Raw genomic sequence first — 381,057 nt, forward strand, 5'->3', positions numbered from 1 at the left:
GACCATAAATACAAAACCGCAGCTTGAAATTTTTGCAGACGATGTTAAATGTTCACATGGATGTACCATTGGACAATTAGACGAAAGCGCTATGTTTTATATGCGATCGCGTGGTATTCCGGAAAAAGAAGCCAAAGCACTATTAATGTATGCTTTTAGTAATAACGTATTAAGTTCAGTTAAAATTCCCGAAATAAAACAACGTATCAACAAGATTATAGCAAACAAATTAGGTGTTAATTTAGGATTTGACCTTTAGTTCCTACTAATCCCGTCCCGATAGCTATCGGGGAGGAATCTCATTAACGAGAGCTAAGAATATTAATTTTTAAAAACCAATTACTCTCTGCGAGGAGCTCCAACAAATCCCTTAATCTGGGCTAAACAAAAAACCATGTTCAACGTACAAGACATAAGAAAAGACTTCCCCATTCTTTCACGTAAAGTAAATGGTAAATCCTTGGTGTATTTCGATAATGCAGCTACGTCACAAACACCACAACAAGTAATTGATGCTATTATAGATTATTACGCGAACTATAATGCTAACATCCATCGAGGCGTACATACCTTAAGCCAAGAAGCAACTGACTTGTACGAGCAAGCACGCCAAAAAATACAAGCACACTTTAATGCCAAATTTTCGCATGAAATTATACTAACATCGGGCACCACAGATAGTATTAATTTAGTGGCAAATGGCTTTTCTTCTCTCTTAAAAAAAGGCGATGAAATTATTGTTTCTGCTTTAGAGCACCATAGTAATATAGTGCCATGGCAAATGCTTTGCGAACGTACAGGAGCGAGCCTTAAAGTCATTCCAATGAATGAAGAAGGTGAGTTAGTAATCACCGATTTTGATAATTTACTATCTAAAAATACAAAGCTTGTTTTTGTAAATCATATATCAAATGCTCTAGGAACTATTAATCCTATTAAATATATCATAGACAAAGCACATCAAGTAGGCGCAGCCGTTTTAATTGATGGCGCACAGGCCTGTCCACATATAAAGCCAGATGTTCAGGCATTAGATGTCGATTTCTATGTAGCTTCAGCCCATAAGATGTGTGGTCCAACAGGTGTTGGGATGCTTTACGGGAAAGAAGATTGGCTCAATAAACTACCTCCCTATCAAGGCGGTGGTGAAATGATTGCAGAAGTAACATTTGAAAAAACAACTTATGCCGATTTGCCTCATAAATTTGAAGCCGGCACACCAAATATTGCCGGAGGCATTGTATTTGGAGCAGCTATCGATTATATGAATCGTATTGGATTTGATGCCATAGCAGCTTACGAAAACGACCTATTAAATTATGCTACAGAAAAATTACTAGCTATAGACGGTCTAAAAATATACGGAACCTCTAAAAACAAAACATCGGTCATTTCTTTTAATTTAGAAGACATACACCCTTACGATGTTGGTACTATTTTAGATAAATTAGGAATCGCTGTTCGTACAGGACACCATTGTGCGCAACCAATCATGGATTTTTATTGTATTCCGGGAACTGTTCGTGCGTCTTTTTCATTTTACAATACCAAAGAAGAAATAGACACTTTAGTTGAAGGGGTTAAAAAAGCAAAAATGATGCTGTCTTAAATTCTGGTTTCTTTTTTGTAATACTGTAACCTAATACAGGCTCTCAAATGTCAGGTCGAACGCAGTCGAGACCTCTTTTTTAATAATCTGGTAATCAAATAACCTCTTAACTATATTGGAGGAAATATTTTTTAATTTTACTTTGACTAAAACACATTTTTTATAAAACCACACCTTATGAAATTCCTTTTTATATTCCTATCTCTTGTGTTTACAGATAATCGCTGTTCTGAATCTAAAATTAATCAAGAAGCCATTTCTTTTGAATATTCAACACAATCAAGACGCAATTATAAAAATGTTAAAATCAATAAAAAAAGTATTGCAGTTACAGACAAAAGAGACATGCCTCCTCTTACTAAAACATGCAGTGAAGAACATTGGAATAATCTCTTAAAAGCAATTAAACCTGTAGATGTAGAAAACATACCAAATCTAAAAGCGCCTTCACAAAAGCGTCTTTTTGATGGAGCTGCAATAGCAAGATTAAAAATTATTTACAACGGTACAACTTATGAAACGGAACCTTTCGATCATGGAAATCCGCCAAAAGACATAGAAGCACTTGTTAAAGAAATACTATCTGTTTCAGAAAACATTGAATAGCAAATTTTCTTGTTGTATTTTTGTACTTTAGATTAAAGCGCTCAGGTCGAGCGCAGTCGAGATCTATTTTTAAAGAACCTCTCGACTGCGCTCGAGGAGACAAATTAAAATTGTAACTGTGACTATTGAAGACATACAAAATGAAATTATAGATGAATTCTCAATGTTTGACGATTGGGAAGAACGCTACCAATATATGATTGATTTAGGTAAAGATTTACCTTTAATTAACGACCAATACAAAACAGACAGCAACATTATTAAAGGTTGCCAAAGTAAAGTTTGGGTACATGCTGAAATGAAAGACGATAAAGTAGAATTTACAGCAGATAGTGATGCTATTATTACTAAAGGCATCATTGCTATTTTAATACGTACTTTTTCAAATCAGCATCCAAAAGACATTATAGATGCAGATACTGATTTTATAGATAAAATTGGTTTAAAGGAACATTTGTCTCCCACAAGAGCCAATGGTTTAGTAAGTATGGTGAAGCAACTAAAAATGTATGCTATAGCCTATCAAACACAATTAAATTAGTTTATTCGTTTATAAGTTTAGCAGTTTATTTCTCAAACAACTATTAAACTATAAACCCTTAAACTTCTAAACTTTAAAGTTATGAGCGAAACAACAATAGATACAAACGCCTTAGGCGAAAAAATAGTAAACGTTTTAAAAACTATTTACGATCCGGAAATTCCTGTTGATATATATGAATTAGGATTAATTTATGACGTATTTGTTAATGAAGATTACGATGTAAAAATCCTAATGACCTTAACAACACCAAACTGTCCGGTAGCAGAAACATTACCGTTAGAGGTTGAAGAAAAAGTAAAATCTTTAAACGACGTAAAAAGTGCCGAAGTGGAAATTACATTCGATCCACCTTGGACTCAGGAATTAATGAGCGAAGAAGCTAAACTGGAATTGGGAATGCTTTGATTTAGTGACAGTGTTCAGTGTTCAGTGTTCAGTGTTCAGTATGACAGATAAACATCAATCAACTTAACAACCCACATTTTTGAAAGACGAAATCATAAATCGCGTAGCGAATAGCAAATTAGTTACCATCGACCTTGAAGATTATTATCCTGAAGGATCTCGTGTCCTTTTCGATATTAAAGACTGGTTATTTGAAGGTTTTGTATTGCGCGAAAAAGATTTTAGAGCCCAAGTTTCAGAGTTCGATTGGTCTCAATACCAAAATAATTATGTTGCGTTAACCTGTAGTAGTGATGCTATTATTCCAGGATGGGCATACATGCTCGTCAGTATTCATTTAGAACCTTTTGTAAAAAAGGTTGTCATCGGTAATTTAGAAATGCTAGAAACTTCTATTTACCAAGATATTCTAAACCAACTTGATATTACCAAATTTAAAGACAAACCTATTATTATAAAAGGTTGTTCTAAAAAACCTGTACCACAAAATGCCTATATCATTCTTTCCAATAAGTTAAAACCCCATGCAAAGTCTATTATGTACGGAGAAGCCTGTTCTTCTGTTCCTCTTTACAAAAACAAATAACTTTACATACAGTGACCTCTTTCTAAAAAAGGGTCTAACTAACGATCAACTCAAATAATTTAAAAACTAAACATGAAAAAACTAACACTATTACTTGTCCTAATTATTGGAATTACTTCAACAAATGCACAACAAACTTTAGAAGAATTAAAAGCATTACAAGGCCCTAAAAAAGATTCTATTGCAGCAATTCAAGGGCGTGTTGATGCCATACAAGCACAAATTGATGCTTTGCCTGGTTGGAAAAAAGGAGCTTTTGGTACTATTGGTGGTAGCATATCCAGTTTTAAAAATTGGTATGCGCAAGGAACACCAAATAACAATTCAGGAAATATTGGTTTTACCGTAAATGCCTTTGCTAATTTAAATAAAGAAAAGTTCTTTTGGAGGAATGGTCTTAATGTAAACCTATCTTGGGTAAAGTTGGACGACAAAGATGATCCTACAGATAACGATTCGTTTCAAGAAGCAACCGATGTATTTAACATTACCTCCCTCTACGGTCACAAGCTAAGTAGTAAATTTGCAATTTCTGGATTGGCAGAATACAGAACGACACTATTAAGTAATTTTAATGATCCCGGATATCTGGATTTAGGTGTAGGTGCTACCTGGACACCAGCAAAAGATTTAGTTGTAGTAATTCACCCTTTAAACTATAACTTTGTTTTTAGCAAAGAAGATACTGTTTTCGAATCTTCATTAGGAGCAAAAATTCTTGTTGACTATACAAAACAAATAAAAGCTGTTAGCTTTAAAACGAACCTATCGATGTTTCAAAGTTATGAAAGCTCAGATTTATCAAACTGGACATGGACTAATTCTTTTGGATATACTTTATGGAAAATGATCGGTGTTGGTTTCGATTTTGGCTTAAGAAACAACAAACAAGAAGCACTTAATTACGCTTTGGATCCTGAAACACCAACTACAGCAACTTCTTTCGAAGATGTTGATAATGAACTACAAAGCTACTGGATGTTTGGTTTAAACTACAAATTCTAAAATAATTTAACTCCATACAAAACGAGGTCTGAAAAGTAAGCGCAACCTAACAAGGTGAATTACTATAACTTTTCAGACCTTTTCTTGTGCTTCAAAATTCTACAAAGCCTCTTTTTTGTACATAAACACTACCTTATTTATCGTTTATTCAGAAAAAAACGACATATAAAACTTACCATAATCTCACACATTTTCTTCAGTTTCCATTTAATCAATAATACACTTTATCTTGTTTTTTTGCATTTTGTCGGTATTATTTTATATATTGCATCATAATGAGAGAAAATTCAATAGTTAATAATATGAAAAATCATGTTTAAATCAAGCTATCGATATATAGATTTAGATGTACTAAAAGAAAGCACTTTTGATGATACTTCGATTATTAAAGAAATCATGGAAGTGTTTCTTGAACTTATAGACGAGTATGTAGAGGCTCTAACACTTCATTTTCCAGATAAAAAATGGGATTTACTTTTTAATGCCACACACAAAATAAAGCCAAACATAAGCATGTTTGGTATTTCAAAATTAGAAACAATTATACCTCAATTAGAATCTAACTTTAAAAACGAACAAAATTTAGATACTATCGGGGTTATGGTTAATAATTGTTTAGTTGTTTTTAAAGAAGTAAAAAGAGAAGTATTAACCGAACTTAAATCAATGGGTAATGAGTAAAAATAAAATTGTTTTGGCAGAGGATAATTCGACACTTTCATTGTTATTGAAATTTAGATTAGAAAAAGAAGGATACGATTTATTTATAGCAAAAGACGGTAGGGAAGCTATAGATTTAATTGAAAAAGAAACACCCGATTTAATTTTAACAGACATTATGATGCCTTTTGTTAGTGGATTAGAGGTAATAAGCCATTTAAGACTAAAATTAGATTTAGACACACCTATTATTGTATTCTCTTCGGCAGGTCAAGAAGAAATGGTTATTAAAGCATTTAATTTAGGTGCTAACGATTTTATGGGTAAACCATTTAGCCCTAATGAATTAATAATTAGAGTAAAAAGGCTTCTAAACTAAGAATAACGTTTACCATGGCAACTTATCAATACTTTATTGATTATTTTAATGAAGCCCCTTCCTTAATAAAATTAGCTTGGGTAACCATCTGTATTTTATTTACAGCCATAGTAATTCTTACTATATACTTAAAATTAATACGAACAGCACTTAGAAAAAAAAACACAGAAAGTGCTAAGTTCAAAGCAGAATACGAAGCAACACTAATTGAATATTTGTATTCTGGTTCCGAAAACGGAGATATAAACGACCTTCAAATAGCTACCATAGAAAAACTAAAAACTTCAGTTCACATAAAATCGAAACGCAAAATAATTATTTCTATTTTATATAATTTAATGAACGAAGTATCTGGCGAAATGTCCGATTCAATTAAAACGCTCTATTTTAAAACAGGACTTTACAATTATGCTTTATCCCGTTTAGAAAATAAAAACTGGTATATCATAGCAAAAGGTATTGGCGAACTAACCCGTTTTAAGATTGAAGAAGCACACGACCTTGTTGTACCATTTATTAAACACCCAAGACATGAAGTAAGAAAAGAAACCCAGCTATACATGGTTAATATGTTTCGATTTAACGGGCTTACTTTTTTAAACGATCTAAAAGAACCATTATCTGAATGGGCACAAGTACAATTATTAGAAACACTTCAAAAATTTGACGATCAGCAAATTTGTGATATTAAGCCCTGGCTAAAATCTACAAATAATTCAGTTGTCTTATTTGCTTTGAAGCTAGCCAAAATTTATAATCAATTTGAAACTAAAGATACTTTAATGGAGTTACTATCCCATCCAATTAAAGAGATTCGAGTTAAAGTAATAAGAGTATTAACAAATTTATATGGTATAGAAGCAAAAGAAATGCTGAAAGCCAATTTTAACGAACTGAGTTTAGAAGAACAAATCAGTTTCTTTGGTTTACTCGAAAAATTGGTCGTTCCGTCTGATGAACCTTTTATAGAAAAACACCTTTTCCATAAAAACTTTGAAATACAATTATTAGCTCTTAAAATATTAAAATCTATTAATCTAGATAAGTTCATGGGGCTTAGTAAATCTCCCAAAAACAAAAGCAATAAAAAGATATTAAAATTTGTAACTAACATATAATTATGGATACTAGTACGGTTAAAATAATTTTACAAATACTACATTACTTATTTTTTGGTTATGCGTTTGCTGCTATTACTTCTTATATCATACTATCTATAATATCTGGTAAAGAAACCATAGAATATCTTAAAAAAAATAGTTTTGTTAATTATAAAGACATTCTGTCGTCTACCATGTCTCCTTCCATAACCATAATAGCACCTGCTTATAATGAGAGTTTAAATGTTGTAGAAAATGTAAGGTCGTTATTATCTAATCATTACGTTAATTACAATGTTATAATTATTAACGATGGCAGTACAGATAACAGTTTAGAAAAACTTATTGAAGCTTACGATTTAGAGAAAGTAGATTTTATAATTAACGAAAAAATTAAAACACAGCCTTTACGCGCCGGGGTCTTTAAATCTAAAAACCCTGCTTTTGAAAAGTTAATGATTGTAGATAAAGAAAATGGTGGAAAAGCAGACACCTTAAACATGGGATTAAACATAAGTAAAAGTAAATATGTTGCCTGTATTGATGTCGATTGTTTACTGCTCGAAGATGCTCTTCAAAAAATGATTAAACCTTTTTTAGAGGAAACCGATGCCAAAGTAATTGCTACGGGAGGTGTTATTCGTATTGCAAACTCCTGTATTATTAGAGGCGGTAAATTAATCGATGTTAATCTGCCTAAAAAGCTTTTAGTACAGTCTCAAATATTAGAATATTTAAGAGCTTTTTTATTAGGAAGAATGGCATGGAGCCGACTAAATGGTTTATTAGTAATATCTGGTGCTTTTGGCATATTTGATAAAGAAACGGCTATTGCCGTGGGAGGTTACGACACTAAAACTGTGGGGGAAGACATGGAGATTATTGTACGTATGCGCCGGTATATGGAAGAAAAAAACGAAAAATATAAAGTCTCGTATATTCCAGACCCATTATGCTGGACTGAGGCTCCAGACAATTACAAAATATTTATTTCCCAACGTAATAGATGGACACGCGGTACAATTGAAACCCTTAAAAAACATCGAAAAATTGGGTTTAATAGAAATTATGGCTCCTTTGGTATGCTAAGCTATCCTTATTGGTTAATATTTGAACGCCTAGCACCAATCATAGAGGTTATTGGCATTGTTTATTTTGCCATTTTAATTATTCTAAAAGAAGTAAGGTGGGAATACGCCTTGTCGTTTCTTCTTCTGGCATACATCTTTTCTGTATTATTTTCAATAATAGCACTCTATTCCGAAGAGTTAACATTTCATCAATATAAAAAGAAAGGCACCGGTTATAAATTAGTATTACTAACGGCACTGGAACCTTTTGTTTTACACCCATTTATTCTATATGCTGCAATAAAAGGGAATTACGATTACTATTTTAATAAGAAAAAGAAGTGGGGAGTTATGCAACGAAAAGGTTTAGCCTCAACATAGTCAAAAAAACTAGATACTATGAAACTTAATATCAAAATAGAAGCAATTAATAAATATGTGTATTTAACCATATCACTCATTGGTGCGTTATGGCTAGTTAGTTTATTTGAGCTTCTTGCTTCAAAAACATCAGAAACTCATTTTCTTTTGGCTTCAATATACAAACTCGTTAATGATTTTTGGGGTGGTTTAATTATAGGAATACTGATACTTCCCGTTTTTTTATTGCTAACTATATTAATAAAAAAATATGCCGTAGTCGTAATTAAAGCATTGTTTATTTTATTCGTAATTATTCAATATGCTCTTGTAAAATATAGTCTATCAACCAATTTAAATTTAGGAGTCGATCTATTAGGGTATTCATTCGATGATGCTTTTGATACCGTTTCAGTATCCGAATCAATCTCCATCACTTATTTTTTACCATTTATAATATTTCCGTTACTCTTCTTATTACTATATAAATATACTAATAAGACTATAAGCGGAAGAAGGTTAATAGGGTTTGGTATTTTATCTATCGTATTACTAGGTTGTTTAAAATTAATTATCCCCGAAGCATCCCATAAACCATATCAAAATAAAATATCTTTTTTAACGACCGATGTTATAAAATTTCAGCACGAAAAAAACAAGTTAAATATTGCCAGTTTTGTAAACAGACATGATTACCCGCTATTAAAATCATCAAATAATTCAAAAGATGTACTATCCCCATTCTTAACATATAAAGAAGAAAAACCCAATATTGTTTTTATTGTTGTAGAGGGGCTGGGAAGTGAGTTTGTAAAAGGAAATCAATATAGTGGTTTTACGCCCTATATAGATTCGCTTATATCAAAATCATTATACTGGGAAAATTTTGTAAGTACTACAGGAAGGTCTTTTGGAATTTTACCTTCTTTATTTGGCTCTTTGCCATACGGCGAAACAGGTTTTTTAGATGTAAAGAAAACACCCTCGCATATCTCACTTATAAGTGTTTTAAAAGCAAATGGATATAAAACCTCCTATTATTCTGGCGGCCCATCCAGTTTTGATAGAAAAATTAATTTTTTAGAATATAATGGTATAGAAACACTCATTGACGAAAACAAATATGGTCCGGCCTTTGAAAAAACAAAAGGTAACGATGGTGGGTTTACCTGGGGATATCCAGATGACGAAATTTTTAGAAAGGCATTGACTTCTTTCGAAATAGAAAAACAACCTCGTTTAGACATTGTTATGACTCTTTCTACGCATGAGCCTTTTGAGTTTCCTAAAAAAGAAGCTTATCTGGCGCAGGTTGACAAACTGTTAAGCTCTTCTCGGGAACTAGAGCCTATAAAAAATAAAGTAACCGACCACAAAGACATTTTTGGATGCCTCCTTTACACCGACAATGCCTTAAAAGAATTCATGCACGGGTATAAGCAACGTCCCGATTATTCAAACACCATCTTTGTAATAACTGGGGACCATAGGATCATTCCAATTACTCAAAAAGACAAACTTTGCAGGTTCCATGTTCCTTTTTTAATATATAGTCCCATGTTAAAAAAAGCCGACACATTTAAATCTGTATCATCACATTGGGATGTTACACCAAGCTTATTAAATAGCCTAATGAAAAACTTTAAATTCAAACCATTGGACAAGACTGCTTGGGTTGGGACCGGATTAGATACTGCCAGACATTTTAGAAACATTCATAAAATACCATTAATGCGCTATAAAGGAAGTATCAATGATCTTATATATAAAGATTATTTCTATTCCGATGGAGAACTATTCAAAATAAACGAAAACTTTGGAACTTATAAAGTCAATGAAGAAGCCATAATAAAAACTATGGCTGACTCTTTATTGGCCTTTAAAAAAATGAATGCTTATGTTACCCTGCAAAATAAAATTTTTCCAGATTCGCTCAATATTTATATAACGCCAAAAACAACATTTACTTCAGAGCAACTAGCTGTAATCAACACCCATTCCGAGGGAAAAACATATGATGAAATTTTATTTATAGCCAGAGATTTATCATTTAAAAAGCAATATAAAACAGCCCGTTTGTTATGTGATTATATATTAAATGAATACCCTAATTACACCGATGCCCGGATATTAAAAGGAAGGTCTTTGGCCTGGGAACAAGACTATGAGAAATCTGAGCAGGTCCTATTAAATGCCATTAAAAGATCGCCTTATTACGACGATGCCTATTTAGCTATTTTAGACATGTATTGGTGGTCGGGACAGGACGATAAATCTGAAAAAATATTCAGCCAAGCCAAAAAAAACAAGGTAATAAATCCCGAAATATCCTTTAAAATGGCTAAAGCTTATAGCAGAACAGACCATACAGAATATGCCATTAAATTAATAGATAGCATTATTAAGGTGCATCCTAATAACTCAAATTATTTAGCCTTTAAAAAAAACTTAAAACCTAAAACTCAGTAATAAGTAAAAATTAAACCTATTTGTCTCCTCGAGCGCAGACGAAGTACTCGACCTGACATAAAAACAATTATACATTGAGTTTGAATAAAATAACCATCACGCTCAAATTTAAAACAGAGATTAATTCAAATTATGAATAAGCATGTTTTTATAATATTAATTTTTATAAGTTTTTGCTCCTTTGGGCAGCAAAAAGCTTTTAAAGGCGATCCGGATAGAGCTTTTAAAGTGGCTAGAGATTTGGCATTCAATAAACAAAGAAAACAAGCGCAAGACACGTTACTATTTATTTTAACAAAATATCCTGATTATCATGACATTCGTTCGTTTTTAGCAAGTACCTATTCCTGGGATGGTGAATACAAAAAGGCTAAAGAGGCCTTTGATTATGTATTAAAAAAAGCACCAGACAGGTTAGATACCTGGCAAGCAGCAATTAAAAATGAACTGTATAGCGAAGCACCTTTTAGCGCGTTAAAAATGGCTAATAAAGCATTGCTCTATTTTCCCAACAATCCGGACATTTTATACTTAAAAGCAAGTGCTGAAGATGGCAGTGGTAATCCTGAAGAGGCTCTTTTAACCATAAATAACATATTACAGGAAAGTCCAAATCATGAAAAAAGCAAAGCTTATAAAATAAGTTTAACAGATAAGCTAAGTCTTAATATGATCGGGCTAAATGCTGCAGTCGATGTTTATTCTGAAACATTCGACCCCATGCAATATTATTTATTAAAATATGTAAGGCAAACAAAGTTTGGTGGCATCCATTTTAAAATTAATTTTAATAGAAGGTTTCAATCTAACGGATTGCAATATGAAGTTGATATGTACCCCAGAATTGTAAAAGGTTTATATGCCTATGTAAACTTTGGGTTGTCAAACTCGTTTTTGTTTCCTAACATAAGATATGGTGCAGAATTGTATAAATCGTTACCAAAAAGTTTTGAAGCCTCTCTTGGTTTTAGGTCTTTAAAATATAGTACGACAACTAATATTTACACAGGCTCTGTGGGATGGTATACAGGAAATAGCTATTGGTCATTTCGAGCTTATGTAACACCTGGAGATCCCGGTGCGAGTAAATCGGGAACCCTTAATTATAGAAAATACAGGCGTGACGCAAATAATTACTTAAGCATTAATGTTGGCATGGGGTTTTCGCCAGATATCTATAGGTTCGATTTTGGAGGTAACGAAGAAACCATTATAAACCTTAATTCTCAAAAATTAAATTTTGGTTACTATTTTTCTTCTAAAAACAATAAAAATCTTTGGGGAGCCCTTGCTGGAGTATCCCATCAGGAAATCAGTTTTAATCCGGGATCTTATTTCTGGATCTACTCATTTTCATTATCTTGGAACATGAAATTTAAATAATTAAATTGAAAGTATGAATCAGAAACTTAAAACATCAATTGCATATACAAAAAACCTTTTTGTTACTGGTGCTATTGCAAAAACCAGCAGATTTGCTGAAGTTGGTGTTTGTAAAAACATTCCAAAAGATGACCATAAAACTATTGTCGAATTTGGAGTAGGTCATGGTAATATTACTCAAGAAATACTAAATACTATATCTGCAACATCTAAGTTATATGCTTTCGAGGTTAACAAAAATTTTTGTGAGCACGTTAAAAAAACCATACAGGATCCTAGATTAATTTTGATTAATGATGGAGCCGAAAACTTGGGCATCCATGTAAAAGATTCTATAGATGCCGTCGTATCGTCTATTCCTTTTTCTTTTTTTGGTAAAGAAAAAGGGCTTAAAATTATTCAAAATGCTTACGACCTTATGAGTGATAACTGTTATTTTAGCCAGGTTTTATATACCAAGTTTAACTTTAAAAAATTTCAACAAATCTTTGAAGATTGTGAGATAACTTCCAATAAAAAACTTATTACAGAATATGTTTATCACTGCAGAAAGGTTAGAAACTAAAATGTAGTGAATTGATTTAATATTTTAACAATAAAAATTAAACACTCCTTTCTTGTAACTATGATATCCTCAAATCTTTTTAAACAAGGGGAGAATTGCCCGTAGGGCATAAGGTATTGTAGAAATATGATCCATCTTAATTAATACGCCGTAGGCGTTATACATCTTCCAAAAAATCAAAAAGAAACCGCTCTTCATATTCAACTTCAAATTTCTCAAGAAACTGAATATATTCTTCTTTAAAAGATATGTTTTTATGGTGCTTCTCCTGATTTAGAACATATTGATATACATCATTTAATTGCGACCGTCCGTATGTAAAAGCCCCATACCCCTCCTGCCAAGCAAATTTCGTTGGACATAATTTTTCTTTATTAATAAATAGTGATGAACTTCTCTTAATTGCATAAACAGTCTCTGAAATAGATTTGTTTGGATTTAACCCGACTAGTATGTGTACATGATTTGATACACCATTAACAATAATTGATTTGTGTTTCATCTCTGTAAGAATACCACTTATATATTCAAACACCCTATTGCGAATGTTTTTATGTAATAACGCATCTCGTTTTTTTACGGCAAAAACAATTTGCACATACATTTGGGTAAATGTCCCTGGTTTCATAAATTGGACTTAATTGTATATCTCCTACGGAGAATTTATGCGTGTTGATATATAATTTCTACAATACCAAAACCGCATACGCGGTATAAATAACAAATATAAATGAAATAAAATTAGTCAAATATTAACCTTTCATTTGTAAGTTTACATAAAGAACTCGTTCAAATTTAAAAGTTTAGAAACAAATATTTATTCCAAATTCTCATAATTATAATCCGGATACAGGAAATGGTTATAGGGAAAACGCGTGATATGAATTTTACGAACCTCATCGTAAACACGTTTTTTAAAGTCTTCTAAATTCTGTTTGTTTAGCGCAGATATAAACAGGGCATTATTACCTACTTTGTTCATCCAGGTGCTTTTCCATTCCTCCAGACTATAATGCGCTTCGGTTTTTACGGCAACCAGATCATTGACATCAAAAGGTTCTGGCTTATAAGCATCAATTTTGTTAAACACCATAATCGTTGGCTTATCACTACTCTTAATCTCACCCAGAATTTTATCTACAGATGCTATATGTTCTTCAAAATTAGGATGCGAAATATCTACTACATGTAATAATAAATCGGCTTCGCGAACCTCGTCCAGAGTACTCTTAAAACTCTCAACCAATTGGGTTGGTAATTTTCTAATAAAACCAACAGTATCGCTTAATAAAAAGGGCAGGTTTTGTATTACCACTTTTCTAACCGTAGTATCTAGTGTTGCAAACAGTTTGTTTTCGGCAAAAACCGTACTCTTGCTAATCACATTCATTAACGTAGACTTACCAACATTGGTATATCCCACTAGTGCCACACGCACCATTTTACCTCGGTTACCACGCTGTACCGCCATTTGTTTGTCAATGGTTTTAATACGTGCTTTAAGTAGTGCTATTTTATCTCTTACAATACGTCTGTCTGTTTCAATTTCGGTTTCACCCGGACCACGCATACCGATCCCCCCTTTTTGGCGTTCAAGGTGTGTCCACATACCTCTTAACCGTGGTAATAAATATTCGCATTGCGCCAATTCTACTTGGGTTCTAGCATAACTTGTTTGTGCACGTTGCGCAAAAATATCAAGAATTAAATTCGTTCGGTCTAATACTTTTATGTTAAGTATTTTACTAATATTACGTTCTTGAGCTGCAGATAATTCATCATCAAAAATAGCCGTTCCAACATCATGCGCTTCAATATACTGGCGCACGTCTTCCATTTTACCAGATCCTATAAATGTTTTAGGATTGGGCATCTCCATTTTCTGGGTAAAACGTTTTATAACATGCCCACCGGCTGTAAATGTTAAAAACTCCAACTCATCTAAATACTCTTTAGATTTTTCTTCGTTCTGATCTTTAGTTATAACGCCAATTAATACAGCTTTTTCTAAAGTAATGTCTTTCTTTTCTAACATAAAATTATTTCAAAAAGAATTCCTTGATAATGTATCTAAGGGATCCTTTAAAATTGTCATTCCCGTATGTCAAACTAAGTGCAGTCGAAGTGCAATCAAAGTAAAAAACAGGAATCTGAATAAAAATATTACCAAGTTTTTCATGGTAATAAACACCAAATATTTTTATTATGCAAAGTTACGTAATTGGAAGCATTTTAAATTTTTATATTTTTGAATTTATGACAGACTTTAACGATACTATTCCCGTACGCCACGATTTACAAACTGTAGCATTTTATAATCTCGAAAATTTATTCGATATTATTGATGATGCGTACACGAACGATAATGATTTTTTACCTGCTTCGGCTAAAAAATGGACACCCAAACGTTATAAAAACAAACTTAGAAAATTAGGATTTGCTATTTCTAATATTGGAAGGCACGAAACTGGAAAACATCCAGCTATAGTTGGATTGGCCGAAGTTGAAAACGCTTCAGTTATTAAAGATTTAATAAACTCTAAACACTTAGAGGACTGTGATTACGATTACATTCACTACGATTCTTTAGACGAGCGTGGTATCGATGTTGCTTTATTGTACGACACCAATGCTTTTAAAGTGCTTACTTCGGAAACATTTACCATTCAACTATTTGACGATGACGGTTCTCCAGATTATACACGAGATATTTTATTGGTTACCGGGTTACTGGATGGTGAAAAAGTTCATGTTATAGTAAACCATTGGTCATCCAGAAGGGAGGGACAAAAAGAAACAGAGCACAAGCGCATGGCTTCATCCAATAAAGTCGGAGAGATTATTTCGATGCTGCGCCATGATGATCCCGATGCCAAAATTATAGTGATTGGCGATTTTAACGACGACCCTTCCAGTAATAGTATTAAGCAACTTGTAGAAGGTTTTAATCTCTACAATCCTATGGAAACCTTACGATCTTATAACAGAGGTACGACTAACCATAAAAGGCAATGGAATTTATTCGATCAGATTCTGTTTTCGACAAACTTTTTTGAAAGTAGTAGAACCGAATTTGAGTTTAGTACCGCCAATATTTTCGATGAAGATTTTTTAAAACTCTTCGACGGTAAATTTAAAGGCACCCCTTTTAGAACCTATGTTGGCAAAAAATACAAAGGTGGTTACAGCGATCATTTCCCTGTGTATGCTATTTTTAAGAGATAATTCCACCCTGAACTAGTTTCAGGGTCTCTACAAAAAGTTGTGCCTTCTTATTGATACAGTAGAGGGTATCATTTCTGCGACCTGTGCTTAACGTGTTTCAGTAAAGCAAGAATCCATTCAATTTAAAAGATTCCTGCCTTCGCAGGAATTGTGATTAAACCGCTTGATACAACACAATACTCAAGCCCAAAACAGCCACAGGCATAATCCAAAGCAACCAAAGACTGTAATGTTCCGTTTTCTTTTTATTCATTTTCGCATTAATCATCATTCGTTTTTTGCCAGTGTACTGCATCCAGTTTTTAAAATAAATAAACACAGAAGCTAAACCAAATAAAGTCCATGCTTTACCAGACGACATGGTAACCATATGCATTTGCTTAAAAAACCCTGCAAAGAAAATTCCTAAAAGTAATAACAACGAAACTTGAAAAAGTGTTACATAGGCAATTGCTATACTATTCGCCTTTTGCTTGTACTTTGTTTTGTATTGCGAGAAGATATTATAGAATAAGGTATCGAATAGGTTCATTAATAGGTTTTGTATTTAAAAATCAAAACTACGTTAAATAATTTATCATTTTATAATATTTAATCTTAGACTCTTTATAATGGACAGTAAAATTTGATTTTTTTGACTTTAATAATCAAATAATAAGAGGCAAGAGATATGGAGACAATGGAAATCTTGCTATATATTTAGATTCCTATAATGTTAAATATGGTATAACATTTATAAATGTAAGTTTTATTCCCAGTCTTGGCAAACAAAAGCTCTGGCAAACACACTTTCTTGAACAACAGAAAAGTATCTCTGTCGTGATATTATTGTTATTTATAGCTCAAACGTCGCTTTCCATCTTAATACTTTGGTTTAATGATTATGTAATAATATATTTATAGAATTAAATCTAACCTTCTTTGGAGTTTTATTAATCTTTAACACAAGTGAATAATACACATACATATGAATGATCAATTATCAACACCAAAAAACAACACATTAATTCCAATAATAATTATAGCTGGGCTATTCTTTATTTTCGGATTTGTTACATGGATTAATAGTGCCTTAATTCCTTTTATGAAAACCATTAACGAATTAACAGATGCACAATCTTATTTAGTCGCTTCTGCTTCTTACATTTCTTTTGTTGTTATGGCTTTACCATCATCTTATATAATCAATAAGATTGGTTATAAGAAGGGAATGTCCTTAGGCTTAATTATTATGGGCTTAGGTGCCTTGGTTTTTATTCCGGCTGCCGGAGCAAGAACTTATTGGATGTTTTTAACAGGAATTTTTATTCAAGGAGCTGGTATGACGCTTTTACAAACAGCATCAAACCCATATATTACCATTTTAGGACCTATAGAAAGTGCCGCCAAGCGAATCTCCATCATGGGCATAGCAAACAAAGTTGCTGGAGGCTTAGGATCATTAATTTTTGGTGCTATTTTACTGTCTGGAATTGATGAAATAAAAGATAAATTAAACACTGTTACAGATACTGAAAAAACAGAATTATTAAATATTATGGCAGACAGTGTTGTGACACCATATATTGTAATGGCTATAGTATTATTTATCTTAGGTGTATTAATTAGAAAAGCGCCTTTACCACATGTAGAAGCAGAACCTATAGAAGCATCTAAGGAAGGTGAAACGGCAAAAACAAGTATTTTTCAATTCCCTCATTTATGGTTGGGTGTTTTAGCATTGTTTGTTTATGTTGGCGTGGAAGTTATTGCTGGAGATACCATCATATCTTATGGAATTTCTTTAAACCTTCCAGTTAGTCAGGCAAAATTCTTTACCTTATTTACCTTATTAGCTATGGTTGGAACGTATGCTTTAGGAGTCGTATTGATTCCTAAATACATGAGTCAGTCATTTGCATTAAAAGCCAGTGCTTCTTTAGGGATAATATTATCATTTTGTATTCTATTTTCAACAGGATTTACTTCTGTACTTTTTGTAGCTGCTTTAGGTATTGCAAATGCTTTGGTTTGGCCTGCTATATGGCCACTTACCTTAAAAGGATTAGGAAAGTTTACCAAAACGGCATCTGCATTACTCATTATGGCTATTTCCGGTGGTGCCATTATACCTCCAATATACGGTGCTATGGTAGATTCCAAAAAAGAAGCATTACTTGCTAATGGCGTAGAAGAAGTTTCTGCTATAGCAGAATCTGCAACCAGTGGGTATTGGATTTTACTCCCTTGCTATATCATTATTTTATATTATGCTTTTTGGGGACATAAAGTAGGGCTTAAAAAAACATAGAAACCGTTTTATTTCAGCCCATAAAAAAGCCATGTTAAAAAATATAACATGGCTTTTTTGTTTATTATAATAAGTTTACTTTTTTAATTGTTTCGATTAATAACCGCAACATTTTCATATGCTATCGTAACATCATTTTCAACAACAACAGTTTCTCCTTCAGCATCTTTAAATTCAGTAGTATTATTAACAGTAAGGTCTTTTTGCGCTTGGTAAGCAACCATTTCTGTAGCAGCTTTCTCTTCAACATAAGCAGTAATATCTTCTTCTGAAGTTAAAGCAATACTTGGCGCTATAACCAATGCTACAACCGACATTAATTTTAATAAAATATTTAAAGAAGGTCCTGAAGTATCTTTAAAAGGATCTCCAACAGTATCTCCTACTACAGCAGCTTTATGAGCATCTGTTCCTTTTTTACCTTGCTCTTCAATAGTCTTTTTAGCATTGTCCCATGCACCACCTGCATTCGATTGAAAGATTGCCATTAGTACACCACAAGTCGTAACACCTGCAAGTAATCCACCTAACATTTCTGCACCACCAATAAACCCGATAGCTACAGGAACTGCAATAGCCAATAATCCTGGGAACACCATTTCTTTAATAGATGCTTTAGTAGAAATTGCCACACATTTATCATATTCTGCAACTCCATCTGCTTCATCAAATATTTTTCTATCTGCTTCAGAAGCTTTAGTCATATCAGAATCATATTTACGCATCACTTCTAAAGCTGCTTTTAATTGAGGAATATCTCTAAATTGACGACGTACTTCTTCAATCATAGCCATAGCAGCACGACCAACGGCATTCATGGATAATGCTGAAAATACAAACGGCAACATACCTCCTACTAACAGACCTGCCATAATTTGAGGTTGCGACACATCAATAGCGGTTACATTAGCTGTTTTCATAAAAGCTGCAAATAACGCTAATGCAGTTAACGCTGCAGAAGCAATTGCAAAACCTTTACCAATAGCAGCTGTTGTATTACCTACAGCATCTAACTTATCGGTACGTTCACGAACTTCACTAGGTAACTCTGCCATTTCAGCAATACCACCAGCATTATCAGAGATAGGTCCGTAAGCATCAACGGCTAATTGTATTCCTGTATTGGCAAGCATTCCTACCGCAGCAATAGCGATACCATATAAGCCAGCAAAATGGTGTGATACTAAAATAGCCGCTGCAATTAATATAATAGGAATTGCAGTCGACATCATTCCAATACCTAAACCAGCAATAATGTTTGTTGCTGCACCAGTTTCAGATTGTCTAACAATAGAAGTTACAGGACCCTTACCTGTTCCTGTATAATATTCGGTTACCTTACCAACTGCTAAACCAGCTACTAAACCAGCTATAGTTGCCCAAAATACACCCATGGCTCCGAAAGGTAAACCTTCAACTGTTTCTGGTATTAAAGCATTAATAATAAAATAAGATGCTATAACCATTAAACCTGCTGAACCAAATTCACCAATATTTAAAGCTGTTTGTGGATTTCCGCCATCTTTTACTTTTACAAAAAACGTTCCTAGAATAGACATAACAATACCAACCGCAGCTAATACTAATGGTAAATATACAGCACCTAGTCCATTAAAGTCTGGTGTTAAAATAAAAGCGCCTAATACCATCGTACCAATAATAGAACCAACATACGATTCGAATAAATCGGCTCCCATACCTGCCACATCTCCTACATTATCTCCCACATTATCTGCAATTGTTGCTGGGTTTAAAGGGTGATCTTCTGGAATACCGGCTTCCACTTTACCAACTAAATCGGCTCCAACGTCGGCTGCTTTGGTATAAATACCACCACCAACACGAGCAAATAACGCGATAGATGAAGCTCCAAGAGAAAATCCTGATAATACATTAAGTACTTCGTTAATCCCCCAGCCCATTTCACTATATATCATAAAAAGGCCACTTAAGCCAAAAACACCAAGACCAACAACTCCAAGTCCCATAACAGCACCTCCGGCAAAAGCAACTTCTAAAGCTTTTCCTAAAGAGGTTCTTGCTGCACTTGTAGTTCTTACATTTGCTTTGGTAGCAACTTTCATTCCTATAAATCCTGCTAAAGCAGAACAAATAGCTCCAACTATAAAAGATACGGCAACCATACCATTAGACCCTGCTTCTGCACTTCCTTTAAAATAAAGTAGAATAGCAACAGCAATTACAAATATTGATAAAATTTTGTATTCTGCTTTTAGAAAAGACATGGCTCCATCGGCAATGTTTTTAGCTATTCGAATCATTTTATCGTCCCCTTGATCTTGTTTGGACACCCATGCACTTTTTATAAAGACATAAGCCAAAGCTACAATTCCAAACACTGGTAAAAATTTCACTATTAATTCCATATTAATTAGTTCTTTTAATTGGTTATTACTTTTAAACGAAGCTAAAAATAGGAAAATATAAGTGATAAAAAAAACCACCTTTAATTAAAGATAACACATTTAAACTCCTGTTTAAATATATTATCTTTAATACAATGATATATGTTAGTTTTTTCTTGTTTATTTAGTTAAAATTATGTTCTAATTTGAAATAAAACATTTGCCTATTAATTAATAATTTTCTTTAAGAAAATAAAAAGACAACCTCCTTAAGGTATATTTAAAATTCTTCTTGCTCCTAAATTGGAGAACAAAAAAAACCATCCTAATATTAGAATGGTCTTTATAAATTTTATAAAAATTTTCTATTAAATCGTAAACGTTCGTTTTTTCTTATGTTCACTATTTTCATATCGCTGTACACATTCATGAAAAATTTTAACAGCTTCTTCTGCATTTCCCCATCCACCAGTATCAACTTTTTTCTTTTCTAAGTCTTTATATACTTGGAAAAAATGTTCTATTTCTTTTAATCTATGCGGGTTTATGTCTGTTATATCTTTTTTGTTACTCCAAATAGGATCTGAAACAGGTACACAAATAATTTTTTCGTCAGGTCCTTTTTCATCGGTCATATGGAATACTCCAATGGGTCTTACTTCCATAACCACCATAGGATATGTTGGTTCTGTACCCATAACCAATACATCTAACGGGTCTTGATCTAATGCTAAAGTTTCTGGAATAAAGCCATAGTCCCCCGGATACATCATTGATGAAAACAACATACGATCGAAACGAATTTTATGTAACGTAAAATCGTATTCATATTTATTTCTACTTCCTTTTGGTATTTCAATTAACACATCAAATGTTAAATCTTTTTTCTTGCTCATATTTTTATAACTATTTCAGGGACGCAAATGTACTGAACACTTATACTTTAAGCAATAAAAAATGAGGTTGTTTTACATTAATATTCCCTATCTTGTACACGACTAATTCAAATAATACTATTACCAACAATGAGACTACCTATTTTTTTATTCGTAATCCTATTTCCTTTATCAATTATTAAAGCCCAAACGCAACCCTGGCAGGGTAAATTTGAACCTATTGATAATATGATTAAACCGCCTAACTCATACCGAACTGCAAGCGGAGCTCCGGGAAGGGATTACTGGCAACAACGTGCCGATTATAAAATAAAGGTTGAATTAAATGAATTGAACAATACTATTTCGGGTGAGGCAACCATTACTTATTATAATAATTCACCAGATGATTTAAGTTATTTATGGATGCAGCTTGAACAAAATGTTAACAAAAAAGAAAATGAAGATTTTGGAAGTATAAATAATAATATAAAAAACGGCATCACTACAAGAAAAATGCAGTTTCTTACTAGAGCTATAGATTTTCCTGCCGGTTATTCTATTAAATATGTAAAAGATTCTCATGGAAATAACATAAAAACCATGATTAATAACACCATGATGAAGGTTAAATTGAATACACTTCTTAAATCGGGTGAGTCTACAAGTTTTTCGATAGCATGGTCTTACCCAGTTACCGATAGGAGCATGTATTTACTATCTCGTGAAGGGTATGAATATTTTCCATCAGACGATAATACTGTTTACCTTATTGCTCATTGGTTTCCAAGAATGGCTGTTTATAATGATACAGAAGGCTGGCAAAATCAGCAGTTTCAAAAGCTGGGAGAATTTGCTCTTGAGTTTGGTGATTATGATGTTGAAATCACCGTACCGGCAGACCATGTTGTGGCATCTACTGGTTTACTGCAAAATAGCGAGTCTGTGTTAACAAAAATACAGCGTAACAGATTGAACGAAGCTCGAAAATCTTTTGACAAACCAGTCATGATTATCACACAACAAGAAGCTGAAGCCAATGAAAAACAAAAATCAAAAAAACAAAAAACCTGGAAATTTAAAGCTGAAAACGTTCGTGATTTTGCATTTGCTTCCTCTCGTAAGTTTATGTGGGATGCACAAGCCGTAAAATTACCAACCAATACCGTTATGGCCATGTCTTTTTATCCGAAAGAAGGCTTACCTGTATGGCAAGAGGAATCTACTAAAGCGATCATGCATGCTTTAGAAGTATATTCTGAAGCTACTTTCGAATATCCTTATCCTGTTGCTATTTCTGTAAACACCTCTAATATTGGCATGGAGTTTCCAATGATTAGTTTTAATGGTGGACGACCAAAAAATGGTCATATAAGCCAAGCTGCTAAACAAGGGATGATAGGAACTATTATTCATGAAGTGGGTCACAACTGGTTTCCTATGATTGTAAGTTCAGATGAGCGTAAATGGATGTGGATGGACGAAGGTTTAAATACTTTTTTACATCAAAGAACCCTTGCAGAACGTTACCCGGATTTTAATAGTGTAACACCTAAAAGGATTGTACCGTTTATGAGTGGCGATAAAAATATTTTACGTCCTATTATGACGACTTCAGACAACGAGCTTATGTCTCAATTTGGGGCTAATTTTTACTTAAAACCAACCGTTGGATTACAAATGCTTCGTAATTCTATTATTGGAAAAGAATTATTTGATGAAGCTTTTAAAGAGTATGCTAACCGTTGGAAATACAAACACCCTAATCCTGCCGATTTATTTAGAACACTTGAAGATGCGACAGCTACCGATTTGGATTGGTTTTTTAGAGGTTGGTTTTTCACTACGGATCATGTCGATATGGAATTAAGCGATGTAAAATGGTTTAAAGTGTATGAGGAAAATTCTAATATTGAAGATCAAAACGGTATGTCTAAAGTAAAAATTGAAACATTAGATAAAAACTTTCAAACACAAGCCAAAAATTTTTCCAGTGGTCCAGAAACGATTACTATGAATACAACACCGGATGCTGCTTATGGTCAGTTTTTATCAAGAATAGACGAACCCCAATTACGCAAACAGCTTTCTGGTAAAAACATTTACGAAATTACTATTAAAAATATTGGCGGGCTTGTTATGCCTGTTACTATTGAATGGGTATTTACTGATGACTCTAAAGATATTGATGTGATTCCTGCCGAAGTTTGGCGCAGAAACGAATACGAAATTCAAAAAACGTTTATAAAAGACAAAGAAGTTAAAAAAGTGAACTTAGATCCTAATTTTGAATATGCTGATACTGATATGAAAAACAACTCGTTTCCTAAGGTTGAAACACCTTCTGAGTTTGATACTTTTAAGGATAATAAAAAAGGTAGTTAGTACACGACTACTTATATAATAAAAAATAAGCTTCCAAAAGGAAGCTTATTTAATTTTAATCTACATCAAACCTGACACCCAAAGAGATATTGTTCTGCTCTACAATCTGGTTTTTAAAAATAGGAGATAAATCGTACTTAACATATAGAGCTACATCATCAAAAGCAATATAACCACTTAATCCATACACTAAATCACTGGTATTGAATCCTCGTTTTTGTTTTTCTTTTCTGCTTTCGCCATTTAACTCATACTTTAGTTTTTGACGTGTTCCAATATTAAACCCAGCATAGCCTCCTAAACCTATTTTGAATTGATTCCGTGTAGAGTATCTAAAATAAGTATCTTTATCTATCTTTTTTGACGGTCCAAACTCTAAATGTACTGGAAACACCAAATTGGTAATGGATAATTTAGATTTTTTAAGGTTTTCTGGGAATTCCTGTAATACGGTTTGATTTCCCTGCTGAATAAAATACCTATTATCATCAGGTTTTAATCCGTTTATTTGAAAAGAATATCCGTATTTAAAACGTAAAAAGTTAGTGTTTTTAAAAACACGTGTTTTCCAAGCCCAACCTAATTCCAAAAATCGAGAGCCTCCAAATTTATATGGAGAATCGTCAATCTTCTCTCCTTCTATAATAGCATTATTTAAGCCAAAGGCTAATACAAAATCGCTAGACGTTCGCCTATCATATTTCTTGGGCTTCTTTTTGCCATTAATTTTAATGCCCGCAAAACTTCCCTCATCTGCGTCTATACTAAAGCCTATTTTAGATAGTTCTTCGTCATGGTTTATTTTATAACCCTCCTCGTTTCGTTCTAATAGAGCTATTTTATTATTTATAATTATAATACGGTTTTCAATATTTAAGGCACGCTTTTTTGCTACTTCTTTTTTTAATGTGTTAGCTTCTTCGTTTGTGAGTTCTCCTCTTTCTAAACGCATATTAATAACCTCTACTTCTGCTTTTAAAAAATCTCGCTCTTCGGTTTTAATTCGTTCTTTAATTTCCAATAAAGTTTTAATCTGTTCTTTATTGTTTACATTCTGAATGGTGTCTTGCGCATTGATTAATTGCGTACATACACTTAGTGTAGCAAGTATTAAATACTTAACAATAGTTTGCATAACTGTTCGTTTTTTTATGCTGAATTTATTTTCAGCTTTTGATGATTATTGATGATTTGATTTGATGATGTTTATTTTTGTTTATTCATGAGGTTCCTGTCTTCACTTCGACTGCGCTCAGTGTGACACGCAGAAATATTTTAATCGTTACGTTGTGCTACTGCTGTTTTTACGGTACCGTAACTTGCTTTTATAGCTTCAAAAACTTTACTTCTAAAAGATTGATCTAAATCTGCCTCAACGTCTTGAAGCAATAAATTTGCATCAACCACTGTGGTGGTGGTATTATATAATTTATTTAATCTAATTTCTTTTTGAGCTTCTAGCAACAAGGCATCAATAGCTTCGTCTGTTACTGTATTGTTATCTTTTAATTTTTGTATTTGATTTGCAACCGCCTGAATTTTTTCTTCTTCAAAAGTTAAAGGCTTTAATGCTACTTCAACAGAATTGACAGATATTTTCTTTAATACTTCTAAATCATTTTCCTGTACTATAACTGTTTGTTTTTTATCAAGTTCCGTTTTAACCTCAACTGGGGTTTTTATTGATTTTTTAACGACTCGCTTTTGATTCGTTTGAATACTCCCTGAAGTATTTTCAGTAGCGACATCCGTTTCAACCTCTATGGTAGTATCCTTATTTTGTTCTACAGTTTCTGGAACTACTACTATTTTAGGAACTTCGTTCACCACAGTAGTTTCATTACTAAAAAACTGGGATGTCACTAACAAGATTCCAACAATACTTGCCGCTATACCTAACCATAAGACTGGTTTTTTATTTTTACTTTTTCCTTGACCTTCTAAACGTTCCGAAAGTTTGTTCCAAGCATCATTAGATGGCTGCATCGTTCTTTTTTCAAGCTTTTCCTTTATGTCTTCTTCAAATTTAACTGGTGCCATAGCTTGTTGTTTTATTTAATTTTTTAATTCTTTCCTGAAGCAATTTTCGTGCTTTAAATAATTGCGATTTTGAAGTCCCTTCTGTTATGTTTAACATCTCTGCTATTTCGTAATGTTTGTACCCTTCGATAGCATACATAACAAATACCATTTTATAACCTTCGGGAAGGGCATCAATAAGCTGCTGTATTTCTGCAACTTCCATATCGGTATTTATATTATCTGCATAATCATTACTATATTCAAAATTTTCAACAGAAAATGTTATCTGTTTTTTTTGTCTTAAAAATGAAATTGATTCTCTTATCATAATCCGCCGAATCCAACCTTCAAAACTACCTTCGCTTTTAAAACTTTTTAAATTAGAAAACATTTTAAAAAAACCGTTCAACATGGCTTCTTCTGCTTGTTGCAAGTCTTTTATATAGTACCTGCAAACACTCAGCATTTTTGGAGCATGTAATTCAAACAATACATGTTGCGCCTCACGATTATTCTTAATCGCTTTTTTTATAAGTGACGACTCGTTTTTATGCAATTGTATTACTTTCAAGAATGATTTCATTTAGCCTTCTATTTTTAAAGACGCAAATTTTATACTAATGGTTGCCCATAGTTAAAATATAAATGTAATTTAAAAAGAAATAAGAGGTAACGTAATAAAAAATTTCTTGAAACGAACTATCTTCTAGGCAAGCCAAAAGGTATTCAGATCGTTTCATACCCACAATCTTTTAGCAAATTATTAAGCTAAAAACAAATATTTCGCCTTTAGCATATAGAAAATCTTTTAATTGAAAACAAGCTACTTCTTCCTATCAATCACATAATTCACCATAAGTTCTAGTGAATTTTTATAGTCGGATTCTGGATATGTTTGAAGTATTTCTAAGGCTTCTTCCTGAAATACTTTCATCTTCTCTATGGCATAATCTAGGCCACCGTTATTTTTCACAAAAGCAATAACTTCCTTAACTCGTTTGGTATCTTTATTATGGTTTTTTATGGAGTTGATAAGCCAGTTTTTATCTTTTTTTGAAGCTTGGTTAAGCACATAAATTAAAGGCAATGTCATTTTTTGTTCTTTAATATCAATTCCTGTAGGTTTCCCTATTTGAGTATCGCCATAATCGAACAAATCATCTTTTATTTGAAATGCCATACCTATAAGTTCTCCAAACTTTCTCATGAACTCTACATGTTGCGACTCCGGTTTTACAGACGCTGCACCCAAACTGCAACAAGCTGCTATTAAGGTTGCTGTTTTCTGGCGGATAATTTCATAGTAAACAGCTTCGGTAATATCAAGTTTTCTGGCTTTTTCTATTTGAAGTAATTCGCCTTCACTCATTTCGCGAACTGCAATAGAAATAATTTTAAGCAAATCGAAATCATTATTATCTATACTTAAAAGTAAACCTTTAGACAGTAAATAATCACCAATTAAAACGGCTATTTTATTTTTCCAAAGTGCATTTACAGAGAAAAATCCGCGTCGGCGGTTACTATCATCAACCACATCGTCGTGCACTAAAGTCGCTGTATGGATAAGCTCAATGACCGAAGCTCCTCTATAAGTTCGTTCACTAACCTCACCATTGGACACCATTTTAGAAACTAAAAACACAAACATAGGGCGCATTTGCTTCCCTTTTCGGTTTACGATATAATGGGTAATCCTGTTAAGCAATGCCACTTTACTAGACATAGAGAGTTGAAACTTTTGTTCGAAAAGATCCATCTCATAAGCTATTGGCTGCTTTATTTGTTCTACTATTTTCATTTAGGGTCTAAAGATACTATTTCAAATGAATTTTATTGAAAATTCGTTTTTGTTTAGCAAGTCAATTCTCATCTCATAGGAAATGACAAAACACATTTTAACTTTTATTCGCCAATTGTCCGCAAGCAGCATCAATATCTTTTCCTCTGCTACGACGTACATTTACAACGATTCTATTTTTCTCTAAGGTATTGATATAGTTTTCTAAAGCTTCATTCGTAGCCTGTTGAAACTCACCATCATCAATTGGGTTATATTCTATGATATTTACTTTACAGGGTACATACTTACAGAATTTCACAAAGGCATCAATATCTTTTTGTGTATCATTTACCCCTCTCCAAACTACATATTCATAACTAATCTTACGTTTAGTTTTTGCATACCAATGTTCTAACGCATCTTTTAAATCGGCTAAAGGAAAGGTTTCATTAAAGGGCATAATGGATGTACGAACAGAATCAATAGCCGAATGTAACGACACCGCTAAATTAAATTTCACTTCGTCATCTGCCATTTTTCTTATCATTTTTGGGATACCAGATGTGGATACTGTAATCCGTTTAGCAGACATTCCTAGCCCTTCTGAAGATGTGATTTTGTCGATAGCCTTAATAACATTATTATAATTCATAAGCGGCTCTCCCATCCCCATAAATACAATGTTGCTTAGTGGACGATTATGGTATAAACGGCTTTCTTTATCAATAGCGACTACTTGATCGTAAATTTCGTCTGGATTTAAGTTACGCATACGTTTTAAACGCGCCGTTGCACAAAACTTGCAGTCTAAACTACAGCCTACCTGGCTAGATACACAGGCTGTCGTTCGAGTGGCTGTTGGTATTAAAACCGACTCTACTATAAGACCATCATGTAATCGAACTGCATTTTTCACCGTGCCATCTTTGCTACGTTGCATGGTATCGACCTCAACATGATTAATAACAAAGTGATCTTCTAACATTTGACGTGTTTCTTTTGAAACATTAGTCATGTCCTTAAATGTATGCGCCGATTTTTGCCAAAGCCATTCATAGACCTGATTACCACGAAAGGCTTTATCTCCTTGTTTTACAAAGAACGCTCTTAAATCCTCTTTGGTTAATGCACGAATGTCTTTTTTACCTGCTGCCATAAGTGTTGCAAAAATAGTGAAAGGTTTTACGAATTTCGATATTTGATTATAAATTAGTTAGCATCAATATTGAGGCTAGTATATCATTTAAAAAAATCAACAAAAAAGCCTTGTTAAAACAAGGCTCTGGAATAATGTCTCTTTTCTTTAATTAGACCCTGAAACAAGTTCAGGGTTAAAAGTTCAGGGTTATTACAAAATTAGCATAGCATCTCCGTAACTGTAAAATTTGTATTTTTCTTTTACAGCTTCTTCGTATGCTTTTTTAATGAAATCGTGCCCAGCAAATGCCGAAACCATCATTAATAAGGTCGATTTTGGAGTATGAAAGTTAGTAATCATACAATTAGCAATACTAAAATCGTATGGAGGGAAAATAAATTTATTAGTCCATCCATCAATTTCATTTAATCTTCCGTTTGAAGACACAGAGCTTTCTATAGCGCGCATAGCGGTAGTTCCTACTGCACAAATACGTTTTTTATTATTTATGCCTTCGTTTACAACATCTACTGCTATTTTGTCAATTCTTAACTCTTCGCTATCCATTTTGTGCTTTGACAAATCTTCTACCTCAACTGGGTTAAAAGTTCCTAATCCTACATGTAAAGTCACTTCGGCAAAATCTACACCTTTAATTTCTAATCTTTTTAATAAATGTTTAGAAAAGTGTAAACCAGCAGTTGGAGCTGCTACAGCACCTTCATTTTTTGCATATATCGTTTGGTAACGCTCTTCATCGTCTGGCTCTACATCTCTTTTTATATACTTTGGAAGTGGTGTTTCTCCTAGTTCATTTAGTTTTCTTCGAAACTCTTTATAAGACCCGTCATATAAAAAACGTAATGTACGTCCTCTTGATGTTGTATTATCTATAACCTCTGCTATTAATGTATCATCATCACCGAAATACAATTTATTACCAATTCTTATTTTACGCGCAGGATCTACGAGAACATCCCAAAGGCGTTGTTCTTCGTTTAATTCTCTCAATAAAAACACTTCTATCCTTGCTCCTGTTTTTTCCTTATTACCATATAATCTCGCCGGAAAAACTTTAGTGTTGTTAAGAATTAAAACATCATCTTCATCAAAGTAATCAATAATATCCTTGAATAATTTGTGCTCAATGGTCTGTTCTTTTCTATTTAAGACCATTAAACGGGATTCATCTCTGTTTTCTGATGGGTATTCCGCTAATAATTCATCTGGTAAATTGAAGCCAAAGTGTGATAATTTCATTTGTTAGTTTTTAATGTTTTTAACATGTTAAACAATACTTTCAATAAATTAATAATTTATTTAAATCATTGAAAATATTATTTGGTAAGATGCTTAGTTGTTTTTTGAAAGCTGCAAATATACAATCTGGAAATAGGGGTTGTCAAGTAAATGAGTGATTATTATTTCGTTATTTTAAATCCGATAGACTCTAAATCGTTCCAAAAGGTTGGATATGATTTTGAAACTACCATGGCATCTTCAATAATTATTGGTGTTTTAAGTGCTAAAGGAGCAAATGCCATACCCATTCTATGATCGTGATAGGTCTCAATGGATACCATCTCTTTAATAGTATTAGAAGCTGATAAATGCAACGATTTATCTGTAATTTCTATATTACCTCCCAATTTTTCGATTTCATTTTTTAAAGCAACCAATCTATCGGTTTCTTTTATTTTAAGTGTATGAAGCCCTGTTAAGTCACAAGGTATTCCTAAAGCAAAACATGTTACTGTAATGGTTTGAGCAATATCGGGAGCATTTTTTAAGTTTAAAGTTAACGGCTCTACATTTGAGAATTCTTTCTTTAAAGTGACACTATTGTTGTTAAAAACACTACTTACTCCAAAATGCTTGTAAATGTCTGCTAAAACAGAATCACCTTGCAAAGAATTTTCTTTATATGAAGATAGTGTAATTTCTGTTCCGATCTCACTAATAGCAGCAATACTATAATAATAGGATGCTGATGACCAATCTGATTCTACTGTTAATGTTTTAGGCTGTTGGTTCTTAACACCTGGTTTTACTGTAATGATATTTCCATTAAATGACGATTCTATTCCAATTTCCTCTAGTAGACTTAATGTCATTTTTATGTATGGAACCGATGTTATTTCACCTTCTAGGGTTAACTCTATCCCATTTTCAAGTTTAGAAGCGATAAGCAATAATGCAGAAATATATTGACTACTCACATTTGCTTTTAATGCTACTTTGTGTTTAGTTAGTCTTTTTCCTTTTATTTTTATTGGAGGAAATCCTTCGTTTTCGACATAACTAATATCTGCTCCAAGCTCTCTAAGTGCTTCTACCAACACTTTAATAGGGCGTTCTTTCATTCGCTTAGACCCTGTAAGTGTTACTTCTCTTCCTTCTTGAACGGAAAAATATGCTGTTAAAAAACGCATCGCAGTTCCTGCGTGGTTGATATCAACCAGACCAGAATCTGTAGTTAAAGCATGGGTCATTAAGTTACTGTCATCAGAATTTGAGACGTTGTTAAGACTAAGCTCTGGATAGAGTGCTTTTAAAAGCAATAATCTATTAGATTCACTTTTAGATCCTGTTATTTGAATTGAAGATTGCTTGGCAATTATAGATTTTTGAAGTGTAATATGCATGCTTATAAATTCTCTTTTATACAAGCTGCAAATTTACTTTAATTTTTCGTTATTATGGTGCCTATCGTGATCGCGTTTTGCTTTCTTATCCATTCTTTTGTCAAATGCTTTTTGCAAATCGACACCTGTTTGGTTTGCTAAACATAATACGACAAACAAAACATCTGCTAATTCCTCTCCTAGGTCTTTATTTTTATCACTTTCTTTTTCGCTTTGTTCTCCATAACGCCTAGCAATAATACGAGCTACTTCACCTACTTCCTCGGTAAGTTGAGCCATATTGGTGAGCTCGTTAAAATAGCGAACTCCATGTTCGTTTATCCAATCATCAACTATTTTTTGAGCGTTTTTTATGTCCATCTATATTTTTGTTAAAACTATTTGTTCGTTTTCTTTTTCAATAAGTTGTTTAAAATACTCTTTTAATGTATCGTAATACGAGGACGAAATAATAGGTAAATTAATTTCGGTTACTACAACTAATTGAATTGATTCATCGTTTCCAATTATATTATATTTAAAAGATCCTAAATTATCCGGCAATGCTAATGCTACTTTTTCTGGAATAGATTCTAATTTATACCCATCTGGTAATTTTATCATAATTCTATATGTACTCGAAGAAGGGTATCCAAAATCTACTGGGAATTCTCTATTTTTCAACTTAAAAGGATTCTCTACTGTTTTTAAAAAAAACATTGGGGAAAAGTAAATTTTATCTCCAATGATATCTGCCTGACTTTCTTTTATAAATTTATAAGATTCTATGATCGGTTTCGATAAATTTAAATCGTTTGTAACTTTAAATTCTGAAACCTCCAAGCCATTGTATTTATTTTCTAATTTCTCAATAAAATCATCTTCATCTACATTGTTATAACGCTCTCTATAAGACAAGGCTTTATGTTTCGTTTTAGTTATTCTACACCCCCCATCGATAGTCCCACCTTCATTTAAATTAAGCATCATAACGATATCGTTTTTTGATTTTTCTTTTGGATATAAATCTACCAATGTAGAGCCTCCTTTTTCTGAAATTACTCGTCCTTGCCAATTCAATGTTCTATAAGGCAACACATTAGGTACGCTATATTTATTGGTAGCATCTAGCAGGATATACTCATCTGAAAGTTTTACACAACCGATAACATAATTATACCCTTCTCGCGTAGGAAATAATGGAACACCATTTTCCCTTGTACTTACCAAAACAGGGTAGGCACTTAACCCTGCATATTTTAGCATAGATGTTAGCATTAAATTTATTTCTGCAACATTCCCTGTATGTTCTTTATAAGCTTTTTTAACACCATCACTGGTATATTTACCATAATAACCATTCCATTTTACTCTAGATTTTACAAAATCAAAAATTAAAGCCATACGTTTCATAGGATCTGAAATGGAACCAATTATAGCATCTATTTCTTCTTTATAATACCCTGTTTTATTTAATTCATCTCCAAAACGAGAATCTTCATAAATGGTCTTAACAACATCTTCCCATGTCGTGGAATAATACTTAATAGCAGATTGTGGAAACTTTGTATAAGATAACTCATACTTTACTGAAGACCTATAGTTGTTTATATTATTTACATATGGTTCTTCTTTCAAAGCTGGTACATCTGTAAGGTTATAGGTTGATATACTTTTATTAAATTCTACTTTTGATGTACTAAATGTTGTATTTGCAGAATTACTAAAATTTCCAGTAGTTCTTGTTTTATTTGTAAAAGTAATATTGTCTCTTCTTTGTTCCGTTTTAGGAGTTACCATTAAAAACCCTTTAGTATTAACTTTAAAATTAAAATACTCTGGTGTTTCAAATTTAGCTTCTAATTTTTTTATGGGAATGCCGTACTGAAAATCAAATTCATCAACATTATAATAAAAGGGGGATATAATCCGATACTTATACTCAATCACACAGCCTTCTTTAATATTAGGCATTGTAAATTTTATTTCGTTAAAATATTTAGATTTTTCTGTTTTAAAAATGCCCTGTTTAGTTAGCTTAGTTTCTTCTATTTTGCCTTCAGATAAATTATAAGTGTACGCTTTTATACTGCTTACGTCTTCCTTCTCATTTCCATTTTTATATAAACTTACTTGGTTAGTAGCATAGCTAAAACCTTCTTGATTATATATTTTTATGCGCTCGTGTATTTCGGATATCAACTGAAAACCTTCTTGTTCACTGTATTCAAAAAATGTTCTTCTATACTTATATAAGTATGTTGCATTTGCAGATGAGTCTAACGGGTTAAAGGCTTCTTCCAACTCTTTTTTAGAGATTTTTCCAAATTTATAATCTTGTGCAAATGTTGTTATAGTAAAACATAAGCTAAATAGAACCACTATGATTTTCATTTTATTACTTTTTAATTAATGCTACTTTTGCGTTATCTTGTTTATTCACTTCTTTATAAAAATCTCTAAATGCGTCATAATCTTCTTTAGGAAATTCTCCATCTTTTACTATAAATTCTCTTTTATATATAAGAGTATTTTCATCTTTAACAATCACTTCCGTTTTATAGCGACCAAATTTGTTCTCAATACTCTTACTCCCAGGTTTAGATTCCACTTTATAATCTTGTGGTAGTTTAATTTCAACCTCATCAATATCTGTAAATCCTCTTTTTATTTTTAGAGGGTGTTTTCTATTTCTATAACGATCTGGTATATCTGTGTTTCTATTTAAAGCATTTAAAGTAAACAACATTCTATTACCTAGTTTTTTAGAATAGTTAGAAGCCTGAAAATGAACCCCTTCAATAAACTCAATCGCCTCTTTATCATTGGTGATATGCATATTATCAATTGTAATCGTATTGATATATTTCCAGCGTTTTTTATAATGTTTATCTAAATCTCTTTCTGTTTCTGTTTCTAACCAATATTTATCGTCATATTGTATCCCTTTAGAATTTATATTTACATCAACATTAATGGCTCCTTCGTTAGATATAGTGTAGCTTCCTTTTATTCGTTGAGTGCTCTCTTCTGTATTGTATTTTTTTGTGTGTTGTATTTTGCCTCCTTCTGGTGTGATGACTAATACATCTCTATCATCTGTAAAATCACCAATAAAACCAAAAGGTAACTTTTGACTTGTACACTCTAACCAGATATCCTCCTTATCTTCTTGTGGAATATTTAAAATGACATGATTACCTTGCATGGCCGCAAAATCTTTTTCTAAGCTTCTTTGCGAACTGCCTGCATAAACAACTGTATAATTAGATTTGACTCCAGCTGCTTTTAAAAGCGACATCGTGTAGTTTGTTAAAGCTTTACAATCTCCGTAACCTAATTTATCAACTTCGGATGCATTGAAAGGTTTCCAACCTCCAATTCCTACTTGTACACTTATATAACGTGTTTTATCTTGTACATACTGGTATATTTTCTTAGCTTTTGCTACATCATCAGGTTCATCCTTCACCAAGTTTTGAATCATACTAATGGTACTTGCAGGTAAATCATACGTATCTTTTATCAAATCGTGGTACATCCATTTTCCGAAATCACTCCAATTTTCTACCTGTGTATGTACTCCTTCTAATGTAAATTGTTTTGAAGTAACCAACACTTTAGGAGCCATATTAACAGACCCAGGGCTATATGCTTCGGGTTTAACGGCTTCAATATTTTTTACTTCATATGCAATTTTTCCTGCAGTTTCTTCCTTTAATAAATCTAAAGTTTCAAAATTCTTCTCTTTTGTTCTAATAGTAATATCTTCAGGAAAATCAATGTTATAGGTGCTTTTTTCTACACTTACAAAATAACCATTAACAGGCGCAAAAGGTTGAATAAATGCTGTATTATTATTAACAACTTCACTAGTAAATTCAATTGTGTATGGGTATTCAATAGGAGTATATTCTAAATATTTAACTCTAGAATCCGAATATAAGGTTCCTCCATCAACAGCACTAACATCTTTGAAATCATTCTTTTTAATTTTCTTAATTTCATTCCCGAAATTATCAAAAACTAAAACTTCCAAACGCCTAATTTTTACATTATTATCATAATATACATAAGCATCTACATCATCATTACCTTTTTTATTTAAAACCGTAATAACCTTTTTTTCAGTAACATACATTTCATTTGACGATTTTAGTGAAATGTAAACATCATGAGATCGAATCACTGCATTAGCCTTTTCTTTAAGATTTGCCGGAATGGTATAACTGGTGTATAAATTTTCCTGTGAAGAAACAGATAACGTTATAAGTAAAATAAAAATACTCATTATTTTTTTTACAATCATATATTATAAAGCTTAAAGCGTTAAAGGTAAATGTATCTGATTAATTTTTATATGAGAAAACTCAGGTTTTTTCATCTATAATCCCTTTTATGCGATAAATCAAAAATCTCACAGACAATATAAGAAAAGATGGGATAAATATATATTTAAATTCGCTAAATAATACTTTCAGTCCCCATTCTGAAAAAAAATTTTTTATCCCAATTGGTGATACTTGAATTTCTCGAAACGGGAAGAAAAAACGATTATTATTAAACGGAATAAAAAACCCGACACCTTTCCCTCCAGATGTCATGGCGTCTAAAACACCATGCGATAACGTTGACAAAAAAATAACACTAAACCAAATAAGCTTATTTTTTCTACCCAAGGTGAACATTAAAATACAAGCCCATATAATTGAAAATAATATGGAATGTGAAAAACCACGGTGTCCTAAAGGGTGTGAATAAGGAATCCCTAATTTAAAACCTATAACATCGAAATCCGGGAGTATTGTAGATAATATTGCAAATACTATGAGCCATTTAGCTTGCTGCTTATCTATAACTTTAGCGAGAGTAAGACCAACAATACTATGTCCGAATATAGATGCCATTATTCTCTATTTTTCGAATCTATAATGATAGTAACTGGTCCATCGTTGATTAATTTCACCTTCATATCTGCACCAAATCGTCCTGTTTGTACTTGTTTACCCAAATCAACCTCTAATTGTTTCACGAAATCTTCATAAAGAGGCACTGCTATATCTGGTTTTGCTGCTTTAATATAACTTGGTCTATTTCCTTTTTTTGTGGAAGCATGTAAAGTAAATTGACTTACCACGATAACATCTCCATTGGCATCGAGTAGTGCATTATTCATAACATTATTTTCATCACCAAAAACACGAAGATTCACTATTTTGTTGGTTAACCATTTAATATCTTCTTGGGTATCTTCGTTAACAATACCTAAAAGGATTAAAAACCCTTTTGAAATGGAGGCTACTTTCTCTCCATCTATCGTTACGCTGGCTTCCGATACTCTTTGTATGACTATTTTCATTTTTCTCCCCTAAATCCCCAAAGGGGGCTTTTTTATTATTAATTAAAACTCATTACTACTACAACAAACTGCTTACTCTTTTTCCCAATGATCTGTTCTATAATGCTCTTCTTCGCCTTCAATAATTTGCAAATAACTTCTGTAACGCGAAAATGCAATGTCATCACTATCCAATGCTTTTTTAACAGCACACTTAGGTTCTTGAACGTGTAAACAATTATTAAACTTGCAATTTTGTTTTAATTTAAATATTTCTGGAAAATAATCGCCAACTTCTTCCTTATCCATATCAACCACTCCAAAACCTTTTATACCGGGTGTGTCAATAATTTTTGCATCGAAGCTTAAATCAAACATTTCTGCAAAGGTTGTGGTATGTTGCCCTTGCATATGTTGTGTTGAAATTTCTTTTGTCTTAATATTTAAAGTAGGTTCAATAGCATTTACAAGTGTAGATTTACCAACTCCAGAATGCCCTGAAAACATGCTAACCTTATTACGCATTAAAGTTTTTACCTTATCTACATTTTTACCTGTTTTAGCAGAAATACCTAAACATTCGTATCCTATTTTCCTATAAACATGTGCCAGGTATTTAACTTCTAAAAGGGTTTCTTTATCGTAAGTATCTATTTTATTAAACAACAATACTGTTTTAATAGAATATGCTTTGGCTGTGACTAAAAACCGGTCGATAAAACTGGTTAATGTTGGTGGATTATTAATGGTAATCATTAAAAAAACCTGATCTAAGTTCGCTGCAATAATATGTGTTTGCTTGGATAAATTAACCGACTTTCTAACTATATAGTTGGTTCTATCATGAATCTTATGTATAACACCCGACTCCTTATTGTTATGAGTTTCAAGTTCAAAATCTACCGTATCACCTACTGCTATGGGATTTGTACTTTTAATACCTTTAATACGGAATTTCCCTTTTATTCGGCATTCATAAATATGGCCTAAATCGGTTTTAACCGTGTACCAACTTCCTGTAGATTTATAAACGCGTCCTGTCATTAAGACAAAGATGAAAATAATTAGGCTGTAATACAACAAAAAAGGCTACCCAAATGGGCAACCTTTAAATTATTAAAAGGTGTATTTATTAAATATTCAACTTTTCTAAGTGTATATCTAAAGTCTTTTCTTTTTTATTGTATTCCATTAGCATTACATGCCCAAGCTTAGCTGGTAAAACCCTAAGTTCAATTTTCTTACTATCTTTTTCTAAATAAATTTTGTCTTCAGATAGTTTTCCTTCGTTGTACATAATAGTTTTAAATGCCAATTTATTTTTTTCTCCTTTTAACCTTTCATAATCTATAAAATTTGCATAAAACCTGTCCCTATCTGTATCTATTTGGGTAAACTCATAATCAAAAGCACCAAAAGCTTTCAAAGCATGGGCATTAAGTTGTGGGCTGCCAAAATCTATTAAGCTTGGCGCACGGGACTTTCCTTTTTTAAAGACTTCAATATTATTGAGATCAAAATTATTATTAAACTCAAAAACCATAGCATCAGTAATTGTTAATTGAGTAGCAGATCCACTACCGCCTAGAGCAAGAGAAGCAATGCCGGCCCCACTTGCTGTTTTTCTATACTTCTCGCCTATGCAATAATAAGTTCCTTTTTGGGTTCTTACGATATCATGAAAATAAACATAACCTCTGTTTGAGTCTTTACCATCTAAACCAGTTGGCATCATTTTGTCTATTTTGTCTTCCCAACTAACTTTGTTATCAGAAATAACCTTTCCGTCTAAATTATTTATTTGGGCAAAAATACCTAAGCTTTTCGCCTTTATTATATTATCTCCTTTTTTATAATATTCTCCCAAAAGAACGACTTCATTCTCATTGGATAAAAACGCATTTGTTATAAGCCTTGGATTATTCTCTCTATCAAACTCTTTTTCAAATAACAACTTACCTGTTTCTATATCGATAACCAATACCTTAAATTTTATGGTTTGACTAAATAGCGATTTTCTTGAAGCTTCTAAAGCAACAATAACTTTTTCATTTACTTCTATAGGGTTAATAGCCAAAATTTCCTCACTGTCTTCTGGAGAATTATAATCCCATGTAGTTCCTCCATCTGTGGCTATATATTTTAAACCATATCCTAATTTTTCATTGTTTTTTACATAGTTGAACAAAAAACCCTTATTATCTACTGGAAGTAACATATTAAAGTTTCCGGTTTTAACCATCAAATTCAACCATTTCATTTCTTTTTTGTTAACATCTATCAAAACATCCTTTCCCCTCTCACCTTTCTTGTCAAAAGAAACAAGCTTATATTGTCGCTCTTTAACATTAATCATGGTAAACATTAACGCTTGATTGTTAAACTTGCTATCTGCTAAAATGGTGTTTTTTTCATCTATATAAGATTTTGTTGCAATATCATTTAAGTTATTGTCTAACATCTTAATAGCATATTCTCTTTTACCTTTTTTTAGCTTATCAACTTCATAGTAAAAATAATAGCCATCTACATCATTATTTTTATCCATTAAAGCTCCTATATTTTTCATTTTTAGGGAAGTAATTTCTTTAAGCGTTTTTTCTTGCGCGTTTAAAGAAAAGCTTATAATACTTAAGCATATTAAAGTTAAAAATTTTCTCATTTTTCTAAAAGTTAATTATTGATTGATTTAAAAAATTCTATTATTTCACTAAGATTGTGAGTGTCTATCTTTTTATTTTTAATTAATTCGCAAAAAGCCAACCCTATTTTTTTCACCTCGTTAAGTTCTAAATTGTTCAAAAAAAGTCGAATTGTATTTAACTGTTTCTCATCTGAAAAACCATTCTTTTGGGGGACATACTTTCCTAATTCATGTGCTTTTTTTGCTTGATAAGTCAGGTACAGTAATTCCACCATTTTAGAATAATAATATTCTGAACTTATTTTTTTATGATTGTATTTTTCTATCAATTGATACAAGGCTAAATCTAAAAACTTCAAATCAAAGGCGAACTGAATACTTTGCATATTAGACACATGCTTTAAGTCTTGATATTTATAATCAATCGTTTTTAATTTATTTTCTTCCCTTATTACGTTGTAATCTTTTATCAATTTATTCACCCTAAACTCAATTTCCGGGTGTGTTTTCAAAGTATCTGAAACTAAGCTAAAATCATTTATTTTTTCGCTTGTATCAAAAAGCGATGTTGTTTCTTTTAGCCAATACGATTTAAATGGATAGCTCTTAAAATCAAAAACACTATCTATCTTAATATCGTGATGAAAAACCATTTCATCTACTCTTTTTAGCTTTTCTAAAGCATAAAGAGCTGCTGGTTTTGAATATCTTGTTTTAGAAAACATAACAAAGCCTAAAGAATCTGCCTCTGCTTCTACTTCCTTGGAATAGTCTAAAATATCTATGCTTAATTCATCAATAACAGAAAGTGCAGCTCTAGTTTGTCCGTATCTCTTTCTTTTAATTTCTCTTACTTTTTTTTTGGTCTCTTTTGAATTTATTAGTGCTACTCTTTTAGTAATACCTTTTAAAGAGTGTTCTAGCAACTTGTGCGCTATTTCATGGCATATTATAAATGCCAATTCATCATTGGATTCTAACTGGGTAAATAAACCTAAATTGATTTCAAACATGCCATCTCCATAGCAAGCTGCATTTGGTACTATAGAATTCTTTATAAAAAAACTAAAGTCTGTTGGGTTAATGTTAGGATTGGATTCGTAAATATGCTCAAGTACGAGATTTAAATCTTTTTTTATTTTAGAATTAAAAATATAAGTGCTGTCTTCTATTGATTCTAAAACTTTTCCATCTCTGTTTTTATAAGCTTTTTTTATTTTAGAAGAAAGGGAACCGTTAATTTTCTCAATATGGTTATTATTAATTCGCTTTAAATAAACTTTTAGAGAATCTAAGTTATTCGGAATATACTGATTTGAAGATTCTTGCGCAGTGATAAAATTGATAATACACAAAAATATTAGAATTGGGGAGTGTCTAAAATTCATTGAACCAAAAATATAAAAAAGGTGTCTAAAAAATGATGAACTTTGTCACTTTTTTAGACACCCTCAAATAATTCTACGTTCTTTTAACCATTAATAATCTTTTCCTGATGGTTAATTGATTCTTGGTGAATGGCTTTAAACATTCTTAATATAAACTCTTCACTTAAGCCATGTTGTTCTCCTTCTAAAACCATTTTTCCTAAAATCTCGTTCCATCGTTTAGATTGTAAAACGGCAACATTCTTTTGTTTTTTAAGTGCTCCAATACCATCGGCTGCAACCATACGCTTGCCTAATAAATCAATAATTTGATTATCAACAATATCAATTTGTGCTCTTAAATTATCTAATGCACTGTTGTACTCTGCTTCTGCATTAGTCTCTTTTCTTATTTTAAGATCTTTCATAATTTGCACTAAACTAGCTGGAGTTACTTGTTGCGCAGCATCACTCCATGCATTTTCAGGATCGTAATGTGTTTCAATCATCAACCCATCAAAATTTAAATCTAAAGCCGTTTGAGACACATCCAAAATCATATCACGATTCCCTGTAATATGCGACGGATCGTTAATTAAAGGGATGTCTGGGAATTTATTTTGAAACTCAATAGCCAATTGCCATTCTGGAATGTTTCTATATTTTGTTTTTTGATATGTTGAAAATCCTCTGTGAATCGCCCCAATGTTTTTAACACCTGATTTATATATTCTTTCAATACCTCCTAGCCATAAGGATAAATCCGGGTTTACCGGGTTTTTTATTAATACAGGCTTATCTGTACCTTGTAAAGCATCTGCAATTTCTTGCATTATAAACGGACTTACTGTAGAACGTGCTCCAATCCATAATAAATCTACATCATGCTCTAAAGCTAGTTTTACATGAGCTGCATTAGCTACTTCTGTACAGATTTTCATGCCTGTTTCTGCTTTTACTTTTTGCAGCCACTTTAAACCCAATGCACCAACACCTTCAAACATTCCCGGTCTTGTTCTTGGTTTCCAAATACCAGCTCTAAAATAGTTAACATCTGTATCTTTTAACTCATGGGCTATTTTTAATACCTGCTCTTCTGTTTCAGCACTACAAGGCCCTGCAATAACCAAGGGATGATCTAAATTTAGTGCATCCAACCAGTTTCTCATTTCTTTTTTATTTTCCATTTTTAATTAATATTTAGCCGTTTAAGCTATTCCGTTTAATATTTGTTTTATATGATTCGTGTTTTTCATTTCATTATAGACTGCTTCAAAATCATCTTTCTCCATAAGCTCTTTAAACTGGCTTAGATTTTCGATATATTCTGCTAAAGTTTCAATGACATTTTCTTTATTTTGTTTAAAAATAGGAGTCCACATTTCTGGAGAACTCTTTGCTAAACGGACTGTAGAAGCAAATCCACTCCCAGCCATATCAAAAATATCGCGTTCATTTTTTTCTTTTTCTATCACCGTTTTACCTAACATAAATGAACTTATATGTGACAAATGAGACATATATGCTATATGTTTATCATGGGCTTCCGGATTCATATAACGCATACGCATCCCGACATCTGCAAAAAGTTTTAATGCCTTTTCCTGAAGTTTAAATGCTGTTTTTTCAACTTCGCAAACAATATTTGTTTTACCTTTAAACAAACCACTCATTGCGGCACTAGGACCTGAATGCTCTGTTCCTGCAATAGGATGCATCGCCAAGAAATTTCTACGTTTAGGATGATTCTCAACAACTTTACAGATATCTAATTTGGTTGATCCTGCATCTACAACTAATCCCGAATCGGATATTTTATCTAAAATAGTTGGCAGTAATTTTACTGTAGCATCTACTGGAATAGATATAATAACTAAATCGGCTTTATCAATATCTTCAAAGGTTGCTTTTTTATCAATTAAATTAAGAGACAACGCTTCATCAAGTGTTGTTTGCTTTCTACTAATACCATGAATAACCATTTCTGGATCGTTCTTTTTAATATCTATAGCAAGACTACCTCCTATTAATCCAACTCCTATGATGTAAATATTTTTCATTCCTTTCTATCTCTTTGAGACATCTTCCCATACTTCTGCTGCGCTCAGCATAAGCTGGAAAGAATTATTAATTATTATATTTCACTACTTATATTACTGTTTACTGCTACTGTAAACAGAATATCTATTTAACTCTTTTTATAGCTTCTTCTAAAACCTCATTTGTTGCACATAAAGAAAATCGAATATAACCTTCTCCTTTACTACCAAAAATGGTTCCTGGCGTAATAAAAATATGTTTGTCTTTAAGCACCGAATCTATATACGCTTCTGCTTTTATTCCATCAGGTAATTTTGCCCAAACAAAAAGCCCTGTGGCATTTTTATCGTAAGTACAATTTAAAGCGTCTGCTAATTGCCAAACTAAATCGCGACGTTGTTTATAAACACTGTTTAAAGTAACATACCACATGTTTGAACATTTTAAAGCTTCTATAGCTCCTTTTTGAATGCCATAAAACATACCGGAATCCATATTACTCTTTACCTTTAAAATATTGCTTATATGCTTGTTATCTCCAACCACCATACCTACACGCCATCCTGCCATATTAAAGGTTTTACTTAACGAATTAAGTTCTAAACAAACATCTTTTGCTCCTTTAACGCTTAGGATACTTTTTGGTGCTTCATTTAATATAAAACTGTATGGATTGTCGTTAACTATTAATATATCATGACGCTTTGCAAACGCTACCAATTCTTCAAATAAATACTTATTTGGTTTAGCTCCTGTTGGCATATGCGGATAATTCACCCACATTAATTTCACTTTACTTAAGTCTAATTCTTCTAAAGCTTTAAAATCTGGCAGCCAATTATTTGCTGCATCTAATTCGTAAAAAACAGGTTTAGCTCCTACTAATTTTGTAACAGATTGATACGTTGGATAGCCTGGATTTGGGATCAACACAGCATCACCTTCATTTAAATAGGCCATCGAAATATGCATAATACCTTCTTTACTTCCCATAAGAGGCAAAATCTCTGTTGTAGGACTTAAAGACACCGAAAAATGTTCTTTATAGAATCCCGCTATAGCGTCTCTTAATTCCGGTAAGCCTTGATAACTTTGGTACTTATGTGCATTAGGTGCTAACAACCCTTCTTTTATAGCCTCTACAACTCTTTGTGGTGGCTGTAAATCTGGACTGCCGATACCTAAATTAATGATAGGTTTACCACTTGTTATAAGAAAATTTACTTCTCTTAACTTTTTTGAAAAGTAGTATTCTTCTACAGTTTGTAACCTATTAGCTGCTTGAATCATAACTTAGCATTTTTATATTCACCCAACACTTTAAATCCTTCTCCCATAATATCAATTATAGATTTCGATTTTTTAAAATCTATGTATTTTTCAAAAGTAACATCAACAAAAAAAGCATATTTCCATGGTGTATCTACTATTGGTAAAGATTGAATTTTAGTTAAATTCAATTTGCAATCGCTCAGCACATTAAGAATGGCTGCCAAGCTCCCTCGTTTATGGTCACTTTCAAATTTAATAGAGGCTTTGTTGATTTCATTTTCTGGCACTTCAGAATTTGTTCGTTTTACAATGACAAAACGTGTTTCGTTATGTGCTATCGTTTGAATACTCTTTGCCAAAACATTTAACTCAAATATATCTGCTGCCATAATACTTGCAATAGCACCAACTCCTTTAAGCTTTTTTTCATGTATGCGTTTAGCAACCTCGGCTGTATCTTTATCTTCCACTAATTTTATATGTGGGTATTGCTTAAAGAACTCTTTACATTGCAGCAATGCCATAGGGTGAGAATACACCTCTTCAATATCTTCTATATTCTGATTTGGCAATGCCATTAAATTATGCTGAATATCTAAATAATGTTCACCAACTATATGCAGACCATAGGTGTCAATTAAAGCATAATTAGGAATAATGGAGCCTACTATAGAATTCTCCAAGGCCATAATGGCAGCATCACATTCCTTAGTACTTAAAGAATCTACAACCCTATCGAATGTTAAACATTCTATAGCGTCAACAGGTGTATCAAAAAATTGTTGTGACACAATATGATGAAAAGATCCCTTTACTCCTTGTATGGCTACTCTTTTAATCAAAATTCAGTTTTATTTTATTAAAATTCCAATCCTCATTAAGATTGTTCAATTAAAAGTTAAACAAAAAAAAGTCCCGATTTTCATCGAGACTCATATTTTAAATTTATAGTTATAAATTATACATACAACGTCTCGTTCCTTTTGCTAAAAAAGAAATAAAACCAGTTGTTAAAATATGTATAAAATACCGTTGTTATCATAATTATGAGGCTAAAGTAATTAATATTTTAAGAAATCAAAATTGTGGTATTGTTTTTTTTTGATTTTTTTAAAAATTTTAAAGATTACATAACAAAACTTCTATTGCATTATATAATTATTATTTTTGAACAAATAATTTTAATTATGTCTATTGAGGTAGTAGGAGTTTCAAAACACTATGGCGAACAAAAAGCTCTAAACAATGTATCGTTTAAAGTTAACAAACCGGAAATTGTTGGGTTTTTAGGTCCTAATGGTGCCGGAAAATCTACCATGATGAAAATCTTAACTACCTATATTAACCCCAGTGAAGGTGCTGCTAAGGTAAATGGTCATGACATAAAAGAAAGCATACAACTCGTTCAACAAAGTGTTGGATACTTACCGGAACATAATCCATTGTATTTAGATATGTTTGTTAAAGAATATTTAAACTTTAATGCACATATTTATAAGATTTCTAAACAACGTATTAATGATGTTATTGAACTTACTGGTTTAACTCCAGAGGCCCATAAAAAAATCGGGCAACTCTCTAAGGGGTATCGCCAACGTGTAGGTTTAGCGAATGCTTTATTGCATGATCCTGATGTGTTGATACTAGATGAACCAACTACAGGTTTAGACCCCAATCAATTGGTTGACATTAGACGCCTGATAAAAAAAGTTGGGGAAGCTAAAACGGTATTTCTATCTACACATATTATGCAAGAGGTTGAAGCCATGTGCGATCGTGTCATTATAATTAATAAAGGTGAAATTGTTGCTGATAAAAAACTAAGCGAACTCCGTGATGAAAAAGAACAAATTGTTATTGTAGAATTTGATTATCGTGTTGAAGACGCTTTTTTACTAAAACTTCCTAAAGTTAAAAACGTAAGCAACACCCATGACTTTGTTTATGAAATTACTTTTAAAACCTCAGAAGATATGCGATCTCATGTATTCGATTTTGCTCATGATAATCAATTGAAAATTTTACAACTTAATCAAAAGAATGCTAGTTTGGAATCTCTTTTCAGGGATTTAACATCAAAATAACGCGAGTTTAAAGTTGCTATTTAAAAGTACAAAGTCAATAAAATTAATGCTTGTCCCCTCGAGTGCAGTCGAGAGGTTTATATAAACTCATAAAATATCATTAGGTCTCGACTGCGCTCGACCTGACGTATCGTTAATTAATTGAAAATCCGTACAAAATTCATGTCTATTATATCGGCTCCCGTCAAGATAACCACCTCTTTTTATTCATAAGTTTTAAATAAAAAGTATGACAAAAATCATCCTTATCGTAATATGAAGGTGCTAATTTTGCGATAAAATATTTACAACATAAGAATAGCTAATTCAATTAAAACAAACAACAAGCTATCTTGTAATACTATAATACTATGAGCAAAGGAATTTATGTAGCTACTATTGAGCCTAACAGCGGCAAATCTGTTGTTGTTCTTGGTTTAATGCGTATGCTTTTAGGAAAGACTGCCAAGGTTGGATACTTTAGACCAATTATTGAAGATCTTGAAACAGGAGATATGGATAATCATATCAATACAGTGATGTCTCATTTTGAACTGGATATTAATTACAAGAAAACATTTGCATATACTAGAAGTCAGGTGCTTGACTTATATAATCAAGGGAAATCTGGTGAAGTCATCGATGAAATTATTAAAAAATATAAAAACCTTGAAGACCGTTTTGATTTTGTTTTAGTTGAAGGTACCGATTTTTCTCATGAAAACTCAAGTTTAGAGCTGGACATTAATATTTTAATATCTAAAAACCTCGGCCTTCCCGTTATTATAGTATCTCAAGGAGACAAAAAAGTACTTAAAGAGATTGTAGATAGTGTTCAATTGGCGCACGACACCTTTAAGCAAGAAGTCGATGTCCTTTCGATAATAACCAATAAAGCAAACCCCGACGATCTTTCTACGCTTAAAACGCAATTAAAAACACGTATAAATAGTGGAACAGATATTACAGTGATACCAAAAATCCCTAATCTTAGCAGCCCTACGGTAAAAGAAATATCGAAAGCTTTAGGAGGTGTGGTTCTTTTTGGACAGGACATGTTAAATAACCTAACCGAAAATTTTAGTGTGGGAGCTATGCATTTACGTAATTATTTAATGCACCTCAAAGAAAACGCATTGGTTATTACTCCTGGTGATAGAGCCGATATTATTTTAGGCGCTTTACAAGCTAATATTTCTAATAATTACCCTAAAATTGCTGGGATTATTTTAACAGGAGGGCTTATTCCCGAAGAACCTATTTTAAAACTTATTCAAGGACTTCCCAGTATTGTTCCTCTTGTTAGTGTAAAAGGAGGTACTTACCATGTAACTAATTCTATTGGTAATATTAAATCCAGAATATATGCTGAAAACACTGAAAAAATAGCCACATCTATAGCTACTTTCGAAAAACATGTTGACACAGATAAACTCGCAGACAATCTTATTACTTTTAATTCTGAGGTATTCACACCTAGAATGTTCCAGTACAACTTACTACAACGCGCTTTAAATAATAAAAAGCACATTGTTTTACCTGAAGGTTATGATGAGCGTGTTTTACGTGCTGCTGCCAGATTAATTAGTGCCCATGTTGTAGAACTCACTCTTTTAGGTGAGGAAGATAAAATTAAAGAGCTTATTGCAAAACTAGATATCCCTCTAAATATTGATGAGATAAATATTATATCACCCACAAAATCGCCTCACTTTGAAGACTATGCTAATACTTTTTATGAACTTAGAAAACATAAAAATGTAACTTTACAAATGGCGAAAGACACCATGTCTGATGTATCATATTTTGGCACCATGATGATTTACAAAGGACATGCAGATGGTATGGTTTCAGGAGCTGTACATACTACCCAACATACCTTACGACCTGCATTACAATTTATTAAAACAAAGCCAGGAGTTAATCTGGTATCGTCTATCTTTTTTATGTGCTTAGAAGACAGAATTTCTGTATTTGGAGATTGTGCCATCAACCCAAACCCCAATGCACAAGAATTAGCAGAAATAGCTGTTTCATCGGCTCAAACTGCTAAAGAATTTGGTATAGATCCTAAGGTTGCCATGCTTTCTTATTCATCTGGCGCTTCCGGCAAAGGAGCAGACGTAGAAAAAGTTAGGGAAGCTACCGATATTGTGAAAGCCCAAAATTCTGATTTAAAAATAGAAGGTCCTATCCAATATGATGCTGCAGTAGATATGCGTATTGGAAAAACCAAATTACCGGACTCTGAAGTAGCTGGACACGCCAGTGTTTTAATTTTTCCAGATTTAAATACTGGTAACAATACTTATAAAGCCGTTCAGCGTGAAACAGGAGCCTTAGCTATAGGGCCTGTTTTACAAGGATTAAACAAACCGGTAAACGATCTTAGTAGAGGGTGCACTGTTGATGATATTTATAGCACTGTTATAATAACTGCTATTCAAGCCCAAAATCAATAATATATGCAAGTATTAGTTTTAAATTCAGGGAGTTCTTCAATAAAATTTCAACTATTTTCAATGCCCGAAGAACGTATTTTATGTTCGGGGCTAATTGAGCGTATTGGTTATAATGATGCTACTTTTAAATTCAAAACTCAAAATGATACCATTGAATTTGAAAGTCCTATTTTAAATCATAAAGACGGATTAAAATTATTATCAAAACAACTTTTAGACAAAAATACGGGGATTATAAAATCTCCAGAGGACATCTCGATAGTTGGTCACAGAGTGGTTCATGGTGGTATTTATTTTAATAAAACGACAGAAATAACCAATACGGTAAAAGAAAAAATAGAGGAACTATCGTCGCTTGCACCATTACACAACCCCGCCAATCTTGAAGGAATTAAGGTTGCCGAAGATATATTTTCTAATGCCAAGCAAGTCGCTGTTTTCGATACGGCTTTCCATCAATCTATTCCAGAGCATGCTTATAAATATGCAATTCCTAATAACTTTTTAAACGATCATCATATTCGTTTATATGGTTTTCATGGCACGAGCCATAAATATGTTTCAGAAAAAGCGATTGCTTATTTAGGCAAAAAAGAATCTAAAATCATTACCATTCATTTAGGAAATGGCTGTAGCATGACCGCTATTAAAAATGGGGAAAGCATCGATCACTCCTTAGGTTTTTCTCCAGTAAGTGGCTTAATAATGGGAACCCGTTCTGGAGATATCGACCCCGCTATCATCTTTCATTTAGCTAACAAACTAGACTACAGTTTAGATGAGATTAATACCCTGCTACAAAAAAAGAGTGGTATGCTCGGTTTAACTGGTTTTAGTGACTTAAGAGATATTCAGGAAGCAGCAGCTCAGGGCAATAAAGCCTGTCAGTTAGCATTGGAAATGAATGTGTACCGCATCAAAAAATATATTGGTAGTTATGCTGCTATTTTAAACGGATTGGATGCTATTGTATTTACTGCTGGTATTGGGGAGAACTCACAATTAATGCGAGAACTTGTTTCTAAAGATTTGGAATTTTTGGGTATTCATTTGGATATTGAAAAAAACAAAACCAGATCTAATGGGGTACATGCTATTAACACAGATGATTCTAAAGTGAAAATTTTAGTGATTCCAACCAACGAGGAATTGGAAATTGCAAAACAAGCCATTCAATTATTCAAAAATTAAACGCCCTTTATATAATTCGTCAACTTCAACTATTGGCGGACGGTTTACAGAAATGACATTGCCTGTCCCGGAGATAGTCCCTCTAATGGTTTGTTGCGGATTTATAATCATGTCGTTTGATGCTCTGTTCCATAATTCCACATTTTGAGCGATAAGATCCCGACCTTCGAAACGCGAGGTTCCTGCTGCAAAAGTAAGGTCTAAATTTTCTGTTTGACCCGAAATAAAGCAATTAGATAAATTATTAAAGACCAATCGAAATGTCGTATTATCGATCTGCAACCTAAAATTAGCACTTATAAAAGTATCTTCTGCTCCATAATCTTCAGATAGAATCGTTAAACTCGGATAGGTTAAAACACCATCAGAACTTATATCATACTGGGTAGAACTTCTAATTTCTGTAATATTTGGGGAGGTTATATATACTTTTGTGATACCGTAATCGCGCACATGGTTACACGTATTATTATCTGTTAACGTTAATTTATTGTCAACAACTGTAGCAGACACATCATTTAACAGGTTTTCGCCGGTTTCAATAATAACTTCTTGTGCAGGGCCTTCTTTAATTATTAATTCAATATCGCGATTCACGAAAATTTCATTAAAAGAAGCAACTACAACTTCTTGCTGAATGATATTTCCAGTTTTTTGAAAACAATCATTGGCATTCTCGCTGTCGCAAGAGACAATCATTAGTACCAATATGTATATTATCCGTTTCATTTTTTTGTCATTCCTGCGAAGGCAGGAATTCATTTTATATTTTAAGTTTCAATTCTTGAGATTCCTGCCTTACTGAAACAAGTTCAGCACATGTCGCAGGAATGATAAACTTATAACCTAACACCAATCCCAAGTTCTACTGCTTCCGCTTTAGCACCATGCGATTTTAACGTTAATGCTCCAAACCACTTATCTCCAAAATAACGTTTTACTCCAATACGTAAATATGTCCGACCTTCAAAATCGAATGGGTAATACACATAGTATCCAAACTGTGTTACGACTGATGTTCTATTTATAAATAATTCATGTCCTCCAAAAACCCCTACACGCTTATAATCCTCTGTGCCATCTGTACCTTCTTCCGAAAATGCCACACTTTTATGATGAATTAATTCTTTTAAAAATCTAGAGAAAAACACATCTGTTCCAAGTTGCAATGCACTTTTTCTATTAATGCGCTTATCTGCATAAGCAGAAACGATATAAAATGGAAATTGTCCACTGCCAACGATATCACTTTCATTAACACCTGCTCTAAATGCTAAATTATATTTTATGGGTTCTGTAAACTTCCGATCATTTTCTGTTAATGTGCTTTGGTACTCTGGTTCATCTTCATCTAGATTATACGTTAGCCCTAAATTGAAAATAGTAGAGTTCGTACTGGCATTTGGTGCTTTCACATTTCCATTGGAATAATGAATTAACGAAAACCCAACCTGCAAACCAAACCTATCAAAAATACGTTCCTTTTTATAGTTAAGCATTATAAGTGTACTACTCATAATATGTGTTCCAAAGGCTATATTTCTAAAGTTTTCTTCTTTATCGTATGCTCTATTAGTATAAGCTAAACCCTGCCCTATACGAAGCATTAAATTTCTATTAAAAAAATAAAAATTGTAATGCCCATACAATGAAGATACTGTTCCTAATACGTCTGGGTTCTTTAGGTTCTGATACACATAAGTAGCCCCATAATCGGGATAATTATAACGTTGTTCCCAATCTTTAAAACCAAAAGTCTTTTTATTCCAGCTTAAAATAACACCTTCGGGGTGTCCTTTAATTAAATGCAGAATATCGTTATTGTGTAATGCAATGTTCCCTCTAAAATAGTTAACATCTATATAGGATGTATGCTCTTTTTCTTGTGAGAAAGAAACCTTAAAAACTGTACAAAAAATACAGACTAAAAATAATCTCATTAAATAGATTTACTTAAAGGGCAAAAATAACAGAATTATTAAAACAACTGCGATGCGATAGCTTTTATATTATCACTTTTACCCATAGAGTAATAATGAAGTACAGGAACACCTGCTTTTTTAAGCTCTTCAGATTGTTTTATAGCCCACTCTACACCCACTTGTCTTACCTGCTTATTGTCTTTGCATTTTTCGACTTCGTTAACTAATGTTTCTGGCAAATCTATTTTAAAGACTTGTGGCAGTATCTGTAAATGACGTTTTACTGCTAAAGGTTTTATCCCCGGAATAATAGGCACGTTAATTCCTGCTTCTTTAGCCTTATCTAAAAACTCAAAGTATTTTTCATTATCAAAAAACATTTGGGTTACCACATAATCTGCTCCGGCATCTACTTTTTCTTTAAGACGTCTTAAATCTGCCTGTAAAGAAGGCGCTTCCATATGTTTTTCGGGATAACCTGCTACGCCAATGCAAAAGTCTGGTTTATGATCTGATTCAATAACTTCATGCAAGTACTTTCCATAATTCAAATTCTGAATTTGAGCTACTAAATCTGTTGCGTAATGATTTCCTCCTTTGGAAGGTTCAAAATATTTTTGATGACTCATGGCATCGCCTCGTAATGCCATCACATTTTCAATACCTAAATACTGGCAATCTACCAATAGGTATTCTGTTTCTTCTTTTGTAAAACCTCCGCATAAAACATGTGGCACGGTATCTACATTATATTTATGTTTTATAGCTGCACATATACCAACTGTTCCCGGACGCATACGTGTTATCTTTCTATCTAATAACCCATCTCCTTTATCAATATAGACATACTGCTCTCTGGAAGTCGTTACATCAATAAACGGTGGATTAAACTCCATTAAAGGGTCTATGTTATTATATAGTTCCTGAATGTTTCTACCCTTTTGTGGTGGAATAATTTCAAAGGAAAACAATGTTTTTCCTTTAGCTTTTTTTATGTGGTCAGTTACTTTCATAAGCCTCCCCAACCCCTCCGAAAGAGGGGATTTTAATGGGTATATTTTAATTTTTAAATTCTTTTATAAATTCTTAATTTCTTTCTTTACCTCAATTCCATTTATATTTTCTTTTTGCTCAAGACCTGCCAGGTTTTAAAAACCTGGCAGGTCTAAAAAAAATTACTCATTCGCAAGATTAGGGTGCAACCATTTTCTTGCTTTATCTTTTTCAATGCCTTTTCTTGTGGCATAATCGGTGACTTGGTCATCTGTAATTTTACCTAAACCAAAATACTTCGCTTCCGGGTTACCAAAATAGTATCCGGATACCGCAGCTGCTGGCCACATGGCTAAACTTTCTGTTAAGGAAACGCCTATTAGTTTATCAACATCTAATAACTCCCAAATGGTTTCTTTTTCCAAATGATCTGGGCATGCAGGATAACCGGGTGCTGGACGAATTCCTTTATAGGTTTCTTTTATCAATTCTTCATTTGATAAATCTTCATTTGATGCATAACCCCAATGTTTTGTACGCACTTGCTTATGCAAATATTCTGCAAACGCTTCGGCAAACCTATCTGCTATGGCTTGCGCCATTATAGAGTTATAATCGTCTTCTTTTTCTTTGTAATAGGTTGCTAGTTCTTGTGCTCCAAAAATACCAACACAGAAGGCTCCCATATAATCGGTTTTTCCCGTGTCTTCTGGGGCTATAAAATCGGACAACGCTATATTTGGAACACCATCTCTTTTCTTTAATTGCTGACGCAAGGTTCTAAACACTGCAATCTCACGATCTTTTTTCTTAATAGAAATATCGTCATCATTAATCGTATTAGCTTCAAACAAGCCAAAAACAGCTTTTGGTTTTAGCAACTGTTTTGCGACAATTTGCCTAATCATTTCTTGAGCATCTTCATACAATTGGGTTGCTTGTTCTCCCACTACTTCATCTTTTAATATTTCTGGAAATTTACCATGTAAATCCCATGAAATAAAGAAAGGTTTCCAATCTATATATGGCAACAACTCTTTTAAACTTAATTGTTTTAGTACTTGAATTCCTAGTTCATTAGGTTTAATAATGTCTGATGCTTCCCAATCTATACTGTATTTTTTGCTACGTGCTTCTTCTATAGAGATATATGATTTCTCTTTTCCTCTTTTTAGAAATTTCTCGCGAAACTCGTCGTAATCCTTTTTTAATTTGGCAACATACGCATTGGATGTTTTCTTATTTAATAAATCTCCAACTACAGTCACTGCTCTGGATGCATCATTTACATGCACTACAGCATTCTTATACTGAGGGTCTATTTTCACTGCGGTATGTGCTTTCGATGTAGTTGCCCCTCCAATAAGTAAAGGCACTGTGAAATTTTGACGTTCCATTTCTTTGGCTAAATACACCATTTCGTCTAAAGATGGCGTAATTAAACCAGACAAACCAATGGCATCTACGTTATGTTCTTTGGCTTCTGAAATAATCTTTTCGGGTGGCACCATAACTCCTAAATCAACAATTTCGTAGTTATTACACCCTAGAACAACACTCACAATATTTTTACCAATATCGTGTACATCGCCTTTTACTGTAGCCATTAACACCTTACCTAAAGCCTCTTGTTTTTCACCTTTTTCAGCTTCAATAAAAGGGTTTAAATAACCAACCGCCTTTTTCATGACCCTTGCTGATTTTACTACTTGGGGTAAAAACATTTTTCCAGCACCAAATAAATCACCAACCACATTCATCCCAATCATTAAATGCCCCTCAATAACCTCAATTGGTTTTTTGGCTTCTTGTCTTGCTTGTTCTACATCTTCAATAATGTATGCATCAATTCCTTTTACAAGCGCATGTGTTATACGCTCTTGAAGTGAATTTTCTCTCCATGATAAGTCAACGGTTTTTTCTTTTTTAGAACCTTTAACGGTTTCGGCAAAATCCAATAATCGTTCGGTAGCATCGTCTCTTCTATCTAAAATAACATCTTCTACATGTTCTAACAAGTCTTTAGGAATGTCATCATACACCTCTAAAAGTGCTGGGTTTACAATCCCCATATTCATCCCTGCCTGTATGGCATAGTATAAAAACACCGAGTGCATCGCTTCACGAACCCTATCATTTCCTCTAAATGAAAACGACACATTACTCACACCGCCACTAACACTTACATTTGGCAAATTTTCTCGTACCCAACGTGTGGCTTCAATAAAATCGATCGCGTTTTTGCGGTGTTCTTCCATACCTGTTGCTACAGGGAATATATTTAGATCGAAAATAATATCTTCCGACGGAAATCCTACTTTGTCAACTAAAACACGGTATGATCGTTCTGCTATTTCAATACGCCTTTCGTAGTTATCTGCTTGTCCAACCTCATCAAAAGCCATTACAATAACAGCAGCTCCATATCGCTTAATCTGCTTTGCTTCCCAAATAAACTTTTCTTCGCCTTCTTTTAAGGAAATGGAGTTTACAACACATTTTCCTTGTACTACTTGAAGTCCAGCTTCAATGATTTCCCATTTCGAACTGTCTATCATGATGGGTACACGACAAATATCTGGTTCGGCAGCTATTAAATTTAAGAAGCGAACCATAGATTCTTTACCATCAATAAGACCATCGTCCATATTAATGTCTATTATTTGTGCACCTCCATCTACTTGATGTCTTGCTATATCTAAGGCTTCGTCAAACTTTTCTTCTTTAATTAATCGTAAAAATTTACGAGAACCAGCAACATTGGTACGCTCACCAACATTAATAAAATTGCTGTTTTCGTTTAGGATTAGTGGTTCTAATCCTGAAAGTCTCATATATTTTGTTTGGTTAGCTTTCATTATTTATAATGTTCTACAATTGGAAATGGCTCATAAAAATGGTGTAATAATGCTTTCCATTTTTGATATTCACCCGATTTTCTGAACCCTATTTCATGATCTTCAATAGTTTCCCAATTCACTAATAATATATATTTATCTTCTTGCTCAATGCACTTTTTTAATTCGTGTGACATGTATCCTTTCATAGATGAAATAATACTTTTTGCTTCATTAAAAGCATTTTCAAAATCTGCTGAAAGTCCTTTTTTTATGTTTAGTATGGCTACTTCTAGTATCATAATTCTTTAACTCTTATTTATGAGATTCCTGCTTCTTCGGGAATGACAAACTCACGTGGTTTGTATTTCGCTGCAATATCTGCAATAACTTTTATATGTTCTGGGCTTGTACCACAACAACCGCCAATAATATTTATTAAATCTTTTTTTAAGTATTCTTCTATCTGTGCGCCCATTTCTTCTGGTGTTTCATCATATTCGCCAAAAGCATTTGGTAAACCTGCATTGGGATGTGCCGAAATGGCGAAATCTGTTTTGGGTGCTACGGCTTCTAAATGTGGTTGTAACAAATTAGCTCCTAAAGCGCAATTAAAACCAACCGATAATAATGGAATATGTGATACGGATATTAAAAAGGCTTCTGCTGTTTGTCCGGAAAGCGTCCTTCCTGATGCATCGGTAATGGTACCGCTTAGCATGATTGGAATGTCTATATCTCGTTCTTCTTTTACTTCTTCTATGGCAAACAAAGCAGCTTTGGCATTTAAGGTATCGAAAACGGTTTCTACCAATAACAAATCGGATCCACCATCAATTAAAGCTTCTACTTGCTGTTTGTAAGCTATACGCAATTCATCAAACGTCACTGCTCTATATCCCGGATCGTTTACATCTGGAGACATACTTGCTGTTCGATTTGTTGGACCTATGGACCCTGCTACGAAACGAGGCTTGTGTGGTTCTTTTGCCGTAAATTCATCTGCAACTTCTTTGGCGATTTTTGCCGATTCGTAATTAAGCTCGTATACCAAATCTTCCATTTGATAATCTGCCATGGCAATTGTTGTTCCAGAAAATGTATTGGTTTCCACGATATCTGCTCCTGCTTCAAAGTATTTTCCGTGTATGGTCTTAATGGCCTCTGGTTGGGTAATAGACAACAAATCGTTGTTTCCTTGTAATGGCGTTGGGTAATCTTTAAAACGTTCGCCTCTAAAATCTTCTTCGGTAAACTTATAAGCCTGTAACATGGTACCCATAGCACCATCTAGTACTAGTATACGTTCTTGTAAAGCTTGTTGTATGTTCGACATCTCTTTCCCTTTTTTATCTCTTATATTAAGACACGAATTTCACGAATTGGCACGAATCGATTTGTGTAAATTCATGCTTCTTCTGAAACACATCTAGTTTTGACTAAAACTTATTTTTTAGTCAGTCTTTATTATTTATTATGTTATCAAGAAAAGTAAAAGAAACACTTTCCGTTATCTTTCTAATATTGTTAATACTAGTAGAACGTAGCACCTTCTTTATCTCGATAACTATCGAAAAAAGGGTTGCCAAGGCTTCGCAGGGTCTATTCCCTCTGCCTTTCTTGATAACATTTATACGTTAATGAACAAATATTGTTTACTTATAAGTATAATTAAACAATATAGTGGACAAAAATACTAACTATATTTTTTTTATCCACATTAAATCAATAAAAATTACGCTATTCAAATAAGGGAGACGACAAATATCTATCTCCTCTATCGCAGATAACTGCTACGACTACACCTTCGTCAATAGATTCTACTATTTTTAATGCACAATGCACGGCTCCTCCGCTACTCATACCTGCAAAAATCCCTTCTTCTTTTGCTAAACGTTGGGTCGTTGTTTTTGCATCTTCTTCACTTACGTCTACTACGACATCTACCTTCGAACGGTCGAAAAACTTAGGGACGTAATCTGGTGACCATTTTCTAATGCCTGGTATTCTGGCTCCATCTGCTGGTTGTGCGCCTACAATGGTTATGTTTTTATTTTTTTCTTTTAGAAAGGTTGATGTTCCCATTATGGTTCCTGTGGTACCCATAGCTGATACAAAGTGTGTTATTTCTCCTTCTGTATCTCTCCAAAGTTCTGGTCCGGTCGTTTTATAATGTGCTTTCCAGTTATCATTATTTTCAAACTGATTTAAAAGTGTATAGCCTTTTTCGTCTCTTAATTTAAACGCTAAATCCCTAGAGCCTTCAATTCCAACATCTGCTGGTGTTAAAACAACTTCAGCTCCATAGGCTCGCATGGTTTTAACACGCTCTTCGGTAGAATTCTCTGGCATGATTAACACCATATTAAGCCCTAATAATTGTGCTATAAAAGCCAATGCAATCCCTGTATTTCCACTAGTCGCTTCTACTAAGGTGCCTCCTTTTTTAATATCACCTCGCTTTAGTGCTTCATTTATCATATTAAAAGCTGCTCGGTCTTTTACACTCCCTCCAGGGTTATTTCCTTCGAGTTTAAAAAACAGTCGAACGTTTTTCTTTTTAATTATATGACTTGCTTCTACAATTGGTGTATTTCCAATTTGATCCAGGATGCTTTTACCGTATGCCATTCTTTTTGGGTCTGATTTTAATTTCGGTTTGATAGGTTACTAATGAGTTTTCTGGTACCGATTGGGTAATCCATACGTTTGCTCCTATTATACTGTTTGCTCCAATAATTATATCGCCTCCTAAAATGGTCGCATTCGCATAGATACATACATTATCTTCTATCGTAGGATGCCTTTTTGTAGATGCTAAACTTTTAGCTACTTGAATACCTCCTAGGGTAACACCTTGGTATATTTTAACTTGCTCTCCTATTACAGAGGATTCTCCTATTACAATTCCTGTTCCGTGGTCTATATAAAACGATTCTCCAATAGTGGCTCCCGGATGTATATCTATTCCTGTGATACCGTGAATATATTCACTCATCATTCTGGGAAGAATGGGCACACCTAATTTATATAGTGCATGGCTTAATCTGTAAATAGATATGGCATGAAAACCGGGGTATGCTAAATATATTTCTTCTAAATTATGTGAAGCCGGATCGTTATTTTCAAATGCTTTAGCATCTAAATCTAATTGCCTTCTAATTTCTGGAAGACTTTGTTTAAAATGATTCCATTTGTCTTTTCCAGCTTCTATAGATAATTTAGAAAGTATTTCAAGAAACGTTGTTTCTAAATATTCGGCATGAGTTACCTGTTGTTGTTCATCAAACAACGCATAAAACAATCTTTTTGTAAATGTTTTAACTGTGTCTTTTAAACAAACGTTGTAACTTTTCATGAACTAAATTTCTATTTGTTTTCTATATTAACTGAGTTCTATGTAATAAAAATACATTATCTCTAATCTTCAACCAATTAACAGTAAGTCAGATCGAGCGCAGTCGAGACCTAATGAAATTTTATGAGTTTATAATAACCTCTCGACTGCGCCGCTCGAGGAGACAAACCTTAATTAATAGATTGTACTACTGCTTTTGGTGCTTCTTTACGAGTTCCGTCAAAACCATCAATACCACTTACTGTTGTATATTTTAATACATATTTTTTACCCGGGTTGATAATTCTATAGGCTGCCTGGCACATTAAAGTTGCTTCATGAAAACCACAAAGAATTAATTTTAATTTCTCCGGATATGTATTAACATCTCCTATAGCAAAGATACCAGGAATATTTGTTTGATAGTTTAAGGAATTATCAACTTTTATGGCATTCTTTTCTATTTCTAATCCCCAATTCCCGATAGGCCCTAATTTAGGGGATAATCCGAATAAAGGAATAAAGTGATCTGTTTCTATTTTAGTAGTTTCTCCATCTTTTACTACAGAAACTGCTTCTATTTTTCCATCTCCGTGAAGTTCTTTAACTTCTGCTGGAGTGATTAAATTGATTTTATTTAGAAGTGTTAATTCTCTAACTTTTTCTACGGAGTCTAAAGCGCCTCTAAATTCATTTCTTCTATGAATCAATGTTACTTCTGAAGCAACATCTGCTAAAAAGATACTCCAATCTAGAGCTGAATCTCCTCCTCCTGAAATCACTACTTTTTTATCTCTGTAAAATTCCGGGTCTTTAATAATGTATTCAACACCCTTGTCTTCATAATCTGCAATGCCTTCAATAGCTGGTTTTCTTGGTTCGAAAGACCCTAATCCTCCTGCAATAGCTACTATTGGTGCGTGATGTTGTGTACCTTTATTTGTTGTTACAATAAACGATCCGTCTTCTTGTTTTTCTATAGTTTCTGCACGTTCTCCTAATGTAAATCCAGGTTCAAATTGCTTTCCTTGTTCTAGTAAATTTTTAGTTAAATCGCCTGCTAATATCTCAGGAAACCCAGGGATATCGTAAATTGGTTTTTTAGGATAAATCTCAGAACATTGTCCACCTGGTTGTGGTAATGCATCAATTAAATGACATTTAAGTTTTAACAAACCTGCCTCAAAAACTGCAAATAATCCAGTTGGTCCTGCTCCTATTATAAGTATATCTGTTTTAATCATTTTTAATCTTCTTTTTTAGACCTGCCAGGCTTTAAAAACCTGGCAGGTCTTGTTGTTTATTTCAATTCTTTTTTTGTATTAATCCTTTGGTAACTTCATTAAGCGTTTCTACTTTTTGCTCGAAATCACCTTTTATTGTTTTTCTATATTCATTTAAATTTTTAACCAAATCATCTACATTTTCTGGAATTACATCCTCAAAAAACTGACGTAATCTTTTGGCTGTTGTCGGCGATTTCCCATTTGTAGAAATCGCTACTTTTACATGCCCTTTTGTTACTATGCCTCCCATATAAAAATCGCAATATGGTGGGTTATCGGCTACATTAACTAAAATGCTTTTCTTCCTGCAATGTTTATGAACTTTTATATTTACTTTAGGCACATCGGTCGTTGCAATAACGATATGCTTACCTTTTAAATATTTTTTTTTATACGCAGCTTCTATTAACGTAACATCTCCTTTTTTTGCAAGTGCTATAGTCCCTTCTCTAAACATGGGTGACACCATAGTAACATGTGCATCTGGACTCGATTTTAGCAAAAAAGTTAGTTTTTCCTCAGCCACAAAACCACCACCTACTATAAGTACGTTTAAGTTTTTGGCTTTTAAAAAAACAGGATATAAATTGTTCCTTTCCATATCTGCAAACGAGTTATATTGTATTAACCTCTTTACAGATGGTTGTTAACACGGCACGTTCTTTAACAACATCTCCTATAACAATAATAGCTGGGTTTGCTAAATTCTTTTTTTCTACAATGTCGCAAATTGTTTCAATCGTACCTATACCAACATTTTCATTCTCTCTGGTACCATTTTGAATAATGGCAATTGGCATATCTTGTTTATTTTCTTCTGAAAAAATACGTACGATTTCAGTCAACTTACTCATTCCCATCAAAATAACTACAGTTGCTGTTGATTTAGCAGCCAAAGCAACATCTGATGATAACTGATGCTTTTTGGTTGTTCCTGTAATCACCCAAAAACTCTCTGAAGCGTTTCGTTTGGTTAAAGGAATTCCTTGATATGCCGGCACTGCAATAGCAGATGTTATTCCCGGTACTACAAAGGTTTCAAGACCAAATTGCTTTGCATAATCGATCTCTTCTGCTCCTCTTCCAAATATAAAAGGGTCTCCACCTTTTAAGCGCACAACATGCCCGTGATTTTTAGCTTTGCTAACTATAAGTTCATTGATTTGCTCTTGCTGAAAGGCATAACATCCTTTACGTTTCCCCACAAAAATAAGCTCTGCTTTACTTGATGCATATTTTAGCAACGCTTCATTTATAAGAGCATCGTACAGAATTACATCTGCAGACTCAATAGATTTAATAGCTTTAAGCGTTATTAAGTCTACATCGCCAGGTCCAGCTCCGACAACAGTTAATTTTGGGGTTTTAAAATTCATTTTTTGTTCTTAAACTGCTTTATTTTGTACAGCATTTGCTTCTGCTTCTCTATATGTTCTTACTTTTTGTAAAAACTCATTAGCGTTTTCAATGTATTTTGAAGCAAAATCTTCTGTTGGTGCAAATTTATTAATTTGATATATTAATTCAGAGAAAGACACGCCTAAATCTATTCGTCCGCTTTCAATAAATAATTCATCGAACTGAGAAATGATTCCTGCATGTGTATTGGTTTTCTTGTTTTCTGCTAATAATAACGCTTTCGCGGAATTAACTAAAGAACTATACGCATGATAAATGGCACTTGAATATACTTTGTCATTGAAAGACTTTCTAGCATTTTCAATTTTTTCTTCGCTTTCTAAAAATAAAGTCGCAATTAAATCGATCACAACACCGGCACATTCACCAATACCAATTTCTTTAACGTACTTTTCTTCTTCTCCCCAATCAATAAAATCTGATTGCTCCAAATTAGTAACATCTTGAAGGTCGTTTAAGAAATCGTAGAAATATTTTTCTCCTTTTTCTTTATAATATGTTACAAATGGTTTCCCGTTTGCATTTGCCTCAAAATCATCTAAAATACGTCTTAATGCTTCTGGTCCTCTTTTACTTGGTACTTTTACAACCTTATCTGCAAACACACCATTGCCATCTCCTAAATTACCGCCACCTAATAATACTTGCAATGCTGGTGCTACTAATTTATCTGGTGTACGAACAGACATTCCTTGAAAACCAATATTTGCCATATTGTGCTGTCCGCAGGCATTCATACAACCACTTATTTTAATAACTAAATCTTCGTTATTTAGATATTGTGGGTATTCCGATTTAATAACACGCTCAAGTTCATCTGCAATACCTGTACTACTTGCAATTCCTAAATTACAAGTATCTGTTCCCGGACACGCTGTAATATCTACTGCTTTGTTATAACCTGCTTCTACAAATCCTAATTTTTCTAATTCACTATAGAAAAACGGTACTAATTCTCTTTTTACAAAAGGAATGACTATATTTTGACGCAATGACAAACGTATCTCGCCTGCTGCATAATTCTCTACTAAATCGGCTAATAATCTTGCTTTATCGGTGTAAAAATCTCCTAAAAGTACTTTAATACCTATCGCTACAAAGCCTTTTTGTTTTTGAGGAATCAGGTTTGTAGACTTCCACGTTTCAAACGCCTTTTGGTCTTTTATAGTAACTTCTGGAATGTTTTGAACATCTACAGGTTTTGAATATTCGTAAGATTCGGCATCAATAGCAACCGATTTTAATTCGATAGCGTTTTGCTCTTCTTCTACTAGCTTTTTAAAAGCCTCTAATCCTATGTCTTTTATTAAGAATTTCATTCTCGCCTTAGCACGACTTTTACGCTCACCATGACGATCGAAAATTCTTAAAACGCCTTCCATTATCGGAATGATTTTATCTGTTTCTAAGAAATCGTACAACACATCGGCATGACGTGGTTGCGATCCTAAACCGCCACCAAGCATCACTTTAAAGCCACGAACACCATTTTCAATCTTCGCAATAAAACCTAAATCGTGCAAGTATGATAAGCCTGTATCTTCATCTGAAGAAGAAAAAGACACTTTAAACTTACGTCCCATTTCCTGACAGATAGGGTTTCTTAAAAAGAAACGAAATAGAGCATCTGCATAAGGTGATACATCAAACGGTTCGTTAGTATCGATTCCCGCAGTTTCACTTGCTGTTACATTTCTTACCGTATTACCACAGGCTTCACGCAAGGTAACATCATCACGCTCTAACTCGGCCCAAAGCTCTGGTGTTCTGTTTAAATCCACATAGTGAATTTGAATATCTTGGCGTGTTGTAATGTGTAAACGTCCACGAGAATACTCATCTGAAACTTCTGAAATACGACGTAATTGATTGCTCTTAACTTTTCCGTAAGGCAATTTAATACGAATCATTTGCACGCCTTCTTGACGTTGACCGTAAACACCTCTAGCTAAACGAAGGCTTCTAAACTTTTCTTCGTCTATTTTCCCGTTATGAAAAAGCTCTATTTTATTAGCTAATTCTATAATATCGTTTTCGACAATTGGATTTTCTATTTCTGTTCTAAAACTTTGCATATACAAGCCCCTCCTAACCTCCCCAGGGGAGAGGAATTCTTACTCGGGTAAAGCAAGAATTTTGTTATTATTTTATTCTATACCTACAAGATTTTCAAAACCTCACAAAACTAATTAACCACAAACTAGCAAATTCCTCTTTCAAGGGCTAGGGGGCTTTTTATTGGATAAAGCCAGCTCCGACCGTATTATTGTTTTGAGTATCGATTAAGATAAACGATCCGTTTGTTCTATGATTTCTAAATTGATCGTAGAAAATTGGCTTATTTAATTTGAAAGTTACCGAAGCAATGTCATTAACATTTAATCCTGTAACATTTTCTTCTATTCCAGAATAATCTGGATTAATTTTATGATTAATTCTATCAACTTTCGCTAATACTTTATTCACACCATGTTGTACAACATACTTTCCTCCCGGTGTTAATTGGTTTGAATCCATCCAACAAACATTGGCGGTAAATTGCTTCTCGATAGTTGGCAAATCACCATCTTTTACTATCATATCTCCACGACTCACATTAATATCATTTTCTAAAGTGATGGTTACTGATGAACGTCTTGAAGCTGTTTCATACTTCTCATCATAGAAATAAATATCTTTTATTTTCGATTTTGTTTGCGATGGTAATACCACAATATCATCTCCAACACTTAAATTACCTCCGTACACTTTTCCTGCATAACCTCTAAAATCATGAAAATCTTCTGTTTTTGGACGTATTACATATTGTACCGGAAATCTTGGAGTTCCAATATTAAAAATGTCTGCTTTATCTATTTCTTCTAAATGTTCTAATAAAGCCTGACCTTTGTACCAAGGCATCTTATCTGTTTTATTTACAACATTATCTCCTTTTAAAGCACTTACGGGAATAAAGGTTATTTTTTGGTCTTGGTAATCTCTTTTACTCATCAACGCCTCAAAATCTGCTTTAATTTTATTATAAGTTTCTTCTGAGTAATCAACCAAATCCATTTTGTTAATGGCAACAACGACATCTTTAACTCTCAATAGATTATTGATAAAAAAGTGACGGTTGGTTTGTTCAATAACTCCTTTTCTGGCATCTATTAAAATGATGGATGCTTGCGATGTTGAAGCACCTGTTACCATGTTACGTGTATATTCTACATGACCAGGGGTGTCTGCAATTATGTAACTTTTCTTTGCTGTAGAAAAGTAAATATGTGCGACATCTATAGTGATTCCCTGTTCTCTCTCTGCTACCAAACCATCTGTTGCTAAAGAAAAATCTAAATAATCGTAACCTCTTTGCTTACTTGTTTTTTCTATAGCTTCTAACTTATCTGTCGTTAATGATTTTGTATCATATAGAATACGTCCTATCAAGGTACTTTTACCATCATCGACACTTCCTGCTGTTGCAATTTTTAATACTTCCATAATAAGCCCCACCTAACCTCCCCGAAGGGGAGGAATTCTTACTCGGGTGCAGTAAGAATATTGTTATTAATTTATTTTTTCAATACCTCAAGGTTTTTAAAACCTTGCAGGGTAACTTATTTTTTTATCCGCAAACCTGCTAATTCCCCTTTTGGGGGCTAGGGGGCTTTTAAAAATACCCTTGTTGTTTACGTTTTTCCATCGCTGCTTCAGAACGTTTATCATCTATACGTGCGCCACGCTCTGAAATAGTACTTTCTCTAATTTCTTGTACGACCTTAGAAATAGATACGGCATCAGATAATACTGCTGCGGTACAACTCATATCGCCTACGGTTCTAAAACGCACCAACTCTTCTATAACCTCTTCGTTTTCATCTCTATATACAACACCGTCTTCTGCAGACCATATCATACCATCTCTTAAGAATACTTTACGTTTGTGTGCAAAATAGATGGAAGGAATCTCAATATTTTCTCGTTCGATATAAGACCACACGTCTAGCTCTGTCCAGTTAGAAATTGGAAATACACGTACATTTTGTCCGTGTTCAATATCTCCATTCAACATATCGAATAACTCTGGTCGTTGGTTTTTTTCATCCCATTGTCCGAAGTCGTCACGTACTGAAAAAATACGTTCTTTAGCTCTTGCTTTTTCTTCATCACGACGTGCTCCACCAATACATGCATCAAATTTAAATTCTTCTATAGCATCTAAAAGCGTTGTTGTTTGCAACATATTTCTACTGGCATAACGCCCAGACTCTTCTTTTACCTTCCCTTGATCGATAGAATCCTGAACGTTTCTAACGATCAATTCTAATCCTAATTCTTCAACCAAACGATCTCTAAACTCGATCGTTTCAGGGAAGTTATGTCCCGTATCAATGTGCATTAAAGGAAACGGCACTTTTGCAGGATAAAATGCTTTTACCGCTAACCTTACCAAAGTAATCGAATCTTTTCCTCCTGAGAATAACAACACTGGTTTTTCAAACTGTGCTGCTACTTCTCTCATAATATAAATCGCTTCGTTTTCCAGCGAATTGATATGTGATGTGTCTTTATTCATAATTTAGCCCCCTAGCCCCCAAAGGGGAACTCTTACTCGGGCAGGATAAGAGTTTTGTTATTATTATTTATCTTCTATATACTATTTACTGCAACTGCCAACTGCACACTATTTTAAGCATGTAAACCACACTCTCTATTTTCTAAAGCTTTTGTTGGATCGAAATACTTAAATTCGTTTGGTAAATTATTTTCTTCTAAGTAGGTGTCCAGTTTTTCATCAGACCAATAGTAAAACGGACTTACTTTTAGTACACCATCTTTACTCACACTAAAAATACCTATACTATCTCTAAAGGCTGTTTGTCCTTGACGTAAGTTTGTAAACCATACTTTTGGCTTATGTTCTTCCATGGCACGTTTAAAAGGCTCTAGCTTTACTTGCTCTGTAAACAAAGCATGTTTCGGGTCGTCTACACCAGGAATCCCCATAACGACATCGCGATGAGACGATGTTTGCTTTGGCACATACAAAAACACATTTAAATCTAAATCTTTAATCACCTGCTCTGCATGTTTATATGTTTGTGGTGTATTATATCCTGTATCACACCACACTACTGGAATTTTGTTTTCTACCAAACTTACAGCATGTAAAATTGCCGCTTCATAAGGTCTAAAATTCGTAGTCACAACTGCTTCATTATTAAGCTCGATTGCTTTTTTAATGATATCGGAAGGCGAAGCACCTTCATACTGTTTGTTTAATTCCTGTATTTGATTTTCTGTAAACATCTCTTCTATTTATTTTTTCCCTTTCCCCATTTAATTGTATTCCAAAAACGTTCATGAAAAAAGTATAATACCATTTTTGTTAAAAAATCTACGGATGCAATTAAGGAGGCCATCTCTATTTCTCCTACTATAAAATAAGAAACTATTAAAGTATCTAATGTACCAACAACTCTCCAACTTAAGGCTTTTGCAACACTTCGTATAGGTTTCTCACCAACACTATCCTCTTTATAAGTAGACTTTTCTTTATTTTTTAATAACATTTGCGCTATCATTTGTCGTTGTATTATATTAATCCTATCGATTTAGTAGGAAATACAAAAATAATACTTTTTTCAACATGACAAACATAATTAACAACTTTTTAGGTTAACGGCATGATTTTGTGCTTACAGCTTCAGAAAAAAAGAAAAAATGGATGAATTTTATTAATTCGTCATGTTAAGAAGAAGATAAATCTGCTAAAGAGGTATTTCTAAATACTTTAAGTGTACTATCGCGTACCTGTATCATGAGTTTATGAACACTGCATTGATGTTCGTCTGGACAATCATCGCACTTTTCATAGTAGTTTAAACTCACACAAGGCACCATAGCTATTGGCCCTTCCAGTACCCGCATCACATCGGTCATTAAAATATCTGAAGGCTCTTGGCGTAAATAATATCCGCCATGTTTTCCTTTTTTAGAGCCTAAGAAACCTGATTTTCTAAGTGTAAGCATAATGCTCTCCAAAAATTTTTGCGGAATATTTTCACTTTTGGAAATCTCACTTATTTGCACTGGCGCATCTCCCTCTTTCTTAGCAATGTAAGTCAGAGCTTTTAGCCCGTATTTTGTCTTTTTGGATAGCATGATGCTAATATAATTAATTTATAGTGATACTCTAATACCATCTATTCATTAGTTTAATAGCTTAAATGTCCCATTCAATCAATAATTCAGACATAATCACACAATTACCTCTTAGTAAAACCCTGTTATTATCAATAATCTCACATTCTACAATACCACCTCTTTTGGAGGCCTGATATCCAATTAATATGTTTTTTGCTAATTTTTTACTCCAATAATTTGCTAAATAACAATGTGCTGAACCTGTTACAGGATCTTCATCAATACCTATAGCTGGACCAAAAAATCTTGAAATAAAATCGTATTTTTTACTTGAGGACTTGGCGGTAACTACAAATGACTTTTTACTATGAGATAACAACAAATTTAAATTAGGCTCTAAGTTTTTAACAGCCTCATCTGAATCTAGTTCTATAATACACCAATGGTTATCTAAAATAATGGCTAAAGGTTTTTCATTCAAAAATGCTTCCAGAATTTTATCTTCTCCTTCATATACGGACGCATTTCCAATTGGAAAATTCATTTCTAATCCTCCATCAACTTTTCTAACCGTGAGTACGCCACTTTTAGTTTCAAAAGCGATCACTTCATCGGCATATCCATATTTTTCAAATAGTATTTTAGCTGTAGCAAGCGTTGCATGTCCACAAAGATCTACTTCTTTGGTTGGTGTAAACCATTTTAATTGATACGTTCCTTTTTCTTTATAAACAAAAGCCGTCTCTGAAAGGTTTATTTCTTGAGCTATATCAATATAGGCATCATCTGTGAGTTTAGACTCTAAAACACAAACACCTGCGGGATTTCCTTTAAAAGGTGTATCTGTAAATGAATCAACAGTAAAAAGTCTCATTTTAATTATATAATGCTTGTTTTAAATCTTCAATGATTACTTTGATTAATAGAAATAAGAGGTTTCACCTCCTTTATTGTACGGGATAACCATAATCAGTTATACAATATAATTGTCATTTTTGTTATTGAACTCCTTTAGACTTTTTGTATTTAAGCGAAAATTAGAAGTTTTTAGCTCTGTTGAAGACTTTTTGAGTTGCATAGCAGAGTTACGGAAGGAAAAAAAGACAAAAATAGAGTTGAAAACAGCAATTTTTTAGCAAATTGAAAAAGTCTAAATGAGTTCATTACTTAAAATACTTTAAGCACAACATGTTATCACAAATTATAATTTATATTTTCCTTTTGATAGCTCTTAACTTTTTACTATTAATGTTTAGTTGTAATAAGACTACAAAAAAGAAATAATTGAGATCTTTCTAATAATAAAGAAGCACGTTAATTATTCAATGCCTGTTCTAAATCGGCAATAATATCATCCACATGCTCCAACCCAACAGACACTCTCACCAAACCATCTGTAATACTCACTTCTAGCCTATCTGCTTCAGACAGTTTACTATGTGTTGTTGATGCTGGGTGCGTTACTATAGTTCTAGTATCTCCTAAGTTAGCAGACAATGAACATAGTTTTATGGCATTTAAAAATTGACGTCCTGCTTCAATACCACCTTTCACCTCAAAAGCAACAATATTACCTCCTAGTTTCATCTGTTTTTTCGCCACTTCGTATTGTGGATGTGATTTTAAGAATGGGTACTTCACCCAATTCACTTTTGGATGATTTTCTAAAAACTCTGCTACTTTTAAGGCATTTTCGCAATGTTTGTCTACTCTTACAGAAAGTGTTTCTAAACTTTTAGATAAAGTCCATGCATTAAAGGGGGACAATGCTGGTCCTGTATTTCTGGCAAACAAATAAATTTCTCTAATTAAATCGGCATTACCAACTGTGACACCTCCTAAAACACGCCCTTGACCATCCATTAGTTTTGTTGCTGAATGAACTACCAAATGCGCACCATACTTTATAGGCTGCTGCAAATAAGGTGTTGCAAAACAATTGTCTATAATTAAAATTAAATCATGTTTTTTTGCAATACTTCCTAGCAACTCCAAATCGATAATATCAATCGCCGGATTTGTAGGAGACTCGGCGTATAAAATTTTTGTTTTTGGTGTGATACAACTTTCAATCGTTTCCGGTTTGTTAATATCAAAATATGTTGTTTCTATATTCCATTTTGGAAAATATTTGGTAAACAAGGTATGTGTTGAACCAAATACCGATCGTGCCGACACGATGTGATCGCCACTTTCTAAAAGCGCTGCAAAAGTTGCATAAATGGCAGCCATTCCTGTTGCAAATGCATAGCCACTTTCAGCACCTTCCATATTGCAAACTTTTTCTACAAACTCGGTTGTATTTGGGTTTGTAAAGCGACTGTAAATATTACGTTCTTTTTCTTCTGTGAAAGATGCACGCATATCCTCGGCATCTTCAAATATAAAACTTGATGTTAGGTATAACGGACTTGTATGCTCTAAAAATTCGGTACGTTCTAATTGTGTACGAATGGCTTCTGTTTCAAATTGTTTTTTACTCATCTTTTTTTTTCTAAGACCTGCCAGGTTTTAAAAACCTGGCAGGTCTATTTATTTTCAATTAATATGTTTAGACAACCTCAAAATATCTCCAAAAACACCTCTTGCTGTTACTTCGGCTCCAGCTCCAGCTCCTTGAATTACTATGGGTTGTTCTCCATAAGATTCTGTGAAAATTTCGAAAATAGCATCCGATCCTTTTACATGACCTAGTGTACTATCTTCAGGAATTGATACTAGTTTTACTTCTAAATTTCCTTTATCTTGAGATAAATCTCCAAATAAATCACCTACGTATCTTAGTACATGACCTTCCTCTTGCGCATCTTTTATCTTTTGAAATTCGTCATCTAAAACATCCAACTGACTTAAAAACTCCTGAACTGAAATATTCTGATAGGCTTCTGGAATTAAATTTTGAACTGCTACATCTTCAAATTCATTTTGAAGGTCTAACTCTCTGGCTAAAATTAACAACTTTCTGGCAACATCGTTTCCAGAAAAATCTTCTCTTGGGTCTGGTTCTGTAAAACCTTTATCGATGGTCTCTTGAACAATGACACTAAACGGTTTATCTTGTACTGAAAAATTATTAAATAAATAGCTCAATGTTCCTGAGAAAACCCCTCGTATTCTGGTAATATTCTCTCCAGATTCATGCAATAGTTTGATGGTATCTATTAACGGTAAACCAGCTCCTACCGTAGTTTCATATAAATATTGCTTATTGTTTTCTTCTAATTGCAAACGCAACTCCGAATAAAACTGATGTGAAATTGTATTGGCTATTTTATTTGATGATACCAAATCGAAACCGGCTTCTACCAACGGCACATAATTTGTGTGAAAATCTGAACTTGCTGTATTATCTACTGCAATTAAATTTTCTAAATGGTGTGCTTTCGTAAAATCGATAATGTCTTGTATAGAACTTTCTTGTGATGTCAATTTTATATTCTCCTGCCAATTATTTTCTACACCATTTTTGTTTAAAAGGAGTTTTTTAGAATTAGCAATTGCAAATACATTCAGGTTAATACCTTTTCTTTTTTCTATATCGTCTTTCGACTTTAAAATCTGATTGATTAAAGCGCCACCTACTAAACCGTGTCCAAAAATGGCAATATTTATCTTTTTTGAAATTCCGAAAATCTCACCATGAATTACATTCATGGCTTTATGCAATTGATTCTTTTTAACCACTAAACTCACATTCCTTCCTGTCACTGTATTGTTAAACAATAAAGGTGTAATCTGGTTTTTAATTAATGCATTAAATGGTTTATGGAACGAGCTTAATTCAATTCCTATAATTGAGATTACAGAAACATCATCTATTACTTCAATCTTATTAACATCTTGCGAGTAAAAATCGTTTTCAAATTCACGTTCTAATGCTATAACTGCTTGTGTTGCCTGTTCTGCATTTATAATTAATCCGATACCTCTTTCTGATGACCCTTGAGAAATAATACTTACACTAATATCATGAATACTAAGAGCTTTAAAAATTCTGGCATCCACTCCTATCTTGCCTAACAAACCACGTCCTTCTAAATTCAATAGAGCGACATCATCTAAAACTGATAAGGATGTTACTTCTTTAGAACTTGGTTTGGCTGTAATTAAAGTGCCTTCATCATCTGAATTAAACGTATTTAAAATACGAAGGCTTATATTCTTTTCTACTAAAGGAATAATGGTTTTGGCATGCAAAATGGTGGTTCCGAAATTAGCTAACTCATTCGCCTCACTAAACGACAATTCTCTAATTTTTTGTGCATCGGCAACCAAATCCGGATTGGCTGTATAAATACCATTTACATGGGTATAGTTTTGCAACTCTTCGGCATCTAAATAATTGGCCAATAAAGCTGCTGTATAATTACTTCCATTTCTACCTAAAGTGGTTGTTTCATTTTTCGAATTAGACGCTATAAACCCAGAAACAATATTAACCGTATCACCATTATTTTGTTTAAAATAGTGCCTAACATTATCTTTGGTCAACTGTGAAATAGGTTGTGCATTACCAAAGGCGTCATCGGTTTTAATTAATTCTCTGGCATCGGTAGCTTTTGCTTTAATACCACGTTGATTAAGCAATGCCGAAACCAATTTAATAGACAATAATTCACCCTGAGCCAAAATTTCATCTTTTGTTTTTTGACTGCAATCGCGTAATAAGCTAACACCTTCAAAAAGCTTTTCGAGAATTGAAAACTGTTCGGAAAAATCTATGGTTTTTAACGGTGCTTTTTGGTATGTTTTAAAAGCATCTAATGCATCCTGAAAAGATGCTCCTTTTAAAGCTTTATTTAAAACCCCTTCCAGTTCGTCTGTAGCCTGACCCCTTGCAGAAACTACAATGGTAATTCTCTCACCGTTCTTGACTTTATTTTCAATAATGGAAAGCACTTTCTCTAAACCATCTCCATTGGCTAAAGATTTTCCTCCAAATTTTAATACTTTCATTTTTCTTTTTTTAGAATCCGGCACAAAAATGCCTTCTATAATTTTTTCTAATTGTTCGTATTCCATTAAAAATGCATCATGCCCATGTACTGAATGTATCTCATTGTAAGTCACATTAGGATGCGTTAATGCCAACTGCTTGTGGGTTTGTCTGTTTTCTTCTGCTGTAAAAAACAAATCGGAATCTACGCCCACAATATGGATATTAGCATCAATGCGTTCTAAAACAACCTGTGCCGTACTTGATTCAGTATTAAAATCGTCGGCTCTGTTTTTAGTAACATCAATCGTTTTTAATAATTGATTCATCAATTTATAAGCCGATAATTGAAAGCGTTCCTGCAATTTTTTACCGTGATGTAGTAACCAACTTTCTACATTAAAAATCTCTAAATCTTCATTTTTAGAGCGGTGAAAACGTTCTTTGAATGATTCTGGAGTGCGGTAACATAACATGGCATGCATTCTGGCATCATGTACCGGGTTTCTCGAATTTAACAAAAACTGTTCTTGTATTTGGCAATTAGCAATGAGCCAGTCAGTCGATTTCCAATCGGTTGCTACAGGTATTAAATGCTCTGAAACATCTGGTTTTATAACAGCCATTTCCCAAGCAATACCACCTCCTAAGGAACCTCCTATGATAGCGAAAAGCCTACCGGTATTTAATTCTTTAAGGCCTGTTAAAAACAATTTCGCAATATCTCTGGCAACAAAATCTTTATAGTTATCGATTACAAAACCATCAAAACCATTCCCTGGAATATTAAATGCTAAAACAGTATATAAATTAGTATCTATTACTTTATTGGCACCTACTAATTCTTTCCACCAACCATCTTCTCCGGCAACATTACTGTTACCAGTTAAAGCATGGTTTACCAAAACTACTGGCGCTGTGGATAAAGCTTTACCAAAAAGCTGATAACTCAGTTTAATTTCTGAGACTAAAACACCTTTTTCGGTTGTGTAATTTGGAATTACAATATGTGACAATGTATCTTTCATTAACAGTTATTTAAAGCTTAAATTTCACCAAAAGCAGCTTTTAAATCGGCTTTTAAATCTTCGATATCTTCTAAACCAACCGATAACCTGATGAGGTCTTGAGTCACACCAGCTGATTCTTGTGATTCATTACTTAGTTGTTGGTGCGTTGTACTTGCTGGATGAATAATTAGCGATTTAGTATCTCCTATATTAGCTAATAATGAAAATATCTTAGTCTTATCTGCTATTGTTTTAGCAGCATCGTAGCCTCCTTTTGCACCAAATGTAACAATACCACTTTGTCCTTTGGATAAATATTTATCTGCTAAAGCTTTGTATTTATTACTTTCTAAACCTGGATAATTAACCCAAGTAACTTCATCTTGTTTTTCTAACCATTTTGCAAGTTCTAAAGCATTTTTGCTATGTTGTTTTATTCTTACCGGCAGGGTTTCCAAACCTTGAATAATATTGAATGCGTTTGTTGGACTTAAAGCACCACCAAAATCTCTTAGCCCTTCTAAAATTAATTTAAAAGTATATGCCGCTGCTCCTAAGGCTTCATTATAAACTAAGCCATGATACCCGGCTGAAGGTTCTGTAAATTCAGGAAATTTTCCGTTTGCCCAATCAAAAGTACCGCCATCAATAATAGCACCTCCTAAAGAGGTTCCTTGACCACCAATATATTTAGTAAGCGAGTGAATTACAATATTTGCTCCATGCTTTAATGGGTTTAATAATATCGGAGTTGCTACCGTATTATCAACAATAAAAGGCACGCCTGCTGCTTTAGAGTGTACGGCAATTGCTTCTAAATCTAAAACATCTAATTTTGGATTCCCTAAAGATTCTACAAAAAATGCTCTCGTATTGTCTTGTACTGCATCTTTAAAATTATCAGGATTAGAAGCATCTACAAATGTTGTAGTAATACCTAATCTTGGCAAGGTTACACTTAATAAATTATAGGTTCCTCCATATAAACTACTGGATGCTACAATATGATCTCCTGCTTTTAAAAGCGTTAATAATCCTGTTGAAATGGCAGCCGTTCCCGAAGCAAATACAACTGCTCCAATACCGCCTTCTACAGCAGCTAGACGTTCTTGAAGAATTTGATTGGTTGGATTATTAAGCCTGGTATAAATAAACCCTAACTCTTTTAATGAAAACAGATTTGCTGCATGATCTGAATTGTTAAAAACATAGGATGTTGTTTGATAGATAGGTACTGCTCTAGTACCTCCATTAGTTGTAACATCATGCCCTGCATGTAATGCGTTTGTTGCTAATTTTTGTGTACTCATTTTTCTAATTTTTTAGTTAATTATTAAATAAACCAAAAGTCAAATGCGCTTATAAAAGCGTACTTAATAGAAAAATGTTATAAAGAAAATTTAAAAATTACTAAAAGTAATTTCGTTTGGTTATCTATCCGTTAAATCCTGAAACTGTACTGAAAATAAATTCAACAATTTTAGGACGGGGTAGAATTTAGCACCTTCTTTATTAATAAAGGGTTGCTAAGGTTTCATCGGGTCTAATCCCTCCGCCTTTCTTGATAACATTTCAATAAGTGATTGAACTTTGTGAATGCAAATATTCGTTCAGAAAAAGTTAATATCCAAATTTTTTGATAGAAATTTTTATTTTTCTCTCAACCAAATCTATTTATGCTTCATATCATGGAACTTATTTCTAATGACTAAACCAATCGGTCTGTTCTGAATTTTCGATTCTAACCACGAAATAATATCTAAATATAAAAAGGCGCGACTTTGATAAGGGTCGTTTTCAAACTCTTTCAATTTTTTATGTAATTTTATAAATTCTTTCCTAACTTCATTAGGATAAATGTCGCCTAATCCTCTTAAAAACTTAATAAACTCTTTTTGCACTTCATATAAATCTTCCATTTTAATTAAAAACTTATAAGTACTTCTAATTAAAACATCTAAATTATAATCCAACCCTGCTTCGTAATGTGCTACAAGGTTTAATATTCTTGAAAAACACAATAAATCTTCACGCATTTGTAATGATTTGTTGCTTATTATTTTTTCTAAAAAGTAAATACACTTTTTATTCTCTCCTACACCAAAATACATACTTGCAATCTTGTAATAGAATACCATAATGTGATGTTCATCAATACGGTCTTTATAGTTTTTTAAACGCTCTAAGACCTCATCAATTAAAGGTAAACCAGCTTCAAAACTCCCATTAATAAAGTGTAAGTTGAATTTATTATTATAAATGTATAAAAACGTTAACCCTTCTACATTATCATCAATAGGGAACCATTTTTCTTTTGTAACGGCTTCTAAATTTAAAAGGGTTTCTTTAAATTTCTCATACTGCCTTAAATAAAATAATGCTTCGAGCAAATAGTGATTTCCTTTTAAAAAAAAGACAGGGTTTAAGATAATCATATCTTTATTTCCATAAAATAGACCTACCCATTTAGAAGCATACTTATAACTTGCTAAAAAATCTGAGGTTAAAAAACTATACCACAAATAAGCCTTATATAACCAAAGTTTTTCTCTAAAACCTAATTCATTTATATCATATTTTGGTAGCCTGTCGTTAAAATATTTAGTGACTCTACGATTTTCCTTATCATCTTTTATATAACCTGTTTTTAAAAACAGACCATACAATTGAAGTGATAAATTAGACAATTTACTGGCTATGACATTTTGCTGACTTAATTCTTTTGCCTGTACAGACAACTCATCTGCTCTATTATTAAGACTTCTGGTAATATATTGAGATTCAATTATTTTTTCAAGCTCTACAATTTCATAAGCAATATTCTTTTCTTCATTGGCAATGGCCAAACTTTTAGATTTATCCAGTATTTTTAAACTTTGTTTATATAGCCCTTTATGATATAAAATGGTGGCAAAATCTAATTGTTCGCGAATTTGAATTCTAATATTTTGATGAGAAGGGTTTAGCCTTAAACTAATTAAAATTTGCTTATATAAATGCGCTTTTAAATTGGAAAGTTGCTGTTTTTTTACAATGCCTTTTTTAAGAATAACGGCTTCATCGTAGACAGAAAGTTTATCAAGAATATTAAAGAGTGTCAAGAATTTTGAGTCTTCATTTACTCCCAAACGACCAACATAAAGTTTAAACTGCCTCTTTTCAGATTTAGATAGTGACTTTATTAATACAAACAAGTTATCTTTTTGCTCTCTTGTCATAGTTGTAAAAACAATATTAAAATGCTGATTTTCAGTTGATTAATAAGACAATCAACGAGTTAAACATCGTAAAAGCAAAAGCATCTATTGTGCTTTTTAGGAAACCAAAATATAAATTCGTAATACAATAAGAAAATATATTTTAATAAATGTCTAGCAATAACGTCCAAATTTTTGATACTACGCTTCGAGATGGTGAGCAAGTTCCTGGTTGTAAATTAAATACTGAGCAAAAATTAATCATTGCAGAGCAGTTAGATAATTTAGGAGTTGATATTATTGAAGCTGGGTTTCCCGTATCTAGTCCTGGCGATTTCAAATCGGTTGATGCTATTTCTAAAATCGTAAAAAATGCCACTGTTTGTGGTTTAACACGATCTGTTGAAAATGATATAAAAGTAGCTGCCGAGGCATTAAAATATGCTAAAACACCAAGAATTCATACCGGTATTGGCACCTCTGAATCTCATATAAAATTCAAATTTAAGTCGACACAAGAAGCTATCATAGAACGTGCTGTTAAGGCGGTTAGTTATGCTAAATCTTTTGTTGAAGATGTAGAGTTTTATGCTGAAGATGCTGGTAGAACCGATAACGAATATTTAGCAAGAGTTTGTGAAGCTGTTATTAAAGCTGGTGCAACTGTTTTAAATATTCCAGATACTACTGGTTACTGTTTGCCACATGAATACGGAGCTAAAATTAAATACTTAAAAGAAAACGTAAAAGGTATTGACAAAGCTATTTTATCTTGCCATTGCCATAACGATCTGGGTTTAGCAACAGCTAACTCTATTGAAGGTGTTATTAATGGTGCCAGACAAATTGAATGTACTATTAATGGTATTGGTGAACGCGCCGGAAATACGGCTTTAGAAGAAGTCGTCATGATTTTAAAACAACACCCGTATTTAAATCTAGACACTAGAATACAAACCGAAATGCTTTATGGTATTAGTCAACTGGTTTCAGATAGTATGGGTATTTATACACAACCAAATAAAGCAATTGTTGGGGCTAATGCATTTGCTCATAGTTCGGGGATTCACCAAGATGGGGTTATTAAAAATCGTGAAACTTACGAAATTATAGACCCTAAAGATGTAGGAGTAACAGAGTCTGCTATTGTGCTAACTGCCAGAAGTGGTAGAGCAGCATTAGCTTATAGAGCCAAAAATGTTGGATATGAATTAACAAAACTTCAGTTGGATGAAATTTATATGAATTTCTTAGATTTTGCCGACAAAAAGAAAGAAGTTAATGATAATGATATTCATGAAATTATAGAAAACAGCAAAGTATATAATGAAATTACTTCTGCTTAAAACAAGAGATTCCCTCCCGATAGTTATCGGGATTCACGGGAATGACAAAAGTAAATAATGAAATGAAACTAAATATTGCCGTTTTACCAGGCGATGGTATAGGTCCAGAAGTCACAGCTCAAGCCGTAAAGGCTTTGAAAGCTATTGCTATGGAGTTTAACCATGTATTTACTTTCGAAACCGGATTAGTTGGGGCAGCTGCAATAGATAAAACAGGAAATCCTTTACCAGAAGAAACCATAAGCATTTGCGAAAACGCAGATGCTATTTTATTTGGAGCTATTGGTAATACAAAATACGATAATGATCCTAATACAAAAATAAGACCGGAACAAGGTCTTTTAGGGCTTCGTAAAGTGTTGGATTTGTACACTAATATAAGGCCTGTTATTGCTTATGAAGATTTGCTAAACAAATCTTCATTAAAGATAAAGCAAATTAAGAATACCAATATTCTTATTTACCGCGAACTTACCAGTGGTATTTATTTTGGCGAAAAAAAACTAAGTGATGATGGCAATACGGCATCCGATATTTGTCAATATACGCGTTCTGAAATAGAACGCATTGCACATTTAGCATTTAAAGCCGCACAATCCAGAAGGCATAAATTAACTTTGGTAGATAAAGCCAATGTTTTGGCTAGTTCTCGCTTATGGCGTAAAGTGGTTCAAGAATTAGCCTCGCAATACCCTGATGTAAAATTGAACTATCTATATATAGATAATGCCGCTATGGAACTTATTATTAATCCGAGACAGTTTGACGTTATTTTAACCGAAAATATGTTTGGAGATATTCTATCTGAAGAAGCCAGCGTTATTGTAGGTTCTATAGGTTTGTTAGCATCTGCATCTATTGGTGATAAGCATGCCATGTTTGAGCCTATTCACGGTGCTTATACTAAAGCCGCTAATAAAGGAATCGCTAATCCTATTGCATCCATTTTATCTGCAGCTATGCTATTAAGCCATTTTGGTTTAGATGAAGAAGCCGATTTAATAAGACATGGTGTAGACAAATCGCTAAAACTTCATATAACAACACCCGATTTAAACACAAAATACGATAATATTACGACGACAAAAGTGGGTGATTTTATCGAAGACTTTATAAATAATCCAGAAGAAACTAATTTAAATTTTACAAACATACATTTAGGACAGTCCACAATTATTTAATTATTTGAGTTAGTCGCCAAATTAAAATTTTTGGGATTTACGAAAAGCACATCTAACCGATGTGCTTTTTTATTGAGTCGTCACGAGGAATATATATCGAAATAATATAGCTAAATCAAAATAAATCGTCATTAATTAGATTTACTTCTTTCGAAAGACCTGCTAGGTTTTTAAAACCTGGCAGGTCTAATATAAAATTCCGCCTATGTCAAATTATGATGATTTAGCTATATCATGGATTTATAGATTCCTTTTCTTTTTAAATTGAAGTGGTTTAAACTTTTTGGATTAAAGCGAAAATTAATGATTTTTTGCCCTTTTTTGAGTTGCATAGCATAGCTATGGAGGGAAAAAAAGTCGAAAAAAGGGAAAAAAAGCATCATTTTTTAGCCAATTGAAAAAGTTTAAACCACTTCATTATCAATACATCATTTTAAAACTATAAAATAACGTTCGTTTTTAATAGTTTTAAAATGAATGACATCTGATTTTTCTATAACGTAAGGTATTATTTCCCCAGAATCATCTTTTAAAATAGCACTGTCAATGTCAGGATATTTAATACGGCATACGCCACCTTTATTAGAGGTGATTTCAAATGAAACCGCCTTACTATTCTTCCAAACAGTTGAGATCTCAAAATTCCCTCTAGCTACCAAACCCCTGTATTCTCCATCTTTCCATGCACTAGAAAGTGCTGCAAGAGGTTCTATATAACCTTCATGACTTTGCAGAAGCATTTCGGCAACTCCTGCCATACATCCAAAATTACCATCTATTTGAAAAGGAGGATGCGTTGTCCACAAATTTGGCAACGTACGTTCTTTTATAAATTTTGTATAAACTTTATGAGCTTGCTCACCATCTTTAGTTCTAGCTCGCAAATTCATTCTATGCGCCATAGCCCAACCTGTTGTATTATTCCCTCTTAAATCTAAAGTTACAATAGAGGCATCCATCCATTCTTTTGTAGTTGAGTTTATGAGTGTTCCTGGATATAAAGCACAAAGGTGTGATATATGCCTATGTTTTTTTTGACCTATTTCGCCATAAAATTCTTCTTCTCTAAATTCTTTTACTTGTCCTGATTTACCAACAACAATAGGGTCTAGTTTATTAATTTGATGCTTCACAACTTCCAAGAACACATCATTTAAGTTAAGAACCGCAGAAGCTTTAAGTAAGTCATTATGATTTTCCCAAACCAATCCTTGATCAAAGGTAGTACCAGCTGTAATATAATTGACTCCATCATGTTTTTGCTCAGGAGAGGCTGATGGATTTACAAGTAATAAATCGTCACCAACAGGAACTAACGTTTTAGAAAGAAACTTACTCATACCCAAAAGAGCAGGGTATGCTTTTTCTCGTAAAAAAGTAGTATCCATAGTAAACTCATAATAATCCCAAAACATTTTACTTGTTAGCGCCCCTGTACCTGGACCAGAATGACCGCCTGGACCAACAATTTTATGTGGCGTAGTTCCTGTTCCTATAGTCCAACCATTGTCTGTACTAACATTATTTATCGCTTGTGGGTTATTCTTCTTAAGATATTCAGTGGCTAAATTATTTGCTTTGGAGCGATACGCCTCGTGAAACTCTACATAAGGTGTGAAAGTTTCTGCCAGATTGGTATTAAAAGCACCCCAATAATTCATTTGCACATTAATGTTATGCCAAAAACCACCTGTAAAAGGTGTTACTTCGTATTGACTCCAAACACCTTGCAAACCGCATGGCAAGGTACCTTTTCTTGATGTAGAAATAAGTAAATAACGCCCATAATGAAACATTAATTCTTCTAGATAATGACTTGTAACTTTCGACTTATAGTGTTCAAGTAATTCGTTAGTAGTCCCTTTTGGTACTTCATTATTAAAATTAAGTTCTACCCTAGAAAATAAATTTTGGTAATCGCTTAAATGGTCTGCTTTCAGTCTTTCAAACCCTTTAATAGTTGCGGAATTAATGAGTGCTGTTACTTTTTCATGCGGAAAAACACTTGAGTCTAATTTCTGGTTGTTAATTTCTTCATTAAAAACGGATTCACTCAACTTATAGTTTGTTCCAGCTGCAATTAACAAAATAACACTGTCTGCATTTTTTACAATAATCTCCGATCTACCATCTTTTTGATTAGTTGATAATTCCCCTCCTTCATTTATAACTTTAATTTGCCCTTCATAATTAATGCTAAAGTGGTTAATAAAACCAGACATAGTAATTAAATCATTCTGGACTCTCATTTTTCCACTTCTTGTATTTATTTCTGTGGAATCTCTTAGATATGGTATTTTTGGTCTAAGCTTAAAAGACACTTTACCCTTTTTATTAGCACTCAGTTTTATTACTAATACATTGTCTGGATAACTAATAAAATGCTCTCTTGTATATTCAACACCTTTATAGTTATAGTTTACATAGGCTATAGCTTCATTTATATTTACAGATCTTCTATAGTTCTCAGGGTTTTGATGTCCAAAATCTAAATTAATTTCAGCAAAACTTGTTAGACCTCCAATACCATATAAACCTTCATTGGCGAGTGTTTTTTCTGTAAGTTGAATACGTTCTGTGTCTGTTCTTCCAAATAGGTTAGCTCCCATATATCCATTACCTATTGGATAAGATTTTAATTCCCAATCTTCATCATAAGGATAACCTCTTGCCTTTTTTATAGAATAATCACTACCTCTATTCGGTGCTGGCTTATCATCCCAAATCTCATAAACTCTAGAAATTGCATCTGTTTGAGAAAATACATTTCCTATACATAAAAGAAAAAAAATATATGATAAAATTGTTTTCATAAGACTAACTTAAAAAAATACTATTCAGGAAACTTAGCCCTAATCTCATCTAAACATAAATTGTGAATACTCCCTGCATGAGTATGTTTTTTAGAAGTATCTGGTACGTAAGTTCCATCTTGAACTTGTCCGCCAATTTTTTGGTAAGCTTCTCTAAAGCTTTGTCCTTCTACTACCAATGTATTGATATTGTCTACCGTAAAAAGGTATTTATACTTATCGTCATTTATATCAACATCTTTCACTATGATTTGCTGGATAGAATAATTAAAAATATCAAGGATGTCTTTTAAATCCTCAAAAGCTGCAATAATGTTTTCTTTTAATAACTGAAAATCTCTATGATAACCACTTGGTAAGTTATTGGTTATTAAGATCATTTCACTCTGCAAAGCTTGTATTTTGTTACACTTTCCTCGTATTAGCTCAAACACATCCGGGTTCTTTTTATGAGGCATAATGCTACTACCTGTAGTTAATTCATCTGGAAAGGAAATAAACCCAAAATTCTGACTCATATATAAACACACATCCATTGCAAAGCGCGCCATGGTATTACATAAACCGCCTAAACTTGTAGCAATAGTCCGTTCATTTTTTCCTCTACCCATCTGTGCGGCTACGACATTATATTTTAACGTTGCAAAGTCCATTTCTTTGGTCGTTAACTCTCTATCTATTGGAAACGAACTTCCATAACCTGCAGCAGAACCTAATGGGTTTTGATCAACTGTTTTAATAGCTGCATTCAATAAATATACATCATCAATCATGAGCTCTGCATAGGCAGAAAACCACAACCCAAATGATGATGGCATCGCCACTTGTAAATGTGTATAGCCTGGTAACACTTTATCTTTATACGTTTCTGCTAATCCTAATAAGGTCTCAAAAAGAACTTTTGTTTTATCTTTAATCAGACTTAGGTTGTCTTTGTAATATAAATGGCAAGCCACTAAAACCTGATCATTTCTGGAGCGTGCTGTATGGATTTTTTTCCCAACGTCGCCTAAAGATTTAGTCAGTTCGAATTCTATTTTAGAGTGCACATCTTCAAACTGCTCATCAATAACAAACGTACCATTTTCTATTTGCTCTTCTAGAGTTTTTAGACCTGTTAATAATTCTACCAATTCTTCAACAGAAATAATACCGATTTTTTGAAGCATTTTTGCATGCGCCTTAGAGGCTATTACATCATATTTTGCTATATGCATATCGATTTCTCTATCGTTTCCAACAGTAAATTGTTCTATTTTTTTATCGATTGATATGCCTTTATCCCAGAGTTTCATAAATTTCTGCGAAGGCAGAAATCTCTACCTTCATTTTTAATTATTATTTATTTCTAAACTTACATAAGACCTGTCAGGTTTTATAAACCGACAGATCTATTATTTTTATTTAATATATTTTTTCCGAGCCTTCAAGTATTAACAACAAAGTTTCTTCAAAAGTATTGCTGATTTTTTCTGGCTCGTCATCATACTTGTAAACACCTTCTTTATCCCTTAAAAACCCAAGCCAATGACTATTAATTAAAAAATCACAAAAAGGAATAAAATTAATGTTACTGTTCTTTCCTTTTTTTAAATCATATTCCTCTTTAATTCTTTCTAGCGGAAATATAGAGAACATTCCTTTAGTCCAGTCTCTTTTTTTAAATCCATTTACTTTTTTATAAAATTCCTTAAAATCATCTTTAAACTTAAAATTCAAATGTAATTCAAGGTCAGAAATATCCTTTTCAAAAGTTCCAGAATTCAATTCTACACCTTGATCTTTAAACTCCTGAATTATATTATCAATTATCATATTTAAACGATCACACGCCCCAACAATTCAATATAAATCTGTATACCTTCTTCAATTTCACGCAAATAAATAAATTCGTCTGCCGAATGCGAACGTGTGCTATCTCCTGGTCCTAATTTTAAAGACGGACAAGACAACCATGCTTGATCTGATAATGTTGGCGATCCGTAAGTGGTTCTTCCCATAGCGACACCTGCTTTAATCAATTCGTGATCTACTGGTATGGATGACGAATTTAAATGTAAACTACGCGGTGTTATACTTGTAACTGGTGCCTTTTTTTGTAAAATTTCAGCAATTTCTGCATTACTGTACGCATCGTTTACACGAACATCAATCACCAAATCTACATGAGCAGGTACTACATTATGCTGCTTTCCTGCATTAACTTGTGTTACTGTTAATTTTACATCCCCTAAAGCTTCAGAGCTTTTATCAAATTTTAAATCTTTAAACCATTGTAGTGCTTCAATGGTGTTATAAATAGCATTATTATCGTTTGGATGTGCAGCATGACTTGGAGTCCCTTCAATAACCGCATCAAACACTACCAAACCTTTTTCGGCCACTGCTAAATTCATTAAGGTTGGTTCGCCTACTATCGCAACATCAATCTTAGGAACGATTTTCAACATACTGTTTAATCCATTCGGACCACTGCTTTCTTCTTCTGCAGAAGCGACCAAAACCAAATTATATTTTAAATCTTTATGATTATAAAAATATGTAAATGTTGCTATTAATGACACCAAGCAACCTCCTGCATCGTTACTCCCTAAACCGTACAATTTACCATCTTCTACAATAGCTTTAAGCGGATCTTTTGTATAGGCACTATTTGGCTTTACAGTATCGTGATGCGAGTTAAGCAGCATATTTGGTTTGCTCGCATCAAAATATTTGTTAACCGCCCAAACGTTATTTTGTGTTCGTTTATAATCAATATCATTACGCTTAAACCAATCTTCTATGTGCAAGGCCGTTTGATCTTCTTCTGATGAAAACGACTGTGTCTCTATCAACTTCTTTAAAAGCGATATGGCATCATTTGTTAATTCTTGTTGCGTCATGTTATAAAGTTATTGTTGTAAAATTATCATTTTCTTGGGTTAACATGGAGGTATTTCCCATATTAATTTTGCTTACTCCATTATGCAACGCATCGAAACAATTTTCCAGTTTTGGCAGCATCCCATCGGCTATAATGCCTTTTTCTAATAAATCTTTATATGTGTCTGAATCAATATGCTTTACGACCGAATTTTTATCATTAATGTCTTTTAAAACGCCATTCAACTCAAAACAATAATAAATAGAGGTTTCGTATAATTCGCTCATTCCTACTGCAACCTGAGATGTAATGGTATCGGCATTCGTGTTTAGTAACTGTCCGTTACCATCATGCGTTATCGCACAAAATACTGGCGTAAAATTAGCTTGAATTAATTTATTTATTGCATTATGAGCAACCTGTTTCACATCACCAACATAACCAAAATCGATTTCTTTCACTGGTCTCTTGTCAGATTTGATACTATTTATATCTGCTCCTGTTAAACCAATCGCATTAGTATTTAAGGCTTGTAATTTTGCTACTATATTTTTATTTACCAGTCCGCCATAAACCATGGTAATGACTTCTAAAGTTTCGGCATCTGTAATACGTCTACCGTTTATCATTTTAGATTCTATTCCTAATTTAGAAGCAACATGTGTCGCACGTTTTCCTCCGCCATGTACTAAAATCTTCTTGCCTTCCAAACCAGAAAACAATTTTAGAAATGCACTTAAAGACGCTTCGTCTTCTATGATATTTCCTCCTATTTTTACTATGGATAGTTTTTCCATGCCTCTCCCTCCGCCCTCTCCAAAAGAGAGGGAACTTTTTAAATTACTTATAAATTTTCTAATAGCTTTTTAAGCACCAATTGTGCTGCATACGTTCTATTATTGGCTTGTTGAATAACTAACGAACTGTCTGTATCTAAAACCGCATCTTCAACCACTACATTTCGTCTTACTGGTAAACAATGCATAAATTTAGCATCACCTATTTTATCTTTGGTAATCATCCAATTAGGGTCTGTATTATTAACTTTTCCATAATCTTCGTATGAACTCCAGTTTTTTGTATACACAAAATCGGCATTTTTAAATGCTTCTTCTTGGTTATGATAAATTGGAGTATCACCTGTAATTTCTGGATTTAAATTATAGCCTTCTGGATTTGCAATAACAAACTCTACATCCATTTTATGCATGGCTTGTACAAAACTATTTGCTACAGCATGCGGTAAGGCTTTAGTATGCGGTGCCCAACTCAATACTACTTTTGGTTTTGAAACTTTAGCATGTTCAGAGATTGTTAACGCATCTGTTAATCCTTGTAATGGATGCCCTGTAGCACTTTCCATATTTACAATAGGCACCGAAGCATAGGTTTTAAATGCATTTATGACCTGCTCACTTTCATCTTTTGATTTATCAGTCAAAGAGGGAAATGCCCTAACAGCAATAATATCACAATATTGAGAGACTACAGCGGCAGCTTCTTTTATGTGTTCTGCTGTATTGCCATTCATAACCGTTCCATCCTCAAACTCTAACCCCCAAGCATCTCCTGAAACATTCATTACGATAGGATTCATCCCTAAATTTAAAGCTGCTTTTTGTGTACTTAAACGGGTACGTAAACTGGAATTAAAAAACAGTAATCCTAAGGTTTTATTTTTTCCTAATTCGATATGCTTTAATGGATTTGCTTTTAGCGTTTTAGCCTCATCTATCCACGAATTAATATCTTCTATATCATGTATGGAAGTGTAATGTTTCATGTTGGTCTTTATTTATTTTCTTTTAGACCTGCCAGGTTTTTAAAACCTGGCAGGTCTTATCTAATCTATTTTTAATACCATCGACTGATGAATAATTCCTGTTTTGTTTGATGGGTATTTATCTCCCATAGGTTTAAAATTAAACTTTTCATAAAACGTTATTGCCGTTTCTCTCGCACTAAGTTCTATTTTTGATATTCCTTTTTCTATGCTAAACCTTATTAACTCTTTTAATATTTTAGCTCCAATACCTTGTTTTTGATAAGATGATTTTATTGCCATTTGAGATATCATACTTATCTCCTTTTCAATATTTAAACGCCCTGTACCAATAACCTCATCTTCATTCAAACACACTAAATGTATCCCTTCTAATTCAAAATCATCATTAATTAAATCTAAACTATTTTCCATATTCTTAAAAAATAGTTGTTCTCTAATTTCTACTGCTTCTTTATATAATGGGCTTTTTGTGGTTATATAACTAAGCTCAAAATTAGACATACTTTGTTTAATTTATAGACCTGTTAGGTTTTTAAAACCTAGCAGGTCTTGTATTTATTTTATTTTGGTAAACGACACTTTACTCTCTAAAGCATTAACTATAAAGTTATCTTCTAACCCATTTACTATCCAAGTTTCTATATTTGCTTTTTTGGTAACTGACGCAGCTTCAATTTTAGACTGCATACCTCCACTACCATGTGATGATTTTGAATTAACAACTTGCTTTAATAAGGTATCAAAATCTTCAACTATTTCTATAGTTTCTGGTTTATTACTTTCAATCGATTCTTTAGTATAAATACCATTGGTGTTTGTCGCTATAATAAACAAATCAACATCTAAAAGTGATGCCGTTAAAGCGCCTAGCTTATCGTTATCTCCAAATTTAATTTCATCGGTAGCAACTGTATCATTTTCATTGATAATTGGAATGTAATTATTATTCACCAATACATTAATAGTGTTTACAATATTGGTTTTACTTTCCTGTTTTTCAAAATCTGAATAAGACAATAAACACTGAGAGGTTAGCAAACCAAGTTCTCTAAATGTTTCTTGATACATACGAATAAGATGTGGCTGCCCTATAGATGCTAAAGCTTGTTTTACAAAAAGCTCTTTACGTTTACTTTCAAGTTTCACAAACTGTTTGGCTACTGCTATGGCACCAGAACTCACTATAATAAACTCGCAAGTATCTTGAAGCTTTGCTATTTGATTTGCAATATCTTCAATTTTACCTCTCGAAATATTATCGGTTTCTTTAGTAAGGGTATTCGAGCCTATTTTAAGTAATATGCGTTTCTTCTTCATGGTTATCTTATTTGTCCATTTCCATGAACATACCACTTATTGGTTACCAAATGCTGTAAGCCTATTGGACCTCTTTGGTGTAATTTATCTGTACTTATAGCCAACTCGCCACCTAAACCTAATTGTCCGCCATCTGTAAAACGTGTTGAAGCGTTATGATATACTGCTGCTGTATCTACATTTTCCATAAACAGTTTAGCTTCGGCTTCATTAGTTGTTATGATTGAAGACGAATGTCCGCCAGAATACTTATTAATCATAGCAATAGTATCTTCATTCGATGCTATTTCTCCAACAACAATCTTGTAATCTAAAAATTCTTCGTACCATATAGCATCAGATTCAAACGCTTCAACTTCATCAAACTTACATGTTATTTCATCTCCCAAAATCTCTATATTAGATGTTTTTAATTTTGAAATTAATGTTTTAATAAATGCTTCCTTGTTAGGAAGGTTCTTATCTATTAAAACTTTATCTACTGCATTACATGCTGATATTTTTGATTTCCCATTAAGAATAACATCTAAAGCAACATCTAAATTAGCTTCGCTATGAACATAGACAAAGTTGTTACCGCGACCACTTATAATCACTGGACAGGTTGCGTGTTGTTTTACAAAAGCAATCAATCTTTCGCCACCACGAGGTACGATTAAATCGACCTTTTGTGTTGGTTTTTCTAAAAAGGCTTGTGTTTCTGTTCTGTTGAATTGTAAATACTCAACCCAATCGGTTGATGCTCCATCTTCTTTTAAAGCTTGGTGCCATAATTCAACTATTTTTAAATTAGATCGTAACGACTCTTTACCGCCTTTTAATAAGATTTTATTACCCGATTTAAACGCAATTCCAGCCGCCTCTACTGTTACATCTGGGCGCGATTCATAAATAATCATTACTGTTCCAAACGATGCCGTTTTGTTATACACCTGCATACCATTATCGTGCTTAAAACTAAAACGCTCTACGCCAACAGGGTCTTCTTGAGATGCTAAATGCGTTACAGATTTAATCATTTCATCAACTTTGGCATCGTCTACTTTTAAACGATCGAACATAGAAATATCATCGCCCGTGTAAGCATCTAAATCATCTTTGTTTATCTTAATGATGGTTTCTCTTTCTGATTCTAACAAAACAGCCATTTTTAATAAAACAGCATTTCTTTTTTCTATGGATAATAGAGTATTCATTTTTCAGTGTTCAGTGTTCAGTGTTCAGTGTTCAGTGTTCAGTGTTCAGTGTTCAGTGTTCAGTGTTCAGTGTTCAAGTAAACAGTTTTAAGTCTCATTCTAACTATTATTTCTCAAATTCTTTAAGCGCCTTTTTTAATGCGTCAAAAAATTGATTAATATGTTCCTTTTCAATATTTAATGGTGGTAGTATTCTTAACAGCTTTTTATTTGCTGCACCGCCAGTAAACATATGATGATTGTAAATGAGTTCTTTGCGTAAATCGCCAACTTCAAAATCGAATTCTAAACCAAGCATGAGTCCTCTTCCTTTAATCTTTTTTATCTGTGGAATGGTTTTAGCAATCGACATTAAATATTCAGACATTACATTTACATTGGCAATCAATTTTTCTTCTTCAATGGTATTTAAAACGGCTAACCCAGCAGCACACGCTAAATGGTTTCCTCCAAACGTTGTACCCAGCATACCGTATTTTGATTTAATATCTGGATGAATTAAAATCCCACCAATAGGAAATCCATTCCCCATGCCTTTTGCTAAAGAAATAATATCTGGGGTTACATCGTAATGCTGAAATGCAAAAAACTTACCAGAACGTCCGTAACCACACTGAATTTCATCAGCAATAAACATGGTGTTGTTTGCTTTACAAAGTTTATCGATGGCTTCAAAGAATTCGGCTGTACCTTGGTCTAATCCGCCAATACCTTGAATAAACTCAACAATAACTGCACAAACATCTCCTTTTTCCAGTTCTGCTTTCACGCCTTCAATATCATTTAAAGGTAAAATAGTCACCGCTTGTTGCGCATTTATTGGTGCAATTATATTTTTATTATCGGTTGCTGCAACAGCTGCCGATGTACGCCCATGAAATCCATTACTAAAAGCCAAAACACGCTTTTTTCCTGTTTTAAAAGAGGCTAGCTTTAAAGCATTTTCATTAGCTTCGGCTCCAGAGTTACATAAAAATAATTCGTAGCCTTTACATCCTGAAAGCGTTTCTATCTTATCTGCCAATTGTTTTTGTAACGGATTTTGAATCGCGTTAGAATAAAACCCTAAAGTTTCAACTTGATTTGTAACAGCCTTCACATAATTAGGATGTGCATGCCCAATGGAAATCACCGCATGTCCTCCGTATAGGTCTAAATATTCGGTTCCATTATCATCGTAAACATGAATACCTTTTCCAGAAACTGGTGTTACATTATATAGTGGATAAACGTCAAATAATGGCATTTTAATTCTTTTTAAGTTGGTTAATTTTTTCAAACGAAGCTACAACCCCTTGAATTAAAGCGGAACTTAATCCTTGATGTTCCATTTCATTTAAGCCCTCAATGGTGCATCCGCTAGGTGTCGTTACTCTATCAATTTCTTGTTCTGGGTGTCTTCCAGACTCTATTAATAAACTGGCTGAACCAAAACAGGTCTGTACTGCCAATTCATGTGCTTCTTCAGCTTCAAATCCCAATTGAATAGCACCTTGAGTTGTTGCACGCACCAAGCGCATCCAAAATGCAATACCACTTGCACAAATAACGGTAGCCGCTTGCACTAAATCTTCTGGAATTACCATAGTAGTTCCTAACTGATTAAAAATATCTTGAGCCAAAGGCACTTCATCTTGCCCTGCCGCATTTGCCGCAATACAAGTCATAGATTTACCTATTGAAATAGCTGTATTAGGCATTACTCTAATTATTTTTTTATCGGCTCCTAAAATATTTTCAATTCTCACAGTATCAACTCCTGCTGCAACAGACATAATAATATGATTGTTTGTAATTTTAGCCTTCACACTTTCCAAAACACCGTCTATATGCTTAGGTTGTAATGCAAAAATCACAATATCTGAATTCTCAACGGCTAATTCATTATCACTAGTCACCGAAACATTTTCCTCTGTTTCAAAACTCTTTACCGCTTTTGTGTTTCTATCACTTAAATATAATGAGGTAAACGATTTGTTTTTAATAAGTCCTTTTGCAATTGAACTTCCTAAATTCCCCGTTCCTATGATAGCTATTTTCATAATTTCTATTTTTAAGCCCCTCCACCTCCCCAAAAGGGAGGAATTAAGAGCTATTAATATTTTTTTAAACACCTTTGCTGGATGCGTATTCCCCTTCTTTGGAGGGGTGGGAGGCTTCTAAAAGTACGTCCCTTTCAATCCTAACCCAGTTGTTTCTTCCAATCCAAACATTAAATTCATGTTCTGAATAGCTTGACCAGAAGCTCCTTTTAAAAGGTTATCTATAATACTCGTTATTAATAGTTTATTGTTGTGTTTATGTAAATGAATTAAACACTTATTAGTGTTCACTACTTGTTTTAAATGTAAGTTATCATCAGACACAAAGGTAAAGGCCGCATCCTTGTAATATTCCTTGTAAAGAGTTTTAGCTTCTTCAACAGTCCCTTCAAAATCGGTATAAACTGTTGCGAAAATACCTCTTGAAAAATTCCCTCTATTTGGCATAAAAAGAATCTCTGAAGAAAAATTATTTTGCAATTGTTTTACTGACTGGTTAATTTCTCCTAAATGCTGATGTGTAAATGGCTTGTAATATGAAAAATTATTATCTCGCCAGGTATAATGTGTTGTTGCAGACAACGAAGTCCCTGCTCCTGTAGCACCTGTAACTGCATTAATATGTACATCGTCATTCAACAAATCTTTATCTGCCAATGGCAATAGTGCTAACTGAATGGCTGTTGCAAAACACCCTGGGTTTGCTATATAGTCTGCGTTTTCAATGTCATTTTTTTGCAATTCTGGCAAACCGTAAACAAATGTTTTATTATCAAAAACCTTACCGGCTTCTAATCTAAAATCATTTCCTAAATCGATGATTTTAGTGTTTTTAGAAAACGCATTGTTTGATAAAAACTTAACTGAATTTCCATGACCTAAACACAAAAACAATACATCTACATCTGGATTAACAGTATCTGTAAATTTTAAATCTAAACTACCAACTAAATCTTGATGCACTTTACTAATCTTGTTTCCAGCATTACTTGTACTGAACACAAAATCAATCTCAGTTTCAGGATGATTGATTAATAATCTAATCAACTCTCCCGCTGTGTATCCTGCTCCTCCTATTATGCCAACTTTAATGTTTTCCATTTTTATTTTGGTTCTTTAGACCTGCCAGGTTTTAAAAACCTGACAGGTCTCGATTTAAGAATTTACCTGTTGATATATTTTATTTTGATTTCCTAGAATTTTGATAAATCCTTTAGCATCATCTGCTGTCCAAGCTTTATTTTCTTCTCCATAACTTCCAAACTTAGCACTCATTAAATCATGTTCTGACTTAATACCATCTAATGAAAAATGATACGGTTTTAAAGTTACTATAACGTCACCTGTTACCATATCTTGACTGCTTTGTAAAAAGGATTCTATATTACGCATCACAGGGTCTAAATATTGACCTTCATGCAAATGCATCCCATAAAAACTAGATAAATACTCTTTATGCTGTAATTGCCATTTTGTTAGCGTATGTTTCTCTAATAAATGATGTGCTTTTACGGTAATTAACGCTGCTGCTGCCTCAAAACCTACACGCCCTTTAATACCAACAATAGTATCGCCAACGTGAATGTCTCTACCAATGGCATAGGCCGAAGCTATATCATTTAACTTTTCAATATTAACTTCTGGAATATTTTCCTCACCATTTAAAGCTACAAATTCTCCATTTTTAAATGTTATTATTACTTTTTCTTCACCTTCTTTTTCTAACTGTGATGGGTAAGCTTCACTCGGTAATGGTTTTTCTGATGTTAACGTTTCTTCGCCTCCAACACTTGTTCCCCAAAGCCCTTTATTAACTGAGTATTTTGCTTTTTCCCAAGACGCCTCAATACCATTTTCTTTTAGGTAATCAATTTCTTGTTGCCTCGTTAATTTCTCATCTCTAATTGGTGTAATAATTTTAATATTTGGTGCCAATGTTTGAAAAATCATATCGAAACGTACTTGATCGTTTCCTGCGCCTGTACTACCATGAGCAATATATTCTGCATCAATACTCTTAGCATACTCAATAATTTCGATAGCTTGAATAATACGTTCGGCACTTACAGATAATGGGTAACTATTATTTTTTAATACATTTCCAAAGATTAAATACTTCACTACTTTTTGATAAAACGTAGCAACTGCATCAATATTCTTATAGGTTGAAACACCCATTTTATAAGCGTTACTTTCTATTTGTTTAATCTCTTCTTGCGTAAAACCTCCTGTATTCACACTTACGGCATGAACATCATACTCTTTTGATAAACTTACTGCACAGTAAGACGTATCTAATCCGCCACTATATGCTATTACTAACTTTTTCATTTATTCGTATTATATTTTATTTTGTAAGAATCTTGTTAAACTTTTGAATTTTTGATTCAAAATACGGATTAACATAGTATTTATATTTATACTCATCCCTTAGTTTACCTATCTCTTCTAAAGTTTCGACTAAAACGGGAGAGAGTTCTTTTAGAGTAATATGCTTCATACCCAATAGTTCATTATTAGTATGAACAGTTCGTTCTTGAGCAATTGAAATAAGAAAATCTTTTGTAAACCGTTTAGTTAGGCAATCCATTAAGAGCAATCCTAAATTATGGTTTCTATACTTTTTATGTATCCACAAAGAGGAACGTTCGTAAACAGAATATTTCTGTATGGTATGCCTATGAGCAAAAATGTGCCCGTAAATCTCATCGTCTTTTACTAAAAGGTAGCAACCATTTTTTAATCGGTCAAGTAACATCCCTACACTTGCATGATACATAGCAGGAAGCTTTTTTGTTCTTTCTGAAATAATCTGCAACTCTGTTTTAGATATCTCATGAGTAAAAACAACTTCCAGACCCTGTTCTTTATGATAGGCCTTTGCTTCTTCTACGACAGTATTCTTTTCTATATCCAATATTGAATTCATTTTTCAATAATTATTAAACACTTAAGATTCGATTAAAACCCAAGTATTTAGCTAATTTTAGCTTTTAAATTTATACTCTAAAAAAATAACGAAAATTGAAAGTAACGTATACTTTCGTAAACTGAATAGCCCCTTAGGGGCGAGTTTGAGGAAAACGTACAACAGTAGCTCTAGTAGTTTCTACTAGAACAGAAGAGATAAGAGATATGTTGTTTCCTGCTTTCACTGAATAACCATCTTAACTATTAACTCTAAATCGTCGGCGTGAGCCCCTTTCGTTAATATGAGCCGCAAAATTACAACTTATTATGAATTACACAACATTAAACACAAAATATTCATATCCAATATTGTGTAACTATTTTCATTCGAGTTCTCTTACCCAAATATTTCTATAGCTTACCCGACTGTTATCTCTATGATCTTGAAGTTTTAAAGGTGCTTTACCGTGTTTACTATATTTTGGGTGCCCAATAAATACTGTAGGCCCTAATATATTAAAGTGATCTTGAACCAAAACACCATTTAACAATACTGTAATTGTAGCCTGTTTTGTTAAATTTCCACCTAAATCAAATTCAGGTGCATGGTAAATAATATCGTAGGCATTCCACCCACCAGTTTCAACAGCGGCGTGCACTAATGGAACAGACTGTTTGTAAATAGATGCTACTTGTCCGTTTACATACGTGGCATTATTGTTATTATCCAGTACTTGCACTTCATATTGACTTTGTAAAAAGATACCACTGTTTCCTCTACTCTGTCCTTCTCCATTAACTTCTGAAGGTGATTTCCATTCAATATGAAGTTGCACACTTCCAAAACTTTGTTTTGTTCTAATATCGCCTGCCTTATTTTTCACAGTCATGCTACCATCTTTATTAAGATGCCAATTAGCAGCGGTAGAATCTTTGACACTTACCCATTGACTTAAATCTTTACCATCAAAAAGTACTATGGCATCACTTGGCGCTGCATTATTCACTCCAGGTTTTACCACATTTACTTTTGGCTCCCAAAGCTCTGTATCTGATGGTTTCATTTTTTTTTCACTTTTTTGAGCAAAAGAAAAGAACGAACTCATAATTAAAATGGATAAAACTATTTTCCTCATTGAATTTTTATTTTAAATTCCCAAAATACCTTTTAATAACTTTTCATCTGTTTCACCGCCAGCAAAATCATCAAAACTACGTTCTGCGGCTTCTATAATATGACTTTGAATAAAAGGGGCGCCTTCTCTTGCTCCTTGTTCTGAAGATTTTATACAGCACTCCCATTCCATAACCGCCCAAACATCTATTTCATATTTAGTTAGCTTTGAAAAAATACTTTTAAAATCTACTTGCCCATCACCCAACGATCTAAAACGTCCGGCACGATCTTTCCAATCGGAATACCCACCGTAAACACCTTGTCTTCCTGTTGGATTAAATTCTGCATCTTTTACATGAAACGCTTTAATACGTTCGTGATAAATGTCTATAAATGATAAATAATCTAATTGTTGAAGTACAAAATGGCTTGGGTCATAAAGTAAATTAGCCCGTTTATGATTGCCTGTTGCTTCTAAAAAGCGTTCATACGAAATACCATCGTGCAAATCTTCTCCAGGATGAATTTCGTAGCAGACATCAACACCATGTTCATCAAAATGGTTTAGTATTGGCAGCCATCTATCTGCTAATTCCTTAAAGCCCATTTCTACCAATCCGTTTGGGCGTTGCGGCCATGGGTATACGGTATGCCACATTAATGCTCCTGAAAATGATGCATGTGATTTTAAGCCTAATCTTCCACTTGCTGTTCCAGATTTTTTAACAAAATCGATAGCCCATTCTGTTCTAGCTTTTGGGTTGCCTCTTACATGCTCTGGTGCAAAACCATCGAACATAGTATCGTATGCAGGATTTACTGCCACTAACTGCCCTTGTAAATGTGTAGATAATTCAGTAATCTCTAAACCATAAGAATTCACTTTGCCTTTTAATTCATCACAATAGGTTTGACTTTCAGCAGCCTTTTCAACGTCAATTAAACTCGACTCCCAAGTTGGTATTTGAATGCCTTTATATCCTAAATCTGATGCCCATTTACACATGCCATCTAAACTGTTAAACGGTGCTTCACTTCCTGCAAATTGCGCTAAAAAAACAGCTGGTCCTTTTAATGTTTTCATATTTTTTACTCTTACTTAAGCCCCACCTAACCTCCCCGTAAGGGAGGAACTGGGCACGTTAATTATTATTATTTTATTATTAAAACCTAAAAATCAACTTTTAGATTTCTGCTTTCGCAGGAATGAATTTCAACGGAAACTTCAATTTAAACATCGAAGAATTACTTTTTGAACTTTGTCCAAGTCGCGTTATTCTTGTCGCTTTCTACAGCAGCATAAATAAACTGCATACCACGAACTCCATCTTTTGCTGTTGGATAATCTGGGGTTTCAATAGTGTCACCATTTAAAACTGCCATTAAATGTGTTGCGAAATTTTTATAAATAGTAGCAAATGCTTCTAAATAACCTTCTGGATGACCAGCTGGAATTCTTGATACGTTTAAAGCTTCATCATACAAATCATTTCCATTAGGGGTAAATACTTTTACTGGTTTATCCAACCAATGTGTAATGAGTTGATTCGGGTTTTCCTGATGCCATTCTAAGCTTCCTTTTTCACCATATACTTTAATCGCTAAGTTATTTTCTTCACCTAAAGCAATTTGCGAAAAAGACATGGTTCCTTTGGCACCGTTTTCCATACGGAGCAATAAATTCCCATCATCATCTAAAGTTCTGCCTTCTCCAAACCTACCAAGATCTGCGGCTAATTCTTCAATTTTTAATCCGGTAATATATTCTACTAAATTTTCGGCATGCGTACCAATATCACCTAGTGCGCCTCCTATTCCAGAACGTTTAGGGTCTACCCTCCAGGCAGCTTGTTTTTGTCCTGTTTTTTCTAATGATGTAGATAACCACCCTTGTAAATATTGTACTTGTATTTTTCTAATGTTTCCTAAATCACCTTTAGCCACCATAGCTTTGGCTTGTTTCACTAAAGGATGCCCGGTATAATTATGTGTTAAAGCAAATAGTTTTCCACTTTTTGTGACGATTTTTTCTAATTCTATGGCTTCATCTAACGTTAAGGTCATAGGTTTATCGCTCACCACATGAAAACCATTTTCTAAAGCCATTTTTGCCGGCGGAAAGTGCATGTGATTTGGTGTTACTATAGCTACAAAATCCATACGAACACCTTCTGGCAGCTCTTTTTCTTTTAAAATCATGTCTTCAAAACTTCCATAGCACCTATCTTCTGGAAGATATAATGCTTTTCCTGAAGCGATTGATCTTTCGGCATCACTACTAAATGCGCCACATACTAATTCAATCATTCCATCAATTGAAGCTGCTTTTCTATGTACATCCCCAATGAATGATCCGGCGCCACCGCCAATCATTCCCATTCTTAATTTTCTATTCATTTAAATTTTATGAAATATGTTATTTAAACTCTATTTGCTTCTAATTTTTTACGTTGTGTATAAAGAATACCAAATAAGACGACTAATACCATCGGGAAAATAGCAATATTACTAAGGGTTTCTTGTCCTGCCATTAATTCTGCTTGTTCTACAGAAACACCTGAGTCTATTGCAGCAGATTTAGCATTATCTAACCATGACCCAATAACTGGTTGCCAAATACTCGTGGCAAACATACCCGCACCACCAATTAAAGACATTCCTAAGGCTCCTGTTTTTGGTATATATTCACTAACAAAACCTATCATTGTAGGCCAAAAATAACAAACACCAATAGCAAATAATATAGCCGAAACATATACCATACCTCCAGTAGCTGAACTCATTAAATATATAGCTAACGCAGAAATAATTGCAGAACCCAACAACACACCAGGTGGATTAAGTTTATGAATTATTGGACCTGCAAAATAACGTCCTACAGCCATTAACCCAGTAACCATTGCTAAAATTAACATAGGACTCGCTCCTGAATTTCCAAGAATTCTTTCAACCCATTGCTGTGTCCCTAGTTCTGTTGTAGCAGTTAATGTCATACAAATTACCATAAAGATAAATAAGGGTGACAGAAGACTTTTTATATTTACTTTAGTATCGGAAACAATATTTTCGTTTTTGGGGAATTTTTGTCCCAAAAATAAAAAGCCATACAACAATGTTGGAATTAACATGATTCCTATTTGCCATTGCCAATTCATACCTGCATCTGTCATAAATTTTGATGCTAAAGCGCCAATAACAATACCTCCTGGAAACCATACATGGAACTTATTCAACATGGTCGTTCTATTTTTAGTATACATGTCTGCTATTAGTGGATTACATGCAGCTTCTACAGAACCATTAGCAAAACCTATAAAAAATGTGGAAATAAGAAGTGTCCAAAATCCGCCTGCAAAAATGGTAAGCAAAATCCCTAGTAAATGAGAAACAAAAGCAATGATCATTAATTTTCGGGGTCCGACAGAATTATAAACTAATCCTCCAAAAATTGTAGCTATCGGAAAGCCTAAAAACGCCATACTGTTTACCCAGCCTAATTCGGTGTCAGATAATTGAAAATCGCTTCCTAATTGACCTAATATACCTGCTCTTATAGCAAAGGTCATGGCTGTAACAATTAAAGATATACAGCTTGCTAAAAAAAGTCTGTTTTTGTTAATATTCTCCATTTTTATTTAGTTTAATTAGTATAAATTTTACGAAAGTTGTTTTCCAACTCGTATTAATAAATCTCTAGTTAGTTCAATTCCTTTGTCTTCAGACATTATTTTTCCTTCATACTCAACACCAATAAATCCTTTATAACCCGATTGCTTAACCATTTTCATTATTTTATAATAATCAATCGATTCATCTTCGCCTTTTTCATTAAAATTACGTGACTTTGCACTTACTGCTTTTGCATAAGGCAACAACTCTTTCATCCCTTGGTATTTATCATATTCTTCAACACAACCATTTTCTTTACTTCTTTCTATACAGAAATTACCAAAGTCTGGTAATGTGCCACAGTTTTTATTTTTAATTTGAGAAAACACTTCTGCCATCCATTTTCCGTTCGAAGAAAAACCACCATGATTTTCAACCAAAATATTAATATTTGAATCTTTTGCGAATTCAGAAAGTTGTTCTAAAGAATCTACACTAGCTTTTGCAGCCTCTCCTTTATTTACACCTCCTGCAAGGTTTACACGAATAGCATGGCACCCTAAAAAATGAGCAGCTTCTACCCATTTATAATGATTTTCTATAGCCTTTAATCTTTTCTCATTATCAAAATGTGCTAACCCTCCTTCTCCATCTATCATTATTAAAACATTCTGCTGTCCTTCAATATTAGCTCGTAACTTCATCTCCTTTAAATAAGTCATATCTTTTGCCTTATCTTTAAAAAAGCCGCTAACGTATTCTACCCCTTCAAAACCAAAACTTCTAGATTTAGCTGCAAAGTCCAGATGATCCATTTTTTTATCATATAAAGTTCTATGCAACGACCATTGCGCTAAAGACATTTTAAAAAACAAAGGTGCATCCGTTAAAACTTCATCTTCCACTCCTTTCTTTTTCTCTTCTTTTTTACAAGCTGAAAGACCAAGTATTGACAATGCGACACTTGTTTGAGCTGTTTTAATCACAAAATTTCTTCTATCCATGGTAAGCTGTTTTATTTAGTCACAAAACATTGATAACCATGTGAAAGTATATAAATCAATTTAATTTATTGTGTATTTTTATTCAGTGAAAGAATTTAAACAAAAATCGCTTAATGTATTTTGAAGTTGTTAAGCAAGCTGAAAATCATCAACATTTTTTGCACGATACTCGTTAGGCGAGCATTTTTCATGTTTTTTAAATACGGTTGCAAAATATTGACTGGTTGCAAAACCACACATGTAAGCCACTTCAGAAATTGTTAAATCTTTATCCTTTTTAAGTATTTCTTTCGACAACTCCAACCGTTTAATTACTAAATAACGCATTGGTGTTAAGTTGGTTAATTGCTTACAGTGATGTGTAAATCTGGTTAAACCAACGCCTGCAGATTGCGCCATTAAGTCTATAGTCCAATTCTCTGAAAGGTTTTTATCAAGCTCTTTTAAAAAAAACTTTACACTTCTAGAACTATCTGTTAAAGACTCATTTAAAACAATATCATCCGTATTTAGTAAATCAAGTAATAAAATGAGCAAATAATTAATAAGAAGCCTAATTCGTGATGCATTACTCCCATTTACATCTGTATTAATAGCTTTATTAATACGCAAAAAACAATCTCTAACACGTTGATCTGTTTTCCAAATAGACTTTTCGTTTTGCCTTAAAATAGTAGTCAATCTGGTTAAATCATTTTCAGTTAATGTAATCCAATCTGGCCAAACCCAATCTTGATGGGGTCTACGAACTCCTAAATCAATAATAACCCAGTAAAATTTACCCATTCCAATAAATGGATTACCTACTTTATGCGCTTCCCAAGGCCTTGTAATTGTTAAATGATTCGGCGTAAGCAATACCTCACTATTTTCTTGACAATAAGGCATGGTACCAGATTCCAAAAAATGAAACTCTATACCTTCATTACGATGCCAATCTAAACCCCAATCTTGTGGTTCACTCGCATCCCAATAACCAATGCTATTAAGACCCAATGTATTATCATCCAATCTATCTCCCGGATAAGTATGCCTTGCCAACGCCTTAAACTTTAATTTTTTGCGTTTAACTGCATCAACCAGAGGTATACAGGTATCTGCATGATACGTCACTCCATCGGCTTCATAAGGCTGAATCTCCTGTATATTTATTTTCACTGAAATAATTTGAACATTATTGTTATGCAAATTAATTAAATTTCCGTTAATTAACCGTTTAATTATCATTTTCTCTATGTTTTAACAGTTAATAATGATTGTCAAATTGTTAAATTATTAACCTACATACTAAATTCCTTATACAATTTTCAATGATAGAAGACAAAATAACAGAATACCCAACTACCTACGATGCTATTGTAATTGGCACAGGGGTAAGTGGAGGCTGGGCTGCTAAAGAGCTTTGTGAAAATGGGTTAAAAACGCTGGTTCTTGATCGTGGACGTATGGTAAACCATATTGAAGATTACCCAACAATGCACAAAGATTCCTGGGATTTTGAACACCGTGGTGCACAAAGCAAAGAAACTCAAAAAAGGCAACATACGCAGAGTCGTTTATGGGGTGGCACTTTAACAAAACCCGAAAGTAGACATTGGTTTGTTGACGATTTAAAGCATCCATATAATGAAGTAAAAGATTACCTTTGGTTGCGTGGTTACCATGTTGGAGGACGATCAATTATGTGGGGAAGACAATCATACCGCTGGAGCGAAATGGATTTTGAAGCCAATAAATTAGATGGCCATGGTGTTGATTGGCCTATTCGCTACAATGATATTGCGCCTTGGTATGATAAAGTGGAAAAATTTATTGGTGTTTCTGGTAAAAATTTAGGATTAGCACAACTACCAGACGGCAAACTATCAGCCCCAATGGAGCTAAATTGTGTAGAAAAAGATTTGCAAAAAAATATAGAAAACGAATTTGACGATGGCCGTTTGTTAACCATCGGACGTGTTGCTAATAAAACAGGCGACACTGCTCACGAAGGACGTTCTAACTGCCAATACAGAAATAGATGTATTCGCGGGTGCCCTTTTGGAGGTTACTTTAGTAGCAACTCTTCGACATTACCCGCAGCCGAACGCACCGGAAATATGCATTTACGACCCAATTCTATAGCTTATGAAATAGTATATGATGCCGAAACCAAATTAGCATCTGGAGTTAAAGTTATTGATGCCGAAACCAAAGAAAAATTCTTTTTTAAGGCATCCATTATTTTTGGTTGTGCTTCAACTATAGGAACTACCAGTATCTTATTACAATCGAAATCAGAACGATTCCCAAATGGTTTGGGAAATGATAGTGGCGAATTAGGGCATAACCTTATGGATCATCATTATGCAGTAGGAGCTAGAGCTGAAATTGAAGGTTTTGAGGACAAATATTATAAAGGTAGACGCCCTAATGGTTTTTACATTCCACGTTTTAGAAATTTAGGTGATAATAAAACCAAAGCCAAAAATTTTGTTCGTGGTTATGGCTACCAAGGTGCTGCCAGTAGGACAAATTGGAAACGAGCTGTTTCAGAACTAAGTTTTGGTAAAGCATTAAAAGACGAACTTTTAAAACCCGGGCATTGGGTTGTTGGAATGACGGGATTTGGCGAATGTTTACCTTATCATGACAATAAAATATCTTTAAATTACAATAAACTTGATGAGTGGGGGCTTCCTACTTTAGATATCGATGCTGAATTTAAAGATAACGAAATGAAAATGCGTGAAGACATGATGAATCAAGCTGTAGCTATGTTAAAAGCTGCAGGTTATAAAAATGTTAAAGGCATTATGGGTAAAGCTATACAAGGTGCATGTATTCATGAAATGGGAACAGCTAGAATGGGAAGAAACCCAAAAACCTCGGTATTAAACAAACACAATCAAATACACGCTGTACCTAATGTTTATGTTACCGATGGTGCATGTATGGCTTCTTCTGCTTGTCAAAATCCGTCACTAACTTATATGGCGTTAACAGCTAGAGCTGCAAATCATGCTGCCTCAGAATTTAAAAAGAACAAAAAAGTTTAAAGTTATGAATAGAAGAGATGCTTTAAAAAACTTAACTGCAGGTTTGGGTTATACTATTGCAACACCAACTGTGTTGAGCATACTTAATTCTTGCACTGCTAAAACGGAATCATGGACGCCATTATTTCTATCTGAAACAGAAAAACATATCGTAACACATTTGGCTGATATTATTTTACCAACTTCTGAAACGCCAGGTGCTTTAGATGTAAATGTTCCTCAATTTTTAGATTTAATGTATCATGATATGGAAACAGCAGTGAATAAAAAATTGTTTAATACTGGCGCCACATTTTTTGTGAAAAAATTTAACAATTCATTTAACTATGAGACTACTTTAAAAGGGGAAAAAGAGGATTTTGAAAAACTATTAAATTCTTATTTCACTCCTACTGATGGTCTCTCTGTTGAAGATGTTGAAACTTTATTAAAAGAAGATGCCGAAGCCATAATAACAAATGTAGATTTAGAGGCACCTTCAAATAAAGTTGAAACCTATTCTATTTATAAATTTTTACTATCCGTTAAATATTACACACTGTTTGGGTATTTTACATCCGAAAAAGTAGGCGAAGAAGTTTTAGCCTACGATCCAATTCCAGGAGTTTACAATAGCTGCATCTCTGTTGAAGAAGCAACCAATGGAAAAGCATGGTCTTTATAAATTTGGGCACAAAATCAAAATCATTTTTTTTAATTTTAGAATAACTACATAATGAAAGTCATAAATAAATCTTATACCATAACTTTATTAATGACTTTATTTATTTCGCTTAAAACATTAACCGCACAAGAATTTAAAGATTATACGATAACTATTGAAGATAAGCAAATTGCCATAGACCTAGTGGCTATTGAAGGCGGTACGTTTTATATGGGAGCTGATAAAAATGATACTACTCGTAAAAAAAACGAAAAACCTCAACACCAAGTTAAATTAGACGATTTTTGGATTGGCAAATATGAAATTACTTGGAAACAATACGATGCTTTTGTTTATGAAAAATTTGATAACACTGATTTAAAAGAAAACCCTAAACTTGATGCTTTAGGCATAGACGCTCTTTCTGGAGCAACAACACCTTATGTAGATATGAGTTTTAATATGGGAAAAGTATCTGCTCCAGCAGTAAACATGACTCAATATGCAGCCATTATGTATTGTAAATGGCTTTCATCAAAAACAGGTATTTTCTATCGTTTGCCTACAGAGGCAGAATGGGAGTATGTTTGTAAAAAAGGAGAAACAGACAAAACAGAGACAATTAATGATGTTTCTTGGTTCTCGGGAAACTCAGAAAATAAATATAAAAAAATAGGACTTAAAAATGCCAATAAAATTGGGGTTTATGATATGCTAGGAAATGTATCTGAATGGGTACTAGACCAATACAGCACTTCGTATTATGAAACATCACCTAAAGAAAACCCCTGGAATAAACCTACAGAACTTTACCCTAGGGTTTTAAGAGGTGGTTCATGGAAAGATACAGCCGATAAAATCTGTTGTACTTCCAGAACGCCGTCAAATCCCTTATGGAAAAGAAGAGACCCTCAAATTCCTAAAAGTGACTGGTGGCATACTGATGCACCATTTATAGGCTTTCGAATAGTTAGACCTAAGATACAGCCATCAAAAGAAAATATTCAAAAATACTGGCTAGAAGTTATTAAAGATTTTAATCTTAATTAATCATTATTATGAGCAATGAAACTAAAAATTTTACACGCAGAGATTTTGTAAAAGGGTCATCTTTAGCAACTAGTGGCATTATACTTGCACCTTCATTATTAAGTGCAACGCCTTTTAAAAAGAAAGAAAATATTTTAAAATTGGCTGTAATAGGCTGTGGTGGCAGAGGTACTGGAGCTGTTGTTCAAGCACTCAAAGCAGATGAGAATGTGCAATTAGTAGCTATGGCTGACGCTTTTAAAGATCAAGTAGATAAGTCTTATGAAAACTTATCTAAAATATTTGATCCCACACGAATACCAGTAAAAAATACCATGAAATTTTTCGGGTTCGGTTCCTATAAAAAGGCTATCGACGAAGCCGATGTTATTATACTAACAACACCCCCGGGGTTTAGACCTCAGCATTTTGAATATGCTATTTCGCAAGGCAAACACGTTTTTATGGAAAAACCTGTAGCTACTGATGTAGCAGGAGTAAAAAAAGTTTTAGAGGCTGCTAAAATAGCAGAAGCAAAAAAACTTAATGTTGTTCTGGGTTTGCAAAGACGTTATCAATCTAGCTATCTAGAATCATTTAACCATATTAAAAAAGGCGATTTAGGCAAAATTGTCTCTGGTCAAGTGTATTGGAATAGTGGCGGTGTATGGGTACGCCCCAGAAAGGAAAATTATACCGAAATGGAATACCAAATGCGAAACTGGTATTATTTTAATTGGCTTTGTGGCGATCATATATTAGAACAGCATATTCACAACTTAGACGTCGCTAACTGGTTTATAGGAGAATACCCTATTAAAGCACAGGGTATGGGCGGAAGACAAGTAAGAAATGGTAAAGATCATGGTCAAATTTTCGATCATCACTTTGTAGAATTTGAATACCCCAGTGGCGCTATTATTTCAAGTCAATGCAGGCATCAAAAAGGTTGTTTAACTCGTGTTTCCGAATCGTTTCAAGGTACCTTAGGAACTTCAGAAACCAGTGGTGCGAATAACGCATTATTAAAATCGTATTCTGGTGATGTTATTTATACGCATGATGACGAAATGTATAAAAACCCATATCAAGTTGAGCATGACAAACTTTTTGCTGCTATTAGAAATGGAGAAGTAATTAATAATGTTGATTATGGTGTAAAAAGTACCATGACAGCTATTTTAGGAAGAATGGCAACCTATTCCGGAAAACAAATTACATGGGACGAGGCCATGGCTTTTGAACATAACCTGGTTCCAAACGAAGACACTTTATCATTTGATTCAATACCTCCGGTAATTCCCGATGAATTTGGCAATTACCCTATTCCAGTTCCTGGTGAAACAACTTTTATTTAAAAAATTTATAAAATGGATAGACGAATATTTATAAAAAAAAGCGCTACTGCTGCATCCTTTTTAGGGTTGGGACTTACAGGGCTTAATGCTTTAAATACATCTGGAAACCAAAAAAATATAGCTCTTAACTCCTTTAAATTGAATTATGCGCCTCATTTGGGCATGTTTAAACATCATGCAGGAGAAAGCCCTATCGATCAATTAAGTTTTATGGCCGATGAAGGCTTTACAGCTTTTGAGGATAACGGCATGAAAAACCGTTCTGTTAAAACCCAGGATGCCATGACCAAGGTTATGATTGATAGAGGTATAAAAATGGGGGTTTTTGTTGCACATAAAATTTCTTGGAAAGAACCTAATCTCTCAAGCGGTAACCTGGAAAAACGCGAAGCGTTTTTAAATGATATAAAAGCATCTGTCGAAGTAGCAAAACGTGTTAATGCAAAATGGATGACCGTGGTTCCTGGTCATGTAGATTTAAAACAAAACATGGGTTATCAAACCAAGCACGTTATTGAAACTTTAAAACAAGCTTCAGCTATTTTAGAACCGCATAACTTAACTATGGTATTAGAACCATTGAACTTTAGAAATCACCCAGGCCAATTTTTAAGTGAATCCCCTCAAGCTTATCAAATATGTAAAGCTGTAGACTCACCATCTTGTAAAATTCTTTTTGATATTTATCATCAACAAATACAAGAAGGCAACTTAATTCCTAACATTGATGCCTGTTGGGATGAAATAGCTTATTTCCAAGTAGGTGACAACCCAGGTAGAAAAGAACCTACGACCGGCGAAATTAACTATAAAAATGTTTTTAAGCATATTCACTCTAAAGGTTTTAAAGGTATTATAGGAATGGAGCATGGAAACTCTAAAAAAGGCAAAGAAGGTGAACGTGCTGTAATTAACGCCTATAAAGTTTCTGATAATTTTTAAATTTATGCTACAATAAACTTTTTTATTTAAATAAATTAAATATACCAAATCATGACAAAAAAAATCGTCAACTATATTTTATTTATCACTTTCACTCTTTTTGCAGTTATCCAGTTAAATGATCCTGATAGTATTTTGTGGTTTTCAATATATTTCTTTGTCGCTTTAATTTGTTTAATCGCAAATTTTAAAACAATTCCAAAATCAATTTTAATTATAACAATTACTGGGCTACTTGCCTTTTCGGCATTCCATTTTTCTCTTTTTATTGATTACTTACATACCGAAAACAAAGAAGAGATTTTTGGAGCAATGGTTTACGAAAAACCATACTTAGAAGGTACAAGAGAATTTATCGGACTTTTAATTGCTGCTGTAGGTGTTATTTATCAATTAAAAAAACCTAAGAGGATTCAGGAATAGCATAAGCTAAAAAACGAATACGCTTATTTCTTTCAAAACTCTTTTTAAGAAACTTTTTGTTTGTTTTTTTTCAGTGAATGATTATACACAAAAATCAGTTATTAATTTTGCATCTTTACATCCGTATTTCATCAATTTTAAATTCTCCCCCTATCAAGAAACAACAATAATGAATAGATTTTTAACACCTTTTTTTCTTATCGCGACAAGCCTTATCACAAGTTCCGCATTTTCTCAAAACAGAATTTCTGGAAGCATAAAAGATAGCCATGGCAAACCATTAGAAAACGTAAACATTACACTAACACATTCCAATCTTAATGCCATAACAAATAATGAGGGCCTTTTTATAATAGAACATGTTTCAAATGGACATGATACTATTTTCATTTCTCATTTAGGTTACAAATCAATTAATCAAAATATTTCAATACAGGAAAAAGACATATCACTTTCTTTTGTTTTAGAAAATGATTTATTAAATCTTCAAACTGTAGTTGTTACCGGCTCATTCGACCCTAGAGTTCAATTAGAGTCCAATACATCGGTAAGCATCCTTAATTCTAAAGCAATTAAACAAGCTTATCCACAAGGTACAGCAAGTTTGCTTCAAGAAATTCCCGGCACATTTACAGATGCTTCGGCCGGCGAAGTATTTACAAAAGTATATACGCGAGGTGTTTCAGCTTCTGCAGAAGACGATACAGGTTGGTACTATGTTTCTTTGCAAGAGGACGGGCTTCCTGTTAGCCTTGTTCAATATTCATACTACGGCCCAGATCTTTTTCATCGTTTAGATTTAACCACCGAAAAAGTAGAAGCTTTAAGAGGCGGAAGTTCATCAATTGCAACATTTAATGCTCCCGGCGGGATTTACAATTTTATTTCACATGGTATTCGAAATAACTTTGGAGGCGATATACGATTGTCCACTGGCATTCAAGGCAACAAAAATTATTTATCTAAAATCGATGCCAATATTGGTGCTCCCATGGGAAATAACTGGTTTTTTAATGCTGGTGGACATTACAGGCTCGATGATGGTGCTCGCGATAATGATTTCACATTTAGTAAGGGCGGACAATTTAAATTTAATGTCATTAAAAAACATGATAAAGGGTATTTAAAATTCTACGGAAAACTTTTAAATGACAAAACCAATCGCTATACAGGTGTTGCAGCAACAAATTGGGATAATCCAACGCCTGCATTTGGTCAAGATTTTAATACAACGTCGTTATTAATGCCAAGTTTTAATGCAAGCATTCCTGATGGAAGAAATCTGGATTCAGCCAATAATTTTAACCCGACTCAGGGTGTGCATGCCAAAGATTATGCTTTTGGATTTGATTTTAATCAAGACATCGGTAATAACTGGACCATAAGAAACAATAGTAAGTTTTCTGTTAAAGACGCCAACTGGCAAACTTCAATAAGTAATGCCTTTGTATCTTTAAATAATCCATTAGCTTATTTTATAAGCGGCGCCGAATTTCCTATAGGTCAAGTTGTTTTTCGTGATGCTCAATCCGGTTCAGAATTGGCGCGTATAAATAATGCAGGAATCTTAGCTGGAGATCCTATAGAATACCTAACAAGTAGTACATTACCTAATGATGCTATTATGGGAACTTCTACCTGGTACAAAGAAAGTAAAGCGGATGAATGGATGAATCATTTTTCTCTAAGAAAGCAATTAGAAAATCATGATATAACTGCTGGTTTTGATTTAGGGTTTTCTAACACATCTTTATTCACACAAGCTAGTTTTGCTTTTATAACCTACGAGCCTAACCCAAGAATGCTTCAAGTAACACTTGAAAATCCCGGGGAGCCAGTAATTGCTTTATCTGATGAAAATGGAGTTAGTAATTATGGTGGTTTGTGGTTTGTTAATTCTGAAGCCAAAGTAAGCCAACTATCCACTTTTGCTAACGATAAATGGAAAATATCTAATAATGTATATTTAGATTTGGGCTTGCGCTACGAATCTATAAACCATAAAGGAAGTAAAGATCGTTATGCTCCGTTTACACAAGATGGCGGACTTGATGGCGACAGTAATACTGCTTACGATAATAGTATTTCAGTACCAACTGGAGAGAAAGATAATTTCAACTATACCTATAATTATTTATCATTTTCCGGAGGCATCAATTATAATATAAATGACAATGCCGCCATTTTTGCAAGACTGTCCCAAGGCAATAAAGCCCCCGAATTAAATTATTATTTCGATAATTTCTCTAATGTTCCAATAAACAAAAAAGGTGAGGTTCAAAAAATAACGCAGATAGAAACAGGGGCTAAATGTAATTTTAAAGACTTTTCGTTTACAAGCACTGTGTTTTTGAGTCAACTTAAAGATATTGGAATTGCTAATTTTGAGTTTGATTCTGATGATAACAGCATCTTTTATACACCTATCCTGTTTAATACATCAAGAACTATCGGTCTAGAATGGGAAAGTGTATATACGCCATTTCAAAACTTTTTATTCCGTTTTAACGGAATCGTTCAAGACCCGAAAGCAACAACATGGAATATTTATGATGCCGCAGGCTCTGTAGACACTGCCGATGACAATATAGTAGACTATTCGGGTAATATCTTACCTTTTAACCCAAAACTTATGTTTAATTTTAGTACCGAATATGAGAAAGGTAAATTATCGGCCTTTTTTAAATGGCAATTTATGGGGAAACGTTTTGGTAATGTCGCTAACGGATTTGAACTTCCTGCTTACAGCATTTTTAATCTGGGAACCGGTTATAAAGTTACCAAACACCTATCGGCAAATATTTTGGTAACCAATCTTTTTAATTCTGAAGGTTTAGCCAACTTTTTTGGAGCCAATAGTTTTGGTGCTAATGCCAATGGTGCTACTCCCGAATTTATTGCTGCTAACCCTGACGCTAGTTTTATTGTGGTTCCTGTGTTGCGAAGAAGAGCTTTGTTACAGATGAATTATAGTTTTTAAAATAATAAAAATCTTATGAAATATTTATCATTTTTAACAACCATACTGATAATCTATTTCACTGTATCCTGTACTAAAGACAAAAAACTAGTTAATACATTTCCAGAAGAAAAGAAAAAACAAATTGAAGCACTACCATTTACTGCATTAGATCTCACTGATATGAATGCTTTTAAGCCTGTTTCAAAAAATTGGAATATTGTTGGCGATGTGGTTGCCAATAGAACAAAAAAACAAGCTTTTAGTGCTTCTGAAGGTACAGGTGTTTTACTAAACACACCGCAAAAAGAAACAAAAGAGCATCTGTTTACCAGTTTTGAACATGGCGATATCGAACTAGAATTTGATGTTATGATGCCTTTACAATCAAATTCCGGAATTTATTTTCAGGGGCGTTATGAAATTCAACTCTTTGATAGTTGGGGAATTGAAAACCTAAAACACAGTGATATTGGAGGTATTTACCAACGATGGAATAACGATGCTGAAAAAGGTAAAGAAGGCTACGAAGGTCATCCACCAAAATTAAACGCAGCCAAAGCTCCGGGGTTATGGCAACATTTTAATATTTTATTTCGCGCTCCAAGATTTGATGATGCAGGGAATAAAATTAAAAATGCTCAGTTTGAAAAAGTTATTTTAAACGGCATGTTACTTCATGAAAATATCGAAGTATTCGGGCCAACACGTTCTTCTGCTTTTAATGATGAAAAAGCTATGGGGCCACTTATGATACAAGGCGATCACGGTGCTGTAGCATTTAAAAACATGAAGTATAAATTATATGAAAGTAAAGCTATAGGGATTAAAAGCACCTCTTTAAAAACTTATGATAATCCCAATGAAATTACCGTTATTAAAACTATTGATAGCTTTAATAAAATAAGTGAAATAAAAACAGATTCTATTTCGCCAATGATGCGTGTTGATAGAAATGGACGAAACATCCTTACATATTCGGGCGCTTTAAGCATCCCTGATTCCGGCGATTATCTTTTTGAAATGAAAGTTAACGGTGGCACCTTTCTTATTATAAATAATGACACCATTATTAACCTGAACAATCTTTTTAGGTCGGATACTACAGCTTTTAAAAAAGTGGCATTGAAAAAAGGGGATGTATCTTATAAATTACTTTACAACAAACCTTTTCCTTGGTACCGTGGTTTCGATTTATATGTAGAAGGCCCTAACATGCAACGCTATTCCATTCAAAAAACAAGTTTGGATGATTTGAGAAAACAAAAACCTATAAAAGAAATAACACTAGAAGTTAAAGATCAGCCTATAACACAACGTAGTTTTATAATACATAAAGGCGAAAAGCGCACTCATTGCATTTCGGTTGGTTTAACAGAACATTTAAACTACACATTAGATCTGGCAACTGGGTCTTTGTTACAAGTTTGGAATGGTGCGTTTTTAAGAACAACCCAAATGTGGCACTCTAGAGGCCAACACCAAACAGGCGAACCTATCGGATTTACAATTGCTTCTCATGGCGACTTAGATTTTGCTTATCTAGAAAATAAAAATGACGAATGGCCCAAGCATTTAAATGAAGACTTAAGCTTTAAATCATTAGGTTACGAGTTTGACGACAAACAAATTCCTAAGTTTTCCTTTAAAATAAATGATGCCGAAATTTCTAATATCCTTATAGCTTCTAAAGATGAAAAGAGAGGTTTAAACAGAATTATTAGTATAAATTCTCAAACTCCTATTTGGCATAAAATTGCCGGTGGAAGCAGTATTAAAGCATTGCCAAATAACACCTATATTATTAATAATGAAAGTTACTATATAGATTTTTCTGGTAATAAAAATTTAAAACCCTTAATTAGGCATAGTCATGGTAAAGATGAATTATTGGTAAAAATACCTAAAGGCGAATCAACAATTAATTATGACATTATCTGGTAAGCTAAAACAAATAATCATGCAAAAAACAATAACATTAACAGCCTTAGTAGTTTTCTTTTGTATTGGTCAATTAAGTTTTAGTCAATCAAAATCGTCAATCATAAAAAAAGAAGCTAAATACTATAAAATTGTAGATGTCCCCATTCCAAAAGATGTAATATTAGAAGTAGGTGGATTAGCATTAACCGATGATGATAAACTAGGTGTTTCTACACGTAGAGGTGAAGTATGGCTTATTGATAAACCAAATAGCAAAACACCTATTTATAATAGATATGCTCATGGTTTACATGAAGCATTAGGTCTTGCTTATAAGGATAATGGATTTTATTTATCGCAAAGAGGTGAGCTTACGCGTCTAGAAGATAAAAACAATGATGGGGTTGCCGATTTATATAAAACAATTTATTCATGGCCACTATCTGGGAACTATCACGATTATTCTTATGGGCCAAAGATTTTAGATAACGATGACATGCTGGTAACCTTAAACCTATCTTGGATTGGTTATGGTGCAAGCTTAGTAAAATGGCGAGGTTGGTTATTAAAAATCACACCTGAAGGAGAAATGACACCTATAGCAACAGGTTTACGCTCGCCTGCTGGTTTCAGTGTAAATAATGAAGGTGATATATTTTATACCGAGAATCAAGGCGATTGGGTAGGTTCTGGAAGAATGACTCATTTAGAAAAAGGTGATTTTGCGGGAAGCCCTGAAGGCTTAAAATGGACAGACGATCCAAAATCGCCTCTAAAGCTAAAGCCTGAAGATATTAAAGATAATTCGGGGTTTACTCTTTATGAATATGCTCAAAAAATACCTGAATTAAAAGCACCTGCTATATGGTTTCCGCATACTATTTTGGGTATTTCTACATCAGATATTCTTTATGATACTACTCAGGGAAAATTTGGCCCTTTTGAAGGTCAACAGTTTATAGGAGACCAAGGGCATAGTAAAATTATGCGTGTTTATATGGAAAAAATAAACGGCGTTTACCAAGGCGCTGCCTTCCCTTTTGTTGAAGGTTTTTCTTCAGGGGTTTTAAGAATGATTTGGGGAAGTGATAATAACATGTTTGTTGGTATGACTAGTAGGGGTTGGGCTTCAACAGGAAAAAAAGAGTTTGGATTACAACGCTTGGTTTGGACTGGTAAAACGCCTTTTGAAATTAAAACCATGAAAGTTCAAAATGATGGTTTTATACTCGAGTTTACTAAACCGGTAAATAAAAAAATGGCGAGAGATTTATCAACTTATAAGCTCTCAACATTCACTTATAAATATCATAAAAAATATGGCAGTCCTATTATTGACCAGCAAAATGCTATGGTTCATAAAGCTGATGTTTCAGAAGATGGCTTAACTGTAAGGTTAACAATTCATGGTATGCGATTGGGGTATATTCATCAAATTGAAATACCTACTTTAAAGTCTACTTCTGGTGAATTGTTGCTACATAATACAGGATATTATACTTTAAATGAAGTTCCCGGTGGTGAGTTAAAATCGCATCAAATGGATTTACCAAAAACATCTGGAAAAGTTGTAGACCAACCTAAGCGCGTAAATACTATGCCAGCTTCGTGGGGAGAAAAAGGTGCTGATGAAAAATTAGTTATTGGTACTGTTCCCGGTTTAAAATATGATGTTGAAGAAGTTACTATTAATAGAAATAGCAAAATTCAATTAACTTTAAATAACAATGATGACATGCTGCACAACATTGTTATAACAAAACCGGGAGAAAAAACGCCGTTAAAAGTTGGTGAAATGGCTCTTAATTTGGGACTTGATGGTCCTGATTTAAGCTATGTTCCTTTTTCAGATTTGGTTTTATTTCATTCAGGAATCGTAGGACCAGAAAGTAATGAAACTATTTATTTTACTTCGCCAAACGAACCCGGAGAATATTGGATAGTATGTACATTCCCAGGACATGCTTATACTATGAGAACAAAATTGATTGTAAAGTAAAACGTTTTTAATGCTATTGCAAAAATGGATTTGTAAAAGTTAAACTGACCTCATTTTGATTTAAAATTGGTAAAAGCACTAAAGTTAATGCTTGTCACCTTAAGTACATCGAAATCACGATAATTACCTTTTTACAATTTTAAAAGTGGCTGCTTTACTTTTTGTATTGATTGTAATAAAATAGATCCCTGCTGCTGCATTTATCGTTAAAGGAATAACGCTTATTTCTTTAAAATTATCTTCTTTTATTAGCTTACCATCAATACCATGGACTTTTATATGGGCGGTTGCAAAAGACTTACCTAAATCAATTGAAATATTTTCTAAAAAAGGATTGGGATATATCGATATACTAGTCTTAAATTCGTCGTCATTATCGTCTACATGTAAATTTGTATTCATTAAGATTTCATGGCCTCGTATACCCAAATGGTCTGTTCGAAAATCACCTGTTAACAGACCGTTATCATCAACTATATCATCATTAATACTCCCTGTTAAATCAGATATGCCTGTCGTCATTATTGTAGTATTCCAACGTGATTGTAGTCCACTTATAATAACATTTCCATCAATTGTATAGTTTTCATTTCCTTTAAATCTTATCCACGAGCTCCCGCCTACAAAAGTATTTCTATAAACATACGAGTTATAAGTAGTATTTTCATAATAATTACTTGATGCAAAAAGAAATAGCTCACTATTTCCCTGGGTCTCTGAGACTTTTATATGATTATAACAAACCTCATGGTCATGTGGAGCAGATGAACCAACTTCGGCACCATATCCAACTTTGATTAAACAACCACTAACATTATTTATTGCGACATTAGCTCTTACGGTAGTAAAGGATCGGGTTCCTTTTAAAAACCATCCAGAAGCAACCCCACTATCGCTAGCTATATTTTGTTCTACTAAAACATAATCACTCCAATACGCTTCAAAGAAGCCTCCATTATTTCCTTGGTTATGAATCTCTGTATGATTATTTTCTTTATAGAGTATATTCTCTTTGTAACTCCCTGTAGCACTTACAAAAACAGCCAACGTATTATCAGTCCCTACTATACCTGGTCCTAAATTGTGAAAATGATTTTTCCACCAAGTAGAACGTGACACATCACCTGTTGCCCACCAAAAATGGGCGTTATTTACATCTTGCCTACCATCAATCCATTTTATGCCAGCTACAAAAACATCCTTTAGGCTTCCGTTATCTGTAAAAATTTTTGCACTAGAACAATCTAATACAGGTATTTCATCAGGGTAGCCAATAAGAGAAGGTGTTTTTGTATTTGCATCAAGACGCAAATTATCATTGGCACTAGAATCGCCTTTTACAAGATAGTTACCCGCTCTAAAAACAATAATTTTATTATGGTAAGTCGCATCATTCCTGTCATTTTTATACCAATCTTCTATATCTTCAAGAGGTTGCGAAATGGTCCCAACTTTTGTTCCGGTATACCCATCCTGTATAAAAACAAATTTACTATCGTCTATTGTTACATCCCATTCGGCAGTAACTGTATTATACTCTTGGTCTGTAATTTTAATTTCAAAATGATACACACCAGAATTAGGTGCCAACCAACTAATATTACCATAGTTTTCGCTTCCATAAATTTCGCCAATAGTGGCTCCTGTCGGCCCTTGAACAATTTCGTACTTAAAAGGCCACGCACCACCTTGAACTCCTATAGGTATTTCATATTCCATGTTTGAATGTGCCCATCTATGGCGTGAGTGGGTTTGCGTAATATTATCAGGCTGAGGATACACCAAATGCATTGGCATTTTTGCAGGAATAAAATATCCATCGGACAGTTTCCAGTCTTGAGCATTTAAAAATGCAACGATATTGAAAAATAGCGCTATTAATAGATTTTTTTTCATCTTAAAAGATTTGGGGTCAATGATGAATGTTTAAATATGTATCAATATAAGTAAATATTATCTATTCTTGGTTTTTTCTTCTTTTTCAAGTTCTTCTAACGTCCAATAATCTTCACGGTCTTTGGTTGCAGCTCTTGTATTGCGTACATCTTTTTTACTAATCAAACTTGCTCCGTTAATAGCCCTAACATAGCTTAGTACATCTGAAAGCCACTGATCTCCATTATCTTTTAATGGTAACATAATACCGTATTCTTTTCCGTCTATTGGCCCAATAAGACCATTAAGTAAAATTTTATTTAACGTGTTTTTATTTCCTAAAACTCTAGGGCTACCAATTAAAGTAGGTGCAATTAGTAATCCATCTTCACTTTTAGCGCCTTGCATATCGGCTCCATGACATGTTATACATAATTGATTATATATATCGTAGCCATCTAAAATTCTTTTTCTATCATTTATAGATTTATCTGAAAATTGCTCTTTTAACTGGGCTAATCTTGAGTCATCTTTCTTTAAACTTTCTTTTACAGAATGCGCAATTATTTCATTTTCATTAAACTTTTCACCTATAAAATCAAGTATTTCGGTGGCTTTTTTATCTTTACTATTACGTAAACTTAGTGCTATTTGATTTACAACTTCTATATCATCACTTTTAGATAATTCTTCTAATGATGATAACAACGATGTGTCTCCTGATTTTAAATATGAATCGCATAACCGAATGGCTATAACTTTTACGCGAGTATCTTCATCTTTTAATTTTTCATTAACTAAGGTTTTATCTAACGCATCTAAACCTTCTAATGTATAAAGCGCATGTATTCTTTGTAAACCAAAATCTTTATCGGCATTAAAAAGTCCTCCGAAAAACGATTCATTATCTCTTGCAATATCTTTAAGATCTTCAATCACAGACTCATCTTCTTTTAAGATAATTAGTTTTTGAGCTGTATTACGATACCAACCATTTGGATGCCCCAAGTATTCTAATAACTCTGAAGCTGATTTACCAAGCATATTAGGACGCTTATCTGGTTTAATATCTTCATGTACTATTCTGTAAATTCTACCTTTACCTATATTTTTATCTAGTTCTTTACGAATAATAACAGGTCTTATAGCACTTCCTTCTCTAGTCCAGTTACTTTCTTGAATGATACCACGGTACATGTCTACAATATACAATGTGCCATCTGGTCCGGTCTTAGCTTGTACTGGTCTAAAATTTAAATCGGTAGAAGCCATAAACTCTGTTTTATCATAGGCATTATAAAGCACTTTTTTACCGTTTTCATTTTTAACTTTGGCTCTTCTTATAAGTCTACCAACAGGTTCTGGAATAAATAAATCACCATACATTGATGGCGGTAATTTATGTCCGCGAAAAAGCTCTTGTCCCGCTACCCCAGTAAAGTAGTTAAGTGTATTATCTTCACGTAATCGTTTAGGTCCACCTTGAACATCTGGTGTTCCAACTATTGGCCATGGTTCCATAAAACCTTCTGCTAACCTCCCTGGTGGGTCGTAAGCACCATAAACGGCATGCTGTTGAAATCCATAAGCAGGGTTCTCGGCTCCAGCAGTCGAGTAATACATAATACCCATATCGTCTTGTGTTAAACCCCATTGCCCTCTAGTCATATTTTCAAGGGTATCAACAATAACCTTATTTTTTTTGAATTTGAATCTTGCCGGGTTATATGTAGTATATACCCAATTATCTAAATTCCAAAGCAACCCACTTTGTTGATGTTCTAAGTTACCCCCTCTTCGATTTTTATTATGGTATACACGTTCTTTTTTATCGGCTACTCCATCATTATCTGTATCCTTATAACTCCATAAATCATACGAAAAAGTTTCATTTACAATTAATTCATTCTCCAATGGTAAAATCATTCTTGGAAGTAACAAACTATCTATAAAAACAGTACTCTTATCCATTTTGCCATCGCCATCTAAATCTTCTAATAGTTTTATTTTACTAATAGATCGATTTGTCCCAGTACCATCAACATCTTGCATGTATGTATTCATTTCTGCTACATACATTCTACCATCTCCATCCCAAGCTATTGCTACAGGTTCATCAACCATTGGTTCACTGGCCACCAACTCTACCTTATAGCCTTCTGGCAAATAAAAGGTTTTCATACTTTCTTCTGGTGAAAGAAATTTTGAAGGTGCTTCTCTTACTATTTCCGGTTTCTCGTAAATTTTATCCGCGTATTGTTTTTCTTTACAAGAAAAAAGAATCATAATTGTAAGAAGTCCTAATGTTAATTTTAGCTTTTCCATTAAAAGTTTATTTAGATATGTATAAAAGCACCCAGATTATATTTTAACCTGAATAAATCGTCAATGATTTAAATAAAAACCAAATATATATACAAAAACCAATATTATAGTGCAGTATTTTTCACTGAAATAAATTATACTTCGGTAATCTATGTAACCGAAGTATCATTTATGATATCAATTAGAATTTAAATCTTGTTACAGCCCAAAAGCTATGGAAAGATTAATAATATATAAAAAATAAATTTTCACTCCCAACTGATGAATCTGTTATAAAATCAACTTTTTTTGGTGCTCAGGGAAGCCATTAAAAAATAGTCTATACCAATTTTCAACTATATATGATATAAAAAAAGGGTTCAACTTTAATCTCGATGGCTATCGGAAAGTCAAACCCTTAATATTTTAACTTAAACACTTTGTGGAATAGTGTCTCGTTATTATTTCTTAGCTTGAATAACTAAAAAATATATAATACTATTTCCAAGTAGCTGTTTTAGCTGCTTCAAATATTTTTTCTGCTTCTTCTAAAGAATATTCACTCATACTAAAACCAGAGTTCATTTCAATAGATTCTCCTTTGTCATTCATTTTAATATAATCAACAAAGTAATCTACATCTCCTCCAATAGCTGTTTTATAAATAAAACCATTAGCCTCTTCTTTAACTATTTCGAAACCTTCATCTTCCTCACTTACTTCTTTATAATATGCAACTAGTTCTTCCAAAGACATTCCAGAAGCCTCACTATCCATATTTACTTCTAATTTAAATTTACCATTAGAGATAAGTAAACTTGTTGTTTTTACTCCATCAACTTCAGCGCCACCCATACCCTTTTTAATTTCAGCGCCACTTGGTGCTTGTATAATGGTAGGAATACCTTTTTCTGTTAAATCGTAGCTGGCTATAGCAGGAGCTTCTTCAACAGGAGTTTCTGTGCTACCTTTATTTTCAGAAAGGTTTTCTTTTTTAGTTTTTCCACCGCATGATACCAAAGAAGTTAAAATAATTAGGAAGGCGATTGATTTTTTTAGGTTTTGCATGATTTTGTAATTTTGGGGTTAAATAAATTTTAAGCAAAAATATCAATTTATAATTAATGACAAAATTTTAATACTCTAATACAACTATTTTTTAATCCAGCAGGTCTTTATCCGGGTCTTTCTCTCCATGTATAAGTAGAAATTTATCTGCTGAATTGGTTATCAAAAAAAGAAAATAAATTTTTTCTGCTTCACTTTAGCGAAGCATTAGTAGGTTAAACTACAATAAGTTTAGTTTAACTATTGTTTTTATTTCGTAAAATACAACGTATTATTCTACAATAAATTTACCTTTCATTATAGCGTAATGCCCGGGAAAACTACATAAAAAATCGTAGGTTCCAGGTTCTGGAGCATCAAACTCAATGGTGGTTGTTTGTCCACCACCAATTAATTTAGTATGTGCAATAATATCATCCTTAAAATCAGCTGGAATATAGTCGGTAGCTTTAGAAGTGGCCGCCTTATTTCCAAAAGCAGCAACATTTACACCTTGCTTTAAAATAACAAGATTATGTCCCATAATATTAATAGCCATTTTACCTTTGTGTCTTAAGGTTATTTTTACTTTTTGACCTGCTTTTACCTTAATTTCAGATTTATCAAATTTCATCATATCATCACCAGAAATGACAATACTAGCTACATTGTTATCTGTTTTAGTTTCAGTTTCTGTTTTATTTGTCTTTTTTTCATACGAAAAACCTTCTTTCTTTTTTTCTTCTTTGCCTCCACAACCTATTAGTAGCGTAAATGAAAAAATCGATAACGCAAAAAGTTTTACTGCTTTCATATTTGTTTTTTATTTATAAGATTTTAAAACCAAATATATGTATATAAAAACATATATAAGTGCAGTATTTTTCACTGAAAAATATTGCACTTATATACAAATGATTGGTAGGTTTTTACGATTTTAATTAAAACGAAAATCTAGAAGTATACATTAACGCTTTGTTTAATCTATAAAATATAATCTGTACTAATAAAATTGGATGTCTTTTTCTCCAGCAACTCTTTTAAAATAGCGTTATTATAATCGTTGTCTTTTGATGCTACAAATGTTCGTATTGAAAACGATCGTAATGCATCATGTACACTTAAAGTACTAAATGCAGAATCTTTTCTTCCTGTAAACGGATAAACATCAGGCCCTCTTTGGCAAGAACTGTTTAAATTCACTCTGCACACTAAGTTTACCAAAGTATCAATTAGAGGGGATAATGTATTTACATCTTTACCAAATAAACTTACTTGTTGTCCATAATTAGATGCTGCCATATCATCTAATGGTTCTTCAATATCTGTAAATGGAACAATAGGAACAAGAGGGCCAAACTGCTCTTCTTTATATATTCGCATCTCTTTATTAACAGGGTATAAAGCTGCCGGAAATATAAAATTCTCGCTAATTTCTCCTCCTTTATCATTCAGTATTTTTGCTCCTTTTTCTAGAGCATCGTCTATTAACTCACGAATATAAGCAGGTTTTTCTACTTCTGGAAGTGGTGTTAACTTAACACCCGGTTCCCACGGGTTTCCGAACTTAAGCGCATCTACTTTTGCAGAATAGCGTTTATTAAAATCATCTACAATCGACTCGTGTACATACAATACTTTTAAAGCAGTACAACGTTGTCCATTAAAAGACAGGGTTCCCGCTATACATTCGTTTACTGCTAAATCCAAATCGGCGTCTGGTAAAACTATCGCAGGATTTTTGGCTTCTAAACCTAACACCAAACGCAATCTATTTTTCTTTGGATGATTATTTTGAATGGCGTTTGCAGATTTACTATTTCCAATTAATGCTAATACATCTATTTTACCTGACTGCATAATTGGTGTTGCCAATACACGACCACGCCCATAAATAACATTTACAACACCTTTTGGGAAACTATTTTGAAAGAATTCTAACAAGGGTGTAATTAATAATACCCCTAGTTTAGCTGGTTTAAAAATTACAGGATTACCCATAATTAATGCGGGAATAAGTAATGTGAATGTTTCATTTAGCGGATAATTATATGGCCCTAAACACAAAACAACGCCTAACGGGCCTCTACGTATGTGCGCATACACACCTTCATTCTTTTCAAATTTAGCCGAATCTCTATCAATTTGTTTATAAGCTTCGATAGTATCGTATATATAATCAACTGTTCTATCGAATTCTTTTTCCGAATCTGGAAGATTTTTTCCTATTTCCCACATTAAAAGTTTTACGACTTCTTCTCGCTTGGTTTTCATTTGTTCAACAAACTTTTCCATGCAGGCTATTCTATCTACCACCTTCATAGTTGGCCATAAGCCTTGCCCTTTATCGTATGCTTTTGATGCTGAATTTAAAGCTTCTAAAGCTTCTTTTTCACTTAATTGAGGAATGGTTCCTAATAAGGTTTGCTTGTAGTCTGCTGTCGAAGATATTGTAGAATATACTTCTGCTGTAGCGCCTTCCCAATTTTTTAATTCCCCATTTACTAAATAGGTCTTTTGATGCAATAATGATTTTATTTTATAAGCTTCTGGAATTTCTAAAAATGGCGTTTTCATTATTAAAGTTTTTACTGTCCTCAAATCAATAAAAAACACAAGTTTATTATTGATAATATAGAATTGTTAAAACCAAAGAAACTAAAATTAAGCTAGAATAAGCTTCAAAAACCTTTATAAATTAAAGGATTAAAACGAAAACGATTTCGGAAATATTAGTTTTAAAAACACTAAATAAGTACAGCTGAATTAATTTTTAATAATGATAAGTTATAAAGAAACCAGAATAATTTAAAGATGCTTTAAATTAGAAATTCTCAAAAATATATTGTAAAATAGCCGTTTCTTACTTAATTTTTTGGATGTTAATACCATAAATCAGATTTATATTTCATTAAAGAATATTTAATGTCACTTAAGCAAACATATAATGAAGCGTTACTGGTTAATGAGCTTATGCAGGGAAATAAAAAAGCCTTTCGAAAGCTATTTGATACGTATAGTAACGATTTATACAAATTTAGTTTGAGCATGGTTTGTTCAAAGGTTTATGCAGAAGAAATCGTTCAAGATGTGTTTTTGAAGGTGTGGATTAAACGAGCGTCTTTAAATCCCGAAATGTCCTTCAAGTCTTATCTTTTTACAATTACTAGAAATCAAAACATCAAGTTTTTAAAGAAAGCCGCAAATAATCGAAAATTGCGAGAAGAAATTTTTTATAAGAGCCAAAAGTTTGCCAGCTCAACGGAACTTTATATACGTGAATCTGAATTAGAATTATTAAAACAGGAAGCATTGGATAAGTTATCTCCTAAAAGACGAATAATTTTCGAAATGTCTCGAAATGAAGGTAAAAGTTATGAAGATATTGCAAACGAATTAGGCATTTCGGCTAACACAGTACGAAATCAAATGAGTAAAGCTTTAGAAACACTTCGTTTGTTCTTAATAGAAAATAAAGATATTGGTCTTGTACTTTTACTATTCTACAGACGTTGGTTGTAACCTTTATATTAGTTCCCAGCACTTTTATTTTACTATATTTTTATATTCAACAAAAGTTTTTATTTCTACTTAAACCTTAGGCACAATCTACCCTTTTGCCAGTTTCAATTATTTATTTTAAAATATTTACTAAAACCGAATAGTACTTCGAGCAAGCTCAAAGGTATAATAATAGACATGCCATAATAAAAATGATGAAATCGACCAAAATGAAAGAATTATTCAAAAAATATATTAAACGCGAATGTAATGAAGAAGAGGTAAAGCAAATTGTAACTTATTTTCAGAATTCAGAAGATTTATTTGATGTTCCAACTATAGAGGCTATACATGACATGTTAGAAAAGTATCCCGATATAGAGGAAAAAACTGCCAATCGCATCTTTAACAAAATATTAGAAGTAAGCAAAGAAGAAAGCACTCCAACAAAAAAGATGCCTTCTGTATGGAAATATGTAGCTGCAGCTATAGTTATCGGAGTATTGTCTACCACCTATATGTTTAGAGATAATATATTTGGTAAATCGGTAAAAACTGCTCCTATAATTGTAAACAATAATATAGAAGCAGGTACAAATAAAGCAACCTTAATCTTAGAAGATGGCTCTGAGGTAGTATTGGAAAAAGGAAGCATTTACCAAACACAAAATGCAAACAGTAATGGAGAACAAATCGTATATAAAGCAAAAAACCAAGATTCAGCGGCATTAGTATACAATTATCTCACCATTCCAAGAGGCGGACAATTCTTTGTCAAATTATCAGACGGTACACAAGTTTGGCTTAATTCTCAATCTCAACTAAAATATCCGGTGAATTTTAAAAAGGGCGAAACCCGTAAAGTAGAATTAGTTTATGGTGAAGCCTATTTCGATGTGTCACCAAGTACAGAACATAATGGCTCAAAATTCAAAGTGCTTAATCAAGCACAAATTATAGAAGTCTTAGGCACAGAATTCAATATTAAAGCTTATAACGACGAAGCAAATATTTACACCACTTTGGTAGAAGGAAGCGTTTCTATTAATACATCTACTTATAGCCAAACGCTAGAACCTAGTGAGCAATCTATCCTAAATATTCAAAGTGATAATATTTCGGTTGCCCCAGTAAATGTATACAATGAAATATCATGGAAAGATGGCATTTTTAGTTTTCGTAAAAAACCACTTATCGAGATTATGAAAGTGTTATCCCGTTGGTACGATATTGATGTCGATTTTGCTAACAAGGATATTGAGAAGGTTGGATTTAATGGTGTATTGGGCAAAGATCAAAAAATAGAAGACATATTAAAAACCATTAAAGATTTCGGAATCATTGAAGGTTATGAAATTATCGACAAAACAATCATTTTAAAGTAAAAAGTAAAGAAAGAAAAAAGAGAGCGAAGCTAAAGCATTTTGCGGTGACTCAACTTCGTCTCTCCAATAAAGTAATAATTAAACTAATGTCTAACTAATACAATGCTAATTTATGAAAACTAAATTAATTATTGCCCGTTCTTTAATTCGAAAACGGCTACTACTAACAATCATGAAAACGTTTATTCTTTTATTATGTACAACCGTTTTTAGCTTTAATGTGGAGAATTCATTTTCTCAAGAACAAATAACAATTGATACAGATAAACTAGTATCGGTTGATGAGGTCTTTTATATTATTCAAGACCAAACAAAGTATCGCTTTTTATACCCTCAAGATTTGTTTGCAAATGCACCTAAAGTGCAATTAAAAAAGGGAACTATAAAAATATCTAAATTACTAAACCAAAGTTTTTCTGGTAGTAATGTCAATTTTGAGTTATCTAAAGATGATACCATAATTATTAAAGAAAAGTCAACACCATCAATACTTCCCCCGGTAGACAATAAAAAAGCACAAGGCTTTCAAGTCTCAGGTAGTATTTTAGATGATAATGGGCAAGCCCTAACAGGTGCTAATATTATTGAAAAAGGTACAACTAATGGGACACTAACAGATTTTGACGGTAATTTTTCGATAAATGTATCAAACGGATCGGCCATATTAGTAATATCTTATATTGGTTTTTTAACTCAAGAAATAGCGATTAATAATCAATCTAAGTTAACAATCAACTTAAAAGAAGATGCTGCCGATCTAGGAGAAATAGTTGTTATTGGATATGGATCAGTAAGAAAATCAGATCTTACGGGTGCAGTATCCTCTGTTTCTGAGGGTGAAATCACTCAAGTACCTGTATCTAGTGTTTCTAGAGCTTTACAAGGTAGAGTAGCAGGTGTTAATGTTAATCAAGCTTCTGGACAACCCGGGCAAAATGTTGTTATTCGTATACGGGGAAGTAATTCCATTAGTGGGGGTAATAACCCGCTATATGTTGTAGATGGCTTTCCTTTAGATGAATTGGGGTCAGATTTAAATCCTGAAGATATTAAATCTATGGAAATACTAAAAGATGCATCTTCAACTGCAATTTATGGGTCTAGAGGAGCAAATGGTGTTATATTAATAACTACAAAACGAGGTTCTAATAACAAAATAAAAACGTCGTACCATGGTTTCTATGGAACACAAAGCCTTAGGAAAAAAATCGATCTGCTAGATAGAGACTCTTATATTGAGATGGCTAATACTATAGCTGCCGAAGAAGGCAATCCTCCAGTGTTCAATACCAGCGATCTGGCTAATATACCTAACAACGATTGGCAAGATCTGGTATACAGAAATGCCATGATGCAAAATCACCAAATATCATTATCCGGAGGTAACGAAAACGTAAAATATTATACTTCTTTAAACTATCTAGACCAAGAAGGTATAATTAAAAACTCGGGATTTGATAGGTACAGTATCCGAGTAAACGGCGACGTAAAAATAACTGAAAAGCTTTCATTAAGAAATAATCTTGTTATTGCTTGGTCTGAATTCAACCAAACTTTTGATGACCGTGCTGACGGTTTTGGCGCCATTCCGTTTACAACTCTAGTAATGCCACCAACATCTCCAATTCTAGAAGATGATGGAAACTATTCGGTATTTTCCGGAGTGCCATGGGGCGGTACCAATCCTGTAGGTTTTTCTGAAAACGACAAGTATCAAAGACTAAATACCAGAATACTTGGAAATATAGATTTAACATACCAAATAACAGACGGGTTAAGTTTTAAAACGAGTTTGGGTATAAATTCATTGAATACCACTACAAACACTTATAGGCCTATAGGAATCATTAGTACAGGTCCATCAGATGGTCAAGCATCAAAATCATTTAGCAAGAACTTGAGTTTTATAAATGAAAACATATTAAACTATACGAAACAGTTTAACAAACATTCAATTGGTGCTTTAGCCGGTATAACATATCAAAAAGATAAATCTGATGGCTTATCTGCCAGTGCTTCAGGCTTTTTAACAGATGTATTCGAAAACAATGTTCTTCAATCAGCAAATACAATTAGCAATCCAACAACCAGCTATGAAGACTTTAGCCTCATCTCATATTTAGCAAGAGCAAACTATAGCTACAATGATAAATACTTGGCAACTTTTACGGGTAGATATGATGGCTCGTCTAAATTTGGTAACAATAACAAATATGCTTTTTTCCCTTCTGCAGCTTTGGCGTGGAAAATTTCTAATGAGGACTTTTTAAGCAGTTCGGAAAACATTAGTAATTTAAAATTAAGATTTAGTATAGGTAAATCCGGAAATCAAGCCATTAGCTCTTATCAAACACTTGCTCGTTTACAAAACACCACACCAATTTTTGGAGACGGTCAAAATGTTGGTTTTGTATTAAGTGCGTTTGAAAATGCAGATTTAAAATGGGAAACCACAACAGCCAGTAACATAGGGATAGATTTAGGTTTACTAAACAATAGAATTAATTTTACAGCAGACTATTACGTTAAAAATACCGAAGACTTACTATTCAATGCTATTTTACCTACATCATCTGGTTTTACATCCTCAGTTAGAAATGTTGGAGAAATGGGAAACAAAGGTTTTGAATTTGAACTTGCAACTAAAAACTTCGTTGGAGATTTTAAATGGGATACCAGCTTAAATATGAATTTTAACCGTAATAAAGTTAAAAGCCTAGGGAATGATGGTCTAGGTAACCCAATTGAACGAATTGACGCTCCTGGCTCTGGCGGAAACTGGTTCCCTCTGTTTTTAGGAGAAGCCGGACAGCAATTATACGGTTTTGAAATTGAAGGTATCTACGAAACAGATGCCGAAGCAGTCCAAAACGGAGAGCCCAGTAAAACAGCTGGAGATTACAGATATAGAGATTTAGACGGAAATGGTATTGTAAATAGTGACGACAGAAAGATATTGACCAATTTACAACCTGACTTTACTTTTGGTATAAACAACAATTTTTCTTATAAAAACTTTGATCTTTCTATACTAGTGGTGGGGTCTGTTGGAAACGATATTGTTAATGAATTTTCCAAATACTATACAGCGCTTACTGGCAACTGGAATGTTACTAGAGAAGCTTGGGAAAATAGATGGACAGGACCGGGGTCTGGCGGTACTTATGCAAAAGCATCATCAAATGCCATAAACACAATAACATTTTCGGCACCAAATACCTTGTGGGTAGAAGACGGTTCCTATATTAAATTTAGAGATATCAAACTCGGTTATACACTACCAAAAAACATAACGGACAAAATCGGAATAGAGCATATTAGACTATATGCAAGTGGTCAAAACTTAATTACTATTACCAACTATTCTCACTATGATCCTGAAGCGGCATGGGAACGCGCTCCGGTTAATGGATGGGACAGAGGTGTTTACCCTTCAACAAAATCTGTGACTTTAGGGGTTCAAGTTGACTTTTAATAATTAAAAACTAAAAAAATGAAATTAAGAATATTAACAATATATAACTTACTCATATTCGCTTTATTGAGTATTAGTATTGCATCATGCGATGATATTTTAGAAGAAGATCCAAAAACATTTATATCTCCAGATAATTTCTTTAATACAGTAGATGACTACGAAGCAGCCATAAAAGGTGTTTACGGTATTACCCACAACCTTTTTGGTGGCAGACAAACAGAACTAAAAGAATTGTTTGCCGATTTTTATGACCAACCAGAATCTGCCGAACAAGGAACTGATATGTGGAGAAATAATCCTGGAAACAACTTTTGGGCAATAAGACAAGGTTGGTCTGTACCATACCAAGTTATTAGTAATGCTAACCAAATATTAGCTTCTTTAGAAGGTAATACGACTATTAGCGTCGCTAACAAAAACAGTATTGAAGCCGAAACCAAATTTTTAAGGGCTTATGCATATTTTCAGTTGGTACAATTATATGGAGACGCTCCTTTGCGTACAACTCCAGTAGGAAGTGTTAATGACGTTCAAATCGATAGAACATCTCAATCTGAGATTTATGATTTAATCCTACAGGATCTTATTGATGCTGAATCTGGACTACCTAATACTTCTGAACAAGAAGGTAGAGTTAATACCTATGTGGCAAAAGCTTTGTTAGCAAGGGTATATTTAACTACCGCAGGTAATCCTATGGGTATCACTCAAAATTATCAATTAGCATTAAATAAGGCCAATGAAGTTATAAATGGTCCATATAGTTTACTAGATAATTTTGCCGATGTATTTAAAAATACATCTTATACTTCAGAATCTATTTGGGAGATTTTATATTTAGATGGTGTAACAAGCAATGGAAAGCATAATCAAACTGCCCCTACAGGAAACCAAACAGCTTTATTGTTACCGACTACAGATTTCATTAATAGCTTTCCTAATGGTGATAGCAGAAGTTCATGGGGTATTCAAGACGGCTTTACTACTAGCGGAGGAAGCGTGTTTATTTCAAGAACTTATTTTAATAAATTTATTGACGAGAGCAAACTTGAGCAAGAATTACCACCTGCTGCAACGCAAACAGATTACTCATTTCCTATAATAAGACTTGCTGAAATGTACCTTATCGCTGCCGAAGCAGAAAATGAAATCAATGGCCCTGATAATGCTTACCCATATATAAATGAAATTAGGTCGAGAGCAAGAAATGATGAAAATGATCTCACTCATGTTCCGGACTTATCTGGTTTAACCCAAGAAGAATTTCGAACTGCAGTTCTTAATGAAAGAAAGTGGGAACTTTATACAGAAGAGCATGCTTGGTTCGACTTAAAAAGAACAAACACCTTTAATTCAGTACAAGATGCCAGAGGAGTTGAGTTAAACGTTCCTATAGGATCATACAACACAACTTGGATTTTACCTGATTTTGAAATATTGAACAATAACATTCCAGATAATCCGCCTTACGGTGGGTAAGGCTATTTTTATTTAAGTTTAGTTTTTTAAGGATGGGGAATCAATTATAATATTAATTCCTCATTCTTAAATATTATAACAAAAACTGTTAATGACGTTTCAAACTAAATCTACATATAATATTTTTTTTCACATTTATATTTTTCCTAATCTTCAATAAAATGAAACTATTAAATAAGTTAATATTATTGCTTTTAATGTCTTCATCAGCTTTTTTAAGTTGTAACAATAAGGAATATCTGTTATATGTTGACTCTACTACAGACAAGCCAAATAAAAATATTTATAAAAAAATAGAGGATGCGATCTTGAAAGTGGCGGAAATTCGAAAAAAAGACGAACATTCCAAAATCATTATTAACTTATTAGAAGGAGAGCACAGACTGGAGTCACCAATTGTGATTTCTGCAGATATGAGTAACATTGAAATTGTAGGAGAACATTCTAATAACGTAGTTATAAAAGGCTCTAAACAGTTAAATCTTAATTGGAAAAAATATGATGATCATATTTGGGTCTCTAAAGTATCAGAAAACATTTCTTTTGATCAATTATTTATAAACAACAAAAAGCAAATTCTTGCCAGATATCCAAATTATGATGAAACAGCTGGTCATTGGCAAGGCCATGCAGCCGATGCTATTTCAGTTGAACGGGTAAAATCTTGGTCGCAACCTAATGGAGCCATACTACATGTTATGCACGCAGGAGAATGGGGTGGGTTTCATTACACTATATCCGGAATGCATGACAACGGAGAACCTATTTTGTCAGGGGGGCATCAAAACAACAGGCCATCAGCAGGCATACACGAGAAATATAGAATGGTTGAAAATGTATTTGAGGAACTAGATAGCCCAGGCGAATGGTATTTTGATAAAAATTCTAAAAACCTGTATTACTGGCCAGAAAACAATTTAGACATTCAAACGGCTACTGTTGAAGGAGTACACCTAAAACATTTAGTAGAAATAACAGGAACTAAAAAATCACCAGCTAAAGATATTATAATAAAGGGAATTAAATTCGAACATACCCAAAGAACCATTATGGAAGCCTACGAACCCTTACTTAGAAGTGATTGGATGATTTATAGGGGTGGGGCATTGTTTATAGAAGGAACTGAGAATGTAACTATTGCTGATTGTGAGTTTACAAACTTGGGAGGTAATGTAATCTTTGTAAGTAACTATAACAGAAAAACGGTCATTAAAGGGAATCATATACACAACTGTGGTGCCTCAGCTATAAGCTTTGTTGGTAGTCCCAGTGCTGTTCGATCGCCTTCATTTCAGTATAATGAGTTTGTCTCATTAGAAAAAATGGATACTATTAAAGGTCCCGCAAACAATATGTATCCTAAAGCATGTATTGCCGACAATAACTTGATTCACAGGATTGGCAGACTAGAAAAGCAAACAGCCGGTATAGAAATTTCTATGGCTATGGATATTACTGTAAGCAATAACAGCATCTATGATGTTCCCAGAGCCGGTATAAATATAAGTGAAGGTACATGGGGCGGACATATTATAGAGTACAACGATGTATTCAACACTGTATTGGAATCTGGAGATCATGGATCGTTCAATTCGTGGGGAAGAGATCGTTTTTGGCACCCTAATCGAGAAGTAATGGATAGTATGACTACTAAAAGCCCTAAAATATCTTTATGGGATGCCATACATACCACAATTATAAGAAACAATCGTTTTAGATGCGATCATGGTTGGGATATTGATTTAGATGACGGATCTACTAATTATAAAATATATAACAACGTTTGCCTTAATGGAGGTATTAAATTAAGAGAAGGGTTTTACAGAACTGTAGAAAACAATATTATGATCAACAACGGCTTTCATCCACATGTATGGTTTAAAAACAGTGAGGATATATTTCGTAGAAATATTGTATTGACAGATCATAAAGATATAAGGCTCCAAAGTTGGGGAAAAGAGGTAGATTACAATCTATTCCCAAATCAAGAAGCTTTGTTAAAAGCCCAAAAAAACAGCACAGATATGCATAGTGTTTTTGGAAACCCAAAATTCGTAAATTCAGGTAAAGGGAACTATACTGTAATGGAAGATTCGCCTGCACTAAAAATCGATTTCAAAAATTTTCGAATGGATGGTTTTGGGGTAAAAAAACCTGCTTTAAAAGAAATTGCAAAAACGCCTGAATTTCCAGTTATCTGGTCGCTTACCGACAATAAAACCTCGAAATCGATCAATATCAATTGGCTCGGTGCTAAACTAAAAAATATTGAAACTCTTGCTGAAAGATCAGCTTCTGGGCTAAATAAAACTGCAGGTGTTCTTATTTTAAATATTGAATCGAAAAGTGTACTATCTAACTCTGATTTACAGATTGGTGATGTTATTATCGGCGGAGAACTAACCGAAATAAATGAAATAAAAGACTTAATGAAAGTATATCAAGAACATAACTGGAAAGGGATCCTAAAGTTAAAAGTTTTTAGAAACCAGAAAGCTACTGATATGACAGTAAAAACGAAAAAATAGTATTAATTTCTTAAAGATGGTCTAACTTACTTACTATACCAAAAACTGAAACAAATCCGGTTTATCATTTAAGTAATCGCCATAAAAATTATGACGTTTCATTTTGGATATTAACGGCTCCAAATCGGTAGCAGATTTTAATTGAATACCAACAACCGCAGAACCATTTTCACGGTTTGTTTTTTTAGCATATTGAAAATACGTGATATCATCATGTTCTCCTAAAATATCGACAACAAACTCTTTTAACGCCCCTGCACGTTGAGGGAACTTAACAATAAAATAATGCTTTAAATTGGCATGCAATAATGCGCGTTCTTTAATCTCGGAAGTCCTTGTAATATCATTGTTACTACCACTAAGAACACATACAACATTTTTACCTTTTATATCTTCTGCATAAAAGTCTAAAGCAGAAATGCTTAGTGCTCCAGCTGGTTCTACTACTATAGCATCCTTGTTATAAAGTTCTAAAATAGTCTCGCATACTTTCCCTTCGGGTACCGTTATCATATCATATAAGTGCTCTTTACAAATTGAAAACGTTAAATCTCCCACACGCTTTACTGCGGCACCATCAATAAATTTTTCGATGCTTTCTAATGTCGTGTTTTTATTATTTTTAATAGAAACAGACATAGAAGGTGCTCCTTCAGGTTCTACTCCAATAATTTTCGTGTTAGGCGATAATTGTTTAAAAACTGTAGACAGCCCTGCTGCCAATCCACCACCTCCAACTGCTATAAAAACATAATCTATAGGTTTTGTAGATTGCTCCAAAATTTCTAAGCCAATAGTGGCTTGTCCTTCTATAACTTTTTCATCATTAAAAGGATGAACAAATGTTTTGTGTAACTGCTCACATTCTAATATCGCTGCCTGATAAGCATCATCAAACGTATCTCCAATAAGTTTAATATCGATAAAATCACCACCAAACATTTTAACCTGCTCTACTTTTTGATTTGGTGTTGGAGCTGGCATATAAATAGTGCCTTCAATCTCTAATAATTTGCACGATAATGCCACGCCTTGTGCATGATTTCCAGCACTGGCACAAACCACGCCCTTTTCAGATTGATCAGAAGTTAGCGAACTTATTTTATTGTAAGCACCTCTAATTTTATAAGAGCGTACTTGCTGAAGGTCTTCGCGCTTTAAAAGAACGTTAGCACTATATTGATTTGAATATCTTAAGCTAGGGCTTAAAGGCGTAACTGCCGATACTTTTTTAATTGTATCGGCAGCTACTTTAATATTATCAATACTAGGAAAATATGTGTTGTTTTCCTTACTCATAAATATTTTATTTTAATTTCCCTTTTTTCTATGGGAATAGTAATTTCAAAAGAAACCTTTAAGACAAAATCTTTAGGACATTCTTTTAAATTATACGATAGGCTTCATAGCCGTCATAGAGGCTCTTAAGAAAGTACCAACCTTTTCAACAGGGTGATTTCTTAGTGCAGCATTTATTTCAATTAACTTTGCGTTATCAACACCTTTCCCATTATCTGTAGCATAAGCTTTTCCTATAACATCGATATCGATAGTTTTCATAAAATCTCCTAAAAGTGGCTTACATGCATGATCGAATAAATAACATCCATACTCTGCAGTATCAGAAATAACACGATTCATTTCAAATAATTTCTTTCTTGCAATAGTGTTTGCAATAAGTGGTGTTTCATGTAATGACTCATAATATGCAGAAGCATCAATAATTCCAGAATCTGTCATAGCTTCAAAAGCTAATTCAACTCCAGCACGAACAAAAGCAACCATTAATACACCATGATCGTAATATTCTTGCTCTGAGATTTCAACATCTCCTGCTGGTGTTTTTTCAAAAGCTGTTTCTCCTGTTGCTGCTCTCCAACCTAATAGGTCTTTATCATCGTTAGCCCAATCGGCCATCATACCACCAGAGAAGTTTCCAACCATAATATCATCCATATGTTTTTGGAATAATGGACGCATGATATCTTTTAATTCTTCAGATAATTCGAATGCTTTAATTTTTGCTGGGTTAGACAAACGATCCATCATGTTTGTAACGCCACCATATTTAAGACCTTCTGTGATTGTTTCCCAACCGTATTGAATTAATTTAGAAGCATATCCAGCATCAATACCTTTTTCAACCATTTTATCGAAACAAAGGATAGATCCTGTTTGAAGTAAACCACATAAAATAGTTTGCTCTCCCATTAAATCAGACTTAACCTCAGCAATAAAAGACGATGCTAAAACTCCTGCTCTATCGCCACCTGTTGCTGCTGCATAAGCTTTGGCTTGTGCCCAACCTTTTCCTTCTGGATCATTTTCTTCGTGTACTGCAATTAATGTTGGTACACCAAAACCTCTTTTATACTCTTCTCTTACTTCTGTTCCCGGGCATTTTGGTGCTACCATAATAACCGTAAGATCTTTACGGATTTGCATCCCTTCTTCAACAATATTAAAACCATGAGAATAAGATAACGTTGCTCCTTGTTTCATTAAAGGCATTACAGAGTTTACAACATTTGTATGCTGCTTATCTGGTGTTAAGTTTAACACTAAATCTGCAGATGGGATTAATTCTTGGTAAGTACCAACATTAAATCCATTATCTGAAGCATTAACAAAAGAGGCACGTTTTTCTGCAATAGCTGCATCACGTAAAGCATAAGAAATATCTAAACCAGAATCTCTCATGTTTAAACCTTGATTAAGCCCTTGAGCTCCACACCCTACGATGACTATCTTTTTACCTTTTAAAGCGTTTACTCCATCTGAAAACTCTGAAGCATCCATAAATCTACACTTAGATAATTGATCTAGTTTATCTCTTAATGAAAGTGTGTTAAAATAATTTCCCATTTTTATTTTATTATTGTTATTTATTGGTTATTGAATGCTAAAAGCATTTCTGTTATTTTCATTTCTTCTTTAGTGACTGCTATACGTCCGGAGCGTACAAACTGCATGATTCCGAAAACGTTTAAATCTCTACGTAACGATTCTATTTCATTTCGTCTTCCGGATTTTTCCAACACAAAAAACTCTTTATTTACTGTTACAATTCTTGCGTTGCTCTCTTTTATTATATTCTGAATTTGAGGTTCTTCAAACAATAAATCAGATTTTATTTTAAACATCCCAGATTCCTGATAAATAGTTTCTTCCTCGGTATGATAATAGGCACGAATTACCTCTACTTGTTTTTCAAATTGCCCTATTATTTTTTTAGCTTGAACTTCTGTGATATTAACAACAATGACAAACCTGTTTACACCTTCAATTTCAGACTGTGAAGTTGTTAAACTTTCTATATTAATATGTCTGCGTTGAAAAATTGCTGATATCCGATTTAATAAACCAATATTGTTTTCGGTATAAATGGATATAGTGAATGTTTTTATTTCTTTGTTCATTTTTAAAAAAGATATTTGACAAAAGAGGAAAGAGAAAAAGCTTTAATATTGCTTTTACCAAAAACCATGTCTTGTAACTTATTCATCTTGATTCTTTGTTCTCTATTCTTTGTTCTACTTTACTTACTAACTTAAACGGATATCTGAAACAGATGCTCCTGCAGGTATCATAGGAAAAACATTATCTTCCTTCTCAACACAAACCTCTAAAAAATAAGAGTCTTTTGATGCAATCATCTCTTTAACAGCATCAGCTAATTCTTCTCTTTTAGTCACCTTTTTAGCTTCAATATAATACCCTTTTGCAATGGTTACAAAATCAGGGTTAGTCATTTCGGTAGACGCATAGCGCTTATCAAAAAATAACTGTTGCCATTGGCGTACCATTCCTAAAAACTCGTTGTTTAATACCACTATTTTAACAGGTACTTTTTGTTGAAAAATGGTTCCTAACTCCTGAATATTCATTTGATACCCACCATCACCAATTATGGCAACTACTTCTCTTTCTGGAGCAGCCATTTTAGCGCCAATAGCAGCTGGCAATGCAAACCCCATAGTACCTAATCCTCCAGATGTAATATTACTTTTTGTTTTATTAAACTCTGAGTATCGACAAGCAATCATTTGATGTTGCCCCACATCTGATACGATAGCAGCATTACCCTTAGTTTCAATATTTATTTGCTTTAATACTTCTCCCATCGTTAAACCTTCTTTGGTTGGAGAAATATCATTTTTTATAACTTTTTCAAATTCTATTGCATATAAATCTTTAAACTCTTGAAGCCAAGATTCATGTGAATTCTTATTTAATAATGGCAATAATGCAGCCAAGCTTTCTTTAGAATTTCCTAAAACGGCTATATCTGCATATACGTTTTTGTTAATTTCTGCTGGATCAATTTCAAAATGAATCACTTTCGCCTGTTTTGCGTATGTATCTAAACTTCCAGTTACACGATCATCAAAACGCATCCCGATAGCTATAAGCAGATCGCATTCGTTGGTTAATTTATTAGGTGCATAATTACCATGCATTCCTACCATACCTATATTTAATGGATGGGACGTCGGAATTGCAGAAGCTCCTAAAATAGTCCATGCAGCAGGAATACCAGCCTTTTCAATAACGGCTTTTAATTCTTCTTCTGCTTTTCCTAAAATAACACCTTGTCCCCAAACAATCATTGGTTTTTTAGCAGTATTTATTAGTTCGGCTGCAGCTTTAACCGTATCTGTATTTATTTTTGGTACTGGAATATAACTTCTTACACCTGTACATTTTTCATATTTAAAATCAAGTTCTCCAAACTGAGCATCTTTGGTTATATCAATTAATACAGGCCCAGGTCTGCCACTTTTAGCTATATAAAACGCTTTGGCTAAAACTTCTGGAATTTCTGAAGCCTTAGTCACTTGATGGTTCCATTTAGTAACTGGTGTAGAAATACCAACGATATCGGTTTCCTGAAATGCATCACTTCCTAATAACGGAGAAAATACTTGTCCTGTAATACACACCAATGGTGTAGAATCTATTTGAGCATCGGCTATTCCTGTAATTAAGTTTGTTGCTCCCGGTCCTGAAGTTGCCATAGCAACGCCCACTCTACCAGAAATCCTTGCAAATCCTTGAGCGGCATGTGCTGCTCCTTGTTCGTGGCGTGTTAATACATGATGTATCTGATCTCTGTATTTATATAACTCATCATAAACCGGCATAATAGCTCCTCCTGGATATCCATAAAGAATATCTACACCTTCAGCTATTAAACATCTTATGATGGCTTCACTACCACATATACGCTCTGTTTTCTGAGTTATTCCTTGTTCTTTTTTTATTGTTTCTGTATTATTCATACTCATTATATTGAGATTTCTGTATGGTCACAACGGCCATGCAGAAATGAAAATTGTTTATCTTAAAATGCATCCGTAACACATCCTTTTGATGCTGACGCTACCGATTTCGCATATTTATATAATATCCCTTTCTTATGCTTTAATTCTGGTTGCACCCATTCTGATTTTCTTTTAGCAAGCTCTTCATCAGAAAGCAATACATTAATAGAATTATCTTCTGCACTAATTCTAATTTTATCACCAGTTTTTATTAATCCTATCGTTCCTCCTGTTTGTGCTTCTGGCGTAATATGACCTACAACAAATCCATGTGTTCCTCCAGAAAAACGACCATCGGTAATTAATGCTACTGATTTACCTAAACCAGCTCCCATAATTAAAGACGTAGGCTTTAACATTTCTGGCATTCCAGGACCACCTTTTGGTCCTACATAACGAATGACGACGACATCTCCTCTTTCTACTTCGCCATTAGAAATTCCTGTATTAGCTGCTTGTTCTCCATCATAAACCACTGCTTTTCCTTCAAACAACAAACCTTCTTTTCCAGATATTTTTGCTACGGCACCTTCAGACGCTAAATTCCCATAAAGGATTTGTAAATTTCCAGACGTTTTTAGTGCTTTATCTTTAGGGTAAATAACATCTTGACTGCCTTCTTCAAATTCAAGTGGCTCTACATCTTTTAAATTTTCTGCCAACGTTTTTCCCGTAACGGTTAAACAATCGCCATGTAAATAACCATTATCTAACAAATATTTCATTACTGAAGGTGTTCCTCCAATACTGTGAACATCCTCCATTAGGTATTTTCCACTTGGTTTTAAATCTGCTATTAATGGTGTTTTATCACTAACACGCTGAAAATCCTCTAAAGTAAAATCAATATCTGCTGCATGAGCAATCGCTAAAAAGTGTAATACCGCATTTGTAGAACCTCCTAATGCATTTACTAACGCAATAGCATTTTCAATAGATTTTTTAGTAATGATATCTAATGGTTTTAAATCTAATTCTAGCAAGTTTTTTATCGCTCTGGCATGTCTTTCAGATTCCGATAACTTATTTGGATTTTCTGCAGGGATTGAAGAGTTATAAGGCAAAGCAAAGCCCATACATTCTATTGCAGAAGCCATCGTATTTGCTGTATACATCCCGCCACAAGCTCCGGCTCCGGGAATAGCTCTTTTTATAATTTCTCTATATTCTTCTTCTCCTATTTCACCAGCAACTTTTTGACCTAAAGCTTCAAATGCTGAAACAATATTTAGCTTTCTTCCTTTATAATTACCCGATGCTATTGTTCCACCATACATCATAATTGAAGGACGGTTTAAACGTAGCATTGCTATCACAGCTCCTGGCATATTTTTATCGCAACCTACAACAGAAATTAGTCCGTCATAACTTTGGGCATTCATTACTGTTTCTATAGAATCAGCAATAATATCTCTAGAGGCTAAAGAATAATTCATCCCGGAAGTTCCCATTGAAATCCCATCAGAAACACCAATAGTATTAAATCCTAAACCAACTAATCCAGCTATCTTACACTCAATCTTTACCTCGCCGGCCAAATTGTTTAAATGCATGTTACATGGGTTTCCATCGTACCCTGTACTAGCAATACCAATTTGAGCTTTATTCATATCTTCATCAGTCAAACCAGCTGCATATAACATGGCCTGTGATGCTGGTTGAGATTCATCCTGCGTCAACCTTCTACTATATTTATTGAGTTCTTTCATTTTTATTACAGATAGCTTTGTGCTTTTTTCTTTTTTAATTTAATATTTTAACGATTTAAGAATTCTTTTAAAAATTCTATAATATTCCTAATATAAAATTCGAAATTAATTTATTAGGTTTTTATTCTATGTTATTCTTTAGTTTTTATGGTTAAATTCACAATCGCTCAAAACAATGCAATCAATTGCATACCAATGGTTTAAGTCATTATTTTTATGATGTTCAAAAAATTAAAAAATATGTAATAAAAAAGCCTTCCCGTTAAGGAAGGCTTTTAAATTTTATATTATTTATATATATCGCTTCCTATCGTTGTGAAATAATCACAATGACAATAATAGAAACGGTATTTAATATTTGTTTTTTCATTTATACTTATACAAAGATTTATAAATAAAATGTAATGAGCAATTTATTTATGAAAAAAATAAAAATAAACCCTCATTTCTTTTTATTTTTTTACATTTGCCAACACAAATAATAGAGGAAAGATTTGACTGATTGCAACCTCTTTATGCTGAACTTGTTTCAGTATCTTTTTATGAGATACTGATTTAAAATCAGCATAAATAAAAATGCTAAAGGCAGTGTAAACTTCCTTCGACGCTATCGTCAAATCTTAAAAATAAAATATACTAACTTATGGCTTATTTATTTACTTCGGAAAGTGTTTCTGAAGGACATCCAGACAAAGTAGCAGATCAAATTAGTGATGCACTTATTGATAACTTTTTAGCTTTTGATACAGATTCGAAAGTGGCTTGTGAAACTCTGGTAACAACAGGACAGGTTGTTCTTGCAGGCGAAGTAAAATCTAACACGTATCTAGATGTGCAAAAAATTGCCAGAGACACCATAAATAAGATTGGCTATACCAAAGGTGAATATATGTTTGATGGTAATTCTTGTGGTGTACTTTCTGCAATTCATGAACAATCTGATGATATTAATAGAGGTGTCGACAGAGCCAGTAAAGAACAACAAGGTGCCGGAGACCAAGGTATGATGTTTGGTTATGCAACTAACGAAACTGAAAACTTTATGCCTTTGGCTTTAGATCTATCTCATAGAATCCTCATAGAACTTGCTGAATTAAGAAGGGAAAATAAAGACATTACTTATTTACGTCCCGATTCTAAAAGTCAGGTTACTATTGAATACAGTGATGATAATATTCCGCAACGTATTGATGCTATCGTAGTATCTACGCAACACGACGATTTTGGAGATGACGAGACGATGTTGGCTAAAATTAGAAAAGATATTGTTGAGATTTTAATTCCACGTGTTGTTGCTAAACTACCTGAGCAAATTCAGGTGCTATTTAACAACGACATTAAATACCATATAAACCCAACAGGAAAATTTGTTATTGGAGGACCTCATGGAGATACAGGCCTAACAGGGCGTAAAATTATTGTTGATACTTACGGTGGAAAAGGTGCTCATGGTGGTGGTGCATTTTCGGGCAAAGACCCTAGTAAAGTAGATAGAAGTGCTGCCTATGCGACACGTCATATTGCAAAAAATTTGGTTGCCGCTGGTGTTGCCGATGAAGTTTTAGTACAGGTAAGTTATGCTATTGGTGTTGTAGAACCTATGGGTATTTTTATCGATACTTATGGGACTTGTTCTTTTAATATGACTGATGGCGAGATTGCCGAAAAAGTTTCTGAAATTTTTGATATGCGTCCATTTGCTATTGAAGAACGTTTAAAACTTCGTTCTCCTATGTATAGCGAAACTGCTGCTTACGGACATATGGGCCGTAAAAACGAAACGGTTTCGAAAACATTTAAACAACCTAACGGGGAAATAGCTAAGTTAGATGTGGAATTATTTACTTGGGAAAAACTGGATTACGTTGATAAAGTGAAAGAAGCTTTTGGGTTGTAAATCAAAAGTTTTATAAATATAAATTAAAGACTGCCTAACAGGGCGGTCTTTTTTTTTGGTAAACAGATCCTCTTTACTTTAAATGATAATTTTATTTAAAGATTTAAGGCAAACAATCAACACGAATATCATCCAACTCATAAACACCATCAAAGATTTCCTGTCCGCTTCCCGTATATTTAAAAGCAATATGAATTTTGCCTGTAATACAGGATAAGTCTATATTACCGGAATTAAACCAAGGGACAAAAGAATCGGTGTCTTTTACAATATAAGCTGCAGATAATAAGCTCCATGTTGCAGAAGTAATATGTGCTTCGGTACCATCCCAATCTAAAGAATACAACACTTCTAAATAACTACTGTCTGCTAAACTATTGGAAGTTTTAAAACCTAAGGTCTCTCCTTCTTGATTATCTAAATTAATGGCTGGTGTTATTAACCATCCAATATTACTATCGTCACCAGAACTAGCAGATTTAAATCTGGCAGACCTTCCTAAAGAAGCATTTGTCGATGTTGAAGAATACGCTTCCCAACCTTCACTACCGGCTTCTATAAAGTTAGTCCAACCATTTCCTGATATTAATTTATTGTTTTTTTGCGATTCGAAATCTTCATAAAACAAATTCATGGTTCCAAACGTAGATGCTAATCCACAATCCAGTTCTAAGGGATCGCAACGTTCAATAGAATCAAAAATAATATCGGACGAACTATTGACTATAAGCACATTAAACTGACCTCTATAATCTCTGCTGAAGATACCCCGAATGCTTCCTTTATGCTGTAGTACTTGCAACGATTTAAAATTTGAAAAAGTACTTGTTTGTAATAAAATTGAGGCTCCCGACTCACAGCTTTCTAAAATTCGTAATCCATCGAATTCATCGGTAGATTCACCTGCATAGGTTAGTGCCAAATCAAACTTGTTAAATTGCATGTTATTCAATTGAATGAATGTATTTTCATCGGCTTTAGTTAAATTGATTAATGAACTAACTTTAGGTATTATTGAAGTTACTTCCGGAGTTCTTAAAACAATATTTCGATATTCAAAACCCTGAATTTGTTCTATTTTGGAATCTTCGCCTCTACCAATAGCTAAAACACCATTGGATTCACCAATGGTTAACCCTTTAAGTTTTACATATATTTTTCGCCCAAACTCATAGGTGTCAGACAAATTCCCAACATTAATTTCCAATTTAATACCAAGCCTTGGATCGTTATCCGGATTGCTATCGTCTACTTTATTTTGAATGATAAGCTCTTCAAAGAAATTTCCAGCCAAATCGCTTGATACAACATAGCCTTCTATATATAAATCTTCATCTATAACGGCTATAAGATTTCCATTGTTTACTGCTTGTTCATACCTTTCATAAATGGCTTTAAATGTTGTTAATTGGTTTGTTGGAATTATTGCTGTATGTTCTGCATTATTTGGATTTGGAATACTATAATCTTCATCATTTACACAAGAAAAAAATACCATAACAAAAATTAAAAGTCTGTATATATATTTCATAACACCTTTTTAAAGTTTAACAGATACATTTAGAAAATAGGTAGCACCTCTTCCGTACCAATATTTAGATCCGAAAACAGGTTTATTTAAAGCTTGATCGTCTCTTAATTGTCTGTAGTTAGCATTTCTCCCTTGCTCAAAACCTCCAGTTTTATAAACTGCATCTAAGACATTATTTATACTTGCAAAAAAACCAATATAATACTGGTTAACACGCCACGATTTACCCCCTACAAGGTTTACAACCATATAATCATCAAAGACCTCCTGTTTTAATAATGCCTTAGCAATATCCTCATCATAATCAACAAATGGCAAACCATCGACATCTGTAAAAAAATTATCGGTTCTGGTTAATGGACTACTATCTACATAGATTTTATCAAAAAAATTAGCCGTGACACCAAACCACCAATACTCCGGATCGCGATACTCAAACCCTATAGAATAAGCACGATGCGGCCCTACTGCTAATTTGTAACCTTTAAGTTTAGAGGTTCCTAAATAAACATTTTCAAACCTATCTGAAGACAGATATAAATCTGGATTATTAGCATAAGTAAACTGCCCTACAGAAGTTGCTCCTTTTAATTTAATGGTTGGTGTTATTTGAGCTTCTATTCCTAATTCTACGCCTAAATGGTTCTTATTTATGCCTTGTAAAATTTCTTGAATAAATTCGTTGTCATCGTAACCAGATTGCTGTGTTCCAGATTCTGCAATAACATGTCCTATACCATCTGCAAAGAAAAATGAGATCTCATTAGCATCTTCAAGTTTTGTATAAAACCCAGTAAGTTTTGCTTTTACTTTAGATGATCTGAAAATATAGCTCGCATCTAAAGACATTATTTTCTCTTCGGATATATTAGGAACGATATTGTGATTTGCTCTGGAATTAGAATAACTATTGCGAATGGAAGGTGCTCTTATAATCCAACCTGTATTTACATCTATTAAATGTTTGCCTGTAATTTTATAGATACCTCCTGCTTTAACCCCCAATCCTGTAAAGGGTAATGTCTCTCCTTTTCCAAAGGAATTATCCTGAAACGTTTCGTGCTGAAATAAACCTTCTCTTTGATATTGTGTACTGGTTACACTACCAGAAATAAAAAAATCTACCGTATTATATTTAAATTGGGCTTGCGCATATGCAGAAATAATATTGGCAAACATATTATAATGGTACCCGTAAACATCTCCAACGCCAACAATTGTATTTGGATTTTTTAAATCGAACTGAACTCCATCAAAACTGTCTACATTTAAAAAGCCGGAACCGCCAAGAAGATCTAGAACTTGAGCATAATTTTTAGATTCCAGCTTTTTATAATTTATTGAAGCGTTGAATGTTACATTCTCTTTTAGTTCTGCATTAAACGTTGTATTTATTGCAAATACCTTATCATCCACTCTATCTTCGTATAGCATATACGTTGCAACTTTCCTTAGGGATGTATTAATTAAATTCGCATCGTACATTTGTTGCCAATTTATTTGTCCGTTATTTAAAAACTCTTGCTGTGCACCATAGGCAAACTCTAAATCATTAGGAAAATTCCTTTCAAAATAACTAGGCAATTTTTGGTAATAGGTTGGGCTTGGGTTTAGCCCTCCACTCTCAAAAACCACAGTACCATCTGTGTTCACAATGCTATTAGTACCACCATAAGCCAAACGGCTGTTTCCTAACTTTCCGAATTGATACCCTATATTGGTATTCAATTTTGTTTTACTGTTTATATCCCAGTAATGATTTAGCATAATTACTGGTTCTTCAACTTCTTTAATACGTGAATTACGCTTTTTACTTTCTTGCCAACCCCAATATTCGTTGTACTTTATCCCTTTTAAATTATAAACTTCCTGAGTATTTGGCGACGACTTTCCTCTTCTATTTGGAGCATAAATTCCTGTAAAATTCAGACTATGTTTATTATTAATTATTTTTTCTACAGATGCAAAAAAGGCATTAGAGCTATATAAGGTTGCATCTTGATACCCTTCATTACCCCAACGTCTCCCTATAGATAAAGCATAAGCCCATCCTTTTTTTACAACTCCCGACGCATAAGTTGCCATAAACCTGTTAGAGTAGCTTCTGTTAGAAGATGAATACGTTACCTGCCTTCCAGAACGTATTTGAGAAGCTCTTGTATTAATATTTACAGTTCCTAAAACACCTCCAAAATTATAGTTTGATGGTGTTAACCCTGATGTTAATTCTTTATTTTTAACGACATCATTTAACCCTCCCCAGTTACTCCATTGTGGACGCCCATTATAAATTTTGTTCATTTCGACACCATTAATTAGAACAGAACCATGATCGGAATCTAAACCTCTTAATCTGAAAAACGAAGCGCTAAATTCGAATGCTGCGGTGCGTTGAAAAATATCTAAAGACGACGATAATAATCCAGAGATATTATCAGAACCAATGGTGTCGTCATCTAACTCATCGTCGGAAAGAACAATAGTAAATAAATCTTTAAACTCAGATACGTCAAATTCCAAAGTTATATCGGTAATATTTACTGTTTCATTTTCATTAACTATTATGGGATATCTCTTTGTGATGTAACCTGTTTTAGAAACTCTTAACATCTGCTCTCCCAACGGAATATTTGAAGTGAATATAAATTCACCCAAAATATTTGTATAGGTGGTTTGGTTGGTTTCTTCAATAGTAATAGCGACTTCTTGAATGGGATTGAATGTATGTTCTTCTTTTACACTTCCTTTTATTAAAATTTGTTGTGCTCCTATAGAAAAACAGCAAAATTCTCCTAATAAAAAAGTAAGTAACAGTAGTCTCATTTATTATATTGAAATATTTTACGTATTATTTTACTTACTTTTAATATTATTTTTAAAGATATTTCCTACTCATTATTAATCACAAATATATACTTTTGGACATTACATTACAATACTTTATTAGATATTACATGAAAAAACTCACTTTTTTACTCTTTCTTTTTATGTCTGTTTTGATATTTAATTTGAATGCACAGAAAAGAAAATTCAAAATCCACACCATTGCTTTTTATAACTTAGAAAACCTTTTTGATACGATTAATGATCCTGATAAGTTTGATGAGTTTAGCCCTATTATGGAATTAAAAACAAACCGTGCAGAAATCTATAAAAAGAAGATTCAAAATATGGCTCGGGTAATTGCTAACATTGGATATAAAGTTACCCATAATACACCTGCCATTATTGGAGTATCTGAAATTGAAAATCGAGAGGTATTGGAAGACCTCGTTAACGATTCTTTGCTAAGAGATAAAAATTATGGCATTGTTCATTTTGATTCTCCAGATGCACGAGGTATCGATGTTGGTTTATTATATCAGAAAAAGGTCTTTGCCCCAATATATACTAGTAAACACGAACTTAAAATTTATGATGATGCCAACAGAAAACGTATTTACACCAGAGACCAATTATTGGTAAGTGGTCATTTGGAAGGGGAAATGATTCATATTATTGTTAACCATTGGCCATCTCGACGTGGTGGTGAAGCTAGAAGTAGGTCTAAGCGCGTAGCTGCTGCTAAATTGAATAAGTATTTAATCGATTCACTTCAAGTTATAAATCCCTATGCCAAAATTTTTAGTATGGGCGATTTAAATGACGATCCTACCAATGCAAGTATCAAAACTACTTTAAAAGCTGAAAAAGACAAGAAAAAAGTGGGTTTAAAAGGTCTTTATAATCCTTTTGAATATTTTTATAAAAATGGATTAGGCACTACAGCCTACCGAGATGCCTGGAGTCTCTTCGACCAAATTATAATGACTAAACCTTTACTTGAAAAAAATTATACTTCCTTTAGGTTTTATAAAGCTGGTATCTTTAATGAAAACTATTTAATAAATAAAACAGGCACATATAAAGGATACCCTTTTAGAAGTTTTTCCAACGGACATTTTACAAACGGTTTTAGCGATCACTTTCCTGTTTACCTCTATGTTATAAAAGAAACGAAGTAGTTTGATAGTAATCTAAATAAAAAGCATCTATAGTCTTATATGAGATGCTGAAACAAGTTCAGCATAGTAATTCACTTTAAGCGAATTACATCTTCATTAACCAAGAACGCACATCAACTTCTTGTTTAATGATCTCTCTTAAATCTTCAATTTTAACACGTTGTTGTTCCATGGTATCTCTATGACGAATGGTAACCATGTTGTCTTCTAAAGTATCGTGATCTACGGTGATACAGAATGGTGTTCCATTGGCATCCTGCCTTCTATAACGTCTTCCAACGGCATCTTTTTCATCATAAATTACATTGAAATCCCATTTTAAATCCTCTACAATCTTACGAGCAACATCTGGTAAACCGTCTTTTTTAACCAATGGTAAAATAGCTGCTTTTACTGGTGCTAATACACTTGGCAATTTTAAAACTGTACGTGTTGTTCCATTTTCTAAGGCTTCTTCTTGCAATGAATTAGAAAACACAGCTAAAAACATACGGTCTAAACCTATAGATGTTTCTAAAACATATGGTGTATAACTTGCGTTATCTTCGTGATCAAAATATTGTAATTTCTTTCCTGAATATTCTTCATGAGCCTTTAAATCGAAGTCGGTACGTGAATGAATACCTTCTAATTCTTTAAAACCGAATGGGAATTTAAATTCAATATCGGCAGCAGCATCTGCATAATGTGCTAATTTCTCATGGTCGTGAAAACGGTAGTTCTCTTCTCCCATGCCTAATGACAAGTGCCATTTTAATCGGGTTTCCTTCCAGTGCTCATACCATTTTTGTTGTGTACCTGGTTTTATAAAGAACTGCATTTCCATTTGTTCAAACTCACGCATTCTAAAAATAAACTGTCTTGCTACAATCTCATTTCTAAAAGCTTTTCCTGTTTGTGCAATTCCAAACGGAATCTTCATACGTCCTGTTTTTTGAACATTCAGAAAGTTTACAAAAATCCCTTGTGCTGTTTCTGGACGCAAATATAAATCCATCGCAGAGTCTGCAGAGGCACCTAGTTTGGTACCAAACATCAGGTTAAACTGTTTAACATCTGTCCAGTTTTTACTTCCAGTTAGCGGATCTGCAATTTCAAGTTCTTCGATAAGGGCTTTTACATCGGCCAAATCTTCATTTTCCAAAGATTTTGCCATTCGAGAAAGCGTCGTGTTTATTTTTTCCTGATAGCCTAAAACACGTCCGTTTGTAGACAAAAATTCTTCTTTGTTAAAAGCATCTCCAAAACGTTTGGCCGCCTTGGCTACTTCTTTATCAATTTTAGTTTCAATTTTAGCACAATAGTCCTCGATTAAAACATCGGCACGGTATCTTTTTTTAGAATCTTTATTATCAATTAACGGATCATTGAATGCATCCACATGGCCAGACGCTTTCCATGTGGTTGGGTGCATAAAAATAGCAGCATCTATGCCTACAATATTTTCATGCATTTGCACCATCGCTTTCCACCAGTAATCACGTATGTTTTTCTTTAACTCAGCGCCATTTTGCGCGTAGTCGTAAACTGCACTTAATCCATCATAAATTTCACTGCTTTGAAATACATATCCATACTCCTTCGCATGCGAAATAACCTTCTTAAATTGATCGTCTTGATTTGCCATAGGTGCAAAAATAAAAAAGTGCTTGAAACTGAGGAGGGTGTTTACTAAAAAAATAATATTTAAACGCTTTTTTAGCTATTGATAGTGATATCAATTTAAAATTAGATATCAATAAGTTTGTGGTCTAGTAGAGATCTTAAATTAATTTTTATTTAATTCAGAAATTTAGATTCGTCATAAAAACAATTAATTGTTCCTAATTTATATTTGATAATAGGGCAATCTTCACGATAGGTAATTTTTTTATAAGGGCATGGTTCAACTTTTAATTCCGAAACTGTATAATATTCCAATCTATCTTCAATATAATCAACATTTAAATTATTATCTAACTTGGAGTCAGAATTTAATATAGAATTATTCAAAGAATTTTTACTACCTGTATAAAATAAAGAAATAACAATAATTGATTTTACATTATTAAAAAAATCTTTTTCTCTAAAATTGATTAGTTCCCGTATAGTTCTTCCATCATGAACTACATCTGTAATAATTAATACAGAATTATAGTTATCAGTTTTTGGTAGATTTAATTTTTTTTCATAGTAATTATGTTCATTATACCTATAGGAATATGGTAAAAATGTATAAGGTTTTTTATATTTGACTGAAGCGCGGGTAGAAATAATATTTCCTTCAAGTCCTAAACCAATAATAACATCTATTCTATTATTTAACTTTTTTTTGTCAATAATGTCGGTTATAGATTCCTTGCAAAGCAATAGATCTTCTTTATCTCCTAGTAGTTTTGAAATATCAATCCAATTATGGGCTCTAGATGTTTCACTCCAATGAAAATGACCTGAATGATAAAGATTTTTATTCTGTACAATTTTTATAAGTGACTTACTATAAAAGGATTCTGTTTTATTAACGAAACTAGTGTTTATTTCTTCTACTGAGGATTCAATATCTTCTGTACTTGTAACGCCTTTTGGAACTAATTCTTGATCAATAATGTCTTCTGTTTGAATTTTAAATATGGGAAATATCTCTTCTTCTCTTTCGTAGATTTTAGGATTAACAGGAGCCCAAACTCCTCCTTTAGTTTGATTGATACTATTATTGTCTAAATTTTCAAAGATGGTATTTTTAAAGTATAATTGTTCTTTTTTTTCTACGATTTCATAAGCTTTAAATGTTCCTTTAGGCTTTTTAGAAGTTAATGATCCAGCTTCTGAATAATATGTATTTAGACTATTACCTGAACACCTAGTATGTTCATTTCCAAAAAGTAATAGCTTAAAATTATATTCTGCAAAAAGGTTTATTAAGTCTATTCTATTTTCTTTATTATCCCATTGACCAATTTCTTTATCTTCATATTCAGAAAATAGATTATGATGAAATGCTGCTATCTTTGAATAATCTTTATATTTATTATTAAGAGTCTTAATTTCTTTTTCTAATGGAACTATAGGAATAAAACCTTTGCCTCCCTTGGCTCCAATTCTTGAATTTGAATTAATTGCTATAATTACTAATTTTTGTTTGTCAAATGCCAGAATATCGGTAATTAATTTTTTAGGATTAAAAGCCCTCCCAAAAAAAGAATTATAAAATTTTTTATAAAATTTATACTTTTCATTCAATTCAAATGATTTTTTCTTATTCTCTCTCTCTCTTTTAGCTGCTAGATTAGCATGTATTCTATTTATATCATGGTCTCCAACAACATAGATGGCATTTTCAATTGGAATTTTTAATGAATCCATCAATCCTTTTAAAAAATTTTCTGCTATAGTATATTCCAATTCATCTGATTCGTTTACTAAATCCCCAGTAATAATCAAATAAAATTCATGGTTTGGATATTCATTATTAATTGCTGAATTAATTTTTTTGATATAAGAGGAAATGAAATCATCATTGGAATTAGTTGAAATCCAAAACTGTAAATCACTTTTCTCACCATCAATATTTTCGTAAAGAAAAATATGCAAATCAGATATATGGATTATTACTTTATTCATTGTTTTTTTCGTTTAAAAATTTGTCATCTAAACTCGTAATAATTTGATAGTTTATTGGATTATCTTCTTTTGTTATTTCAAACACTGATTCAACGTCATCATAAACTTTAGAGGTAGGATGTGCAGTCTGTATTCTAACTACAGAAATATTTCCTATATAATTGCCTCCTAAATAGTTAATGAGGTTTTTGGTAATTTTTATCTCGGTACCTAAACAAACAACATCAGAAACTACTAGATAATTTTGTCCTTCTTCAATTTTATTATCTAGATTGCTATATAGCTCATTTATTGGTCCAATCTTGTCTAAAATCAAAATATCAAATCCCAAATAGCTTGACATTATCGATGTAATATATGCACTATTTAAATTTTGGCATACCAATATGGGTCTGTTAGGACTATTTATTAAATTCTTCCAATGTTTTTTTGTTTTAAGAGCTAAATGATATAAAGCAAGAAGAAAAAACTCTTTTTTGTTAGTAATCATTGACTTGACATCAATATATTTATTTAGATAAATAGAAGAGGAATGATGAAAAATTAAACTATTTTCTTTCGTTGAATTCTTAGAGTTCAGTTTTAAATACTCAATAAATTCATTCTTGAAAATATCTGAAATTATCTCATATTCAATTTTGTTTTCTTCTGAGACAAAGAAAGATGTATAGATTCTATCAATTCTAGTATTATTTGTGTTATTGAATATCGAGAGATTCAATTTTTTAATGGTACTTACATTAACATTCAATAAAGTCAATGATTTTGAATTATTTTTGATTTCTTTAATTAACTCGTATAAATTATTTTGACAAATTAAAATATTGTCAAAATCTAAGATGGTATCAAAATCTTTATTTAAATCCCCTTCGCTTAATATCCTTTCTAATGTATCTTTGAACAATGTCTCTTCAAATACTCCTGTTCCAGGCTCATTGATTAGGGCCCAAGAAACAGATTGTTCAGCATGAATAGTAAAGTAAATTTGATTGTTAAATAAAATTCTAGATATCAACATAAAATTAACTGTTTGGGATTTCTAGTTCAATATGCACTCCTTTAAAAGTGACTTTATAGAATCTTACAGAAGAAAACTTAATATCATGCGAATATTGATAAAGTAATTTTTCTCCAAACTTTATAAATTCTAACTTACACTTATCTCTTAATTTAACTAAATCTAATTTATTTGATTTATCATCTTCTAAATCATAAAGGTCTTCACTATATTTATTAATTATTTCCGCACGAAGTATATATAATTTTTCTAATTGGTTTATAAATCTATGAGAAATTATTACTTGAGAATTCATATTATGTATTCTGACAACACCATTAGATTCAATAATTACATTTAAAATCAAATCAAAAAGTCCATATCTTTCTTTTAACAATGAAAAATATAATGCCTCAAAAATAGCTAATAATGATTCTTTTAGTTTATCTGAGATATTGAAATTAAAATTGAAGCTGTCTTTTAATGCATTTATTATTTCAAACTTATTATATAAAAAAGAATTTTCTTTTTCAGCTAAAGAGTTATAAAAACCAATTCCGCAATCAGCAATAGAAAATTTAGTAGAATAAATATTTGAGAACATTAGTGCATATAGATTTGATTTAGAATGTAAAACCCCATTAGTAATTAATTCAGCAAGAATCTCAATATATAAAATTGACTTGTTTCCTATATTTTTGGTTGTCTCAAGAAGTTCATGAAAATGATCCTTGGCTTGATATGCAAAATGTTGGACTAGGTAATCACGTTTTTCTTCATCGGTAAGTATAAGTTCTAACTTTTCTGAAAGATTATGAGTCAAAGAATACTTTCTGATTTTATGTTCTGGGCGGATGGGTTTTTTTTTATAACCCCCAAAATACCTTTTATCAAATATAAAAATACCTTCTCCATTTGGATTCAGATATGATTTCTCATTAATTAAATTTATGAAATCAGAACGTTCAAGAAATGCAAGAACGTCTAAGTTACTCGGTGAATTAATAAAATTAAATTTTACTAATGAATTATAATATTTTTTTAATTGCTCACCGAGGCATGCAATCAAAGGTAATGTCAAGGAGTCTATATAATTTCTTTGTAATATTAAATCATTTCCTGCATCATGAGAAATTATCAGCTCAATTTTTGTATTAGCACCTCTATTTTCCTTTAAAAATATGGCTATTCTTAATAAAAAATTGTTATAAAAATAATAGGAACTGAACTTTCTATTATCTTTTAATAATGGGGTGATATTATTCATAATTGAATCATAAAGCAAGTTTAGATACTAAAATTTCGATTCAAATCGATTAATACTTAAACTTTATAAACTCCCCTAATATAAATGTAATTATTTTATTACAGAAATTATTATGATTTAAATCTATATTAAATTGGGATATATTATTAGTTAACGCTATTCAAGTAACCAGTATATTTAAGATTACTGGCGCGGTAAGATATCCGTCCAGACCAAAGATTTTTAGTTGTTATTTTTTTTATTAAGTTTACAGAACATGTTCTTTTTAATAAATGTTCAAACCACTAATAAACTTATTCTTCCCAAAAGTATGCCACGTATGCCAAAACATATTGAGCGATAACGAAGAAACTATCTGCACCGATTGCCGACATAATCTACCCGTTACTAACTTCCATTTTAATAACGACGACACAGTTCCTAAAGTGCTTTACGGGCGTGCCAAAGTTAAAAATGGTACGGCTCTTTTTCGGTTTGAAAAAAAGGGAATTGTTCAACAACTTATTCACGGATTAAAATATAAAGGTTATGAAAACATTGGTATTTTTCTCGGAAATTGGTTAGGAGGCGAACTAAAAAATATAGATTCCTATAAAACCATTGATGTGGTGATTCCCGTACCGCTGCATAAAAAGAAACTAAAAAAGAGAGGGTATAATCAAGTAGCGAAATTTGGTCAGCAAATTGCAAAAGCTTTAAAAGTAGCTTATAAAGACAATACTCTTTTAAAAGTAACTTCTTCTAAATCGCAAGTTGATAAAAAACGATTGGCTCGTTGGAATAACAGCAATGAATTATTTACGCTTGTTAATTCTGAATCTATAGAAAACAAACACATTTTGTTAGTAGACGATATTATTACGACTGGCGCTACTTTAGAGGCTTGTATAACAACATTGAATCGGGCAAAAAATATAAAAATAAGTATCGCTACCATGGCAATAGCTTAATCTATTAACCGTTATATCTCTAAAATTATGTAGGTTTGTGCAAAATTTTAAATTGGTAATGAAACATCCAACTCTAAACCTTTAAATATATAAAATGAGTATAAATATGTTACATGTGACAATTAAAAAACAATAAAAGACCATCACATGAATAAAACCCTTTCAAATTTTATTTTAATTGTCTTCCTGAGCGCCCTTTTTATTAATTGTGCTAACAGAGGTAGGCCAGAAGGAGGTCCAAAGGATGAAGATCCTCCGGTTATTATTAAATCTATTCCGGAGAATTATTCAACTAATTTCAGCGGCGACGAAATAAAAGTCTATTTTGACGAATATGTTAAAATAAAAGACTTACAAAAGCAGCTTATTATTTCGCCTCCTATGAAAACACAACCGGATGTTACACCATTAGGTGGTGCGAGCAAGTATATTACTATTAAAATTTACGATACTTTACAACCTAATACCACTTATGCCTTTAACTTCGGGAATAGTATTACCGATAATAATGAAGGAAATCCATATCCGTACTACAGGTATGTATTTTCTACCGGCGATTATATAGATTCTCTTAAAGTAAAAGGTAATATTGTAGATGCTTTAAAAACGCAACCGGAAACGTTTATTTCGGTAGCTTTATTCGAAGTCGATTCTACTTTTAACGACTCCATTGTTTATAAAGAAACGCCTAGATATATTACCAACACGCTAGATAGTCTTACTACATTTTCTATTGAAAACATTAAAGCCGGGAAGTATATGCTTATGGCTTTAAAAGATAATAATGGCGACAATAAGTTTCAACAAAAAACAGATCAGATCGCATTTTATAAAGACTTTATTGAAGTGCCTACAGATTCGCTTTTCACTTTAAAATTATTTTCTGAAGTACTAGATTTTAATGCCACCAGACCGCGACTAATATCTGGCGAAAAAATCGCTTTTGGATATGAAGGTGATTACAAAGATATGGTTATTGATATCCTTTCTGAAACACCTCCTGAGTTTGAATACCGCATAACTAAAGATAAAACCACAGACAGTCTTAACTATTGGTATAAACCACGTCTTGAGATAGACTCACTTCTTTTTAAAGTAACGCATCCTACTTTAGAAAAAGACTTTACAGTAAGAATTAGTGAGCAAAAAAGAGACTCCTTAAGGATTGATGTATCTCCATCTGGAAATATTCGTTATGATGAGCCCGTTAAAATTATAGGTAATACACCTTTTGTAAACATAGATACTTCTAAAATCACATTGATGGACAAAGATTCTACTCAAATAGATTTTACTACAGAATTTGATACCATTACCAATACGTATGCCTTTAATTTTAAAAAGAAAGAAGATGATGCTTATAAAATGCAAATACTTCCAGAAGCTTTTATAGATTTTTTCGATAATACTAACGATACTTTAAATTATTCTTTTAGTACAAAAAAAGCATCTGATTATGGTGATGTTCGTTTCACATGCGTAAATGTTGAATATCCTATTATTATTCAATTAACCGACAAAAAAGGCGATGTACAATTTGAACAATTTGTTGAAGATTCCGAGCCTGTAGATTTTTTTAATTTAAACCCCAGCACCTATTACATTCGCGTTATACACGACACTAATGGTAACGGAAAATATGACCCTGGAAGTTATCTTAAAAAAAGACAACCGGAACGTGTTAGCCATTTTAAGGAAATAGAAATTAGAGCAGGTTGGAGTGAGTTTGAGAGGCTTCAATTTACTTCAAAGTAAATATATCTCTATCGTCTAAAAACTTTAGCTTATTTCTATAAGCCTGAATATGTCTTTTTTCTAAAGTGACTATTTGGGTTTGCTCTTTACCTGGTTCAATAGAAGTGATGCTATTTCCCAAAACATCATATGCTGCCGAATGTCCAGAGTATTCACTGTTAACGCCATCAATCCCTACACGATTTACACCAATACAATAACTCATATTTTCAATGGCACGCGCTTTTAATAAGGCATCCCAGGCAGACACTCTTGGCTTAGGCCAGTTGGCAACATATAGTAAAACATCGTAATCTTCTGTATTTCGTGCCCAAACCGGAAAACGCAAATCGTAGCAGATTAACGGATAAATTTTCCAGCCTTTATAATCAACCAGTAACTTTTTGGCACCTGCTGTATAAACTTTATCTTCTCCTACTAAGGTAAATGTATGTCGCTTATCGTAATATTGAATAGCTCCCGATGGTTCTACGAAAAGCAATCGGTTGTAATAGTTGTTTTCTTCTAAAATAACAAGACTTCCAACCATAGCGGCATTTTTACTTGAAGCCATTAATTGCATCCATGCTACCGTATTACCTTCCATGGTTTCTGCAACGTCTTTTGCGTGCATGGTAAAACCGGTTGTAAACATTTCTGGAAGTATAATCAAGTCTACTGCTTCTGAAATGTTTTCTATTTTTTTAGAAAAATTCTCAAGGTTCTGTTTGGGGTTTTCCCAAACCAAATCAGATTGAATTAATGCTATTTTAAGATCGTCTTTCATCGTTTAAATACTATTTAATATCTCTGCTGCTTTTCTTAACGTATCATCGGTCTTTGCAAAACAAAACCGGAGTACGTTATTATCTAAATTATCACTATTAAAAACGGATAGTGGTATGGAAGCAATACCAGAATCTATTGTTAATCGTTTTGCAAAATCGACATCGTATTCTTGAGTGATTTCTGAATAATCCAACACTTGAAAATACGTTCCTTTTGATGGTGTAAATTTAAACCTGGAATCTTTTATAAGATCTAAAAACAAGTCTCTTTTCTGTTGATAAAAAGCAGGTAAGCCTAAATAATTAGCGGGTTCTTGCATATAGTCTGCAATGCCCTTTTGTGTTGGATGATGAATACAAAAAACATGAAATTGGTGCACTTTCATAAAGGCTTCCATGAGTTCTTTTGGTGCACAACAGTAACCTATTCGCCAGCCTGTATTATGGAATGTTTTACAAAAGGAAGCGACTACAAAACTTCGCGATTTTAAATCTGGAAACAAACATGCGCTCTGGTGTTTTTCTTCATCAAAAATCATATGTTCGTAAACCTCATCACTCAATACAATAATGTTGGTATTTCTTGTAATTTCTTCTAATTGCAACATATCTTCTTTTGAAAATACGGTTCCAGAAGGGTTATGAGGTGTGTTAACAATAATCATTTTAGTTCGGCTATTTACCTTCGACTTAACTTCGCTCCAATCGACATTAAAATTAGGAGCTTCCAATTGAATTGAAATCGTTTTTCCGCCATTAAGCGTTATGGCTGGTTCGTAACTATCGTAAGCCGGCCGGAAAATAATGACCTCATCATTTGGATTTATAAATGTCGTAATAATTGTAAAAATAGCCTGAGTAGCACCAGCTGTTATTGTTATTTCATTATCTACATGGTAGCTCGTATTATACATTAACGCTATTTTTTTAGCAATAGCTTCTCGTAATTCCAAATTCCCTGCCATTGGTGCGTATTGATTATACCCGGAGTTCATGGCTTTACTTACTAAATCAATTAGTTTTTGATCACCATCAAAATCTGGAAACCCCTGTGATAAGTTAATGGCATGATGCTCGTTAGCCAACTTACTCATAATTGAGAAGATAGTCGTTCCTATATTTGGCAATTTAGATGGGTGTTGCATTAAACTATTCTATTTTAATAACCCTAATGTTTCTTTAACAAATTCTGTTTTTCCAAGAACATAGGCTCCTCTATCGTTTTTGTATTTAGATGCTAACTCGAGTTTAAGTTTTTCATATTCTTTAGCTCTTTTTTCGTTCGCATTTAAATAATCTCGAAAACCTATCTGTTCCCACATGACATTTTCCTTTGGACACATATGGATATGAAAAATCTGTTCTTTTTTACCGTCAAGATTATATCCTTTTCCAAAAGAGGAATAAGCTTCAATATTTTCTCTGGCTGGAACTACGAAATGTGAGTATCCTAAATCCTCAAATTCTGAAATCAAATTCTCGTCAAAAAGTAATTCGTTAGGAATTTCTATCATCATATCAATATACGGCTTCGATTTGATAGACGGAATTGAAGAACTTCCAAAATGTTCCATTCTTAAAATGGATTTGGAATCAACTTTTTTTAGTATCTGTTCTTTTTCTTTTTCGTAAATCCTTTTCCATTCGGGATTATGATCAACCAACTTAACTGGGAATAATGTATTCCAGTCATCTTTTGTAAGGTCGTTTAACGTTTTTTTCATGTAGATTTAATTAGGTTTTCAATTTGCATACAACTCAATGTAAATATAGTATAACTTACTAATTTATATTGGTAAAAAGTACTAGAATCGTTTGAAATGGGGTATTACATTTTATACCCCCAAAACTTTTAATAATTCCTGTTTATACGTTCTGCCTATAGGGATTTTATTGGCTTTTACAAAAATGGTATTCCCAGAAATTTTATTTACAAATTTACTGTTTATAATATACGATTTATGAACTTGGACAAATTGAGTTTCGGGAAGTTTTTCGATCCAGTTTTTTAAAGAATCTATATAGGATAATTTTTGAGTGTCGGTTACTATTGTTATGTAATTTCTATCTGATTCTATATACAAAATAGAACTCAAAACAAGTCTGTGCAACGTTTTATCTACATTTAAAAAAATAGCATCTTCATTGTTTTCTTCTAAAGTATTTTCAGGTGTTTCTATCCTTTCTCTTGCCTTATTAATAGCTTTTAAAAAACGATCGAAAGAAAAAGGCTTTACCAGATAGTCTACAATAGTATCCAACTCAAAGCTACTTACGGCATATTCCGGATATGCTGTGGTTATTATAATTGCCGGTGGATTTTTAATGGTCTTTATAAAATCTAATCCGGACATATCTGGTAAATTAATATCCAGAAAAACAACGTCAGCAGTGTTATTAATTAAAAACGCATTGGCTTCAATAGCGGCCTTAAAGGTTTCGACCAAATTAAGACTTGGTATTTTGCTTATAAAACTCTTTAAGATTTTTTGAGCTGGAATTTCGTCTTCTATAATAATACAATTTATCATTTATACATCAATTTGTCTGGTTGAGTACTTTTGCTATGCTTAGTATTAACTAAAATTGAGACTTTCATAATTAGTTAGCACTCAAGGAAATATTATTCTATCAGAAATTAAGTTTTAAATGCACTTTAAAGGTGTCTCCTTTATCAATTTTAAGCTCATAAGTGTTTTTATAAATAAGCCCTAGTCTCTTCTCAAGATTTTGCAAGCCAATTCTAAAATCGGTTGTGCTTACTTTTTCTTTATCGTAATCATTTTCACAAACACACTCTAAAATACTATTTTTAACTTTAATTAAAATAGAAACATCGCTATTCAATACACTGTGCTTAAATGCATTTTCTATAATGGTTATTAAAAGCAATGGTGCTATTTGGTGGCTATACGAATCTATGTTTTTTACATAATCTACATGCTTGGTTCCTTCTGTTCTTAGCATTTGAAATTTCATATAATTGTCTATAAACCGGATCTCTTTTTCTAAAGAAATTGTTTTAGAATTGCTTTCGTATAGTACATGTTTTAGGTTATCGGACAACATTAAAATCATTTCCGGAACCTCGTTTGGTTTTTCCAATGAATACGAATAAATCGTATTTAAATTATTAAATAATACATGTGGGTTTATTTGCGACTTTAAAAACTTTAATTCCATGTCTGCATGTTGTTTTTTAATGGCTTCAACTTGATTTTCTTTATCTATAAAGCGATATAATATCCATATAAAAGAAAAGAAAATTAAAGGCACTAACGATTGCCATAAATAATCACTTAAGCATTTAAAAATCGAACATCCGCAATTGGCAAATGCATAACAATACAACTGTGTTGCTAAAAAAGAAATAGCCGCAAACACAAACGTGTAAAGGATGTACATTCTCTTTCTAACAAAAAAAGGTAGTAGTAATATATTGTTTCCATATACTATAACAACTAATAATGTAAGGTATTGAAGAAAGGGATTTTCTTTCCAATAAAAGTCTGAAAACAAAAACAAGGACACAAATATAAATAACATCCAAAACAGGATATGTACCAAAATTTGTGAGCTGTGTTTTTTTACAAAAGTCATATTGTAATGAAAAGTAAACAGAAAAGTGACAACTATCAAAAATTATGTACAAAAACCGGTTTTGTAGTTACCAACGCCTAAAATGTAGTTTATAAATATACTGGGGCATTTGCATTATTTTTGGTATAAATTAATTAAAATCGTGAAACGAATAGGTTAAAATGACTTCTCGATACAATTTTATTTCGCTCGCTCCATAAAATCACTCGAAGTGACAGTAGAACTCTAAATCTTAATGTTAACTATAATGTCAGGTCTAATACCACGCCAAAGGCGTGATCCTTATTTGGAACTAAAATTCTTCTTTGAAAGATTAGGTAACTTTTCAAATTCATTATTAATCAAAGCTTCTTTCTTTGCTTTAGACCATTTTTTTATTTGCTTTTCAGTCTTTATAGCAATAGTAGGATCTGTAAATTCTGCATGGAAAACCAACTCCAATGGTCTTCTTGAATAAGTATAACTATCTTTATGCTTTCCTGTTTGATGTTCTAAAAATCGTTTTTCAAGATTTGAAGTAAACCCTGTATAATAAGTACCATCCGAACATTTTAAAATGTAAACATAATATGTTTTCATAATCTAAAAATTAACTTCTCGATACAATTTTATTCCGCTCGCTCCATAAAATCACTCGAAGTGACAGGCGTGTTCAGAAGCAAAATGCTTACTATATTGTCAGTTCGAGTGTCCTGAACTTGTTTCAGGATGTATCGAGAACCAATCATAATTAAACAATATTCATCTTCTTTAAAAGAAAAGAAGCATTCATATTTTGGCAAATACCTTCTTTTAATTTATAATCAAAGTGAAGTTCGTCATTAATAATTTCGGCATCAAAATAGTAGTTTTTTACATCCTCTAACTCTTGCTCTATTTCGCATAAACTTAAATCGTGCGTAGCAATAATCCCTGTCGCATTTGATGCTACCAGTTTTTCAACAAATTTTCTGGAACCTATAGCCTTGTCGGTACTATTTGTCCCTTTTAAAATTTCATCTAAAACAATAAAATAAGGTTCATGTTGAATCGCATCAACAATATATTTTAAGCGGGTTAATTCTGAAAAGAAATACGAACTATCATCTGTTAAAGAATCTGTTGTTCGCATGCTGGTAATTAATTTAACTGGTGAATATTTACTTGTTTTAGCACAGATAGGAAGTCCGACATTAGCCATAACGATGTGTAAAGAGACCGTACGTAAAAATGTACTTTTCCCTGCCATATTTGCTCCGGTTACAATAAAAAACTGTTCGGTTTCTATAGTTAAATCGCTATCTACACGTTTATTTTTATCTAATAAGGGATGCCCTAAACTTTCCGAATTAATAACCGCTCCTTTTTCCTGTATTTCTGGAAATAGAAAATCTGGGTGATTAAACGCAAAATTTCCCAATGAATTATAGGCATCAAAAAACGATACAACTTCAAACCAATCGGCAACTTTATTATTATACTGCTCAATCCATTTTTCAATGTAAAAACTGTTTTTTATATCTGTTAAAAACAACCCGTTACCAAAAATGGCTCCTATAATATTGTTTCTGTTGTCTAAGGCATCTAAAGACCTTGAAAGCTTTTTAAAAATATGTGATGCTTTCTCTGTATCTAATTGAATTTGCTGTTGCTTTTGCTGTAATAATTGAGACGTAAATGTTTCATTTTCTATTAAATCTAGCAACTGTGCATATTGACGAAAGGTATCTTTAACTCTATCTGTATTTGAAGATAAAACATTTATTTTTTTAACATACATACCGGTAATGCCAAGTCCTAAAAACAACCAATAGCCAATAAGTTCCGGATTTATAATATTTAAAACTGCTAAACTAAATAATACAATTGAAGATATGGCAAAGGTTATTGGCAGCCATCGCATCATTTTTGGCAAAAAGGTTTGGTAACTTTGTAACCAACTTATAATACTTTTAGCAGGTGTTTCAACTTCAACCAGACTAGATGTTGCCGAATAATACTGCCTCCATTGTGGCTTAGAGTTTAATTCTTTTATGGCTTCTTGACGCCTTTTTATAGCATCAATATTATTTGCTTTTAAAGCATCTACCAACTTTTGAGTACCTTCTTTTATAGTGGTTCTATTTATATATTGGAAAAAAGAACCGCGTCCGAATAAATCAATATCTAAACTATAAAAATGATTGGGGTCTTGAAACTGTAATCCTTCATCTCTCTCATGAAAATCGCCAGAAGCTATTTTAATTTCTACTTCATTTATTTCGGCTAACGCTTTATTGAAATTTCTTTTCGATTTTACATCGGTGTATTTTGACAATAAATAAACAAACACAACTATACCAACAATGGCAATGGTAAGAGCTATTTGCCAATATTGAAACGTAAGATAAATTCCAAACCCAGTTATTAAAAACACCGACAGTCTTAACATACTCAAAGCTGTCATTTTTTTATATAATTTTTGAGCTTCAGATTTATATGTTTCTAAATATTGCTTGTAATATGATGTAGGGTTGTTCATTTTTAATTTTTATAGGCATAAAGAAACAAAAGGCTCTGAAACATTTCAGAGCCTATGTGTTTATAATTTTTATTTTATCAATCTCGTCCTCCAAATACTTGAAGTGCCCAATATAGTAATGTTGCCAAGGCTCCAATAGCTGCTACTAGATAAGTTCTGGCAGCCCATTTAAGCGCATCTTCAGAACCAGCATATTCTTCTTGAGATACCATGTTTTTATTTTTCAACCAAGCTAAAGCCCTGTTACTAGCATCGTATTCTACGGGTAAGGTTATGAAACTAAATAATGTTGCAAACCCCATAAGTACTACTCCTGCAGCGGCTGCCCACCAACCTAAACCAACACCTGCGGCACCACCAAGTACTAAGCCTCCTATAATTAACCATTGAGACATCCCGGAAGACACACTCACTACTGGTACTAAAGTAGAACGCATTTGTAACCAACTGTAAGCTTGCGCATGCTGTACTGCATGACCACATTCATGTGCAGCAACGGCAGCAGCAGCGGCATTACGTTGGTTATACACTGCTTCGCTTAAATTAACTGTTTTATTTTTCGGATTGTAATGATCGGTTAAGCGTCCCGGAGTTGAGATAACCTCAACATCCCTAATACCATGATCTGCCAACATTTTTTCGGCAATCTCGGCACCACTCATACCATTACGTAACTGTACTTTCGAGTATTTTTCAAACTTTCTTTTTAAGGTACTGCTCACTAACCAACTCACCAAGGCAATACCTCCTATTAATATATAATATCCTAACATTGTTTTCCTTTTTAAATTCTAAATAAATATAGCAAAAATAACGCCAATATTTTGATATGCAATAATGTCAGTTTCAAACCATTTCAGTTTCCCAATTAAAAGCTTCTGCAATTTCTTTATAAACGATTTTACCTTTAACAATATTTAACCCTTTTGATAACGGTATATTATTTTCACAAGCTTTTTCCCAGCCTTCATTAACCAATTTAAGAACATAAGGCAATGTTACATTGGTTAACGCAACTGTAGAAGTATAAGGCACTGCCCCCGGCATATTAGCTACACAATAGTGTACCACATCGTCTATGATATAAGTTGGATTTTCATGCGTGGTTGCTTTTGTGGTTTCAAAACACCCACCTTGGTCTACTGCGACATCTACAATAACAGTTCCTGGGCGCATGATTTTTAGCATATCTTTAGTGATTAGCTTCGGAGCTTTTGCTCCTTTTATTAAAACACCTCCAATAATTAAATCAGATTCTTTAATACGTTTTCTAATATTATATTCGCTTGAAAATTCGGTTACCACATGATTTGGCATTACATCATTTACATAACGTAATTGCTTCATATTAATATCCATAATAGTAACATGAGCTCCTAGTCCAGCAGCCATTTTAGCAGCTTGAATGCCAACAACACCTGCGCCTAAAACTAAAACTTTACCTGGCGGTACACCAGGAACACCACCTAGTAATACACCTCTCCCTTTTATAGGTTTCTCTAAGTATTTGGCCCCTTGTTGAATAGACATTCTACCTGCTACTTCAGACATAGGAATTAACAATGGTAAAGACCCATCTTCCTCTTCTACTGTTTCATAGGCAATACAAATAGCGTTGCTTTTTATCATGGCGTTAGTAAGCGCTTCGCTAGATGCGAAATGAAAATAAGTAAACACCACTTGATCGGGCTTAATAAGTTTATATTCTTGCTCAATAGGTTCTTTAACTTTTACTATCATATCACTTGAAGCATACACCTCTTCAATGGTGTTTAGAATAGTGGCTCCAGCAGCTACATAATCTTTATCAAAAAAACCACTTCCAAAACCAGCATTGGTTTGAACAAAAACTATGTGATTGTTTTTAGTAAGCTCAAAAACACCTGCTGGTGTCATACCTACTCTACTTTCATTACTCTTAATTTCTTTAGGAATACCTATTTTCATAATAATAATTTTTGACTGAATTTGACTTCCTTAAAATTACAATGAAAAAGACACATTATCACACTAAAAAATTCAATACGGTGCATTTTTAGCGATTTACTAAAATGAAAAGTTTAATATGGAGATTAGAAAAATTCGACCTTATTTATAATCGTCAAATTATCAATTTAATAAAAAGTAAACCCCTTATAATTTATATGATTTTACTTTTTATGATGTTTTATTTTAAGAACAATCACCGTAAAAATCAATATGGCCGAAATAGTATTTGCTACTAACATTGGTAAACTATTAATAAATAAACCGTAAACAAGCCATAAAATAACACCAGTAAACATGGTTATAAACATAGTGAGTGATACGCCACTAACATCTTTCGTTTGCCATGTCTTATAAACCTGAGGTAAAAAGGCTGCTGTCGTTAAAACTGCTGCTACAAAACCAATAACTTCTATATAATCCATCCTCTCAATCTACTATTTAGGATCCTTTTATTTACAAATCTCGTCCAGAATCCACAAATAGTCCAACCTGTTTTCAATAAAATCCTTATTAGATATGTCAACAATTTTTACATTAAAATCGGATTGTGATTTTAAAAAGTCTATATATCCTGTGTTTATTTTTTCTAAATAATCGTTTTTAATATTCTGCTCGTAATCGCGACCACGTTTTTTAATATTTTCTTGTAATCGTTCTATATTTTGATATAAATACACATACAAATCGGGTTTTGCAATCTCTTTATACATTAGATAAAATAACTTTCTATATAACTTAAACTCATCTTCCTGCAATGTAATTTTCGAAAAAATAAGTGATTTAAATACATCATAATCACTCACAATAAAATCTTTAAATAAATCGAATTGTGCTAAATCATCAGAGATTTGTTGATAACGATCTGCTAAAAAAGACATTTCTAAAGGAAAAGCATAACGAGATGCATCTGCATAAAACTTTGGTAAAAACGGATTATCGGCAAAACGCTCTAAAATAAGTTTCGCATTAAAATCGTATGCCATTTTATTTGCCAAACTGGTTTTTCCTGCACCAATATTTCCCTCAACAGCAATATAATTATACTTTGAAAAATTAAAAGCTTTTCTCGGGTTTTTCAGCCAAATATTAATGGGTTCTAAAACACTATCGTCTCCACATTCTGCTAATAAAACGAAAACTTCTTTATTAAACTTGGGGTGCTTTATTTTAGATGCTATATCGTTAAGTGGTTGCAATACAAACTTACGTTGCTCCATTTCTGGATGTGGCACCTGTAATGTTTTAGTTTCAATAATACGATCTTCAACAAAAACAACATCTAAATCTATAGTTCGTGCTTCATAAGTTTTTGAGGTAGTCCTAATGCGGCCCAAGTCTGTTTCAATTGTTAATAAAACCTGAAGTAGTTTTTGTGGATCTAGATAACTTTCTAAAACCAAACAGGCATTAAAAAAATCTTCACTTTCAAAACCTAAAGCAGGCGATTTATAAACTTTAGAAATCAGTCTTATATTACCGGCTCTAACATGTATTAAATCAATAGCATTTTGAAGATTTTTGAGTTTATCCCCTTTATTACTTCCTAGGGCTATATAAAATGTTGTTGGTTGCATTTGCATCATTGGAAAAGCAAAATAATAAAAACTAAATGGTTTCCTTTATATTTACGAAACGTATTTATTCACAATTATACATATGACATTAAAAGACAAACTTGCAGCCCAACGTATTTATATACTTCTTGGTGCTTTATTTATAACATCATTAGTGGTGTCTAACCTCATTTTTCAGAAGTTTTTTTATTGGTACCCGTTTGATGTAGAAGTTTTTGGAAGTAAACTTTTTGAAATCTCTGTTGGTATATTACCTTATCCTATTACCTTTTTAATTACTGATCTTATTAGTGAAATTTATGGTAAAAAACGTGCTAACGATGTTGTTGTTACCGGTATTTTCGCTTCGCTTTTTTCGCTTTTAATAATTTTGGTTGCAGATAATGTTCCAGCAACAAGTTGGTCTTATGTTAAAGACAATATGTTTAATACAGTTTTTGGTAATTCTATTATTGCTGTATTTGCAAGTATGCTTACATATTTATTTGCACAGTTTGTAGATATTCAGATTTATCATTTCTGGAAACGACTCACTAAAGGCAAACACCTTTGGTTACGAAATAACTTTTCTACCTGGTTTTCGCAATTTGTAGATACTTTTACAATTGTAACCTTATTGTGTTCGTTTGGTATTATTGATTGGTCTAATTTTAAAGGCTTATTAATTAGCGGATTTTTATTTAAAGTTTTTGTTGCTATTTTAGATACACCTTTTTTATATTTGGGCGTTTATTTATTTAGAAGACGTTTCAACCTAAAAGTAAATGAAGAAATTGATTTGCTTTTTAAAGATTAACAGTTAAATAAACACTTGCCTCATCTATTTAATACCTTTTTACGTATATTTATAAGCACCCTATAAACCCATCTATCCCTAACTAATAAGTTAAAAAACCTATTATTATGAAAAAAACCCTAAAAATATTGGGCATTATTTTGCTCATTATACTAACGCTCTTAATTGCTCTTCCTTTTGCTTTTAAATCTCAAATTAAAGATATGGTAAAAGGATTTATAAACGAAAACCTAAATGCGCAAGTAGAATTTAGTGATGTAAGTCTAAGTTTTATTAAAAGCTTCCCTAAAGCTCACGTTTCTGTAAGTGATCTGGTTATAACTAATTTTGAACCTTTTAAAGGCGAAACATTAGTAACCTCTAAAAACATTGCGCTTACTATGTCTGTTAAAGAACTATTTAAAACATCGGGCGACGACCCTATTATTGTAAATTCTATTACAGTTGATGAAACGTTACTAACTCTTAAAACAGATAAGTTTGGTAATGCGAATTATGATATTGCCAAAGACGAAGAAAATGCTCCAACCGAAACGGAAACGGAGACAGGTGGTTTTGCTTTTGATATTGAAAATTACAGTATCAACAATAGCGCTTTAGCATATATTGATGATGCATCGAAAATGTCTCTTTATGTATCGGAACTCAATCATGAAGGGAAAGGCATTTTTTCTACAGAAACGTCCGAACTAGACACAAAAAGTGAAGCCAATATAAGTTTCACTATAGATAGTAGTGAATATTTAAGTAATAATCATATCAAACTGGATGCTTTAATAGGCTTAGATTTAGCAAACAGTAAATATACTTTTAAAGATAATAAAGGTTTTATAAACAAGTTACCTTTAGAGTTTAATGGTTATGTACAGCAACTAGAAAATGGCCAGGAAATAGACATTACTTTTGAAAACCCAGAAACATCTTTTAAAAATTTCCTAGCGTTAATTCCAGAAGCGTATTCAAAAAATATTGAAGACGTTCAAACTACCGGAGACTTTAAGGTTAAAGGTATTATTAAGGGTATAAGTTCAGAGGAAACCATTCCTAATTTAGACATTAGCATCACCTCAAACAATGCCTCTTTTAAATATCCCGATTTGCCTAAACGTGTTAAAAACATCACTATAAATACAGCTATAAAAAATACTACGGGACATGCTGACGATACTTATATTGATATAAATACTCTTGATTTTACAATTGATAACGATGCATTTAGATCGTCTGCTTCTTTAAAAAACATCACTCAAAACATGCTGGTAAATGCCAGTATTAATGGTGTTTTAGATTTATCTAACATTACAAAAGTATATCCTATAGAATTAGAAAACACGTTAACAGGTTTTTTAAAAGGAAATATTGATACGTCTTTCGATATGAAGGCTATTGAAACTAATGCTTACGAACGTATAAAAAATAGAGGTTCTGCTAGTATTAGTGATTTTGTGTTTTCTTCGGAAGATATTGTGAATCCAATTCATATTTCAGAAGCCAATATGCTTTTTACTCCTGAAACCATAACACTTAGTAGTTTTAAAGCCCGAACAGGCAATAGTGATTTAAATGCTACTGGAACTATAAAAAATTTATTAGGTTTTCTTTTAAGCGATAATACGCTTCAGGGTTATTTTAATGTGAATTCTACTTTTTTTAAAGTCAGTGATTTTATGACTGAAGATGATACGCCTTCTGCTGACAAGGACATAACTCATGATACTGAATCTTTGAAAATTCCGAAGTTTTTAGATTGTACTATTAATGCCAATGCAAAAACGGTTCTTTATGATGATCTAAATTTAAAAGACCTAAAAGGAACCCTCATCATTAAAGACCAACAGGCTATACTTAAAGATATGACCTCTAATTTATTTGATGGTACTTTGGCTATTTCCGGTAATGTTTCTACAAAAAACGAAACGCCTACTTTTAGTTTAAATTTAGGTGCAGATGGCTTTGATATCTCCCAGTCGTTTAAAGAGTTAGAACTTTTAAGAAATCTAGCGCCTGTCGCTAAAATTTTTCAGGGGAAATTAAATACTAATATGACTTTGGCAGGTAATTTGGATAACGAATTCTCTCCTAATTTAAGCAGTGTTTCGGGTAATGCACTTGCCGAATTACTGACTACAAAAATTAATGCCAACGAAGGTGAGATATTTAACAAATTAGAAGGTTCTTTAAGTTTTATAGATTTTGACAAATTAGATTTGAAAGATCTTAAAACATCATTAGAGTTTGCTAACGGAAAAGTTAGTGTAAAACCATTTCAAGTAACCTATGAGGATGTTACTATTGATATTTCTGGTTCCCATGGTTTTGATAAAAATCTAGAATATAGCGCTATTTTTAATGTACCGGCCAAGTATTTAGGAAGCGATGTTAATCAATTAATAGGTAAAATTAATAGTGAAGAAGCAAAAAACATAAACATCCCTGTTACAGCAAAAATTGGTGGAACTTATATAAACCCTTCGGTAGAAACCGACTTAACAAGTGGTGTTACAAACCTAACCAATCAACTTATTGAAATTGAAAAACAAAAATTACTCAACCAAGGCAAAGGCAAAGTAGAAGATTTAATTAGCGGTGTTATTGGTGGAAATAAAACCAAAACCGACTCTATTAAAAAAGAACAAAGTAATTCGGTTAAAGATGTTTTAGGAGGTATTATTGGAAGCAATAAAAGCGAAACCGACACCACTAAAACAAACGTAACAAAAGATGCTGTAAAAAATGTGCTTGGTGGTTTGTTAGGAGGTAAGAAGAAATAATCTATACATATAGATAAAATTCATCTTTTTATATAGGAAGCTGCATTTGTTTTACATTAAGAGAACAAATGCAGCTTTTTTTATGCTTTAAACAATGAAATTCTATCGAACTTAGTTAACGTGTATTTGATTTAACAACAAGAGTATTTATTTGAAAATAAATATAATAATCCTGAATGTCAGGTTAAGACTTTTGGCTTGCTCAAGACAGGCTAAAGTCGAAATCTATTTAAACTTGTGAATTTTAATAACCTTTCGACTTTAGTTTATGCTGAGCATAGCCGAAGTACTCAAGGCGACAAGTAACAATATTATTGAGTTTATCCTTAAAATGAACTTGTCTTAAATCGAACTAACATTAGTTAATAGAAATACGAACAACTAAGCCTTCATTTGCACGAATATTAAAAACGGTATCATCTTCAAAAATAAGATATTGCCCTTTTACGCCAACTAGTTTACCCGAGTACTCATGTTGTTTAACTATATTTAAACTTTTAGGTTTTACAGGATATTTATATACCGGGAATTCTAAATTAGTTTCTGTATTGGTCTCGATAAAATATTCCTTCACTTCATCAGGTATGTATTGCTTTAAACGTTCGCGCCACGTTGTTAAATCTTCTTCCTCAACTTCATTTTTAAGCATTTTTCGCCAATTTGTTTTATCGGCCACATGATCTTTTAAAGCTACTTCTGTAATCCCAGCTAAATAACGATTAGGTACTTCAACAATTTCAATAGCCTCATGAGCGCCTTGGTCTATCCAACGAGTAGGCACCTGATTTTTTCTTGTAACGCCCACTTTTACATTACTGGAGTTAGCTAAATACACAATATGCGGTTGTAATTGCGCTCGTTTTTCAAATTCTAAATCTCGATCTTCTTTCCCTAAATGTGCTGTACTTAATTCAGGACGCATAATCCAATCGGCAGCTTGTGGCACTTCATAAAAACATTGCTTATCGAATCCCTGTCTATAAATGGGTTTATCTAATCCGCAGTTTAAACATTGATACTTAACAAATTGAATCGTTATACTTTTATTCAACAGCTGATTTATGTTTAAAAAATCGTTTTCAAATACCAAATAATATTGAATAGGACTGGCAAACTCCGTTTCCATTTTTGTTAAAACACCTTGGTAAGTCATAAAAAAAAGTCTTATTTTTAAAATCTTAAAGATAAAAGAAATATGCCAATACCTATAGTAAATTCGATTGCTTCTTGGTTTTTAAAAAAACGATTTCATCAAATAGAATTGTTTTTAAAATATCCTAACGAAGTACAAAATGAATTACTATTAAGTCTTGTAGATATTGCTAAAGACACCGAAATTGGTAAAAAATATGATTTTGCTTCTGTAAAAAACTACAGAACATTTTCAGAACGTGTTCCTATTAAAAATTATGATGATTGGCAAGATGCTATTGAGCGTTCCCGAAGAGGTGAAACCAATATTTTTTGGCCCAGCCCTATAAAATGGTTTGCAAAATCCAGTGGTACTACCAGAGCAAAAAGTAAATTTATTCCAGTAAGCTCAGAATCGCTCGAGGATTGTCATTATGCAGCTGGTAAAGATTTATTATGCATGTATCTTAATAATAATGAAGATTCTCAATTGTTTACAGGCAAAAGCTTACGTCTGGGAGGGAGTAAAGAATTATACAAAGAAAACGGCACCGTATTTGGCGATTTATCGGCTATTCTAATTGACAATATGCCTTTTTGGGCAGAATTTAGTAGCACACCAAGCAATAAGGTTTCTTTAATGAGCGATTGGGAGCATAAAATGCAAGCCATTGTAGATGAAACCATACAAGAAAATGTAACCAGCCTTGCAGGTGTCCCTTCATGGATGCTTGTGTTACTAAATAATGTTTTAGAATCAACAGGAAAACAAAGTCTTCATGACATCTGGCCAAATTTAGAGGTTTACTTTCATGGAGGTGTTAGCTTTGCACCTTATAAAGATCAATACAAAAAAATTCTTCCTAAAACTGATTTTAAATATTATGAGATTTATAATGCTTCGGAAGGGTTTTTCGCCATTCAAGACCAAAACGACTCTAACGAATTATTATTAATGCTCGATTATGGGATTTTCTACGAATTTATTCCTATGGATGTTTATGCTACTTCTAAAGAAAGAGCAATTCCTTTAAGTGACGTTAAGCTACATCAAAATTACGCTGTAATAATTACTACAAATGCCGGGCTGTGGCGCTATAAAATTGGTGATACCGTTCGATTTACATCATTAAACCCATATAGAATAAAAGTTTCTGGCAGAACCAGACACCATATTAATGTTTTTGGTGAAGAACTTATTATTGAAAATGCCGAAAAAGCTTTAAAAAAAGTGTGTAAACGTACTAAAGCCGAAATTGTAGATTTTACTGCTGCTCCTATATTTATGAATGACAAAGAAAAAGGGGCTCACGAATGGCTTATCGAATTTAAAACGCCGCCAAAAGATATTGATTATTTTAATGAGCTATTTGATAATGCTTTAAAAGCATTAAATTCTGACTATGAGGCAAAACGCTATAATAACATTACACTTAATAAGCCCAAAATTAATATAGCCAGACAGCATTTGTTTTATGATTGGTTAAAACAAAATAATAAATTGGGCGGACAGCATAAAATACCTAGACTTTCTAACACCAGAATCTTTATTGACGAACTTCTAAGATTGAATATACAGACATAGGCTGTAGGCTTTTTTTTTCAAATAAAAACGCTTGAACGATTAATATTGTGTTTTATTTTTAAAACATATATTTTTAAAAAGCTATAAGCAAGTTTTATAGTATAACTTAACCTATGCCCTAACATGAAAGTTTATTTTATAATTATTCTATGGCTTCAATCTGCCTTATTATTTAGCCAATCTACTATTGGATCTAATGGTTTCCAATTTAAAACTTTTAACACAGATATCAATACTGAATTCTCAGAGATTGGAACTGGTTTTTTTAAAGGTAAATTAATCATAGTATCTTCTAAAAAAATTGGTGACTTAGCCAAAATCGACCCTAAGACCAACGAAGCATACAAAGAACTCTATTGTTTAGACACTTTAGGTAATGGTGCTCTTGGTGAGCCCATGTTATTTTCAAGAATTTTGAATACAAATAACAGTGAAGATCAAGTTTCTTTCTCGCCAGATCAAAATACGATATATTACTCCAGAAGTAATAAGGAAAATTCTTTAGAGTTTAAACTTTATAGAGCTACTCTAGAAAAAGATTCTCATGGTAATTGGATTAACGAAACGTTATTACATTTTAACAGCGAAAATGTATCAATAGAAAACCCCTTTGTTAACTCTAAAGGAAATAAGTTATATTTTTCTGCTAACATGCCTGATGCTATTGGTGGTTATGACATATATGTTTCTGATATTAATCCTGATGGAACATTAAGTAACCCTAAAAATTTAGGGGGGAAAATAAATACAGCTTTTGATGATAAGTACCCGTATATTTATACAGATGAGGATGAAGTGTCTTTGTTCTTTGCTTCAAAAGGTCATGAGAGTTTAGGAGGATTCGATCTTTTTTCTAGTAAAATTTCCAACAACACCTACCATACCCCTAAAAACCTTGGGAATACTATTAATACAGAATACGATGAGATTGCTTATTTTAATGCTAATAAAAAAACAGGATATTTTTCATCGAATAGAAAAGGAGGAAACAGCTTTGATATTTATTACTTTACTTCTAATAATATCAGGCAAACTATTGAAGGTAAGATTTTAGATTTTAACACCAAAGCTATACTGCCAGGTACCACTGTTACCTTAAAAGATAAAAACCAAAAAGAGATAGATCAATTAATAAGTGATAAAGATGGTGCTTATAAGTTTGATGTTGCACCATTAGAATCTTACACAATTACAACTAAAAAAAGTGGCTTCAATGATGGTACATTTTATTTTACAGCGAATAAAAACGAAGAAACAACCTATAATAAAGATTTAGAAATAACCACTATAGACCCTGTAATCGCAGAAGTAAATAATGAGCTTAGAATTGTCGTTGAAAATATATTCTTTGATTTTGCAAAACATAATATAAAAGAAGCATCGCATACTACCTTAAATGAAATAATAACAGTACTTAACAAACATCCTGAAATAAAATTAGCAATCAATGCTCATACCGATAATATAGGGACTGATGCTTTTAACTTATACCTATCTGAAAAACGTGCTGAATCAACTTTAAATTATTTAATTAAGAATGGCATTGCAAAAAACAGACTCGTACCTAAAGGTTATGGAGAAGGAAAGCCTTTAATTGATTGTAAAAATCTTTGTTCAAAAAAAGATATGCAAACTAATAGGCGTGTTGAATTTGTAATTATAAATAATACTCCATAAAACAACTTAATTAGAATAATAAATAACGAACTCCTTTAGATTAGCTTTTTAAAAAAAAAGGTTGAATTTCATCATTTTCTAAAAGGATACTCATAAGAATATCAACTCTAAAATTTATAGCGTATTAATTCCTAATATTTTAATTTAACACACAATAAATTCAATTACAATCTAAAAACATTTTTTTACCAAAACTTTCAATAAAGTAATTAGTTAACGAATTTAATAGCGATTTATCTAAGAAATTTTTTCAAAGCTTAGGTTCTGGTTTATATTTATCTTCTAATTAATTTTAATCTCCCAAAACCCTCAAAAAGATGAAAGCTAAACTGTGTTTTTTCATTTTCCTTATTTCTAATATTGTACTTAGTCAAGGACCATCTAATTTAATAGCATCAAATAATTTTTCATTAAAAAACAATTCAAAAACATCATCAAGTTCCATTGATGCTAACGGATTTGAATTTGATCTTTTAGATGCTGGTGTTAATTCTAAATATTCTGAAATTGGTTCAGGTTTTTTTAGAAATAAGCTTATTATGGTTTCCTCAAAAAAAATTGGTGGTTTAGCAAAAATAGATCCAAATACGAATGAGGCATATAAAGAATTATTCTGTTTAGATATTAGTAAAAATGGTTCGTTAAGCTCACCGTTATTATTTTCCAGAATACTAAATACAAACGATAGCGAAGACCAATTAACGTTCTCTCCAGACCAAAAAACAATATATTATACCAGAAGTAGCAGAGAGAATTCTCTGGAATATAAATTGTACAAAGCTATTTTAGAAGAAGACTCACATGGTAATTGGATTAACGAAGAGCTTTTAAGCATTAACAAAGAACATGTTTCAATTGAAAACCCTTTTATGAGTCCGAAAGGCGATAAACTTTACTTTTCATCAAACATGCCAGAATCTATTGGTGGTTACGACATTTATGTTTCAAATGTACTTGCTGATGGATCTTTAAGCACTCCTGAAAACTTAGGAAGCTCTATCAATACAGCTTCAGATGAAAAATATCCATCACTTTCTATGGATGCTAAATATTTATATTTTTCTTCAAAAGGACATAATAACATAGGTGGTTTTGATCTTTTTACAAGTAAAATTTTAAGTAGCGGTTATAAAGCTCCAAGAAATATGGGAAATACCATTAATACACCTTACGATGAAGTTGCTTATTTCTTAGCTGCTAAAAATAAAGGGTATGTATCTTCAAACAGACCTAACGGAAAAGGTGGTTTCGATATTTATACTGCAACTAACGATGAAATTATTCAAACAATAAAAGGCAAGGTACTAGATTTAGAAACCAAAATTAAGTTACCTAATACTTTAGTGATTTTAAAAGACGAGGAAGGCAACGAAATTTCAAGACAACTAACTAAAGAGGATGCCACTTATAACTTTAATGTTATTCCTTTTGAGTCGTACAGTATTACAACTCAAAAAGATGGATTTAAAGAAGGTGATTTTAAATTTATAGCTACCAGAGGTTACCACACCTCTTATAATAAAGATTTAGATTTACTTACCACCAAACCTGTTATTGCAAAAGTTGATGACGAGTTAAGAATAGTTTTGGAAAATATTTATTTTGACTTTAACAAATGGCGCGTAAAAGAAGAATCTTTTATTTCTTTAAACAAAATTATTAAAGTACTAAAGGAACACCCGGAAATGAATTTAGTTATAAATGCTCATACAGATAATAAAGGTAGAGATTCTTATAATTTAAACTTATCTAAAAAACGTGCAGCGTCTGCCGTAACTTATTTAATAAATAATGGTATTAGTAAAAACAGATTACAATCTAAAGGCTACGGTGAAACGAAGCCAAAAATTGACTGTAACAATACTTGTACCGATGAAGATTTACAGGCTAACAGACGTGTGGAATTTGTAATTTTAGAATAGAGAAGATGTCTTTAATTCCGATTAAATACAACAGTAAAAGTTTTTAAACGAGTATTTTGTCTCATCGTCTAAAAGGTTTAAAAAACCTTTGTGAGCTCTTTAATTAAGTATACTTTTAACGAAGTTTTTAAAAGCACTATGAAAATTTATCCATAATGTCATTTATTAATTATCATCCATAAAAATAAAAAACCACGCTAATTAAAGCGTGGTTTTTTTATATACTCTTTTTACTTTATTTTTTATGAAACTGCTTTTAGTTTCTTCAAAGTAGTTTTCGTTAATTTATCCTCGGCATACACTTTGGTTACATTTAACTTCTTCTCGTTACTACTAGGTAACTCAAACATGGCATCTGTTAATATTTCTTCACAAAGTGAACGTAAACCTCTTGCTCCTAATTTATACTCTATAGCCTTATTTACAATAAAATCTAAAGCTCCATCTGTTATGCTGAAATCAATGTCATCCATAGCAAATAACTTCTTGTATTGCTTAATAATGGCATTCTTAGGCTCGGTTAAAATGGCTCTTAAAGTATCTGCATCTAAAGGATCCATATAAGTAAGCACAGGTAAACGACCAATAATTTCTGGAATTAATCCGAAGTCTTTTAAATCTTTCGGAATGATATATTGTAATAAATGGTCTTGGTCTACAACCTCATCAGACATAGAAGCGCTATAGCCTACTGCCTGCATATTTAAACGTTTAGAGATAACACGGTCAATACCATCAAAGGCACCACCAGCGATAAACAAAATGTTTTCTGTATTAACTTCAATAAATTTTTGATCTGGGTGCTTACGTCCTCCTTTGGGTGGTACATTAACAACAGTACCTTCTAAAAGTTTTAATAATGCTTGTTGCACGCCTTCTCCAGAAACATCTCTAGTAATGGATGGGTTATCACTTTTACGAGCTATTTTATCAATCTCGTCAATAAAAACAATACCTTTTTCTGCTTTTTCTAAATTATAATCAGCTGCTTGTAATAAACGTGTTAAAATACTTTCTACATCTTCACCAACATAACCTGCTTCCGTTAAAACTGTGGCGTCGACAATAGCCAATGGCACATTTAACATTCTGGCAATAGTTTTTGCCATTAAGGTTTTCCCTGTACCTGTTTGCCCTACCATAATGATATTACTTTTTTGAATATCTATATCATCTTTAGAAGGAGGTTGTAATAAACGCTTATAATGATTATAAACAGCCACAGACATCACCTTTTTAGTCATGCCTTGCCCAATAATATATTCATCAAGAAATTCCTTAATCTGCTGAGGCTTTCGAAGTTTTAACTCGGCAGATAAATCGCTGCTATCATTTTGCTTAGATTCTTCAATTACAATACCATGCGCTTGCTCTATACATCTGTCACATATATGAGCATCTAGTCCTGCTATTAACAAATTCGTTTCTGGCTTTTTTCTTCCACAAAACGAACATTCTAATTCTTCTTTTGCCATTAATCTATCTTTCTTTTAGGATGTTAATTATTGTAACATCTCCTTTATACATTAATTAAAATTACAAATTTTTTATTTAATTACGAGATAAAATCTCATCAATCATACCATATTCCTTAGCTTTATCTGCTTTCATCCAATAATCTCGATCACTGTCTTGATATACTTTGTCGTATTCTTGTCCTGAATGCTTACTTATAATGTTATAAAGTTCTTCTTTTAAAATCAATATCTCTCTGGCAGTAATTTCAATATCACTTGCCTGTCCTTGTGCACCTCCTAATGGTTGATGTATCATAACCCGCGAATGTGTTAAACCACTACGCTTTCCTTTTTCACCAGCACATAATAAAACGGCTCCCATAGAGGCTGCCATACCAGTACAAATAGTTGCAACATCTGGCTTTATAAACTGCATCGTATCATAAATTCCTAAGCCAGCATAAACGCTTCCTCCAGGAGAATTAATATAAATTTGAATATCCTTTGAAGCATCTACACTTTCTAAAAACAGTAGTTGTGCTTGTATAATATTCGCAACCTGATCATTAATAGCCGTACCCATAAAAATAATACGGTCCATCATTAAACGAGAAAACACATCCATTGCAACAGCATTCATTTGACGTTCTTCTATAATGTTTGGAGTTAACCCTGTTGGATACATACTACTAACAATTTTATTGTAATATGTACTACTAACACCTTGATCTTTTACAGCGAATTTTTCAAATTCTTTTGCGTAATCCATAGTCTTTTTTAATATTTAATTTTGATTATTTGCCTGATTTATATTTACATGACAAAAAATCTATTTAAAAATTCTTTCTTTTTAAGAAAAAACGCTTAAACCTTTTTTAGATTTAAGCGCTTAAATATAAGGAATTATTATTTACTTATTTATCTCCGTAAACTTCTTTAACAAACTTTTCGTAACTTAATTCTTTAACCTTGATATTTGCTTTTTCTTTGTAAACAGTTAATAATTTTTGGCTAATTAACTGCTCTGAAATTCTACGAGCCTCATCTTGATTTGATAATACTCGTGCAGCAATATCGTCTAACTCTTTATCTGAAGGATTCATTTGACCAAATTGAGCCATTTGCCCTTTAATCATTTCTCTTGCATGGTCTTTTATATCGTCCATCGTTACCTGAACATCATGATCGGTAATAAGTTTTCCTTCAATTAACTGATAACGTAAGCTTTTTTCTGATTTTTCGTACTCTTCTCTAGCTTGTGCCTCGTCCATTTCTTTTTCACCAGCAGTCTGCATCCACTTTGTTAAAAATTCGGCAGGTAAATCAAACTTTGTGTTTTCAACTAAATATTCAGTAACATCGTTTAAAAGCTTCTGGTCTGCTTGTTGTACAAATTGTTTTTCGGCATCTTCTTTTATCTTAGCTTTTAATTCTGTAACCGTAGTAACAGTATCTTTTCCAAAAAGTTTATCGAATAACTCCTGATCTAAATCTGCTAACTCACGTTCATTTATTTCTGTGATGGTGAAATTTACTTCAATATCTAAACCATGAACCTCATCATGTCCTAATTTTAAGGCATGCATTAATTCATGTTCATCATCATAAAGCCCTTTAGTTTTTAAAGTGATTACATCTCCTGCCTTAGCACCTATAAATAATTTTTCGGTTGATTTCCCTTTAAATTTATCTAACGTTAAAGTGACTGTATTATCAATTTCTTTTTCTTCGTTTTTATAAACTCCGGTAATTTCACTGTCTTTTACAACAGCATCTTGAGAAACTAACTTCCCGTATTGTTTTTGAATACGCTCAATCTGTTCATCAATCATTTTATCATCAGCAATAATATTATATTGTGTGATTGCTTTTTTACCTTTTAAGTTTACTTCAAATTCTGGTGCCAAACCTAATTCGAATTCAAAAGAAAATCCATCGGCATCCCAGTTTATTTCATCTTGCGGTCTTGGCAAAGGTTGCCCTAATACGTCTAGTTTTTCTTCAGTAAGGTATTTGTTTAAAGCATCTTGTAATAACTTATTAACCTCATCTACCAAAACAGCTTTTCCGTATTGCTTTTTAACCATTCCCATTGGCACATGTCCCTTTCTAAATCCAGGGATATTTGCTGTTTTACGATAGTCTGCTAAGATTTTTTCAACTTTATCACTATAGTCTTCTTTAGCGATATCTACTTTTACAACAGCATTTAATGCATCAACGTTTTCTCTTGTAATATTCATTTTAAACTATATAAAGCCTTTTATGAGGCATTTAACAATAAAGTCTTTAAAAAAACTAAAAACTTACGTAACCAAAATTGGGATGCAAAAATATAATATTTTTACATCCTAGCAAAGTTTTTAACAGCTTGATTTTATGTGATCTTATTTATTGATTTTCAAAGGTTACATGTAATCCGCTATTAAAATATTTAGTTAAAAAAACTAACGATATAGGAGTTCTTTTAAAACTATTTTTTATCGTCTTTTAAGAGAGCGTGTAGTACGGATTGTGAAACCGAAAGTAAGATACTAAACAACACTGCAATCCAAATACTGCTCACTGAAAAACCATCAATTAAGTTATCGGCCAATAGAATAATTAAAGCATTAATTATTAATAAAAACAGGCCTAAAGTAACTATGGTTATTGGTAACGTTAGAATGATTAAAACGGGTTTTACAAATAGGTTTAGTACAGACAGCACAATAGCTACAATTAAAGCTGTTATGTAACTATCTACATGAATGCCATTTAAAAAGTATGCTATTACAAATACCGCTATAGCATTTAATAAAAGTTTGGTTATGAGTTTCATTCTGTTATGTTTATTTGCTTTTACCTATTAGACTTAATTGGTATAGAAATGTTTCAATAGCAGTCGAAATTTTTTATTACACGTATTTCGTTCCCTTTAGGTTTAGTTAAATTTACAAAAATTCATCCAACAAACTGTGTAACAGCTTCAAAAAAGTCTTTAGGGTTTTCGGCATGCAACCAATGCCCCGAATTGGAAATAGTAACAATTTCAGCTTTTGGAAAATGATTAGAAATTATTCTTTCATCTTCTACTCCAATATATTCCGATCTATCACCTCTTAAAAACAAAGTCTCTTTTTCGAACTTGGCATAGGTTGGCAACGCTTCCCCTATTTCACCAACTTCTTCTTTTAAAACTTTTAAATTTATACGTAGTGCTAATTTACCTTTTTCAATCCAGTACAGATTTTTTAGTAGAAATTGACGTGTTCCAAAATCTGACACATAATTACTCAATAATTTATCTGCTTCACCTCTACTTTTAATAAGATTAAAATCTAATGCATCTAAACCTTCTAAAATAGCATCATGATGAATTGGATAAAAGCGCGGTGAAATATCTGCTACAATTAATTTGGAAACTATTTCTGGGTACAGGGTTGCAAATAACATGGCTGTTTTTCCTCCCATAGAATGTCCCAACAATACAATATTGGTAAGATTATGTGTATCGCAATAGTGCTTTAAATCTTCTGCAAGTACTTCATAACTAAAATGGTCGTCCCAAAAACTACGTCCATGATTACGTTGATCTACCAGATGAACCTGAAAATCTTGCTCACTAAATTGGCGCCCCAATGTTTTCCAATTATCACTCATGCCTAAAAAGCCATGAAGAATAACAAATGGTTGGCCTTCTCCTATTATATTTGAATGTAATCCCATAAGCCTCCCTTAATCCCTCCAAATGAGGGAAATTATTGCGTGATCACTCACCTATTTTTAAATATTATTTTAAAATCTATCTGTTTAATTCTGTAATGTTTTCGGCAGAGTTTCTTTCCCTTTGGGAAAGATTAAGATTGGGCTCTCAACTTGCGTAAATACATTTGTATAACATTCTCGACTCCTAAATACAAACTTTCTGCTATTAAAGCATGCCCGATGGAAACTTCTAGTAATCCCGGAATATTCTTCTTAAAAAACGCAATATTATCTAGAGACAAATCGTGCCCTGCATTAATACCTAGTCCTAAATTATTAGCTAATTCGGCGCTTTCTACATATGGTGTTACAGCATCTTTGTTACTCAAACCATATTGGTGAGCAAAAGCTTCTGTATAAAGTTCAATCCTATCTGTTCCAGTAGCTTTAGCTCCTTCTATTTGTTCTAAAACAGGGTCTACAAAAATAGACGTCCTAATCCCGTTTTGCTGAAATTCCTTAATAACATCAACTAAAAAATCTTTATGTTTTATAGTATCCCAACCGGCATTACTTGTAATAGCATCAACAGCATCTGGCACTAACGTAACCTGTGTTGGTTTTACATTTAAAACCAGTTCTACAAAAGAATCTATAGGATTTCCTTCAATATTATATTCGGTATATACTTCCGGTTTTAAATCTCGCGCATCCTGATAACGTATATGGCGTTCATCTGGCCTTGGGTGAATTGTGACTCCCTCTGCACCAAACCGTTGCACATCTTTTGCAAACTGAACCACATTAGGCACATCGCCGCCTCTTGAATTCCTTAAAGTTGCTATCTTATTAATATTTACACTTAACTTTGTCATGTGTTTATTTTAAAAATAAAACTTTTTCTTACTTCGTAACCAAACTATGAAGTTCAAAAAAGTCTTTGTCTAAATTCAAAACTCTTAATTTTCGCTTCAAAGCAAAAAGTTTAAATGAGTTCTGCAAAAATACAAAGTAGAAAAAGCTTAAATACTATTTTTTTAATTAATTTGCATACTTATAAAGCAGGGCCATGAAACTTTCAGAATATATTATAAATGATATAAAACCATTGAATATAGATAGCAAGGTAAATGATTTACAATTGTTATTTAATCAATTAACCTATTCTCATATCCCTATAAAAGATGAGAATGGCACTTTTTTAGGCACTTTTTTTGAGACTGATGCACATTGTTTTGAAAGTGACAAACCTATTCGCGAACACCTGTATTCTATTGAAAAATTTTTTGTTAGAAATAATACGCTCTGGCTAGATGTATTGGAGGCTTTTGCACAAAATTCGGCTAACATTATGCCCGTTCTAGATGAAAAAAACAATTATTTAGGATATTATGAATTAAATGATATTATTAGTCTTTTTAATGAATCGCCTTTCTTTTTTGAAGCCGGCGGTGTTTTGGTCATTGAAAAAGGTATTAATGATTACTCATTTAGTGAGATAAGTCAAATAGTAGAATCTAATAACGGTAAGCTTTTAGGTGCTTTTGTTTCGAAAATTAAAAATGATGTTGTACAGGTTACTCTTAAAATAGGCAACACTGGACTTAATGAAATTATTCAAACCTTTCGAAGATATAGTTACAATATTATATCTGGGCATGAAGAAGATAGCTATATTGAAAGCCTTAAAGATCGATCGGATTACCTGAACAAGTACTTAAATATGTAAATAATCCATAACTAAAAGTTAGTTTCATAAAGAAAACAACTATATGGACGCTAAAGTTTGCACTAAGCGACTTGTACTGAACGGAGAAGAAACAAGCCGAAGTGTCTCTAAAAAACAATAAAAACAAACACATGAAAGTCGCTATTTTTGGACGATTCTATAATAAAACAACAACAACTTCGGTAGAAACGTTGTTTAATTACCTAGTTAAAAAAGGTATTGATCCCTATATAGAAACAGAGTTTTTCAACATTATCCTCAAAGAGTCTCCTAATATAAAAGACTTTGCTTCATTTAAAACATTTGATACATTAGACACGTCTTTTGATTTTCTTGTGAGTGTTGGTGGCGATGGTACCATTTTAAGGGCTATTACTTTTGTAAAAGATATTGACATTCCTATAATTGGCATCAATACAGGACGTTTAGGTTTTTTAGCCACCATACAGGTAAATGCCATTGAACATGCTATTCAAAACATTATCGACGGACATTATAAAATATCGGAGCGCAGCTTACTTTCAATTGAAACCACTCCTGAAAATAAAGATATAACATCGTTAAATTTTGCCTTAAATGAAATAGCAGTAAGTAGAAAAAACACAACTTCTATGATTACTGTTGAAACGCATTTAGACGGTGAATACCTCACGTCTTACTGGAGTGATGGTTTAATAATTTCTACTCCAACAGGTTCAACAGGTTACTCATTAAGTTGTGGTGGACCTGTAATTACACCAAGTACAGATAGTTTTGTTATAACACCCATTGCTCCACATAATTTAAGTGCCCGACCGCTAATAATTCCAGATTCAACAGAAATACAACTAAAAGTTGATGGACGAGAAGAAAACCATTTAGTGTCTTTAGACTCCAGAATTGCAACACTGGATAATGGCACCATAATCAAAATTAAAAAGGCAGATTTCAAAATAAAAATGATTGATCTTTTAAACGAAAGCTTTTTAGATACGCTCAGAAAAAAACTTCTTTGGGGAGAAGACAAGCGCAATTAAACAATAATTCATAAGAAATACTGTTTTACACTAATACAATTTAGATCAAAAAAATATGATACTAATTGGATTTTAAAACAGCACATAAATAATTTGAATTACACAAAACTAAATTCAGTACAGATTTTTCACCTAGATCATGAATAAAATACAAGCACTGCATAGTTGCTTTTATATTATTTCAAGGAAATAAGTGAAAAAGAATGAATTATATGTGGGGTTTTAGCATTTAATTGGTATTCAGCTAATCTTATTTATTATATTTGCAAACTTTTGAATATTTATGAGGCATTTAATCATATTAACATTAAGCATTTTTAGCACTCATTTTAGCTTCTCTCAAATTAATGAAGTAGGAATTTTTGTAGGAGGAAGTAATTTTATTGGAGATGTTGGTGCAACCGATTATATTTCACCAAATCAATTTGCTATTGGAGGTATTTATAAGTGGAACAGAAGTAAAAGGCACTCTTATAGAGCTTCAATAATTTTTACTGAATTAGAAGGCATCGATACTAAGTCCGATGACCTAAGACGTATTCAAAGAGGGTATGAATTTTCAAATAGAATCATAGAAGCTTCATTAGGATTAGAGCTTACATTTATCGATTTCGATTTACATTCCGGAAGAAAAATAGCTACACCGTACCTATATACAGGTATAAGTACGACCAAACATGACAATTATTATTTTTTAAATGGCGCACAAACACCTGAAAACACCTCTAGTTGGGCGTTCGGAATCCCTATGGTATTAGGTTTTAAGGCTTCTTTTATAGACAATATTATTGTAGGTTTAGAAGTTGGTGCTCGTTATACATTTTCCGACAAACTTGACGGAAGTCTTCCTGATTCCCAAAATAGGCAACAATATAGATTTGGCAATATAAATAATAATGATTGGTATATGTTTTCAGGTATAACCTTAACGTATACCTTTGGTGAAAACCCTTGCTACTGTCCAGACAATTAAAATGAACTTAAAAGAAAGCATAGAAAACAAAACATTACCAAAACACATTGCCATTATAATGGATGGTAACGGACGTTGGGCAAAACAACAAGGCATGATGCGTGCCTTTGGCCATGAAAATGGCACAAAATCTGTGAGACGAACTGTAGAAGCCTGTGCAGAGCTTGGTATTGAAAACTTGACTCTTTATGCCTTTTCCACTGAAAACTGGAACAGACCAAAATTAGAAGTACAAACTTTAATGAAACTTTTAGTGTATTCTTTAAAAAAAGAAATAAAAACACTACAGGATAACAACATAAAACTTTCTGCTATAGGAAACCTAAGTACACTTCCTAAAAAAGTTTATACCGAACTTCTCGATGTTATAGAAAACACAAAGCATAATGAAAGAATGACTCTAACTCTTGCATTAAGCTATGGCTCTAGAGAGGAAATACTAAACACTGTTAAAGAAATCAGTATTAAAGTTAAAAATAATATAATTTCGCTCGAAAATATTGATGAATCGATTATAAATGAGCATCTTTACACGCGAAATTTGCCAGATGTAGATTTATTAATTAGAACAAGCGGAGAGCAACGCATAAGCAATTTTTTACTTTGGCAAATAGCATATGCAGAATTATATTTTACAAATATATTGTGGCCAGATTTCACAAAACAGCATTTGTATGAAGCTATTATTGAATATCAAAAAAGAGAACGAAGATTTGGGAAAACAAGTGAACAACTTAGCTAATATTTCATTTTTAGCAACATATATAAAGCACTTTACAGTAATATTACTTCTTACAAGTAGCTTTAATATTCAAGGACAAGAATTACAATATAACCAAGGTGGCAAATATACTTTAGGCGGCATTACTGTTTCTGGAAATACTGCGTTTAGTGAACAAACCATAGTTTCTTATTCTGGCTTAAGAAAAGGAAATGAAATAACCATTCCAGGAGAAGATATTAGTAAAGCTATTAAAAAACTTTGGAACTCAAATTTATTTAGCGATATAGAAATTTATATTACTAAAATAGAAGATGATAGTGCTTTTTTAGAAATAAGATTATCTGATTTACCTCAGCTTAATGAATTAAAGATAAATGGAGTAAGAAAATCTAAAAAAGAAAGCATAATTGAAGAAAATAAATTAGTAAAAGGCACTAAAGTAACAGAAAACCTTAGAACTACAACTATAAACTATTTAACTAATAAATATAAAAAGGACGGTTATTTAAACTCTAAAGTGCATATTAACACCATTGATGTAGTAGATTCTATTAAAACAGCACGTGTTAATATGGTTCTTAATATTGACAAGGGCGAAAAAGTTAAAATTAAAGACATTATTTTTAGTGGCAACAGTGTTTTAAAAGATAAGAAGCTTAGAAAAAGCATGAAAAGCACTAAAAAAATAAATCGCTTAAGAATTTTAAAACGTTCTAAATTTATTGATTCTGCTTATCAGGCAGATTTATCGAGTGTTATAGATAAATATAAAGAGAATGGTTATAGAGATGCTCGTATTTTATCTGATAGTTTAATTATCAATAACGACAAAACCATCTCTCTTAAAATAGATATAAATGAAGGTGAATTATATACTTTTGGAGATATAACCTTTATTGGTAACTCCGTTTACAGTAATGAATATTTAAGTAGAATACTTCGTATTAAGAAGGGTGACACCTATAACGGCGTTTTATTGCAGGAACGTATTGCAGACAATTCTAAACCTGATGCTTTCGATATAACGAATGAATACCAAAATAGTGGCTACTTATTTTCCACTATCAATCCGGTTGAAGTAAGCGCAGACAATAACGTTATTGATATGGAAATAAGAATATCTGAAGGAAAACCAGCTTATTTCAATAACGTATCTATATCGGGTAACGACAAAACAAATGACCATGTTGTATATCGTGAAATTAGAACGCGTCCAGGACAATTATACAGTAAAGCCAATGTAGTTCGTACTATTAGAGAACTTGGTCAATTAGGCTTTTTTGATGCTCAGGAATTAACTCCGGATATTAAAAACCCAAATCCAAACGAAGGTACAGTAGATATTGATTATGTTGTTAAAGAAACAGGATCAAGTCAAATCGAACTACAAGGTGGTTACGGTGGTGGTGGCTTTATAGGAACACTTGGATTATCTTTTAATAACTTTTCAATAAAAGACATCTTTAAAAAAGACGCCTATAAACCAATCCCAATGGGTGATGGACAAAAACTAGCATTACGTTTACAAGCCAGTCGTTTTTATCAAACGTATAGTTTTTCATTTTCAGAACCATGGCTAGGAGGTAAAAGACCTGTTCAATTTTCATCATCATTATCGCATACCAAACAATTTTTATTTGATTCATCAACTGGACGCCCCAATAAACAGAGAAGCTTTAACATCACTGGAATTACATTTGGCTTAGCAAAACGTTTATCTGTTCCAGATGATTATTTCTCCTTGTCTCAAGCCATTAGTTATCAACGTTATGATTTAAATAATTATAACACAGGCCTATTCACTTTTGGTGACGGTTTTTCAAACAATTTATCTTATTCTATTGGTCTAAGTAGAAATAATACTGGCGTAGACCCTATTTATCCAACAGTAGGTTCTAACTTTAGTGCTACTGCTAAATTCTCTTTCCCATATTCTTTGGTTAATGGGGTAGATTATTCTTCATTAAAAACAGAATATGACGCATTAGACCTTACAGACGAAGATGATTTTGCTAGAGCATCTGAAATAGATCAGGAACGTTATAACTGGTTAGAGTTTTATAAAGTATCTTTTAAAGGTGATTGGTATACCCAAATTGTAAAAGACTTAGTATTAAAACCTAGTGTAGAATTTGGTTTTTTAGGAGCTTACAATAATGACAGAGGCGTTATTCCTTTTGAGCGTTTCTTTGTTGGTGGTGACGGGTTAGGTAACTACAGTTTAGATGGTAGAGAATCTATTCAATTACGTGGTTATCCAAATCAATCATTATCTAGCCCAGATGGAGGTACTATTTATAATAAATTCTCATTAGAACTAAGATACCCTATAACATTAGCAGCTTCTGCAAAAATATATGCTTTAGGCTTTTTTGAAGGTGGTGCATCATATGATAATTTTAGAGACTATAATCCGTTTAACATAAAACGATCTGCGGGTCTAGGTGTTCGTATTTTTATGCCTGCATTTGGATTATTAGGAATTGATTTTGGTCATCGTTTCGATGATATTCCAGGAACTCCAGGATCCAGCAATACTTGGGAAACTCACTTCATTATTGGACAGCAGTTTTAAGTATAAAATTTATTTTGGCACGATATTTTCTAATAACACTATAATGATTTCCATAAGAATTAAAATTTTTAAGATTAAAATTCGTTAATTTTGAAGATATAATTCGAAAAAGGCAGAAATAAAAAAATCATTTGTCGTTTTTAGAATTTATAAGTCAATAAATTTATAATATATACAGATGAAAAATAAAGTTCTTTTTTTACTGACATTGGTTTTTATAACAAGCTTATCAATACACGCACAGCGTGGTGTAAGAATTGGTTATATAGATACTGAATATATTTTAGAGAACGTTCCAGAATATCAGGAAGCTACTGCGCAATTAAATCAAAAAGCAGACAAGTGGAAAAATGAAATTAGCTCTAAATTAAGTCTTATCGAACAAAAGCGAAAGGATTTAAGTAACGAAAAAGTGCTTTTAACTAAAGAACTTATTGATGAAAGAGAAGAAGATATTTCTTTTGAAGAAAAAGAAATTCTTGATTATCAGCAAAAACGTTTTGGTCCTAATGGCGATTTGTTTATTCAAAAAAAGCAATTAATGCAGCCTATTCAAGATCAAATTTTTGCATCAGTTCAGGATTTGGCAGCAAGTAGAAAATACGATTTTATACTTGATAAATCATCTGATGCTACGATGTTGTTTTCTGCTAAACAATTTGATTTAAGTGACCAAATAATAAGAAGTATTACAAGATCATCGAAACGTAAACAAGCTCAATCTAAAGCAGAACGAAAAGCGGCCGAAAAAGAAGAATTAGTACCAGAAATTAATTATGAGTTGGAAGCACGTGAAAAGGCATTAGAAGAGAAAAAAGCAGAACGAGAAAGTGCTATCGAAAAACGTAGACAAGAAATTTTAGCAGCACGTGAAGCAAAGAAAAAAGAAGCAGAAGCCAGACGTCAAAAAATATTAGAAGAACGCGAAAAAGCTAAACAAGCTAAGATAGACACCAGAAATAAAACAACAGAAACAGATGCTAAAGAGGAAACATCAAAATCTGGCACAGAAGAAGATAAGGACAAAACAGTTGAAGGAAAAGAAGAAACAAAAACTAAAGCACAGCTAGTTGAAGAAAACAGACAGAGAAAATTAAAAGAAAGAGAAGCTAGAAAAAAAGACTTAGAAGAGAAAAAGAAACAAATTTTAGAAGAACGTCAAAAAGCAAAAGACAGCATTTAAACAAAAAAATAATTTATAACACACACTAATACTATTTAAAATGAAACAATTAAAAACTCTATTATTAGCAACTTTATTATGCATTGGAACTGTAAGTTTTACCCAAGCCCAAAGCAAAGTTGCGCATATAAATGTTCAAGAATTGATAGCGTTGATGCCTGAAGCTAAAGCTGCACAAGCAGAACTTGAAACTTTAAGTAAAACATATCAAACCGATATGCAAGCTATGGCTACAGAGTACCAAAATACGGCTAAGCAATACGAAGCTGAAGTTAGCACAAAAACAGATGAAGAAAACCAAAAAAGAGGCTTAGAGTTACAAGAAAGTCAACAACGTATTCAACAATTTCAAGCTGATGCTCGACAAAATTTAGCAAAAAAGCAAGATGAATTATTTAAACCTATTCAGGAAAAAGCATTTGCAGCGATAAACAAAGTTTCTAAAGCTTTAGGTTACGAATATGTTCTAGATAGAACAACCTTAATTGTAGCTGAAGGTAAGGATATTTTAGCTGAGGTTAAAAAAGAGCTGGGTATTTAATATAGTCCATATAAATAATTTACTAAAAGCTGTCTATTCTAGACAGCTTTTTTATTTTTGTTAATTATGAGCAAACAGCCTATTGGCATTTTTGATTCTGGTGTTGGAGGTACTTCTATATGGAAAGCCGTTCATGCACTATTACCTAATGAAGATACTATATATTTAGCAGATAGTGCTAATGCACCCTATGGACAGAAAGGTAAAGAAGCTATTATTAATTTAAGCATTAAAAATACCGAATACTTAATTAATAAAGGTTGTAAACTTATTGTTATAGCTTGTAATACTGCAACCACGAATGCTATAGACCATTTAAGAAATACTTATAATGTCCCATTTATTGGTATAGAACCAGCCATAAAACCTGCAGCCTTACAAACCCAAACCAATGCTGTCGGTATTTTAGCAACAAAAGGAACTTTAAGTAGCGCATTGTTTTCCAAAACATCTGGAATATTTGCCAGTAATACAAATGTTATAGAGCAAGTTGGCGAAGGTATTGTAGAACTTATAGAAAATGGCAAGTTACTATCTGGTGAGATGAAAACCCTTTTAAAGACTTACCTTAAACCAATGATTGATGCCAATATAGATTATCTTGTTCTGGGCTGTACACATTACCCCTATCTAATCCCTTTATTAGTTGAATTACTCCCTAGCCATGTTAAAATTATTGATTCTGGTGAAGCCGTTGCAAAGCAAACAAAAGCGATTTTGGAAAAAAATAATTTGTTAAATATGGAAAACTTAAATAGCGAAAACCTGTTTTACAGCAATGGAAACCCAAAAACGATGCAGTCCCTTTTAAATTCTAAATATATTGTTGAGTATCTGGACTTTTAACCCGTCGAATATTACTCTTTAAACCAACTTGAATATTCAATATAATTATTAGCAATTCTATCTATTTCGCCAGAAATAAGTGCTTCACTAACATCTTTCACTTTTTTAGCAGGTACTCCGGCATAAATGCTACCGACTTCTACCCGAGTATCTTTTGTAACAACTGCTCCGGCTGCAATAATACAATTACTTTCTATAACACAACCATCCATTATAATGGCTCCCATACCAACTAAAACATTGTCATGAATGGTGCAACCATGTACCAGAGCATTATGCCCAATAGATACGTTATTACCAATTGTGGTGGCAGCAGTTTTATAAGTACCATGTATTACAGCACCATCTTGCACATTTACTTTATTGCCTATTTTAATATAATTTACATCTCCTCTAACCACAGCACTAAACCAAACACTACATTGATTACCCATGGTAACTTCGCCAACAATAGTGGCATTTTCTGCAATAAAGCAATCGTCTGGTATTTGAGGTGATTTTCCTTTTACTGGTTTTATAATTGGCATGATTTCTTAACTATTTTTCTATTAATTATTTGTTATAATATTGCTGTAAATCAACCCTTTCCAAAATATTACTTTGTCCTTATCCAGAGTATTTAAAAATGTAAGATCAAACTCAGCTTTTATTATTCCTTTTTTAAAGTATTGTTTATCGATTTTAATTTCTCCTTTTTTAATTGGAAATTTATGTCTCCCAAGATTCGTAATACTATGAAAATCAATCCATGCAGTGATTGAATCATCCTCAATTATAATATTTAAACTACTGTGAGTTGAAATATGGCACTCAGACTTTCCTATTATTGAATTATCTACATGCTTTTTAAAGTTGATAAAATTTGACCCAAACCATTCATAAACAGAAGTTGTTGATTTAAGTGTATGATATATATGTGTGGTATCTACTATTTTGTAAAATGCTTCTAATGAATCTTTTAATATTTTTCCATCACCTCTCTTCATACCTTCAATTCCAAGACAAATACCGCTATCACAACTTAATTGTCCGAACTCATTCTTAAATATACCCTCTGGATAACTCCACTTATCCTTAAAAGAAAAGTCTTTATTAAGATCATTAACCCATTTTATAGGGACTTTGGTGATATTTTTTTCAACTTTATATTTAATAAACGAAAAACAAATCAGACAAATTATTAATAATAAAATAGTTCGTTTTCTCATTATTACCAACAACTTTTAATGCTTCTTATTTAAAATACGACAACAAATCCGATTTTTTTGAAGCCGACACCATAACTTCCTTTCCATTGCTAAGTACCACACGTCCTCCTTTGCCTTTCACATATTTTACAACTTCGTTTACATTGACTAAATACGATTTGTGCACACGAGCAAAACTAGCATTGTTTAGGGCTTCTTCAAAATACTTGAGTGTTTTACTTACTAACTTCTTTTTATTTGTGTTTAAATAAATTTCTGTATAATTATCGTCTGCTTTACAATATAAAATATCAGACATGTTTATTACCTCAAAACCGTCTAATTGCGGGATAGTTATTTTACCGTCAACACCACTTGTTTTTGGCATAAGCACCTGATCTTGAAGCGCCTCTTCTTTGGTTCTAATTTCAGTAACGTAATCGACTGCTTTTATCAGTTCATCTATAGAAATAGGTTTCATTAAATAATAAGATGCGTGTGCATTTAATGCATCCATAGCATAATGATTATAGGCGGTTACAAATACCGTTTCGAAGTTTATATCGCCTACCTTATCTAACAGATCAAACGCATTACCATAAGGCATTTCTACATCTAAAAACACAATATCTAAATCGTTATTACGAATAAGCACCAAAGCTTCTTCTACATTAGCTGCTTCACCTAAAACCGCTACATTAGGACAGTACTTTTTGAGATAATTTTTTAAAATATCTCTACTGGTTTCTTCGTCTTCGACTATAATTGAGGCTAACTTCATTTAATTATCTAAGTTTTTAATAATACCATTGAATAAATTTAATTTATCAATAATCAACAAAATCAAATAAACAAAACCTGCTATAAAAAACAAGATTAGCATTAATTGTAGATAAGTTGAAACTGTCCAATCTAGGGCAACTTTTATACGATGCATTAAACTTATTTTGTTTTCTGTGCCTTCTATTAATGAGAACTTAATAGTACAAAATTCATTCTCCTCGTCATAATTTCCCAATTGTACACCTAAACCCTGTAACTCTTCTTCAATGCTTAATATCCTGTTCTCTAAATTTATGTATTCTTCTATTTTACCTCCTTTGTCCTTTAATTCAATCAAGGACGTTCTAATCTTTAAGAGCGATTCCTTTTTGGCATTAAGTTGTTTGTATTCGTTCGTTTTATCTTTTTTGGTAATCTCTTTAGACTGGACTTTCCCAATTTTTGAAAGCCTGTTATATAAAGAATCGAATCTCTCGGGTTGTACACCAATTAACAACTGAAGTTTCCTATAACCTTTGTTACCACTATTTTGCTCAAATTGAATAATGGCATCTTGCTTCTTAATTTCCTTATTCAATACTTTTTTTTCTCTTTCAAATTCAGAAGATTTAGTATTTACCGTAGCAATTTTTTCATACTTCTGATCTACATCAACAACTGCTGGAGAGTTGTTTGAACCCGTATTGATCTTATACTTTTTTGAGGCGTAATTAACCCTACTGCTTGTAATTTCTTGAAAAAACAAATCACTTTCTTGAATATTACTATTGGAATATTCTGAATAGCCATATAGTATTCTAAACACAAATAGTATTATGAACAGTAGTACTAAATAGAATACACCTTTTTTAAATTTCTTTTTGAATGTTTGTTTCATTACTAATCTTTTTTAAGTGTTACCACAACTTTCGTTCCCACATCTTCATCATCTTGAAAATCGTCAACAAAGACATCTACTTTATCTTTATACATCTCATTTAAAATGGAAACACGTTTTTTAATATTTCCCATACCTTTTGATTTTTGTTTCTTCTGGTTCATCGTTTTTAAAACTTTCGATTTTTCCCGCCCAATCCCATCATCGGTAATCATAATTTCTATTTCGTCTGATGCCGTTTGAGTAACCTCAATCTCTAAACGACCTTTAGTTTTTTTATAACGCAACCCATGCCATACCGCATTCTCTATATAGGGCTGTAGCAGCATGGGAGGTATAATAAAATCCTGAACATTAATGTTTTCATCAATAGTAATACTATAATCAAATTTATCCTGAAACCTGAAATGTTCTAATTTTGTGTATAATTCTAATAGTTCAATTTCTTTTTCCAGTGAAATAAAATCTTCTTCACTATTCTCTAAAACAGCACGCATTAATAATGAAAAATCGGTGAGGTATTTATTAGCTGTACGCTCGTCATTTGATGCAATAAAACTATTTACAGAGTTTAACGCATTAAATATAAAATGCGGATTCATTTGACTACGCAAACTTTTTAACGCTAATAAATTATTAGCCAATCGCTGTTGCTTAATATATTTAAACATTAAAAAAGCAGTAATCAACAACAATAGAACACCTCCTATAAGCGAATAAATAATTAATTTTTGCCGTTTAGCTTCTTCTGTGGTTAATTGAAATTTACTCTCGGTTAAAGCTCTATCACTTTCCAGACTTAGGATTCTATTTTGTGTACTAACAATATTTTTACTAAACCTTGCAGCCTGTGATAATTCTTGCTCTTTTTTAATATAGAGTTTGTCCATCAGGCCAACATAACTTTGATATGCAATAAGTGCTTTATCAAATTGCCCTGCATCTCTATAGATTTCGGATAATTTTCTGGTTGCATCTTTCTGTACAATAAGATCTTCCTTACTATCTGCTTCTTCAATACTCTTTTTAAGATACGGAATTGCATTTTCATAATCATTTTGAAGCGCAAATGCGTTCCCTATCTTATAATTTTGTTTTTGGGATGTTAAGGGACTTTCGTTATCTAAAATAGAATCATTTTCTATATCGCTTATATCCTCTAATGCTTCTTGTCTTAATGCTATTTCATTTGAGTAATTATTGTTGGCACTTTGAAAATCTGCAACTTTTACTTTTTCTTCAATAGCTCGTTTTTTATTTTGGGTACTAGCAAGTTTCATCGATCTATTAAAATATCCTTCTGCTTTTTGAGATTCTCCTTTTACATTATAAACTTGTGCTATTTTCGAATTTAGATCTGTGATCTTAGGTGTTATTAAATGCTTTTGAGCAACGGTTAATCCTTTTTGATAATTATCAATTGAAAGTTGATAGTTTTGAGTTAAAAGATACACATCACCAATGCCTTCGTATAACTGAACCAATTGCCAATTGGATAGTTCCTTTTTATTAATTTCATTATACGTTTCTATACTTTCCTGATAGTTATTATTTTGTTTATATGCAGTAGCTAACTTTAGTTTAACAGTATTTGTTTTAATATTTTGATCACTAATCCTATAATTAGAAACAGCTAAATCGTATTGTTTCCAAAACATATAAATATCTCCCAAAACCTCGTAAGTATTGGCATTTTCTTTTACAGAACTACTTTCAATAAAAGCTAATTCAATAAATTCAATACTACGTTTTGCATCTTTTTTTAAATATGTTTCAGCAGAATCTATTAGGGATTTAAACTGATTTGGGTTTCGCCTCGAAAACTTTTTCTGTTTATATTCAGTTTCTTCTTCATTAGATTCTACCTTAACAGTAATGCGTTCATTATTTAGAATCGTATAATAGACCGTTTCAAAATCTTTATGCCTTATAACAAGTTCGTCTCCTTTTTTTACTTCAATTCTAAAATCACCTGTAAAATCGGTTGTTGTGTAAGCACCTCCGTTAACTTCAATATTTACATGTGGAATAGGGTCGCGCGTATCACTCTCAATCACAGAACCTCTTACCGTAAATCTCGGTTCGGTATCATCAGACTCATTATATACTTGAGCAAACATACAAGTGGTGCCAAGTACAATCCATAAAAAACATATATGTTTAATAATTATTCGCATGCGCTGTTTAATAATAGATAAACTTACGCACTTTCGTTGGTATAATAAAATGGTGTTTTTATAAATCTGTGTTTTTTCCTTACTAAAAAGATGCTCTGACGTATTCAAAAGTTCCTTTAACTCAATCAAACCTACACTTCACTCATTCTGCTTTTTTTAGGAAATATGTTGACCATACATTTACAGCGTTAACTAGAAAACAATAAGCTCATGAAAACTATATTTTCCATATTTATCCTTTCCGTCCTAGTATTTCCAGGCAATGAAAATAATGCCGTTAAATACCCCAAAGCAAAAGTTAGCTATTCTGCATTTGAAGATTTAGTAAAACAAGTAAAAAAACATAGGCAGAAAAGACTCATTGATTTAAATCAATTTTTAAGCAAAAGTAAATCAGAAGATGTCGTGATATTAGACACACGCTCCAAAGAAATGTTTACCAGAAAGCATATTAAAGGTGCTGTTCATTTAAATTTTTCAGATTTTACTCAAGAAAATCTTAACAAATTAATTCCCAATGCAGACACAACCATCCTTATTTACTGTAACAATAATTTTGAAGGGGACGAAATTAATTTTGCAAGTAAAATAGTGCTTCCCAAAGTAGTTAAGAAAGATATAAAGCCAATTACGTTAGCCCTAAATATACCTACATATATAAACCTTTATGGATACGGTTACAGAAATGTATACGAATTATCGGAACTGATTACTCTTTTTGATGAAAGAGTTGAATACGAAGGAACAACAATAAATTAAAAACCCTTACCATGAAAACACAATTTAAAACATTATTATCCTGTATAGCATTAATAGCTTTTATGGCTTGCAATGCAAACAATAAAAATCAAAACGTAGCATATACATCTATAGAAAAAAAACATCACGATCCTAACAAGCAATTCATTAAAGTGGCTCTTTTATTAGACACCAGCAATAGTATGGATGGGCTTATAGACCAGGCGAAAGCACAACTGTGGGATATAGTAAACGAATTATCTTATGCTAAATGCGGAACCAATAAACCCAATTTACAAATCGCTCTATATGAATACGGCAACGACGGATTAAACGGAAAAGAAGGTTTTATTAGGCAAGTCTTGGCTTTTAGTAATGATTTAGATGATATCTCTAAAGAGTTATTCTCGCTAACAACCAATGGTGGTAGTGAATATTGCGGACAAGTTATACAGACCTCCTTAAATCAATTAGATTGGGGTAAAAACCCCGACGATTTAAAACTTATCTTCATTGCCGGTAATGAGCCATTTACTCAAGGAAAAGTAAATTATAAAGATGCATCTGTAAATGCAAAAGAAAAAGATATAACCATAAATACTATTTTTTGTGGTGATTATAATCAAGGCATTTCTTCTTTCTGGAAAGATGGTGCCCAATTAACAAATGGTGATTATATGGCTATAAACCAAAACAAAAAAACAATACACATTGCTTCTCCTTATGATGATGCCATTTTAATACTAAACCAAAAACTAAACAGAACCTATGTTACTTACGGTCAAATAGGGAGACAAAAAAAGGAACTTCAAGCCGAACAAGATTCTAAAGCGGGGACTTATAGCAAAGCAAATGCCGTAAGCAGAACGATAAGCAAGAGTTCTCATTTATATAAAAATAAATCGTGGGATTTAGTAGATGCCGTAGAAGACGAAGAAGTCGTTATTGAAGATCTTAAAGACGACGCGTTACCTCAAGAACTAAAAGGAAAAAGCAAAGCTGAAATTAAAACCTACGTAGCTGAGAAAAGTAAAGAACGTACCGCCATCCAAAAACAGATTCAAGAGCTTAACGCTAAGCGTAAATCGTACATTGCAGATAAGAAAAAAGAAGCCGATAACGGCTTAGAAAATGCCATGACTAAAGCCATAAAAGAACAAGCAAAAAGAAAGAAGTATAGTTGGAACTAAAAAAGAAGTGGCTATCTGAAAACATTTAAAAATTAGAGTTTGTCTCATCAAGCGTAGTCGAAATGTTAATTAAAAAGTTCTCGGCTGCGCTCGAACAGATAACCAAACGTTTTTAAGAAAATAGCCTCTTTTTTTAATTAACCGCAGGACAGTTACACTCAAAACGTTTTCGTCTACAACTAAAGTTATATCCTAATGTAAACTGATGGAAACCACCATTTGTAAATACTACTGAGTTTGTTTGATATGTATAGGTATATGCAAACATAAACTGATTATAATTAACACCTAAAATAGGTGTTAATTGTTCTAACCTTTGACTGCTTACGCTTCCAGAACTTGTTAAGAATTCAGCCCCATCCAAGCTCGTTCTATATGATACCCCTCCCCATAATTTACCAAAATTCATTTGCTTATAAACTTTTGCATTTATATCAATTGAAGACTCTTTTGTCCCATCTTTATATTGAAACAGTACTGAAGGCTCATAACTCCATTCACTTCCAAATTTGCTATAAACATACCCAGCAGAAAGCAAATAACGTCTCAGGTTACTAGTAATCTCAATATCATTATTTACACCCGAATTTTTCAATATATTCTTCACTGTACCGTGTGCATAAAAATCCAGATAATGATAAGAAAATCCGAAATCTATATTAAAATTAGATTCATTTTGTACAATCCCATCAATAATAGGATCTGGGCCATCAAACAAAAAAGTGGTTTCATCTAGTTTATATTGAATAAACCCAGCACTCAACCCAAAAGAAAGCATGTTTAAATCTATTTCATTTCTGGAGAACATTAAATGGTGAGCATAAGTTACATAAGCACCAGTTTGTGAGTGATAGCCATTTTTATCGGTATATAATATCCCTCCAATTGCAGATTGCGAATCTCCCAATCTTCCATTTAAACTTAATGTTAAAAGTTTTGGAGCATCATCTTGTCCAAACCATTGTTGTCTTCCTGTCAATCTAATTTTAGCACAATTAGCTACACCAGCCATAGACGGGTGAATTAAATAGTAATTATCTGTAAGGTAATCGGTATATATTGGCAAGCCCTCTTGTGAAGTTGCTATATGGGTAAATAACATCCCTATAGTTACCATTAAAATATTTTTCAATTTCATCCCAAGTAGGTTTGATTTAGTATTAATGTTTTAATTATTACTAGCTTAAAGATAAAGCTAAAAACTTTACCTTTTATCTTAAACTATAAGGCACAGAACTCAAATATATAGATAACTACGTTTTCTTTTAGTATTTTTGTAAAAAAATTAGCTAAAATGAGCAATTTCAAGGTTTCTGTGCAAGAAACATCCAACAATACCATCGTTAAATTTGAATTAAATCAATTTATAACAAAGCATCAAAGTTTTGAATTTAATAATATAGATGAGGCTAAAGCGTCCCCCTTAGCGCAACAATTATTTTATTTACCATTTGTAAAAAAGGTTTATATTTCTGGGAATTTTGTTGCTGTAGAACGCTATGATATTGTTAAATGGGACGATGTCCAAGATGAAGTTGCCCAGCAAATTGAAGCTTATTTAAATGATGGTGGTTTAGCAATAGAAGATACCGCAGTTACAAAAAAAATACCCGTAACGGTTTATGCTGAAAGTACACCAAACCCAGCAGCCATGAAGTTTGTTACTAATAAAAAAATAGTAACATCTCTTTTCGAATTTACATCCATTGATGAGGCAAAGTTATCACCGTTAGCGACAGAATTATTTCATTTTCCTTTTGTAAAAAGTGTCTTTATAGATGAAAATTATGTGTCGATTACTAAATACGACATTGCTGAATGGCAAGATATTACGATACAGATTCGTGAGTTTATAAAAAACTATATAGAAAATGGTAAAGAGGTCGTATTACCGAATGCTGCTGAAACCTTACAAAAAACCACAACGCAAATAGATGATCACTTTGAATCGTTGGACGATACATCAAAAGAAATAATAAATATTCTTGAAGAGTATGTAAAACCTGCTGTAGCAAGCGATGGAGGTAATATTCAATTTATATCCTACGATAAAAACACCAAAAACGTAAGTGTCATGCTCCAAGGGGCATGTAGTGGTTGCCCGTCTTCTACTTATACTTTAAAAAGTGGAATAGAAAATATGCTAAAAGAAATGCTTCCCGGTAAAATTGAAATGGTTGAGGCTATAAATGGTTAATAATATACAAGTGACTTTTTATAATTTATGTGTCTTAAACTATGTAAACAAAAGTATAGTTATTCGTAAATTTTAAAAATTAAATTTGTATTATGGCAATATTAAAAGTAATCGAGGTTCTTTCTAATTCAGAAAAAAGTTGGGAAGACGCCACTAAAAAAGCAGTAAAACACGCTTCAAAAAGCGTTAAAAACATACGTTCTGTATACGTTCAAGACCAAAGTGCTAGCGTCACCGATGGTGAGGTTACAGAATTTAGAGTAAATCTTAAAATCACATTTGAAGTAAACTAGATTTATATTTGTTTTAAAACATAAGCGTTCTCAAATGAACGCTTTTTTTGTGCGTAAATTTCGCTAACTTTGATACATGAAGCATTTACGACCACTCCTATTCATTTTTATTATTTTAATAATAAGCTGTAAAGGTCAGAACACGAAACCTATGGAACATAAATATACCAACGACCTCATACATGAAACAAGCCCATACTTATTACAACATGCTCATAATCCTGTAAATTGGTACGCCTGGAATAAAAATACGTTGGCTAAAGCTAAAGCTGAAAACAAACTATTATTAATTAGTGTAGGGTATTCTGCTTGCCACTGGTGCCATGTTATGGAGCATGAAAGTTTTGAGGATAGTTTGGTAGCTCAGGTAATGAATAAAAATTTTATTAATATAAAAGTTGATAGAGAAGAACGCCCAGATGTCGATCAGGTATATATGAATGCAGTTCAGCTTATGACAGGAAGAGGCGGTTGGCCTTTAAATGCTATTGCATTACCAGATGGAAGACCTATTTGGGGAGAAACTTATGTTCCTAAAAAACAATGGATAAGTGCTTTAGAGCAGCTCTCGAAATTATATATTGAAAAACCTGAAAAACTTTATGAATATGCAGATAAATTAGAGCAAGGTTTAAAGACTTTAGACATTGTAACTTTAAACACAGACGCTCCTGTTTTTGAAACCGATTATATAAATAATGCTATTAAAACATGGTCTGCTCAATTTGATAATAACCTGGGTGGCATGAACAGGGCTCCAAAATTTATGATGCCTAATAACTATCATTTTTTATTAAGATATGCCTATCAAACAAATGATAACAAACTACAGGATTATGTAAATTTAACACTCAAAAAAATGGCTTATGGTGGTGTTTTTGATCAAATTGGTGGTGGTTTTTCAAGATATTCGGTAGACACAAAGTGGCATGTCCCTCACTTTGAAAAAATGCTTTATGACAACGGACAACTGGTAAGTCTGTATTCTGATGCTTATCTCATTACTAAAAATGACTTGTATAAAGATATTGTAACCGAAACTCTTGAGTATATAAAACGTGAAATGACCACTAAAAATGGCGCATTTTATTCATCACTTGATGCAGATAGTAATACCCCTGAAGGCGAGTTAGAAGAAGGGGCTTTTTATGTTTGGCAAAAAGACGCCTTAAAGACGATTTTACAAAATGATTACGAGTTGTTTTCCGACTATTATAATATTAATAGTTATGGTTTTTGGGAACATGATAATTATGTTTTAATTAGGAAAGATGACGATGAAAAAATAATCAAAAAACATAATATAACCGAAACTCTTTTAGCCGAAAAGAAAAAGCAATGGAAACAAGCTTTAATGACCATCCGCGATAAACGTTCGAAACCACGTTTAGATGATAAAACACTCACCTCTTGGAATGCAATTATGCTTAAAGGTTATATTGATGCCTATAGAGTTTTTGATGATCCTTCTTATTTAGCTTCTGCTGAAAAAAATGCTGATTTTATAATTAACAACCAATTACGTGAAGATGGTGGTTTGAACCATACCTACAAAAACGGAAAAAGTAATATTAATGGGTATTTAGAAGATTATGCAACAACTATTGATGCTTTTTTAACCCTCTATGAAAACACCCTAAACGAAACATGGTTAACAACCGCTAGAGATTTAGCTAATTATACTTTCGATCACTTTTTTGATGATGCCAGTAAAATGTTTTATTTCACCTCTAATGAAGATGAATCTTTAGTATCAAGAAGTATTGAGTACAGAGACAATGTCATTCCTGCAAGTAATTCTATTATGGCAAAAAACCTATTCAAATTATCTCATTATTTCGATAATGCGCATTATAGCAAAACAGCTATAAGTATGCTAAATAATGTAAAACCAGAAATGCAAGAATATCCATCGGGTTATTCAAACTGGTTTGATTTAATGCTAAATTATACGAATCCGTACTATGAAGTTGCCATTGTTGGAGAAAATGCAAAACATAAAATTACCGAATTAAACAAAACATATATTCCTAATAAGCTTATTGCGGGTAGCACTTCAGAAAATAATTTGCCTTTATTGGAAAGCAGATATAACCCTAACAATACACTTATTTACGTATGTGTAAATAAAGCATGTAAACTTCCTGTATCTGAAGTTGACAAGGCTATAAAACTATTAAAAAAATGACTTTTTTAACAACAGTATTAATTGGAATAGTTGCCTTTGAGCATCTATATTTTCTTGTTCTAGAAATGTTTTTATGGACCAAACCAAAAGGCATAAAAGCCTTTGGGTTAAAATCTAAAGAATTTGCTGAAGACACTAAAGTTCTGGCTGCCAATCAAGGGCTTTATAATGGTTTTTTAGCAGCAGGTCTAATCTTTTCCATCATTAAAAATGATATAACGTTTGCTATTTTTTTTCTTATTTGTGTGACTATTGCAGGGCTTTATGGGTCTTACTCCACAAAGAAAATAAAACTATTTTATATACAAGCTGTTCCGGCAATTGTAGCTTTAATAGTAAGTTTAATTTAAAATTATAAATATTTAAAAATTATGGATTTAGAAAGATGGCTTGACATTGCTCAAGGTTTTATTATGGAATATGGCATAAAAGTAATTGGTGCTATAGTCATTTGGATTATTGGTTCTTGGGTTATTAAAAAATTAAACAAGGGTATGTCCAAATTAATGTCAAAAAGAAGCTATGATGAGAGTCTTCAAAAATTCTTATTAAATTTAATAGGTTGGGCTTTAAAAATTATATTATTTATAGCTATTCTTTCTCAATTAGGTGTTGAAACCACATCGTTTGCTGCCATTTTAGCGGCTGCTGGTTTAGCTATTGGTATGGCACTACAGGGATCTTTAGGAAACTTTGCTGGTGGGGTTTTAATCATGATTTTTAAGCCTTTTAAAATTGGTGATTTAATTGAAGCTCAAGGTGAATTAGGAGTCGTGAAAGAAATTGAAATTTTTACAACCAAATTAACAGGCTTATCTAATAGAGAAATTATAATTCCAAACGGGTCTTTGTCTAACGGAAATATTATTAATTATACCACAGAAGGCACACGTCGTGTCGATTTGACCTTTGGTGTTGGTTATGATTCTGATATTAAGAAAACCAAAGAAGTTTTAATGAATGTATTAACATCGCATCCAAAAGTTTTAAAAGAACCTGCCCCAACAGTAAATGTATCTGAATTGGCTGATAGTTCTATAAATTTTGCTGTAAGACCATGGAGTACTGCTGATGATTATTGGGATGTTTATTTTGGAATTACCGAAAATGTAAAAGAAGCATTAGATGCTGCTGGTATTGAAATTCCTTATCCACATGCTGTTGAAATACAGAAAGATGCTTAAGGTTATAAGTAAATAATAATTTTATCAAATTGCTTGTTAAACATCCTCTAATAATACATTTTGCAATTGGCACCATTGAATGTAAAGAGAAACTTTTAAACAAGCTATAGTTAAAATTTGTTTCGTAATATTTAAGTGACTGTCTAAAAAGTGTCATTCTGGATGAAATGAAGAACCTCTTAGAATTTTAAAGTTTTGATTTTTTAATAAGGTTCTTCGTTTTGCTCTGAATGACAAAGTTTCTCACTTTTTAGACAGCTTTTTTTACACTCAAGACTTCCATAAACAGGTATTATTTATCCATGTACCGTAAACCTACTGGATCATCTTAACCACCACAAGTTGAAACTTGCGGTAGCTATACTATGGAACAGCAGAGGTTCTCCCAGTTACATTCTCAAAAGTTTTGAAACACTAGAACTTCCATCCCTAAATGTTGTTTTTATGAAATAGAGTTTATCTTGCGATATATTAAAAAGCTCATCTATATAAGGGCTTAGAGAGAGGTTTCCAGTTGTATTATGAAATGGAAATGTTAATAGGCTTTGTCCTGTAATATTAAAAATGGTAATGGTACCGTCTATATTTTGACGATTAAAAAACCTCATATAAACCTTGCCATTTCTGGCAGGATTAGGATATAAAACTACTTCCTGATTTAAAGCTTCGTTATCAGACACATCGGTGCCTAGTGTTTCAGAAAATATATAGTTCACCGTTCTATCGGTTTGTTGCTGCATATTAGTTTTTTCAACAGCTATATAATCTATTGAAGTGGTAAATGGCGTATCTCGAATGGATGGCTCAACAAGCGCAATATTGTCTTCGAGATCTACATTTAATAAGACATCATTTGAATAGAGCCAAAGTATATCCTCATTCCTTTCATAATCATTAGTTAAATAATCATTAAGATTCAAATTTGGATAAGATGCTACATCACTGGTAATAATTTGATCTGGTATTTCCGAAATTATCGGAGGTTTACTAGGTGTTATAGTAGAACATATAAATCGTACAGGATGTTCTGTAGTTAAGCCTTCACGGTCTTTTACCTGCAAGGTATAATTAACGATGGTATCCTTATTAGCTAAAATTAAAGTTTGCATGGAATGACCTACCCAACCCGAAGAATCAAATATATCTACATATACTTTACTATTTATTACACCGTTCCCATTCCATTCCTTTATAGTATATTCGAGTTCTGCAGCACTATTGAGGTCATCTTTAATGTAATAATCTATCAGAGTATATGCTTCCCACATATAAAAAGCATCACAGCCTGAGGTTTGTGGTTCGCAAGAAAGAGGAAGAAGCCCTTCGGGAATAACTGGGTAAATAGTTTCTGGAAGTGTTACTAAAGGTGCGGTATTTTCTGTAGGTAATATGGTAATAGGAATTTCTTTTTTAGTGACTGCATTTTGCTCATCAGTCGCCGTTACCAAAAGTGAATTCGTACCTGTCCAATCGGCCTCTTTAGGTATAATATTACCAGACGAAAAGTCCAGATTCTCCGTTTCATTGGTGTAAGTAATTTTAATAAGCTCCGAATATGAATAATCGTCGCTAGTATTGATAACAAGTTCGGGGTTTTCACCTTTCCTAAATGTAATAGCATCGGTTATAATCTTTGGGGGTTTATTGGATAAAATAAAACGAATAGGCTCACTAATAATTTCATAACCAGGCATTGCTGGGTTTGTTATTTTACAATAATAAAACCCTCCATTTTCTAAATCATTTTTCTTAGCTAGAGGATACCCCATACCAGACTGTTTCTCATTAATTACTTTATCATTAAACGTAGCATATGAAATCCATTCCACTACATTAGATGGTACAGGTTGATAACCTTCCACAAAAATATCTGTGGTTTCTTCCATAGTATTAGGAACTATAAATTGTGTTGCATCTCCAAATCGATCTTGAGGCATAAACGTAACCTGAGCATCTATTGCATTTTGTAATGCTTCGTAATCGGGCAACAAATCTTGCAATAGAAATTTATTGTGACTAACATTTAAAACCTCAACAAAATCTTCATCTGTATTCTCTCCCAGTATTCTTCCCGACAGGTTATTATGGTCGACGTACAAAGACAACGGTAAAGCGTACAAGGTATTACTTTCGTCTCTATCCCAAAGAGTCTCGGGAATCTCTCCAGACATCTCATTATAGCTTGCTCTAATTTCCCTTAAAGATTGGATTTCTGAGATTGAAAGTGGAAAAGATTCCAACTCGTTATTAGATACATTCAGGTTAACCAGTTTTTCTAATTTTGAAAGGGTATCAGGTAAGGTTTTCAGTTTGTTATATTGTGAGTATAGGCTAGCTAAATTATCCAGATCTCCTAATGTAGATGGTAAGGAAGAAAGTCTGTTGTAGCTAATGTTTAGAGTACTCAAGTTTTGTAAATCCCCAATGCTATCAGGTAAAACCGAAATATAGTTAAGATACAATATTAAATTTTGAAGACTTGTTAACTCACCAATTTTTGGGGAGATGGTTTCTAACAAAACATTTTGAATAATAAGGGAGGTTAAACCCTGTAAATCTTTCAAATATTCTATTCCATCAGGCAAATGACTAGCTTTTATGCCAAGGGTATTACCATTAATCTCAATTTGGCTGATTCTTCCAGAAGCGTTAACTGTTATTCCAGTGTATGAACTTACAGGTTTACTAACGTCCCAAAAGATAGGCCATCCATCATCTACCAAAGCATTGTGAAAATTAACAACAGCAGAGGAATCTTGAGATATCACCTGATTTTGGCTGTGTATAAAGGGTACTTGGGATATAATAACAATAAATAGAAGTAGGTTACGCTTATTCATAGTAGGGTTTTTTCAAAATTTCAAACATCTGTTTTTATAAAAACAGGCAATAAAATTAATTATAAATTGTAATTTTTTCTGTTAAAAAACAATAATTAACATTTAATAGTAAAGGGGAGAAATCAGACTAGTGCTTTTAAGTTATTTAGCTTTAGGCTTTAAAGCCACAAAATCTTTTAAATAATAAGGTTCAAAATAAGCGACATCTTCTATGTCGTTTATTTTATATTTGTTATAAGCCAAATGACTCATCTCGTTTGCCGATGGCAATTTACCATCAACAAAAACAGCATTTGAATGTTTAATTAATGTTTTTGCCTTTTCAACACCATTTCCAATAAAGTATACATTCCCCTTTTCTAAATAACTTTCAAAGGAATTTTCATCTAAAATTTGCGCTTCAGTTTCTCGTATTTGATTATAATCTGCATTAAAAATAGCAGAATACACTTCCATTCTTCTAGCGTCTAACATAGGAATAATAACGCCACTATCACAAGTTACCTGATGTGCTAAAGCTTCTAGTGTAGAAACAGAGATTAAAGGCTTATCTGTAGCAAAACAAAGCCCTTTTGCCGCCGAAACTCCAATTCGCAAACCAGTATAAGAGCCAGGGCCTTTACTTACCGCAATAGCTTCTAAATCTTCTGATGCTATGTTGGCTTCTTTTAAAACTTCGTCAATATAAAGATGAAGTCTTTCGGCATGCGAATAGTTTTTATCGTAATCTTCTTTTAAAACAATGGTTTCTCCATCTTTTGAAAGTGATACCGAACAGTTAGTTGTTGCTGTTTCTATATTTAGAATGTATGTGTTCATGTTACTTTTTTAATCAAAAAATACTTAAATGTCAGTTCGAGACATCCAATAAAAATTTTATTCAATGTTTAAAATGACGCGTGTCTGGTCGAGCGCAGTCGAGACCTATACAAATTTGGGACTATCAATAACCTCTCGACTGCGCTCGAGGAGACATTTCCAATTGTATTTTATACAGCAACTTATAATATAAATGACGTCAATGTTAGCGCAGTCGAGAACTCTTTAAAGTACCGATTTGCAAAAGACTGCGCTCAGTGATCAAAAACGTCATTGCGAAATTAAACTTTTTCACAACTAATCAGTTAAAGATTTTCCCATGTAAAAGTCTAAAACTTTTGTCTTAAAAACAAAATCATACTTCGCATTTATTAAAGATGATTGCGCATTAATTAATTGTACACGTGCTTGTTCTAAATCAAAAGCCGTCATGCTTCCAATATCATAGCGTTCTTTTGAGTTATTAAAAGCTAACTCTTGGGACTCTAAAGATTTTTTGGCAGCTATATACGCCTTTAATGCAGCTTGTGCATCTGTATATGCTCCTTGTATATTAGACTCTAAATCTAATTTAGCTTGATCTAAACTAAGCTTACTATTCTCTTCCTGAATTTTTGATTTAGCAACTGCCGTTTTATTTTGAAATCTGGAAAAAATAGGAATACTCACACTTAAATTAAAATTATGCCCTTTGTTTAAATCTAATTCTCTAAAATAAGCTTGTTTAGTAAGATCATTTTTAGACTCACTCCAAACAGAACCAAAACCATATCCAAAACTTACTGATGGTAAATAACCTGATTTAGAGATTTCAGTATTTAATTCTGAATTTTCAATATTCTTTTCTGCTATTTTAATCTCGTTTCTATTTTCTAAAGCATGATTTAGTATGGGAGTAATTTCGTTATATAATAAAGTTTCCGATGGGGTATCGATATCTATAACTTCAACATTAAACCCATTATAAGGTACTTGTAATAATTGAGATAATGTAAGCAATGCTAAATTAAGATTATTTTCTGCTATAGTGACTTGTTGTGCATCCCTACTTAAAGTAGCTTCGGCATCAAATATATTGGCTCTTGGCTGCACTCCTGCATCCACCAAATCTTTAACTTGTTGTAATTGTTTATCACTAAAATCATATTGTGCTTGAGCGATTTCTAAATTTTCTATATTAAATAGTACATTCAAATAAGCGTTAACAACATTTAAAGAAATATCATCCTTTATCCTTGCTAATTCCAAATTACTTATTTCCTGGTTTAAACGTGATTGTTTATATAAGTTTAAAGTTCTAAAACCATTAAATACATTTTGGCTAACGCTTAAATTATAATTAAACGAATGTGTAGTTTGATTATTAATTCTAAGGTTAGTAACTGGGTCAAAACCAGAACCTATGCTCATTCGCTCACCCAAACTACCACTAACAGATGGTAAGAAATTACCTTTAGCTGCAATAATGTCTTGTTCGTTAACCAATAATGTGTTTTCGGTTTGCTTTATCGAAATATTATTCTCTAATGCATAGCTAACACATTCTTGCAATGTCCATTTTTTCTGTTGTGCATAAGATGAAACAACTAAAAGCAACATGAATAGTACCAATAAACCGCTTCTCATAAAACTATTTTTTTTACTAATCATTGTCTTCTTCATCTTCATTATCTTTTGATGCCTTATTCCAAACTTTAATTTTATCTCCTTCTTTAACGCCTTCGGTAATTTCTACATTAATACCATCAGACAGTCCAAGTGTTACATTTTGCTTTTTATACTTATCGTCTCCTTTTAGAATTTCAACAAAAGGTTTTTCGGTGATTCTGTTATATTGAAGTAATGCTTCTTTAATAGCCAGTACACTATCCTTGCTTTCAATCTCAATTTCTGCATTTGCACTATAACCCGCCCTAATATTAGTATTTACTTCTACATCTACATCTGCCTTTATTGTAAATTGTACAGCACCATTTTCTTCTATACCTTTTGGAGCCACGAAAGTCAGTTTTGCAGGAAACTCTTTATCATTAATAGCCCCAAGAATTACTTTTATTTCTTTTCCTTCATTTAATTTACCAACCTCAGACTCATCTACCTTACCTTCAAAAATCATTAAACTCATATCTGCTATGGTTGCAATGGTTGTCCCAGCATTAAAGTTATTACTTTGAATTACTTGATCTCCTTCACGCACAGGGATTTCTAATATGGTTCCTGGTATTTGTGCTACAATACTCGTATTTGCAGAGTTTCCGCCAGAAATAGAACCCCTTTTTATAATTTGATAATCATTTTGTGCCTGTACCAACGATTCTTTTGCTTGATTAAAAGACAATTCGCTATTTTCAAAATCTTGTTGTGAAATCACACCTTTCTCAAAAAGTGATTTATTTCTATCATATAAGGTTTTTGCATTGTCGTAAGACAATTTAGAAGAAGCTATTCTACTTTTTGCACTCACCAGACTTTGCTCATTAGGCACTACTCTAATTTTTGCTATTAAATCACCTTTCTTAACAATATCGCCTTCTTCAACTAATATTTTATCTACAATCCCTGATATTTGAGGTTTTAACTCTATTTCTTCTTCGGGATTTAATTTACCTGTTGCTACTGCTTTAGTGTTTATTGATGTGTAAAAAGGTTCTTCAATCTTATACTCTTGAACATCTTTTGAGTTTGCATCTTTAAAGTATTTTAATACCCATGCTAATAGTATGATGGCTACTATTATTAAAATAATTTTTACTGTTTTATTCATTTGGTTATTATTATTTCTAATTTGTCAAATGGTGCATCTATTTTAAGATCTTATATATTATAAAAGCAACATTTAAGTTATAGATAGTTCATTTTTTAACTGTTTATTCTTCTCTTAATGCTTCTATCGGTTTTACACTAGTCGCTTTAAATGCAGGTATTAACCCTATTAAAGTTCCTAAAATGACTAATATTACTAATGCAATAAATACGACAGCTATTGAAACGGAAGCATTTACTATTGCAGCATCTTCACCTTGACCAAATGCCGCATCTAAACCTATTAAAATCCACCCTCCGCTGATGATTCCGATAACTCCTGCTACTAATGTTAAAAACACGGCCTCTACCACAATTTGCCTTTTAATTTCAAAAGGTGTGGCTCCTAAAGCTCTACGCACTCCAATTTCTTTGGTACGTTCTTTAACAGTTATTAGTAAAATATTTCCAATAGCAAATACCCCTGCAATTAAGGTTGCTATACCTACAAACCATGTTAAAAACTGCATACCTATTAAGAACCCAGTAACTTTTGCAAATTCTTTTCCAAGATTAAAACTACCAAATGCACGTGTATCTTTTGGATGAATATCATTTAGGTTTTTCAACAATAGCTTAGCATCCTTTTCTATTTGTTTTATATTAAATTCTGGTTTGCCCGTAATCATCATCCAACCTATTCGATCTCCTTTATTATAAATTCGTTGAAAGGTCGTAAAAGGAACATGAATATCGGTAGATGGCCCCATATTTACATTGCTTACTTCAAAAACACCTACTACTTTAAAATTAATATTATTCACTTCTATATATTGATCAACAGCTTTTTCATCTTTTTCAAAGAGTTGTTTATACGTATCCTCAGATATGACTGCTACTTTTTTATTATCATCAATATCATTTTGATTTATAAATCGACCGTGAATCAATTTTTTCTTTTGTAGCTCATCTAGCAATGGGTAATCTCCAGCCATTTGAAAAGTTCCGGACAAAAAATTTCTAGTTACAGCTACTGATTGCTGGCTTCTTGGAAGTACAAACTCTATACCTTCAACATTCTCTTCTATTTTTTTTGCATCGGTTAACGACAACCTGACTCTTCTTCCTTCTTGAAATCCTTTAAATGGTTTACCGGTACTCTCTCCCCATACAAATACACTATTAGTTGCAAAATCTCCAAATAGTCTATTAAACGAATTTTCTAATCCTCTTGCTGATCCCAATAAACCAATCAATAGCAAAATACCCCACCAAACGCCTACCATGGTAAGTATAGACCTTAGTTTATTTTTACCAAAGCTATCGAAAACTTCCTGCCACGTATCTCTGTCAAATAAAAACTTAAACATAACTAATCGTTTCTTAATGCTACTATGGGTTTAATTTTTGATGCTTTTTTAGCAGGCAAATAACCAGCAATACTTCCTGCTATTATAAGGGTTATTGTTGCCCCAATTACTAAACTTCTGCTTACACCTGGGTCTTTTATGAAATACTCTTTTAAACTCGGGCCAATAGCTTCTATAACTCCCATACCAATTAACAAACCAACATATCCTGCTATAGCTGTAATAAGTATAGATTCAATTAAAATAATAGATACAATAGATCTTGGAGATGCTCCTAACGCTTTACGAATACCTATTTCTTTGGTACGCTCTTTTACAATAAAAATCATGATATTACTAATACCCACGATTCCTGCAATTAAAGTCCCAAAACCAATTACCAAAATAATGAATGTTAATCCGGTAGTCATTTGGCTTACCGCTTTTGTGCCCTCTGCCATGTTTCCAACTCTTATTGCTCTTTGGTCGTTTCTAGCTACAGAAAAACGCTCTTTTAATTTCCTTTCTAGTGAAAACCCAAAGGACAATGCTTCATCATGATTCATCTCCGGATTATACGTTAAATTTATCTGGTCGATATAATCATTATTCCCATAAATATGCTGTGCGGTCGAAATTGGCATATAAATTAATCGTTCTTCCCAATCGCCTCCATCATCTGTAAATGTACCAACAACTTTATATGGAATGCCACTTAGGTTTATATATTTTCCTAAAGCAGTTGTCCTTAAAAACAATTCTTCTTCTATTTTTTTTCCAATAACTACAACTTTTGTTTTATTAGTTATATCATTTTGGTTGATATAACGCCCATCTTTAATTTTTGTCTTTTCTAAAAATTGATGGTCTGGATGTACAGCTCTCAAACTATAGTTATTTTGTTCATTTTTGTATGATGCAGTAGCATTTCTATAAATTCTTGCTGTTATAAATTCAACCTTATTTCCTGAGTCATCTTTAATATAGTCGAAGTCTTCATTTTTAAATTGAATGCGTCTACCAGCCTGAAGTCCTTTATGGGCTTTTGTCGTATTTCCAGATCTAATAAAAATTGAATTATTTGCATCATCGCCAAACGCCTCTGCAAATGTGTTTTTTAAACCGTTAGCGATTCCGAAAAGAATTGTAAAAAGCAATATGGCAAAAGCCACTGTGAAACCAGATAGTAAACTCCTAGTTCTGTTTTTATTTATACTTTGAAATATTTCTCGCCAAAGGTCTAAATCAAACATACTGTTCGGCCCTTACTTGTTCCACTTTTTTATCTTCCATAATAACACCATCACGCAAACGAACAATTCGTTTACACATATTAGCAATATCCTCTTCATGTGTTACCATTAAAATGGTCTTTCCTTCATCATTTAATTGTTGAATAAATGCCATTATTTCATAGGACGTTGTCGTATCTAATGCTCCTGTGGGCTCATCAGCCAGAAGTAACTTCGGGTTTGCGGCTAAAGCTCTAGCAATGGCTACACGTTGATTTTGCCCACCCGAAAGTTCTTTAGGTAAATGTTGCGCCCAATCTGCTAATCCTACTTTTTCTAAATGAAATAATGCTTTTTCCTGACGCTCTTTACGTTTCATCCCTTGGTAGTATAATGGGAGGGCTACATTTTCCAAGGCATTCTTATAATTGATTAGGTTAAAAGACTGAAATATGAACCCTAAAAATTTATTACGGTAAACGGCTGCTTTTTTTTCGGTAAGATCTTTTATAGGCAATCCATCTAGTATATAATCTCCAGAATCTGCTTCGTCTAACATTCCTATAATATTAAGTAATGTAGATTTACCTGAGCCGGAAGACCCCATGATTGCTACCATCTCACCCGCTTCAACTTTAAGATCTATACCTTTTAAAACATGTAAACTGGAATCTCCTATTGGATAGGATTTGTGTAATTGATTGATTTTTAACATTTCTCGATTGATTAGTTAAGCCGTTAAGCTTTATAATTAGACTTATAAGACAAAGAAATGTTACAAAAATTGTTCCGAAAAGTTTTTATTATTTTTTTAACTTACTGTATTTCTTATAAATAAAGTATGCGATCCCTCCAACAAGGATATAAGGAACAGCCATTAAGTATACAATACCTTCATTAATCCCTTCTGCTACCGTTTGCCCTTCTCCACTTTCTAAAACAGCACGACACATAGCACATTGGGCATTTGTTTCGAGAAAAAAGAGAAAAGAGAAAAGAGAAAAGAGGGTTTTATTTTTCATTTTGCAAATTCTTAGATCCCGCTTTCCAGCGGGACAACCAACTACTTTAAGTTCTCAGTGCCTGCTCCTTAAAGTAGGGTTTCATTAATAGTATGGTGAAATCATAATATAAACAATAACTCCTGTTATGGCTACATACAGCCATAATGGAAATGTTATTTTTGCTATTTTTTTATGTTTCTCAATATTATTCGTAATGGCTCTAACATAAGTTATTAATACAAATGGGATAATAATGATCGACAATAAAATATGGGTCAGTAATATAAAATAATAGACATATTTAATGGCACCTTCTCCACCAAATTTAGTTGAATCACTTGTCATATGATAAGCTACATACATTACTAAGAATGATACAGATAGTATAATAGCAAATTTCATTAATTTTTCATGGGCTGCTCTATGTCCTTTTTTAATTTGAAATACAGCTATTATTAAAACCAATGCTGTCACACCGTTTATTGAAGCATAAATAGGAGGCAAAAACGCTAATGGTTCAACATTAGGGATTTTTACTCCAAATAAAATGGCTACTGCTATGGGTATTAATACTGATAATACGACTATTAATTTATTGTATTTTTTGTCGTCTAGAATTTCTTTTGAACTACTCATTAAGCAACTTTTTAATATCTTCTTTTAATGCACTAATTTCTTCTTTCACACCTTCATCATCAACTTGTTCCGCCTCAGATACAATCCCTCTGTAATAAATAATTGGATTCCCAAAATTGTCTTTTCTGGATCGGATATATCCGTTTTTATCAATTAAAGCAAAATTACCCGAATGCTCAAAACCACCTGCTGCATCTTCTTCTTCGGCAGTATATAAATTAAACCCTTCATTGGATAGTTTGTATATGGTTTCTTTATCACCTGTCATTAAATGCCAATTAGGATTTGTTACACCGTATGTATCGGCATATGCTTTAAGAATTTCCTGTGTATCGTAATCTGGATTAATAGTGAATGATGCTACTCCAAAATCATTAAAGTCTTTAAAGGTGTTTTGAATTTGAATCAGGTTTGCATTCATTCTCGGACAAATAGTCGGGCATGTTGTAAAAAAGAACTCTATAACATAAACCTTTCCTTCATAATCTTTATTAGTAATTGTTTTTCCATGTTGATTTATAAAAGAAAAAGCGGGCACTTTTTTAGGTTCACCATGTATTTCAATAAATGATAAATCTGATGTCGTTGACTTCTTATCGTCTGCAAAATCACTTCTACTTTCATTTCTAATAATATCTTTATTAGAAATCCTGTCTACTATTTTTGGTATAAAAATGATACCAAAAACCAGAATGATAAATGCAATTCCTATATATGAATAATTCGTTTTTTTGTTCATTTTTTATTTTATCATTCCTGTGAAAGTAGGAACCTTAATAATTATTGATTAAAAATTTTGATTAAGTGGATTCCTGCCTTCGCAGGAATGACAACTCAACACTATGCTCAACTTAATTTACTTCAGCTTTTAAATCACTTGCCCGTCTTGTATCAGAATTAAACTCGCCTTTTCTTTTTTGTCTGTATTCTGTAAATAAAATACGCATGTCTTCACTCATTTTATTTTTTATTTCTGCTACTTCAATACAATCATAAGATTCTAAACCATAAACTGGTTTCTTTTTTTCAAGCTCATTATCGGTTCTATCGTCAAGTCTACCACGTTGATTTAAATCTTTATCAATAATAAAAACTAGATCTGTATCTAAATTTTCAGAAAGGTTTGTCTTACTTTTTAAACTAAAAAATACTTTTTGAATATTACTAGGCTCTCCAAAAATAAAATGCCAAAATCTTAAATCCTCATACGAGCTAATTTCTGCTTTAAGCTTTTCGACAGCATCTTCTGTGCCTTTAGGCATCACTATAACTATTTGAAAGCGTTTAAACCCTTTAAATTTATCGTAGACCAACTCCTTTAGATTAGACGCTGTTGTTGCTTTTTCTAAAGGGTGATGTCCAAAAAAACCTAATACTGTAATATGATCTTTTAAAAGAACTTTTTCTTCTGAATCTGAAGTGAATGGTTGCAAATCTAAAACCGATTCATTAACAATATCTAAAGGTGTATAATTATGAGTTGCTGGATATAAAAACAATAAAAATGTTACTGGAAGGAAAAACAAAATCCCCAAAACCACATATCGACTTATCTTTTTGTAATCCATTAATTTAATTGTATTTCTATAAAAAAACTCGGTGCAAAAATAAAAAAAGACGGTTTAAAAACCGTCTTTATATTGCTATTTAACACTTCTTCTAGTTCACCTTGAGCGAAGTTTAAAGGCTCAATGCAAGTAAGTGTTTTGTTTACACGTTTAGTACAGATTTAAACTTATTTAGTTAAAAATCTCTTTTTATATATCCACTTTTATATACATCGAACACATACCCACCTTCTTGTAATAAAATAAATATTAAATATAGAATTAAGAATATCGCAGTCCAAACTACCATACGTCTTAAAGCTTTTACTTCGTCACGCATGTGCATGAAATCCCAAGTAATATAATATGCTTTTACAATAGTTAAAATAATGAATATCCAATTAAGCGCTTTCATCCCTAAGACATTACTCATTAAAGACTCTGGTTTTATAATACCTAATACGACCTCAATTATTGTTACAATAGTTAAGAAAATTAAAACACCCCATATTTTTTGAGTATTTGATTTAAACTTAACTAAGCCTCTAAATATTGCTAATTTATGTTCGTGTGCCATTTTTAATGCTGTTTAGATTTCCTTCTTTAAGGAAATGAAAATATACTTTAATTTAATTAAACTAGATAGAAGAATGTGAATACAAATACCCAAACTAAATCTACAAAGTGCCAGTATAACCCCACTTTTTCAACCATTTCATAATTTTTACGTCTCTCGTAAGTTCCTAAAATCACATTAAAGAAAATAATGATATTTATAATAACTCCAGAAAATACGTGAAATCCGTGAAAACCTGTTATAAAGAAAAAGAAGTCTGCAAATAAAGGCGAACCATATTCATTAACATGCAAATTAGCACCTTCTACAACAATCTTTCCGTTTTCTTTTATTTGTTTTAACGATTCGGCTCTAGATAAAACAGTCTTTTCGCCTTCCTCATTAATGATCTGTGTTCTAACTAAAACATTATTGTGAGCTTCTAAACCGTGTGCTACTTCTTCAATAGTATATGTTGGCAAAGCCCCTTCAGAAACGAACCATAAGCCACCTTTACGTTCGTGCTGTGTTCTTTCGTTATGCGAATCTGAAACAACAAAATCCCTTAGAGCAACTCGATGTCCTTCTGTGTCTACAAACTGTAAAATATTACCTCCTTTTGTTTGTACTGCTCCATAATCACCTTTAATGAATGTTCCCCATTCCCAAGCTTGAGAGCCAACGAATATTAAACCACCTATAATGGTTAAAAACATGTAAAGTGTTACTTTGGCTTTGTTTAAATGATGTCCGGCATCTACTGCTAGTACCATTGTTACAGACGACATGATAAGTACAAACGTCATAAAGGCCACATAGTACATAGGCGCATTTACACCATGTAAAAAGGGAAAGTGCGTAAACACTTCGTCGGCAATTGGCCATGAATCGATAAACTTAAATCTTGAAAATCCGTAGGCTGCTAAAAACCCAGAAAATGTTAAAGCATCCGAAACGATGAAAAACCACATCATCATTTTACCATAACTTGCATTTAAAGGCTTATTGCCTCCTCCCCAAGTTTTACCTTCTGTTCCAGTATTTACAACTGTAGTACTCATATATAATGGTTGTTTTTTTAAAGTTGCACAAAAATAATCAATTTATTCATCTAATAAAATATCGCTTAAGTAATTTTTGTAATGACTACAAACTATATATTTATAACCTCTTTTTTACACAGAAAAAGCTTCATCATTTTACCCCACAAAAGTAAGTAGTAAATAAAGAAACACCCATAGTATACCAACAAAGTGCCAAAAGGTTGCTGCTAGTTCAAACCCAAGCATTTTTATTGCGCTATACTTTTGTTTAAAATGATTATAAATTACTACTAAAACACATATTAGTCCAGCTATGACATGCAAAACATGAAAGAATGCGATTAAAAAGATAAAAGAAGCTTTAGGGTTACTTACTTCTCCCGTTAAATGGTATCCAGAATCAATAAGATTTTTAAAACCTTCAAATTGCAAAAACACAAATATAATTCCTAAACCTAAAGTTGAAATCAATAAAACTGATGTTAATAATCTATTTCCTTTTATTAATGTACGCTTCGCCATAATAAAAGTAATACTACTAATGATCGCAACAAAAACACTTATTAAGAAAATATTTGGTAATTCTAATTCACTAGACCAATCTGGACGTTTTCTACTTATAATCACTGCGCTTGTTAAGCCTGCAAAAGCCATAAATAACGAGATCAGACTAAACCAAAGCATCATTTTTTTTGCCCTGCTATTTTTTTCTTCTTGAGTACCTTGAGTTAAATCCATGATTATCTTATAAATTTATCTATGACATACACTATTTGTACCAACGAAATATAGGATACACTAACAAGCATCAATTGTCTTGCTGCCTTTTCTGTCATTATTTTAAATAACCTAATAGCATAATACAACATCCATATCCCTAAGGCAAATACTATAACCGCAGAAAAAATTGACAGTTCTAATCGTCCTGTAAATCCGAATACAGGTATAATAGAAACTAATAATGTCCAAATGGTATACATGATGGTTTGTACTGCTGTTCCTTTATCTTGTTTTCCTGTGGGAAGCATAAAAAAGCCTCCCTTTTTATAATCTTCAAATAAAAACCAGCCAATAGCCCAAAAATGGGGAAACTGCCAAAAAAACTGTAAAGCGAATAAGGTTCCGGGTTCTATACCAAAATCATCTGTGGCCGCTACCCATCCTAACATAAACGGGATAGCTCCAGGAATAGCCCCTACAAAAACAGCAAGCGGTGTTTTGGTTTTTAAAGGTGTGTACACACATGTGTATAAAAATATTGAAATAGCACCAAACATAGCTGTTTGCTTATTAATATTATATAAAATAATAATACCTAATAATGTGAAAACAGATGCAATGATGAATGCTGTGTTTACAGACATCCTACCAGCCGGAATGGGTCTGTTTTTGGTTCGGTTCATTAAAGCATCTAAATCTTTTTCAATAATTTGATTGAAAGCGTTCGATGCACCCACCATAAAATAACCTCCTAAGGCTAGTAGAATTAAGGTTTTATAATCAACTTGATCTATACCCAACAAATATCCCGCAACGGATGAAAACACGACACTTAAGGCCAGTCTCATTTTTGTAATTTCTTTAAAATCTGAAATTACAGAAGGTGCTGCTACCGAAGATTTTGACATACCCAATGCTCTGTTGTGTTTTGCGAGTGCAAAGATACTCTATTAAAGCTTTTTGAGCAATGCTTTTTATGGCTTAATTTATTACTCAAAATATTTCTTATTTTTATATTATTATTTAATACTTAAGATATTTATGACATCTACAAAAACATGGTACTCCTTTTTTATTTCTTTAATCACTTTGGTTGCCTATGCTCAAAAAAAAGAAGTAACTGTTAAAACACATCAACTCACTGAAAGTATTTATATGTTAGAAGGACGAGGTGGAAATATTGCTGTTTCGGTTGGCGGTAACGGTGTTTTTATGATCGATAGTCAGTTTGCTGCTATAACTCCAAAAATTATGGCCGCTATTAAACAACTAAGTGAAAAAGATATTACGTTTTTAGCAAATACACACCACCACGGAGACCATACTGGAGGTAATGAGAATATTGCTAAAACTGGCGCACATGTAATTGCCCACGACAATGTATATAAGCGTATTAAAGCTAATAGCAAACAATCTGAAGAATACTTACCTGTAATTACTTTTAACGACAAATTAAATCTTCACATTAATAATGAGCCGGTTCTTATTTTTCATGCTGAAAAGGGACATACCGATGGAGATAGCATGCTTTATTTTACTAAAAGTAATGTACTCCATACCGGAGATTTATATTTTAATGGCAGATATCCATACATCGATTTAAAATCCGGAGGTAGTGTAAACGGGTATATTGAAGCTGTAAAAAAAGGTTTGATTCTTTTAGATGGTGAAAGCAAAATAATTCCCGGGCATGGTGCTATTTCAAACAAAGCTGAATACGAATCATTTTTAACCATGCTACAAACATTAAAACCAATGTGTTAGCAGAGATTGAAAAAGGTAAAACGGAAGATGACGTTGCTAATAATGCGACGATTACATCAAAATATGACGACTTAGGCTTTGGTAATTATTTTATTAATAGTCAAAAAATAAGAAGAACTTTTTATAAAAGTTTGAAAAACTGATAAACTACTTTCAATGATTGTATATGATTTCGATATACATCGGAATTAGTTCAACTAACTATTTTAAATGCGTTGTAAACAACTTTTTAAAATAGCGTTTTACTAAAAATCAAAATACCAATTAAACAAATCGGTTCTAACTCCAAAATTAAACCAGACCGTATTACTTTTAAAGGTTGTTGTTGTTTCTGCTTCTGGGTTAAAATCTCTAAAAGTAATATCTGCAAAGACTTTTAAGTTGGAGGCTGGATTAATTAAATACCCTGCTTGCAAATTCCCATTAAAGATTTTTGTTTTTATACCTTGTCCAACTTCAATACCAGTATCAAAAGGCCTGTCATTATAATCCCTATAAATATCGCCTCCGTAACTAAAATCGTCAGTACCATCATTAAAATCTAATCCACGTACTCCAAAAATAAGTTTTGCATCTGCAAACCAGCGTTTGTAATGGTAACGGCCAATTAAAATAGCTTCGCTAAAATTAGCTCCCCATAAATGTGCCATAGATTGATTGTTATGTGCATAATTTAGCACTATGGTATTATGTGAGTAGGTATATGGTCGTACTCTGTTATACTCAAATTGTAATAATAAATTATCTACTTTAAAAGCATTAAAATATTTAAGTCCTAATTGATAGCCAAACTTATTTTTCCAACTTTTTTCACCACCTTTAATATCACTAAGAGAAAACTCATCTAAAATAAATTGACCATACATATTAATATTGTCGCTCCATTTGTATTTGAATGAGGCCCCAAGAAGTGCATTTCCTGCGCCTTGGCCAGACTCAAACTCTATAGCTCTATAAAATATAATAGGGTTTAGGTAATTGATATCGAAACCTCTATCATTAGAGTTCGTCCAAAGTACCGATTCAAATAACCCGACATTTAATCGTTTAGACACATTCCAGCTTAAATAATGAGTTCCAACATACTTAGGTAAAAATGCTTTATCGACAACAACCTCAGGTCTTACATCTCTTAACCACATCCAGGTATTGGTATATTTTATTTTCCAAAACTTGGTATTCAATTTAAAAAAAGTATGGGGGCTTGTCACATCACTAAGTAACAATGACCGGTAACCATCTCCTATAAAATTTTTGCCATGCCCGAATTGAACATTTAAAAACGTTGCTGGCGAATAAGACAAATATGCTTCTGCTACAGGATAATCGTAAGAATCGGTTTTAAACCGTTTTGCAATACCTCGACCGGGAACAATTGCAGGATCTGGTCCAAAAGCCTTTAAGCTCTCTGCATATTGGTTTACATACTGGGCGAATCTACCCTGACTCTCAAAAACAGTTGTATAAAAATTAAACTTTTTACCTAACCCTCCCTGAACTAAAATACCTCTCGTGTTATTATAGGTTGTATTAAAACTGGCATCGGTATCTTTACCTACTTGTAAATCGAATATTGGGTCGATTGTAAACCAATAATCTTTGCCTTGTAGTTGCACTAAATGTTCGTTCCAAAGTTTTCTGCCTGCCCAACTACTTTTTTCCTTTTTTAATTTTTCTTTTTCTGCCTTGAAATCGTAATATTTTGAGACCTCTTCATATACAAAAGGCTTTGAAGCTGTATGACTATTGGTTCCAACAAGGTTTATACTTCTATCAAACCTCGAATAATCACTGTGTGTAAACGGAATATTTAATTGACTGCTATAAGCTTTATTTTCAAATACTTTTAAATCACTATTAACATTATCAAATTCCTTTTTTGATTGCTCCTCCAACTTAGAAGTTTCTGGTTCTTTTGCTAAATCTTGTGTGTTTACGGCTTGATTAACTAAAGGTATTTTTATAGGTAAAGAATATTGTTTGTAAGTGTTTCTACTATTATAGGTTGCCGGTTTTATTTTTGGCAAGGTTAAAAATACACGTTTGGTTTCTTCTTTTAACTCATTGTAAATAGCATCAATATAAATCACTCTAAATTGTCCAAGTGTGTCTACTTCAAAAAGGACAACAACTTCTCCTTTATATCCTTCATCATATACTTTTTGTGGTACTTTAAAATTTTTATAAATATGTTCGAATACATTTCTATCAAAACATCTTTGTAAAGAATCAATAGCAACACCTTCACAACCTGAAAATACTGGAGGCTTTTCAACTAAAAAGGTATTTTGTGAATAACTTGTATATTGAACTAAAAGCAGGAATAGTACAATGAGTCTCTTCATGAAAATGGATATAGATTATGATTTGATTTTGTGCGGAAAGATACTATATTTTTGATAATGTTTATACTTTACAAAAACACTCCTGTTTATTTTTAATATTTAAGTTTAGATTATGAGAACATGAAACAAGTTCAAGTTAAAGAAAAACCGCTATCAATTAAAATTGATAACGGTTTTAAAAATTTAAAATTATTTATTGCTAACCTAATTATTCATTTGAAAAACAATCGGTAGTGTATACATGACACCTATATTTTTATTTTGTTGTTTTGCCGGTGTCATTTCTGGTATAATATTAATAACACGTTTAGCTTCTTTTTCTAAAACTGGATGGGATGCTCTAATTCTAATACCTGCTACTTTTCCTGTTTTATCTATTTTAAATACAGTATGAATTACTTGTTTACCTGAAAGACCGTATTTACTCCCTAAATCTGTATCAAATTTTCTTTGAATAAGTTTATTAATTTTTTCTGACATACATTTACGTCTATCTTCATTTGTTTTTTTCTTTTCACAACCAGGATATACAGGTACTACTTGAACAAAATCGACTGGTATATAGGCCTCTTCAGGAATATCTTTTACAACTATATCTTCTGGATCTACTATTGGAGTATCATTTACCACAGGGTCTTTAGTAGGAACATCTACTATAGGATTTATAGGTGTATCATCCGGTACTTCTATAAAATTATCTGATAGTTTCTTTTGTTGCTCTTCAACAGGCTCTATAATAGTTGGAGGCTTTAGTTTTATTATTGGAATATCAATACTATAAGGTTCTTCTAGTGAAGGGACTCCTCCATAATCTGTTATAGTAGTTTCAAACCTCATCTCTAACAAGCCATAGGCTGCCAGTAAACAAACAATTAACCCAACCTGAAAGTAAAGCGTTGAGTTTTTTTGTAAATTTGCATCATGTTTTTGTGATTTTTTCACGATTTGCTCATTTTGCCGAATGAGTTCGTGAGTTCTCTTTTGATTACTCATAATTATTATAGTATAAATGCCCGCCTGACGGCCGGCAGGTTAATATTATGATAAAAACACAATAAGCATACCAAAAAAGAAATCCCGTTACAAAATTTGTAACGGGATTTTATATTATTATGATTCCTGCTTTACAGGTCTTGTAATTTAATCTTGAACTTGGAAAATAATTGGTAACGAATATGGTACGTTTACTGGTTTCCCTCGTTGTTTACCTGGTTTCATTTTAGGTAACAACCCAATAACACGAGCTGCTTCTTTTTCTAAACCCGGGTGTGGTGCTCTGGCACGTATACCAACAATATTACCTGTTTTGTCTATTTTAAAAATTACATTAATACGTTGTCTTCCTGATAGACCTAAATCGCTAGCTAACTCTGTGTTAAACTTTTTATTTACGAATTGTGCTATCTTTTTAGACATACAATCTCTTTTCTTAGTATTATTTTTCTCTCTTTCACATCCTGGAAAAACAGGTACATTTTCGATAACTGAAAAGGGTACATCCATGTCTTCATCTACAATTTCTACGTTTACCTCTTCTACCTCAACGATTTCTGTTTCCTGATCCACTTCTGTTGATTCTATAACAGTTTCTTCTATTTCTACCTCATCTTCAACAATCTCAATAACTTCTGGTGCAGCTGGTGGTGGAGGTGGAGGTGGTGGCGTTTGTATTTGTTCAGTAATTGGAATTTCCTCTTCCAATTCTTCATCCATATTTACCATTCCGATATCAGTATCAGACTTATCGTATGTTTTGTAATTGATTGCATAATTTGTTAAAAACAACATTAAAGCTAAACCAATAAGAAAATAAAGTGAACTGTTACGTCCTACATTAGCTTTGGGATTTTTTTTAGGTTCCATAATTTATATCATTATCATTTATCCAGATTGCTAAAATAACTATTTATTTATAAAAAAAACAAGTGTTTATGTGTTTTTAACGTGTAAACTACTTTTAAACCATAGTAGAATTGATGCAAATACAGCTCCAAGGGTATTTGCTACAACATCATAAACATCTAAGGCTCTATAGATTGTAATACTATCTTGTAGTACCTCAATAATTATACCAAATAAAACAGAAAGAACGACAGCAAAAACTATAGCTTTTTTCTTTTTGAACTTAAAAGTGTACGAAAATGTGTAGAACCATAATACTGTTAAAACAAAATAGGCTAAAAAGTGAAATATTTTATCACCAAAAGAAACACCTATATCTGGAATATCACTAAGCTTAATTAAACTAACTGTAATTAAAGCTAATGAATATATTATAGTTATTACTGGTGTTAATTTTTTAAGCACCTATTAATGCTTTGTAATCATCGGCAGACATAAGTGCATCTGCTTGCGAAAGATCTGAACATTTTACTTTTATCATCCAGCCATCACCATACGGATCACCGTTTACTTTTTCTGGTTCGTCTTCTAAAGATTCATTAAATTCTATAATTTCACCAGATAATGGTAAAAACAAGTCTGATACCGTTTTAACAGCTTCTACTGTTCCGAAAATTTCTTCTGCGTCTAATGTTTCATCAACTGTTTCTACTTCAACATATACAATATCTCCTAATTCACTTTGTGCAAAATCTGTGATACCTATGGTAGCGACATCACCCTCTATTTTAACCCATTCGTGATCTTTAGTATATTTTAATTCTGATGGAATATTCATAGTTTTAAATTTAAATTCATTTATTCAACAAATGTATTTATTCAAATCTTAAATTCAAATAGATTATCTAATAAAAAAACGTTATCATGTCGCTTATATAAAGTTTTCTTTAATGCTTGTATTTAAGCAAACCAAAACGTAAAGAAACATTGTTTTCGTAAATCAAAATTATTTGGGCAATCTGGGTTAAAGTGCAAATGTTTTTTATGAGCTATTTTGTCATTCCTATAACCTGAGCTGAACTTATTTTAGTAAGGCAGGAGGAATCCACCTTACTACAGTTCTGTTTCAATTTAAAAGATTTCTACCTTCGCAGGAATGATATATTTCTTAATTAATTACCAAAATTATATCTGATAGTAAAACCGGATCGAATGGTTGTTTGTGGAAATGCCGTAGAAATAGCATATTCTGAAAACGAATAATCGAAATAAAAGAGTCCTGTTAAGTTTTTACTAAACGCATAATCTGCAGAGTATTTTATACTCCAAATAGTTTGTCCTGATGTCACTTGATTATTTTCCAGATCCAAATACCTAATTATCGTTTTATTGTCTCTAACAGATACATCTGCTTTCATATTTAAATCACTTACAACGCGCTTTCGTGGTCCAGCCAACTTAGATCGTATTTTTAAATCTTTAATTCTATAACCCAAGCCTACAATATATTCCATGCCTAGCACCTCGGTCATTAAATTATTATCGAAACTAAGCGATAACAGCCTGTCTTTTTTCATTTCGGCTAAGATTTTAATGGAATTCTTCATTTCCATATCAAGTCTTACTAAAGGACTAAACATCTCTGTTAGGTTAATGTTACTTAGTAAGTCTTCATTTTTATAATTACCTGATTGGTCTTTAGTATTGTCTGACTGGCTATCGTAATCTAAAGTGGGGTCTATAGCTTCATAATCTAAGTTAGATTGAAACTGATTTATAGTATATGCCGAACGGTATCCATGAGTTAATGAAAAACGTTTAAAATGTTTTTTAAACCATTTAAACTTCATAAAACCTGTATATTTTAAATCCCAGTTAGGAATTGGCACATCTCTAAACGCTCCTAATTTTACACTACTGGCATCTTTACCAGAATAAGCAGCTAAAAATGCAGGTAGTAATACGGCCTGATTATTTTTTCCATAGCCTTTAGGAAAACCATCATCATCCAGATCGTTTAAATCTGCTCCATTTTTTTCGGCTAATCTTCTGGCTACTACAAGCCTGTTTGCTCTGAAATCGTCAAAAGTATCGGAAGTTATTTCATCACTTTTACTAAATGCCGTTTTTATTAATATGGTTGATATATTAAAATTACCAAAAGTAGTAGGTGTTAATGATTCGTATTCGTATTCACCAAAATTTTCATTCACTCTAAAATTCTCAGTATAATTTTCGAGATAGGCACGACTTCCTACAATATCAATTTTTAAATCTTTTACCGGCTCTAAGCTTGCAGATATATCAAGTTGTTTTGTATTAGTTGCTGTATATTGTTGATTAAATTCGGAAAAAACAGTTAACCAACCTCTTCTTGCAGCAAGATCTCTTACGTCACTTTGACTCCCAAATGTAAACCCTACTGTTGGTTTTAAGGTCCCTATGAAACCTGGTGTTTGTAAATACCCTGGCAAAAACGTTCCGTTATTTTCTGAATAATTTAACTGAATTCTCTTTATACTTGTTAAAATACTTACACCTGCATTTAATAGTTTAGTTACAGATTGATTCTTAGCTTTTGGTGGTGCTTTTTTCTTTTGATTTCCTCCAGGTGGCGCACCTCTATTTGTTGTAGATCTGGATCGTACTCTTCTAATAGGTTTTTTTACTAATCCAATGTATTTATAAAATCTATTCATATCTAAAGATGAATTGATATTATGAACATTAGCATTTTGAATAGTATTACCTAAATCGTATGTTACGCCGTCTACCTCTAAATTACCATATAAATCGGACCCTTTCTGCCATTGAAAATTACCTGTATATTGATACGTAGCGTCAATAAAACTAAATGTTGGAATTTTATTAATTGGCAACTGGTAAGTAATTCCTAAATTTTGTGTTTGGCTATTAGGGTCGCCAAAATCTAAAAACCCATCCCAAACATCCAATGTTGAATCTTGTTCTCCATTAATAAATGTTAAATCTTGTTCTCCATTAATAATATTATCTTTAAAATAATTACGAACGATATTATTATTGGCTGCTGTAAAGTTTAATTGTAATGATTTTGTTAAATTGTAATTAATAGTATATTGAAAATCGAATGTATAGTTTCTTCTAAATAATTCTTCTATACTAATGTTCGATCCTCCAAGATCAACCTCTCTAAACTTTTGCTTATTAAACTGTCTATTTATATCTGTGTTAACGGTAAAACTTGTTGGTAATAAATTAACATTAAAATCTTTTAAGATTTTCCAGTACTTTCCTCTAAATAGTGAGTCATTTTTCTTAAAAGGTTCTACTGTAATCGGGTTAAAATTAAAGGCATAATTTGCTCCAACTCTAACGGTTTTGTCAACAGAATTTTCAATTTCAAAATCCCTATGTTCTACTTTGTTAAATGAATAATTTAAAGTTAAATTCTCCACATCGTAAAAACGAGGTGTGGCGTCTGTTGTTCTAGTTTTTCTAACACCTATAAAATTGATGCTTTTTCTTTTGGTATAATCTTCAGACTGTTCTCTTATCTGGTCTTTATCTGCTTGTGTATCTGCAGCGGCTATTCTGGAGTCTAACGTTAAATCTTCGTAAAACTGATCGTATTTGGGCGTGACAAGTTCCTCGCTTTGAGCGTAATTAAAAGGAATTTGAACACCCCATTTTTTTGGTAATAATTGCCCAACATTAACATTGGTTACTACATCGTATTGTTGCACATCTTCTAAACTACGCTGGCTTGGCCCTTGTTCTATACCACCAAAACCGGAAGTACTTTTGCTTCCTGTAGCACTTATATTCGCAAAATCTGCAATATTAGTATCTACACTTAGTACGGCTGCCCAACCACCTTCGTTATCTAAGTCTGATAAGCGAAGTTCGTTAAACCAAACTTGTGAACACACATTACCTGTATGTGCATTTTTCACCCCAACCATGAGGGTTCTAACATCTCCAAAATTAGGATTCCCTTTTATACCTACACGATGTTGACTGGTAACATATCCTGTAAACGGATTGGCAACCTCTACAATATTATCATTAACAACATCGTAATATCTTGCGTCTCCGTTTGGCAAAGGCCCATCGGAAATATATTGGGATTTTACTTGGCCTAAAACACTTAATGGTAAATTAATTTCATTTTCTTCTGGCCATATTTCTTCCGCGGTTCTAGAATTTTTTAGGGATTTCCGTAAAGGGATTTCAATTTGATAATAGTTATCTGTAAAATCATTCCCCATCCTAATAAAACCGACAAGCCCCTCGTCATCGGGAAAGCCACCACCTTCTTCCTCTGCATGAATAAACATTCTTAAGCGTTTATACTGGCGCATGTCTATATCAACATTTTTGTAAACACCTCTGGAATCTTCTGGTTCTAAATCGCATACGTTCACCACTAAAGACTGCTCATTTTGCTGTACAACCGTATTGTTGTTAAATAACTCTTCCGGTTCTATCCCTGGTGGTATTTCATAACTTCCTTCGTTTTCTAGTGTACCAATAACTCCTAAAGTAAATTCTGTATCATCATTATCATTATTTGCTTCATCATCCAGAGGTTGTCCATAACGTCTCCAATCACTTCTAACTAAATCTAAGGTACCGAAACGAAATACTGTAGGTTCGTCAAAGTCTTTTAAATAAATTCTGGCAAATCTAATAGATCTTAAATCACTAATATTTCCAAAAGGTACTGCATGGCTCCCTTCTACGGGAATTCTAAAAAGATACCATTTGGGATTTCTGTCACCAGACGTAGTTTCCCCATTAGGGAATGTTCTTGATTCTGTGTTTTTAAAATCAACAATAAACGGGTTTGTATCTACATTTAAACTTGCTGGTGTTATCTCTAATTCATATTCAAAATAACTATCAATCGTATTCATGGTGTTATCACGATTAATATCCTCTACATCCGGCTGTGTATTAGCAGCTCTATCTGTGTCTGTAAATGTATCTGGAGTATTTCCTTCTACACCGTTGTATTTTTTATAACGCTCAAATATATCTCCTTCTGTATTTAAGAAATAAGCATAATTATCATTTGCAGGATCTTCTAACCCTCTAAATGGATCATATATTGCATTTAATATCGGATCACTTGTAAGCGGAGTTTCTTCGCTATCGTCATACCCATCATAACCAACATCTTGATTTGTTCGTTCTTCACCTGTAGTGTCAAATGCATAAATTAAAGATTGGTTTTGTGGCACTACGGTTCCCCAAAATGTTGTCGTCGGTAATAAATCTATATTTCCATCTTTTGGCAATCCATTTTCGTAAAGTTTACGTCCATCCTTGATAATATCTTCTGAAATATTACCTAAATTAAACACTAACTTTCCTCCTTCGGGAATATTAGTATTTTCTTGAAATGGATCTTGTAACCAAAACTCAATATACTCCACATTTTGTTGTTCAAAATCTGTAGAAGTTAGCTGGCGTGTGATACCTGCCCAACTCTCTTCAGGATTATCTAAAATACCATCGGCTGCTGAAGCTTCATAATTATAAGGACCTCTTTCTTCTGGATAATATGCTAAATCTAGTGTAAATAGCACCGAGTTTTGTCCTTGAACTAAATCTCTGTCCGGAAAAAGCTCATTTATAAATACACGACTGGTGTACAAACTTGACATATCGTCATCTGTTACGTCACTAGGACGTTGACCCGTATAAAAAATAGGATCTATACTATACCAGTTAAGTAATGCTCTTTGATAACCGTTTTGAATCCCATTGTCATCTTCATTTAGATTGCTTGGAACACCCAATTCTAAAGGTCTACTAGATAAAAACCATGACTGTTGAGACTTTAAGTCAATGCCATTTTGCGAACCTTCAAAATCATCAACATAAGATGTCGCTTCGCCATTAAGGTTTGTCCCTTTTGGTGCTCCTGGTGCTAAATATGCAAACTCTCCTCTTAAAGACAAATTGGATTCTACATCTGTATCTATATTTGGTAATTTATTTGCCAATCGGGTTAAAAATGGCACTTTAGTAGCGTAATTACCATTAAATCCGAAAATAGTATTGTTTATGGGTTCTGTCCCATAATTTGCTTTTTGTGTTATAGGTCTTTCATTAAGGTTTAAGAGGGTAGCTCCTAACAAAAAATTCTCATTAAACTTATGTTCTACATTTATTCCTGTGAAACGCCTTGTTTGCTGACCAAAAACAGCATTGTTTTCGGTAGATACTTCAATAGGTGTATTGGATGCTTTTAAAGCTTCGTCTAAAATTTGAACACGTCCTAATTGATAATTTACAGTATAATCGATTCCTTCTACTAAAACACGCCCTCCGGCTGTCACTCTAACAGAACCTCTAGGCACATTAAAAGACCCTATAGCTATACCATCGCCTCCTGTAGATTTATAACTCCCCTTTAACTTGAACTTATTTTTTTCTACTGCTTCTAAAGCTGCGGTCTTTGTATTTTTATAAAGTTCATCGTATACATATTTATTTTGATCATCGTTATATGTAGCATTATTATCATAATCTCCACCTCCCAAAACATTAAAAAGATATTCCCCAAAAGGTTCTGCACTGGTAAAGACTATTCTTCCATTTTCGGGGATCACCGTTATTCCCGAATAAAAATCAAAAAAACCATCGCCTCCTATCTGTGGATCATTATTAAAATTGAGTTTGTCTAAATTAAACACTCTTAATAAAGGCACATTTTGTATTAAATTTTCTTCTGGTGTACTTGCAGTAATTGGGTTCCCATTTATATCGAAATCAAAACTAGCACCTACCGGCGTTATGAAATTTAAAGGCGATGCTTCGTTATAAAAGATATTAAGTTTAAAATCATCTGCAGTCAAATTGTAAGCTCCAGTCTCGTAGATGTTCTTCATCATTAAATTCCAAACTGGTTGATCTACATTGGTAATACTACTTTTTAATAATTTTAAAACTAAATTGGTATTGACAACTTGTGTAACTTCTCCTGAGGTATTAGTAGTTACATCGGTAGCATCTACACCATCATTTGCAAATTCCCCTACTTGGTATACTTGTCCGCCCAGAGTATACTGAAAGGCCACTGCTAAAACCTCATCGTTATTTAATCGCTGATTTAACGATATATATCCTAACTCTGAATTTAAAGTATATTCTTGACCTTCTGTTAATTTTCTGGCGTTTTCCAGCTTTGCATAATCAAACCCTTCTGTAACACCTGATACTGTTATTCCAGATGCTACGGTAGCAACATCTCTAATAGCATCTGTAAGTTGTGATCCAACGCCTCCAATATTGGTTGGATCAAACCCATTATTAACGTTATTAGGCAAGGCTCCCGGTGCTAGTATATTAACAGCTGAACCTACTTTATCTGGGTCGTTACTAGATTCTCCTAAATCTTGAAGTGCGACAATGTTTCTAACATTTTCGGTTCTATTACTTCTATTAGTCATCCAAACTTCTAGCCTTGTAATTTGTAATCCTTTATTATTTTTAAACGGATAATTTTCTAAGGCTGTATCATAGTTATCTCTAAAATACTGTGCTATAAAGAAGTGTCTATTTTCATCGTAGTCTCTTATGAAAAAATCGAATTCTTCTACGGTACCTCCACCTTGGGCAACCACTGTATTAGATTGTGATTTTTGTTCGGAAAACACGCCCGTTACAGTGGTTTTCCCAAACTGTAATTGTGCTTTTACACCAAATAAACTTTGCGCCCCTGTAATTAATGAGCTATTTAAAGGCATACTTACATTACCTACTTCAATTTTTTGAATAATATCGTCTTCTGTAGGGGTATATTCTAATTTAATAAGGTTTTGAAAGTCGAAAGTCGATTGGGTATCATAATGAGCTGTTATCTGCAAACGCGTTCCTACTTTTCCTAAAAGACTTAAACTAATTCGCTGATCAAAATCGAATGTAAAGTTGCTCCTATTTCTAGGTGAAAATGATGGATTGTCTTGTTTTGAAAACAATACTCCTAAATCCATTTCTACAGACCCTTGTGGAATAACCTCAATGGTATCACCTCCAAAAATACTTTCAAATAAACCTGATTTTACATAAAACTCTGGTAATAGGTTTTTTTGTTCGTCTTTGGAATCTCCTTTTTTACCATCAAAGGCATTAATTTTTTCTTTATAATAAGATCGTAAACTTTCTTTTGCTACTAAAGCATAATATTCTTTAGGTGTTAATATAACAGGGTATTTTATATTAAAGCTTCCTATTTTTTCGGTATAAATATATCTGTTTGTAACTGGATCGTATGTGTATTTAGATTCAACACTGTTAGGGTTAGGTGTTTTTAAACTTCCTAAATTATACCCTGTTTTAACCGAATCTTGAGCAGCAGGCTGTTGAGACCATGATACTGCTGAGTAAAATAGTATAAAAATTAAAAAGACACTTCGCCTTATTTTGGCTGCCTTAAGCACTGGTCTCTCAGTATGACAATTTTTAACCGATTTATAAAATTTAAAGTTAGTTTTATTCAAAATCTATTATAAATTTTTTAAAGCTTGTTTGATAATAGCTTCCACATTGGCATCGGGTTGGGTCATTATGATTTTATCCACAACACGTTCTGCCTGTTTCTTTACAAAACCAAGCACTTCTAAAGCAGATAACGCTTCATCTTTATTGGTATTGCCTTGAGAAACGGAAACTTCATCAATATCATAAATTTTTAAGATCTTATCTTTTAAATCTATAATAACACGCTGTGCTGTTTTTGCTCCAATGCCTTTTATAGATTGAATTAAAGCAACATCACCTGAAGCTATCCCTTCTCTTACTTGTTTTGGTGTTAATGATGATAGCATGGTACGTGCTATACTGGCTCCAATGCCACTTACTGATATTAGAAGTCTAAAAATTTCTCTTTCTGCTATTGACGAAAACCCATAGAGTGTATGCGAATCTTCTTTAACTTGAAGATGTGTAAATAGCTTTAAATTCTCATGGTTCGGAATTTGAGAAAAGGTATGCAATGAAATATTTAACAAATAGCCTACTCCATTACATTCTATAACAACATGTGTTGGATTTTTTTCAGTAAGTTTCCCTTGAATATGTGTTATCATGTATATTGTTCGTTAACCGACCAAATGTAATAAATTTATTCTCACAAAATCACTTCCTGTTAGCTTTTTCTAACTCCCACTTTTCTTTATGTTGAGCATCTATAACAGCTATGGCTGTCATATTTACAATTTCATCAACACTAGCTCCTAATTGTAGAATGTGTACCGGCTTTTTCATACCCATCATAATTGGCCCAATAGAATCTGCTTCATTCAATTCTTTCAATAATTTATAAGTGATATTTGCCGAATCCAGATTTGGAAAAATTAAGGCATTTACTTTTTTTCCGACCAGCTTTGAAAATGGAAACTTTTCTCGAAGCATATCATCATTTAGAGCAAAATCTGTTTGTAATTCACCATCGACATTCATATCTGGGAAATGACGGTGTAAATACGATATCGCCTCTCGAATCTTGGATGCTTTTTCGTGGTCTGAAGATCCGAAATTAGAATAGGACACCATCGCTAGTACAGGGTCTAAACCAAACATCTTAATAACTTTAGACGTCATTTGAGTAATTTTGGCTAAATCTTTTGCACTGGGATTAATATTTATTGAGGTATCGCTTAAAAACAAAGGCCCTCTTTTTGTCATCATTAAATTGGTAGTCGCTACACGGGTAACACCATGCACCATTCCTATAAGTTCCAGCATGGGTTTTACTACTGTTGGGTAATTACGGGAATATCCAGAAATAAGTGCATCTGCATCCCCTTCGTTAACCATCATAGCAGCAAAATAATTACGTTCTCTCATTAAACGTTGTGCGGAATAATACGTAACGCCTCTTCGTTTACGTTGCTCCCAATATACTTTAGCGTATTTATTTTTACGGGGGTTCTCTTCTTCTGTTTTGGGGTCGATAATAGGGATATCGGCATCAAACTCAATGTCTTCCATGAGTTTTTCTATGGTTTCTTTTCTACCTAATAGAATGGGATGCGCTATGCCTTCTTCATAAACTATTTGAGCTGCTTTTAAAACATCCAGTTGGTCTGCTTCTGCAAACACAACTCGTTTCGGATTTAGCTTGGCTCTATTAAGAAGTAACCTCACCAATTTGTTATCTGAGCCTAAGCGTTCTAACAATATATCTTTATATTTTTCCCAATCGGTAATAGGTTGTCTGGCTATACCACTATCTATAGCTGCTTTAGCTACAGCGGGTGGGACTTCGGCGATTAATCGGGGGTCAAAAGGTTTTGGTATAATGTAATTTTTACCAAATGTGAGTCGCGTTTCTCCATAGGCTATATTTACCTGTTCGGGAACTGGTTCTTTGGCCAATCTTGCTAATGCTTTAACAGCTGCCATTTTCATAGCTTCGTTTATTTTTGTAGCACGAACGTCTAAAGCACCTCTAAATATAAATGGAAATCCTAATACGTTATTTACTTGATTAGGGTGATCGCTACGACCTGTTGCCATTATAATATCTTTACGTGTGGCAACGGCAAGATCGTATTTTATTTCCGGGTCTGGGTTGGCCATAGCAAACACGATTGGATTTTTTGCCATAGCTAATAACATCTCTGGTGTTACTATATTTGCCATTGAAAGTCCAATAAAAACATCGGCATCTTTCATAGCTTCATCTAAAGTATCTATTTTTCTATGGGTGGCAAATTCTGCTTTTTCATTTGTAAGGTTCTCTCTATCATTTCTTATTACTCCCTTACTATCTAACATCACCATATTTTCTCGTTTAGCACCACATGCTTGGTATAAACGTGAACAAGAAATAGCAGCAGCCCCTGCTCCACTTATTACTATTTTAACTTTTTCAAGTTTCTTTTCTGCCAGTTCTACGGCGTTTAACAGGGCAGCAGCCGAAATGATAGCTGTACCATGTTGATCGTCATGCATGACAGGAATATCAAGCTCTTCTTTAAGACGCTTTTCTATTTCGAAAGCTTCCGGTGCTTTAATATCTTCTAAATTGATACCGCCAAAAGTGGGCGCAATCATTTTAACTGTTTGAATAAACTCGTCAACATTTTCGGTTCCCACTTCAATATCGAATACATCTATATCGGCAAAAATCTTGAATAGCAATCCTTTTCCTTCCATGACCGGCTTTGACGCTTCGGGACCAATATTTCCTAGACCTAAAACCGCTGTTCCATTAGAAATTACAGCTACCAGATTTCCTTTTGCAGTATATCTATAAGCGTTTTCTTTGTTTTTCTCGATTTCTAAACAAGGCTCTGCCACACCAGGCGAATAGGCTAAAGACAAATCTCTTTGACTTGCATATTTTTTAGTTGGAACTACTTTTATTTTTCCCGGGGTTGGTTTTGCGTGATATATAAGGGCCTCTCTTCGCTTACTTTCTTCGCTCATAATTACTTATCTTATTTTGTATATTTTAATCTAAACCACACAACACAATGCGTTGAAATAATTAAGGATCAAAGATAAACTTTCTTCTTTTATGATAATAAGATTTAATATGCATATCTAAACGCCTTATATTAAAATACTTGAAATCACAAAAATCTGCCTTTTTATTATTTAACAGGCTTTATTAAATTTATATCAACGACTATTATCTTAGTAATTTAGAAATTATCGCCATAAAATAAGAGGTGTTTTTTTGATTAATTTGAACTAAAAAACAATAGGAATAAAAAATTTGAACATGGCAATTAACATGACTACTGCTATAATATTAATAATAATACCAACTCTTGCCATTTGATAGACTTTTATATAACCACTTGCAAATACAATAGCATTTGGAGGCGTTGCCATTGGAAGCATAAATGCACAGCTACTAGCTATAGTAACTGGAATTAGCAAGTATAATATTGGTATTTCTAAACCCATAGCGATACCTGCTACTACTGGTGCTAAAACAGCTACCAATGCAACATTGCTCATAAGTTCGGTCATAAACAGCATTAAAATAATTAATAGAGAAGCGGTTAACAAAATACCAATACTACTATTAGAAATACCATTGGCTACAACATCTACTATACCACTTACAGACATCCCTTTTGCTAATGCTAAACCTCCACCAAATAAAATTAAAATACCCCAGGCTAGTTTTTGAGTGTCATTCCATTTTAGAATAAAATCTCCTGTTTTTAAATTAAATGGAATAACAAATAAAGCTATGGCTCCGGCAACACTTATTATAGTGTCTGTTAAACCTAATTGCGGGAATAACGAATTAACGGGGCCTCGAAAAATCCATAAAAAAACGATAACACTAAATGTCATTATAACATGTTTTTCTTTTGGTGATGTTTTTCCAAGTTTTTGAAGCTCTTCATCAATCACCGATTTTGAAGTATTAAAATTTAAACCTGTATTTGGAAACATCCATTTAACTAAAACAAAATAGATAATGGTTATTAAAAAAATAGAAAAGGGAAGTCCTATTAACATCCATTTAAAAAACGAAATCTCAATATTATATTCGTTTTCTAATAATCCTATTAAAACTGAATTTGGAGGTGTCCCTATTACGGTAGCAATGCCACCCGCATTAGCTGAAAATGCAATCCCCAACATGACACTCAGTGCAAAATTCTGATCTTTTTTTGTAAAACCATCCTCGTCATTAATTAACAAATTTATAACCGACATGGCTATGGGTAACATTACCACTGTACTAGCCGTATTACTTATCCACATACTCAAAAACGCTGTGGCTATCATAAACCCTAAAACAACTTTATTTGGAGTGGTACCCGTTCTTTTAATAATATTTAAAGCAATGCGTTTGTGTAAGTTTACTTTTTCTAAAGCTAGGGCTAAAACAAATCCGCCAAAAAACAGAAACACAATGGGGCTTCCATAATTAGCACCAACATCTCCTACTGGCATAACTTTTAATAGTGGAAAAAGTATAAGAGGTAAAAGTGCCGTAACAGATATAGACACAGCTTCTGTAATCCACCAGGAAATCATCCAAGAAGCAGTTGCAATAACGAAATTGCCTTTTTCTGAAATAGAATCGAATGGTATAAAAAGTAAAGTAACAAAGAGGAGAGGCCCTATAAAAAGGCCTATTTTTTTAGACAACGGATGATTTTTCATATCTTATAATTAATACGCTCCAATCTTTATGGAGGTATCGAGATAAATATAATTATTAAAATTTAAAGCAGCTTAAAATAATTTTAACGAATCTCTATGCTTTTAAAAAATTAATGTTTCTTGTTAATCCTGAAAACTTAGTCCGTTTTACAGCAGATTTTTGAAATACTTTCTTAAATGTATCTTCGGTTATTTCTTCCCAATCTTTTTTGGTCATGGATAATAATTCTGGATGTGGGTTAAAAAGTGGTTCGCTATGCGATTTTGAAAATCGGTTCCACGGACAAACATCCTGACATACATCGCAACCAAACATCCAATCATCAAATTTTCCTTTAAATTCTGTGGGGATATTTTCTTTTAATTCTATAGTGAAATAGGAAATACATTTGCTTCCGTCTACTATATAGGGCTCTGTTATTGCTTCGGTAGGGCAGGCGTCAATACATGCTGTACACGTTCCGCAATGGTCAGTTACAGGTGTGTCATAATCTAATTCTAAATCAATAATAAGCTCTGCAATAAAATAAAAAGAACCTACTTGTTGGGTTATCAAATTACTGTGTTTCCCAATCCAACCTAAACCGCTTTTGGCAGCCCACGCTTTATCTAAAACTGGTGCTGAATCTACAAAAGCGCGTCCTTGGACGTCGCCTATTTCTTCTTGAATAAAGCTCAAAAGCGATTTAAGTTTATCTTTTATTACAAAATGATAGTCTCTTCCATAAGCATATTTACTAATCTTTGGAGCGGTTTTGTCTTGCTGAAATTCTGATGGGTAGTAATTCAATAATAACGAAACAACACTTTTAGAACCTTCTACTAATTTTGTTGGATCCAAACGTTTATCAAAATGATTCTCCATGTAACGCATTTCGCCATGCATGTTTTTGTTTAACCAGTTTTCTAATCGTGGTGCTTCTTCTTCTAAAAATTGTGCCTTACTAATACCACAAGATAAAAAGCCGAGACGTTTTGCTTCGGTTTTTATGAGTTGTGTATATTTAGTTTTATTATCTATCATAAATATCAACCATATTAGGGTTTCGGTTGCATTCAGCCTGACAGCAGCAAAAATGTTTTAGTTTTAATAACAAATTCGACAAACCCATAGCTTGTTAATATCTCAAATATTTTTTGATGGTGTAAATATAAATGAATTCTCTGATGTCACACTGAGCGCAGTCGAAGTGCTTATTTATGCTTAGCAACTATACGGCTTCGACTGCGCTCAGCCTGACAAAATCGATAAAATTCAACAATCGTAAACTTAATTTTTATACTTATAATGTGTGGCATTTCGACATTCTGAAAGTATTTGAAGCATATTAAAATTTCCATTTATTAACGCTTGCTTTTTAGCTCTAGTCCATCCTTTAATTTTCTTTTCAAAATAAATTGCTTGTAAGACATCGTTGAATTCTTGATAAAACTCTAATATTAATGGTCTTCTTTTATATGTATATGAATCTTTTTTATATCCTAATTCATGCTCTTTGAAACGTTTTTCTATATTATTCGTTATTCCTGTGTAATAGGACTCGTTTGAACATTTTATAATGTAAACGTAATATAAATACATGTATAGTTTTTTGGGCTTCGACTGCGCTCCTGACTTTATGGTAATTATTTAATTTTATATTACGCATCAAGACTCGACTTTAGTTTATACTGAATATAACTAAAGCAATCAGCCTGATACTTAATTTTTTAAAGTAAACTTCAACTTAACATCAACAGGTTTTAGTGTAATTAAAGGGTTTACTTTTATGGTATCATTATCTGTAGAAATGTGGAATTTTTTCAAGATAGTACTCACTGTTAAAATCATCTCATACATGGCAAAATTATTCCCTATACATAATCTTGGTCCTGCTCCAAAAGGCATATAATACGGCATGATGTCTTTTCTGTTTTCTTCAAAAAACCGAGACGGTTTAAATGTTTCCGGACTATCCCAATAGTTTTTGTTTCTATGTATTTCATAAATAGATGCTCCTATAATGGTTCCTTTTTTTAACACATAATCATCTATGTTATCATCTTCAATATTTACTCTATCTGTTATCCATGCTGGAGGGTATAAACGAAGACTTTCTTCAATACAACATTTTGTATAATTAAGTTGGGTAAGTTCTTGTAAAGGCTTTATCTTTTTATCACTGATTTCTTTTATCTCGGTTTCTACCTTAGTTAATGCTTCTTTATTTTGAGCCAATAATTTTAATGCAAAGGTTAATGCATTGGCTGTTGTTTCGTGACCTGCTACAAACAAAATTAATATTTCATCAATTAATTGTTCATTGGTCATTGTTGAACCGTCTTCATAGGTTGCAGATAGCAACATATCCAGAAGGTCGTCGTGTTCATCCTCCGACGCTCGTCTTTGGTCTATAATCGTATTAATAATATCTCGACTTTCTTTTACCAGTTTCATGTGGTATTTAATCTCGCCTGTTATTGTATACCATAATTTCTTATATGGCATCCTTAGTTCTTTAACAATAAACAATTGCAATTTTTCAATAATAAACTGCAATCGTTTTAAGGTTTGCCTTTCTGCCGAAAAATTAAATAATGATTTAGCAACAACTTCAAAAGCTAATTCGTTCATTATCGGATATAATGCTACAAATCCTTCTTCCTTAATTTTACTGACTTGCTCTTGAATTGCTTTATCTATAATTTCAACAAGATTCTGAATTTTCTCTTTATGGAATGCTGGTTGTATTAACCGACGTTGCTTTAACCAATAATCACCGCTTGAAGTCAATAGTCCGTAACCAACATATTTTGATAGGTAGAAGGTTTGAATTTTAGATTTATGATAGACTTTATGTTTTTTTTGAAGCATGTGCTTCGTTATAGCTGCGTCTCGAGTTAAAACTATATGTCCATAAAAAGGTGATTTTATTGAAAAGGTATCACCTACTTCGTTAAACCATTTGTTGTGAAATGGGATAGGGTTTTTCGCTATGGCAGATGATTGTGATAAGAATTTTAAAAAAGATACTCTATTGGGGTATTTATATGTATTCATAAGTTAAACTTAATAAGATTCTGAAATACATTCAGAATGACGCAAACGTCAAAACAACCCGCCTTGAATATCTCCTTTTATTCTCCCTAAATGTTTATATGCTTGCTCGGTAACTTCTCGTCCACGAGGGGTTCTCATTATAAACCCTTGCTGTATTAAAAAGGGCTCATACACTTCTTCTATGGTTTCTGGGCTTTCACTAACGGCTGTAGCTATGGTTGTAATACCAACAGGTCCTCCTTTAAATTTATCTATGATGGTTGATAAGATTTTGTTATCCATTTCATCCAACCCATGGGCATCGACATTTAAAGCTTCTAATGCAAACTTTGCAATTTTAATATCGATGGTTCCATTGCCTTTTATTTGAGCAAAATCCCGAACACGACGCAATAAGGCATTTGCTATTCTTGGAGTCCCTCTACTTCGCCCCGCTATTTCTATAGCTGCTTCCATAGATATTGGCATATTTAAAATACTGGCACTTCGCTGTATGATGGTTGTTAGTAAATCTGTTTTATAATACTGTAATCTACTTTGAATACCAAAACGCGCACGCATTGGTGAGGTTAATAATCCCGAACGTGTTGTTGCTCCTACTAAGGTAAACGGATTTAAATTGATTTGTACGGATCGTGCATTGGGACCCGACTCAATCATAATATCAATCTTGTAATCTTCCATCGCAGAATACAAATACTCTTCTACTATGGGACTCAATCGATGAATTTCATCTATAAATAAAACATCTCGTTCTTCTAAATTGGTTAGTAAACCTGCTAAATCTCCCGGTTTATCTAATACTGGTCCTGATGTTACTTTAATACCAACGCTTAGTTCGTTAGCTAATATATGTGCTAAAGTTGTTTTTCCTAATCCTGGAGGACCATGAAATAGGGTATGATCTAAAGCTTCGGTTCTTAAATTTGCTGCCTGAACAAAAATTTGAAGATTTTCCAATACTTGATCCTGACCTGTAAAATCATCAAATGATAATGGTCTTAATTTCTTTTCTACATCTAATTCTTCTGGTGAGAAATTTTCGTTGGATGGATCTAGGTTTTCGTTCATTAATTAAGGTTTCTTAAACAATAAAGATACTTAAGCATGTTCAATACAAGCAAATATAAACAAATATAAACTACCAAAACGCCATTAAACATTCTAATAAACACAAATTAATGACTTCATTTTTTTGAACAAATACAATATTTTAAATTTCTTATTTATATTAAATCTAAATAAAAATAATAAATTATATTTGCCGAAAATTTTTAATTAAAACAATATAAATAAAAGTGAAATAGAATTAATATAACAATCTAAAAAAACCAGCATGCCGTCTGCAAACTACATACTGGTATAATGTCCTCTAACAGTAACAATTAAAGCAACATCAAAACAAAAATATGAAATTTTTAGCACTAAGAATATATGCTACAAGTATATTAAAACTAGCCTTATTTTTTTTAATATTCATTCAGCCCCAATACGCAAAAGCTCAACAATCTGCTAACACAGTAAAAGGAGAAATACAAGGAAAAATTACAACTCAAAACGGATCACCTATATCAGACATTTCAATTGTTCTTAAAGGCACGAACTATGGAACATCATCAGATAAAAATGGTTTTTTTAGTTTTTATGCTCCTGAAGGTAATTATACATTATTAATATCTGCATTAGGATATAAAAATATTGAAAAGAGCGTTTTTGTAAATTCTAAAAACACTTTAGAAATTGATTTCAAATTAAAAGAAACCTCAGAAGATTTGGATCAAGTAGTTCTTCAAGGGGCTAATAAAAAAAGACAAATAGTATTAGAGTCTAGAACTGCCACCAAATCTAATATGAGTCTTTTACAAACTCCTGCTGCTATTGTTGTTGTTGATAAAATGCTTCTCGATCAGCAAGCAAATACAACAATACAAGAAGCTATTCGAAATGTTAGTGGACTTACTCAAGCAGGTAACAACTATGGAATTGGTGACAACTTAATTATCCGTGGATTAGGAGCTAACTACGCGTACGACGGTATGTACGCTGGTGGGGGTTTGGGTAACGATTATAATCCTGTACGGTCCTTAACAAATGTTGCTGGTATGGAAATTTTAAAAGGCCCTGCTACTGGACTATACGGAATTGGTTCTGCTGGTGGTGTTATAAATATGGTTGAAAAAAAACCTTTAGATATTCAACAGGCCAATTTAGAATTTCAATATGGAAAATGGAATCATTATAGAGGCATGTTAGATGTAACAGGTCCCATTAGCAATAAAACAAGTTATCGTATTGTTGCTGCAACAGAAGCAGAAAACGGTTATAGAGACTTAAGCAGTGCTCGTGATGAACTATATGCCTCGTTACGACATAATTTATCCAATAAAAGTGAATTTTTATTATCTGCAGCTTATATTGATGATGAAAATCAAATCGATGCTATTGGAGATCCCGTAAGAATATTAAATGAAGCCAGTCTTATTGATCCTGATGCTGGTTATGTTTGGGAAAATTTAGTAAATGATTTTGATGCAGATAACGATGGCATTTTTGGTGTACAATTAACAGATGAACAGCGTCAAATATTAGCAAATTCAATCACAGATACTGATGGATTATTACCTTACAACCTTGGTAGTGGTCATTTAATTTCTCCATTATCTGAACCTAATCAAGGTGAAGAGTTTCGTATAAAATTACGTCATAATTGGACTTTATCTAATAACACTAACTTTACACAACAACTTCAGTACCGTACTTACGAATCTGAATTTACACGTCAAACTGGTGCGTTTAACTACATATACTGGAATAGAAATGGCGAAATTAATGCTGGTGCAAGATCGCCTTTAGTCATTGATGATGTTATTTATCCTTTTGCTGCACGTCGCCAAGAATACCGTCATCAAGAAGCAAAAGAAAAAGCCATTCAATACTTTGCAGATTTACAAAATGTATGGGAATCAAATAAATTTAAAGGGGAACATTTGTTAAGCTTTAATTATGAAAGACGTGCTGCAGAATTAATGTCCTGGTCTATTTGGGATGCCGATGGAACAGCTGATGGTAATACACCTGTACCTTATATTCTCGATATAAGAGATCCTAATTGGCCTCCTGGTAGCTTTTGGGATTACGACCCAAGTTTACGTACTAACTATGATAAAACGATACAAAGTTATGGTGTGAGTTTCCAGGAAGTTATTTACTTTAATGAAACACTTACTGGTAGGTTTGGTGCAGCTTATAGTACCATAAAACAAGCCTACGAATCTAAAGCTACTGATGCTAATAACAATATAGCCACACCAGAAGCTGATACGGATGATTCTGGTTTCTCATACAATTTTGGTTTAAATTATATGATTACTAATGGTATTTCAACTTTTGCTAATTATGCTAAAGGTAGAACAGCATATAGCATATTAGGGTCTGTAACAGGTGAGGATGATCGCCCTGATTCAGAATCAAAATCATTTGATTTAGGTTTACGATTTACAGCGTTTCAAGAAAAGCTACTAGCTTCTTTAGTTTACTTTGAAACTAAACGAACAAACTTGCGTTATGCTAACGAACTTTATAATGATAATATTGGAGACCCTGATTATAATGTTGATGTTCCTCAATACTTTTATGATGATGAGGATAAAACCGAAGGTTTAGAATTTGATTTGAGATTTATTTTTGACAAACATTGGTCTATGAATGCAAATGCCACTTACCAAGATGCTATTAGTATTCGTGCTAATGAAGCATCTGAACAGACTAAAGGTGTTCCAAAGAAATATGCTCGTTTTTGGGGAGAATACAAACATTTATTAGGGAAATCGAAAATGCCTGTTAGATTTAATTTTGGTATGCGTTATGAAAGTGAGCGTACCGTAAATAGTACTGGCTTTGGATTACCTGATGCCTATCTTGATAGCTATGTGGTTTGGGATACGGGTTTAAGTTTTGATGTAAAGAAATGGAACGTTCGTTTAAATGTAGCTAACTTATTTGATGAAAGATACTACTCTAAAGCTATGTTTTTAGGTGGATTACCTGGTGAATCTCGCAATGCTGAATTAACATTGAGATATACATTTTAACGTTACTAATACTTGTAAACGAAATAGAGCCTTTCTTAACCGGAAAGGCTCTATTTAATAATTTAGTCAAAATATGGTTGGTTAATTTTAAATATTAACATCCCATATCTTTTTATAACCTATCTCTTAAAGATTCTCCTTACCACATTACCCCGATCCGTTCTTATTTTTAATAAATATATACCTGTATTGATTGTGGATAAATCTATAATTTCATTTTCTAACTTAATGTTTTTTATACTTTTTCCTAAAATATCGAATAGTGTAACTTGCTCTATATTTACATTGTTCGTTTTTATATACAATACATTATTTACTGGATTTGGATATAAACTTATCGATTCTTTTAATGGTGCTTCTTCTAATCCTAAAGTAGTCGTGGTAAATGTTTTTATTGTACCATAGGTCGTTCCTGAACTATTAATAGCATAGGCAACAAATGAATATTGGGTATTTGCCACCAAACTCGAAATAGTCTCACTGAAAGCTCCTGAACCGATTCCGTTATCATCTTTAACAACATTTGCTCCTCCTATTTGTGGATTCGCATTGTTAGAGGTTATTGCATATACAATACCTCGTTCTGTTACCGATGATGACCCTTCGCTTGTTACATTCCCTCCTAAAATAACTGATGTAGATGTCAGTGAACTTGCATCATCTGTGGTAACTGTTGCTAGAGAATCGTCATTATCGATAGTCACGGTTGCACCGTCTGTTATTGTTACACTTAATGTGGTTGCTGCTAAGTTACTTTGACTTATGGTAAGTGTTTCGTTTGACTCTAACTCTGTGTCTGCTGTTGGGGTAACCGAAAACGTTTGGGTTTCACTGGCATTTCCTGTAAAGGTCAAGGTCTGGTTTGTTACAGCAGAATAATCACTGTCTGCTATGGTCGCAGTGCCATCTGCTGTACTTACGTCTACCGTAAAGCCTCCTTGCACAGCATTGTCTAGTGTTGCTGTCACTGTTATGGAACCATCATCTTCGTTTCCGCTTACATCTGCTATAGTTACTGCGGCGGCATCGTCATTGTCTATCGTTACTGTTGCTCCATCGGTAATATTTACTGCCAATGTTGTTGATGCCAAGTTTGATTGAGAAACTGTGATTGTTTCATTTGCCTCCAGTTTTGTATCCCCTGTAGGTGTCACTGTAAACGTTTGGGTCTCGCTAGCATTTCCTGCGAAAGTTAAAGTCTGACTGGTTACCGCTGAGTAGTCACTGTCTCCTGTGGTCGCAGTGCCGTCTGCTGTACTTACGTCTACCGTAAAGCCTCCCTGTACGTCATTGTCTAGTGTTGCTGTCACTGTTATGGAACCATCATCTTCGTTTCCGCTTACATCTGCTATGGTTACTGCGGCGGCATCGTCATTGGTAATCGTTACGGTTGCGCCATCGGTAATATTTACTGCCAATGTTGTTGATGCCAGGTTTGATTGCGAAACTGTAAGGGTTTCATTGGCTTCCAGTTTTGTATCTCCTGTTGGTGTCACTGTAAACGTTTGGGTCTCGCTGGCATTTCCTGTAAAGGTTAAAGTCTGACTGGTTACCGCTGAGTAATCACTATCTCCTGTGGTCGCAGTCCCATCTGCTGTACTTACATCTACTGTAAAGCCTCCCTGTACGTCATTGTCTAACGTTGCGGTTACGGTTATGGAGCCATCGTTTTCGTTTCCGCTTACATCTGCTATGGTTACTGCGGCGGCATCGTCATTGTCTATCGTTACTGTTGCTCCATCGGTAATATTTACTGCCAATGTTGTTGATGCCAGGTTTGATTGCGAAACTGTAAGGGTTTCATTGGCCTCCAGTTTGGTGTCCCCAGTAGGGGTCACTGTAAACGTTTGGGTCTCGCTGGCATTTCCTGTGAAGGTTAAGGTTTGACTGGTTACCGCTGAGTAATCACTATCTGCTGTGGTCGCAGTCCCATCTGATGTACTTACGTCTACTGTAAATCCTCCTTGTACGGCATTGTCCAGTGTTGCAGTTACCGTGATAGAACCATCATTTTCGTTACCACTTACATTTGCTATGGTTACTGCGGCGGCATCGTCATTGTCTATCGTTACTGTTGCGCCGTCGGTAATACCTATCGCTAGGGTTGTGGATGCTAAGTTTGATTGCGAAACTGTAAGGGTTTCATTAGCTTCCAGTTTAGTGTCCCCTGTAGGTGTCACTGTAAACGTTTGGGTCTCGCTGGCATTTCCTGTAAAGGTCAAGGTCTGACTGGTTACCGCTGAGTAGTCACTATCTCCTGTGGTCGCAGTGCCGTCTGATGTGCTTACATCTACCGTAAAGCCTCCCTGTACGTCATTGTCCAACGTTGCAGTTACCGTGATGGAACCATCGTTTTCGTTTCCGCTTACATCTGCTATGGTTACTGCGGCGGTATCGTCATTGTCTATCGTTACGGTTGCGCCATCGGTAATATTTACCGCCAATGTTGTTGATGCCAGGTTTGATTGAGAAACTGTAAGGGTTTCATTGGCCTCCAGTTTGGTGTCCCCTGTAGGGGTCACTGTAAACGTTTGGGTCTCGCTGGCATTTCCTGTAAAGGTTAAGGTTTGACTAGTTACCGCTGAGTAATCACTATCTGCTGTGGTCGCAGTCCCATCTGATGTACTTACGTCTACTGTAAATCCTCCTTGTACGGCATTGTCCAGTGTTGCAGTTACCGTGATGGAACCATCATTTTCGTTACCACTTACATTTGCTATGGTTACTGCGGCGGCATCGTCATTGGTAATTGTTCCACTTCCTTGCGAATCAGAGATAACTGCATTTGAACCCGTGATATTTGATAAGTTTACAAGAATCGTTTCATTGGCTTCCAACATCGTATCACCATTCACAGTAACATCAAATGTTTTAGAAGTTTCTCCTGCTGTAAAAGTAAGCATGGTAGTTGTTATTGCTACATAGTCACTCCCTGCTGTAGCTGTCCCATTTGCTGTGGCATAGTCTACGGTCACTGTCCCTGCATTTGAAGGTGATAATGTTACGGTATAAGTGAGAACCGTTGTACCAGCATTCCCTTCTGTTACTGATGGATCGTCGATGGTGATATTACTATTGGCTGTGATGTCAAAAGTGACTGAAGCCGTATTACTGTCGTCTGTTCCATCATTAGATACAAATTGTATGGTTCCTGCATTGGTACCACTTAGACCTGGTGTGGGAGTAAAGGTGGCTGCATCTAATGCGGTGTTAATGGCTGATAGAGTACCTGAAGCCGTAAAGCTAGAAGAACCGTTTCCACTACCTCCAAAAGCAATTCCTGTTGTTCCGGTGGTTAACGTACCTCCTGTTATGGTAAACGTCACCGTTTGATTGTCTCCATCTGAGTCTGTGATGTCTATGGAATTGTCTAATGCTACGTTGGTGTCATCTTCTGATACAGTGGGAGCTGAAGGAGCTGTGGCTACTGGGGCTACATTGGATGTTAAAGCTCCAAAAACTTGAAAATAAGTATTACCATTAACATTATAAGCAATAATATAAAAATCTGAGCCTTGAGATTGAATTCTAGCATCAAAATTTGGTTGAGTACTTGACGTAGCTGTATTAACTTTTATTGCTGATGAAATTGCTGATCCTAATGAGTTATACTCCCGCACATAAATGTCATTACTATTTTCCCATACAACTACCATTTTTTTATCATCTTCCATGGAAACATGATTAACTATTTGACCAACCACAGATCCAGGACTTAATAACGCATACATTGCTGTCCCATCTGAATTATATGCTCTAGATCTCACCAACGCACTATTATTATTAACCCAAGACACAGCAAAATCTCCGCTACTATTCATGTCAATAGTTGGTTCTCTTGGCCCATTACCAGCTCCAACTAAAATCAAACTGCCTTGAGCAACATTAGATGTATTATATCTTTGAACCCTTACACCAGATCCGTCTATAAATGTAACAGCATAATCACCATTATTACTCATTGCTACATCTATATATATTTCTGTAGCACTACCAACTGTAACTTCTGTACCTGTATTACCTAAATTATTTACAGGTGTAGCACTTACAGCACCAGTAATATTATTTACATAAGCAACAATATAATTACCAGAATTATCTCCATCAAGTGATGGGGTGCTTAAATCTGTATCTGCATTTATTATAATCCCCGAACCATTTAATGATCCATCAGCATTATATCTTTGCATATTTATACCTCCAACGGTATCCCATACAATTGCAAAATCCCCATCATCTTCTACATGAAGGGAAATATCCAATTCTATTGCTGTACCTACAGAAATAGAACTACCCTGAGCAACCCTACTACTATTGTAACGCTGCGCAGTTATAGCACCGCTGATTCCATCCAAACTCACTACAATAAAATTTCCAAAAGCATCAAAATCCACAGCAACTTGCTGTTCATTAGTTGATGTAACAAGTGTTTCTGACCCTGTTTTTGCTGTTTGTGAAAAAGAGAGTGCTACAAATAATAATAATAATAATAAGGTAATTTTCTTCATGATGATTTGGTTTGGTTAGTATAATTGTTTGTAATATCTTACAATATATTGGTGGCTAATATATTATAAATAATTTAAACAAATACATTTTGTCGTATTTTTTTGTATTTAATCGATGATTATATAAAAAAAGCCTTTCTATATTAGAAAGGCTTTAGCAAATAATTTGGTTAAAATTATGGCTAGTTATAAATGGTTGGTTGGTTAATTTATAATGGTAAATTCACAACGTCTGTTAATGTCATATTCTTTGTCACTACAAATACCTTCTTTAACACATTCGTTTAGTGGTTGCATTTCTCCATAACCAATACTTTTTAATCGATTTCTATCGATGCCTTGGCTTACCAAATATTCTAGAGTAGATGCAGCTCGACTTTTAGACAAACTTAAGTTATATTGATCTGGTCCTCTAGCATCTGTATGCGCAGATACTTCAACTTCCATATCTGGGTATTTGTTCAACAAATCAACAAGTACATTTAAAGTAGCTGCCGCATCTTCACGAATATTAGATTTATCGAAATCGAAATAGATTTTATCTAATTGAATTTGAACGTCTCCTCTTTCGTTTTTCTTAACGTTTTCTTCTGCATCTGTATATGCTTCTAGGGTTAAGTAGATATTATGGCTAATTTTACCTTTACTATCTGTTGAGAATTCAACATCTTGTGGGATGTATGCTTTTCGTGTTCCTCTAACTTTGTACTTTTTGTTAGGTTCTATTTTAAACAGGTAGTCTGCTTTTTCTCCTACAATGGAATCTTGAATTACGGTTCCTGTTTCGTCAAATAATGTTACTAAGGAGCCTGCTAATAGTTCTTTACTACTTTTATCTTGTACAATACCTTCTACTAAATACTTGGTTAAAATATTGTCCTCTCTTGCAAACCCATATAGTCTATCATAACCACTTCTGTTTGAAGATACGTATCCTTTGTTATTCTTTTCTCTTATGGTATATGCAAAATCATCTAAATGACTGTTTATGGAGCCTCCTAAATTTACAGGTGTATCAAAATTATCATTTATTGCATTACTTCTAAACACATCTAAACCTCCATAGCCCTGATGACCATCTGATGAAAAATATAATACATCTAAATCACTTATGTAAGGGAATTGCTCGCGGTGCTTTGTATTTACTTTATCTCCTAAATTTTCGGGCTCTCCATACGTACCGTCATCATTTATAGCTACTTTGTAAATATCGAAACCACCTATAGCTCCGGGCATATCACTAGCAAAATAAAGTGTTTTTCCATCTTTGCTAAGGGCTGGGTGTTCACAACTATATGCATCCGAATTAAATGGTAATGCTGTTACATTAGTCCATGTATCATCTATTAACTCAGCTTTAAAAATTTTAATATGAGCAATTTTGTCTTCGCCTGTTTTAGTACGCGTTTTATTGGTTCTGTTAAAATACATGGTTTTACTATCGCTACTAAATGTGGCGTTACTTTCGTGAGACTCTGTGTTTATCTCATCTGAAAAGGGTGTAATATCTTTCATGGTTCCGTCATCGTCCATAGTTGCTTTATACAAGTCCAAATACGGTAAATTATTCCATGAATAGGCCGGATTTTTACTATTTCTTGATGAGGCAAAAGCTACTTTATTATCACCATAAAATGCTAAACCAAAATCGCTATTGGAATTAGCTGCTTCAATTTGTTTTAATTTAAATGTATGCGGTGTGGTTTTCTCTAATCCATCAATAAAAGCTGGTGTGTTTATCTTTTGATTATAGTATCTGCTTAAATGAAAATCGGCCTCTTTATAATCTTTAACACCTTTTAAAGCTTGTGCATATCTAAAATGTAATTCTATGTCTATGGAATCTCCATATGTTACAAATAACTCACGATAGGTTTTTATGGCTTTTTGCAAATTAGCATTATAATAATAACTATCTGCTAAATTTTGGAGTACTTCCTGGTTACGTTCTTTCTTTTCATAAATTTCGGCTGCTTCAACATAAGCCCTCATTTCGAAAAGCTTATTGGCTCTTTTTAAATTTCCTTTTTGCGCTAATGCTATTCCACTAACTAATAAAAGGCCCGTAATTATGTATATATGTTTTTTCATTTTATAGTCTTTATATGTTTAGAAGAATCTAGGTGAACGATCGTATCCGCCTTTAAGTCCGAATAAATCAATATCGAATAAAATAAATATTTCATGAGATCCTGAATTGAAATCGCCTAAGTTCGAGGTCGTAAAATCGTAAGCATAGCCAATTCTTAAATCTGGAGTCACTCTAAAACTTGCTAAACCACTTATAGCATCATCTAATCGATATCCTAATCCTACTTCGAATCTGTCATTAAATAACACGTTTGCTGTGATATCTACAGCTAAAGGCGCTCCTCTAACCGATTTTGCCATGAATGCAGGTTTAAACTTTAAGTCTCTATTAATATCGAAAACATAACCTCCTGTTAAAAAATAATGAATGTCTTGAACTCCTGTAGATTTTATACCGTTTTCTGTTTCTATATGTTTTGTTGTTAGCAAATTTGGAGCCGATAACCCTATATAATAGTTTTTGGTAAAATAAAATGCTCCGATTCCTAAATTAGGAAATGTTTTATTGACATTTTCATTAAACGCCACATCTGTTGATACGTTACCCGACTGTAAATTAAAACCATCAAAATTAACATCGAATAATGTAAATCCTGCTTTAATACCTAGCGATAATTTTGCTTGGAATCCTACTCGTAATACATAGGCAAAATCTGCATAAATATTATTTTCACTTACAACATCTCCTATGTTATCGTTTGTAAACGAAATACCCATTTCAATTTTTTCATTGATAGGTGTATGCGCGAAAAAGGTTCCTGTTTTAGGAGCGCCTTCTACACCAACCCATTGTGTTCTATACAAACCTCCTAAATTTAGAATGGATTCTTGTGCTGTTGCATAGGCTGGATTAATAACACTCATATTATACATATACTGAGTAAATTGAGGGTCTTGTTGCGCAAAACTCTGCAAAGACAGAAAAGTCAGACTTAACAAAGCAGCTATTTTATGATATATATTTAAATGTTTCATTGTTTTTAAATTTTGCTTTATATAAAATTACCTGCTTAAGTATAAGCGTCCTTGTTCTGGTTTGTTTTCATTATCATTGAAATAGAAAATATAATAATAGACCCCTACTGGTAAATCTCCACTTCCAATAGTTCCGGATTGGTTGGATGTTCCATCAAATCTTGATGTATTAGCATTTCCTTTATAGACTATATTTCCGTAACGATTAAATATTTCTATTATGAAGTCTGGATATAGAACATGTAAGTTGTCAAAATCATATGTATCGTTAGTGCCGTCTCCATTTGGTGAGAATCCATCTGGAAGTATTAATTTACCGCAAGACGTTAAATCTGTTGTTAGAACCAAACGTACACTGCTTTCGCAACCGGTGGTAGCATCTACTAAAACAGCATAATATGTGGTGTCATGATCTAAAAGTGAACTACTGGAAATCGCTGTACCTCCTGTTTCTGCGTCATACCAAATAATATTATCTGTTGCTGCGTTATACTCTGTAATATTTAATGACAGATCATTAATTGTTGGTCCATCATTAATACAGTATTCTATTCCTGAATCAAGTATGGTAGGCGTTGGTGTATCATTAACAATAACATCAACTTGTACACTTATTGAAGACTCACAGCCAGCAGCGTTTCTTTGGGTTGCATAATAATCTTCACCATCTACTAGTGTATTCGTAGCATTAAGTTGTGTTGTTAAAGCTACATCCTCATACCATGTAATCGTTCCTGTTACTGTTAAAGCTGCATCTAAATTTGCTACTGTCGGATTATCTACTAAACAAAATTCCATGGTGGCATTATTTACAACTGGTGGCGTAATGTCGCTAACTGTTACTGTTATATCTGCGATAGCATCTGTTAGACATGGAGCGTTAGCTGTTACTGTGTATGTATAAACACCATTGGTATCTACTAAAGGATCAAAAACACCTGTTCCACTTGCTAAGGATGGCGACCATGTACCTCCTGTATCTGCTGTTCCTAAAAAGGTAAATAAGTCTGTTGGACCATCTATAACACATATTAAAGCTGAGCCACTAGTACCAGCATTTGGTGCTGGTGTAACAGATATATCAAAACTTGTACTTGAGTTACCACATGCATTAGAAGTTGTATATGTATATGTTCCTGATTGACCTGTTGCTGGATCAAATTGATCAGTAATCACTGCTGAATTAAAAGTCCATTCTCCTCCAGGACTTGCGCCTGTTAAATTAGAATCCAGATCGAATATTCCATCTGTACTACAGAATGTAGGATCTCCATTAGAAGTTCCTGCACTTAAAGGCCCTTCTATTGTAACCGTTATTGTTGTACTGTCATCTACACATGGTAAAGATGCCGTTACATAATATGTGAATTGATAATTATTAGCACTAAATCCTGTTATATCATAGGTAGTTGGGGTTGCAACTACAGTCCCTGTATTATCTGGGCCTTCATACCAAGTACCTCCTCCATCTTGAGTACCATCTAGTCCATCAAAAAGATTTATTGTTGTATTGTTACATTCAAGAATTCCTGGGTTAGCGGCAATTCCAGCATTTGGAGATTGATGTATTGTAACTGTTACTTCTGTTCTTGTTGAAGATTCACATCCTGTTGCTGCATCCGTATCTGTTGCGAAATAGTTTTCTCCATTTATTAGAGCTAAGGTTCCATCCAATGGTGTTCCTCCTGTTGCATCATCGTACCATTGTATTGTAGTTCCTGTTGCAATCAAATCTCCAACTGTTGCTGCATCACAAAATTCTTGAGTTGCATTTGCTGTTGGTACTGGTGTATCATTTATAATAATAGTTACCATTGGCATTTCTGGTGTATCACATCCACCTATAGCTGTTACATCGAATGTAAAACTATATGTCATTCCTGGTAACAAACGATCTAAATTCACAATGCTTCCTGATAATTCATTTGAAGGTGTATCATCAATCCAAATACCTGAATCAGCGTCGGCACTTAAATAATCTGATAAATCTAAAGTCTGTCCTGGTGCAATATCTGCTACACAAAAGGGATTAGGATTTGTCGTTGTCCCTGCATTTGGAGCGTCTTCTATCGTTATACTCGTTGTTGTACTGCTTGTACACCCATTTATATCTGTTACACTATAAGTATAATTGTATACTTGTAAATTTGTAAGGGTATTTAAATCCAAGATATCAGGAATCATCGTGCCTGTTGTATCTGTACCTAAATACCATTGACCACCTGCATTTACTGTTCCTGTTAAAAGCGTAAATAAATCAAAAGTTGCATTATTTAATGCCGGATCATTTTCACAATAAATTGCCGAGTCTGCTGTTCCTGTGTCCGGCTGTGGGTTAATTGTAATTAATACAACTGGCATTTCTGGTGCATCACAACTACCTATTGCTGTTACATCAAATGTAAAACTATATGTTGTTCCAGATAGCAAACCATCTAAGGTTAAAATGCTTCCCGTTAATTGATTTGAAAGTGTATCGTCATTCCAAACTCCCGGGTCTGCATCGGCACTTAAATAATCTGATAAATCTAAAGTCTGTCCCGGTGTGATATCAACTACACAAAAGGGGTTCGGATTTGTAGCCGTTCCTGCATTGGGTGCATCATCTATTGTTATACTTGTTGTTGTACTATTTGTACACCCATTTATATCTGTTACACTATAAGTATAATTGTATACTTGTAAATTTGTAAGGGTATTTAAATCCAAGATATCAGGAATCATTGTACCTGTTGTATCTGTGCCTAAATACCATTGCCCTCCTCCATCTACTGTTCCTGTTAAAAGCGTAAATAAATCAAAAGTTGCATTATTTAATGCCGGATCATTTTCACAATAGGTTGCTGGATCTGCTGTCCCTGTATTGGGTTCTGCTACTATCGCAATCTGAATCGTTGTAGAATTATCCGGACAAGGGGTAGTAACATTCTGTGTATATGTAAAACTGTATGGACTTCCTGCTGGTGTATAAGCGCCTGTTGTTAAATCTATTAATGATGGAATTACTGTGCCGGCACTAGAAGCTCCTTCTGTCCATTGACCGCCAGGGTCCGCATCAGTGTCTAACAGTGTCATTAAGTTAAAATTTGAAGATAACTCCGATACACAAAACGTTTCTGGGTTTGCTATAGTCAATGAGGTTCCCGAAGACAGTATAGGTGAAACCACTATTGTAATAGTTGAAATACTCGGGTCGCATTCACTGGGAGCATTATTAAGAGTATATGTAAAAACATAAGTGTCTGCTGTTAAAGTCGAGATATCTACTGTCCCTGAATCTCCATTTGTTGTTGTTACAGTTGGAGACGAACTCCAACTACCCCCTGTATCCGGTGTATCCAATAAGCTATCAAATAAATTGAAAGGGGGTTCAGCAGAAATGCTGTCTTCGCAATACGTTAAGGTATTAGAAGTTCCTGCATCAAGTGGTATATCAATATTTACGGTTACCGGTACTGGATTACTATCACAATGTGAAAAAGGATCGTCTATTTGAATATAATATATAGCTCCGTCCATTAACGGTTCTGTTGAGGCTAATGGCATTATAGGGTTACCAAAACCATCAAGCCCACCATACCAGTTAAAATTAGTCGCCAAAGTACCTGTATCTAAATCACCTATTGTGGGATTATCGCTTACGCAAAACTCTTGTGGATCTGCTGGAGTTGGATCTTGAGGCGAATTAATTACAAAAGCCAGACCAGGTTCATACTGGCTTCTACATACACCATCTACAAATACTATAACCAGATTCGTATCAAGGTGTGGTAGTGTATCATTAGGGTCAGCCTGAGTCGAAAGATTAGATGAATAGTATACTTCAACTGAACCTCCTGAAGGAATATTTGGTGTTAAGACCTGATCTATATAATCCTGAAGAATCGGATTTTCATTACTGCAATAAATCCCATGTAAAACCTGTCCTGTAGGATCTACTGTAAAATTGATTGTTATGGATGCTCTTGAACCACATGTTCCAGAATCATCATCAACATAATACGTACCTTCTGTAACCAGACTGGTTGAATTTAATGCAACTCCTCCAGTTGATACATTATACCATTGTATGCCATTACCTCCATCATTCACATAATTATAAGGTAGGCTTATTAAATCGGCAAAAGTCAAACCCGGATCATCACAAATAGCAGGCGGGGTTGGATCTGGTATCGTCGGACATTGTGCAAAAACCGACAATGAAGTACATAATAACAGTAACATATAGAATGTATTCTTCAATACATTTCTAAATAGTAGTGTTGTTTTCATAATTGAAAATTTAGATTCATATCTAGTTAGTTCAGAATAAGACATGTAAAATCTCGCCAAATAATTTATAGGAAAGTTTTTAACAAATTTATTCGACGTGCAATTTAACGGATATTTTTGTATTTAATCGATGTTTTTGTAAATATTTTACATTTTATCGATAAAATTAGCGTTTAAGCGATGTTTGAAGATTTTTTAAATTGCTTTTGAGGCTTAAAGCTGCATTTACAAGATTTTTTTGAGAAAAAATTCTTACGCATTATGGAAAGTAAAAGGGTAAATAACTAAAAGCCAAAGCCTTTCTAAATTAGAAAGGCTTTGGCTTTTATATTAAAAAAACTTAGTTATTATTTACTAGTGTTGTAATTCTTCTTCTCCTTCTTTTAGAGGGATGTTTTGAGGAACAAAATCTACATCGTGTCCTGGTTTACTATAATCATAAGCCCAACGGTGTACATGTGGTATTTCACCTGGCCAGTTTCCATGCATATGTTCTACGGGCGCAGTCCATTCTAATGTTGTAGACTTCCATGGATTTTGTACTGCTTTTTTTCCAAAGAAAATGCTGGTAAAGAAATTATATAAGTAAATGATTTGAACTACTCCACCAATTAAAGCGAAAATAGTAATGATAACATTTACGTTTGCTAAATCATCAAATAAAGGGAAATTACTATTTGTATAATAACGACGTGGTAAACCTGCCATACCTATGAAATGCATTGGGAAGAATACGCCATAGGCACAAACTGCTGTTATCCAGAAATGGATATAACCTAAATTTTTATTCAACATACGTCCGTACATTTTAGGATACCAATGATAAATTCCTGCAAACATACCATACAATGCAGAGATACCCATTACTAAGTGGAAGTGAGCTACTACAAAGTAAGTATCATGCACATTAATATCTAATGCACTATCTCCTAGAATGATTCCTGTTAAACCTCCAGTTATAAATGTTGATACAAAACCAATCGAGAATAACATAGCTGGATTCATTTGTAAATTCCCTTTCCAGAGCGTTGTTATCCAGTTGAATGCTTTTACGGCTGATGGTATCGCAATTAACAATGTTGTAAATGTAAATACTGATCCTAAGAATGGATTCATTCCCGAAATAAACATATGGTGACCCCATACGATTGTTGATAGGAATGCAATGGCTAATATTGAAGCAATCATGGCACGATAACCAAATATAGGTTTACGTGAGTTTGATGCCATAATTTCGGATACCAGACCCATTGCTGGTAATATTACTATATATACTTCTGGATGTCCTAAGAACCAAAATAAGTGTTCAAATAAAACTGGAGAACCCCCTTGATAGTGTAACACTTCACCTTGAATAAATATGTCTGATAAGAAGAATGATGTACCAAAACTTCTATCCATTATTAATAATAATGCTGCCGATAATAATACTGGGAATGAAATCACACCAATTATAGCAGTAATAAAAAACGCCCAAATTGTTAATGGCAGTCTTGTCATAGACATTCCTTTTGTACGTAAATTAATTACTGTAACAATGTAGTTAAGTGATCCTAATAATGATGAAGCAATAAATATAGCCATAGATACCAACCATAAAGTCATACCCATACCTGAACCTCCTTGAGCCATTGGTAAGGCACTTAGTGGCGGATAAATGGTCCATCCTGCTGCTGCAGGTCCAGCTTCAACAAATAAAGATATTATCATGATGACACTTGATAAGAAGAATAACCAATAAGACACCATATTTAAAAACCCTGATGCCATATCTCGTGCACCAATTTGCAACGGAATTAATAAGTTACTAAACGTACCACTTAAACCAGCTGTTAGTACAAAAAATACCATGATGGTACCATGAATAGTTACTAATGCTAAATAAATATCTGCATCCATAACACCATCTGGTGCCCATTTACCTAATAATGCCTCAAACAATACATTTGGCTCTTCTGGCCATGCGATTTGCATACGAAACATTAAAGACATTAATACACCAATAACTCCCATAATAGTACCTGTAACTAGGTACTGCTTAGCAATCATCTTATGGTCTTGACTAAATATATATTTAGTTACAAACGTTTCTTTATGATGATGTCCGTGGTCGTCGTCGTGTGCGTGAGTATCTGCGTGTGCTGACATAATCTTATATCGTTTTATCTTTTTAAATTAGTTAATTAGAGAGTTTTTGAATGCTTTTTGCTCTTTTATCCAAGCATCGTATTCTTCTTGAGTTTCTACAACTATTTTCATTTGCATATTGTAGTGAGACTTTCCGCAAATTTTATTACATAATAATAAGTAATCAAATTCGTAAGGCTCTAGAGCTTCTTCTCCTTTAGCTAATAAAGGTTTACTATTCTCTACTCTAATATTATTAATTCTTTTAACTTTCTCTTGCATTTGAGGTGTTTCGCGCATATCAGCAGTTGTTACCGTTGGCGTGAAACCAAATTGTGTAATCATTCCTGGTACACAGTTCATTTGTGCTCTAAAATGTGGCATATAGGCCGAGTGTAATACATCTTGGGAACGCATCTTAAATAATACCGGCTTACCTACTGGTAAATGCAGCTCTGTAGTAATTACATCATCTTGTGCGTTAGGATCTGCTTCATCTAAACCTAAGATGTTAGCACGATCAATATCTATTAAACGTACATTAGCTTTTCCTAAGGTATTATCTGCACCGCCGTATCTGGCTTTCCAGTTAAACTGTTGCGCATATAATTCAACCACTAAAGGATCATCACTTTCATCTACACCCATTATGTTAATCCAAGTACTTAATCCGTAAATAATTAAACCTGCTAAAACGATTACTGGAATAATAGTCCAAATAGCTTCTAGTTTATTATTATCTGCAAAGAACAACGCTTTCTTTCCTTTTTCACCTTTATATTTATAAGCAAAATAGTGTAATAAGAACTGTGTAATGGTCTGTACTATAAAAATAATTACCATAGAGATAACCATCAAATTATCAATAGTTGGACCATGCTCTGAAGCAGAGTTTGACATTAACGGTAAATCACCCCATTTTACAAAGCAAACAATGGTTATGACATAAATGAAAGCCAAAAAGCCCATCATTAAATATGCATTCATTGTGTTATCTTTATCTGTAGCAACTTGCGTATTTTCGTCTTTAGCCGCTTGTGCTAAATCAAAAATCTTTACCATTTGCCAAATGGCTACTAAAATAAATACTAAAACTATTATTGTTAATAAAGCAGTCATTGTTGTCGTTCGTCTTTATTTATATCTTAATTAATAATGAAATTCTTCACTTTCTTTTCTAAAAGGGTATCCTTTTACTAGCAATGGTGCTTTTGTTAAAGCAGTAAATACTATAAATATGAATAACCCGGCAAATAATAATATGGAACTTATTTCTGGTATTCCTATAAACCATCTATCACCAACAGTAGCTGGCATAATCATATTGAAAATATCAATATAATGACCTGCTAATATTACCAATCCGGCCATAACTACAAACCAAGGAATACGTTTGTAATCGGCATTCATTAGCATAAGTATCGGGAATACAAAGTTCATAACTACCATACCTAAGAATGGTAACTTGTAATCTTCGAAACGTGTTACAAAATATGTTACCTCTTCTGGAATATTTGAGTACCAAATAAGCATGAATTGTGAGAACCATAAATACGTCCAGAAAATACTGAATGCAAACATAAACTTAGCCACATCATGTAAATGGTTTTCATTAACAAACTCTAATTGTCCTTTAGATTTTAAATATAAAGTGATTAAAGCTAATACTGTTATTCCACTTACAAACATACTTGCAAATACATACCATCCAAATAATGTTGAAAACCAGTGAGGGTCAACACTCATGATCCAATCCCAAGACATCATTGATTCTGTATAAATAAAGAATACTAAAAATCCTGCTGTTATACGGAATAATTTTTTGAAGTTACTTTTATCTTCTGCTGTATCTTGAGCAATTGAAAATTTACGTGAAAAGTGACGGTATAAACTCCATCCTCCTATAAAAATTAAAGCACGGATAATGAATCCTGTTTTATTTAACCAACCAGACTTGCCTGCTACCAACTTATCATAGTGTTCACTTTCCTTATTTATCATATCTGGATTCATCCATACAAATAAATGATCGCCAGCAAAAATTGCAATAGCAACTACAATTAAAGCGCCTGGCAATAAATAAGCTGTCATACCTTCCATGACTCTAAAGAGTACTGGAGACCAACCTGCCTGTGATGCAATTTGGATGGCATAAAATGCTAATATTCCTAAAGCAATCATCATAAAGAAAAATGCTGCTACGTATAACGCAGACCAAGGTCTGTTATGAATGGCGTGCATAACATGCTCTACATGCTTAGCATGCTCATCATCAACATGTGCTTCCGCACCATGCGAATCTACTGAATGAGCATCATGAGAAACTTCTTCATGGTGAGCAGCTTCTTCTCCATGACCTCCACCATGATGGGCTTCTTCAGTCGCTAAAAGAGCTTCTACCTTTTCAGTAGTATCATATTTATGTGCATCAATAAAACCATAACCAACACCTAATAATCCTAAAACTACTAGTATGATAGAAAATGTCTTTAATTTTTTTGAAAACGTATACATATCTATATAATCTTATCTTCTTACTTTTCTAAATCTGATTTTAACTTTAACACGTATGCTACTACTTGCCAACGTTCTTCTTCGTTCAATTGGTTAGCATAGGAACCCATCGTGTTTTTACCATAATAAATAGTATGGTAAATACTTCCTGCTGTTATAGCTCTTCCTACATCATCATAACTTGGGATACCAAGGATTTTTTCACGCTTTACAAGTTTCCCTTGTCCGTCTCCCTTATTACCATGACAAATGCCACAATAGATATCATATAAAGCTTTTCCTCTTTCTAAATCTACCTGAGTAGAATCCAAAGTACTTACTAATGTTGTTTTAGCTAACTCGTAACCTTCTGTAGTGTTTTTAATATCAAAAGGAATGTATCCTCTTGGTACGGTTCCTTCAACTGGTTTTTGCGCTTCTATACTATCACGAAACGCTGCTTCACCATAAGTTTCATATCCTACAGATTCATACATGTTTGGCATGAATTGATAGTTAGGAGCTGAATCTTTTTTACATGATACCGCTACTAAAACCACTGCTACTACTAATATTTTAATTAAGCTTTTCATATGTATTATTAATGGGCTTTATCAACTAAATTAACTTCAACTGCTCCAGTTTCTTTAAGCAAGCTTTCTAATTCATTTTCATTTCCATGAACTGCTATTTCCATTAAGAAATGGTCATCTGTAGTTCTTGGGTCTGGGTTTTCAGCATTTTTAAATGGCCACATTCTACTACGTAAATAGAACGTTATTACCATTAAATGCGCTGCAAAGAATACCGTTAACTCAAACATAATTGGCACAAATGCCGGCATGTTTTCTATGTAACTAAAACTTGGCTTACCACCAATGTTCTGAGGCCAGTCTTCAATCATAATGAAGTTCATCATTGTGATGGCTACTGTCAAACCAACTAAACCATACATAAATGCTGTAATAGCGATACGTGTAGGCTCTAAACCCATGGCTTTGTCTAGTCCGTGAACTGGAAATGGTGTATATATCTCTTCAATGTGATGTTTTTCTGCCTTAACTTTTTTAACAGCAGACATTAATACATCATCATCCGTATAAATAGCGTGAATAACTTTTGAAGCTTCCATTGACTATATTTAGTTTATTAAATTTTTAGCTTGTCCAGACCAATCATCACGTTCTGCTCTTCCTGGAAAAGAACCTGTAATAGAATCTAACAAGTCATATTCTTTTTTCGTCATCTTACTAACCTGAAGGAAGGTATAAATACCAATACTGTTAAGTGTTTCTTCCATTTTAGGTCCGATACCATTTACTTTCTTCAAATCATCAGCTTCTTGTGTAGCAGCATCAAAGACTCCTATACTTCCAAGTAAGTCATTTACTTTAGCTGAGTTATCTTCTGTCGAATTATCTTCTTCTTCAGTAGTTGTCTCAGCAGCTGGTGCTGGTGCAGGAGCTTGTCCTCCTGAAGTTCTTGCATCTACTCCAGTACCTACTAAGCTATCTCCTCTTTCTCTAATTTTCTTATAACGTTCTCCAGAAGATTTTAAAATGGTTTTAACCTCTGCTTGTGCTATTACCGGGAATGTTCTTGAATATAATAGGAATAATACAAAGAAGAATCCAATAGTACCTACAAAGATACCGATATCTACAAATGTTGGTGAGAACATAGTCCATGATGATGGTAAGTAATCTCTATGTAATGATGTTACAATAATTACAAAACGCTCAAACCACATACCTATATTTACTACAATCGAGATAAAGAAAGAGAACATAATACTTGTTCTTAATTTCTTGAACCACATGAATTGAGGCGAGAATACATTACAAGTCATCATCGCCCAATAGGCCCACCAGTAAGGTCCTGTTGCTCTGTTTAAGAACGCATATTGTTCGTATTCTACGCCAGAATACCAAGCAATAAATAACTCTGTTATATATGCTACACCTACAATAGAACCCGTAATCATAATAACGATGTTCATTAATTCGATGTGTTGCACTGTTATATAATCTTCTAGGTTACACACTTTTCTCATAATAATAAGAAGCGTGTTTACCATCGCAAATCCTGAGAATACGGCTCCAGCAACAAAGTAAGGTGGGAAAATAGTAGTATGCCAACCTGGAATAACAGATGTTGCGAAGTCAAACGATACAATGGTATGTACAGAAAGTACTAATGGTGTCGCTAAACCTGCAAGTACCAAAGATACTTCTTCAAAACGTTGCCAGTCTTTTGCACGACCAGACCATCCGAAACTTAATAATGAGTATATTTTCTTTTGGAAAGGTTTAATAGCTCTATCACGTAACATAGCAAAATCTGGTAGTAAACCTGTCCACCAGAACACTAATGATACAGATAAATAAGTAGATATTGCAAATACATCCCAAAGTAGTGGTGAGTTAAAGTTTACCCAAAGTGATCCAAATTGATTCGGAATTGGTAATACCCAATACCCTAACCATGGACGGCCCATGTGAATAATTGGAAATAATCCTGCTTGTACTACTGAGAAAATAGTCATTGCTTCTGCAGAACGGTTAATCGCCATTCTCCATTTTTGACGGAATAATAATAGTACTGCAGAAATAAGTGTTCCTGCGTGACCAATACCTACCCACCAAACAAAGTTAGTAATATCCCAAGCCCAACCTACGGTCTTGTTTAAACCCCAGGTTCCAATACCTGTTGATATGGTATAAATAATACATCCAATTCCCCAAAGAAAAGCAGCAAGTGAAATACCAAAAACTATCCACCATTGTTTGTTTGCTTTTCCTTCTACAGGCTTTGCTACATCCACAGTAACGTCGTGGTATGATTTTTCACCTGTAACTAAAGGTCTTCTAATAGGTGCTTCGTAATGAGACGCCATAATTATATAATTGATTCTTTAATTAGATTTATGCTTCAGTTGTATTTCTCACTTTTGTTTGATACTGTACATTAGGTTTTGTGCCTACGTGCTCTAACAAGTGATACATACGATTATCTTCTAAAAGTTTTGCAACTTTACTTTCTTTGTCATTGATATCTCCAAATGCCATAGCACCACTGCTACAAGCTGCAGAACAAGCTGTTTGGAATTCATCTTTTCCAACTTTTCTTCCTTCACGTTTTGCATCAAGAATAGTTTTCTGTGTCATTTGAATACACATAGAACATTTTTCCATCACACCACGTGAACGTACAACGACATCTGGGTTTAATACCATACGTCCTAAATCATCATTCATATGATAATCAAACTCATCATTTCCATTGTATAAGAACCAGTTAAAACGACGCACTTTATAAGGACAGTTGTTTGCACAGTATCTAGTACCTACACAACGGTTATATGCCATATGGTTTTGCCCTTGACGACCATGTGATGTTGCTGCCACTGGACATACAGTTTCACAAGGTGCATGGTTACAATGCTGACACATTACTGGTTGGAATGCTACTTGAGGATTCTCTGAAGCGTTTTCCATTTCACCAAACTCACTTAAAGAGCTTCCTAATCCAGAGATCTCATCCTTTTTAGTGTTATCTCCTTCAAATGATTCTTCTGATGAATAATATCTATCTATACGTAACCAGTGCATATCACGGCTACGACGTACTTCTGTTTTTCCTACTACTGGTACATTGTTTTCTGCATGACATGCAATCACACAAGCTCCACATCCTGTACACGCATTTAAATCGATTGATAAGTTGAAGTGATGTCCGATTGAACGATCAAATTCATCCCATAAATCAACCTTTGGTGATGTTACTGGAACAGGTTCGTGATTTAAAGAAACCTCAGGAACTGCATTCCAATCCTTTTTCTCTTTAGTATTGAATATCTCTAAAGTTGTTTCTTTTACAATATCACCACGTCCCATTAGGGTATTGTGTAATTGTACCGAAGCAAACTCATGCTCTCCAGCTGCAGGTTCAATAGTTACTGTTTGAACATTATTGAAACCTTGATATAATGCATAAGCGTTTACGCCTGTTTGCATTTCAGATTTTAAACCTAGCGTTTTTCCATATCCAAATGCTAAACCAACAGAACCTTTTGCTTGTCCTGGTTGAATTATTACTGGAGCAGTAATTGTTACTCCGTTAACCGTAACATTAGCATAACTACCATTTAATGCGCCATTAGCAACATGTTTATTCACTAAACCTTTTTCATCTGCATCTGCTTTTGAAATAGTTAAATAGTTATCCCAAGATGTTCTTGTTATTGGATCTGGAAACTCTTGTAACCATGGGTTATTGGCTTGTTGCCCATCTCCCATACCTACTTTGGTATATAGTGTTAATTCTAATCCTGTACTTTTTGCTGAAGCTGCTAAAGCTCTGGCTGCATTTCCAGAAGGTGTTGCCTCTGCAGATTCTTCTGTACTATCATTTGATGAAGTACCTTCTGTTGTTTCAACTGTTTCTGTAGCTATAGTTCCAACAAACACACCATCGTGTAATGCTTCATTGAATGAGCTTCCTCCTAAAATGTCTGTTCCCCAGGCTTCTTTAATATAATCATGGTAAGAAACATTATTCCCTGTCCATTTTAATAAAGCATCCTGAAATTGTTTTGTATCGAATAAAGGACGAATGGTTGGTTGTGTTAACGCATAATGTCCTTTTTTAAACTCTACATCTCCCCACGATTCTAAGTAGTGAGGTGCTGCTCCTATATATTGTGCTTCTGAAGACGTTTCATCTACTTTCATAGAGAATGCTACAGATAGTTCTGTTTTTTTCAATCCTTCAATAAAATCTGAAGTATTTGCAAGGGTATAAACTGGATTGACACCACTCATAATAATAGCACCAACTGTTCCGGCTTTCATATCGGCAACTAATTTGGTTACTGCCGCATCACTACCTTGTCTTGTTTTAATAGGTGTTTTAGGATCGAATGCCTTACTAGCTAAAGCTTCATTTATTTCTAAAGCAACTGTCTGTGCATTTACGTCTTGAATTCCTGTAACTACAACACCATTACTTCCTGCTTTCTTTAATTGAGATGCTGCTTTTTGAATGGCTTCATCAACTTTAGCAGATAACCCTTTACCAGAATACGAACCACCAACTACTAAACTATATAATTTAGCTAATGCTAATTTTTGTTGTGTTGGTGTTAATGGCACACGTTTATCTGCATTCGCACCAGTTAAAGACATATTAGACTCAAACTGTATATGACGTGACATTTTACCGTGATCTGGCACTCTGTTTTTAGCATATCCGGAATCGAAACCACCACCTTGCCAATCGCCTAAGAAATCTGCACCGACAGATACAATAGTCATCGCTTTAGAAAAATCGTAATTTGCTAATCCTCGCTCTCCATATTTAGCTTGGTAAGCGTCTAATGCAGCAGATTCTGAAATAGCGTCATATATTACATGACGAACATTACCATATTTTTCTGAAAATTCTGAAATCAACTTGCTTGTAGATGGGCTTGCAAACGTTTGTGTTAGTAACACGATATCTTTATTTGCAGCAGCAATACTTGTTAGCTTTTCAGTTGTTTCAGCGTTAAAGGTATCCCAAGAAATAGATGCTTCTCCTTTTTTAGGGACTTGAACTCTTAAACTGTCATACAAACCTAAAACCGAAGCATTCACTCTGGCATTTGCACTACCATTAGTAGCTGCCATAGTATTGTTTTCAATCTTAATTGGACGACCTTCACGCGTTTTAACTAAAACACTAGCAAAATCAAAACCATCGGCAACTGTTGTTGCATAGTAATTAGCAACACCAGGAATAATTTCTGTTGGTTGTACAACGTAAGGAATCGCTTTTTTAACAGGACCTTCACAAGCTGCTAATGATGCAGCTGCTGTACTAAAACCTACATATTTTAAGAAATCGCGACGTGTTGTAGCTGTTTCTTCCAATGTTTCTTTATCACCTAAAAATTCATCAGTAGGAATCTCTTCTACAAACTCGTTTTGTTTTAGCGTCTCAACAATAGAGCTATTCTCGTTTAGCTCTTCAACACTTTTCCAGTATTTCTTGTTTGATGACATATTATATAATTGAATTACTTCTTATTATTTATTTTAAAGTTTTCCGCCTTCGCGGAAAAGAAAAATCATTCTAGTAATGACACTTACCACATTCCAGTCCGCCCATTTGAGCCGCTGTTAACTCTTCTACACCATACTTTTTAGATAATTCTTCATGTATTTTTGTATAGTAAGCATTGTCTTTTACATTTACATTTGTTGTTCTATGACACTCTATACACCAACCCATTGTTAATGGCGCATGCTGGTACATTACTTCCATTTCTTCTACAGGACCATGACATGTTTGACACTCAACTCCTGCAACGCTAACGTGCTGTGAGTGATTAAAATAAACAAAGTCTGGCAAGTTATGAATACGCACCCATTTTACCGGTTGCGAATTTCCTGTATATTTTTGTTCTGCATCATCCCATCCAGCGGCAGTATATAATTCTTGAATTTCATCATTATAATTAACACCTATTGCTTTTCCTTCTGCTAAAGTTTCAGGGGCTACTTCATAAATTGATTTATGACAATTCATACATACATTTAAAGAAGGGATACCAGACGTTTTACTAACTCTTGCAGAAGAGTGACAATATTTACAATCGATACCATTATCTCCTGCATGAATTTTATGCGAAAAATGTATTGGTTGTACCGGCTCATATCCTTGATCGATTCCTATTTGCATGAAATACCCGAAAGCAAAATAAGCACTAGCTAATAAAAAGAATATAGCTGTTACTAACATTAAGAATTGATTCTTAACAAAAGCTTTCCATAATGGTGTTCTTGTAGTTTCTGGTAAATCTATATTTTGTGCCGAAACAAAACGACGCAATGTTTTATTTACTACATATAAACCAATGGCTAATAGTATAAATAAAATAGCTAACGCTCCTAAGATAAGTTCGTTTGAAACACCTCCAGTATTAGACGCAGTTGCTCCAGATCCCGGATTAGCAACGACAGCGGGTGGCGCTGCTTTTTCTTGAGCAGTATACGCTAAAATATTATTTAAATCATCATCAGATAATTGTGGAAATGCCGTCATTGCTGCATTGCTATATTCAGCATAAATCTTGTTTGCATATGCATCACCAGATTTTATTACACCTGCACTATTACGAATCCAAGCATAAATCCAATCTCTGTCTAAACCTTGTTCGTCCGACAAGCGTTGTTCTACATGACGTAATGCAGGGCCTGTCATTTTTTTGTCTAATTGATGACAAGCAGCACAATTGGCATTAAATAATGATTTTCCTTTTGCTGAATCTCCTTCCTGAGCAGAAAGAGAAGCTGTAAACGCTAATAAAATAATTAAGCCTAAACGAAGAATGTTTTTCCCTAATTTACGGTGAATCACCTTTTTCATATTGTTGGTTAAATTAACTTCTAACTTTGGCATGATTTTTTCCATATAATAATAGAAAAAAACACAGTTGTAAAATCTCAGGCAAAAGTAATACTTAAAGTCGATTTTAGAAATGTTACTGAACCGTAATTAGTAATTTAGACAAATTCTAAATAATAAAAAGACCAACAATTAAGTTTATAACGTATTACATTTGTACAAATATATTTAGAAACATGAAATCATTTAATCTAAAAAATAATTATTTAAGTATTTTTTGCTTTGTAATTACTTCAATTTATTGCTTTGGACAGCAAGGTAATGTGACTATAAATCAAGATAAGAATATTACTGCTTTATTGGATATCAAGAAAACGATGAATAAAGAAGTGAATAATTCGAAAATGTATAAAATACAGATCTATTCTGGAAATCATCGCTCTAATGCTAAAAGTGCTCAAACTGAGTTTAGTAATTCGTTTTCGAATTGGCGCCCTACTATTCAATATGAGCCACCAAACTTTAAAATTTGGGCAGGTAATTTTAGAACGCGCTTAGAAGCAGATAGAGCACTAAAAAAAATTAAAAGAAAATTTCCTAATGCTTTTATATTTAAACCTAAAAAAAAGAAAAGCTAATTCAATAACCAGCTACATATTATATAGATGCCATAAAAAATACCGCAGATAAAAAACAAAGCCATTCCTGTTGTAACTATCTCCATAAGTTTATTTACATAACTAGCGTTTCCGCTATCTTCTTCTTTAAAAAAATTCATTTATTTCGAGGGATTGGTTAGAAACTAATTTAAAATTAAAGAAAAATATTCACTATTACAATTTTTATGTTCAATTTATGAACATAAATACTTAAAGCAATAAGAAGAAATACCTTACTTAAAAATTTACCATATAATACAAAATATGATAAGAACATACAAAAAAACCGATCAAGTTTGATCGGTTTTTTTGTTTTAACTCATTTTATTGATAACGATATATCAAATTCATTCAAAAACGAAGAATCTATTATTTAAGTTTCTTCTTAACCTCAACTTCATGGAAAGCTTCAATAATGTCACCTTCCTTAATATCATTATAATTTTTAACTTGCATACCACAATCGTAACCTTTTGCTACTTCTTTAGCATCATCTTTAAATCGTTTTAACGATGCTAATTCACCTGTATAGACTACAACACCATCTCTAATTAAACGAATACTTGATGACCTAAGTATTTTTCCATTAGTTACCATACAACCGGCTATACTTCCTACTTTAGATACTTTAAATATTTCTCTAATTTCGGCAGTACCTGTAATCTCTTCTTTAAGCTCTGGAGATAACATACCTTCCATCGCATCTTTAAGATCGTTGATGGCATCGTAAATAATAGAATATGTTCTAATATCTATTTCTTCTTTATCGGCAATCATTCTGGCATTTCCTACCGGACGCACATTAAATCCAACAATAATGGCATCGGATGCAGATGCTAATAGCACATCACTTTCTGTAATGGCTCCAACTCCTTTATGTAAGATATTAACTTGAATCTCTTCGGTAGATAATTTCTGGAATGAATCTGTTAATGCTTCAACAGAACCATCCACATCACCTTTAAGTATAATATTTAATTCTTGGAAATCACCTAGTGCTATACGACGACCAATTTCATCAAGTGTGATATGGCGTTGTGTTCTAACGGATTGCTCACGTTGTAATTGTGCTCTTTTTGATGCTATTTGTTTTGCTTCACGTTCGTCTGCAAAGACATTAAATTTATCACCTGCTTGTGGCGCACCATCTAATCCTAAAATAGATACTGGCGTTGAAGGTCCTGCTTCTACAACGTCATTACCACGTTCGTCATGCATCGCTTTAACTTTACCACTATGTTGACCTGCTAATACATAGTCACCTACTCTTAAAGTTCCTGCTTGCACCAAAATAGTTGACACATAACCACGGCCTTTATCTAAGAAAGCTTCTACAACTGTACCAACAGCTGGTTTATCGGGGTTTGCTTTAAGCTCTAATAATTCGGCTTCTAGCAATACTTTTTCCAGTAATTCTTTTATCCCGGTACCTACTTTAGCTGAAATATCATGGGACTGAATTTTTCCACCCCAATCTTCAACCAATAAGTTCATATTAGCTAATCCTTCTTTAATCTTATCTGGATTTGCATCTGGCTTATCAATTTTATTAATTGCAAAAACAATAGGAACGCCTGCTGCTTGTGCATGGGATATGGCTTCTTTTGTTTGCGGCATGATATCGTCATCTGCTGCAGCTACAATAATAGCAATATCTGTAACTTGAGCACCACGAGCACGCATCGCTGTAAAGGCCTCGTGACCAGGCGTATCTAAAAACGCTATTTTCTGTCCGCCTTCCAGTTCTACACCATAAGCTCCAATATGTTGTGTGATGCCTCCGGATTCACCCGCAATTACATTTTCTTTACGTATATAATCCAGAAGTGATGTTTTACCGTGATCTACGTGACCCATTACTGTTACAATAGGTGCACGCGTTTTTAAATCTTCTTCGTTATCTACAACTTCTTCTATAGATTCTTCAATATCGGCAGTTATAAATTCTACCTGATAACCAAATTCTTCTGCTACGATAGATAATGTTTCGGCATCTAAACGCTGATTCATCGTTACCATCATACCTAATGACATACATGCAGATATAATTTGAGTTACAGATACATCCATCATAGTTGCAACTTCACTTGCTGTTACAAATTCTGTAACTTTAAGAATTTTACTTTCTGCTGCTTCTATTTGTTGATCAATCTCAGTTTGTTCTCTGTGTTGATCTCTTTTATCTCTTCTATATTTTGCTCCTTTACCTTTTGAAGACTTTCCTTGAAGTTTTTCAAGCGTTTCGCGCACTTGTTTTTTTACATCTTCCTCACTAGGCTCTTCTTTAACAATATTGCGACGTCCTTGTCCAGGCTTTCCTTTGAATCTGTCATTTCCTCCAGGTCTTCCTCCTCCAGATCTGTTACCTGATCCGTTATTACCAGACTGAGGACCACCTACTTTACTAATACGTCTACGCTTTTTCTTATTAGTAGCCCCTGCATCTCCTGCAGCTTTAGCTTCAGGTTTCTTATCTTCTTTCTTTTTCTTTGGTTTATTAAACTGAGACAAATCAATTTTATCACCTGCTATTTTAGGCCCCGTAAGTTTCTTATACTGTGTTGTTACCTTTTCATCAGGAAGAACTTCTCCTTCTTCATTTATAATCTGCTGCTTAGGTTTGTCTTCCTTCTTTTCTTCAACTTTTTTCTCTACAACAATTTCGGCTTTAACCTCTTTTTTAACAGGTATTGCAACTTTTTCTTTTACTTCCTCCTGCTTAACAGGCTCTTTTTTAACAGGCTTTGCTGGTGTTTCGGCTTTTTTATTTACAGGCGCTTCAACCTCTTCTACCTTTTCTGCTTTCTTAGAAACGGTTTCGGTTTTTTTCTTTTTTGGCTCTAAATCAATTTTTCCAATTTGTTTAGGTCCTGAAAGTGACGCAGCAGCTTTAACTATTTCTTCTTTTTTGGCTGTTACTTTTTGCTTCTCTTCAAGTTCACGCTCGCGTTGCTCACGCAACACTTCTTTCTCTTTTATCTTAGCTTCTCCAACCTCTTTAGATGCTACTTTTTTACTAGCATCTGTTTGAAATTCATTAGAAAGAACATTATATACTTCCTCTGAAATCTTTGTAGTGGGTCGTTTCTCTATTTCGATGCCTTTAGAATCCAAAAATTCTACAGCACGATCTAGAGAGATATTAAGTTCGCGTAATACTTTATTTAATCTAATTGTTTCAGCCATAAATCGCCTTTAAATACTCAAATATAATATGTTATATCAATTAATCTAGAATTTACCATAAAACATCCTTGATTTATTTTACAGTAAATTCAATATAATAACTGATATTATTCTTCAAATTCTTCTCTTAAAATTCTAATAACGTCATTAATTGTTTCTTCTTCTAAGTCTGTTCTTTTTACTAAATCATTTACTTCTTGTTCTAAAATACTTTTAGCAGTATCTAGACCAGCCTTACTAAACTCATCAATAATCCATTCTTCTATTTCATCAGAGAACTCTCTTAATTCTACATCTTCTTCAGCTCCTTCTCTAAACACATCAATCTCATAACCGGTTAATTGCCCTGCTAAACGAATATTATGTCCGCCTCTACCAATCGCTTTACTTACCTCTTCTGGTTTTAGAATAACTTCTGCTCTTTTGGTTTCTTCATTCAATTTTATTGAAGTTACTCTGGCAGGACTTAATGCTCTTGTAATGAATAATTGTAAATTATTTGTGTAATTAATAACATCAATATTTTCATTTCCTAATTCGCGAACAATACCGTGAATTCTTGATCCTTTCATACCAACACAGGCTCCAACAGGATCTATTCTATCATCATAAGAGTCTACCGCTACTTTTGCTTTTTCTCCTGGAATTCTTACTACATTTTTAATCGTAATTAAACCATCAAAAACTTCTGGGATTTCTTGTTCAAATAATTTCTCTAAAAATACAGGGGAGCTTCTAGACATGATTATGGTTGGCTTAGCGCCTTTAAGCTCAACACTATCAATAACACCTCTTACATTATCTCCTTTTCTGAAAAAATCTGACGGTATTTGTTTGTCTTTTGGCAATACAATTTCGTTACCTTCATCATCTAATAAAATCACTGCTCTATGACGAATATGGTGTACTTCTGCTGTATATATATCTCCTATTAAATCTTTAAATTGTTTATAGATTATGGTATTATCGTGCTCATGAATTTTAGAAATTAAGTTTTGACGTAATGCCAATATAGCTCTTCTCCCTAATTCGATAAGCTTTACTTCTTCAGATACATCTTCTCCTACTTCAAAATCTGGTTCAATTTTTCGAGCTTCGGATAAAGAAATTTCCTGATTTGGTTCTTCAACTTCACCATCTGCAACTACGATTCTATTTCTCCATATTTCTAAATCTCCTTTATCTGGGTTTACAATAATATCAAAATTATCATCATCGCCGTACTTCTTTTTTAAGGCACTTCTAAATACATCTTCTAAAATGGCCATTAACGTTACTCTGTCAATTAGCTTATCGTCTTTAAATTCTGAAAAAGATTCAATTAACGCGACATTCTCCATAACTCTTTTGAATTAAAATTTTATCATAACTTTTGCTTCTACAATATTTTCGTAAGCGATATTCGCTTGTTTTTTTACGGTTACTTTCCCTTTCCCTATGGGTTTCGGTTCTCTAACCTTCCATTCTAATCTAATATTACTGTCTGTTGCTTCTGTAAGTGTTCCTTCCATGTTATCGGAGTCCGTCTTAACATTAAGCACTCTATTTAAATTTTTTTTATACTGCCTTTTGTTAACTAAAGGCGATGTTGCTCCTGCAGACATAACTTCTAAAGAAAAATCTTGTTCTTCTCTATCAAGACTATGTTCTATAGCTCTGCTAACAAACATACAATCTTCAACTAAAACACCGTTATCTCCGTCTATAGTTATCTTAATTTGATTATCTCCCTGAATGGAAAAATCTATAAGAAATAAATCCGGTCTTTCAATTAAAGCAGATTCTAATAAATCTGTAACAGTACTTTTAAACATTTTTTAGTATAAAAAGAGGGGACTTTCCGTCCCCTCATTTATTAAATTTCGCCTTACAACGGTGCAAATATATAATATTTTATTGATTTTTAAAGGAATTTTTTATAAATTTAGGTAATATCTCACCTGTATTGTTATGAAAAAAATACTCGTTCCAACTGACTTTTCAACCCAAGCTGAAAATGCTTTGAAAGTAGCTGCTCAATTAGCAAGAAAACATCATAGTGAAATTTATTTATTACATATACTTGAAATGCCTATACAGCAGGTCGACCCTTTAAGTTCTTACACTAAATTACCCGAAGCTGTTTATTTTATGAAACTAGCACATAAGCAGTTTGAAGAATTAAAAACCAGAGACTATTTAGAAGATTTAATAATACATGAAACTGTAGAATTTCATGAGATTTTTAAAGGCGTTTTTCATGTTTGTAAAAAACACGATATAGATTTGATTGTTATGGGCTCTAATGGTGTTAGTGGTTTAAAAGAAATGCTTATTGGTAGTAATACTGAAAAAGTGGTTCGCACATCTAATACTCCAGTGCTCGTTGTAAAAAATGAACACAAAACTTTTAAAGTTAATGATTTTGTATTTGCATCTGATTTTAAGGATGAAAGCAAAGCTACTTATGAAAAGGCTATTGATTTTGCCAATGTGCTAAAAGCTAAAATGCATTTGCTCATGGTAAATACTCCTAATAAATTTATTACTTCTATAAAATCGAACAACAGAATAAAACAATTTGTTGAAGCTTTCGATTTTTCAAATTATACTATTAATGTTTACAATGATATTAGTATTGAAAAAGGTATTATGAATTTTTCTAAATCCATAAATGCTGACTTAATTGGTATGAGTACTCATGGACGGCAGGGCATTTCTCATTTCTTTAACGGTAGTATTAGTGAAGATTTAGTAAACCATGCTAAACGTCCTGTGATTACTTTTAAGATATAACGCTGCTCTAATAAAACAAAAAAGCCTTTCTCACGAAAGACTTTTTTACTCTGATGTATCTTGGTTTGATTTTTATACCCTTTTTACCTCAATAACCTATTTTACTTTAAAAAAATAATTTAATCCGGCTTCTATAATTTAACAAAACGCTTTATACCATACGCTTTTGTTTTTATGATATAGATTCCAGAAGTTAACTCAGAGACATTTAAATGGTTCTCTTCCTCAAACCTTTTCACCTCCTGGCCACTAACATTATAAATAACTCCAGATAGTGTTTTATTAAACCTTAAGTTGACCTCAACTACTGTTGGATAAATTTTAAAGTTATTTTTAGCAACTTCTTCGCTAATGCTTAATGAGGCGTCGTCTATTTGTATAATTCCCAATGAGCCACTTACTTCATAACCTACTAAAAGTAAATTTTTCGAGTTAGGGCTATCGGCTGCCGAAACAAATTTTATAATTTCCGGTGCTGTATCTCCTGTTGTTCTGTTATACTTATAGTAAGTAATAAACTCTACATCTGTAGGGTCTGTGACATCGTACATCAATATAGCGCTTTGTCTTTCTAAACCAATAAAGGCGTATGTTACACCATCAATAGTACCAACAGCCAATGCTTCCGGCTCACCACCTTTATCATCAGACCTATCATCTAATTCTCCTTCATCTTCGTTAAACAATGCTGACTCTTCTAAAGCTATTTTCTGTCCAAAATCATCGGCACTATCAAACACCAAATTGCCATACTCATCAAAGATTGAAAAAGATCTTGCTCCATAAGAATAAATTTGTTCGATCATCCCATCATTATTATAATCGCCCGTAGCTGTTGTTGTTTTTAACCTGCCAAGATCTTCATCTTCCTGAAGTGTTACAGCATCTGGATAATATGCTGTGTTTAATGTTAAATCCTTAACACGTTCTTCTTCCGAATACCCATCATAAACTCTGGAATCACCCTCATTTGCTGTTACGATATAATTTACACCATTTACTTCATAGGAGGTAATAGCATCTGGCATAAACATCCCCAAAGTAGGGTGATGTGTAATATTAATAGCATCATCTTTGTTAGATGCATCGAAACCATAATCGTTTGCAAAAGAAATGATTCCCAATACACTGGAATCTGTAATTCCTGCTCCGGCTAAACCAAAATCATTATCGTTTATTATAGCAATTTCATTATTTGGTAGTAATGCAATGCCTTCTGCTTTATCTGACCCCTGATATCCTACTGATGGTAAGTTAAGTACTTTTGTTTTATGAACTGCCTGAATATTTTGGGCTGCTATTTCATCGGCTGTTAACTCTTCCAACTCTTTACCGCCTGTTATGGTTGTATTTAAAATATTGGTGGCAAAGTTAATATCTATTTCGAAAACATATTTTTTTCCGGTAGAAACGGTTGGACCTTCTGAATCTCTTTCTATAACTAAAAATTTACCATGTCCTATATAAACGGCATCGCCCATTTTATCTACTCTTGATGAGGCATAACCAGCATCTTTATTTCTCTCTAATAAATACACATATTCTTCTACTGGAACTCCGGTATCGCAACTAATACCTAAGATTCTAATAACATCGGAGTTGTTTCTAACCGCACTTGACGGATTTTCTATTGGAGACTGAATAAATGCATATATAATATGATTCACATCATCGTAGGCAATGGCTTCAAAACCTCTGTTCGCTCTTCTTTTAGAATATACCTCAGGCAACGTTTCTGCACCATATGTCCCTGCTGTTTGTGGTGTTGTACCTAATAACGATGTTCCGGATGGCACGTAACGTTCTATTAATTTCCCGTTATAATCAAACTGGTATATGGCAGGTCTATACTCATCACACATCCAAAAGTTACCATTTTTATCAATTAAAACACCTTCAAAATCACCTCCATATGCATCGTAAGATAATGCATGGTACTCTTCTGATGACCCATCAACGTAATCAGCATTTGCGTAGGCGGTCGATCCGTCTGTAAAGGTTACAGGAACCTCATCAAATCCTGGGATATTACCTTTTCCGGTAATAGGTGTTGTACCATCTTTTCTAGTTAATAGAATCTGATCGCCTAAAGTGACACTGCCTGTTGTTTTGTTTAATGTAAACTTTGCTATTCTACCTTGATAGTCTGGCAACTTAAATGGTCTTAAGTTTTGTGGTGCTGCTGGTGTGACATCCGATTTACCAACAGTACTTCCGTTAGGACCTCTATCTGGCACTGCATAGAAAACATATTCGGTAGCGGTTGAATTTGCTTCATCATAAAAAAGTCCAGAAAATCCACCTAATAATACTGGCTCCTGACCACCATCGTAAACTGGTGTTCCTAGTTCCGGCCAATTAGTAACCAACTCATTTATAGTATAACTTGTTACGGTAGGTGTTCCTAAAAGATGATTTTTAAAACCTAATGGTAACATATCAAGAATTGTATTATTTGTTAAATCAACAACGATTAATGCATTGTTTTCCTGACAGTTAATATATGCTTTTGTGCCGTCTTCAGTAACTGTTATAAACTCCGGTTCTAAATCTTGAGAAACGCTGGCAGTTCCACTATTTCCAAAAATACGGATGCCCTTGTTTTGCAGTGATACTTTTTTATCATCGTACCCATTAAAATCAATGGCACTCGTTGTAGCAAACATAACACCCGAACTTAAATCTACCACTGTAATGCTCCCCTCTGGATCGTTAGTATAATCATCTGAAGGTTCTCCTTCATTCGCTACCAAAAGCTTTGATCCATCTGGTGTAAATGTTAACATATCCGGTAGTGCTCCGGCTGTAACATGGTTTAAATAAATGCCATCTAAATCAAAAAACACCACTTTTCCAGGGTCTTGTTTTGGATCGGATTCTATAGCAACTGCAACAATACTTCCGTGAATTGCAATAGAATTGGGTCCGGCACCATACGTTGATAAATCTACTGTTTTAACCAGAGCGGGAGTTGCTGGTGTACTAATATCTACAATAGTAAAACTATTGGTTGAAGAGTTTGTAAAAAAGGCTTGTTGATTGGTTACATCATGAGCAACAGTCTCAGCAGAGCCTTCTTCATTTGTATTATAAGTCGCTAAGTGTTGAAGGGAGTTTTGACTTTTAACTGTTGTAAAAGTGAGTGCCAGAAAACCGGCAATAAGCGTAATTTTTTTCATGTCTTTTAATAGGATTAATTAATCCTTTAAAGGAATGATTTAAAAACATTTTTAATATTACCCAATAATTATGTTGCTGTAAAATATTTACTTTTAATATGTATTTATTGCTATCTGTGTATTAAGAATGTTAAGTTGATATTAAGAATTATTAATAAAGTTCTCATATAAAAATACAAGATTGATCCTTTTATTATAAGTAAGTATTAGTTACTTAAAAGAAAGCTCTGTGATCTACACAACTTTTGAAACTGATCTATTTTAACGAAAACAAAAAACCCCAACCAAATTAATGATCGGAGTTTTACAATTTATGTTGGCCCACTAGGGCTCGAACCTAGACTCTTTGGTACCAAAAACCAACGTGTTGCCAGTTACACCATGGGCCAATATGCAATTTAGTCGGTTACTATCCGCTAAAGCAGGTGCAAATTTAGCACAAAGTTTTATTTGTACAAGTATTTTTTTGAAAATAATTTCTATTACTTAACGTTTCCTTAAAAAGATATAGAATAACATATTTATTATTAAATTCGCCAAAGCAAACAAAGATCGATATACATGGCACATTTCAACTTTAAAAAATGGAATACTATTTTAGGTTGGCTATCTTTTTCAATAGCCCTTATTACCTATACTTTAACGGTTGAACCTACTGTTAGTTTTTGGGATGCAGGCGAATATATTTTAACATCGTCTAAACTACAGGTTGGACATCCACCAGGAGCACCATTATTTCAAATGTTTGGTGCCTTTTTCTCCATTTTTGCTTTAGAACCTTCTCAAATTGGTTGGGTTATGAATATGATGAGTGCCGTATCTAGTGCCTTTACTATCTTATTCATGTTTTGGACCATTACTTTATTATTAAAAAAACTTGTTGGTAATAACGAAAATCTTGACAAAAACCAATCTATGGCTATTTTAGGAAGTGGTTTAGTTGGTAGTTTAGCTTTTACATTTACAGATTCTTTTTGGTTTAATGCTGTTGAAACTGAGGTATATGCCATGGCAACCTTAATTATGGCTATTTTATTTTGGTTAGGCTTACGTTGGGAACAAGACATGGACAAACCTCGCGGTAATCGTTGGCTCATTTTAATTGCTTTTGTTATCGGGTTATCTTTTGGAGTTCACTTTATGGGACTGCTTACTATTCCCGCCATTGGTCTTGTTTACTATTTTAAGAACTACAAAACCATTACAATTAAAAACTTTATTATAGCAAATGTTGCTTCCGTAGCAGTTCTCTTGTTCATTTTTAAACTTTTAGCACCAAATATTCTTAAAATTTTTAGTGTTTCTGAAATCTTTTTTGTGAACACTATCGGGTTACCTTTTAATTCAGGATCTATAATTGCAGGTATATTACTAGTAGCCATAATTTATTACGCTTTACGGTACACCAGACAAAAAAACTATGTCCATTTAAATACGGGTGTTCTTTGCTTAACCTTTGTTATTATTGGGTTTTCTACTTGGCTTATGCTTCCTATTCGTGCCAATGCCAATGTGGTTATTAACGAAAACAATCCATCAAGTGCCCGAGAGTTACTGGCTTATTATAACTTAGAGCAATATCCAGAAACACATTTATTTTACGGCCCTCAGTTTACAGATCAATATGCTTATCTTGATGAGAATAATCCTTATATAGATGATAAGCCTAAATATGAAAAAGACGAAACTAAAGGCGAGTATGTTGTAGTAAACGATTATAAAAATGCAAAGCAAAATTACAACTCTAAACATGCTTCCATTTTGCCTCGTATGTGGAGTCCCGAACATGCTGAAAACTATATGATGTTTTCCGGGTTTTTAAATTTTAAACTAAAGCCGGAATATCAAATGGAAAACCAGTTACGAACAACGGTTTCAAATTTTAAAAATGATGTCGCACGTGGCAATGTAGATTATGAAGATTATAATAATTTCTTAAAACGATTTAAAAGCTATATAGACATTGAAAAACCTTCGCTGGCAAGTAACATTGCCTATCTGTTTGAGTATCAATTAGGCTATATGTATTGGCGTTATTTTATGTGGAATTTTTCGGGGAGACAAGACGATATCCAAGGTAATTATGACAATCATGGAAATTGGATTACAGGTATAAAACCTTTAGATAAGCTCCTTTTAGGTTTCTCGCAAGATAATTTACCAAGCGATGTTAAAAACAATAAAGCGCGAAATACCTATTATCTTTTGCCTCTTATTTTAGGGGTTATTGGTTTTTTCTTTTTATTTAATATAGACAAGAAGCTATTTTGGACCATGTTTGTTTTTTTCCTTTTTACAGGAATAGCGATACAAGTATACACAAACGTACGCCCATTTGAACCTCGTGAGCGCGACTATTCGGTTGTTGGTTCTTTTTATGTATTTGCACTTTGGATTGGTTTTGGAGTATATGCTATTTTTGATGCACTAAAAAAACACCTACCAACAAAATTGGCTGCACCAATAATTACAGCTGTTTGCTTAATTCTTGTTCCTAGTATTTTAGCTGCTAACAATTGGGATGATCATGATCGATCGGATAAATATACCGCTAAATCTATGGCAAGAAAGTATCTTGACTCTTGTGCAGAAAATGGCATTTTATTTACTATTGGCGATAATGACACATTTGCACTCTGGTATGCTCAAGAAATTGAAGGATACAGAACCGATGTACGTGTTGTTAATACCAGCTTATTTCAAACCGATTGGTATATAGACCAAATGAAACGTAAGGCTTACGAAAGTGATCCTGTACCGTCTCAATTAACACATGATTTATACAAATACGGCACAAACGATTATATAGTAATAGCGCCTGACTTTATTAAAGATACTTTAGAAGTAAAGAAATTTTTAAATTTTGTAGCAAGTGATAACCCTAGATCTAAATACAAATATGTATTACAAAAACAAGATTATGACATTACTCAAGTTAGAAGTCAGGATTTAAATGCTACATATTTACCCACCGAATTTTTAAGAATTCCAGTCAACAAAGAGAATGCTTTAAAGTCTGGCATTGTAAAACCAAAAGATGCTGATAAAATAGTATCTCACATTGATATACAAATAAAAGGAGGAGCCCTTTACAAAAACAGATTGCTTATGCTCGATATAGTTGCTAATAACGCATGGAAACGTCCTATATATTTTACCGGCGGTAGTTTTGGTGATGATGACTATATCTGGATGAAAGATTACCTACAGCTAGACGGTATGTGCTATAAATTAGTGCCTATAAAAACATCTATAGATAGAGCTAATCCATTTGATATGGGACGAGTGGATGCTGATCTTATGTACGAGAAGGTTAAAAAATGGGATTGGGGTAATAGTGGAAGCCCAGATATTTATCATGATGTTGAAACCCGTAAAAATTCCATAACCTATAGAGGTAATTTAGCAAGGCTCATTGAAACACTAATCAATGAAGAAAAATTAGATAAAGCTGAAGAAATTGCAGATATAGCAATGACTAATATGCCTGTTGAATACTTTGGATACTATACCCTTTTAGAGCCTTACATTAGTGCTTATTACGAAGTTGGAAATAAAGAAAAAGCACAACGTCTGTTTAAGGATGTGGCAGTAAAATACCAAGAAAACTTAAAGTATTACAGCGGATTAAAGGTTGAAAACCAAGAACGTTTATTTGAAGATATTTATACCGATATTCAACGTTATAAAGGTTTGGTTGATGTTTTAATAAAATACGATATAGAATTTGCAGAAACTGAAGGCGATATATTTAACAGTTACTTAAAACTATTCAGGCATTTTTATGGTGATGAACCAGAGGAGGAGTTGATCCCTAAAGTTGATAATGATATTCCTGCAACAGATAGTAGCTCACAAATAGATAACATCAATTAATCTGGTATAAGGTATGACCTTAACACCTATTAAAACACCCTTGGTTGCAAAAAAGATGTTTCCAAATTATATTTGGGACATCCCTTCTGCAGATAAAGTAATATACTTGACATTTGACGATGGTCCAACTCCCGAGATTACTAATTGGGTATTAAATACTTTAAAAAAACACAAAGCCAAAGCGACTTTTTTTTGCATTGGAAATAATATTGAAAAGCACCCAGATATATTTTATAATATCTTAAATGATGGACATGGTGTTGGAAATCATACTTATAATCATGTTAAAGGTTGGAAAACAAAAACAAAAGATTATTTAAAAAATATTTCAGAAACCCAAGAAACCATTGAGAGTAAAATTCAAAGTCAAAGTACAGAATTTAGAATTCAGAATTTATTTCGCCCTCCTTATGGACAAATAACCCCTAAGCAAGGAAAAAAACTCATAGCATTAGGTTATAAAATCATTATGTGGGATGTGCTGTCTTTTGATTGGGATTATAAAGTTAATGAGGAAAATTGTTTAAACAACGTTATCCATAAAGCAACTAACGGTAGTATTATTGTGTTTCATGATAGTGTAAAAGCTTCAAAAAATATGCAATATGCTTTACCAAAGGTATTAGATCATTTTAGCAAATTAGGCTACCGTTTTAAAGCTATAGCTAAATCAAAATAAATCGTCATTAATTAGATTTACTTCTTTCGAAAGACCTGCTAGGTTTTTAAAACCTGGCAGGTCTAATATAAAATTCCGCCTATGTCAAATTATGATGATTTAGCTATATAAGATTAAAAACAGATAACTAGCGAACTTGTCTTCAATACAAATATTGGAGCATATCTCAAATATGCTCGGTACCAATTTTTATTAATTTGATTTTTTGATTGAGATACTTGTCTTCATAGAAGCTTAAGCATATTGCTGAATAATACTTATAAGCGTATTGGCATCCTGTTCACCACTTTGGCGCCATTTCATTTCACCATCTTTATAAATAATAAGCGTTGGTAAAGCCTTCACTCTTAAAGCTTCGGCAAGTTCTTCATTCTTTTCTACATCAATCTTTATAACTTTAGCTTTATCTCCAAGTGCAGCAGCGACATCTCTTAAAACAAGATGCATGGCAGTCGATTCATCATTCCATTCTGTATAAAAATCTAACAAAACAGGAATTTCTACATCTATAAGTTCTCCAAATTTTGACATATTTTAGTATTTATTAGTCAAATATTCTTATACAAATATAGCATTTATTAGCAATTATGCATTATTTGAGCCTTTTTTAAGCTCTATAACTGTAATTTCTGGCCATATTCCAACGCGCCCTGGAAATGCTAAATAACCAAAACCTCTATTTACGTTTATATACTGACCGAGCTCTTCGTAAATGCCTGCCCAATATTTGTAACGCCATTTTACAGGGCTCCATTTAAACCATCCGGGAATTTCAATACCAAACTGCATACCATGAGTGTGTCCACTTAATGTTAAATGATAATGATAATCATCTTCAATTACCTTTCTTTCCCAATGCGTTGGGTCATGGCTCATCAAAATTTTAAAATCATTTTTATCAATCGCACTTGCAGCCTTTTTTAAATCGCCTGCTGTTTTAAATCCACCTGCTCCCCAGTTTTCTACCCCCACCAAAGCAATACGCTCTCCTGCTTTTTCTAAATATCTGCTTTCATTTAACAATAAGTCAAAACCCATTTCTTTTTGAAATGATTTTAAAGTTTCTAAATTTTTATGTTTATCTTCTTTTGATTCCCATCTAACATAATCGCCATAATCGTGATTTCCTAAAACAGAATACAAACCATCTTTAGCCTTAAGTTTTCCAAAAATCTCTTTGTATGGTATTAGCTCTTCCGCTTTATTATTTACCATATCACCGGTAAATAAGATAACATCACTTTGTTGTTCGTTAATTAAATCTACTGCGTACTCGACTTTATTAATATTATCGAAACTACCAGAATGTATATCGCTAATTTGAGTAAGTTTATAACCATCAAAAGTCTCTGGCAAATCTTCAAAATGTAGTGTATATTTTAACACCTTATAATTGTACTTGCCTTTAATAACACCATATAAAATTGAAGCAAAAGGGATAGCCGCCAAGCCAAGTGCTATTTGCGAAATAAACTTTCTTCTATTTTGTAATGCAACGCCTTCGGTATTGGCCGTTTTTATATAGTTTTCGTTAATATAAACAATAAACCTAAAAATATCTTCGCCTAATAAAGTTACAGCAACTACAATTTTTGGAACATAAAACAAAACCAACAAACTAAGTGCCAATGAAAACTTAAAAGGAATACCATTAGACCTGTCAAACGTTAAAATCTGATAGAAAAAATTACCTAAAACAACCAGAGAAAAGAATATATAAACATAGGTTATAATATTGTTTTTAATAATAACTCTAAAAGATTGTAACGTATAAAAATCTAAGACCAAAAATATTATAAGAAATATAATTAAACGCGACATTCTTTTTTTAATCAAAGATAATAGTATTACAAGTTAATACTTCTTTAACACATCTAATTTAACTTATAGTTAAGATTTTGTCATGTATTATACTTTATAAAAAAATAAGTACAACAGATTTAAAAACTCATTTTTTAAGAATAACTTTTTGTAGTTTTGATTTTCTATCAAAACAAAAAACATGTCAGATCAAAAACGCCTTTTCTTAGTCGATGCCTATGCTCTAATTTTCCGTGGTTATTATGCCTTTATTAAAAACCCAAGAATTAATTCAAAAGGCACCGATACTTCGGCAATACTAGGGTTTATGAATTCTCTTTTAGATGTTATAAAACGAGAACGACCAGACCATTTAGCTGTTTGTTTTGATAAAGGAGGAAGTGCAGATCGTCTTGAGATGTATAAGGAATATAAAGCTAATAGGGATGAAACTCCCGAAGCGATTAAAGTTGCTGTGCCATACATTTATAGTATTTTAGAAGCTATGCATATTCCAATTATGGTGAAAGAAGGTTATGAAGCCGATGATGTTATTGGAACACTTTCCAAACAAGCCGAAAAAGAAGGTTATAAAACCTTTATGGTAACTCCAGATAAAGATTTTGCACAACTGGTTTCTGAAAATATTTTTATGTATCGCCCTGTTTTTGGTGGTGGTTATGAGACTTGGGGTATCCCAGAAGTGCAGAAAAAGTTTGAAGTTACCGACCCTCTGCAAGTCATTGATTTTTTAGGAATGATGGGAGATTCCAGTGATAATATCCCCGGACTTCCCGGAGTTGGCGAAAAAACAGCTAAAAAGTTTTTAGCACAATATGGCAGCATGGAAAATCTTTTAGCCAATACCCATGAACTCAAAGGAAAAATGAAGGAGAAAATTGAAGCGAATGGTGAATTGGGAATCCTGTCAAAAAAACTGGCTACCATTATGCTGGACGTTCCTGTTGCATTTAATGAAAAAGATTTTGAAATGTCTCAACCGGACATCCCTAAAGTCTCAGAGATTTTTCAAGAATTAGAGTTTAGACGCTTAATAGATAATTTCAATAAGACATTTGCTACAGACACTTCGGCTACGCCCAATACCCAAACTCCAAATTCAAAACAATCAGAAACAAAAGCGACACCAAAAGAACAGGCATCTGCTGGTGCCGGACAGTTTTCTTTATTTGGTGGTGATTCGGCTACGCCCAGCAATCAAAATAATAACTCAGAAACTGAGCAGGGTCAAAGTTCAGAATATACTCGAAAAACAGCAGAAACGACCTCTCATTTTTACCAGAGTGTAGACTCAGGCATAGCCACCAAACTCTTTATTAAAAATTTAATGAATCAAACTTCTGTTTGTTTCGATACTGAGACCACAGGTTTAAATCCTATTACAGCAGAACTGGTTGGCATTGCTTTTTCATGGGAAGTAGGTAAAGGGTTTTATTTACCATTTCCAGAAGATAAAACTGAAACTCAAAAACTTATTGAACAATTACGTCCATTTTTTGAAAGCGAAGCTATTCAAAAAATTGGTCAGAATTTAAAATATGACATCAAGGTTCTCGCTAAATACAATATTGTTGTTAAAGGTAAATTGTTTGATACCATGTTAGCACATTATCTTATCAATCCGGATATGCGACATAACATGGATGTACTTGCAGAAACATATTTAAATTACACCCCTATTTCTATTGAAACGCTTGTTGGTAAAAAGGGGAAAAACCAATTATCAATGCGCGATGTTCCTTTAGAAAAACAAACCGAATATGCCGTTGAAGACTCCGATATTACACTTCAATTAAAAGAACATTTTGAAAAAGAATTGGGAGAAGCCGATACCCAAAAACTTTTCGACGATATTGAAGTCCCATTGCTTCGTGTACTGGCTGCTATGGAATTAGAGGGTATTAATCTGGATAAAAATTTCCTAAATACCCTTTCGGAAGAATTAAATAAAGATATTGCTTCATTAGAGACTAAAATTTACGAGGCTGCAGGTGAAGAATTCAATATAGCGTCACCAAAACAATTGGGTGTTATTCTTTTCGAAAAATTAAAACTTGTAGATAAACCTAAAAAGACTAAAACTGGTCAATATGCTACCTCTGAGGACATTCTATCTTATTTAGCAAAAGATCATGACATTATTCAAAATATTCTAGACTACAGAGGCTTAGCAAAACTAAAAAGCACCTATGTTGATGCTTTACCAGACCAGGTTGAAGAATCAACCGGTCGTGTACATACCGATTATATGCAGACCGTAGCAGCGACAGGACGATTAAGCAGTAACAATCCGAATCTTCAAAATATCCCTATTCGTACCGAACGTGGACGACAGGTAAGAAAAGCATTCATTCCACGAAGCGAAGATTATACGCTTTTAGCTGCCGATTATTCTCAAATAGAACTTCGAATTATTGCGGCTTTAAGTGAAGAAGAAACCATGATTAATGCCTTTAAGAATGGAGAAGATATTCACGCATCAACGGCTTCAAAAGTATTTGATGTGCCTTTAAACGAGGTGACTCGTGAGCAGCGTAGTAATGCTAAAACCGTTAATTTTGGGATCATTTATGGTGTTTCGGCTTTCGGATTAAGTAATCAAACTAATTTATCGAGAAGCGAATCCAAAGAATTAATTGATACCTATTACACCACATACCCTAAGCTTAGAAACTTTATTAGTGAGCAAGTAGATTTTGCACGAGATAATGGTTATGTGCAAACCGTTTTAGGACGTCGTCGCTATTTAAAAGACATTAATTCTCGTAATGCTGTGGTTCGTGGTGCTGCAGAACGGAATGCCGTTAATGCACCCATTCAGGGTAGTGCTGCTGATATTATTAAAATTGCTATGATTAATATTTATAACAAACTTCAAGAAGGCGATTTTAAAACTAAAATGCTTTTACAAGTGCATGATGAATTGGTGTTTGATGTTTATAAACCCGAATTAGAAACCATTAAAACCTTAGTTAAAACAGAAATGGAAAGCGCATATAAGTTAGAAGTCCCTCTTGATGTTGATTTAGATATTGGCGATAATTGGTTGGAGGCGCATTAAATTTATTTATTTTCAATTATCATTGCATTGAAATAAGTTTTGTTTGTATTTCAACTCATAGTACCTGAGATCATTCAGTAATTTCTTTTTACTTTTTAATTGTTTTTTTTTGATTAAGGGAAACAATATTCCATACTGTAAAGACTAAAACAGCAAAAACGAGTATGACTAAAATTGTATTCATTGATTATTTTTATTAAAAGTAGGAAAATTCGTTTATTTTTGCATTAAATACACCCCTATAATCCCCTCGAGGGGATATTGGTTTGGATTGTCCCCTTGAGGGGACTTTAGGGGTGTCAGAGTACAAAATGTAAACCATGAGAAACAAAATAATTCCATATAATCCAGAATTAAAACTGCTAGCCAGACAATTAAGAAAGAACAGCACATTGCCCGAAGTTTTATTATGGCAAAATATAAAACAACGAGCTTTTGGCGTACAATTTCACAGACAAGTTCCCATGCTTAATTATATTGTTGATTTTTATTGTCATGAAATTGGTTTAGCTATTGAAATTGATGGTAGCAGCCATGACCATAGTTTTTTATACGATGCTAAAAGGCAAGGAGAATTAGAAGTTTATGGTGTTAAATTTTTGAGATTTTCAAATGAAGAAGTCAAGAAAAACATGTTCAGTGTTTTATTGGTTATTGAAGAGACTGTAAAAGAATTGATGGGATAATTGTAAAAAACTAATTCTGTAAAAAACACCCCTAAAGCCCCTTCAAGGGGACAATTATAACGACATATCTATATGCGTAGCTCAAATACTACCTACTATATTAATAACTTTAGTTTGTATTTAGGTTTCATGATTTAGATTGCCCCCTCAAGGGGATTACAGGTGTATTACTACCTCCGTTTTTTCTTAGATAAACCTTAGTCTTGTTTTTACGCTGATAAAAAGAAATAGCATTATCATGAAGTAATACTTTTAACAAATATTGGCATACTAATTTGTCCAAAAGATAGTATCTTTTTATCTAAAACTAAATTAACGCACTAATATTCTTTAACCTTCAATTGAAAATTGATTTCAATAAGATCTTCAACCACTATTAACCCCAAGGCTTTTTTAGGTGGTTCTAAATTAAAATCTCGAATATTTAAACACAACACTCCTTTAACAACTAATATATCTTCACCTTCTAATTCTACTGGAATTACATAAGATTTTGTAACTCCTGCTAGTTCTAAATCTAATAGTGCATTTACAAGATTTTCATCTTTGAGATCTTTACTTATCTCTTTTAATTTAATACGTATTTGTGGATGTGTTTCAGATTTTAAAAGCTCTTGAAAATCAGTATTTATTCCTCTTCCGCCACAATCAAAATCAGCATTTTCTAATACTAAAGTTGTTTTATTAAAAATAATTTTTGCTTTATGCCTCTTAAAAAAAACAGGGATTGGTTTATTTAATTTCAAGATATTGTATTGACACTTAAAACTATTAACATTGGTTTTCCCCTTAATAACAAGTTGGCTACTAGGTGTAATTACTACAGAGATACCCCTTAAACTTGAAAAAGCCAGCATTGTGAAGATAAAAATATAAAACAATACCTTTTTCATATTCTTTTTTTAACCAAAATATTTTTTTGTGTTATCAAATATAAAAATCAAGTCTAAAAGTGTTTGAGTTATTAATTAAACCAGCAACTCAATTATGCTACTTTTAGACTTAATTTTACATTTATTTTTTTAATTAGTCTTTAGAAACTTATAGCCGCTTCTAGCATAAATCCATTAAATTTACCATCTTCCAAAAGATTTCCAGTAGGATAGTCTTTATATTCTTGAACTACATATTCTGCCTTCATCAAAATGTTTTTGGTCATAAACCAACCAGCGCCTAATTGAAACCTATTAATATTTATATCATCACCACTCGTTAACTCAGCACTTACTGTATTGTATCGGCTACCTAAATAGAAATTTTCTGTTTCACCAAATCTATATATAATCTCACCCGCAAATTGTTTTGCTTCTCTCCTATCAACTTCACTTAAACTTCTTCCAGAGCTTATCTCTGCAGTTCCAAATACTTCAACTCCCTTATATTTGATAAAAGGGTTAACCATAACAGCAGTAATTTTATTATTAAAACTTGGATTAAAACGCCCTGATCTAAAATTATCACTAGCGGCATCTGCATCTTGCATAATATTGTAATATCTAGAACCTGCTCTATCTGCGCTATACAAATAAACACTTTGTGCATATCCTGTATTATATAAAGACCCCGTTAACCTAAATCTAAAATCATCATTTATTTGTTTGTCATACCCTAATTTTGCTAAAAAAGCTCCTCCTCCTGTTGTGCCATTGGACTCCTCTACATTTTGGTTTAATTTACCATTAGAAAATCCAATCATACCTAAAAATCCATTATTACGATAATAAAACTCAACTCCAACTTCTGTTGTAAATGAATCCATAATTAAGTTTCCTACAAATGGGTTGTGAATGGTTTGAGCGTTATCACTTCTTCTAAAATGGGCATCTCCGTAATTGTTTTCCATGTGTCCAATTTTAATGGTAGTATATTTCATGAAACCTTCCATAAAGCCTTCACTAATAAAATCTAACTTATCTATTTGGAAATATCCCCCTTTTACATAAGGTTCGTGGTGATGCCTAGAAGACAAATAAGTTCTTAAATGCATTCTCACACCATCAAAAAGCACCACATCTAAATCTAAATTAGCTGTTGCTAAATTAAAGTTACTCCCTACTTCTGACAAAGGAATAGCACCAGAATTCTCATTATCTAAAGCTTGAAATTGGAGTGTGGAGGCCCCACCTAATCTTACTTGTACACCATTAAAATTTGATACTGTATCTTTTGTTTTTGGACTCTCGAATACATTAACCCCTCTTTGATCTGGTTGCCTATAATTACCTAGGTCCCTGTTCTGTGCATAAAAACTAAATCCGGTAAATAGGATTACTAATAGTAATATTTTTTTTAAAATTGATTTCATAACTTCTATTTTTAACTGTTTATTATTTAGTTGATTTTTATTTAAAGACTGTTGAAAATTTAATTATTATATCATCACCAGTAGTAATTGTCCCTAATAGAGCTTTTGGTGGGTTTATATTAAAATCTGTCATTTTAATTTTTCTCTCACCTGTTAGTGTTATCTTAGATTCGATGATACTCGCGGTAAAATCTAATGTGATAGTTTTTTTTACTCCAGAAATAGTTAAGTCACCAAGTGCGCTTACTAAAAATGCGCCGTCCTCTTTATTGACAATGTTTTTAACTTCAATTAATTGAAATGAAATAATTTTATTGTGTTCTGTTTTTAAGGCTTTATAAGTGTTCTTATCCATTGAGGATTTTCCACTTTTCAAGCTCTCGGCCACTATGTTTATGGTGATTTTTTCTACTTGACAAGTTTCAACATCTTTAAAACTTATTTTTCCATCTTGCTTTTCGGCTACTATATCCCAATCATGTAAACTTGATGTTCCTGAAACCGTTAAAGATGATTCACTATTTATTAAATTAAATTCTTGTGCCTGAATTACATTTGCGATTATGACAAAAAGCACTATTAGACTTAAATATTTTGTTCTTGTTTCTTTGAATATTTTCATGGCTATATTTTTAATTATACTACAAATCTCTATCCAAATCGGATCGAAAACTATGATTTTTATCATAATATAAATCCTAAAAAAATTGGAACTTAGAAGTAAATCATCTCCGATGTAATCTGCGAGGAGTTCCTTAAATAAAATATTGATTCTTTAAAAGAAAAAAAATGTTAATTACTAAAAAATCAGATACTTGACTTAATAAAATGTAAATCGTAAAACTTAAGGCAAGCCCTGAATCCAATAATTTGAATGTGTATTACAGGCTTCTCAAAATTTAAGTTTCATTAATAAAAAAAAGCAAACAAACAGCTTTAATCTATCAGAATCAGGTAAACTGAAGGCGATCATTTTTATCACTAACATTTTATAGAGATAAATAGTTAAGCAAGCTTGTTAAAAATTGAATAAACTTAAAAATTTAGTTATTGAATTCTTGGAGACTTTTTAATAAACAAAATGAAGAAAATAATGATATTATTTAAAAGAATAATTCCTTAAAAAACAACTCTAAAGACCTACCTAGGAAAGCAACCAAAACCTTAAAAATCACCTGCGTTTCTTCTTACTCCTAAACTTAGTCTTATTTTTACGTCGATTAAAAGGAATAGCATCATCAAATGTATGCTTCGCTTCTCCGCTAGGTTTATTTTTACGCCATTTGTCATTTTCAGGCAAGAGTACTTTTAATAAATCCTGACGCCCCAATTTATTTAAAGTGTTTTTAATCCAAGCTTTATTTTCCTTTTTATACCAAAAGAAAAAACGGTGCTGTTCGTCTTTTTCTTTACGAGTTTTAGGTGTTTTTACTTTTTGAAGTGTGTATGGATGGTAACCACTGTAGTAAATAACCGTAGCCACCGTCATAGGTGTTGGCGTAAAACCTTGTACTTGCTCTAGCTGAAAACCCATATCTTTAGTTTCGGAAGCAAGATTAGCCATGTCTTCGACTTCGCAAGCTGGGTGATTCGATATAAAATAAGGGATTAACTGTAGCTTTAAATTCTTCTTAATATTAATCTTATCAAAACGCTCTTTAAACTTATGAAAATAAGAAAACGATGGTTTCCGCATTAATTTAAGAACAGGGTCACTAGTATGCTCTGGAGCTACTTTAAGTCTACCAGAAACATGTTTTGTCATAACCTCTTCAGTATAATCATCTAATTCTTTTGCATCCGCATTTTTATTAAATTCCGGTACGAGCATATCATGACGAATCCCACTGCCAATAAAAGACTTTTTTACTTTTGGATGCTTATCAACTGCTTGGTATAATTTAGTTAACGGTTTATGTGAGGTATCTAAATTGCTACAAATAACTGGCGAAATACAAGAAGGTGCTACACACTTATCACAAATCTCCTGCACTTTACCTTTCATCTTATACATATTGGCACTAGGTCCACCAATATCAGATAAATAGCCTTTAAAATCTGGCATATTGGCCACAACATCTACTTCTCTTAAAACAGATTCCTGACTACGAGACGCAATAAATTTTCCTTGGTGTGCCGAAATAGTACAAAAACTACAACCTCCAAAACAACCACGATGGATGTTAATGGAAAACTTAATCATTTCAAAAGCAGGAATGGGTCCTCGTTTATTGTATTTTGGATGTGGCAATCGTGTATAAGGCAATTCAAAAGAGGCATCAATTTCTTCCTCTGTCATCGTTGGATATGGCGGATTAATCATTAAAGTTTTATCACCTACTTTCTGAAAAATACGTCGCGCTGCCAATTTATTACTCTCTTGTTCTATAATCTTAAAATTAGCTGCATAAGCTTTTTTATCCTTTAAGCACGTTTCATGCGAAACAATTTCAACATCTTCCCAATTACTATTTTTCGGGATTTTAGCATCTTTATTTAAAAGTACTGCTGTTTGTTTTATAGTGGTAATACTGCTAAAAGGCACTCCTTTTTGCAACAAACGCACTACCTCTCGTAAAGGTTGCTCCCCCATTCCATAAACCAACATATCTGCTTTCGAACTTTCTAAAATAGTAGGCACTAATTTATCACTCCAATAATCGTAGTGTGTTACTCGACGTAATGACGCTTCAATACCCCCAATTAAAACAGGAACATCCGGCCATTTTTCTTTTAATATTTTAGAATAAACAGTAGTTGCATAATCCGGTCTAAAACCAATATCACCATTAGGTGTATAGGCATCTTTATCTCGGCGTTTTTTATTAGCATTATAATTGCTAATCATAGGATCCATACAGCCTCCAGTAACCCCAAAAAATAATTTTGGAGCACCTAACTTTACAAAATCCTGAAGGTTATCATTAACATTAGGTTGTGGCACCACAGCTACACGTAAACCATAACTTTCTAAAATTCGACCAATTACGGCTGGACCAAACGATGGGTGATCTACGTAAGCATCCCCACTAAATAGAATAACATCTAGTTCATCCCAACCACGTATTTTAACCTCTTTGTTTGTGGTAGGTAACCAATCTGAAAGCTGTAATTCTTGCATAGCAATGCAAAAATAGACAAAAATTGACTCTTAATACTTTAAACATAAAAGGCTTTAGCTTTTTTCAGTTAATAATCATAGACGCTAAAAAATAATTTATTACGATTTTAACGAGTCTGAAGCTTTCTTTAGTGATAATGAAGGAAACAAATGGTCTATTTTCGGAAACGCCATTGAAGGTCCGAGATTGGGTGAAACATTAACTGGAGCAAAATCTGTCATGAGTTATTGGTTTGCTATTGCTGCATTTTATCCAAATCCAGAGATTTATACACCTTAATAAAAGCCTATTAAAGCTTAGTATTTATTTATTATGCCATCTATTAATTTAGCACATTAAAATTTACATGAAATTATCTCTCCTCGCTATTTGGTAATCAAATATATAATCGTAAATTTGCAAACTCTTTTCGAGAGAGGAATGTTTAATAAATAAAATTAATTTAGTGTGGATACATTAAGCTACAAAACGATTTCAGCAAACAAAGCTACTGTAAACAAGCAGTGGGTTTTAGTTGATGCTGAAGGTCAAGCACTTGGTCGTCTCGCTTCTAAAGTTGCAAAACTTTTAAGAGGTAAGCACAAGCCAAACTTCACACCACATGTTGATTGCGGTGATAACGTTATTGTTATCAATGCAGAAAAAATCAGTTTATCTGGAAACAAATGGAACGATAAAACGTACATTCGTCACACAGGTTACCCAGGTGGTCAAAGAAGTTTAACTGCTACAGAATTGTTTGGAAAAGACCCTGCAAGAGTAGTAGAAAAATCAGTAAAAGGAATGTTGCCTAAAAATAAATTAGGTGCAGCTATATTCCGTAATTTAAATGTTGTTGTTGGTTCGACTCATACACATGAAGCTCAAAAGCCAAAAACAATTAACTTAAACGAATTCAAATAATGGATGTAATTCACAAAATTGGCCGTAGAAAGACGGCTGTTGCTCGTGTGTATGTTGCCCCAGGAAAAGGGAACATCACGATTAATAAAAAAGACATAGCAGCTTACTTTACTACTGCAACATTACAGTATAAAGTAAAGCAACCTTTAGTTATGACTAACAATGATAGCAACTTTGATATTACAGTAAATGTATTTGGAGGCGGTATTACAGGTCAAGCAGAAGCTGTTCGTTTAGCAATATCTCGCGCTATGTGCGAAGTTGATGCTGAAAACAGATTAACTTTAAAACCAGAAGGTTTATTAACAAGAGATCCAAGAATGGTGGAGCGTAAAAAATTCGGACAGAAGAAAGCGCGTAAGAAATTCCAGTTCTCTAAACGTTAAAATCCTCAACTTGGTTGGGGATCTGCATATCAGTTATCTCAATCTTGTTGGAATTAAAAAATTTAAAAAGATGCTGAAACAAGTTCAGCATTTAAAAAACCAGTTATTGTTGTCCATGACTTAATTAGTCAGGATTTAGTTTAGCATCTAAATGGTTAAGGCGATTTTAAAAAAATGACCACTTAATCATTGCTAATTCAACAGAACGTAAACTATTACAAAAATGGCAGTAGAAGTAAAAGAATTACTTGAAGCAGGTGTACACTTCGGTCACCTTACACGTAAATGGGATCCAAATATGGCTCCTTACGTATATATGGAACGTAACGGTATCCATATTATCAACTTATACAAAACAGCGGCAAAAATTGAGGAAGCAGGAGCAGCATTAAGCAAAATTGCTAACTCTGGTCGTAAAATTTTATTCGTTGCAACAAAAAAACAAGCAAAAGATATCGTAGCAGAAAAAGCCGGTGCTATTAATATGCCTTACATCACTGAAAGATGGCCAGGAGGTATGTTAACCAACTTTGTTACTATTAGAAAAGCTGTTAAAAAAATGGCTACTATTGATAGAATGAAGAAAGATGGTACGTTCATGACTCTTTCTAAAAAAGAACGTTTACAAGTAGATCGTTTAAGAGCTAAGTTAGAGAAAAACTTAGGTTCTATTAGCGATATGACACGTTTACCAGGTGCTTTATTTGTTGTAGATATTAAGCGTGAACACATCGCTATTAAAGAAGCTCAAAAATTAAACATTCCTATTTTTGCTATGGTAGATACCAACTCAGACCCACGTCAAGTTGATTACGTTATCCCAGCAAATGATGATGCTTCTAAATCTATAGATAAGATTTTAACTCATGTAGCTTCTGCTGTTTCTAAAGGCTTAGCTGATCGTAAAGCTGAAAAAGAAGCAAGCGCTGCTAGCGCTAACGAAGCTCCAGCTCCTAAAAAAGAAGCGGCTCCAAAAGCAAAAGCAGCTCCAGTTAAAGCAGCAGTTGCAAACGAAGAAGAAGAATAAATAACATTAACAAAACACAAAAAAGTCGTTTAGTCTTTTTCTTTGTTGAAAATTTATTGAACGACTTTTTTAAATTATAATAATTATGAGTACTACAGTAAAAATTACAGCTGCTGAAGTAAATAAATTAAGAAAAGCAACTGGAGCAGGTATGATGGACTGCAAAAAAGCCTTAGTTGAAGCTGAAGGTAATTTTGATAAAGCTATTGAAGTTCTTCGTAAAAAGGGACAAAAAGTAGCTGAAAAGAGAGCCGATAGAGATTCTTCTGAAGGTGCTGCTGTTGCTAAAATTAATGCAGAACAAACTGAAGGTGTTGCTATTGTATTAGGTTGTGAAACTGATTTTGTTGGTAAAAATGAGAACTTTTTAGCTTTAGCTAATGAGTTAGCAGAAATCGCATTAAGCTCTGACACTAAAGAAGACTTTTTAGCTTCTAATTTTGGAGGCATGTCTGTTGCAGAAAAATTAGTTGAACAAACTGGTGTCATTGGTGAAAAACTAGACATTACTTCTTTTGAAAAGTTAAAAGCTGATTATGTTGGTTCTTACGTTCACATTAATAAAATTGCTGCTTTAGTAGGTTTAAGTACTAAGGTTGATAAGGCTGACGTTTTAGTTAAAGATGTTGCCATGCAAGTAGCTTCTATGGGAGCAACTACATTGTCTTATAAAGATTTCGATCCTGCTTATGTAGCATCAGAAACTGAAGCTAGAATTGCTGTTATAGAAAAAGATAATATAGAATTAGGACGTTTAGGTAAAACCCTTAAAAATGTACCTCAATACATTTCTATGGCGCAACTTACTCCAGAAGTTTTAGCTAAAGCTGAAGAAGCAGCTAAAGCCGAATTAAAAGCCGAAGGCAAACCAGAACAAATCTGGGATAGAATTTTACCAGGAAAAATGGAGCGTTTTGTTTCTGATAATACAACATTAGATCAAGAACAATGTTTATTAGATCAAAACTTTATTAAAGATGAAAAATTAAACGTTGCTAAATACGTAGCATCTTACGGTGATGTTGAAATTACAGGTTTTAAACGTGCATCTGTAGGGTAATATATTCCTGAGAAGGTAAAATCTTAAAAAATTTAAACCACTATTCAAAATTTGAATAGTGGTTTTTTTATTTTGATAAATAGGTCTTCGGTAAACAGCAAAAAATTGTTTAGTTTTGCACAACTTCAGTAAATAACACATGAAATATAAAAGAATTCTTTTAAAACTATCTGGCGAGGCATTAATGGGAAATCGTCAATACGGTATTGACCCTGAACGATTAGCAGAATATGCCCAAGATATAAAAACCATTACAGATAAAGGTGTAGAAGTTGCCGTCGTTATTGGAGGTGGCAATATTTTTAGAGGTGTAGCAGGTGCCAGCAAAGGAATGGATCGAGTACAAGGAGACTACATGGGTATGTTAGCCACTGTTATAAATGGTTTAGCTTTGCAAGGTGCTTTAGAAGATGCAGATATACCAACACGATTACAGACAGCTATTAAAATTAACGAAGTAGCAGAACCCTTTATTAGAAGAAGAGCGATGCGCCATTTAGAAAAAGGACGCGTTGTTATTTTTGGTGGTGGTACAGGAAATCCTTATTTTACTACAGATTCTGCTGCAGTTTTAAGAGCTATAGAAATTGAAGCGGATGTTATTTTAAAAGGAACTCGCGTTGACGGAATTTATAATACAGATCCCGAAAAAGACGATAATGCGATTAAATTTAATTTCATATCTTTTGACGATGTTTTACGTAAAGGCCTAAAAGTAATGGATACTACGGCATTTACACTTAGCCAAGAAAACAAATTACCTATTATTGTTTTTGATATGAATAGGAAAGGGAATTTATTAAAAGTAGTTTCCGGTGAAAAAATCGGTACTGAGGTAAATATATAAAACTTGGTGTGATTTTTGAAATGAATGTATTCAAGTTTGGTTTGAAACCAACAAATTAAAAAACGAATAACATTTAGTAATTTAATGGATACGTCCAGATACTATTTTTCAGATATAAAAGTTTAATACAATGAACGAAGACATACAATTTATATTAGATACAACAAAAGAAGCTATGACTAATGCTATAAAGCATTTAGAAAAACAATTTGTTAATATTAGAGCAGGAAAAGCAAGTCCTGCTATGCTTGGCAGTGTTATGGTCGACTATTATGGGTCACAAACGCCATTGAGCCAAGTTGCTAATGTAAATACACCCGATGGAAGAACCATTACCGTACAACCTTGGGAAAAAAGTATGCTACAAGAAATAGAACGTGGTATTGCCTATGCAAACCTTGGTTTTAACCCAATGAATAACGGCGAAACTATAATTATTAATGTCCCACCATTAACAGAAGAACGTAGACGCGATTTAGCAAAACAAGCTAAAGCTGAAGCTGAAGATGCTAAAGTTAGTATAAGAACAGCTCGTAAAGATGCTAATAACGATATTAAAAAATTAGATGACGTATCGGAAGATTTAATTAAGAATGCTGAAATTGATGTACAACAAATGACAGATACTTATGTAAAAAAGGTTGATGATCTTTTCGATATAAAAGAAAAAGAAATCATGACAGTATAATTGAAAAGGCGACGTCTGGTTACTGAGCGTAGCCAAAGTAGTCGTTTTTTTTAAACCTTTAGTCTCTCTATGCTTAAATGTTAAAACATGTTACTCACTTACTTTTTTTTATTTGTGCAGTATTTGTGCAGGCACAAACTTCATCAGAACACATTTTAGAACCTGCTAAAGATTCTATTAAAAAACGTGAGTTTATAAAACATCTTGGCAACGGGTATCTACCTACTAGGTATTTTAACTTCGATTTAAGGTATTTAATTAAATATAATCAATACGAAGGTGTAAGAACAGGTTTAGGCGGTGTAACTAACGATGCATTTTCGAAAAAATACCGTATAAACAGTTATGGTGTATATGGTTTTAGAGATCATCGTTTTAAATATAGTTTAGGAGGCGGATTTAGATTAGCCGAAAAAACGAATACTTGGGTAAACATTTCTTATACCAACGATTTACAAGAAACAGGGAGCGCTAAATTTTTAACAGATGGCCGTTTCTTTCAATTCTTTGAACCTCGCTTATTAAACATAGATTTATTTCACAAGTTTGTCTCAAAATCTATAAATATAGAACATCAATTAAACCCAAAATTATTTACCGAAGTCGAGTTGGCTGTTAGCAATATAGATCCCACTTACAGTTATGGCTATATTTTAGACAATAATATAGTAACTACTTTTCATTTAAGTACTGCTGTAACATCTTTACAGTGGAATCCATTTAATAAAGTTGACATTTTAGAAAATGGGTCGAAAGAAATTAAAAAAGGATATCCGCAGTTTACACTTCAATACACAAAGAGCTTTAAAGATGTTTTTAAAAGTGATTTTAACTTTTCTAAATTAGATTTTAGAACTATTTATAAAATAGGAAATGAAAACGAAGGAGCTTCTGAAATAACCTTAGTTTCCGGAATAACAAATGGTAATACACCATTAACACACTTATATCACGCTTATCCTAACAATATTACTAAAGAAACTGTTATGCAACGTTTTTCTGTTGCAGGGTTAAATAGTTTTGAAACTATGTATTTTAATGAATTTTTTTCAGATAAGTTTACTACAATTCAGCTAAAGCATTATTTAAAGCCTTTCAACATTTCTGAACATTATAAACCACAAATCGTTTTAACAACCCGATATGCTATAGGTGATATAAAACAACCTGAATTACATCAAAATGTGACTTTTGGATCTTTAAAAAAAGGCTACACAGAATCTGGTTTTGAAATTAATAAATTGCTCTTTGGTTTCGGTTTAAGCTTTACTTACCGCTATGGCGCTTACCACTTACCGGAATTTAGCGATAATATTGCTTTAAAGTTTACATTTAACGTCTCTTTATAACGTTTTACACTCCTTTTTTCTACCTTTGCGCTTCTTTTAGATAAGGGGCATGTTTAAATTATTTAGTAAAGATTTTTGGGATATTATAGCAAGGTTGATTTTACGGAATAAAATCATCATCCTTATTGGTATTGTGGCAGTTACCATATTCTTTAGTACAAAGTGGGAAAACATGCGTTTTACTTATACTGAAGCTAATTTATTGCCAGACGATCATGACGTCAACATCATTTATAATAACTTTTTAAAAACCTTTGGAGAAGAGGGAAATCTTATTGTATTAGGAATAAAAGATAGTACGCTCTTTACTGTTGAAAAATTAAATGCCTGGAATAAACTTTCAGAAAGTTTTAAAAAATATCATGAGGTTGAAACGGTTGTTTCTATTAAAGACCTTCAGAAGCTTATAAAAGATACTGAAAATGAAAAATTTAATTTAGAACCTTTTATAAAAGATTCTATTTCTTCAATAGCACAAGTTGAAGCACTTCAGGAAGAGCTCTTTAAAAAATATCCTTTTTATGATAATTTTTTATTCAATACTAAAACAAAAACCATTCGAACAGCCCTTTATTTAAAAAAGGATATTGTAAATACGTCTGCCAGAAAAGATTTTGTCGTAGATGTTTTGATTCCAAAAATAAATACATTTCAAGAATCGCATAACTTGGATGTTAGAATATCGGGCATGCCTTATATTAGAACTTTAAATTCGCAAAATATTGTTGATGAAATCAGTTTATTTGTAGGTGCTGCGCTATTAGTAACTTCTATTATTTTCTTTTTCTTTTTCAGATCGTTTAGGGCTACTATAATTTCGCTTATTGTGGTGTGCATCGGTGTGATGTGGACCTTGGGAATTCTAGGGTTATTAAACTACGAAATAACTGTTTTAACAGCGCTCATCCCACCGTTAATTATTGTTATTGGTATTCCAAACTGTATTTTTTTAATTAATAAATACCAACACGAAGTAAAATTACATGGCAACAAGGTAAAATCGTTGCAACGTGTTATCACAAAAATCGGGAATGCCACTTTAATGACCAATGTTACCACGGCTTGCGGATTTGCAACTTTCATTTTAACAGAAAGTCAACTTTTAAAAGAATTCGGTATTGTAGCATCATTAAGCATTTTAGCCATTTTTATTCTGTGCTTGCTTATTATTCCTATTATTTACACCTTTTTACCTTATCCAAAAGAGCGGCATTTAGAGCACTTAAACAAACGTTGGATAGGTGGTTTCGTAAATTGGATGGAGCGCATGGTAAGACAAAAACGCATTGCTATTTATTGCACATCTTTGGTTTTATTAATAGTAAGTATTATTGGCATTTATCAAATAAAAATTTCTGGTAGTTTAATAGAAGATATGTCTAAAAAAACAGAGTTTTTTAATGACATCCGTTTTTTTGAAAAAGAGTTTAATGGTATTATGCCTTTAGAAATTATGATTGACACCAAGCGCAAAAAAGGTGTTATGAAACTTTCTACTCTAAAACGTATGGATGAGTTAGAAGATTTAATTATTGAAACTCCAGAATTGTCTAAACCAATATCGGTAGTGGGCTTAGTTAAATACTCTAAACAAGCTTATTATAATGGTAATACTAAATTCTATCAATTACCAACATCGCAAGAGAATAGTTTCATTTTATCCTATGCTAAAAACTCATCTTCAAATGTAGATTTACTTAAAAATTTTGTTGATAGTACCGGGCAATATGCTCGTATTACAACATTTATGAAAGATATTGGAACCGATAAAATGGAACGTATCGAAGAAAATCTTCAAAATAAAATAGACAAAGTTTTTCCAAAAGAAAAATACGATGTTACCATGACAGGTAAAGCCTTAGTATTTCAAAAAGGCACCAAATACCTTGTTAAAAACTTAGCCATATCATTATCGCTTGCCATCTTTTTAATATCCTTGTTTATGGCCTATATGTTTAGGTCGGGAAGAATGATTATTGTATCGTTAATACCAAACCTACTACCATTGTTAGTAACAGCCGGTTTAATGGGGTATTTAGGAGTACCTATAAAACCTTCAACCATATTAGTATTTAGTATTGCTTTTGGTATTTCGGTAGATGATACCATTCATTTTTTAGCAAAATACCGTCAAGAACTTCAAGCGAACCATTGGAAAATTAAAATCTCCGTTTACGGTGCTTTACGAGAAACCGGGGTTAGCATGTTTTATACCTCTATCGTCCTGTTTTTTGGATTTTCGGTATTTACTATTTCCAGTTTTGGTGGTACTGTAGCATTAGGTGCTTTGGTCTCTGCCACACTGCTATTTGCCATGTTATCAAACTTACTTTTATTACCTTCTTTATTGCTATCGTTAGAGCGCAGTATTGCAAATAAAGAAGTACTAAGAGAACCTGCTATTAATATTATTCCCGAAGAAGACGAAGCAGAAAACGAAAATTCCAATATTTAAAATCTTAAATTCCAATCTATCACAATTTTGGAGTTTGTTTTTTAAATATTTGGTGCTTGAAAGCCGATACGCTTTTTTTATCTTTACGCTTTAAATTTTAGTGCTTATGAAATCACGTACAGTTTCAGAATTATTGTCACAAGATATTGTTTATCCAGAAGTAGAAATTAAAGGCTGGGTTAGAACCTTTAGAGCAAATCGTTTTATTGCTTTAAACGATGGTTCTACATTAAGTAGTATTCAATGTGTTGTTGATTTTGAAAATTTCGATGAAGCACTTTTAAAACGTATAACCACTGGAGCAGCAATTTTTGTTAAAGGCGAATTAGTTGAAAGCCAAGGCAAAGGGCAAAAAGTTGAAATACAAGTCAATCATATTGAAGTTTTAGGAGATTCCGATCCAGACACCTACCCTATTCAACCCAAAAAACATTCGTTTGAATTTTTACGAGAAAATGCACATTTACGTACTCGTACAAACACATTTAGTGCTATTATGCGTTTACGTTCGGCATTATCGTTCGCCATTCACAAATATTTTAACGAGAACGGTTTTTACTATATGCATGCTCCTATTATAACAGGAAGCGACGCTGAAGGTGCAGGAGAAATGTTTAAAGTTTCTAGTCTCGATTCTAAAAATCCACCTTTAGACGATGATGGAAACATAGATTACTCTAAAGACTTTTTTGGGAAAGAAACCAATTTAACGGTTTCCGGTCAGCTTGAAGCAGAAACCTATGCCATGTCTTTAGGTAAAGTATATACATTTGGGCCTACTTTTAGAGCAGAAAACTCAAATACATCAAGGCATTTAGCTGAATTTTGGATGATTGAGCCAGAAGTTGCATTTATGGACTTGGCGGGCAATATGGATTTAGCCGAAGATTTTATGAAATCTGTTATAAAATACATTTTAGATAATAACCGCGAGGATTTAGAATTTCTTGATAAACGTTTACAGGACGAGGACAAAACAAAACCTCAGGCCGAAAGAAACGATATGACTTTGATAGAAAAACTAAATTTTGTAACAGATAATCATTTCAAACGCGTTAGCTATACGGAAGCTATCGATATTTTACGCAATTGTAAACCTAATAAGAAAAAGAAATTTAAATATTTAATTAACGAATGGGGAACAGATTTACAAAGTGAACACGAGCGTTTTCTCGTAGAAAAACACTTTAAATGTCCAGTAATTTTATTTGATTACCCGGCAAATATCAAAGCGTTTTACATGCGCTTAAATGACGATGGAAAAACCGTTCGCGCTATGGATATTTTATTCCCCGGTATAGGGGAAATTGTTGGTGGTGCACAACGTGAAGAACGTTTAGATATTTTAAAACAAAGAATGGCAGCTATTAATATTCCTGAAGAAGACCTTTGGTGGTATCTGGATTTACGAAAGTTTGGTACTGCTGTTCATTCTGGTTTCGGATTGGGTTTTGAACGTTTAGTTATGTTTGCTACCGGCATGAGTAATATTAGAGATGTTATTCCGTTTCCAAGAACCCCTCAAAACGCAGAATTTTAAAAACAATAACCCTTTGGCTAGTAGCAGGTAAAAGTTTTTTTTTACTTTTATTGCAAACCAAATCAGAATATGCTTAAGCAGTATTTACAATTTAAATTATCGCAAAAACTATCGCCGCAACAAATTCAATTAATGAAATTGATACAGTTGCCTACCCAAGCTTTTGAACAGCGCTTAAAACAAGAATTGGAAGAGAATCCGGCTCTCGAAAGTGGCAAAGAAGATAATGATGAATACGATTCTGAGTTTAGTAATACAGACGATTTTAATGAAGGTGAATCTATAAATGCAGATGATATTAATGTTGATGAATATTTAAGTGATGATGAAATTCCTGATTATCGTACACAAGTCAATAATTATAGTAGCGATGATGAAGAAAAAACAATGCCTTATGCAGCAGGCACATCATTTACACAACATTTAATAAACCAATTAAACACGTATCGTCTCAATGATGAAGAGCGCGAAATCGCAGAATTTTTAGTAGGAAGTGTTGATGAAAGTGGTTATATACGCAGAGAGTTAAGCGATATTATGGACGATTTGGCGTTCACTCAAAATGTTTATACTACTGAAGAAAAAATTGAAAGCGTTCTAAGAATTGTGCACCAATTAGACCCTGCTGGTGTTGGAGCAAGAAGTTTACAAGAGTGTTTAAGCATTCAATTACATAGAAGAGAAAAAACACCTCATTGCGAATTGGCAATAAACATTATTGACAATGCGTTCGATCAATTTATAAAAAAGCACTATCAGAAATTAATTCAAAAGTTTGATGTTTCTGAAACTCAGTTAAAAGATGCTATTTCAGAAATTGAACATTTAAACCCCAAACCGGGAGGTTCTTATGCAGGAAATAATAGAATTGTAGAACACGTTGTTCCCGATTTTGCTATTAAAATTATAGATGGCGAATTAGAGTTAACGCTTAATGGAAGGAATGCACCAGAGCTTCATGTATCGAGAGAATACAATAACATGCTTAAAGGGTATAAAGACACTAAAGACAAATCTAAATCACAAAAGGATGCCGTTATCTTTATAAAACAGAAACTAGATGCTGCAAAGTGGTTTATCGAAGCTATAAAACAGCGCCAACAAACTTTGTTTGTTACCATGAGCGCTATTATGCATTATCAAAAAGACTATTTTTTAACAGGCGATGAGCGTAACTTAAAGCCTATGATTCTAAAAGATATTGCCGATGAAATTTCTATGGACGTTTCAACAGTGTCTAGAGTTGCAAATAGTAAATATGTTGATACCCCTTATGGAACAAAATTGATTAAAGAGTTCTTTTCTGAATCTATGAAAAACGATCAAGGAGAAGATGTCTCTACAAGAGAAATCAAAAAAATATTGGAAACAGTTATAGAAGAAGAAAACAAGAAAAAACCTTTAACAGACGAAACCTTAGCTACTATCTTAAAAGAAAAAGGGTATCCTATTGCGCGACGTACAGTAGCTAAATACAGAGAGCAACTGGATATTCCTGTTGCCAGATTACGTAAAAAAATATAATGGATAAAATACTACGAAGTATCTCATATATTTTTAATCCGTTATTAATACCTATCTTGGGTGTCATTTTTTATTTTTATATAACGCCGCGGTTTATTCCAGAAGATATCGTAAAAGCAAAGTTAGTGTCTCTTTTTATCCTAACAGTTATTTTACCTATTCTCCTTTATTTTTTGTTAAAAACATTGGGTAAGGTAAAATCAATTCATTTGGAAACTACAAAAGAGCGTATCATCCCTTTAATACTTAACTGTTTTGTTATCATAATAGTGTTACAACGTATTATTATGATTTCTCAAATTATAGAGCTTTATTTTTTCTTTGTTGGCATATTAATCTCCAATATGGCATGTCTAATGCTTGCTGTTTTTAAGTTTAAGGCAAGTATCCATATGATTTCTATTTCTGGATTATTCGTATTCTTTACTATCTTAAGTATTCATTTTAGTATAAACATTAATAATACATTAGCTTTGGTAGTCATAATAATTGGAGCTGTCGCTACATCCAGACTACATGTACATGCACATACTTACAAAGAACTTATTATGGGCGTTTTTGTTGGAGTGATTCCTCAATTAATTTTAGTGTCTTATTGGTTATAGAATATAAAACATCAAACCAATTTTTACTGCATTCATATCCATTTTATTTCCATTTAAACGCGCATCGCTAGAAAAGATAGGATTTAAAGCATAATATAAAAACACATTCCAGGTATTATAACCAGCACTTAATGTTAAACCATATTGAAAGTCATTAAAAGCTTCAATATCACTGTATCTTATCTTTCCTAAATCACCTTTGTACTTAGTAGTATGCGTTAACACATAACCTAATTTAAACCCCATATAAATGCGCCAAAAATTATAATCTGTTGCTGTAGACGTTCGCCATCTAAACTCAATAGGAAGTTCTATTAAATGGCTTGAGAATTTATTTTTAGTGTATGTGCTGCTAGATTCTAAAACACTATAAGTTACACCCCCATTGTCTTTATTAATAAGCAAGTTTTGATTAAATGAATTAGCAGAATACCCAAGCCCTAAACCTATGGCAATATTTCTATTTTTATTAATAGGCATATCTTTAATAAAGCCTAAATGAAAGCCTAAAGAGAAACCGCTTTGCGAAACATTTGCTGGCTTTTTGCCTAACAAGTTATATGTAACACCTGCGTAAAATTGGTCTTCTTTATAAAGCGAGTCCACTTCTTCATTAATATGTTCTTCTTGAGCAAAGCAACATACAAAACTCATTAAAAAAAATATGGAAACAAATAGATGATATTTCATTAATAATATTATTATACTAACATGCAATTATAATTAAAATTGTCTAAGTTTTAAAAACAAAAAGGCGTTTTGAGTTTATCAAAACGCCTTTATCTTATATATTTTAAGAATATAAAACTAATCTCTTCCCAATACAGAACCTTTTTTAGTGGTATAGTTAATTTTAAGCGCATTAACTTTTCTTAACTCCTGCTTTATATCTCCAATTAATCCCATATTGGCATCACTGTCTACTTTTAAGGCAGTTGTTAAAAATGGTACTAATTCTTCACGTTTATCAGCTCTTTCTGCAGCGATAAAAGCAGCAATATCCTTTACATCTGCAAACTTATCATTAAGTTGTATTTTTGTTTCTGTTCCGTATTGTTTAAAATTTTCACTTGGCTTACCTGCATAAATATACATGACCAAATCCTTCTTATCCAGCTTTTCTACCTGATCAGCAAATGGTAAATTATTTTCAATCATTAAAGAATTTTGCCTCATTACCGTAGCTACCATAAAGAAGAATAACAACATAAATACAATATCCGGTAAAGAAGCTGTATTTACTGCCGGCATATCGCCACTTTTTTTCTTATTAAATTTAGACATGTTTTATAAATGTTAAATTATTGTACTTCTGAAAGTTTTTGAGGATAATCAATCTTTATTTGATTGATCCTCTCTTTTAACTTATCCTTATTTCCTTGCCAATTTACATCCTTATAGTTTGCTTGCATTTCTGCAAAAGATTTCCCATATAGTGCCTGAGCTCTAATATCTCTTAATTCGTTATAAGCTGCTACCAATTCATTTTGAACAGCTATATAAGTCTTATAAGTTGTTTCTCGCTCATTTTTTAAGGATATTATCGCCTTATCCGGATTATCTGAAGATGCTATATCTTTTTCTCCACTACAATAATCACATGTTCCATCTCCGCCATTATCTAAAAATTTAAAGGCTGCTGCTCTTAACTCACTAATCTCCATTAACTCATCTTCTACAAGCAACTGATCTTTACCATTTAGAAGAACAGTAAAAATGTTTCTTTCCTTAATAATAACTTCTTCATCAGACTCTTCCATAGGTGGGAGTTTTCTATTAATCCCGGAATCTGTTTCGATCGTTGTTGTTACTAAGAAAAATATTAATAGTAAGAACGCAATGTCGGCCATGGAGCCTGCATTTACTTCTGGTGCTGCTCTTTTTGCCATAATTTATTTATTTAATATTTTTTTTACTCCAGAAAATAACATAGATGCTATAGCCAAAAATGCCAATACATAAAATGTGTATAATCCAGCACCTACTTTTTTGGAAGTAGCCTCAGTAACATCCAATCCCTTCTTTGTAAAAGGTGCTAGATCTAAATCTGTACCTGAAGACATAACATAAGAAACAACTATAATTGCTAAAAAAGCGCCAACAATCATTAATGTCTTCTTAATATTTCCTTCAAATAGTCCTTTTATAACAAACAAAAAAACCATTACCAATATCAATCCGAGTATAGTATATGCTATATACAGCATATTTCCACTCATACTTAAAGCAGTATCTTCATCACCAGCTATTATCATTAGTGCAAAAATCGCGCCAACAATAGCAAGTGCATAAGCTACTACTTTTAAAATCTTATGTAAATTCATAATTTTTTATATTTAATTATTACTTTTTATTTCTAATTAATAGATCCATTAACGTAATAGAAGCATCTTCCATGTCGTTAACAATACTATCAATTTTAGCAATAATGTAATTGTAAAAAATTTGAAGTATAATAGCTACTATTAAACCAAATACGGTTGTTAAAAGTGCTACTTTAATACCTCCTGCAACGAGAGATGGTTGTATATCTCCAGCAGCTTCAATTTTATTAAAAGCTTCAATCATACCAATTACCGTACCCATGAAACCAAGCATCGGAGCAAGAGCAATAAATAATGAGACCCAAGATACATTTTTTTCTAGTTGCCCCATTTGGACACCTCCATAAGCAACAACAGCTTTTTCAGCAGCTTCTATACCTTCGTCAGTTCTGTCTAACCCTTGGTAGTAGATAGATGCGATTGGGCCTTTTGTATTTCTACAAACTTCTTTTGCCGCTTCAACACCACCTGAAGATAAAGCATCTTCAACGCTTTGTGTTAATTTTTTTGTATTAGTAGTTGAAAGGTTTAAAAAGATAATTCTTTCTATAGCAATTGCTAATCCAAGAATTAAACATAATAATACAATACCCATAAAGCCAGCTCCTCCTTCCAAGAAATACTTTTTTAATACTTGATGAAATCCAAGAGGCTGGTCTGCTGCTGCATCTTCCGACTCTTGAGTTGTATTAATAGTTGTTGATGTTGCTACTGTAGTTGTGTTTGCAATTGTTGTTGCATTAATAGTTCCAAATGCCATCATTCCTGTTATGGCAAGGAGAGAAAATAATCTTTTCATGTTCTAGATCTTAATATATTAGTTAAAGTGTTAAAGATATTAAAAAAAAAGCAATTAAAAATAAAATAACAGCAGAGAGGAAGGGATTCGAACCCTCGATACGCTTTTGACGTATACACACTTTCCAGGCGTGCGCCTTCGACCACTCGGCCACCTCTCTGTATTTTTAATATGCATTTTGTTTATTGGGGGCTCAAATAACAAAAAAAACTTTGAACGCTAAAATTTTAAGAGTTAATTTTAAGACATTTCACCCCGTAAAGACACTTCGTACATGGTTTTGAGGTGATTACCATGTGTATTTTGTCCCAATAAATACATTAATTTACTTATTGCAGCTTCAGTTGTAATGTCTTTTCCGGAAATAACACCTAGATTTTTTAGCTCATTACTGGTTTCATAATGCCCCATCATAACACTTCCTCCAGAACATTGCGTTATATTTATAATATATATCCCTTTTAAAATATTTTCTTTTAACATATTAATAAACCATGTTTCGGTAGTACAATTTCCCGCGCCATAGGTTTCAATAATTACTGCTTTTAAATTCGACGTATTAAAAATACTTCGCAATACACTTTCTGTAATTCCTGGGAAAAGTTTTATTAGGGCAATATTATTGTCTAAATTTTTATGAACTTTTAGAGCTTCCTTTATATTAGGCTTAAACAAATGTTCTTTATTAACTTTTAAATGTACGCCAGACTCTGCCAAATCGGGATAATTTAAAGATGCAAAAGCTTCAAAGTGTTCTGCATTTATTTTTGTTGTTCTATTTGCTCTATATAGTTTGTATTCAAAATATAAACACACCTCCTTAATTATCGGCTCTCCTTTACTTTGTAATGACGCTATTTGTATGGATGTAATTAAATTTTCCTTAGCATCTGTTCTTAAGTCACCTATTGGCAGTTGAGACCCCGTAAAAATGATTGGTTTCGCTAAATTTTCTAACATAAAACTTAGCGCAGAAGCAGTATAGCTCATAGTGTCGCTTCCGTGTAAAACCACAAAACCATCAAACGCCTCGTAATTAGTTTCTATTATTTCTGCAATTTGTATCCAATATTTTGGATTCATATTACTCGAATCTATAGGTTCGTTAAACGATACGGTATCTATATGACATTCTAAGAGTTGTAATTCCGGGATTTTTTCTAAAAGTGTTTTGAAATCGAATGCTTTAAGCGATCCGGTTTTAAAATCTTTAACCATACCAATGGTTCCTCCAGTATATACCAATAATATCTTTGGTTTTATGTCACCCATATTTTAAATTTTAAAAACGTCTTTAGAATTTTGAGTCGTTATGGCTGCTATTTCTTCTAAAGATACACCATATATATATACTAATTTTTCCAAGACTTTTATAACATAGGCACTTTCATTTCGTTTTCCTCTATATGGGGCAGGAGCCAAATAAGGAGCATCTGTTTCTAACACGACATGTTTAAGATCTATTTCATTTAAAAAAGTATCAATTTTTCCATTCTTAAAAGTGGCTACACCTCCTATACCCAGTTTCATATTATACGAAATTGCTTGATGGGCTTGTTCTAACGTTCCTGTAAAACAGTGAAAAATACCGAATAAGTCATCACTTTTTTCTGTTTCTAAAACTTCAAATATTTCATTAAATGCGTCTCTACAATGTATAACTATTGGTAATTTATATTGTTTGGCAAGCTTGATTTGATGTTTAAATGCTTCTTGTTGAATTCCTAATGTCGATTTATCCCAATATAAATCAATCCCAATTTCGCCCACAGCATAAAAGTGCCGTTTGGCAAGCATGTCTTCTACATGTTTCAACTCAGCTTTATAATTGTCTTTTACATGGGTAGGATGTAAACCCATCATTAAAAACATATTATTAGGATACTCTTTTTCAAGCTGAAGCATGGCTTCTGTATGCTCAGAATCTATTGCCGGAATAAAAAACCGGGACACACCTTCCTCTATAGCACGATGTATCATCTCGCCTCTATCTTCATCAAAATCTTTACTATATAAATGGGTATGGGTGTCTGTAATAATCATTTGGTAAAAATAAAAAAGTCACCATTAATTTGATGACTTTCTTTAAGCTTATTTATCTTACCTTTAAATTTAAGGTTTGTATTCTTGTGCCATGAGACAATACTTAGCCCACGCGCCCCGCTTCTTATTCTAATTTATTAATAAGGTTTTGCGCTTCCTTATAATCTTCTGCATATTTTGGTATGGTTTTTAATATTTCTAAACAAGCAGCAAAGTCTTTCTGTTTTAATTTACTTAAAGCCGAATACCAAATTGCTTTGCTTTTATAAACCGACTGGGTATTAGAAAGTCTGCTGAATAAACTATCGGCTTCATCAAATTTATCTATTTCTAATAGCGCAATACCTCGGTATAATTGCAATTCTTTATTCGAATTATCTTTGGCTAATAACTGTCCAAAAATGATTTCCGCAGTAATGAAATTTTTATTATTAAAAGCGTCTTCGGCTGCTTTTAGCAATTCGTCTTGTCCACCTCTTACAGTTAAACTAATTGCCTCGTAATTATTGTAATCGCTAAAAGTTGGGTTAGGAGAATCATTAAATGTAAAGATTCCTATTAATAAAGCAATACTTGCTGCTACAGCATATTTCCAGAGCTTAAAGTGTCCTACTTTTTTAGCAGGTTTTTGTTTTTCAAAATGAGTTTTAGAAATGGTTTTTAAATTATTCTGAAAAGCGGTTGAAGCTGCTTCGTTTTCAAATTTATGTTCTAAAAAAGACGCTAACTCTTTATATGTATTAAATGCCTGGTTAAAATCCGATTCATTTTTTAATCTCGATTCAAAAGCAATTATTTCATCTTGAGGTAACTCTTTAGATAAATAGGATTCGAATAATATGTAATTTTGATCTTCCATGACAATTAATTATTAAGTTGGTTAAATTTTGGTGACTTTTGAACCAGCTCTGTCAATTTACCAATACATAAAGATTTCTTTTTTCTGGCATACGCATAAGTTACTCCTAAACTTTTAGCGACTTCTTCCATAGATTTTATTTTAAAAGTAGCTGTTAATAAATCTTTACAAGCGGTTCCAAGTTTTTGAAACATTTCTGTAAATAAAACTTGTTTTTCGCCAAATACAGCTGTTTCAAAAGCTAGTTCTTGAGCCTCGTCATCTTTAGATAAAACTTCTTCATTAATTGTTACCTCTTTATTAGAGTTTTTTTTCAATTCATTTAGCCATTTTCGTTTACATAGGATAAAAAAATACGCATCAAATGGGCAGGTAAGCTGTAATTTATTTTCGCTTGCCTGATTATAAATGGTAATTAAGGTATCCTGTATCACATCTTGAGCCTTATCACCATCGCCACTATTTTGCTTTATATAGTTAATTACTTTAGGAACAAACTTATCATATATAGCTTGTATAATAAACGAATTGTTTTTAAGCAGTCCATCTATGTACTTCTGGTCCTCGTGTAGTTTTTTCTCACTCATTAACCCTTGTATTTGCTACTAAAATACAGAATTTCTTTAAACCAACTATTCTCAATGCTGAGCATAAAAACATTTTATCGATTTCGTTTAACCTTTTGGGTCGAAAACAGAAATTCTGTATTTAGATTCCCTCTCGTCCCGACAGCTGTCGGGAGCCATCGGGATTCATAGGAATAACAATTTCAAAGGAAACCCCTAGACTGTGCCTCGGGAGACTCTTTTGAATAAAAACTTTAAAATAAAAAGGGTAACAATTTTTAAATGGATTTGATATAAGGGTGTTACAGTAAAAAACTGAAACATTTTAATTAATCCATAAAAATTAGAAATCATGAAGAAATCAATTTTAATTATCGGTACTGTAGTATTATCAATTTTAAATGCTCATGCTACAACCTTAACATCGGCCCTTAACCCAATAACTATTAGTGTAGATATTACAAATGAGCACTTACTTAAAGTATATGATTGGAAAGTAGAAACCAATATAGGTGTTTATTCGGGAATAGCGCTTTCTGTTGAAGATGCAAAACGAATGATTCTTTTAACAAGCTCTGGAGAAATTATAAGAGCATCTATCATTGAAGGCTATTTTGTATTAAAAACGGAAGCAAAAAACAACTCTAAAAGAAATTATTTCTGGGAAGTTGAAACTGTAACAGGATATGCAAAAGGGTACTCTTCAACAGAAGCATACGCTTATAAAATGATGCAATTAGTTGCTTCTGGCGATGCTATTGTTTCCAAAAAAATAATCAGTCAACCTCAACAATAAAAAAATAATTACCAAAACAGGGTAACAAAATAATTACCCTGTTTATATAACCTCGAATAATAATTTAAAACCCAATTAATCATGAAAATTACAAAACACATTTTAGGAACCATTTTTATCTCAGCTTTATTATTAACCAGCTGTTCTAATAATGACGATCACGATGGCGATATTTTAATTCGTCCAACAGCTGAAGATTTTAATCAGTTAAAAGAAGCTGCCCTTGAAAACTTAACGCAAACATTTCAGTTTAATACGGATGACGGCTATGTAACACTAACATCTGATAAGGGTGTACAAATTAGCATTAGTAGTTCTTGTTTAACTTTAAATGGAGACGCTGTAACTGGAACTATCGATGTAGAGTTTGTTGAACTTTTTGACAAAGGTAGCATGCTTACAACAAATAAGCCAACCATGGGAACTTTACCAAATGGCGATAAAGCATTGCTTATTTCTGGAGGAGAATTCTTTGTGAATGCGACTCAAAATGGTGCTGCTCTAGAAACCAATTGTGGATTTCAAATGTTAATTCCTGGAGATTTAACAGGAGGTGTAGATAATGATATGACACTTTGGGAAGGTAGAATCGATCAAGACGGAAACCTTGCATGGGCTGAAGTTGATGAAGCTGCTGGACAAGATGGTGGTGTATTTGGAGAGGGAGACCAATACTATGGTTTTTTTCAATCATTCGGATGGTCTAACGTAGATCGTTTTTATAACGACCCACGTGAAAAAACAACTATTCTTGTAGCAGTGCCTGAGGGGTATGATAATACAAACAGTTCTGTTTTTATTTCTTATGATGGCGAAGATGCAGGCTTAGCTAATTTAGATACTTACGATGCTGAAACTGGTTTATTTAGCGAGCATTACGGACAAATTCCTATTGGATTGGAGTGCCATATCATTTTTGCTACTGAAGATGGTGACAACTGGAAATATGCTATTAAAGCTGTAACTATTGCAGAAAATGATGTTATAACATTTACCGAAGATGAAACTTCAATAGCTACTGAAGCACAATTAACAACTATTATTAATGGTTTACCATAAACATCTACTCATTTTAAATTCCTGCTTATAACGGTTAACTTCATTTGTTAACCTTCCTTTTCAAACCAGAAACTTTATGTTTCTGGTTTTTTATTAAAGTCAATAATAAATAAGACAGTATAATTATATCTCTTTAAGTTTACAAATTGTTAACTTTTCTCACGATTAATTTCGGTATATTTAGACATTCTTGATAACATTAAAAAAATTTAAAATGGATAATCCTTTTCAAATACAGCCTGAACTTCGTTATGGCGCGCCTGTTTGCGATGAAATTTTAGTTGGACGCTACTTCTCTATTGGTTACTCTTGGTATTTTAGACAAGCCAAATGGACATTAGAAATCATAAATAGAAATCAATACCTTCTAACAGAAGCAGATAGAATGAACAACTTTCGAGCTGACACACGAATTCCTAAACGATTTCGAGCAGGACTTGGAGCTTATTCAGGTAGTGGGTTTGATCGGGGGCACCTAGTTGCAAGTGCCAATAACGATATTCTTGAAATTCAGAATAGTGAAACTTTTTTGTTATCAAATATGTCTCCGCAAAAACCTAATTTCAATCGTATCATTTGGCGAAAACTTGAAGAAGCGGTAAGAAAGCTTAACGATAAGCCAGAAGTTTTAGAAACTTATGTTCTTACTGCCCCTGTATTTTACTTCGATAGAAAAGTTGAAACTATTGGTGATGATTCAGATGAATATGGTATTGATGTTCCTGTGCCACATGCATTCATCAAAAGTATTTTAGCCGAGGACGATAAAGGCAGGTTGTCTCTTTGGACTTTCGAAATGGAAAATAAAAAGCTAACAGGCGAACTAAAAGATTATCTTGTTTCAACATATGATGCCGAACAGTTGGTTGGAGGTCGTTTTTGGGATCGAATTAGTGGAGGCGATCTTCATCTGCAAAAGAAGCATCCAAGAGATATTTGGGAGTTTTAAAAATCTTCATTGTTTTTTAACAGGAAACACTACTTGGTAGCTTTTTATTCCTTTACTTTCATTTATAGGACACCAAGTCCCATTTGATGCTCCGAAGGTTGCGGCTTGGTTTTTATTATGTAACATAAGGTTTAAAGAAGCCCTTCCTATTAATCTAAGTGCTCTCATTTGCTTTCGTATGTTTAACCATAATTATCGGTTAAATATGCTTTAATTCTGGGCATCTAAAGGTCACAGAAAAAAATTCGTTAATCTGACCTAAAGCAAAGTCTAAGCATATTTGCCATTATATATTGTTAGCGCGACTTTGAATTAAAACTTATACTTTTTAGGGCTTTATAATTGAGCCTAGCGTTCCAATTGGAAAATTCTCATTTTCATAGCATAAAATGGGTAACAAAATGTAATTATTGTGTATTTAAATATAAAAACTAGTAATAAAGTGAAAAAAACAATTCCAATATGGGCTATCATAGTGATGATATTGTTAGTAATAACAGCCAATATTTTTGTAATTATATCTAACTTTTATATTTCATATTAAGTTAGTACTGCACAAGGCTCTTATAAAGATGACACTTTTTGTATATTTAAACCAATTTAACCAACTGTTCATGAACAAATTATTCCTTTTTATTTGCTTACTATTTATACATGTATATAGCTACTCACAACAATTAGTTGCAAACGATACACTAACAAGAACAGCAACTATTAAGAGTACTACTAATGGCAACGAAATAATATTTACCCCAGAAACACCTACTTTAAACCAAATTGCTGGTGCACCAAAAGCATTTTATACGCATTACTGGGAATTTGGTGACGGGCATTATAGCACCGAAGAAAAACCAAAACATGTTTATAAAAATAAAGGAGATTATGAAGTAAAACTTTGGGCCACCAATAATTACGACACAGGTAAACCACCAACAACAAGACCCAAAAAGATTGCTGTTAATTCAATTACAACAGACTATGAAGATCTGGCAGTTATGGATGAAGATTTTACATTAAAGCGTAACCGTGAACCTGTTCCCGAACAAGAAATAGTAACGGTATTGAGTTATAAAAATGTAAAAGACTACGTAACCAACGGAAAAATATACCTGTTTTATAACGAGCTTAAATATAAAGCCAATAATTTTGAATTGTTAGAAACCAGGACACATCATAACGAAAAAAATATTTCGGCAAACGGTTTTGCATATACAAATAATCTAGATGAAGACCACACTTATCTGGCTTCTTTAAATCATGATATTATTAAATCGAATCCTGTATTACAAGATTCGACAGAAAAGACAAACCTTCCTTTAACCATTGCAGAATCTCAAGCATATTATAAAGACTGGAGCCTACTGGAATTTGATAATATGCAACCCAATGAAGAGCGTCATATCTTTTTTAGTTTAAAAACTACACCAGAAATGGTTAAGGATACCAGTGCCATTATATCGGTTAGAGGTATTTATGTACCAGATGGTAACTATGATAACCATAAAGTAAAAGACATGGAAATGGAAATTGTGACCTCACATGATCCTAACAAAATGTCATCCAATGGTACGTTTATGAATTATAGATTAGTACGTTTTAAAACCTTAAAATATAAGATCAAATTTCAAAATAACGGCGAAGGTCCGGCAAGAACAATAAGACTAGAAACCGATATTCCCGACATGTTGGATAAATCGACTTTAAAGGTTCTAGATATGTATCCTAAATGTGACATATGCCCTAAACGAGAAGTTCTCTATAGCTGCTTAGACACTACATTTACAGATAGTCAAGCCATTTTTACCTTTAAAAATATTTATCTACCGGGAAGCGAACAAAAAAATGTAAAAGAATACGATTCTACAAAAGGTTTTGTAAAATATAGCATCAAGTTTGCAAAAGATTTTCATAAGAAAAAAACCAAAAGTAGAACTGCCATTATTTTTGATAAAAACGAGCCTATTCTTACCAACTATTCAACCACTAGGTTTATACCCGGGTTATCCATTGGTGCCAAAATGGGGTATAATTCGTTTAGCGACTTAAAAAACTCCAAAAGTTACTTCTTAGGTTTTACACTGTCTCCTTATAAATCTTATAGATGGTATTGGCAAGTAGAACTCATGAATAATTTACATAACTACGATGCTGAAACTAATGTTGTTGAAGAATTTATTCAAGAAGCTCAAGGGTTTCGTTTTTTACAGCGCACCACAACGGATGCTTCTTACGAAAATATTGATTGGGATATTCCCGTTTTAATACGATATAATATTAATAATTATTTTGGTCTGGGCGCAGGTTTGCAAAACACCATTTCCTTAAGTGAAAAACAAGAACAACGTATTTTAATAGAATGGTTTGAAGGAGACACCCCAGACACGCCCTCTTTTAATATTGAAGAAGATACTGGTAGCGAAACCAATTCTTTTACCAATTTAAGAACAGGGTTATTATTTGAGGCCACTGCTGGTTTTGCCAGAATTGGCCCTAGTGTAGGTGCTCGTTATATAATGAATTTTGAAAACGATTTTAACTACTGGCAATTTTACGCTATATGGAAATTCTGAAGCTAAGTCTCTTTTAGCAGGCTCACTCTTATGAAAAAACTAAGTCTTATTTTCTTTTTAATTTACGGAATTACTTTTTCTCAAAATTTAGAAGAAGAAATTTATGTTGCTGCCGAAACATTTATTAGCAACACAAATAATACTTCATTAAACCTCTTAAGCGAGCAAGAATCTACATTCAAAAAACAAGTTAAAAGCAAAAGTGAACAACTAGCGCTTGTTTTTTTACAATGTCACAAAGGGTTTTATCTGGAGAAAATCTTCCAGCTAAAAGATGCGATTACTACTTTTGAGGATGCTTCAAATCGGTTTAAAACAAACAACCTTTCAAAATTTTCCCATTTCGATATAATTGAAAGCTGTCTAATCCCTTTAGGAAACTTATATACTAAAACTGATGATTTTACTAATGCCGAAAACATCATCAAACAATACATATTTTTAGCAGAAAAAAGTAATCATATTAAACACCGGACTAGTGGTATTATTAATCTGGCTAAACTATATCAAAGTGCAGGCAAGCATAAATCTGTGCTAGAATTAACGTCAAAAAATCTTAATACTCTAAACATAAATAATGTTCAAAAACAAAAATTAATTGATATAAACGATGATAGTCAAATCGCCTTAAATAGCTCATTATCAAAAACAATCGACAACAACACTTTTGAGTATTACAAAAACAACTACCAAATAGCACTGCGAAAAAGAAATTATGAAAAAGCTCTGTTCCATTTCAATAAAGCAAAAAAAGTATTTTTATATCAAAAAGAGGTTTTCGCTAGAGATTTAGCTAAACTATATTTTCAAGAAGCACAACTATATTATTTATTAAACGATTCAAAAACAGCTTTAGATAGCTTACAAAAGGCTACTAAAGCCTTACTTCCTAATCATACTTTCGCCTCTTTACCTCTAAGAAGTGAACTATACGCCGAAAATACATTTATAGATATTTTCGATTTGTATGCTACGCTTCAGGAAGACTATAAATTAGCACTTAAATATTACGATTTAAGTTTCTATATATCTCGATTATTACAAAATAACTGGACATCTCAGGAAAACAAAATATCGAATCAGGCAGCAAATAGAATTCGTAGTGAAAAATGTATAGATATTATCTTTAATGCCTACCAAAGCATTAAAAATGACACACTTTTATCCGCCGCTTTTAAATACGCAGAATTAAACAAATCGGGAATCTTAAAAGAGAGAGCTTTTAAACAAACGCTTTTACAAAAATACCCCAATGATAGTTTGTTACTTAAAGAATCTCATTTACTTAAAAAACAGGAAGAAATAACCAACCTCTTAATAAATGAACAATTAGGTAAATCGAAAGCATCCATAATTTCAGCCTTAAGCTCAGATTTAAATGCTGTAAGCATAAAATTAAAAACGCTCACAGAAGCTATAAATAAAAAATACCCCGAGTTAGAAAATACTAATTTTTTAGTTAAAGATTTACAAAACAAGCTATTAAAAGACGACGCTGTTTTGGTTGAGTATTTTTATGGCAAAAAAAACATCTATCAATTTATAATTTATAATGATAGTATCAACCTTAACAAAATTAATTTAGATGAAGCTGTCAAAACACATATTACAAATTTTATTCATTTATTCGATAACGCTTCTATAATAAATAACGATATAAATAAATTTACAAAAACGGCTTATACTCTTTATGGTATCTTGAACCTTGCAAAAGCATCAAATTTTAAAAACATCGTTATTATCCCAGATGGGTTATTAAGTTTTATACCATTTGAGGCTTTACTAACTTCTAAAACCCATACAACCAACTTTTCAAAAATGCCATTTGTTATACAAAAGCAACATATTGTTTACAATACAAGTCCCGCATTTTACCTAAAAAACGAAGCAGAAAATAACACAAACAAGCTTCTTGGTATCTTTCCGGTATTTGAAAAAACAAAAAACAGTTTAACCTACTCTATAGATGAGGCAAATGCTATAAAAGAAGAAATACCATCCCAGCTATTTTTAAAAGATAAAGCAACAAAAAAAGCTTTCATTGAAAATAGTTTAAACTACAGTATATTACATTTATCTACCCATGCCAGTAGTGGCGATTTTTTAACCTCAGCTAATATTGAGTTTTATAACGATACCATGTATCTAAATGAATTATATAGCCTCAATTTAAACACAAATCTTGTCGTCTTAAGTGCTTGTGAAACGGGTGTTGGGAAATTATATAAAGGAGAAGGCGCTATGAGCATAGCTCGTGGGTTTCAATACGCTGGTGCCCAAAACGTATTGTTTTCTCTATGGCAAATAAACGATTTATCTACATCTCAAATTATGAAATCCTTTTATAAAAACTATGGAGATAACCAGTCGGCTTATACCTCGAATCATCAGTCAAAATTAGATTATTTAAAAAATGAAGGAATTAGCAATATTAAAAAATCACCTTATTACTGGAGTGCTTTTGTATATTATGGTCAAATAACAAAACCAACGAATCGCGATAATAAATTAATTTACACACTCTTAGGGTTATTTATCTTATTGATTATAGTACTTTTACTGTTGAGAATGAAAAAATCTTATGGAAAAAACACTGCAGGAATTCTTAATTAAAAAAGGATATGCTAAAGTAAAGCTACATCTTACTAAAACAAATCACTTTGAAATAAAGGCAACTATAAATGGACATAAAGGCTTATTTATTCTAGATACTGGTGCATCAAGCTCATGTGTAGGTTTTGAAGCTACTGAAACTTTTAAGCTAAAAACTGAAAACTCTACTATTAAAGCAGCAGGTGCAGGTGCTACAAATATGGACACTAAGATGTCTAAAAAAAACAAAATGAAAATCGGAAAATGGAAACGCAATAAGGTTGTTTTAGTTTTATTTAATCTTACTCATGTAAATACGGCTCTAATAAATCATAATTCTAAACCTGTTGACGGAATTATAGGAGCCGATATATTAAAAAAAGCTAAAGCTATTATTGATTATGAAAAGAAATATCTATATTTAAAACTATAAAAAAATTTAAATAAATCTACATTTTTAATTAATAGCATTTTAATTCTCCTCTAGTAATGAACACCTCAATAGTGATTGCTGATGATCATCCGTTAATGTTACGGGGGCTAACCGATTTTTTAACTTCGAAAGGTTTTAATATTGTAGGAAGTGCCCAAGATGGAAATACAGCCTATAATCTTATAGTAAAACTAAAACCAAAAATCGCCATTCTAGATATAAGAATGCCCTATAAAACTGGATTAGAAATCGCCGAAGCTTGCAAAAAAAATAATTTAAATACTAAAGTTATCCTTATAACTTTCGATAAAGAGGAAGAGTTATACGACAAGGCTAAAGAATTTGATGTTTTTGGATATATTTTAAAAGAATTTGCCATTGAAGAAATTGAAACTTGTATTGAACATGTTATAAATGGCACACCGTATTTTAGTGAAGAAATAGCATCTTATTTAAACACAAGTAATTTAGAGCAAAGACCTGATGTATTAGATTTATTAACCAAGTCTGAACTAAAAATAGTAAAGCTTATTTCTGAAAATAAAACAAGTCATGATATCGCCAATGATTTATCAATTTCTGTTCGTACAGTAGATAAGCATAGAAGTAATATTGTTGCGAAATTAGGCTTAGATAACAAACCTACATCGCTTTCAATTTGGGCCAACTTAAATAAAGCTCATTTTTAAAAAATACGTATAAGTGCGTATTTTTTTTATCATATTCAAAACATACCTTTACGGAGCTATTAATTAGTTCTTAGGGAGAATTAAAGAAGGCTCTAAATTGTTATGATTTAGAGCTTTCGTCTTTTATAGAACTAACCTTTTATTTAAAAATACGTATATGTGCGTATTTTTTTTTTTATCTATACAACTTACCTTTACAGAGCTATTAATTAATTCTTCATAAGAGAGAATTTTTTCAAAAACTCTGCGCTGCAATAGGTAAGTGCAGAGTTTTTAATAAAAGAATTTACACATTATTTAACATTTAAGGGAATAAAAAAATTAGGTAATAACAATGGAAAAAAATAATAACATCCTTGACAAATATTCTATGATAGGATTAATTATTTTAGTAATTATTATTATTTCTATAAACCTTATAATGTGCTTTAATTAATTTTATATTTAGTTAGTTAATTAAGGAGTTATCAACCGATATTGATCACTCCTTTTTTATTTTACAATTACAGTTCTAAAGCTTTCTTAATATCATTATTCATTAATAACTCAACAGGATTTTCTAAAGCTTCCTTAACTGCTACTAAAAACCCAACACTTTCTTTTCCATCAATAATTCTGTGATCATAAGATAATGCTACATACATAATGGGTCTAATTTCTACTTTCCCATTAATTGCTACTGGTCTTTCTACAATATTATGCATTCCAAGAATGCCGCTTTGTGGTGGATTAATAATCGGTGTAGATAACATACTACCAAATACCCCTCCATTAGATATTGTAAAAGTTCCTCCCGTCATTTCATCAACCGTAATTTGTCCATCACGAGCGCGAATAGCTAAACGTTTAACTTCTGCCTCAACACCTCTAAAGCTTAAATTCTCAACATTTCGCATTACAGGAACCATCAAACCTTTTGGTCCCGAAACAGCGATACTAATATCACAAAAATCGTAACTTATCATTTCTTTTCCATCGATCATTGAGTTAACTGCAGGATACATTTTTAATGCTCTAACAACCGCCAACGTAAAGAAACTCATAAAACCTAAACCTACTCCGTGCTTAGTCTTAAATGTTTCTTTATATTCTGAACGTAATGCAAAAATTGGAGACATATCAACCTCATTAAAGGTCGTTAACATGGCTGTTGTATTTTTGGCTTCAACTAAACGTTCTGCTACTTTACGACGTAGCATAGACATTTTACTGCGAGATGTTCCTCTACTCCCTCCTGCTGGTGTACCCATAGAAGGTACAGCTTTTACAGCGTCTTCTTTAGTAACTCTTCCATCCTTTCCTGTTCCAGAAATGGAAGCTGCATCCATTCCCTTTTCTGCTAAAATCTTTTTAGCTGCTGGACTTGCAGATCCTGTTGCATATGTTTTTGTTTCCGAAGCAGTTTGTTTTGGAGCCTCAACTTTTGGAGCTTCCTCTTTTTTGACTGCTTTAGGAGCATCACCTTCTGGTTTTGCAGCACTAGTATCAATTAAACACACAACAGCTCCAACTTCAACAGCATCCCCTTCTTCTGCTTTAAGAGTAATGGTTCCACTAACTTCTGCTGGCAACTCTAATGTTGCTTTATCACTATCTACCTCTGCTATAGCCTGATCTTTCTCAACATAATCTCCATCTTCTACTAACCATGTTGCTATTTCCACTTCTGTAATGGATTCCCCTGGCGAAGGCACTTTCATTTCTAAAATCATTCTTTATAATTTTAATTGTATATGAATTATTTCTTTTTAATATAAATTTAGTCAATATTGAAAACTGCATCAATCACAGATCGTTGTCTTCTTTTATCTCGTGTGCTAGATCCTGGTGCTGGTACCGAACTATATGGTCGCGAAGCTACTTCTAATTTAACCAAATCCATACGTTGCACCATAAAACTCCAAGCTCCCATATTTTTAGGCTCTTCTTGTGCCCAAACATATTTTTCTACATTTGGATATTTATTTATAACGTCCTGTATATGTTCTAAATGTAATGGGAATAATTGCTCAATTCTTACTAAAGCAACATCATCTCTTTCTAATAATTCTCTTTCTGCCAATAAATCGTAATAGAATTTACCAGTACAGAAAACTAATTTTTTTACGTTTTTAGGAGCAATCGTATCATCAATAACTTCTTCAAATTTACCAGTTGCCAATTCATTCATTGATGACACAGCTTTTGGATGACGCAATAAACTTTTAGGTGTAAATACTACTAATGGTTTTCTAAAATCGCGTTTCATCTGACGACGCAATAAGTGAAAAAAGTTTGCAGGTGTTGAGCAATCTGCAACAATCATATTATCTTCACCACACAATTGTAGATAACGTTCTATTCTAGCTGATGAATGCTCGGAACCTTGTCCTTCATATCCATGAGGTAATAAAACAACAATACCATTTTGAGACTTCCATTTATCTTCTGCTGCAGATAGGTATTGGTCGAAAATAATCTGTGCGCCATTACTAAAATCACCAAACTGGGCTTCCCAGATAGTTAACGTATTTGGATTGGCCATGGCATAACCATAATCGAAACCAAGGACACCATACTCAGATAAAAAGGAATTGTAAATATCCATATTACCTTTATTCTCCGAGTTTGTATTTAATAAGTTTATACGTTCTTCAGATATTTCATCGCGTAAAATAGCGTGACGGTGACTAAATGTTCCACGCTCTACATCCTGACCTGAAATACGTACATTGAAACCTTCTTCCAACAAACTACCATAAGCTAATGTTTCTGCCATTCCCCAATCTAGTGTATCGGTTTCAAAAACCATTTTTTTACGTCCGTCAAGAATTCTTTCTGCTTTACGTAAAAACTTAACCCCTTCTGGAACTGTTGATACTATTTTTGAAATACCTTCCAATTTATTTTTTGGATACGTTGTTTCTACTCTTTCAAGCATACCTTCTATCCCTTTGCGATTAAAAGCAGACCAACGTTCTTGCATAAACTCTCTAACCTTAGAAGACTCTGCCTTCTTAGATTTAGCATATTCTTTTTCTAATGTGTCTTTAAAATCTGCAATAATTTTATCTACATAGGCTTTATCGACGGCATTTTCTGCAATTAACTTTTCTGAATATATTTTAAACGGATTAGGGTGTTTTGATATATGTTTATATAGATTTGGTTGTGTAAAACGAGGTTCGTCACCTTCATTATGACCATATTTACGATATCCCAATAAATCTATATATACATCTTTTTTATAGTGCATTCTATATTCTAAAGCCATTTCCACAGCATGAACTACGGCTTCAGCATCATCAGAGTTAACATGTAAAACCGGTGATAAGGTTACCTTAGCAACATCGGTACAATAAGTACTAGATCGCGCATCTAAATAATTAGTGGTAAAACCTACCTGGTTATTAACCACTATATGAATGGTGCCTCCTGTTTTATACCCATTTAGTTGGCTCATTTGGCTTACTTCATAGGCAACTCCTTGACCTGCAATAGCAGCATCTCCATGTACAATAATTGGTACTATTTTTGAGTTATCGCCATCATAATCACTATCAATCTTTGCACGTGTAATCCCTTCAGCAACGGGAGCAACAGTTTCTAAGTGTGATGGATTTGGAACCAAATTCATCTTAATACTCTTTCCGTTTTGATAGGTTTTATCTAGGGTTAAACCTAAATGATATTTTACATCACCGTCAATATTTTCGTCTTCGAAATCTTTACCGTCAAATTCGCTAAAAAGTTCATTAAGCGGTTTTCTAAAAATATTAACCAATGTACTTAAACGACCACGATGCGCCATTCCTAAAACACATTCTTTTACTCCGTATTTTTCTACCGAATAAAAAAGCACATTACTAATAGCTGGTATTAAAGATTCTCCTCCTTCTAAAGAAAAACGTTTTTGCCCCACATATTTGGTTTGCAAAAAGTTTTCGAACGTAACAGCTTGATTTAATTTAGATAAAATATATTTTTTAATTTCAACCGAATACTCAGGATGATTATCATTTTTATTTAGCCGTTCCTGCCACCATTTAATAACCTCTGGGTTACGTAAATACATATACTCAACACCAATGGAATCACAGTAAATCCTCTCTAAATGAGTAATTATTTCACGTAATGTTTTTGCACCAATGCCTAAAATGTCTCCAGCATTGAAAATAGTATCTAAATCGTTTTCGGAAAGATCGAAATTTTCTAAAGCCAAAGTGGGTGAATAACTTCTACGTGCTCTTACAGGATTTGTTTTAGTAAACAAATGACCACGCATTCTGTATCCATCAATAAGTCTAACTACATTAAATTCTTTTTGAACTTGTTCTGGGATCTGAGTAGAAACACCTTCTACTATCTCCCCATTTAATCCATAGTTCTCACTACCAAAATCGTAGCCTTGAAAAAAAGCTCTCCAACTTGGTTCTACCGTATCAGGATTTTGTAAATATTGATCGTATAAATCAGCAAAATATGCTGTGTGAGCTGCGTTTAAAAATGAAAATTTATCCATTGTTATTTTTAATCCCTGTAGGTTAAGTCAAAATATTTTCCAAAAATACAACTTTTACCAAAATTAGATCTTTCTTTGACTATATTTATAAACGTTCAATATGCTTTTAACGAATATGTTATTATTACCTGTTAATTTTTTAACGATTTCTAATTTTAATAAAGACATTTCTTATGATTAATAAAAATACTGTTTTAATTATCCTTGTTGTCTTATTTAGTCTGAACCATTTAATCGCTCAACAGAAAACCAATGATTTCTGGAATCATGTTCGTTTTGGTGGTGGTATTGGATTAAATTTTGGCGATGGTTTTTTTAGCGGAACGCTTGCTCCCAATGCTATTTATGAATTCGACAGGTTTTTTGCAGCAGGTATAGGTCTCAATGCCACATTCGATAATCAAAAAAATGTTTATAAATCGACTATATTAGGAGGCAGTTTGATAGGACTATTTAATGTGATTAATGAAATACAACTCTCGGCTGAATTTGAACAACTTAATATAAACCGAAAATATAATATAAATTTAAATACTCCAGACGATAACTATTGGTCGCCAGCTTTATTTATTGGCGCTGGTTATAGAAACGGTAATGTTACTTTTGGGATAAGATATGATGTTTTATATGATAAAAACAAAAGTATTTATATAGATCCCTGGGCACCTTTTGTAAGATTTTATTTTTAAATTAAATAGGCAGAAAAGCATTCCCTAATTTAACTTCCTTAACCAAATCCTTAACTGTTTTAGACCTTAAGCTGTTTAATATTTGAGCCCTTGAAGCGCTTAACTCATTATGCAATGGACAAGGTTTTTCTTCATTACATTTTTTTAAACTCATTAAACAAGAGTTTAATCTTTTTTCGCCATCTATAACATTAACAATGCTAATTATAGGATGATCCATGTTCGTTTCGTCTAAATAAAACCCTCCCTTTGGTCCTCTGGCAGACGACACAATTTTTTCTTTAACCAATGACTGCAATAATTTGGCAATATAGGCTTGCGGAACATTTATAGGTTCAGAAATATCTTTAACCATGACCTTCTTTTTTTCACTGGCATTTAAAGCTAGAAATAACACGGCCTTAATAGCATACTTTGATGAGTTTGATAGCATATTTTAAATATAGGAAACACAGAACAAATATAAAAAAGATGTTTTTGTCTTGAATATGATTTTTATCATATTTTATTGAACTATATGGTTTTAAATTAGTGCCACTAAATTAAAACCAATTATGAAAAAAACACTAAATATTGCAATAATATTATTTGCAACACTTTTAATAAGTTGTGGAGGCAAAGAGGAAAAGAAAAAAGAAGGATTCTCGTATGAAAAAAAAGCTACCACAGAACAAAAAGCAAAAAAAGCTGAATCTGTTCCTGCTTCTAAAAAAATAGATTTAGATAATAAGGGAATAGGTCCTATCACCTCTTTGGCCCTTCCTTCAGAAATCGATCAAGGTATGGTAACTCAAGGCGCAGATGTATTCAAGAAAATGTGTACTGCTTGCCATAGACCGGATAAAAAATTTATTGGACCCGCTCCAAATAATATTTTAGATAGACGTTCTCCGGAATGGGTTATGAATATGATATTGAATCCAGATGAAATGGTTAAAAAAGACCCATTAGCAAAAGCATTACTTATTGAGTTTAATGGCTCTCCTATGGCAAATCAAAACCTTTCTGAAGAAGATGCCAGAGCTGTATTAGAATATTTTAGAACATTAAAATAGCAACCCAATGAAATGAGCATAATTAAAATTTCGATACAACCAGAAATATTTTTTATGTGAGTTACACCAGACTGCAGACAGTCTGACTACTAACTAACACTAAATACAAACAGATGAAAACATTAAAGCAAACGGTTCTTATGTTGCTGTGTATCATAACATTCACAGCTTGTAAAAACGAAAACAAAGAGGCCCCAATAAGTTCAAAATCTGTAAAAGCAACAACTCCAAAAGAAAAATCCGGACAAGCTTTTATCAAAGATGATGAAGGAAAACCTACAGTTTTACACATAGCTATTGGCTCTAAAGACCATACAACTTTAGTAGCAGCTGTTCAAGCAGCAGAGTTAGAGAATGCTTTAGTAAACGCTGGTCCTTTAATGGTATTTGCTCCAACAAACGAAGCTTTTGCGGCTTTACCAGAAGGTACTGTCGAAAATTTATTGAAGCCAGAAAATAAAGATGCTCTGGCTAATATTTTAAAATACCATGTAACTCCAGGAAAATACACAAAAGATTTCCTCAAAAAATTTAAAAAACTAGGACAGGCTAACAACGGCTATGTTAAGGTAGAAGTTGTAGATGGTGAACCACTAATTGGTGGTGCAAAAATTATTGCAAGTGTACCAGCAGGTAATGGTATTGTACATGTTATTGATAAAGTATTATTACCTCCTGCGGAATAATTAAAACACTAACTAAATTAAAAGACAATGAAGACTTTTTTAAAATCAACATTTGCATTATTAAGTATTCTTGTAGCATTTACAAGCTGTAATAATGCATCAAAATCCAATTCTGGAGCGCTTTCAAGTAGCGCTGCAGAAAAAGTTTATGTAGCTCCCGGAGAACATGACGAATTCTACGCCTTTATCTCTGGTGGTTTTAGTGGACAACTTTCTGTTTACGGTTTACCATCTGGTCGTTTATTCAAAGTGATTCCTGTGTTCTCACAAGATGCAGAAAAAGCCTATGGGTACAACGAAGAAACAAAACCTATGTTAAATACATCTCATGGTTTTGTGCCTTGGGATGATTCTCACCATCCAGATATTTCTCAAACAAATGGAGAAATAGATGGTCGTTGGGTATTTATTAATGGGAATAACACCCCTCGTATAGCAAAAATAGATTTATCTACGTTTGAAACTACAGAAATTATAGAAGTTCCTAACAGTGCAGGTAACCATAGTTCCTCTTTTGTAACCGAAAATTCGGAATATGTTGTTGCAGGAACTCGATTCTCTATTCCAATTCCTCAAAAAGACATGCCTATAAAAGACTATAAAGGTAACTTTAAAGGATCACTTTCTTTCATCTCAATAGACCCCGAACATGGTCATATGGATATCAAATTCCAATTAATAATGCCCGGTTTCGATTATGATTTATCACACCCAGGTCGTGGAAAATCTCATGGTTGGTTCTTCTTTACTACTTATAATACAGAAGAAGCAAGCACACTTATGGAAGTTAATGCATCTCAAAACGATAAAGATTTTATAGCAGCCGTTAACTGGAAAAAAATCGAAGCGTATGTAAATAACGGTGGTGGTACCATGATGCCAACAAGATATGCACATAATGTATATGATGAAGCTACACACTCTGCCACTTCAACTATAAAAAAAGAGGTGCGTGTCGTAAATCCTTTAGATGTTCCCGGAGCTGTTTATTTCTTACCAACACCGAAATCACCACACGGTTGTGATGTAGATCCTTCTGGAGAATATATTGTTGGTAACGGAAAATTATCTGCTAATTTAACGGTGCATTCTTTCACTAAAATGTTAGATGCTATTGAAAATAATAAAGTAGCCGGTGATGCTTACGGTATTCCTATCTTAAATTTCGAAGATGTATTAGCCGGCGTAGTAGAACAACCGGGGTTAGGTCCTTTACACACTGAATTTGATGGTAAAGGAAATGCCTATACAACCTTCTTTATTTCTTCCGAAGTAGTAAAATGGAAATTAGGAACTTGGGAAGTTGTAGACAGGCAAGCTTGTTACTATTCTGTTGGTCACTTAATGATTCCCGGAGGGAACTCACAAAAACCGTTTGGTAAATATGTTGTAGCGATGAATAAAATTACTAAAGACCGCTATTTACCAACAGGACCAGAAGTAACACAATCGGCTCAGCTTTATGATATTTCCGGAGAGAAAATGGAATTATTATTAGATTTCCCAACAGTTGGAGAACCCCATTATGCAGCCGGATGTCCTGCAGATTTAATAAAACCACGTTCTAAAAAACTCTTTAAACTGGAAGACAACAAACACCCGTATGCTACTTTAAGTGAAGCAGACACCAAAGTTGTTAGAGATGGTAAAACCGTTCACGTTTATATGACTACCATCCGTAGTCACTTTGCACCAGATAATATTGAAGGTGTTAAAGTGGGGGACAAAGTTTATTTCCATATAACAAATTTAGAACAAGATTACGATGTACCACATGGTGTAAGTATGATTGGAGCTAATACCTCCGAATTACTAATTATGCCCGGACAAACAGAAACCTTCCTATGGGAACCTAAACAAGTAGGCGTATGGCCTTTTTATTGTACAGATTTCTGTTCTGCGCTACACCAGGAAATGCAAGGGTATGTTAGAGTATCTCCAGCAAATTCCAATACACCTTTAAAATGGTCTTTAGGTGAAGATATTGAATAAGCTTAGGGAAATTTTGTTTTAGTGTTTATTTCCCTATTAAGGCGAGGGTTATCTATTTCGCTCTCGCCTTTCTTTTTAAAACACTAAAATTCCTGCGACCTGTGCTGAACTTGTTTCAGTAAAGCAGGAATCTCAAGAAATATTTTCCCGAGTAATATTTGGATCTCTAATATTCTTGAGTAAAAAATAAGGAAATACCTTAAAACATTCGTGTAACTAAAAAATGAGATTCCCGTTTCACGGGAATTATAAAGATGAAAAGATCAAATATCATCATGTTTATCGCAGCATTATTACCATTAGGGTTATTCTTATTCCCGCTTTGGAAAATAACGCTGGAAGCTCCTCAATATCCTATCCCGCTAGGGATGTATATTCATATTAATGATTTTTCTGATGTACACCCACATGACATTAAAAACATTAATTTGATGAACCATTATGTGGGAATGAAATACATTCCAGAAGCGATTCCTGAATTTGAAATTTTCCCCATAGGAATTATTGTTACAACCATTATAGGTTTATTAATTGCTTTTAAAGGCAATTATAAATGGTTCTTATTTTGGTTTATTTTAATGATTGTTTTAAGCAGTGCTGGGCTTTACGATTTCTATCTGTGGGAACATGATTATGGTCATGATTTAGACCCTAAAGCCATTATGAAGTTTACTAACCCCGACGGAAGTGTTATGGGCTTTCAACCACCCTTGTTTGGAAGCAAAGACATTTTAAACTTTAGAGCGCATTCTTACCCTAGATTAGGAGCCTTGTTCTTAGCATTAGGAATTACGGCCTCATTTATAGCTTATCTAATTGGAAAGAAAAACAATAAAAAAATCCCATCCTAAACCCTTCCTAAAGGAAAGGACTTAAGCAATAATTCAAGTATAAGTTCCCTTTCCTTTGGAAAGGGCTAGGGATAGGAAAAACACTAAAAACATGAAAACACTAAAACACTATTCAACAATAGCATTATTGCTGCTACTATGCTTTAGCTGTAATGTGAAACCCGAAGCCATTGATTATGGAAATGACGGTTGCCATTTTTGTAAAATGACTATTGTAGACAAAATTCACGCTGCCGAAATTGTTACTAAAAAAGGCAAAGTGTATAAGTTTGATGCTACAGAATGCATGATTAATTTTACAGAAGAATTTGACACCTCCGAAATTCAACTCTATTTGTCTAATAATTATAATGAGCCGGAAGCTTTAATAGACGCTACTCAGGCAACTTTCATAATAAGTAAAAACATTCCCAGCCCTATGGGTGCATTTCTATCAGCCTTTAAATCTGAAGAAGACGCTAAAAAAGTTCAAAAAGAAAAAGGGGGAGTACTTTATAATTGGGAAGCACTATTAGCACATCTAAAAAGCTAATATTATGAAATGAGCCATAAATCTTGATACTACTAACCGAGCTTAAATGGCGAATTACACCTGCAGGCAGGTCTAACAGATAGAAAACAATAAAATTTAAACAATGAAAAACGTATTGCTTTTTTTTACAGCCGTTTTAATGGCCTACTCTACATATGCCCAAAACATTGAGGTTTGTAGCACATGCGCTATTTCAACTTTAAAAAAAGGCATTTCTGTTGCAAAAGACTATGACACCATATTAGTAAAAAAAGGCACGTACAAAGAGCATAATATTCTGGTTGATAAACCATTAACAATTATTGGCGAAAGTTATCCGGTGATTGACGGTGAGTTGAAAGGTGAAGTTATAACAATTATTGCAGATAATGTGACCGTTGATGGCCTATTCATTATAAATGTAGGCACTAGTTATACCGAAGATTATGCAGCCATTCGGGTAAGAAAAAGCAAGAACTTCATCATTCAAAATGTCGTCTTAGAAAAGTTGTTTTTTGGAATTTATCTGGAGAAATCACGAGATGGCAAAGTGTTTCACAATAAGATTATAGGAGATGCTGTCGAAGAATATAACTCCGGAAACGGCATTCAATTATGGTACAGTAAAAATATTGTTATTGAGCACAATTTTGTACAACATGTACGCGATGGCATTTATTTAGAATTCTCTGATGACTGTTTAATTAAAAACAATGTTAGTGCAGAAAATCTCCGTTACGGTCTGCATTTTATGTTTTCAAATGATGATATATATGAGGATAATACGTTCGAAAAAAATGGTGCTGGTGTTGCGGTTATGTTTTCAAAAAAGATAAAAATGCTAAATAACACTTTTAAAGAAAACTGGGGAACCGCTTCCTATGGTATGCTTTTAAAAGAAATAAACGATGCTGAAATTATAGGCAATACCTTTGAGGAAAACACGATTGGTATTAATATAGAAGGTTCCAACCGTATTGTTTATAAAAACAACAATTTTATTAATAACGGATGGGCTATTAAAGTTCGCGGAGCTTGCTATACTAATAGTTTTATAGAAAATAATTTTTTATACAATTCTTTCGATATTTCATATAACAGCAAGGTAAATGATAATGTGTTTAATAAAAATTACTGGACCAATTACACTGGCTACGATTTGGATAAAGATGGTATTGGTGATGTACCATACAGACCTGTAAAACTGTTCTCATACATCGTAAACAGAACCCCAGAAACCATTATTCTGTTACGTAGTTTATTTATTGATATTATTGATTTTTCCGAAAAAGTATCTCCCATTTTTACACCAAATAATTTACTAGACAATAACCCTTTAACAAAGAGAATAACATGGTAAATATTGAAAATCTACATAAAAAATTTAATAAGAATGTTGTACTAAATGGTATAGATCTAAACATTTCGGAAGGCGGTATTTTTGCTATCCTCGGACCAAATGGATCTGGAAAAACCACACTTATTAAATCTATTTTAGGTATGGTTATTCCAAACAAGGGCACTATTAATGTCCTTGGAGAAAACATTAAAAATAATTCTGGCTACAGGCATAAAATTGATTACTTACCACAAATTGCAAATTTTCCTAACAATCTAAAAGTTAAGGAACTTATTAAAATGATAAAAGATTTGCGAGGCCATACCAATGAAGACCAACGCCTAATCGAACTCTTTACATTACAACCTTTTTTAGACAAAAAATTAGGCAACCTTTCCGGTGGTACAAAGCAAAAAGTGAATCTGGTTTTAACCTTTATGTTTGATAGCCCACTTATTATTTTAGATGAACCGACTACGGGCTTAGACCCTATTTCGCTCATCCGATTAAAAGATTTAATTCAAACAGAAAAAACAAAAGGAAAAACCATTTTAATAACCTCTCACATCATGAGTTTTGTTGAAGAGGTTTCAGATGAAATTGTTTTTCTTTTAGAAGGACAAATTTACTTTAGAGGTTCAATTACAGCATTGAAAAACAAAACCGATCAACCGGATTTTGAACATGCTATTGCGTCTATATTAACTTAAATTAATTAGGCTCGACTTTAGCCTGTCTTGAGCGGAGCCAAAAGGCTTGACCTAACAATTAGAACATAAAATGTCCCCTCGAGGGCAGTCGAGAGGTTTGAAAATTAAAACAAGATCATGCTTAAAATATTAAAATATAGTTTTTTCGATTTAATGCGTAGCCGTTGGAGTTACGTCTATTTCGCCTTTTACTTATTACTAGGAATTGTTTTACTATTTCTTAACAACGATTTATCGAAAGCAATCATTACACTAATGAATGTTATTATTATGCTAGTCCCTTTAATAGGAACCATTTTTGGTGTTATGTATTATTATAATTCTAAAGAATTCACTGAGCTTTTATTAGCACAACCTTTAAAACGCTCATCTATTTTTTTAGGTCAATATCTAGGTGTTGCCATTTCCTTATCTATGAGTCTAATTTTGGGGCTAGGCATACCTTTTATTGTTTATGGTTTATTCAAATCAAATGCCATTTGGGATTTCTCTTTATTACTTATCACTGGAACGTTTCTAACACTAATTTTTACAGCTTTAGCTTTTAATATAGCACTAACTAACGAAAATAAGATTAAAGGTTTTGGATATGCTATTCTGCTTTGGTTGTTTCTAGCCATTATTTACGACGGCTTATTTTTAATGTCTTTGATCTTATTTGAAGATTATCCATTAGACAAATTATCTCTAATTGGCACCATGTTAAATCCTATAGATTTATCTCGAACACTAATTCTATTAAAACTGGATATTTCAGCATTATTAGGATATACCGGAGCTGTCTTTAAAAAATTCTTCGGAACTAATTTTGGACTCATTATATCTTTTATAATGCTAACAGTATGGGTTGTTTTACCAGTATTACGAATTATATTTAAATCGAAAAAGAAGGATTTTTAACACTGAACTTAAAATTCCAGAAAGTATAAAAATCTCTTCCTGGAATTTTTCAGCGTTAAATAGAACTTATTGTTAACCGAATTGTTGTTCTAATTTAATAGCTTCAGGGAACAAAATGTTATTTTCTAAATGAATATGTAAATGCAAGTCTTTTTCAAATTCCTCTAACATAGCATACGTTACTCTATAGGTATTACAAGCATCTGCTGGTGGCGTATAGTTGTTTGTCAATTTTGCTATCTCTCTAAAACGCACCCCTTCATTATCATGCTCATCCTTCATCATAGCTATTGGGTTTTCAACTGTTCCAAAATGGGGTGCCTCTACAGCAGATTTAGCTATGGTTGCATTAATCATTTTTTTAATAAACGGAAACAGAATTAATTCCTCTTTTTTCATATGAGCTGCTAACTCTCCTGCTGAGGCCTTAAAATGCTCATTAATTTTTAACAATTCAGGATGTCTTTCTCCATGTACTTTACACAGTTTGTTTAAAAACTGAAGTAATACTGGTATTTTTTCTTCTACATAACGATGGTGCTTTTTCTCAATATAATCAACCAACAAATCCGGAGGCCATGATTTATAATCTATACTTTCACCCGTAGTAGCACTTACAGCGCTCTGAAGTTTATCTAATAATTCAGATGTGTTTATGCCATTTTTATTACACACTTCTTCCACTGTTCTATCCCCACGACAACAAAAATCGATACCGTAATTACTAAAAACAGCAGCAGTTCTAAAATCTTCGGCAACAAATTGTCCGATTTGTTTTTGTAAATCTTTAAGTATTGTTTCCATAATAATTATTTTAATTCGGATAATTTTATCCTATTTGTGTTTAAATTTTTTTTACACTTTCAAAAATGAAGTCCCTGACTTAATGTCAAGAGCTAATTCTTCTAAGTTTGTATCTTCTAACATCAATTTTAATTCTTCTCTAACACCAATAAACTTATGGTGAACAGGACAAGGGTGATTCTCATTACATGTATGAAGTCCTAATCCACAACGACTGTAAATAGCATCTCCATCAATAGCATTTACTATATGTGATAATTTTATTGAAGAAATTAAAGTATTATCTATTTCGAAACCTCCATGCGCTCCTTTTATAGAATTAATAACATCATGTCTTACTAAATCCTGAAGAATCTTAGCTGTAAATGCTTCGGGAGAATTTATCTCTTTAGCAATGGCTTTAAGACTAACACGAACACCTTTATAAGAGCTAAGCGCAATAAAAATAGACGCTTTAATACCATATTCGCAAGCTTTAGAAAACATATACCTTATAATTTCTATACAAAAATAAGTGATTTTATTAATTAGGACAAATTTATCCGAAATAAAAAGTTTTAAGTACTCCCTTTATTTCTTAAGAAACGCTTTTCAATTAAAATTTATTTCTAAACCATACTTTTTGCCACTCACGTTTAAGAATTAAAAAAGATACTTCTTCCGAGAGTTTTAAGAGATCATCGCCATGCAATGCTTTAACTTGTTTTTCGGGAACATCAATGATATAAAGCAGATTTAAATATTCGGTAAACTTTTCCTGAATCAATTTATAAACCGTCTCGTGAAGTAACAGTTTTAAACTAGAAGGCAGAACTTCTTCATGAAAACCTAAATCGACGTTGGCTAAAAGAAAATCCTTATTAAGTTGAAGAATTAATTTTTTATATAAATCTAATTGATTGGCTTCTTCTATTAGAGTTTCGAAAGTTGTTGGTAATTGCATTATACGTTCCTATTCATTAAGCTTTTACCAAAATCACGTAACAATATTTTTTTCTCCTTAGAAATATCTAAAGATTCTAAAACTAAAAAAGATTTATTAGTATAATTTTTAATTTCTTTTTGGGTAGCATCAGAAGCTCCCGAACTATTAAAAATTTCCTTTACAGTGCTAATTTTAGTATCGTTATCCTTAAGTACTGAATTAAATAAACTCTTTAGTTTAAGCTGATTTTCTTCATTAGAAAATTCTAATGCTTTTAAATATAGATAGGTTTTTTTGTTTTCAATAATATCGCCTCCAACCTGTTTACCAAATGTCTCTGGGTTACCAAAAGCATCTAAATAATCGTCTTGTAATTGGAAAGCAATACCTAAATTTCGTCCAAATTCATAAATACTATTTTGATCTGCTTCTGATGCCTTAGCAACAATAGCTCCCATTTTCATAGCTGCTCCCACTAAAACAGCCGTTTTATATTCAATCATTTTTAAATATTCCGGTACAGTTACATCGTTTCGGGTTTCAAAATCAACATCATATTGCTGCCCTTCACAAACCTCTATAGCGGTTTTACTAAACAGTTTTGCTAAAGAGTGAAATGTATTAGCATCATAGTTTTCGAATAGCTGATATGCCATAATTAACATCGCATCGCCTGAAAGGATACCTGTATTAATATCCCATTTTTCATGTACAGTTTCTTCACCCCGGCGTAACGGCGCATCATCCATAATATCATCATGAACCAACGAGAAATTATGAAAAACCTCAATACTTAAGGCAGCGTCTAATCCCTTTTTATAATCGCTATTAAAAATTTCGGCAGCCATTAAAGTTAAAACCGGTCTTAACCGTTTCCCTCCCAAACCCAGAATATATTGAATAGGTTCATACAAGTTTTTAGGCTCTTTTAATACCGAATATTTTTCTAAATAAGCAACAAATTCTTCTTGATATTTTTCTATTGAAAGCATTCAGCAAAAATAAAGCAAATAGTATTATTAAAAAGTATGTATGTAAATTATATGTTAAAAAACAATAAAACTTTGGAAACTTTTTTTGTTTTTAAAGTTTCCAGTCATATATTTGCACCCGATTATGAGAGAAAAGATTATACATAAAGCAGCAGAATTATTTCTAACGCTAGGTTTTAAAAGTGTTACAATGGACGACATTGCTCAGGAAATGGGTATTTCTAAAAAGACCATTTACGTTCATTTTGCTAACAAAACTAAATTGGTAGAAGCAGTAACCTTTGAATTATTTGGAACCATTTGCGATGGTATTGACACCATATGTAGAGCCTCAAACAACCCTATTGAAGAATTGTACGACATTAAAATGTTTGTGATGCATCACTTAAAAAATCAAAAGTCATCGCCTCAATTCCAGTTAAAAAAATATTACCCACAAATATATGATGCGCTAAAAATAAAGCAATTTGAAAAGATGCACGATTCGGTTAAAGATAGCCTTCAAAAAGGTGTTGATACTGAATTATTCAGATCTAATATTAATGTGGATTTTATATCCAGAATGTACTTTAATGGAATGACCGGTATAAAAGATGATTCCATTTTTCCTAAGGAAATTTACACCATGGATTACTTAATGGAAAGCTATTTAGAATATCATTTAAGAGCCATCGTTACCGATAAAGGCTTTGAAATATTAAATAAATTTATAACATCAAATCAATCATAAAAATGAAAAACAAACTAATTTTAATATTTAGTTTATTATACTCTATAGTCATGTTTTCTCAAGAAGACACCAAAAGTTTTTCTTTACAAGAAGCCATAGACTTTGCATTAGAAAATAATAGAACTGCAAAAAATGCTACACGAGATATTAAAGCAGCCGAAAAACAAAAATGGGAAACCACCACAATTGGTTTACCTCAAATAAGCGGAAAAATTGATTATCAAAATAATATAAAACAACAATTTGACGCTATAGATTTTGACCAAGATGGTGTTATAGATTTTGGAGCTAAACAATCTGTTACACCTTCAATACGAATGGATCAATTACTTTTTGACGGGTCTTATTTAGTTGGGTTGCAGTCTGCAAAAGTATTCCTGGAAATTTCTAAAAACGCCAAAGAAAAAACCGATTTAGAGATTAGAAAAGCCGTTATTAATGCATATGGCAATGTTTTACTCGCTGAGGAAAGTGTTAAGATTTTAGAACGCAACATAGCTGTCTTAAAGAAAAACCTTAACGAAACTACAAAGATTTATGAAAATGGTTTAGAAGAAGAGGAAAGTGTAGAACAGTTACAAATTACATTATCTGGGGTTGAAAGTAATTTAAGCAATACATCACGCTTAAAAACTTTAGCTTATCAAATGTTGAATATTACTTTAGGTACAGATATAAATTCTAAAACTGTACTAACTGATAATTTAGAAAGTTTAACAACTCAAAACATTACTTTTGATCTTCTTAATGCTGAAGATAAGGTTGAAAACAATATAGATTTTAAAATTGCAGAAAACGATAAAATTTCTAAAGAACTTCTTTTAAAATTAGAAAAAAGCAAAGCTCTACCAACATTAAGTGCTTTTGCAAACGCTTCATATGTTGGAAATAATCAAAATTTTAGATTTTTAGATAGTAACCAAATTTGGGCAGGAACTGCAGCTTTTGGAGTTAGTATGAATATCCCGATTTTTAGTTCAGGTAAAAGAAGCGCGTCAACACAACGTGCCAGAATTAACCTTGAAAAAGCCAAAGAGGACCTAACAGAAACGCAGCAAAAATTGAAACTTCAAATAGCATCTGCTAAAAGCGATTATCAATTTGCTATTGAAGATTACGACAACAAAAAACAAAATTTAAATCTGGCTGAACGTATCGAACAGAAAAATCAAACTAAGTTTTTTGAAGGTATTGCTTCAAGTTTCGAGTTAAGACAAGCGCAAACACAATTGTACAGTTCTCAACAAGAATTTTTACAAGCCATGCTTGATGTTATAAACAAAAAGGCTGAATTAGAAACCGTATTAAATAAAGTTGATTAGTTTATTGTTTAAAGTTTAAAAAAATTAAAGATGAAAACATTTTCTTTCGAAAAATTATCCGTTTGGCAAAAATCAAGAAAATTAGCTGTTAAAACATATAAATTAACAAAGTTATTCCCTGACGATGAACGCTTTGGATTAATTAGTCAAATGAGAAGGTGTGCTGTTTCAATTTCATCAAACATAGCAGAAGGAACTGGAAGGCATTCAGCAAAAGACAAAGCAAGATTTACAGAAATTGCCTTTAGTTCAGCATTAGAGCTTTTAAACCAAATAATAATCTCTAATGATTTAGAGCTTCTTTCGAATGAGGCGTATAAAAACGTGAGACAAGATATTTCAGAAATAACCGCTATGCTTGATGGCCTATATAAATCAAAATAAACTCATAAACAAAATCAACCTATTAAACTCAATTAAAAATGAAAAATATATATTCACTAGTAATCGTAACACTACTTTTAACTTCTTGTGGGAGCGATAAAAAAATGTCTGTTGAAGATATTATAGCTTCTGGAAATTTAGAGCAAATAAGACAAAAGAAAACGGAGTTAGATGCTTCTGCTCAGGAAATTTCTTCACAATTAAGACAATTAGAATTAGAAATTAAAAAACTGGATCCACAGGAAAGAATTCCTTTAATAACAACCTTTGCTGCTAAAGAAGCTATTTTCAATCACTTTGTAGAATTGCAAGGAAATGTAAGCACAAAGAAAAACCTTGTAATATATCCGGAGTATTCTGGAACCTTAGCAAGAGTTTACGTTAAAGAAGGACAGAAAGTAGTTAAAGGACAAATGCTAGCAAAAATTGATGATGGGGGATTAAGCCAGCAAGTAGCACAACTACAAATTCAAGCTGAGTTAGCAAAAACAACTTTTGAGCGTCAAGAACGCTTATGGAATCAGAAAATTGGTAGTGAAATTCAGTATTTACAAGCTAAATCTACCTATGAAGCACAACAAAGAGCGGTTAATCAATTACAACAACAAGTTGGAAAAACAGTTGTTCGCGCCCCTTTTTCTGGTACTATAGACGATGTGATTTCAGAGCAAGGAAGTGTTGTAGCTCCTGGCCAATCTCAGCTTTTTAGAATTGTAAATCTTCAAGACATGTACATTGAATCTGATGTACCGGAGCGTTATATTTCTAATATAACACCTGGAAAAAATGTGCAAGTAGAATTTCCAGTACTAGGAAAAAAGATGGATGCTGAAATTCGTCAAGCTGGAAACTTTATAAATCCAGCCAACCGAACCTTTAAAATTGAAGTAGCTGTTTCAAATAAAGACAAGTCTATTAAACCTAATTTAACAGCGAAGCTTAAGATTAATGATTATACAAATGAAAAAGCCATACTAATACCACAAAGTATTATTTCAGAAAATGCAGAAGGTGATCAATATGTATATACTGTGACCGACAAAGTTGAAAATAAAGCAAAAGCGAAACGTGTTATCATCACAACAGGAAAAACACAAGGTGATGACATTGAAGTTCTTTCTGGTTTAGCAAATGGAAGTGAGATTATTGATGAAGGTGCTAGAAGTGTTAAAGATGGACAAGATATAAAAATACTTGTTGTAGAATAAACTTGTCATTCCTGCGACATGTGCTGAACTTGTTTCAGTAAAGCAGGAATCCATTTTATTAAAATTCAGTTTCTAAATATAAGATTCCTGCCTTCGCAGGAATGACAAAAAATAAAGAACTAATGAGTAAAAATAAAAAACAAAAGAATGTAGATAAGGAGTTTGGTTTATCATCATGGGCCATTAATAATAAAACAACCATGTATGTTTTAATTCTTTTAATCTTGTTTCTTGGAGCTGGTGCTTATTTTAGTATGCCAAGAGAGAATTTCCCAGAAATTAAGGAAACCAAAATCTATATTAGTTCTGTGTATCCAGGAAATACCGCCGAGGATATTGAAAAACTAATAACCGACCCTATTGAGGACAAACTTAAGACAGTTAGTAATGTTATTGAAATCACCTCAACATCTCAAGAAGATTATTCTATTATTATTGTAGAATTCGATGAGAATATTACGGTTGAAGCTGCGAAACAAAAAGTAAAGGATGAAGTCGACTCTGAAACCTCTGGTGAAGATTGGCCAACATTTAACGGCGCTAAAGTAGAGCCCAATATTTTCGATTTAAGTATGTCTGAGGAAATTCCAATCCTCAATATTAATATTTCCGGAGATTATCCAGTTGATAAATTAAAGGAATACGGAGAATATCTAGAAGACGAAATTGAAAGCCTACAAGAAATTAAGCAAGTTGATATTCGTGGGGCTCAAGAAAAAGAAGTAGAAGTAGCTGTAGACATTTATAAAATGATGGCTGCTCAGGTTAGTTTTCAAGACATTATCAATACCATTAGCAATGAAAACATGACCATGTCTGCAGGTAATTTAATTACAAGCGGACAAAGACGTACCATTAGAATTATTGGTGAAATTGACGAACCTGATGAGCTTGAAAACTTTGTAGTAAAGTCTGAAAAAGAGAATCCTATTTATTTAAAAGATATTGCTCAAGTTTCCTTTAAAGATGAGGACAAAACGACTTACGCAAGAGAATTTGGAGCACCTGTTGTCATGCTAGATGTTAAGAAACGGGCAGGAAAAAACATGGTAGCTGCGGCAGAACAAATAGACGTTATTATTAAAGATGCTATTGATAATGTATTTCCTCCAGACTTAATAGTTACCGTAGCAAACGATCAATCTTCAAAAACCATTGGACAAGTTGATGATCTGGTAAACAATATCATCTTTGGTATCATTCTCGTGGTTACTGTTTTAATGTTCTTTTTAGGGTTTAAAAATGCCTTGTTTGTTGGGTTTGCAATCCCAATGTCTATGTTTATGTCGCTTATGATTTTAAACATGTTGGGGTATACCATGAATACCATGATTCTTTTCGGGCTTATTATGGGACTTGGAATGTTGGTTGATAATGGTATTGTCGTTGTAGAAAACGTGTATCGCTTAATGAGTGAAGAAGGTATGAGTCGCATAGAAGCGGCTAAAAAAGGGATTGGCGAAATCGCATTTCCTATTATTATATCTACAGCAACCACAGTCGCTGCCTTTATTCCCTTAGGGTTATGGCCTGGCGTTATGGGACAATTTATGATTTATTTCCCAATTACCCTGTCAGTTGTATTAGGTTCCTCTTTGTTTGTGGCTATCTTCTTTAACTCTGTTATGGTATCTCAGTTTATGACTACCGAGGATAAAGACATGCCTTTAAAAAACATTATCAAAATCTCCGCTATAGTTGGGGGTATTGGCTTACTCATCATGCTTATTGGTGGAAGCTATAGAGGTTTGGGAACCTTAATGATCGTAACTGTTATTTTATTATGGTTATATCGTTTATTTCTAAGAGGTTGGGCTAACGGATTTCAAAATAATATATTACCTAAGTGGGAACGTTTTTATGAAAAATCACTTCGTGCTGCATTAAGTGGAAGAAAACCAGCATTTATTGCCATCGGAACATTTGTTCTACTCATCATAGCCTTTATGGGGTTTGGAGCATCTGTTGGAAGTCAACGTACCAAAGTTGAATTTTTCCCAGATAATACACCAAACCAAATTATAGTATATATAGAATATCCCGAAGGAACAGATATTAAAAAAACCAATGCTATTACAAAAGATATTGAAGAGCGTGTTTATAAAATTATAAACGAAGAAGCTTATATGCATGGTGATTTTAATTTCTTGACAGAAAGTGCCGTATCTCAAGTTGGAGCAGGTGCCGGAAATCCACAAACAGATGGAGGCTCGCAAGCAGAAATGCCACATCGTGGTAAAATAACGGCGACCATGCGTGAATATAAATATAGAGATGGTGCCGATAGTAATGTCCTTCTTAAAAAAGTACAGGAAAACTTAAAAGATATTTATCCCGGTGTTGCTATTTCCGTTGAAAAAGATGCTGTTGGACCTCCGGCAGGTTACCCTATAAACCTTGAGTTAGAAGGAAACGACTATTCAGAACTTATAGCAACTGCTGAAAAAATGCGTGATTATATTAATTCGAAAAATATTCAAGGTATTGACGAATTAAAAATCGACGTAAATAAATCGAAACCATCTATGCAGGTTCAGGTGGACAGAAAAAAAGCAGGTGAATTAGGCGTAACCTCTGGACAAGTAGGGCAACAATTGCGTAATGCTATCTTTGGAGCTAAAGCTGGTATTTATAAAGAAGATGGTGAAGATTATGATATTTATGTGCGTTTTAATGAAGAAAACAGGTATAATACCAGTGCTATTTTCAACCAGAAAATAACATTTAGAGACCCTGCCAGCGGACAAATAAAAGAAATTCCTGTTTCCACCGTTGCTAAACAAAATAACACCTCTGGATTTAGTGCTATAAAACATAGAGATGTAAGACGTGTGGTAACCTTATACTCTGCTTTAGCACCTGGGTTTACTGATGCCGGAGCTATTGTATCGCAAATTCAAAATGAGATGCAAGGTTTCACAGAAAAACCTGCAACGGTTAAAGTTGATTATACCGGACAAATAGAGGAGCAAAACAAACAAATGGCCTTCTTAATGGGAGCGTTCTTTACAGGTTTAGGTTTAATTTTCTTTATTCTTATTTTCCAGTTTAACTCCGTATCTAAACCAGGTATCATTATGCTTGCTATTTTCCTGAGTTTAATTGGTGTATTTGGTGGTATTGTCGCAACCGGTAGCGCCTTTGTAATTATGATGACCATGATGGGTATTATATCACTGGCAGGTATTGTTGTAAACAACGGCGTGGTACTCTTAGATTATACACAGCTTTTAATTGACAGACAAAAAATAAAACACAATTTAGAAGACGATCAATACCTTGAAACTCCTGATTTGTTAGAAGCTATTATAAAAGGTGGAAAAGCGCGTTTACGCCCTGTACTGTTAACAGCTATCACTACTATTTTAGGATTAATACCATTAGCAACAGGATTAAACATTAACTTCTTTACTTTGTTTAGTGAGTTCAATCCACATATTTACATGGGAGGTGATAATGTTATTTTCTGGGGGCCTCTTGCATGGACCGTTATTTACGGATTATTTGTCGCTACGTTCCTTACGCTAATTGTGGTACCAATACTGTTCTTTTTAGTAACTAAATTTAAAATGTGGTTGTATAGTAAAAGAGCAGTTAAATATTCTCAAAATGAACTACCAAAAGAAGTAGAAATCTTGAGTGTAGATAAATAAAGCAAATAATTAAAAGTCTATTTGCTACTTAAATAATGAGGCTGTCTAAACAATGTTTAGGCAGCCTCATTTAATTTTACTCTAAACCATAAATTGCTATTTTGTAAAGCAAATCAAGGTCTGTTTCTTTAATTTTGGTATTAGCTCCCCAAGTTCTACAAGAAATATAACCTGAACCATCTCTCGGGTGAAACTTTTTCATCCAAATGCTCACCTGGTTAAACTCATTGTAAGCTAAAGGAATAATACCTCTTGAAGACACGCTGGTGCTATAGGTTTTTAGCCATTTTGGAAGTCCCCAATTTTGACCTTCCTGCGTTGTTTTACTAAAATAGATTCCGAATTCCGGTGTACCAAACTCTATATCAAGTAATTTTGATGCTGGAATTTTAGACCGTATTTGTTTACCTAAATTGTTACGTTCAAAATAGTTAGGGATATCCCCTAACCAAATTACTTTTCCTCCTTTTTCTAAATAGTGTCTCATTAATCCTTTTTCTGGATGTACACCAAGGACATTATGCGGAATTACCAAATATGGAAAAACAATAACACTCACTGCTTTATCCTCTATTCTGTTTTTGATAAATTGATAAAGATCATTTTCATTATCAATATGCCTAAATCCCTTTTTAGATAAGTAAGGTGTAATCTCTTTACTAGCCTTAGGGTTTTTTAATTTCCCTGTATTGGTATTATAAGGGTGATATACAGCTTTATAAACTTTTGTTCCTTCGTTTATAGCATATAAATACCCATTATCGCAGCCAAAAAATATACTTTTCGTCTCTGTATCATAAATTGGTGAAGCATAAATCTCGTCACCAATGGTATAGTCCCAAACTTTTTCACCAGTAAGTTTATTCAATCTATAAATTTTACCATCGGAAGAGGCCATATAAACGCTTGTATTAGACAACAACGCCCTTGGAAAATTATGTGAACCCGTTTTAAATTTCCATTTTTCTTCACCCGTTTTCAAGTCTAATGCACAGAAAGTATCATTTGTAGACCAATTAACATAAACAATATTATCGGAAATATTTGTTCCCATAGCCCAGGTATTTCCATAAGTGAAATCCCATTTTTTCTTCTGTGTTTTTAAGTCTACCCCATAAGTATTTCCATCTCTTGAAGCAATAATTAATAAGTCATTTTTAATTAATGGCTGTGCTATTATAGAACTTCTATCGAAAGTATAATCAACAGGATTATAAGTTGTTCCTTTTGTTGCAAATTTCCAATCTAATGTTCCATTTAAGTTTAAAACATAGACATAGCCATCATTACTTGGTTGATAAATTTTATTTTTATGAACTAAGGGCGTTGCTCTAATTCTGCCATTCGTTTTAAATTTCCAGTTTAACTTTCCACTTGTAATATTAATAGCATAAAGGTTTCCATCTCCAGAGCCTATTAAAACATTATTTCCTTCAACTTTTGGAGAGGCCATAAAGTATTTCCATCCTGCATGATTATCAAGTAAATTCTCGCCCATTTTAAACTTCCAGTTCAGACTGCCATCTTTTATATTTATAGCATATAGGTTGCGATCTCTACTCGAAATATATAATGACGTATTTGATATTTCTGGTGAAGAAACTATAGCGCCATCAGTTTTATATTTCCAAATTAAATTCCCATTTTGCTTATTTAATGCATATATATAACCATCTGAACTCCCAAAATAAACAACGTTACCTGAAATTACAGCTGTCCCACGAACAGAACCTTGTGTTTTAAATCGCCATTTTGTTTTTGGGTGTTCTATATCCTGAATGGCAAAGGAAAACAGGGTAAAGCTAATAAAGACAAGAAGAAAGCAGCCTACTATTTTTTGATTCATTATTATGAATTTGACTTAAAATGAGGCTATTTTATTCGCTTTTGAATTTTCTTTATCGCACGTTCTATAGACTTATCGGGTTCAATAATATTATGCGATCCCCAGAAATTAGGGTCTGAAAAACCTATAGAATAATCGGTCATTACAACTGATGATTTGATACGATCTTTATATTTTGGCATTTCTTGTGTTTTATTTGTTTTCCAATCGGTAACAGCCATTTCGCAAGACATACTATAGTTAGAATTGAATAATTTATTCTTCCAATTCACTTTAAAATCTAAATCGAGGTTACTATATCCGTAATACCACTTTTTATTTTTTTCAATATAATTTACTTGATAGGTTGCTTTTGTCGGTACTACAATTGCTCGAGATGGTTTATGTTTTGTAAACCAACCTATGGCTTTATCTTTACTAGTAATATTAAGTGAATATGTGGCACGGGTTAAAATTTTGTTTTCATAATCAATAAATAGTTTCCCTTCATAAAGCAGGTCTTTAACAGATTCTTTTTGTTTAAAATTAATAACATGAACAAGCATATTATCCATTTTTGTTGTATGACTGAAACTAAAATTATAGCTTAGCATAGTCTCTTTTGTAAAAATATATTTAGGATATTTCATCATGTCTACAAAAAGGGTGTTAAATGGCCCTCCTTGTAATTTAAACACCAGTGTATCTAACCTTGTATAGTTTGTGTTTTTTCTGGTTTTGTAAAACTTTAAAATATCTTTATCATTTGAACTATAAGGTGCTTTGTAAATATTGACTATCGCTTCAGAGAGCGACACATTTTTTTTTCTTTGTTTAATAGTTTCTCTATAAAAAGCGGTCATTACCACATGATCATCCGAATAATTTTCACCTTTTTTTTGAAATACTGCTTTTACCAATTCTTCTGCATTTTTTAAGCTTTCTATATTTACATCGGCAAGTTGTGTTGTTGTAGGTGTTAAATATATTTTATTGTCACCTTCGTTTAATTGTGATAATGGAATGGTTTTATCTGTATAACCTAAAAAAGATATTACTAGGCTTTTATCTAATAGGTTCTTATCTACTTTCAATAAAAACTCCCCTTCTGCATTAGTTATCGTATTCACATTAGTATCTTCTAAAAAAATATGAGCAGATACCAAAGGCGTTTGTGTTTTGCTATCAATAACTTTACCCTTAAATTCTTTATATGATGTAGTTACATTGGTTTCGGTTTGCAAGAAGCTAAACGCTTCAACCTGTGTAGTTATTGAAATGAAAATAAGAGCTATTAGCCTTGAAATGTTTTTTACTTTAAATAGTAATTTCATGATATTATTTTTTTATGTGTTCAGTAAATTAATGGAGATAAGCATATAAAAATGTCCTGTTTCATGAAACAGGACTATTTTTACGGTTATTTTTTAAGAAAATTAATACAAAAAGATACTCTTTATCTAAGACCTTTTTTATATTGTGTAGGAGTTGTTTGCGTATGCTTTTTAAAAGCAAAGTTAAAAGCACTTTTAGAGTTAAAGCCAGATTCGTATACAATTTCTAATATTGTTTTTCCAGAATCTTTACTTTGTTCAATTAATTTTTTAGCTTCTTCAATTCTAAATACATTAACATAATCTTGAAAAGTAGCATTATAATGGCTATTAATAAATTGTGATAATAGGCGTTCCTTTATGTTTAATTCCGAAGCTAACTCAGATAATGTTAAACCAAATTGCAAAAAAGGTTTTTGCGTATTCATATGTTGCTCTAACTGTATATTTAAATTAGAATATTCATCTTGGCTTAATGATGGCGATTTTGGTTTTTTAAATACTTCACCAAAATGAGAACTTAATAATGCCTTACCTAATATAATTGAGAAGTATATTAAAAACAATAATGACGATATGTATATATAAAGAAATATATTTTTGATTTTAGTGTATACAAATATGTATACCACCAAATTATTACACAAACACACTATAAAATAGCCATAAATTATAAACTTATTCCACTTTATTTTAGATAGAAATTTACGTGTTTTTAAAGTATTTGTTTTAGCAAATTTTTCAATAGATACTATAGATATTACATTGTATATAAAAACTTGAAAGCCTACAAAAGCTGCAAATATCTTTTTATAGACATTGCTAAGTATTTCTTTAGAGACAAGCAGTTCTCTTTTTTCTTCTATAGAATAAAAATGAAAGTTGAAGACAAAGTATATACTTAAGAGAATAAGGGGTAAATAATGAATTACGTACTTTGCTTTAAAGCGAAAATCAGTAGTTATTTCCGACTTAATATACAAATACATAGAAGGTCCCCAAACAGTAAAAAAAGGTAAAGCTATGTACGCTAAATAAGGAAAATCAATATAACTGAAGTTCGAATTTCTCAAGCAGAACTCATCAAATGAGTATAAAATTTGAGCAAAAAGAAAGAAAGCGATTAATCTATTAGATATTATGTGTCTACCTTTAAATAATAATACAATAATTAGCAGTAATTGAACAAATACTAGAAGTATATGGATAATATCGTAGAAGCTAAAATTCAATTTTATAAAGTAATATTAAGTTATTCTTTTTGTAAAAATATCAATTTTGTTTATACTATAAATTGGATCCAATTAGATATAAATAAACAATCCCCATTTTAAACAAAAACGGGGATTTTATATTGAATTTATACTTATTTTCACTCCTCTTCATCTGTGGGAATCGTCGCAGGTTCCACCGAGGCATCATGTGCGTTATGATATTCTTGTAAAAGATTCATAGTTGCTGTAAGTAAATCTTTGGTTTCTAAAAGAAGACTAAAATATAAGGTTGTATTTTTTGGGCTAGACTCTTCTGTTCTAGTACGTTCTACCTGCCTTTGTATTTTTTCAGTGACTAAATCGAAAACATCTTTTTTATTATTTAAAATAGCACCTATTTGTTCGAAAGATCGCGAATCAAAAGCTTTTTTGGTTCTATTAAATAACGACTCAAGATCTTGATCAATTTGTTTAAGTTCTTTAATTTGGTTGAACTTTAATTTCTTGTGATTATTATTTACATGTTTATGACTTACTTTAGAAACATACTCTAATGATTGTGTCATGTCTTGTAAATATCCTAATATATTAATATAGAAATTACTTGCTCCTAAACTCGATTCATCTAAATTCTTAATAAAATAAAAGATATTGTCACGCAATTCATCAATTTCATTAGATAGTTTTACGATGTTTTTCTTATTCTTTTTTAATAGAATTAAATCTTGTTTAGCTAAACCATTTATCGCACTGGAATAAATTTTATTCCCACGTTTTACAACATTGGCTATATTATTTGCACTTTCATGAATAACCCCTTGAATAGAACTACTTTCGGCTTGTGTAAGGCTATCTTCATCAATAACTTTTTTCGACCCTTTTTTGTGTGATAAGTAATTTCTAACCAATAGAATAATCGTTAATAATAACAAAATAGGTGTCATCACACTAGGATTCCACTTAATTAAAAAGACAACAGTTCCTGCAGCTATAAAAGCACCAATTGCAGTACCAAACCATCCGCCTATAACATTTAGAACACCTGCAACTCTGTACACTGCACTTTCTCTTCCCCAGGCACGATCTGCAAAGGATGTACCCATGGCTACCATAAATGTTACATAAGTTGTAGATAATGGCAACTTCATTGATGTTGCAATAGCAATTAAGACACCCGCAACCATTAGGTTTACAGAAGCTCTAATCATATCAAAAGCAGGAGCATTAACACTTTGGTCTTTAGTTAATGCTATTGTATCTGGTTTTTCAAAACTCTTACCTATTTTTTCTTGAGTAGATACAGGCATAATATTGCTGAATAAATCAGATATCCAAGTTGATGCTTTTACAACACTTCTTGATAATATATTCGGTTCAAACTTTTCGTGTGTTTCTCCTTGACGAGATAAACTTATTTCAGTTTCTGCTACTGTTTTGGCTTTTTTGGAAAACCATAAGGTTAATACCATGATACCTCCAGCAATGAACAGTAGTAATGGTTCAGCTGGAACTTTTTTGTCAAGCACTTCCATTGAGAACAAAGATGCATCAATACCAGAAGCAGTCCAAGCTTCATAAGAATGATAAGCTGCCATAGGTACACCAATAAAGTTTACTAAATCATTACCAGAAAAAGCGAGTGCTAAACCAAAAGTTCCCACAGCAATTACAACAAGTAAAATCGTTTTTTTGAATACCTTTTGGAATCCGAATGAAAATAAAGTCCAAAAAATTAAACTTGCAAGTATGATAAGAAATTCGTTTCCATCAAGAAGACCTTTAAGATCTTTATAATAGGGTGTTCCTTTTAATCCTTTTAAAAAGATAAAATAGGTGATGGCTGCTAAAGAAATACCTCCAAATATGGCTCCGAAATTTTTTATTTTCTTTTCATAATGAAAAGTAAAAACTAAACGAGAAATCCATTGTACAATAGCTCCAACGGTAAAAGCTATAAACACCGACATTATTATACCACGAATAATTTCTAAAGCTTTCTTTGTATTTATATAATCTCCCAGATTAGCAAAAGTTTGAGAATCTGAAGCACTAATTTTTATTAATGACATAACTACAGCTGCACCTAATAAATTGAACACTATAGAAACTGTTGTAGATGTTGGCAATCCTAATGTGTTAAAGAAATCTAACAGTAATATGTCCGTAATCATCACCGCCATAAAAATATACATGATTTCTTCAAAATTAAACATAGCTGGCACGAAGATTCCTTTACGTGCAACTTCCATCATGCCACTAGAAAATACGGCTCCAATAAAAATACCTAAACTTGCAACTATCATAATAGTTCGTAAAGAAATAGCTTTAGAGCCAATAGCAGAGTTCAGGAAATTTATGGCATCGTTACTCACACCAACTACAATATCAGCAACTGCTAAAACTGTAATAGCAATAAGCATTAGTAAATAAATATTGTCCATAATTTAATTTTAATAAGTTTGCAAATATCTTAAGTGTTTCCTAGTAATATGTTACGTAAATGTTATGTTTTAAAAATGAATATCAACTTGTAATCGCCACATTAGCTCATTATTTCCATCTTTTACTTCTAAATGGCTAATATCTGTTTGTACTTTTAAACTGTGACCAACAACATATTTTGATAGCCCTAATGTGTATTGGGTTTCTGGGGTTTTACCTGTTACAACCTCATCTAATTTAATATTTGTATAACGACCAGAGATTTCCCAATCATTCTTTAATAAGAATCCCGTTTGTAGGTTTATACCTTTACCAACTTGAACCACATCTCCTGTTAAAGTACCATCTGAATTTTTTGCAAAAGGATCGTCTGCATCTCTTTCGGAATATTCTGCCATAAACGAAAACCCGCTATATTTAAACATAGCGTCTATAAAAAGTGTATTAATGTTAGTTTCGAAAAAACCAGTATCAGTAACCATATAATCCCCTTGGTTGCTTCTGTTTTTAACAGCATTATTGTTATGGTCGTAACTTACAGCTAATGATAATTTTGGTGTTTCTTCTCTTTTTAAATCAGAACCTTTATAATCACCTTTGCTTATAAAACTTCCAAAAGGGAATAATTCAATTCGTCCGGTATATTGATAACCACCAAGGTTTCCTGTAGTTATGTTTCTGCCTTCTCCTTGAGCAAATGAAAATATTTCTTTTACTAAAAATGTATCTGAAATATTAAAATGATGCCTTAACTGGAAACCAAAATCACGATCAATAGTAAATCGGCTGTTTAACAATGAACGATCAACTTGTTGTAAATTTGCTGAAGATATAACACGTTCTCTATTACCTGGAAGTTTTGTTTGTCCAAACCAAAGTACAAAATTTTGATGGAAATTCCACATTAAAACCGCATCTAAGATATATCTTGGAGCATTATGTGTAAATTCTGATGCTCCAGATTGATCTCTATTAGATAACCCTAATTCAATTTTATATTTTAATTTCGGACTATAAGCGAAACCATCAAATTTTAAACGTGCTCTTCGAGTTAAAAAACTGGTTTCGTTATCTTCGCCATCTTCCCAAGTTGAAGTTCCTAATAGTTGAGCTCTTAACCCTACTTTCATAGTCCACGAACTATCTTTACCTACTAGATTGAAAAGCCCTTTTCCGAATTTTGGTGATTTGGTTTCTTGAGCATTTACAAAGATAAGCCCAAATAAAGTTACAGCAATTAGTGTAATTTTAAGTTTCATTGTATTTATTAGTTTTTGTCGCTGCAAAGAACTAAAATCAATGTTAACTTAATGTTTCCAAATGATTAATTTAAAGACAAAAAAGCTGCCTTGGCCTAAGGCAGCCTGATTAGAAATCATGATAATGTAGTCGACAAAAACTAATAGATTATATGAAATACTAATTGTTTAGTCTTAAGACTGTGCAAATCTCTTGGTTTAAAGTAACTTGAATGTCACTAGAATATTAAGTAATTATTAAGATTCCAATGTTAAGTTTTAATATTTAAACACTTGATTATAAGATGATTAATCATTCAATGTTAATTTAATGTTATGAGAAGGTTGATTTAATGTTACTTAATTTGTATATTTGGATTATAATGTTAAACCCCATAATTATGAAGAAATCAATTTTATTTTATTTTGCCTTTTTAATTACTGTGGTATCTTTTGCTCAGCAAAAGAGAGATTTAAAACTTAATAAAGACACAAACTTAATTGAAGTGGTTTATTATCATGACAATGGTGTAGTAAGTCAAACAGGAACTTACACAGCAGATGGTAAATTACAAGGTGAGTGGTTAAGCTTTAACACAGAAGGCAAAAAAGTAGTTTCTGCAAATTATGATAATGGTAAAAAAGTCGGCAAATGGTTTTATTGGAATAATGGAACCGTAAAAGAAGTAGATTATAATGTTAATGTTATAGCCGGTTTAAAAGAATCTGAAACAAACAGTCAGGGCTTATAAACTTAAAAAGCTAATAAAAAAGCATCCCAAGTGGGATGCTTTTTTATTTAACTTATTTTACTATTTTCTTTGTGTTTATATCGAAGAAGTTAATACTTCTACGGTTTTAGATTCTACATATTGTCAATCTCAATTTATTTTTCTAAGATCAACTCTCAATATGTTTGATTATAATCCTACAGTCCAACCGGCAGCCCAATCAGGAGCATCAGCACCATTACCAGCTCCTGTTGCAGTACCTGTAGTATAGAAGCTTTGGTTGGTTCCGGTATAATCTGTTTCATTAAATCCAGTTGCAGGTGTATCAAATTGAATATTAGTAATCACAAGATCATTAGCTTCAATTCTTACAGCAGCTTCAGCGTCGGTATCTTTTACTTTGATACCCAAGTCAACGCCTGATGTGTAGAAATTATCAATATTAAAGTTTCCACCTCCTTCTTTATAGAAAAGAGCACCTTCACTTACAGGGCCAACAACTGTGATGTTTTTAAGAGTTGCATTGGTTACAGGAGCAGCATCTCCATTGTCACCATTGTTTGAACCTTCTATACCTGCTTTTGCGCTTCCAGAGATATACCAATACTCACCTGTACCTGCCCATCCATCTGCAAAATCGATAGAATCATCTCCACTATTTGTAGCAACAAGATATCTACCATTAACTGTTCCTCCAAAGAACTCAATACCATCATCTCCTCCTTCATAAGACTGTACATACTCTACAGTAGTTCCAGAACCTACACCGAATAAAGATAATCCGTTAAATTCTTTATCACTGTTAAATGAAGCTCCTGTATACTCAATTCTTAAATATCTTATAGAACCGGAATTATCGTTAGAAGTACTACCTCCATAAGTAAGGTCAGCTACTTCAGACGTCGCAACAGAACCTACATTGGTTGGTGCTTTACCACAAACTACCAATCCACCCCAATCTGCAGGAGCTGGAGTAGCCGAACCAGAAGTCATTACAACAGGATTATCACTTTCTCCCTCAACAAATATTTTCCCACCTTGTGCTACAGCTATATAAGAACTCGTTCCTCCTGTAGCTTTAATAACCGTACCTGCTGGTATTGTTAAAGAACCTCCGTCTTGTACAATAAATGAATTCGTTAAATTATATTCTATAGATGCATTTAAAGATACATTACCAGTAACCTCACCTGCCAAGTTTTCACTAGTAACACCACTATTACTTAAACCTACTGTCCAACCAGCAGCCCAGTCTGGAGCAGCAGCACCATTACCAGCACCACTGGCAACACCTTGTTGTATAAAGCTTTGATTTGTACCAACATAATCAGTTTCAACAAAACCGGTAGCATTTGAAGCAAATTGTATATTAGTCATTACTAAATCGCCATTTTCAATTCTTACAGCAGCTTCAGCGTCGGTATCTTTTACTTTAACACCAAGATCCGTTTCAGCTATATAAAAATTATCAACGTTAAAGTCTCCTCCTCCTTCTTTATAGTAAAGAGCACCTTCTGCTACTGGTCCAACTACTGTGATATTTTTAAGAGTTGCATTCGTTACAGGAGCAGCATCTCCATTGTCTCCATTGTTTGAACCTTCTATACCTGCCTGAGCACCTCCAGAGATGTACCAGTACTCACCTGTACCTGACCATCCATCTGCAAAATCGATAGAATCGTCTCCACTGTTCGTAGAGATTAGGTATCTACCATTAACTGTACCTCCAAAGAACTCAATACCATCATCTCCTCCTTCATAAGACTGTACATACTCTACAGTAGTTCCAGAACCTACACCGAATAAAGATAATCCGTTAAATTCTTTATCACTGTTAAATGTAGCTCCTGTATACTCAATTCTTAAATATCTTATAGAACCGGAATTATCGTTAGAAGTACTACCTCCATAAGTAAGGTCAGCTACTTCAGAAGTTGCAGTAGAACCTACATTAGTTGGCGCTTTACCACAAACTACCAATCCACCCCAATCTGCAGGAGCTGGAGTAGCCGAACCAGAAGTCATTACAACAGGATTATCACTTGTTCCTTGAACAAATATTTTTCCTCCTTGAGCTACGGCTATATAAGAATTTGTTCCTCCTGTAGCTTCAATACGTGTACCTGCCGGTATTGTTAAAGAACCTCCGTCTTGTACAACATAAGACCCTGTTAATTCGTAAGTCAAAGAAGCGTCCAATGTAATATCTTCAGTTACTTCTCCATTTAAATTGGTATTGGATGCACATGGAGAACAAGCAGAACCTCCACAATCTACACCTGTTTCATCTCCATTTTGAATACCGTCACTACAAGTTGCAGAAGAACCACCACCATCATCATCACTCGAACACGACGTAATAAATACAGCACTTGTTAATATTATTACTAATGTTAAAATTTTTTTTCTCATCTTTTTTTTGATCGTTAGAAATTAATTTATACTTATAATTTGTTCTTGCAAAGAAACCTGTCTTTTGTAAAGTAATTGTTTCTTAAAATTTACGATTTCATCAATGTAATGTTAACTAAAAGTTATATGACAGCGATAATTTAACATTCGCACCCAATTTAAAAGAAGACACCACTACATCCTGAGTTTCCTGTATTCTTTCGATAGTAGGATTAAGTAAGTTTTTTGCAGATAAACCAACCCCTAAATTCTTATTAAGCTTCGTTTTTAATATAAAATCCAGCGTACCAATACCAGAATCAATAATATTCCCTTTTCCTTCACTACCCAATGCATAAATCCTATCCGAGAAATAATTGAATGCCAGTGTCGTTTGTATGCTCTTATCACCTTTATAATCTTTATAGAAACTTAAATCTGCATTAACCAATATATCGGAAGCTCCGGTTAAACTGCTTTCTGTATCCGAAAAATCAACACTAATAGCGTTTCCGCCTGCAGTCGTTTCTTCAATAACTTTATCTCTATCTAAATCTTGAGTTGTATTTAAATATGAGAAATTTAAACCTCCTGTTAGCTTAGTTTCTAAAGTTTTATCTCCAGATTCAATCTCAGATTTTAAAAGATTTTTTCTTATTTCGAATTCTGCTCCAATAGCAGTTGCCCAATCACCCGAATTAACCCAACTTACATCGTTAGAAGCAGAATTAATAGTTATCTGGTTTATCGGGTTATTAATCATTCTTAAAAAAGACCCTATAGATATTATTTCGTCAGATTCTGGAAATAAATCCCATTTTATATCAGCATTATAGTTTGTAGAGCTATACAAAGCAGGATTACCTAAAGTTGTTAATGTAGGTGATTCATCATATTGAAAAGGAGCCCTTTCCTTAAATTGGGGCAAGGTATATGTTTTACTTGCAGCAAATCTTAAGTTTTGTTTCTCATTCAGTACATATTTCAATGAAATAGAAGGCAAGTATTCAAATTGATCTAATTCATTTTCACCAGAATTAACTGAAGTGTTGTAAGCTATATTTTGAGTTATCTGCTCTCCTCTAAAACCTAAAATTCCAGAAAACTTATCAGAAAATTTATATTCTAAACTAATAAAACCAGCATTAATGTTTTGTTCTCCTTCAAAAGTCTGAGGCAATAATACATCTATATTAGCTCCTAGACCACCTCTAAATGTTCTAATATTGAATAGTCCTGCATTAAAGTTTGACTGATTAAAATAACTGTCTAAATCATAAACATCAGTTATAATAGGTTGATCAACAGCATTACCCCCACTGTTAATAATTCTAAAGTTGAATTGAGTCGATTCAAAATCAACTGTTTTAAACCTTCCACTATAACCCAAAGTTATTTTTCCTAAGAATTCATCCTCTTCATTTTTATTAAACTTAAAAGACGTTGTTAGGTTAGCTGCTATTTCTTCTTCTTCCAAATCTTGATAAAACCTATGATTATCTGAATCATTTAAAGTAAGATTAAAAGATTTAGGTCCTTCCGGTTCATCCCAATCATCTGGAGTAACTAAGGTCTGTCTTCTGTTAGGTGTGTCATTTTTAGCAAAATTATATGCAGCTCCCCAATTGACTTCAAATTGTTCACTTAATTCATGGTCCCCCAATAATTGATGTACATACAATTCTGTCCTGTCAAAAGTAGATCTTTGCAGTATAGCCCCACCTTCTGGAGCATAATCAAAAATATCTACAATTCCTGTATATTCAGCCTGTTGTTGACTTGTAGAGTTAATGAATACCCCATTATATTTTATCTTATGGTCTTTGTGTTTAAACCCTATATTCCCCATTAAAGTAGAATTAGTATCATAGTTGTATCTTGTAAGATCGTAGTCTCTCCTTGCTACTCCAGAAACATTTACACTACCTCTTGAAACTCCATCTCTAAAACCATATTCGTTATTAAAAGAAGCAACTGCAAAGAAATTTATTCTGGTATCATCTCCTAATTGATAAGAATCTCCCCCTTTAAGCGAAATACTCGAGTTAATTGGAGCACTTGTTGTTTCCCTATCCCAACTGGTATTAAAATTATAATTATTTAAAGGAAATTCAGGATAGTTTTTGTCATAAAAACCAGTATAATTAGGACCATCGTGTAAATAAAAATCACTCTCGGAAATAGCATTGGTGTTAACTCCAGATTCTAGCCCTATATTAACAAAACCCTTACCTGTGTAATTTTTAGAAGCAATATTTACATTTGCTCCTGCAAAATCACCGTAATTTTTAGTGTTATACGTTTTATCAATGCCAACAAATTCTACAATATCTGTTGAGAAGATATCCAAGTCTATATTTTTCTTTGAAGGGTTGTTAGATGGTAACGGCAATCCGTTTAATGTCGTAATATTATAACGATCTCCTAAACCTCTTACAAACACACCTCCTGAACCTTCTTGTTTAGAAATACCAGTAACTTTTGTGACAGCAGCAGCTACATCTCCAACACCTTTTCTTGATAATTCCTGTGCTCCAATAGCTGTTTTAAAAGCAATCGCTTTTTTCTGCTCTAACAACAAGGCTGTTTCACTCTCCTTTTTAGTAGTTGTAGTAATCACAATTTCATCTAAGGATGCTGCACTGGCTCCCATAGGTACATTGACCTCAGTAACCTTGCCCGCTACTATTTGTACATTTATTTCTTGAGTTTCATACCCAACAAAACTAAATATTAATGTATAAGATCCAGGATCTAAACCTTCAAAACTATAAAGACCATCAAAATCGGAAGTTGTTCCTTTAGTCGTCCCTTTTATTAATACATTAGCAAAAGCTAAAGACTCATTATTATACTCTTTATCTGTTAGTTTTCCAACAACAGAACCCGTACTTTGAGCTTGCGAAAATGCAGCAGTAAAAACTGCTAATAATACTAAAATTTTTTTCATTATTTCTATTAATTTCTAGCTGCAAAGAACGGCAGACTATGTAAAGACTATGTTACCTTTAGATTAAACAACGGTAACCAAAGAGTTATCTAAATGTTATCCAAAAACGAGTTATACTTTCGTTTGGAAACAATAATTTAACATTGAAAACATCTTAAAAAAGAATATTTTTAATTATAAATTGATAAAATCTATAACATTAATTATTGTGGTCATTTTCTTTTTAGAAGAAATGAAATTCCACCAAGTATTAATTTAAAAAAAAGCTAAGTAAATCCGTAAAATAGATGCTAATCTCTATATTTATAATGAATTATCGAGAAACTGTTTTACTGTTTTTTTCGCTAACATTTTCAATTGATGCAAGCTCAAGAAAAGAAACAGTACTTGCACCCAAAGACGTTTTTATGTATTCAGATTCGCCAGAGACAACTTTTACTTTTAACTCTTTTGTTTCATAGCCTACAAATCTACATACTAAAGTATAATCGCCATCCTCTAAGTTTTCTATAACAAACGAGCCTGTTTGGTCTGTGGTTGATTCTATTGAAGTTCCTTTAATAGAAACATTAGCAAACACTAAGGGGTTGTTATCAAACTCCTTATCCATTAGTTTACCAGTTATAAGTCCTGTGTTTTGCGAAAAACAAAAAGAAGTAAAAAATAAGATGAATAAAGTTGTTAAATGTCTCATTGAACAAAATGTAAAAATTCCGTACAAATAACCGCTTTTAGTTTCACTCCTATGTTATCTAATTATTAAAGAACAATCATTAAAATGTTACTTTAATGTTAACAAATGTTTGGTGATTGGTTTTTATCAAATTTAACTATCTTGCCTATTCTTAAGTATAAAAAATGAACTGGGAACAATTATTATCCTTAAAACGTTTTGGTGACACCAATAAACGTATTCGAAAAGAACAAGATGAAACACGTTTAGGCTTTGAAGTAGATTACGATCGGGTTATTTTTTCTTCAGAATTTAGAAGCCTTCAGGATAAAACACAGGTAATCCCATTATCTCAAACCGATTTTGTACATACCAGACTAACACATAGTTTAGAAGTAAGTGCTGTTGGACGTTCTTTAGGAAGGCTAGTTGGCAAAAAATTATTAGAAAAGCATCCACATTTATATAATGTACATGGGTATCAGGCCAACGATTTTGGAGCCATAGTTGCTGCTGCTGCTTTAGCGCACGATATTGGTAATCCGCCCTTTGGTCACTCTGGTGAAAAAGCTATTGGAGAGTTTTTTAAAACAGGGTCTGGTAAACAGTTTAAAAACGAGTTAACCGATAAAGAATATCAAGATTTATGCGATTTTGAAGGCAACGCAAACGGTTTTAAAATTTTAACAGAAAGTAGAGAGGGACGTGAAGGAGGGCTACGATTAAGTTATGCTACTTTAGGTGCTTTTATGAAATATCCCAAAGAGTCTTTACCTAAAAAACCAACAAAGCATATTGCCGATAAAAAGTATGGTTTTTTTCAAAGCGAAAAAGAGTCATTTATTGACGTTGCTAATGAATTAGGCTTATTAAAAAGAAGTCAGACTCACATAAGTTTTTCCAGACACCCCCTTACCTTTTTAGTAGAAGCCGCAGACGATATTTGTTATACAATAATCGATTTTGAAGACGGTATTAATCTTGGTTTAATACAAGAAGAATTTGCCTTAGAGTATTTAATTAACCTCGTACGGGATACCATAAATACTAAAAAATACCATCAACTAAAAAACACACAAGATAGAGTGAGCTATCTACGAGCTTTAGCAATAAATACCTTAATAAATGAAGCCGTTACTGTTTTTATGCAACATGAAGACGCTATATTAAACGGTGATTTTAACTGTGCTTTGTTAGATAAAAGCAAATATGAAGCACAAATAAACGATATCATTAAAATTAGTGTAGAAAACATCTATCAATCAAATGAAGTTGTAGATAAAGAGATTGCAGGTTACGGTGTTATAAATACCTTGTTAAAAACATATACTAATGCTGTAAATAATAATTATGATAATAACGCCTCAAATTATGATAAACTCATTTTAAAAAGCTTGCCAAAAACCATTAAAACGGACGGTGATAGCTTATACATACGTTTATCCAATATATGTCATTTTGTATCCTTACTTTCAGATAGTAAAGCGATATTGAATTATAAAAAATTGAAAGGTTTTCAATTTACTTAAGACGAATAAACCTTTTAATCAATTTCTTATTATATATAATTTACCTAAATGAAAAAAAACCACCTACTTATCGTATTAATGACATGCTTTTTACTTGGTTTATATGCTGTTCATTATTTTAGTTCAGACATACCCAACGATAATTCATCTATTGAAACATTAAAATCAAAACATAAAGCATTTTTAGAAAATAGTCCATTTAAAGAAACTAAAAAGCTATCCAGACGAAAAAGAAAATTGAGAGGAATTCCTCCAAATAGTTATTTTGAAAGAGAATGGGAGCTTACAATGAACCCAGAATTAGGAAGACCAACTTCGGAAAACTTAAGTAAAATACAAAAGGACATTAAAAACTCTAATGCCAATACTTTCGCAAGGGTTTCTGGTGACAAAACTGATAATAGCTGGGTAGAACGAGGCCCTAATAATGTTGGAGGAAGAACCAGAGCCATTATGTTCGACCCTAATGACGCAACCAATAAAATTGTATTTGCTGGTGGTGTTAGTGGTGGTATATGGAAGAATACAGATATAACATCATCATCTTCGTCTTGGGAAAGAGTAGATATTCCAGAAAACCTTAGTGTTACAAGCCTAGCATTCGATCCGAATGATACAGATACTTTTTATGCTGGCACAGGAGAATCTTATGTAGGAGGGGATGTAAATGGAAGTGGGCTTTGGAAATCTACGGATAGAGGAGTGACTTGGGAAAGAATTTTTGGAGGTGCTACAGCTAATGGTGAAGGTGCCAAACTTACTGTAAATGTTCCAGGTTCTATAGCTGGAGAATACAATGCGCTTCAAGCAGCTTTTGGTAGCCCTTTAACAGAAATTACTGGAGATTTGGTATTGGTCGATGATGGTGTAGTTGGTCTAGGCACTATAACAGATGGTTGTAGTACTTTGGTAAACGGCGCAGCAATAAATGGTAAAATAGCAGTCATTGAAAGAGGGGTTTGTGAGTTTGATATAAAAGTTAAAAACGCAGAAAATGCTGGAGCTATAGCAGTTGTTGTTGTTAATAATGTATCAGATCCAATAATTGACATGGGCGGTGACGATTATACCATTTATATACCAGCCATTATGGTTTCCCAAGCAGATGGACAAGCTATCATGGCACAACTTGGTAGTACAGTAAATGTAACTATAGAGCCTGACGCTATTCCTTCAACCGGAAGTTTTCTTTCACTAGGGATTCAACATATTAACGATGTTGTGGTTAGGGATTTAGGGAGTACTAGCGAAATATATGTAGCTGCTGCTGCCAGTTTATATGCAGATGCAAACCCTACAGGGTTTAGTGGAATAATTGCTTACGGCTTATATAAATCTACCGATGACGGCGTTACCTGGACTAAAATTGCTTTACCTACAAATGGTGCTAATAGTGGTATAGCACCAAATAATATTGAAATTGGACAGGATAATAAAATCTGGATTTCAACAACACGAAGTTTAGCTTTCCCTTCAGATTATCCCGGTGGTCAAGTCTTATCTTCTTCAGATGGGGCCACATTTACTATAGAGCATACCATTACAAATGGAAGAAGGACAGAAATTGCTGTTTCATCTTCAGACCCTAATAAAATTTATGTATTAGCAGAACTGTCCTCCGGAACAAATGCCGTTGAATTGATTAGAACAGATAATGCATTTACATCTACTACCACTTTAGCTTTACCAGATGATGTTGACACAGGTATTCCTTCTACCGATTTTACAAGAGGCCAAACTTTTTATAACTTGGTAATTAAAGTAGACCCAACAAATGATGCTAATGTGTTTGTTGGGGGTATTGACTTGTTTAAATCAAGTAATAGCGGAACATCTTGGTCACAAATATCCAAATGGTCAAATAATAATAATTTATCAGCCTTAAGTGTTCCATTGGTACATGCAGATCACCATGCTATAACTTTTGGGAATAATGATGCAAGTGCCATGCTTTTTGGTAACGATGGAGGTGTCTATTATTCAAGTAATGGAGGGACAAACATTAATAGTAGAAACTTGGGGTATAATGTAACACAGTTCTATAGTGTAGGAGTAGCACCTACTACCGCTATTACTGGAGATTATTTTTATGGGGGTACTCAAGATAACGGCACCCAATTCTTCGAAAACTCTAATTCGGGGGTTGACAGTTCTGTAACAAATCCAACAGGCGGAGATGGTGCAGCAACCATGGTCGACCAAGATGGAACAGACACTTATTTTATTTATAATTTTGTTTACAATAACAGTATTACTAAAAGAGACTATCCGTCGGGCGCAGAAACAACAATTAATGATGAAGATTTAGAAAGAGGGGATTTTATAAATCAAGAAACCTTAGATTCTAATTTAAACATTTTATATACAAATTATTCTATAGGATCGACATACGAAATTAGAAGATATGACTTTAGTGGGGCTGGGGCAGTAAATAAATCCATTTTATCAAACGGATTACTTGATGGAAACCCTACTGCCTTTGCTGTATCACCTTTTACTACGACATCTACCACATTGTTAATTGGAAATGAAAACGGGAAGCTAATCAAAGTTGCAAATGCAGACGGAGCTGTAACACCTACTTGGACAGAAATAGGAAGTACTAATTTTATTGGAAGTATTTCTGATATTGAATTTGGTCAATCTGAAGCCGATATTTTTGTAACCATGCACAATTATGGTGTTATAAACATTTGGTATAGTTCTGATGGGGGAACGACATGGCTTGAAAAAGAAGGAGATTTACCAGATTTACCGGTTAAAGCCATACTCCAAAACCCTTTAAATACAGAGGAGGTTATAGTAGGGACAGAATTAGGTGTTTGGTATACTAATAATTTTTCATCTACAGACCCAACATGGAATCCTGCATTCAATGGTATGAGCAATGCTAAAGTCACAGATTTAGATCTAAGAAATGATAACGCAATTTATGCCTCTACCTATGGAAGAGGGATTTTTTCTGGTGAATTTACCGCAACATCGTTAAGTGTTACAGACAACGAATTAGAGTCCCAAATAAAATTATATCCAACAGTTTCAAATGGAGAACTCGTTATATCTGCAAACGGAATTACAGGAAAAGTCGATTTACAAGTGTTTAGTTTGAGCGGAAAAAGCATTTATAAATCTGAACTTGAAATGAATGGAAGGAAAAAGCCTTTAACCTTAAATGGTTTGTCCTCAGGGATTTATTTAGTTAAATTCAGTAAAGACAATTTTTCAGAAACTAAGAAAATTATTATTAAATAGAGAAATTACCATAAAAGCAAACTGAATTAAGAACTTTAACAACCAAACTTTTGGGCTTTTGAGTCCATAAGTTTGGTTGTTTTTTATTTGGGTGTCAGGAGCGCAGCCGAAACCCTATTTAAACTTATAAATTTTAATGACTGTCTTAAGCTAAACGAAAGGCTCAGTAATCACACAAAGAAATAAAACAAGAATTATTGTAATACCTTATCGATATAATGTGCTAAGCTATCAGCATCCAATCCAACAGATTGATGCAGTTGGTTAACACTCCCATGCTCTATAAAATCATCAGGAACACCTAAAATATTTATCTCGTTTTTATAGTTATTTACTGCAGCAAACTCTAAAATAGCACTTCCAAACCCACCTTTTACAGCATTATCTTCAATGGTAATAATGGTGTTATGTGTTTTAAAAATATCATGCAGAAGTACCTCATCCAAAGGTTTTACAAAACGCATATCGTAATGCGCAATATCTTCTGGCGTATTGCATTTTTGAATGGCATCACCTGCATTTTTAGCCATAGCTCCTATACTTAAAACAGCAGTATAGCTTCCTTTCTTTAGTTGAACTCCTTTACCTATCTCTATTTTAGAAAATGACTGTCTCCAATCTATAGTAACACCACGTCCACGAGGATAACGAATCGCTATAGGCTGTCCTAAACCTAATTGTGCCGTATACATGATATTGCGTAATTCCATTTCATTTCTAGGAGCAAAAATGATAAGACTAGGAATGCATCTTAAATACGACATATCATAAATACCATGATGTGTCGCACCATCTTCCCCAACCAAACCAGCACGATCTAAACAAAAAATAACAGGTAGTTTTTGAAGTACCACATCATGTATTACCTGATCGTAAGCGCGTTGTAAAAAAGTGGAGTATATATTACAAAAAGGAACCAAGCCTTGTGTTGCCATACCAGCAGCTAATGTTACTGCATGTTGTTCTGCAATACCCACATCGAAAGCACGATCGGGAATGGTATCCATCATGTATTTTAGTGAGCTTCCTGTAGGCATAGCAGGCGTAATACCTACTATGTTTTTATTCTCTTTGGCTAATTCAACAATTGTATGTCCAAACACATCCTGATACTTGGGAGGTTGTAATATTTCAGCTTTTACAATTAAATCGCCTGTTTGTGCATTAAATTTTCCTGGAGCATGATATTTTACCTGATCTTCCTCTGCCTGTTTTAACCCTTTACCCTTAGTTGTGATAACATGTAAAAACTTAGGGCCTTTAATGGTTTTTAGACGTTCTAATTCTGAAATTATTAGATCGATGTCATGTCCGTCAATGGGGCCTGAATAATCAAAATTTAAAGCTTCAAAAATATTGTCTTGTTTCTGGGTGCCTTTTTTAACATTAGTTAAATATTGTTTTAATGCACCAACACTAGGATCGATACCAATGGCATTGTCATTTAAAATAACCAGTAAATTGGCATCAGTTACACCAGCATGATTTAAACCTTCAAATGCCATACCACTAGCTATAGAAGCATCTCCAATAATGGCGATATGCTGCTTTTCAACATCCCCTTTTAGTTTAGAAGCAATAGCCATACCCAAAGCTGCAGAAATTGAAGTAGATGAGTGACCAACCCCAAAAGCATCATAACCACTTTCATCGCGTTTAGGAAAACCACTTAGGCCTCCAATTTGTCTATTGGTATGAAATATATCCTTTCTACCGGTTAGAATCTTATGCCCATAAGCTTGATGCCCTACATCCCATATTAATTGATCTTCTGGCGTATTAAAAACATAATGCAATGCAATGGTTAACTCTACCACGCCCAAACTCGCTCCTAAATGCCCTTCTTTAGTTGCTACAATATTTATTATAAATTCCCGTAACTCTTTAGCAAGCTGAGACAGCTCTTTCTGCTTTAAAAGGCGAAGCTCTGAAGGGGAATGGATGTGATTTAATAATTTTTGCATGCGATTACAAATGTACTATTTGAAATTGTATTTTTGCTTTTATGTTACAACCTTTTGATGATGCTTATTTTATGAAAAAGGCCCTCCAGGAAGCGGAAACTGCTTTTGAAAAAGGAGAGGTTCCTGTGGGAGCTGTTATTGTTATTGATAATAAAATAATTGCCAGAGGGCACAATTTAACAGAAACTTTAAATGATGTTACTGCACATGCTGAAATGCAATCAATTACAGCAGCAGCTAATTTTTTAGGAGGTAAATATCTAAAAAAATGTACTTTGTATGTAACCTTAGAACCTTGTCAAATGTGTGCAGGTGCTTTGTATTGGAGTCAGATTTCTAATATTGTTTATGGAGCTCGAGATGAAGAACGTGGTTGTATAAACTTAAAAACAAAATTACACCCCAAAACCATTATAAAAGGTGGTGTTATGGCCGATGAAGCTTCCGAGCTCATGAAGCGGTTTTTTATTGAAAAACGGAATTTAAACTAAAAGTTCTAAGACACTAATTACACGAATTTTCACGAATTGTTTCGCAGAGGTGCACTGAGATAACGCAGAGGTTTGCAGAGTTTTTTCATAAGGACTGAATACTGCAACTGAACACTGAACACTGAACACTAAATACTGCTAACTCTTTTTTTCACGTTCACGCATTTTATCTAAATTTTCTTTAGTAAGCATGTAGTCTTTAAGGTCTTTATCTTTCCAACGGTAGTAAGAAAACAAAGGAAATACGACAACAAATAGCCCAACAACACCAAAACCAATGAGTTTTTGAGACCATTCATTTTCTAAAATATAACCGGTAATTATACTTCCTAAAGCCGCTAAAAAGAAAAAAAGAATAATATACTTCATTAAAGATTTTTTAAGACCTATTTTGTGAAATTGATTAATTGCTGCCTGTAAGCTGTTAGTAATTTAGATTTCGAAATATATCCGTAATATTTACCATGTTTTACCACTGGCAAATTCCAAGCACCACTACTTTTAAATATATCCATAATATCATTCATAGAATGCTCTTCGTAAATAATAATACCGGCATCTGCATGCATTAAGCTTGAGGCATCAACTTTATCGTAAAGGTGCGAGTTGAACATAATATGTCTAACATCGTCTAAGCGAATAACACCTAAAAACTCATAATCATCATTAACCACCGGAAAATGATTTCGAGAAGATTTTGCAACAGCCTTTTTTAGTATATCACCAAGCTTCATATCTGGTTTTAATGTGATAAAATTGGTTTCTATAATCTTATCAATATCTAAAACCATCAATACATTTTGATCTTTGTCATGGGTCATTAACTCACCACGTTTTGCCAATTTAAGTGTGTAAATAGAATGAGAAACATAATATTTAGTAATGGCAAACGAAATGGTAGAGACTATCATTAAAGGCACAAACAATTCGTAACCTCCTGTAATTTCTGCAATAAGGAAGATCGCTGTAAGTGGGGCATGTAATACTCCGGCCATTAATCCCGTCATCCCAATTAAGGTGAAGTTCGATTCGGATACATGAAAATCCAAACCTATATTGTTGATTATTTTTGCAAAAGCATTACCTATAGCACTACCCATAACCAGCGTTGGGATAAAAACACCCCCAACACCTCCTGCACCAAATGTAGTGGTCATGGCAATAGCTTTAAACACGGCAATACCAAGTAACAGGCCGATAACAATCCAGATATTAGATAAATCCAAATTAAAAGGAGTAACACCTATGGCTGCTAAATGATCGCCTTTTAAAAGGTTATTCATAATACCGTAACCCTCACCATAAAGAGGTGGAATAAAGTAGAGCATAGAACCAATGGCAATACCTCCTATTAATAAGCGTTTAGCACGACTTTTAAATTGTTTAAAGAAATTCGTAATACCAAAAAACACTTTCGAAAAATATATGGATGCCATACCGGTTACCAAACCTAAAACGATATAGAATAAGATATCGTTAACTTCAAATTTGTCTGTTAATTCAAATCGTAACAAAACATCGGTTCCTAAGAACATATAGGATGTTATAACTGCAGAAACAGATGCTAATAAAAGCGGGACTAATGAGGTGAAAGCAATATCTAAACTAAATATTTCGATAGCAAAAACAATAGCAGCAATAGGTGCTTTAAACATGGATGCCATCGCACCAGCCGCAGCACAACCAATTAAGAGCATCCTTGTTTTTGTGTTCATGTGAAATAAACGTGCTGCATTAGAACCTAAAGCAGATCCTACACTTACCGCAGGTCCTTGTAATCCTACCGATCCACCAAAACCAACCGTTAAAGGAGCCGTTATTAATGCCGCATAAATATTATATCTTGGTATGATTCCGCTGAGTTTCGAAATGGCATGTAACGTAGAAGAAATACCATGACCAATATGTTTTTTTAACCAGGTTTGCTTTATAATATAAACCGCCAAAAGTCCTAGAATTGGAAATATAAAGTACAGCGAATTTTGGTTGTTCTTAAAAAAATCTAATTCAAAGAGTAATTGAATGTAATGTACAAGGTTCTTTAGAAGTACTGTACCGACACCTGCTAAAAACCCAACCAAAACACTAAGCATATAGATAAACTGACGTTCTGAAATATGCTTGTATTTCCAGATTAAAAACTTTCGTAAAAGACTTTTAGCACTTAGAGGCATTTTATAAAATTACTAAAAAATCCCGCAAAATGCGGGATTTAAATTTTATGATTTTAAATTAAGTTTCAAGCTTAATTCGGTTAATTGCTCGTCATCAATTGGAGCAGGCGCATCTATCATAATATCTCGCCCTGAGTTATTCTTAGGGAACGCAATAAAATCTCTAATCGTTTCTTGTCCGCCCAAAATAGCGACCAATCTATCCAACCCAAAAGCCAATCCGCCATGCGGTGGTGCTCCGTATTGAAAAGCATCCATTAAAAATCCAAATTGAGCTTTGGCTTCTTCGGGAGTAAACCCTAAATAATCGAACATTAAAGATTGTGTTTCTTTATCGTGAATTCTTATAGAGCCTCCTCCTATTTCATTTCCGTTTAAGACCAAATCGTATGCATTGGCTTTTACATCTCCCGGATTGGTTTTTAATAATTCTAATTGTCCAGGTTTAGGGGATGTAAACGGGTGGTGCATGGCATGATAACGTTCGGTTTCCTCGTCCCATTCCAATAATGGAAAGTCCATAACCCAAAGTGGTGCAAATTCATCTGGTTTACGTAAACCGAGACGTTCTGCTAATTCCATACGTAAGGCACTTAATTGTGTGCGTACTTTATTTGTATCACCAGATAGCACACAAATTAAATCTCCGGCTTTTGCATTGGTAACCTCAGCCCATTTTGCTAAGTCATCCTGATTATAAAACTTATCTACAGAAGATTTAAAAGTACCATCATCATTACAACGACAATAAACCATTCCTAAAGCTCCAACTTGTGGACGTTTTATCCAATCAATTAATTTATCTATCTCTTTTCTGGTATAACTGTTTCCTCCCGGAACGGCAATTCCAACCACTAATTCGGCATTATTAAAAACACCAAAATCTTTATGTTGAGCAACAGCATTCAACTCGCCAAAGGCCATACCAAAACGAATATCTGGCTTATCGTTACCGTACAAACGCATGGCATCATCATAGAGCATTCTTGGAAATTTTTCTATATCTACACCATTTACTTCTTTTAATAAATGACGTGTTAAACCTTCAAAAGCATTTAAAATATCTTCCTGCTCAATAAACGCCATTTCGCAATCTATTTGCGTAAATTCCGGTTGTCTGTCGGCACGTAAATCTTCATCTCTAAAACATTTTACAATCTGGAAATATTTATCCATACCACCAACCATAAGCAATTGCTTAAAAGTTTGAGGAGATTGTGGCAACGCATAAAACTGACCTTCGTTCATACGTGACGGTACAACGAAATCGCGAGCACCTTCTGGTGTCGATTTAATTAGATAAGGTGTTTCTACTTCAATAAACCCTTCTTTAGATAAATAGTTTCTAACTTCCTGAGTCACTTTATGTCTAAAAATTAAACTGTCTTTTACAGGGTTTCTACGAATATCTAAATAGCGATATTTCATTCTTATATCTTCACCACCATCCGTTTTATCTTCTATAGTAAAAGGAGGAAGCAATGCTTCATTTAATATGTTTAGTTCTGAAACCAATATTTCTATATCTCCAGTTGCTATATTAGGGTTTTTTGAAGCACGCTCAATAACAGTTCCTTTAACCTGAATGACATATTCACGACCTAGGTTTTGAGCTTGTTGCAGCATGTCTTTCGATGTGCGTTCTTCATCAAAAACCAATTGGGTAATACCGTAACGGTCTCTCAAATCTATCCAAACAATAAACCCTTTATCACGAGATTTTTGAACCCAACCAGCAAGGGTTACTTCTTCATTTATATTTGTAGCATTTAATTCGCCACAATTATGACTTCTATACATAGTTGAAAATTGATGTGCATTATTGAGCTAATTGAACAATAGTGTCATGCATTAAACAGATTGCAAATTTAGGAAGATATTACTTTGTGGAATAGCCTTTTTTGCAAAGATTTAAATAAAAACAATTTTAATAAATTCTTAAAATTCACTATTGTTTTTTATCAAATTATGAATTTACTTACTCATTACTAACGAATATTCGTATTTTTTTTACGATATTTAAGAAAACTAATTCAAATAAAACACATTATGAGCAAGATTTTACAATTCAAAATGTTTCTATTTTCGTTATTTCTTATGCCTGTCATTGCTTTTTCACAGCAAGTTTCAGGAACAATAACAGATGGAACATCAAATTTGCCTTTAGCAGGGGCAAATATCATTATTAAAGGAACCAGTACAGGAACCATTTCAGATTTTGATGGGAACTTTACTTTAAATGCGGAAAGTTTTCCAGTAATTTTGGTTGTGTCCTCAGTAGGATATGACACCCAAGAGGTTAATGTCTCTTCCCCTTCTCAAAGCATTAAAATAACACTAGAAGAAGGTGTTGCTTTAGATGAAGTTGTTTTAATTGGGTCGAGAAACCCAAGTAGAACAGCTATAGACACGCCTGTTCCTGTCGATGTTATAAATATTTCCGAACTAACATCGCAAGGGCCGCAAGTTAATTTAAATAAGCTTTTAAATTTTGTAGCGCCTTCATTTACATCAAATACACAAACAATTTCTGATGGAACCGATCATATTGATCCTGCATCTTTAAGAGGCTTAGGGCCCGATCAGGTATTGGTTTTAATTAACGGAAAACGAAGACACAACTCTTCTTTAGTTAATGTTAATGGAACCTTTGGTCGTGGTAGTGTTGGTACCGATTTAAATGCTATACCATCCGGATCTATTAAGCGTTTAGAGGTTTTACGAGATGGTGCAGCAGCCCAATATGGTTCTGATGCGATTGCCGGAGTAATTAATATTGTTTTAAATGATAATGTAAACCAACTAAGTTTAAATGTTACAACGGGAGCTAATTTTTCTAAAAATGCTAATGACCAAACGGGAGGCGTAGATGGAGAAACAATTAATGTGAGTGCTAATTATGGGTTGCCATTAGGAGACAATGGTGGCTTCATTAATTTTACAGGAGATTTTGATTTTAGAGAAGATTATGGCAGAATGAAAGAATGGGAAGGTGATGTTTTTAACCTTTATAATACGGTTGAAAGATTTGCTAGTAATGATGGTTATGATTTATCTGATTTATTAGATGACGATGTTACCGATGTTATTCAATATGGAAATGCTGCCGGGTTAGGCTTAGACCCTTTTGCAACGAAAGCAGATTTGCAAAGTATATTGAGTGCAGATAATACAACCGCCGAGTTAGCAGCCAGAGGTTTAGTTCGTAGCGATTTTAATATGCGGGTAGGACAATCTGAAGTACGTGGAGGTAGATTCTTTGCAAATCTATCGCTACCTCTAGATGATAATGGTACAGAGCTATATTCTTTTGCAGGTGCAAGTTCTCGAAAAGGAAACTCAGCCGGATTTTACAGACTACCTAATCAAAGCAGAACCTATACACCCGCTTACATCAATGGTTTTTTACCTGAAATTAATTCAACAATAACAGATAAGTCTCTGGCTGTTGGAATAAAAGGTAAAATAAATGATTGGAATATAGATTTAAGCAATACCTGGGGGAAAAATGCTTTTTTATATACTATTGGCAATACTTTTAATGCTTCACTTCAAAATGCCTCTCCAACAACATTTGATGCCGGAGGATTTAACTTTATGCAAAACACTGTTAACTTAGATATTAATAAGTTTTATGATAATATTCTAAGCGGTCTTAATGTCGCTTTTGGAGCAGAATATAGATTAGAAAATTATGAAATTGTAGCAGGTGAAGAGGCTTCTTATGGGCAATATACTGCTGAAGGGGAGTTAATTACTTTACCAACTCAGTTATCTTCAGTAGATTTTTTCGATAACTCAAGACCAGGAGGTTCTCAAGTATTTCCAGGATTTAGCCCTGCTAATGAATTATCCAGAGACAGAAGCAGTATTGCAGGGTATTTTGATTTAGAAGCTGATTTTTCTGAAACATTTTTAGCAAGCTTTGCAACACGTTTCGAAAACTATTCAGATTTTGGTTCCACAATCAACTTTAAATTGGCAACCAGACTAAAAGCCAGTGATAATGTTAATATTAGAGCTGCTTTAAATACTGGTTTTAGAGCCCCTTCATTACATCAATTAAATTTTAATTCTACATCAACAATATTCCAGGATGGTATCCCGGTTGAGGTAGGAACCTTTTCAAATGATAGTAGGGCAGCAAACCTTTTAGGCATTCCAGAATTAAAAGAAGAAACGTCTCAAAGTATCAGTTTAGGTTTTACAGCTAAATTTCCTGATGCCAATTTAACTGTTACAGTTGATGGTTATTTTGTGTCCATTGATGATAGAGTGGTATATACAGGGCAATTTGCAGGTCCTGGAACAGGAACAGAGTTAGACAATTTATTATCTCAAGCCAATGCCTCGGCAGCATCATTTTTTGCTAATGCTATAGATACAGAATCTAAAGGATTGGATATTGTATTAACACATAAAACCGATATAGGTTCTAACATGAGATTAAAATCTGATTTATCGGGAACACTATCTAAAACAAAAAAGGTGGGTGCTATTAAAGCCTCTCAGGTTTTAGAGGATGCCGGTTTAGTAGGAACTTATTTCCCGGAAGACAGTAGAATTTATCTGGAAGAAGCCGTACCAAGAACCAAAATAAATTTAACTAATAGCTTAACGGCCGGTAAATTTAATGTGTTCTTAAGAAATGTTTTCTTTGGTGAAGTTTCAGAGGCAACTACTAATGTTGCTAATCAACAAGTATACGGTTCTAAAGTAGTAACCGATTTATCTTTTGGTTATAAAGCTTCAGAAAGTTTAACATTAACTATAGGCGCAAATAACCTTTTAGATGTTTATCCAGATAGAACCATAGAAGCAAATCGAAGTAGTGGTCGTTTTGATTGGTCTAGACGTTCTCAACAATTCGGTGCAGCTGGGCGTTTTCTTTTCGCCAGACTTAGCTTTAAGTTGAAGTAGTTACACTAAGATATTATTTAAAGAGGTCTAAAAAATGTTATTTTGAATAACACTTTTTAGACCTCTTTAGTATCTATTTAATAACAGATTTAACTGTTATCTATTCATATGCTTTATTTCATCAACAAAAGAATCCAAACTAACATCATCACTTACCAAAGCAAGTGCTTTATCAACTATGTACTTTACATTTTCAGAATGAAACCCAAGTCCAACGCCTATTTTTTTCAACAAAGAATATTCAGGATCTCCTTTAATAGTATCTACATGTACCATTCTTACTAAATCGTACAAACGCTCCAAACGTCTATCATAAGATACCGGTGGATTAATTGGGTGAGATTGATAATTTTTTAGAATTAATTTATAATCCTCTTTATTAATATCCAAATTTTGTGCTAATCTGTCTAAAAAAGCTTGTTCCTCATCGGTTATAACACCATCATCCATAGCTATACGCACAATAGCAGCGAAATGGCTTTCATTACGCTTTTTAAATCCACTATCAAATAAATCTGAAAACGACATATCTTATTCTTTTTGTTTTAAAGTCGTGCAAACCTACATATTTTTTATATAAAATGAAATGAAAATAGTATAAAGTAGGTTCAATTCTGTCTAAATCAATAAATAGAGCTTATCAAAAAATTATATTCCTCTAATACTATTTCAATCGCTACCAATAGTAGTGTCTGTAGCAAAATTACAACCTATAAAAACTTTTAAATTTCATTTATATTTAACATAAAAAAAACCTGTAAACCTTATATTTGCAATCTTAAAAAACCAAAGATTAGGTGGGTAAAATGATGCTTGAACAAACCTATACACAGACTTTGCAAACGCAAAATCTGCAAGCTACTATTGCTCAATCTCAACCTTTTAATACTGATAAGAGTAAGCCTCACATACATTTAAAAGGGCTTGTAGGCTCCTCATTTTCGTTTGTAGTTTCGAGTATTTTTAAACAAGCAGACAAACCATTTTTAATTGTTTTTAACGATAAGGAAGAGGCTGCATTTTATTTAAATGACTTAGAGCAGGTTTGTGGTAATAAAGACGTATTGTTCTATCCAGGAAGCTACCGCAGGCCATACCAAATAGAAGAAACAGATAATGCCAATGTATTATTACGTGCCGAGGTTTTAAATCGAATAAACTCTCAAAAAAAACCAGCAATAATAGTTACGTACCCAGATGCACTTTTCGAAAAAGTAGTGACCAGAAAAGAACTGGAACGCCATACTCTAAAAGTGTCGACTAACGATAATCTGTCTATAGATTTTGTAAACGAGGTCTTGTTCGAATATCAATTTAAACGTGTCGATTTTGTAACCGAACCCGGTGAGTTTTCAGTGCGTGGTGGTATTGTTGACGTGTTTTCATTTTCGCATGACGTCCCTTATAGAATTGAGTTTTTTGGCGACGAGGTAGACAGCATTAGAACTTTCGATGTAGAAACGCAACTTTCGATAGACCAGATTAAAAAAATTAGTATTATCCCGAATGTTGCTAATAAGTTTTTAGAAGAAAAGAGACAAAGTTTTTTAAAATATATTGCTCAAAAAACAGTGGTTTGTTTAAAGAATACCGATTTATTCTTTTCAAGAATCGATAATTTTTACAGTAAAGCAGAAGACGCCTTTAAAACCCTTTCAACAGATATAAAACATGCCGAACCTAGCGAACTGTTCTGCAATGCAACATTACTAAAAAAACAGTTATTAGATTTTTCAATTATTGAGTTTGGTACTTCGACTACGCTCAGTAATCAAAAAGGGTCGGAGACTGAGCCTAGCCGAAGTCAGGAGGTCATATTCAATACCACACCACAACCATCATTCAATAAACAATTCAATCTGTTAATTGAAGATTTAAATGCCAATCATAATAAAGGGTACACCAATTATATTGCTTGTGTTAGCGAGCAGCAGGCAAAACGGTTTCATGATATCTTTGATGATGCTTGTGAAGAAGACGTAAATTATAAAACCATTGTGCTCTCTCTACATCAGGGATTTATTGATCATGATAATAAAATTACGTGTTATACAGATCATCAAATTTTTGAACGCTATCATAAATTTCATCTTAAAAACGGTTATGCCAAGAAGCAAGCCATTACATTAAAAGAACTCACTAATTTAGATATTGGTGATTATGTCACTCATATCGACCATGGCATTGGTCGCTTTGGCGGATTACAAAAAATAGATGTAGAAGGTAAAAAACAGGAAGCCATAAAGTTAATATATGGAGAGCGCGATGTATTGTATCTAAGCATTCATTCCCTACATAAAATCACCAAGTTTAATGGTAAAGATGGGAAGCCCCCTAAAATATATAAACTGGGTAGTAATGCTTGGAAAACGTTAAAGCAGAAAACCAAAGCTCGTGTAAAACATGTAGCTTTTAATTTGATAAAACTTTACGCAAAACGAAAAACAAGAAAAGGCTATCAGTACAATCCAGATAGTTATATGCAACATGAGCTGGAAGCTTCTTTTATTTATGAAGATACGCCAGATCAAAGTACCGCAACCGCAGATATTAAAGTAGATATGGAAAGTGAACGCCCTATGGATAGGTTGGTTTGTGGTGATGTTGGTTTTGGAAAAACCGAAGTTGCTATTCGCGCCGCATTTAAGGCGGTTGATAATGGCAAGCAAGTCGCTGTTTTAGTACCTACCACTATTTTGGCTTATCAACATTCCAGAACATTTAAAGAACGATTAAAAGATTTCCCTGTTACGGTAGATTACGTAAATCGATTTAGGACTGCCAAAGAAAAACGTGAAACTCTGGAAGGCCTAGAAAAAGGAAATGTCGACATTATTATAGGGACGCATCAACTTGTAAATAAAAATGTAAAATTTAAAGATTTAGGCCTATTAATTGTTGATGAAGAGCAAAAATTTGGTGTATCAGTAAAGGAAAAATTAAAAACGTTAAAAGATAATGTTGATGTATTAACACTTACCGCAACACCAATCCCCAGAACACTTCAGTTTAGTTTAATGGCTGCACGGGATTTATCGGTTATTACAACGCCACCACCAAACCGCTACCCTATAGAAAGTCACGTGATTCGTTTTGGCGAAGAGACTATTCGTGATGCGGTTAGTTATGAAATTGAACGTGGTGGGCAAATATTTTTTATCCATAATCGGATTGAAAATATTAAAGAAGTAGCAGGCATGATCCAACGTTTAGTACCGGATGCTAAAATTGGTATTGGACACGGACAAATGGATGGGAAAAAATTAGAACAACTTATGCTCGCTTTTATGAACGGTGCGTTCGATGTTTTGGTAAGTACCACTATTGTTGAAAGTGGACTCGACGTACCCAATGCAAATACTATTTTTATTAATAACGCCAATAATTTTGGATTAAGTGATTTGCACCAAATGCGAGGTCGAGTTGGACGAAGTAATAAAAAGGCATTCTGTTATTTTATTACACCCGAATATTCTGCTATGACTGATGATGCCCGAAAACGTATTACAGCCTTAGAGCAATTTACCGAGTTAGGAAGTGGTTTTAATATCGCTATGAAAGATTTAGAAATTCGGGGAGCTGGTGATTTGTTAGGTGGTGAACAAAGTGGTTTTATAAATGAGATAGGTTTCGACACATATCAAAAAATATTAAATGAAGCCATTGAAGAGCTTAAAGAAAATGAGTTTAAAGACTTGTATCATGAAACTGACGAAGACAAAGTTTATGTTAAGGAAGTAACTATTGATACCGATTTTGAATTGCTTTTCCCAGATAATTATGTTAATAATATTGCTGAACGATTAAATTTATACACTCAGCTTAATAATTTGAAAACAGAAGACGAATTAAAAACGTTTGAAGCAGGTTTATTAGATCGTTTTGGAGAATTACCAGAACAAGTGACCGATTTATTAAACAGTGTCCAAATCAAATGGATAGCCACTAAAATAGGTTTTGAGAAAATTATAATGAAACAAGGAAAATTTATAGGTTATTTTATTAACGATCAGCAAAGCAGTTTCTATCAAAGTAGTAACTTTACAAAAGTATTACAGTTTGTTCAAACGCATTCTAATGTCTGTAAAATGAAAGAAAAGCAGACCCGAAACGGATTGCGCTTAATGCTTACATTTGATGATATAAAATCCGTTGAACAAGCATTGGAAAAAATAAAGCTTATTGTGGCTTAATTATTGTTTTAATTTTAAAAAATCCTTGATACACAAAATCGAGGTTTCATTTGAAAATGTTTTTCTCGTAAACCTGACTATCAACAGACAAAAACGGGAATCTAAATAAAGTATAGTTTTGAATCGTTTATTCTTTTTAACAGTTTTATTACCAAGCATTCTTATTGCCCAACATACTATTAATGGCAAATTTTCACCGGCAAAAGATTATAGTGTTGTTCTGTTATACAAAGTAACCCCTACGTTATCGGAGTATATTACAAATACAGAGGTAAAAGCAGATGGAAGCTTTCAATTTAAATTAGATGCTACTGCAACTAAAGGGATGTACAGAGTGGTATATGCAGTACCCCAAGAAGATTATAATTTTGACATTATCTACAACGCAAAAGAAGATATACATCTTACTTTTAATTCTGAAACAGGCGTTACTTTTCAAGAATCGGTAGAGAACAAACTATTGGCATCTTATACAGATAGTATGTCTATGATTACTCAAAGCATTGGAAATTATTTCAAGCTCCAGAGTGAAGATACATTAGCGTTAAAAACTATCTTTAAAACCCAAGCAGAAACACAGTTTAGTTATGAAACTACTGCAAAAAACACCATAGCACTCTATTTTATTAAAGCAAACAAGCCATACATTCCTAAGAAATTTAAAGATGTTAGCACGTATGTTGATAGTTTAAAAATGCATTATTTTGATTTTGTAGATTTTAATAATGTAACGCTTCAAAGCTCTAGTTTTTTAGAAGAACGGATGCTAAATTATGTATTTGGAATGTCGTTTAACGCTGAAGATGAAATAACTGGTTATAAAAAAAATATTGATGTGTTTTGTAACGCCATGAAAAGTGCACCAATAGAAGTTAAAAGAATTTTGTTAGTCGGCCTATGGGAACAAATGGCAGACTTAAACTTTGAGAGTGTTGCTAACTATATTGCTGAAACCTATTTAATGGAGATCGCAGTCTCATTAAATGATCAAGAACTTTTACGTGGACTCATTTTATTTAAAGACCTTTCGATAGGTAATAAAGCTCCCGATTTTTCTTTAGAAATAGAAAAAAACAAAAAGACAATTACTACAAAACTAAGTGAATTAAATATTGCAGAGCGTTACATTATTCTCTTTTGGAGTAGCACATGTTCACATTGTTTAGATGAGGTTCCACAATTGAGAAGTTATATACAATCTAAAGAAAAAGGTGCCGTACAAGTTGTTGCTGTTGCTTTAGAGGATAACACTCTTAAGTGGAAAAATTTAATACAAAGTTATCCAGAATTTATACATGTATATGGAGCAGGAAAATGGGATAATGAGATTGGTAATGATTATGGCATTACTGCAACACCAACCTATTTTATACTGGATAAGGACAAGCGTATCATTTCAAAACCAGGAGATATTGAAGCTTTAAAACTGTTTTTTTAACAAAGGAATGTGTAATTATCTGTTGAATATTTTAAATTTTTAATAAATAATAAAGGTGTTTTCATTTTTATTTTTAGTTTTGTGGCTAACCCCAAATTTAAAATGAAAAATGAAAAAATTGATTAAATTAAGCTGCTTGTTTTTATTTGTTTCATTAATGACGACCTCATGTTCTAATGATGATGATGGAGCGGCAGAAGAAAACTTTTCTGATACTATAGAGTACAAGGAAGATATTGTAGATATAACTAGCTCTAGAATAGAAGACTACAAAGGTGAAAATGGTTATTATAACTACGATTTTATATTATCTGGAAAATCTGATAGTGATGTATCTTATGTTTTTTATGTAGAATTGTTCTCAAAAGGTACCGAATCATTTAAAACAGGTACTTTTAAATATATTTCTGAAACTTCATCTGAATCAGCAGATTTTTACTACGGCTATGCATTTCTAAATGTCGATGATGAAACTCTAAACGTTAAAGCAGGTGATATTACTGTGAGTGGAAGCGGTAGTAACTATTCTATATCGGGAGTACTAACTTTAACAAACGATGAGGTTTTAAATATCAGTTATAGTGGTGAATTTACTGTTGTTGACGGAGAGTAAAAAAGACATACTAAAGAATCATAATTTTAGAAAAATTTATTGATTATTTACATAAACCCTTTATTAAATAAAGGGTTTTGTGTTTTTAATATGTTTCTAAAAATGATAAAAGGCATCTTCCAAATGCTCAATATTAAAACCCTTTCCTTCTTTTACAATAGCTATAATATCAAAACGGACTTCAACGTCTAAACTGTTTACGTTTACATATTCGTCAACTGCGTTTACTAAACGCTGAATTTGTTTAGGTTTCACAAAATCTTGTGGGTTTCCAAAATCGATTGTCGAACGTGTTTTTACTTCAATAATGGCTAGTGTATCTTTTTGTTGGGCAATAATATCCACTTCAGCTTTATCAAAACGATAATTACGTTCTATAATGTCGTAGCCATTTTTTATTAGAAAATCGACTGCTAATTGTTCCCCTTTTTTTCCTAGCTCGTTGTGTTTTGCCATATTAATTTTCTACCTTTCGTCTTTGCTCAAGATAAACTACGGCAGGAATTTCATGTTAGGATTACAATTTAGTTAATCATATTAACTTTCAGCCCTAAAAATGAATTTTCTTTTTCAACTACAGCATTATAACAAGAAATGGAATAACTCCAGATATGATACATCCTAATTTCCATTTTAATTCAACCAATTAAAAGAAACCCAAAAAGAGGAACAAAAATTCCTATTATCCCGAAATAATTAATGAATAATGAGTACTTTTATTCTACATATAACGAGTTGTACCCAATTTGACGAGCGACCTACGAAAAACAAAAAATGGAATTATATAAAAGGATTATTGAAATAGTTGATGCGAATCTGATTCACTGTTTGATTCCAATAATTCTGATATTAATTCTTCTCGAACTGATTTTCAAAAACCGATTTGAAACGAAAAAAGTTCTGAATTTAATTCGTTGGACAATCATTATCTATACCATAGTTACTTTTACTTTTTATCTTATTGGAATGGCTATGAATCCAAATGAATACGCCTTTATCAATCGAGCAACTGGACCTTATGCTTGGGCATATTGGATAATGTTTTTAGGTGCTTTAATTTTACCTCTGACTTTATATATAAGAAAATTAGCATCAAAATTTTGGTATGTTTTATTAGTTGCATTCGGAATGAAAAGCGGAATGTATTTTGAACGTTTTGTAATTATAGTTACAAGTTTTCATCGAGATTACGGTACTGAATATTGGAATAATGGACTAATGGAATCTGCTTCTTATGGAATTGGAATATTCTTTTTACAAGGTTTAGTTATTGTAATGCTGACATTGGGAATATTTGAAATAATAAAAAGAAAAAAACTGGGTACAACAAAGTATAAAATTAATGGCTAGTTCTAGTCTACTTGGAAAATTCCTGCGGAATTTTCCGCTGGCAAGTATTTGTTTACTAAATTAGGTGCTTTAACACGCCACAAATCTTATACAAACCGTCAGACTGTGCATTAACTTTTTTTGTATTCTGATTGTTAATGGTTTGAGTAATTCTTATCTTGTATAGGAACACAAATCATACTTATGGAACATATACATGGTCAGGATCGTAATCAAATCCGGATGACTTCC

Annotated in this window: 296 protein-coding genes, 2 tRNA genes and 2 riboswitches (1 of these 300 only partly in view); of the genes, 109 read left to right on the forward strand and 189 right to left on the reverse strand. The window is 33.0% G+C overall.

Annotated features, from left to right (window positions below; all coding sequences use genetic code 11):
* From sufD to Q4Q35_RS20910, 14 genes are all read left to right on the forward strand, one after another.
* Window positions 1–259 carry the 3' end of a Fe-S cluster assembly protein SufD gene (gene sufD, locus Q4Q35_RS20845; protein WP_303279991.1) on the forward strand. 1,055 nt of this gene lie to the left of the window's left edge, so only the last 259 of its 1,314 coding nucleotides appear in the window; the start codon falls outside the window, past its left edge; the stop codon is at window positions 257–259.
* A 135-nt stretch (window positions 260–394) separates the two neighbouring features.
* Window positions 395–1,609 (forward strand): aminotransferase class V-fold PLP-dependent enzyme, encoded by a 1,215-nt coding sequence (locus Q4Q35_RS20850; protein ID WP_303279992.1) that lies wholly within the window; start codon window positions 395–397, stop codon window positions 1,607–1,609.
* Between the two features lie 177 nt (window positions 1,610–1,786).
* On the forward strand, window positions 1,787–2,215 hold the full coding sequence (locus Q4Q35_RS20855) for a hypothetical protein (protein WP_303279993.1): 429 nt from the start codon (window positions 1,787–1,789) through the stop codon (window positions 2,213–2,215).
* Window positions 2,216–2,333: 118 nt separating this feature from the next.
* A complete protein-coding gene (locus Q4Q35_RS20860; RefSeq protein ID WP_303279994.1) occupies window positions 2,334–2,756 on the forward strand; it encodes a SufE family protein in 423 nt (140 codons plus the stop codon).
* Window positions 2,757–2,837: 81 nt separating this feature from the next.
* A complete protein-coding gene (locus Q4Q35_RS20865) occupies window positions 2,838–3,164 on the forward strand; it encodes an SUF system Fe-S cluster assembly protein (protein ID WP_102756453.1) in 327 nt (108 codons plus the stop codon).
* A 79-nt stretch (window positions 3,165–3,243) separates the two neighbouring features.
* Window positions 3,244–3,750, forward strand: coding sequence for a DUF2480 family protein (locus Q4Q35_RS20870; RefSeq protein WP_303279995.1), 507 nt, complete (start codon window positions 3,244–3,246; stop codon window positions 3,748–3,750).
* A 72-nt stretch (window positions 3,751–3,822) separates the two neighbouring features.
* Window positions 3,823–4,755, forward strand: a complete 933-nt coding sequence (locus Q4Q35_RS20875; RefSeq protein WP_303279996.1) for a DUF3078 domain-containing protein — start codon at window positions 3,823–3,825, stop codon at window positions 4,753–4,755.
* 312 nt (window positions 4,756–5,067) lie between these two features.
* Entirely contained in the window at window positions 5,068–5,436 is a 369-nt protein-coding gene (locus Q4Q35_RS20880) for an Hpt domain-containing protein (RefSeq protein WP_303279997.1), read from the forward strand.
* The gene (locus Q4Q35_RS20885) at window positions 5,429–5,794 is read left to right on the forward strand and encodes a response regulator transcription factor (protein WP_303279998.1); all 366 of its coding nucleotides are present in this window, start codon (window positions 5,429–5,431) and stop codon (window positions 5,792–5,794) included. The genes Q4Q35_RS20880 and Q4Q35_RS20885 overlap by 8 nt, the downstream gene beginning before the upstream one ends.
* Window positions 5,795–5,808: 14 nt before the next feature.
* A complete protein-coding gene (locus Q4Q35_RS20890; protein WP_303279999.1) occupies window positions 5,809–6,912 on the forward strand; it encodes a hypothetical protein in 1,104 nt (367 codons plus the stop codon).
* A gap of 2 nt (window positions 6,913–6,914) precedes the next feature.
* The gene (locus Q4Q35_RS20895) at window positions 6,915–8,345 is read left to right on the forward strand and encodes a glycosyltransferase family 2 protein (protein ID WP_303280000.1); all 1,431 of its coding nucleotides are present in this window, start codon (window positions 6,915–6,917) and stop codon (window positions 8,343–8,345) included.
* Between the two features lie 18 nt (window positions 8,346–8,363).
* Window positions 8,364–10,793, forward strand: coding sequence for a sulfatase-like hydrolase/transferase (locus Q4Q35_RS20900; RefSeq protein WP_303280001.1), 2,430 nt, complete (start codon window positions 8,364–8,366; stop codon window positions 10,791–10,793).
* 132 nt (window positions 10,794–10,925) lie between these two features.
* Window positions 10,926–12,176, forward strand: a complete 1,251-nt coding sequence (locus tag Q4Q35_RS20905) for a YaiO family outer membrane beta-barrel protein (RefSeq protein ID WP_303280002.1) — start codon at window positions 10,926–10,928, stop codon at window positions 12,174–12,176.
* Between the two features lie 13 nt (window positions 12,177–12,189).
* Complete coding sequence (locus Q4Q35_RS20910) at window positions 12,190–12,741, forward strand: class I SAM-dependent methyltransferase (RefSeq protein WP_303280003.1); 552 nt, start codon at window positions 12,190–12,192, stop codon at window positions 12,739–12,741.
* A gap of 157 nt (window positions 12,742–12,898) precedes the next feature.
* Here Q4Q35_RS20910 and tnpA read toward each other — a convergent pair whose 3' ends face one another.
* Together tnpA and hflX are read right to left on the reverse strand one after the other, a co-directional pair.
* Complete coding sequence (gene tnpA, locus Q4Q35_RS20915; RefSeq protein ID WP_303280004.1) at window positions 12,899–13,369, reverse strand: IS200/IS605 family transposase; 471 nt, start codon at window positions 13,367–13,369, stop codon at window positions 12,899–12,901.
* Between the two features lie 189 nt (window positions 13,370–13,558).
* Window positions 13,559–14,776 (reverse strand): GTPase HflX, encoded by a 1,218-nt coding sequence (gene hflX, locus Q4Q35_RS20920; protein ID WP_303280005.1) that lies wholly within the window; start codon window positions 14,774–14,776, stop codon window positions 13,559–13,561.
* 170 nt (window positions 14,777–14,946) lie between these two features.
* Between hflX and Q4Q35_RS20925 the strand changes: the two genes are divergently transcribed.
* Window positions 14,947–15,966 carry an endonuclease/exonuclease/phosphatase family protein gene (locus tag Q4Q35_RS20925; protein WP_367892767.1) on the forward strand — a complete coding sequence of 340 codons (1,020 nt, stop codon included), beginning with the start codon at window positions 14,947–14,949 and terminating at the stop codon, window positions 15,964–15,966.
* A gap of 154 nt (window positions 15,967–16,120) precedes the next feature.
* On the opposite strand, the gene Q4Q35_RS20930 is transcribed toward Q4Q35_RS20925, so the two are convergent.
* The gene (locus Q4Q35_RS20930) at window positions 16,121–16,498 is read right to left on the reverse strand and encodes a hypothetical protein (protein ID WP_303280006.1); all 378 of its coding nucleotides are present in this window, start codon (window positions 16,496–16,498) and stop codon (window positions 16,121–16,123) included.
* A 435-nt stretch (window positions 16,499–16,933) separates the two neighbouring features.
* Here Q4Q35_RS20930 and Q4Q35_RS20935 point away from each other — a divergent pair, with 435 nt between their 5' ends.
* The gene (locus tag Q4Q35_RS20935; protein ID WP_303280007.1) at window positions 16,934–18,256 is read left to right on the forward strand and encodes a sugar MFS transporter; all 1,323 of its coding nucleotides are present in this window, start codon (window positions 16,934–16,936) and stop codon (window positions 18,254–18,256) included.
* An 83-nt stretch (window positions 18,257–18,339) separates the two neighbouring features.
* Here the strand turns inward: Q4Q35_RS20935 and Q4Q35_RS20940 are convergent, their stop codons facing one another.
* Window positions 18,340–20,643, reverse strand: a complete 2,304-nt coding sequence (locus Q4Q35_RS20940; protein ID WP_303280008.1) for a sodium-translocating pyrophosphatase — start codon at window positions 20,641–20,643, stop codon at window positions 18,340–18,342.
* Window positions 20,644–20,990: 347 nt separating this feature from the next.
* Window positions 20,991–21,518: an inorganic diphosphatase gene (locus Q4Q35_RS20945; protein ID WP_303280009.1), complete on the reverse strand. Its 528-nt coding sequence runs from the start codon at window positions 21,516–21,518 to the stop codon at window positions 20,991–20,993.
* A 129-nt stretch (window positions 21,519–21,647) separates the two neighbouring features.
* On the opposite strand from Q4Q35_RS20945, the gene Q4Q35_RS20950 reads away from it, so the two are divergent.
* A complete protein-coding gene (locus tag Q4Q35_RS20950; protein WP_303280010.1) occupies window positions 21,648–23,882 on the forward strand; it encodes a M1 family metallopeptidase in 2,235 nt (744 codons plus the stop codon).
* Between the two features lie 55 nt (window positions 23,883–23,937).
* Here Q4Q35_RS20950 and Q4Q35_RS20955 read toward each other — a convergent pair whose 3' ends face one another.
* The 19 genes from Q4Q35_RS20955 to Q4Q35_RS21045 form a co-directional block, all read right to left on the reverse strand.
* Window positions 23,938–25,017: a hypothetical protein gene (locus tag Q4Q35_RS20955; RefSeq protein ID WP_303280011.1), complete on the reverse strand. Its 1,080-nt coding sequence runs from the start codon at window positions 25,015–25,017 to the stop codon at window positions 23,938–23,940.
* A gap of 140 nt (window positions 25,018–25,157) precedes the next feature.
* A complete protein-coding gene (locus tag Q4Q35_RS20960) occupies window positions 25,158–25,922 on the reverse strand; it encodes a hypothetical protein (RefSeq protein ID WP_303280013.1) in 765 nt (254 codons plus the stop codon).
* Entirely contained in the window at window positions 25,909–26,487 is a 579-nt protein-coding gene (locus Q4Q35_RS20965; RefSeq protein ID WP_303280015.1) for an RNA polymerase sigma factor, read from the reverse strand. Before Q4Q35_RS20965 ends, Q4Q35_RS20960 begins: the two co-directional genes overlap by 14 nt.
* A gap of 240 nt (window positions 26,488–26,727) precedes the next feature.
* Window positions 26,728–27,705, reverse strand: a complete 978-nt coding sequence (locus Q4Q35_RS20970) for a polyprenyl synthetase family protein (RefSeq protein WP_303280016.1) — start codon at window positions 27,703–27,705, stop codon at window positions 26,728–26,730.
* A 97-nt stretch (window positions 27,706–27,802) separates the two neighbouring features.
* The gene (rlmN, locus tag Q4Q35_RS20975) at window positions 27,803–28,843 is read right to left on the reverse strand and encodes a dual-specificity RNA methyltransferase RlmN (protein ID WP_303280017.1); all 1,041 of its coding nucleotides are present in this window, start codon (window positions 28,841–28,843) and stop codon (window positions 27,803–27,805) included.
* Window positions 28,844–29,035: 192 nt separating this feature from the next.
* Window positions 29,036–30,085 (reverse strand): tRNA preQ1(34) S-adenosylmethionine ribosyltransferase-isomerase QueA, encoded by a 1,050-nt coding sequence (gene queA, locus Q4Q35_RS20980; protein ID WP_303280018.1) that lies wholly within the window; start codon window positions 30,083–30,085, stop codon window positions 29,036–29,038.
* Window positions 30,086–30,246: 161 nt separating this feature from the next.
* On the reverse strand, window positions 30,247–31,470 hold the full coding sequence (locus Q4Q35_RS20985) for a 3-phosphoshikimate 1-carboxyvinyltransferase (protein WP_303280019.1): 1,224 nt from the start codon (window positions 31,468–31,470) through the stop codon (window positions 30,247–30,249).
* Between the two features lie 33 nt (window positions 31,471–31,503).
* A complete protein-coding gene (locus tag Q4Q35_RS20990; protein ID WP_102756778.1) occupies window positions 31,504–31,830 on the reverse strand; it encodes a nucleotide pyrophosphohydrolase in 327 nt (108 codons plus the stop codon).
* A complete protein-coding gene (locus tag Q4Q35_RS20995) occupies window positions 31,831–33,843 on the reverse strand; it encodes a DUF3858 domain-containing protein (protein WP_303280020.1) in 2,013 nt (670 codons plus the stop codon). It abuts the gene before it with no gap.
* A gap of 4 nt (window positions 33,844–33,847) precedes the next feature.
* Window positions 33,848–35,740, reverse strand: a complete 1,893-nt coding sequence (locus tag Q4Q35_RS21000; protein WP_303280021.1) for a DUF3857 domain-containing transglutaminase family protein — start codon at window positions 35,738–35,740, stop codon at window positions 33,848–33,850.
* Window positions 35,741–35,819: 79 nt separating this feature from the next.
* Window positions 35,820–36,356, reverse strand: a complete 537-nt coding sequence (locus Q4Q35_RS21005; protein ID WP_303280022.1) for a metal-dependent hydrolase — start codon at window positions 36,354–36,356, stop codon at window positions 35,820–35,822.
* The gene (gene dtd / locus Q4Q35_RS21010) at window positions 36,356–36,808 is read right to left on the reverse strand and encodes a D-aminoacyl-tRNA deacylase (protein WP_303280023.1); all 453 of its coding nucleotides are present in this window, start codon (window positions 36,806–36,808) and stop codon (window positions 36,356–36,358) included. Before dtd ends, Q4Q35_RS21005 begins: the two co-directional genes overlap by 1 nt.
* 72 nt (window positions 36,809–36,880) lie before the next feature.
* Window positions 36,881–37,831, reverse strand: a complete 951-nt coding sequence (gene rsgA, locus Q4Q35_RS21015; protein WP_303280024.1) for a ribosome small subunit-dependent GTPase A — start codon at window positions 37,829–37,831, stop codon at window positions 36,881–36,883.
* Window positions 37,832–37,919: 88 nt separating this feature from the next.
* Window positions 37,920–39,449 (reverse strand): DUF6770 family protein, encoded by a 1,530-nt coding sequence (locus tag Q4Q35_RS21020; protein WP_303280025.1) that lies wholly within the window; start codon window positions 39,447–39,449, stop codon window positions 37,920–37,922.
* Window positions 39,450–39,460: 11 nt separating this feature from the next.
* Entirely contained in the window at window positions 39,461–40,819 is a 1,359-nt protein-coding gene (locus tag Q4Q35_RS21025; RefSeq protein ID WP_303280026.1) for a M48 family metalloprotease, read from the reverse strand.
* A gap of 83 nt (window positions 40,820–40,902) precedes the next feature.
* Window positions 40,903–41,985, reverse strand: a complete 1,083-nt coding sequence (locus tag Q4Q35_RS21030; protein ID WP_303280027.1) for a bifunctional 3-deoxy-7-phosphoheptulonate synthase/chorismate mutase type II — start codon at window positions 41,983–41,985, stop codon at window positions 40,903–40,905.
* Window positions 41,986–42,006: 21 nt separating this feature from the next.
* The gene (locus Q4Q35_RS21035) at window positions 42,007–42,858 is read right to left on the reverse strand and encodes a prephenate dehydrogenase (RefSeq protein ID WP_303280028.1); all 852 of its coding nucleotides are present in this window, start codon (window positions 42,856–42,858) and stop codon (window positions 42,007–42,009) included.
* A gap of 124 nt (window positions 42,859–42,982) precedes the next feature.
* The gene (locus Q4Q35_RS21040; protein WP_303280029.1) at window positions 42,983–44,128 is read right to left on the reverse strand and encodes a pyridoxal phosphate-dependent aminotransferase; all 1,146 of its coding nucleotides are present in this window, start codon (window positions 44,126–44,128) and stop codon (window positions 42,983–42,985) included.
* A complete protein-coding gene (locus Q4Q35_RS21045; protein ID WP_303280030.1) occupies window positions 44,125–44,952 on the reverse strand; it encodes a prephenate dehydratase in 828 nt (275 codons plus the stop codon). Before Q4Q35_RS21045 ends, Q4Q35_RS21040 begins: the two co-directional genes overlap by 4 nt.
* Window positions 44,953–45,297: 345 nt before the next feature.
* Between Q4Q35_RS21045 and gldA the strand changes: the two genes are divergently transcribed.
* The 3 genes from gldA to Q4Q35_RS21060 all read left to right on the forward strand — a co-directional run bounded on the left by gldA (window position 45,298) and on the right by Q4Q35_RS21060 (window position 49,826).
* Window positions 45,298–46,194, forward strand: a complete 897-nt coding sequence (gene gldA / locus Q4Q35_RS21050) for a gliding motility-associated ABC transporter ATP-binding subunit GldA (RefSeq protein WP_303280031.1) — start codon at window positions 45,298–45,300, stop codon at window positions 46,192–46,194.
* Window positions 46,195–46,544: 350 nt separating this feature from the next.
* Entirely contained in the window at window positions 46,545–48,635 is a 2,091-nt protein-coding gene (gene pta, locus Q4Q35_RS21055; RefSeq protein WP_303280032.1) for a phosphate acetyltransferase, read from the forward strand.
* A 3-nt stretch (window positions 48,636–48,638) separates the two neighbouring features.
* A complete protein-coding gene (locus tag Q4Q35_RS21060) occupies window positions 48,639–49,826 on the forward strand; it encodes an acetate/propionate family kinase (protein WP_303280033.1) in 1,188 nt (395 codons plus the stop codon).
* Here the strand turns inward: Q4Q35_RS21060 and Q4Q35_RS21065 are convergent.
* The 22 genes from Q4Q35_RS21065 to Q4Q35_RS21170 form a co-directional block, all read right to left on the reverse strand.
* Entirely contained in the window at window positions 49,812–50,555 is a 744-nt protein-coding gene (locus Q4Q35_RS21065; protein ID WP_303280034.1) for a head GIN domain-containing protein, read from the reverse strand. The genes Q4Q35_RS21060 and Q4Q35_RS21065 overlap by 15 nt on opposite strands.
* 110 nt (window positions 50,556–50,665) lie before the next feature.
* Complete coding sequence (locus Q4Q35_RS21070) at window positions 50,666–51,766, reverse strand: acyloxyacyl hydrolase (protein WP_303280035.1); 1,101 nt, start codon at window positions 51,764–51,766, stop codon at window positions 50,666–50,668.
* 38 nt (window positions 51,767–51,804) lie between these two features.
* Complete coding sequence (gene metF / locus Q4Q35_RS21075) at window positions 51,805–52,761, reverse strand: methylenetetrahydrofolate reductase [NAD(P)H] (RefSeq protein ID WP_303280036.1); 957 nt, start codon at window positions 52,759–52,761, stop codon at window positions 51,805–51,807.
* Between the two features lie 162 nt (window positions 52,762–52,923).
* Complete coding sequence (gene metH / locus Q4Q35_RS21080; RefSeq protein ID WP_303280037.1) at window positions 52,924–55,599, reverse strand: methionine synthase; 2,676 nt, start codon at window positions 55,597–55,599, stop codon at window positions 52,924–52,926.
* Window positions 55,599–55,880 carry an antibiotic biosynthesis monooxygenase family protein gene (locus Q4Q35_RS21085; RefSeq protein ID WP_303280038.1) on the reverse strand — a complete coding sequence of 94 codons (282 nt, stop codon included), beginning with the start codon at window positions 55,878–55,880 and terminating at the stop codon, window positions 55,599–55,601. The genes metH and Q4Q35_RS21085 overlap by 1 nt, the downstream gene beginning before the upstream one ends.
* 17 nt (window positions 55,881–55,897) lie before the next feature.
* A complete protein-coding gene (locus Q4Q35_RS21090) occupies window positions 55,898–56,914 on the reverse strand; it encodes a homocysteine S-methyltransferase family protein (RefSeq protein ID WP_303280040.1) in 1,017 nt (338 codons plus the stop codon).
* Window positions 56,915–57,085: 171 nt separating this feature from the next.
* Window positions 57,086–57,208: riboswitch (SAM riboswitch) on the reverse strand.
* 110 nt (window positions 57,209–57,318) lie between these two features.
* Window positions 57,319–58,209 carry a cysteine synthase CysM gene (gene cysM, locus Q4Q35_RS21095; protein WP_303280041.1) on the reverse strand — a complete coding sequence of 297 codons (891 nt, stop codon included), beginning with the start codon at window positions 58,207–58,209 and terminating at the stop codon, window positions 57,319–57,321.
* Window positions 58,196–58,936 (reverse strand): serine O-acetyltransferase EpsC, encoded by a 741-nt coding sequence (gene epsC, locus Q4Q35_RS21100; protein WP_303280042.1) that lies wholly within the window; start codon window positions 58,934–58,936, stop codon window positions 58,196–58,198. The genes cysM and epsC overlap by 14 nt, the downstream gene beginning before the upstream one ends.
* A 170-nt stretch (window positions 58,937–59,106) precedes the next feature.
* A complete protein-coding gene (locus Q4Q35_RS21105; RefSeq protein ID WP_303280043.1) occupies window positions 59,107–60,159 on the reverse strand; it encodes an NAD(P)/FAD-dependent oxidoreductase in 1,053 nt (350 codons plus the stop codon).
* Window positions 60,160–60,220: 61 nt separating this feature from the next.
* Window positions 60,221–60,802 carry a precorrin-2 dehydrogenase/sirohydrochlorin ferrochelatase family protein gene (locus Q4Q35_RS21110; protein ID WP_303280044.1) on the reverse strand — a complete coding sequence of 194 codons (582 nt, stop codon included), beginning with the start codon at window positions 60,800–60,802 and terminating at the stop codon, window positions 60,221–60,223.
* A gap of 13 nt (window positions 60,803–60,815) precedes the next feature.
* Complete coding sequence (gene cobA / locus Q4Q35_RS21115; RefSeq protein WP_303280045.1) at window positions 60,816–61,577, reverse strand: uroporphyrinogen-III C-methyltransferase; 762 nt, start codon at window positions 61,575–61,577, stop codon at window positions 60,816–60,818.
* Window positions 61,578–61,586: 9 nt separating this feature from the next.
* Window positions 61,587–63,695, reverse strand: coding sequence for a ferredoxin-like domain-containing protein (locus Q4Q35_RS21120; RefSeq protein WP_303280046.1), 2,109 nt, complete (start codon window positions 63,693–63,695; stop codon window positions 61,587–61,589).
* A 160-nt stretch (window positions 63,696–63,855) separates the two neighbouring features.
* A complete protein-coding gene (locus Q4Q35_RS21125; protein ID WP_303280047.1) occupies window positions 63,856–65,103 on the reverse strand; it encodes a sulfate adenylyltransferase subunit 1 in 1,248 nt (415 codons plus the stop codon).
* A 169-nt stretch (window positions 65,104–65,272) separates the two neighbouring features.
* Complete coding sequence (gene cysD / locus Q4Q35_RS21130) at window positions 65,273–66,178, reverse strand: sulfate adenylyltransferase subunit CysD (RefSeq protein WP_303280048.1); 906 nt, start codon at window positions 66,176–66,178, stop codon at window positions 65,273–65,275.
* 113 nt (window positions 66,179–66,291) lie between these two features.
* Window positions 66,292–66,912: a phosphoadenosine phosphosulfate reductase domain-containing protein gene (locus Q4Q35_RS21135; protein ID WP_303280049.1), complete on the reverse strand. Its 621-nt coding sequence runs from the start codon at window positions 66,910–66,912 to the stop codon at window positions 66,292–66,294.
* A 5-nt stretch (window positions 66,913–66,917) separates the two neighbouring features.
* Complete coding sequence (locus Q4Q35_RS21140; protein WP_303280050.1) at window positions 66,918–67,187, reverse strand: DUF2061 domain-containing protein; 270 nt, start codon at window positions 67,185–67,187, stop codon at window positions 66,918–66,920.
* A gap of 166 nt (window positions 67,188–67,353) precedes the next feature.
* Entirely contained in the window at window positions 67,354–67,767 is a 414-nt protein-coding gene (locus Q4Q35_RS21145; protein WP_303280051.1) for an RrF2 family transcriptional regulator, read from the reverse strand.
* A gap of 61 nt (window positions 67,768–67,828) precedes the next feature.
* A complete protein-coding gene (locus Q4Q35_RS21150) occupies window positions 67,829–68,623 on the reverse strand; it encodes a PhzF family phenazine biosynthesis protein (protein WP_303280052.1) in 795 nt (264 codons plus the stop codon).
* 440 nt (window positions 68,624–69,063) lie between these two features.
* Window positions 69,064–70,233: a trans-sulfuration enzyme family protein gene (locus Q4Q35_RS21155; protein ID WP_303280053.1), complete on the reverse strand. Its 1,170-nt coding sequence runs from the start codon at window positions 70,231–70,233 to the stop codon at window positions 69,064–69,066.
* Window positions 70,234–70,287: 54 nt separating this feature from the next.
* A complete protein-coding gene (gene thrA / locus Q4Q35_RS21160; RefSeq protein WP_303280054.1) occupies window positions 70,288–73,713 on the reverse strand; it encodes a bifunctional aspartate kinase/homoserine dehydrogenase I in 3,426 nt (1,141 codons plus the stop codon).
* Window positions 73,714–73,730: 17 nt separating this feature from the next.
* On the reverse strand, window positions 73,731–75,005 hold the full coding sequence (locus tag Q4Q35_RS21165; RefSeq protein ID WP_303280055.1) for an O-acetylhomoserine aminocarboxypropyltransferase/cysteine synthase family protein: 1,275 nt from the start codon (window positions 75,003–75,005) through the stop codon (window positions 73,731–73,733).
* Window positions 75,006–75,163: 158 nt separating this feature from the next.
* Window positions 75,164–75,266, reverse strand: a riboswitch (SAM riboswitch).
* 99 nt (window positions 75,267–75,365) lie between these two features.
* Window positions 75,366–76,913: a hypothetical protein gene (locus tag Q4Q35_RS21170; RefSeq protein WP_303280056.1), complete on the reverse strand. Its 1,548-nt coding sequence runs from the start codon at window positions 76,911–76,913 to the stop codon at window positions 75,366–75,368.
* 149 nt (window positions 76,914–77,062) lie between these two features.
* On the opposite strand from Q4Q35_RS21170, the gene Q4Q35_RS21175 reads away from it, so the two are divergent.
* Window positions 77,063–78,238: a 2-isopropylmalate synthase gene (locus Q4Q35_RS21175; RefSeq protein ID WP_303280057.1), complete on the forward strand. Its 1,176-nt coding sequence runs from the start codon at window positions 77,063–77,065 to the stop codon at window positions 78,236–78,238.
* A gap of 62 nt (window positions 78,239–78,300) precedes the next feature.
* Complete coding sequence (gene leuB, locus Q4Q35_RS21180; RefSeq protein ID WP_303280059.1) at window positions 78,301–79,419, forward strand: 3-isopropylmalate dehydrogenase; 1,119 nt, start codon at window positions 78,301–78,303, stop codon at window positions 79,417–79,419.
* Window positions 79,420–79,847: 428 nt separating this feature from the next.
* On the opposite strand, the gene Q4Q35_RS21185 is transcribed toward leuB, so the two are convergent.
* From Q4Q35_RS21185 to Q4Q35_RS21280, 20 genes are all read right to left on the reverse strand, one after another.
* The gene (locus Q4Q35_RS21185; RefSeq protein ID WP_303280060.1) at window positions 79,848–82,232 is read right to left on the reverse strand and encodes a glycoside hydrolase family 95 protein; all 2,385 of its coding nucleotides are present in this window, start codon (window positions 82,230–82,232) and stop codon (window positions 79,848–79,850) included.
* A gap of 20 nt (window positions 82,233–82,252) precedes the next feature.
* A complete protein-coding gene (gene argH, locus Q4Q35_RS21190; protein ID WP_303280061.1) occupies window positions 82,253–83,527 on the reverse strand; it encodes an argininosuccinate lyase in 1,275 nt (424 codons plus the stop codon).
* Window positions 83,528–83,636: 109 nt separating this feature from the next.
* Entirely contained in the window at window positions 83,637–84,047 is a 411-nt protein-coding gene (locus Q4Q35_RS21195; protein WP_303280062.1) for an SMI1/KNR4 family protein, read from the reverse strand.
* Between the two features lie 2 nt (window positions 84,048–84,049).
* Window positions 84,050–85,117: a M20 family metallo-hydrolase gene (locus Q4Q35_RS21200; RefSeq protein WP_303280063.1), complete on the reverse strand. Its 1,068-nt coding sequence runs from the start codon at window positions 85,115–85,117 to the stop codon at window positions 84,050–84,052.
* Window position 85,118: 1 nt separating this feature from the next.
* Window positions 85,119–85,895: an acetylglutamate kinase gene (gene argB, locus Q4Q35_RS21205; RefSeq protein WP_303280064.1), complete on the reverse strand. Its 777-nt coding sequence runs from the start codon at window positions 85,893–85,895 to the stop codon at window positions 85,119–85,121.
* 47 nt (window positions 85,896–85,942) lie between these two features.
* Entirely contained in the window at window positions 85,943–86,881 is a 939-nt protein-coding gene (locus Q4Q35_RS21210) for an N-acetylornithine carbamoyltransferase (RefSeq protein ID WP_303280065.1), read from the reverse strand.
* A gap of 60 nt (window positions 86,882–86,941) precedes the next feature.
* Entirely contained in the window at window positions 86,942–87,385 is a 444-nt protein-coding gene (locus Q4Q35_RS21215; protein WP_303280066.1) for a GNAT family N-acetyltransferase, read from the reverse strand.
* A 54-nt stretch (window positions 87,386–87,439) separates the two neighbouring features.
* Window positions 87,440–88,201 (reverse strand): glutamate 5-kinase, encoded by a 762-nt coding sequence (gene proB / locus Q4Q35_RS21220; protein ID WP_303280067.1) that lies wholly within the window; start codon window positions 88,199–88,201, stop codon window positions 87,440–87,442.
* A gap of 2 nt (window positions 88,202–88,203) precedes the next feature.
* Window positions 88,204–89,397, reverse strand: a complete 1,194-nt coding sequence (locus tag Q4Q35_RS21225; protein ID WP_303280068.1) for a glutamate-5-semialdehyde dehydrogenase — start codon at window positions 89,395–89,397, stop codon at window positions 88,204–88,206.
* A gap of 106 nt (window positions 89,398–89,503) precedes the next feature.
* Window positions 89,504–90,643, reverse strand: a complete 1,140-nt coding sequence (locus Q4Q35_RS21230) for an aspartate aminotransferase family protein (protein ID WP_303280069.1) — start codon at window positions 90,641–90,643, stop codon at window positions 89,504–89,506.
* Window position 90,644: 1 nt separating this feature from the next.
* Entirely contained in the window at window positions 90,645–91,439 is a 795-nt protein-coding gene (gene proC / locus Q4Q35_RS21235; protein WP_303280070.1) for a pyrroline-5-carboxylate reductase, read from the reverse strand.
* A gap of 117 nt (window positions 91,440–91,556) precedes the next feature.
* Entirely contained in the window at window positions 91,557–92,540 is a 984-nt protein-coding gene (argC, locus tag Q4Q35_RS21240) for an N-acetyl-gamma-glutamyl-phosphate reductase (protein ID WP_303280071.1), read from the reverse strand.
* Between the two features lie 54 nt (window positions 92,541–92,594).
* Window positions 92,595–93,770, reverse strand: coding sequence for an argininosuccinate synthase (locus Q4Q35_RS21245; RefSeq protein ID WP_303280072.1), 1,176 nt, complete (start codon window positions 93,768–93,770; stop codon window positions 92,595–92,597).
* A 16-nt stretch (window positions 93,771–93,786) separates the two neighbouring features.
* Window positions 93,787–94,368, reverse strand: a complete 582-nt coding sequence (locus Q4Q35_RS21250) for a GNAT family N-acetyltransferase (RefSeq protein WP_303280073.1) — start codon at window positions 94,366–94,368, stop codon at window positions 93,787–93,789.
* 364 nt (window positions 94,369–94,732) lie between these two features.
* Window positions 94,733–95,485 carry a 3-keto-disaccharide hydrolase gene (locus tag Q4Q35_RS21255; RefSeq protein ID WP_303280074.1) on the reverse strand — a complete coding sequence of 251 codons (753 nt, stop codon included), beginning with the start codon at window positions 95,483–95,485 and terminating at the stop codon, window positions 94,733–94,735.
* Between the two features lie 12 nt (window positions 95,486–95,497).
* Window positions 95,498–96,550: a sugar phosphate isomerase/epimerase family protein gene (locus Q4Q35_RS21260; protein WP_303280075.1), complete on the reverse strand. Its 1,053-nt coding sequence runs from the start codon at window positions 96,548–96,550 to the stop codon at window positions 95,498–95,500.
* Between the two features lie 161 nt (window positions 96,551–96,711).
* Entirely contained in the window at window positions 96,712–97,863 is a 1,152-nt protein-coding gene (locus Q4Q35_RS21265; RefSeq protein WP_303280076.1) for a Gfo/Idh/MocA family protein, read from the reverse strand.
* Window positions 97,864–97,886: 23 nt separating this feature from the next.
* Window positions 97,887–99,095 (reverse strand): MFS transporter, encoded by a 1,209-nt coding sequence (locus tag Q4Q35_RS21270; RefSeq protein ID WP_303280077.1) that lies wholly within the window; start codon window positions 99,093–99,095, stop codon window positions 97,887–97,889.
* A 27-nt stretch (window positions 99,096–99,122) separates the two neighbouring features.
* Window positions 99,123–100,079 (reverse strand): sugar phosphate isomerase/epimerase family protein, encoded by a 957-nt coding sequence (locus Q4Q35_RS21275; protein ID WP_303280078.1) that lies wholly within the window; start codon window positions 100,077–100,079, stop codon window positions 99,123–99,125.
* Window positions 100,080–100,208: 129 nt separating this feature from the next.
* Window positions 100,209–101,306 carry a helix-turn-helix domain-containing protein gene (locus Q4Q35_RS21280; protein ID WP_303280079.1) on the reverse strand — a complete coding sequence of 366 codons (1,098 nt, stop codon included), beginning with the start codon at window positions 101,304–101,306 and terminating at the stop codon, window positions 100,209–100,211.
* Between the two features lie 83 nt (window positions 101,307–101,389).
* Between Q4Q35_RS21280 and Q4Q35_RS21285 the strand changes: the two genes are divergently transcribed.
* The 9 genes from Q4Q35_RS21285 (at window position 101,390) to Q4Q35_RS21325 (ending at window position 114,393) form a co-directional block, all read left to right on the forward strand.
* Entirely contained in the window at window positions 101,390–103,117 is a 1,728-nt protein-coding gene (locus Q4Q35_RS21285) for a GMC oxidoreductase (protein WP_303280080.1), read from the forward strand.
* A 4-nt stretch (window positions 103,118–103,121) separates the two neighbouring features.
* The gene (locus tag Q4Q35_RS21290) at window positions 103,122–103,781 is read left to right on the forward strand and encodes a gluconate 2-dehydrogenase subunit 3 family protein (protein ID WP_303280081.1); all 660 of its coding nucleotides are present in this window, start codon (window positions 103,122–103,124) and stop codon (window positions 103,779–103,781) included.
* 51 nt (window positions 103,782–103,832) lie between these two features.
* On the forward strand, window positions 103,833–104,810 hold the full coding sequence (locus tag Q4Q35_RS21295) for a formylglycine-generating enzyme family protein (protein WP_303280082.1): 978 nt from the start codon (window positions 103,833–103,835) through the stop codon (window positions 104,808–104,810).
* A gap of 8 nt (window positions 104,811–104,818) precedes the next feature.
* Window positions 104,819–106,147 carry a Gfo/Idh/MocA family protein gene (locus Q4Q35_RS21300; protein ID WP_303280083.1) on the forward strand — a complete coding sequence of 443 codons (1,329 nt, stop codon included), beginning with the start codon at window positions 104,819–104,821 and terminating at the stop codon, window positions 106,145–106,147.
* A 12-nt stretch (window positions 106,148–106,159) separates the two neighbouring features.
* Window positions 106,160–107,089 (forward strand): hydroxypyruvate isomerase family protein, encoded by a 930-nt coding sequence (locus Q4Q35_RS21305; RefSeq protein WP_303280085.1) that lies wholly within the window; start codon window positions 106,160–106,162, stop codon window positions 107,087–107,089.
* A 51-nt stretch (window positions 107,090–107,140) separates the two neighbouring features.
* Window positions 107,141–107,512 (forward strand): transmembrane 220 family protein, encoded by a 372-nt coding sequence (locus Q4Q35_RS21310; protein WP_303280086.1) that lies wholly within the window; start codon window positions 107,141–107,143, stop codon window positions 107,510–107,512.
* A 169-nt stretch (window positions 107,513–107,681) separates the two neighbouring features.
* Window positions 107,682–110,492 carry a TonB-dependent receptor gene (locus Q4Q35_RS21315; RefSeq protein WP_303280087.1) on the forward strand — a complete coding sequence of 937 codons (2,811 nt, stop codon included), beginning with the start codon at window positions 107,682–107,684 and terminating at the stop codon, window positions 110,490–110,492.
* Between the two features lie 15 nt (window positions 110,493–110,507).
* A complete protein-coding gene (locus tag Q4Q35_RS21320; RefSeq protein WP_303280088.1) occupies window positions 110,508–112,415 on the forward strand; it encodes a 3-keto-disaccharide hydrolase in 1,908 nt (635 codons plus the stop codon).
* A 16-nt stretch (window positions 112,416–112,431) separates the two neighbouring features.
* The gene (locus tag Q4Q35_RS21325; RefSeq protein ID WP_303280089.1) at window positions 112,432–114,393 is read left to right on the forward strand and encodes a sulfocyanin-like copper-binding protein; all 1,962 of its coding nucleotides are present in this window, start codon (window positions 112,432–112,434) and stop codon (window positions 114,391–114,393) included.
* A gap of 123 nt (window positions 114,394–114,516) precedes the next feature.
* On the opposite strand, the gene Q4Q35_RS21330 is transcribed toward Q4Q35_RS21325, so the two are convergent.
* From Q4Q35_RS21330 to Q4Q35_RS21350, 5 genes are all read right to left on the reverse strand, one after another.
* Entirely contained in the window at window positions 114,517–116,289 is a 1,773-nt protein-coding gene (locus Q4Q35_RS21330; RefSeq protein WP_303280090.1) for a T9SS type A sorting domain-containing protein, read from the reverse strand.
* A 57-nt stretch (window positions 116,290–116,346) separates the two neighbouring features.
* Window positions 116,347–118,593 carry a DUF7133 domain-containing protein gene (locus Q4Q35_RS21335; RefSeq protein ID WP_303280091.1) on the reverse strand — a complete coding sequence of 749 codons (2,247 nt, stop codon included), beginning with the start codon at window positions 118,591–118,593 and terminating at the stop codon, window positions 116,347–116,349.
* A 477-nt stretch (window positions 118,594–119,070) separates the two neighbouring features.
* The gene (locus tag Q4Q35_RS21340) at window positions 119,071–119,640 is read right to left on the reverse strand and encodes a hypothetical protein (protein ID WP_303280092.1); all 570 of its coding nucleotides are present in this window, start codon (window positions 119,638–119,640) and stop codon (window positions 119,071–119,073) included.
* Window positions 119,641–119,911: 271 nt separating this feature from the next.
* Window positions 119,912–120,433, reverse strand: a complete 522-nt coding sequence (locus tag Q4Q35_RS21345; RefSeq protein WP_303280093.1) for a plastocyanin/azurin family copper-binding protein — start codon at window positions 120,431–120,433, stop codon at window positions 119,912–119,914.
* Between the two features lie 170 nt (window positions 120,434–120,603).
* Window positions 120,604–122,196 carry an NADP-dependent glyceraldehyde-3-phosphate dehydrogenase gene (locus tag Q4Q35_RS21350; RefSeq protein WP_303280094.1) on the reverse strand — a complete coding sequence of 531 codons (1,593 nt, stop codon included), beginning with the start codon at window positions 122,194–122,196 and terminating at the stop codon, window positions 120,604–120,606.
* A 348-nt stretch (window positions 122,197–122,544) separates the two neighbouring features.
* Between Q4Q35_RS21350 and Q4Q35_RS21355 the strand changes: the two genes are divergently transcribed.
* The 5 genes from Q4Q35_RS21355 (at window position 122,545) to Q4Q35_RS21375 (ending at window position 131,990) form a co-directional block, all read left to right on the forward strand.
* Window positions 122,545–123,141 (forward strand): RNA polymerase sigma factor, encoded by a 597-nt coding sequence (locus Q4Q35_RS21355; RefSeq protein ID WP_303280095.1) that lies wholly within the window; start codon window positions 122,545–122,547, stop codon window positions 123,139–123,141.
* Between the two features lie 209 nt (window positions 123,142–123,350).
* A complete protein-coding gene (locus tag Q4Q35_RS21360; RefSeq protein ID WP_303280096.1) occupies window positions 123,351–124,505 on the forward strand; it encodes a FecR family protein in 1,155 nt (384 codons plus the stop codon).
* Between the two features lie 112 nt (window positions 124,506–124,617).
* Complete coding sequence (locus Q4Q35_RS21365; protein WP_303280097.1) at window positions 124,618–127,980, forward strand: SusC/RagA family TonB-linked outer membrane protein; 3,363 nt, start codon at window positions 124,618–124,620, stop codon at window positions 127,978–127,980.
* 18 nt (window positions 127,981–127,998) lie between these two features.
* Window positions 127,999–129,462: a RagB/SusD family nutrient uptake outer membrane protein gene (locus tag Q4Q35_RS21370; protein WP_303280098.1), complete on the forward strand. Its 1,464-nt coding sequence runs from the start codon at window positions 127,999–128,001 to the stop codon at window positions 129,460–129,462.
* 161 nt (window positions 129,463–129,623) lie between these two features.
* Window positions 129,624–131,990, forward strand: coding sequence for a PDZ domain-containing protein (locus Q4Q35_RS21375; protein ID WP_303280099.1), 2,367 nt, complete (start codon window positions 129,624–129,626; stop codon window positions 131,988–131,990).
* Between the two features lie 33 nt (window positions 131,991–132,023).
* On the opposite strand, the gene ilvA is transcribed toward Q4Q35_RS21375, so the two are convergent.
* The 5 genes from ilvA to ilvD form a co-directional block, all read right to left on the reverse strand.
* The gene (ilvA, locus tag Q4Q35_RS21380; RefSeq protein WP_303280100.1) at window positions 132,024–133,289 is read right to left on the reverse strand and encodes a threonine ammonia-lyase IlvA; all 1,266 of its coding nucleotides are present in this window, start codon (window positions 133,287–133,289) and stop codon (window positions 132,024–132,026) included.
* A gap of 90 nt (window positions 133,290–133,379) precedes the next feature.
* Window positions 133,380–134,855 (reverse strand): ketol-acid reductoisomerase, encoded by a 1,476-nt coding sequence (ilvC, locus tag Q4Q35_RS21385; RefSeq protein ID WP_303280101.1) that lies wholly within the window; start codon window positions 134,853–134,855, stop codon window positions 133,380–133,382.
* A 20-nt stretch (window positions 134,856–134,875) separates the two neighbouring features.
* Window positions 134,876–135,409 (reverse strand): acetolactate synthase small subunit, encoded by a 534-nt coding sequence (gene ilvN / locus Q4Q35_RS21390; RefSeq protein ID WP_303280102.1) that lies wholly within the window; start codon window positions 135,407–135,409, stop codon window positions 134,876–134,878.
* A 126-nt stretch (window positions 135,410–135,535) separates the two neighbouring features.
* On the reverse strand, window positions 135,536–137,272 hold the full coding sequence (gene ilvB, locus Q4Q35_RS21395) for a biosynthetic-type acetolactate synthase large subunit (protein ID WP_303280103.1): 1,737 nt from the start codon (window positions 137,270–137,272) through the stop codon (window positions 135,536–135,538).
* Between the two features lie 62 nt (window positions 137,273–137,334).
* Window positions 137,335–139,023: a dihydroxy-acid dehydratase gene (gene ilvD, locus Q4Q35_RS21400; protein WP_303280105.1), complete on the reverse strand. Its 1,689-nt coding sequence runs from the start codon at window positions 139,021–139,023 to the stop codon at window positions 137,335–137,337.
* Between the two features lie 643 nt (window positions 139,024–139,666).
* On the opposite strand from ilvD, the gene metK reads away from it, so the two are divergent.
* Window positions 139,667–140,920: a methionine adenosyltransferase gene (metK, locus tag Q4Q35_RS21405; protein ID WP_303280106.1), complete on the forward strand. Its 1,254-nt coding sequence runs from the start codon at window positions 139,667–139,669 to the stop codon at window positions 140,918–140,920.
* A gap of 103 nt (window positions 140,921–141,023) precedes the next feature.
* Here the strand turns inward: metK and Q4Q35_RS21410 are convergent, their stop codons facing one another.
* Together Q4Q35_RS21410 and Q4Q35_RS21415 are read right to left on the reverse strand one after the other, a co-directional pair.
* Window positions 141,024–142,451: a DUF5689 domain-containing protein gene (locus Q4Q35_RS21410; RefSeq protein ID WP_303280107.1), complete on the reverse strand. Its 1,428-nt coding sequence runs from the start codon at window positions 142,449–142,451 to the stop codon at window positions 141,024–141,026.
* A gap of 9 nt (window positions 142,452–142,460) precedes the next feature.
* The gene (locus Q4Q35_RS21415; RefSeq protein WP_303280108.1) at window positions 142,461–145,274 is read right to left on the reverse strand and encodes a carboxypeptidase-like regulatory domain-containing protein; all 2,814 of its coding nucleotides are present in this window, start codon (window positions 145,272–145,274) and stop codon (window positions 142,461–142,463) included.
* 131 nt (window positions 145,275–145,405) lie between these two features.
* On the opposite strand from Q4Q35_RS21415, the gene Q4Q35_RS21420 reads away from it, so the two are divergent.
* The gene (locus tag Q4Q35_RS21420; RefSeq protein ID WP_303280109.1) at window positions 145,406–146,455 is read left to right on the forward strand and encodes an endonuclease/exonuclease/phosphatase family protein; all 1,050 of its coding nucleotides are present in this window, start codon (window positions 145,406–145,408) and stop codon (window positions 146,453–146,455) included.
* 85 nt (window positions 146,456–146,540) lie between these two features.
* Here the strand turns inward: Q4Q35_RS21420 and Q4Q35_RS21425 are convergent, their stop codons facing one another.
* From Q4Q35_RS21425 to Q4Q35_RS21440, 4 genes are all read right to left on the reverse strand, one after another.
* Complete coding sequence (locus tag Q4Q35_RS21425) at window positions 146,541–148,082, reverse strand: glycine--tRNA ligase (protein WP_303280110.1); 1,542 nt, start codon at window positions 148,080–148,082, stop codon at window positions 146,541–146,543.
* Window positions 148,083–148,234: 152 nt separating this feature from the next.
* The gene (locus Q4Q35_RS21430; RefSeq protein ID WP_303280111.1) at window positions 148,235–150,055 is read right to left on the reverse strand and encodes a hypothetical protein; all 1,821 of its coding nucleotides are present in this window, start codon (window positions 150,053–150,055) and stop codon (window positions 148,235–148,237) included.
* Window positions 150,048–151,073 carry a hypothetical protein gene (locus Q4Q35_RS21435; RefSeq protein ID WP_303280112.1) on the reverse strand — a complete coding sequence of 342 codons (1,026 nt, stop codon included), beginning with the start codon at window positions 151,071–151,073 and terminating at the stop codon, window positions 150,048–150,050. The genes Q4Q35_RS21430 and Q4Q35_RS21435 overlap by 8 nt, the downstream gene beginning before the upstream one ends.
* 4 nt (window positions 151,074–151,077) lie before the next feature.
* On the reverse strand, window positions 151,078–152,319 hold the full coding sequence (locus Q4Q35_RS21440) for a hypothetical protein (RefSeq protein ID WP_303280113.1): 1,242 nt from the start codon (window positions 152,317–152,319) through the stop codon (window positions 151,078–151,080).
* A 272-nt stretch (window positions 152,320–152,591) separates the two neighbouring features.
* On the opposite strand from Q4Q35_RS21440, the gene Q4Q35_RS21445 reads away from it, so the two are divergent.
* Window positions 152,592–153,269 (forward strand): ComF family protein, encoded by a 678-nt coding sequence (locus tag Q4Q35_RS21445; protein WP_303280114.1) that lies wholly within the window; start codon window positions 152,592–152,594, stop codon window positions 153,267–153,269.
* Window positions 153,270–153,416: 147 nt separating this feature from the next.
* Entirely contained in the window at window positions 153,417–155,024 is a 1,608-nt protein-coding gene (locus tag Q4Q35_RS21450; RefSeq protein ID WP_303280115.1) for an Ig-like domain-containing protein, read from the forward strand.
* On the opposite strand, the gene Q4Q35_RS21455 is transcribed toward Q4Q35_RS21450, so the two are convergent.
* The 11 genes from Q4Q35_RS21455 to folK form a co-directional block, all read right to left on the reverse strand.
* On the reverse strand, window positions 155,011–155,790 hold the full coding sequence (locus Q4Q35_RS21455; RefSeq protein ID WP_303280116.1) for an amidohydrolase: 780 nt from the start codon (window positions 155,788–155,790) through the stop codon (window positions 155,011–155,013). The two genes, Q4Q35_RS21450 and Q4Q35_RS21455, sit on opposite strands and share 14 nt — an antisense overlap.
* 3 nt (window positions 155,791–155,793) lie before the next feature.
* Window positions 155,794–156,936 (reverse strand): methionine aminotransferase, encoded by a 1,143-nt coding sequence (locus Q4Q35_RS21460; RefSeq protein ID WP_303280117.1) that lies wholly within the window; start codon window positions 156,934–156,936, stop codon window positions 155,794–155,796.
* Window positions 156,937–156,945: 9 nt separating this feature from the next.
* Window positions 156,946–157,515, reverse strand: coding sequence for a GrpB family protein (locus Q4Q35_RS21465; RefSeq protein ID WP_303280118.1), 570 nt, complete (start codon window positions 157,513–157,515; stop codon window positions 156,946–156,948).
* A gap of 111 nt (window positions 157,516–157,626) precedes the next feature.
* Window positions 157,627–158,322, reverse strand: a complete 696-nt coding sequence (locus Q4Q35_RS21470; protein ID WP_367892768.1) for a LytR/AlgR family response regulator transcription factor — start codon at window positions 158,320–158,322, stop codon at window positions 157,627–157,629.
* A gap of 100 nt (window positions 158,323–158,422) precedes the next feature.
* The gene (locus Q4Q35_RS21475; RefSeq protein WP_303280119.1) at window positions 158,423–159,391 is read right to left on the reverse strand and encodes a sensor histidine kinase; all 969 of its coding nucleotides are present in this window, start codon (window positions 159,389–159,391) and stop codon (window positions 158,423–158,425) included.
* Between the two features lie 282 nt (window positions 159,392–159,673).
* Window positions 159,674–159,970, reverse strand: coding sequence for a GIY-YIG nuclease family protein (locus tag Q4Q35_RS21480; protein WP_303280120.1), 297 nt, complete (start codon window positions 159,968–159,970; stop codon window positions 159,674–159,676).
* A gap of 151 nt (window positions 159,971–160,121) precedes the next feature.
* The gene (locus tag Q4Q35_RS21485; RefSeq protein WP_303280121.1) at window positions 160,122–161,891 is read right to left on the reverse strand and encodes a MutS-related protein; all 1,770 of its coding nucleotides are present in this window, start codon (window positions 161,889–161,891) and stop codon (window positions 160,122–160,124) included.
* Window positions 161,892–161,968: 77 nt separating this feature from the next.
* The gene (locus Q4Q35_RS21490; protein ID WP_303280122.1) at window positions 161,969–162,664 is read right to left on the reverse strand and encodes a zinc metallopeptidase; all 696 of its coding nucleotides are present in this window, start codon (window positions 162,662–162,664) and stop codon (window positions 161,969–161,971) included.
* A 73-nt stretch (window positions 162,665–162,737) separates the two neighbouring features.
* The gene (ald, locus tag Q4Q35_RS21495) at window positions 162,738–163,838 is read right to left on the reverse strand and encodes an alanine dehydrogenase (RefSeq protein WP_303280124.1); all 1,101 of its coding nucleotides are present in this window, start codon (window positions 163,836–163,838) and stop codon (window positions 162,738–162,740) included.
* 203 nt (window positions 163,839–164,041) lie between these two features.
* Window positions 164,042–164,302, reverse strand: coding sequence for a SemiSWEET family sugar transporter (locus tag Q4Q35_RS21500; RefSeq protein ID WP_303280125.1), 261 nt, complete (start codon window positions 164,300–164,302; stop codon window positions 164,042–164,044).
* Window positions 164,303–164,329: 27 nt separating this feature from the next.
* Window positions 164,330–165,454, reverse strand: coding sequence for a 2-amino-4-hydroxy-6-hydroxymethyldihydropteridine diphosphokinase (gene folK, locus Q4Q35_RS21505; protein ID WP_303280126.1), 1,125 nt, complete (start codon window positions 165,452–165,454; stop codon window positions 164,330–164,332).
* Between the two features lie 82 nt (window positions 165,455–165,536).
* On the opposite strand from folK, the gene Q4Q35_RS21510 reads away from it, so the two are divergent.
* Window positions 165,537–166,250 carry a queuosine precursor transporter gene (locus Q4Q35_RS21510; protein WP_303280127.1) on the forward strand — a complete coding sequence of 238 codons (714 nt, stop codon included), beginning with the start codon at window positions 165,537–165,539 and terminating at the stop codon, window positions 166,248–166,250.
* A gap of 107 nt (window positions 166,251–166,357) precedes the next feature.
* The gene (locus tag Q4Q35_RS21515; RefSeq protein WP_303280128.1) at window positions 166,358–169,021 is read left to right on the forward strand and encodes an AsmA family protein; all 2,664 of its coding nucleotides are present in this window, start codon (window positions 166,358–166,360) and stop codon (window positions 169,019–169,021) included.
* 358 nt (window positions 169,022–169,379) lie between these two features.
* Here Q4Q35_RS21515 and Q4Q35_RS21520 read toward each other — a convergent pair whose 3' ends face one another.
* Window positions 169,380–170,174, reverse strand: a complete 795-nt coding sequence (locus Q4Q35_RS21520; protein WP_303280129.1) for a DUF2797 domain-containing protein — start codon at window positions 170,172–170,174, stop codon at window positions 169,380–169,382.
* Window positions 170,175–170,216: 42 nt separating this feature from the next.
* Here Q4Q35_RS21520 and Q4Q35_RS21525 point away from each other — a divergent pair, with 42 nt between their 5' ends.
* The 3 genes from Q4Q35_RS21525 (at window position 170,217) to Q4Q35_RS21535 (ending at window position 175,336) form a co-directional block, all read left to right on the forward strand.
* Window positions 170,217–171,737, forward strand: coding sequence for a GH3 auxin-responsive promoter family protein (locus tag Q4Q35_RS21525; RefSeq protein WP_303280130.1), 1,521 nt, complete (start codon window positions 170,217–170,219; stop codon window positions 171,735–171,737).
* A gap of 123 nt (window positions 171,738–171,860) precedes the next feature.
* A complete protein-coding gene (locus tag Q4Q35_RS21530; protein ID WP_303280131.1) occupies window positions 171,861–173,414 on the forward strand; it encodes an OmpA family protein in 1,554 nt (517 codons plus the stop codon).
* 317 nt (window positions 173,415–173,731) lie between these two features.
* Complete coding sequence (locus Q4Q35_RS21535; RefSeq protein WP_303280132.1) at window positions 173,732–175,336, forward strand: OmpA family protein; 1,605 nt, start codon at window positions 173,732–173,734, stop codon at window positions 175,334–175,336.
* 242 nt (window positions 175,337–175,578) lie between these two features.
* On the opposite strand, the gene clpX is transcribed toward Q4Q35_RS21535, so the two are convergent.
* The 6 genes from clpX to Q4Q35_RS21565 form a co-directional block, all read right to left on the reverse strand.
* Window positions 175,579–176,811, reverse strand: coding sequence for an ATP-dependent Clp protease ATP-binding subunit ClpX (gene clpX, locus Q4Q35_RS21540; RefSeq protein ID WP_303280133.1), 1,233 nt, complete (start codon window positions 176,809–176,811; stop codon window positions 175,579–175,581).
* Between the two features lie 76 nt (window positions 176,812–176,887).
* Complete coding sequence (gene clpP, locus Q4Q35_RS21545) at window positions 176,888–177,562, reverse strand: ATP-dependent Clp endopeptidase proteolytic subunit ClpP (protein ID WP_303280134.1); 675 nt, start codon at window positions 177,560–177,562, stop codon at window positions 176,888–176,890.
* A 145-nt stretch (window positions 177,563–177,707) separates the two neighbouring features.
* Window positions 177,708–179,036: a trigger factor gene (gene tig / locus Q4Q35_RS21550; protein ID WP_303280135.1), complete on the reverse strand. Its 1,329-nt coding sequence runs from the start codon at window positions 179,034–179,036 to the stop codon at window positions 177,708–177,710.
* 230 nt (window positions 179,037–179,266) lie between these two features.
* Entirely contained in the window at window positions 179,267–179,614 is a 348-nt protein-coding gene (locus Q4Q35_RS21555) for a phage holin family protein (protein ID WP_303280136.1), read from the reverse strand.
* A gap of 122 nt (window positions 179,615–179,736) precedes the next feature.
* Window positions 179,737–180,501 carry an alpha/beta fold hydrolase gene (locus Q4Q35_RS21560; protein WP_303280137.1) on the reverse strand — a complete coding sequence of 255 codons (765 nt, stop codon included), beginning with the start codon at window positions 180,499–180,501 and terminating at the stop codon, window positions 179,737–179,739.
* Between the two features lie 131 nt (window positions 180,502–180,632).
* Window positions 180,633–181,355 carry a pyridoxine 5'-phosphate synthase gene (locus tag Q4Q35_RS21565; RefSeq protein WP_303280138.1) on the reverse strand — a complete coding sequence of 241 codons (723 nt, stop codon included), beginning with the start codon at window positions 181,353–181,355 and terminating at the stop codon, window positions 180,633–180,635.
* 194 nt (window positions 181,356–181,549) lie between these two features.
* Between Q4Q35_RS21565 and Q4Q35_RS21570 the strand changes: the two genes are divergently transcribed.
* From Q4Q35_RS21570 to murI, 8 genes are all read left to right on the forward strand, one after another.
* Complete coding sequence (locus tag Q4Q35_RS21570; protein ID WP_303280139.1) at window positions 181,550–182,209, forward strand: CBS domain-containing protein; 660 nt, start codon at window positions 181,550–181,552, stop codon at window positions 182,207–182,209.
* A 131-nt stretch (window positions 182,210–182,340) separates the two neighbouring features.
* The gene (locus tag Q4Q35_RS21575) at window positions 182,341–183,225 is read left to right on the forward strand and encodes an NAD kinase (RefSeq protein ID WP_303280140.1); all 885 of its coding nucleotides are present in this window, start codon (window positions 182,341–182,343) and stop codon (window positions 183,223–183,225) included.
* 283 nt (window positions 183,226–183,508) lie between these two features.
* Window positions 183,509–184,198 carry a type IX secretion system protein PorG gene (gene porG / locus Q4Q35_RS21580; protein WP_303280141.1) on the forward strand — a complete coding sequence of 230 codons (690 nt, stop codon included), beginning with the start codon at window positions 183,509–183,511 and terminating at the stop codon, window positions 184,196–184,198.
* A 1-nt stretch (window position 184,199) separates the two neighbouring features.
* Window positions 184,200–184,940, forward strand: coding sequence for an undecaprenyl pyrophosphate synthase (uppS, locus tag Q4Q35_RS21585; RefSeq protein ID WP_303280142.1), 741 nt, complete (start codon window positions 184,200–184,202; stop codon window positions 184,938–184,940).
* A complete protein-coding gene (bamA, locus tag Q4Q35_RS21590) occupies window positions 184,873–187,497 on the forward strand; it encodes an outer membrane protein assembly factor BamA (protein ID WP_303280143.1) in 2,625 nt (874 codons plus the stop codon). The genes uppS and bamA overlap by 68 nt, the downstream gene beginning before the upstream one ends.
* A gap of 178 nt (window positions 187,498–187,675) precedes the next feature.
* The gene (locus Q4Q35_RS21595; RefSeq protein WP_303280144.1) at window positions 187,676–188,680 is read left to right on the forward strand and encodes an OmpH family outer membrane protein; all 1,005 of its coding nucleotides are present in this window, start codon (window positions 187,676–187,678) and stop codon (window positions 188,678–188,680) included.
* A gap of 40 nt (window positions 188,681–188,720) precedes the next feature.
* The gene (locus Q4Q35_RS21600) at window positions 188,721–189,221 is read left to right on the forward strand and encodes an OmpH/Skp family outer membrane protein (protein ID WP_303280145.1); all 501 of its coding nucleotides are present in this window, start codon (window positions 188,721–188,723) and stop codon (window positions 189,219–189,221) included.
* Between the two features lie 66 nt (window positions 189,222–189,287).
* Window positions 189,288–190,067, forward strand: a complete 780-nt coding sequence (gene murI, locus Q4Q35_RS21605; RefSeq protein WP_303280146.1) for a glutamate racemase — start codon at window positions 189,288–189,290, stop codon at window positions 190,065–190,067.
* A gap of 11 nt (window positions 190,068–190,078) precedes the next feature.
* Here the strand turns inward: murI and Q4Q35_RS21610 are convergent, their stop codons facing one another.
* The 5 genes from Q4Q35_RS21610 to Q4Q35_RS21630 are packed head-to-tail and all read right to left on the reverse strand — an operon-like array spanning window position 190,079 to window position 195,091.
* On the reverse strand, window positions 190,079–190,594 hold the full coding sequence (locus tag Q4Q35_RS21610; RefSeq protein ID WP_303280147.1) for a gamma carbonic anhydrase family protein: 516 nt from the start codon (window positions 190,592–190,594) through the stop codon (window positions 190,079–190,081).
* A 21-nt stretch (window positions 190,595–190,615) separates the two neighbouring features.
* The gene (locus tag Q4Q35_RS21615; RefSeq protein WP_303280148.1) at window positions 190,616–191,275 is read right to left on the reverse strand and encodes a hypothetical protein; all 660 of its coding nucleotides are present in this window, start codon (window positions 191,273–191,275) and stop codon (window positions 190,616–190,618) included.
* A 25-nt stretch (window positions 191,276–191,300) separates the two neighbouring features.
* Window positions 191,301–192,035, reverse strand: a complete 735-nt coding sequence (locus tag Q4Q35_RS21620) for a LytR/AlgR family response regulator transcription factor (RefSeq protein WP_303280149.1) — start codon at window positions 192,033–192,035, stop codon at window positions 191,301–191,303.
* Entirely contained in the window at window positions 192,036–192,914 is an 879-nt protein-coding gene (locus Q4Q35_RS21625; protein ID WP_303280150.1) for a DUF4349 domain-containing protein, read from the reverse strand.
* 2 nt (window positions 192,915–192,916) lie between these two features.
* Entirely contained in the window at window positions 192,917–195,091 is a 2,175-nt protein-coding gene (locus Q4Q35_RS21630; RefSeq protein WP_303280151.1) for a histidine kinase, read from the reverse strand.
* A gap of 210 nt (window positions 195,092–195,301) precedes the next feature.
* Between Q4Q35_RS21630 and Q4Q35_RS21635 the strand changes: the two genes are divergently transcribed.
* Both Q4Q35_RS21635 and Q4Q35_RS21640 read left to right on the forward strand, forming a co-directional pair.
* Window positions 195,302–195,850 carry a rhodanese-like domain-containing protein gene (locus Q4Q35_RS21635; protein WP_303280152.1) on the forward strand — a complete coding sequence of 183 codons (549 nt, stop codon included), beginning with the start codon at window positions 195,302–195,304 and terminating at the stop codon, window positions 195,848–195,850.
* Window positions 195,851–195,861: 11 nt separating this feature from the next.
* Entirely contained in the window at window positions 195,862–197,019 is a 1,158-nt protein-coding gene (locus Q4Q35_RS21640; RefSeq protein WP_303280153.1) for a vWA domain-containing protein, read from the forward strand.
* Window positions 197,020–197,152: 133 nt separating this feature from the next.
* Here Q4Q35_RS21640 and Q4Q35_RS21645 read toward each other — a convergent pair whose 3' ends face one another.
* Window positions 197,153–198,157: a PorP/SprF family type IX secretion system membrane protein gene (locus Q4Q35_RS21645; RefSeq protein WP_303280154.1), complete on the reverse strand. Its 1,005-nt coding sequence runs from the start codon at window positions 198,155–198,157 to the stop codon at window positions 197,153–197,155.
* A gap of 156 nt (window positions 198,158–198,313) precedes the next feature.
* Here Q4Q35_RS21645 and Q4Q35_RS21650 point away from each other — a divergent pair, with 156 nt between their 5' ends.
* The 5 genes from Q4Q35_RS21650 (at window position 198,314) to Q4Q35_RS21670 (ending at window position 202,881) form a co-directional block, all read left to right on the forward strand.
* Complete coding sequence (locus tag Q4Q35_RS21650) at window positions 198,314–199,216, forward strand: NifU family protein (RefSeq protein WP_303280155.1); 903 nt, start codon at window positions 198,314–198,316, stop codon at window positions 199,214–199,216.
* Window positions 199,217–199,308: 92 nt separating this feature from the next.
* Entirely contained in the window at window positions 199,309–199,509 is a 201-nt protein-coding gene (locus tag Q4Q35_RS21655; protein ID WP_303280156.1) for a dodecin family protein, read from the forward strand.
* A gap of 151 nt (window positions 199,510–199,660) precedes the next feature.
* Window positions 199,661–201,697, forward strand: coding sequence for a thioredoxin domain-containing protein (locus Q4Q35_RS21660; protein ID WP_303280157.1), 2,037 nt, complete (start codon window positions 199,661–199,663; stop codon window positions 201,695–201,697).
* Window positions 201,694–202,047 (forward strand): DUF1304 domain-containing protein, encoded by a 354-nt coding sequence (locus Q4Q35_RS21665; RefSeq protein WP_303280158.1) that lies wholly within the window; start codon window positions 201,694–201,696, stop codon window positions 202,045–202,047. Before Q4Q35_RS21660 ends, Q4Q35_RS21665 begins: the two co-directional genes overlap by 4 nt.
* Window positions 202,048–202,068: 21 nt before the next feature.
* Window positions 202,069–202,881, forward strand: coding sequence for a mechanosensitive ion channel family protein (locus tag Q4Q35_RS21670; protein ID WP_303280159.1), 813 nt, complete (start codon window positions 202,069–202,071; stop codon window positions 202,879–202,881).
* Window positions 202,882–203,270: 389 nt separating this feature from the next.
* On the opposite strand, the gene Q4Q35_RS21675 is transcribed toward Q4Q35_RS21670, so the two are convergent.
* The 15 genes from Q4Q35_RS21675 to cyoE all read right to left on the reverse strand — a co-directional run bounded on the left by Q4Q35_RS21675 (window position 203,271) and on the right by cyoE (window position 218,277).
* Complete coding sequence (locus Q4Q35_RS21675) at window positions 203,271–205,721, reverse strand: leucine-rich repeat domain-containing protein (protein WP_303280160.1); 2,451 nt, start codon at window positions 205,719–205,721, stop codon at window positions 203,271–203,273.
* Between the two features lie 141 nt (window positions 205,722–205,862).
* Entirely contained in the window at window positions 205,863–206,540 is a 678-nt protein-coding gene (tsaB, locus tag Q4Q35_RS21680) for a tRNA (adenosine(37)-N6)-threonylcarbamoyltransferase complex dimerization subunit type 1 TsaB (RefSeq protein WP_303280161.1), read from the reverse strand.
* Window positions 206,541–206,837: 297 nt separating this feature from the next.
* Window positions 206,838–208,166, reverse strand: a complete 1,329-nt coding sequence (locus Q4Q35_RS21685; protein ID WP_303280162.1) for a TolC family protein — start codon at window positions 208,164–208,166, stop codon at window positions 206,838–206,840.
* A 16-nt stretch (window positions 208,167–208,182) separates the two neighbouring features.
* A complete protein-coding gene (locus Q4Q35_RS21690) occupies window positions 208,183–209,304 on the reverse strand; it encodes an efflux RND transporter periplasmic adaptor subunit (RefSeq protein WP_303280163.1) in 1,122 nt (373 codons plus the stop codon).
* A gap of 103 nt (window positions 209,305–209,407) precedes the next feature.
* Window positions 209,408–210,652: an ABC transporter permease gene (locus tag Q4Q35_RS21695; RefSeq protein WP_303280164.1), complete on the reverse strand. Its 1,245-nt coding sequence runs from the start codon at window positions 210,650–210,652 to the stop codon at window positions 209,408–209,410.
* 2 nt (window positions 210,653–210,654) lie between these two features.
* A complete protein-coding gene (locus Q4Q35_RS21700; RefSeq protein ID WP_303280165.1) occupies window positions 210,655–211,884 on the reverse strand; it encodes an ABC transporter permease in 1,230 nt (409 codons plus the stop codon).
* A complete protein-coding gene (locus Q4Q35_RS21705; protein ID WP_303280166.1) occupies window positions 211,877–212,578 on the reverse strand; it encodes an ABC transporter ATP-binding protein in 702 nt (233 codons plus the stop codon). The genes Q4Q35_RS21700 and Q4Q35_RS21705 overlap by 8 nt, the downstream gene beginning before the upstream one ends.
* A gap of 88 nt (window positions 212,579–212,666) precedes the next feature.
* Window positions 212,667–212,885 (reverse strand): hypothetical protein, encoded by a 219-nt coding sequence (locus Q4Q35_RS21710; protein WP_303280167.1) that lies wholly within the window; start codon window positions 212,883–212,885, stop codon window positions 212,667–212,669.
* A gap of 84 nt (window positions 212,886–212,969) precedes the next feature.
* Window positions 212,970–213,503 (reverse strand): DUF420 domain-containing protein, encoded by a 534-nt coding sequence (locus tag Q4Q35_RS21715; protein ID WP_303280168.1) that lies wholly within the window; start codon window positions 213,501–213,503, stop codon window positions 212,970–212,972.
* Complete coding sequence (locus Q4Q35_RS21720; RefSeq protein WP_303280170.1) at window positions 213,496–214,242, reverse strand: SCO family protein; 747 nt, start codon at window positions 214,240–214,242, stop codon at window positions 213,496–213,498. Before Q4Q35_RS21720 ends, Q4Q35_RS21715 begins: the two co-directional genes overlap by 8 nt.
* Before the next feature lie 112 nt (window positions 214,243–214,354).
* Entirely contained in the window at window positions 214,355–215,071 is a 717-nt protein-coding gene (locus Q4Q35_RS21725; protein WP_303280172.1) for a hypothetical protein, read from the reverse strand.
* Window positions 215,072–215,246: 175 nt separating this feature from the next.
* Window positions 215,247–215,627: a cytochrome C oxidase subunit IV family protein gene (locus Q4Q35_RS21730; protein ID WP_303280173.1), complete on the reverse strand. Its 381-nt coding sequence runs from the start codon at window positions 215,625–215,627 to the stop codon at window positions 215,247–215,249.
* A 56-nt stretch (window positions 215,628–215,683) separates the two neighbouring features.
* Entirely contained in the window at window positions 215,684–216,667 is a 984-nt protein-coding gene (locus Q4Q35_RS21735; RefSeq protein WP_303280174.1) for a cytochrome c oxidase subunit 3, read from the reverse strand.
* A 138-nt stretch (window positions 216,668–216,805) separates the two neighbouring features.
* Complete coding sequence (locus Q4Q35_RS21740) at window positions 216,806–217,387, reverse strand: cytochrome c oxidase subunit 3 (RefSeq protein ID WP_303280175.1); 582 nt, start codon at window positions 217,385–217,387, stop codon at window positions 216,806–216,808.
* Window positions 217,388–217,389: 2 nt separating this feature from the next.
* Complete coding sequence (gene cyoE, locus Q4Q35_RS21745) at window positions 217,390–218,277, reverse strand: heme o synthase (protein ID WP_303280176.1); 888 nt, start codon at window positions 218,275–218,277, stop codon at window positions 217,390–217,392.
* 133 nt (window positions 218,278–218,410) lie between these two features.
* On the opposite strand from cyoE, the gene Q4Q35_RS21750 reads away from it, so the two are divergent.
* Window positions 218,411–219,133 (forward strand): MBL fold metallo-hydrolase, encoded by a 723-nt coding sequence (locus tag Q4Q35_RS21750; protein ID WP_303280177.1) that lies wholly within the window; start codon window positions 218,411–218,413, stop codon window positions 219,131–219,133.
* Between the two features lie 245 nt (window positions 219,134–219,378).
* On the opposite strand, the gene Q4Q35_RS21755 is transcribed toward Q4Q35_RS21750, so the two are convergent.
* The 13 genes from Q4Q35_RS21755 to ruvB form a co-directional block, all read right to left on the reverse strand.
* Window positions 219,379–221,478, reverse strand: a complete 2,100-nt coding sequence (locus Q4Q35_RS21755; protein WP_303280178.1) for a gliding motility protein RemB — start codon at window positions 221,476–221,478, stop codon at window positions 219,379–219,381.
* Between the two features lie 204 nt (window positions 221,479–221,682).
* Window positions 221,683–222,471: an energy transducer TonB gene (locus tag Q4Q35_RS21760; RefSeq protein ID WP_303280179.1), complete on the reverse strand. Its 789-nt coding sequence runs from the start codon at window positions 222,469–222,471 to the stop codon at window positions 221,683–221,685.
* Between the two features lie 147 nt (window positions 222,472–222,618).
* Window positions 222,619–223,341 carry an energy transducer TonB gene (locus tag Q4Q35_RS21765; protein ID WP_303280180.1) on the reverse strand — a complete coding sequence of 241 codons (723 nt, stop codon included), beginning with the start codon at window positions 223,339–223,341 and terminating at the stop codon, window positions 222,619–222,621.
* Between the two features lie 66 nt (window positions 223,342–223,407).
* Entirely contained in the window at window positions 223,408–223,785 is a 378-nt protein-coding gene (locus Q4Q35_RS21770) for a VanZ family protein (protein WP_303280181.1), read from the reverse strand.
* Window positions 223,778–224,158 (reverse strand): glycine cleavage system protein GcvH, encoded by a 381-nt coding sequence (gcvH, locus tag Q4Q35_RS21775; RefSeq protein ID WP_303280182.1) that lies wholly within the window; start codon window positions 224,156–224,158, stop codon window positions 223,778–223,780. Before gcvH ends, Q4Q35_RS21770 begins: the two co-directional genes overlap by 8 nt.
* A 334-nt stretch (window positions 224,159–224,492) precedes the next feature.
* Window positions 224,493–231,812 carry a T9SS outer membrane translocon Sov/SprA gene (gene sov, locus Q4Q35_RS21780; protein WP_496559762.1) on the reverse strand — a complete coding sequence of 2,440 codons (7,320 nt, stop codon included), beginning with the start codon at window positions 231,810–231,812 and terminating at the stop codon, window positions 224,493–224,495.
* Between the two features lie 6 nt (window positions 231,813–231,818).
* Window positions 231,819–232,400, reverse strand: coding sequence for a Holliday junction branch migration protein RuvA (gene ruvA, locus Q4Q35_RS21785; protein ID WP_303280184.1), 582 nt, complete (start codon window positions 232,398–232,400; stop codon window positions 231,819–231,821).
* 49 nt (window positions 232,401–232,449) lie between these two features.
* On the reverse strand, window positions 232,450–234,747 hold the full coding sequence (locus Q4Q35_RS21790) for an NADP-dependent malic enzyme (RefSeq protein WP_303280185.1): 2,298 nt from the start codon (window positions 234,745–234,747) through the stop codon (window positions 232,450–232,452).
* Between the two features lie 267 nt (window positions 234,748–235,014).
* Complete coding sequence (locus Q4Q35_RS21795; protein WP_303280186.1) at window positions 235,015–236,454, reverse strand: SLC13 family permease; 1,440 nt, start codon at window positions 236,452–236,454, stop codon at window positions 235,015–235,017.
* A 94-nt stretch (window positions 236,455–236,548) separates the two neighbouring features.
* Entirely contained in the window at window positions 236,549–237,478 is a 930-nt protein-coding gene (gene queG / locus Q4Q35_RS21800; RefSeq protein WP_437439763.1) for a tRNA epoxyqueuosine(34) reductase QueG, read from the reverse strand.
* 246 nt (window positions 237,479–237,724) lie between these two features.
* Window positions 237,725–238,036: a GIY-YIG nuclease family protein gene (locus Q4Q35_RS21805; protein ID WP_303280187.1), complete on the reverse strand. Its 312-nt coding sequence runs from the start codon at window positions 238,034–238,036 to the stop codon at window positions 237,725–237,727.
* Window positions 238,037–238,156: 120 nt separating this feature from the next.
* Window positions 238,157–239,494, reverse strand: coding sequence for a cytochrome P450 (locus tag Q4Q35_RS21810; protein ID WP_303280188.1), 1,338 nt, complete (start codon window positions 239,492–239,494; stop codon window positions 238,157–238,159).
* Window positions 239,495–239,542: 48 nt separating this feature from the next.
* Window positions 239,543–240,565: a Holliday junction branch migration DNA helicase RuvB gene (gene ruvB / locus Q4Q35_RS21815; protein WP_303280189.1), complete on the reverse strand. Its 1,023-nt coding sequence runs from the start codon at window positions 240,563–240,565 to the stop codon at window positions 239,543–239,545.
* 338 nt (window positions 240,566–240,903) lie between these two features.
* Between ruvB and Q4Q35_RS21820 the strand changes: the two genes are divergently transcribed.
* A complete protein-coding gene (locus Q4Q35_RS21820; RefSeq protein ID WP_303280190.1) occupies window positions 240,904–243,585 on the forward strand; it encodes a TonB-dependent receptor in 2,682 nt (893 codons plus the stop codon).
* A 119-nt stretch (window positions 243,586–243,704) separates the two neighbouring features.
* On the opposite strand, the gene Q4Q35_RS21825 is transcribed toward Q4Q35_RS21820, so the two are convergent.
* From Q4Q35_RS21825 to Q4Q35_RS21880, 12 genes are all read right to left on the reverse strand, one after another.
* Complete coding sequence (locus tag Q4Q35_RS21825) at window positions 243,705–248,093, reverse strand: beta strand repeat-containing protein (RefSeq protein WP_303280191.1); 4,389 nt, start codon at window positions 248,091–248,093, stop codon at window positions 243,705–243,707.
* 204 nt (window positions 248,094–248,297) lie between these two features.
* Window positions 248,298–250,184, reverse strand: a complete 1,887-nt coding sequence (locus tag Q4Q35_RS21830; protein ID WP_303280192.1) for an OmpA family protein — start codon at window positions 250,182–250,184, stop codon at window positions 248,298–248,300.
* Window positions 250,185–250,202: 18 nt separating this feature from the next.
* Window positions 250,203–251,159 (reverse strand): PorP/SprF family type IX secretion system membrane protein, encoded by a 957-nt coding sequence (locus Q4Q35_RS21835; protein ID WP_303280193.1) that lies wholly within the window; start codon window positions 251,157–251,159, stop codon window positions 250,203–250,205.
* A gap of 27 nt (window positions 251,160–251,186) precedes the next feature.
* Window positions 251,187–255,431 carry a gliding motility-associated C-terminal domain-containing protein gene (locus Q4Q35_RS21840; protein ID WP_303280194.1) on the reverse strand — a complete coding sequence of 1,415 codons (4,245 nt, stop codon included), beginning with the start codon at window positions 255,429–255,431 and terminating at the stop codon, window positions 251,187–251,189.
* A 354-nt stretch (window positions 255,432–255,785) separates the two neighbouring features.
* Window positions 255,786–257,579 (reverse strand): cytochrome c oxidase subunit I, encoded by a 1,794-nt coding sequence (locus tag Q4Q35_RS21845; RefSeq protein ID WP_303280195.1) that lies wholly within the window; start codon window positions 257,577–257,579, stop codon window positions 255,786–255,788.
* Window positions 257,580–257,606: 27 nt separating this feature from the next.
* Window positions 257,607–258,677, reverse strand: coding sequence for a cytochrome c oxidase subunit II (locus tag Q4Q35_RS21850; RefSeq protein ID WP_303280196.1), 1,071 nt, complete (start codon window positions 258,675–258,677; stop codon window positions 257,607–257,609).
* Window positions 258,678–258,707: 30 nt separating this feature from the next.
* Window positions 258,708–260,072 carry a quinol:cytochrome C oxidoreductase gene (locus Q4Q35_RS21855; protein WP_303280197.1) on the reverse strand — a complete coding sequence of 455 codons (1,365 nt, stop codon included), beginning with the start codon at window positions 260,070–260,072 and terminating at the stop codon, window positions 258,708–258,710.
* A 20-nt stretch (window positions 260,073–260,092) separates the two neighbouring features.
* The gene (locus Q4Q35_RS21860) at window positions 260,093–260,644 is read right to left on the reverse strand and encodes a c-type cytochrome (RefSeq protein WP_303280198.1); all 552 of its coding nucleotides are present in this window, start codon (window positions 260,642–260,644) and stop codon (window positions 260,093–260,095) included.
* An 8-nt stretch (window positions 260,645–260,652) separates the two neighbouring features.
* Window positions 260,653–261,183, reverse strand: coding sequence for a DUF3341 domain-containing protein (locus Q4Q35_RS21865; protein ID WP_303280199.1), 531 nt, complete (start codon window positions 261,181–261,183; stop codon window positions 260,653–260,655).
* 9 nt (window positions 261,184–261,192) lie between these two features.
* Window positions 261,193–262,947 carry a helix-hairpin-helix domain-containing protein gene (locus Q4Q35_RS21870; protein ID WP_303280200.1) on the reverse strand — a complete coding sequence of 585 codons (1,755 nt, stop codon included), beginning with the start codon at window positions 262,945–262,947 and terminating at the stop codon, window positions 261,193–261,195.
* A 28-nt stretch (window positions 262,948–262,975) separates the two neighbouring features.
* On the reverse strand, window positions 262,976–266,095 hold the full coding sequence (locus tag Q4Q35_RS21875; RefSeq protein ID WP_303280201.1) for a TAT-variant-translocated molybdopterin oxidoreductase: 3,120 nt from the start codon (window positions 266,093–266,095) through the stop codon (window positions 262,976–262,978).
* Window positions 266,096–266,165: 70 nt separating this feature from the next.
* A complete protein-coding gene (locus tag Q4Q35_RS21880; RefSeq protein ID WP_303280303.1) occupies window positions 266,166–267,461 on the reverse strand; it encodes a c-type cytochrome in 1,296 nt (431 codons plus the stop codon).
* Between the two features lie 215 nt (window positions 267,462–267,676).
* On the opposite strand from Q4Q35_RS21880, the gene Q4Q35_RS21885 reads away from it, so the two are divergent.
* The gene (locus Q4Q35_RS21885; RefSeq protein WP_303280202.1) at window positions 267,677–268,078 is read left to right on the forward strand and encodes an SPOR domain-containing protein; all 402 of its coding nucleotides are present in this window, start codon (window positions 267,677–267,679) and stop codon (window positions 268,076–268,078) included.
* A gap of 390 nt (window positions 268,079–268,468) precedes the next feature.
* On the opposite strand, the gene infB is transcribed toward Q4Q35_RS21885, so the two are convergent.
* The 3 genes from infB to rimP form a co-directional block, all read right to left on the reverse strand.
* Entirely contained in the window at window positions 268,469–271,285 is a 2,817-nt protein-coding gene (gene infB / locus Q4Q35_RS21890) for a translation initiation factor IF-2 (protein ID WP_303280203.1), read from the reverse strand.
* Between the two features lie 107 nt (window positions 271,286–271,392).
* The gene (nusA, locus tag Q4Q35_RS21895) at window positions 271,393–272,625 is read right to left on the reverse strand and encodes a transcription termination factor NusA (protein ID WP_303280204.1); all 1,233 of its coding nucleotides are present in this window, start codon (window positions 272,623–272,625) and stop codon (window positions 271,393–271,395) included.
* A gap of 12 nt (window positions 272,626–272,637) precedes the next feature.
* Window positions 272,638–273,099: a ribosome assembly cofactor RimP gene (gene rimP / locus Q4Q35_RS21900; RefSeq protein WP_303280205.1), complete on the reverse strand. Its 462-nt coding sequence runs from the start codon at window positions 273,097–273,099 to the stop codon at window positions 272,638–272,640.
* Window positions 273,100–273,235: 136 nt separating this feature from the next.
* Here rimP and Q4Q35_RS21905 point away from each other — a divergent pair, with 136 nt between their 5' ends.
* A complete protein-coding gene (locus Q4Q35_RS21905; protein WP_303280206.1) occupies window positions 273,236–274,060 on the forward strand; it encodes a universal stress protein in 825 nt (274 codons plus the stop codon).
* Between the two features lie 131 nt (window positions 274,061–274,191).
* Here the strand turns inward: Q4Q35_RS21905 and Q4Q35_RS21910 are convergent, their stop codons facing one another.
* Both Q4Q35_RS21910 and Q4Q35_RS21915 read right to left on the reverse strand, forming a co-directional pair.
* Window positions 274,192–277,239, reverse strand: coding sequence for a choice-of-anchor I domain-containing protein (locus tag Q4Q35_RS21910; protein WP_303280207.1), 3,048 nt, complete (start codon window positions 277,237–277,239; stop codon window positions 274,192–274,194).
* Between the two features lie 316 nt (window positions 277,240–277,555).
* Window positions 277,556–277,628: transfer RNA gene (locus Q4Q35_RS21915), tRNA-Gln, on the reverse strand.
* A 172-nt stretch (window positions 277,629–277,800) separates the two neighbouring features.
* Between Q4Q35_RS21915 and Q4Q35_RS21920 the strand changes: the two genes are divergently transcribed.
* Together Q4Q35_RS21920 and Q4Q35_RS21925 are read left to right on the forward strand one after the other, a co-directional pair.
* Window positions 277,801–281,115: a glycosyltransferase family 117 protein gene (locus tag Q4Q35_RS21920; RefSeq protein WP_303280208.1), complete on the forward strand. Its 3,315-nt coding sequence runs from the start codon at window positions 277,801–277,803 to the stop codon at window positions 281,113–281,115.
* A 13-nt stretch (window positions 281,116–281,128) separates the two neighbouring features.
* Window positions 281,129–281,794 (forward strand): polysaccharide deacetylase family protein, encoded by a 666-nt coding sequence (locus tag Q4Q35_RS21925; protein WP_303280209.1) that lies wholly within the window; start codon window positions 281,129–281,131, stop codon window positions 281,792–281,794.
* Between the two features lie 234 nt (window positions 281,795–282,028).
* Here the strand turns inward: Q4Q35_RS21925 and Q4Q35_RS21930 are convergent, their stop codons facing one another.
* Both Q4Q35_RS21930 and Q4Q35_RS21935 read right to left on the reverse strand, forming a co-directional pair.
* On the reverse strand, window positions 282,029–282,325 hold the full coding sequence (locus Q4Q35_RS21930; protein ID WP_303280210.1) for a thioredoxin family protein: 297 nt from the start codon (window positions 282,323–282,325) through the stop codon (window positions 282,029–282,031).
* 54 nt (window positions 282,326–282,379) lie between these two features.
* The gene (locus Q4Q35_RS21935) at window positions 282,380–283,615 is read right to left on the reverse strand and encodes a metallophosphoesterase (RefSeq protein ID WP_303280211.1); all 1,236 of its coding nucleotides are present in this window, start codon (window positions 283,613–283,615) and stop codon (window positions 282,380–282,382) included.
* Window positions 283,616–283,796: 181 nt separating this feature from the next.
* Here Q4Q35_RS21935 and polA point away from each other — a divergent pair, with 181 nt between their 5' ends.
* Window positions 283,797–286,676 (forward strand): DNA polymerase I, encoded by a 2,880-nt coding sequence (polA, locus tag Q4Q35_RS21940; RefSeq protein ID WP_303280212.1) that lies wholly within the window; start codon window positions 283,797–283,799, stop codon window positions 286,674–286,676.
* A 320-nt stretch (window positions 286,677–286,996) separates the two neighbouring features.
* Window positions 286,997–287,362, forward strand: coding sequence for an endonuclease domain-containing protein (locus tag Q4Q35_RS21945; RefSeq protein ID WP_303280213.1), 366 nt, complete (start codon window positions 286,997–286,999; stop codon window positions 287,360–287,362).
* 320 nt (window positions 287,363–287,682) lie between these two features.
* On the opposite strand, the gene Q4Q35_RS21950 is transcribed toward Q4Q35_RS21945, so the two are convergent.
* The 4 genes from Q4Q35_RS21950 to Q4Q35_RS21965 all read right to left on the reverse strand — a co-directional run bounded on the left by Q4Q35_RS21950 (window position 287,683) and on the right by Q4Q35_RS21965 (window position 292,788).
* A complete protein-coding gene (locus tag Q4Q35_RS21950) occupies window positions 287,683–288,255 on the reverse strand; it encodes a YceI family protein (protein ID WP_303280214.1) in 573 nt (190 codons plus the stop codon).
* A gap of 140 nt (window positions 288,256–288,395) precedes the next feature.
* A complete protein-coding gene (locus Q4Q35_RS21955) occupies window positions 288,396–289,667 on the reverse strand; it encodes a hypothetical protein (protein ID WP_303280215.1) in 1,272 nt (423 codons plus the stop codon).
* A 37-nt stretch (window positions 289,668–289,704) separates the two neighbouring features.
* Complete coding sequence (locus tag Q4Q35_RS21960; protein ID WP_303280216.1) at window positions 289,705–290,289, reverse strand: YceI family protein; 585 nt, start codon at window positions 290,287–290,289, stop codon at window positions 289,705–289,707.
* A 549-nt stretch (window positions 290,290–290,838) separates the two neighbouring features.
* On the reverse strand, window positions 290,839–292,788 hold the full coding sequence (locus Q4Q35_RS21965) for a YgiQ family radical SAM protein (protein WP_303280217.1): 1,950 nt from the start codon (window positions 292,786–292,788) through the stop codon (window positions 290,839–290,841).
* Between the two features lie 448 nt (window positions 292,789–293,236).
* Between Q4Q35_RS21965 and rplM the strand changes: the two genes are divergently transcribed.
* The 11 genes from rplM (at window position 293,237) to Q4Q35_RS22020 (ending at window position 305,173) form a co-directional block, all read left to right on the forward strand.
* Complete coding sequence (gene rplM, locus Q4Q35_RS21970; protein ID WP_303280218.1) at window positions 293,237–293,692, forward strand: 50S ribosomal protein L13; 456 nt, start codon at window positions 293,237–293,239, stop codon at window positions 293,690–293,692.
* Window positions 293,692–294,078, forward strand: a complete 387-nt coding sequence (gene rpsI / locus Q4Q35_RS21975; protein WP_303280219.1) for a 30S ribosomal protein S9 — start codon at window positions 293,692–293,694, stop codon at window positions 294,076–294,078. The genes rplM and rpsI overlap by 1 nt, the downstream gene beginning before the upstream one ends.
* A gap of 223 nt (window positions 294,079–294,301) precedes the next feature.
* Window positions 294,302–295,105: a 30S ribosomal protein S2 gene (rpsB, locus tag Q4Q35_RS21980; RefSeq protein WP_303280220.1), complete on the forward strand. Its 804-nt coding sequence runs from the start codon at window positions 294,302–294,304 to the stop codon at window positions 295,103–295,105.
* A gap of 85 nt (window positions 295,106–295,190) precedes the next feature.
* Window positions 295,191–296,165 (forward strand): translation elongation factor Ts, encoded by a 975-nt coding sequence (gene tsf, locus Q4Q35_RS21985; RefSeq protein ID WP_303280221.1) that lies wholly within the window; start codon window positions 295,191–295,193, stop codon window positions 296,163–296,165.
* 139 nt (window positions 296,166–296,304) lie between these two features.
* Entirely contained in the window at window positions 296,305–297,012 is a 708-nt protein-coding gene (pyrH, locus tag Q4Q35_RS21990) for a UMP kinase (RefSeq protein WP_303280222.1), read from the forward strand.
* Between the two features lie 130 nt (window positions 297,013–297,142).
* The gene (frr, locus tag Q4Q35_RS21995; RefSeq protein ID WP_303280223.1) at window positions 297,143–297,700 is read left to right on the forward strand and encodes a ribosome recycling factor; all 558 of its coding nucleotides are present in this window, start codon (window positions 297,143–297,145) and stop codon (window positions 297,698–297,700) included.
* A 125-nt stretch (window positions 297,701–297,825) separates the two neighbouring features.
* On the forward strand, window positions 297,826–299,049 hold the full coding sequence (locus tag Q4Q35_RS22000; protein WP_303280224.1) for a DUF5686 family C-terminal domain-containing protein: 1,224 nt from the start codon (window positions 297,826–297,828) through the stop codon (window positions 299,047–299,049).
* 49 nt (window positions 299,050–299,098) lie between these two features.
* Window positions 299,099–301,504, forward strand: coding sequence for an efflux RND transporter permease subunit (locus tag Q4Q35_RS22005; RefSeq protein ID WP_303280225.1), 2,406 nt, complete (start codon window positions 299,099–299,101; stop codon window positions 301,502–301,504).
* A 106-nt stretch (window positions 301,505–301,610) separates the two neighbouring features.
* A complete protein-coding gene (gene asnS / locus Q4Q35_RS22010; RefSeq protein ID WP_303280226.1) occupies window positions 301,611–303,044 on the forward strand; it encodes an asparagine--tRNA ligase in 1,434 nt (477 codons plus the stop codon).
* A gap of 69 nt (window positions 303,045–303,113) precedes the next feature.
* Complete coding sequence (rpoN, locus tag Q4Q35_RS22015; RefSeq protein WP_303280227.1) at window positions 303,114–304,568, forward strand: RNA polymerase factor sigma-54; 1,455 nt, start codon at window positions 303,114–303,116, stop codon at window positions 304,566–304,568.
* The gene (locus Q4Q35_RS22020; RefSeq protein WP_303280228.1) at window positions 304,568–305,173 is read left to right on the forward strand and encodes a hypothetical protein; all 606 of its coding nucleotides are present in this window, start codon (window positions 304,568–304,570) and stop codon (window positions 305,171–305,173) included. Before rpoN ends, Q4Q35_RS22020 begins: the two co-directional genes overlap by 1 nt.
* Here the strand turns inward: Q4Q35_RS22020 and Q4Q35_RS22025 are convergent.
* The 10 genes from Q4Q35_RS22025 to Q4Q35_RS22070 all read right to left on the reverse strand — a co-directional run bounded on the left by Q4Q35_RS22025 (window position 305,168) and on the right by Q4Q35_RS22070 (window position 311,785).
* Window positions 305,168–305,863: a porin family protein gene (locus Q4Q35_RS22025; RefSeq protein ID WP_303280229.1), complete on the reverse strand. Its 696-nt coding sequence runs from the start codon at window positions 305,861–305,863 to the stop codon at window positions 305,168–305,170. The genes Q4Q35_RS22020 and Q4Q35_RS22025 overlap by 6 nt on opposite strands.
* Before the next feature lie 117 nt (window positions 305,864–305,980).
* Complete coding sequence (locus Q4Q35_RS22030) at window positions 305,981–306,457, reverse strand: ExbD/TolR family protein (protein WP_303280230.1); 477 nt, start codon at window positions 306,455–306,457, stop codon at window positions 305,981–305,983.
* A 17-nt stretch (window positions 306,458–306,474) separates the two neighbouring features.
* On the reverse strand, window positions 306,475–307,062 hold the full coding sequence (locus tag Q4Q35_RS22035; protein WP_303280231.1) for an ExbD/TolR family protein: 588 nt from the start codon (window positions 307,060–307,062) through the stop codon (window positions 306,475–306,477).
* 3 nt (window positions 307,063–307,065) lie between these two features.
* Window positions 307,066–307,497: a hypothetical protein gene (locus tag Q4Q35_RS22040; protein WP_303280232.1), complete on the reverse strand. Its 432-nt coding sequence runs from the start codon at window positions 307,495–307,497 to the stop codon at window positions 307,066–307,068.
* Window positions 307,498–307,516: 19 nt separating this feature from the next.
* A complete protein-coding gene (locus tag Q4Q35_RS22045; RefSeq protein ID WP_303280233.1) occupies window positions 307,517–308,296 on the reverse strand; it encodes a MotA/TolQ/ExbB proton channel family protein in 780 nt (259 codons plus the stop codon).
* Between the two features lie 72 nt (window positions 308,297–308,368).
* Window positions 308,369–308,456 (reverse strand) — tRNA-Ser (locus Q4Q35_RS22050).
* Between the two features lie 80 nt (window positions 308,457–308,536).
* Window positions 308,537–309,568 (reverse strand): asparaginase, encoded by a 1,032-nt coding sequence (locus tag Q4Q35_RS22055; protein ID WP_303280234.1) that lies wholly within the window; start codon window positions 309,566–309,568, stop codon window positions 308,537–308,539.
* Window positions 309,569–309,571: 3 nt separating this feature from the next.
* The gene (locus tag Q4Q35_RS22060) at window positions 309,572–310,339 is read right to left on the reverse strand and encodes a TatD family hydrolase (RefSeq protein ID WP_303280235.1); all 768 of its coding nucleotides are present in this window, start codon (window positions 310,337–310,339) and stop codon (window positions 309,572–309,574) included.
* Between the two features lie 124 nt (window positions 310,340–310,463).
* Window positions 310,464–311,198 carry a hypothetical protein gene (locus Q4Q35_RS22065; RefSeq protein ID WP_303280236.1) on the reverse strand — a complete coding sequence of 245 codons (735 nt, stop codon included), beginning with the start codon at window positions 311,196–311,198 and terminating at the stop codon, window positions 310,464–310,466.
* A 5-nt stretch (window positions 311,199–311,203) separates the two neighbouring features.
* Window positions 311,204–311,785 (reverse strand): RNA polymerase sigma factor, encoded by a 582-nt coding sequence (locus Q4Q35_RS22070; protein WP_303280237.1) that lies wholly within the window; start codon window positions 311,783–311,785, stop codon window positions 311,204–311,206.
* Window positions 311,786–312,116: 331 nt separating this feature from the next.
* Here Q4Q35_RS22070 and Q4Q35_RS22075 point away from each other — a divergent pair, with 331 nt between their 5' ends.
* From Q4Q35_RS22075 to Q4Q35_RS22085, 3 genes are all read left to right on the forward strand, one after another.
* Complete coding sequence (locus Q4Q35_RS22075; RefSeq protein WP_303280238.1) at window positions 312,117–312,560, forward strand: hypothetical protein; 444 nt, start codon at window positions 312,117–312,119, stop codon at window positions 312,558–312,560.
* An 81-nt stretch (window positions 312,561–312,641) separates the two neighbouring features.
* Window positions 312,642–313,619, forward strand: a complete 978-nt coding sequence (locus Q4Q35_RS22080) for a hypothetical protein (RefSeq protein WP_303280239.1) — start codon at window positions 312,642–312,644, stop codon at window positions 313,617–313,619.
* Between the two features lie 214 nt (window positions 313,620–313,833).
* Window positions 313,834–314,568 carry a DNA/RNA non-specific endonuclease gene (locus Q4Q35_RS22085; protein ID WP_303280240.1) on the forward strand — a complete coding sequence of 245 codons (735 nt, stop codon included), beginning with the start codon at window positions 313,834–313,836 and terminating at the stop codon, window positions 314,566–314,568.
* Window positions 314,569–314,574: 6 nt separating this feature from the next.
* Here the strand turns inward: Q4Q35_RS22085 and Q4Q35_RS22090 are convergent, their stop codons facing one another.
* Window positions 314,575–314,736, reverse strand: coding sequence for a hypothetical protein (locus Q4Q35_RS22090; RefSeq protein ID WP_303280241.1), 162 nt, complete (start codon window positions 314,734–314,736; stop codon window positions 314,575–314,577).
* Between the two features lie 446 nt (window positions 314,737–315,182).
* On the opposite strand from Q4Q35_RS22090, the gene Q4Q35_RS22095 reads away from it, so the two are divergent.
* From Q4Q35_RS22095 to Q4Q35_RS22110, 4 genes are read left to right on the forward strand one after another with little or no spacing between them, the layout of a single operon-like run.
* On the forward strand, window positions 315,183–317,138 hold the full coding sequence (locus Q4Q35_RS22095; RefSeq protein ID WP_303280242.1) for a DUF7849 domain-containing protein: 1,956 nt from the start codon (window positions 315,183–315,185) through the stop codon (window positions 317,136–317,138).
* A gap of 30 nt (window positions 317,139–317,168) precedes the next feature.
* Window positions 317,169–319,751 (forward strand): CHAT domain-containing protein, encoded by a 2,583-nt coding sequence (locus Q4Q35_RS22100; RefSeq protein WP_303280243.1) that lies wholly within the window; start codon window positions 317,169–317,171, stop codon window positions 319,749–319,751.
* Window positions 319,720–320,163, forward strand: a complete 444-nt coding sequence (locus Q4Q35_RS22105) for a retropepsin-like aspartic protease family protein (RefSeq protein ID WP_303280244.1) — start codon at window positions 319,720–319,722, stop codon at window positions 320,161–320,163. The genes Q4Q35_RS22100 and Q4Q35_RS22105 overlap by 32 nt, the downstream gene beginning before the upstream one ends.
* 56 nt (window positions 320,164–320,219) lie before the next feature.
* On the forward strand, window positions 320,220–320,852 hold the full coding sequence (locus Q4Q35_RS22110) for a response regulator (RefSeq protein WP_303280245.1): 633 nt from the start codon (window positions 320,220–320,222) through the stop codon (window positions 320,850–320,852).
* A gap of 503 nt (window positions 320,853–321,355) precedes the next feature.
* On the opposite strand, the gene odhB is transcribed toward Q4Q35_RS22110, so the two are convergent.
* On the reverse strand, window positions 321,356–322,564 hold the full coding sequence (gene odhB / locus Q4Q35_RS22115) for a 2-oxoglutarate dehydrogenase complex dihydrolipoyllysine-residue succinyltransferase (RefSeq protein WP_303280246.1): 1,209 nt from the start codon (window positions 322,562–322,564) through the stop codon (window positions 321,356–321,358).
* Between the two features lie 47 nt (window positions 322,565–322,611).
* Window positions 322,612–325,353, reverse strand: a complete 2,742-nt coding sequence (locus Q4Q35_RS22120) for a 2-oxoglutarate dehydrogenase E1 component (RefSeq protein ID WP_303280247.1) — start codon at window positions 325,351–325,353, stop codon at window positions 322,612–322,614.
* Between the two features lie 173 nt (window positions 325,354–325,526).
* Between Q4Q35_RS22120 and Q4Q35_RS22125 the strand changes: the two genes are divergently transcribed.
* Window positions 325,527–326,042 carry an alpha-ketoglutarate decarboxylase gene (locus tag Q4Q35_RS22125; protein WP_303280248.1) on the forward strand — a complete coding sequence of 172 codons (516 nt, stop codon included), beginning with the start codon at window positions 325,527–325,529 and terminating at the stop codon, window positions 326,040–326,042.
* A 1-nt stretch (window position 326,043) separates the two neighbouring features.
* Here the strand turns inward: Q4Q35_RS22125 and Q4Q35_RS22130 are convergent, their stop codons facing one another.
* The gene (locus Q4Q35_RS22130) at window positions 326,044–326,475 is read right to left on the reverse strand and encodes an RrF2 family transcriptional regulator (RefSeq protein ID WP_303280249.1); all 432 of its coding nucleotides are present in this window, start codon (window positions 326,473–326,475) and stop codon (window positions 326,044–326,046) included.
* A 121-nt stretch (window positions 326,476–326,596) separates the two neighbouring features.
* On the opposite strand from Q4Q35_RS22130, the gene Q4Q35_RS22135 reads away from it, so the two are divergent.
* From Q4Q35_RS22135 to Q4Q35_RS22170, 8 genes are all read left to right on the forward strand, one after another.
* The gene (locus Q4Q35_RS22135; protein ID WP_303280250.1) at window positions 326,597–327,097 is read left to right on the forward strand and encodes a c-type cytochrome; all 501 of its coding nucleotides are present in this window, start codon (window positions 326,597–326,599) and stop codon (window positions 327,095–327,097) included.
* A 113-nt stretch (window positions 327,098–327,210) separates the two neighbouring features.
* Window positions 327,211–327,783 carry a fasciclin domain-containing protein gene (locus tag Q4Q35_RS22140; RefSeq protein ID WP_303280251.1) on the forward strand — a complete coding sequence of 191 codons (573 nt, stop codon included), beginning with the start codon at window positions 327,211–327,213 and terminating at the stop codon, window positions 327,781–327,783.
* A gap of 27 nt (window positions 327,784–327,810) precedes the next feature.
* Window positions 327,811–329,775: a Sec-dependent nitrous-oxide reductase gene (gene nosZ / locus Q4Q35_RS22145; protein ID WP_303280252.1), complete on the forward strand. Its 1,965-nt coding sequence runs from the start codon at window positions 327,811–327,813 to the stop codon at window positions 329,773–329,775.
* 254 nt (window positions 329,776–330,029) lie between these two features.
* Window positions 330,030–330,626 (forward strand): hypothetical protein, encoded by a 597-nt coding sequence (locus Q4Q35_RS22150; RefSeq protein ID WP_303280253.1) that lies wholly within the window; start codon window positions 330,030–330,032, stop codon window positions 330,624–330,626.
* A gap of 91 nt (window positions 330,627–330,717) precedes the next feature.
* The gene (locus Q4Q35_RS22155) at window positions 330,718–331,158 is read left to right on the forward strand and encodes a nitrous oxide reductase accessory protein NosL (RefSeq protein ID WP_303280254.1); all 441 of its coding nucleotides are present in this window, start codon (window positions 330,718–330,720) and stop codon (window positions 331,156–331,158) included.
* A gap of 103 nt (window positions 331,159–331,261) precedes the next feature.
* The gene (locus tag Q4Q35_RS22160) at window positions 331,262–332,497 is read left to right on the forward strand and encodes a nitrous oxide reductase family maturation protein NosD (protein ID WP_303280255.1); all 1,236 of its coding nucleotides are present in this window, start codon (window positions 331,262–331,264) and stop codon (window positions 332,495–332,497) included.
* Entirely contained in the window at window positions 332,491–333,186 is a 696-nt protein-coding gene (locus tag Q4Q35_RS22165) for an ABC transporter ATP-binding protein (protein ID WP_303280257.1), read from the forward strand. Before Q4Q35_RS22160 ends, Q4Q35_RS22165 begins: the two co-directional genes overlap by 7 nt.
* A gap of 117 nt (window positions 333,187–333,303) precedes the next feature.
* Window positions 333,304–334,086, forward strand: a complete 783-nt coding sequence (locus Q4Q35_RS22170; protein ID WP_303280258.1) for an ABC transporter permease — start codon at window positions 333,304–333,306, stop codon at window positions 334,084–334,086.
* 72 nt (window positions 334,087–334,158) lie between these two features.
* Here the strand turns inward: Q4Q35_RS22170 and ric are convergent, their stop codons facing one another.
* The 4 genes from ric to Q4Q35_RS22190 form a co-directional block, all read right to left on the reverse strand.
* Window positions 334,159–334,890 carry an iron-sulfur cluster repair di-iron protein gene (ric, locus tag Q4Q35_RS22175; protein WP_303280259.1) on the reverse strand — a complete coding sequence of 244 codons (732 nt, stop codon included), beginning with the start codon at window positions 334,888–334,890 and terminating at the stop codon, window positions 334,159–334,161.
* Window positions 334,891–334,941: 51 nt separating this feature from the next.
* Entirely contained in the window at window positions 334,942–335,376 is a 435-nt protein-coding gene (locus Q4Q35_RS22180; RefSeq protein ID WP_303280260.1) for an RrF2 family transcriptional regulator, read from the reverse strand.
* 109 nt (window positions 335,377–335,485) lie between these two features.
* A complete protein-coding gene (locus Q4Q35_RS22185) occupies window positions 335,486–335,833 on the reverse strand; it encodes a hypothetical protein (protein WP_303280261.1) in 348 nt (115 codons plus the stop codon).
* Entirely contained in the window at window positions 335,833–336,807 is a 975-nt protein-coding gene (locus Q4Q35_RS22190; RefSeq protein ID WP_303280262.1) for a polyprenyl synthetase family protein, read from the reverse strand. The genes Q4Q35_RS22185 and Q4Q35_RS22190 overlap by 1 nt, the downstream gene beginning before the upstream one ends.
* A gap of 124 nt (window positions 336,808–336,931) precedes the next feature.
* On the opposite strand from Q4Q35_RS22190, the gene Q4Q35_RS22195 reads away from it, so the two are divergent.
* From Q4Q35_RS22195 to Q4Q35_RS22215, 5 genes are all read left to right on the forward strand, one after another.
* Window positions 336,932–337,537 carry a TetR/AcrR family transcriptional regulator gene (locus Q4Q35_RS22195; protein WP_303280263.1) on the forward strand — a complete coding sequence of 202 codons (606 nt, stop codon included), beginning with the start codon at window positions 336,932–336,934 and terminating at the stop codon, window positions 337,535–337,537.
* 2 nt (window positions 337,538–337,539) lie between these two features.
* On the forward strand, window positions 337,540–338,859 hold the full coding sequence (locus Q4Q35_RS22200) for a TolC family protein (protein ID WP_303280265.1): 1,320 nt from the start codon (window positions 337,540–337,542) through the stop codon (window positions 338,857–338,859).
* Window positions 338,860–338,889: 30 nt separating this feature from the next.
* Complete coding sequence (locus Q4Q35_RS22205) at window positions 338,890–339,243, forward strand: four helix bundle protein (RefSeq protein ID WP_303280267.1); 354 nt, start codon at window positions 338,890–338,892, stop codon at window positions 339,241–339,243.
* A gap of 38 nt (window positions 339,244–339,281) precedes the next feature.
* The gene (locus Q4Q35_RS22210) at window positions 339,282–340,451 is read left to right on the forward strand and encodes an efflux RND transporter periplasmic adaptor subunit (RefSeq protein ID WP_303280268.1); all 1,170 of its coding nucleotides are present in this window, start codon (window positions 339,282–339,284) and stop codon (window positions 340,449–340,451) included.
* A 122-nt stretch (window positions 340,452–340,573) separates the two neighbouring features.
* Window positions 340,574–344,104 (forward strand): efflux RND transporter permease subunit, encoded by a 3,531-nt coding sequence (locus Q4Q35_RS22215; protein ID WP_303280269.1) that lies wholly within the window; start codon window positions 340,574–340,576, stop codon window positions 344,102–344,104.
* Between the two features lie 76 nt (window positions 344,105–344,180).
* On the opposite strand, the gene Q4Q35_RS22220 is transcribed toward Q4Q35_RS22215, so the two are convergent.
* The 5 genes from Q4Q35_RS22220 to Q4Q35_RS22240 all read right to left on the reverse strand — a co-directional run bounded on the left by Q4Q35_RS22220 (window position 344,181) and on the right by Q4Q35_RS22240 (window position 352,178).
* On the reverse strand, window positions 344,181–345,950 hold the full coding sequence (locus tag Q4Q35_RS22220) for an outer membrane protein assembly factor BamB family protein (protein WP_303280270.1): 1,770 nt from the start codon (window positions 345,948–345,950) through the stop codon (window positions 344,181–344,183).
* 26 nt (window positions 345,951–345,976) lie between these two features.
* Window positions 345,977–347,263 carry a carboxypeptidase-like regulatory domain-containing protein gene (locus Q4Q35_RS22225; RefSeq protein WP_303280271.1) on the reverse strand — a complete coding sequence of 429 codons (1,287 nt, stop codon included), beginning with the start codon at window positions 347,261–347,263 and terminating at the stop codon, window positions 345,977–345,979.
* A gap of 122 nt (window positions 347,264–347,385) precedes the next feature.
* Window positions 347,386–347,829 (reverse strand): helix-turn-helix domain-containing protein, encoded by a 444-nt coding sequence (locus Q4Q35_RS22230; protein ID WP_303280273.1) that lies wholly within the window; start codon window positions 347,827–347,829, stop codon window positions 347,386–347,388.
* 806 nt (window positions 347,830–348,635) lie between these two features.
* Window positions 348,636–350,918 carry an inorganic phosphate transporter gene (locus Q4Q35_RS22235; protein WP_303280275.1) on the reverse strand — a complete coding sequence of 761 codons (2,283 nt, stop codon included), beginning with the start codon at window positions 350,916–350,918 and terminating at the stop codon, window positions 348,636–348,638.
* A gap of 69 nt (window positions 350,919–350,987) precedes the next feature.
* Window positions 350,988–352,178 (reverse strand): porin, encoded by a 1,191-nt coding sequence (locus tag Q4Q35_RS22240; RefSeq protein WP_303280276.1) that lies wholly within the window; start codon window positions 352,176–352,178, stop codon window positions 350,988–350,990.
* A 380-nt stretch (window positions 352,179–352,558) separates the two neighbouring features.
* Here Q4Q35_RS22240 and Q4Q35_RS22245 point away from each other — a divergent pair, with 380 nt between their 5' ends.
* On the forward strand, window positions 352,559–352,909 hold the full coding sequence (locus Q4Q35_RS22245; protein WP_303280277.1) for a toxin-antitoxin system YwqK family antitoxin: 351 nt from the start codon (window positions 352,559–352,561) through the stop codon (window positions 352,907–352,909).
* Between the two features lie 168 nt (window positions 352,910–353,077).
* Here the strand turns inward: Q4Q35_RS22245 and Q4Q35_RS22250 are convergent, their stop codons facing one another.
* From Q4Q35_RS22250 to Q4Q35_RS22260, 3 genes are all read right to left on the reverse strand, one after another.
* Window positions 353,078–355,300, reverse strand: coding sequence for a beta-helix domain-containing protein (locus Q4Q35_RS22250; RefSeq protein ID WP_303280278.1), 2,223 nt, complete (start codon window positions 355,298–355,300; stop codon window positions 353,078–353,080).
* A gap of 115 nt (window positions 355,301–355,415) precedes the next feature.
* Window positions 355,416–358,229: a TonB-dependent receptor gene (locus Q4Q35_RS22255; RefSeq protein WP_303280279.1), complete on the reverse strand. Its 2,814-nt coding sequence runs from the start codon at window positions 358,227–358,229 to the stop codon at window positions 355,416–355,418.
* 313 nt (window positions 358,230–358,542) lie between these two features.
* The gene (locus Q4Q35_RS22260) at window positions 358,543–358,923 is read right to left on the reverse strand and encodes a carboxypeptidase-like regulatory domain-containing protein (protein WP_303280280.1); all 381 of its coding nucleotides are present in this window, start codon (window positions 358,921–358,923) and stop codon (window positions 358,543–358,545) included.
* Between the two features lie 164 nt (window positions 358,924–359,087).
* Between Q4Q35_RS22260 and Q4Q35_RS22265 the strand changes: the two genes are divergently transcribed.
* Both Q4Q35_RS22265 and Q4Q35_RS22270 read left to right on the forward strand, forming a co-directional pair.
* Window positions 359,088–360,431: a deoxyguanosinetriphosphate triphosphohydrolase gene (locus Q4Q35_RS22265; RefSeq protein ID WP_303280282.1), complete on the forward strand. Its 1,344-nt coding sequence runs from the start codon at window positions 359,088–359,090 to the stop codon at window positions 360,429–360,431.
* A 48-nt stretch (window positions 360,432–360,479) separates the two neighbouring features.
* Window positions 360,480–363,683, forward strand: coding sequence for a PA domain-containing protein (locus Q4Q35_RS22270; RefSeq protein ID WP_303280284.1), 3,204 nt, complete (start codon window positions 360,480–360,482; stop codon window positions 363,681–363,683).
* A 194-nt stretch (window positions 363,684–363,877) separates the two neighbouring features.
* On the opposite strand, the gene dxs is transcribed toward Q4Q35_RS22270, so the two are convergent.
* Complete coding sequence (gene dxs, locus Q4Q35_RS22275) at window positions 363,878–365,647, reverse strand: 1-deoxy-D-xylulose-5-phosphate synthase (protein ID WP_303280285.1); 1,770 nt, start codon at window positions 365,645–365,647, stop codon at window positions 363,878–363,880.
* A gap of 41 nt (window positions 365,648–365,688) precedes the next feature.
* Between dxs and Q4Q35_RS22280 the strand changes: the two genes are divergently transcribed.
* Window positions 365,689–366,138, forward strand: coding sequence for a nucleoside deaminase (locus Q4Q35_RS22280; protein ID WP_303280286.1), 450 nt, complete (start codon window positions 365,689–365,691; stop codon window positions 366,136–366,138).
* Between the two features lie 138 nt (window positions 366,139–366,276).
* On the opposite strand, the gene Q4Q35_RS22285 is transcribed toward Q4Q35_RS22280, so the two are convergent.
* From Q4Q35_RS22285 to aspS, 3 genes are read right to left on the reverse strand one after another with little or no spacing between them, the layout of a single operon-like run.
* A complete protein-coding gene (locus Q4Q35_RS22285; protein ID WP_303280287.1) occupies window positions 366,277–366,507 on the reverse strand; it encodes a hypothetical protein in 231 nt (76 codons plus the stop codon).
* 17 nt (window positions 366,508–366,524) lie between these two features.
* Window positions 366,525–368,312, reverse strand: coding sequence for a chloride channel protein (locus Q4Q35_RS22290; protein ID WP_303280288.1), 1,788 nt, complete (start codon window positions 368,310–368,312; stop codon window positions 366,525–366,527).
* Window positions 368,313–368,357: 45 nt separating this feature from the next.
* Window positions 368,358–370,112: an aspartate--tRNA ligase gene (gene aspS, locus Q4Q35_RS22295; RefSeq protein ID WP_303280289.1), complete on the reverse strand. Its 1,755-nt coding sequence runs from the start codon at window positions 370,110–370,112 to the stop codon at window positions 368,358–368,360.
* A gap of 249 nt (window positions 370,113–370,361) precedes the next feature.
* Here aspS and Q4Q35_RS22300 point away from each other — a divergent pair, with 249 nt between their 5' ends.
* On the forward strand, window positions 370,362–373,232 hold the full coding sequence (locus Q4Q35_RS22300) for a TonB-dependent receptor (RefSeq protein ID WP_303280290.1): 2,871 nt from the start codon (window positions 370,362–370,364) through the stop codon (window positions 373,230–373,232).
* A gap of 96 nt (window positions 373,233–373,328) precedes the next feature.
* On the opposite strand, the gene Q4Q35_RS22305 is transcribed toward Q4Q35_RS22300, so the two are convergent.
* Complete coding sequence (locus Q4Q35_RS22305; RefSeq protein ID WP_303280291.1) at window positions 373,329–373,760, reverse strand: tellurite resistance TerB family protein; 432 nt, start codon at window positions 373,758–373,760, stop codon at window positions 373,329–373,331.
* A 278-nt stretch (window positions 373,761–374,038) separates the two neighbouring features.
* On the opposite strand from Q4Q35_RS22305, the gene mfd reads away from it, so the two are divergent.
* The 3 genes from mfd to Q4Q35_RS22320 all read left to right on the forward strand — a co-directional run bounded on the left by mfd (window position 374,039) and on the right by Q4Q35_RS22320 (window position 379,476).
* Window positions 374,039–377,425, forward strand: coding sequence for a transcription-repair coupling factor (mfd, locus tag Q4Q35_RS22310; protein WP_437439764.1), 3,387 nt, complete (start codon window positions 374,039–374,041; stop codon window positions 377,423–377,425).
* Between the two features lie 118 nt (window positions 377,426–377,543).
* Window positions 377,544–378,863: a TlpA family protein disulfide reductase gene (locus Q4Q35_RS22315; protein WP_303280293.1), complete on the forward strand. Its 1,320-nt coding sequence runs from the start codon at window positions 377,544–377,546 to the stop codon at window positions 378,861–378,863.
* 109 nt (window positions 378,864–378,972) lie between these two features.
* Window positions 378,973–379,476 carry a hypothetical protein gene (locus Q4Q35_RS22320; protein ID WP_303280294.1) on the forward strand — a complete coding sequence of 168 codons (504 nt, stop codon included), beginning with the start codon at window positions 378,973–378,975 and terminating at the stop codon, window positions 379,474–379,476.
* A gap of 96 nt (window positions 379,477–379,572) precedes the next feature.
* Here Q4Q35_RS22320 and Q4Q35_RS22325 read toward each other — a convergent pair whose 3' ends face one another.
* Entirely contained in the window at window positions 379,573–379,932 is a 360-nt protein-coding gene (locus Q4Q35_RS22325; protein ID WP_303280295.1) for a YraN family protein, read from the reverse strand.
* 318 nt (window positions 379,933–380,250) lie between these two features.
* On the opposite strand from Q4Q35_RS22325, the gene Q4Q35_RS22330 reads away from it, so the two are divergent.
* The gene (locus Q4Q35_RS22330; RefSeq protein WP_303280296.1) at window positions 380,251–380,826 is read left to right on the forward strand and encodes a hypothetical protein; all 576 of its coding nucleotides are present in this window, start codon (window positions 380,251–380,253) and stop codon (window positions 380,824–380,826) included.
* Window positions 380,827–381,057: the final 231 nt, after the last annotated feature.

The sequence above is a fragment of the Flavivirga aquimarina genome (assembly GCF_030540835.1).
Classification (GTDB): Bacteria; Bacteroidota; Bacteroidia; order Flavobacteriales; family Flavobacteriaceae; genus Flavivirga; species Flavivirga aquimarina.

What these genes read in the sequence shown, in the direction of transcription:
- Q4Q35_RS20850 (WP_303279992.1), top strand. Translation starts at nt 395, where the DNA reads ATGTTCAACGTACAAGACATAAGAAAAGACTTCCCCATTCTTTCACGT.
- Q4Q35_RS20855 (WP_303279993.1), top strand. Translation starts at nt 1,787, where the DNA reads ATGAAATTCCTTTTTATATTCCTATCTCTTGTGTTTACAGATAATCGC.
- Q4Q35_RS20865 (WP_102756453.1), top strand. Translation starts at nt 2,838, where the DNA reads ATGAGCGAAACAACAATAGATACAAACGCCTTAGGCGAAAAAATAGTA.
- Q4Q35_RS20875 (WP_303279996.1), top strand. Translation starts at nt 3,823, where the DNA reads ATGAAAAAACTAACACTATTACTTGTCCTAATTATTGGAATTACTTCA.
- Q4Q35_RS20880 (WP_303279997.1), top strand. Translation starts at nt 5,068, where the DNA reads ATGTTTAAATCAAGCTATCGATATATAGATTTAGATGTACTAAAAGAA.
- Q4Q35_RS20885 (WP_303279998.1), top strand. Translation starts at nt 5,429, where the DNA reads ATGAGTAAAAATAAAATTGTTTTGGCAGAGGATAATTCGACACTTTCA.
- Q4Q35_RS20890 (WP_303279999.1), top strand. Translation starts at nt 5,809, where the DNA reads ATGGCAACTTATCAATACTTTATTGATTATTTTAATGAAGCCCCTTCC.
- Q4Q35_RS20895 (WP_303280000.1), top strand. Translation starts at nt 6,915, where the DNA reads ATGGATACTAGTACGGTTAAAATAATTTTACAAATACTACATTACTTA.
- Q4Q35_RS20900 (WP_303280001.1), top strand. Translation starts at nt 8,364, where the DNA reads ATGAAACTTAATATCAAAATAGAAGCAATTAATAAATATGTGTATTTA.
- Q4Q35_RS20905 (WP_303280002.1), top strand. Translation starts at nt 10,926, where the DNA reads ATGAATAAGCATGTTTTTATAATATTAATTTTTATAAGTTTTTGCTCC.
- Q4Q35_RS20910 (WP_303280003.1), top strand. Translation starts at nt 12,190, where the DNA reads ATGAATCAGAAACTTAAAACATCAATTGCATATACAAAAAACCTTTTT.
- tnpA (WP_303280004.1), bottom strand. Translation starts at nt 13,369, where the DNA reads ATGAAACCAGGGACATTTACCCAAATGTATGTGCAAATTGTTTTTGCC.
- hflX (WP_303280005.1), bottom strand. Translation starts at nt 14,776, where the DNA reads ATGTTAGAAAAGAAAGACATTACTTTAGAAAAAGCTGTATTAATTGGC.
- Q4Q35_RS20925 (WP_367892767.1), top strand. Translation starts at nt 14,947, where the DNA reads ATGCAAAGTTACGTAATTGGAAGCATTTTAAATTTTTATATTTTTGAA.
- Q4Q35_RS20930 (WP_303280006.1), bottom strand. Translation starts at nt 16,498, where the DNA reads ATGAACCTATTCGATACCTTATTCTATAATATCTTCTCGCAATACAAA.
- Q4Q35_RS20935 (WP_303280007.1), top strand. Translation starts at nt 16,934, where the DNA reads ATGAATGATCAATTATCAACACCAAAAAACAACACATTAATTCCAATA.
- Q4Q35_RS20940 (WP_303280008.1), bottom strand. Translation starts at nt 20,643, where the DNA reads ATGGAATTAATAGTGAAATTTTTACCAGTGTTTGGAATTGTAGCTTTG.
- Q4Q35_RS20945 (WP_303280009.1), bottom strand. Translation starts at nt 21,518, where the DNA reads ATGAGCAAGAAAAAAGATTTAACATTTGATGTGTTAATTGAAATACCA.
- Q4Q35_RS20950 (WP_303280010.1), top strand. Translation starts at nt 21,648, where the DNA reads ATGAGACTACCTATTTTTTTATTCGTAATCCTATTTCCTTTATCAATT.
- Q4Q35_RS20955 (WP_303280011.1), bottom strand. Translation starts at nt 25,017, where the DNA reads ATGCAAACTATTGTTAAGTATTTAATACTTGCTACACTAAGTGTATGT.
- Q4Q35_RS20960 (WP_303280013.1), bottom strand. Translation starts at nt 25,922, where the DNA reads ATGGCACCAGTTAAATTTGAAGAAGACATAAAGGAAAAGCTTGAAAAA.
- Q4Q35_RS20965 (WP_303280015.1), bottom strand. Translation starts at nt 26,487, where the DNA reads ATGAAATCATTCTTGAAAGTAATACAATTGCATAAAAACGAGTCGTCA.
- Q4Q35_RS20970 (WP_303280016.1), bottom strand. Translation starts at nt 27,705, where the DNA reads ATGAAAATAGTAGAACAAATAAAGCAGCCAATAGCTTATGAGATGGAT.
- rlmN (WP_303280017.1), bottom strand. Translation starts at nt 28,843, where the DNA reads ATGGCAGCAGGTAAAAAAGACATTCGTGCATTAACCAAAGAGGATTTA.
- queA (WP_303280018.1), bottom strand. Translation starts at nt 30,085, where the DNA reads ATGAAATTATCACACTTTGGCTTCAATTTACCAGATGAATTATTAGCG.
- Q4Q35_RS20985 (WP_303280019.1), bottom strand. Translation starts at nt 31,470, where the DNA reads ATGCATATTACACTTCAAAAATCTATAATTGCCAAGCAATCTTCAATT.
- Q4Q35_RS20990 (WP_102756778.1), bottom strand. Translation starts at nt 31,830, where the DNA reads ATGGACATAAAAAACGCTCAAAAAATAGTTGATGATTGGATAAACGAA.
- Q4Q35_RS20995 (WP_303280020.1), bottom strand. Translation starts at nt 33,843, where the DNA reads ATGAAAATCATAGTGGTTCTATTTAGCTTATGTTTTACTATAACAACA.
- Q4Q35_RS21000 (WP_303280021.1), bottom strand. Translation starts at nt 35,740, where the DNA reads ATGAGTATTTTTATTTTACTTATAACGTTATCTGTTTCTTCACAGGAA.
- Q4Q35_RS21005 (WP_303280022.1), bottom strand. Translation starts at nt 36,356, where the DNA reads ATGGCATCTATATTCGGACATAGTATTGTTGGTCTTACTCTCGCTAAA.
- dtd (WP_303280023.1), bottom strand. Translation starts at nt 36,808, where the DNA reads ATGAAAATAGTCATACAAAGAGTATCGGAAGCCAGCGTAACGATAGAT.
- rsgA (WP_303280024.1), bottom strand. Translation starts at nt 37,831, where the DNA reads ATGACAGGACGCGTTTATAAATCTACAGGAAGTTGGTACACGGTTAAA.
- Q4Q35_RS21020 (WP_303280025.1), bottom strand. Translation starts at nt 39,449, where the DNA reads ATGAGAAAATTTTTAACTTTAATATGCTTAAGTATTATAAGCTTTTCT.
- Q4Q35_RS21025 (WP_303280026.1), bottom strand. Translation starts at nt 40,819, where the DNA reads ATGAATTTTAGACACTCCCCAATTCTAATATTTTTGTGTATTATCAAT.
- Q4Q35_RS21030 (WP_303280027.1), bottom strand. Translation starts at nt 41,985, where the DNA reads ATGGAAAATAAAAAAGAAATGAGAAACTGGTTGGATGCACTAAATTTA.
- Q4Q35_RS21035 (WP_303280028.1), bottom strand. Translation starts at nt 42,858, where the DNA reads ATGAAAAATATTTACATCATAGGAGTTGGATTAATAGGAGGTAGTCTT.
- Q4Q35_RS21040 (WP_303280029.1), bottom strand. Translation starts at nt 44,128, where the DNA reads ATGATTCAAGCAGCTAATAGGTTACAAACTGTAGAAGAATACTACTTT.
- gldA (WP_303280031.1), top strand. Translation starts at nt 45,298, where the DNA reads ATGTCTATTGAGGTAGTAGGAGTTTCAAAACACTATGGCGAACAAAAA.
- pta (WP_303280032.1), top strand. Translation starts at nt 46,545, where the DNA reads ATGAGCAAAGGAATTTATGTAGCTACTATTGAGCCTAACAGCGGCAAA.
- Q4Q35_RS21060 (WP_303280033.1), top strand. Translation starts at nt 48,639, where the DNA reads ATGCAAGTATTAGTTTTAAATTCAGGGAGTTCTTCAATAAAATTTCAA.
- Q4Q35_RS21065 (WP_303280034.1), bottom strand. Translation starts at nt 50,555, where the DNA reads ATGAAACGGATAATATACATATTGGTACTAATGATTGTCTCTTGCGAC.
- Q4Q35_RS21070 (WP_303280035.1), bottom strand. Translation starts at nt 51,766, where the DNA reads ATGAGATTATTTTTAGTCTGTATTTTTTGTACAGTTTTTAAGGTTTCT.
- metF (WP_303280036.1), bottom strand. Translation starts at nt 52,761, where the DNA reads ATGAAAGTAACTGACCACATAAAAAAAGCTAAAGGAAAAACATTGTTT.
- metH (WP_303280037.1), bottom strand. Translation starts at nt 55,599, where the DNA reads ATGAAAGCTAACCAAACAAAATATATGAGACTTTCAGGATTAGAACCA.
- Q4Q35_RS21085 (WP_303280038.1), bottom strand. Translation starts at nt 55,880, where the DNA reads ATGATACTAGAAGTAGCCATACTAAACATAAAAAAAGGACTTTCAGCA.
- Q4Q35_RS21090 (WP_303280040.1), bottom strand. Translation starts at nt 56,914, where the DNA reads ATGTCGAACATACAACAAGCTTTACAAGAACGTATACTAGTACTAGAT.
- cysM (WP_303280041.1), bottom strand. Translation starts at nt 58,209, where the DNA reads ATGGCATACGGTAAAAGCATCCTGGATCAAATTGGAAATACACCAATT.
- epsC (WP_303280042.1), bottom strand. Translation starts at nt 58,936, where the DNA reads ATGAAAAGTTACAACGTTTGTTTAAAAGACACAGTTAAAACATTTACA.
- Q4Q35_RS21105 (WP_303280043.1), bottom strand. Translation starts at nt 60,159, where the DNA reads ATGATTAAAACAGATATACTTATAATAGGAGCAGGACCAACTGGATTA.
- Q4Q35_RS21110 (WP_303280044.1), bottom strand. Translation starts at nt 60,802, where the DNA reads ATGGAAAGGAACAATTTATATCCTGTTTTTTTAAAAGCCAAAAACTTA.
- cobA (WP_303280045.1), bottom strand. Translation starts at nt 61,577, where the DNA reads ATGAATTTTAAAACCCCAAAATTAACTGTTGTCGGAGCTGGACCTGGC.
- Q4Q35_RS21120 (WP_303280046.1), bottom strand. Translation starts at nt 63,695, where the DNA reads ATGCAAAGTTTTAGAACAGAAATAGAAAATCCAATTGTCGAAAACGAT.
- Q4Q35_RS21125 (WP_303280047.1), bottom strand. Translation starts at nt 65,103, where the DNA reads ATGGAAGTATTAAAAATTGCAACAGCAGGAAGTGTCGATGATGGTAAA.
- cysD (WP_303280048.1), bottom strand. Translation starts at nt 66,178, where the DNA reads ATGAATAAAGACACATCACATATCAATTCGCTGGAAAACGAAGCGATT.
- Q4Q35_RS21135 (WP_303280049.1), bottom strand. Translation starts at nt 66,912, where the DNA reads ATGTTTACAGAAAATCAAATACAGGAATTAAACAAACAGTATGAAGGT.
- Q4Q35_RS21140 (WP_303280050.1), bottom strand. Translation starts at nt 67,187, where the DNA reads ATGATAGCGCAAATGTTATTAAAAAATAAAGAAAAGTCTACTTATAAA.
- Q4Q35_RS21145 (WP_303280051.1), bottom strand. Translation starts at nt 67,767, where the DNA reads ATGCTATCCAAAAAGACAAAATACGGGCTAAAAGCTCTGACTTACATT.
- Q4Q35_RS21150 (WP_303280052.1), bottom strand. Translation starts at nt 68,623, where the DNA reads ATGAGACTTTTTACTGTTGATTCATTTACAGATACACCTTTTAAAGGA.
- Q4Q35_RS21155 (WP_303280053.1), bottom strand. Translation starts at nt 70,233, where the DNA reads ATGAGTAAAAAACAATTTGAAACAGAAGCCATTCGTACACAATTAGAA.
- thrA (WP_303280054.1), bottom strand. Translation starts at nt 73,713, where the DNA reads ATGAAAGATACATTGTCACATATTGTAATTCCAAATTACACAACCGAA.
- Q4Q35_RS21165 (WP_303280055.1), bottom strand. Translation starts at nt 75,005, where the DNA reads ATGAGTACACAAAAATTAGCAACAAACGCATTACATGCAGGGCATGAT.
- Q4Q35_RS21170 (WP_303280056.1), bottom strand. Translation starts at nt 76,913, where the DNA reads ATGACAAGAGAGCAAAAAGATAACTTGTTTGTATTAATAAAGTCACTA.
- Q4Q35_RS21175 (WP_303280057.1), top strand. Translation starts at nt 77,063, where the DNA reads ATGTCTAGCAATAACGTCCAAATTTTTGATACTACGCTTCGAGATGGT.
- leuB (WP_303280059.1), top strand. Translation starts at nt 78,301, where the DNA reads ATGAAACTAAATATTGCCGTTTTACCAGGCGATGGTATAGGTCCAGAA.
- Q4Q35_RS21185 (WP_303280060.1), bottom strand. Translation starts at nt 82,232, where the DNA reads ATGAAAACAATTTTATCATATATTTTTTTTCTTTTATGTATAGGAAAT.
- argH (WP_303280061.1), bottom strand. Translation starts at nt 83,527, where the DNA reads ATGAAACTCTGGGATAAAGGCATATCAATCGATAAAAAAATAGAACAA.
- Q4Q35_RS21195 (WP_303280062.1), bottom strand. Translation starts at nt 84,047, where the DNA reads ATGATAATTGATAATATAATTCAGGAGTTTAAAGATCAAGGTGTAGAA.
- Q4Q35_RS21200 (WP_303280063.1), bottom strand. Translation starts at nt 85,117, where the DNA reads ATGACGCAACAAGAATTAACAAATGATGCCATATCGCTTTTAAAGAAG.
- argB (WP_303280064.1), bottom strand. Translation starts at nt 85,895, where the DNA reads ATGGAAAAACTATCCATAGTAAAAATAGGAGGAAATATCATAGAAGAC.
- Q4Q35_RS21210 (WP_303280065.1), bottom strand. Translation starts at nt 86,881, where the DNA reads ATGAAACATTACACTTCCATACATGATATAGAAGATATTAATTCGTGG.
- Q4Q35_RS21215 (WP_303280066.1), bottom strand. Translation starts at nt 87,385, where the DNA reads ATGTCTAATTTTGAGCTTAGTTATATAACCACAAAAAGCCCATTATAT.
- proB (WP_303280067.1), bottom strand. Translation starts at nt 88,201, where the DNA reads ATGAAGAAGAAACGCATATTACTTAAAATAGGCTCGAATACCCTTACT.
- Q4Q35_RS21225 (WP_303280068.1), bottom strand. Translation starts at nt 89,397, where the DNA reads ATGAATACTCTATTATCCATAGAAAAAAGAAATGCTGTTTTATTAAAA.
- Q4Q35_RS21230 (WP_303280069.1), bottom strand. Translation starts at nt 90,643, where the DNA reads ATGCCATTATTTGACGTTTATCCACTATATAATGTAACACCAGTTTCT.
- proC (WP_303280070.1), bottom strand. Translation starts at nt 91,439, where the DNA reads ATGAAAATAGCTATCATAGGAACGGGGAATTTAGGAAGTTCAATTGCA.
- argC (WP_303280071.1), bottom strand. Translation starts at nt 92,540, where the DNA reads ATGGAAAACATTAAAGTTGGCATAATAGGAGGAGCAGGATACACAGCG.
- Q4Q35_RS21245 (WP_303280072.1), bottom strand. Translation starts at nt 93,770, where the DNA reads ATGAAAAAGTTAGTAATAGCATATAGTGGCGGATTAGATACGTCTTAC.
- Q4Q35_RS21250 (WP_303280073.1), bottom strand. Translation starts at nt 94,368, where the DNA reads ATGAATTCAATATTGGATATAGAAAAGAATACTGTCGTAGAAGAAGCA.
- Q4Q35_RS21255 (WP_303280074.1), bottom strand. Translation starts at nt 95,485, where the DNA reads ATGAGGAAAATAGTTTTATCCATTTTAATTATGAGTTCGTTCTTTTCT.
- Q4Q35_RS21260 (WP_303280075.1), bottom strand. Translation starts at nt 96,550, where the DNA reads ATGAAAACATTAAAAGGACCAGCTGTTTTTTTAGCGCAATTTGCAGGA.
- Q4Q35_RS21265 (WP_303280076.1), bottom strand. Translation starts at nt 97,863, where the DNA reads ATGAATAGAAAATTAAGAATGGGAATGATTGGCGGTGGCGCCGGATCA.
- Q4Q35_RS21270 (WP_303280077.1), bottom strand. Translation starts at nt 99,095, where the DNA reads ATGGAGAATATTAACAAAAACAGACTTTTTTTAGCAAGCTGTATATCT.
- Q4Q35_RS21275 (WP_303280078.1), bottom strand. Translation starts at nt 100,079, where the DNA reads ATGGATAGAAGAAATTTTGTGATTAAAACAGCTCAAACAAGTGTCGCA.
- Q4Q35_RS21280 (WP_303280079.1), bottom strand. Translation starts at nt 101,306, where the DNA reads ATGATAATTAAACGGTTAATTAACGGAAATTTAATTAATTTGCATAAC.
- Q4Q35_RS21285 (WP_303280080.1), top strand. Translation starts at nt 101,390, where the DNA reads ATGATAGAAGACAAAATAACAGAATACCCAACTACCTACGATGCTATT.
- Q4Q35_RS21290 (WP_303280081.1), top strand. Translation starts at nt 103,122, where the DNA reads ATGAATAGAAGAGATGCTTTAAAAAACTTAACTGCAGGTTTGGGTTAT.
- Q4Q35_RS21295 (WP_303280082.1), top strand. Translation starts at nt 103,833, where the DNA reads ATGAAAGTCATAAATAAATCTTATACCATAACTTTATTAATGACTTTA.
- Q4Q35_RS21300 (WP_303280083.1), top strand. Translation starts at nt 104,819, where the DNA reads ATGAGCAATGAAACTAAAAATTTTACACGCAGAGATTTTGTAAAAGGG.
- Q4Q35_RS21305 (WP_303280085.1), top strand. Translation starts at nt 106,160, where the DNA reads ATGGATAGACGAATATTTATAAAAAAAAGCGCTACTGCTGCATCCTTT.
- Q4Q35_RS21310 (WP_303280086.1), top strand. Translation starts at nt 107,141, where the DNA reads ATGACAAAAAAAATCGTCAACTATATTTTATTTATCACTTTCACTCTT.
- Q4Q35_RS21315 (WP_303280087.1), top strand. Translation starts at nt 107,682, where the DNA reads ATGAATAGATTTTTAACACCTTTTTTTCTTATCGCGACAAGCCTTATC.
- Q4Q35_RS21320 (WP_303280088.1), top strand. Translation starts at nt 110,508, where the DNA reads ATGAAATATTTATCATTTTTAACAACCATACTGATAATCTATTTCACT.
- Q4Q35_RS21325 (WP_303280089.1), top strand. Translation starts at nt 112,432, where the DNA reads ATGCAAAAAACAATAACATTAACAGCCTTAGTAGTTTTCTTTTGTATT.
- Q4Q35_RS21330 (WP_303280090.1), bottom strand. Translation starts at nt 116,289, where the DNA reads ATGAAAAAAAATCTATTAATAGCGCTATTTTTCAATATCGTTGCATTT.
- Q4Q35_RS21335 (WP_303280091.1), bottom strand. Translation starts at nt 118,593, where the DNA reads ATGGAAAAGCTAAAATTAACATTAGGACTTCTTACAATTATGATTCTT.
- Q4Q35_RS21340 (WP_303280092.1), bottom strand. Translation starts at nt 119,640, where the DNA reads ATGCAAAACCTAAAAAAATCAATCGCCTTCCTAATTATTTTAACTTCT.
- Q4Q35_RS21345 (WP_303280093.1), bottom strand. Translation starts at nt 120,433, where the DNA reads ATGAAAGCAGTAAAACTTTTTGCGTTATCGATTTTTTCATTTACGCTA.
- Q4Q35_RS21350 (WP_303280094.1), bottom strand. Translation starts at nt 122,196, where the DNA reads ATGAAAACGCCATTTTTAGAAATTCCAGAAGCTTATAAAATAAAATCA.
- Q4Q35_RS21355 (WP_303280095.1), top strand. Translation starts at nt 122,545, where the DNA reads ATGTCACTTAAGCAAACATATAATGAAGCGTTACTGGTTAATGAGCTT.
- Q4Q35_RS21360 (WP_303280096.1), top strand. Translation starts at nt 123,351, where the DNA reads ATGAAAGAATTATTCAAAAAATATATTAAACGCGAATGTAATGAAGAA.
- Q4Q35_RS21365 (WP_303280097.1), top strand. Translation starts at nt 124,618, where the DNA reads ATGAAAACTAAATTAATTATTGCCCGTTCTTTAATTCGAAAACGGCTA.
- Q4Q35_RS21370 (WP_303280098.1), top strand. Translation starts at nt 127,999, where the DNA reads ATGAAATTAAGAATATTAACAATATATAACTTACTCATATTCGCTTTA.
- Q4Q35_RS21375 (WP_303280099.1), top strand. Translation starts at nt 129,624, where the DNA reads ATGAAACTATTAAATAAGTTAATATTATTGCTTTTAATGTCTTCATCA.
- ilvA (WP_303280100.1), bottom strand. Translation starts at nt 133,289, where the DNA reads ATGAGTAAGGAAAACAACACATATTTTCCTAGTATTGATAATATTAAA.
- ilvC (WP_303280101.1), bottom strand. Translation starts at nt 134,855, where the DNA reads ATGGGAAATTATTTTAACACACTTTCATTAAGAGATAAACTAGATCAA.
- ilvN (WP_303280102.1), bottom strand. Translation starts at nt 135,409, where the DNA reads ATGAACAAAGAAATAAAAACATTCACTATATCCATTTATACCGAAAAC.
- ilvB (WP_303280103.1), bottom strand. Translation starts at nt 137,272, where the DNA reads ATGAATAATACAGAAACAATAAAAAAAGAACAAGGAATAACTCAGAAA.
- ilvD (WP_303280105.1), bottom strand. Translation starts at nt 139,023, where the DNA reads ATGAAAGAACTCAATAAATATAGTAGAAGGTTGACGCAGGATGAATCT.
- metK (WP_303280106.1), top strand. Translation starts at nt 139,667, where the DNA reads ATGGCTTATTTATTTACTTCGGAAAGTGTTTCTGAAGGACATCCAGAC.
- Q4Q35_RS21410 (WP_303280107.1), bottom strand. Translation starts at nt 142,451, where the DNA reads ATGAAATATATATACAGACTTTTAATTTTTGTTATGGTATTTTTTTCT.
- Q4Q35_RS21415 (WP_303280108.1), bottom strand. Translation starts at nt 145,274, where the DNA reads ATGAGACTACTGTTACTTACTTTTTTATTAGGAGAATTTTGCTGTTTT.
- Q4Q35_RS21420 (WP_303280109.1), top strand. Translation starts at nt 145,406, where the DNA reads ATGAAAAAACTCACTTTTTTACTCTTTCTTTTTATGTCTGTTTTGATA.
- Q4Q35_RS21425 (WP_303280110.1), bottom strand. Translation starts at nt 148,082, where the DNA reads ATGGCAAATCAAGACGATCAATTTAAGAAGGTTATTTCGCATGCGAAG.
- Q4Q35_RS21430 (WP_303280111.1), bottom strand. Translation starts at nt 150,055, where the DNA reads ATGAATAAAGTAATAATCCATATATCTGATTTGCATATTTTTCTTTAC.
- Q4Q35_RS21435 (WP_303280112.1), bottom strand. Translation starts at nt 151,073, where the DNA reads ATGTTGATATCTAGAATTTTATTTAACAATCAAATTTACTTTACTATT.
- Q4Q35_RS21440 (WP_303280113.1), bottom strand. Translation starts at nt 152,319, where the DNA reads ATGAATAATATCACCCCATTATTAAAAGATAATAGAAAGTTCAGTTCC.
- Q4Q35_RS21445 (WP_303280114.1), top strand. Translation starts at nt 152,592, where the DNA reads ATGTTCAAACCACTAATAAACTTATTCTTCCCAAAAGTATGCCACGTA.
- Q4Q35_RS21450 (WP_303280115.1), top strand. Translation starts at nt 153,417, where the DNA reads ATGAATAAAACCCTTTCAAATTTTATTTTAATTGTCTTCCTGAGCGCC.
- Q4Q35_RS21455 (WP_303280116.1), bottom strand. Translation starts at nt 155,790, where the DNA reads ATGAAAGACGATCTTAAAATAGCATTAATTCAATCTGATTTGGTTTGG.
- Q4Q35_RS21460 (WP_303280117.1), bottom strand. Translation starts at nt 156,936, where the DNA reads ATGCAACACCCATCTAAATTGCCAAATATAGGAACGACTATCTTCTCA.
- Q4Q35_RS21465 (WP_303280118.1), bottom strand. Translation starts at nt 157,515, where the DNA reads ATGAAAAAAACGTTAAACGACCTTACAAAAGATGACTGGAATACATTA.
- Q4Q35_RS21470 (WP_367892768.1), bottom strand. Translation starts at nt 158,322, where the DNA reads ATGATAAATTGTATTATTATAGAAGACGAAATTCCAGCTCAAAAAATC.
- Q4Q35_RS21475 (WP_303280119.1), bottom strand. Translation starts at nt 159,391, where the DNA reads ATGACTTTTGTAAAAAAACACAGCTCACAAATTTTGGTACATATCCTG.
- Q4Q35_RS21480 (WP_303280120.1), bottom strand. Translation starts at nt 159,970, where the DNA reads ATGAAAACATATTATGTTTACATTTTAAAATGTTCGGATGGTACTTAT.
- Q4Q35_RS21485 (WP_303280121.1), bottom strand. Translation starts at nt 161,891, where the DNA reads ATGAACAACCCTACATCATATTACAAGCAATATTTAGAAACATATAAA.
- Q4Q35_RS21490 (WP_303280122.1), bottom strand. Translation starts at nt 162,664, where the DNA reads ATGTTAGGATATTATATATTAATAGGAGGTATTGCCTTGGTGAGTTGG.
- ald (WP_303280124.1), bottom strand. Translation starts at nt 163,838, where the DNA reads ATGAAAATAGGTATTCCTAAAGAAATTAAGAGTAATGAAAGTAGAGTA.
- Q4Q35_RS21500 (WP_303280125.1), bottom strand. Translation starts at nt 164,302, where the DNA reads ATGGATTATATAGAAGTTATTGGTTTTGTAGCAGCAGTTTTAACGACA.
- folK (WP_303280126.1), bottom strand. Translation starts at nt 165,454, where the DNA reads ATGCAACCAACAACATTTTATATAGCCCTAGGAAGTAATAAAGGGGAT.
- Q4Q35_RS21510 (WP_303280127.1), top strand. Translation starts at nt 165,537, where the DNA reads ATGACATTAAAAGACAAACTTGCAGCCCAACGTATTTATATACTTCTT.
- Q4Q35_RS21515 (WP_303280128.1), top strand. Translation starts at nt 166,358, where the DNA reads ATGAAAAAAACCCTAAAAATATTGGGCATTATTTTGCTCATTATACTA.
- Q4Q35_RS21520 (WP_303280129.1), bottom strand. Translation starts at nt 170,174, where the DNA reads ATGACTTACCAAGGTGTTTTAACAAAAATGGAAACGGAGTTTGCCAGT.
- Q4Q35_RS21525 (WP_303280130.1), top strand. Translation starts at nt 170,217, where the DNA reads ATGCCAATACCTATAGTAAATTCGATTGCTTCTTGGTTTTTAAAAAAA.
- Q4Q35_RS21530 (WP_303280131.1), top strand. Translation starts at nt 171,861, where the DNA reads ATGAAAGTTTATTTTATAATTATTCTATGGCTTCAATCTGCCTTATTA.
- Q4Q35_RS21535 (WP_303280132.1), top strand. Translation starts at nt 173,732, where the DNA reads ATGAAAGCTAAACTGTGTTTTTTCATTTTCCTTATTTCTAATATTGTA.
- clpX (WP_303280133.1), bottom strand. Translation starts at nt 176,811, where the DNA reads ATGGCAAAAGAAGAATTAGAATGTTCGTTTTGTGGAAGAAAAAAGCCA.
- clpP (WP_303280134.1), bottom strand. Translation starts at nt 177,562, where the DNA reads ATGGATTACGCAAAAGAATTTGAAAAATTCGCTGTAAAAGATCAAGGT.
- tig (WP_303280135.1), bottom strand. Translation starts at nt 179,036, where the DNA reads ATGAATATTACAAGAGAAAACGTTGATGCATTAAATGCTGTTGTAAAA.
- Q4Q35_RS21555 (WP_303280136.1), bottom strand. Translation starts at nt 179,614, where the DNA reads ATGAAACTCATAACCAAACTTTTATTAAATGCTATAGCGGTATTTGTA.
- Q4Q35_RS21560 (WP_303280137.1), bottom strand. Translation starts at nt 180,501, where the DNA reads ATGGGATTACATTCAAATATAATAGGAGAAGGCCAACCATTTGTTATT.
- Q4Q35_RS21565 (WP_303280138.1), bottom strand. Translation starts at nt 181,355, where the DNA reads ATGACAAAGTTAAGTGTAAATATTAATAAGATAGCAACTTTAAGGAAT.
- Q4Q35_RS21570 (WP_303280139.1), top strand. Translation starts at nt 181,550, where the DNA reads ATGAAACTTTCAGAATATATTATAAATGATATAAAACCATTGAATATA.
- Q4Q35_RS21575 (WP_303280140.1), top strand. Translation starts at nt 182,341, where the DNA reads ATGAAAGTCGCTATTTTTGGACGATTCTATAATAAAACAACAACAACT.
- porG (WP_303280141.1), top strand. Translation starts at nt 183,509, where the DNA reads ATGAGGCATTTAATCATATTAACATTAAGCATTTTTAGCACTCATTTT.
- uppS (WP_303280142.1), top strand. Translation starts at nt 184,200, where the DNA reads ATGAACTTAAAAGAAAGCATAGAAAACAAAACATTACCAAAACACATT.
- bamA (WP_303280143.1), top strand. Translation starts at nt 184,873, where the DNA reads ATGAAGCTATTATTGAATATCAAAAAAGAGAACGAAGATTTGGGAAAA.
- Q4Q35_RS21595 (WP_303280144.1), top strand. Translation starts at nt 187,676, where the DNA reads ATGAAAAATAAAGTTCTTTTTTTACTGACATTGGTTTTTATAACAAGC.
- Q4Q35_RS21600 (WP_303280145.1), top strand. Translation starts at nt 188,721, where the DNA reads ATGAAACAATTAAAAACTCTATTATTAGCAACTTTATTATGCATTGGA.
- murI (WP_303280146.1), top strand. Translation starts at nt 189,288, where the DNA reads ATGAGCAAACAGCCTATTGGCATTTTTGATTCTGGTGTTGGAGGTACT.
- Q4Q35_RS21610 (WP_303280147.1), bottom strand. Translation starts at nt 190,594, where the DNA reads ATGCCAATTATAAAACCAGTAAAAGGAAAATCACCTCAAATACCAGAC.
- Q4Q35_RS21615 (WP_303280148.1), bottom strand. Translation starts at nt 191,275, where the DNA reads ATGAGAAAACGAACTATTTTATTATTAATAATTTGTCTGATTTGTTTT.
- Q4Q35_RS21620 (WP_303280149.1), bottom strand. Translation starts at nt 192,035, where the DNA reads ATGAAGTTAGCCTCAATTATAGTCGAAGACGAAGAAACCAGTAGAGAT.
- Q4Q35_RS21625 (WP_303280150.1), bottom strand. Translation starts at nt 192,914, where the DNA reads ATGAAACAAACATTCAAAAAGAAATTTAAAAAAGGTGTATTCTATTTA.
- Q4Q35_RS21630 (WP_303280151.1), bottom strand. Translation starts at nt 195,091, where the DNA reads ATGCGAATAATTATTAAACATATATGTTTTTTATGGATTGTACTTGGC.
- Q4Q35_RS21635 (WP_303280152.1), top strand. Translation starts at nt 195,302, where the DNA reads ATGAAAACTATATTTTCCATATTTATCCTTTCCGTCCTAGTATTTCCA.
- Q4Q35_RS21640 (WP_303280153.1), top strand. Translation starts at nt 195,862, where the DNA reads ATGAAAACACAATTTAAAACATTATTATCCTGTATAGCATTAATAGCT.
- Q4Q35_RS21645 (WP_303280154.1), bottom strand. Translation starts at nt 198,157, where the DNA reads ATGAAATTGAAAAATATTTTAATGGTAACTATAGGGATGTTATTTACC.
- Q4Q35_RS21650 (WP_303280155.1), top strand. Translation starts at nt 198,314, where the DNA reads ATGAGCAATTTCAAGGTTTCTGTGCAAGAAACATCCAACAATACCATC.
- Q4Q35_RS21655 (WP_303280156.1), top strand. Translation starts at nt 199,309, where the DNA reads ATGGCAATATTAAAAGTAATCGAGGTTCTTTCTAATTCAGAAAAAAGT.
- Q4Q35_RS21660 (WP_303280157.1), top strand. Translation starts at nt 199,661, where the DNA reads ATGGAACATAAATATACCAACGACCTCATACATGAAACAAGCCCATAC.
- Q4Q35_RS21665 (WP_303280158.1), top strand. Translation starts at nt 201,694, where the DNA reads ATGACTTTTTTAACAACAGTATTAATTGGAATAGTTGCCTTTGAGCAT.
- Q4Q35_RS21670 (WP_303280159.1), top strand. Translation starts at nt 202,069, where the DNA reads ATGGATTTAGAAAGATGGCTTGACATTGCTCAAGGTTTTATTATGGAA.
- Q4Q35_RS21675 (WP_303280160.1), bottom strand. Translation starts at nt 205,721, where the DNA reads ATGAATAAGCGTAACCTACTTCTATTTATTGTTATTATATCCCAAGTA.
- tsaB (WP_303280161.1), bottom strand. Translation starts at nt 206,540, where the DNA reads ATGAACACATACATTCTAAATATAGAAACAGCAACAACTAACTGTTCG.
- Q4Q35_RS21685 (WP_303280162.1), bottom strand. Translation starts at nt 208,166, where the DNA reads ATGAGAAGCGGTTTATTGGTACTATTCATGTTGCTTTTAGTTGTTTCA.
- Q4Q35_RS21690 (WP_303280163.1), bottom strand. Translation starts at nt 209,304, where the DNA reads ATGAATAAAACAGTAAAAATTATTTTAATAATAGTAGCCATCATACTA.
- Q4Q35_RS21695 (WP_303280164.1), bottom strand. Translation starts at nt 210,652, where the DNA reads ATGTTTAAGTTTTTATTTGACAGAGATACGTGGCAGGAAGTTTTCGAT.
- Q4Q35_RS21700 (WP_303280165.1), bottom strand. Translation starts at nt 211,884, where the DNA reads ATGTTTGATTTAGACCTTTGGCGAGAAATATTTCAAAGTATAAATAAA.
- Q4Q35_RS21705 (WP_303280166.1), bottom strand. Translation starts at nt 212,578, where the DNA reads ATGTTAAAAATCAATCAATTACACAAATCCTATCCAATAGGAGATTCC.
- Q4Q35_RS21710 (WP_303280167.1), bottom strand. Translation starts at nt 212,885, where the DNA reads ATGAAAAATAAAACCCTCTTTTCTCTTTTCTCTTTTCTCTTTTTTCTC.
- Q4Q35_RS21715 (WP_303280168.1), bottom strand. Translation starts at nt 213,503, where the DNA reads ATGAGTAGTTCAAAAGAAATTCTAGACGACAAAAAATACAATAAATTA.
- Q4Q35_RS21720 (WP_303280170.1), bottom strand. Translation starts at nt 214,242, where the DNA reads ATGAACAAAAAAACGAATTATTCATATATAGGAATTGCATTTATCATT.
- Q4Q35_RS21725 (WP_303280172.1), bottom strand. Translation starts at nt 215,071, where the DNA reads ATGGATTACAAAAAGATAAGTCGATATGTGGTTTTGGGGATTTTGTTT.
- Q4Q35_RS21730 (WP_303280173.1), bottom strand. Translation starts at nt 215,627, where the DNA reads ATGGCACACGAACATAAATTAGCAATATTTAGAGGCTTAGTTAAGTTT.
- Q4Q35_RS21735 (WP_303280174.1), bottom strand. Translation starts at nt 216,667, where the DNA reads ATGAGTACTACAGTTGTAAATACTGGAACAGAAGGTAAAACTTGGGGA.
- Q4Q35_RS21740 (WP_303280175.1), bottom strand. Translation starts at nt 217,387, where the DNA reads ATGGATTTAACTCAAGGTACTCAAGAAGAAAAAAATAGCAGGGCAAAA.
- cyoE (WP_303280176.1), bottom strand. Translation starts at nt 218,277, where the DNA reads ATGTCAAAATCTTCGGTAGCAGCACCTTCTGTAATTTCAGATTTTAAA.
- Q4Q35_RS21750 (WP_303280177.1), top strand. Translation starts at nt 218,411, where the DNA reads ATGACATCTACAAAAACATGGTACTCCTTTTTTATTTCTTTAATCACT.
- Q4Q35_RS21755 (WP_303280178.1), bottom strand. Translation starts at nt 221,478, where the DNA reads ATGAAGAGACTCATTGTACTATTCCTGCTTTTAGTTCAATATACAAGT.
- Q4Q35_RS21760 (WP_303280179.1), bottom strand. Translation starts at nt 222,471, where the DNA reads ATGAGTAATCAAAAGAGAACTCACGAACTCATTCGGCAAAATGAGCAA.
- Q4Q35_RS21765 (WP_303280180.1), bottom strand. Translation starts at nt 223,341, where the DNA reads ATGGAACCTAAAAAAAATCCCAAAGCTAATGTAGGACGTAACAGTTCA.
- gcvH (WP_303280182.1), bottom strand. Translation starts at nt 224,158, where the DNA reads ATGAATATTCCATCAGAATTAAAATATACTAAAGATCACGAATGGGTT.
- ruvA (WP_303280184.1), bottom strand. Translation starts at nt 232,400, where the DNA reads ATGATAACACATATTCAAGGGAAACTTACTGAAAAAAATCCAACACAT.
- Q4Q35_RS21790 (WP_303280185.1), bottom strand. Translation starts at nt 234,747, where the DNA reads ATGAGCGAAGAAAGTAAGCGAAGAGAGGCCCTTATATATCACGCAAAA.
- Q4Q35_RS21795 (WP_303280186.1), bottom strand. Translation starts at nt 236,454, where the DNA reads ATGAAAAATCATCCGTTGTCTAAAAAAATAGGCCTTTTTATAGGGCCT.
- queG (WP_437439763.1), bottom strand. Translation starts at nt 237,478, where the DNA reads ATGATAGATAATAAAACTAAATATACACAACTCATAAAAACCGAAGCA.
- Q4Q35_RS21805 (WP_303280187.1), bottom strand. Translation starts at nt 238,036, where the DNA reads ATGTATTTATATTACGTTTACATTATAAAATGTTCAAACGAGTCCTAT.
- Q4Q35_RS21810 (WP_303280188.1), bottom strand. Translation starts at nt 239,494, where the DNA reads ATGAATACATATAAATACCCCAATAGAGTATCTTTTTTAAAATTCTTA.
- ruvB (WP_303280189.1), bottom strand. Translation starts at nt 240,565, where the DNA reads ATGAACGAAAACCTAGATCCATCCAACGAAAATTTCTCACCAGAAGAA.
- Q4Q35_RS21820 (WP_303280190.1), top strand. Translation starts at nt 240,904, where the DNA reads ATGAAATTTTTAGCACTAAGAATATATGCTACAAGTATATTAAAACTA.
- Q4Q35_RS21825 (WP_303280191.1), bottom strand. Translation starts at nt 248,093, where the DNA reads ATGAAGAAAATTACCTTATTATTATTATTATTATTTGTAGCACTCTCT.
- Q4Q35_RS21830 (WP_303280192.1), bottom strand. Translation starts at nt 250,184, where the DNA reads ATGAAAAAACATATATACATAATTACGGGCCTTTTATTAGTTAGTGGA.
- Q4Q35_RS21835 (WP_303280193.1), bottom strand. Translation starts at nt 251,159, where the DNA reads ATGAAACATTTAAATATATATCATAAAATAGCTGCTTTGTTAAGTCTG.
- Q4Q35_RS21840 (WP_303280194.1), bottom strand. Translation starts at nt 255,431, where the DNA reads ATGAAAACAACACTACTATTTAGAAATGTATTGAAGAATACATTCTAT.
- Q4Q35_RS21845 (WP_303280195.1), bottom strand. Translation starts at nt 257,579, where the DNA reads ATGTCAGCACACGCAGATACTCACGCACACGACGACGACCACGGACAT.
- Q4Q35_RS21850 (WP_303280196.1), bottom strand. Translation starts at nt 258,677, where the DNA reads ATGACTGCTTTATTAACAATAATAGTTTTAGTATTTATTTTAGTAGCC.
- Q4Q35_RS21855 (WP_303280197.1), bottom strand. Translation starts at nt 260,072, where the DNA reads ATGTATACGTTTTCAAAAAAATTAAAGACATTTTCTATCATACTAGTA.
- Q4Q35_RS21860 (WP_303280198.1), bottom strand. Translation starts at nt 260,644, where the DNA reads ATGAAAAGCTTAATTAAAATATTAGTAGTAGCAGTGGTTTTAGTAGCG.
- Q4Q35_RS21865 (WP_303280199.1), bottom strand. Translation starts at nt 261,183, where the DNA reads ATGGAAGCTTCAAAAGTTATTCACGCTATTTATACGGATGATGATGTA.
- Q4Q35_RS21870 (WP_303280200.1), bottom strand. Translation starts at nt 262,947, where the DNA reads ATGGCGTCTCATTACGAAGCACCTATTAGAAGACCTTTAGTTACAGGT.
- Q4Q35_RS21875 (WP_303280201.1), bottom strand. Translation starts at nt 266,095, where the DNA reads ATGTCATCAAACAAGAAATACTGGAAAAGTGTTGAAGAGCTAAACGAG.
- Q4Q35_RS21880 (WP_303280303.1), bottom strand. Translation starts at nt 267,461, where the DNA reads ATGAAAAAGGTGATTCACCGTAAATTAGGGAAAAACATTCTTCGTTTA.
- Q4Q35_RS21885 (WP_303280202.1), top strand. Translation starts at nt 267,677, where the DNA reads ATGAAATCATTTAATCTAAAAAATAATTATTTAAGTATTTTTTGCTTT.
- infB (WP_303280203.1), bottom strand. Translation starts at nt 271,285, where the DNA reads ATGGCTGAAACAATTAGATTAAATAAAGTATTACGCGAACTTAATATC.
- nusA (WP_303280204.1), bottom strand. Translation starts at nt 272,625, where the DNA reads ATGGAGAATGTCGCGTTAATTGAATCTTTTTCAGAATTTAAAGACGAT.
- rimP (WP_303280205.1), bottom strand. Translation starts at nt 273,099, where the DNA reads ATGTTTAAAAGTACTGTTACAGATTTATTAGAATCTGCTTTAATTGAA.
- Q4Q35_RS21905 (WP_303280206.1), top strand. Translation starts at nt 273,236, where the DNA reads ATGAAAAAAATACTCGTTCCAACTGACTTTTCAACCCAAGCTGAAAAT.
- Q4Q35_RS21910 (WP_303280207.1), bottom strand. Translation starts at nt 277,239, where the DNA reads ATGAAAAAAATTACGCTTATTGCCGGTTTTCTGGCACTCACTTTTACA.
- Q4Q35_RS21920 (WP_303280208.1), top strand. Translation starts at nt 277,801, where the DNA reads ATGGCACATTTCAACTTTAAAAAATGGAATACTATTTTAGGTTGGCTA.
- Q4Q35_RS21925 (WP_303280209.1), top strand. Translation starts at nt 281,129, where the DNA reads ATGACCTTAACACCTATTAAAACACCCTTGGTTGCAAAAAAGATGTTT.
- Q4Q35_RS21930 (WP_303280210.1), bottom strand. Translation starts at nt 282,325, where the DNA reads ATGTCAAAATTTGGAGAACTTATAGATGTAGAAATTCCTGTTTTGTTA.
- Q4Q35_RS21935 (WP_303280211.1), bottom strand. Translation starts at nt 283,615, where the DNA reads ATGTCGCGTTTAATTATATTTCTTATAATATTTTTGGTCTTAGATTTT.
- polA (WP_303280212.1), top strand. Translation starts at nt 283,797, where the DNA reads ATGTCAGATCAAAAACGCCTTTTCTTAGTCGATGCCTATGCTCTAATT.
- Q4Q35_RS21945 (WP_303280213.1), top strand. Translation starts at nt 286,997, where the DNA reads ATGAGAAACAAAATAATTCCATATAATCCAGAATTAAAACTGCTAGCC.
- Q4Q35_RS21950 (WP_303280214.1), bottom strand. Translation starts at nt 288,255, where the DNA reads ATGAAAAAGGTATTGTTTTATATTTTTATCTTCACAATGCTGGCTTTT.
- Q4Q35_RS21955 (WP_303280215.1), bottom strand. Translation starts at nt 289,667, where the DNA reads ATGAAATCAATTTTAAAAAAAATATTACTATTAGTAATCCTATTTACC.
- Q4Q35_RS21960 (WP_303280216.1), bottom strand. Translation starts at nt 290,289, where the DNA reads ATGAAAATATTCAAAGAAACAAGAACAAAATATTTAAGTCTAATAGTG.
- Q4Q35_RS21965 (WP_303280217.1), bottom strand. Translation starts at nt 292,788, where the DNA reads ATGCAAGAATTACAGCTTTCAGATTGGTTACCTACCACAAACAAAGAG.
- rpsI (WP_303280219.1), top strand. Translation starts at nt 293,692, where the DNA reads ATGGATGTAATTCACAAAATTGGCCGTAGAAAGACGGCTGTTGCTCGT.
- rpsB (WP_303280220.1), top strand. Translation starts at nt 294,302, where the DNA reads ATGGCAGTAGAAGTAAAAGAATTACTTGAAGCAGGTGTACACTTCGGT.
- tsf (WP_303280221.1), top strand. Translation starts at nt 295,191, where the DNA reads ATGAGTACTACAGTAAAAATTACAGCTGCTGAAGTAAATAAATTAAGA.
- pyrH (WP_303280222.1), top strand. Translation starts at nt 296,305, where the DNA reads ATGAAATATAAAAGAATTCTTTTAAAACTATCTGGCGAGGCATTAATG.
- frr (WP_303280223.1), top strand. Translation starts at nt 297,143, where the DNA reads ATGAACGAAGACATACAATTTATATTAGATACAACAAAAGAAGCTATG.
- Q4Q35_RS22005 (WP_303280225.1), top strand. Translation starts at nt 299,099, where the DNA reads ATGTTTAAATTATTTAGTAAAGATTTTTGGGATATTATAGCAAGGTTG.
- asnS (WP_303280226.1), top strand. Translation starts at nt 301,611, where the DNA reads ATGAAATCACGTACAGTTTCAGAATTATTGTCACAAGATATTGTTTAT.
- rpoN (WP_303280227.1), top strand. Translation starts at nt 303,114, where the DNA reads ATGCTTAAGCAGTATTTACAATTTAAATTATCGCAAAAACTATCGCCG.
- Q4Q35_RS22020 (WP_303280228.1), top strand. Translation starts at nt 304,568, where the DNA reads ATGGATAAAATACTACGAAGTATCTCATATATTTTTAATCCGTTATTA.
- Q4Q35_RS22025 (WP_303280229.1), bottom strand. Translation starts at nt 305,863, where the DNA reads ATGAAATATCATCTATTTGTTTCCATATTTTTTTTAATGAGTTTTGTA.
- Q4Q35_RS22030 (WP_303280230.1), bottom strand. Translation starts at nt 306,457, where the DNA reads ATGTCTAAATTTAATAAGAAAAAAAGTGGCGATATGCCGGCAGTAAAT.
- Q4Q35_RS22035 (WP_303280231.1), bottom strand. Translation starts at nt 307,062, where the DNA reads ATGGCAAAAAGAGCAGCACCAGAAGTAAATGCAGGCTCCATGGCCGAC.
- Q4Q35_RS22040 (WP_303280232.1), bottom strand. Translation starts at nt 307,497, where the DNA reads ATGAATTTACATAAGATTTTAAAAGTAGTAGCTTATGCACTTGCTATT.
- Q4Q35_RS22045 (WP_303280233.1), bottom strand. Translation starts at nt 308,296, where the DNA reads ATGAAAAGATTATTTTCTCTCCTTGCCATAACAGGAATGATGGCATTT.
- Q4Q35_RS22055 (WP_303280234.1), bottom strand. Translation starts at nt 309,568, where the DNA reads ATGGGTGACATAAAACCAAAGATATTATTGGTATATACTGGAGGAACC.
- Q4Q35_RS22060 (WP_303280235.1), bottom strand. Translation starts at nt 310,339, where the DNA reads ATGATTATTACAGACACCCATACCCATTTATATAGTAAAGATTTTGAT.
- Q4Q35_RS22065 (WP_303280236.1), bottom strand. Translation starts at nt 311,198, where the DNA reads ATGGAAGATCAAAATTACATATTATTCGAATCCTATTTATCTAAAGAG.
- Q4Q35_RS22070 (WP_303280237.1), bottom strand. Translation starts at nt 311,785, where the DNA reads ATGAGTGAGAAAAAACTACACGAGGACCAGAAGTACATAGATGGACTG.
- Q4Q35_RS22075 (WP_303280238.1), top strand. Translation starts at nt 312,117, where the DNA reads ATGAAGAAATCAATTTTAATTATCGGTACTGTAGTATTATCAATTTTA.
- Q4Q35_RS22080 (WP_303280239.1), top strand. Translation starts at nt 312,642, where the DNA reads ATGAAAATTACAAAACACATTTTAGGAACCATTTTTATCTCAGCTTTA.
- Q4Q35_RS22085 (WP_303280240.1), top strand. Translation starts at nt 313,834, where the DNA reads ATGGATAATCCTTTTCAAATACAGCCTGAACTTCGTTATGGCGCGCCT.
- Q4Q35_RS22090 (WP_303280241.1), bottom strand. Translation starts at nt 314,736, where the DNA reads ATGAGAGCACTTAGATTAATAGGAAGGGCTTCTTTAAACCTTATGTTA.
- Q4Q35_RS22095 (WP_303280242.1), top strand. Translation starts at nt 315,183, where the DNA reads ATGAACAAATTATTCCTTTTTATTTGCTTACTATTTATACATGTATAT.
- Q4Q35_RS22100 (WP_303280243.1), top strand. Translation starts at nt 317,169, where the DNA reads ATGAAAAAACTAAGTCTTATTTTCTTTTTAATTTACGGAATTACTTTT.
- Q4Q35_RS22105 (WP_303280244.1), top strand. Translation starts at nt 319,720, where the DNA reads ATGGAAAAAACACTGCAGGAATTCTTAATTAAAAAAGGATATGCTAAA.
- Q4Q35_RS22110 (WP_303280245.1), top strand. Translation starts at nt 320,220, where the DNA reads ATGAACACCTCAATAGTGATTGCTGATGATCATCCGTTAATGTTACGG.
- odhB (WP_303280246.1), bottom strand. Translation starts at nt 322,564, where the DNA reads ATGATTTTAGAAATGAAAGTGCCTTCGCCAGGGGAATCCATTACAGAA.
- Q4Q35_RS22120 (WP_303280247.1), bottom strand. Translation starts at nt 325,353, where the DNA reads ATGGATAAATTTTCATTTTTAAACGCAGCTCACACAGCATATTTTGCT.
- Q4Q35_RS22125 (WP_303280248.1), top strand. Translation starts at nt 325,527, where the DNA reads ATGATTAATAAAAATACTGTTTTAATTATCCTTGTTGTCTTATTTAGT.
- Q4Q35_RS22130 (WP_303280249.1), bottom strand. Translation starts at nt 326,475, where the DNA reads ATGCTATCAAACTCATCAAAGTATGCTATTAAGGCCGTGTTATTTCTA.
- Q4Q35_RS22135 (WP_303280250.1), top strand. Translation starts at nt 326,597, where the DNA reads ATGAAAAAAACACTAAATATTGCAATAATATTATTTGCAACACTTTTA.
- Q4Q35_RS22140 (WP_303280251.1), top strand. Translation starts at nt 327,211, where the DNA reads ATGAAAACATTAAAGCAAACGGTTCTTATGTTGCTGTGTATCATAACA.
- nosZ (WP_303280252.1), top strand. Translation starts at nt 327,811, where the DNA reads ATGAAGACTTTTTTAAAATCAACATTTGCATTATTAAGTATTCTTGTA.
- Q4Q35_RS22150 (WP_303280253.1), top strand. Translation starts at nt 330,030, where the DNA reads ATGAAAAGATCAAATATCATCATGTTTATCGCAGCATTATTACCATTA.
- Q4Q35_RS22155 (WP_303280254.1), top strand. Translation starts at nt 330,718, where the DNA reads ATGAAAACACTAAAACACTATTCAACAATAGCATTATTGCTGCTACTA.
- Q4Q35_RS22160 (WP_303280255.1), top strand. Translation starts at nt 331,262, where the DNA reads ATGAAAAACGTATTGCTTTTTTTTACAGCCGTTTTAATGGCCTACTCT.
- Q4Q35_RS22165 (WP_303280257.1), top strand. Translation starts at nt 332,491, where the DNA reads ATGGTAAATATTGAAAATCTACATAAAAAATTTAATAAGAATGTTGTA.
- Q4Q35_RS22170 (WP_303280258.1), top strand. Translation starts at nt 333,304, where the DNA reads ATGCTTAAAATATTAAAATATAGTTTTTTCGATTTAATGCGTAGCCGT.
- ric (WP_303280259.1), bottom strand. Translation starts at nt 334,890, where the DNA reads ATGGAAACAATACTTAAAGATTTACAAAAACAAATCGGACAATTTGTT.
- Q4Q35_RS22180 (WP_303280260.1), bottom strand. Translation starts at nt 335,376, where the DNA reads ATGTTTTCTAAAGCTTGCGAATATGGTATTAAAGCGTCTATTTTTATT.
- Q4Q35_RS22185 (WP_303280261.1), bottom strand. Translation starts at nt 335,833, where the DNA reads ATGCAATTACCAACAACTTTCGAAACTCTAATAGAAGAAGCCAATCAA.
- Q4Q35_RS22190 (WP_303280262.1), bottom strand. Translation starts at nt 336,807, where the DNA reads ATGCTTTCAATAGAAAAATATCAAGAAGAATTTGTTGCTTATTTAGAA.
- Q4Q35_RS22195 (WP_303280263.1), top strand. Translation starts at nt 336,932, where the DNA reads ATGAGAGAAAAGATTATACATAAAGCAGCAGAATTATTTCTAACGCTA.
- Q4Q35_RS22200 (WP_303280265.1), top strand. Translation starts at nt 337,540, where the DNA reads ATGAAAAACAAACTAATTTTAATATTTAGTTTATTATACTCTATAGTC.
- Q4Q35_RS22205 (WP_303280267.1), top strand. Translation starts at nt 338,890, where the DNA reads ATGAAAACATTTTCTTTCGAAAAATTATCCGTTTGGCAAAAATCAAGA.
- Q4Q35_RS22210 (WP_303280268.1), top strand. Translation starts at nt 339,282, where the DNA reads ATGAAAAATATATATTCACTAGTAATCGTAACACTACTTTTAACTTCT.
- Q4Q35_RS22215 (WP_303280269.1), top strand. Translation starts at nt 340,574, where the DNA reads ATGAGTAAAAATAAAAAACAAAAGAATGTAGATAAGGAGTTTGGTTTA.
- Q4Q35_RS22220 (WP_303280270.1), bottom strand. Translation starts at nt 345,950, where the DNA reads ATGAATCAAAAAATAGTAGGCTGCTTTCTTCTTGTCTTTATTAGCTTT.
- Q4Q35_RS22225 (WP_303280271.1), bottom strand. Translation starts at nt 347,263, where the DNA reads ATGAAATTACTATTTAAAGTAAAAAACATTTCAAGGCTAATAGCTCTT.
- Q4Q35_RS22235 (WP_303280275.1), bottom strand. Translation starts at nt 350,918, where the DNA reads ATGGACAATATTTATTTACTAATGCTTATTGCTATTACAGTTTTAGCA.
- Q4Q35_RS22240 (WP_303280276.1), bottom strand. Translation starts at nt 352,178, where the DNA reads ATGAAACTTAAAATTACACTAATTGCTGTAACTTTATTTGGGCTTATC.
- Q4Q35_RS22245 (WP_303280277.1), top strand. Translation starts at nt 352,559, where the DNA reads ATGAAGAAATCAATTTTATTTTATTTTGCCTTTTTAATTACTGTGGTA.
- Q4Q35_RS22250 (WP_303280278.1), bottom strand. Translation starts at nt 355,300, where the DNA reads ATGAGAAAAAAAATTTTAACATTAGTAATAATATTAACAAGTGCTGTA.
- Q4Q35_RS22255 (WP_303280279.1), bottom strand. Translation starts at nt 358,229, where the DNA reads ATGAAAAAAATTTTAGTATTATTAGCAGTTTTTACTGCTGCATTTTCG.
- Q4Q35_RS22260 (WP_303280280.1), bottom strand. Translation starts at nt 358,923, where the DNA reads ATGAGACATTTAACAACTTTATTCATCTTATTTTTTACTTCTTTTTGT.
- Q4Q35_RS22265 (WP_303280282.1), top strand. Translation starts at nt 359,088, where the DNA reads ATGAACTGGGAACAATTATTATCCTTAAAACGTTTTGGTGACACCAAT.
- Q4Q35_RS22270 (WP_303280284.1), top strand. Translation starts at nt 360,480, where the DNA reads ATGAAAAAAAACCACCTACTTATCGTATTAATGACATGCTTTTTACTT.
- dxs (WP_303280285.1), bottom strand. Translation starts at nt 365,647, where the DNA reads ATGCAAAAATTATTAAATCACATCCATTCCCCTTCAGAGCTTCGCCTT.
- Q4Q35_RS22280 (WP_303280286.1), top strand. Translation starts at nt 365,689, where the DNA reads ATGTTACAACCTTTTGATGATGCTTATTTTATGAAAAAGGCCCTCCAG.
- Q4Q35_RS22285 (WP_303280287.1), bottom strand. Translation starts at nt 366,507, where the DNA reads ATGAAGTATATTATTCTTTTTTTCTTTTTAGCGGCTTTAGGAAGTATA.
- Q4Q35_RS22290 (WP_303280288.1), bottom strand. Translation starts at nt 368,312, where the DNA reads ATGCCTCTAAGTGCTAAAAGTCTTTTACGAAAGTTTTTAATCTGGAAA.
- aspS (WP_303280289.1), bottom strand. Translation starts at nt 370,112, where the DNA reads ATGTATAGAAGTCATAATTGTGGCGAATTAAATGCTACAAATATAAAT.
- Q4Q35_RS22300 (WP_303280290.1), top strand. Translation starts at nt 370,362, where the DNA reads ATGAGCAAGATTTTACAATTCAAAATGTTTCTATTTTCGTTATTTCTT.
- Q4Q35_RS22305 (WP_303280291.1), bottom strand. Translation starts at nt 373,760, where the DNA reads ATGTCGTTTTCAGATTTATTTGATAGTGGATTTAAAAAGCGTAATGAA.
- mfd (WP_437439764.1), top strand. Translation starts at nt 374,039, where the DNA reads ATGATGCTTGAACAAACCTATACACAGACTTTGCAAACGCAAAATCTG.
- Q4Q35_RS22320 (WP_303280294.1), top strand. Translation starts at nt 378,973, where the DNA reads ATGAAAAAATTGATTAAATTAAGCTGCTTGTTTTTATTTGTTTCATTA.
- Q4Q35_RS22325 (WP_303280295.1), bottom strand. Translation starts at nt 379,932, where the DNA reads ATGGCAAAACACAACGAGCTAGGAAAAAAAGGGGAACAATTAGCAGTC.
- Q4Q35_RS22330 (WP_303280296.1), top strand. Translation starts at nt 380,251, where the DNA reads ATGGAATTATATAAAAGGATTATTGAAATAGTTGATGCGAATCTGATT.